We start from the raw sequence: 461,373 nt of genomic DNA, 5'->3' as shown, positions 1-461,373 counted from the left end.
GCCTTGATCAGCTCGATCACCTCGTCGATGTTGGAGATGGCGACCGCCAGCCCCTCGAGGATATGACCGCGCTCGCGCGCCTTCTTGAGCTCGAACAGGGTGCGCCGAGTGACCACCTCGCGGCGGTGGCGAATGAACGCCTCCAGCAGCTCCTTCAAGTTGAGCGTCTTGGGCTGGCCGTCATGGAGGGCGACGATATTGATCCCGAACACGGTCTCGAGCTGGGTGTGGGCGAACAGGTTGTTGACCACCACGTCGCCGGACTCGCCGCGCTTGATCTCGATCACCACGCGCAGACCATCCTTGTCGGACTCGTCGCGCAGCTCGGCGATCCCCTCGACCCGCTTCTCCTTGACCAGCTCGGCGATCTTCTCGATCAGCCGCGCCTTGTTGACCTGGTAAGGCAGCTCGGTGATGACGATCTGGTCGCGTCCGCTCTTCTTGTCGAACTCGACCGTATGGCGGGCACGCACATAGATGCGCCCGCGCCCGGTGCGATACGCCTCGAGAATGCCGGCGCGTCCGTTGATGATACCGGCGGTGGGGAAATCGGGGCCGGGGATGTACTCCATCAGGTCGTCGACCGTCAGGGTGTAGTCCTGGATCAGCGCCAGACAGCCGCTGATCACCTCGACCATGTTGTGCGGGGGAATATTGGTCGCCATCCCCACCGCGATGCCCGAGGCGCCGTTGATCAGCAGGTTGGGCACCTTGGTCGGCAGCACCTCGGGAATCCGCTCGGTGCCGTCGTAGTTGTCGACCCAGTCGACGGTGTCCTTCTCGAGATCCGCCAGCAGCTCGTGGGAGAGGCGTGCCATGCGCACCTCGGTGTAACGCATGGCGGCTGCGTTGTCGCCATCGATGGAACCGAAGTTGCCCTGACCATCGATCAGCACGTGGCGCATGGAGAAGTGCTGCGCCATGCGCACGATGGTGTCATAGACCGCACTGTCGCCGTGGGGGTGATATTTACCGATCACATCGCCGACCACGCGCGCCGATTTCTTGTACGGCTTGTTCCAGTCGTTGCCGAGCTCGTGCATGGCGTAGAGCACGCGCCGGTGCACCGGCTTCAAGCCATCGCGGACGTCGGGCAGAGCGCGCCCGATGATGACGCTCATCGCGTAGTCCAGGTAGGACTGCTTGAGTTCATCCTCGATGTTGACTGGCAGAATTTCTCTGGCGATATCACCCATGGGTCGTCAAATCCTTTGCGCCGCTGCCACGGCCGAAGACGACCGTGGCAGCGTTAATGAAGCCCCGACAAGGCGACCGAGACCCTCGGCCGCACAATCTGCCGATCATACCATTTCAGGGCTTCCAAAGGCAGGCATTGACGTCTTTTCCGCGAGTGGTGTAGCCGGCTCAGCGCGCTTGTGCCTCGGCGACCAGCAGCGGTTCGAGGCGCTCGCGCCACACCCCTTCGAGCGGCACCACCTCACCGCTGCGCTGGTCGAGCAGCACGAAGGTCAGCAGCGCGCTCACCACCAGCTCGCCGCTGTCACGATGCACGATACGGTGGGCTACCCGGGCGCTGCGCCCGCCGATATGCGACAGACAGGTCTCGATGTCGAGGTCGTCATTGATCACCGCGGCGCGGCGGTAATCGATATTGAGGTTGACCGCGACCAGGGCCACGCCCTCGGCCATGCCCGCGGCGAACGCGGGGTGCTCATCGGCGAAGGCCCAGCGGCCCTCCTCCAGGAATTCGAGATAGCGGGCGTGATTGACGTGGCCATAGCCATCCAGATGGAAGCCGCGGACGCGAACCTGGGTACGAGTGATGCGTGAATCCATGCGAATCTCCGGGTCATTGGCGACGCCGATCGCGCGCCGCTCCTGACCTCGAAACATACGCTCGTTTGAAACACGGCTGCAAATGCCAATGGTCTACCTCGGTGGCAACACCTGGGTCCTTTCGACATAATGTGCCTCCTTTCAAACGGAAACACGGGCGTATGTGGTTCAAGCACTGTCATCTTTACCGCTGCCATGACGTCGAGATTCTCGCCCTGGAGGATCTGGAGAGCGCCTTGGCAGAATTTGCGTTTCGCCCCGTCTCGCCGCGCGAGGCACGCCGGGTCGGTTGGAGCGCGCCGGCCGGCCGCGGCAGCGAGCAGCGCGTGCACGAGATCCAGGGCCACCGGCTGCTGTCGATGCTGCGCCAGGAGCGCCTGCTGCCCGCGTCGGTGGTCAATGAAGAGGTCGCCGAGCGCGCCGAGGCGCGCGAACAGGCGGAAGGCCAGCCGCTGCCGCGGCGCGAGCGCCAGCTGCTCAAGGAGCAGGTGATGGAGGAGCTGCTGCCGCAGGCCTTCACCCGCACCCAGCGCGTCGAGCTGTGGTGGGACACCCGCCGCCGGCTGATCGGCATCAACTCCTCCAGCCGCAAGCGCGCGGAAGAGGTGCTGGATCTGCTGCGCCAGACCCTGGGCTCGCTCAAGGTCACCCCGCTGGCGACGCGCACGCCGCCGTCGCGCGGCATGACCCAGTGGCTGAGCGACGCCGGCAGCCGGCCAGCCAGCCTGCTGCTGGGCGATCAGGTCGAGCTGCGCGCCGCCGAGGACGACGGCGTGCTGCGCGCGCGTCAGGTCGATCTCGACAGCGAGGAGATCCAGTCGCTGCTCGAGGGCGGCCGCCAGGCCTGCAAGCTGAGCATCGGCAGCGAAGGCCAGCTGCGCACCCTGCTGCACGACGACCTGGCACTGAAGTCGCTGCAGTTCGACGACGCCCTGCTCGACGAAGCCAGCCAGACCGAGGATGGCGACGATCCCGCGGTGGCGCTGGAGACCGACTTCGCGCTGATGTCCCAGGCACTCGCCACCTTCATCGAACAACTGATCGACTGGCTCGGCGGTGAAGCCGAGACGTCGGCCCCGACGCCATGACGCACAGCGCCACCACGCCGCCCAACAGCGCCGAGGCGGCGATCGATCTCGATCGCTTCGCCGATATTCGCCCCTATCACGACGACGAAGTCGCCGGCGTGCTGGCACGCCTGGCCCAGGACAGCGAGCTGCTCGACGCCATCACCCGCTACCGCCTGCCGCGGCTGGCACGTATCGCACCGCCGCTGGCTCGCGCCCTCGCCAGTTTTCGCCTGCGCCGCGAGGTGCGCGGGGTCGCCACCATCCGCGACTTCCAGCTGCGTATCGCCGACTACATGGCGCACATGATCGCGCGCACCACGCGGGGCTTCAGCGTCGAAGGGCTCGACCGGCTGTCGCCGGATCAGGCGTATCTGTTCATCGGCAACCACCGCGACATCGCCCTCGACCCTGCCTTCGTCAACTATGCGCTCTATGTCGGTGGCCATGACACCGTGCGCATCGCGATCGGTGACAACCTGCTGCAGAAGCCTTTCGTCACCGACCTGATGCGGCTCAACAAGAGCTTCATCGTGCCGCGCTCGGTCAAGGGCAAGCGCGCCATGCTGGCGGCCTATCAGTCACTCTCGGGCTATATCCGCCACTCGATCAGCGACGACAACCACTCGGTGTGGCTGGCCCAGCGCGAGGGCCGCGCCAAGGATGGGATCGACCGCACCGACAGCGCCATCGTCAAGATGCTGTGCATGGCCAGGCGCCAGGAAGAGGACGATGCCGACGTCGGCCGCGCGGTAGGCGAACTGCGGATCGTGCCGGTATCGATCAGCTACGAGTACGACCCCTGCGATCTGCTCAAGGCGCGCGAGCTGCACGCCAAGGAGACCGCAGGCCGCTACCAGAAAGTCGAGTTCGAGGATATCCGCTCGATCGTCTCCGGCATCATCGGCGACAAGGGCCGGGTCAAGCTGGCCTTCGGCACGCCGCTGTCGGCGGATTTCGACTCCCCCGATGCGGTGGCTGCCGAGATCGACCGCCAGGTACTCTCGAACTATCCGCTGTTCCCCAGCCATCAGCTGGCCCTGGCCGAGACCGGGCTCGCCCCCGACCTGGTCGACCTCTCCGCGGTCACTGCGGAAGACCGCGAACGCTTCCAGACGCGTCTGGCAGAGGTACCGGCCGAGCTGCGCCCGTGGTGGCTGAAGCAGTACGCTAACCCGATCCTCAATCGCGCCGGGCGCCTGGACAGCGACGCGTCCTGAGCGCGTCCCGCCAGACGGTTTCGCCAACGAACGACCTCAAAGTCGGCGAGCGCTAAATCGTCGAACGCCAAGCCGGCGACGAACGCAAAAAAGCAGATCGCCTAGCACGGCCACGCCTCATTCGGCGTGGCCGTGTCTGTTTTCGCGCCCCGGCGCCACCCCACCGCGCGACTTGCACCGGCCAAGCAGCATCACTTGCGCCAGAAAAACGGCATCAGCAGCACCAGCACGGTGAGAATCTCCAGGCGCCCCATCAGCATGCCGATACAGAGAATCCACTTGGCCGCATCCGGCAGGCTGGCGAAGTTGCCCGCCGGGCCGATGATCGGCCCCAGGCCGGGGCCGACGTTGGCCAGCGCGGTGGCCGCGCCGGTGGTCGCGGTGACCATATCCAGCCCGAGAGCCGCCAGCGCCAGCGAGAGCACCGCGAAGATCAGAAAGAAGAAGAACGAGAAGGCGATGACCGCCCGCACTACTTCATCGTTGAGCGGGCGACCATTGTAGCGCTGGGCGAATACCCCGCTGGGATGGACCAGATAGCGCAGCTGGTTGAGCAGCATCAGCCCACCGATCTGGAAGCGGAATATCTTCATCCCCCCGCTGGTCGAGCCGCTGCAGCCGCCGACGAAGGTGATGAAGAAGAAGGTGGTCACCGCCAGCGGCCCCCACAGACTGTAGTCCTGGCTGGCATAGCCAGTGGTGGTCACCACCGAGATCACGTTGAAGGCGACCTCGGTCAGCGCGCTGAACGGCGCATCGTGGAAGGCCAGTACCCGATAGAGGGTCAGGGTGCCGATCACCACCACCAGCAGCGTGAGCAGACCGCGCACCTGCTGGTCCTGCCACAGCGCGCCGCGCGAGTCGCGGATCAGGCGAATGTAGAGTACGAACGGCAATGCCCCGGCGAGCATGAAGGCGCAGCCCAGCCACAGGATCAGCGGGCGGCTCTCGTAGATGCCGAAGGAGGCATCGTAGTTGGCGAAACCGCCGGTGGAGACCGAACTCATGGCGTGCACGATCGCATCCAGGGTCTGCATACCGGCCAGTCTGTAGCTGAGTATCGCCACCAGCGTCAGCCCCAGGTAGATCACCGCCGAGGCCTTGGCGATCCCGCCGGCACGCGGCAGCACCTTGTCCGACCAGTCGGAGGACTCGGTCTGGAACAGCCGCATACCGCCGACCTTGAGAAACGGCAGGATCGCGATCGCCATGACGATGATCCCGATCCCCCCCAGCCACTGCATCAGACCGCGCCACAGCTTGAGACCATCGGAGAGATGCTCGATACCCGAGAGCACGGTCGACCCGGTGGTGGTGATCGCCGAGATCGACTCGAACACCGCATCGGTGAACGACAACTGCGGTGCACCCAGCACCAGCGGCAGACTGGCGAAGGCGCTGATCACCACCCAGCTCGAGGTCGTTAGGATGAACATGTGCTGGGTCTTGAGCTCGACCGGCGTGTGCCAGGTCCACGCCAATAAGCCCGCCGAGGTGGCCGCGACTAGCGCCATCGACTTCAGAAAGGCCCACAGATCGGGATCGCCCTCCAGCTTCAGAAGCACGATCGGCGGGAGCATGAACACGGCCAGCACGATCAACAACAGCGCCAGAACTTTGAGAATCGGCTTGGCGTCTTGCAACGTCTCTCTCCCCTTCGATGCGCACTTCACTTCGCCGCCGCGCCCCATGAGCGGCTGCCGACGCGCCAGACGACTGGCGATGATAGGCCAATCGGCCACGCCGCGACACCGCCACCTGCCCTAGCGTGCACACCGAGCGCCGCGGGAGGGCCAGACAGGCAGCCACGACACCCGGCGCAGACGAGTACGGCGGCGCCGGCGGCTGTGCTATCGTGGCGCCATCTTCCCGACTCGAGCAAGGAGAGTGCCATGAGTTCCGCTTCGGAAATGCAGAAGGTTCGCGTCATTCACGAGCTGCGCGCCTTCATCAAGAAACTGCTGCAGGAGCCGGGCATCCTGGAAAATTCGCTGGCGATCGCCAAGCGCCACTCGGACGGCAGCAACGATCCGCAGGCGTGGGCGCGTATCGCCAACGAGATCTCCGATACCACCAGCGTGCATATCCCGGAAGACCCCAAGGAACACTCCGATGCCGATCGGCTGTTCCTGGAAGTGCTGCGTGAGGTCGTGGGCGAGGAGAAGGCGCTCTACTGAGCCGCGGGCGTGTGTGGTGAGCTGGACAAGAGAAAGGCCGGCGATTTGCCGGCCTAATTTTAATCTTTGGCCTATGACTTCGTTTCAGTCGTTGTACCTGGGCAAGCGGCCGTGGCGTACTCGTTGCTCCCTGAAAAAGCACAACTCCAATGACCATCGCTTGAGCTATGACGAGTGAGCGTGATGGTCTTACCGTTTATGACACCAGATACATCTCCATTGAGCGTGGCGGTAATGGTGCCATCGCTCGCGGAGGCCGGAATATTCACCTTCGGATTATCGACATCTCCACCTTTGTCGTCTGTCACTTTGCCCAGCAAGTTAGACTGTGTCCAACCGAGATCACTGGCTTTTGTCGTCGGCTCGCCGCGGGCATAGCGCTCTTCTGCGGCAGTTTTCAACGCAGATATCTCTGAGACCACTCGGCTGACCTGAGTCCGCGCCACATAATTCTGATACTGCGGAATGGCGATGGCGGCGAGAATACCGATAATCGCGACCACGATCATCAGCTCGATCAGGGTGAAACCACCCTGGTGGTGTGGCGCTCGACGCTTGTATTGCCCTTGCATGGGAACCCCCTCGTTTGTCGATGATGTGCCGGTCGGCGTCACCGCCGTACCGTGCGGACCGAGTCACGCCGCATCTTTCCATACGCCGCGGCATAACGATACGCAAAGTTACATTTTGTGACACGCACATCGCTTATCGGCAACGTCTCAGAATTCTTAAAGAAAAAGTTGGCGGTGCCGATAGCGCGGATATGACCTCCGCCAGCGCGGCGGCCACATCCTTCGCGAAAGGTGCCTCGACGTGCCGACCACCACCTCCCCTGCCATCCGTAGCGGTATCGCCCGCCGCCTTATCGATCGCGGCCTGATCGAGGCTGGCGCGTGCGAGCGTGCGCAGCAGGCGGCGAGAGACGCCGAGCAGACGCTGCTCGAGTTCCTGGTACGCGAGGGCCGGGTCGACCCGCGTCAGGCCGGCGAGGCGGCGGCGCGCGAGTACGGGCTGCCGTTTCTCGACCTGCAGCACGTGGTGTGGGAACGCCTGCCGATCATCGAACCGATTGCGGAAAAACTGATCAGCCGCTTCCAGGTACTGCCGCTGGCGCGTGACGACCGCCGGCTGACGGTGGCGATCGCTTTTCCCGCCACCCTGGCCAAGCTCGATGAACTTCAGTTCACCACCGGCCTGGCGATCGACGGCGTGCTGGTGCCGTTCGACCAGCTCGAGCGCGCCCTGGCCCGCCGCCTGCAGCACCAGGACACCTCGGGCATGCTCGAAGCGCTGGATGAAGCCAGCGATGCGGTGACGCTGGATACCAGCGAGATCGACCTGGAAGAGGAAGCCGCGGCCCTGGATGCCGGTGGCGACAACGACGCGCCGATCGTGCGCTTCGTCAACCGCGTGCTGCGCGATGCGATCCAGCGCGGGGCCTCGGACGTGCACTTCGAACCCTACGAGTCGAGCTTTCGGGTGCGCTTTCGGATCGACGGCATGCTGCTGGAGGTGACCCGCCCGCCGCTCAACCTGCGCACCCGCATCGCCGCCCGCCTCAAGGTCATGGCACGCCTGGACATCTCCGAGCGCCGCCTGCCCCAGGACGGCGCGATGAAACTGCGTCTGGAGGATCAGCGCGCCATCGACTTTCGCGTCAACAGCCTGCCCACGGTATTCGGCGAGAAGATCGTGCTACGCCTGCTCGATGCCCGCGCCACTGGATGGGGCATCGATGCGCTCGGTTTTTCACCGCCCCAGCGCGAGCTGTTCGAAAGCGCCCTGGCGCGACCCCAGGGGATGATTCTGGTGACCGGCCCCACCGGCAGCGGCAAGACGGTGACCCTCTACACCGGGCTCAATCGGCTCAATACCGAGGAGCGCAACATCTCCACCGCCGAGGACCCGGTGGAACTCAAGATACCGGGCATCAACCAGGTCAACGTGCAGTCACGTATCGGACTCGATTTCGCCAGCGCCCTGCGCGCCTTTCTGCGCCAGGACCCGGACGTGGTGATGGTCGGTGAGATTCGCGATCTGGAAACCGCAGAGATCGCGGTCAAGGCGGCCCAGACCGGTCACCTGGTGCTCTCCACCCTGCACACCAACTCTGCCGCCGAGACGCTGACGCGACTGCGCAACATGGGGCTGGCAAGCTTCAATATCGCCAGTTCGGTGTCTCTGATCATCGCGCAGCGCCTGGCCCGCAGGCTCTGCCCCCACTGCCGGGTGCCGTCTCAAGTGCCCGACGAGGTGCTGCTCGGCGAGGGCGTATCACGCGAGCGCCTGGCCAACGCCACGCTCTATCGCCCGGGCGGCTGCGACCGCTGCACGCTGGGCTACAAGGGTCGCCAGGGGATCTATGAAGTGGTGCCTATCGATGACGCCATGAGCCAATTGATCATGCGTGACGGCCACGCCCTGGAACTGGCGCAGCTGGCGCGTGAGCGCGGCTATCCCGGCCTGCGCCAGAGCGCCATCGAGCTGGCGCTCAGCGGCGTGACCAGCCTGGAGGAAGTCAATCGGGTGACCCTCGACTGAGCCACGCCCCATAGCGCCCCAAGAGCTGACGCCGCATAAGAACCGATACCGCATAAGAACCGATACCGCATAAGAACCGACACCGCATACGAAGCGACACGCTCTCGGCCCAACGCTTTCAGGAGTCCTGACATGGCAACAACGGCGAAGCCTCCCAAGCGCCTGGTGATGCACCGTTGGCACTGGCGCGGCAAGAATCTGCGCGGTGAGACGGTGAGCGGAGAACTGATCGCCAGCGAGATCAGCGAGGTCCGCCAGGAGTTGGCGCGTCAGAAGATCATCGTCAAGCGCATCACGCGCAAGACCAGCCCATTCGGCATCGGCCGTGTGCGCCAGCGCGACATCACCCTGTTCGCTCGCCAGCTGGCGACCATGCTCCGCGCTGGCGTGCCGCTGCTGCAGGCGTGCAAGGTGGTCGCCGAGACGCTACGCAATCCGGCGATGCGCAACCTGGTAGAGACCCTGGGCAACGACATCAGCGCCGGAGCCAGCTTCTCGCAGGCGCTATCGCGTCATCCGCAGCGCTTCGACCGCATGTTCGTCAACATGGTCGCCGCCGGCGAGCAGTCGGGGGCGCTGGATCGTATGCTCGAGCGCCTGGCCAGCTATCGCGAAAAGATCGACACCCTGAAGGGGCGTATCAAGAAGGCGCTCTACTACCCCATCGCGGTAGTCGCGGTGGGGGTCGGCGTCACCGCCCTGCTGCTGATCAAGGTGGTGCCGCAGTTCGAGAGCCTGTTCGCCGGCTTCGGCGCCGAGCTACCGGCCTTCACCCGCTTCACCATCGAGCTCTCCGAGCTGGCCCAGGCGCACTGGTGGCAGGCACTACTGGCGCTGGTGCTCGCGGTTTTCGCGCTGCGCCGGGCGGTCAAGCGCTCGCCGCGTTTCGCCTATCGGGTCGACCAGCTTCTGCTGCGCCTGCCGGTGCTCGGCAGCATTCTCGACAAGGGCTCGATCGCGCGCTTCTCGCGCACCCTGGCGACGACCTTCAATGCCGGCGTTCCGCTGGTGGAGGCGCTCGAGACCGCCGCGGGTGCGACCGGCAACCGCGTGCACCAGCGGGCGATCATCGGCCTGCGCGACGATGTCGGCGACGGCCAGCAGCTCGCCTTCGCCATGCGCCGGGCCGGCATCTTCCCGATAATGGCGGTGCAGATGGTGAGCATCGGTGAGGAAGCGGGCGACCTCGACACCATGCTCGACAAGGTCGCCGACTTCTATGAAGAGGAGGTCGACAACCAGGTCGATGCGCTCACCTCGCTGCTCGAGCCGCTGATTATCGTGGTGCTGGGGGTACTGGTGGGCGGTCTGGTGGCGTCGATGTATCTGCCGATCTTTCAGATGGGCTCGGCCATTTGAGTGATCGGCCATTTGAGTGAAAGGTCGCGCCGGGGCGGCCCCGAAGGCGGCGATACGTTACCCTGTGCCACCTTGTCGACTGGATCAAGCGGGAGTTTGCGTTGTCACAACTTTCCCCCTGGCTGCTGTGGCCCCTGGCGTTCGTGCTCGGCGCCTGCCTGGGCAGCTTCATCAACGTGGTGATCGTGCGCCTGCCGGTGATGTTGATGCGCCGCTGGCGCGCCGAGGCGCGCGCCGCGCTCGAGCTGGAAGCCGAGCCCATGCCACGCTACGACCTGCTGCTGCCACGCTCGCACTGCCCCGCCTGCGGCCAGTTCATCGCCTGGCACGACAACCTGCCGCTGATCGGCTGGCTCAAGCGCCGCGGCCGCTGTGCCGCCTGTAGCGCAACGATCAGCCCGCAGTACCCGCTAGTCGAGCTGCTCGCCGGCGGTATGACCCTGGCCGCGCTGGCGATTCACGGGCCCAGCGTCGAGACGCTGTGGCTGGTCGGCGCCTGCCTGGTACTACTGGCGCTGGCGGTGATCGACTGGCGCACCCAGCTGCTGCCGGATGCGCTCACCCTGCCACTGCTATGGGCCGGCCTGCTCTACCAGTGGGCCTACCACCCGCTGTGGCTCGGCAGCGCCGTGCTTGGCGCGGCCGCCGGCTATCTGGTGCTGTGGGCGGTGTACTGGCTGTTCAAGCTGACCACCGGCAAGGAGGGGATGGGCCATGGCGACTTCAAGCTGATGGCGGCGCTGGGCGCCTGGCTGGGCTGGCAGAATCTGCCACTGCTGCTGCTGCTCTCCGCCGGCGCCGGCACGCTGATCGGTATCGCGCTGATCGTCGGCCGCCGCCATGAGCGCGGCCAGCCGCTACCGTTCGGCCCGTTCATCGCCCTCGCCGGCTGGGTTGCACTGCTGGTGGGCGCGCCGCTGCAGGCCAGCTACCAGGCGCTGCTGCTAGGAGGTGCAGGATGAGCGATACACTCCAGCGAACGCCCACTCACCAGTTGCCGCCGGTGATCGGTGTCACCGGAGGGATCGGCTCGGGCAAGAGCGCGGTCGCCGAGGCCTTTGCTGCCCGGGGTATCCCGGGCATCGATGCCGATGCCGTAGCCCGCGAGGTGGTGATGCCGGGCGAGCCGGCGCTGGCCGCAATCGTCGAGCATTTTGGAGCGGGGGTGCTCGATGCAGACGGCAGCCTCGACCGCCGCGCCCTGCGTGCGCGGGTCTTTGCCGACCCTGCCGAGCGGCAGTGGCTCGAGCACCAGACCCACCCGCGCATTCGCCAACGCCTGCAGGCCCATCTGAGCCGCCTGCGCGGCGGTGATGCCCCCTACTGCCTGCTGATCTCGCCGCTGCTGATCGAGAGCGGCCAGCGCGAGATGGTCTCGCGGGTACTGGTGATCGATGTTCCCAAGTCGCTGCAGATCGATCGCACCCTGGCCCGCGATGGCGTGCCCCGGAAGCAGGTGGAGGCGATTCTCGCCGCACAGAGCTCGCGTCAGGCGCGCCTTGCAGCCGCCGATGACGTCATCGACAATAGCGGTGACAAAGAGATGCTTCTCGATCAGGTCGCCCGCCTGGATGAACGCTATCGCCAGTGGGCGGCATCACCGCAACGACATGGCCACTCATGACCTCCGGTAACGACTCCCGCCACGCCGATGATGGCGCCACCGGCGGCGCACTCAAGGTGCGCTGCCCGCAGTGCCAGACGCCGATCGCCTGGACCACAGACAACCCCTATCGCCCCTTCTGCTCCCAGCGCTGCAAGCTGCTCGACCTGGGCGCCTGGGCCGACGGCAGCCACCGTATTCCAGGTGAGCCGCACATGGACGAGACGCAGCTCGACGAGCTGATCGATCGCCTGGAGCGCGGCGAGTAGCCGAAATCCAGCGCCTGCCAGGCGGCGAGGCGCTCATCCCTCGACGCTGAAGTACAGATCGAACACGGCTGCAGCGCCTCGAACACCCCAAGCCGTCACCAACGCAAACGCCGCTCCCTGAGGAGCGGCGTTTGCGTTGGCAGCCAGGCTCGCGCGGCCCGAGAGGTCAGCGGTCGTGACGCCAGAAATCCCGGATCGAGGCGATACCCTGAGCGCCGACACCACGCGCCTGGTTGGCGTGGTGCCGGGTCATCCCGCCGAGGGCGAAGACCGGCATCGCCGCCGTCTCGACCATCTGCTGGAAATCGTGCCAACCGATGGTGATCGCATCGGGATGCGAGGGCGTCGGCGCCAGCGGCGATAGCGTGACGAAGTCACAGTCGATCTGGCCAGCCTGGGTCAGTTGTTCGTCGCCGTGGGTTGAGGCGCCCAGCCACTTGTTGGCGGGGATCGGGCGCTGCTTGAGCGTCATCAGACGCGCGCTGGTCAGATGGATACCATCGGCATCCACCCGCTCCAGCCAGACCGGGTCGGCGTTGAGCAACAGTTTGGCGCCGTAGCGCCGGCACAGCGCCAGAGTGCTCTCGGCCCGCGCCTGATAGGCGGCGTCGTCGAGGGTCTTGGCCCGCAGTTGGACCAGACGAATGTTGTCTTCGCGCAGCGCCCGCTCCAGACGCTCCTGGAACACCGCCTCGTCGGGCTCTTCAGCGGTGATCAGGTACTCCTGGGGCAACGCCACCGCGCGCAGGATCGGCAGATTGGCCGCGGGGAACGGATAGTTGGGCAGGTCGTCGACCCCCACCCAGCGCACCGGCTGCCCCTCGCGGCCGTAGGGCTCGCCGTCGTAATCGCGGACCTGCCACACGTCGAGCAGGATGTGCTTGTCGGGATACTCGTGATGCACCCGAATCAGCGGCTGAGCGCGCCGGATCTGGATACCCAGCTCTTCGCTCAGCTCGCGCTTGAGCGCCTCGAAGCCGGTTTCGTAGGGCGCCAACTTGCCGCCGGGAAACTCCCACAGGCCGCCCTGGTCCGCGGTCGCTGGGCGCCGCGCGATCAGCACGCGCCCGTCGTCGCGGATGACGGCTGCCGCCGCTACGTGAACCCGTCTCTTCATCATCTTGCTAAATCTCTCGCACCTTGAGGTGTTGCTTCGCTGAGTGTCACGCCTCGTGTTAGCAGGCCGCACCGCGGCCTGCTCTCAACTGCGGTAGTCCGCGTTGATCGAGACGTAGTCGTGGGACAGATCCGAGGTCCAGACGGTGGCCCGGGCCTCGCCCCGGCCGAGCCGGATCCGAATGGTGATCTCCGCTTGTGCCATCACCCGGCTACCCGCCGCTTCGGTATAGCTCTCGGCGCGCCCGCCGTGCTCGACCAGACGCACGTCGCCCAGATCGATGACGATACGCTCGACATCGAGAGCCTCCACCGGGGCGCGCCCGACCGCCGCCAGGATACGCCCCCAGTTGGCGTCGGATGCGTAGAGCGCGGTCTTGACCAGCGGCGAGTGGGCCACGGTGAAGGCGACTTCACGCGCCTCCTCGACGCTGGCGGCCTCCTCGACCTCCAGAGTCACGAACTTGGTCGCGCCCTCGGCATCGCGGATGATCGCCTGGGCCAGCTCGGTGAGCACCTGGGTCAGCGCCGCGCGGAAGCGACGCTCGTCCTCCGCCGATACCACCTGCGGCCCGCGTCCGGTGGCGATCAGGGTGCAGGCATCGTTGGTGGAGGTATCGGAGTCGACGGTGATCGCGTTGAACGACACGGCGACCGCCTCGCGCAGCCACTGGTTCAGGGTGGCCGCGGGGATCTCGGCATCGCAGGCGACGAAGCCCAGCATGGTAGCCATGTTGGGCTTGATCATGCCCGAGCCCTTGCTGATACCGTTGAGCGTCACCGTGCCGCCGCTCAGCTCGACCTGCGCCGTGGCACCCTTGACCCGGGTATCCGTGGTCAGGATGCCTTCGGCGGCTTCGGCCCACTGCCCGACGTCGAGCCCTGCCAGCGCCTGCGGCAGACCGGCAGCGATCTTCTCCACCGGCAGCGGCTCGCCGATGACGCCGGTGGAGAACGGCAGCACCTGCTGCGCGTCGACCCCGGCGAGCTCGGCCAGGGCGCTGCAGCAGCGCTCGGCATCGGCGATCCCGCGGCTGCCGGTACCGGCGTTGGCATTGCCGGTATTGATCAGCAGATAGCGCGGCGACGTCTGCGCCAGATGCGCCTTGGCGACATGCACCGGCGCGGCGCAGAACGCGTTGCGGGTGAAGGTGGCCGCGACGCTGGCCCCTTCGGGAATCTCGATCACCACCAGATCGCGGCGGTTGGGCTTCTTGATTCCGGCCATTGCGGCACTCAGCCGAACGCCATCGATCGCCGGCATGTGCGGAAAGCTCGCCTCGCCTACTGCCATCTCGTCTCTCCTCGTGGGCACCGCGCAGCGCGGCGCCGAGTCATGCTCAGTTCAGTTTGCCGTGCTCAGTTCAGTTTGCCGTGGCACTGCTTGAACTTCTTGCCCGAGCCGCACGGGCAGGGGTCGTTGCGCCCTACCTTGGGCCCTTCGCGGCGTACAGGCGCGTTGTCGTCGCCAGTCTGGGCGGCGGGCTCCTCGGCCCCTTCCGCGGTCTCGCGCGCGGCGGCAACCGCCTCCTCGTGGAGCGACTGGCTGCCGGCCTGTTCGCGCTCCAGCGCTTCACGGCGTTGGCGCTCGAGGTCCTCGACCTCTTCCTGACGGCGTACCTGAACGTGGCTCAGGATGCGCGTCACGTCGTGCTTGATGTTGTAGAGCAGCGACTGGAACAGCTCGAAGGCTTCACGCTTGTACTCCTGCTTGGGGTTCTTCTGCGCGTAGCCGCGCAGATGGATACCCCGACGCAGGTGGTCCATCGACTGCAGATGCTCCTTCCAGCGGGTATCCAGTACCTGCAGCATCACCTGCTTCTCGAAGCGCTGCATCATCTCGCGCCCGATCGCCTCGACCTTGGCGGTGTACTGGCCGCGGTGCTGATCCAGCAACCGCTGGCGCAGCATCTCTTCGTTGAAGTGCTGATCCTGCTCGGCCCACTCGACGATCGGCAGGTCGAGATTGAACTCCTGCTTGAGCTGGTCCTGCAGATTGGCCAGCTCCCACTGTTCCGGCAGGCTCTGCGGCGGCACATAGGTGGAAATGGTCTGATCGAGCACCTCATCGCGAATGCTGGCGATGTTATCGGAGATCTCGTCGGCGGCCAGGATCTCGTCACGCTGATCGTAGATCACCCGGCGCTGATCGTTGGAGACGTCGTCGTACTCGAGCAGCTGCTTGCGGATATCGAAGTTGCGCCCTTCGACCTTCTTCTGCGCGCGCTCGACCGCGTTCGAGACCATCTTGTGCTCGATCGCTTCACCACGCTCCAGCCCCAGGGCGCCCATCAGACGCTGAACCCGCTCGGAGCCGAACAGGCGCATCAGGTTGTCCTCCAGCGAGAGGAAGAAGCGGGTCGAGCCCGGGTCACCCTGGCGCCCGGCACGTCCGCGCAGCTGGTTGTCGATACGCCGCGACTCGTGGCGCTCCGAGCCGATCACATGCAGGCCCCCGGCGGCGAGCACGGCGTCGTGACGCTGCTGCCACTCGGCCTTGATCGCTTCGATCTGGGCCTCGCTGGGCGACTCCAGCTTGGCCACGTCGGCCTCCCAGCTGCCGCCGAGCATGATGTCGGTACCGCGGCCAGCCATGTTGGTGGCGATGGTCACCGCCCCGGGGCGGCCGGCCTGAGCGATGATCTCGGCTTCGCTGTCGTGCTGCTTGGCGTTGAGCACGTTGTGCGGAATCTTCTGCGCCTGCATCAGCCGCGACAGATACTCCGAGGTCTCGATCGATGCGGTACCCACCAGCACCGGACGCTCGGCCTCACGCTGGGCCTTGACGTCCTCGATGATCGCCTCGAACTTCTCCTCGGCGCTCATGAATACCAGGTCGTTGAGATCCTTGCGTGCCAGCGGACGGTTGGTGGGGATCACCAGCACGTCGAGGCCATAGATATGATTGAACTCGAACGCCTCGGTGTCGGCGGTACCGGTCATGCCGGCCAGCTTGTCGTAGAGGCGGAAGTAGTTCTGGAAGGTGGTCGAGGCGAGCGTCTGGCTCTCGCGCTGGATGGGCACGCCCTCCTTGGCCTCAACCGCCTGGTGCAGGCCTTCCGACCAGCGCCGGCCAGGCATGGTACGCCCGGTGTGCTCGTCGACGATGACGATCTGGTTGTCGGCGATGATGTAGTCGACGTCGCGATGATAAAGGCAGCGCGCGCGCAGCGCCGAGTGGATATGCTGGAGAAGCCCCAGGTTCTGGACAGCGTAGAGCGAGTCCTCCTCCTTGAGCAGACCCGCCTCGCGCATCAGCCCCTCGACCTTCTGGTGGCCCTCTTCGGTCAGCTCCACCTGCTTCTGCTTTTCGTCGATCAGGAAGTCGCCGCTGCTCGGGTCCTCCTCGTCTCTGCACTGCTCGAGCCGCTGCGATAGCGTGCCGATGGTGCGGTAGAGTTCGACATCCTCTTCCACCGGGCCGGAGATGATCAGCGGGGTACGCGCCTCGTCGATCAGGATCGAGTCGACCTCGTCGATGATGGCGTAGTTGAGCGGGCGCTGGACCTTGTCCTCGAGCGAGAAGGCCATGTTGTCGCGCAGATAGTCGAAGCCGTACTCGTTGTTGGTACCGTAGGTGATGTCGCAGGCGTAGGCCTTGCGCTTCTCCTCGTTGGGCTGCCCGGAGGCGATCACGCCGACGCTGAGGCCGAGGAATTCATACAGCGGGCGCATCCAGTTGGCGTCGCGGCTGGCCAGGTAGTCGTTGACCGTGACCACATGCACGCCCTTACCCGGCAGCGCGTTGAAGTATACCGCCAGGGTGCCCACCAGGGTCTTGCCCTCACCGGTCTTCATCTCGGCGATACGGCCGTCGTGCAGCGCCATGCCGCCGACCATCTGGACGTCGAAGTGGCGCATGCCGAGCACCCGCTTGCTCGCCTCGCGCACCACGGCGAAGGCTTCGGGCAGCAGGGCGTCGTGCTTTTCACCCGCCTCCAGGCGGCTGCGGAATTCGGCGGTCTTGGCGGCGAGCGCAGCATCGTCGAGCGCGGCGATGCTCTCTTCCAGCGCATTGATCGCCGTGACCTGCTTGCGCATCCGCTTGACGTCGCGCTCGTTCTTCGAGCCGACCAGTTTCTTGACCAATACGTTCAACATGATGGAGTTCCTGCGTCATTCATGGGCGCCTCCGCGGCCTTCGGACCGGCGGTTGCGGCGCTACGGCAAACGGTGAAATCAGACAGGAAGCGGCGGGCCGCGGCGGGAAAAGGCGTCGTGCGCCAGGCGCCGCACCGCGACCAGGGCCGGCAGCACGCCGACCAGGGCCGGCAGTGCCAGCCGCGGCGGCTGCGGGTGCGTGGTCGGCGCACGGGCGACACGGCGGGACTCGGCGCGGATCTCCTCCGGCGCCATCAAATAGACCTGGGCCAGTCGCTCGGCCAAGCGCAGCGCCTCGGCCTGCACCAGTCCGGCTGGCAGCAGGCAACCCACCAGCACGCTGGCCAGCCACCAATGCGCCCGCTGGCGCGGTCGCCAGCGGGCGCCCGTGTGGCCGGTATGCGAATGGGCCGATGTCATGCTGTCGACGAACTCCGCGTCGTGATAGGTTTGGGGGACTTTCCCCACTGCGTGCAAGCCGATGAGTATAAAGGCTAAGCGTTTTCGAGCCCAGTCCGTTTCCCATCTGCTCGGCCAGCCCAGCGGCCTCGGCGACGTGGTGCGCATGGCCAAGCTGATCGACCGCGCCCAGCGCCACCTGCGCCGCCAGCTGCCGCCGGACGTGGCCGAGCACGTGTTCGTCGGCGGCTACCGCGACGGCGTGCTGACCCTGATCACCGATCGCGCCGCCTGGCTCACCTGGCTGCGCTACGAGCAGCCGCGCCTGCTCAAGCTGCTGCATCAGCTACCGGGCTTCGAGGCGGTGATGAAGCTGTCGCTCAAGGTGCGCCCGGTGCGTCCGGTCAAGGTCGCCCCGCGCCAGGTCCGCCATCTGACCCCAGCCGGCGCCAGCGCGCTGACCCAGTGCGCGGCGGGCATGGAGGAGTCGCCACTGCGACGCGCGCTCACCCGCCTCGCCTCCCATGCCGAGCCCGCGGAGTCCGAAGGCGGCAACGACAGCTCGCACTAGGCCAGCAGAGACCGCCCTCTCGAACAGCACGTACTCTCGACTACCCGGCAGCATCCCCGAAAACGAAGACGCCGACCCATTGGGGTCGGCGTCGTCATGGATCGTGGCCGCATATTCGTCTGCGGCGACGATCGAAACACGTCTGTCGTCAGGCCATCGCCGGTGCGGCGTAGGAGATCGGTGCCGGCTCGGCAGCTGCCTCGAAGGTCACGATCTCGAAAGCTTCCGGATGGGCCAGCAGCTCGCGGCACAGCTGATTGTTGAGACCGTGGCCGGACTTGTAGCCACGGAACTCGCCGATCAGGCTATAGCCAAGCTGATAGAGGTCGCCGATGGCGTCGAGCATCTTGTGCTTGACGAACTCGTCCTCGTAGCGCAGGCCATCCTGGTTCACGATGCGATAGTCGTCGACCACGATAGCGTTGTCGAGACTGCCACCAAGGGCCAGGTTCTGCGAGCGCAGAAACTCAAGATCACGCATGAAGCCAAAGGTACGCGCCCGCGACACTTCCTTGACGAAGGAGGTCGTGGAGAAATCGACGCTGGCGGTCTGCTTCTGCTGGTCGAACACCGGGTGATCGAAGTCGATCGCAAAGCTCACCTTGAAGCCGTTGTGCGGCAGGAAGGTAGCCTGCTTGCCGTCGTCGCTGACCGTCACCTCACGCTTGATACGGATGAACTTCTTGGGCGCGGCCTGCTCGGCGATACCGGCGGACTGGATCAGGAATACGAACGGACCGGCGCTGCCATCCATGATCGGCACTTCGGCGGCACTCAGTTCGACATAGGCGTTGTCGATACCGAGACCGGCGAAAGCCGACATCAGATGCTCGACCGTGGCCACCTTGACCCCATCCCGTGACAGCGCGGTGCACAGTTTGGTGTCGGTGACGCTCTGGGCGTCAGCGGGAATCTGCACGACAGGGTCGAGATCGGTACGCACGAACACGATGCCGGTGTTAGGCGCCGCGGGACGCAGCGTCAGATACACTTTTTCCCCGGAATGGAGGCCCACGCCAGTGGCGCGGATCGTGTTCTGCAACGTTCGTTGTTTGATCATCGGCATCGACCTGACAGTCAAATAGTTTGAAAACGGTGTTCACTATAACACCGAACGACCGTTTCACCAAACATATCGACGTGACAGAATGATGAGCGTCGTGTGACGCTCCGTGTTCAGTCCGCCTGGCGGCGCAGGAAGGCCGGAATGTCGAGATAATCATCCATCTCGGCAGACTTGCGCTTCTCCTGGCTCTGCTGCTTTTTGGCTGCGGCTGCTTCCTGCTCGGCGCGGGCTGCCTGCTGGCGCATCACGGCGGGCTGCTGCAGCTTGCGGTAATCGGTCGGTTCGGGACGCGAAGCCACACTTTCGCGCGGCAGCGCTTTTTCTTTCTGCGCATCCAGGCCAGCCGCCACCACGGTCACGCGCAGCTCGTCGGACATCTCCATGTCGATCGAGGTACCCACGACGATGGTGGCGTCCTGGGAGGCGAACTCCTGCACCGTCGCACCGACGTCGTTGAACTCGCCGATGGAGAGGTCCGGCCCGGCGGTGATGTTGACCAGAATGCCGCGTGCACCGTGCAGATCGATGTCTTCGAGCAGCGGACTGCGGATCGCCTTCTCGGCGGCCTCACGCGCACGGTTCTCACCGGTCGCGGCACCGGTGCCCATCATCGCCATGCCCATCTCGGACATCACGGTGCGCACGTCGGCGAAGTCGACGTTGATGATACCCGGGCTGGTGATCAGCTCGGCAATACCCTGCACTGCACCCAGCAGCACGTCATTGGCTGCACTGAACGCAGTCAGCAGGCTGGCGTTCTTGCCCAGCACCGAGAGCAGCTTCTCGTTGGGGATGGTGATCAGCGAGTCGACGTACTCGGAGAGCGCCTTCATGCCCTCTTCCGCCGCACGCATGCGCTTGGGCCCTTCGAATGGGAACGGACGCGTGACCACCGCCACGGTCAGGATGCCCAGCTCCTTGGCCACCTGGGCAACGACCGGGGCGCCGCCGGTACCCGTGCCACCGCCCATGCCGGCGGTGATGAAGACCATGTCGGCACCCTGCAGCATCTCGGCGATGCGCTCGCGATCTTCCATCGCCGCCTGACGCCCGACTTCAGGATTGGCGCCGGCACCCAGTCCCTTGGTGATCTCGCCACCCAGCTGGAGTACGGTCTTGGCCGCCACGCGCTTGAGCGCCTGGGCATCGGTGTTGGCGCAGATGAACTCGACGCCCTCGATGTTGCTCTCGACCATGTGGTTGACGGCATTGCCGCCACCGCCGCCGACACCGATGACTTTGATGACTGCACTACTTGAAGGTGCGTTATCTACTAGTTCGAACATTGCCCCGTCTCCAAGACCGCGTCGCGGCCTGTCAGAAATTTCCTTTAAACCAGCCTTTGAGTCGCGCCAACGCCGAAACCTCGTCCCTGGTTCCGCGTCGGGGAAGAAGCTCTTCCCGTTGAGGCTGGGCTGATACTGCGCGAGCGTGCTTGGCGTCTTGCATGCCGTAGAGTAGCAAACCTACCCCGGTCGAATAAATCGGGTTGCGCACCACGTCGGCCAGACCGCGCACATTGTGCGGGGAAGCGATACGCACCGGCATGTGGAAGATCTCCTCGGCCAGCTCGACCACCCCCTCCATGCGCGAAGTGCCGCCGGTCAAGACCACGCCGGCGGCGACCAGGTCCTCGTAGCCGCTGCGCCTGAGCTCCTCGCGCACCAGTGTGAAGAGCTCCTCGTAGCGCGGCTCGACCACCTCGGCCAGGGCCTGGCGCGATAGATCGCGCGAAGGGCGGTCGCCGACGCTCGGCACCTTGATCATCTCGTCGCTGCTGGCCAGCTGGGTCAGCGCGCAGGCGTACTTGACCTTGATGTCTTCGGCGTACTGGGTCGGCGTGCGCAGGGCCATGGCGATGTCGTTGGTGACCTGATCGCCGGCGATCGGAATCACCGCCGTATGGCGGATCGCCCCTTCGGTGAATACCGCGATATCGGTGGTGCCGCCACCGATGTCGACCATGCACACGCCCAGCTCGCGCTCGTCTTCGGTGAGTACGGCATGACTGGAAGCGATCTGTTCGAGAATGATGTCATCGACTTCGAGACCACAGCGGCGCACGCACTTCTCGATGTTCTGGACTGCGTTGAGCGCGGCTGTCACCAGATGCACGCGCGCCTCCAGACGCACGCCGGACATCCCCAGCGGCTCGCGGATTCCTTCCTGGGTATCGATCGCGAACTCCTGCGGGATGACGTGCAGCACGCGCTGCCCCTCGGAGATGGCGCGGGCACGGGCGGAGTCGATCACCCGCTCGATGTCACTCGGGCCGACTTCACGCTCCTTGATGGCGACCACGCCATCGGAGTTCATCGAGCTGATGTGACTGCCGGCGATGCCGACATAGACGGAATGGATGTCGCAGCCGGCCATCAGCTCGGCTTCCTCGACGGCACGCTGAATCGACTGCACGGTCGACTCGATGTTGATCACCACACCCTTCTTCATGCCCCGCGAAGGATGCGAACCAATCCCGGCGATTTCCAGACCGCCATCGTCCGTGGGTTGCCCCACGATGGCGACCACCTTGGATGTTCCGATATCCAGCCCGACCACCATATTGGAAGCGTTGGATTGTCCTGCCATAGGTCGGGATCGCTCCTCAAACACCGATAAAACCCGTCAAAAATGGGCCAATAAAGATCCTGGCTTATTATAGAAACAAGCGAGCCTTTTTCACCAGCCCATCGCTGAAACAAAAGCCACAGTAAGCCCTTTTTCTACAAAAGGGAAATGGTCGCACCAAGGGCCGCTTTTTTTGTCGCGAGTGTAGCGAGATGGCAACGCCGGTGGACGCCTGCACCCCCGTCATGACGCCGGATGCAGTGGCCAGCGCGGCGCCCGGACCCGATGCGCAAAAGGCGCGTTCGCTGTCAGCACGCCACGTTAGTTGGCTGCGCTGCCGGTGTCGGTCTCTCCGTGCCAGGCCACCGCGACACCGTTGGGATAACGCAGATCGATGTAGCGAATCTGCGACGCCTGAGCCCCCAACTGGCGCTGCCAGGCTGCAATGAAGCGCGCCAGCCGGGCATCCAGATCACTGCGCCCGAGAATCACCCAGACATTGTCGTTGACCTGGAAACGCCAGGCCCCACGCGCTTCGAGCCGCAGCTGGGTGACCTCGAGTCCGAGATCGGAGAGTGTGCGCCGCAGCGAGTCATAGTAAGCCAGCACCTCGCGCCCACTCCCCTCGGGGCCGCCGAGATCGGGCAGGCGCCGACCGAAATCGTCGATCGGCCCGGGCAGGAACGGCTGGCCACGGCTGTTGAGCAGCGCATCATCGTTCCAGCGCGCCACCGGGTCCTGCTCGTAGAGCTCGAAACGCAGCGCATTGGGCCACTCACGGGTGACCTTCACCTCGCGCAGCCACTGGATCTTGCGCGCCTGATCCCGCAGCTCCGGCAGATCGATGGAGAGCCAGGTGTGGCCGCGGATCAGCGGTGCAAGCTGCTGCTGCAGGTAACTGGCGCTGACGTACTCCAGATCGCCGCTGATCGAGACCCGGGCGATCGGCTTGTCCAGCCACAGCCACAGCGCACGCCCACCGGCACCCAGCAGGACGAAGATCATCAGCACGCCGATCAGCGCACCGCGCGCATTGGCGTTCATCGCTGACGCCTCCGCACCAGGCTCGTCAGGTGGGTCGAGCTGTGGCTCAAAGCGTCACCTCGTCGAGATCGAGACCGCTACCGGCCAGCTTGAGCGCGATGCCACCGACGTCGCCTGCGCCCTGGGTGATCAGGATGTCGTCGGGACGCAACACATGGGAGAGCATATCGGGCAGCGCGGCCTTGTCCTCGACGAACATCGGGTCGACCAGACCGCGCTGGCGGATCGAACCGGCCAGCATCTTGCCTTCGGCACCGGGGATGGGCGCTTCGCCGGCGCTGTAGACATCCAGCAGCAGCAGCGTGTCGACTCCCGAGAGCACGCGCACGAAGTCTTCGTAGAGATCGCGGGTACGGCTATAGCGGTGCGGCTGGTAGACCATCACCAGACGGCGCTCCGGCCAGCCGGCGCGCACCGCGCGGATCACCATCTCGACTTCGCGCGGATGGTGGCCGTAGTCATCCACCAGCATCACCTCGCCACCCTGCTTGAGCGGATAGTGACCGTGCACTTGGAAGCGCCGGCCGACGCCGCCGAATGAGGCCATGCCGGCGACGATATCGGCGTCGGCGACGCCGGCATCGGTGGCCACGGCGATTGCCGCCAGCGCGTTGAGCGCGTTGTGCGCCCCCGGCATCGCCAGCCGGATGCGCAGATCGGCATGCCCCTCGGGGCGCACCGCGACGAAGCCGATCTCCCCTGCCTCCTGCCAGAACTCGCTGACGCGAAAGTCGGCGTCCTCGCTGAAGCCATAGGTGACGAAGTGGCGCTGCACCCGCGGCAGCAGCTCACGCACGTTATCGTCATCGATGCACAGCACCGCGCGACCGTAGAACGGCAGGTTGTGCAGAAACTCGATGAAGGTGTTCTTCAAGCGCGAGAAGTCACCATCGTAGGTCGCCATGTGGTCGGCATCGATATTGGTGACGATGGCGGTCATCGGCTGCAGGTGCAGGAAGGACGCATCCGACTCGTCGGCTTCGGCGACCAGGAACTCGCCGGCCCCGAGGCGCGCATTGGTGCCGGCGCTGGTCAGCTTGCCACCGATGACGAAGGTCGGGTCGAGCCCCGCCTCACCCAGCAGCGTCGACAGCAGACTGGTGGTGGTGGTCTTGCCATGGGTGCCGGCGACCGCGATGCCGTGGCGAAAGCGCATCAGTTCGGCCAGCATCTCGGCGCGCCGCACTACCGGCACGCGATGCTCCCGGGCCCAGGCGATCTCCGGGTTGCTGGCGTCCACCGCGGTGGAGACCACCACCACGTCGGCGCCCTCGGCGTTGACCTCGGCATGCCCGATCGCCACGCGAATGCCGCACTCACGCAGATGCTGGGTCACCGTCGACTCGCGCAGATCGCTGCCGCTGACGGTGTAGCCCTCGTTGGCCAGCACCTCGGCGATGCCACACATGCCGGCACCGCCGATGCCGACGAAATGGATCCCACGAATTCGCCGCATCCCCAGATGCGAACGAACCGGACGGCTCTCGATGCTATCGCTCACTTGCTACCTCCATGCAGCCCTCGAGCATGCGCTCGACGGCATCCAGATGAGCTACCCGACGCGCCTGGATCGCCATCTGGGCGAGCACCTCGGGGCGCAGCAGCGCGTCGAGCGCCTGCGTCAGCCGCTGCGGCGTCAACTCGCTCTGCTGTATCAATTCGGCGCCACCGGCCGCGACCAGATGGCGCGCATTGTGGGTCTGATGATCGTCCACCGCGTGGGGGAACGGCACCAGCAGCGACGGCTTGGCCGCCGCGCTCAGTTCGGCGATCGTCAGCGCGCCGGCACGACAGACGATCAGATCGGCCCAGTCATAGGCCTCGGCCATGTCATCGATGAAGTCACTCACCTCGGCGGCCACCCCGGCCTCGCGGTAACCCACCTGGGTCGCGGACTCCTTGTCGCGGCCGGCCTGATGGCGCACCGCTGGGCGGCTCTCGGCGGGTAGCGCTGCCAGCGCCTCGGGCAGACGCTCGTTGAGCGCCTGCGCCCCCAGCGAGCCGCCCAGCACCAGCAGCTGCAGCGGCCGCCCGGTCATTGCCGCGGCATCCCGCGGCGACTCGCCCAGATGCGCGATCTCCTCACGCACCGGATTGCCCACCACCTCGGCACGCGATCCCGGAAAGGCACCGGGGAAGGCGGCGTAGGTGCGCGTCGCCAGGCGTGCCAGGGCGCGATTGGTCAGTCCGGCGATGGCATTCTGCTCATGCACCAGCAGCGGCTTACCGCAGAGCCGTGCGGCGAGCCCGCCGGGGCCGCTGGCGAATCCGCCCAGCCCGATCACCAGCTGCGGGTCGAAGCGCTGGATCACGCGGCGCGCCTGCGCCACGGCGCGGCTCAACCGCCACGGGATCGCCAGCCAGCCGGCCAGACCGTTACCGCGCAGGCCAGCCACGTCGATCTGGTGCAACACCAGCCCGGCCGCCGGCACCAGCCGATTCTCTATCCCCCGTGGGCTGCCCAGCCACTCCACCGTGACGCCGCGCTGGACCAGCGCCCGCGCCAGCGACAGCGCCGGCACCACGTGGCCGCCGGTCCCCCCGGCCATGATCAGGACGCGCTCGAGTTGGCTCATGTCTCGCTCCCCTGCGACTGCCGCGCCGCGGATTCCGACGATGCCTCCTGCGCCGCCGCAGCAGCACGCCGCTGGCCGCGGCGGACCTCGGCGTCGACCCGGAACAGCATCGCCACCATGATGCCGCTGACGATCAGGCTCGAGCCGCCGTAGCTCAACAGCGGCAGCGTCAGCCCCTTGGTCGGCAGCATGCCCGAACTCACCGAGATGTTGATGAAGGCCTGGGCACCGATCACCAGCGCAATGCCGTAGCACAGGTAAGCGGCGAACGGCATCCGCGCCAGCTCCGCCTTGCGGCCGATGCGAAAGGCGCGGAACACCAGCAGGGCGAACAGCAGGATCACCCCCACCGCCCCGAACAGCCCCAGCTCCTCGGCCAGCACCGCGAATACGAAGTCGGTGTGCGCCTCGGGCAGATAGAAGAGCTTCTGCACGCTATTGCCCAGCCCCAGACCCAACCAGTGCCCGCGGCCGAAGGCGATCAGCGCCTGGGTCAGCTGATAGCCGGTGTTGTACTGATCCGCCCAGGGGTTGGCGAAGCTGGTGATACGCTGCAGGCGATAGGGCTCGGCCACCGCCAGCATCACCGCGCCCGAGCCGACCACGATCAGGATCAGCAGAAAGCGCCACAGCGGCGCCCCCGAGAGCAGCAGCATGCCCATCACGCAGCCGGTCATTACCACCACGGCGCCGTAGTCCGGCTCCAGAATCAGCAGAAAGCCGATCAAAGCCATCACTGCCAGCGGCCGCATGAAGGCGCCCCAGGTGCGGCGCACCTCGGGCAAAAAGCGCTCTAGGTAGCCGGCGACGTAGACGATCATGAACAGCTTGGCGACCTCGGAGGCCTGGACGTTGACGATGCCCAGCGGAATCCAGCGCCGGCTGCCGTTGATCTCGCGCCCCACCAGCAGCACCAGCACCAGCAGCGCCAGCCCCAGGATCAGCAGCATCGGCCCCTTCTCACGCCACCACCACAGTGGCAGACGCACCGCCAGCAGGCCGACACCGATCGCCGCGAGCACGAAGATGCCGTGGCGAATGCTGAAGTAGTAAGGGTTGCCGGTGAGACTGGCGGCGATCTCGGTGGAGGCCGAAGTGACCATGACCCAACCGATCAGCATCAGCGCCAATGCCGACAGCAGCAACCAGCCATCGAAGGATTGATGGCGGGTGGTGAAGCGTTGTTCCAACCCTTTCAGCATGTGGCTTCCTGCCCTTGCGCCAGAATCTCGCGGAACGCCGCGCCGCGCGCCAGATAGTTGGGGAACTGATCGAGACTGGCGCAGGCCGGCGACAGCAGCACGCAATCGCCGGGCTCGGCGATGGCCGCGGCCCGACGCATCGCCTCGGCCAGGGTCTCGACCCGGGTCACCGGCAGGTGCCCCGCCAGCGCCGCGGCCAGGCGCTCGGCATCCTGGCCAAAGACCACCGCCTCGCGGGCGTGGCGCGCCAGCGGCGGTGCCAGCGGGGTGAAATCGGCGCCCTTGCCGACACCCCCGCCGAGCCACACCAGACGCCCGGCGAGCCCTTCGCCGACGCCGGCGATGGCGGCCAGGGTCGCGCCCACGTTGGTACCCTTGGAGTCGTTGATCCAGCGCACACCGTGGCGCTCGACCACCACCTCGCCGCGATGAGGCAGCCCGGCGAAACGCGTCAGTACCCGACGCATCGCCGCCCACGGCAGGCCCATCGCCTCACCGATGGCCGCCGCCGCCAGGGCGTTGGCCTGGTTGTGGCGCCCCGCCATGGCCAGCTCGGAGACCGGCATCAGCCCCTCGGTGCCGCGACACAGCCAGGGCGTGTCGGCACCGGCAGGCACCGCCACTCCCCACTCGTCGGCGCCGCCGGGCGCGGCCTGGGTGAAGCGCACGCAGGGCAGCCGGGGGTCGTCGGGCCAGGTGGCACGGTCTTCGGCATTGACCACCGCGCGCTCGGCGCCGCGGAAGATACGCGCCTTGGCGGCACGGTAGCCGGCCATGTCGCCATGACGGTCGAGGTGATCCTCGGAGAGATTGAGGAAAGCCGCACAGGCCGCATCCAGCGTCTCCAGGCTTTCAAGCTGAAAACTCGACAGCTCGAGCACGAACCAGGCCGCCTCGGGCCGGTCGAGCAGCAGATCCAGCGCCGCCTCGCCGAGGTTGCCGCCCACGGCGACGTCGAGCCCCGCCTCCTGCGCCATCTCGCCCACCAGCGTGGTCACCGTGGACTTGGCGTTGGAGCCAGTGATCGCCACCAGCGGTGCCTGACAGTAGCGCCGGAACAGCCCGATCTCACCCACCAGCTTGTGCCGATAGGGCGCAAGACCGGCGCCAACGGTATCCACCCCCGGGCTCACTGCGATCTCGCTGAAGGCGTCCAGATCCAGCGTCTCGAGAGCGCCCAGGTGCAGCGACACCTCGGGGAAGTCGGCGCGGAAGGCTTCCAGGCCCGGCGGCGCGCTGCGCGTATCCGCCATGACGAAGGCTTCGCCCCGCGCGCGCAGAAAGCGCGCGATGGCGCGCCCGGAGATACCCAGGCCCACCACCAGACGCGGGCCGGCCGGCAGGTCGTTGGCACGCTGCGATATCGAGCTCATGGGATCAGCGCAGCTTGAGTGTCGCCAGCCCCAGCAGGACCAGCATCACGGTGACGATCCAGAAACGCACGATGACGCGCGGTTCGGGCCACCCCTTGAGTTCGAAATGGTGATGCAGCGGCGCCATGCGGAAAATGCGCCGCCCGGTCAGCTTGTAGGAGCCCACCTGCAGGATCACCGAGACTGTTTCCATCACGAATACCCCGCCCATGATGAACAGCACGATCTCCTGGCGCACGATCACCGCGACCACGCCCAGCGCGGCACCCAGTGCCAGGGCGCCCACATCCCCCATGAACACCTGGGCCGGATAGGTGTTGAACCACAGAAAGCCGAGACCGGCCCCGGCGATGGTGCCGCAGAAGACCGCCAGCTCGCCGGCCCCGGGCACTTCGGGAATGTGCAGATAGTTGGCGAATACCGCATTGCCGCTGGCGTAGGCGAACACCGCCAGCCCCATCGATACCAGCACGGTGGGCATGATCGCCAGCCCGTCGAGCCCGTCGGTCAGGTTGACCGCATTGGAACTGCCGACGATGACCAGATAGCTGAGCACCACGAAGAAGCCGCCGAGGGGAATCACCACATCCTTGAACAGCGGCACGATCAGGCTGATCTCGACCGGGCTGGCGGCGGTGAAGTAGAGCACCAGCGCCGCGCCGAGGCCGATCACCGACTGCCAGAAGTACTTCCAGCGTGCCGGCAGGCCGCGCGGATTCTTCTCCACCACCTTGCGGAAGTCATCGACCCAGCCGATCGCGCCGAAGCCCAGCGTGACCGCCAGTACCAGCCACACGTAATGGTTGGTCAGATCGCCCCACAGCAGCGTGCTCACGGCGATCGAGATCAGGATCAGCGCACCACCCATGGTCGGGGTGCCGGCCTTGGAAAGATGCGACTGGGGGCCGTCGTCGCGTACCGCCTGACCGATCTGGCGCTCGACCAGGCGCTTGATCATCTGCGGCCCCATCCACAGGCTCAGAAAGAGCGCCGTCAGCGTCCCCAGGATGATGCGCAGGGTGAGATATCCGAAGACGTTGAAGGCACTTTGAAAATGCGTCAGCAGTTCAGCCAGAAAAAGCAGCATGAGTCCGATTCACCTTGAGGCGTCGTCACGCAGCGCGGTCACGAGTCGTTCCATGCCGGCACTGCGCGATCCCTTGACCAGTACGCTGGCGTGGGAAGGCAACTGATCACGGGCGAAGCGCTCGAGCGCCGCCCAGTCGTCGAAATGGTGGCCTTCGTCACCGAAGGCCTCGGCTGCGGCACGTGCGGGTTCGCCGAACGTGCCCAGACAATCGATACCGAGATCGCGCGCGGTGCGCCCCACCTCGGCGTGCAGCGCGGCCGACTCAGCGCCCATCTCCCCCATCGCGCCGAGGAAGCACCAGCGCGGTGCCGGCAGGGTCACCAGGGTCTCCAGCGCGGCGCGCATGGCGCCGGGGTTGGCATTGTAGCTGTCGTCGATCAGGCGGCTGCCGCGCACGCCCGCCACCACCTGCATGCGCCCGCTCAGCGCGGTGGTGGCGACGAGCCCGGCGACGATCTCGTCCGGCGTGAAACCCAGGGCATGGGCCGCCGCCGCCGCCACCAGCGCATTGCGCACGTTGTGGCGTCCGATCAGCGCCAGCTTCACCGTCAGCCCCGGGGCGTCCGGCAGCGAGAGCGTGAAAGCATACCGCCCGGCGTCATCACAGACCAGATCGTGGGCGGTGACCGCGGCCGCGGCGTCGATGGCGATATCGAGCACGCGAGCGCTGCCCGCCAGCGCCCGCCATACCGGAAAATAGTGTTGCTGGCGGTCGAGCACGGCGACACCTTCGCTGCCCAGGCCAGCGAGGATCTCGCCCTTGGCCTGGGCGATCTGCCCCATGCCGCCGAACTCGCCCACATGCGCGCCGGTGACGTTGGTGATGATCGCCACCTGCGGCCGGGCCAGCGCCGTGGTCCAGGCGATCTCACCGAGATGATTGGCACCCAGTTCCACCGCGGCGTAGCGATGATTCGCGCGCAGCCCCAGCAGGGTCAGCGGCGCGCCGATGTCATTGTTGAGATTGCCTCGGGTGGCCAGGGTCGGGGCGCGTCGGGAGAGAATCGCCGCGAGCAGCTCCTTGACCGTGGTCTTGCCGCTGTTGCCGGTGACCGCCACCAGCTCGCCCGCCCAGGACAGACGGTGAGCGCGCGCCAGCAACCCCAGCGCCAGGCGAGTATCCGGCACCACGATCTGCGCCAGTGGGTCGGCCACCGGGTGGGCGACCACCGCCCCCACCGCACCACGCTCGCGCGCCGTGGCGAGGAAGTCGTGCGCATCGAAGCGCTCGCCCTTGAGCGCCACCAGCAGGTCCCCCGGAGCCAGCTCGCGGGTGTCGGTGACTATCCGTTCGACCGCGCGATCGGCGGCGCCATCCGGAGCAACCCCGGGCGCCCCCAGGGCCGCGGCAATGGCGTTCAGACTCAGGTTCACGCCCGGGCCTCCCGTAGCGCGCACGCCGCCCGCGCCTGCTCAAGATCGTCGAACGGATGGCGCACCCCGGCGATCTCCTGATAATCCTCGTGCCCCTTGCCGGCGATCAGCACGATGTCGTGGGGCCCGGCCTCGGCGATCACCCGCCGGATCGCCTCGCCACGACCATCGATCGCCCAGACCTCGGCTGCCGCCGTGGGCGATAGGCCGGCGACGATCTCGGCGCGGATGGTCGCCGGATTCTCGCTGCGCGGGTTGTCGTCGGTCACCACCAGGCGGTCGGCATGGCGCTCGGCGACCGCCGCCATCAGCGGGCGCTTGCCGCTGTCACGGTCGCCGCCGCAGCCGAATATGCACCACAGCCGGCTGTCCGCCTGGGCCGGCAGGTGATCACGCAGCGCGGTCAGGGCATTGTCCAGCGCATCCGGCGTATGCGCGTAGTCGATCACCACGCTGGGCAGCTCGCTATCCGGCTCGCGTGGCAACCGCTGCATGCGCCCGGGGACCGGCGACAGCGACTGTGCCGCCGGCCACAGCGTCGCCAGCGGCACGCCCAGGCCATAGAGCGTGGCCATCGCCAGTAGCGCATTGTCGAGATTGAAGCGCCCCATCAGCGGCAGCTCGAGCAGGTGCTCGTCTTCCGGCGAGGCGACCACCGCGTGGAGCCCCTGCGGCAGCGTCTCGCAGCCGGCCACGCGCAGCGTGGTCGCCTCGGCCGTGCCGGTCGCCAGCACGCGCACGCCGGGGGCCAGCCCCGCCAGCATCAGCCGCGTCAGCGGATCGTCGGCGTTGACCACCGCCAGCCGCAGCCCCTCGCGGCGGAACAGCTTGGCCTTGGCCGCGGCGTAGGCGGCCATGCTGCCGTGATAGTCGAGATGGTCACGACTCAGATTGGTGAAGACCGCGACCGCAATCGGGGTATCGCCGAGACGCTCCTGGGCCAGGGCGTGGGAGGAGACCTCCATGGCCACACTCTCGACCCCCTCGCTGGCGAGCTCGCCCAGCATCTGCTGCAGTTCGAGCGGCCCCGGCGTGGTCTGACGCGCCGCCTTGAGCCGCTGCGGGCGGCCATAGCCGAGCGTGCCGATCACCGCTGCCGGGCGCCCCACGGCCTCCAGCAGGGTGGCAATATAGTGGGTGACCGAACTCTTGCCGTTGGTGCCGGTGACGCCGATCAGCGTCAGGCTATCGGGCACCGCGAACAGCCGGCGGCCGAATTCGGACTGTCGCTCGGTGAGCCCCGGCAGCGCCAGCACGCGGGCGTCGTCATGCCACGCAGTATCCAGCCCGTCGGCCTCGGCCAGCACCAGCGCCGCGCCCTGCTCGAGCGCCGCGGCAATGAACTCGCGCCCGTCGCGCGCCACCCCGGGCAGCGCGACGAACAGCTCGCCGTCGCTCACCCCGCGGCTGTCGAGCGCCAGCGCCACGCTGTCGGCCCCGGCCAGACGTCGGCGCAGCGGCGCCAGGTCGGCTTCCGGCCACAGCGACGCGAGCGCCTGGATCAGACGCGAGACATCGGCTTGGAGTGTCATGGGGCCGTCTCCTCCTCGGGCTGGTCCGGCGGTACGTCGAGCAGGCGCAGGGCGCTGCCGACCACGCGGCTGAATACCGGCGCGGCAACCAGCCCGCCGTAGTAGTCGCCCTTCTTGGGATTGTCGATCATCACCACGGTGACGATGCGCGGGTTGGTGGCCGGAGCGATACCGGCGAACAGCCCACGGTAGGCGGTCTTCTGATAGCCGGTACTAGTGACCTTGCGCACCGTACCGGTCTTGCCCGCGATCTGATAGCCGGGAACCATTGCCAGATGGCCGCCGGCATTGGGCTTGACGATCTGCTCCATCATCTCGAGCAGCTCATGCGCCACCTTGGGGGTCATCACCTGGTCGCTCTCCGGCTCGCCGCTGAGCTTGAGCAGCGAGGGATGCAGACGCTTGCCGTCATTGGCGATCGCGGTGTAGGCGCTGGCCAGCTGCAGCGGCGTGACCGCGATCCCGTAGCCGTAGGCCATCGCCGCCTGGGCGCTGCGCGGCAGATTGGTCAGCGACGGTAGACTACCGCTGTTCTCGCCCGGGAAGCCGGTACCCGGCGACTGCCCCAGACCGAGCTGGCGATAGCGATTCCAGATGGTGTCCTTGGGCAGCGACAGCGCAATGTGCGCCATGCCGATGTTGGAGGAGTGCAGCAGAATGCCCGCCGGCGTGAGCTTGCCGTAATTGCGGAAGTCGCGAATGGTATAGCCGTCCACCACCATCCAGCCGGGCGAGGTATCGATGACACTCTGCGGGGTGTACTCGCCGGAGGCCAGCGCCGCCGACATCGCCAGCGGCTTCATCACCGAGCCCGGCTCGATGGCATCGGTGATCGCCTGGTTGCGCAGTCCGCGCACGTCGACGTCGGAGCGGTTGTTGGGGTTGTAGGAAGGCAGGTTGGCCATCGCAAGCACCTCGCCGGTGTGGGCATCGAGCATCACCAGCGAGCCGCCGTCGGCATCGTTCTCGCGCACCCCGGCCGCCAGCTCGCGGTAGGCCATGTACTGCAGGCGCAGGTCGATCGACAGTTTGAGGTCACCGCCGGGCCGGGCATCCTTGATCAGGTGCAGATCGCGAACCAGCCGTCCCTTGCGGTCCTGCAGCACTCGCCGCTTGCCTGGCTCGCCGGTCAGATAGCGGTTGTAGGCGAGTTCGAGCCCCTCCTGGCCGCGGTCGTCGACATTGGTGACCCCGACCAGTTGCGCCGCCACCTCACCCGCCGGGTAGTAGCGCTTGTATTCGTCGCGCGCGTAGACCCCGGGCATCTGCAGGTCGATCGCCGGCTGCGCCTGCGCCGGGGTGAGCTGACGCCGCAGATACATGAACTCCTTCTGGGCGTAGCGGCCGACGCGGTCGCGCAGCTCCTGCGGATCGACCTTGAGCGCCTGAGCCAGCAGGGTGAGCTGGATCGGATCCGTGGGCAGCTCCTGCGGGTTGGCCCACAGCGTGACCACCGGGGTCGAGATCGCCAGCGGATCGCCGTTGCGATCGCTGATCATGCCGCGGTGGGCACCGATCGACTCTACCCGCAGGGTGCGTGCATCACCCTGATTCTGCAGGAAGCTGCGGTCGATCACCTGCAGATAGACCACCCGCCCCACCAGCGCGGCGAGCGCAACCAGAATGACGCCCAGCATGAACCAGTAGCGCCCGCCCCCCAGCGGCGCGCCGGGGGCACGCGACTTGGGTGTGGCGGTGCGTCGGCGCGTGGCGCTCATGGGGTAATGACCTTGACGTCACCCACGCTCGGCACGCGCATGTCCAGGCGCTTGCTGGCGAGCGCCTCGATACGCGCCGGCGACGACCAGGTGCTCTCCTCCAGCAGCAGGCGCCCCCACTCGGTCTGCAGCGCATCGCGCTGGTTCTCGAGCTTCTGCAGCCGGGCGTACTGCAACCGGGTGAGGTGGGACGTGCTGATGATCGCCAGCGCGCTGGCGAGGAGAGCGACGATGAGCAGGATCAGGATGATCGAACGGGTACCCGTACGGCGGGCGAATGGCCAGTCCCCAAAGAGAGGGGGCCTGCGTCTTCCTTGAACGGCCATGGAACTCCTTTACGCCAACTTCTCGGCGATGCGCATCACCGCGCTGCGCGCACGGGGGTTGCCATCGACTTCGCGCTCGCCGGGGCGCATTGCCTTGCCCACCGGCTTGAGCCGCTTGTTGAGCTGATCCTCGCGTATCGGCATGCCGCGGGGCAAGTGGGTGTCGCCGCGGGCCTGATCGCGAATGAAGCGCTTGACCAGCCGATCCTCGAGCGAATGAAAACTGATCACCACCAGGCGCCCGCCCGGGGCCAGGGTCTCCAGCGCCGCGCTCAGCGCGCGCTCGAGCTGGCCCAGCTCATCGTTGAGATGAATGCGGATCGCCTGGAATACCCGGGTCGCCGGATGCTTGCCCTTCTCCCAGGCAGGGTGCGCGGCCTTGACGATCTCGGCCAGCTGCTGGGTGCGCGCGATCGGCGCCTCACGCCGCGCCGTGGCGATGGCCCGCGCGATGCGCTTGGCGAAGCGCTCCTCGCCGTAGGTCTTGAACACCCGCGCCATCTCCTGCTCGTCGCTGTGCGCGATCCAGGCGGCAGCACCGACCCCGGAGTCGGGGTCCATGCGCATGTCCAGGGGGCCATCACGCAGGAAGCTGAAGCCACGCTCGGGGTCGTCGAGCTGCGGCGAGGAGACACCGACGTCGAGCAGCACGCCATCGAGCCGGCCGGCCAGCCCTGCGGCTGCGGCATGCCGATCCAGCTCGGCGAAGACCCCGGGGCAGATCTCGAAGCGCGGGTCGGTGATCGCCGCGGCCGCGGCCAGCGCGGCGGGGTCACGGTCGATCGCCAGCAGCCGCCCTTCTGGGGCCAGGCGCTCGAGAATCGCGCGTGAGTGGCCGCCGCGCCCGAAGGTACCATCCAGGTAGCAACCGTGCGGCGAGCGCACCAGCGCATCGACGGCGCCATCGAGCAGCACACTGGTGTGGCGGTAGTCCGGCGAGCCGGCCGCGCCATCGTCGGGTGCCTGTGGAGCCTTGTCGCGGTGCAGCATGCGGATCTCGGTATTCGAACGGCGGAGAAAAGAGGTGGGAGTCGGCCGATAAGCCGGGTTCTGTCGAGGACAGTCATTCATCTAGGAGGCACGTCGCCATGCCTCTCGAGCAACCTACCCGGATCCAGCGCGGGCCGCGCCGAAGGATCCCTATTTGGTCTTGCTCCAGGTGGGGTTTACCGTGCCACGCACTGTTACCAGGCGCGCGGTGCGCTCTTACCGCACCCTTTCACCCTTACCGGCCGCCGAAGCGGCTTAGGCGGTCTACTCTCTGCTGCACTGGCCGTCGGCTTGCGCCGCCCAGGCGTTACCTGGCACCTCGCCCTATGGAGCCCGGACTTTCCTCCCCCGGATCAACCGGCGGCGACTGTCTGGCCAACTCCCAAGCGCGCAAGAATAGCAGCACCCCCTGCCCCTCTCAACAGTGGGCTTGAACCATCGATCCGCAGCGCAAAACCTGTCGCCGAACGACGACGCACCAAGCGCCTCTCAATCTGCATCGGACTGCTGCGCCAGGGCCAGCTGATACCACTGCTTGCGCCGCCCACCGAGCACCTTGGTCGCCACCGCCGCCGCACTCTTGACGCCGACGCCTTCGGCCAGCATCGCGGCGATCAGCGCCTCGCCCTCAGCGGTGTCCGTAGCGCGCCCGGCGGGCTCGGCCCCGGCCACCATGACCACGAATTCGCCGCGGGTCTGGTCCGGGTCCGCCGCCATGCGCGCCAGCAGCTCCTCGGGCGTACCCTCGAGCAGCGTCTCGAAGGTCTTGGTCAGCTCCCGCGCCAGCACCACCCGACGCGCGCCCAGTGTCGCTTCCAGGTCGGCGAGCAGATCGCGAATCCGGTGCGGAGACTCATAGAAGACGCGCGTCTCGGTGCGCTCGGCATCCGCTTCCAGCTGGCGCCGGCGCGCTGCTGACTTGGCCGGCAAAAAACCCTCGAACAGGAAGCGGTCGGTGGGCAACCCGGCCACGCTGAGCGCGGCCACCAGCGCGCAGGCGCCGGGCACCGGCACCACCCGGAAACCGCTGCGCCGCAGCTCGCGCACCAGCACGAATCCGGGATCGGAGATCAGCGGCGTGCCGGCATCGCTGACCAGCGCCAGCCGCTCGCCCGCCGCCAGCCGCTCGCGCAGCCACTCGGCGCGAGCGGCCTCGTTGTGCTCGTGCAGCGAGACCAGCGGGCGCTCGATCCCCAGGTGGCGCAGCAGGCGCTGGGTATGCCGAGTATCCTCCGCGGCGATCCGATCGACCTCGCCCAGCACCCGCGCGGCGCGGGCGCTCAGGTCCTCGAGATTCCCAATCGGCGTGGCGACCACGTACAATACGCCTTCATTTGTCTCGCTCATTCGGTAACATCCGGGTTGCGGTGCATGGGAAAATCCGACGCCGCGAGCGCCCCGCCTTCATCGCGAGGGCTCGGCAGCGAGAGTTCAGGGAGTCGTTCCGACGGCCGCCGCCGCTGGCCGGCAGTCACCAGCGGGACGAGGGAACCGAGACCGGCCGCCGTCACCGCCAATGGGGCGCGACAGCGCACGGCCTCTCAAATACGGAAAAGGGACAGACACTATGCGTTACGCCCTGCGGCGACTTCTCCTGCCGGCGATGGCAGCCTTGATCCTGGCCGGCTGCGCCGGACCCGGCATGATGCCGGGCAGCAGCGGCCCCGACGCGCAGACGCTGCTCGACCAGGCCCGCAGCCAGAGCGGCCAGCAGGCCGCGGCCTCGCGCCTGCAGGCGGCGGAGATTCTAGCACGCCAGGGGGACACCCGGCAGGCACTCGAGATCGTGAGCCAGGTCGACGGCAGCCAACTCGACCCCGCCCTGCGCGTGCGCTGGGCGCTGGTGATGTCGGACGCCGGCCTTGCCGAGAAGGATGGCTGGAGCGTGGTCCGCGCCACCGACATCCTCGACAGCGGCATCGCCATCCCCAGCGCCGACGCCCAGACGCTGCGCTATCGCCGCGGCATCGCGCTCGACATGATCGGCGAGCCGGAGGCCGCAGCCGACCTGCTCATCGGCCTGCAGCGCGACAACGCGCCGTATGAGCTCAACGACGAGATCTGGAAACCGCTGTCACGCCTGAGCCCCGCCGGTCTCGACAAACTCGCCGCCAGCAGCAACGACACGCTCACCCAGGGCTGGGTGGCCCTGGCACGCCTCTACCGCAGCGCCAGCGGCGATGTCGCGGGCCTGTTCGACCGTCTCGACCAGTGGCGCAGCCGCTATCCCGACCACCCGGCCAATCGCCGCCTGCCGCAGGAGCTCAGCGCCCTGCATCAGGTCGAGGGTCGCGAGATCGACCGCGTCGCCGTGCTGCTGCCCGAGAGCGGCCCCCTGGCCAATGTCGCCAAGGCGATCCGCCAGGGCATGCAGGCGCGCCTCGACGACGCCCGCGCCCAGGGCGAGAAGGTACCCGCGCTCACTTTCATCGACTCGAGCCAGCAGGATATCGATGCGCTCTACGCCCAGGCCACCCTCGGTGGCGCCCAGGCGGTGATCGGGCCACTGAGCAAGGACAAGGTCAATCAGCTGGAGACACGCGCCAGCGTGCCGCTGCCGACCCTGGCCCTGAACTACGGCGAGCACGCGCGCAATCAGGCCTCGGGACTGTTCCAGTACGGCCTCTCCGCCGAGGACGAAGCACGCCAGGTGGCCCAGCGCGCCTACCTCGACGGCCGCCGCCGCGCCGGCATCCTGGTCCCCGACAACGAGTGGGGCTCAAGGGTACTGGCGGCGTTCCGCGACCGCTGGCAGCGCGACGGCGGCGAGATTGCCTCGGTGGTCAGCTACGACCCCTCGGGCTCGGTCACCCAGGCCGTCAGCCAGATGCTCAAGAACGGCCCGTCGAAGCCGGATATGCTGTTCCTGCTCGCGCTGCCCAGCTACGCTCGCCAGGTGCCACCGACGCTCGACTTCTACTACGCCAGCAAACTGCCGGTATACGCCACCTCGCAAATCTACGAAGGCACGCCGCAGCCGCGCGCCGACCATGACCTCAACGATGTCCAGTTCGTCGATCTGCCGTGGATGATCCCCGACGCAGCCGCCGGCGGGGTCGACGCCCTGCCCTACGCCACCACCTATCGTCAACTGGCGACCCAGGACGACCCCGGCCTGCTCAAGCTCAACGCCATGGGCGTGGACGCGCTGGAGCTGGCGCGCCGCCTGCCGCTGCTGCAGGCCCTGCCCAGCACTCAGGTATACGGCGCCACCGGCAACCTGCAGGCGCGTGACGATGGGCGCATCCAACGCACCCTGCCCTGGGCGGTGTTCCAGGCCGGCGTACCCCAGCCGCTGCTCGCCTCCCCCGGTGCAACACTGGGCGCCAGCGAAAGCCAGCCTACGCCTAGCGGCGACAGCGGTAGCACCTCGAGCGCCGCCACCCCGAATGGCACCACCGCCGGCAGTGATGTACCCGGTGACCCGCTCGGCCCGGCCGCGGACAACGCACGCGATGCCGCGACAGACTGACGCGCGCGCCCGCGGGCAGGCGGTGGAGCAAGCCGCCGCCCGCTGGCTGGCCGCCCGCGGCTTGACGCTGGTGGCCAGCAACCAGCACGCCAAGGGCGGCGAGATCGACCTGGTGATGCGCGACGGCGACACCCTGGTGTTCGTCGAAGTGCGCCACCGCCAGCGGACCGACCACGGCCACCCGCTGGAGACGATCACCGCCACCAAGCAGCGCCGCCTCGTCCGCGCGGCGCGTTTTTATCTCCAGGCACAGCGGCTATCATGTCCGTGCCGCTTCGACGTCGTCGGCGTCACCGGCAGCCAGCCCGATCTCGAATTCGACTGGATTCGTGCCGCATTCGACGCATATTAACCGTCCAATAGGCGATCCATGGACTTTCAAGCACGCATACTCGATCACTTCAACGCCAGCATCGACACCAAGACCTACGCCAGCGAAGTGCTTCCGCCCTTCATCGAGGTCGCCAGCCAGATGATGGTCCAGTGCCTGGTCAGCGAAGGCAAGATTCTGGCCTGCGGCAACGGCGGCAGCGCCGGCGACAGCCAGCACTTCTCCTCTGAGCTGCTCAATCGCTTCGAGCGCGAGCGCCCCAGCCTGCCGGCCCTGGCGCTGACCACGGACACCTCGACGCTGACCTCGATCGCCAACGACTACAGCTACAACGACGTCTTCTCCAAGCAGATCCGCGCCCTGGGTCAGCCGGGCGATATCCTGCTCGCCATCTCCACCAGCGGCAATTCGGCCAACGTGGTGCAGGCGATCCAGGCCGCCCACGATCGCGAGATGAGCGTGGTTGCCCTGACCGGCCGCGACGGTGGCGACATGGCCTCACTGCTGGGCCAGGAGGATTGCGAGATCCGCGTGCCGGCGACTTCCACCGCGCGCATTCAGGAAGTCCATCTACTGGTCATCCACTGTCTGTGCGACCTGATCGATCAACAACTTTTCGGCAGCAACGAGTGAAACCCATGAAGAAGACACTGATTCTCTCCGCATGCGTGATCGCCCTGCTCACCCTGGGCGGCTGTGCCAGCCAGAATACCCAGGAGAACTACGCCGAGCGCACGCCGGGGGCGAAGGTCGAGGACAGCACCATCCAGAGCAAGATCTTCAGTGACCTGCAGGCGGCGGACGCGCGCTTCGGCGACGCCCACGTCAACGTCGACAGCTACAACAGCAACGTGCTGTTGACCGGCCAGGTGCCCAGCCAGGAGCTCAAGCAGAAGGCCGGCGAGGTCGCCCAGCAGGTGCGCAGCGTGCGCCAGGTCCACAATGAGCTGATGGTCTCGGCCAACACCCCGGTCAGCCAGCGCATGACCGACACCTGGATCACCGGACGCATCAAGGCCAACCTGGTCGCCAACGAAGATATCGATGCCAACCTGATCCGCGTGATCACCGAGAACGGCACGGTCTATCTGATGGGTCTGGTGACCCAGAAGCAGGCCGGTGAAGTGGTCAACGCCGCCTCGGGCGTCGGCGGCGTGCAGCGCATCGTCAAGGTCTTCGAATACCTCAACTGAAGCCGCTAGCGTCGATTCAGACCAGCGCGAAGCTGACTGCGCCCACGCAAGTATGAAAAAACCGCCGCCGAGTCGAACTCGGCGGCGGTTTTTTATGGCCACCATGGAAGGCGGCTATCTTTCAGGCCGTCGTCGGAGCCGACACCGGCCGACTACTTGACGATACGCAGCGACGGCTTGCCCTTCTCGGGGCGAGGACCATCGTCGGCATCGGACGCCTCGGCACCGGCCGAGGCGTCGTCGACGCTCTCGAGCACCGGGCGGCCGTCGTCTTCCGGCTCCGCCTCTTCGTCGGCGGAGAACTCGGGCATCACCGGCTCCTGGCCGAACACCATGCCGACACCGTTCTCACGCGCATAGATGGCGATCAGGGCGTCGGTCGGCACCACCACCTGCATCGGCTGACCGCTGAAGCGGGCACCGAAGGTCAGTGCGGCATTATCGATCTGCAGATCGCGCACCGCAGCCGGGGCGATATTGAGCACGATCTGGCCGTTCTGCACGAACTGCTGCGGCACGCGTACACCCGGCTTGCCGGCATCGACCACGATGTAGGGCGTCTGATCGTTGTCGAGCAGCCATTCGTACAGGGCTCGCGCCAGATAGGGACGACTGGTCAGCATGTCACCTCCTTCTCGAGCGGCTTGACCGGCAGGCGGTCTCAGCTGCGCATCTCACGTTCGGACTCGGACAGCGACGCCTTGAAGGCATCGCGCGCGAACACGCGCTCCATGTAGCTCATCAGCGGCTTGACCTGCTTCTCCGGCAGCTCCACACCCAGCGCCGGCAGACGCCACAGGATCGGTGCGATGCAGCAGTCGACCAGGGTGAACTCTTCGCTCATGAAGTAGGGCATGTCCTCGAAGATCGGCGAGATGCCCGCCAGGCTCTCACGCAACTCCTTGCGCGCTTTCTCGGCGTCCTTCTTCGACCCCTGTTGGATCTGTTCGACCAGCGGGCACCACTCGCGTTCGATGCGGTGCATCCACAGGCGGCTCTGCGCACGCGCCACCGGGTAGACCGGCAGCAGCGGCGGATGCGGGAAACGCTCGTCGAGATACTCCATCATCACCTTGGACTCGTAGAGCACCAGGTCACGATCGAGCAGCGTGGGCACGCTGTTGTAGGGGTTGAGATCGGCGAGCTCGGCATTGTGCTCGTCGGCCGAGACATCCAGGATATCGACGGCAACCCCCTTTTCGGCCAGCACGATTCTCACGCGATGACTGAAGTGATCATCGCTGCCGGAGTAGAAAGTCATCGACGATCGCTTGGCCACTACACCCATGAAACATTCCTCGCATTGATTCAGCTGTCAATGATAACACGGCGGGCAACCCGCCTGGGGCGCGCTGACCGCACAGCCAACGCACCGGCATCGCCAGCGAAGGTACCAACAGCAAAACGCCCGACCATGGTGAGTCGGGCGTCGAGCGCGCGTGGGATCCGGAACGGATCAGCGCTTGGAGAACTGCGGACGACGACGGGCTTTACGCAGACCGACTTTCTTACGCTCGACTTCACGCGCGTCGCGGGTCACGTAGCCGGCAGCACGCAGCGGCTTGCGCAGCTCTTCGTTGTAGTCCATCAGCGCACGGGTGATGCCGTGGCGAATGGCGCCGGCCTGAGCCGAACCGCCGCCACCCTGGACGGTGATGTAGACGTCGAACTGGCCGGTGGTCTCGGTCAGCTCGAGCGGCTGACGCACGACCATCTGCGCGGTGACGCGGCCGAAGTATTCGCCCAGCTCACGGCTGTTGACGGTGATCTTGCCGGTGCCCGGCTTGAGGAACACGCGAGCGGTGGAGGTCTTGCGACGCCCGGTGCCGTAGTACTGTTGTGCCATTGCGGTCTACCCTCAGATGTTCAGTTCTTGCGGCTGCTGCGCGGCGTGCGGATGTTCGGTACCAGCGTACACCTTAAGCTTGGCGTACATGGCACGACCCAGCGGGCCCTTGGGCAGCATGCCCTTGACGGCGCTTTCGATCACACGCTCGGGAGCGTGGTCGATCAGCTTCTCGAACGACATGGAGCGCAGGCCGCCCGGGTAACCGGTATGACGGTAGTAATTCTTGGCTTGCGCCTTGTTGCCGGTGACGTGCACCTTCTCGGCGTTGACCACGACGATATAATCGCCGGTGTCGACGTGCGGGGTGTATTCCGGCTTGTGTTTGCCACGCAGGCGGCGGGCGATCTCCGTCGCCAGACGACCGAGCGTCTTGCCCGATGCATCGACGACATACCAGTCGCGCTGCACGGTTTGCGGCTTGGCACTGAACGTCTTCATGAGTGTTTCACCAAATAAGCGTATTTGGGTCTCGAAGCCAGGCTTCTCGACCATCCCTATTTTTCTTGGGTTGCCGCTTCCGGGGAAGCGGCAACGGATCGAAGAGCGCGCATTGTACACGAGCCCTCCGGGCGGCGAAAGAGGTAGGCGAGCTGTCTCGCGACACCCCGTCATGCCCTGCTCGCCAGAGGGTGTTTACAAACTCGACGAGCGAAGACGAGACAAGGCGAAATCGGTCGAAAAAGGGACCGGGCGGGCGCTCCAGTTTACAAGGGCTAAATGAGTATTTTGACCGGGCTCGCGTACGAGACCAATTTCAACGCCGTATCGTGGAGCGCAGGCATGTTGTAAACATCCCTCTCAGGGCTTGTGCGCCAGCGCCAGATACTCCCGCGACTGCATCTCCTGCAGCCGCGACAGCGTGCGCTCGAACTCGAAGCTGAGATTGCCGCCGGTATAGAGCGATTCGACCTCGGTCTCGGCCGAGAGCAGCAGCTTCACCGCGCGATCGTAGAACTCGTCGACCATGCTGATGAAGCGCCGCGCCTGATCGTCGCTGCCCGCACCCATGCGCGGCACGTTGGAGACCAGCACCGTGTGATACTCCCGCGACAGCTCGATGTAGTCGTTCTGGCTGCGCGGCCCGTCGCAGATCATCTTGAAGTCGAACCACACCACCCCTTCGCACAGCCGGCGCGCGTTCAGCTCACGATGGTTGACGGTGAGCGTGGCATTCTCGCGCCCTTCGCTGCCGGCGACCGAGCGAAAGCTCCTGGCCAGCGAGCGCTCGGCCTCGGCGTCCAGCGGCGAGTGGAAGATCTCCACCTGCTCCAGCGCGCGCAGGCGGTAGTCGACCCCGGAGTCGACGTTGACCACCTCGCAATTGCGCTTGAGCAGATCGATCGCCGGCAGGAACCGCGAACGCTGCAGGCCGTCCTTGTAGAGGTCGTCGGGCACGATGTTGGAGGTGGCCACCAGCACCACGCCCTGGGCGAACAGCGCCTCCATCAGGTTGCCCAGAATCATGGCGTCGGTGATGTCCTTGACGTAGAACTCGTCGAAGCAGATCACCCGCGCCTCGCGCGCGAACTGCGCGGCGATCTGGGTCAGCGGGTTCTTCTCCCCCTTGTGCGCATCCAGCTCGCGGTGGACACGCTGCATGAAGCGGTTGAAATGGGTGCGCATCTTGCGTTCGAACGGCAGCGCCTCGAAGAACACATCGACCAGATAGGTCTTGCCGCGCCCCACGCCGCCCCAGAAGTAGAGCCCCATGACCGCCGGCTTGGCCGGCGCCTCGGGGGCGGCCGCCTTGCGCTTGCCGAACAGTCCCGCGACCTTGGACAGCGCCGAATCGCCACCACCGGTGACGGACGGCTTGGGCGCCGGCGCCCGCAGCAGATCGTCGTACAGGCGCTGCAGGTGCTTGACGGCATTCTCCTGCGCCGCGTCATAGCTGAAGTCGTCGCGCTCGAGATCAGCGCGGTAACGCGCGATCGGCGTCTGGGCATTGGCAGCGGACGTCGCGGAGCGGGGTGCAGTCATGGCGGATCGGTGGCCTCATGCAGGAACGGGTGGGCGGGGATTATAGCGCTCGACGAAAGTCTTGACAGCGTCATCCCGGCACGCGAGGTTTGACCCCATCACCGAACCGGTCGATATAATGGACCCGCAACGATCTCAAGCATGGTCGTGCCGGTCATGCCGAGACCGGGCACGACGCCAAAGGAGCGCATAGTGAACGAAAGCAATATCGATTGGATCCTGGCCATCGCCTGCTTCCTCGCGGGCATCGGTATCGGCGCCCTTTGCTACCATCTGCTCAACGCCAACGTGGCGCGCAATCAGAAGGTGCGCCAACGTCTGGCCGAAACCGAGCTCGAGCTCAATCAGGTGCGCGACTCTCTCAACGACCATTTCGCCAAGGTCGCCGATCTCGCCTCGAGCATTCAGCGCCAGAGCCAGGAGCTCGAAAGCTACTTGGTACACGGCGCCGATCGCCTGGTGGACGACCTGCAGCTCAAGCGCCGGTTGCATGGCCAGAACGAGGAAGAGGACGCCAATATCGACGTGCCTCAGGTCCCACGGGACTACGCCGACGGCAACCGCGGCACCCTCTCCGAGGATTACGGCGTGCGCAAGAAGCGTGACGAAGAGGAAGAGAAAGTCAGCCAGCCGCCGCGCTACTGAGAGCGTGTTTACAAAATGTCTGCGCTCGCCGAATTTGTAAACACCCTCTAAATTCGCAGCCGCGTCTACCGCCGGTGCCTCGCCCGGCGGTCTTCCGCCTCAAACGCATCTCCGCCACTACCCCTGCCCACTCTGTCAGACATCGCGACGGTCGCCCTCAGGCGGGATTGTCGATGTCCACGAAACGGTGCTCGATATCGAACCGCGCCGCCAGCCACTCGCCCAGCGCCTCGATGCCTTCGCGCTCGGTGGCGTGATGCCCTGCCGCCAGGTAGGTGACCCCCAGCTCCCGCGCCAGATGGGTGGTGCGCTCGGAAATCTCCCCGGAGATGAACGCCTGCGCCCCGGCCTCGGCGGCCAGCGGCAACATGTCCTGAGCGCCACCGGTGCACCAGGCGATGCGCTCGAGCGGCCCCGAGTGCCCCTCGATCAGCAGTGGTCGTCGCCCCAGCGCCGCCTCGATCCGCTTGGCGAGGGCGCGACTGTCCAGCTCGGTACCGTTCAGCCCATTACCGTTCAGAACGGCACCGCCAAATTCAGGATCGGGCGCGCCGAACCACAGTAGCCCCTGCCCCATGTCACCATCCAGGCAGCGCTCGGCCACCAGGCCCAGCCGCCGGCCGAGACAGGCGTTGTTGCCGAGTTCAGGGTGGGCATCCAGCGGCAGATGGTAGGCCAGCAGATTGATGTCGTGGCCCAGCAGGGTAGCGAAGCGGCGGCGCTTCATGCCGGTCACCGCCACCGGCTCGTTCTTCCAGAAATAGCCGTGGTGCACGAGTACCGCATCGGCCTCCCAGGCCACCGCCGCGTCGAGCAGCGCCTGGCACGCCGTCACCCCGGTCATCACCCGAGTGATACCCTCGCGCCCCTCGACCTGCAGGCCGTTGACGGTGTAGTCCTTGAACGCGTCAGGACGCAGCTCGGCGTCGATCGCTGCCTGAAGGGCTGTTCGTGAAATCATGCTCTCTCCCGCGCAAAGTCATCGATGAATGTTACACTCGCACCCGAGGGCGATGCCATCGACCCCAGTGCGTGCCCGCGGCATCCCAGGGCCAGCACAAGAGCCAGCAGAGCATCCGGCACCAGGCCACAGCTCGCGACTGGCTACGTCCCGGACAGACACCCCGAACAGACACCCCGGCAGTGGCTTCCCATGGCCGCTGTCAGCCCAAGGACCCCGCGCATGCGCCGTCACTTTGCCGCGCTATTCTGGCCCACCGTCTGCGGCATTCTGCTCGCCATCGTACTGCTCTACGCCTTTCCATCGCTGCTCGGCGATGGCGCTGATCGCACCACCTCCGATCCAGCTTCCAAAGCGACCCACACGACTACCGCCCACCTCCCCGCCGGCAGTGGACGCGCGGCGCCCAGCGTCGAGGAGGCACCGCCGCTGGTGCGCGAGAGAGGCACGGTGAGCTACGCCGAGGCGGTCAACCAGGCGGCCCCGGCCGTGGTCAACGTCTACTCCTCGAAGATCATCGACACCAGCCAGCACCCGCTGATGTCCGACCCCTTCTTCCGCCAGTTCTACGGCAAGAACCTGCCGCAGCGCCAGCGCATGCTGTCGAGCCTCGGCTCCGGCGTCATCGTCAGCAAGGATGGCTATATCCTCACCAACAATCACGTGATCAACGACGCCGACGAGATCCAGGTCGCACTGCGTGACGGACGCGAAGCGATCGCCAAGGTGATCGGCACCGACCCGGAAAGCGATCTCGCGGTGCTCAGGATCGATCTCAAAGACCTGCCGGTGATCAAGCTCAGCAACTCCGAGAACGTCGCCATCGGCGACGTGGCACTGGCGATCGGCAACCCTTTCGGGGTCGGCCAGACGGTGACCATGGGGATCATCAGCGCCACCGGGCGCGACCATATCGGGCTCAACGCCTACGAGGACTTCATCCAGACCGACGCCGCGATCAACCCCGGTAACTCCGGCGGCGCCCTGGTCGATGCCAACGGCTCGCTGGTCGGCATCAATACCGCCATCTTCTCGCGCTCCGGCGGCTCGCAGGGCATCGGTTTCGCCATCCCCACCAACCTGGCCCGCAGTATCCTCGACGACATCGTCACCCAGGGCCGGGTGATCCGCGGCTGGCTCGGCATCGACGCCCAGCAGATGACCCCCGACCTGGCCGCCTCCTTCGGACTCAAGACCCTGAGCGGGGTGATCATCGCCAACGTGGTGGCCGGCGGCCCGGGGGCCAAGGCCGGGCTCGAACCCGGCGATATCCTGCTGGCGATTCGCGGCAAGCCAATTCTCGATCCGCGCGAGACCATGGTCGATATCGCCGAGATCTCTCCCGGCACCCAACTGCCGATCACCATCCTGCGCAACGGCGAGAAGCGCGAAGTGACGCTCACCGTAGGCGAGCGCCCTGAACCCAGCGCCGAAGACACCAAGCGCGATACCGACGGCGCAGCTACCCCGGACAGTGGCGCGCAAGGCTCTCCGTCGAAGCGTTCAGACGACCCCAAGGACAGCACCTCGCCCCCCAAGGCCGGCTGATACCGTCCTCCTATACTGACACCCTACCCCCACAAACCAGATCGCCGCCCTGAGGGCGGCGATCATTGGCCTTGACGCAAGCCTACAGCGCAATAAAACGGTTCAGCGCTGCCAGCGGCTCTCCGCCGAGCGCGCGTGGGCGGTGAGCGACTCGCCCCGAGCCAGCACCGAAGCGGTACGCCCGAGGCGGTCGGCACCCGCAGCCGAGCACTCGATCAGCGATGAGCGTTTCTGGAAATCGTACACGCCCAGCGGCGAGGAGAAACGCGCCGTGCCCGAGGTCGGCAGCACGTGGTTGGGGCCGGCGCAGTAGTCACCTAGCGCCTCGGCGGTGTAGCGGCCCATGAAGATGGCACCGGCGTGGCGCACCTGCTCGGCCATCTGACGCGGCGCGGCCACCGACAGCTCCAGGTGCTCGGGAGCGATGCGGTCGACCAGGGCCACCGCCTGCTCGGGCCCGTCGCACAGCACCAGGGCGCCGCGCCGCGACAGCGACTGGCGAATGATCTCGGCACGTTCCAGGGTCGGCAGCAGCCGTTCGATGGCGGCGTGTACCGCTTCCAGATGATCGGCGTCCCATGTCACCAGAATGGCCTGGGCATCTTCGTCGTGCTCGGCCTGGGAGAATAGATCCAGCGCCAGCCACTCGGGATCGGTACCACCGTCGGAGACGATCAGAATCTCCGACGGCCCAGCGATCATGTCGATCCCCACCTGACCGAACACCGCGCGCTTGGCCGTGGCCACATAGATGTTGCCGGGGCCGACGATCTTGTCCACCCGCGGCACGCTCTCGGTGCCATAGGCGAGCGCCGCGACCGCCTGGGCGCCACCGACACAGAAGACCCGGTGCACGCCGGCCAAGTGCGCCGCCGCCAGCACCAGCTCGTTGACCACGCCATCGGGTGTCGGCACCACCATGACGATCTCAGCCACCCCGGCGACCTGGGCCGGAATCGCGTTCATCAGCACCGAGGAGGGATAGGCCGCCTTGCCCCCGGGCACATAGATCCCCACCCGGTCGAGCGGCGTGACCTTCTGCCCCAGCAGCGTGCCGTCGGCCTCCTCGTATTGCCAGGAGCCGGGCTTCTGCTGCTCGTGGTAGCTGCGGATACGCTCGGCGGCGTGGCTGAGCGCGTCGCGCTGCTCGGCCGGCAGCCCGGCGTAAGCCGCGGCCAGGCGCTCGCCAGCGATTTCGAGATCGGCAACACTGGCGAGGGTCAGCCGGTCGAAGCGCTGGGTGTATTCGATCAGCGCCGCGTCGCCCTGCTGACGCACCGCCTTGAGGATCTCGTCGACCCGTGCCGCCACCGCCTGATCGGACACACCCTCCCAGGCCAGCAGCGCGTCGAGGCGCGCATCGAAATCGGCATCCCGCGTGTTCAGGCGGGCGATGGTCGGAGTTTGGCTCATCGATTCACTCTCTCGGTCATTGCCGGCGTCCGGCACGGGCGCACGGCACATCACTCAGGATCAGGTGCTCTCGCGGCGGGCGCTCACGGCACCACGCAAGCGTTCGATCAGCGGCTTAAGGCGCGCGTGCTTCATGGTCATCGAGGCCTTGTTGACCACCAGCCGGGTGCTGATCTCCTCGATCAGCTCGCGCGGCTCCATGCCGTTGGCCCGCAGGGTGTTGCCGGTATCGACGATATCCACGATCTCGTCGGCCAGATTCATCAGCGGGGCCAGCTCCATCGCGCCATAGAGCTTGATCACCTCGGCCTGGATGCCCTGCTCGGCGTAGTAGCGCCGCGCCACCTCGACGAACTTCGTCGCCACCCGGCGTCGTGCGCGCGCCGGCTCGGCCCCGACGATCCCGGCGGTCATCAGCCGGCAGCGCGAGATCTCTAGGTCGAGCGGTTCGTAGAGCCCCTCGGCGCCATGCTCGAGCAGCACGTCCTTGCCCGCCACGCCGAGGTCGGCCGCGCCCAGCTGCACATAGGTGGGCACGTCCACCGCGCGGATCACCACCAGCTTGACGTCGGGCAGATTGGTGTCGAACAGCAGCTTGCGGCTCTTGCCGAAATCATCCGCCGGCACCACCCCGGCATCCGCCAGCAGCGGCAGCGTCTCTTCGAGAATACGCCCCTTGGAGAGCGCGAGAATCAGTTGATCGCTCATGGTATCTCTCCACCCGGCTAGCCTGGCACGCGGCGAATCCGCGCACCCAGCAGCTGCAGTTTTTCCTCGATGCACTCATAGCCGCGATCGATATGGTAGATCCGATCGACCAGGGTCTCGCCCTGGGCCACCATCGCCGCCACCACCAGGCTTGCCGACGCGCGCAGATCGGTCGCCATCACCGGTGCCCCGGAGAGGCGTTCGACCCCGGTGACCACGGCGGTATTGCCCTCCAGGGCAATGTGCGCGCCCATGCGGTTGAGCTCCTGCACGTGCATGAAGCGGTTTTCGAAGATCGTCTCGACCACGGTGCCGGTGCCCTCGGCGACCGCATTGAGCGCCACGAACTGCGCCTGCATGTCGGTCGGGAACGCCGGATAGGGCGCGGTACGGATGTTCACCGCCCGCGGCCGCCGCCCCTGCATGTCGAGCTCGATCCAGCCCTCGCCGGACGTGACCTTGCCGCCCGCCTCTTCGAGCTTGCTGAGCACGGCCTCCATGATATCGGCGCGGGTATTGCGCACGCGCACGCGCCCGCCGGTGGCCGCTGCCGCCACCAGGAAGGTACCCGTCTCGATGCGGTCGGGCATGACATCGTAGTGGCAGCCGTGCAGGCGCTCGACGCCCTCAATCACGATGGTGTCACTGCCGTGACCGCGAATCTTGGCGCCCATCGCGATCAGACACTCCGCCAGGTCGACCACTTCCGGTTCCCGCGCGGCGTTCTCCAGCGTGGTGATGCCGTCGGCCAGCGTCGCTGCCATCAGCAGGTTCTCGGTCCCGGTCACGGTCACCGTATCGAAGAAGATGGTGGCACCCTTGAGTCGGCCATCGACGCGGGCGCGGATGTAGCCGCCCTCGACGCGAATGTCGGCACCCATCGCCTCGAGCCCGCGAATGTGCAGATCGACCGGACGCGAGCCGATCGCGCAGCCACCCGGCAGCGACACGTCGGCGGTACCGAAGTGCGCCAGCAGCGGGCCCAGCACCAGGATCGAGGCGCGCATCTTCTTGACCAGCTCGTAGGGTGCGTGGCTGTCGCGCACCTGGGAGCCATCGATCTGGATGCTCATCTTCTCGCCCATCACCGGCTCGATGCCCATGCGGCCGAGCAGTTCGAGGGTGGTGGTGATGTCCTGCAGGTGCGGCAGATTGCCGATGGTGACGGGCTCGTCGGCGAGCAGCGTCGCCGCCAGGATCGGCAGCGCCGAATTCTTGGCCCCGCTGGCCCAGACCTCGCCGTCGAGCGGGCCGTTACCGGTAATGATCAGCTTGTCCATGGAGGTTCGCTATAGATCGAAAAGAAGTGGCCAGGTGACCGACCGTGACGAAACCGCGTCCGCCGCCGTGGCGGCGGAGGCGATCAGAACCCCGCGTTTTCCGGCGCCTCGGCCCACTGCGCCGGGGTGAAGGTCTTGATGGTGATGGCGTGCAGCGCGCCCGAGGCGATCTCGTCGGAGAGGGCGGCGTAGATCAGCTGCTGGCTCTTGACCTTGTTGAGATCGGCAAAGACTTCTCCCACGGCGACGACCTGGAAGTTGCAGCCCTCGCCCTGGATATGGAATTCACAGCCGTCGATTCGATCTTCGAGCAGACGTTTGACGTCGCTGGGTTGCATAGACTCGGCTCCCGTATGACTGCTGCGCCGGATGCGCAGGGAAAGCGGCATATGGTAGCGGAAAACGCCCTGCCCTGGCGACGTCCCAGGCAGGCAAAAACGATGCAAGCCAGATCAGTCACCAAAGCGGGGCTATCGACAGGAGTAGATAGATATAAATAGAGACGCGGGCGCCGAGGCGCCCGCGTCTCTGTCTATCACTCGAGGGTCTATCACTCGAGGCATCGCCTGAGGCTTGCTCAGGACGCGGCGGGCGCCTCGTCTTCGCGGCAGGTGGTTTCGCGGGCTGGCAGCAGCGGCCCCAGCTCGGTGATATCCATCAGCCGGCGCAGCGGGCGCGAGAGCGCCACCCGCTCCAGGTGCAGCGAGTGCTTCTGCACGCTGCGCACCCACACCAGCAGCACGCTGAGCACGGCGCTGCTGGCGACCTCCACCGCGGTCAGATCGAAAGAGACCTGCGTCTCGGCCGGCTGGTCTGCCAGCCAGTGCCGGCCCGCCTGGGCCAGCGGGCCGGCACTGTCGAAGTCCGCCTCGCCGCGGATGGTCAGCACGTTACCTTCGACCACCTCCAGCGTGGCGTCCTCACGCTCGAGCAGCAGACTCACGAATCGCCACCCTTCTCGAGCTGATCGGTGTCGACCTTCGGCGCCCAGTTGTCGATCACCTTGTCGAAGTCGCGATCATTGTCACGCATCGACTGATCGAACTGGTTGCGGAAGGTCAGCCCCAGGTTGATGCCGTTGACGATCACATTGATCACCTTCCACTGGCCGTCGCTCTGACGCAGGGTGAAGCTGACCGGATAGGTCTTGCCGCTGGTCGACACCACCTCGACCGGCACCGAGGCCTGGTCCTCGTAGCGACCGGCGTCCTCGGCGTCCTTCACACGCAGGGTCTTGTAGTCGAAGGTGACCAGGCCCTTGGCGTAGGTATCGATCAGCGTCTTGCGGAACACCTTGACGAAGCGCGAACGCTGCTCCGGTGTCGCCGCCCGGAAGTAGCGCCCCATCACGCTGGCACCGATATAACGGAAGTCAGCGACATCCGCCATGTTGCTATCGACCAGCTTAGCCAGCTCGTCCTCGTGCTGAGCGTAGTAATCCTTCTTGCCCTCGAGCTCCGACATCAGCGAATCGACGCTCTGACGGATCACCTCGGTGGGCGTCTGAGTCTGCGCCTGCGCGGTCGGGATCACGGCGCACAGCGCCAGCATCAGAGCGGTCACGACGCCGGCGTAGCGGCGGTAAAAGCGAATTGCGTTCATCATCGACTCCTTGTCTGCGATCACTTGGCCATGTTCGACACGAACTGCTGGATCAACTGCTCCAGCACCAGCGCCTGCTGGGTGTCGTGAATGACGTCTCCATCGTGCAACATCTTGGGCGACCCACCTACGGTCAGGCCGACGTACTGCTCACCGAGCAGCCCGGCGGTGAGGATCGCCGCCGTGGTGTCGTCGGAGAGCTTGCCGTCGAACTGCGAATCGATCTGCATGGTGACCTTGGCATCGAACCACTTGGGATCGAGCTCGATATCGGTCACCTTGCCGATACGCACGCCCGACATGGTCACTTTCGCTTGCGGGCGCAGCCCGCCGATGTTGGCGAAGTTGGCCGTCAGCGTGAAGGTATTCTGGGGTACGCCGACGCCCAGGCCACTCACCCGCAGCCCGAGGAACACCAGCCCCAGGATGCCGGCCAGCATGAACAGACCGACACCCAGTTCGAGGACGCTATTGCGCTTCATCCGAAATCTCCAAACATCAACGCGGTGAGCACGAAGTCGAGGCCCAGTACCGCGAGCGAAGCGTAGACCACCGTACGGGTGGTCGCGCGGGAAATGCCTTCCGAGGTGGGCACCAGGTCGTAACCCTGGAACACCGCGATCCAGGTCACCACCAGGCCGAATACCAGACTCTTGACCATGCCGTTGAGCACATCGCCGACGAAGTCGACGCTGTCCTGCATGTTACTCCAGTAGGAACCGTCATAGACGCCGAGCCAGTCGACCCCGACCAGATGACCGCCCCAGATACCGACCACCGCGAAGATCACGGTGAGAATCGGCAGCGACACGAAGCCGGCCCACAGCCGCGGCGCGACGATCCGGCGCAGCGGATCGACACCGATCATCTCCATGCTGGTGAGCTGCTCGGTGGCCTTCATCAGGCCGATCTCGGCGGTCAGCGCCGAGCCGGCGCGACCGGCGAACAGCAGCGCCGCGACCACCGGTGCCAGCTCACGCACCAGTGACAGCGCCACCATCTGACCCAGCGCCTCGTCGGCACCGAACCCGACCAGGATGGTGTAACCCTGCAGCGCCAGCACCATGCCGATGAACAGACCCGAGACCAGCACGATGGCCACCGACATGACACCTACGAAGTGCATCTGGCGCACCCACAGGTAGAACCCCTCGCGCGAAGGCAGGCAGAACACGGACTGCACCAGAAAGAGCCCGGCGCGCCCGATCGCCATGAGCACGTCGAGCGTGCCCCGGCCCAGTGCGGCGATACGATCGATCATGAAAACTGCCCCGCGGGCGCCAGGATATCGTCATAGAAATCCGGCGCCGGATAGTGAAACGGCACCGGCCCGTCGGGCTCGCCGTGGACGAACTGGCGCGTGTGGGCGTCCTCGTCGACGTCCAGCGTCCGCGGCGTACCGTGGGACATCACCTTGCCGTCGGCGATGATATAGACATAGTCGGCGATGGAGAGTGTCTCCTTGATATCGTGGGAGACCACGATGGCAGTCAGCCCCAGCGCCTGATTGACCTTCTTGATCAGCTGCACCAGCACCCCCATCGAGATCGGGTCCTGGCCCACGAAGGGCTCGTCGTAGAGCACCAGCTCCGGATCCAGCGCCACCGCCCGCGCCAGCGCCACCCGTCGCGCCATGCCACCGGAAAGCTCCGACGGCATCAGGTGGCGCGCGCCCCGCAGCCCCACCGCCTGCAGCTTCATCAGCACGATGTCACGGATCATGGCGTTGGGCAGCTCGGTATGCACGCGCAGCGGAAAGGCCACGTTCTCGAACACATCCAGATCGGAGAAAAGCGCGCCACTCTGGAACAGCATGCCCATGCGTCGACGCAGCTTGAACAGCGCACGCCGCGGCAACTTATGAACATCCTGACCACCGATCAGCACCTGGCCGCGATCCGGCGTCAACTGCCCGCCGATCAGCTTGAGCAAGGTCGTCTTGCCGGTGCCGCTCGGCCCCATGATGGCGGTTATCTTGCCGAGCGGAATCTGCAGATCGACACCGCGAAACACCTCGGTGCTGCCGCGGGCGAAATGCAGATCCTTGACCTCGACCATCATCGGGTCATTCATGCACCCTCCACCACTCAGGTTCGATAGATTATCGAACATTGTATCCTAACCTGGCGGAAAGCGGCCAGCCATGCACATCGTCGGGCACGATCCTGACTCGCCGCCAGCGAGGCCTATCCGCCCTGCGCGATAACAAGAGCGCACGATCGACGTTATACTGCTCCAACCCTAGCGTGTCCGCACCCGAGCGCCACCCGATAAGCGAGTGCCACCCGATAAGGGGCAAGACAGTCCAAAGGGACAAGACAGCCGATAGGGGTACACCAGCCGACGCCTCACCGGTTACGGCTCTTTACCGATGACACCCCCTCATCGGCTACGGCCACGCAGCGTGACATCGCAGAACGATAAAGCAGGACGACACAAAGCAGGACGACAGATCAGGACCATGACCCCAGACGCCACCTTCGATTTTCGCGCCAGCGCCCGGCGCACGCTCACCCTCGAGCAGCAGGCCTTGAACGAGCTGATCGACAAGCTCGATGCAAGCTTCGATCACGCCTGCCGCACGCTGCTCGAGTGCAGCGGCCGGATCATCGTCACCGGTATGGGCAAGTCCGGACACATCGCACGCAAGATGGCGGCCACCTTCGCCAGCACCGGCTCGCCGGCCTTCTATCTGCACCCCGGCGAAGCCAGCCACGGCGACCTGGGCATGGTCACCGAAGGTGACGTGGTGATCGCCCTCTCCAACTCCGGCGAGACCCAGGAGATCACCGGCTTGATCGCCCTGTTCAAGCGTCTGGGCGCCCCGCTGATCAGTCTCACCGGCCGCTCCCACTCGACCCTGGCCCGCTACAGCGACGTGCACATCGATGTCGGCGTCTCGCGCGAGGCGTGCCCGCACGACCTCGCGCCCACCTCATCGACCACCGCCGCCCTGGCGATGGGCGACGCCCTGGCCCTGGCGCTGCTCGAGGCGCGCGGCTTCAGCCCCGAGGACTTCGCGCTATCACACCCCGGCGGCACCCTGGGCAAGCGGTTGCTGCTGCGCGTCAGCGATCTGATGCACGGTGGCGAGCGGCTGCCCTGCGTGCCCGCCGGCAGCCCCCTGCGTGTGGCGCTGCTGGAGATGACCCGCAAGGGCATGGGCTTCACCTGTGTGGTGGATGAACATCAGCGCCTGGTCGGTGTCTACACCGACGGCGACCTGCGCCGTACGCTGGACCAGCGCGGCGATTTCGACCTGCTCAAGGTCGATGACGTGATGACCCGCGGCGGCAAGACGACGACGCCGGACATGCTCGCCGCCGAAGCGGTGCGCATCATGGAAGACAACATGATCACCGCCCTAGCGGTGGTGGAGGCGGGCCGCCCGATCGGCGCCCTGCACATGCACGACCTGCTGCGCAGCGGCGTGATCTGAAATAGCCGCTGCTCGCGCCCATGCCGATGCCGGGTCGAACCCGATGCCAGTGTCGAACTCGATGACGACAAAGGAGATCGCGTGACAGCCACGCCACGAACTCGCTCCCCCTGGTGGCGCCGCCTCGGCCTGCTGGCCCTGCTGCTGGCCCTCGGCGGCGGGCTCGCCTATCTCGACCAGCGCAACGAGCGCGCCCCGGCACCGGCGCCCAGCGACCCCGCCGGTGAACCCGACTACTTCCTGGAAGACGCGCAGATGACGCGCTTCGACGAGCAGGGCCGCGCCTATCAGCGGCTCGACACACCGCGCATGGTGCACACCCCGGCCGACGACGTAATCCGGGCCGAAAAGCCACACGGTTACCTGATCGACGATGATCAGCGCGAGTGGCAGATCACCGGCGACCGCGGCCAGCTGGCCGAGAACGGCAACCTGCTCACCCTCGAAGGCAACGCACGCTTGGTGCAACCGGCCAACGCCTGGAGCCTGGAGACCCAGACGCTTCACTACGACAACCGTAGCGCGCACGCCTGGAGTGACACCTCCTCCGTCTTGCGTCAGCATAACCAGACCATGCGCGGCGATCGTTTCGACGCCTGGATCAATGAAAATCGCATGCGTCTGACCGACAACGTGCAGGGCCGCCTGCCACAGCAACCTAAGGATCAAGGATCATGAGGCGAGAACTCGGCCAACTGCTGGTCTTGACCGCACTGGGACTCTCCAGCCTGCCCACCCTGGCGCTGGAGAGCGATGCCGCGGCGCCGATCGAGATCGCCGCCGACCAGCTCGAACTCGACGATCGCCAAGGCACCGCGGTCTACACCGGCAAGGTCGACATGCAGCAGGGCAGCATGCAGCTCAAGGCCGCTCGGGTCGAGATCAAGCGCGGCAAGAATGGCGAAGTGAGCCTGGTGACCGCCACCGGCGGCGGTGGCGAGCGCGCCTATCTGGAGCAGAAGCCTGCACCCGATGAAGCCTTGGTCAAGGGCTGGGGCGACAAGATCGTCTATCACGCCGCCGAGCGCCGGGTGGAGCTGATCGGCAACGCCGAGCTGCATCAGGCACGCGATACCTTCGACGGCGCCTACGTCGAATACTATCTCAACTCGCGCCGGGTCAACGCGCGCTCCAGCACCAGTGGCGACGGCAGCGGTGACGGCCGCGTGCGCATGACGCTCACGCCACGTCAGCAGACCCAGTGACGCGCCCTTTCGCGAGGCAAGGAAGAAAGCGATGAAAACGCTAACGGCCGCCAACTTGGCCAAGAGCTACAAGGGGCGTCGAGTCGTCCATGACTTCAGCCTGACCCTGCGCCAGGGCAGCATCGTCGGCCTGCTCGGCCCCAACGGTGCCGGCAAGACCACCTCCTTCTACATGATCGTGGGGCTGGTCAAATCCGACGCCGGCAGCGTGCATATCGACGATCGCGACCTGAGCCGCGCGCCGATGCACGAGCGCGCCCGTGCCGGCATCGGCTATCTGCCGCAGGAGGCCTCGATCTTCCGCAAGCTCAGTGTCGCCGACAACATCATGGCCATCCTGGAGACGCGCAAGGATCTCGACCGCGCCGGGCGCCGCGAGCGCCTGGAGCAGCTGCTGGGCGATTTCCACGTCGACCATATCCGCGACAACCTGGGCATGTCGCTCTCCGGTGGCGAGCGGCGCCGGGTGGAGATTGCCCGGGCACTGGCCACCGAGCCCGCCTTCGTGCTGCTCGACGAACCTTTCGCCGGGGTCGACCCGATCTCGGTGGGCGATATCAAGAACATCATCCGCCAGCTGCGCGATCGCGAGATCGGCGTGCTGATCACCGATCACAACGTGCGCGAAACGCTGGATATCTGCGACAACGCCTACATCGTCGGCGATGGTCAGATCATCGCCGAGGGGCGCCCGGAAGCGATTCTCGACAACCAGCGGGTGCGGGATGTCTATCTGGGGCACGAGTTCCGCCTCTAAGGTCGCGCCGCCCCCTTCCCAGCCCGCTGCGTCACCGCAGCGGGCTGCTCCCTCTCGAAGCCACCAACGCCCCATCCGAACGCACCGTGGCATAATTCTTGCATAAAGTTAGCGCTCAAAGCGTTGCATCCCCCGCAGGCAGTCAGTAACGTAAGGGCATCCTATCGACCGGCGGCCACCGCCGCCCCCTTGCGTGTCCATGCCATGTCCATGAAACCTTCACTGCAACTGCGCGTCGGCGCCCAACTGACGATGACGCCACAGCTGCAGCAGGCGATTCAGCTGCTGCAGCTGTCGACGCTCGATCTGCGCCAGGAGATCCAGCAGGCGCTCGAGACCAACCCCATGCTCGAGCTGGACGAAGAGTACGCCGAGCAGGCAGTCAGCGAGACGCCCGAGGCGGAGTGGGCCAGCGACATCCCCGAGGAGCTCGCCCTCGACAGCGAGTGGAGCGATACCTACCAGGACATCGCCCCCAGCGCCGCCCCGGCCAGCGCCGACGAATGGCCGGACCTGGAGCGCAACGCAGCCGACACCACGCTCCACGACCATCTCAACTGGCAGCTCGCCATGGGCGAATTCGACGCCCAGGAGCGCCTCATCGGCGAGTGCCTGATCGATGCCATCAATGCCGACGGCTACCTCGACGGCACGCTCGACGAGCTCACCGCGGGCCTGCGCGAGCAGTACCCGGGGGCGGTCACCAGCGCCGATGTCGAACGCATGCTGCTGCGGCTGCAGCAGTTCGACCCCACCGGCGTGGGCGCCCGCGACCTGCGCGAATGCCTGCTACTGCAGCTCGGCGCCCTGCCCGCTGACACCCCGCTGCTGCCCCAGGCCAAGCGGCTGGTGCGCCAGTTCCTGGAGGCGCTGGCCGGCGACGACCGACGCCAGCTCAAGCGCCGCCTGCGCCTCGACGACGCCGAACTCGAGCGCGTCGTCGCCACCATTCGCACCCTCGACCCGCGCCCCGGCCAGGCCTTCGACCACGGCCAGCAGGACTATGTGATTCCCGACCTGGTGGCCCGCCTGACTCAGGACGGCTGGCGCATCGAACTCAATGCCGAGGCACTGCCGCGGCTGCGCATCCAGCCCGACTACGCCGCGCTGATCCGGCGCGCCGACAAGAGCGACGACAACACCTTCCTGCGCCAGCACCTGCAGGAGGCACGCTGGCTGATGAAGAGCCTCTCCAGCCGCAACGACACCCTGCTGCGAGTGGGTCGCGAGATCATGGCGCGCCAGGTCGACTTCCTCGAGCGCGGCGAAGAGGCGATGAAACCGCTGATCCTGGCCGACATCGCTACCAGCGTCGACATGCACGAATCCACCATTTCGCGGGTGACCACGCAAAAGTTCATCCACACCCCGCGCGGGGTGTTCGAGCTCAAGTACTTCTTCTCCAGCCAGGTGGGCCAGCGCGGTGAGAGCGACAGCGTCTCCAGCACCGCGATTCGGGCACGCCTCAAAAAGCTGATCGGCGAGGAGTCGCCGCGCAAGCCGCTCTCCGACAGCAAGCTGGTGGAGCTATTGGCGCAGGCCGACATCAGTGTCGCCCGGCGCACCGTGGCCAAGTATCGCGAGGCCATGGGCATCCCCGCCTCCAGCGAACGCAAGCGACTGTCTTGAATGGACTTTTAGAATTCACGCCAGCCCGCGGCGATCAATCGCCCGCGATCCCTTTGCAGCGCGGAGAAAAGGGTTACAATCAGAGGTGCCACATAAGCCGCAACAGGAGCGCGCCATGCAAGTGAACGTCACCGGCCATCACGTCGAACTGACCGACGCCCTGCGGGACTACGTCGACGAGAAACTCGCACGTCTGGAGCGCCACTACGACAACATCACCAACGTTCAGGTGACGTTGAGCATCGAGAAAGAGCGTCAGCAAGCGGCTTGCACGCTACACGCAGCGGGCGGCGACATACATGCCGAAGCCAGCGACATCGACATGTATGCCGCGATCGACGCCCTGACCGACAAGCTGGATCGCCAGCTGGTCAAACACAAAGAGAAGGCACAGGCCCGCGCGCAAGGCGCAGGCGCCCGTTAATTCCCCGATGATCACTCTGGAAACCATTCTGCCCCCCGAACGCACCCTCTACGGTGTGACGGGGGGCAGCAAAAAGCGTCTGCTGGAATTCTTCAGCACCTTCATCGCCCAGAATACGCCCAGCCTGGACAGTCAGGAGGTGTTCAGCCGCCTGATCGGGCGCGAGCGCCTGGGCAGTACCGGCATCGGCAACGGGGTCGCCATTCCGCACGCGCGCAGCCCGCACTGCAAGACGCCGTTGGCCGGCTTCATGCGCCTCGAGGATGCCATCGACTTCGATGCCATCGACGGCGAGCCGGTGGATCTGGTGTTCGTGCTGCTGGTCCCGGAGGAGGCAGACGATGCCCATCTTTCGCTGCTGGCCGAGGTCGCCGGCATCATGAATCAAGGCAGCGTGCGCCAGAAGCTGCGTCAGGCCGGCTCGCAGCGCGCGCTCCACGACACGCTGGTCGACGCCATCCGCCATCACCAGGACAGCGAAGACGGATAGGGACTGCATGCGACTCGTCATCATCAGCGGCCGCTCGGGGTCGGGGAAATCCATTGCGCTGCAGGCGCTCGAGGATCTCGGTTACTACGCCATCGACAACCTGCCGGCCAACCTGCTGGCGCCGCTGATCGACGAGCTCAGGTCCGCGCCGCCCTCGCGGCCCAACGTGGCGGTGAGTATCGATGCGCGCAATCTGCCGGAGGCGCTGGAGCGCTTTCCGGTGCTGCTCGAAGGTGTGCGCGAGCGTGGCATCGATACCCAGGTGGTCTATCTCACCGCCGATGCCAAGGTGCTGCTCGAGCGCTACTCGGCCACCCGCCGCCGCCACCCGCTGACCCGCGGCAATGACATGACGCTGGCCGAGGCGATCGACAACGAGCAGGTCTATCTGGCGCCGATCCGGCGGGTCGCCGATCTGGTGATCGATACCCGCGGCCTGTCGGTCCACGATCTGCGCGCGCGCATCAGCGAACAGGTGGCGCGCCACAGCGGCGGGCGCCTCACGCTGACCTTCGAGTCGTTCGGCTTCAAGCGCGGCGTGCCGCTGGATGCCGACATGGTGTTCGACGTGCGCTGCCTGCCCAACCCCTTCTGGGACCCGAACCTGCGCGCGTTCGACGGTCGCGACGACGAGATCGTCAGCTTTCTCGAGCAGTACCCCGACGTCCACGCCATGGCCGGCGATATCCATGCCTGGCTGATCCGCTGGCTGCCGGCCTATCTGGCCAGCCACCGCAGCTATCTCACAGTCGCGGTGGGCTGCACCGGGGGCCATCACCGCTCGGTCTATCTGATCGAGCGTCTGGCGCACCACTTCCGTCACGACGACGTCGACATCCGCCTGCGCCATCGCGAGCTCGGGGTGCATACCGCCCTATCCGACGACGTCCCGGCCGAGCGGGGTGGTGATGCCCAAGCGTGAACGTGAACTGCGGCTGACCAACCGCCGCGGCCTGCATGCCCGCGCCGCGACCAAACTGGTGCAGTGCTGTCAGCCGTTCACCGCCCGGGTCGCGGTGCACCACGGCGACCGTATCGCCGATGCCGCCAATATCATGTCGCTGCTGATGCTGGCCGCGCCCTGCGGCACCCCGCTGGTGATCGTCACCGAGGGTGACGACGCGGAACCGGCGATGGAAGCGATCACCGCGCTGTTCGACGCCCGCTTCCACGAGGACGAATAGCCACAAGGACGAATAGCCACGAGGACGAATAGCCCCGCGCTCAATATCTCCGTGCTCAACAGGCCCGCGCTCACGGGCCTACTCCCCTTTGGCTACCCCGCTCTTATTGGCCGGCGAGCGTCATCCCATCCACCAGCCAGCTGCCGGTATGCACGCTGCCGCGGCGATCGATGTCGTCACCCACGCCCTGCAAGGCGGCGAACATCTCGCGCAGGTTACCGGCGACCGTGAACTCCTCCACCGGATGCGAAATATCGCCGTTTTCCACCCAGAACCCGGCCGCCCCGCGCGAATAGTCGCCGGTGACCGGGTTGAGCCCCTGGCCCATCATCTCGGTGACCATCACCCCGGTGCCCATCTGACGCATCAGCGCTGCAAGCTCATTGGTCGGCGCCTGGATGCGCACGTTGCGCGCGCCGCCGGCGTTGCCGGTGGTGTGCAGGCCGAGGCGGCGAGCGCTGTAGGCCGACAGCATATAACTGGCCAGACGACCCTGATCGATGAAGACATTGTCGCGGGTGGCCACGCCGTCGCCATCGAAGGCGGCACTCGCCAGGCCGCCACGCTCGCGCGGATGCTCGCCGAGGGAGAACCACTCGGGGAACAGCGTCGCGCCGAGCTGATCGCAGAGGAACGAGGACTCACGATAGAGCGCCCCACCGGCGATGCTGTTGAGCAGGTTACCCACCAGCCCGCGCGCCATCTCCGGCGCGAACAGCACCGGGAAGCGGCCGGTGCGCGGGCGCCGGGCATCGAGCCGGCGCAGGGTACGCTCGGCGGCGCTGATCCCGACCTGCTCGGGGCTGGCCAGATCGCTCGCCCGGCGCGCCGTGGTGAAGTCGTGGTCACGCTGCATGCGCTCGCCGCTGCCGGCGATCAGCAGGCACGACAGCGAGTGACGCGTACCGCGGCGGCTGCCCAGAAAACCGTGGCTGTTGGCGTAGACCGTCACCGCCTCGGTCGATGACAGGCTGGCACCCTCCGAATTGGTGATACCCGCACGCTCGCGGCCGGCCTGCTCGCAGCGCAGCGCCAGCTCGATAGCCGCATCGGTATCCAGTGCCCAGGGGTGATGCAGATCGAGATCGGGCAGCTCGGTGGCCATCAGCGCGGCATCGGCGAGCCCCGCGGCGGGGTCCTCGCCGGTATGACGGGCAATGGCGATCGCCTTTTCGACCACCGCCCGCAGCGAGGCATCGCTGGCATCCGAGGACGACGCGTTACCCTTGCGCTGGCCGACATAGACGGTGACCGCGATGCCCTGATCGCGCGAGAGCTCGACGCTCTCGGTCTCGCCCAGACGCACCCCCACGCCGATCCCCTGATCGACACTGGCCCCTACCTCGCAAGCGTCGGCGCCCAGCTCGGCGGCGAGCGCCAGCGCCCGGGACGCCCGCTCCTCGAGACGTGACTGCTGTTCGGCGGCATCGAAGGCCTGACTCATGGCAAACTCCTGATCGATGGTGCCCTGACCGCATCAACGGGCCTGGGCGAGCGGGCGGCGGCTGGTATACTGCGCCACCGACCCGCTGCAAATGGTAATGACATGACTTTCGAGGACGCTGCGCCCCCGAGCAAGACACAGCTCAAGAAAGAGATGCAGGAACTGCAGGCGCTGGGCGAACGCATCATCGCCCTCGACCCCGCAGTGCGCGCGCGGCTGCCGCTCTCCGACGAGATGATTGCCGCGGTGGAAGAGACCGGGCGCATCCGCTCCCACGAAGGGCGCCGGCGCCACATGCAGTACGTCGGCAAGGTGATGCGCAAGGAAAATCGCGAGGCGATCCGCGCCGCCTTCGAGGCGATCGACCAGGAGCAGGTCCAGCGCAATGCCGCCTTCCACCGCCTGGAGCAGTGGCGTGACCGCCTGATCGATGACGACAGCGCGCTGGAGCCGTTCATCGAAGCGCATCCCAACGTCGACCGCCAGACCCTGCGCCAGCTGATCCGCAACGCCCGCACCGAGCGCCAGCGCGGCAAGCCGCCGGCCAGCGCGCGCAAGCTGTTCCAGCTGATCCGCGACACCGTCGGGCTGTGAGCCGCCCGCCGCGGCCGCCCGGCGACCGCGGCGCGTGACTCACGACGCCGTGCCACCGACGGTCAGCTCGTCGAGTTTCAGCGTCGGCTGGCCTACCCCCACGGGTACGCCCTGCCCCTCCTTGCCGCACACCCCGATCCCCGTATCCAGGGCCATGTCGTTGCCGATCATGGAGACCCGCGACATCGCCTCGGGGCCATTGCCGATCAGGGTCGCGCCCTTGACCGGCGCGGTGATACGGCCATCCTCGATCAGATAGGCCTCGGACGCCGAGAACACGAAGCGGCCCGAGGTGATATCGACCTGGCCGCCGCCGAAGCTGACCGCATAGAGCCCGCGCTTGACGCTCTTGACGATCTCCTCGGGGTCGTCGTTGCCCGCCAGCATGCAGGTGTTGGTCATCCGCGGCATGGTCACGTGGGCGTAGGATTCGCGCCGCGCGTTGCCGGTCGGCTGCATGCCCATCAGCCGCGCGTTGAGCTTGTCCTGCATGTAGCCGGTCAGGATGCCATCCTCGATCAGCGGGGTGTACTGACCCGGCGTACCCTCGTCGTCGATCGTCAGCGAGCCGCGACAGTCGGCCAGGGTCGCATCGTCGACCACGGTGACACCGCGCGACGCGACCTGCTCGCCCAGGCGGCCGGCGAAGGCCGAACTACCCTTGCGATTGAAGTCGCCCTCGAGACCGTGGCCCACCGCCTCGTGCAGCAGAATGCCGGGCCAGCCGCTGCCCAGCACCACCGGCATCTGGCCCGCCGGCGCCGCCACCGCATCGAGATTCACCAGCGCCTGGCGTACCGCCTCGCGGGCGTAGCTGGTGGCGACACCGGCGTCGCGCAGCCGGCTCATCGCATAGCGCCCGCCGCCGCCGGCACTGCCCCGCTCGCGGCGCCCATCGCGGGCCACGATCACATTGACGTTGAGACGTACCAGCGGGCGAATGTCCGCCGCCAGGGTGCCGTCGCTGGCGCACACCAGGACCACTTCATGCACCCCGGTCAGCGAGGCGCTGACCTGGGAGACCGCAGGGTCGGCGGCGCGTGCCACGCGGTCCGCTTGTTTGAGCATGGCGATCTTGTCTTCGGCGGAGAGCCCGCTGAGCGGGTCGATTCCGGCGTAGCGCGCGCTGGCGGCCACCGCCTGCACCGCCTGCGGCGACTGACGGCTGCCGCTGCGCGCGATACCCGAGGCGGTGCGGCCGGTCTCGGCGAGCGCATCGGCGCTGATCTGGCTCGAGTAGGCAAACCCGGTCTTCTCGCCGGAGAGCGCGCGCACGCCGACCCCGCCGTCGATGCTGTAGCTGGCGTCCTTGACCTCGCCATCCTCGAGCACCCACATCTCGTGCCAGGTGCGCTGGAAGAAGAGGTCCGCGTAGTCGATACCGGCCCCCATGGCGTGCCCCAGCCCAGCGTCCAGCGACGTCTGGTCGAGGCCACCCGGGGCCAGCAGCAGGCTCGAAGCCTGCTTCAAGGCGCTTTCGCTCATGTCTGTCATTGGGCGTTTTCCCGATTGTGGCAGCCGCGCCGCGCGCCGAGCACGCGCCGGCTGCCGGATTATTGGGCGCTTTCCACGCTGATCTCCGGCGCGGACCAGGGCCCCTGAATGCGATAGTGGACCTGGGTCACGTTGTCGATCCACTGGCCGAACAACTGATGGAACACGAACAGCCCCAGGCCCACCTGCGGCGCCCCGGCCATGATCGCGACCAGCGGCAGGTTCTGGCTCACCGGCACCGTAATGCCCAGGCGCTGATCCAGCGTCTGGCGGTTGAGATCGACGCTACCCGATAGCGTGAAGCGCGTCGAGGTGCCGTCGACCACCAGCGGCCCGTCGCTCTGGATCACGCCGTTGTAAAGCGTGGCGCTACCCTTGAGCGTGTTGAAGGCGGTGCCACTGCTGGTGACATCGGAGAAGTCGAGCTTGAGCCGGCGCAGGATATTGTCGAGATTGAAAAGCCCCACCAGCTTGGCCGAGGAGGAGTGGACCTGGCGCAGACGGCCATTGCCCAGATCCAGCGCCAGCCGGCCACTCGTCAGCGGCAGCGCGAACTGCCACGGGGCCCCGGGCCAGGCCAGCTGCAGCCGCCCCTGGGCGCGCTCGCTGGTGATCGGCACCTGCTGGTCCAGCGCGGCGAAGGCGCTACCCAGATTTTTGCCTTCGGCCTGCAGGCTGGCGCGGGTGAGGCTGGCGCTCCCCGCGGCTTCCCAGCGCAGGTTGCCGGAGATGCCCATATCCCCCAGTGTCAGCTTCAGCGGGTCCAGCGTCAGGCCGCGCTCATCGGCACGCCAGCGCGTCTCCAGCGGCCCGAACTGCTGGCCCTGACGCTCGAAACGCGCGATCTTCACCTGCCCTGCCGGCACCCGGGCCAGCCCGTCCGGCAGGGCGATCGGCCGCGGCGCGGTCTCGATCTGGTTCAGTAGCGTCTGCCCCATCCCGGCGTCTTTACCACCCTCAGCCGGCTTGGGCGTCAATGCATCGAGGTTGAGACGTGCCAGCGACACGTCGATGGGCACCTCGGCGCGCGGCTGCCAGCGCGCGCGGCCCGCGGCGATTTCGCCATCCAGCGATAGCTGCCAGCCGCCGCCGGAAAGAGGCGAGGCATCGGCCTGCATACCACCGAGGCAGCGCCCCTCGACCAGGATGCACGGCGTCGCCAGCGCCACCCGCTTCAAACCGCCGCCATCGTTGACCGGCACCGCCGCGGGCTTGTCCAGGTCGTCGGTGATCGCGGTGGGCACCTCGCGCTTCTGCGCGGCATCTTCAGGCGCCGCCTGCAGTGACGTCAGCGCGCTGGCCCAGCGCCGGGTATCGAGCCGGTTGGGCCGCCACAGCACGTACCAGCCGGGCTCGCTGGGCCACGCCGCCTCGGACCCGGGCCAACCCTCGAGCCACACCTGCCCCTGCACCTGCTCGCCCAGCGTCCGCCAGCGCGCACGCCCCCAGTCGGCCAGGGTGACCGTACCCGAGCCGGCGGCGATATCGGCATCGATGGCCAGCGGCTCGCGGTGCCCGGCCGCCTTGCCGAACGGTGCGGGCAGCTGAATGGCAAGCCCTTCGAGATCGCTGCGCACGGCGAGGCTGGCATTGTTCTGGGCATCGAAGGAGACCTCTGCCCGATACGGAAAGAAGCCGCTGGCCAGCCCGCCGACCCGCGCAAGCCCCGCCCAGCCGAGCAGCCCGCGTGCCAGCGCGCGGCCCTCGAAGGTGATACCCGAGCCCTTGGCGCCGCCGATATCGAAGGTCGCCAGCAAAGGGCCATCGAAGGCGCGAGCGCCAAGCTCTCCCTGGAGATAATCCTCGCCCTGCTGATGCCGGTAGTGCAGCGGGCCGTTGATGCCGCCGAGGGTCAACTGCAGCTCCGGGAAGGTCAGCGACTCGATGTCGGCGTGACCCTGGACATCGACACTCAGATCTTTCTCGGCATCGCTGTCCGGCGTCATCGGTAGCGCGATGCTAAGCGCCGCGTCGACCTTGCCCTGGCTGCGCCACAGGCCGAAGGTGCGGCTGAGGTCGTCGAGCGGTGCCTGGGAGAGGAAGTCGAGCAGGCCCGCGCTGCTGCCACTGACGTCACCGTTGATCGCCAGCTGCCGGTCGGCCAGCGTGACCTCGGCATCACGGGTGGTCAGGCCGTGGCTGGTGGCATGGTCGATCTGTGCCTGCAGGTTCATGTTGTGCATCTGCAGATGGCCATAGACCTGCTCCAGCGCCGGCCAGTCGGGGGCGTACTGCAGCCGCCCATCGGCGATATCCAGCGCCAGCGTGAAGCGATCGTCGGGGTTGGAGAACATCTGCCCCTCGGGCGCCTCCTTGTTGCTCAGGGTGAGCGAAAGCCCCAAGCGGCCCTGGGTGACCACGCCGCCGAGGTCGCCCCCCAGCCACTGCATCAGCTCGGGGTCGTCGAGGGCGCGTGTCGGCAGCCACGGCAACAGCCGCGTGCGCCGCGCATCGGCATCGGCGAAGCTGAGATCGAGCATGAAGGCGCCGGGCTTGTGCTCGGCATGGTAGAGAGTCAGCCCGAAGCGCCCACGGGCACTGGCCCCACGCCACCCGGCACGCAGATGCTCGCCGCTGAGCACGACGCCATCATGGGTCAGGTGCCAGTCGATCACCCCGCTGGCGGCGGAAAGGTCGAGCGGTTCGGCATACACCGAGGGGATCACGAAGCGAGTATCCGCACCGCCTGAGAACGTCACCCGGCCACCGCGCCCACGGAAGGTCGCCCAGGCGTCGAAGGGCCCACCGCCCGGGGCGTCGTCCCAGGCCGAGACCGCGACCCGGGTGAGTGCCGCTTGGGCATACCACTCGCCGGCATCACGCCCCACTTCCAGACCGTCCACCCGACCCTGCGGCTCGAGCTTGCGCAGCGCCTTGAGTAGCGCTTCGGGCAGTGGCAACTGGCGCAGCGACGCCGCCATGCCGCCGAGGGCGAAGGGCGTGGTGCGCAACCACCAGCCCTGGGGCGTCGAGCGCGCCTGCAGACGCTGGGGCCAGCTCGGCAGCGGCGTGGTATCCGTGGCAAGGTCCGCGCCGTTTGCGTTGCCGCCAGTGCTCGCCGCCGCCTGCGCGCCCTCTGCCTGGGCCAGACGCAGGTCGTCGGCCCAGGCCTGCCACTGGCCGTCGGCATCCCGGGTCAGCCCGCCCTTGATGCCGATATCGTGCAAGCCATGGGTCTTGCCATCGCTGCTGTCGACGACCTGTAGCGAGGGCACGTCGAGAGCCAGGCGTGCCTGGCGCAGCCCACCGTCGCGCCACTCGCCGCCGGCCGAAAGCTCGCCGTCGAGCGTCGTCAGCGTGCGCGGATAGGACTGCGTCAGCAGGTTCAGCAGCGGCGTCAGCGCCCCCAGATCGAGCCGGCTCTCGAAGCGCGCCACGGGCCCCCGGCTCCCACCACTGGCGCCCGCCCCAGCGGACTCGATAGAGAGATGCAGCCGCCCCGCGTCCGGAGCGTCCGCTGGCGTCGCCTCGTCCGACTTCGCTGCCGAACCCTCGCCCCGCTGATCTCCCTCCGCCCCGGCCAGGCGAGCGACCAAAGATGCCTCGCCGTCGCGGCTGCTCAGATCGAGCTGCGACAGCGTCAGCGCGCGGGTCTCGCCCTCGGCGTGCAGTACCAGGGTCAGGTCGTCGAGCGTCGCCTGCTGCTGGGCCAGCCAGGTGAGCCAGCGGTCGAGATCGGGTGCCGTCGCCCCAGCATTTTCGCCGCCGCCGAACCAGCGGCTGCCGGCGCCGTCGGGCCATCCCCAGCCCCCCTCGGCACTGCGATAGAGATGCAGCGTGAGGCCCTCGAGCGTCGCCGGCGCCAAGACCGGCGCGCGCTGATGCCAGCTGGCAACGCTGTCGAGCCGCGCCTGGGCATGCGCCACCTGCAGCAGCGGCTGGCCGCCCTGGCTCTCGAGCTCGAGGTCGTCGATACCCAGAGTCGGGTCGAGGCGCGCCAGCGAGAGCGAAAGCCCCCCGAGGCTGCCCTGGGTCTCCAGGCGCGAATCGAGCCAATCCATCAGCGGCGGCGCCAGACGCTCGCTCTGCCAGGCCAGCAGGCGCACCCCGCTGACCACCAGCGCCAGCATCAGAGCGAGCACGGCGACCAGCGTGAGCAGCCAGCGAAGAGTGACGCGCAGCGGGCTCATCGGGTTACATCAACACGATGTCGTACTGTTCCTGGGAGTAGTGCGCCTCGACCTGGAACCGGATCGTCTTGCCGATGAAGGATTCGAGATCCGCCACCGCCGCCGACTCCTCGTCGAGCAGGCGGTCGACCACGGACTGCGAGGCCAGCACCATGTAGGTCTCGGGCGAGTAGGCCCGCTCCTCGCGCAGGATCTCGCGAAAGATTTCGTAGCATATGGTTTCCGGTGTCTTCAGCGTGCCGCGCCCATGGCAGGTAGGACAGGGTTCGCACAGCGTCTGTTCCAGACTTTCGCGGGTGCGTTTGCGGGTCAGCTGCACCAGACCGAGCTCGGTGACACCGGTCAGCTTGTTCTTGGCGTGGTCACGCTCGAGCGCCTTCTCCAACACGCGCAGTACCTGGCGCTGATGCTCGAGCTCTTCCATGTCGATGAAGTCGATGATGATGATGCCGCCGAGATTGCGCAGCCGCAGCTGTCGGGCGATCGCCGTGGCGGCCTCGAGGTTGGTCTTGAAGATCGTCTCTTCGAGATTGCGATGGCCGACATAGCCACCGGTATTGACGTCGATGGTGGTCATCGCCTCGGTCTGGTCGATCACCAGATAGCCGCCGGACTTGAGCTGCACCTTGCGCCCCAGCGCCTTCTGGATTTCGTCCTCGACGCTGTAGAGGTCGAAGATCGGACGCTCGCCGGGATAGTACTCGATGCACGACTCCACCGTGGGCATGAACTCGCGGGCGAACTCCTTGAGCTTGAAGTAGTTCTCGCGCGAGTCGATACGGATCTTCTCGATCTGGTCGCGCATCACATCGCGCAGCGTGCGCACGAACAGCGGCAGGTCGTCGTAGATCGGGCTCGGCGTGGGCGCGCTGATCCGCCGTTCGGCGACCTTCAGCCACAGCCGCTGCAGGAACACCATATCGGCGAGCAGCTCATCGCGGCCCACCCCCTCTGCCGCGGTGCGGATGATGAAGCCGCCGTGCTGCGCATCTTCCAGCTCGGACTGACCGCCCGCGACCAGCGCCTTGAGGCGCTCGCGCTCGGCGTCGTCCTCGATGCGCTGGGAGACGCCGATGTGCGGCGAGTCCGGCATGTAGACCAGATAGCGCGACGGAATCGAGAGATGGGTGGTCAGGCGGGCGCCCTTGGAGCCGATCGGGTCCTTGGTGACCTGCACCACCAGCGACTGCCCGGCATGCAGCAGATGGCTGATCGAGGCGGGCTCGGCCTGCGGCGAATCGGGCGCCACCACCTCGTTGACATGGATAAAAGCGGCGCGCTCCAGGCCGATGTCGACGAACGCCGCCTGCATCCCCGGCAGCACCCGCACCACCTTGCCCTTGTAGATATTGCCGACGATACCCCGGCGCCGACTGCGCTCGATGAAGGCTTCCTGCAGCACGCCGTTCTCGACCACCGCCACGCGGGTCTCCATCGGCGTCAGATTGATCAAAACCTCACCGCTCATGCGGGCATCCTTGTCACGGGTTGTCGGGCGCGGGTGGAATCCCTCGTCAGTTGCCGGTCCTGCTGCTGGCGATGTCTGTCTCGCTGCCAGGATTATGACACAGGCCCGGCACCCTCCCACAAGACACGGCCACTCGGGTGCCCGACACGATCAGCGGCGCACGCTGGCAAGCGGCGCTACAGCACCCGAATGCCCTGCGCCTCCAGCAGCTCCGCGGTCTCGTGGAGCGGTAGCCCGACCACCGCGGAGTAACTGCCCTCGAGACGCTCGACGAAAATCGCTGCCCGCCCCTGCACCGCGTAGCCGCCGGCCTTGTCCGCCGGCTCACCGGTGGCCCAGTAAGCGGCCATCTCCGCCTCGCTGAGCGTGCGCAGCCACACCCGAGTCACCACCCGGCACTCGAGCAGCCCGCGGGGGCCCATCAGCGCCACCGCCGAGAGCACCCGGTGCTCGCGCCCGGAGAGCGCACGCCACATCGTGCGGGCGTGCGCCAGATCGCGCGGCTTGCCGAACACCTCGTCATCACACACCACCACGGTATCCGCGCCCAGGGTCGGCAGCGCACTGCCGGCGTGACCCGCCAGTGCCTTTTCCCGCGCCAGCCGGCTGACGAAGGTCTCCGGGGTCTCGTCGCTACCGCGCGACTCGTCGATATCCGCCGGCGCGACCTCGACCGCGATGCCGATGCTGGCGAGGAGCTCGCGCCGGCGCGGCGAGGCCGATGCCAGCCGCAGTACCGGCGTGATGGCTTGGGAGGAAGAGTGGGACGACATTGACATGGACTCCTGACCGCGCCGGCTCAGCCGATACCCAGGCGCCGCCTCACGGCCTGCATCATGGTGAACAGCCACGGCCACAGCAGCGCGCCGATCAGCGCCGGAATCAGAAACTCCAGACTCACCGAGATCGGGCCGAAGATGGTGCGCAGCCACTGCTCTACCAGCTGCCCGATGCCCAGCAGCACGAACACCAGTACCGCCTGCTGCCAGATCGAATAGACCCGGAAGCGCTGATAGAGCAGCAGGAAGAGGTAGGCCAGCAGCGACAGCGTCAGCGCGTTCTGCCCCAGCGGCGCGCCCTCGATCAGATCCAGCAGCAGGCCGAGCACGAAGCCGTGCAGCACCCCCACGCGCTGGGGCGTGGCCACGCACCAGTAGGCCAGCAGCACGCCGAGCCAGTCCGGGCGCCATACCAGCCAGGCATCGGGCAGCGGCATCACCTGTAGGCACAGCGCCAGCAGCAGGGTGAACCAGACGAACAGATAACCGAAGAGCCCCATACTCACGGCGCCCCCTCCGCTTGCAGACGCAGCGCCGCTTTCAGCGCCTCTTCACTGATCCGATGCGCGTCCGGATGCGCCGGATCCCCCGGCCACATGATCTGACGCGCCATGCTCTCGGGGTCGCCCAGCCCGCTGGCATCCGGCGGCGCAGGCGGGAACAGCAGCAGGAAGTAGCGCGAACGCTCCGGCTGCGCGATCGGCTCGGCGGTCACTTCCATGAACGCCTGGCTCGACTCACGCTTGACCTGGGTGACCCGCGCCACCGGATAGCCCTGCGGAAAGCGCCCGCCCAGCCCGGAGGTGACCAGCAGGTCGCCCTCGCGGATGTCGGCGGTGGCCGGCACGCTGGGGATATTCAGCGTGTCCAGCTGGCCGGTACCCTGGGCGATGAAGCGCAGACCGTTGCGGTTGATCTCCACCGGCACCGCGTGGTTGGCGTCGGCTACCATCAGCACGCGGCTGGTGTAGGCGGAAACCGAGACCACCTGACCGATCAGCCCCGAGGCGTCCATCACCGGCTGGCCGATATAGACACCATCACGCCGCCCGCGGTTGATCACCATCTGCTGGGTGAACGGATCGGAATCCAGCGACAGTAGCTCCGCGGTGATGTAGGGCACGTCATCGGGGTTGGGCGCGTTGAGGAGTTCGCGCAGGTGCACGTTCTCGGCGGTCAGGCTGGCCATGCGCTGGACCCGGTTGGAGAGCGTCAGCAGCTGCTCGCGCAGGCGGCCGTTCTCGTCGATCAGGCTCTGCTTGTCGGAGAACGCCATGGCGCCCCAGCGCACGCCCTCACTGGGCAGGCTCACCAGCCACTGAATGGGCGCGACGATGGAGGTCATATGGGAACGGGCCGACTCCACCGCGCTGAAGCGGTGTTCGGCAAACATCAGCCCGAATGCGAGCACCGCACACAGCAGCATGCGGTACGTCGGCACCGGGCCGTAGGAGAACAGCGGTTTGATAGGCCTCACCCCCGCCTACCGGTGACCGGGCCGCAGGCGCGGCGCCGGTCGCGGATGGCCTCAATCGCTGGAGAGCAGTTCGAAGGTGTGCTGGTCGATCATCTCCAGCGCCTTGCCGCCGCCACGCGCCACGCAGGTGAGCGGATCTTCGGCGATGATCACCGGCAGGCCGGTCTCCTCGGCGATCAGCTTGTCGATGTCGCGCAGCAGCGCCCCACCGCCGGTGAGCACCAGGCCGCGCTCGGCGATATCCGAGGCCAGCTCCGGCGGCGACTGCTCCAGCGCGCTCTTGACCGCAGCGACGATCGCCGCCAGCGGCTCCTGCAGCGCGTCCAGAATCTCGTGGGAGTTGAGCGTGAAGCTGCGCGGAATGCCTTCGGCCAGGTTGCGCCCGCGCACGTCGATCTCGCGCAGCTCGCCGCCGGGGTAGGCACAGCCCACCTCTTCCTTGATCCGCTCGGCGGTGGCTTCACCGATCAGGCTGCCGTAGTGGCGCCGCACGTAGGAGGTGATCGCCTCGTCGAAGCGGTCGCCGCCGATACGCACGGACTCGGAGTAGACCACGCCGTTGAGCGAGATGATCGCGATCTCGGTGGTACCGCCACCGATATCCACGACCATCGAGCCCTGCGCCTCCTCGACCGGCAGGCCGGCGCCGATGGCCGCGGCCATCGGCTCTTCGATCAGATAGACATCGCGGGCGCCGGCGCCTTCGGCCGACTCCTTGATCGCACGGCGCTCGACCTGCGTCGACATGCAGGGAACGCACACCAGCACGCGCGGGCTGGGCGTGAGAAAGGTGCTCTGATGCACTTTGCGAATGAAGTGCTGCAGCATCTGCTCGGTAACGGTGAAATCGGCGATGACACCATCCTTCATGGGACGGATGGCAGTGATGTTACCGGGCGTGCGCCCCAGCATCCGCTTGGCGTCGAGACCGACGGCGGCGACGCTACGCATGTTACCGGATTGGCGAATCGCCACGACGGAGGGTTCGTCCAGGACGATACCGCGACCGCGGACATAAATCAGCGTGTTGGCAGTTCCCAGGTCGATCGACAGATCGCTCGAGAACAGCCCCCGTAAACGTTTAAACATGGAAACTTTTACCTAGTCCAGACCGGAACCCTGTGCGGACGCAAACGGTATCATCGTGGGGGGGAAGCAGCAAGCGCGCGCCTGCCAGTTCGGGGCCGAATATGCTAAGGTTCGCCCCATTTCTCGGCCTATCTCAACGGCACGTTTTTTGGGCCCCGTTTTCCACTCCTTTTCGAGACGAGGAACGACACTCATGGCAATCGAACATGCGGACGTATTGAGAGCCGCGCACCTGGCACGTCTGGGCATCAACAGCGATGCCGAGGCGGCCGGCTACGTCGACGATCTGTCGCGCATCCTGGAGATGGTCGACCGCCTCCAGGCCGTCGATACCCAGGGCATCGAACCGCTGTCGCACCCGCTCGACACCACCCAGCGCCTGCGCGCCGACGAGGTGACCGAGGAGAATCAGCGCGAGCGCTTCCAGGCCTGCGCGCCGGCCACCGCCGAGGGCCTCTATCTGGTCCCCCGAGTGGTCGAGTAAAACGCCCGCGCAGCACACTTCTTCCAGGCCGGCGCCGCGCGCCGCCCACGGTTTTATAGCCAGACCCGTATCTAGACAGGGACTCTCTCCATGCACGAGATGACGCTCACGGAACTCGCCAAGGGCCTCAAGGCCGGCGATTTTTCCAGCCGCGAGCTCACGACCAGCCTGCTCGACCGCATCGAGCGCCTGGATGGCGAACTCAACACCTTCATCACCGTGACCCGCGATCAGGCACTGGCCGCGGCCGATGCCGCCGACCAGGCCCGGGCGCGCGGTGACGAGCGCCCGCTGGCCGGGCTACCGCTGGCCCTCAAGGACATCTTCTGTACCCGCGGCGTGCGCACCAGCTGCGGCTCGAAGATGCTCGACAACTTCGTCTCGCCCTACGACGCCACGGTGGTCGAAAAACTCGAGGCGGCCGGTATGGTCAGCCTGGGCAAGACCAACATGGACGAGTTCGCGATGGGCTCCTCCAACGAAAATAGTTTCTATGGGGCGGTCAAGAACCCGTGGGACAAGAGCGCCGTGCCCGGTGGCTCCTCCGGTGGCAGCGCCGCCGCGGTCGCCGCCGGCTTCACCCCGGCGGCGCTGGGCACCGATACCGGCGGTTCGATCCGTCAGCCCGCCGCCTTCTGCGGCGTGACCGGGCTCAAGCCGACCTACGGCCGCGTTTCGCGCTACGGCATGATCGCCTACGCCTCGAGTCTCGATCAGGGCGGGCCGATGGCGCGCAGCGCGGAAGACTGCGCGCATCTGCTCGGCGCCATTGCCGGTCATGACCTGCGCGACTCCACCAGCGTGGCCCGGGTGGTGCCCGACTACCTGGCCGAGCTCGACACACCCCTCTCCGGGCTCAAGATCGGCCTGCCCAAGGAGTATTTTGGCGACGGCCTCGACCCGGAAGTGGAGCGCGCGGTGCGCGAAGCGATCGGCGTCTACGAGTCGCTCGGCGCCAAGGTCTGCGAGGTGAGCCTGCCGCACACCCACCTGGCGATCCCGGCCTATTACGTCATCGCCCCGGCGGAAGCCTCCTCGAACCTCTCGCGCTACGACGGCGTGCGCTTCGGCCACCGCTGCAACGCCCCGGCGGATCTCGAGGATCTCTACAAGCGCTCCCGCGCCGAAGGCTTCGGTGACGAGGTCAAGCGGCGCATCCTGATCGGCACCCACACCCTCTCCGAGGGCTTCTTCGACGCCTATTACCGCAAGGCCCAGCAGGTCCGCCGGCTGATCCGCCAGGACTTCCTCGACGCCTTCGACGAGGTCGACGTGCTGATGGGCCCGGCCGCACCGACCCCGGCGTTCGATCTCGGCGCCAAGAAAGACCCGGTCTCGATGTATCTGCAGGACATCTACACCATCGCCATCAACCTGGCCGGCATCCCGGGCATCAGCGTACCCGCCGGTTTCTCCGCCCAAGGCCAACGGCCGATCGGCCTGCAGATTCTGGGCCAGCACTTCGCCGAAGCGCAGCTGCTCAACGTGGCGCATCAATTCCAGCAGGCGACCGATTGGCATCGCCGCCACCCGAGCCTCGACCAGGAGACGATCTAATGCAGTGGGAAACCGTCATCGGGTTGGAAGTGCACGTGCAGCTGGCGACCCAATCCAAGATCTTTTCCGGCGCCTCCACCGCCTTCGGTGCCGAGCCCAACACCCAGGCCTGCGCCATCGACCTGGGGCTGCCCGGGGTGCTGCCGGTGCTCAACGAAGGCGCGGTGGCGATGGCGGTCCAGTTCGGGCTCGCCATCGACGCGCACATTCCCGACACCTCGCTGTTCGAGCGCAAGAACTACTTCTACCCCGACCTGCCCAAGGGCTATCAGACCAGCCAGATGGCCCAGCCCATCGTCGGCAAGGGTGAAGTCGAGATCGTGCTGGATGACGAGGTGCGCAAGCGGATCCGCATCCACCACGCCCACCTGGAAGAGGACGCCGGCAAGTCGCTGCACGAAGACTTCCACGGCATGAGCGGCATCGATCTCAACCGGGCCGGCACGCCGCTGTTGGAGATCGTCTCCGAACCCGACATGCGCTCGGCCAAGGAAGCGGTCGCCTATCTGCGCGCGATCCACGCCATCGTCACCTATCTGGGCATCTCCGACGGCAACATGGCCGAGGGCTCGATGCGCTGCGACGTCAACGTCTCGGTACGCCCCAAGGGCCAGGAAGCCTTCGGCACCCGCGCCGAGATCAAGAACGTCAACTCCTTCCGCTTCGTCGAGCGCGCGATCGAGTTCGAGGTCGAACGCCAGATCGAGCTGATCGAGGATGGCGGCAAGGTCGTGCAGGAGACCCGGCTCTACGATCCGGACCAGGACGAGACCCGCAGCATGCGTACCAAGGAGGAAGCCAACGACTACCGTTACTTCCCCTGCCCCGACCTGCTGCCGGTGATGCTCGACAGCGCCTATATCGAGCACCAGCGCGCCACCCTGCCGGAACTGCCCACCGAAAAGCGCCACCGTTTCGAGAACAGCCTGGGGCTCTCGGCCTACGACGCTGGCGTGCTCTCCGCCACACGCCCCACCGCCGAATACTTCGAAGCGGTGCTCGCGGTGTGCGGCGACGCCAAGCAGGCGGCCAACTGGGTGCAGGGCGAGCTCTCCGGCCATCTCAACCGTGAGAACATCGACATCAGCAACAGCCCGGTCACCCCGGAGCAGCTCGGCGGCCTGGTCAGCCGCGTGCTCGACGACACCATCAACGGCAAGGCGGCCAAGCAGGTGTTCGCGGCACTCTGGAACAACGAAGGCCAGAGCGCCGACGAGATCATCGAGGCACGCGGGCTCAAGCAGGTCACCGACACCGGCGCCATCGAAGCGATGATCGACCAGGTCATCGCGGACAGCCCGGTACAGGTCGCCCAGTACCGCGACGCCGATCCGGAGAAGCGCGGCAAGATGATCGGCTACTTCGTCGGCCAGGTGATGAAAGCCTCCCGCGGCACCGCCAACCCGCAGCAGGTCAACGGTCTACTCAAGCAGAAGCTGGACGAGGCCTGAGTCGGCACTACCTGACAAACCAGCCTTGCCCCAATGCAAACGCCCATGGCCAAGGCCATGGGCGTTTGTGTGTTGGTGATGCAATCGGCCTAGGCTGCCTCGGTGTGCACCCGCTGCCGCAAGGCCAACGTGCACCGCTCGCGATCCTCTTTGGCCAGACTCTTGAGCGGGATCTTGAGCTTGCCTTCGCCGGAACCGTCTTTGCGGTAGTAAAGCACACACTCGCGCGAGGTCGCTTCAAAGATGCCGAGCATTTCACTGATCAGAAAAGACTCATTTTTCTCAGGCTTCTCCACAAGCTTTGCGAATATCTTCTGGCCATTTGACTCGCTTACTGGTCAGCATTGAAACAAAATGCCCCAGTGAGAAAAGTGTCAACAAAGGTGACATCAACACCATCAAGACTCTACTTTTCCTAACACTCAGTCCACGCGCCTTATCTCTTTTCATTTCTCGCAAAGGAAACCAACGCAAGAAAGACTCCTTGAGAGACAACCGGTCAGATAGGTACCAATCAGGCTCTGGAACACTATCCGGACCTTCTTCCATAAAGCGACGAACGTATTCCCACCATGCCAAGCAGTCTTCATATTTGATAATTTCGCTGCCGGGTTCAAGAATGTCGTAATATTTCTTATGCGAAGGATCACAGGCATAAAGCTTCAAGGTGTAGTGAACAGGATTGCCATGCCCCCCCTTACCATGAAAAGCATCAATATAAGCCACTACATCATCCCAATCGTAAGTTCTCGGACCGCCGAGCTTTGGTGAAAAAAACGCATGAACTTTACGCTCCTTAAAATTAAACCGAATAGCACCATGGCGATAATGAAACCAATCATGACTCAACCCAAAAACAAAATGAGCAATATAGACAAGGCCAGCAGCCAAAGCCAAAGTAAAGGGGGTCGAAAAAAACCAAACATAACCAAACCCCTTTTGATACATCAAAAAAACACCCGAGATTGAAATATAAACACTAAAAATCATCACTGCAATGCATGGAAACCCCATGCCTGCTGTAAACTGGCCTCTCCAGCCATACTCTTTGGCATTGGTAGTTTCTAGATAGATATCTGTTTTCGCATAAACAGCCTCTGCAAATCCAGGCAATTCAGCAGAGCACTCATTTTTATCTAACGATTCTTGCCTGCTGCGTTCAAAGTCGCCACCTCTGTCATCAAAGTCAAGATTCTTCAACAAGCACTCTGTGATAACATTGTATTCATGTATCATAAAAAGCCCACTAACGAATAATTGAAATCACCTTCCATCACAAGCATCGCGAACGTTTTCAGGCCACTTCACTTTCTTGCTTGTAAGAATGGAAAAAAAATGACCTAATGAAAAGAAAACCAGAAGAGGAGACATCAAAACCATTCTTGTTTGAGCACTCTTAACATCTAGGCCACGCGCCCTATCACGTCTCATCTCACGCAATGGAAACCATCGCAAGAAAGACTCCTTGAGAGACAGGCGATCAGAAAGATACCACTCAGGCTCTGGAACGCTATCCGGACCTTCTTCCATATAACGCCGCAAGTATTCCCACCAAGCCACGCAATCCTCATACCTGGAAAAAGAGCTTCCGATTTTAAAACTGCCATAATAGCTTTTACGCTCACTATCGCAAGCATAAAATTTCAAAACATAAAATCCTGAAACAGAAGAGCCATCTTGAACACCGGACCTATCAATGTATGCCAACATATCTTTCCACTGATAAGTTCTAACCCCACCTAAACTTGGCGAGTAAAACACGTAGACCTGCTGAGCTTTACAATTAAAACGAACAGCACCATGGCGATAAGAAAACCAATCATTACCAAGCAAAAGATAATTTGAAATCCACACCGACCCAACGACAACAATAAGCGAAAAAACAATCATTAGCAGATCGTAAAAATTAAAACCCGAAGAACCAATATCAAGCACAGACAAAAGAGCCATGTAAACAAAAAAACCACACATAACAACCAACGGAAATCCCATCATGGCTGTATATTCACCACGAGCTGCATATTCTTCCACGTGGGTAGTCTCTAGAAAAAAACGAGTTTTATGATAAACAGCTTCAGCCATGCCCGGGTCATCTGCTGCTTTTTTCTCATGAGAAAAAGCTTTTCCCTCTTCACGATCAAACACATGTGGGCGAGAAAAAAAATCAGTCCCACGCTTCACACAGTCAGCAGCAACATTATATTCGTGGATCATCGTGTAACCAACTTAACCAAAACCGGTAAGATACCGTTTTTACACTCGGAATTTTCTATCACAGGCTTCCAGAAACCACCAAACCCTGAGGATAAAGCTATTCAAGCTCAATATACGACGCATCATTATGCAAATGCAAGAGATCTAAGATTGAAAGGGTATTAAAAAAGCTGAAATTCCACGCCTATAAGATATTACGTTGGCGCGACTGCTTTGTTGCCCAGGGGCTCAAAGAAACCTTTAATACAAAGACCTCACATCTCTCTACATGTAATAACTGAAAGTTATAGCACCAGGGAGCGCTATACTAAACTCTTCAAGAAGTTTCAGGGGCTAGGGCTGGGCGGAAGTCGAATCCGCCTCGGCCCATAATGGGACGAGGCGAATCACCACCAACTGCCGGGGGATAATGCTCCCCAGCGATCAATTCATCTGGAAAAAGCCTCCCCCGATACGCACGTTGTGCTCCTTCTGCCATTCCAGCGACTGTCGGCGGGCTTCTTCTATCTGATCCTCGGTCATCTGCTTAGAAAGGCGCTGTTTGCCTTCCGCGCCGGCAGACCCTTGAAGGTCGTAATATTTATAAGCCTGTACCAGATCGACATCGGTACCGATGCCTTCTTCGTAGAATTTTGCCAATGACACAAAGCTTGCAGTGGGACTTCCATATTCCAACTTACTAGAGCGCAACAGCCACTTAAAGGCCTTCCTATCATTCTTCTCAACACCTTTGCCCAAATAATAAATCTCTGCAATCGCCAACGCAGACACTTTATCACCCTGATCAGCAGCACACTTATACCAATGAAGTGCTTTTTCATAATCAGTCTTCGCCATTTCGCTATATTTATGCCCATAATAAACATGCCCCAAACTTCTCTGAGAGAGGGAGTAGCCCATCTCTGCAGATTTAGTCAGGTACTCCCGAGCAGTCTCGTAATTTTTCTCAACACCCAACCCATAATAATATATGGTAAATAAAGCATACCCCGCATCTGCTATGCCATGATCCCAAGCAGACTTGAGCATCAAGAGTGCTTCATGCCTATCCATGGAGACTTCATGCCTTTTACTTCCATTCAGATAGGTCATCCCCAGCAAATATTCCTCCTCGGGGCTTTTTTGACTTTTTGCCTCTATTTCTGAAAAAGGAATATTCCGAAGCTCTTCTCTAAGCTCTTCGCTGGTTGGATCATTGTATAACGTGGTCGCCAAAGCGCTCACTGACCAAAAAAGAATAACAAGAGCAGCTAGCGTTCTCATCAAGAAACCTCCATGTTAAACACATCTCTGTACGTCAATGTGCGAGCCCGCCTATCTAAAAATTCAACCTCAAATCTCACACTATTAAGCGAACTACTGTTTGGCAAATCCACAGACCTCTCTACCGTATAACTTCCATCCCCCTGGGAAACCGTATACTCAGAAGACTCGGAAATACGTATACCACCCTGACCTGCACTTTCTATTTCAAAAACGCCATCTTCTTTAACAAAAGCATCGTTAAATATTTCTTCTGAAAGAATTCCAGAAGTCGTTTGCAACATCAAGCTTAATTCCATCTTCGACAAATTGGGGATCCTCGCCTTGATTTTGACCCGCTTGCGATTCACGCGTTCGCCCAGGGGTCCCGTATCCCCCCTCACGTAAGTCCCCGAGTCATCTTCCCAGGACAGTTCGATGGCCACGCCCTGCGACAGCAGATCCAGCGAGGACTGTTCCTGCTCGATGCTGGCGAAAGGCGTCAACTGGGTGTCGTATTGGCGCCCTATATAGCAGCGATTGAGCCAGATCATCGTGGCGGTGGAGACCAGCTTCGTCGCCGCGAAACCCAGTGCGATGCCGATGGCACCGATGATCAAACCAATGGCGACCAGCGCCAAGCCTATCGGCGACGTCGCGCCGGCGATACCGGCCGCAGAGAGCGAGAGCCCAAGCAGCCCGATCGAGGCACCGGTGATGATCGTGCCCCCCAGCGCATACTGCAGTCTCACGCTGCGGGTCGAGCGGCCGAGGTTTTGATCGTGCATGGCACCGGTTTGCCGTCGAAAAGCTCGAGCCAATAATGGTATTCCGCGAGTGTGAGCGTCACGGTCTTGAAAAGTGGCAAGGGTGCATCGGCGAACTGAATGTCAGAGCTGCCCATGCGCGAGAGCTGGGTGAAACGCAGATGGGCCTGGGTGCCCTCACGGGACCCAGGCCCATCACTACCAACCACTCGGGAGCATATTCCGGCCAGCGGTCAATTCATCTGGAAAAAACCACCCCCGATGCGCACGTTGTGCTCCTTCTGCCATTCCAGCGACTGTCGGCGGGCTTCTTCTATCTGCTCCTTGGTCATCTGCTTGGAAAGGCGCTGTTTGCCTTCCGCGCCAGCGGATCCACGCAGATCATAATACTTATAGGCCTGAACTAGATCAACATCGGTACCAATGCCTTCTTCGTAAAATCTGGCCAGAGACCGGAAACACATGGTCTCATCACCATACTTAAGCTGACTACATCGCAGAAGCCAGTCAAAAGTCTTTTCGTAATTTTTCTGCACACCTTTTCCATAATAATACAGAGCAGCCATTTCCATAGCAGACTTTTTGTCGCCTTGATCAGCGGCCTTCTCGTACCAATACATTGCTTTTTCTTGATTCTTTTTGACCAACCCTTCGTAATCTTTGCCTTGATATGCCTCGGCCAAAGTGCGCTGAGCTAATGCGTAACCTTTTTCCGCAGCTTCTTTCAAGTAACTCAAAGCGACTCCACGATCCTTATCAACACCAAATCCCTTGTAGTACATTGAGAACAAGGAATATCCTGCATCGACCACCCCTTGATCCCATAGCGACTTCAATATAACAAATGCCTTTTTTCCATCTTCTTTTACATTGTGCAGATTGCTTCCATTAAGGTAGGTAATACCTAGGATGTACTTCCCCTTAAGATCCCCTTGCTCGCTCATTTTTTTTATTTTTTCAAACGACCAATCCCAAGTTTCATCTCGCATTTCCTGTTCAGAAGGGTCATTGTAAATAATTGTCGAAAATGCAGTCGACGACCAAAAAACAAGGCCAACAAGCAATATTAGAAACAGGTTTTTCATTACTTTCATTGGGTAAGCTCCAGCTTAAATACATCTAAATATCGTAAGGGGCGAGCCCGCTCGTCTTGAAAAACGACCTGAAGTTCGGCACGGATCGCGGCGTCATCATCAATTAAATAGAGTTCTCGCCCTATAGTATAAATATCGTCGCCGCCGGATATATCATATACTGCCCCTACAGACTCATCACCCCTTGAAACACCTTGGTTACTGACTTCTAAGGACTTGCCATCTTTTTCAAAAACATCTTCAAAAATAATAGTTTCTGTAAGCTCAGAGACACTTTTGAAGCTTAACCCAAACCGCATCTTCGACAAATTGGGGATCCTCGCCTTGATTTTGACCCGCTTGCGATTCACGCGTTCGCCCAGGGGTCCCGTATCCCCCCTCACGTAAGTCCCCGAGTCATCTTCCCAGGTCAGTTCGATGGCCACGCCCTGCGACAGCAGATCCAGCGAGGACTGTTCCTGCTCGATGCTGGCGAAAGGCGTCAACTGGGTGTCGTATTGGCGCCCTATATAGCAGCGATTGAGCCAGACCATCGTAGCGGTGGAGACCAGCTTCGTCGCCGCGAAACCCAGTGCGATGCCGATGGCACCGATGATCAAACCAATGGCGACCAGCGCCAAACCTATCGGCGACGTCGCGCCGGCGATACCGGCCGCAGAGAGCGAGAGGCCAAGCAGCCCGATCGAGGCACCGGTGATGATCGTGCCACCCAGCGCATACTGCAGTCTCACGCTGCGGGTCGAGCGGCCGAGATTTTGATCGTGCATGGCGTCGGAGAGTTTCATCAAGCCATCGTAGAAGGAGAGCACGTCTCCCACGACGCTGATCGTCCCCGAGACCAGCTTCCAGGCCTGCCGGGTCGCCTGGTTGACGAGCCCGGCCATGGCGGCGTGGTATTGCAGGAAAGCGCTCTTGCCGGCTAGCTCCATGGCCAGCCCCGAGATGCCAGCGGCAGCCCCCATAACCTTGGTCAGGGCGACATCGTCGCCCTTATCGTCGCTGAAGTATTGCCGAATGATGTCGACGCTACTCCAGGCGCTGTAGCCCTTCATGCAGGGCACCATGGCGGGATGCTGACTGACGATCTTGCTGGCGATGCCCAAGGCGCTCTCCGTCAGGTCCGTGTATCGGGCATCCAGCGCGTCGGTATTGAACACATCGTCGGGAAGGGCCATGCGCGAGAGCTGGGTGAAACGCAGATGGGCCTGGGTGCCCTCAACGGGACCCAGGCCCATCACTACCAACTACTCGGGAGCATATTCCGGCCAGCGGTCAATTCATCTGGAAAAAGCCTCCCCCGATGCGCACGTTGTGCTCCTTCTGCCATTCCAGCGACTGTCGGCGGGCTTCTTCTATCTGCTCCTTGGTCATCTGCTTGGAAAGGCGCTGTTTACCTTCCGCGCCGGCAGACCCTTGAAGGTCATAATACTTATAGGCCTGAACCAGATCGACATCGGTACCGATGCCTTCTTCGTAGAATTTTGCTAACGTGCTAAAGCCTGCGGTAATAGTCCCATATTTAAGCTGTGTACAACGTAGCGCCCATTCAAATGTCTTATTATTGTTTTTCTCCACCCCTTCGCCATGGTAATACATGCTTGCCAATGCAATAGCTGATCTTTTGTCACCATTGTCGACGGCTTTTTCGTACCAGTACATCGCTTTATCGTAGTCCTTGTCCACCAAACCTTCGTAATCTTTGCCACGATATGCCTCGGCGAGAGTGCGCTGGGATAACGCATACCCTTTCTCGGCAGACTCTTTTAAATAATCTAATGCAGCCTTACGGTTGTCGCCCGTACCAAAGCCATTGTAATAAATGGAAAATAGGGAATAGCCAGCGTCCGCAACCCCTCTACCCCACAAATCTTTCAACATCGCAACAGCTTTTTCTTTGTCTTTTTTTATGCCGCGCCGATTACTTCCATTCATATAATTTATAGCTAATATATACTCTCCTTTCAAATCCCCACCCTTACTTTTCTCCTCCATCTCCTTAAAAGACCAATGTATCGTTTCGTCTAACATCTCTTGCCCAGACGGGTCATTGTAGAGCGTTATCGAGAAAGCACTCGGCGACCAAAGCAACAATCCCACCAAGATTACAACAAAAAGGCCTTTAAAAAATCTCATCGCTCAAACTCCAGTTTAAATAAATCTGAGTACTGTAAGGGACGAGCACGCGCATCTTGAAAAGTGACATTAAGCTTGACACCAGCCATTGAATCGCCATCATCCAAGTAAAGTGCACGTTCTATAGTATACGCATCCTCTCCTGAGGATATATCGTATGCCAAATTATCAGAAACTTGATCTTGAGTAGACTGCTCGGCAATTTCTAATGAGCCGCCATCTTTGACAAAAGTGTCATCAAAAAACCTTTCTTCTCCCAGCTCCGATGAGTTCTCAAGCTGCAATCTAAACCGCATCTTCGACAAGTTAGGAATCCGCGCCTTGATTTTGACCCGCTTGCGATTCACGCGTTCGCCCAGGGGCCCTGTGTCACCCCTCACGTAGGTCGCCGTGTGCTCTTCCCAGGACAGTTCGATGGCCACGCCCTGCGACAGCAGATCCAGCGAGGACTGTTCTTGCTCGATGCTGGCGAAAGGCGTCAACTGGGTGTCGTATTGGCGCCCTATATAGCAGCGATTGAGCCAGACCATCGTAGCGGTGGAGACCAGCTTCGTCGCCGCGAAACCCAGTGCGATGCCGATGGCACCGATGATCAAACCAATGGCGACCAGCGCCAAGCCTATCGGCGACGTCGCGCCGGCGATACCGGCCGCAGAGAGCGAGAGGCCAAGCAGCCCGATCGAGGCACCGGTGATGATCGTGCCACCCAGCGCATACTGCAGTCTCACGCTGCGGGTCGAGCGGCCGAGATTTTGATCGTGCATGGCGTCGGAGAGTTTCATCAAGCCATCGTAGAAGGAGAGCACGTCTCCCACGACGCTGATCGTCCCCGAGACCAGCTTCCAGGCCTGCCGGGTCGCCTGGTTGACGAGCCCGGCCATGGCGGCGTGGTATTGCAGGAAAGCGCTCTTGCCGGCTAGCTCCATAGCCAGCCCCGAGATGCCAGCGGCAGCCCCCATAACCTTGGTCAGGGCGACATCGTCGCCCTTATCGTCGCTGAAGTATTGCCGAATGATGTCGACGCTGCTCCAGGCGCTGTAGCCCTTCATATAGGGCACCATGGCGGGATGCTGACTGACGATCTTGCTGGCGATGCCCAGGGCGCTTTCCGTCAGGTCCGTGTATCGGGCATCCAGCGCGTCGGTATTGAATACGTTGTCGGGAAGGCCCTGAATCAGATGCGTCAAGCGGTCCGAGGCGTCCAGGGGCATGGCGACTTCAACGGTGGTGTCGTCCGTGACGTAGGGTATGGCGAAGTTCCCCTCACTCTCCTCTCGGTTCTTGGTCGCGTCGCCGGAGGCATCATCCAGACTGCTCTCGATCCGTTTGCCGCCATAACGCAGCACCAGATCAAGCCAGTAATGATATTCCGTCAGTGTGAGCGTCACTGTTTTGAACAGTGGCAAGGGCGCATCGGCAAACTGGATGTCAGAGCTACCCATGCGCGAGAGCTGGGTAAAGCGCAGATAGGCCTGGGCCCTGTCACCGGCTCCACTGGCCGCCTTGTGCCCGGCAGCGTCCTGAACCGCCAACGCGAAGAAGGCGTTGCCGATCAGCGCGACGAGCTTACCGTTCACGACATCGTAATGCGTGGCCAGGGTCTGGGGCGTGTCGCCAATGCCGCCCTCGCTCAAGCGGTTGGCGTACTGCGCGTCGTACAGGTCACGATATTTCGTCTTCCACTGCGTCAAGGCGCTCTCATCGAACCACGCCCCCTCGGCGAGCCCGGCATAGCTGGCCAGCGCGTCTTCCTGCAGCGTGGCCGAGTTGGCGAACAACAGGCGAAGAATTGGAGAGTCCGCATCGTCGATGTGCCGGGCGAAGTCCAGCCAGACAGCGCTGCTCGCTTCCCCCATGGCACCACCATGCAGCGCGCCTTCGACGGCAATGCATAGACCGATGCCACACCAGAGATTGTCGCGATCGTAGCGTTCGATGGCGTCCATGAGATGCGCAGAAACCCAGGCGGCATAATCGGCATCGTAAGGTGCGAGCGCGCTATCGACGCGTTCTTTTTGCGGCTTTAATTCGTCGTTGACAAAATCTTCGTAGGCATTGATGTCATAATATTGCCGCAGCTCTTCCAAGTAATCCTGGTACTCATCCTCGATATTGCCAAGCGCATGCGTTTTTTCCCGCTCGATACGGGCGAGCTGGGCCTGGTGGCCCCTACGGGCCTCGGGATAGGGGCTACGTTCGAAGTGACCATTTCTCTCCAAGTAGTCGATCAGTCTTTGTAGCTGTTCTACCTTGTCTGTGTCGTTGGCTTGCCTGGCCTCGGCGAGCTGTCCCTCAAGGGACTCCCGTAACCCGGCGCCAGAGGCTGACGAATAGCGTTCGTTCAACGCTTTGGCTTTGCCGGCCGCCTCGTCGGTAATCTGTTTTTCCCGGGCCGCCTTGAACCCCTTGTCCATGGCGTCGATGACATCGCAGCAGAGCGCGAGACGCTTGTTGTCTCCCGTTTCGAAGAAATCTTCCATTTCTCCGGCGACCTGGTGGCGATAGGCGTTGAGCTCGGTAATGACGCCTATCTCATCCTTGACGCCCAGAATCAGGCCGCGCCAGCGGCTATCCGCATGATCCAGGTGGGATTGCATGGCCGCTTGCATGTCATCGGTGGTAAACAGCTTGCGCTCTGCCCCCTTGCCCCAGAAATGGCCTTCCACGGCAGATGCGCCGGGACTATATTCCGCGACCCAGTGCAGCTGTTCGGCGTCGAAGGCATGCTCGATGCCGTTTTGATCGTTGATCCAGTCCTGGATATTGTCGATCTTCTGCATCATCTTCTGACGCAACGTCTCGCCCGCCGCCGAGTCTTCGCCGAGCCGCCGGATCAGACTCTCCGGCCAAGGGTACTCGGTATATGCCCAATAAATGGCGGCCGAAGTGTCCACTGTGGGCAAGGTAATGAGTGAGGCATGCAGCATCTTGTTCTGGTTGTTGGCGCAATGGTTGTCCTTCTCGATGTATTTTTCGGGATTCAGGACATTGAACTGCTCGAACAGCCCATCTTGGGTAACGCGATAGGCGTACCAGCGCAGGCTGTTCTCGGGGTCGAACAAGTAGAAGTAGCCAGGGCGAAGCTGGCGCAAGATGTACTTCGATTCATTGAGCGCAACATCGGTAAAGGCGCCGGTACGCGCCTCGGGAAGCGCATCGATGGCCTCGTTATCCTGGGAATTTTCGCAGACGGCATAGCGAACCGGCAGAATGGGCAACCCTTTACGTTCGCAATAGGGGCAGTTTTTTTTCGGCTCGTGACACTCGACACCCGCTGCCTGTGCCGCGGCATTGATCGCTGCATTGGTGTTAGGTGACATGCCGGCGCTCCTTGAGTTCTCTGTCGATCCGTGCCCAGTCATCGTCTTCCATGTCATTGGTCAGTTCTTCGTAGCTAAGATTGGGCCGAATGCGTGCGAGCCTCTGTCTTATTTCCGGATGCTGGTAAAAATCCACAGTAAACAGCAGCCCATGAAGGACGAATATCAGGATGTCTTTTTCTCGTTCGATACCCAGCTCTTGGGCGGCCGAGATGAGCCTATCCACATCGAGCAGCGAAGGCGGCGCCCGGTCGTCCCCCACCATATGATGCCAGGCCCTCAGGTAGGTGTTGATCGAGGGCATGCGCCTGAGTAAACGCCATTGCTCTTGCGTTAGCTGAACTCGGCCAATATGCCGAGTCTCTGTATGTGGCGACAATTGTCTGAGCCGATGCCGGCTATCGAAATAGAACCAATGATCGATAGGCCCCAAGAGCCGCGACAGCTGTCGGGAATCGAGGAGTTCGACCAGACGTTCCAGTACTCGAGGGGCGAAGAACCGCAGCAGGCTGCGTTTTCCTTCCGGCGTGACCTGCACCAATTGCCGCTCGAGATGTCGGGCGAGGGTGCTAATAGGATGGTTCGAGACGACCCAGCCACAATGCGCGATCGGCCCATCGGACTGCCGGGGGAGCTGAGCACGCTCTTCCTGGACTCGGTGGCGCAGCGCCTGCTCGGTCATATCCAACGGCTGTAGATAGAGCTTCTCGCGCCAGGTCTGGGCTAAGAAAGGGTTGCGAATCAGCCCACTTGTCTCCCGTTGCTCAGGAGACAAGCGACGCTCCGGTACGTACTGAGGATCCACCAGTCGATAGACTCGCCCGGTATCTCCTGGCGAGGTCGCCAGAGCGATCAACTGATCGAGTGCGTTGTCGGGAGTCATCGTCAGGACTCCACCACGGGTCCACCGGTCTTGTCCGCCTGGCCATTCTTTTGCGGGCAGAGCACGTCTTCCCCCTCAGGCAGCTCGGGCGGGGTGGCGTTCAGGCTCGCCGGCCCGCCGAAGTTCTTCGTCGCGCCCTTGACGGTGACCTTGCCGGGGGCGTGCAGCTCGATATCGCCGCCCTTGATGCGCACGTAGGCACCGCCGCTGACCAGCAGAATCTCCTTGGCGGCAGCGAAGTCGATCTTGTCTTCCGTGGAGGTCACACCGAGATCCCGCCGCGCGGTGGCTTCCAGGTTGTCCGACTGCGCCTGGATATCCACCTTGCCCCGCGCCGCGAACAGTTTGATGCCGGCTTTCTGCACGAACAGCGAGAGCTTCTCGGAGATCGAGGCGACCAGACTCTTTCCGGTGGCGACGTTGACGTCCTCGCCGCTGGAGACACTCAGCGAGCGGCCCTGGGCCAGGTGGGTCGATTCCGGGGTACTCAGCGTGATGCCGGCAGGTGAGGCCATATGCAGCCACGGCGCTTTCATGCGTGCCGCTTCGCCGCGGCCGCCGCTGTCGGTGGCGCCACGGGCGTTGTCTTGCTTGGTCTGTCCTGATGAACCGGCAAGCTGTTCGCTGTTGCCGTAGGTGTCGTCGGCGTCCTCACCTGCCTGCTTGAGGTGGGTACGACTGTCGAGTGCTTCGGCGTTGTGGTCCGCCGCACTCTGGCTGAGGCTGTCGCTGAGCTGGTAGGCGCTGTCGAGCTGCTGCCGTGCCGGGGTGAGGTCGAGCTGGTCGCCGCTGGCGCCGAGCTGGCCCCAACTGGTGAGGTAGAGCCCCTGATTGGCGCGGATGGCGCCATAGGCATCGGTGCGCAGCTCGAACCCGGTGCCGCGGAAAGCGCCACGGGTATTGCCGGTCTGGTGGATCAGGTAGCCGAGGTTGAGCTGGCTCTTCTCGGCTTCGGAGTTGAGGCGGACGCGCTCCTGGTCGGTGGCGTCGTCGAACACCAGCTCGTTGTATTTGCTGCCGCGGTAGGTCTTGCTCTTGAAGCCCGAGAGCAGGCCGTGGCTGTGCCAGTCCGGCGTCTGCTCGCCGTTGTAGACCCGCCCGGTGATCAGCGGGCGGTCGGCGTCGCCTTCGAGGAAGTCGACCAGCACTTCCTGGCCGATGCGCGGCACGAACACCCCGCCCCAGCCGGCACCGGCGTTGGGCTGGGAGACCCGCAGCCAGACGCTGCTGTTTTCATCGTTCTGCCCCTGGCGGTCCCAGTGGAACTGCACGCGTACCCGGTTGAGGGAGTCGGTGTGGATCTCTTCATTGGCCGGGCCGACCACGGTGGCGGTCTGCGGCCCGCCGATCACCGGGCGGCGGTGGGTCAGCGGGTGGCGGTAGGGCTGGCTGAGGCGCTGTGCCTCGAGATCGACCAGAAAGTGGCCAGTGCCGCCACTCATGTAGTCGGAGAGACGGTGGCTATCGCCTTCGTCTTCCAGCCCGTGCGCCTGCTTGGCGGCGTCGAGCTGGGGCTGCAAGCTGCCCGGCAGCGCCTGGAGCTGAGCTGAGACCGGCAGGGCGTTCTCGGCGTGGACGGTCACCCCCAGCAGCAGGAACTGGCGCTCGGGCTCGCCGCCGCTGTCGTGCAGCGGGTGCTGGGTGAGTTCGAACCAGCGTCCGGCCTGAAGCTGGCGCGCGCCGCCGCTGCCGCGGAAGCGCTTGGCGCGGGACTCATGGGCTTCCAGACGGTTCTCGGTCAGCCGCTCGCCGCGCTCATAGCCGTGGTAGTAGTACTCGCCGGCGTAGTCGTAGAGTTCGGTCTTAGGTAGGTTGCCCTGGTCGCTGAGGGTGTCGAGCCCGGTGCGTTTGGTGAGCGAGGGCTGCTTGTAGTCGAAGGTACCCACGCTGACCCGGGTGGGCTGCTGGGTGCGTACGCCGCCCCACTGGGTCAGGGCGTCCTCGCGCTCGGTGGCCGCCTGGCGGTGGAAGCGGATCGCCTGGGGGCTGACCGGTTGGGTGGTGTCGACATCGTCGGTGAAGACGATACGGTGGCCCGCATAGTCATCGTCTTCGCCAGCGAATTCGGCATACCACCAGATACCCTCTTCCTGTGCTAGCCGGCTGATGAAGTTCAGATCGCTCTCGCGGTACTGCACGCAGTAGCTGCGCGCCGGGTAGTCGCGGCGCAGGTCGAAGCGGTAGCGCCCCTGGGCCAGCTCATGCCCGTCGAAAACCTGGGTCAGCACGTCGACCACCGAGCGATCCTGGAAGATACGGCTATCGCGGCCCAGGCCGAGCATTTGAATCCACGGCACCAGGGTGAGCTGGTAGTAGGTGACGCCGCCATCTTCGCCCAGCAGCGCGGCCTCGGAGACCAGCCCGTGCAGCGGGCGATAGCTGCCGTCTGCCTGCAGGATCGAGAGCCGCGCCGGCTGCGCCATCAGCGTCTTGAGTTCGATATCGCCCTGCTGGGAGATGCAGTCCAAGGTGTAGATGAAAGGCGCGCTGATGCGTTCTTCGCCCACCAGCCGATGGGGCACGAGGGCGACGCCGGCAACGTCGAGGGTCAGCAGCCGCTGCGACTGCGACAGGTCGATATCGAACGTCTCGCGCAGCGCGTCGAGGGTGATGTCTGCCATGTTACCTCCGCAGCCTCTCGCCGGCGGGTGCTTGTTCCCGCGTCGGGTCGATGGCTAAATTAACGCTCGCCGGCTCGCCGAAACGAGCCCGCTCCTTTTCACCCTTGCCAGGAAGCCCTGACCGATGAAAGGCATCGTTGTACTCGGTGACGCCACGAGCCATGGCGGCAAAGTCATTACCGCACAGAGCAGCTACCTGATCGATGGCAAGCCGGTGGCCTGCGTCGGCGACAAGGTCACCTGCCCCAAGGATGGCCATGGCAGCACCACGGTGATCGTCGAAGGTCATCCGACCATGAAGGTCAACGGCAAGCCGGTGGCGCTGCACGGACACAAGACCGCCTGCGGGGCGACCCTGATCTCTTCGCACAACGGCGACAGCGGTCACGACTGAGCCTCCACCGGCTGCGCGGCCGAGGCTACGGCCACCGCCGCGCAGCTCTCGAGCGCCCAGGCCTGGGTGCTCTGCTCTGCGTGCAGCGTGAGTACCAGCGCATGCTGCTCGGGGGTGCAAGCCGCCACCGCCAGCACGAACGGCAACACCCGGGTAGCTTCACCGCTCCAGCCGCACAGCGCATCGACACCCAGTCCATCCTCGACCGTATCCAGGTCGGGCCAGCGCTCGACCACCGCGCCGCCCAGCTCCACTGCCCGCCCGGGCAGGCCCAGCGTATCGACCACCAGGCGCGAGGGCGCCGCTGATGCTGTCTCTTCGCCACCCGCCTGCTCATCTGCTCCGGACGACGGCCACAGCTCGTCGAGCAGCGTGATCAGCGCCTGGCGCTTGTCATGGTCGCGCCGCGTCGCCCGCGGCGCATGCTCCCGCCGAATGCCTGCCTCTAGATACCAGCCGCTGTCGAACGCCGCATCCTCCGCCGTCAACCGCTGCAGCAGCAGCGCCGCCACCGCCTCGCCGGGATAGAGCCCACCGCCGCGCGACGTTGGCGTCAGCAGATCGCGATAGCGCAGCGAGCCCACGTCACTGTCGTTGAGCAGCGAATCCGCGCCGACCCATAGCACATAGGGCATACCGCCCTGCTCGCCGACCGCGAGCGTGGCGTGCGGGTCGCCCCCTTCCGGGGCCAGCCGCACCTCGCCCAGGCAAGCGCCGTACTGGGTTTCGGCGATGGCGTCACGCAGGCGTGACTGCACGATGTCGGCGGCTTCCCGCGAGCGAAACGGCGCGCTGAGCAGCACATCGAAGTGGCTCTCTTCGGGCAGCACTTCGAGCATCATCAGCGCTTCGATCACCACTGTCTGGATCAACTGATGCAGCCGCAGCGCCTTGGCGTCGAGCCGTCCCAGGCGCGGCTCGTTCACGCTCATGGCATCGCCCACCCGGTGCACCAGCAGGCGGTAGCCGTCGGCGCCGTAGAGCGTCGACGACAGCTCCGGCGTGGCCGGTTCGGGGATTTCGCCGCTGCGGATGAACCCGGCGGCCGTCAGCGCCAGGCCATCGATGATCCGCAGCCGGTCGGGAAGATAGTCGCTGCGAATCGCGACCGGTTCTTCGACCGGCTCACTGACGACCTGGCGCTGATGCAGGAGATCGAATATCGAGGCGCGGGACATGGTCAGTAGTCATCATCCTTCGGCTGCGTGCCCAGGGTGTCGCGGATGTTGTCGATCACGCCGTGATCCTTGATCACATCCTTGAGCCACTCTTCCAGCGGCATACGGCCCCACTTCACCGCCCGCTCGATCAGATAGGGCACCGGGCTGTGGGGCTCGCGCTCCTTGAAGTAGCGCGCCACACCGTTGAGCATCTCGAACGCTTCGTCGCGGCTCTGGGGCTTGGTGCGCAGCGCACCCGCCGGCTCGGCCACCGCGGGGGCCGACAGGCTCGGCTCGACGCGGGTCGCGGCGGGCTCTTCCGCCTTCACCTCGGCGGCAGCCTCGGCATCGGCGCTGGCAGAGACGTCGGCCCCGCGCTCGCGCAGCAGTTTTTCGGTCAGGTCGCGGCACTGCACCAGCACTTTCTGCAACCCGGCGAAGCTCGGCGCGTCACGGCCGAAGCGCTGATCGCCGATATCGTCCAACTGCTCCAGCGCCACCAGCGCGGCGGCAATCACGGCGTGGCGCTGCTGCAGGAAGTCGGTACTGGTGAGCACCACCGAGCGCTGAAATATCTCGTCGTTGATCTTGCCGTCGCTGAGGGCACGATCCATGGCATCGGGGTCGTTGCGCGCCTGGTTCTCGACCTGGCGCGACTCGTCGTAGTCGGCCAGTCCGTAGCCGTCACCGTCGAGCAGCGGCAGCGTGCGCACCACGCCGATCAGCGTGTCGCCCAGCCAACTCAGCCGTGCCGAGCGCTCTTCGAGGTCATCTTCGTCGAGTTCGGGATAGAGGGTCTCCCAGTACTCGTCGAGCAGCCGGGCTTCGAGGGTCAGGCCGAAGGCGATACCGTCGAAGCCCTCGCGATGCGCCAGCCCCTCGCACAGCCAGCCGGCGAGCTGGAGATCCTTGCTCTGCGCGATCAGCGCCTCGCTGGTGAGGTTGATCACCTGGCCCCAGTCGGACTGCTTGAGTTCGGTCTGCCACTCACCCTGGGGCAGGTAGGTGGGGTCGGCGCGGCGCGCCTCCTTGATCTGGTCGAACAGCAGCGAGAAGGTCAGATCCTCGCCGCCGGCATGGCTGGCGCCCTCGATGGGGGCGAGCAGCGCCTCGATGGAAAGTTCGCCGAGTTGATCCATGTCGTCCCTCGTCAACGGCTCGGGCCGCGGCGGCTATCGGCGCAACGCTCGCCCCGGCAATAAAAATGGCGGTACTCGTCATGACGGTATTGGCAGTACCTGAACCGCGATGACTGACCGGGAGCGGCGCGGGAGCCCTGCCCCACCGCTCCCGGTCAGTCGACGCGTCACCCGTTGCGCTGGGTCACCGGCCGTGAAGGCCAGCAACGCAAACGCCCGCGCGGCTCCCACAGGAGAGCCGCCGGGCGTCGGCGCCACACGCCCACCCGCCGCCACGGGTGAGCGCTGTGCCGCTCGGCCGCTCGCATAGAGCGGCCGTCGCAACTCGGGCGCGAGCCCGATATCAGGCGTAGACCTTGTTGCGGGTGCGGTCCCAGCCGCCGGCGACGTTGCCGCCACCCTGGCCGTCGGAACGCTTCTGCTGGGTGTAGGTGATCTTGATCCGCGCGTAGTTGAACTTGACGGTTTCGTACGGCAGGTCGTGACGATCTTCGCTCTCGTTCTGCTCGAAGCCGGTCGACACGGAGGTGCCTTCCATCTCGGTCGAGGAGACGATCACCTCTTCCAGCTTGACCTCCATGTAACGCACCTTGTCACCACCGGCGCGGTTCACGTGCAGCACGACTTCCTTGATGTGCTGACCTTTGCAGCAGGACTCGAACAGCTTGGCGGACGCCTTGTCGACGAATTTCTGAATGCGGAATTCGCTCAGGTTGACGCGCTCGGCCGAAGCACCGCCGGCAGAACTGGCGGTGGCCGAAGTGGCCTGGCTGGCGCCGAAGTCGAAGCTCTTCAGTTCGATCCAGTCGACGTGTTTGTCGTCCAGGCTTTCACCGGGGATGCCGTCGATCTTGAGATACGCATCGAATGCCATGTGCTCTGTTCTCCTATTTACTCACTCGCGAATAGCCGCTCCTGATGCGCGATGGCAATCGACCTCACGCATGCCGGGCGACCCCTGGCCCACTTGACGGCCTTCGAAGGACTCGACGACCGAAAAGCATACAAACCTCAACCACTTGTTCTTGCGGGGAAAAACAGCAAGACCCGCAAATAACGAAGTTTAATTAGGTGATATCAGAACCAATGCATACGCTTTTTTGTAAGAGATCGCCTACAAAGGCATGGTCAATCTCTTACATGATTGCAGCCGGTTTCAAAATGCCTCCGGCACGCTGCAAAACCTCACACGATTCTGATGAACCTCAATTATATCCACCCATCTTAAACTTTAAAGACAATTTCTACATTTAAACACACTTTACATATTTCGTTACATTCTAGGAAAACAGCAGTGCACGTCATCACTGCTGCTTCTTGACTTCGATTTCTACCCGGCGGTTCGGCGCCAGGCACTCGATCAGCTGCGCCCGCGGCTGATTGGGGTCACAGGTCACCAGCGGACGCTCGCTGCCCGCCCCCTTGGCCTCGATCAAGCCCGCCGGCACGCCCTTGCCCACCAGGTACTGGCGCACGGTCATCGCCCGCTGCAGCGAGAGCTGTTGGTTCACCGTCTCGTTGCCGATCGGGTCGGCGTGGCCGGTGATCAGGATCTGCCCCAGGTCCTGGGTGTTGAGCAGGCGCTGGGCCAGCTCGTCCAGCTCCTTCTGCCCCGCCTGCTGCAGCCCGGCGTAGTCGCCACGGCCAAAGGCGAACAGGGTGTCGGACTCGAGCACGATGGTCTCGGTACTGGTCAGGGTCTGCTCCAGCAGGCTGTCGATGTAGTTGCGGCTGCTCGACACCAAGAAAGCATTGGAGGTGATCCGCGGCACGTCCGGCTCATGGATCTGCTGGCTGTAGAAGTCGATCTGGCGCCCGGCGTAGCGGTAATCTGAGCGATCCTCGTCGATCTTCGCCCCGGTACGCTGCTGGATCGCCGGATACCAGAACGCTGGCATGCGGTTGCGCAGGGCCTCACTGTCGATGTCGGAACGGTCCATGTCCGACAGCATCAGGTAGGTGTCCAGGGTATTGCGCCCGAACTTGGCCAGCGACTCCGCGGTGTTGTCCCGCGGGCGGGCATAGGGCGCCACGGTGTCGGGCCCATCCACCGCGTGCAGCTCGTCGGTGGTGCGCTTGTAGACACCAATGGTGGTGAGCGAGAACAGCGAGCGGGTCAGGTTCTGCTCCACCGGCTCCAGCATCACCGTGCGCAGGCGATCGAAGTAGCGCTCGCGGATCGCCGGTTCGATCGCATCGCCCTGATAAAGCCCCCAGCCCATCGACCAGGGCACGCCGTCGCCGTGCTCGCGCTGGTAGTAGTGGCTGCCCCAGTCGCGCAGCGCATCGATGCTGTGCCAGCGGGCGTACTGGGTCGGCTGTTGGTCATCCGCGGTCGCGGCCTCGGCGAAGGTGTGCGACATCGCCTCGATCTCGCCGTGGTTGCGCACCGCCGAGGTGATCCACAGGGTACAGGCGACGATCCCCAGCGCGGCGGCGGCCAGCCCCCAGCGCAGCTTGCGCCGCTTGCCGCGCACGTCCGTCGAGTAGAGCCCGGCCAGATGGCGGTCGGCGATGATCACCTGACGGAACAGATTGCCGATGAAGAAGGCGTGATTGACCCGCTCTTCCGAGAGCTGCCCGGGCTTGGCCAGGGCGAAGTGGCGGCCCACGCGGCTGGCGTGCTCGCCTTCGATGGCATCGCCCTCCTGCAGGGCGCTGACGAAGTAGAAGCCGCGCAGCAGCGGTGCGCTCTGATAGGGATTGGCGTTGGTCAGCGCATCGACGAAGCGGGTCAGCGAGTCGCGCAGCGCCGCCAGCTCCAGCGGGAAGCGGAAGGCCGCCACGTCGCGGCGGGTGTCGACCACGTCACGCTGGACGATTTCGTCGTCGCCCACCTGCAGCCAGTGATGGCACAGCGCCTGCAGCGCGCTGTCGAACTGCTGCCCCCAGTTGACATCGCTGGGCTGCTGATGCGGGAAGGTATGCCCGAGCACGTCGCTGCGGTGCTGCGGATCGAGGCGCTCGAAGAAGGTGGTGAAGCCTTCGATCAGGTCGCACTTGGTGAACACCAGATAGATCGGCAGCCGCGCCTCCAGCTGCTCACGCGCCTCCTGAATGCGCTCGCGCAGACGCCGCGCCAGGTTGTTGCGCTGGGTATCACTGGCCTGCACCACGTCGCTGATATTGACCGCGACGATCAGGCCGTTGAGCGGGCAGTGGCGACGATGCGACTTGAGCAGGGCGAGAAAGCCTTTCCACTTGCCGACCTCCTCTTCGCTGTTCATGTAGCGCCCGGCGGTATCCAGCAGGATGGCGTCGGAGCTGAAGAACCAGTCGCAGTGGCGGGTACCGCCCATGCCGGCGACCCGAGCGTTCTCACGCTCGGCGAACGGGAAATTGAGCCCGGACTCGTAGACCATGGTGCTTTTGCCGGCAGCCGGCTGCCCCACGATCATGTACCAGGGCAGCGCATAGAGCGCATCGTTGCCGCGCTGACCCTTGCGCTTGCCACTCTGCTTGAGGCGTTCGATGGTCTTGAGCAGGCGCTCGCGCAGCAGGCTGATCTCTTCGCGGTCCTGGGGGCTCGCCTCGAGCACAGCGGCGTCGGCGTCCTCCATCAGCAGATGCTCGAGATTGCGCTTCTGCCCCACCCCGCGGTAGAGCAGCAGCACGTAGAGCGCCGACGCCAGCAGGAACAGCACGATCCCGCTGAGCAGGCTGGCCAGCGACGAAAAGCCCAGTGCGACGCCCAGCCGCCAGACCAGAAAGATGGCGGCGAAGAACAAGAGCCCCAGGATGTAGGGCTGATACTTGAAGAAGGCGTACTTCAGATAAGCGATTTTGAAACGTTTCATCGATGCGATCTGCTCATGCTCGGGTGTCTACCGTGCGTCGCACGGAAATTGCGCCATGAAGTCGGCCAGACTCAACCGGGTATCCGGGAGCGGCAAGGTACCGGGATGCGGCTCGTCGTCCGCGAAGGGCGACAGCACGTCGATGCACAGACGCCTGTCGTCCGGGTTCGAGAGCACCTCGAAGAACTGTTCCGCGCTCTGCCAGACCGGCATCAGCAGCAGCCGCGGGCGCATGAAGTCGTCGACCAGCATACTCATCACCGGCGTGCCACCGGGGCAGGCGGCGCCCAGCCACTGCTGCCAGAGATCGGCGACCGGGCGCTTGAGCCCGCGCTCTGCGGGTAGCGGCAGCATCACCGCCTGGGTACTGCCGGCACGCCAGCGCATCAGCGCATAGTGCAGGCGATGCAGGCAGCCGCCGCTGATGAACTCCGGCCAGCCCCACTCCAGCGCCTTGGCCACGTCGGCAAAGCTGTAGTCGAGCAAAAAGCGCTGATGGATGCGCTGATACAGCGCGATGTCCTGGTCGTTGAGCTGGCGCAGCTCGCCGATCGCCACCACCGGGTCGATCGGCGACGCGCCATGCACGGAGTCGGTGAGGATCGTGCGCGCCTGGGCGGCGAAGATCTCGCCCAGGGTGTTGATGCAGGGCAGCAACACGGGGCGCCCTTCCGCCTTCAGCGTCTGGAAGACGAAGAACGGATAGCGCCGCCCGGAGGCATCCGCCGAGCTGATCATGGCCCCGGTCACATGGCTGCCGTTGCGTGCGTAATAGTTGAAGAAGCACACCGGCAGCGCATCGAAGCGATGCTGCCAGTCGTCGTGGTCGAGAAACTGCAAAAGCGCACTCTGTAACCACTGGTCGAGCTCCTGGATCACTGCCCCGGTGGCATTCACGCCTACGAAGTCGGCCTGCGTGGGAATCTTGCCAAAGCAGCCGATCATGCCGACACCCTCTTCATTACCCGCTCATACCCTGTTCCATGTCTCGCCCGGCCGCCGCCGAGCCGCACCGCCCCGTACCGCCGAGCCCTGGCCTGCCAGCCTCGGCGGCCGCGGGCTCACTGTCCGGACCCGCTCATCTGCGGAATGCGCAGTGACTTGATCCGTTCGAGATCCGAGATCTTCACCCCACCGAAGTTGCGCACATCGAAGCTGACCGTGCCCATGTAGGTGTTCCAGCTGAAGCGCTGGCGCGCCTTGTCGATCGGGGTGATCCGCGCGCTCTCGATCATGCGCAGGAAGCCCCAGCGGTTGGGATAGTCGAACACCGTATGGCGCTGGCCGTTGCGATTGACGATATCCAGACGCGCACCAAAGGTTTCGCCGTTGCCCGGCCAGGTCAGCCGCTCCCACGACTGGGTGTTGTTGCGGTAGTGCAGCCGCTGGCCGTCGATGGTCAGGATGATGTCGGTCAGCCCCGCGGTGGGGTTGATCTGCAGCTCGAAGCCGTTCTGCAGGTCCGACAGGCTGTCGATGACCCGGCCGAGGGCGGTGGCGTCGTCGATGCTCGAGAGCATGCGCGGGTCGACCATCGTCGAGCGCTGGCCGCTGCCGGAACCCGCCAGATCGCCGATCTCCTCCTTGCGGAACTGCGACATCACCCCCTTGTCGGGATCGATGAAGTACTCCATGTCGCGCACCGAGGCTTCGTTGACCGAGTCGCTGACCGGATAGCGCCCGGCGATCATCTGGTCCCACGGCGTGACGATCTTGTCGTCCCAGGCGGCGTTGAGCTGCTGGCGCGCCGGGGCGTTGAGCGCCTTCCAGGTGTCCTCGACCGGCTCGCGGAACAGCGGTTCGAGCGCCCGGATCAGCGGCGTGCGCGAGGTATCCACGCGCGAAGCGACGAAGTTGCGCAGGGTGTTGATCTCGGTCGGCTGGCCGGAGAGCGTCGCCATGATCAGCGACTTGCTGCTGCGGCCCACGTCCTGGGCGCTGCGCACGTTGTCCACGCGCACCTTGAGCTGGCGCAGGTCGAGCAGGTACTGATTGAGCACCGAGTTGTCGCTGCCGGTGGCATCGTCCGCCGCCAGCAGTCGCGTCACCGGGCGGAAGTGCCGGGTCAGCAGGCCGTCGTTGAGTCGCGGCAGCGTATTGATATCCACCGCCGCGGTGCCCCCCGCGCCGTTGAACACGCTCATCACCCGGCCCCAGAAGCTCTGGTCCTTGGCCTTGCCGCTGGCATCGTCCTCGGTCTGCGCCTTGGGGTCGTCCCAGGTGGTGTTGGCCTTGACCGCTTCCAGCACCTGGCGCAGCGGCGAGCCCTGCAGGTCGCTGAGCTGGGACAGGCGCACGCTGGCCTGGTCCAGGGTCTCGAAGTCGGCGACGTGGGTGTTGTCGAGAAAACGCTCCCAGGCGATGGCGTAGTCACGCTTGTAGCGCGCCATCAGCTGACTGACGAAGCGCGCCTTCGACTGCACCGCATCGTCGACGTTCTCGTCGTCGAGCACCCAGTCCGATTCCCGCTGGAGATCGCCGGAGACGGTCTCGATGATCGCCGGACGCAGGTACTGGTTCCACACCTCGCGGGTATAGAAAGCCGGTACCGCACGGCTGGAGTAGAACAGCCGGCCTTCCATGTCGGGGGCCATGCGCGACAGCGTCAGCGGTTCGAAGCGCTGCTCCACCTCCAGCTGGTAGCGCAGGTATTCGCGGTCGACCAGGCTCGAATCGATCAGGAAGGCGTTGAGCCGGTCGCGGCTGTCGGCGACCAGCTTGTCGTCGCGCTCAAGCGCCGGCGCCTTGCCCTCCTGCAGGTAGTGCACGTAGAGCGCGGCGTTGTCCATGATGCTGTCGCGGGACGTCTCCAGCCCGCGGCGCGCCACGTAGTCGGCCCACAGTCGCGGCAGCGCGGAGGCGACGAAGTCGCCCTGATCCGCATGGGCGTCAGGGTCGGTCAGAATCAGATAGAGCTTGAGCGAGGAGTAGCTCTCGATCAGCTGCTCGACGTCCGCCTGCGAGAGCTTGGTCAGCATCTCCTCGGAGAGCGAGGGGCCCTGCTCACCGGACAGCGTGAGCGTGGACTCGTCGCCATCGGCATTGCCCACGGCGCTGCCCAGTTGGCTGGTACGATCGCGCAGCCCCTCTTCCAGCGAGGTTTCGGCGCTGCTGCGCGCCGAGTACCAGGCATCACGGGCGCTGTCGGTGGTGCGTGAACGCAGCTCACTGCGCGCACGGCTGCCGATCTCGGAGGCGCTGGTGGGTACGCTGCCCAGGGTCGGCCGCGAGGTCGAGCGCTCGCGCATGCGCGCCATGGCGTCTTCGCCGATCTGGCGGCCCTGGTCCCGCGCCGCGCCGGCGGCATCCGCATGCGTACCTGTCTGCGCCGCCGCGCCAGCGGCCGTTCCGCCTTCGCCGTTACCGGTATCGATACCGTCGGCCGGGTCACCGAAGGCGGCCAGCGAGCGCAGCTGCCGCGCCAGACGCCAGGAGAGCGGCGTCAGCACGTCACGCGTGAACAGCGTGGCCCAGGCTTCCTTCAGCGGGGCGCGCAGCGCATCGCCCTGATACAGCCCCAGATCGAGACGCAGCGGCACGCCGGTCTCGCGGTGACGCTCGATCGCCGTCAGTTGCTGCTCCAAGTCGTCGCGCAGCGCCCGGCGCTGCGCCGGCTGGAGGCTGGCATCCGTGCCGAGAGGCGCGATGCGCTCGCGGATATGTTCGAGCCACTGCTTGTTGTTGTAGGCCGACCAGCCCTGGGCGGCGATCGCCGCGACCCCGAGCGCACCGACCGCGCCGATCATGAACGGCGGCAGCGAGCGGCGGTCACCGCGCTGGGAGTAGTAGAGGCTCAGATTGCGGTCGGGGAAGACCACCCGACGGAAGGTATCGGTGATGAAGTAGCTACGCTCACCGTTGCGCGGCGCCGCTGCGGTCGCCGACGTCGGCGCCAGGGCGAAGGCGTCGCGGGTCTGCTCGTCGATCAGCGCCGGCAGCGCCGGGCCGCTCTGCAGCGCGCTGGTGAAGTAGAGCCCGCGCAGGATCGGTGCGCGCTCGGCGTTCTGCTGGGTATCGAACTGTTCGAGGAAGTCGCTGAGCACACCGTAGAGTTCGGCGAAGTAGTCGGGGAAGCGTAAAAGCTCGCTGTCGGCATCGCTGCCCTCTTCCACCACGCGGGCGTCGACCCGTGCGCGCAGCGTGGCCACCAGCCCCGGGAAGCGCTGCTGGAAGGCCCGGGTCACGCCCTGGCGACGCAGCTCGTCGAGCGAGAAGGTCAGGCCCCAGGGTTGCTGGCGCTCCGTGGCGTCGAGCGCTTCGAAGGTACGGGTGAAGCCGGGCAGCAGGTCCGCCTTGCTGAAGAACAGATAGACCGGCGGATTGATCCCCAGGCAGGCGCGATACTCGCTCACCCGGCTGACCAGCTGCTCGGCCAGCGCGTGGGCGTCCTGACGCGACTGCTCGAGCAGCTCCGGCAGGCTGACCACCAGCACCAGACCGTTGATCGCCGGCTTGCGCCGCTGCTTGCGCAGGGTCTTGAGGAAGTCGGCGAACTCGCTCGCCGGCCGATCCTCGACCAGGTAGCGGCCGGCGGTATCGATCATCACCGCCTCGCGGCTGAAGTACCAGTCGCAGTGCTGGGTGCCGCTCACCGCCGAGAGGTTGCTGCCCCCGGCCATGGTCGCCGAGAGCGAAGAACGGGTCAGCAGCGAGGTCTTGCCCGAGGCCGCCATGCCCACCACCAGATACCACGGCAGCTCGTAGAGCGAGGCCTTGCCGCCATCCACCGAGCGCGCCGCCCGCTGCATCGCCATGGCGTGCTTGAGCCGCTCGCTCAGCACCTGATAGTCGCCGGGCTCGCTCTCGGCGGCCTCGCGGTGCACCTCGAGCTCGACCAGATTCTCGATGTTGCGCTCGGCGCGGATGCGGTGGTACTGGCGCATCACCACCACCAACAGCCACAGCGCGGTGACCAGCGCCATGGCGATGAAGATGAGCTCGCGCTCCTGGGTCACCAGCGGCAGCAGCAGCACGCAAAGCGCCAGCCCCAGCAGCCAGAGTACGATCGAGAGCGGCCAGAAGCCTTTGAGCGAGCGCAGGAATCGCAGAAAACGCATGGTCACCTCGCCCCTCAACCCTGGCTATCGAACAGCTGACGGATCTGCTCGATCAGCGCATCGGTCTCACTGCCCAGCCACCAGCGCAGGCCGCCATAGACCAGCAGGCAGACCACCACGATGATCAGCAGGTAGACCCACAGCGGGATCTCGTAACGCAGCAGCTGGCCGACCTGGTCCGGCAGCTTCCAGCTCTCACGACCGTCGATCTCACGCTTGCGGTAGCGCGCGATGTCCTGACCCAGGGTATTGGCGATATAGCGCAGCTGATCGCGGTTCTCGAGGCTGTACTTGCCCTCGAACCCCAGCGCCAGACAGAGGTGATAGACCTCGAGCACGTCCAAGTTGCCGCGCACATCGCTGCGCAGGCTGTCGAGCCGGTCGTAGAACCCCTCCCCCGCCAGATGCACCCCGAAATAGCGGTACTGGAACGGATGCAGCTCGACGTGCTCGCGGATATTGCCCACGCCCCCCTTGAGCACGCTCTCGTCGAGGAACGCACACAGCGCATACTGGGCGTCCTTGACCGCTTCGGCGCTGTAGTTCTCGGCCCGCGCCTTCTCCTCGAACTCGCGCAGCCACTGATCCACCCGTTCGAGGAAGCGCTCGACGCTCTCGGCCTGCTGGCCACGACGCACCATCAGCACCATGGAGATGAAATCGCGCGACAGCGTCTTGAGCGTGCGCGGCTCTGCGATATCGGAAGGGTGAGCAAGGGCTTCGGTCATTTCATCACCGCCATCAATTCGATACTGAGGTTCTTGAATCCGCTGGGTACGTAGAAGGCGATCGCCTGGGCTTCCATCATTCGCTCATACACCGCGCCATGCGGTTCGAGGGCGAAGTAGTGGTTGTCCAGGCGCACCGGAATGGCGCTGGGCAGGCGCGCGGCATGAGTCAGGGTGCCGCCGGGCATGGCGGTGTTGACCACCACCTCGATGTCCTCCGGCGAGCCCACCTTGAACGCACGCGGTACCAGTTCGAGGATCTGGGAGCCGGGCATGTCGGCGTGCACGCAGATATAGAAGTCCGCTTCCTTGAGGCGTGCATCGTTGAGCCGCCCGACATAGTAGGAGGGGCGCGTCTGTTCGAGCGGAATCGGGATGTACTGGTTGGGCACCACGATCTCGAGCAGCTCGCGCACCACCTTTTCCAGACCCAGCAACGCCGGCGCCGGGTCACGGTGGTCGTACTCGGGGATGTCGGCCAGGCGGTGCGACATCGAGAAGGTCATCAGGCCGGCCGCCAGCTCGGCGAGGAAGCGGTAGAGCGTCTCCGGGTGCAGGCGCGGATGGCTCAACATGTGGGCCAGCTGCGGATAGGCGCGATTGATGGTGTAGAGCAGCCAGAACAGAGTGACGTCACTGGAGCCGAACTCGGCGACCTGATCCGCGCGCTCGCGCCGGCGTCCGGAGAGCGCCTCGCTGCGCGCCTGCAGCATGCCGATCAAGCGGTTGGCGATTTCCAACGGCAGCGACACCGCATCGAGATGCAGTGCCGGCGGCATGAACTGCTCGCTGTCGAGGCTGAAGCCGCCGGCGGCATTGCGCTTGAGCAGCGCGATCGGGCAGTGGGTGAAGCCATCCAGGCTGTCACCCTCCATCAGCAGGGTGGCATTGAGTTCGAGTGTCCCCAACTCGTTCTCCAGCGACCCTTCGTTGAGATCGGGCAGGGTCTCGAAGCGCTGCACGAAACGGCGCCCGCCGTGGCGCGCCGCATCCTGATCGAGATAGCTCGGCGACCACGGTTCCAGCGTGCGCAGGGCGGCGTAGATCTTCACCTCACCGTTACGCGCGAGGTCGTCGAGGCTGCGCCCCGGCGGCAGCGGATCGTGCTGCGGCGCGTCAAACAGGGTGCCGTCCGGGAACACCAGCTTGAGCCGGGTCAGGCGCAGCATGCCCTGATCGAGCGCGCCACTGTCGACCTCCAGCGCCTGCACGCCCCACTGGAAGGGGTGCTGGCTGTGGCGTGACTCGGCCAGCTGGCGCTGATGGAACTCATCCTGATACTGAAAATGCTGGGGCAGGAGGAACATGCCCTCCGACCACATGATGCGATTGTGTTTACTCACGTCCCTGTCCCGAACCCTGGTTGCTGTCGTCTTCACCGCGCTGGGGCTTGGCGCCGGCGCCGCTCGCCTCAGTCGCCAAGCAGATCGTGACCGCGCTCGACCTCGATGCGGTCGTCGACCAGATGCAGCTTGACCCCCTCGGAGGCGCTCAAGAGGCCATCGTTGCGCAGCTCGTTGGCGTCGAAGATCACGTGCCAGTCGTCATTGACGGTGTTACGGAAGAATGCCGCCACGCCGACGAACTGCGCGCTGGGGTCCAGCGCGGCGGTGTCGATTTTCTGTGTCCCGGGAAGCAGCGTCAGCTCACGCTGCGACACCAGGCTATTGCCCAGCACGCCCTGGGGATTGGCCCACAGCTGACGCGGCGAAGCGGTGGCGAAGGGCGCGCGCTCGGTCAGTTGATAGATCCGCACGACCACGGAGAGCGGCTCGCCGTCGACGTCTGGGTTGAGCGCGCTGCCGCTGTCGAGGGTGACGCGCACGCGCTCGCTGTTGCCGAACAGATCGCCGGCCCAAGTGTCGTCGAAGCGCTTGCCGACCCGATCGGCCACACCGCACCCCGCCAGCAGCACCACTAGCCATCCCACCAGGAGAAACGCGCTCACGTGGCGCAGCGTTACCCTCATCGACTTCTCGCTCCCCTTTCTTCTTTTCAGGTAATCCCGGTCGCATTCGATGACGCCGGGGCCGGATTCAAAGCTGCACCAGACCTGCACCCAACCTGCAAAACGGGCACTCGCCAACGGCCAGCGAGAACAAGCTAAACGTTGACCAGCGACGCCCGTAAAGATGCTGCGCCGATTGTCGGCGCAGAACTAAGGAAACTTAGACTTCTTTCAGACAGTGACCACCTTAACAGATTTAGTCGCTATAATAGGGCACAAGTTTAACAAACGCTTACCCATTAACATTAATTTACACAAAGGCCGATCAAGACACATGCGAACATCGAAGCTGAAACGTCTCTCGGTTGTCGGATGTCTGGCGCTGAGTGCCTGCGCCAGCGGTCCGCAGACACCGGTCGATTATGTCAAAGTGACCGAGCGCTTCACCGGCACCCTGCCCTGCCAGGACTGTCGCGGCGTCGACACCGACCTGATCCTCAAGCGCGACCCGATCACCGGCGCCCCGGCCGGCTTCTATCTGCACGAGATCCGGATCGACGCCCCAGGCGGCGAACGAGTCAACACCGCCTGGGGAAAATGGGCGCTACATCGCGATGTTAACGACTTTCAGCGCCAGCTCTACGCACTCCAGCCGGAGGTCGGCCAGACGCGAATCTTCCAGCCGGTGGACGGCACGGCGCTCGAGCCGCTGGACGCACAGGGCGACCCGCTGCGTGACAGCGAAGGCGAGCCAGCACGGCTGGAGCGCGTCACGCCGGACCTGACATTGGCCAATAGCACCGCTGACGATTAGGTCTCAGAACGTGCTACAGTGCAACGATAAGTTTGATTACATCACGTTGTAAGAGATCTCTTACAAGATGAATGGCGGATCGCTGTAATAGTCTGTCAGTACATTCTGATACACGCATATAGCGTTTTCTGGCATCCTCACGAGTCGACGCATGCCGGACGCCGAGTGCAATAACGAATGTACCTAATCGACGTGACAATCCGACGTGACAATGGATGACGCCGGGGTACTCCCGAGCAACGCTCGAGCCGATCCAGGAATCGATCATGACGCAGTCTTTCGATGTCGATAGTTTCATCCGCTCGCGCAAGCAGACGCGGGCGGTTTCCGACTTGCTCAAGGCGCAGGCATCGGACTATCTGGCCACGCTCTCCCCGCTGGTTCGCCCGCAGCCGCTGTTCGGCGAGTACCTGCAGGGCGCGCCGCGCGGCAGCGGTCGCGAGACCCAGCACCACTTCAAGGAGTTCCGCACGCTGTTCGACAAGCACGCCGGCGCGCGGCCCTTCAATCTGATGAACGAGCTCGAAGTGCCGCTCAACATCATCAACTCGACCCCGGAGCTCTATCCGCTCGAGTACGACCACACCCTGGACAACGGCACGCGCGTGCGCGTCACCAGCCCGACCCGCTGGGTGGTGGGCTACAGCTCGTTCGAGCTCAGCCGCTTTCGCCAGGTGGTCGGTGACCCCAACCGCAGCGGCTCCGAGCTGCACCGCTTCGTGGTGCACTACCTGATGCTGTTCCACTGCTTCAGCCGCGCCGGCGGTCTAGGGCGGCTATTCAAGGGGCTGCGCTTCCCGGTGGGGTTCCAATGCCTGGACGACTTCGGTGACCTGCCCTTCTGCGTCATCAGCTCGCCGGTGTCATCGACGCTGCCGAGCGACCCGGTGATTCGTCATAGCACCGAGATCTCGGGCAGTCGCAGCTTCGAGGAGCTGATCTCCGACGCCGAGATCGAGGCGATGCGCGACGGCCTGCGCGAGCAGCTCACCGAGGCGCTGGCGGCCGCCAGCGCAGAGTGATCGACGCCGTCGTCGATCTCGCCGAGACGGCACTGCCAAAACACGACATCGCTTGAACGACATCGCTTGAACGACATCGCTTGAACGACATCGCTTGAACGACATCGCTTGAAAGACATTGCCCAAACGACATCGTCACCACGGCATTCGTCACCCGGACACTCGACATCTCAACAAGAGGACGACCTTATGGCCAAGAACGAAAGTACCCAGCACAAGCTCTCGCGTGTCAGAGCGCCCCGCGTACACCTCACCTACGACGTCGAGATCGGCGACAGCATCGAGAAGAAGGAGCTGCCGTTCGTGGTCGGGGTGATGGGCGACTACTCCGGCAACCCGCTCGAGCCGCTGCCGCGGCTGAAGGATCGCAAGTTCGTCAACATCGACCGCGACAACTTCGACAGCGTGATGAAAGGGGTCAAGCCGCGCCTGAGCTACCGCGTCGACAACACCCTGGCCAACGACGGCTCGCAGCTGCCGGTCGAGCTCAACTTCAAGCGCATGGAAGATTTCGAGCCCCAGGAAGTGGTGCGTCAGGTGGAGCCGCTGCGCAAGCTGCTCGACGTGCGCAACAAGCTCGCCGATCTGCGCAACAAGATGGGCGGCAACGACAAGCTCGAAGAGCTGTTGATGGATGTGCTGCAGAACACCGAGAAGCTCAAGGCGCTGGGCGAAGAGCTCGGCCGCGAAGCCGCTGCCAAACCGCAGGACGAGAAGGAATAACAGGAGTCACTCATGGCCGAGAATCAGACCGACAACCAGCCCCAGAGCGAAACCCAGGAGGTCTTCGCGCCGGAGACTTCGCTGCTCGACAGCATCATCTCCGAGAGCCGCGTGGCACGTTCGGAGACCGAGCGCACCCGCACCCGTGACCTGATCGACGAGCTGGTGCATCAGGTGCTCGAGGGCGAGGTGACCCCGAGCAAGGATCTGATCGCGGTGCTGGATTCGCGCATCGCCGAGATCGACTCGCTGCTTTCCGACCAGCTCAACGAGATCATGCACGCCAGCGAGTTCCAGCAGCTGGAAGCCTCCTGGCGCGGGCTTAAGTACCTGACCGACCAGTCCGAGACCAGCACCAACATGAAGATCCACATGTTGAATGCCTCGAAGAAGGATCTGGTCAAGGATCTCAAGTCGGCGTCCGAGTTCGACCAGAGCGCGCTGTTCAAGAAGATCTACGAGGAGGAGTACGGCACCTTCGGTGGCGCCCCCTACGGCATGCTGATCGGTGACTACGAGTTCGGCCGCCACCCGCAGGACATGTACCTGCTGGAGCAGGTCTCGCACGTCGCCGCCGCGGCCCACGCCCCGTTCATCTCCTCGGCCTCGCCGGAGCTGTTCGGCTGGGACTCGTTCACCGACATGACCGGCCCGCGCGACCTGTCGAAGATCTTCGACACCGTCGAGTACGCCAAGTGGAAGTCGTTCCGCAATTCGGAAGACGCCCGCTACGTCGGTCTCACCCTGCCCCACGTGCTGGGTCGCCTGCCCTACGGGGAAGAGACCACCCCGGTGGAGGAGTTCAACTTCACCGAGAACGTCGACGGCCGCGACCACAACAAGTACCTGTGGATGAATGCAGCCTACACCATGGGCGCGCGCGTCACCGACGCCTTCTCCCAGTACGGCTGGTGCGTGGCGATCCGCGGGGTCGAAGGTGGCGGCTTGGTCGAGGACCTGCCGACCCACACCTTCCAGACCGACGACGGCGAGGTGGCGCTGAAGTGCCCCACCGAGATCTCGATCACCGACCGCCGCGAGAAGGAGCTTTCCGACCTCGGCTTCATTCCGCTGGTGCACTGCAAGGGCACCGACTACGCCGCCTTCTTCGGCACCCAGTCGGCCCAGCTGCCCAAGCAGTACAACACCGACGTCGCCAACGCCAACGCGCGGCTGTCGTCGCAGCTGCAGTACATCTTCGCCACCTCGCGTATCGCCCACTTCATGAAGGCGATCATGCGCGACAAGGTGGGCAGCTTCGCCTCGCGCCAGAACGTCGAGGACTACCTCAACGAGTGGCTGTCGCAGTACGTGCTGCTGGACGACAACGCCGGCCAGGAAGCCAAGGCCAAGTACCCGCTGCGTGAAGCGCGGGTCGAGGTCGCCGAGGTGCCGGGCAAGCCGGGCGCCTACAAGGCGGTCACCTTCCTGCGTCCGCACTACCAGCTCGACGAGCTGACCGCGTCGCTGCGCCTGGTCTCCGAACTGCCGCAGTCGACCCGCGGCTCCTGAGTCCGAGGGGGGCTGCGCGCCGCCCCCACGTGCAGGCCAGTCGCGTCGCCGCTCCGGCGGCGGCGCGATCGGCGTTATCCAGCCGCCAAGATCATTCACCACCGCGAGGGAGCGTTACGGCATGAGCGACACGATGCAGATGGTCCCGACGCTGCTCGACCGTCTACTCGACGACGAGCCGCAGCACACCACCGAAGCGCAGCCCGGACACCGCTGCTCGGTGAGCGCCTACAAGGCCTCGGTGGTACGCGATCTGGAGCTGCTGGTGAATACCCGACGCGAGCTGATCGCCGGCGAGCTGGATGCCTGGCCGGGGCTGCAGGGCACCCTGCTCGACTACGGCCTGCCCGACTTCATCAGCCGCGGCGTGCGCAGCACCGAGGACCGACGCCTGATCCAGCGCCAGCTCGAACGCACCATCGAGCACGGCGACAAGCGTTTCAGCAGCGTCCGCGTGGAGCTGCTCAACCAGGACACCCACGACCGCATCCTGCAGTTCCGCATCGAAGCGGTGCTGTCGCTGAGCGAAGCCAGCCAGCGCGTCGCCTTCGATGCCGTATTGCAAGTCAATACCCGCCAATACAAGGTGCAGAACCTGATCTAATGCTCGACGACCTGCTGCCCTACTACGAGAAGGAACTCTCGCACCTGCGCTTTCTGGGGCAAGAGTTCGCCACGCGCTATCCCAAGATCGCCTCGCGCCTGCTGCTGGAGGGGGATTACTGCGAAGACCCCCACGCCGAGCGCATGATCGAGTCGTTCGCGTTTCTGAGCGCGCGCGTGCACAAGAAGCTCGACGACGACTTCCCCGAGATCGTCGAGGCGTTTCTCGACGTGCTCTATCCGCACTATCTGCGGCCGACGCCGTCGCTGTCGATCGTCGAGTTCGACCCCGGCCCCCAGACCTCGCTCACCGGACGCTACCACTTGCCGCGGCATACCGCGCTGCACTCGCGCCCGGTGGAGGACGCCGTGTGCCGCTTCCGCACCTGTTACCCGGTCGATGTCTGGCCGGTGGCACTGAGTGGCGCCGAGCTGACCCGGCTGGAGCGCTCCTCGTTCAACGCCCACGGCAACGACCACGTGGCCAAGCTGAGCCTGAGCCTGGAGACCCTGGGCAACACCGATTTCGGCAAGCTCGGCCTCGACCGCCTGCGGCTGTTCCTGGATGGCGAAGGCAGCCTGATGCATCCGCTCTACGAGATGCTGTTCAACAATGTCGCGCGGGTCTCGGTGAGCTTCGTCGAGGGCGGCCACACCCGCGAGATCGGACTGCCCCCGGACGCCATCACCCCGGTCGGCTTCGGCCCGGACGAAGGGCTGATCGACTACTCCGAGCGCTCCTTCATCGGCTACCGCCTGCTGCACGAATACTTCACCTTCCCCGAGAAATTCCTGTTCTTCGATCTCTCGGGGCTGGCGCGGCCGCTGGCCGACAAGCCGGTGACCCGGGTCCAGATTCATTTCCTGTTCCGCGACTACGACCAGCACGAGCGCCTGGCGCGTCTGGCCCAGACCCTGGGCCGGCACAACTTCCGCCTCGGCTGCACGCCGGTGGTCAACCTGTTCGCGCAGCAGGCCGAGCCGATCAAGCTGACTCACACCCGCCACGAGTATCCGGTGGTGCCGGACGTGCGCCACTCGCGCTCCACCGAGATCGTCTCGATCGACGAGGTGACCCGGGTGATCCGTACCGCGACCCGCGATGAAGTCGCCCCCTGCCTGCCCTTCTTCGAACCTCGTGACAGCGAGAAGCAGGCGCGTCAGAGCTACTGGATCGCGCGCCGGGTCGGGGCGGAGAACGCCCGCGACCCGGGCACCGAGATGCGCCTGCGGGTGGTCGACCGCGAGCTGGAACTGCTCGACGGCAGCAGCGACACCCTGAGCCTCAGGCTCACCTGCAGCAACCGCGACCTGCCCCAGTTGATGACCTTCGGCCATCCGCAGGGCGACTTCACCCTGGAGCGCGAGCAGGTGGTGCAGCAGATCCGCTGTCTGCGCAAGCCGACCTCGCCGGTACGCCCGCCCATGGGCAAAGGGGTGATCTGGCGGCTGGTCTCGCACCTCTCGCTCAATCATCTGTCGCTGGTCAGCGATGGCCGCGAGGCGCTGATGGAGCTGCTGTCGCTCTACAACTACCGCCAGGCCTCGGCGATCCGCAAGCAGATCAACGGCATCACCGCGATCGCGAGCGAACCGGTGATGACACGTATCGGTCACCCGCGCCCGGCGTTCGTGCGCGGCACCGGCATCACCCTGGAGCTGGACGAGAGCCAGTTCACCGGTAGCGGTATCTATCTGTTCGGCAAGGTGCTGGATCACTTCTTCGGTCAGTACTGCAGCCTCAACAGCTTCACCCAACTCACGCTGCGCTCACGCCAGCGCGAACAGCGAGTCGTCCAATGGCCGCCGAGAACCGGTACTCAGCCCCTGGTCTGATCGACCAGGCGCGCGCAGAGCCCTGGCGTTTCGGGTTCTTCCAGCTCGTGCGTCTGCTGCGCCTGCACTACAGCCGCACCGGACGCATCGACCCCGAGAACCGGCCGCATCAGGACCCGCTGCGCTTTCGCTCGCTGCTCTCGCTCAATTTCCCCCCCAGCGAGATCAGCGATCTGTCGTTCGAGAACGCCAAGCTGCGCTCGGCCAGCGGCGAGCCGCTGAGTGAGATCCAGATCACCTTCATGGGGCTGGTCGGCCCCTCCGGCGTGCTGCCAAGGCCGTACACCGAGCTGCTGATCAATCGCCACATGGAGAAGCGCGACGACGCCGCCCACGCCTTCATGGACTTCTTCTCCCACCGCATGACGGCGCTGTTCTACGAGGCGTGGCAGAAGTACCGCTTCCATATCGAGTACGAGCGCAAGGGCAGCGCCGATTTCGAGAACTGGCTTTTGCATCTGGTCGGCTTCACCCCGACCACCCAGACGCAGGTGCTCGACCGCCCGGAGCAGCCGGGCACCCTGCGCCGCGAGCTGTTCAGCTGGTTCTCGGGCCTGTGGAGCCAGCGCCCGCGCAACGTCGGCAACCTGCAGTCGATCCTGACCTACACCTTCGGCCAGCCGTGCCAGGTGGTGCCCTTCAGCGGGCGCTGGATTCGTCTCGCCCCCGATCAGTACACCCGTCTGGGCCAGGCCAACGCGCGCCTCGGCCAGAGTGCCGTGGCAGGCACCCGGGTGCGCGACTATCAGTCCACGTTTCGCGTGCGCTTCGGCCCCCTCGACCTGGACGCCTACCGTGAGCTGCTGCCGGGCACCGAGCGTCACCGCCAGCTGGTCAAGCTGCTGCGCTTCTATGCCGGCATCGAACTCGACTTCGAGATCGAGCTGATCCTCGACAAGCACCAGATACCATCGCCCCAGATAGGCCAGGGCAGCGCCCTGGCGCTGGGTCGGCTGGGCTGGCTCAAGCCGCCGGAGCGGCCAGCCAGCGCCAATGGACATGCACTCTTCGCAATCACCTACGATGGAGCCACGGCGTGAGTCTCAAATCCCTCTTCGACAAGCTCAACGATCCCTGCCGCGAGGCCACCGAGGGCGCCGCGGCGCTGTGCCTGGCCGAGCGCCAGTACGACGTGGACATCGAACACCTGCTGCTCAAGCTGCTCGACAGTGACGACAACGACGTGCTGCGTATCGCACGCCACTACGATGTCGCCCTCGACCGCCTGGCGAGCCAGCTCGAAGAGACGGTCGCCACCTTCAAGACCGGCAACACGCGTACGCCGGCGCTGTCGCCGCGGATCACCCGCCTGATCGAGCGCGCCTGGGTGATCGCCTCGATCGACCACGGCGAGGCCCAGATCCGCAGCGGCCACCTGCTGCTGGCGCTGCTCAAGGATGACGAGCTGCGGCGGGTGATCGTCGACGGCGCCCGCGAGCTCGAGCGCATCCAGGTCGATGACCTGCAGGCGCACCTGAGCGACCTGATCGGCGGCAGCAGCGAAGACCAGCACGTGCGCGAACTCGGCGAGCCGAGCACCGCCACCGGCCCTGCGGCCAATGCCGCCGGCGGCGAAGGTGACAAGCGCGGCAAGTCCAAGACCCCGGCCCTCGACCAGTACACCATCGACCTGACCGGCAACGCCCGCGCCGGGCGTATCGACCCGGTACTGGGGCGCGAGGAGGAGGTTCGCCAGATGGTCGACATCCTCACCCGGCGGCGCCAGAACAACCCGATCCTCACCGGCGAGGCCGGGGTGGGCAAGACCGCCGTGGTCGAAGGACTGGCCCTGCGCATCGTCAACGGCGACGTGCCGCCGCCGCTCAAGCAGGTCGAGCTACGGACCCTCGACCTGGGCCTCCTGCAGGCCGGCGCCGGGGTCAAGGGAGAGTTCGAGAACCGGCTCAAGAACGTGATCGAGGAGACCAAGCGCAGTCTGCACCCGATCATCCTGTTCATCGACGAGGCCCACACCCTGATCGGCAGCGGTGGCCAGGCCGGCCAGGGCGATGCCGCCAACCTGCTCAAGCCGGCCCTGGCCCGCGGTGAGCTGCGTACCATCGCCGCCACCACCTGGGCCGAGTACAAGAAGTACTTCGAAAAGGATGCCGCTCTGGCGCGGCGCTTCCAGGTGGTCAAGATCGAGGAGCCCGCCGAGCCGGTGGCGATTGCCATGCTGCGCGGCCTCAATCAGCGCATGCAGGACCACCACAAGGTCAGCATCCTCGATGACGCCATCGTCCAGGCGGTGCGCCTCTCCCACCGCTACATCACCGGGCGCCAGCTGCCGGACAAGGCGGTCAGCGTGCTCGACACCGCCTGCGCCCGGGTCGCGCTGGCCCAATCCTCGCAGCCGGCGGCGCTGGAGGACGCCCACCGCCGGGTCGACAACCTGGAGAGCGAGATCGCGATCCTCGAGCGCGAGCAGCGTGAAGGCAGCGACCATGCCGAGACGCTCGCCGCCCTGGGCGAGCGTCTGGACGCCACCCGCGCCGAGATCGCCGATCTCGACGCGCGCTGGTCGCGGGAGCAGGAGATCGTGACCCGGCTCAAGGCGCTGGAAGCCGAGCGCAGCGCGGTCGAGGCGGGTGAACAGGCCGGCGACGCCGATGCCCTGAGCCGCCAGGTCGGCGACACCCGCCGCGAGTTGGCCGAGGTCCAGGGCGAGCACGCGCTGGTGCACGGCCATGTCGACGGCAACGTGATCGGCGAAGTGATCTCCAACTGGACCGGCATTCCGCTGGGCAAGATGCTGCGCGACGAGATCACCACCGTACGCGAGCTGCCCCAGCTGCTCGGCGAGCGCGTGCTGGGTCAGGATCACGCCCTGGCCGAGATCGGCAAGCGCATCGCCATCTCGCGGGCGCGGATGGAGGACCCCAACAAGCCGATCGGGGTCTTCCTGCTGCTCGGCCCCAGCGGCGTGGGCAAGACCGAGACCGCGCTGTCGCTGGCCGACGTGCTCTACGGCGGCGAGCGCAACGTCATCACCATCAACATGTCGGAGTACCAGGAGGCGCACACCGTCTCCAGCCTCAAGGGTTCGCCGCCGGGCTATGTCGGCTATGGCGAGGGCGGCGTGCTGACCGAGGCGGTGCGGCGCAAGCCCTATAGCGTGGTCCTGCTGGACGAAGTGGAGAAGGCCCACCCGGACGTGCTGGAGCTGTTCTTCCAGGTGTTCGACAAGGGCGTGCTCGACGACGGCGAAGGCCGCGAGATCAACTTCCGCAACACCGTCATCCTGCTCACCTCCAACGTCGGCACCGACGACATCATGCGCCAGTGCCTCGGCGCGGACGAGCTGCCGGCGCCGGAGGCGATCGTCGAGAGCCTGCGCGATCAGCTCAACGCGGTGTTCAAGCCGGCCTTCCTCGGGCGTCTCAACATCATCCCCTACTACCCGGTGCAGAAAGAGATCCTCAACAACATCGTGCGGCTCAAGCTCGAGCGCATCAAACAGCGCTTCGAGTACAACCACCGGGCCCGCTTCGACTACGACCCGGCGATCGTCGACGCCGTCGCCGCCCGCTGCACCGACAGCGACAGCGGCGCGCGCAACATCGACAACATCCTCTCCGGCAGCCTGATGCCGACCATCGCCGCCCAGGTGCTCGACCGCATGGCCGCGGGCGAGCCGATCGAGCGGCTGGCGGTCAGCCTCGACGACCAGGGCGAGTTCGCCTACGCCCTGAGCTGACTCGCCACCGCCGCCCGGAAGCCCATAGATTTTCGGGCGGCGGCTCTCATCGCTGTCGCCTCCTCACCCAGCATGGCAAGCGCAGCCGATGAATCATCCCGCCTGTAAGGGTTTGCTGGCGCCGCGTCAGGCGCTAGGCTGCAGTCGCCACCGAGTGTCTCGCCCGAGCGCATGCCGGGCTCCCCAAGGAGAACGCGATGTCCGACGATGTCGGCCCCCGACTGCGCAGCCTGCGCAACCTGCGCGGTATTTCCCAACGCGAGCTGGCCAAGCGCTGCGGCGTCACCCACTCCAGCCTGTCGCTGATCGAGCAGGGCAAGGTCAGCCCCTCGGTGAGTTCGTTGAAGAAGATTCTCGACGCCATCCCGATCAGCGTCGGCGACTTCTTCACCTTCGAGCTGGAGAGTCGCGATCAGGTCTTCTACAGCGTCGACGAGCTGCCCAACGTCGCCACCAACGCGGTGATCTACCGCCTGGTCGGCGCCAATCGCGAGCATCGCGCTCTCTCCTTCATGATCGAGACTTATCCTCCCGGCGCCGATACCGGACGCGAGATGATCGCCCACCGCGGCGAAGAGGCCGGCGTGGTGCTGGAGGGGCGGATCGAGATCACCATCGGCGCCCAGGTGCGCGAGCTCTGCCCCGGTGACGCCTACTACTTCGACACCCACGTGCCCCATCGCTTTCGCAACGCCAGCGACGAGCCGTGCAGGCTGGTGAGTTGCTGTACACCTGCGAGCCAGTTCTAGGGAAGCACTGCATAAATGCCTGCGCGAGTGAATCGCTGCGTTGCGCGGTGCTCGAAGACTCGCCTAACCCCATGTTATGTCTCGCGTGACGCGTTGCCTTCGGCAACTTGCCCTGACGGGCCGCCCTACGGGCGTTCTCTACGCGTTGCTTCGAGTCTGTGCTCCGTGCGCCTTGCGCTTCATCCCGCTCGCCGATTTATTCAGCGCTTCTCGAGTCACGAGCCAGACCAAAGTCGTATTCGGCAAAACCGAACGCCCCCGTTTGCAATGCCAGATTCTCGTCGCCGGCGGGAGGCGACATGCTGAGCCAACTCACTCCTCTGGTGCGTGGACCCTCTCATGTCGACAGACCCGCTGGCCCCCTGGCTCGAGCGCCGCGAACAGTGCCGGGATCGCCTCGATAGCGCCCTGGTCGCGCGCCTCGCGGCCACCCTAGGCGCTCCCTGCCCCGCCGATCAAGCTCCGCTGCCGCCGCTGTGGCACTGGGCCTTCTTTCAACTGCCGACACCGCCGGAGGGCATCGGCGCAGACGGCCACCCGACCCGCGGCGGCTTCCTGCCGCCGGCCGAGGGCCGCCAGCGCATGTGGGCCGGCGGCGAGCTCGAGTTTCTCAGCCCCCTGCGGGTGGCCTGTGATGCCGAGCGCCGCTCACGCGTGGCATCGATCGAAGAGAAGTCCGGGCGTAGCGGCTCGCTGCTGTTCGTCGCGGTCGAGCACGAATACCACCAGGCGGGCAGCGTGGCGATCCGCGAGACCCAGCGGATCGTCTATCGCCAGCCCAGCACCCCCAAGCTGGCGCTGGACGAGCCAATGCCGCCAGCGGACTGGTCACGGACCATTCAGCCCGATCCGGTACTACTGTTCCGCTACTCCGCGGCCACCTTCAACGGCCACCGCATCCACTACGACTGGCCCTACGCCACCGCCACCGAGGGCTATCCCGGTCTGGTGGTGCACGGCCCGCTGATCGCCACCCTGCTGCTGCACGCCTTCAGCCAGGCCCACCCCGAGGCGACACCGCGCCGCCTGCGCTATCGCGGTCTGCGCCCGCTGTTCGCCGACCGCCCCTTCGAGGTCGGCGGCCGGCTCGTCGGCGCCGGCCAGGCCGAGCTGACCGCCGGCAATGCCGACGGCCCGGCCCAGCGCGCCACGCTCGAATTCGACACTCCCGCCGACCCGGAGGCCGCACGCCCATGATGTCACCCATCGACCACGACGCCCTGGAAGCCATTCGCGACGGCGTGCGCAGCCTGTGCAAGCCCTATGGCGGCGACTACTGGCGCGCCATCGATGCCAGCCAGGGCTTCCCCGAGCAGTTCGTCGACGACCTGACCCGCGCCGGCTGGCTCGCCGCCATGATCCCCGAAGCCTACGGCGGCTCCGGCCTGGGCCTGGCGGAAGCCAGCGTGATTCTGGAAGAGGTCAATCGCTGCGGCGGCAATGCCGGCTTCGTGCACGGCCAGATGTACAACATGGCGACCCTGCTCAAGCACGGCAGCGAGGCGCAGAAGGCGGCGATTCTGCCGCGCCTGGCCAGCGGCGAGCTGCGCCTGCAGTCGATGGGCGTCACCGAACCGAGCACCGGCACCGACACCACCAAGATCAAGACCACTGCGGTCAAACGCGGCGACCGCTACGTGGTCAACGGCCAGAAGGTGTGGATCTCACGCGTCCAGCACTCCGACCTGATGATTCTGCTGGCGCGTACCACGCCACTCGCCGAGGTCCAACGCAAGGCCGACGGCATGTCGATCTTCCTGGTCGACCTGCACCAGGCGATCGGTCAGGGCATGCGCGTGCAGCCGATCGACAACATGGTGGGCCACGAGACCAACGAGCTGTTCTTCGACGATCTCGAACTGCCCGTCGACACCCTGATCGGTGAAGAGGGCAAGGGCTTTCGCTATATCCTCGACGGGCTCAATGCCGAACGCACCCTGATCGCCGCGGAGTGCATCGGCGATGGCCGCTGGTTCATCGACAAGGCCAGCCGCTACGCCGGTGAGCGGGTCGTGTTCGACCGCCCCATCGGCCAGAACCAGGGAGTGCAATTCCCCATCGCCGAGGCCCACATCGAGGTCGAGGCCGCCGATCTGATGCGCTGGCAGGCGTGCCAGGCGTTCGATGCCGGCCAGCCCGCCGGCGCCAGCGCCAACATGGCCAAGTACCTGGCGGCCAAGGCGTCGTGGGAAGCGGCCAACGTCTGCCTGCAAACCCACGGTGGTTTCGGCTTCGCCACCGAGTACGACATCGAGCGCAAGTTCCGCGAGACCCGGCTCTATCAGGTCGCGCCGATCTCCACCAACCTGATTCTCTCCTACGTCGCCGAACATCTGCTGGGGCTGCCGCGCTCGTTCTGATGCCGCGCATCGCTTCCTCCCGCTATCCCGCATCCGCCATCGGAGACCGCCATGACCCAAGCCCCGCGCCCGCTCGACGGCATCACCGTGCTGAGCCTGGAACACGCCATCGCCGCGCCCTTCTGCACCCGCCAGCTCGCCGACCAGGGCGCCCGGGTGATCAAGATCGAGCGCCCCGCCGTGGGTGACTTCGCCCGCGGATACGACACCCGTGTCGCCGGGCTCTCGTCGCACTTCGTGTGGACCAACCGCGGCAAGGAGAGCCTGGCGCTCGACCTCAAGCAAGCCGCGGCGCAGCCGATTCTCGATGCCCTGCTGGCCGAGGCCGACGTGCTGGTGCAGAACCTGGCGCCGGGGGCAGCGGCGCGCATGGGGCTCGACTTCGACACCCTGCATACGCGCTTTCCGCGGCTGATCGTGTGCGATATCTCCGGCTACGGCGAAGGCGGCCCTTACGCCAGCAAGAAGGCCTACGACCTGCTGATCCAGAGCGAGGCGGGGTTTCTCTCGGTGACCGGGGGGCCGGCGCCGGACGCGCTGGCCAAGGCGGGCTGCTCGGTGGCAGACATCGCCGCCGGCATGTACGCCTACACCAGCATTCTCAACGCCCTGCTGCTGCGCGGGCGCAGCGGCGAGGGCTCGCGGATCGAGGTCTCGATGCTCGAGAGCCTGGTCGAGTGGATGGGCTATCCGCTCTATTACGCCTACGACGGCGCCCCGCCGCCGCCCCGGGCCGGCGCTTCCCATTCGACCATCTACCCCTACGGCCCCTTCCCCGCCGGCGACGGCGGCACGGTAATGCTGGGGCTGCAGAACGAGCGCGAGTGGCAACTGTTCTGCGACCAGGTACTGTGCCGCCCCGAACTGGTCACGGATGCGCGCTTCGACGCCAACGCCAAGCGCTCGCAGCACCGCGAGGCGCTGCGCGCGATCATCGAGGCGGTGTTCGCCGAGCTGAGCGCGGCGGAGGTGATCGCACGTCTGGATGCGGCGCAGATCGCCAACGCCCACGTCAACGACATGGCCGGCGTGTGGCAGCACCCTCAGCTCGCCGCCCGCGACGCCTGGCGCGAGGTGCCGAGCCCCAGCGGCCCGCTGCCGGCGCTGCTGCCACCGGGGCGAAACAGCGCCTACACTCCACGCATGGCGGCAGTTCCGGCGCTGGGCGAGCACACCGACGCCATCCTCGCCGGGCTCGGCTACGATGCCGAGACGCTGGCGATGCTGCGCGAACGCGGTACGATCTGAGTTCACGCCATGCCCCGAGGGTGTTTACAAATTCGACGAGCGAAGGCGAGACAAGGCGAAATCGGCCGAAAAGACGGAGTTTGCGTGGTGTAAATGAGTACTTTGAGGTCGATTTCAACGCCGTATCGTCGAGCGCAGGCATTTTGTAGACACCCTCTGTGGTCTTGGTTCATTACCCTTGCCGGAGATACCGATGTCCTCTCGCCCTGATGCCGACCCACGCCCCCGACCCGGGCTGCGCTCGGCGCTGTTCGTGCCCGCCAATCGCCCGGAGCGCATTCCCAAGGCGCTGGCGAGCGGCGCCGACGCTGTGATCGTCGATCTCGAGGATGCCGTCGCCGGTGCCGCCAAGGCGGAGGCTCGCCGCGCTCTGCGCGAGGCGCTGGCGGCGCTGCCCGAGGCCCGCGTGTGGGTGCGCGTCAACGCCCCCGAGAGCGCCGAGTTCGCCGCCGACCTGGCGCTGTGTCGCGACCACCCGGGCATCGTCGGACTGGTGATCCCCAAGGCCGAGCACCCCGACTCGCTGATCCAGGCGGCCAGCCTCGGGCGGCCTTTGATCCCGCTGATCGAGAGCGCGGCGGGTCTGGCGGCACTCGCCGCGCTGAGCCGGGTGGCAGGTGTCGAGCGGCTCAGCTTCGGCGCCCTGGATCTGAGCGTCGACCTGGGCAGCGAACCGGACACCGAAGGCGGCGAGATGCTGCTCGATCAGACCCGCTACCAGTTGGTGCTCCACTCGCGTCTGGCCGGGCTGGCGCCACCGCTGGAGACGGTACTGCCGGCGTTCGGCGACCCGGCACGCGTCGAACGGGTCGCCAGGCGCGCAGCGGGCATGGGCTTCGGCGGCATGCTGTGCATTCATCCGGCGCAGATCGCTCCGGTCCATCGCGGTCTGGCGCCGTCGCCGGATACCCTCGACTGGGCGCGGCGGGTGATGGCGGCGGCGGCCGAGGGCGACGACGCCGCCCAGGTCGACGGCGCCATGATCGACGCCCCGGTGGTGGAGCGCGCCCGGCGGCTGCTGGCGCGCGCCGCCGAGCACGGCTGACAAGAACGACTGACGAGAACGGCTGACGAGCAGCGCTTCTGAATAGAGAGAGGGCGATGGCCGAGCGCCTTGGCATCGCCCTCTGGTTGCCGGTGACAGCGCGTTAACTTGTGTCAAGGGGCCCAAATCGCCGCCTGTGACTTGCTGCCTCCACACCAGGCACCTTTTCTGGCGACGGCGACCTTTTTCACTCAGTGAATGAGCGCCTTGCCCATCGATCTGCGCGCCCATCATCCGCTCAAAGCATTGTATAGACTGAACATTATCTAGATCGGGCGAAAAATGAGCACAGAGCCACCTCTATCATTCGCCACTTTTTAAACTTATTAAACCAAAAATAAACTTTCTAAATCGCCCGCTTATTTACGTTCTTTTCCACCAAAGATTGATATACGCAGATACAAATCACTGCGCATAATTCACCGGCATCGCCGTCGAGATGCCGGCCCGGCTTCGGCGCAGCGCGACACACAACAATCCAGGAGTGACAAGTACCATGTCTCTGATCAATCGAAAAACACTCGCAGGCGCCATCGGTTTCGCGATTCTGCTGGGCGGTGTCACCGGCGCCCAGGCCCAGGATCCCATCGTGATCAAGTTCTCTCACGTGGTCGCCAACGACACGCCCAAGGGTGAAGGCGCCCAGCTGCTGCAGAAGCTGGTCCAGGAGCGCCTGGGCGACAAGGTCAAGATCGAGGTCTACCCCAACTCTTCGCTCTACGATGACACCAAGGGCCTCAACGCGCTGCTCACCGGCGACGTCCAGCTGCTCGCCCCCTCCATGGCCAAGCTCGGCGAATACAGCCCCAGCGTCCAGCTGATGGACCTGCCGTTTCTGTTCGACGACATGAATGCGGTCACCCGTTTCGAACAGGGTCCGGGCGGCAAGCAGATTCTCGAATCGATGCAGGACCACGACATCCTGGGTCTGGCCTACTGGCACAACGGCATGCGCCAGCTGACCGCCGACAAGCCGCTGATCGAACCGCGTGATGCCCGCGGCCTGAAGCTGCGCGTCGAACCCTCCGACGTGCTCGCCGCACAGATCAAGGAGCTCCACGCGATTCCGCGCAAGATGGCCTTCGGTGAGGTCTACCAGGGCATGCAGACCGGCGTCATCGACGGTCAGGGCGGCAACACCTGGTCCAACATCTACACCCAGAAGTGGAACGAAGTGCAGAGCGACATGACCGAGTCCAACAACGGCGTGCTCGACTACATGCTGATCACCAACGCCAAGTTCTGGAACGGCCTGCCCGACGACGTGCGCACCACGCTGAACGAGATCATCGCCGAAGTGACCACCTCGGTGAACGAGAAGGCCGACCAGCTCAACGAAGAGGCCAAGCAGAGCATCGCCAAGAGCGGCACCACCAAGATCCACGAGCTCAGCCCGGAGCAGGTCAAGGCTTGGCGCGACGCCATGGCACCGGTGATCGACGAGTTCCGCGACGAGATCGGCAGCGACCTGATCGACGCGGCGCAGCAGTCCAACAACGCCAACTGAGCGCCGATTCCCCATGCTCCTACGCATCTGGAATTCACTCGAGGAGGGCCTGGTGGCCCTCCTGCTGGCGGTGATGACCCTGCTGACCTTCTTCTACGTGGTCGTCACCAACCTCTACAACGTCTTCTACGACCTCGGCGACGCCTACCCGGCGCTGGAGACGCCAGCCTTCGCCGTGGGTGACTGGCTGCTGGGCATCGGTCAGGAGATGACCTGGAGCCTGGCGATGACCACCACCATCTTCGCCTGGCTGATCTTCCTGGGCATCGCCTATGGCGTACGCGTCGGCGCGCACATCGGTGTCGATCTGCTGGTGCGCCTGCTGCCCAGGCCCTGGCAGCGCGTCTGCGGTGTGCTCAGCTGTCTGATCTTCATGGCCTACGCCGGCCTGCTGATGGTGTCGAGCGCGCAGTGGGTCGACTCGCTGCAGATCACCGGCATCGGCGCCGAGGATCTCGGCATGTTCGGGCTCAAGGAGTGGCACGTGGCGCTGATCGAGCCGCTCGGTTTCGGTCTGATCATCGCGCGGCTGATCGAAGTACTGGTGCGCATCCTGCGCGGCCAGCAGCTGGGGCTCGAGCAGAGCAGCGAAGTCAGCGACGCGCTGGCGCTGGCTCAGGAATCCGACGCGGACAGCGACACCCGGAGAACCACGCCGTGACTATCGCCTTTCTGTTCATCTCCCTGTTCGTCTTCATGTTCATCGGCGTGCCGATCGCGGTCTCCCTGGGGCTGTCGAGCGCGCTGACGATCCTGCTGTTCAGCCAGGACTCGCTGCAGTCCCTGGCGATCAAGCTATTCGCCACCGCGGATCACTACACCCTGCTGGCGATCCCGTTCTTCCTGCTCTCCGGGGCCTTCATGACCAGTGGCGGCGTGGCACGGCGGCTGATCGACTTCGCCAATGCCAGCGTCGGCCATCTGCGCGGCGGCCTGCCGATCGCCTCGGTGCTGGCGTGCGTACTGTTCGCCGCCCTCTCCGGCTCCTCCCCCGCCACCGTGGCGGCGGTGGGCTCGATCGTGATCGCGGGCATGGTGCGCTCCGGCTACACCCGCAGCTTCGCCACCGGCATCGTCTGCAACGCCGGCACCCTGGGCATCCTGATCCCACCGTCGATCGTCATGGTGGTCTACGCCGCCGCGACCTCGACCTCGGTGGGCAAGCTGTTCATGGCCGGCGTGGTGCCCGGGCTGCTGCTGGGCTTTCTGCTGATGCTGGCGATCTATGTCATCGCGCGGATCAAGAAGATGCCGGCCCAGCCCCGGGTCAGCGTGCGCGAATGGCTGCGTGCCGCGCGCAAGTCGCTGTGGGGCCTTTTGCTGATCGTGGTGATCCTGGGCGGGATCTACTCGGGCATCTTCACCCCGACCGAGGCTGCCGCGGTGGCCGCCGTCTATGCCGCCTTCGTCTCGCTGGTGATCTATCGCGACATCGGCATCCGCGAGTGCCCGCGGGTGATTCTCGACGCCGCGCGCCTGAGCATCGTGTTGATGTTCATCATCGCCAACGCGATGCTGTTCGCCCACGTGCTGACCACCGAGCAGATCCCCCAGACCATCACCCAGTGGGTGGTCGAACAGGGCTTCTCGCCGATCACCTTCCTGCTGGTGCTCAACGTGGTGCTGCTGATCGCCGGCAGCTTCATGGAACCCTCGGCGATCATCCTGATCCTGGCGCCGATCCTGTTCCCGATCGCCATGCAGCTGGGGATAGACCCGATCCACCTGGGCGTGATCATGGTGGTCAACATGGAGATCGGCATGCTGACGCCGCCCACCGGGCTCAACCTGTTCGTCGCCTCGGCGGTGACAGGACAGCCGCTGACCACGGTGATTCGCGCCTCGGCGCCATGGCTGATCCTGCTGGTGTCGTTCCTGTTGCTGATCACCTACGTGCCGTTCATCTCCCTGGGCCTGCCCAACCTGCTGGGCATGCCGGGCTGACAAGGCAACGACCGACCTAAGCCGGGGATCATATCGCCGGCTGTCACACCCGAGGGCCCCGGCGCATGGCGCGCCGGGGCCCTCTGTCGTCGGGGCCTGTCGTCATCGAGGCATCGTCTCAGCCCTCGCTTCACCGACCGCTGCTTAGAGCCCGCCCAATGACGATGGGCGCCGGAGGCAGGGCTCAGCGAGGGTCCTTTGCCAGGGATGGCAAAGGTAGCGCCCAGGGAGGGGTTCACAGCGCCCTCGCGACGCCCTGTCACCGGAGCGTCCAGCGGTTGTGAAAAGCATTTTCAGTCGCTACGTAGACCGCCTTTCAGCCGCTATTTCAACCACCAGGAAAGGATCAGCAGCAGCAGCAGCACCGTGGCGATCGCCTGCCAGACGTTGGCTGGCTCGCGCCACGGCGGGCGCCGGTCGTCGGTCTGGGCGCGCGGTTTGGGCCGCAGACGATAGGCGAACTCGGAAATACGTCGGAAGCGCAGGGCGCGCAGCGGATCGAGCGAGCGCCGTAGGGCATCGTCGAGATCCTCGCTGATGGCGGGGTTGCTCAAGCGCGCGCGACGGTAGGTCATCTGCTCCAGATCGGTGTGGCTGCGCAGATGATTGGGTAGCTGGGTGTAAGGCAGGTGTCCTGTGAGCATCCAGTAGATGGTGGAGGCCAGCGAGTACTGGTCGCTGCGCCGCCCCACCTCGGTGTCGAGGGCATACTCGGGCGCGCTGTGCTCGGTCAGCCCCACCTGGCGCGCCAGCTCCCGCGCCACGCCCTGGCTATCACTGTCGCGCCGATGGCAGGCACCGAAGTCGGTCAGCACCAGGTTGCCGTGGCGATCGATCAGGATATTGTCGGGGTGCAGATGCTGATGCAGCACCTCATGACGATGCAGCGCCTGCACCGCCTTGACCAGTTGGCGCGCGATCTCCAGGCGCTGAGCCAGGCTGGTCTGCGGATGCCGTCGCAGCCACTCGCTGAGCGAGAGCCCCTCGACGTAGGCCATCAGATAGTAGAGATAGCGCCGCGGCCGCTCGGCCTCGACCACCTTGACCACGAACGGCGAGTTGATGCGCTCCACCACCCGCTGCTGCAGCCCGAAGTGCTCGAGATAGACGTTGCGCGGCGACAGCTCCGGGCTCGGCGCCTTCATCACCATCTCGCGCCCGCTGCGCGCGTCGCGCACGTGATAGACCCGGGCGCGTGGGGTGCGCGAGAGCACCGCGACGATCTCCAGGCCGTCTAGGCGGTCCCCCGGGCTCACCTCCGGCGGTACCGGCAAGTGGTGGAACAGCCGCGGCGACTCATCCGTCCCGGCTTCCGGCAGGCGATCGACCCGTACCAGCTGGAAACAGAACTGGTTGGCATTGTAGCCGCGCTCGTTGGCACGCTGGTTGGCCGCCGCGGTCAGGCGTTCGCAGGCCGCATCGAGATCGCTGACGTCGGCGCGGATCAGCTGCACGTACTCGGAGGGCACCAGGGTGCCGCGCACCGCCTGGGTCATGAACAGGAACAGATCGCCCTGCTTGAGGGTAAAGGTCGAGTAGTCGATATCGACATGGCCATCCATGCCCAGCGCCCGCGAGGGGTAGCGATAGCCGCCGAGATCGGTGACATGGTCGCGGGTCAACTGCTCGAACTCGGCGCCACGGATTCGGTACACCAGGGTATCGCCCATGTGGAACAGGTGCGCCTGGCGCTGATGGAAGATCATCGCCGACAGCGAGCAGATATAGCTGCCACCCTCGATATAGCCGCTCTGGCTGTAGCACCAGCTGTTGAGCGCCCGCAGTACCCGGGTCGCCGATGTCTTGACGTCCCAGTGCTCGGGGGTGGAGTAGTAGTCGGCGAGAAAGCCGCGCACGCTGAGATCGCCGGCCTGCTTGGCGATCGAGTTGCGCCAGGTGGAGTCGCTGATCAGCGCGCATCCGCCCTTGGCCTGCAGCGCTTCGCCCTGAGGGATCTGCACCGACATCGAGCTGCGGTGGCGGTGCAGATCCGGCGCCACGAAGGCCTGACCGTAGGTCAGCGACAGCGAGCTATTCGACAACGATCTTCTCCCCACGGATGGTCCGTCACGGCGGCCGCCGCTTCCCGACACGCGAGCGCCGGGGACGGATTGGTAATCGGCCTAGCCTATTCGTATAATCCGTGGGATTTTCGCCCGCTGGTGTTCAACCTGCAAACCGCAAGGACTCGATGATGAGTTTCGACAAGATTCCCGCCGGAAAGGATCTCCCCAACGACGTGTACGTGGCGATCGAGATTCCCGCCAACCACGCGCCGATCAAGTACGAAATCGACAAGGACATGGATGCCCTGGTGGTGGATCGCTTCATGGCCACGCCGATGTTCTATCCGGCCAACTACGGCTTCATTCCCCACACCCTGGCCGACGACGGCGACCCGCTCGACGCCCTGGTGGTCACGCCCTACCCGGTACAGCCCGGCAGCGTGATTCGCGCGCGCCCGGTGGGCGTGCTCAACATGTCGGATGAAGCCGGTGAAGATGCCAAGCTGGTCTGCGTACCGCACCAGAAACTCACCGCGCTCTACGACGACGTCCACGAAGTGACCGACCTGCCCGAGCTGCTGCGCCAGCAGATCGCCCACTTCTTCGAGAACTACAAGGATCTCGAGAAGGGCAAATGGGTCAAGATCGACTCCTGGGACGGCGCCGATGCCGCGCGCAAGGCGATCGAGAAGGCTGTCGCCGCCTACGCCAGCGAGTAAGTCGCGCCATCCCCGGGCGCCGCGATCGCGGCCTGCCCAATCAAAAGCGCCGCCCCCAGGGGCGGCGCTTGTGTTTTCAGCACGCGGCGCTCGTGATTTCAGAAATGGTATCCGTCAGCGCTTGTGCTGCACGGCAGCGTTTTACAGGGCGCTGCGAATCTGCCCGATCAACTGCGTCGCCCGCACGGTGTAGTTGGCCATCATCAGCGAGTGGTTGGCGAAGAAGCCGAAACCCGAGCCGTTGAGGATCACCGGGCTCCACACCCGCGCCTGGGACGCCTTGAGTTCGGCGATCAGCTGATCGAAGGCCTCACCCTGCCCGGCCTGCTCGATCGCCTCGGCGTAGTCGATGCGCGCCGCCTGCACCAGTTGCAGCAGCGCCCAGGTGGTGCCACGGGTCTTGAAGAAGACGTTGTCGATACGGAACCACGGGGTGCTCTCGACCGCCTGGCCGCCGCCCGGCGAGCGCCCGACGCTGGCCGCCAGCGCCTGCGTCTGGGTCTCGAGCTGGCTCTGCACCTGGGCCAGCCAGGCCTTCAGGGTGTCGGCGTCGAGCGCGCTGGGGGCCTGAGCCGGGGTCGAGGCTGCCGCGTCCTGGGTCGGCGTACCGGCACCGCTGTTGTCGAGCGCCGAAAAGGCTTCACCGAGATTGTTGCGCGCCGCACGCAGCAGCGTCTCGGACTCGGGCCAGCGCCAGCTGTCGAGATCGCCGGCGAGCGCCTCGTCGGCCGCCTTGAGCGGCGCCTGGCCAACCTCCAGTGCGCTGCCGAGCGAGGCGACCGAGTCCTGCACCTGCTGGGTCACCCCGGCCTCCCAGTTGGGCATGTTATCGAGCCACAGGCCCGGCGGCATGACGTCGTTGCGCAGATAGCCGCCAGGCTTGTCGAGCAGGGCGTCGAGCAGTTCGATATTGGTCGCCAGCAACGCCTCGCCGGGCTTGATCGCCGCTTGTTGATTGTCACCAGCACTCTCCGGTACGCCACGCTGCAGCGCCACCGCCTGGCGCGGGTCGACCGGTGACGGCGTCCAGCTCCACCAGATGCCCAGCACGATGCAGATCAGCAGATAGATCGCCACCAGCGCCACCAGCGGTTTCCAGATCCAGCCGTACTGCGGGGTTTCGAGGACCTCGGTGCGCGACAGCGGCGCCTTCTTGCGAAACAGAGCCATGGACGATCCTTGTCTTGACGGGGTTGAGGGCGTCGAGAGACGTTCATTGGGAGACGTGCGTCACTTATCCTATCATGCTCCCGGGGGCGCGCAGCCCGCCTTTCGCTGCATACCGAGACGATCCAGCGAGCCACTGCCGAGGCTTCTATCATGGCACTTTTGCCGCCCTGTGCGCTCCAACGGCTGCGACCTGCATGCTGGCCTGTAACCCCACGGCGGCGCTGCGCTCCATCAAATCGATCAGGATTCCGTGTCACGCATGTCGTTCTCTTCGCGCTGCTTGCTCATTATCACTCTGTGCCTGCTGACATCGCTGGCGCAGGCCCAGAGCCCGTTCTCCTCACCCCGCGATACCTCGCCCTTCGCCAGCGCCGAAACGGCCGAGTTCCTGCCGGTGACCGAGGCATTCCACGCCTACGCCTGGCACGACGCCGAGCGCGTCTACGTCGGCCTGCGCGCCCGCCCCGGCCACTATCTCTATCGTCAGCGCTTCGCTCTGGCGGACGCCAACGGTGAGGCGCTGACACCGCTGACGATACCGCCGGGAACCTTCAAGCAGGACCCCTATCTGGGACCGGTGCACATCTTTCGCGACACCGTGGTGCTGAGCGCGCCCCTGCCCAGGAGTGCCGATCGGGCAAGCGATACGCCGCTGGCACTGACGCTGAGTTTCCAGGGCTGTGCCGATGCCGGCCTCTGCTATCCGCCGGAGCACTGGCGCCTCACGGCCCGCGCCGGCGGGGCCCCGGCGGCGTTCACCGATGCCAGCGACGACGCCCAGGCCTCACCGCTGGCCGCCAACGGCGATCGCGATGCCGATCCGCGCGCGCTATTCGCTGCGCCGTCTCGGGCCGATTCGTCACCGCTATCAGATTCTCTACCTCAGGCCGATCCGCTACCTCAGGCCAATGCACGCCCCCAGGCCGATCCGTTTTCCGATCAGACACCCGGCAGCGATATCGCGCCGTCCGGCCAGCCGACCAATCACACCGCCTCTAACCAGCCCGCCGCCGAGCCGGGCGGCTCCGCCAAAGACATCGGCGACGGCGCGCTGCCACTCAGCGCCGACGCCCGTTTCCAGACGCTGCTCGGTCAGGGGTTGGGGCTGGGCACCCTGGCGCTGTTCTTTCTCGCCGGGGTGGGCCTGACCTTCACCCCCTGTGTGCTGCCGATGCTGCCCATCCTCACCGCCATCATCGTCGGTCAGAACGCCTCGCGACGGCGCGCCCTGGGGCTCTCGCTCAGCTATGTCGCGGGCATGGCCGCCACCTTCACCCTGCTCGGCACCCTGATGGGGCTGTTCGGCGCCTCGCTCAACCTGCAGGCGCGGCTGCAGTCGGCCTGGGTGCTTGTGCCGCTGGCGCTGCTCTTCGCGGCCTTTGCCGCTGCGCTGTTCGGCGCCTTCGAGCTGCGTCTGCCGAGCCGCCTGCGTCAAGGTGCGGATGCCTGGCAGCAGCGCCTGCAGCGCAGCGGCCCGCTGGGCCTGGCCGCCGCCGGTGCGCTGTCGGTGCTGGTGGTCTCGCCCTGCGTTTCGGCGCCCCTGGCCGGCGCCCTGGTCTTCATCTCCACTACCGGCGACGTCCTTGGCGGCGCCCTCGCCCTGCTCGCCCTGGGGCTGGGCATGGGCCTGCCGCTGGTCGTGGCGGGTACCTTCGGCGCCCGGCTGCTGCCGCGGGCCGGTGCCTGGATGAATGGGGTCAAGGCGCTGTTCGGCGTACTGCTGCTGAGCCTGGCCATCTGGCTGCTGGCGCGGCTACTACCCGGGCCGGTGACGCTGCTGCTGTGGGCACTGCTGGCGCTCGCCTGCGCGCTGGCCCTGGGCGCGCTCGATCTGCGCACGCCGCCCGGCTGGCCGCGGCTGCGTCAGGCGGCGGGCTGGCTGCTGCTGGTGTGGGGCGTGGCGTTGGCGTGGGGGGCGGCCCAGGGCGGCGGCGATCCGCTGCGCCCGCTCGCGTCCGGCGCCGGGAGCCCCACCCCGGGCAGCTCTGCGGCGGCGCAGTTCACTACTGTCACCAATAACGCCCAGCTGCAGGCGGCACTGGACGCGGCGCAGCGCGACGGCCGCCCAGTGATGCTCGATGTCAGCGCCGACTGGTGTATCGCCTGTCAGGTGATGGAGCACCAGGTATTCCCCGCCCCCGCGGTGGCCGAGCGCCTGGCCGGGTTTACGCTGATCCGCGCCGATGTCAGTGCCGATAGCGCGGCGAGCCGAGCGCTGCTGTCGCACTACGGGCTCTTCGGCCCGCCGGCGCTGCTGTTTTTCGATGGCGGTGGCGAAAGACGCGCTGCGCGTATCCAGGGCGAGATCGACGCCGTCGCGCTGGCGGCCCACCTCGACGCGCTCTTGTCATCCCGCGCGCAAGGGTGACCCGACCGACAGGATCGAGTGGCGATCACAGCGGTCAGCTGAGCGCCCATGCCCGATCGCGCCCCGGCGGGCGGTTAGCGAACGTCGTTCGCGTCCCAGGCTAGACACTCTGGGCTTTTTTCGGCAAACTCCTGCAGCAGCGCAAATGAGTCGCTCATGCTGCCATCTTGCATGAAAGTGACGTCATCTCAGCGAAGTACGACAGGGTTAACAGCGCAAGGACAGGCATGGCTAGACTACTGGTTCTCAACGGCCCCAATCTCAACCTGCTGGGTACCCGCGAGCCCGAGGTCTACGGGACCACGACCCTCGACGATATCCGCGTGACGCTGACCCAGCGCGCGCTGTCCGCCGGACACCAGCTCGAGTGGCTGCAATCCAACGCCGAGCATGAGCTGGTCGAGCGTGTTCATCGTGCCCGCGAGGAGCGGATCGATTTCATCCTGCTCAATCCGGCCGCCTTCACGCATACCAGCGTGGCGCTGCGCGATGCCCTCACCGGTGTCGCCATTCCGTTCATCGAGCTGCACCTGTCGAACGTGCACGCGCGCGAGCCGTTCCGCGCTCACTCCTACTTCACCGACGTCGCGCGCGGCGTCATCGCCGGGTTCGGTGCCGACAGCTACAGTCTGGCGCTGGACGCGGCCCTGGCCCAGCTGGCGCGCGACTGAACACCCCGTCGGCGCGGAAACAGCCTTTTCACGGTGGCCTCGTACTGGCCACCACAGACATTCATCAAGACTTCTTCCACCCTCACGGAGCCGAGACATCACCATGGATATCCGCAAAGTCAAGAAACTCATCGAACTGCTCGAAGAGTCCAACATCAGCGAAATCGAGATCCAGGAAGGCGAAGAGTCGGTGCGCATCAGCCGTCATCCCCACGGTTTCGGTGCTGCCCAGCAGCCGATGATGATGCCCCAGTCGATGCACTACGCACCGCAGCACACCGCCGAGCCGAGCGCACCCGCCGCTGATCCGGCCGAGCCGGCGCCGGTCCAGCCGCTGGGCCACGCGGTCACCTCGCCGATGGTCGGCACCTTCTACCGCTCGCCGGCTCCGGGTGCCAAGGCGTTCGTCGAAGTCGGTCAGAGCATCAAGAAAGGCGATACCGTGTGCATCGTCGAAGCGATGAAAATGATGAACCAGATCGAAGCCGACAAAGACGGCGTGGTCGAGGCAATCCTGGTCGAGGATGGCGAGCCGGTCGAGTTCGACCAGCCGATGATCATCATCAACTAAGGCGACACGGGCGAAACCATCATGTTGGACAAGGTACTCATCGCCAACCGAGGCGAGATTGCACTGCGCGTCCTGCGCGCCTGCAAGGAGCTGGGGATCAAGACCGTGGCGGTCCACTCCAAGGCCGACCGCGACCTGATGCACGTGCGACTGGCGGACGAAGCGGTCTGTATCGGCCCGGCGTCATCCGCGCAGTCCTATCTCAATATCCCGGCACTGATCAGCGCCGCCGAAGTCACCGACTCGACCGCGATCCACCCCGGCTACGGCTTTCTCTCGGAAAACGCCAATTTTGCCGAACAGGTCGAGCGCTCGGGCTTCGTGTTCGTCGGCCCGCGCGCCGAGACCATCCGCCTGATGGGCGACAAGGTCAGCGCGATCAACGCCATGAAGGAGGCCGGCGTTCCCACGGTGCCGGGCTCCGATGGCCCGCTGCCGGAAGATGGCGAAGAGATTCGCCGGATCGCCGCGCGTATCGGCTATCCGGTGATCATCAAGGCCGCGGCCGGCGGCGGTGGCCGCGGCATGCGCGTGGTACGCAACGACGATGAAGTGGCCAAGGCGGTCAGCGTGACCCGTGCCGAGGCGGCGGCCGCGTTCGGCGACGGCACCGTCTACATGGAGAAGTTCCTGGAGAACCCACGCCACGTGGAAGTCCAGGTGATCGCCGACGGTCAGGGCAACGCCATCCACCTCTATGACCGCGACTGCTCGCTGCAGCGGCGCCATCAGAAGGTGCTGGAGGAGGCCCCCGCGCCGCACCTCGACCCCGAGGCACGTGCTCAGGTACTCAAGGCGTGTACCGACGCCTGCATCGAGATCAACTACCGCGGCGCCGGCACCTTCGAGTTCCTCTACGAGAACGGCCAGTTCTTCTTCATCGAGATGAATACGCGCGTCCAGGTCGAGCATCCGGTCACCGAGATGGTCACCGGGGTGGATATCGTCAAGGAGCAGCTGCGCATCGCCAGCGGTCTGCCGCTGTCGATCCGCCAGGAGGAGGTCCAGCTCAACGGCCACGCCTTCGAGTGCCGCATCAACGCCGAGGACTCGCGCACCTTCATGCCCTCGCCCGGCAAGATCGACCTCTACCACCCTCCGGGTGGCCTGGGCGTACGCATGGACTCGCACATCTATACCGGCTACACCGTGCCGCCCCACTACGACTCGCTGATCGGCAAGCTGATCACCTGGGGCGCGGATCGCGAGATCGCCCTGGTGCGCATGCGCAATGCGCTCGACGAGCTGCTGGTGGAAGGGATCAAGACCAATACCGACCTGCAGAAGGATCTGGTGCGTGACAGCGCCTTCCAGAAAGGTGGGGTCAACATCCACTACCTGGAGAAGAAGCTCGGCCTGAGCTGATTCGCGGCGCGTCACGACGGGGCGGTCATGCTCTGGGGATCTGTCTCAAGCCCCTCGGGATGACCGCCCCGTCTGCGTTCGCCCCCACCGACGAGATCAAGGAGCGCCGCCATGGCGTGGCTACAACTCAAGGCGCATATCGCCCCCGAACAGGCCGAGTGGCTCGAGGAGCTGCTGCTGGCCGAGGGTGCCAGCGCGATCACCCTGCAGGATGCCCACGACGACCCGGTCTTCGAGCCCGACCGCGGCACCACGCCGCTATGGCAGGAGACGGTCCTGACCGGTCTCTACGACGATCTCGAGGGGGTCGAGGCGATGATCGAGCGGGTCCAGCGCGCCTGGGCCGAACAGGCGCCGGAAGAACCCGCGCCGCAGATCGAGTACGAACTGCTCGCCGACCGAGACTGGGAGCGCGAGTGGATGGACGGCTTCGAGCCGCTGCGCATGGGCGAGCGGCTGTGGATCGTGCCCAGCTGGCACGCCGCCCCCGACCCGCAGGCGGTCAATCTGCTGCTCGATCCGGGCCTTGCCTTCGGCACCGGCACCCACCCCACCACCGCGCTGTGTCTCGGCTGGCTCGACGCCCAGCCGCTAGACGCCGTGCAGGTACTCGACTACGGCTGCGGCTCGGGCATTCTCGCCATCGCTGCTCTCAAGCTGGGGGCGGATACCGCGGTCGGCGTGGATATCGACCCCCAGGCACTGCAGGCCAGCCGCGACAACGCCGAGCGTAACCAGCTCGACGACAGCCGGCTGCTGCTGGAGTACCCCGAGCGCCTCGGTCAGGGCCGCTTCGAGGTGGTCGTGGCCAATATTCTCGCCGGCCCGCTGATCGAGCTCGCCGCCGAGATCGCCGGCCGCGTCGCGCCCGGTGGGCGCCTGGCGCTCTCCGGCATCCTCGCCGCCCAGGCCGAGAGCGTGCTCGACGCCTATCGCGACCAGGGCCTGCGCATGGCTCCGCCACAGGAGAAAGAGGGCTGGGTGCTGCTGAGCGGCGAGCGTCCCGCCGCCTGAGCCCCACCGTCTGAGCCACGGCGGCGGTGCCCCGGCTCCGCCGCCGACGCTTTTCCGCCGCGTTCGTGCGACCAAACAGCGCTTCAACAAAGCCGGAGCGCCCGGTATCATAGCTTCCCGTTTTCCCCGAGCCTCTGTAACCATGCGTGAAGCCGTGTCCGCGCAGCCCGAGCGTGCGTTGCCCCGCATCGGCCGCCACACACTGCCCAACCGGGTCATTCTGGCGCCCATGGCCGGCGTGACCGATCGCCCCTTCCGCCAGCTCTGTCGCGAGCTCGGTGCAGGTCTGGTGGTGTCGGAAATGGTGACCTCGGACAGCCGGCTCTGGCACACCCGCAAGTCGCGTCAACGCCTGATTCACCGTGGCGAGCCCGGCCCGCGTTCGGTCCAGATCGCCGGCGGCGACCCGCAGATGCTGGCCGAGGCCGCGCGCATGAACGCCGAGGCCGGCGCCGAGATCATCGATATCAACATGGGCTGCCCGGCAAAGAAGGTGTGCAACAAGGCGGCCGGCTCGGCCCTGCTGCGCGACGAGCGCCTGGTCGGCGAGATTCTCGCCGCGGTGGTCGCCGCGGTCGAGATTCCGGTGACGCTCAAGATCCGCACCGGCTGGTGCGAGCAGAGCCGCAATGCGCTGCATGTCGCGCGCCTGGCCGAGAACGCCGGCATCGCCGCCCTGGCAGTCCACGGGCGGACCCGCGAGCAGCGCTACAGCGGCAGTGCCGAGTACGACACCATCGCCGCGATCAAGCAGCAGGTATCGATCCCGGTATTCGCCAACGGCGATATCACCACGCCGCAGCGCGCCGCCGAGGTGCTCGCCTATACCGGCGCCGACGCGGTGATGATCGGCCGCGGCGCCCAGGGCAACCCGTGGCTGTTTCGCGAGATCGAGCACTACCTGCGAACAGGTCGCGAGCATGCGCCACCTAGCCTGGCGGAAGTCGAGGGCACCATGCGCCGGCATCTGGCCGCGCTGCACGCCCACTACGGTGATTACCTCGGGGTGCGCGTAGCGCGCAAGCATATCGGCTGGTACCTCGCCGCCCGCGACCCGCGGCGCGAGCATCGCGCGCGATTCAACCGGCTCGAGCAGAGCGCGGAGCAGTTCGCTTTTCTTCATGAACTCTTTCGTGGCGACACCGCGATCGACAACGGAATTCACGCAGCATGAACAGTCGGCAGCCTCTGGACCTCGACGGCAATGCGCCGCTGGAGGTCGAATCCCTTCATATGGCCGAGCAGAGCTCCCAAGTCACGCTGCGCGAGTGCGTCGAGCAGGTGATGGAGCGCTACTTCACCCACCTTGAGGGTGAATCGGTATCGCATCTCTACACCATGGTACTGGCCGAGGTAGAGGCGCCGCTGCTCGACGTCGTGATGCGTCATGTCGAAGGTAACCAGACCCGCGCCGCCGAGCTGCTGGGCCTCAATCGAGGCACCCTGCGCAAGAAGCTCAAGCAGTACGACCTGATCTGATTCTCCCCCTCGCCTCGCCCATGCGGGGCACCACCGAACGCCCGCCGCTCGGACTCTCAAGCCCTCCAGCGCGCGTTCGACCGACCGACAAGAGTGGATTGGCATGTCTCAAAACTCCGCATCCTCCTCCCGCCCCGTCAGCCGCGCCCTGCTCAGCGTGTCCGACAAGACCGGTATCGTCGACTTCGCCCGCGAGCTCGTCGGCCGCGGCGTCGAGCTGCTCTCCACCGGCGGCACCTACCGGCTGCTGCAGGAGAACGCCATCGCGGTGACCGAAGTCTCCGCGCATACCGGTTTCCCCGAGATCATGGATGGCCGCGTCAAGACGCTGCATCCCAAGATCCACGGCGGCATCCTCGGCCGTCGCGGCGAGGACGATGCGGTGATGGCCGAGCACGACATCGCGCCGATCGACCTGGTGGTGGTCAATCTCTACCCCTTCGAGCGCACCGTCGCCAACCCCGACTGCAGCCTCGCCGACGCGGTCGAGAACATCGACATCGGTGGGCCGACCATGGTCCGCGCCTGCGCCAAGAACCATGCCCATACCACCATCGTGGTGGATGCCGACGACTACGCCCGCGTGCTCAAGGACATGGCCAGCCATGACGGCGCCGTGAGTCAGGCGACCCGCTTCGACCTGGCGATCAAGGCGTTCGAGCATACCGCCGCCTACGACGCTGCGATCGCCAACTACTTCGGCCAGCGGGTGGGCAGCGGCGAACCCGACTTCCCGCGCACGCTTTCGCTGCAGTTCACCAAGAAGCAGGGCATGCGCTACGGCGAGAACCCGCACCAGAAAGCGGCCTTCTATGTCGAGCGGAGCCAGGTCGAGCCGGAGGCCAGCATCGCCACCGCCAACCAGCTCCAGGGCAAGGCGCTGTCGTTCAACAACGTCGCCGACACCGACGCCGCGCTGGAGTGCGTCAAGTCGTTCACCAAGCCCGCCTGCGTGATCGTCAAGCACGCCAATCCGTGCGGCGTGGCGGTGGTGCCAGAGGATGAGGGCGGCATCCGCAAGGCCTACGAACTGGCCTTCGCCACCGACAGCGAATCGGCCTTCGGCGGCATCATCGCCTTCAACCGCGAGCTGGATGGCGAGACCGCTGCGGCGATCGTCGCACGCCAGTTCGTCGAGGTGATCATCGCCCCGGCGATCTCCGCCGCGGCGCGTGACGCAGTCGCCAGCAAGGCCAACGTGCGCCTGCTCGAGTGCGGCGAGCTGCCGGCACGCAGCGGCGAGGGCTGGGACTACAAGCGCGTCAACGGCGGCCTGCTGGTGCAGAGCCGGGATACCGGCATGATCAGCGCCGACGAGCTCAAGGTGGTGACCCGCCGCGCCCCCAGCGAACGCGAGCTGCATGACCTGGTGTTCGCCTGGAAGGTGGCCAAGTTCGTCAAGTCCAACGCCATCGTCTATGCCCGCGACCGCCAGACCGTGGGCGTCGGCGCCGGCCAGATGAGCCGCGTCAACTCCGCGCGCATCGCCGGCATCAAGGCCGAGCACGCCGGTCTCCAGGTGGCCGGCTCGGTGATGGCCTCCGACGCCTTCTTCCCCTTCCGTGACGGCCTCGACAACGCCGCCGCCGCTGGTATCACCGCGGTCATCCAGCCCGGCGGCTCGATGCGTGACGACGAAGTGATCGCCGCCGCCAACGAAGCCGACATCGCCATGGTGTTCACCGGGATGCGTCACTTCCGCCACTGAATACGGCTTCCCCGGTCACGCAAAAAAAGCCCACGACAGCATCTGTCGTGGGCTTTTTCGATGCCGTGCAGCAGACCTAAGCCGGGCAGCAGACCTAAGCCGGGCGGCAGACCTCAGCCGCCCGGGTGAATCATGCCTGCGCCTGACCCAGGTCGATGCACAGATACTTGACCTCGAGATACTCGTCGAGACCGTACTTGGAGCCTTCACGCCCCAGCCCGGACGCCTTGACGCCGCCGAAAGGCGCGCTGGCGTTGGAGATCAGCCCGGTGTTGATGCCGACCATGCCGTACTCGAGCGCTTCCGCCACCCGCCAGACACGCCCCAGATCCCGCGAATAGAAGTACGAGGCCAGCCCGAACTGGGTGTCATTGGCCAGGCGCACCGCTTCCTCTTCGGTCTCGAACGGGAACACCGCTGCCAGCGGACCGAAGGTCTCCTCGCTCGCCACCTTCATCTCCGGCGTCGCATGGCTGATCAGCGTCGGCGAAAAGAAGCGCCCGCCGAGGGAGTGCTCGTGACCGCCGAGCAGCAGCTGGGCGCCCTTGTCGGTGGCGTCCTTGACGTGCTCGCTCACCTTGGCCACCGCATCCTCATCGATCAGCGGCCCGATATTGACGCCGTCCTGGAAGCCATCGCCGACCTTCAGTTCGCTGTTCATCGCCGCGGCGAGCTTCTCGCTGAAGGCGTTGATCACGCTCGACTGGACCAGGAAGCGGTTGGTGCAGACGCAGGTCTGGCCGGCATTGCGGAACTTGGAGGCGATAGCCCCCTCGACCGCGGCATCCAGATCGGCGTCCTCGAACACCAGGAAGGGCGCGTTGCCGCCGAGCTCCAGCGAAATCTTCTGGATGTGCTGGGCGGCGCCGGCCATCAGCGAACTGCCGACCTCGGTGGAGCCGGTGAAGGTGACCTTGCGCACCACCGGGGACTCGGTCATCGCCTTGGCGATCTCGCTGGCCTTGCCCGGCACCACGTTGAACACGCCCCGCGGCACCCCCGCCTGCTCGGCCAGCGCCGCCAGCGCGGTGGCCGAGAACGGCGTCTGGCTGGCCGGCTTGATCACGATGGTGCAGCCCGCGGCGAGCGCCGCCGCGGCCTTGCGCGTGATCATCGAAGAGGGGAAGTTCCACGGCGTGATCGCCCCGACCACACCCACCGGCTGCTTGGTCACCACGATACGCTGCTGGCTGCTGGCGGCCGGGATGGTATCGCCGTAGATACGCCGCGCTTCCTCGGCGAACCAGCGCATGAAGCTCGCGGCGTAGACGATCTCCCCCGCCGCCTCCTTGACCGGCTTGCCCTGCTCGGCGGTCATGATCGCGGCCAGCTCATCCTTGTGCTCGAGCATCAGCTCGTACCACTTCATCAGGATGTCGGCACGCTCCAGCGCGGTATGGTTGCGCCAGCCCGGCAGGGCCGCCTCGGCGGCCTCGATCGCGCGCTCGGTCTCGGCCCGGCCGAGGCGCGGCATGCGCCCCAGGATCTCGCCGCTGGCGGGGTTGTCGACGTCGATCTGTTCGCCGCTGTCGGCGGCCACCCAGTTACCATCGATATAGGCGTAGGGCCTGAACAGCGCGCTCTCTTTGACGGATTGCATGAGTCACTCCTTCCTTGATGTGCCTGCCGTCGACCGCGCCGAAACCGCACGGCCGGCGGTGATTGCCGGCGCGCCGCCAGGACTCGGGCGACGCGTCTGAAACGGGCAAGGTGTCGGGGGAAAGGATGGCGCTTTCGCTGCGTTGGCGCCAGTGACAATCGGTATGACAGCAGCCGAGGCGCCAAACCGTCGCAGCCGGTTACACCACGCCCTGGGACCAGAGCGTCACGCCGACCGCGATCACCAGGGCCAGCGCCGCCACCGCCTGGCCGTTGAAGCGCTGCGGCGCACGATGCACGTGGCGCAGGCCGAGCCAGGCGAGCACCAGCGCGACCACCTCGACCACCGGCGCATAGCGCCCGGCGCCGACACCGGCGCAGGCCACCACGAAAGCCGCCAGCGCCCAGTGCGAGAGCTGCTTGCGCTGTACCTTGCCGCTGGCATCACGGGTGCTGCGCGCGGGCTTTTGCGCCTCGGGCCGATTGAACACCCGCACCGCACGCCCCTCGGCCACGTCGAAGCGCACCGCCTGGCCCGCCGCCGGCAGACCGCGCCCGCGCCACTGGCCGAATTCGAAGGCGTAGCGCTGGCCATCCTGTCCCACGATCTCGCCGCGCTGGGTGTCGTCATCGAAGGTGTCGAGTCGGCCATCCATGTATCGCGCTCCTGCCCCAGAGTGTGTTTACAAAATGCCTGTGCTCGGCAATACGGCGTTAAAATCGGCCTCAAAGTGCTCATTTACCCCATGTAAACTCCGCTTTTTCGACCGATTTTGCCTTGTCTTGCCTTCGCTCGCCGAATTTGTAAACACTCTCTCAGCGGCCGTTGACCAGCATCAGGAACTCCTGCCGCGTGGTCTGGTTCTTGCGGAAGCTGCCGAGCATCACCGAGGTCTTCATGCAAGAGTTCTGCTTCTCGACCCCGCGCATCATCATGCACATGTGCTGGGCCTCGACCACCACACCCACGCCGCGGGCGCCGGTCACCTGCATCACCGCTTCGGCGATCTCGCGGGTGAGATTCTCCTGAATCTGCAACCGCCGGGCGTACATGTCGACGATGCGCGCGAACTTGGACAGCCCCAGCACCCGGCCCTGGGGCAGGTAGGCGATATGGCACTTGCCGATGAACGGCAGCACATGGTGCTCGCACATCGAGTACATCTCGATGTCCTTGACCAACACCATTTCGTCGGTGTCGGAAGCGAACACGGCGCCGTTGACCAGTTCTTCCAGAGACTGATGGTAACCCTGGGTCAGAAACTGCATCGCTTTGGCGGCCCGCTGCGGCGTGTTGCGCAGCCCCTCGCGCTGGGGGTCCTCCCCCAGGTGTTCGAGAATGCCGCGAAAATGGCCTGCCAATTGCTCTGTCATGATGCTGCCTTGATCCTGTCGCTTGCGGGCGCTGACGCCGACTATCGGGCACCAGCACCGCGCTGATGGGAAGAGGAAGACGCAGGCCACGAAAGCCGACGCATGATGAAAAGGGATTCTAGCGAAACTCGCCCCCGCGCTCTATCGCCGGCGCGCGCCGGGCGTGTCCTCACCCGCCGCCCTCAGGCCAGCCAGCGCGGCGAGTCCAGCGCCACCCGCTGCTGCTCCAGAGTGCGGATGTGTTGATCCCAGTAACCGCTGTCAGCCACGTAGGGGAAAGCGCGTGGGAACGCCGGGTCCTGCCAGCGGTTGGCCAGCCAGGCGCTATGGCGCACCAGACGCAGCGTGCGCAGCGCCTCGATCCACTCGAGCTGGCGCCGGTCGAACTCGAGCGACTCCTCGTAACCTTCGATCACCTCGGAGAGCTGCATCTGCCACTCCTCAGGCGACTGCGCGGTGAGCAGCATCCATAGATCCTGCACCGCCGGTGCCATGGCACAGTCGTCGAAGTCGACCAGGGCAAAGTGCTCATCGCGGCCGAGCATGTTGCCCAGATGGCAGTCGCCGTGAACGCGCTGCAAAGCCTGGTGCGGCCAGGCGTGCTCGGCGAGCAGCCCCAGCAGCGCGTCGGTCACGCGGGTATAGGCGCTCTGCTGCCGCGCGCTCATCCAGGGCGCGGCGAGCACGCGCTCGCGGCTCTCTTCGACCAGCCGCAGCGGCTCGAACACCGGCCTATGCTGGAACGCATGCCGCCGGCCGACGGCATGCACCTGCCCGATCAATTGGCCCAGGGCGAAGAGATGCGCAGGATTGTCGAGCTCCGGCGCCTGCCCCGGCACATGGGCGAATAGCGCAAAGCGGAAGCCCTCCGCCTCGAACAGCGTCTCACCCTGGGCGTTCTGCCACGGCGCGCCGACCGCGACCTCGGCGGCAGCGAGTTCACCCAGAAAGGCGTGTTCCTCGAGAATCTGCGCCGTGCTCAAGCGCTCAGGGCGGTAGAACTTGGCGACCCAGCGCTGGCGCTCGTCGTCGCTCAAGGCATAGACCCGATTCTCGTAGCTGTTGAGGGCGAACGGTTCGCCCGGCAGCCAGAAGCCCTGGGATTCGACCGCCTCGACCACGCGCTGGGGCGTCAGGGTCTCGAACGGATGCGGCGATGCGGCACTCATGGCGTACCTCGGCAGACGAAGGCTATGGCGGCGCATGCTATCAGATTCGGCCCGGCGGCGTACGCGCCAGCGCCACCACGCCGATACGCCGAGCACCCGCACAGCGGCAGGCCAGGGCCAGCGCCTCCAGGGTGGCCCCGGTGGTCATGACGTCATCCAGCAGCAGCACCGACTCAGGCAGAGGCCCCTCGATCACGAAGGCATCCTTGACGTTGCGCCGGCGCGCGACGCGATCGAGCCCACGCTGGCTCGACGAGTCGCGCCGGCGTTGCGCCGCCCGCCGCGGTAGCTGCCAGCGCGCGGCGAGCGAGCCGCCCAGCCAGGCGACCGGGTCGAAACCCCGCTCGCGGGTGCGTGCCCATGACCCGGGGACGCCGATCAGCAACTCGCCGCACGGCGCGGTGGTGCCCATAGCATGGATCAACAGCTCCACCAATAGCAGCCCAGCACGTGGGTCAGCGGAGAACTTGAAGCGCTGCACCAGCCGTATCAGTTCCCCTTCGTAACGCAGCGGTACCCAGGCCGCGTCGAATGCCGGTGGTCGCTTCAGGCAGCGCCCGCAGACATCTCCACCACTCCGCGTCGCCATGGGCTCGGCGCAGTAGCGGCAAGCCATGGCATTCCATGGCAGTTCGGCGTCGCAGTCAGAACACCAAGGGAGATCGCCGCTTAGGCGGGCATAGCAGAAAGCACAGTAGCCGGGCAACGCCCGGCGCAACCAGCGCTCGAGCTGCCAGCGTAAACCACCGGCAGCGAGCATTCGGCCCAGGGTGTGACGTCTGATCATGCGCCTCTCCCCTCCTCTCTTGGCGCCCGCTCACCCTCTCTTGGCGCCCGTTCACCCTCTACTGATGGCGCTTTGCCCTCGGTACCCCGGCACGCAGGCACTCCCTCTCCAGAGAGATCGGCAACCGAAGCGGCGGCTTGAAGGCCGTCACGCCGCGCCCGCCAACCTTGGCTACACTGAGGTCGATCCGCCGATACCCTGGCGCGGGAAACCATTCGCAGTCATGGCCCCTCGCCGGCCCGGCCCTGCACCGGATTCGAGGAGTTTCGCGATGTCACTGGGCAGACAGGAAGCTTTACAGCTGCTGGAATCAGGATTGAAACCGTATCGCGTGCGCGCCTCTTTCAAGGAAGAGTCATCCCGCTTCAGTATCAGAGTGAGCCATGATCGCGGCGCCTTCGTGCGCACTATCCCCATCGGTATCTGCAGCAATCGTCGCGCGCTGATTCGCCGCATCGACCTGCTGCGCTCCGAAGCAGAGAATCGCTTCGGTGTTCCCTGTGAGAGATGGCCTCTCGGTGATGAAATCAAGGCAGAAAAGCGCATCCAATTATCACGGTGACTTCCCCAATCGCGGTGACTTCCCCAATCGCGATGACCTCCTCTGCAACCAGGAGTGCTCGAGCGGTCTCGCTTTCCTGCGGGACCAAGCACTCGTGTGCAAAGCCTTCAATGATGGGCCCCGGGGGCAGGGCAAAGCGAGGGGCCTTTGCCAGGAACGGTAAAGGTAGTCTCCAGAAAGAGGGTCAAAGCGCCCCCGAAACGCTCTGCCACGGATAAGCCCACGTCCTCCAGCGGTTGTGAAAGGTGTGCTAGCTCCGGGTAAAGGCAGCCTCCCCTCATCCGCCCGTATCGGCTTTTTCTGCCCACTTTTCCCTCACACGCCCTTGCTCTATCCCACTGCCCATCTTGATTGATATCTGTCCGATATCAGGACCTCATCGAGATCGGAACTGTCCCAGGCTCCTTGAAGCACTCTCTACCCCGACTGGATGAGTAAAACTTACGTTTTCGCAAACGATATTATCGCCATGACACATAGCAAAAATGACAACAAACAAGACAAATCTAATACAAAAATAAAAAACCCTCCTTCTTTACATTCATGACACACTCACTCTCATGAAAACACTCAGCCAGACAAGAATAAAACCCTAAACCCTTTTCGACAAAGGATTTTTTGATAGACACACCACTAGAACCCTGATCACAAAAAGCGCAACTTCAGATATGAACACCAGCACACTTAGCGGAATAAAGCCTTAAACATTAGATTTATCTTATTAAGATATCATCTTTGATAAGCAAAGAAAAATTCATCGATAATCATCACACCGCAAAGGAAGGTCTCGCCGATTGCATGCCCATCAGAGAGCGACAACGGCGGGATCGCTGCGGCTCATCGATGCCATATCACCGTCCATCATTCCTGGGGGCTATACGAACAACATGTCACTCTACGAGCGTTTTCAGAGCCGGATGTCGGCCGTCGACAAGCTTGTGAACATGTACAGAGAGCTGTGCAGCGCGCGCGGTATTCTGCCTCGCGGACGGCTGGACGAGGCGCACAGCGACTTGCTCTGGCTGCCGCGCTCGGCGGTTGCCTTCTCGCTGGCAGCCATGGACGCCTACGTCGACGAAGTCGTTACTGACAAGCTGGGAGATTACCGCGCCTACGTGTCGCTCTACGTGCCGATGAAGAACGTGCTCGAGCAGTCGGACGGAACGCCATGTCCGAGCCTGTGCATGCACCGCCGCCCAACCAGCAAAGAGCGTCATGGCGCGCGAATCTGGGTCGACCCCTCCCAGCCCAGCGGCCGTACGTCGCTATCGTTCAAGTCGCCGGAAGAGCTGATTGCCGCCTATCGCCTGCTGGGGCATGCCGATATCATCGAGTCGATCGCCGCCATCTGGCCAGGTCCCGCCTGCACCCCCATCGATATCAAGCAGAAGCTGAACGTATTGATCCAGAGACGTAACCAGATCACCTACGAAGGCGACCGCGACCCTGAAGGGCATATACGCCAGATCCATCCGCACTACGCGACCCGCTGCAAGTCGTTCATCGAGAACGTGGTGATACGCCTGCATCGCGTCGCCTACGAGCCTTAGCTGAAAGCGCCGAGGAGGAGGTTCGGACACGCACTGGCCTCTTCCTGGCCACGGCCATGAGGGAGGGCGCAAGGTCCGCGAAACGTTCAACCGACTCGATGCGGTCAAACGAACGGTCAGTGCGTCACACTCGAGTCACACGGGCAATCGAGCGGCGCTACTAGAGGGAGTCATTGAAACTAAAGGGGGCCATCGAGACTGGAGAAAATCATCGAAGCCCGAAAAGCCTCGTGAATCAAACTGGTGCGGATGGGGAGACTCGAACTCCCACGCCTTGCGGCACTAGAACCTAAATCTAGCGTGTCTACCAATTCCACCACATCCGCTGGATGAAGAGCGCGCTCATTTTACGGACGAGCGCTCCAAAGTCAATTCGCTGTACGGCCCCTGCCCGCTCGCATCGAGACCCAGTCGGCGACGCCGCTCGGGCGGACACAAAAATAGAGGGTCCGCGTACGAACCCCCTAATCGTGACGGCTTCCTGCCGTTTGCCATGGCGTCCTGCCAAACTTCCCTGTGTCGGTCGCGTCCTGCGACCTCGCTTCCTGACGTCTCCCTGACGACACGCACACTGTGGACCCCTGGGAGATCAGATAATTTGATACAGGTGAAGAAGTGGAAAGGTAATTGTATCTTTATGTATCTATCGACTGACGAGGAGGCAGCGTCACGCCACAAAAAAGCGCCCCGCGGGGCGCTTTTCGAGAGAGGTCGTTCGCCTATCACTGGGACTTTTGAGCCGCGGCGGCGGCGTCGCTCTGACCCTGGGCGTTGATCGAGTCGAGATCCTCGGCATCCTTGATATCGGTCTTGCCGTCGGTCTCTTCCTGCATGGCGTCGATGGCATCATCGGTCGCCGCACTGTGGCCGCTTTCATCCATGCCTTGATGCTCGCTCTCGCCACTCATCATGTCCTGCTGCGACTCGGTCACGCCGTCACCCTTCTTGAGCGGCTCCTGATTGGCCTGCTCGGCGTCCTTCAGCGCAGCACTGTCGGCATAGACCATGCCCGCGCCGCCGAGCAGCATCAGGGCGGTAGCGGTGACGACTGCAATACCTTTTTTCATGGCAAGTCCCTTGTCTCTAGAGTTGACAGACACGCCGCGCCTTGGGCGGATGGCGTTTTATCAGCATAGCGCAAATGGTGATTTTTGCTCGCCTCCGGGTCCACGATGTCGACCCTTCGACACCCATGGCCGGTATCATCACCGACACGCCAGCGCATCGTCAGACCCAGGCAGCGACGAGGAGATGCCACAAACACGAAAGGCGAGCCCGAGGGCCCGCCTTTCTAAGATCCGCGTGCGCCGAGAACATCCTGTTCTCTTGCCGGGCCATCCTGGCCCCTGCCGGCGTGCGGTGCTGTGCAATCAAGCCACAAGGTCACTTTCCCGGTGCCATGCAGCCATACGATCTTCCATGATCGCAGCCAAGATTCACCTGTTGTCCCTGGACTCCATCCTTGAAGCCGGTGAATCGACCAACGAGTGCAAAGTTATACAAAACCTTTCTTTAGGTCAAGCACCTGCCGAGCACATCCGATGCTCGATGCCGCAGACAGGCCGCGACAAGTGCGCAATAAACAGAAAGGGAGACGATGGAAGGACATCGACCCCCCGAAAGCAGGATGCGCTCCAGCCCGTCTGCCGGGGCTGCGAGAGCAACGCCGATAGCGCCCAGAACGCGACTCGCTCTCGACTCTCCACGGTACCTGAGCCTATCGGCCCGTTCCCTGGCCATGCCGCTAACCAGCGCAGCGCGCAACTCCCTTGGTCACGTCCCTGCGGCAGCCTTCACGAAGAGAATCGAGCCGATGTTAGATCAATACATTACAAACGACAAAGGCTCGTACAAAATATTCCCCCCGTCAGCCAGGTCTCGACGAGCTGGCCGCCGGCGACGACGCCATAGCCCCAAACAAAATGGCATATAAAATTTTTCTCTTATTCCGACAAAAAAATTTGCGCTATGCTACATCCACTCACGACCGCGCGGTCCGTCCCCCCGCGCTGCCCCTACCGACGAGGAGATCACCCGCATGGCTCGATACGCATATTCTCTGGCTGGCCGCGTGCTGCGCGGCGGCGCTCTGGCCCTAGGTCTGGGCTTGGCTTCGATGAGTAGCATGGCGCACGCCGATACGCTGCGCGTCGGCATGTCCGGCGGCTACTACCCCTTCACCTTCGTCGACCATGACGTGCTCAAGGGCTTCGAGGTCGACCTGATGAACGCCATCGGCGAAGAGACCGGCGATGACATCGATTTCGTGACTGCCAGCTTCTCCGGGCTCGCCGGGATGCTCGACTCCGGACGCATCGACACCATTGCCAACCAGATCACCATCACCCCCGAGCGTGAGAAGAAGTACCTGTTCAGCACGCCCTACGTCTATGACGGTGCCCAGGTCGTGGTGCGCAAGGGTAATGACGCCATTCACGGCGTCGAAGATCTGAAGGGCAAGACCGTCGCGGTCAACCTCGGCTCCAATTACGAAGCGCTGCTCGAAGAGCTGCCCTACGCCGATCAGATCAATATCAAGACCTACGACTCCAATATCGAGCAGGATGTGGCCCTCGGCCGCGCCGACGCCTTCGTCATGGACCGCGTCAGCGCGACCCAGGTGATCAAGGACAAGCCGCTGCCGCTCGAGCTTGCCGGCCAGCCCTTCTCGCAGATCCAGAACGCCTACCCCTTCCGTGACGACGAAGCCGGTGCTGCCCTGCGTGACCGCGTCAACGCCGCACTGGCCAAGCTGCGTGACAGCGGCAAGCTGAAGGCGATCTCCGAGAAGTGGTTCGGTACCGATATCACCCAACCCTGATACTCTGATCCCACGCCGCCCTCGAGTCGTGCCCTGCGTCCTGCACGTAGGACTACGCCGGGGCGACACGGCCCATGACGCTTGCCGGCTTCATGGGCCTTTCTGTTATCCACGGCCGCGCTGCGCGGCGTAGTGATCTCTATGCACGCACTCAATGTCGACTACATGCTGGGCCTGGTGCCCATCCTTCTGAGCTATCTACCGTTGACCCTGGGCATGGCCGCCGCGGGCATGCTGTGCGCCCTGGTCCTGGCTTCGCTGCTGGCGGTGATCCGAGTGACCGAGCTGCCCGGGCTCAACGCCTTTGCCAAGCTGTTCATCTCGTTCTTCCGCGGCACGCCGCTGCTGGTACAGCTGTTCCTGTTCTATTACGGGCTGCCGCAGGTACTCACTTTTCTGGTCTCGATCAACGGTATCACCGCCACCATTCTCGGCCTGACCCTACACTTCTCGGCCTACATGGCGGAGTCGATCCGCGCCGCCATCGTCGGGATCGATCGCAGCCAGACCGAGGCCGCGCTCTCGGTGGGCATGACCCAGGGCCAGTTGATGCGGCGCATCGTGCTGCCGCAGGCGACCCGCGTCGCCACGCCGACGCTGATGAATTACTTCATCGACATGATCAAGTCGACCTCGCTCGCCTTCACCTTGGGTGTCACCGAGCTGATGGGGGCGACTCAGAAGGAAGCCGCCAGCAGCTTTCTCTACTTCGAAGCCTTTCTGGTCGTCGCCGTGATCTACTGGGTCGTGGTGGAAGCCCTGTCATGGGTGCAGAAATGGCTGGAGCAACGACTCAACCGGGCCTATCAGCGATGATCGAACTCAAGGGTATCCGCAAGCAGTTCGGCGACCAGGTGGTCTTCGACGCCATCGACTTGAAACTCGAACGCGGCGAGATCATCGTCGTGGTCGGCCCCTCGGGAACCGGCAAGTCGACCCTGCTGCGCTGCATCAACTTCCTCGAGCGTCCGGATGCCGGCCAGCTCACGGTGGGCGATCTGCAGGTCGATGCCACCCGCGCCACTCAGGCGCAGATTCTCGCCCTGCGCCGGCGCACCGCCTTCGTGTTCCAGAACTACGCCCTGTTCGCCAACAAGACCGCGCTTCAGAACATCGCCGAGGGCATGATCGTGGTCGACGGCCTCTCCAAGCGCGAAGCCCACGCCCGAGCGCGCAAGATCCTCGAGCGCATCGGCCTGGCCGACAAGGCCGATGCCTATCCGGCCTCGCTCTCCGGAGGCCAGCAGCAGCGCGTCGGCATCGGCCGGGCGATGGCGGCCAACGCCGAGGTGATTCTGTTCGACGAGCCGACCTCGGCCCTCGACCCGCAGTGGGTCGAGGAGGTCCTGGGGCTGATGAAACAGCTCGCGGCGGAGCACCAGACCATGATCGTGGTGACCCACGAGATGCAGTTCGCCCGCGAGGTCGCCGACCGCGTGGTGTTCATGGACGAGGGCCGAATCATCGAACAGGCGCCGCCGGCGACGCTGTTCAGCCAGCCCCGCGATGAACGCACCCAGCGCTTCCTGAAGAAGATTCTCGCCGCCAACCCGGCCTGACCCCACCCGCGCCAGTCAGGCGCGGGAGCGACCCGGGGCGCTGATGGCGAAGAAGCGCTCGACCACGTCGTCGCGCACCGGCCGCGTCAGCAGCGACACGCCCACGAACAGTGGCAGGTTGACCAGCAGCCCCCAGAAGCCGGCATGCACGCCGAGCGGATTGCGCCAGATCAGGGTGAAGGCGAGGGTCACGCAGAAGCCGGCGACGATGCCGGCGATCACCCCGGGGGTGGAGGCGCGGGTCCACACGAACATGCCGATGAAGGCCGGCAGCACCTGGGTGGCGAAGCCGAGCCCCACCAGCAGGATCATCACCAGGTTGCTGGGTTCGCTGATCGCCACCGGGGCCACGATCAGCGCCATGATCGGAATCAGCAACCGCCGCGCCAGGCGTGCCGTGGCGCTGTCACTGAGCCGCCACAGCGGCTGGGCGATATCCCGCGCATAGGCCATCGCCACCGAATGCAGAAACGGCTCGCACGAGGACATCGCCGCGGCCAGGGTGCCCGCCCCCAGCAGCCCCACCAGCCACACCGGCAGATGGCCAAGGGCATAGCTCAGGGCCACGGTATCGGCGCGCTCGAGCTGCGGCAGCGCGAGAATACCGATAAAGCCCACCACCACCATCGGCAGCACCACGATGTAGTAGGTCGGCAGCCAGGTCGCGCTGCGCCGGATGGTGTCGGCGGAGCGCGCGCTCATCCACTGGCTCCACACCGGCGGCATGAACGAGAGCATCGAGACGATGATCGAGGTGGTCCAGAAGGCGAAGCTCATGTCGCCGCCCGCCCCTGGCAGAGTCAGGAAGTCGGGGCGCTCCGCCTGCAGGCGCGCGAAGATGGCGCCGAATCCCAGTTCGCCGCTGGCGGTGTGGGCCGACCACAGCCCCACACTCCACGCTACCACCAGCATGAGCACACCCTGGAAAGCGTTGGTCAGGCCGATGGCGTGCTGCCCGCTGACGTAGAGATAGAGCGCCATCGCCGCCAGGATCAGAATCACACCCGCCCAGACCGGGATACGCCCGCCGCTCATCACCGCCAGAATGTAGGCCGACCCCATGGTCTGCAGCACCGCATAGGCCAGCGAGCCGATCGACATCACCAGCGCCGCCAGACCACCCAATAGCGGACTCTGATAACGGTCGGCGATGGCCGCGCCCTGGGTGACGTGGCCGAAGCGCCGGCCGAACTCCCACACCCGCGGACCGCAGTACCACGCCACCAGCGCCAGATAGGAGAGATAGATCACCACGTAGAAGACCGCGACGCCCTTGCTGTAGGCCCAGCCGGGCGCGCCCATGAAGGTGTAGGCGCTGATGCTGCCAGCGGCGATCAGCAGATAAAGGGTCACCCCGCCCATACTGCGCCCGGCCACGCCCCACTCCTCCAGGCTGTCCATGACGCGCCCACGGCGCGCGCGCAGGCCGATCACCAGCGCCACCGCGACATAGCCCAGGGTGATCCACAGCGGGGCCAGGCTGCTCGTCGACAGGCTAGTCATCCCTGTGCGCCCTCCGCGCCAGCCAGCGGTTGCCCAGCAGCATGGCGAGCCAGCAGCCGGCCACGATGGCATAGGCCCACAGCGCCAGCCACGGCAGCCCGAACGCCAGCCGCGCCCGATTGAAGCCGGCCACCACTGGCCACAGCCCCATCATGATCAGGCCCAGGAACAGCAGCAACAGCCCCCAGCCCGCCGCCGAGCGCGGGCGTACCACGAAATGCTTCATCGATGTTCCCACAGTGTGTCACGCGTGTTTCATGAGTTTTCACCGCCCCACCTGACGGCCGGCGACAGGATAGCCTATCGCATCGGGCATCGGCGCCGAACCCGGCGAGCTGCTAGGCTGCAGGGATCATTCGCGTTCAGGAATCTCCATGCCGCAACGACGCTCTCGACTCCGTGACGGGCTACGCTTCAGCGCGTCCGCCGGCTATACCGCCAAAGGCTTGATCTATGTCGCGGTGGGCTGGCTCGCCCTGCTCACCACCATCGGCCTGGGCGGCAGCGAGAGCGGCACCAGCGAGGTGATCCACAAGATCGCGCTGTGGCCCTTCGGCAGCGTGCTGCTGGTACTGCTCGGCCTGGGTCTGGTCGCCTACGTGGCCTGGCGTCTGGGCCAGGCGATCTGGGACACCGAGCACAAGGGTAACGACTGGAAGGGTTGGCTGCAGCGGCTGGGATTCGCCCTCAGCGCCGGGCTCTACGCCACCCTGGCATGGCAGTGCGCGGCCTTGCTGCTGCACAGCGTGGCGAGTTCATCCCAGGAAGACAACCGCCGCCGCACCGAGTGGCTGCTGGGCATTCCCGGCGGGCGCTGGCTGCTGCTGGCGGTGGGCTTGGGCTTCGTCGCCGTCGGCGTGCATCAGCTGGTGCGCGCCTGGCGGCGTGCCTACCGCAAGAACTGGCATCTGGAACAGCGCCCCAATCCGCCGCTGCCGCTGCTCGAGGGCATCGCCAGAGTCGGGCTGGCCGCCCGCGGCGTGACCTTCATCCTGATCGGCGGCCTGCTCGGCCTGGCCGCCTGGCAGCTCTCGCCCAGCCAGACCCAGGGCCTGGGTGGCGCCCTCGATCTGCTCGCCCACCAGCCCTACGGCGACTTCCTGCTGGGCGGGGTCGCCTGCGGCCTGATCGCCTACGGCGGTTACTGCTTCATCAATGCGGGCTATCGCCGCGTGCGTCATCCCCGCTGACCGGCACACGCGGGCATGAAAAAGGCCGCGTGAGCGGCCTGGAAGGATCGGAACAGCGCGCCGGCGCCGCGACCGCAGTCACGGCACCGACCTACCTGCCGAGCCATGCAGCGCCGCCAGGTAACCGAGGTACGCAGCCGATACCGAGCCGGATGCGCAAGAGAGCTGAGGCAGCGGAGCACTCAGCCCAGCATCAGCGCCCCGCCGGCTGCGGCGATGGCGGCGCCGATGCCGCGCAGCCAGCGGCTGTCACGCTGGGCCAGCCAGGCACCGGCCTGACGTCCGACCAGGGTGATCGCCACGCTGGTGATCACGAAGCCCAGCGCGTAGAGCAGCGCCGAGGCGCCCGGCGCCAGTTCGCTACCGTGAGCATGGCCGTGCAGCAGAATGAAGGCAAACACCAGCGTGCCACCCACCGCGCTGGGCAGCTTGACCAGCGTCGCCAGCAGTACACCCGCCAGCAGCACGCTGGAGGCGATGCCGAACTCCACCCCCAGCAGCGGCACCCCGGCCCAGGCCAGACCGGCACCACACACCATGCCCAGCGCGATCAGCACAGGCATCGCCCGGCGCAGCGCGGGCGCCTGGCGGCAGCTCCACAACCCGATCGCCAGCATCGCCAGCAGATGGTCGAGACCGGTCAGCGGGTGCATCAGGCCGGCCAGGAAACTGCCGCCATGGGTATGCGGCAGCTGCCCCGGGTGGGCGTAGGCCGCCGAGGCCAGCAGCAGCGCCAGCGGCGCCCCGAGCCAGGCCAGACGGCGCGCGGTGCTGCGAGAGGGTCGAGCTTGCATGGTGAACTCCTTGGGAGGTGGATGATGGGTAGTGGCTTGGATGTGAAAGCGTCGATGTCAGGCTGAACAGGACCGATTCACTCGGCAGACAGCAGCGCCTGATCGACCCGCGCTCGCTGCGCCTCACCGCGGCGCTCCGGCAGCATCCCGCGGTCGAGAATGAAGCGCACGATGGTCTCGACGCCGACCCCGTCATAGAGGTTGGCGAAGACGAAGGGGCGCGGGCCGCGCATCATCTTGGCGTCACGCTCCATGACCTCGAGCGAGGCGTGGACGCGCTCGGCGATATCGATCTTGTTGATGATCAGCAGGTCCGACTTGGTGATCCCCGGCCCGCCCTTGCGCGGAATCTTGTCCCCGGCGGAGACATCGATGACGTAGAGGGTCAGATCGGAGAGTTCGGGGCTGAAGGTGGCGGCGAGGTTGTCGCCCCCCGACTCCACCAGCACCAGCTCCAGCGTCGGATGCCGCGCATGGAGATCGTCGATCGCCGCCAGATTCATCGAGGCGTCTTCGCGGATCGCGGTATGCGGGCAGCCGCCGGTCTCGACGCCGATGATGCGGTCGGCATCCAGCGCGTCGTGGCGCAGCAGGAAGTCCGCGTCCTCGCGGGTATAGATGTCGTTGGTGACCACCGCGATATCGTAATGCTCGCGCAGCGCCAAGCAGAGCTGCTTGAGCAGAGCGGTCTTGCCGGACCCGACCGGGCCGCCGACGCCCACTCGCAGACAGTGTTGCATATCCCTCTCTCCTTTGGTCTTCGCGCCGCCCCATCCCGCCACGGCGCGGCGTATCTATTCCAGGTAAAACCGCACATCCCGGATGAAACCTCGGTATGACAGCGGGTAAGCCCCGGAAGGCTTATCCCGGCGGCGACATCAGCTGCGAAACAGTCGCGAGTACTGCGTCTCGTGCAGCGCGCTGGCCAGAGCCAGCCCCGGCAGCGCCGGGCCCAGGTCCTCGTCGCCGAGCGCGGCGGCACGCGTCACCGCGGCCGCCAGCGCCGGACGCAGCCGCTCCACCAGCCGCTGGGCCGCGGTCTGCCCCAGCGGTAGCGCCTTGCACGCCGCCGCCAGCTGGTTCTCGAGCCAGGCCCAGGCGAATCCCAACTGGGCATCCGCCAGCGCAATGCCGCGCCGCTGCGCCGCCCAGGCGAACAGCGTGACGTAGGTGGGCGTCGGCGGCAGCCAGCCATCTTCCGGCAGCAGCCCCAGGTCGCCGAGCAGGCGCGCCAGCGACTGCCCCAGGCGCAGATCCTCTTCGGCCAGCTCGTGGGTCTCGCGATTGGCCAGCAGCCAGTCGTTCCAGGCCGCCAGTGCCTCGCGATCTCCGCTCTCCCAGGCTTGCCACAGGCGTTCGAGCAGCGGCAGTTCGCAGCGGGTCAGGCCATCCTCGAGCACCCCGTCGAACCAGGCACCGAGCGTCGCTTCGTCCTTCACCCAGCCGAGTTCGAAGGCGCTTTCCAACCCCTGCGACCAGGCGAAGGCGCCGATCGGCAGTGCCGGACTCACCAGCTGCATCAGACCCAGCAGCGCCAAGGGTGAGCGTGTCGATGCCGGCGCCACGCTCAGTGCTCGTGGCCGCGACCGCGCGGCACGAAGTCATAGACCAGGGCCCCCCCGGCAGCGCCACGCCCAGACTCGTGCTCGTGCGTGTGACCGTGATCATGTCCATGCCCGTGACTGTGAGCGTGACCGTGGCCATGCGCGTGGCCTTCGGCATAGGCCCCGGACTCGGGGTCGAAGGGCGCGCGGTGGCGCTCCAGGGTCGCCCCCAGGCGGGTCGCCAGCGCCTCCAGCACATGGTCGGGAGGAAAGCGCACCCAGCCGCACTCCTCCTCGGCACCCAGCGCCAGCTGCACATGGCGGTTGCCCAGGTGGTAGCAGAGCCGAGCCAGCGCCAGCGTGCCCTCGACCCGGGCGGTGACCACCGGCTCGTCGGCGGCGCGCACTGCGATCACCTCACCGCTCTCGGCGCGCAGCAGCGCACCGTGGCGCAGCACCGGGCCGCGGTCGAGAAATAGCCCCAGCTCGCGTCCGCCATCGCTGGTGGCCTTGAGGCGCCCGCGGCAGCGCAGCTCGAAGGGGAGCGTGACGCTGTCGTCGGCGACGATGTCGCAGGCCGCGTCCAGGCGCTCGATCAACTTCAGCATCGTGTCGTCCTTTTCATTCTCATCAGAGCAGATTCCCCAGCAGAACAGACTGGCTGTCAGAACAGACTGCCTGTCAGAACAGGTGGTAGCGCTGGGCCAGCGGCAGCGTGACCGCGGGCTCGCAGGTGAGCAGTTCGCCATCGGCGCGCACCTCGTAGGTCTGCGGGTCGACCTCGAGCTGCGGGCAGGCGTCGTTGAGTTTCATGTCACGCTTGCGCACACCGCGCACGTCCTGAACCGCGACCAGCCGGCTGGCCAGACCCAAGCGCTCGCCCACCCCCGCCGCCAGCGCCGCCTGGCTGACGAAACTGACTCGGGTGGCGCTGGCCGCACGCCCGAAGGCGCCGAACATCGGCCGGTAGTGCACCGGCTGCGGGGTCGGGATCGAAGCGTTGGGGTCGCCCATCGGCGCCGCCGCGATCATCCCGCCCTTGAGTATCAGTGCCGGCTTGACGCCGAAGAAGGCCGGATCCCACAGCACAAGGTCGGCCAGCTTGCCGACCTCCACCGATCCCACTTCATGGCCCAGGCCGTGGGTCAGCGCCGGGTTGATGGTGTACTTGGCGATATAGCGCCGGGCACGGAAGTTGTCGCAGCCGCGCTCGGCATCCTCCGCCAGTAGCCCGCGCTGCACCTTCATCTTGTGCGCAGTCTGCCAGGTGCGGCAGACCACCTCGCCGACCCGACCCATGGCCTGGGAGTCGGAGGCGATCATCGAGATCACGCCGAGATCGTGGAGGATATCCTCGGCGGCGATGGTTTCGCGGCGGATGCGTGAATCGGCGAAGGCCACGTCCTCGGGGATATTGGGGTCGAGATGGTGGCACACCATCAGCATGTCGAGATGCTCGTCGACGGTGTTCACGGTGTAGGGCCGCGTCGGGTTGGTCGACGACGGCAGCACGTAATCCTTGGAACAGGCGGTGATGATGTCCGGCGCATGGCCGCCCCCGGCACCCTCGGTGTGATAGGTGTGGATACCGCGCTCCTTGAACGCGGCCAGGGTGTCCTCGACGAAGCCGGACTCGTTGAGGGTATCGGTATGGATCGCCACCTGGACGTCGTAGCGCTCGGCCACGCTCAGGCAGGTATCGATGGAAGCCGGCGTGGTGCCCCAGTCCTCGTGCAGCTTGAGCCCGATCGCCCCGGCCACGATCTGCGCCTCGAGCGCCTCGGGCTGGCTGGCGTTGCCCTTGCCAAGCAGGCCGATGTTCATCGGCAGGGTGTCGATCGCCTGGAGCATCTTGCCCAGGTGCCACTCCCCCGGAGTACAGGTGGTGGCGTTGGAGCCGGTGGCCGGCCCGGTGCCCCCTCCGAGCATGGTGGTGACCCCGCTCATCAGCGCCTCCTCCACCTGCTGCGGGCAGATGAAGTGGATATGCGCGTCGATCGCGCCGGCGGTGAGGATCTTGCCCTCACCGGCGATCACCTCGGTGCCCGGGCCGATCACGATGGTCACCGCCGGCTGCACGTCGGGGTTGCCGGCCTTGCCGATGGCGGCGATGCGCCCTGCCTTGAGGCCGACATCGGCCTTGACGATCCCCCACCAGTCGAGGATCAGCGCATTGGTGATCACGGTGTCCATCACCGCCTCGTCGCAGCGCTGGCTCTGGCCCATGCCATCACGGATCACCTTGCCGCCGCCGAACTTCACCTCGTCGCCGTAGTGGGTATGATCCTGCTCCACCTCGATCCACAGCTCGGTATCGGCGAGCCGCACCCGATCGCCCACGGTGGGGCCATACATGTCGGCATAGGCCTGACGTGAAATTTTCATGCTTCATCCTCCACGGCATCGTCCAGCCCACCCATGACCTCGCCGCGGAAGCCGTAGACATGCCGCCGGCCGGCGAACGGCACCAGCGTCACCGCCCGGCGCTGACCCGGTTCGAAACGGATCGCCGAGCCCGCCGGCACGTCGAGCCGATAACCCCGCGCGGCGCCACGATCGAACTCGAGCGCCGGATTGGTCTCGGCGAAGTGGTAGTGCGAGCCGACCTGGATCGGGCGGTCGCCGCGGTTGCCCACCGTCAGGGTGATCGTGTCGCCCCCTGCGTTGAGCTCGATGTCGCCGTCCTGCAACTGGTATTCACCGGGAATCATGGCCGCCCCTCATACGATGGGTGAATGCACGGTCACCAGCTTGGTGCCGTCGGGAAAGGTCGCCTCCACCTGCACCTCGGGGATCATCTCGGCGACCCCCTCCATCACGTCGTCGCGGGTCAGGATCTCGCGGCCGTAACCCATCAGCTCGGCCACGCTGCGCCCGTCGCGGGCGCCTTCGAGAATCTCGAAGCTGATCAGCGCCACCGCTTCCGGGTAGTTGAGCTTGAGCCCGCGCGCGCGGCGGCGCTCGGCCAACTGGGCGGCGGAGAACAGCAGCAGCTTGTCTTTGTCTCGGGGTGTCAGTTCCATCGCCTCGTCTCCTGGGCTTGCGGGCGCCGGGCGCCCTTGGTCGTTGTCTCAGGTGCGCCAGATGCGCGGCTCGCACGCCTCGCGCTCGGCCAGCAGCGGGCGCAGCGTATGCCAGGCGGCCTGGCAGTAGTCCCAGGCCTGATTGCGCGAATCGCCCAGATAGCGCAGCAGCAATACGCCGAGACGCTGGGTGACGGCCCACTGCGGGGCCGCCGGCAGCGCCTCGCGCAGCGCCGCTACCGCCACCTCGGGGGCCGCCAGTCCGGCCGCCCACAGGGTTGCCTGGACGCTCGCCCCGCCCTGTCCCCAGCGTCCCTGGAAGCGCGCGTGGTGTGGGTCGAGCGGCTGGCGCTCGAGCCACAGCGGGCGGCCGTCGCGGGTCAGCCGAAAGCGCTGCTCGATAGCACCGCTGACGAACGGCAGCGCGCCCACCGGGCGCCCCAGCGCCATCACCTCCCAGCCCAGACAGCGGGCATCGCCAGTGAGCTCGACCGTGGTGCTCTGCACCCCGCACGAGCCGTCGAAGGCGATGGTCTCCTGGGGCAGCCACTCGAGCAGCCCGCCGGCGGCGACCTGCAGGTGATTGCGCTGCTGCCAGGTCACGCCCTGGCTGTCGGCGCGGTAGAGCTTGGTCGCCGCCGGCGTGGTCAACAGCGCGTGGGCGTCGGCCTCCACCGCGATCTCCACCGCCAGGGCGTCACCGCTGACCAGCCCGCCCGGCGGGTGCAGCAGATAGACGTGGCAGGGCTCGACCAGCGCCGGCCGCAGCGGCTCGGGGTAGAACGGCCGCTGCACCCGCAGCGGCCCGCTGTGGTGCGCCCGGGTCAAACGGGTACGTCCGGCGTGGGCGGTCTCGCGGCGGTCGAAGGCGAGCGTCAACCGCGCCTCCCAGCGGCGCCCGGCGTCGAAACGGTGGCCGGAGTCCGCGGGTGGCGGTGGGCTTGGCGGTGCGGGGTCTGCGCTCATACCGTGAGATGTCGCCGAATCAGGTCGTCGTCGAGATCGGAGATGTCACCACTGGCCACGGCCTGGCCTCGATCCATGATCATGAAGCCGTCGGCGTAGCGGCGCGCAAACGGCAGTTTCTGCTCGACCAGCAGCACGGTCAGCCCGGCCTCGCGGTTGAGCCGCCGGATCACCTCGCCGATCTGGGCCACGATATTGGGCTGGATGCCCTCCCCCGGCTCGTCGAGGATCAGCAGCCGCGGGTCGAGCACCAGTGCGCGCCCGATCGCCAGCTGCTGCTGCTGGCCGCCGGAGAGGTCGCCTCCGCGACGATAGCGCATCTCGCGCAGCACCGGGAACAGTTCATAGATACGCTCGGGAATGCGCCGCTGGCGATCGCGCCGCGCCGGCAAGCCGATACGCAGGTTCTCCTCCACCGTCAGCGTGGCGAAGATCTGCCGACCCTGGGGCACATAGCCGATCCCCAGACCGGCACGCGCCTCGGCGCGCCGCGGCAGCAGCGGTTCACCGTCGAAGTGGATGGTGCCGGCGCGGGCGCTCACCTCCCCCATGATGGTCTTCAACAGCGTGGTTTTGCCGACCCCGTTGCGCCCCATCACGCAGGTGCAGCGCCCGGCCGGCACCGTCAGCGACAGGCCGCGCAGGATATGGCTCTCGCCGTAGTACTGATCGAGGTTGTCCACGCTCAGCATGCGTTCGTCTCCTCGTCGCCGCCCAGATAGACCTCCACCACCCGCGGGTCACTGGACACCTGGTCCAGACTGCCCTCGGCCAGCACGCTGCCCTGGTGCAGCACCGTGACCTTGCGCGCGATCTCGCGCACGAAGCCCATATCGTGCTCGACCACCACCACCGACTGCTGCCCCGCCAGCCGCGTCAACAGCTCGGCGGTACGCTGCATCTCCGGCTCGGTCATCCCGGCCACCGGCTCGTCCACCAGCAGCAGACGCGGGCGCTGCATCAGCAGCATGCCGATCTCCAGCCACTGCTTCTGGCCGTGAGAGAGCACGCCGGCGAGCCGGTGCCGCTCGCCGCTCAGCCCGATGGTCTCCAGCACCTCGTCGATGCGCGCCTGGCCGGCACCGTCGAGACGCGACAGCAGAGTCTTCCACACGCGGCGGTCACCGGCCATCGCCAGCTCCAGGTTCTCGCTCACGTCGAGCGCCTCGAACACCGTCGGCTTCTGGAACTTGCGTCCGATGCCGAGATTGGCGATCCGCGGCTCGTCCAGGGTCAACAGGTTGTGCCGGCTGCCGAACCACACCTGGCCGCTGTCCGGGCGCGTCTTGCCGGTGATGATATCCATCATGGTGGTCTTGCCGGCACCGTTGGGGCCGATGATGCAGCGCAGCTCGCCATCGTCGATCGTGAGGTTGAGCCGATCGATGGCGCGGAAGCCGTCGAAGCTGACGCTGACATCCTCCATGTAAAGAATCGGCCCGTGGCGGACGTCCACCGGCGACTGCGCCGGCAGCATGAAGTCGAACACCCGATCGGGGCGCGACAGCTCGCGCAGCTGCTGCACCCGGGTGCGTACGCTCTGGCTCATGTCGCACCCTCCTGCCGATGCCGCCATGCCAGCACGCCGGCGATTCCCCGCGGCAGCGCCATGGTCACCACCACGAACAGTCCGCCGAGCAGGAACAGCCAGGCATCCGGCATCGCGCCGGTGAGCACGGTCTTGAGATAGTTGACCACCAGCGCCCCGAGCAGCGCACCGAACAGCGTCGCGCGCCCGCCCAGCGCCACCCACACCACCACTTCGATCGAGAACAGCGGGGCGAAGGTGCTGGGGTTGATGATCCCCACCTGCGGCACGTAGAGCGCCCCGGCGATCCCGGCGAGCATCGCCGAGACCACGAACAGCGACAGCTTGACGTGCTCGACCCGATAGCCGAGAAAGCGCACCCGCGCCTCGGCGTCACGGGTCGCCACGGCGACCCGCCCCAGCTGCGAAACGACGATCGCCCGACACAGCCAGAACGCCAGCAGTACGGCGATGCCGGAAGCCAGGAACAGCGCCACAGTCATGCCGTCACTGGCCAGCCGAAAACCGAGCAGCTCGCTGAAGCGCGTCAGCCCGGTGCTGCCGCCCATTCCCATCTCGTTGCGGTTGAACGCCAGCATCAGGGCAAAGGTCAGCGCCTGGGTGATGATCGAGAAGTAGACCCCGGTCACCCGCGAGCGGAAAGCGAGCCAGCCGAACGCCAGTGCCAGAATACCCGGCGCCAGCACCACCGCCAGCGCCGCCAGCGGGAAGCTCGCCAGCAGCCCCTGCCAGCCGGGCAGTACCGTCCCCTGGGCATTGAGATAGAGCCCCATGGCGTAGCCGCCGAGGGCGAAGAAGGCGCCGTGGCCAAGGCTCAAGATGCCCAGGTAGCCCCAGATCAGATCCACCGCCAGCGCCAGCAGCATGTAGGTGAAGTACTTGCCCAGCAGTGCCACCGTGGCGCTGCTCACATGCAGCGGATGAGTCGCAGGCAGCGCATGCAGGACCAGCACCAGCGCCATGCCGACGACCAGCAGCGCCGAGGTGATCAGCGTGGCACGGGAAAGAAACGCCTGGCGCGAGCGGTCCCGCCCCGGCTCGAGGGTTGCGTGGCTCATGACACCCTCCCCTTGGGCGCGAAGATCCCCTGCGGGCGCTTCTGGATGAACAGGATCACCCCGACCAGCACGATGATCTTGGCCAGTACCGCCCCGACCCAAGGCTGTAGCACCTGATTGATCACCCCCAGCGACATGCCGGCGACCAGGGTGCCCCACAGATTGCCGACGCCGCCGAACACCACCACCAGGAAGGAGTCGACGATATAGCCCTGACCCAGGTTCGGCCCCACGTTGGTGAGCTGTGACAGCGCCACCCCGGCAAGCCCCGCGACCCCGGCGCCGAGACCGAAGGTGAGCATGTCGACCCGCGCCGCGCGCACGCCCATCGCCCGCGCCATGGCGCGGTTCTGGGTCACTGCGCGCACCTCCAGGCCGAGCCGGGTATAGCGCATCAGTGCCCACAGCGCGGCGAACACCAGCAGGCAGAAACCGAGCACACCGAGACGATTCAGGGTCAGCGACAGCGCATCGTTGATCTGCCAGGCGCCCTGCAGCCACTCCGGCGACGCCACCCGCCGGTTGAGCGGGGAGAACAGCGTGCGCACCAGCTGCTGCAGGATCAGGCTCAGGCCGAAGGTCGCCAGCAGCGTTTCCAGTGGTCGGCCCTTGAGAAAGCGAATCACCGTCCGCTCGATCAGCACGCCGAACGCGCCGGCGACCAGAAAGCCGCCGGGGATCGCCAGCAGCAGCGCCAGCCCCGGCTGGCCCGGCAGCGCCTGCTGGATAAGCCAGGTGGTATAGGCACCGAGCATGATCAGCTCGCCATGGGCCATGTTGATCACTCCCATGACGCCGAAGGTGATCGCCAGACCGATCGCCGCCAGCACCAGGATCGAGCCCGCGCTCAAGCCGAAGAACAGCGTCTGCGCGCGGTCGTACCAGGCACGCTTGCTTTCGATGCCGTCGAGCACCTGCTGCGCCTGACTGGCGAGTTCACCGTCACCCGCGGCGACCGTGGTCAGCGTATTGCGCACGCGCGTGTCGAGATTGCCCTTCAGGGTCTTGAGCGCGGTAGCGTCACCCTGCTGCACGCGGTAGAGCGCCAGCGCGATATCGAGCCGGTCGCGAACCGTCGCACTCTCTTCCCGCTCGCGGCTCGCGCGCACGCTTGCGACATTGTCGGCGTTCACATCACCAATCAGCCGATCCGCCGCCGCCAGGCGAGACCTCTCGTCACCCTCGGCGAGAGAGAGCGAGGCGATCATGCCCTGGAGCTGGGTGCGCAGATCGTTGTTGATCTTGAAGATATCCACCGTGCGCCGTGAGCCGCTGCCGGCCTCGGCAAAGGTGATCGCATCGATCAGCGGCCACTCACGGCCGCTGTCGTCGGTGACGATATAGAACTGCTCGCCGCGGCGCTCCTTGCCCAGACGGCCATCGAGCAGCGCCTGCAGCCAGCGCGTCTTCTGACTCGCCTGGCTGTCGGCGATCGCCTGGGCGGCCTCGCCCTTGGCCTCGAAACTGCGCGTATCGAGCGCTTGCAACAGCGCTCTGGCCTGGGGCTCGCCGACCGCCGCCGATGCCGTGGTAGCCAATGCCGCGCACAGCAGCAGGCCGAGCAGCAGCGAGTGGCAGATCCGGCGAGCGCACTGGCGGCCTCCGGCGTGGAAATTCATCATCATGATGGAACGCTCATGCTGCGTTACCGTTGGCCCCGCGCCATCCGGTGGACGGCGCGGGCACGTGCTCGGGCGGTGAGCGCCGCGGCATGGCCGCGGCCCGGCACCGCCTCCGATCAGTTGGCCCCTGCACCGTCCTCGCAGACCATGCGCTCGACATCGAGCTTTCCGCAGCGCAGCGGCGCGCGCCAGTCGCTGATCAGGTTCTTCGACGCCGGCAGGTAGTCGGACCAGGCATCACCGGCCACCGTGGTCGGGGTCTGCCACACCACGCTGAACTGACCATCGTCCTGGATCTCGCCGATCATCACCGGCTTGGTGATGTGGTGATTGGGCATCATCGTCGCCGCACCGCCGGAGAGGTTGGGCACGGTCACGCCGATGATCGCGTCCTTGACCGCGTCGACATCGGTGGTACCGGCCGACTCGACCGCCTTGAGCCACATGTTGAAGCCGATGTAATGAGCTTCCATGGGGTCGTTGACCACCGCGTCCTTGTTGCCGGTATAGGCGACCCAGGCGTCGATGAAGTCGTAGTTGGCGTCGCTGTCGACGCTCATGAAGTAGTTCCAGGCGGCCAGATGGCCAACCAGCGGCGCGGTGTCGATGCCGGTCAGCTCCTGCTCGCCGACCGAGAACGCCACGACCGGGATGTCCGAAGCCTTGATCCCCTGATTGGCGAGTTCGTTGTAGAACGGCACGTTGGCATCGCCATTGATGGTCGAGACCACCGCGGTCTTCTTGCCCTGACTGCCGAAATCCTTGACCCGGGAGACGATCGACTGCCAGTCGCTGAAGCCAAACGGGGTGTAGTTGACCATGATGTCGTCGTCTGCGACGCCATGGTCCTTGAGGTAGGCCTCGAGGATCTCGTTGGTGGTGCGCGGATAGACGTAGTCGGTACCCAGCAGCGCCCAGCGCTCGACGCCCTGCCCCATCAGATAGTCGACCGCGGGGATCGCCTGCTGGTTGGGCGCGGCGCCGGTATAGAAGATGTTCTCGGAAGACTCCTGGCCCTCGTACTGCACCGGGTAGAACAGCAGCCCGTCGAGCTCCTCGACCACCGGCAGCACCGCCTTGCGCGAGGCCGAGGTCCAGTTGCCGAAGATGACATCGACGCGCTTGTCACCGGTGAGCATGCTGCGCGCCTGCTCGGCGTAGCGCGACCAGTCGGAGGCCGGGTCCATCACCACCGGCTCCAGCTGGCGCCCGAGCAGCCCGCCGGCCTTGTTCTGCTGATCGATCAGCATCAGCATCTCGTCTTTCAGCGTCGATTCGCTGATCGCCATGGTGCCGGAAAGGGAGTGGAGGATACCGACACGGATCGGGCCATCGTCGGCCGCCAGCAGCGGCGCCGAGAACCCTGCCAGCGTGGTGGTGAACACGGATGTCGCGATCAGTTTGCGTAGGGCTGTTGTTGTCATGAGACGCTCCTGAAGGATCCCTGGTTCGGTGACCGGCGCCGCCGGCGCACCCTGCCCCTACCCTCATGCATTTTCCGTGCCCTTTTTCCTCTCTGTAGATCTTTCGTATACAAAAATAGCCCCGGAACGCACCTTCAACGCGCGCCCGGGCCGGCCGCCAAGCCCCTCTGGGCGCTCGACCTCCCCCGCAGGTAAAACGAATTCCTGAAGCAAGACAGTGTGTTGGCTTCACCTCAAGACGAGCCGCCAGATGCACCATATTGGAGACAAAAAAAGACGCTCGTATCACGAGCGCCCCAAAAGCGTGCAAACCACCGATCGAAATGCGCTGGCGCCTTCGCGCCAGTTAATCAGAAACGCAGCTCATCCATGGCCATCAACCCCGCCGCCGCCGCTTCGAGCTGGCGCGCGTGGGTGTCGCTGCGCGGCAGCAGACGCTCGAGGAAGTGCTGCCCCACGATCAGCTTGTCGCGGTAGTCGGCCTCACCCAGCGCACCGCCCTGGTCGAGCCCACGCACCGCCGCGCGAGCCGCCTTCCACCACATCCAGGCGTAGACGCTGAGACCGGTGAGCTGCAGATAGTCGTGGGCCGCCGCCCCGGCCTCGGCCGGATCCTGCGCCGCGCGTTCGAGCAGTTGACGGGTCGCCTGTTCCAGCCGCGTTGCGGCAGCCTCGGCAGCGGCATGGAAGGGCCGCAGGCGCGTGTCATCGGCGGCGCCGTCCTCCAGGTCCGCGCGCAGGCGCGCCAGCAGACGCTCGACATAGGCGCCACCGTTACGCACCAGCTTGCGCCCGACCAGATCCATCGCCTGGATGCCGTTGGTGCCTTCATAGATCATGGCGATGCGCGCATCGCGCACGAACTGCTCGGCGCCCCACTCGACGCAATAGCCGCTGCCGCCATAGAGCTGCTGGGCCTCTACCGTGGCCTCGAAACCACGATCGGTCAGAAATGCCTTGGCTACCGGGGTCAGCAGCGCGACCATCTCCTCGGCACCAGCGCGGGTCTCGGCCTGCGGATGGTAGCGGGCGCGGTCCAGCTCGCGGGCGACGAAGGCCGCGAACAGCCGCCCGCCCTCGTTCCAGGCACGCACGTCCAGCGCCATGCGGCGCACGTCCGGATGCACCAGAATCGGGTCGGCGGGCTTGTCCGGCGCCGCCGCGCCGCCGGGGGCACGGCTCTGCAGGCGCTCGCGGGCGAAGTCGATCGCACTCTGATAGGCGATCTCGCCCAGGCCCAGACCCTGCATACCGATCGACAACCGCTCGTAGTTCATCATCGTGAACATCGCCGCCAGGCCCTGGTGCGGCTCACCGATCAGCTCCCCCCGCGCCGCCTCGAAGTGCATCACGCAGGTGGCGCTGGCCTTGATCCCCATCTTGTGTTCGAGACCGCCGCACACCACGCCGTTGGCCTCGCCGGCCTGCCCCGCGTCATCGACCACGCGCTTGGGCACCAGAAACAGCGAGATGCCCTTGGCGCCCGGCGGTGCGTCGGGCAGCTTGGCCAGCACCAGGTGAACGATGTTGTCGGTGAGATCGTGCTCGCCGCCGGTGATCCAGATCTTGCTGCCGGTGATTGCGTAGCTGCCGTCATCGTTGGGCGTCGCGCGGGTCTTGATCAGACCCAGATCGGTACCGCAGTGGGGCTCGGTCAAGCACATCGTGCCCAACCATTCGCCAGCGTAGAGCCGCGGCAGATAGCGCGCCCGGGTCTCCGCGTCGGCGTACTGATCGAGCAGCAGCGCGGCGCCGTTGTTGAGCGCCAGATAGAGCGCGAAGCTCGAGTTGCTGGCATAGAGCATCTCGTCGAAGGCCAGCGTGAGCAGCTTGGGCAGGCCCTGACCGCCCAGCGCCGGGTCACCGGCGAGCCCGCACCAGCCGCCCTCGGCGAACTCGGCGAAAGCCTCGCGGAAGCCCGCCGGCGTGGTCACCCGTGCGCCGTCGAACTGGCACCCCTCGGCATCGCCGCTGGCATTGAGCGGCAACAGCTCGGCGCTGACCAGCCTCCCGGCTTCTTCCATCACCGCATCGGCGAGTTCGGCGTTGAGCTCGGCTGTCGCCGGCATCGCCGCCCATTCACGCTCGGCGGCGAAGACCTCTTCGCGCACGAAACGCAGATCGTTCAGCGGGGCTCGATAGTGTGCCATGACCTCTCCTGCGGCGAATGTCGAATGCAGCCAGTTTCAAACGTTCGTTTCAATATACGTCGAATGCCACCCGACGTGCACTCTGACCTTGGTCTAGCAGGCTGCGCGAGCGCCGCTATCCAGGCAATCGCGGTCTCGTTCCACACGCCCTGCGACCTTGGTATAGACGCTGTGCGGCCCGGCGTCGCGGGCAGATACGTGGCGCGCGCGCCGGGGACGGTTGGAAGCACCGACTTGATTCAGGATAATTACAAAACTTGCACGTTCGTGACGATCCGCCAGACTAGAGGCGCAATGGCGCATCGCCGCGACCGCCAGCGAGTCAATAACGGGACGCGATCTCGCCACGCCCTGAAGGCGTGGCCCGATCCGTCATGTGGTAATCATTAGGGAGACGGCTAGTGGCTCAAGAAGATCCTAACAAGCAGCCGGCCGCGCCGCAGGAAGGCGTACCGGCCCCCGAGGGACCCTCCAATCTGATCGATACCGATTACGTGATCGGTCAGGACAACATCAGGACCAACAAATTCGGCTTCGACGTCGACCTGCACGGCAAGGTCTTCTCGATCTCGTCGCTGCTGATCCTGTTCTTCGTCATCATCACCCTGGCGCTGCCAGAGCAGATGGGGCCGATCTTCAACGGGGCAAGGAGCTTTCTCACCGACAACCTGAGCTGGCTGTTCCTGTTCGCCGCCAACGTCTTCGTGCTGGTCTCGGTGGGGCTGATCTTCACCCCGCTGGGCAAGGTGCGCATCGGCGGCATGCACGCCAAGCCCGACTTCAGCTATGCCGGCTGGTTCGCGATGCTGTTCGCCGCGGGCATGGGCATCGGCCTGATGTTCTACGGCGTCTCCGAGCCGATCACCCACTTCGGCACCTCGCTGGCCGGCGACTCCTGGGCACCGCTGGGCGGCGCCGCGGGTAACGACGCCGCCTCCCAGTCGCTGGCCATGGCCGCGACGATCTTCCACTGGGGCCTGCACCCCTGGGGCATCTACGCGGTGGTCGCGCTGTCGCTGGCGCTGTTCTCCTTCAACAAGGGGCTGCCGCTGACCATGCGCTCGATCTTCTACCCGATCCTGGGTGAGCGCATCTGGGGCTGGCCGGGCCACATCATCGACATCCTGGCGGTCTTCGCCACGCTGTTCGGTCTGGCCACCTCACTGGGTCTGGGCGCCTCCCAGGCGGCCGCCGGTCTGCACTATCTGTTCGACGTGCCCAACACCAACGTGACCATGGTCCTGCTGATCATCGGCATCACCCTGGTGGCACTGGGTTCGGTCATGCTGGGCGTGGACAAGGGCGTACAGCGGCTGTCGCAGATCAACATGGCGCTGGCCTTCATCCTTCTGGTGTTCGTGATCTTCGTCGGCCCGACCCTGCTGCTCGCCACCGGCTTCGTCGAGAACATCATCTCCTACCTGAAGTATCTGCCGGCACTGTCCAATCCGTTCGGCCGCGAAGACACCAACTTCGTCCACGGCTGGACCGCCTTCTACTGGGCCTGGTGGATCTCCTGGTCGCCGTTCGTCGGCATGTTCATCGCCCGCGTCAGCCGTGGCCGCACCGTGCGCGAGTTCCTGATCGCGGTACTGCTGGTGCCCACGCTGGTCTCGGTGATCTGGATGACCGCCTTCGGCGACACCGCTATCCACCAACTGGTCGGCGATGGTTTCCAGGGGGTCAAGGATGCGGCGCTGGAGCTGCAGCTCTTCACCATGCTGGGTCAGCTGCCGCTGACCGCGATCACCTCGTTCCTGGGTATCGTGCTGGTGATGGTGTTCTTCATCACCTCCTCCGACTCCGGGTCGCTGGTGATCGACTCGATCACCGCCGGCGGCAAGGTCGACGCACCCAAGCCGCAGCGCGTGTTCTGGGCGCTGATCGAAGGCGCCATCGCCATCGCCCTGCTGCTGGGCGGCGGTCTGACCGCACTGCAGGCGGCGGTGATCACTACCGGCCTGCCCTTCACCATCGTCTTGCTGGCGGCGTGCTACGCCATCATTCAGGGTCTGCGCTCCGAACCGCGTACCTGAAGCCAGTGCTGTAAACGCAACGAGCGGCCCACGGGCCGCTCGTTGTCGTTCTGATGTCTATCGTTCTGACGTTTATCGTTCTAGCACTCGCCGTTCTGGTACCGATTGCCGTGCCAGAGCCGCGAAAGAACCCACCGCCTCAGCGCACCTGGCGCGCTCTCCCCACTGTCAGCACATCGCTTCATCTCCCCGCTGTCAGCACACCACACGTCAGCGCCAGAGCGCGCCGACCGGGGTTTCCCAGCTGTAGTGATAGAGAATCTGCGCCTGCAGCAGCTCCGCCGTGGCCAGCGAATCGATCAGCGCATGGTGCCCGGTATACGCCGGCAGGTTGTAGCGCTGACGGCTCTCGTGCAGGCGGATCGAGGCCACCGGTCGTCCCGCCCAGCGGCGCAGACGCGCCCACCACGACTGGCGGTGGATGCGCGCCTCCAGCGACATGGTGTCGAGCATCGGAAACAGCAGCCCCTCGCCGAGGCGTTCCCGGATCGCGGCATCGAGGAAGGTGCGCTCGAGCTGACGGTAATGAACCACCACCAGCCGCCCGTGCAGCATCTCCAGCAGCTCGTCGATGATGGCGGAGAAGTCGGGCGCGTTCTCCACTTCGGCGTGGGTGATATGGTGGAAGGTCACCGACTCGTCGCTCAGCCGCCGCCGTGGCGACAGCACCCAGTAGCGCCCTTCGGCGGGCCGGATGCGCGCCAGGGTGAACGGCACCACGCCGACACTGACGATATCGTGACGCCCGGCGTCGAGCCCGGTGGTCTCGAAGTCCATGGCCACCAGCGGCGCCTCGCCGATCGGCATCTCGGGGTCGAGTCCACCGCCGGCAAAAAAGCCTGCCAGGCGCGCATCCCTGGCCTCGGTGGCGCGCGCGGCAAGATAGCGTGGCCAGGCTTCCAACTGGCGCCGGCGCACCTTCGGCACCCGCCTCACGATGCTGTCTCGCCGCGCTCGGCACCCTGGCTCCGCGATGATCCCTTGCCGGGCAGGGTATAGCGGAAGGAGAGAAACTTCTGGGCGTGGCTGATCGCTTCGAAGGCGTCCTTGAGGTGGTGGCGCTCGCGACTGCCCACGTGCTCGGGGTCGACGCTGTTGTCCGGCTCCTGCCCGTGCTCGATCGCTTCGGCCTGATGTCGGATCCGCACCATCGACAGGAACTCGAAGGCGTAGCGCAGCCGTTCGGCGACCCCCTGCCCCACCAGCTTGGTGGCGGCGATATCGTCGAGACGGGCGAAGGTGTTCTGGGACTTGGAGCCGCAGGCCAGCGCATGTACGCGCACCAGATCGGTCAGCGGCGCGGTGCCGCGACGCTTCAAGTTGATCGACTTGCGGTGCTCGCCGTCCTGCTCCATCACGAACTGGCGGAAGAAGCCCAGTGGCGGCGTGCGGTTCTTGGCGTTGCGCGCCAGCGCGGCGAGGAACAGCTCGCTGCGCGGCGCCTGCTCGGCGATCAGGTCCTGCAGCGCCTCGACCATCGGTGCTTCGCCGTGGACCGGCGCCAGGTCGAAGAAGATCGAACTGTGCAGCAGACGCTCCGGGTTGGGCTCGCGCATCCACTTCTCGAAATAGCGCTTCCACACCGCCAGCGGCTGGCGCCAGCGCGGATTGGTGGCCATGACGTCGCCCTTGCAGTAGGCGTAGCCGCAGCCGGCGAGACCGTCACAGACGAACTTGGCCAGCGCTTCGAAATAGTCACCGTGCTGCTCGGGGTCGTAGGCGTCGTCGAGCACCAGGGCGTTGTCCTGGTCAGCGTTGATGGTCGGCTCTTCCCGCGCCATCGACCCCAGGACCATGAAGCAGTATGGCACCGGCGGCGGCCCCAGCTCGGCCTCGGCGAGCTCCAGCAGGCGCTGGGTGAAACCGCGCCCGATGGTCGCCAGGGCGCGGCTGATCATCTCCGAGTTGGCGCCGTCGGCGACCATGCGCACGAAGCCGTTGCGCACCTCGGTGGAGAGCCGGGAGAGCTGGGTCGGGGTGTTCTGGACGAAGATATTGTTGACCAGGAACAGGCTGCTGTGGGTCTCATGGCGGACGATGTCCGAGAGGTGCAGGATGCCCATGGGCTGGCGGCGGTGCAGCACCGGCAGGTGGTGCACCTGATTACGCAGCATGCACAGCATCGCCTCGTAGACCGACTCGTCGGACTGGATCACGATCGGCCGCGACGACATCACCTCGCCCACCGGAGTCTGCGGCGACTTGCCCTCGGCCAGCACGCGGGTGCAGAAATCGCGATCGGTGAGAATGCCATTGAGCTTCCAGTGGCGACCGTCGCGGCCAACGAAGGTATAGGGGGATTGCGACTCGGTGAGGTCCACCACCAGCACGCAGGTGGTGTTCTCGTCACGCATGCGCTGAGCCGCTGCCTGCAGCGTGGTGTCGGCCTCCACCATCTGCGGCTGGCGTGTGATCAGCTTGCGCACGCGGGTGGTCATGAGACCGCTGTCGTCGCGCTGCTGTTGCACCGTGACCTTGAGCCGCCCGCCGGTGTCGACGAACTCGGAGAAGTCGTCGTCCGCCTCGCAGATCTCGTCGAAGATATCCGCCGGTACGAAGTAGATCAGGGTGTCCTCGATCGCCCGTACCGGATAACGCACCCGGCGCTGATGCAGCAGATCCGAGTAGCCGAAGATATCGCCCTCGCCCAGCCGGTTGAACAGCCGCCCGCTACGCTGGTACATCTCCACCGCGCCGCTGCGGATATACCACAGCGAATCGATCGGCTGATCCTTGGAGAGCAGCTCGCTACCGGCCTGGAAGTAGCGAATCTCGATCGACCCGGCGATACGGTCGAGCAGATCGTCCGAGAGATGGTCGAAGGGCGCGAACTGTGCCAGATGGCCGCGGATGTCCAACTGCTCGATATTCATGGCGGCCTCCCGGCCCAACAGCGTCGTCTGCCTGCATTCTCGAAGCGCCGGGCGGTGGCGTCAACGCACAGTGGCCGATGTCCCGTGCCAATCGCCCGGTGGCTCAGAGGGTGTTTACAAATTCGTCGAGCGAAGGCAAGACCGGGGCGCGTAGCTAAGGCAAAATCGGTCGAAAAAGCGGAGTTTACATAGAGTAAATGAGTATTTTGACCGGGCTCGCGTACGAGGCCGATTTTAACGCCGTATTGCCGAGCGCAGGCATTTTGTAAACCCCCTCTCAGGCGCTGTCCGCGCGGGAGAGCGGTGTCTGATGCTTGCCCTCGACCCAGCCCAGGGCACCGCTGGCGGTGGGCTGGAACCAGGCGAGACGCGACGCCAGCGTGACCACGCTGCCGATCACGATCAGTGTCGGCGGGCGCGGCGGGTCGTCGGCAAGACTCGCCGGCAGAGTGTCGAGGGTGCCCAGATGCACGCGCTGGCTGGCGGTGGTGCCCTGCTCGACCAGCGCCAGCGGGGTCTGGGCGTCGAGACCGTGGGCAATGAGCTGATGGCGGATCAGATCGAGGGCGCCCAGGCCCATGTAGAACACCAGCGTCTGGTCACCGCGGGCCAGCGCCGGCCAGTCGAGATCGCAGCTGCCGTTCTTAAGGTGGCCGGTGACGAAGCGCACCGACTGGGCGTGGTCGCGGTGGGTCAACGGGATGCCGGCGTAGGCGGCGCAGCCCGAGGCCGCGGTGATGCCGGGCACCACCTCGAAGTCGATCCCGGCCTCGGCCAGCGTCTCCAGCTCCTCCCCACCGCGGCCGAAGATGAACGGGTCGCCGCCCTTGAGACGCACCACCTCGTGCCCTGCCCGCGCCCACTCGACCAGCGCCTGATTGATCCCCTCCTGGGGTACGCTGTGCCGCGAACGCGCCTTGCCCACATAGAAGCGTCGCGCCTCGGGGTTGGCCAGCGCCAGGATTTCCTGGCTGACCAGACGATCGTGGACGATCACGCTGGCGTGCTGCAGCCGCTTGAGCGCGCGCAGGGTCAGAAGCTCCGGGTCACCCGGCCCCGCCCCCACCAGAGCCACCCGACCACGGCGCCAGGGCGAGTCCGCCTCGCGCTCGGCGACCGCGTCGACATCGATGCGTGGCGGCAGCCTGGCACTGGAGAGCGCCGGCCAGCCACGCACGTGGACCAGCGCACCGGCCGCCCGTGCGGCCTCTGCTAGTTGGCGGTCCTGCTCGTGCTCCCCCGAGGCGATCAGCCACAGCTCTCCCGCCGCTGGTGCCGGCACTGCCGCCGCGTGAGACCATCCCTGCTGCGCGCACAGCGCGGCCAACGCCGGCATCGGCGCGGCGGAGTGCAGCGTCAGGCCCACGCCGCTGCCCGCCACCTGGCGGGCGAGCGCGAGCGCCTCGCTGCCGCCACCGATCAGGCGCAGCGTCAACTGGGAAGGATCTAACTGGAGCGTCAGAGAGGGCGTCACGAATCACCGTCGGGTCGAATGGAGCCGGGCCAGGATGGCCGGGGTCGGCGCGACTCCGTGTCAGCCGGCGCCGCAGCGCCTTAGAACCGGATACACCATTTGACCCCAATGCTTATAGCCAAATTCTAGGGGTGCCTTGAAGGATCCCGAAGGAACGCTTTCTTGTAGCGTTATAACCAACTTGCCATATCATCGCCGACGATCCAGGTGGCAAGCGGCGGCCGGTCACCGACCGCCGGCGCCGCCCTATCGAACCCACAGATCCATGGATCTGAAAGCCGCCCCGGACCTGCCGGGGCGAGCGATCACCGACGTTACAGCGCCTTAATCAGCGTTGATTTGTGCGATGCCGCCAAGGTACGGGCGCAGCACCTCGGGCACATCGATGCTGCCGTCGGCGTTCTGGTAGTTCTCCATTACCGCCAGCAGGCAGCGCCCCACCGCCAGCCCCGAGCCGTTGAGGGTGTGCACCAGCTGCGGTTTCTTCTGCTGCGGGTGACGGAAGCGCGCCTGCATGCGCCGGGCCTGGAAATCCTCGCAGTTGGAGACCGAGGAGATCTCGCGGTAGGTCTCCTGGCTCGGCAGCCACACCTCGAGGTCGTAGGTCTTGGTCGCCCCAAAGCCCATGTCACCGGCACACAGGGTGACCACCCGGTAGGGCAGCGCCAGCGCCTGCAGGATCGCTTCGGCGTGGCCGCGCATGGTCTCCAGCGCGTCGTAGCTGGTCTCCGGGTCGACCACCTGGACCATCTCGACCTTGTCGAACTGGTGCTGGCGAATCATGCCGCGGGTATCCCGACCATAGGCGCCGGCCTCGCTGCGGAAACAGGGGGTGTGTGCGGTGAGCTTGAGCGGCAGCTGGGCGTGATCGAGAATCTCGTCACGCACGAAGTTGGTCAGCGGCACCTCGGCGGTCGGGATCAGGTGGTAGCCGCTCTCCTCGAGGCGAAACAGATCCTCGCCGAACTTGGGCAGCTGGCCGGTGCCCATCAGCGAGTCGGCGTTGACCATGTAGGGCACATAGCACTCTTCGTAGCCGTGCTCGAGGGTCTGCTTGTCGAGCATGAACTGCGCAAGCGCCCGGTGCAGACGCGCGATCGGCCCGCGCATCACGGCAAAACGCGAGCCCGTGAGCTTGGTCGCCAGCTCGAAGTCGAGATAGCCGAAACGTGCGCCCAGGTCGACGTGATCGCGCACCTCGAAATCGAAGGCCCGCGGCGTGCCCCAGCGGTGCAGTTCGACGTTGTCGTCTTCGTCGGCGCCTTCGGGTACGCTAGCGTGCGGCAGGTTGGGTAGCCCCGCGATCAGCGCATCCCACTCGCTCTGCACCTCGGCCAGCTGGGTCTTGGCGCGGTCCAGCTCGTCGCCGAGCTGGCCGACCTCGTCGAGCAGCGGCTGGATGTCCTCGCCCGCCGCCTTGGCCTTGCCGATCGCCTTGGAGCGCACGTTACGCTCGTTCTGCAGCTGCTCGGTTGCGGTCTGCAGTTCGCGGCGCTGGGACTCGAGCGACTCGAGCGACGCGGTATCGAGCGTGAAGCCGCGCAGGGCCAGACGTTGAGCGACGAACTGCGGATCACTCCGCAACAGCTTGGGATCGAGCATGGTGGCGTTCCGTTGATTGACGTCTTCGAGGGTCAGCGCGACACGTGTGGCCCCCATGGGCACCCGCCTCGCCTGAGCGATCGTTTATTGTAAGGAAAAGCCCCGACCGGCACCATGACCCCTCGCCGCCGCGAGGCCGTGGCGCCCGGGCCATGATGCGACTCGCGCCCGCCAAGGCGCGAATCCCCGAATAGATAGCGTGTGCCGCCCGCCGGCCGCCGTGACAGCTTGATGACCATGATGATCGAACGCCTTGACCCGGCCGGCGACGCCTCGGCCCTGAACGCGCACTACCGCCGTTTCCTCGACGACCTCGAGCACGCGGGCTTCAGCGGCGAGATCGCACCGGAGCTGGCCGACCGCAGCGTGCTGGCCACCGACAACTCGATCTACCAGCGCCTGCCGCAGGCGGTGCTCTACCCCCGCGACGCCGAAGACCTCGAGCGCATCGCGCGGCTGATCGCCCGTGACGAGTACCGCAGCATCGTGCTCGCCCCCCGCGGCGGCGGCACCGGTACCAACGGCCAGTCGCTGACCGACGGCCTGGTGGTGGATCTCTCCCGCCACATGAACCGGATTCTGGAGATCGACGTCGAGCGCCGCCGCGTGCGCGTCCAGGCCGGGGTGGTCAAGGATCAGCTCAATGCCGCGCTCAAGCCTCACGGGCTGTTCTTCGCCCCGGAGCTCTCGACCTCCAACCGCGCCACCATCGGCGGCATGATCTCCACCGATGCCAGCGGTCAGGGCAGCTGCGAGTACGGCAAGACCCGCGATCACGTACTCGAGCTCGACGTCGTCCTGCATGGCGGCACCCGCCTGCACAGCCAGCCGCTGGCGGAAGAGGCACTCGCCACCGCCTGTGCCCGCGACGACGCGATCGGCCGCGTCCACCGCGAAGCCCGGGCGGTGGCCACCGAGCAGGCCGAGCTGATCGCGGCCAAGTTTCCGCCGCTGAACCGCTGCCTCACCGGCTACGACCTCGCCCATCTGATCGATGCCGAGGGGCGCTGCGACCTCAACAGCCTGCTGTGCGGCGCCGAGGGTACGCTCGCCCTGCTCAACGAGGCGACCCTCAACGTGCTGCCTTTGCCTGCACATTCGACCCTGGTCAACGTGCGCTACGCCGGCTTCATGGACGCCCTGCGCGACGCCAAGGCGCTGATGAACGTGGCGTTGCCCGATCAGCCGCAGCCGCTGCGGCCGACCTCGATCGAGACGGTCGACGACAAGGTGCTGATGCTGGCGATGGACGACTTCGTCTGGGACAGCGTGGACGAGTTCTTCCCCGGTGATACCCAGGGCACACCGATCCGCGGCATCAATCTGGTCGAGTTCAACGACGACGATCCCGACCGTCTGGCCGAGCGCGTACAGGCGTTCGTCGACCATCTCGGCGCGGACACCAGCGTCGAGCGTCTCGGCTATACCCTGGCCGAGGGCCGTGCCCGGATCGCGAGGGTCTATGCCATGCGCAAGCGCGCGGTGGGCCTGCTCGGCAACGCCAAGGGCGAGCGCCGCCCGATCCCCTTCGTCGAGGACACCGCAGTGCCGCCGGAACGACTCGCCGACTATATCGCCGAGTTCCGCGCCCTGCTCGACGCCCACGGCCTTGACTACGGCATGTTCGGTCACGTCGACGCCGGCGTGCTCCACGTGCGCCCGGCGATCGACATGAAGGACCCGGCCCAGGCGCACCTGATCCGTGAGCTTTCCGACGCCGTGGCCGAACTGACCCAGCGCTACGGCGGCCTGCTGTGGGGCGAGCACGGCAAGGGCGTGCGTTCGGAGTATTCGCCGCGCTTCTTCGGTGAGCTCTATCCGGCGCTGCAGCGAATCAAGGCCGCCTTCGATCCGTACAACCAGTTCAACCCGGGCAAGATCGCGACGCCGCTGTCTATCCGGCCCGAAGACGCCGGAAACGCAACCCCGTCTGCCAGCCGGCCCCAAGACACCAGCAACGCAACCCCGTCTGCCACCCGGCCCGAAGACGCCGGCAACGCGATTCCGATCCGCGCCGAGGCGGAAGACGCCAGCACACGCGGCCAAACCGGCGAGCGGGCGGCAATCGAGGTCGACCCCGGCCTGCTGACGGTGGATGGCGTACCCACCCGCGGCGAGCTGGACCGCCAGATCGACGAGCGCGTGTGGCAGGAGAATGCCAGCGCGGTCTACTGCAACGGTAACGGCGCCTGCTACAACTACGACCCCGCGGACGCCATGTGCCCGTCGTGGAAGGCGACCCGCGACCGCGTGCACTCGCCCAAGGGGCGCGCCAGCCTGATGCGCGAGTGGCTCAGGCGCCAGGGCAACGCTGGGGTCGACGTGGTCGAGCTCTCCCGGCGCACCCGCCAGGAAGGCACCCTGGCGTGGCTGCGCGACCAGCCCGGCAAGTTGGGGCGGGCGCTGGCCCGCCGCCGCGGCGAGGCGGACTTCTCGCATCAGGTGTATGACGCCATGGCCGGCTGCCTGGCGTGTAAATCGTGCGCCGGCCAGTGTCCGATCAAGGTCGACGTGCCCGATTTCCGCTCGCGCTTTCTGGAGAGCTACCACAGCCGCTATGCGCGGCCGCTGCGCGACTACGTGATCGGCGGTCTCGAGTTCGTGGTGCCACATTTGCCGCGGGTGGCGCCGCTCTACAATGCGCTGCTCGACAACCGCCTGATCGACCGCCTGCTGACCCGCACCCTGGGCATGGTCGACAGCCCGCGTCTCTCGCGCACCCATCTCAAGAAGGTGCTACGTGCCTGGGGCGTGGTCGAGGCCACGCCCAACAGCCTGGCCCAGTTGATGCCCGAGGAGCGTGCCCGCAGCGTGGTGCTGGTGCAGGACGCCTTCACCAGTCACTTCGAGTCGCAGCTGGTGCTCGACATTATCGAGCTGCTCACTCGGCTGGGGCTGCGTGTCTTCGTCGCCCCCTTCCAGCCCAACGGCAAGCCGCTGCACGTGCAGGGCTTCATCGGCCGCTTCCAGCGCGTGGCGGCCCGGCAGGCCGCGCGGCTCAAGACCCTGGCCGAGTTCGGTGTGCCGCTGGTGGGTATCGACCCGGCGATGACCCTGACCTATCGCCAGGAGTACGTGAAGCTGCTGGGGCCGACGGCGGTGCCCGAGGTACTGCTGCTGCAGGAGTGGCTGCTCGCCCGCGGCCCGGCGCTGCTGCCGGCGCGCTGGCAGGACCGGCAGGCCGATGACGCCGACCCTGGCTATCGACTGCTGTCGCACTGTACCGAGAAGACCAACGCCCCGGGCAGCCCCAAGGCGTGGCAGCAGCTCTTCGCCCACTTCGGGCTCGCCCTGGAAAACGTGGCCAGCGGCTGCTGCGGCATGTCCGGCACCTACGGTCACGAAGCGCGCAATCGCGCCACCTCGGAGGCGATCTATGACCTCTCCTGGCGCGAACCGGTAGAAGACACCACCGCCAGCCCGCTGCTGGCGACCGGCTACTCCTGCCGCAGCCAGGCCAGGCGTCTGTCGCAGCGCCAGCTGCTGCATCCGCTCCAGGCTCTGCTACAGGTCGCCCGCCGCCGCGACCAGACGAGCTGAGAAGCGCCACCGCGCAAGATGGCGCCACATGACCTATGCTCTGCGACCCGCAAAAGGCGTTGTCGCAGGCATTGCATCGGCGCCTCGGCGCGGCTAGTCTGCGCGCCTTTTGATCCGCCACTGGAATCGCCTCGGAGAGCCTGGCCATGGAAAACGCTGCCCTTGCCCTGACCGGCATCGGTCTGCTGGCGCTGATCTGTCAGTGGCTGGCTTGGCAGTTGCGCCTGCCCGCCATCCTGCCGCTGCTGCTCGGCGGCGTGCTCGTCGGCCCCATCACCGGTTGGCTGCAGCCGGACGCCGTGTTGGGCGATCTACTGTTCCCGCTGGTCTCGCTGGCGGTGGCGGTGATCCTGTTCGAGGGCAGCCTGACGCTCGACTTCCGCGAGCTGCGCGGCCACGGACGCACGGTCAGCCGCCTGGTCACCTGGGGCGCACTGATCACCGCGCTGATCGGGATCGCTGCGGCACACTTGGTGCTGGGGCTGTCGTGGGAGATGTCCAGCGTGCTCGGCGCGCTGCTGGTGGTCACCGGGCCCACCGTGGTACTGCCGCTGCTGCAGACCCTGCGCGCGCGCGAGCACGTCAGCCAGATCCTGCGCTGGGAGGGGATCCTGATCGACCCGATCGGCGCCATCGGCGCGGTCCTGGTCTATGAGTTCGTGGCGCTGGGCGCCTCCAACGGCGCCGCCACCCACACCTTGATCAGCTTTGCCCAGACCGCGGTGATCGGCTTCGGTCTGGGTATCGCCGGAGGCTATCTCTGGGGCAGCGTGCTGCGCCACCACTGGCTGCCGCAGCGGCTGCACAGCTTCGGCACGCTGATGGTCATGCTCACCCTGTTCACGCTATCCAACCTGCTGTTCCATGAGTCGGGGCTGCTCACGGTGACGGTGATGGGCGTATGGATGGCCAACATGCGCGGGGTACCGACCCAGCCGATTCTGGAATTCAAGGAGACGCTGTCGATCCTCTTGATCTCGGGCCTGTTCATCCTGCTCGCGGCACGCCTGAGTCTGGAACAGCTGGGCCTGCTGTCGTGGGAGGCGTGGGCCTTCCTCGCCATTCTGGTGTGGGTCGCGCGGCCGCTGACGGTGTGGCTGTGCACCCTGGGTAGCTCGCTCAACTGGCGCGAGAAGGCGCTGCTGGCCTGGCTCTCGCCGCGCGGCATCGTCGCCGCGGCGGTGGCCTCGCTGTTCGCCATCCGCCTGGAGTCACTGGAAGTGCCGGGAGCCGAACTGCTGGTGCCGGTGACCTTCCTGGTGATCATCAGCACCGTGGTGGTGCAGAGCCTCTTCTCACGCCCGCTGGCGCGTCTGCTGCGGGTCAGCGAACCGACACCGTCGGGCTTTCTGATCATCGGCGCCAATCCGGTCGCCCGCGCCTTCGGCCAGGTGCTGCAGGAGGCCGGCTTCGTGGTCCGCCTGTGCGATCACAACTGGGATGCAGTGCAGGAAGCGCGCATGGCCAACCTACCCACCTACTACGGCAATCCACTGTCGGAGCACGCCGCGCAGCATCTGGAGCTCACCGGGATCGGCCATCTGCTGCCGCTGTCGCCCTACCGCGAGCTGAACAATCTCGCCGCGCTGCACTTCGAGCACATTCTCGGGCATGGCAAGGTGTTCCGCCTGGCAGTGGAGTCCAGCCGCAGCGCCAAGCGCCATCACCAGCAGGCCCTCGCTCATCTGCCGCTGCTGTTCGACGGCAACACCAGCTTCACCCGGCTATCGAGCCTGATCGGCCAGGGTGCGGTGTTGCGCCAGGCCAAGATCAGCGAGAACTTCGACATCGAGGACTATCGGCGCATCCACCAGGATCGCCTGTTGACCCTGTTCACCCTCTCAGCCAACGGGCGTATCCGCACCGCGACCGCGGAGAAGCCGCTGATGCCCAAGGCGGGAGACACCCTGATCAGCCTGATCTTTCCGGATTCGCCAGAGTTCTAAACCAGAGTTCTGACCAGAGCACTGAGCAGCGTTCCGAGACGTCGCGAACACCGACCCTGAACGACGAACATCACCTCAAAACGACGAACACCGCCTCGAGGGCGGTGTTCGTCGTTCAGGGCAAGCGTTACCTGCCAGGAGGGTGCTCGCGCGGCGGGCTCAGAAGAACAGACGGCGCAGCGCGCTGCCCGGTTCGGCTTCACGCATGAACGCCTCGCCGACCAGGAAGGCGTTGACATCGTGCTCGCGCATGCGTTCGACGTCGTCGCGGGTATGAATCCCCGACTCGGTGACCACGGTCACACCCGACGGTATGCGTTTGAGCAGGTCGAAGGTGGTATCCAGCGAGGTGGCGAAGGTGTGCAGGTCGCGGTTGTTGATCCCCACCAGCGGCAGATCGAGCGTCAGCGCCCGCTCCAGCTCGAACACATCGTGGACCTCGACCAGCACGTCCATCCCCAGCTCCCGCGCCTGGCGATAGAGATCCTTGAGCTGGACGTCATCCAGCGCCGCCACGATCAGCAGGATGCAGTCGGCACCGATGCCACGCGCTTCGGCAATCTGGTAGCCATCGATGATGAAGTCCTTGCGGATCACCGGCAGCGCGCAGGCTTCGCGCGCGGCGATCAGGTGGGACTCATCGCCCTGGAAGTAGTCGGCATCGGTCAGCACCGACAGGCAGCTGGCACCGGCGGCGGCGTAGTCAGCGGCGATTTCGGCGGGGCGGAAATCCTCGCGGATCACGCCCTTGGAGGGCGATGCCTTCTTGATCTCGGCGATCACCGCCGGGTCTCCCCCCTCGATGCAGCGCCTGAGCGCGGCGACGAAGCCCCGCGGCGCACTCTGCGCCTGGGCGCGCTGCAGCCACGCCTGCTCGCTGGTACGCGGGCGGCGCTCGCTGATCTCCTCGCGCTTGCGCGCCAGAATCTTGGCCAGAATGGTCGGCAACGCCTTGTCCTGTGATTCACTCATGCGCGGAGCTCTCGGTGTCGGGGTGAAAGGATATCGAGGTAAATGGATGTCGAGGTAAATGGATGTCGGGGTAGAACGTGCCGTCCAGCCAGAATCAGTCAGCGAAGACCCGGGTAAAGTCGGCCAGCTCCTTGAGCTTCTCCAGCGGCAGCTTGGAGGCCTGGGCATCCTGCGCCATCAGCACCCCCTCCTGCAGCGAATCCGAGACGCCCGAGGCGTAAAGCGCGGCGCCGGCATTCAACGCCACGATATCACCGGCCGCGCCCTTGCCGACCAGCGCCTCCTTGACCAGCTTGAGGCTATCCTCGGCGGTCACCACCTTCAATGGCGCCAGCGCCTGGCGTTCGATACCCAGCGACTCGGGGGTCAGCGTGTACTCGCGAATCTCGCCGTCACGCAGCTCCGCTACCCGGGTCGGTGCCGCCAGCGAGATCTCGTCGAGACCATCTTCGGCGTGCACCACCAGCACATGGCGGCTGCCGAGCTTGCGCAGCGACTCCGCCACCAACGGCACCAGATGCGGCGCATAGACGCCGAGCAGTTGGTTGGGCGCGCCGGCGGGGTTGGTCAGCGGCCCCAGGATATTGAACACCGTGCGCACGCCCATCTCGCGGCGCGGGCCGATGGCATGGCGCATCGCCTGGTGGTGGCGCGGCGCGAACATGAAGCCGACCCCGACCTGTTCGATACAGCGCGCGATCGTGGCGGCATCCAGATCGAGGTAGATGCCGGCAACGTCGAACAGGTCGGCGCTGCCAGCCGACGACGAGACACCGCGATTACCATGCTTGGCCACGTGCCCGCCAGCGGCAGCGACGACGAAGCTCGATGCCGTGGAGACATTGAACAGGTTGGCGCCATCGCCCCCGGTACCGACGATATCGACCACGTTGTCACACTCGAGCGCCACCGGCTGCATCAGCTCACGCATGACCTGCGCCGCCGCGGTGATCTCCTCGGCGGTCTCGCCCTTCATCGCCAGGGCGATCAGGAACCCCGCGATCTGGGCATCGGTGGCCTCGCCGGTCATGATCGTCTGCATGATCGCGTGGGTGTCGTCGTAGCTCAGATTCTCGTGGCGCAGCAGCGCACCGATCGCCTCACGCATTTGCATGTGTCTCTCCCAGCGGTTGCGACGCGGTTTGGCGCTTGAGGAAATTGTCCAGCAGCTCATGGCCCTGGCGCGAGAGGATCGACTCGGGGTGGAACTGCACGCCCTCGATATCCAGGGTACGGTGTCGAAGCCCCATGATCAGCCCCGGCGTGACGTCGCTCTCGTCGGTGTAAGCAGTTACTTCCAGGCACTCGGGCAGGGTCGCCGCGTCCACCACCAGAGAGTGGTAGCGCGTCACTTCCAGCGGGTCCTCGAGGCCGGCGAACACGCCCTGGCCGGCGTGGCGAATACGTGACGTCTTGCCATGCATCACCTGTGGCGCACGAATCACCTGACCGCCATAGACCTGACCGATCGCCTGATGGCCCAGGCAGACGCCGAGAATCGGGATACGCCCGGCGAAGTGACGAATGGCAGCCATCGAGATCCCCGCCTCGTTGGGCGTGCAAGGGCCGGGCGAAACCACCAGATGCGAGGGCGCATGCCGCTCCAGCCCCGCGAGATCGATCTCGTCGTTGCGCAAGGTGACGACATCGGCGCCCAACTCGCCAAGATACTGGACGATATTGAAAGTGAAGCTGTCGTAGTTGTCGATCATGAGGACTGGCACGGCGGTAAGCTCCTGATATTCATACGTGATCGCGTCATGGCTGTGGTTTTTCGTCCTACCGGAGCCGGGTTTGGCCCGGTTCTCTGCCAGCCTCACGGAGCCATCTCTCAGACGAAAAAATGCCGCCCCGTGGGGCGGCATCTTTTACAGACGTCAGCGGGCCGCCCTCGAATTAAAGGCGCCACCACCACTGGATCGGTCTGTAGCTCGGTATCGTCATCATGGCGCCAGTCTGCGTTTGACGGCGAGAGCTGTCAAGCGGGCTGCGCTCAAACATCGAGCAGGGACTCGTCGACATCCCCGACCTCGGCATCGAATAGCGTCTCGATATCGGGAAAGATCACCTCGACAGCGCTCTGCTCCGCCCTTAGCGGTCCCATATGCACACGCAGAAATTGCCACAGCACCAGCCCATACTCCTGCAGATAAACGCCGGCGCGGGGCTGTTCCGGAATCGCCAGCCCCTGCTGCAGGCGCGCGGCCAGGTGCGGCACGATCGCATCGGCGAGCCGGGCGGCAGCGTCGAGGTCGCTCTCACCCAGCGCGCTCAGCCCCGGTAGCGCCGGCGTGAAGGCTTCCCACAGCGCATCACCGGCCCGAGGGCGAATCGCGACATCGAAGATACGCTCGTTCATCGGCATCTGTTTTCTCGTCTAGCACTCGCCATCGTTGGCCCTATCCGCTTCTCTCGGTGTCGCTCGTTTCGCCTCGTAGAGAATGCCCCGTACCTTTCTATGGCAGGAGCATTGTGACTACGGGCCAAGCCACCAAAGGATCGAATAGTCCGACCTGCCAGGGCCATTTATAGTCATGAGCGTATAGCCATGAACACCTCGCCAAGAGGGCGACAGGCTCATCAAACTTAGTGTAGGGTCGGCGGATTCATGGAAGATACCTCGGCATCGCAAGTCATATGTTGGTCACGAACGATCGCGTGGACAGTGCCAACGATCGTGGAGAACTAAATGAAACTGACCGACCGGGGAAAGCAAACACCCCTGATGAAAAGACGCGAGCAGCGGGTGCTGCGCGCCGATAGCCTGAACGCCCTGTCGCGCCAGTCGGGTATTCCCGTGAGCACTCTCAAGACGCGCATCAGAACATTGATGGCGCGGGGCATTACCCGCGAGCGGGCGATAGAGATCGCGCTTAGCCGCCCTCTCGGGCCCCAGGGAAGACCCCGCGCCAATGGCCGCTGAGGTGCGGCCGCACTTACTACGAGCCGGATTCACTGCTCGGGCTTGCCTTGATCGTCGTGGCGACGAGAGAGCTCGCGCTCTATCGTCTCGTCGATGGCGTGGCTGACATAAGCCTCTTCACGCTCCAGTAGCTCCTGCGCGGTAGGCGAGTGCACGTCACGCTTGGCGTCGCATTCCGGGCACCGCTCGACGCCCTCGGTATCTGCCGGCGCCTCGGTTTGATCGTGTCCACAGCGCGGGCACTGGGTAGTCTCTGCACACATGATCCACTCCTTCTTCTCGGTGACATCGTGTCAAGTTTAGCGGCTGCGTGTCACAACTGCGTAACCCTCGCCGACTACCGATGGTCGGGGTATCTCAATGCCCAGGTTATCGACTAGGCTCTACTGAGGCGGCACCAACGACTAGGTCAGGAGCCCCGCCGAACTGCACGGAGTAGCGCGCGATGACACGTTTTGTGGCTAGACCCCTTACCCCCTCCAACGACGGCGACGCTGCGGAGTGGATCGTGGTAGACACGGCGCCCACTCAGAAAGGCGATGGCGCCCCAGGCATCATCAGTCACCACGCAGGGCAGGAAGCGGCACGCAAGCTGGCGGAAAAGCTCAACCAGCGCCAGCACTGACACCCCACTCGGGCCCGCGTCAGTTCGCATCCAGGCGCGTCTTGTGTGACGTCGCGTAGACCTGCGAGCCGACGATCGTACTCCCAGGCGGCTGCGTCACCAGAAAGAGTGGCACCTCGACGCCGCCTAGCCGCGGCAAGTACTGCCGCGCATGTCCTAGCGAACTCAGCCGCACCGGTTGCCCATCTTCCCCTTCGAGCACCTCGGCACGCTCCCCCATGACTACCCGGTACGAAAACGTCTGCGGCTCGAGCGACTCCACCTGCAGCTCGGTTACATGACCTTCGCCAAGAAGTTGTACAAATTCCGCGTATCGCATGCCGCCTCCCTGGCAAGATGCTCGCTAGACCGCCGAAAAAACCTGCATAAAAGCTATACATGGATTTAATATTTGTACAACCAAGTCACCATTGCCATGCGACCTTGGTCGCTGACCAAGCGCATCCTCGATCGCTGGCCGAACTCATCGTCAGGGCGGACCGCAAACCACCCCAGCAAAGGCGCTAACGCGATCAAGATCATCGTACCGGCACGCGAACTGCTCTCACTCCGACATTCGCAGGCAGAAAAGCTCTCGGACATGAAAAAAGCCGCCGACGCAAAGTGCGCCAGGCGGCTTTTTCAAAATAAAGATTGGTGGAGCCTAGCGGGATCGAACCGCTGACCTCAACACTGCCAGTGTTGCGCTCTCCCAGCTGAGCTAAGGCCCCGTACCGTGTTCGCCAAGGAACGCGGCGTAATTTACGGATAACTGCCAAGGCTGTCAACGACTTTTGTCGATTCCGTAAAAAGCCATCTACCTTGCCTGGTCTCCACCTCTCCAAGGCGGAACGAGGAGCCAAGGCGGAACGAGGAGCAGACCACGACTCTACTTTCTTCCTATTCTTCTGTTTCTTTCATCCGCCGACAGTTGTCAGTGGCCTGCTGGCTCTGTGCGGCTTGCAGCGGAGAGACTCCGCCTTCATCTCCGTGCCAGCGCCCACCGGCATGCCCCATGCGGGTTTGCCGGCAGCAATATTCTTGTCAACTCCGCGAATCGTCTCTGTTAACATGCCGGCGCAATAGGCGTGTGGCGTGATCGACCGGAGTTCGTCGACGCTCCCGCCATGCGTATATACCGGCAGCACCCAGGCGGTCGCTGAGCCGGCCGATAGATGAGGGCAAAGGGCAGGAGTCGTCTTGATCAAGGTATTACTAGCCGATGATCACCATCTGGTTCGCACTAGTATCGCTCGCGTACTGGACGAGGAGCCCGACATCGAGATCATTGCCGAGGTCGATAGCGGCGAAGCGGCGCTGAGCGCCTGCCGCAACCAGCGCCCCGACCTGGCACTGATGGACATTCGCATGCCCGGTATGGGTGGGCTCGAAGCGATTCTCAAACTCCTGCGCGAACAGCCCCAGATAAGCATCGTGGTGCTGACCGGTCAGGTCGAGGAGACCACGGCACAACGACTGATCGATGCCGGCGTGGCCGGTTTCATCAGCAAGGGCACGCCGCTCGACCAGATGATCGAAGCCGTCAAGCTAGTCGCCGCGGGCGAGCGTTTCATCAGCCCCGATATCGCTCAGCGGGTGGTGCTGGCCCGCCGCGAGGGCGAAGGCAACCCGTTCGACCAGCTCTCTGACCGTGAACTGCAGATCGCACTGATGATCATCAACTGCCGGCGCGTCAGCCTGATCTCGCAGCAGCTCGGGCTCAGCTCCAAGACGGTCAACACCTACCGCTACCGCATCTTCGACAAGCTCAAGGTTCAGTCCGATGTCGAACTCACCCACCTGGGCCTCAAGCACGGCCTGGTCGACGGCTTCGACACGCATTGATGCGCTGCAACCCTGGTCTCAGCGCGCCGGCGGGTTTTTGATATACTCATCGCATGAGCGATAGCCCTAGCGATTCCCCGGCATCCTTCGATGCCAAGCACTTTCTCAAATCCGTCTCCGAGTCGCCCGGCGTGTACCGCATGCTCGATGCCCAGGCCAATGTGCTCTACGTCGGCAAGGCGAAGCGTCTCAAGGCGCGTCTGGCCAGCTACTTCCGCGGTGCGCTGAACACCAAGACCCAGGCGCTGGTGGCACGCATCCAGGACGTTCAGGTGACCATCACCCGCAGCGAGACGGAAGCGCTGCTGCTCGAGCAGACGCTGATCAAGGAGCTGCGTCCGCCCTACAACATTCTGCTGCGCGACGACAAATCCTACCCCTACGTCTTCGTTACCGACCGCCACCCGTACCCGGCGCTGGAGTTCAAGCGCGCGCGCCAGAAGCGTGCCGACGGGCGCTATCTGGGCCCCTACCCCAGCGCCACCGCGGTGCGCGAAAGCCTGTCGCTGATGCAAAAGATCTTCCGCATCCGCAACTGCGAGGACAGTGTCTTTGCCCATCGCCAGCGCCCCTGCCTGCAGTATCAGATCAAGCGCTGCAGCGCGCCCTGCGTCGACTTCATCGGCCAGGCGGATTATCAGCGTGACATCGAACACGCCGTGATGTGTCTCGAAGGTCGCAGCGAACAGGTCACCGGGCAGTTGACCGAGGCCATGGAACAGGCAAGCCGAGCACTGGACTTCGAGGAGGCCGCGCGCCTGCGCGATCAGATCCAGCAGTTGCGACGGCTGCAGGAGAAACAGTTCGTCGACAATGCCGAGGGCGATGCCGATGTCTTCGCTCTCGCCCAGCAACCCGGCGGGCTCTGCATCAGCGTGCTGGCGATCCGTCAGGGCCGCATGCTCGGCGCGCGTCACCACCAGCCCCAGAACGGTCTCGACCTGGGCACCGAAGAGCTCATCAGCGAGTTCGTCAGCCAGTTCTACCTGGGGCAGTCGAAAGAGATTCCGCAGGAGGTCATCACCTCCCATCCGCTGGCCGACAGTGAGCTGGTGCAGAGCGCGCTGAGCGAGCGCGCCGGACGCCGCGTGCGCGTTACCGCCCAGGTCCGCGGCCATCGCGCCCAGTGGCAGCGCCTGGCACTGACCAACGCCGAGCAGCACCTGGCGACACAGCTGGCCAACCGCAGCCAGCTCAGCCGACGCTTCGAATCCCTGCGCGAGGCGCTCTCGCTGGAGAGTCCGCCGGCCCGGCTGGAGTGCTTCGACATCAGTCACAGCCATGGCGAAGCGACGGTCGCCTCCTGCGTGGTGTTCGACGGCGATGGCCCGGTCAAGTCGGACTATCGCCGCTTCAATATCGAGGGGGTGGCCGCGGGCGACGACTACGCCGCCATGCGCCAGGCGCTCACCCGACGTTTCAAGCGGCTGCAGAAAGGCGAAGGCAAGCTGCCGGACATCCTGATCGTCGACGGCGGCAAGGGGCAGCTCAACATGGCGCGGGAAGTGATCGCCGAGCTCGACGTCATCGGCGTGACCCTGATCGGGGTGGCCAAAGGCACCACTCGCAAGGCCGGGCTGGAGACGCTGTTCATCGAGACCGTCGACCGCACCCTCGATCTCGACACCAGCTCGCCGGCGCTGCACCTGATCCAGCATATTCGGGACGAAGCCCACCGTTTCGCCATCACCGGGCACCGCCAACGCCGAGACAAGCAGCGCCGCACTTCGTCGCTGCAGGACATCCCTGGTGTCGGCCCCAAACGCCGCCGCGAGCTGCTACGCTTCTTCGGCGGTCTGCAGGGGGTGCGCAAGGCCACCCGCGACGACCTGGCCCGCGTGCCGGGAATCAATGAACAGATGGCGACGACCATTCACCAGGCGCTACATGGATGAGCGTTGCCGAGCGGCGTAAAATGCCCCCACCTTCACCTCAAGCAAGGATGCTAGCGGCTCGATGAACATCCCCAACATGCTCACTCTGGCAAGAATCGTGTTCATACCGCTGCTGGTGGTGCTGTTCTACCTGCCCTATAGCTGGAGCTTGCCGGTGACCGCCGGCCTGTTCGGGCTGGCGGCGATCACCGATTGGCTGGATGGCTACCTGGCCCGGCGCTGGGACCAGAGCACACCCTTCGGCGCCTTCCTCGATCCGGTCGCCGACAAGGTGATGGTCGGGGTCGCCCTGGCCCTGTTGATCGAGCGCTACGAAGTGTTCTGGCTGACGCTGCCGGCACTGGTCATCATCGGTCGCGAGATCGTCATCTCGGCGCTGCGCGAATGGATGGCCGAGATCGGCCAGCGCAAGCGCGTGGCGGTCTCATGGATCGGCAAGTCCAAGACCACGCTACAGATGATCGCGCTGGTACTGCTGCTCGGCTTCCCACCCGGAACCCAGATCGCCGCCCTCGGCGTAGTGCTGCTCTACGCCGCCGCCGTGCTCACGCTGTGGTCGATGATGCAGTATCTGCGTGCGGCCTGGCCCGAGCTGACACGCTCGATGTGAACAAAAAATGCCATAAGCGTTTGACAGTTACGGACTTATCCTTATAATACGTCGGCGAGTTGAGCGGGAATAGCTCAGTGGTAGAGCATCGCCTTGCCAAGGCGAGGGTCGGGAGTTCGAATCTCCTTTCCCGCTCCATAACTCGCAGAGTTGTCAGCAGGATCGAGGGTCGTGAGCCGGAACGCCGGTCCGATCGATCTCCTTTCCCGCTGCATGACTCGATCTTTCGGAACATTCACATCGCTTCCGAATCTGTAAGGCTGGATGGCAGAGTGGTTATGCAGCGGACTGCAACTCCGTGTACGCCGGTTCGATTCCGACTCCAGCCTCCACTTCCCGAGCTTCAGACCCCATCGGTTTGTTGACCTGCTGGTTCTCCCTACGTCGTCGGCCCGGATGGCGAAATTGGTAGACGCAAGGGACTTAAAATCCCTCGGTGGCAACACCGTGCCGGTTCGAGCCCGGCTCCGGGCACCATCTCCCAGCCTGCCTCTCATCCCGAAGTCACGATACGTTGCCCTGCCCAGTCCCGCCATGGTTGCAGGACGCACGCTCTACCCCCCTTGTGAATGACCTCGCCCTAGGCGCTCTCACCCAAGCCTCTCTCACCCAGGCGCTGGCACCGCGAACGTGAACCTTTGTGAACTTAGGTCACAAAGGGCAATACTCGCGATATAATCCGAGGTATACTTAGCGGACCACCCAAGGACGCGGGGGAGTACCACATGAACAAAGAACACTACCTGACCGAACTCGAGGCGCTCCAGGCCATGATCGCCGAAGAGCGTCTGGCGCATCAGCGCACCAAGCGGGTACTGGAGACACGCCTGTCCGCCTCCAACGCCCTGCTCGGTGAAGCGCTCGATAGACAAGACACTGCCGAAGCCCGCCTGTCGGCGCTGGCAGCAGAAAACCGTATGCTCAAGCGTCGGCTCGAACTCGAGCATACGCTGGAGGCGATCATGCCCTGGGCGACCCAGCGCCAGCAAGCAAGCAGCAGCTCGATGCCGCTCTTCTTCTGCTGAAGACCTGTCGCCACACCAGCGCACCAGATGGACCGTCAGCCGGCCCGCCATAGGGCCAGTTCGAGCTGATTCCCCGGCGATCGGCATTGACGGACCATCGCAGGCAGGCGCTCATAAGGTCACGAGCTGGGAACCCCACCTGTTCTTCCGTACAATGCGCGCCACTCCCATCGGGCGGGGCCGAGGTGCCCAGCCGAAATCGGGCCCACCAGCCCAACCACTCTGATTCACCCAGCCGATATGCCGACTCAAAGCCCAGCAGACCAAGCTCGCCGTTTTTCCGTGGCGCCCATGATGGATTGGACCACGCGCGACTACCGCGCTTTCGCGCGCTGCCTGACCCGGCGCACGCTGCTCTATACCGAGATGGTCACCACCGGAGCGCTGCTCCACGGCTCGCCGCGCGAGCGCTTCCTGGGCTACAGCGAGTGCGAGCACCCGCTGGCGCTACAGCTCGGCGGCAGCGATCCGGGCGAGCTGGCGGCATGCGCCGAGATCGCCCAGGACTGGGGCTATGACGAGGTCAATCTGAATGTCGGCTGCCCCAGTGACCGGGTGCAGAACAATCTGATCGGCGCCTGCCTGATGGGTCATCCCGAGAAGGTGGCGCGCGCCGTTGCCGCCATGCGCGCGGCGGTCTCGATTCCGGTGACGGTGAAGTGCCGTATCGGTATCGACGATCAGGACGAGGACGCCGATCTCGAGCGCTTCGTCGAGCAGATCGCGGCGGCGGGCTGCGAGACCTTCGTGATCCACGCCCGCAAGGCCTGGCTGCAGGGTCTCTCACCCAAGGAGAACCGCGATGTGCCGCCGCTCAACTACTCCCGGGTCTATCGTCTCAAGGCGCAGCATCCCGAGCTGCATATCGGCATCAATGGCGGTATCAAGAGCCTGGAGAGCTGCCAGGCCCACCTCGACGCGGGGGCCGACAGCGTGATGATCGGCCGCGAGGCGTACCAGAATCCGTGGCTGCTGGCGGCGGTCGATCAGGCGCTCTATCAGCGTCCTGGGCCGGCTCCCAGCCGCCATGCGGCAGCGCGCGCCTTCCGCCCTTATATCGTCGAACGCCTGGCCGAGGGGGCGCGGCTCAATCATGTCACGCGTCATCTGCTGGGGCTGTTCCAGGGCTGCCCCGGCGGGCGGCGCTTCCGCCGTCATCTCTCCGAGCACGCCCATCGCGACGGCGCCGGCATTGCGGTCTACGACGACGCCCTGGGCCTGGTCGACGAACAGCGCCTGGCCGCGAGCGCCTGAGTCGCGCTCAGGCGCCGGGGGTGTCGAAGCGTGACTGGAAGCTCTCCACCGCGCTCTCGACTTCGTCGATCTCCTCATAGCGCGCCACGTGGAAGAGCGCCTCGCCCTCGTTGGCCAGCGGCAGATTGCTCATCCCGATGACGATACCGTCGGCGCTCGCCACCACCTGCGCTTCGTCGTTGCCGAAAGGATCGGCGACCACCCCGAGCACTTCCCCCTTGGCGACCCGCGCGCCCAGCCGTGCCCGCGGGCGCAGAATGCCGTCGATCGGCGCGCGCGCCCAGCTCGAACCGTTGGCGACCTCGGCCGCCGGCGGCGTGCGCCGCCGCCCCTCGGCCGGCAGCATGCCGATCAGCCGCATCACCCGCCGGATGCCGCGCACCCCGGGAGCGATCGCCCACTCCTCAAAGCGCAGCGCCTCCCCCGCTTCGTAGGTCAGCACCGGCACGCCGCGGTTCTGGGCATACTCACGCAGGCTACCCTCGCGCAGCTCGGCATTGAGAATCACCGGCACACCGAAGGCCTCGGCCATGGCCTGGGTCTCGGCATTGCGACGTAGCTGCGAGCGGATCTGCGGCAGATTGGTGCGGTGGATCGCCCCGGTGTGCAGATCGATGATATGCGTGGCGCGATCGACCACCTCCTCACGCAGCAGCGCAGCGATCCGCGAGCCCAGGGAGCCGCTCTCACTGCCCGGAAAGCAGCGGTTGAGGTCGCGGCGGTCGGGCAGATAGCGCGACTGCTGCACGAAGCCGAAGACATTGACCACGGGGACCGCGATCAGCGTACCGCGCAGACGCGACAGCGCCGGTAGCTTGAGCAGCCGGCGCACGATCTCGACGCCGTTGAGTTCATCGCCGTGGATCGCCCCACACACCAGCAGGGTCGGCCCGGGCTGGCGGCCGTGGACGATCTCCACCGGAATGTGCAGCGGCGCGTGGGTGTAGAGTTTGGCCACCGGCAGATCCACCTGTCGCCGGGTGCCGGGTTCGATGCGCTCGCCACCGAGCGAGAAAGCTTCCTGCACCATGTGAAACCTTAGCTAGTTGAGCCTTGCGGGGCCGGTATCGGTTGCAGGGCCGATCCTATAGCGAGTCGCGGGCCAAGGCGAGCCCGATGCCGGCGGAGATGGGGGCTGGATGGGCCGGGAGTCAGAAGACGCTGTCGCTCAATGGTGCTCTCCGCCGCCGCCACAGCCACACCAGATCACGCCCGAAGGAGAGCGCCAGCAGCGCCGCCGCCAGTGCGGTCAACGCCACTGCCCAGGCGGGTGTCACCAGCGGCAGCAGACACACCAGCAGCGTTGCCACCTGCCACACGCAGACCGTCTTGCGCAGATAGCTGACCGGCAGTTCGCGGTGCAGCCAGGGCCAGTAGAGCCCGGCACCGACGAAGGCATAACGCGCCAGACCGATCACCAGCACCCAGCTTCCGACCTTGTCCAGCGCCACCAGCGCCGCACACAGCACGACAATGAAAAAGGCGTCGAGCTCCATGTCGAAGCGCGCGCCGAAGCGGGTCGCCGAGTGCGTATGACGCGCCACCCAGCCGTCGATACCGTCGAGCAGTAACGCCAGAAGCGCCAGTGCGGCGATACCCTCGGCGTGGCGCTGAATGAAGGCGGGATAGGCGATCAGCCCGGCGACCAGCGCGATGAAGACCGCGCGCAGCAGCGTGATGCGATTGGCCCAGCCGATACCCTGGCGCGCCGCCGGCCAGGCCCACAGTACCGCCGTGGCAATGGCGACATAGACCCCGCCGGCGGTGAGGCGCAACCCGCCCGGCGCGGAAAAGGCCCAGTGCACCCACTCCACCAGCAGCGCCACCAGCGCCAATCCGGCGCCCAAATCCACCCACCCCCACCAGCCCTGTCGTCTTTTGGGCGGCAGCGCGCTCATCCGTACCGGTCCATCCGCCATGGTGATTCTCCTTCTTCTTTCCCAGCTTCCCTGTCACTGTCTATCCATACGTCGGCCGTACAAGTCTGGATGCATGCATGCCAACCCGCCACCAATCTGTACAAACAGGCACCGAGTCTCGCTACGGTGCGGATGAGAAGCGTCTGAACCAGTGGCGTCGCGCCGCACAAGTCGATGCAAAAACAATTTCGTGTATAGCTATTGTATAAATGACAAACCGCCACGCTCTGCCATACTCAGCTCATCGGCCCGGCCCACGCAGGCGAGCCTCGGCCTCTGGCCAGCATTAGAAATTATTGAACAGAAAGTTGGCCCAGGCGAGTAGCGTGCCCTCAGCCGCAGCGACAGCCGCTACCGATAGGCTCGAGGCCAGCTCAAGAGAGACGTTTATGACAATCCCCTACGCACACGCCTTCTGGTCGCTCGGCGACGGCAGCGGCGAGATCAGCCAGGCCGAGCTCAGCGACGCTGGCGAATTGATGGTGCGCACCTGCTACAGCGCGATCAGCCGCGGTAGCGAAACCCTCGTTTTCAACGGTCAGGTGCCGCCCAGCGAGTACGCGCGCATGCGTGCGCCTTTCCAGAGCGGCGACTTTCCCGGCCCGGTGAAGTACGGCTACTCCAATGTCGGTGTGGTCGAACAGGGCGCCCACGACTGGCATGGGCGTCACGTCTACTGCCTCTATCCGCATCAGACCCACTATCGGATCGCCGCCAGCGACGTGGTGCGCCTGCCCGAAGACGTGCCGCCGCAGCGCGCCGTGCTCGGCGCCAACATGGAGACCGCGCTCAACGCCATGTGGGATGCAGCGCCCGCCGCCGGCGACCGTATCAGCGTGGTCGGCGCCGGCGTGGTCGGCGCCTTGGTCGCCTGGCTCTGCGCCAAGCTTCCCGGCGCCCAGGTCCAACTCATCGACATCGACGAGCGCAAACGCTTTTTGGGTAGCGCGCTGGGGGTCGAGTTCGTCACCCCGGCAGACGCCGCCGACGAGCGCGATCTGGTGATTCACGCCAGCGCCTCGGACGCCGGCCTGCAAACCGCACTGGCGATCGCCGGCTTCGAGGCGAGCGTAGTCGAACTCAGCTGGTACGGCAGCCGCGAGGTCAATCTCCCGCTGGGCGAAGCCTTCCATGCGCGGCGTCTGACCCTGCGCTCGAGCCAGGTCGGCAGCGTCTCGCCCAGCCACCGCGCGCGCTGGAATCACAAGCGGCGGCTGTCGCTGGCGCTGTCGCTGCTCAACGATGAGTGTCTGGACGTGCTGATCAGCGGCGAGAGCCACTTCCGCGATCTGCCGCAGACCCTGGCTAGGCTCAGCCGCAGCGACGACGATACCCTGTGCGAGCGCATCCGCTACGACTGAACCCGGCGCGACGCTTGCCACACCGCTACCACGCCGCCGAGCCGGCACGAGGAGACAAGGAATGTTCAGCCTGACCGTCCGCGATCACATGATGATCGCCCACAGCTTCAACAGCGAGACCTTCGGCCCGGCGCAGAAGCTGCACGGCGCCACCTACGTGGTCGACGTCACCTTCAAGCGCCCGGAGCTGGATCACGACGATCTGGTGGTCGACATCGGGCTCGCCAGTGACACCTTGAAGCGGATTCTGGCCGAGTTCACCCTCACCAATCTCGACGACGTCGACGAGTTCAAGGGCCGCAACACCACCACCGAATTCATGGCCAAGGTGGTCTTCGACCGCCTGGCCCACGCCATCCGCGAAGGCGAGCTGGGTGAAGGTGGCCGGCATCTCACTGCACTCGCGGTCACCCTGCACGAGTCGCACATCGCCTGGGCCAGCTACGAAGGCGGACTATGAGCGATCTCACGCTGATCGTCGCCGGTGACCCGCAGCAGCTCACCGGCGGCTACCTGTATGACGCGCGTATCGTCGAGGCGCTGCGCCGCCAGGGCTGGGCGGTCAGCATGGTCGGCCTGGAAGGGCGCTTCCCGGAGCCCGATGCGGTCGCCTCGCATGCCCTGGACAGCGCCCTGACCGGGCTGGCCGACGGCGAACGGGTAGTGATCGACGGTCTCGCCATGGGCGGACTGCCGGCCATCGTCGAGCGCCACGCCGCGCGCCTGTCGATCACCGCCCTGCTCCATCATCCGCTGTGTGACGAGACCGGCCTCGGCGAACCCGAGCGCGCGCGCTTTCGTATCAGCGAGACCCGCGGTCTGGCCGCGGTGGAGCGGGTGATCGTGACCAGCGTCTACACCGCGCGGCGGCTGGCCGATTTCGATGTTCCCGCCAGCAAGATCGCCGTGATCGAGCCCGGGGTGATCCGCGGCGAGCTGGCCCACGGCGATCTCGACCCGCCGCGGCTGCTGTGCGTCGCCACGCTGACCCCCCGCAAGGGCCAGGACGTGCTGGTCGAGGCCCTCGCCGAGCTGACTCACCTGCCCTGGCAGTGCGACCTGATCGGCGATCTCGACCGCGCCCCGGATTACGCCGCCCAGGTCCAGGCGGCGATCGCCCGCCACGGCCTGGAGGCACGTATTCGCCTGCTCGGCGCCCAGCCCAGTGCGGCGCTGAGCGAGCACTACCGCAACGCCACGCTGTTCGTGCTGCCCTCGCACTACGAAGGCTACGGCATGGTCATCACCGAGGCGCTGGCCCACGGCCTGCCGGTGGTCACCACCACCGGCGGGGCGCTGGCCCACACCCTGCCCGAGCAAGCCGGCATCAAGGTAGCGCCGGGAGATAGCGCCGCACTGGGGGAAGCCCTGGCCACGCTGCTGGGCGAGCCCGAGCACTATCGGCGCTGCCGCGACGGGGCGCGGGCGCTGCGTGACACCCTGGGCGACTGGGACAATGCCGCACGGGCCTTCGCCGCGGCACTGACAAGGGAGACCGCATGAACACATCATCGCCACTCGCCGCCGATGCCCACTTCAGCGATACCTGGCTGACGCTGCGCGAACCGGTCGACCACCGCGCCCGTGACGCCCAGTTGACCCACGCCGCCGACTACTGGCTGATGCAGCGTGCCAGCGCCTCCACCTCGGCGACACTGGTCGATCTCGGCTGCGGCAGTGGCTCCAATCTGCGCTATCTGGCGCCGCGCCTGCATACATCCCAGCGCTGGCGACTGGTCGATCATGACCCCAGTCTGCTGGAGCACGCGCGCAGCCGCTGCGACACGCTCGCCAGCGCCGCGGGTGAGCCAATTCGACTAACAGTGCACGAGGCCACGCTGGCACAGGCGCTGGATGAAGCACTGACAGGCGCCGACCTGATCACGGCCTCGGCGCTGTTCGATCTGGTCTCGGCCGAGTGGATCGACGCCCTCGCCGCGCGCTGCCGCGAGCTGGGCTGCGCCGTGCTGTTCACGCTCAGCGTAGATGGCGAGATCCACTTCCAGGACAGCGCCGGCAAGACCCTGGAAGATGGCGACGACCGCTTCGTGTTCGACACCCTCGCCGCCCATCAGCAGCGCGACAAGGGCGCCGGTGAAGCGCTCGGCACCCTCGCCCCCACCTATCTCAAGCAGGCGTTCCTGCGCCACGGCTACCATCTGCGCGAAGCGCCCTCACCCTGGCGCCTGGGCCGCGAGACCTGGCCGCTGGTCGACGCGCTGATCGCGGGTTGGCGCACGGCCCTGCTGGAACAGGCACCGGCACAGGCGACACGCATCGAAAACTGGTACCGGGCGCGTCTTTCAGCGCTCGACGCCGGCCGCCTGATGCTGACCCTGGGTCATCGCGATCTGCTCGCCCTGCCGCCGGAATCTCCCCCGGGGATGTCGTTCGACACTTCCTTCGAAACGTCTCAGGATCGGCCAGCGTGAAATCGCGGCATGCCGCGCTACTGCGCCTGGGGGTCACCCTGGCGCTGCTGGCCACGCTCGCCTGGCAGTTGAACACCGGCGAGATCGTGGCACGGCTCGGCGCGCTGTCGCCCCTGTGGGTCGTCGCAGGCATTGCGCTGAGCCTGCCCCAGGTCATGATCTCTGCCTGGCGCTGGCGTCTCACCGCTCACCACGTGGGTGTCGCCCTGCCCTGGCCCTGCGCCCTGCGCGAGTACTACCTGGCGACCTTTCTCAATCAGATCCTGCCTGGTGGCGTGATGGGTGATGCCACCCGCGCCTGGCGCCACGGCAGCCACACCGATGCCGGCCAGCGCGGCGCGGCGATCCGCGCAGTGGTGATCGAACGCGCCTCGGGGCAGATCGCGCTGGTGCTGGTCGCTCTGGTCACCCTGGCGGCGGCAGCGCCGCTGCGCGAGGCCATCGTCGCCGGCCTGGGTAGCGCACATCTGAGCTGGGCGTGGGCCATCGCCGCCGCGGCGCTATTGGTACTGATCGCGGTGGCCAGCCTCTGGCGTCGGCGCCTGGGCAAGGCGCTGGCGCGGCTGGGGCAGGATCTGCGTCAGGCGCTGCTGGGCTCCCATGTCTGGCCGCGCCAGTTGCTCAGTTCCCTGCTGGTGGTCGCCACCTACGTGGCCGTGTTCGTGTGCGCCGCCCGGGCGCTGGAGCTGCCGCGCTCGCTGGACGTGCTGCTGCCGCTGATTCCGCCGCTGCTGCTGGCGATGGCAATTCCGCTGAGCGTGGCCGGCTGGGGACTGCGTGAAGGCGCCGCGGCGCTGATCTGGCCGCTGGCCGGGCTGCCGGCCCAGGAGGGGGTGACTCTGTCGATCACCTACGGTCTGCTGATCCTGCTCGGCAGTCTGCCCGGCGCCCTGGTGCTGGCCCGCGACCACTGGACCGAGCGTCGCCGCGCCGATGCCACACCGCGGGCCGCCGTGGCCAGCGACCGGGAGATCGGCTGATGGACGTAGCACATCGTCTGCCGGCGTTCGAAACTCCCGGCTCAGCTTGCCGCACCACGGCGCAGGTCGAAGTCGAACAGCATGTCCTCGCCCAGGCTGAAGTGGCGGCAGGCAGGACGCAGCGCCCGATCCAGCGTCTCGATCTCGGGCAGCGTCAGCGCCGGGCGGCCGGAGCCGATGATCATCGGCGCCACCACGCTGTGCAGACGATCGAGCCGACCCGCCTCGAGGAAGCGCGAGATGGTCACACCGCCGCCCTCGACCAGAATGCGCTGGCAGCCGCCCTCGGCCAGCAGCGCCACCACCTCGGCCGGATCGGCCCCGCCGGCATCGACACGCAGCGGCTTGACCGTGACGTGACCGGCGCCCTGAGCGGCCATCTCGGCGGTGGCCTGCGCGGCGCGCGCCGCGGCCACCAGATGCCAGGTCGGGGCCGGGTCGCGGGTGAATACTCCCCGCGTGGCGCAGACCCGGGCGCGCGGATCGAGCACGACCCGCAGCGGGTTGTCACCCTCCACGTGGCGCACCGTCAGTTGGGGGTCATCGGCGTCCACCGTGCCGGCACCGACCACCACCGCATCCACCAGCGCGCGCGTGCGGTGAAGATGGACCAGACTGAGGGGGCCGGTGACGTAGTGGGAGGCGCCGCTGACCGTGGCGATGCGCCCATCCAGACTCTGGCCGAGCTGGGCAATGAGCCGCGGGCCCCGGCTGAGATCGGCAACGCACCAGGGCAGCCAGATCGACAGCAGCTGCGCCGCGTCGCTGCTCACCTCGGCTTCGCTGTGCCAGCTACCCTCGGCATCGACCTCGAGGCGCAGACCGTCTCGCTCGACCCTGCCGTTGAAACGCTGGCATCGCGTCGCCGCGGCGATATCACGAATCCAACGCCAGGCGAGCGGCGTATCGATCCTCGTAGCGCTCTCGAAACTGGTGGACATGGGCACTCCTCGGCCAGACTGGGGGGAAGGACGCAGCGAGCGTCATTGCGCTACACGGAGATCACGCGTGCAAGGTTAGCAAACCCTACCGCTGGCGGAAGCGCGCGAGTCGACGCCCGGCGGTGAAGCAGCAAAGGAAGCGCTGAATAAATTGTCGAACGAGATGAACGGCAAGGCGCACGGAACGCCGCCATTCGCTCGTGCAGGCATGTAGACAGCGGTTCCCCAACACCGGCTTGAATCATGGAAGATGCGTAAGGAGATATGAGATGCGACAGGTAGAACGAGCGATTTTCGACCTGAGACGCGGCCTGCCGGTACTGGTCAGGGCCGAAGGTAGCGATGTCATGGTCCATCCGCTGGAAGGCTGCGACGACGAGGCACTGGCGGCCCTGCAGGCGCTGAGCGGCAGCCAGCCGACCCTGGCCCTGACCCGCCACCGCCTGGCGCGGCTGGGTGTCGAGACCGAGCACGCCGCCGCGCTGCTGCCGATCGACGCCGCCGATACCGCCGAGGAGGTGATCGCCTGGGCCAGCGCCGAGGACAAGCGCCTGCCCGCCGACAGCCGCCCGAGAGCGGCTTCATCCGGCGCTCAGGCAGCGCTGGAGATGATGCGCATCGGCCTGCTGATCCCGGCGGCGGTGGTGGCCGACGTTGCCGCCGAGCGCCGCGCCCAGGTCGAGGCACTGGTCGCCGAAGGCTCGGTGCTGGCGCTGCCCGCCGAACAGATCGCGGCCTACGCCGAGCACCGTTCGCACTTTCTCAAGCGCACCAGCGAAGCGCAGATCCCGCTCTCCCACGCCGAGGAGAGCCGTTTCGTGATGTTCCGCGAGGCCGACGGCATGCGCGAGCACATCGCCATCCTGATCGGTGACCCGCAGGCCTGGAACGATGCCGTGCCGGTGCGTCTGCACTCGGCCTGTCTCACCGGCGATCTGTTCGGCAGCCTGCGCTGCGACTGCGGCGAGCAGCTGCGCGAGAGCGTGCGCGCGATCGACGAGCGCGGCGGCGGCGTGCTGCTCTATCTGGCCCAGGAGGGGCGCGGTATCGGCCTGGCCAACAAGCTGCGCGCCTACACCCTGCAGGATGGCGGGCTCGACACCGTGGATGCCGATCAGGTACTCGGCTTCGGTGAGGACGAGCGCACCTATGGTGTCGCCCTGGAGATGCTCGAACAGCTCCAGATCCAGCGCATCGAGCTGCTCACCAACAACCCGGAGAAGCTCAACGCCATGGCCCAGGGCGGCATTGAAGTGGTCAATCGGCGCGGCGTCTACGGCAAACTGACGCGCCAGAATCAGCGCTATCTGGATGCCAAGGCCAAGCGTGCCGGCCACTGGCTGGAAGAGGTGCTGGGCCAGGAGAGCGATAGCCGAGTGGCCCCGTTCAAGCGCCCGGTGACCAAGTAACCCCCGCTTCTCACGCTCCCCTCACGCAGCGAGCGGCGCCGGCCACCGGCGCCGCTCGCTCGCTCGCTCGCCGTTATCATGCGCGTAGCTCGAGCGCCCGCCAGCCTAACGCAACGTCGAGAGATCGAACTCTGCAGCCGCCTCGATCACCTCTGCCAGCCGCGCCGCGAAGTGCGCCACCAGTCGACGCCCGGTGGCGGCATCGGCCAGCGTGGCATCCCCGGTAACCCCGCTCGGGTGCAGATCCTGAGCCATCCAGGCGTAGCCGGCGTCGCCCTCGGGGCCCAGCCGGGCGCCAGCATCGGCCTGTCGCTGGGCCTCGGAAATCGCGTTTGTCAGCGCCTCGCGGCGCACCTTCTCGGGCGCGAGATGCAGCATCATCGCGGTTTCCAGCGCGCCACCGTGAAGGCCGTGGCGCAGCTCGGCGGCGGGGAGCGCCTCGGGCGGCGGGGCGAAGCGGAAGTAGTTGGCCTTGACCACCAGCATGGCGTGGGCCGCGCGCAGCTTGAGCGCGGCCAGATCGATCACCGCCTTGTTGCCACCATGGCTGTTGAACAGCACCAGACGGCGGATACCGGCCCGGCTCACCGCCTCCCCCAGCGCCTCGATCACGCCGATCGCCGCCTCCGGCATCAGGCTAAGGGTGCCGCAGAAGGCGGTGTGTTCGAGACTCGCCCCCAGCGCCAGCGGCGGTAGCACCACCACCGTGCCCGAGTTACGCAGCTCTTGGTTGTCCAGCTCGGACGTGGCGGCGGCCACCAGGCCCAGGCCGATATCCAGATCGGTGGAGAGCGGCAGATGCGCGCCATGCTGCTCGATCGCCGCCAGCGGCAGTACCGCCACCGTGCGTGCGTCGACCCGCTCGGCCAGCTCCGGGCCGGTCAGATCCTGCCAGTGGAGAACGCGTTGCACGTCGGTCATACCCGGTTCCTTGTGGGGTGATTGGGAGTCTCTATTTCAGGGCCAGTGTTTCAGAGCCGCGGCGCTTCGGGCGCGCGCTCGTCTCTCTCGTGTGCCGGCGCATCGCACAGCAGACGATCGGCAATCGCGCTCTCGCGCACCACGCGTCGGGCGATCGCCTCGCGCAGCGTGCGGCTCTGCCCGGCCCCCACCGCCAGCGCCAGGCTCAGGCGTGAACGTGCCCGGGTGACGCCAGTGTAGATCAGCTCACGGGTGACGATCGGGTTGGCCCGCGCCGGCAGCACGAACAGCACATGCTCGAACTCCGAGCCCTGGGACTTGTGCACGGTCATGGCGAAGGCGGTGGCGGCGGCATCCAGGCGCGAAGGCAGCACCTGGCGCACGCCATCCCCCTGCACGAAGCAGACCCGCAGGCGCCCCTCGGCGTCGGCCAGGGTCAGCCCCAGGTCGCCGTTGTAGAGCCCCAGTTGCGGGTCGTTGTGGGTCACCATCACCGGGCGCCCGGCATACCAGCCGTCGGTGCGCGCGATGAACCCCTGGCGCAGCAGAATCTGGGCAATACGCGCGTTGAGCCCCTCGACGCCCCACTCCCCCCGGCGCAGGGCGCACAGCACCTGGAAACGGCCCTGCAGCGCCAGCAGCTCGGCGGCGGGCGCACCGCGGGCGAGGGCCGTGAACAGCGCCCGGTAGCCGTCCACCACGCGGCGCTCGAAGGCCGCACCCTCGCTGGCGATACGTTCGATATCGGTATAGCCCGCCCCCAGGCAGTCGAGAAAGGCATCGCCATCGCCGGCCTTGGCAGCACGCGCCAGCGCACCGATACCGCTGTCGGCGTGGAAGCGAAAGCTGCGGCGCAGCATTGCCACATGATCGGCCAGCGGGTTGGCGCTCGCCGCCGGCGGCAGCGACTCGCCACCGACCCGTGCCAGATAGGCGCGGGTCGCCTCGGTGTAGCCGACCTCACGCTCCACCCCGGCACCCACGCAGAGATCGCCGAGCACCGAACCCGCCTCCACCGAGGCGAGCTGATCCTTGTCGCCGAGCAGGATCAGCCGCGCCTGGGGCGGCAGCGCCGCCAGCAGCGCGGCCATCATCTCCAGATCGACCATCGAGGCCTCATCGACCACCAGCAGGTCGAGACTCAGCGGCGTCTCGGCGTCGTGGCGGAAATGGCGCGTGTCCGGCCGCGCCCCGAGCAGCCGGTGCAGGGTCTGCGCCTCCTGCGGAATCGCCGCGCGCACGTGTTCCGCCACCGGTAGCTTGGCCACCGCGCCGGCGATCGACTCCGACAGCCGCGCGGCGGCCTTGCCCGTGGGTGCAGCCAGGCGGATTCGCAGCGCCGCCCCGGCGTCCAGCGCCTGCTGCTGCAACAGCGCCAGCAGCCGCGTCACCGTGGTGGTCTTGCCGGTGCCCGGGCCGCCGGAGATGATCGTCAGCCGCTGGCGCAGCGCCAGCGCGCAGGCGACCCGCTGCCAGTCGGGGGCGTGCGTCGCTGGGTCAGCGGCCGAACGCGCGTTGCCGGCGAAGAGCTCTGCCAGCGGCGCGGCCATGGCGTCGCTCACCGGGAGCGTACCGCCCAACCGCTGGCGCAGCCGTGCCGCGACCCCGCGCTCCGCCTGCCAGTAGCGGCGCAGATAGAGCCGCTCCCCCTCCAGCACCAGCGGCGTGGCGCTGGTGGCAGCAGTCTCGGCGCTGGCCACCAACGGCGAGGCTGCCAGCCGCGCACACCAGTCGGCGAGATCGAGCCCGGCCAGTAGCTGCTCCGGCAGCGTCACCGGCGTGGCCGGTGGCTCGCCGCCATCCAGCGGCGGCAGCGACAGCGCCGAGTGCGGCGCCGCCAGTGTGCGTGGCAGTGACAGGCAGACATGGCCGCGCCCCGCCTGATGGCTCACCAGCGCCCCCGCCAGCCATACCAGCGGGTCGCCGCCGGTGGTGTGATCGACACCGGCATCGGCACCGGAATCGCCATCGTGGGCGGCGAAAAAGCGCGCGAAGTGGCGGTCGAGCTGACGCAGCCAGCCCAGCTCGACCCACAGCGCCAGGGCCGCGAACAGCCCCTCGCGCTGCAGCACCATCGGCGCCGGCGCCGCCAGATCGAGCGCGAACTGGCCACTCTCGCGCGGCTGCGATGTCGCGCCGTGATTCTTGGTCATATCTCGATCTCCTCGGCCATCGCCAGCAGCGCATTGGCCGGGCCCTCGTCGCCATCGAGCCAGGCATCCAGCGCCTCTATCAGTGCCTGTGACGGGCGCCGGAAAAAGACGCCGGGCGCAGGGTCGGGCGGCGTATCGGCAGGCACCTCATGGACAGCCCCCGGCGCGGCGTCGGGCGCCATATTGAAAGGCCCCGGCGCGGCGTCGGGCGCCGTATCGAAAGGCCCCGTCGCGGCGTCGGGCGCCGTATCGAAAGCCCCCGGCGCGGCGTCGGGCGCCGTATCGACAGCCGCCGGCGCCAGCCCGCGCAGGAACACATAGCAGGCCCCGCCCATGTGGCGGGCGTAGTCATAATCCTCCAGGCGCGCCGCGAGCAGCCGATGCAGCGCCAGCACATAGAGCACGTACTGCAGGTCGTAACGGTGGGCGACCATCGCCACCGCCAGCCGCTCGCCCACATAGTCGGCGGGGTCATCGCCGAGATGGTTGGATTTCCAGTCGAGCACGTACCAGCGCCCGTGGGCTTCGAACACCAGATCGATATAGCCCTTGAGCATACCGTTGAGCTTGCGCGGCGCCAGCCGCGGGCGCTGCCCGGGCAGCGGCTCCAGCCGGCTCACCAGGCGATCGAGGGGTGCGCTCCAGGCCGCCGTCGCCGGCAGCCAGAACTCGAGCTCGGTACGCCATGCCGAGAGCGCGGTCAGCCGCACCTCGCCGGCGGCACCGCGCAGCAGCGGCTGGCACAGGCGCTGGGTGAACCAGTCGCCGAGCAGCTCGGCCCAGTCCGCCTCGTAGCCGCCCAGGGCCAGGCTCCGCGCTACCTCGCGGCGCACCTCCTGGGCGTAGCCCGGCATCGCCAGGCGGTCGAAGTCGAGGCGTTCGAGCAGGCCGTGCAGAAAGGTGCCCGGCCGCGGCCCACGCGGAAAGTCGATCAACGAGCGAATCCGCGGCCGCGGTACCGGGTCACGCTCCTGGCTCACCTCGACATCCAGCGTCGCCGGCAGATCCTCGCCGACGCCCAGCCGAGCATCGGCGATCAGCGCTGTATAGGAGGCGATCCACCAGTCGTCGTCGATCGTCCCCCGGAAGCGCCGCGCCGGCTTGGTCGCACCCGCCGTCTGGGCCTGGCGCAGGCGCCAGGCCGGCGGTTCGGGAGGCGCCGAAAGCGCGAGCCAGCCGGCACGCTGGGCGGCCTGCAGGCGTGCCAGCAGCCCCTCTCCGTCATCTTCGGCCTGGCTGCCGAGCAGCCGCCCCAGTGCGGTCTCGTGGAGACAGCCGCCGCGGCTGCGCCCGCGCCCCACGTGGGCAACACCCAGGCGGCAGGCGTAGATCGCCCGGGTCAGCGCCACGTAGAGCAGGCGTACGTCCTCGTCGAGCCGCGCCAGATCGGCGTCGCGCCGCTGCGTGTCGTCGGCCCCGGCGACCATCACGCTGCCCTCGCCCTCGGGCGGGCGCAGCGCCAGCAGCTGGGTCTGGCGGTCGGGCTCCGCCGGGCGGTGGGAGCAGACGAACGGCAGCAGCACGATGGGGTACTCCAACCCCTTGGACTTGTGCACGGTAATCACCTGCACCAGCTCCTCGTCGCTCTCCAGGCGCTGGCTCAGGGCCTGGCTGTCGAGACTCGTCTCGCCCGCCTGCAGCGCCCGGTGCCACCAGCGCAGCAGCGCCTGCTCGCCATCGAGTCTCTGCTGTGCGGCCTGGGCCAGCTCGCCCAGATGCAGCAGGTCGGTCAGCGCGCGCTCGCCGTCGGCGCGGGCGGCCAGCCGCTCGGCGATGCGAAAATCGCGCATCACCGCGCGCAGCATCGGCAGCACCCCGCGCCGCTGCCACAGCCGGTGATAGTCACCGAAGCGCTCGACCTCGCGCTCCCAGGCCAGCTCGTCGGCGAGCAGCGCCTCCAGCACCGTGGGGCTGTCGTTGAGCAGCCGCGAGGCGAGCGCCGCCTTGAGCCGGGTGTCCTGGCGCGGCTGCGCCACCGCTTCGAACAGCTGCAACAGCTCGAACGCCTGCGGGGTATCGAACACGCTGGAGCGCTCGCTGAGATAGACGCTGCGAATGCCGCCCTCGGCCAGCGCCCGGCGCACCTTGAGCGCTTCGGGGCCATTGCGCACCAGAATCGCGATATCGGCGGGCTGGAGCCTGCGCTCGCCGTGCTCGCCGCTAAAACGCCAGGCCCCCTCCAGCAGCCGCTGCACCTCGGCCCGTGTCGCCGTCGCCATACACGCCTGATAGTCACCCTGGGCGTAGCGCTCGCTATCCGGCCACCAGGCGCCAAGTGCCGCCACCGGTGCGCCGTCGCGGGTCACCAGATGCGTCGACTTGGCGCTGGCATCCACCGCGACGAAGGGGATCTCGGCACTGCCGAAGGGTTCCGGATGGCCGGCGAAGAGCGCATTGGTCGCCGCCACCATGGCCTCGGTGGAGCGGAAATTGCGCAGCAGGGTGAAGCGGCTCGGGGTGGCCCGCCGGGCGCGCAGGTAGGTATGGATATCGGCGCCACGGAAGGCGTAGATCGCCTGCTTGGGATCACCGATCATCAGCAGCGCCGTGGTCGCCGGGTCGCACTGCGGCGCGCGGTAGAGCCGCGAGAAGATGCGATACTGTACCGGATCGGTGTCCTGGAACTCATCGATCAGCGCCACCGGCAGCTCGTGCCGGATGCGCGCCGCCAGGCGCCAGGCGGCGGCCTCGTCACCGGCTCCCGCCGCCGGGGTCAGTGCCGCATCCAGATCGTTGAGCAGATCGGCGAACTCCCACACGCCCTGGCGGCGCTTCTCTTGGGCAAAGGCCTGGGCCACGCGGTCGCGGGCGTGCACCAGTACCCGAGCGGCGATGGCATCGAATGGGCGCCCCTGCTCGGCCAGGCGGTCGAGCGCGGCGAAGAAGGGGTGCGCCGGCGGCGTGGCGCCCTTGCGGGTAGCGCCGTCGAGCTTGGCCTGGCCCAGCCAGAAGCGCCCGCTGCTGTCGCTGATCTCCTCCGCCGCCTCGAACTCGCCGCGGGCGAGCCAGGCGGCGTAGGCCGCCAGACGTGTCTCAAGCTCCTCGGCCTTGTAGCTGCGCTTGTTGAGCGCCCCGGCCTCGAACGCCTGCGCGAGCGTCTCGCGGATTGTCGCTTCGTCCCAACTGGCGGCCACCTCCGCTTCGATCGACTCGCGCGCGCCGAGCGTGCGTTCGGCGCCAGCGAACAGGGTCTCGAGCGAGGGCGGCGCGGTGACCGCCTCGCCGCCGACCCACAGCGGCTGCGGCTGGCCATCCTTGAGCAGCGGCGCCAGCGCCCCGGCCAATGCCTCCGGCCCGCTCCAGTGGGCGCGGATCTGACGCTGCCAACGCGCGTCGAGCGGGTAGAATTCGCGCCGCCAGTAGTCCTCCACCACCTGCGTCAGCAGCGTGCGCCCCTCCTGCAACAGCTCAGCGGAGAAGCGCGCGCCGGCATCGAAGGCGTGGCGGGTGAGCATGCGCTGGCAGAAGCCGTGGATGGTGAAGATCGCCGCCTCGTCCATCAGCCGCGCGGCCTGATCGAGGCGCCGCGCGCCGCTGCGACAGGCCGCCTCACCCGCCGCCACCAGCGGTGCCAGCAGGGTCTCCAACACCCGGTCACGGCGCGCATCCGGGCTCGCCAGCAGCCACTCGCGGGCCTGCTTGAGCCGCGCCCGGATCCGCTCGCGCAGCTCCGCCGTGGCCGCTTCGGTGAAGGTCACCACCAAAATCTCCGGCGGGGTCAGCGGTCGCGGAAAGTCCAGCGTCTCACGCCCGGGCAGCGGCCCGAGCACCAGGCGTACATAGAGCGCGGCCAGGGTGAAGGTCTTGCCGGTGCCGGCGCTGGCCTCGATCAGATGGCGCCCGGTCAGCGGCAGGGTGTCGAGTTCGAGGGCGACGACGCGCTCGCTCATGAACGCTCTCCGGTGACGTGAATGCGCTGCGTCGCGCGCCGCATGGCGTCGAGCAGCGGCTGATAGTGGCGTACGCTCTCGCCCACCCCGCCGGCGGCGGCAAAGCTGTCGAAGTCGGGCCACAGCTGCCCCAGCGCTTCTTCGCGCCGGATCAGCGCCTCGACCTGGAAGTTGCCTGACTCGAACTCGCCCGCCAGGGTGTCGTGCAGCGCCGGTGCCAACGGCTCGCCGGCGGCCAGCGCCGCCAGGGTGTCGCTACCGCACTGGCCCCATAGGGTCCTGGCCAGTTCGCCGGAGGCCGGTAGCGGCGCGCACCAGGCGCGCCACCAGCATGCCAGCCAGGCGGCCAGCGTCTCGCGCGCCAGCGCCCGCTCCAGCGGCGGAAAGCGCAGCACCCGGTCCTCGAACAGCGCGCTCCAGGCGGTGGCGTGCTCGCCCGCGGCGTTGGCCAGCAGCCAGCGCAGATAGCCGGCGTGGAGCCGATGCGGCTTGCCCAGTTTCTTCCACGGACCGTCGCCCTCGGGGCGGAAGTGGCCGAAGTGGCTGGTCTCCAGGGTGATCAGCTCGGCCCCCTCGTCGCCCAGGTAGAGCTCATCCAGGCGCGCCTCCAGCGCCAGGGCCGGGGCCGTGCCCGCCGCCGGCGCGGCGAAGTGCACAAGCGTCGGCTCAGCGGCGGTGAGAGTCGCGGTCAGCCCGCGCCAGCTCGCCAGCTGCGCGCTCAGGCGCTTGAGCGGCGGTTCGATCAGCGCCTGGCCGAACCCCGCCGCCGGCAGCCGCCCGGCGAGACGCAAGCGCTCGGCCACCTGCACCAGGGGTTCGCCGCGGCGGCCGGCATCGAGCAGCTCGCGCTTCAGGGTGTGGTCCTCGAGCGCATCCAGGGTGAACGGCTCGCTATCCTCGTCGGGCACCTCGGCACGCTGGAAGCGCACGCCGAGCCGGCCGAGATAGACACTCCACGGGCGTCGCAGCAGGCGCTGCAGATCGTTCAGCCCGAGCGCCTCTGCCGGCAGCTGGGGCATCTCCGGCGCCGGCGCGGTGGCGTCGTCGGCGGTGCGCGGGTGTGCCCCGGCCTCGGCTGCCCCTGCCCCTGCCGCTGGCTCGCCGGCCCCGTGCAGCGGCGCCCAGCTGGCGTCATAGGTGAAGCGCGGGTCGTCGGCCAGGAAGTAGCGGCGTGAGAACGGCTGCAGCGGATGGGTCTCGATCAGGCGCTCGGCCAGGCGCCGCTCGGGGTCGTCGCCCTCGGCTGCGTCAGTGGTCCCCGCAGCGGCCGGCTGCCAGCCCTGTTCGAGCATGTCGAGCAGTTCGCCGATCAGCACCGAGGGCGGTCGCGGGGTGTTGTCGCGCTGGTCGAAGCCTACCCAGGAGAGGGTCAGCCGGTCGCGGGCGGAGAGCAGCGCCTCGAGCAGCAGATAGCGGTCGTCGTCGCGCCGCGAGCGGTCGCCGGGGCGCGCCCTCCCCGCCATCAGGTCGAAATCCTGCGGCTGGCGGGTGCGCGGATAGGCGCCGTCGCTCATCCCCAGCAGGTAGATATGCCGGAACGGGATGGCGCGCATCGGCATCAGGGTGGCGAAGTTGACCTTGCCGGCGAGGAAGCGCTGGGCCAGGCCGCCCTCGTCGAGCTCCGCCTTGAGCGCGTCGCGCACCACGCCGAGCCCGATCGGCTGGGTGAAGGCTGCCAGCTCGCAGCTCGCCTGCCAGCGCCCCAGGGCCTGATCGACCCGCGCCAGCACGTCGTGCTCGTCGAGCCCGGCGGGCTGGAACATCCGCGCCAGCAGCGCCCCCAGGCGCACCCGCCATTCGGCCGGCGTGCCCGGCGAGCAGAGTGCGGCGCGCTGCTCCTCGAGCGCCGCCACCAGCTCCGCCAGGCGCCCGGCGAGATCCGCCTCCAGCCCGCCGACCTCATCGAAGGGCACGATGGCATCGAACTGCCACGCTGCGGACTCCCCCACGCTCGTTCCGCTGGCTCGCGGCGGCAGCGGGCCGCTTGAACGCGGCGGCAGCGGGCCGGTCGACTCCGGCGGCAGCGGGCCGGTTGAATACCCCAGCAGCATGCGCTCGAGGCCGAACGCCCAGCTGTTCTCGTGCAGCGCCGGAAAGCCCAGCGCACGGCGATGGCTGGCGGAAAGCCCCCAGCGCACGCCGCTCTCCGCCAGCCACTGGCGCAGCCGCGGCAGCTCGCCCTCATCGATGCCGAAGCGCGCCCGCAGCGCCGGCACGTCAAGGGCGTCGAGCAGCTCGCTCACCCCGAGCCGCCGCTCCGGCAGCTCCAGCAGCGCCAGCACCAGCACCATCAGCGGATGGGTCTCACTGGCCACCTGGTCGGCGATGGTGAACGGCACATGGCGCGGATCGTCCGCCGCGTACTGGCCGAACACCGCCTCGATGTAGGGCGCGTAGCTGTCGATCTCCGGCACCATCACCAGGATGTCACGCGGGCGCAGCGGCGCGCCCGCCGCACTCGCCTCGTCGAACGCGGCGAGCAGACGGTCGTGGAGTACCTCGACCTCGCGCAGCGGCGAGTGCACGCGGTAGAGCGACAGCGAGGCGTCGGCGGCGGCGATCGTGCGCTTGTGGCCCCGCTCCCGCGCCAGCTCTCCGGGGTGGCGCAGATCGAGCACGTCCTGCTGGATCTGCGCGAGCAGCGAGGGAGCGTCATCCGTGGCCGGGTCCTGGAACAGATCGGTCTCGACGTCGAAGCCGCCATCCTGGCTCTCGAATTCGTAGAGCCCGACGATGAAGTCCCGCCCCTGGGCGCCCCAGGCCGCGAGCAGCGGGTTGGCCTGCAGATGCAGCGCCTCCTCGCCGAGCTCGGCGAGCCACGGCGCCTCCGGATGTCGCCCCTGCTGGCGCGCCTGGGCGTCAGCGGAGAGGCGCCCGGCGCGTTTGATCGCCTCGCGGTCGGAGACGATATCGCCCCAGTAGTGGCGGCACGGGTTGGTGATCATCAGAAAGACATCGATCACCCCGGAGAGCGCGTGCAGCGCCTCCAGAAGCTGCGCCGGCAGCGCCGAGATGCCGAACACGAACAGCCTGGGCGGCAGCCCCGGCGGACAGGTGTCGAGGGCCCGCGCGGCGCGCACGAAACGCCCGTGCAGCCGTGCCCGGTGGAACTCGCGCTCGGCCGGGTCGGCATCCTCAAGCAGCGCCCGCCACAGCGCCGGCTGCCAGCGCTGGTCGGCGGGCAGATCCATTGGTGCCGTCTCGTCCCGCTCCCACGCCGCCAGCCAGTCGGGTCGATAGTTGAGATACTGATCGAACAGATCGGCCAGGCGCACCGCGAGCTGCCAGCGCTTGCGCTCGGCCTGCTCGGCGGCGGAACCCGGCGCGTCGGCCGCGTCCGATACCGCCTGCTCACCGGTGTCTATCGACCCCGCGCCATCGTCCCCCTCTGCCCCGGAAGAGAAAGCGCCTGCGGCGGACCTCGCGTCAGCGGATAAAGCGCCTGCGGCGGACCCCGCGTCAGCGGATAAAGCGCCTGCGGCGGACCCCGCGTCAGCGGATAGAGCGCCTGCGGCGGACCCCGCGTCAGCGGACAAATAGTGCGCCAGCGGCGCGAATACCTCCGGCTCCGCCTCGATCCGGGATTCCAGCAGACGCAGAATGCGCCACGCCAGCGGCCGCTTGTCGAACGGCGAGTGTTGCGGAATCGGCGCGCCTTCACGCTCCAGCACCGCGCGGTAGGCGCGCCAGACGAAGCTCGACGGCAGCGGGAAGTCCACCGAGGCGGCGACACCATCGGCCTCCGCCAGCGACAACCGCAGCCACTGCGCCATGCCGTTGGACTGCACCAGGAAGGTCTCGGGGGTGAGGGGTGGCAGCCGCTGACGCTGCATCAGCGCCAGCGACAGGTCGCGCAGATCCTCGAGGTGGTTGGCGTGCAGAACACTGAACATTCACGCTCCAAAGAACAGAGATTCGGCCGGGCCGATAAGACGCCTATCCTACCCCGGCACGGCGCGCCCAGCACACGGGATCGACGCCGCCACCGGGCTGGGGCAGACTATGACAACCCTATGACAGCGCCGGCACCCGCATGCGTTAGCCGGGCAGCCGACACCAGGACACGTCGTGACCACACCCATTCTCCTCGCCGTGCTCGCCGGCGCCCTGATGCACGCCAGCTGGAACGCCCTGGTCAAGGTGGGTCTCGACCGCCTGCTCAGCCTGTCACTGATCCAGGTCGCCTGCGCGCTGATCTCGCTGGCCTGTGTCGCCTTCGTGCCATTGCCCAGCGCCGCCGCCTGGCCGTGGCTGATCGCCTCGACCTTCCTGCACATCGGCTACAACGTGTTCCTCGCCCGCGCCTATCGCAGCGGCGACCTGGGTCAGGTCTACCCGATCGCCCGAGGCTGCGCGCCGCTGCTGGTCACCGTGGTGGGGGTCTTCGCCCTCAGCGACTCGCCCACCGCCTTCGGCTACGCCGGCATCGCCCTGCTGGTCCTGGGCATCTTCAGCATGGCGCTGCGTGGCGGCGCCCAGCACCGCCTGTCGCACACCGCCCTGGCCAATGCCCTGATCACCTCAGTGTTCATCGCCGGCTACACGCTCACCGATGGCAGTGGCGCACGGGTCAACGGCAGCGCCGCCAGCTACGTGGTGTGGCTGTTCCTGCTAGACGGCCTGGGCATGCTGCTGACGCTGGTGCTGATGCGCGGGCCTGGCGTGCTGCCGACTCTGATCGGCCACTGGCGGGTCGGGCTGATCGGCGGCGCGCTCTCATTGAGCGCCTACGGCATCACCATCTGGGCCATGACCCAGGCGCCCATCGCGCTGGTCGCGGCGCTGCGCGAGACCAGCGTGCTGTTTGCCATCGCCATTGGCGTAGTCTGGCTCAAGGAGCCACTGCGGCGCGAACGGCTGGTGGCCGGCGGGCTGATCCTGGGCGGCGTGGTGCTCAGCCACTGGGGCTGAAGACGCGATGCGCCCACATGCCTGTCAGCGGATCGCACGCGGGTACCTGTCATCCCGCCGCAGGCCTGCTAGGCTCTGGGTGAACGAGCTGCTCTGATGCCGTCGAATCATCGCCACGACGACCCACCCGTGGCCGCGCCACCGCGTACCGGCAAGGAGTCCGATGTGTCCCTGACAACGCCCCCGCAACCCGACAACCGCGATGGCGCTCTCCGCCGTGTCGGGGTGGAGATCGAGTTCGCCGGCATCGCCCCGCTGGCCGCCGCGCGCCTGGTCGAGGCCACCTTCGGCGGTACGCTCAAGCATGACAGCGCCCATCGCCTGCGGGTCGCCGACACGCCCTGGGGCACGTTCAATATCGAGCTAGACAGCCAGTACGTGCACCCGGATGCCACCCTGCTGGCACGCGCCCGCTCGCACAACGGCCAGCCGCCGGGGATCGGCGAGCACCTGCGTGCCAGCCTGCACTCGCGCACCCGCGAGTGGCTGGGCGACATGGTCGCCGGGCTGGTGCCCACCGAGATCGTCTGCCCACCACTGCCGTGGCACGCCCTGGCCGAACTCGATGCGCTGTTCGACGCCCTGCGCAGCCACGGCGCCGAGGGCACCGATGCCAGTCTGATCTACGCCTTCGGCCTGCATCTCAATCCGGAGATTCCGGCGCCCGAGGTAGAGAGCGTGCTCGCCCATCTGCGCGCCTATCTGATCCTGGCCGAGTGGCTGCGCGATCAGATCGAGGTCGACCTCACCCGGGACATGCTGCCGCACACCCGGCCCTTCTCCGAGACCTACGCAAGTCAGGTACTCGACCCCGACTACCAGCCGACGCTGGCGCAGCTGATCGACGACTACCTGGAAGCCAACCCCACCCGCAACCGTGAGCTCGACCTGCTGCCGCTGTTCGCCTGGCTGGCGCCGGACCACCCCAGCCCGCTGCTGCAGGAGGGTCTGGTCAAGCCCCGCCCGACCTACCACTACCGGCTGCCCAACGCCTCGCTCTCCGACCCCGACTGGGGCGCCAGCCTGGAGTGGAACCGCTGGGTCGAGGTCGAGCGCCTGGCCGCCGACCCGGCGCGCCTGGCGGAGCGCTGCATGGCCTACCGCGAGCATCTGGCGCAGCCCACCCTGAGCCGCTGGCTCGATTCGCTGCAGCGCTGGATGCGCTCCTGATGGCGGGCGAGAAACCCACCCGGCGGCCATTGATCGGCATCACCACCTCGGACCACAAGAGCCGCATGGCGTGGTGGTGCGACTGGATTTCGGTATGGCGCGCCGGCGGGCTGCCGCTGCGGGTGTCACCGGCGCGCCCGCTGCGGCGCGAGCTGGATGGCCTGATCATCGGCGGCGGCGACGATATCGGCGCCCACCGCTACGGCGGCGAGATGCAGCTCGACGTGCGCATCGACCCCGCCCGCGACGAGCTGGAACTCGATCTGCTCGCCAGCTGCCTGCCACGCGGGCTGCCGATCCTGGGCATCTGCCGCGGCGCGCAGATGATCAACATTCATCTCGGCGGCAGCCTGATCGGCGATATCCAGTCCACCTACCGGCATATCCGCAACCGGCGCACGGTGCTGCCGCGCAAGCGCGTGGAGATCGATCCCTATAGCCGTCTGGCCGAGATTCTCAACCGCCGCTACTGCCAGGTGAACAGCCTCCACCACCAGGCAGTGGACCGCCCCGGCGAGGGCCTCAAGGTGGTGGCGCGGGATCGCAACGAACTGGTCCAGGCGATCGAGAGCGAGCATCACGCGTTTCTGATCGGGGTTCAGTGGCACCCGGAGATGATGCTCTTCAGCCGCTCTCAGCAGCGCCTGATTCGCGCCCTGGTGCAGGCGGCGGAGAGCACGCGGGAAAACGCTACAGCCAGCGCTGCTCGGCGGTGAAAGCGACGGTGAACCAGCGCTGCTCGGCGGGCACGCTGAGCCCGGCGGCGATCTCCGCGCGAATCTCGTCGCACACGGCGATGCCGCCCTCGCGGGCGAACTCGGGGGTGGTCAGGATATGCACCTCGATGGTGTGCACGCGCCCGCTCTTGGCCACGTAGCTGTCGAACGCCAGCAGCCCCTCGCGACGCATCACCGGCGCCATCGCCGCGCGCACCTCGCTGTCGAGCTGCGACGGCGCCACCATCAGCACCTCGCGCATGGCGCGATAGACGATCCGCAGCGGGATCGGCACGAACACCAGGGTCAACAGCATCACCAGGGTGGCGTCGACGTAGGGGATCCAGCCGGCATAGCGCGTGCCCTCCATCGCCCAGGCGAGCAGAAAGGCGAGCAGCAGCGCACTGGTGATGAGACCCGCCATCAGCCAGTTCTGCAGATCGATCCGCACGAACTCCGAGCGCGCGCGGCGGTTGAGCCGGCGCTCATAGAAGAACAGCGTGAAGCAGATCAGGCTCACCGCCACGGCGTAGCCCAGCGCCAGCCCCAGCTGCGGCTCGCTGCCGCCCTGGAGCCAGGTGCCGAGAGCGTTGAGAAAGGCGTAGAAGCACAGCAGCACCAGCACCGCGCCGTTGAACGCCGCGGCCATTGGCTCCAGATGCCAGTAGCCGAGCTGGAAGCGCTGGGTCGACTCGCGCATCACCAGCCGCGTCACCGTCAGCGCCAGCATCGACATCGCCGCATCGATCGACGAGAAGACGCCGTCGAACAGGATCGCCTCCGATCCCGAGATCAATCCCAGCGCCACGCCCAGGGCCGAGACCACCAGGGTGGCGGCGATGGAGAGGGTCAGAATGCGCTGTTCCAGGGTCGCGGGCATTGCCCTGCTCCGGCTGACGCGCCCCGTGTGGCGGGGCGCGAAGATCTCAGGACGGCATCACCGACAGCCGACGCCCGCCCGGCGCCCACAGCAGGAACAGCCCGATCAGCACGCCGAGCAGCGCCAGCGCGGCGATATAGTAGGCCGGCGCCGCCGGGTGCGAGATCATCAGGGTCGAGACCACCACCGGGGTGAAGCCGCCGAAGATGGCGTAGGCGACGTTGTAGGAGAACGACAGCCCCGAGAAGCGCACCGCCGCCGGGAACGACTTCACCGCGATGGTCGGGACCACACCGACGATCCCCACGCCGAAGCCGGCCAGGCAGTAGCTCCACAGCAGCTGGCTCGGGTCCTGCGGCACGCTGTGCATCATCACCCAGTAGGCGACGCCCAGCAGCAGGCTCCACAGGATCAGAGTCACCCCGCTGCCCAGACGGTCGGCGCACCAGCCGGCGGCGATGCTGCCGAACACGGTGCAGACGATGGCCCAGACGTTGGCATAGGAAGCATCGATGGCGTAGAGGCTCTTGAGCATGCTCGGGGTAAGCAGCAGGACCACCACCACGGCACCGGTGAGGATCCAGGTCACGCCCATCGACAGCGCCACGCTGTCGAGGTGGCTGGCGAGCACGCGCTTCACCGGCAGCCCGTCGGAGAGCGCTTTCTTGGCGCGCATCTCAGCGAACACCGGGGTCTCTTCCAGATAGCGGCGCAGATAGACCGCGAGGAAGCCGAATACCCCACCGATCAGAAACGGCACCCGCCAGCCGTAGGCGCTCATCTCCTCGGCGCTGTAGTAGGACTTGAAGAAGGCCGAGATGATCGAGCCGATCAGGATTCCGGCGACCAGCCCCGAGGCCAGGGTGCCGCAGGCCAGACCGACGTCCTTGCGCGAGACGTGCTCGGTGACGAAGACCCACGCCCCCGGCACCTCGCCGCCCACCGCCGCGCCCTGTAGGATGCGCATCAATACCAGCAGCAGCGGCGCGGCGTAGCCGATCGTCGCATAGGTGGGCAGGCAGCCGATCAGCAGCGTCGGCACCGACATCAGAAAGATCGACAGCGTGAACATCCGCTTGCGCCCCAGCAAATCGCCGAAGTGCGCCATGATGATGCCGCCCAGCGGCCGCGCCAGATAGCCGGCGGCGAAGATGCCGTAGGTCTGCACCATGCGCAGCCACTCCGGCATCTCCGGCGGGAAAAACAGCGCCCCGATGACCGTGGCGAAGTAGACGAAGATGATGAAATCGTAGAACTCCAGCGCGCCGCCGAGGGCGGACAGCGACAGGACCTTGATGTCTCCGCGAGACAGGGGGCGCGACGGCGCCGCGTCATACTGAGGAAGAGTGGCCATGGCTATTGTCTTGTGTCGTGGGGCATCTGAATCACGTGTGTCCTGTTCCCTTCCGCGCCCCGGAGGCCGGCCTAGCGTGCCGGGCGGCAGGCGCGGAGGTAAGCACGTTAACAGAGTCCACACACGCCGTCATGGCCCAGCGCACGGCACCTGACCGGGTGCGAAAAGCAGCGAGCCGGCCCTGGGGCCGGCTCGCTGTGCTCAGCGTGAGGCGCTTCAGCTCTCGAGCTTGGCGTCCAGCGAGATCTTGGCATTGAGCAGCTTGGAGATCGGGCAGCCCTCCTTGGCCTTCTGCGCAGCGCTGTCGAAGGTCGCCTGATCGGCACCGGGGATCTTGGCCACGGTCTTCAACTCGACCGCGGTGATGGTGAAGCCGCTGTCGTCCTGCTCCATGATCACGGTGGCTTCGGTCTTGATGCTTTCGGGCTCGATGCCCTCTTCGCCCAGCATCATCGACAGCGCCATCGAGAAGCAGCTGGCGTGGGCGGAAGCGATCAGCTCTTCCGGGTTGGTACCGGGCTGACCCTCGAAGCGAGTGTTGAAACCGTAAGGGTTCTCCTTGAGCGCACCGCTCTGGGTGGATACCACACCCTTGCCTTTCTTGAGGCTGCCCTTCCACTCGGCGGAACCGGATTTCTTGATCGTCATCATCGTCTCCATAGGTCGTGTGAAGCGTACAGCGGTCGCCCGCATCCATCCGTGGGGATGGCTCGCCAGTCAGTGTAGACCATCGGCCCGAAGGCTAATCAAACTTAGGGGCTTTTTGATCCTCAACTCTCGAGCGCAGCGATCGCCGCGTCGTAGTCCGGCTCGTGCTTGATCTCGCCGACCAGCTCAGCGTGGATCACCCGATCCTCTTCGTCGAGTACCACCACCGCCCGCGCGCACAGCCCGGCCATGGGGCCGCTGTCCAGCGACACGCCGTAGAGCTGGCGGAATTCGGGATGGCGGAAGCAGGAGAGCGTGCTGACATCGTCGAGCCCTTCCGCCCCGCAGAAGCGCACCTGGGCAAAGGGCAAATCCGCCGACACCACCAGTACCACGGTATTGTCGAGCTGGCTGGCGCGCTCGTTGAACTTGCGCGCCGACATCGCACAGGTCTTGGTGTCGATGCTGGGGATGATGTTGAGCACCTTGCGCTTGCCGGCGTAGTCGTCGAGCTGGACGTCCTTGAGCTCGGCATCGGTCAGCGTGAACGGCGGTGCCTTGTCGCCCTTCTCGAGAAAACGGCCACTCACCTCGACGGGTTCACCGCCACGGGTAACGGTCTGCATGGTATCGCTCCTTGGAGAGCCCCGAAGGGGCCCAGTGACAACATCTGACGGCGGAAGGCCAGGCTGCTCGGCATCTCCGCTCGGATCAGCCCCAGAATAGCCCCGACACGGCCTGGCAGCCATCGGCACAGGTCACTGCACAGGCGTTGGCCCGCGTCACTCGACGCCGCGCGCGGCCAATCCGGCCGCCAGCGCCGCCGAGCCGGGCTCGCGCAGCCGCGCCATATTGCGCTCGGGGATGCCCTCGGGGTCGGCGTGGTTGGCGATCGCTCGTTCGAGCTCGGCTTCGCGCAGGATATGCAGCATCGGCCAGGGAGAGCGATTGGTCGCATTGGCGGGGTCGTCCGCCGCCACGCCATCGAACACATAGTCCGGGTGGAAGCTGGCCAACTGATAGATGCCGACATAGCCCAGCTCCTCCATCAACCGCTCGGCCAGTTCGAGCCAGTCCAGATAGGCGTCGAAATCGTCCATGCCCGCCGTCGCGATCAAGAGCGTGGTGGCAATATCGGCGTGGGCATCGAGATGCCGGCACTCGGCCACCAGCTCGTGGAGCAGCCCTTCCAGGTCGCTGGCCTCGGCGAGGACGTAGCGAATGCTGTCCCGGCGCATCTCGCGCCCGGCAAAGGGGCAGATATCGTGGGCCACGACGAAGGATTCGACCCAGGCCCGGGTCTGGCGGAGCGAAGAGGGTTCGATGGAAGTTCTCCTGAAAGCAGTAGACGATGGCCGATGCCGGGTTTGCGAAACCCGCGAGTGGCGACCAGCATAACAGCAACGCCTAAACCAAAAGGGAGTCTTGCATGCCTCGGCAGAGACCACGGATCGAATTTCCCGCCAGCGGCGACGCCCCGGCGCTGGCCTTGCCGGCCATCGGCCAGGGAACCTGGTACATGGGCGAGAATCGGGTACCGCGCCGACAGGAGGTGGCGGCGTTGCAGCACGGCCTGGACCTGGGGCTCGAGCTGATCGACACCGCCGAGATGTATGCTGACGGCGGCGCCGAAGAGGTCGTCGGCGAAGCGCTGCGCGGTCGCCGCGACGACGCCTTCGTGGTCTCCAAGGTCTACCCCTGGAACGCCGGCCGCGACAGCGCCATCGCCGCCTGCGAAGGCAGCCTTGCGCGGCTGGGGATCGAGACGCTCGATCTCTATCTGCTGCACTGGCCCGGCGGCATCCCGCTGGACGAGACCTTCGAGGCGTTCGAGCGACTGCGCGATCAGGGCAAGATCCGCCGCTTCGGCGTCTCCAACTTCGATGCGGGTAACCTCAGAGCCATGGAAGCGCTGCCGGCCGCCGCCGATTGCGCCACCGACCAGGTGCTCTATCACCTCGGCTCCCGCGGCATCGAGGTCGATGTCCTGCCGTGGATGCAGGACCACCATCTGCCGGTGATGGCCTACTGCCCGCTGGCCCAGGGCGGCCGGCTGCGGGCCAAGCTGCTCTCCTCCACGGTGGTCAACGAGATCGCCGACAAGCATGGCGCCAGCGCCGCCCAGATTCTGCTGGCGTGGGCCATCCGCCCTGCCTGCCCCCAGCACGAGCGGCCGAGACCGGTGATCGCCATTCCCAAGGCGTCGACCCTGGCGCATGTCGACGCCAACGCCGCCGCCCTGGACATCGACCTCGACGCCGACGACCTCACCCGGCTCGACAACGCCTTTCCGGCGCCACGGGAGCCGGTATCGTTGGATATCGTCTAAGCAGCCAGGCAATGCCCAGCGCACAGGCAATACGCCACAGCGCGGCTACAGCGACAGCTGCCCGCTGACCGCCACTTCGCCCTTTCTCGATGCCAGCCGATCCGCCAGCCGGGTCGGCTCCGGCAACTTGGTGCGACCCAGGCAGCGCACCACCCAGTCGACCGCGGTGGGCAGACAGAGCCGGTGCCCGGGTGAGACGAACAGCGGCTTCACCCCCTCCCGCGAGCGCAGCACCGCACCGATGGTGACCCGGCCGCGCGCATCCACGGCGACGTCGTCGGGGTCCTCGTCACGCCGCCGGTCGGTCAGCGGCGTCCACTCGCCCTTGGCCGACGGCACCTCGCCGAACTGGCCGCACAGCCGGCTCTTGCCCACGCCGATGGTCGGCAGATCGAGCCACAGCCCCAGGTGCGAGGCGATGCCCAGACGCCGCGGATGGGCGATGCCCTGGCCGTCGACCATGATCAGATCCGGGCGCTGGGACAGCCGCTCGAAGGCCCCCAGCGCCGCGGGTATCTCGCGAAACGACAGCAGCCCCGGCACGTAGGGCATGCGCGTCGGCTCGCGGTGCACCACCTGCTCCACCAGCGTGAGCGAGGGCCACTCGAGCAGCACCAGCGCCGCGCGGGTGGTCTCCCCGCCATCTTCGAAGCCGATATCCATGCCGGCGATCAGACCCACCTCGCCCAGCGCATCCTCGCGCCTGACGCCGGGTGCCAGCCGCTTCTGCAGGGCGACCGCCGCCTCCGGCGTAAGATTCCAGTCATGTAGTGCCATCGCCGTCTTGCCCTCCCGTGCTGTCGACGTCCAGAAGCCTAGTCACGGCGTCCACGTCTCTCCAATGCAGTGCACCTTCGATCTTTCCCATGGCCGCTCTTTTCCTCCGCCGATCTTCTCCGAGGCGGTCGTCGCGTTACACTTGGCGTCGTTTTTTCCGCTTGACCTCACAAGGCGCCACATCGTGAAATTTTTCCACACCGCCGACTGGCACCTGGGCCAGTCCTTCCATGGTCAGGAGCGCCATGTCGAACAGCGCGCCTTTCTCGACTGGCTGCTGGCGACACTCAGCGAGCGCCAGCCCGATGCGCTGCTGATCGCCGGTGACATCTTCGATGTGGTCAATCCCTCGCTGCGGGCCCAGGAACTACTCTACGACTTCATCGTTGCCGCCCACGCCGCCCTGCCCGCGCTGACCGTGGTGATGATCGCCGGCAATCACGACAGCGGTTCGCGCATCGAACTGCCGGCGCCGCTGATGAAGCGGCTCAAGACCCATGCCCTGGGGCGAGTGCACTGGCTCGAGGATGGCAGGCTCGACAGCGATCACCTACTGGTGCCGCTGCCCGACGCCACCGGGGAGATTCGCGCCTGGTGCCTGGCGCTGCCCTTCCTGCGTCCGGCCGAGGTCACCGGCGGCGACGTCGACGACTACCGCGAGGGCATCGCCCGCGTCCACCGCGAGCTGGTAGAAGCCGCTGAAGCCCGCCGCGAACCGGGCCAGGCGCTGGTGGCGATGAGTCACGCCCACCTGCAGGGCGCCGCCGTCTCCGAAGCCAGCGAGCGGCCGATCGTGATCGGCGGCGAGGAAGCGATCTCCGCTGCGCTCTTTCCGCCCTCGATCGCCTATGTGGCACTGGGTCACCTGCACCGCCCGCAGCAGGTGGGCGAGCCGCGCATCCGCTACAGCGGTTCGCCGCTGCCGCTCGACTTCAGCGAGAGCCACTACCCCCACCAGGTACTCGAAGTGACGTTGAACGGGGCCGAACTCGACGCCGTCGAGAGCCTGCCAATACCGCGCCACGTGGCCCTCGAGAGGGTCGGCCCAGGTAGTGTGGAAGCGGTCGAGGCCGCGCTTTTGGCATGGCAGCCCGAGCCCGGCGCGCAAGACACGCTGGCGCGCGAGCGCTGGCCATGGCTGGAGGTACGCGTGGCGCTCGACACGCCGCAACCCGATCTGCGCGCCCGGATCGAAGCGGCGATCGCCGACAAGCCGCTGCGGCTCTTGCGCATTCACAGCCACTACCCCAACGCCGGGAAAAACCCCGCAGAGCACGTCGCAGTCGATCTCGACAGCCTCACCCCGCAGGAGATCTTCGCCCGTCGCTGGCAGGCCGAGTATGGCGAGACGCCGCCGGAAGCGGTGGCAAAGGATTTCGCCACCCTGGTGCAGGAAGTCCAGGACGCGGAGGGTGAGGCATGAAGATACTCGCTATCCGCCTTGAGAACCTGGCCTCGCTGGCCGGTCGCCACGCGCTCGATTTCACCGCGTCCCCCCTCGCTGATCAGGGGCTCTACGCCATCACTGGCCCCACCGGCGCCGGCAAGAGCACTCTACTCGATGCACTCTGCCTGGCGCTCTACGGCAGCACGCCGCGCCTGCGCCGAGCGCCGGGTCAGGGCTCTGAAATAGAAGATATCGATGGCAGAAAATTGGGCACATCCAACCCGAGCACTCTGCTTCGTAGAGGCTGCGCTAGCGGGTTTGCCGAGGTCGACTTTCTAGGCCGCGACGGCAGAAAATATCGAGCCAATTGGTCAGTTCGCCGAGCAAGAGACAAGATCGATGGCAGTCTGCAAAAATCAGGGCAATCTTTAATTGACCTAGATAACAATCAGCTACTCACAGCGCAAAAGCGTGAATTCAAAGAGCTGGTAGAAGAGAAGGTCGGTTTAGATTTTGATCAGTTCACCAGAGCAGTGATTCTCGCGCAAAACGAATTCACTGCATTTCTTAAGGCAGAAGATAATGATCGTGGGGCTCTACTAGAGCAGCTAACAAATACCCAGCACTACTCCGCCATCTCGCGCGCCGCCTTCCAGCGCGCACGCACGACCCGAGGCGCGCTGGAGGCGATCGAAGCTAGGCTCGCCGACGCCCTGCCGGTGGCCGCCGAGGCCCGCGCCGAGCTGGAGCAGGAGGCCACGGCGCAGCAGCAGGCCTTGGACGCCCTGCAGACCCGGCGCGAGCGGCTGCAGGCCGAGGGCACCGAACTCGAGCGCCAGGCCCGGCTGAGCGCCGGCTGGCAGCAGGCCGAGACGACGCTGCAGGCCGCCGAGGCGGCGATCGCCGCCGCCCAGACCGAGCGCGAGACCCTCGCCCAGCTCGACGCCCTCGCCCCCTGGCGCGAACCGGTCCGCCAGCGCCGCAGCCTGGCCGAGACCTTGGCCCGGCGCGAACAGCAACTGGCCGACGCGCGCGCCGCGCTCGAGCGCTGCGACGGCGAACGCCGAACCCTCGCCCCCGAGCTGGAGGCGGCCAGCGCCGCCCGCGAGCGCACCGCCGCCGCGCTGCGCGACGCCCAACCCGAGCTGGCCCAGGCGCGCGAGCTGGAGAGCGAGCGCGCAAGGCGCCAGCAGCAGCGCGACCAGCAGCGCGCGGAGCAGACGCAGCTCACTGCCACCGCCGCCGAGGAAGCCCAGCACCAGGCGCAGCTGCAGCAGCAGATGGCAGAGCAGGCACAGCAGATCGAAGCCCAGCGCCAGCATCTGGCCACGCTGCTGGAGACCGCCACCGCACAGACCACCGCCGCCGATATGCGCGCCGCCCTCAACCAGACGCGGGACAAGGCCCAGGCGCGCCTCGATGCCCTGGACGGCCTGACCCAGGCGTGGCGCGAACGCCAACGCCTGGATCATGAGCAGGCGACGCTGCAGCAGCAACTCACGCAGAGCCGCGAGCGGCTGACCCAGCTCGAACAGGCGGGCCAGCAGGCCAAGCGCGATCTCACCGCCGCCGAGCAGCGCCAGACCCAGATCGGCGAACAGATCGAGAACGCCCGCGCCGCGCGCAGCGACGCGGTCGCGCGGCTGCGCCAGCAGCTACGTGAAGAGACGCCGTGCCCGGTATGTGGCGCCACCGACCACCCCTACCGCGAAACCCCACCGGCACATCCGGGAGAGGCACTGGTCGCCAGCATCGAGGCCCAGGAGCGCCAGCAGCTCGATCAGGAGACCCAGCGCGTGGCGGACGCCCGCGAGCAGCATCAGGAGCTGAGCGTCGAGTGGCGCAGCTGCCGCCAAACGCTGCTGGCTGCCGAGCAGCGTCAGCAAGCGTTGGCGCCGGCCCGCGAGGCCGCGGCCAGTACCCTGGACGAGCACCCGCTGAGCGCCGAGTTGAGCGCCGCCGAGCGGCCTGGCGAGTGGCTCGAGAACCAGCGCGAGCAGGCGCTGAGTGAGCGCCAGCAGGCCAGTGAGCGGCTGCAGCGGCTCGACACCATCGAGCGCACCCTCGACCCGCTCGAACGCCAGCGCCAGAGCCTGGCCCTGGAGCTGGGCAAGCGCGAGACACGCCAGGCCCTCGACCGGGCGCGTCTGGAGAGCCTCGCCGCCTCGCTGCCGGAGCTTGAGCAGGCGCTGACGCGTACGCATCAGGCGCTCGCCGCGGTGCTGGGCGAGCACGCCTCGGCCCAGGCCTGGCAGACCGCGCTGGAGCAGCAGCGCCAGCAGGCGCAGCAGCAGTGGGAGGCGCGACAGACGCAGTGGCAGACCCTGGAGAACACCCATACACGGCTGACCCAGCAGATCGCCGATCTGGCCCAGCGCCAGCAGGAGGAGCAGACGACCCACGCCGAGCTCGACCACGCCTGGCAGACGTGGCGACGCACCCAGCCCGAGCTCGACGAGGCGCGGCTGGAGACCCTGCTGGGCTACACCGAAGCCGCGCATCGCCAGTTGCGTGAGGCCTGTGAACGGCGTGAACGCGAGCGCGACGCGGCCCGGGTCGCGCTCGAAGAGCGCCGCCGCGCCCTGATCGAGCAGCGTCGCCTGCTGCTGCCCGATACCCCCGAGGCGCAGTTGCTCGACGCCGAACACGCGCAAACGTTGAGCACGCGCCTGGCTGCCCAGCGCGAGCGCCTGCAGACGCTGGAGCACGAGTGGCAGGCCCAGCAGCAGCGCCGCGACGACGCCCAGCAGCAGCTCGCCGAAGATGATCGCCGCCGCCGGGTACAGCAGGAGGGGGCGCACCAGCGCAAGGCGGCAGCGCAGGAGGTGCAGCGCTGGGAACGGATCAACGGCCTGATCGGCAGTGCCGATGGCAAGCGCTTCCGGCGTATCGCCCAGGCCTATAATCTCGACCACCTGCTGACCCACGCCAACCAGCATCTGCGCGCGCTGACGCCGCGCTACCGTGTGGCGCGCGGCGGCAGCGAACTGGGCATTCTGGTGATCGACGGCGACATGGCCGACGAGCGGCGCTCGGTGCACTCGCTCTCCGGCGGCGAGACCTTCCTGGTCTCGCTGGCGCTGGCACTGGGGCTGGCCTCGATGGCCTCGCACCAGCTGGCGATCGAGTCGCTGTTCATCGACGAGGGCTTCGGCAGCCTCGACCCGGCGTCACTGGCGCTGGCGATGGATGCCCTCGACGGCCTGCAGGCCCAGGGCCGCCGGGTCGGCGTGATCTCCCACGTGCAGGAGATGCACGAGCGCATACCGCTGCAGATCCGGGTCGAACCCAAGGGCAACGGGGCCAGCGAGGTGCGCGTGCAGCGCAACTGAGCGCGATGCTGACCGCGTTCGGCGCCTACGGTGGTCGGCCCCGGCTCACACCGCGATCGCAGCTCAAATCTCGATCGCGGCGCGTGCCATGACCTGGGCGGCGGCACCGCGGGCGGCGGTGAAGGTGCTGTCCTCGACCACCTTCACCGGTACCCGCTGCGACTGGCGCAGCAGATCGTTCTGGTGGGCATCGAAGTAGGCCAGCGCCGGTGCCACCAGCGGCGCGCCGAGGCGTATCAGCGAGCCGCCGAGAATCAGCATCGAAGGGTTGAGGGTGTGATGCAGATTGAGCATCAAAAGCCCCAGCGCGCGCCCGGCCCGCGCCAGCGCCGCGCTGACCTCGGGCTCGTCGAGACGCGCCAGCAGCGACGCGCTCAGGCTGGCATCGGCCGCCACGCCAAGGGATTCGCGTAGCATCCAGCCGCTGACCAGGGTTTCGGCACAGCCGTGATTGCCACAGTGGCAGGGCGCCCCGTCCGCCACCAGCACGGTGTGGCCGATCTCCCCCACCAGCCCCTGGTGACCCCGCGGAATCACCGGAAAGTGCTCGCCGCTGACCACCCCGCAGCCGATACCGCTACCCGCGCTGAGATAGGCGATCGACTCCGGCGGCGTGCCTTCGATGAAGTAGAACTCGCCGAAGGCGGCGGCGTTGGCTTCGTTGTCGAGTAGCCACACCCCCGCCGGCGAATCGAGCTCGGCGCGTAGCAGCGCCAGGAAGTCGACATCGACCCAGCCCAGGTTGGGTGCCAGACGCAGGATCGGCGCCTGCGGCGCCACCGGCCCCGGCAGCGCCACCCCGAGCCCCAGACAGGGCCGCGCCGCAATCGCCGTATCGCCGAGCAGCGCCTCGATCAGCCGCGCCAGCACCGCCGCGGTCTCTTCCGGCGTGGTGGGCGAGACGTCCAGGCGCTGACTGGCGAGGCGTTCGCCGAGGAGATTACAGGCCACCACGCGTAGCCCCTTCACCCCCACCTCGGCGCCGAGCATCACGTGCTGCTCACCGTCCAGGTAGAGCGAGCGCCCCGGGCGCCCACCGCCGCGCGCATGCAGCTCGCCCTCGCGCAGCCAGCCGCGCTCGCCGAGCACGTTGACCACGCTACCCACGGTGGCCTTGGTCAGCCCGGTACGCAGGGCGATATCGGCCCGCGACAGCCCCGGATAGCGACGTACCGTGCTCAGGATCGTGCTGCGATTGAGGCTCTTCAGGTAGTTGAGGTCGCCGGCGGCATGGGGGGTGAAATGATTGGGTGTGAAATGATTGGGCGTGAAGTGACTGGGCATGGACGGCTCGGCACAGAAGGCGATGCAGGGACTATATCAGAGCCATCGAAAGCAGCATCAGCCCCACGGGCAGCGCTCAGCACCTCCCTCGGCCGCGCCCACCGCCACGCCTACGGCCTGCCACCCTCGCCCCCCCCTTACCACCAATGGCCAATGGCCAGCCTTCGGCCCCCGGCGCATGCTGAAACCAGCGTTAGTTAAGACTGTTTACTAACCCTTCTCGAACTCAATCCTTTTTGAACAGCGAGCGTGCGATGTCCACAGCGATCTATCCCAGTCTCCAGGGCAAGCGTGTCGTCATCACCGGCGGCGGGTCCGGCATCGGCGAAGGGCTGGTGCGCGCCTTCGCCGCCCAGCGCGCCGAGGTGCACTTCATCGATATCCTGGACGACGCCGAGGCGCTGGCCGCCGAGCTGGGCGATACGGTGCACTATCACCGCTGCGACCTCACCGACCCGGCGGCGCTGGCCACCACCCTGGAGGCGATCGGCACGGTGGACGTGCTGGTCAACAACGCCGCCAACGACGACCGCCACCGGCTGGAGGACGTCACTCCCGAGTACTGGGACGAGCGCATGAACGTCAATCTGCGCCATCTGGTGCTGGCGGCGCGCGCGGTGGCGCCCGCCATGCGCCGCCAGGGCCGGGGGGCGATCGTCAATCTCGGCTCGATCAGCTGGCACCTGGGCCAGCCGGGCATGCTGCTCTACGAGACCGCCAAGGCCGGCATCGAAGGGCTGACCCGAGCGCTGGCGAGCGATCTGGGCGGCGACGGTATCCGCGTCAACTGCGTCATCCCCGGCAACGTCAAGACCCCGCGCCAGTCGCGCTGGTACACCCCCGAGGATGAAGCGCAGATCGTCGCCGAGCAGAAGCTCAAACTGCGCATCCATCCCGAGCACATCGCAGCGATGGTGCTGTTCCTGGCCTCCGACGATGCCGCCGCCTGCACCGCCCACAACTACTGGGTCGATGCCGGCTGGCTGTGAGCGGCCCGGGCTCGCCCCATGACTCACGCCCGTATCCCCTCTTCGAGATGCGCCTGAACACACGTCAACGGAGCTAGACAATGCCAACATCCAGCGCTTCGCAACATCCTTTCGTGGTCATGCTGATCTGCTGCGTCGCCGCCATCGGCGGCTTTTTGTTCGGGTTCGACAGCGGGGTCATCAACGGCACCGTCGACGGCCTGCAGCAGGCGTTCCACTCCGAGAGCGTGGGGACCGGCTTCAACGTCGCCTCGATGCTGCTCGGCTGCGCCGTGGGTGCGTTCTTCGCCGGGCGCCTGGCCGACCGTTTCGGCCGGCGCACGCTGCTGATCGTCGCCGCGGTGCTGTTCCTGATCAGCGCCTGGGGCTCGGGTATCGCCGGGGGCTCGCTCGAGTTCGTCATCTACCGCGTGCTGGGCGGCCTGGCGGTGGGCGCCGCCAGCGTGATGTCGCCGGCCTATATCAGCGAGATCGCACCCTCGCATCTGCGCGGCCGGCTGGCGACCATTCAGCAGGTGGCGATCATCGGCGGGCTGTTCTTCTCGTTTCTCAACAACTACGTCCTGGCCAATATCGCCGGCGGCTCCACCGCCCCGCTGTGGTTCGGCTTCGAGGCGTGGCGCTGCATGTTCTGGATGGAGCTGGTACCCGCCGGCATCTTCTTCGTGGCCCTGCTGTTCATCCCCGAGAGCCCGCGCTTTCTGGTCAGCGCCGGGCGTGAAGCCAAGGCCGAGCGGGTGCTGCGGCTGGTCTACGATGCCGCCACCACCGAGCGCCGTCTGGGCGAGATTCGCCAGTCGCTCTCCACCCGCCACCAGCCGCGCCTGTCCGACCTGATCAACCCCGCCACCGGCAAGCTGCTCAAGCTGGTGTGGGTGGGCATCGGGCTGGCGGTATTCCAGCAACTGGTGGGGATCAACGTGGTGTTCTACTACGGCGCCGTGCTGTGGCAGGCGGTGGGGTTCTCCGAGAACGACGCCCTGATGATCAACGTGATCAGCGGCGCGGTGAGTATCGCCGCCTGTCTGGTCACCATCGGCCTGATCGACCGCATCGGACGCAAGCCGCTGCTGTGGGCCGGCTCGCTGGGGATGACGCTGACCCTGGCGCTGCTGGTCTACGCCTTCTCCACCGCCGACATGGTCAACGGCAGCCTGGCGCTCTCCAGCGGCAACGGAGTGCTCGCGCTGATCGCCGCCAACATCTACGTGTTCTGTTTCAACGTCTCCTGGGGCCCGGTGATGTGGGTCATGCTGGGTGAGATGTTCCCCAACCAGGTGCGCGGTTCGGGGCTGGCGATCGCCGGGCTGTTCCAGTGGATGGCCAACTTCGCCATCACCATGACCTTCCCGATCATGCTCGCCTCGATCGGGCTGACCGGCGCCTATGGCTTCTACGCCCTGTGCGCGCTGATCTCGATCTTCTTCGTGGCGCGCTTCGTGCGCGAGACCAAGGGCCTGGAGCTCGAAGAGATGGTCTACGAGTGACCCTAGACAAGCCCGCGCCGTCGCTCACGACGGCGCGGGCTTGCGCGTTACGCAGAGTGTGAGTGGGTGTCAGCCGCCCAGCTTGGCCGCCAGCTCGGCGACATGCTTGCCCTGGAAGCGGGCGATCGCCAGTTCGTTCTCGCTCGGGGTACGGCTGCCGTCGGCCCCCGCCAGGGTCGAAGCGCCATAGGGCGTGCCGCCGGTGATCTCGCTCATGTTGGTGAGCTCCTGGCAGGCGTAAGGCACGCCGACCACCACCATGCCGTGGTGCAGCAGCGTGGTGTGGATCGAGGTCAGCGTGGTCTCCTGACCGCCGTGCTGGGTCGCGGTGGAGACGAAGGCGCTGCCGATCTTGCCCACCAGCTTGCCCTGGGCCCATAGGCCGCCGGTCATGTCCCAGAAGTTGCGCATCTGCGAGGCCATGTTGCCGAATCGGGTCGGCGTGCCGACGATGATCGCATCGTAGTCGGCCAGGGCGTCGGGGCTTTCGATCAGCGGCGCATCCTGATCGGTCTTGTAGCCCGACTGTTCGGCCACCTTTTCGGGAACCAGCTCGGACACCCGGCGCACGTCCACCTGGGTGCCGCCGACACCGCCGGCACCTTCGGCGATCGCCTTGGCCAGCGTCTCGACATGGCCATAGCTCGAGTAATAAAGCACCAGTACCTTGCTCATTGCACGCTCCTTGCAGCAGGGGTAACGCCGGCCGCGGCCGGCAAGTCGGGACCAATCCCGGTGAACACTGATGCAAGGCTAGTCCGCCTGCGGCGGCGGCGACACTGGCTTTTTTCGTGCCCGCGCGTCGATGCGGTCGAATCGTCGGCGGTAACGGCACCGGGCTCAGCTATCGAAGAATACCCCGAGCACGTGGTCGAGGTGCGCCGCCATCGCCGCGCGTGCGGCCTCGGCGTCGCGCGCCTCGATCGCAGCGAGGATACGGCTGTGATCCTGCTGCGAGCGGCGCGGCATGTCGGTGGACATGAACAGCGCCTGCAGCCGCCGGAACATCACCCCGTACTGATGCCCGAGCAGGTGCTTGAGCAGCATGGCGTAGGCGGCGTTGCCCGAAGCCTCGGCGATGCGGATATGCATCAACCGATCGCCGACCATGTTGTTACCACCGTGGCGGTTGTCTTCGACGTTGCGCCGATAGGCCGCGCGGATCGCCTCGAGATCGGCGTCGCTGGCGTTGAGCGCCGCCAGCGCCGCGGTCTCCGGCTCGATGAAGCGGCGCGCCTCGAGCAGGGCGAAAGGCGGAATCTCCTGATCCAGGTCGAGCTCGATCTCGCTTTCGAATTCGGGGTCGATCGCCCACGGCTCCTGGCGGCTGGCGACGTGCATTACCGGCGCTTCGACCGGCGCCGCGCGCTCCAGCACCAGCACGCCGTGGCCGACCCGTACCTCCACCTGCCCCACCACTTCCAGTGCGATCAGCGCCTCACGCACCGAGGCGCGGCTGACCCCGAGCTGCTGCGCCAGATCGCGCTCCGGCGGCAGCAGCGAGCCCGGCGGGAACTCGCCCTGGCGGATCAGCGCCAGCAGCTGATCGGCAATCTGGCGATAGAGCCGCTGGGCGCGAATGGTCTGAATCGGCATCGCGGGATCTCCTGTGGCAGGCCGCCGCCCGGGAACGGCGTCCTTGTTAGACATTGGTCGAAAACTGGCACGCAATCCCGGGCGCTGGCGCTGCCTATTAGACGTTTGGCGGTTTGCGGTGCCGCCACGCATAGGATAATACTCGGCCCAATGGTCAGGCCTTTAGACATTAGAAGCGAAAGGCCACCGTGCGACAACAGTCAGCCAACTTCGACAACGCTCAGGAGCCACGCCATGCGCCTTGCCCACAAGACCGCTCTGATCACTGCTGCCGGCCAGGGCATCGGCCGCGCCACCGTCGAGCGCTTTCTGGCCGAGGGCGCGCGGGTGATCGCCACCGATATCGATGCGGCCAAGCTCGACGGGCTGGAGGCCGCCGAGTGCCACGCGCTGGACGTCACCGACGCCGCCGCGGTGGACCGCCTGATCGGCTCGCTGGGCGCGCTGGACATCGTCTTCAACTGCGCCGGGACGGTGCCCGCCGGTTCGATCCTCGAGTGCGATGACGCCCAGTGGGCACAGGCCCAGCGCCTCAACGTCGACTCGATGTTCTATACCCTGCGCGCCGCCCTGCCAGCGATGCTGGAGAACGGCGGCGGCAGCATCATCAACATGGCCTCGCTCGCCTCCAGCACCAAGGGCGTGGTCAACCGCTTCGCCTACGGCACCACCAAGGCCGCGGTGATCGGGCTGACCAAGTCGATCGCCGCCGACTTCATGACCCGCGGCATCCGCTGCAACGCCATCTGCCCGGGCACCGTGGACTCCCCCTCACTGCGCGAACGGGTCGCCGAGCAGGCGCGCCAGCAGGGGCGCAGCGCCGACGAGGTGTTCGCCGAGTTCGTCGCGCGCCAGCCCATGGGCCGGCTGGGCAAGGTGGAGGAGATCGCCGCGCTGGCGACCTGGCTGGCCAGTGACGAGGCCGGTTTCATTACCGGGACGGTGCAGATGATCGATGGCGGCTGGTCCAACTAGGGAGACACAGGATAAATGGCTGCGCAGGTGAATCGCGGCGTTACGCGGTGCGCGGAATCCTCACCTATACCCCATAGGCTACGGTTCCTGTGCTCCGGGCACCTTGCGCTTCACTCTGCTCGCCTGTTTATCCAGCGCCTCCCGGGGCCTGAAAAAGCTTCCGTCTCAACATCACTCGGTCACTTCGTACCCGAATTCAACCAACGCTTTCCTCAAAGGAGTCTTCATGAAACTGCTACGCCACGGCCCCAAGGGTCAGGAAAAACCGGGCATCGTCGACGCCGACGGTCGCGTGCGCGATCTCTCCGGCGAGATCGATGACATCGCCGGCGAGGTGCTCAGCGCCGCCGGCCTGACCAAGCTCGCGGCGCTCGACCTGAGCCGCCTGCCCGAGGTCGCCGCCGACACCCGCCTGGGCCCCTGCGTCGGCCGCGTGGGCAAGTTCATCTGCATCGGCCTCAACTACTCCGACCACGCCGCCGAGACCGGTGCCGAGGTGCCCGCCGAGCCGGTGGTGTTCAACAAGTGGACCAGCGCCATCTGCGGCCCCAACGACGACGTCGAGATCCCCCGCGATTCGACCAAGACCGACTGGGAGGTCGAGCTCGGCGTGGTGATCGGCACCGGCGGGCGCTACATCGACGAAGCCGACGCCATGGACCACGTCGCCGGCTTCTGCGTGATCAACGACGTCTCCGAGCGCGAGTTCCAGCTCGAGCGCAGCGGGACCTGGGACAAGGGCAAGGGCTGCGACACCTTCGGCCCGCTCGGCCCCTGGCTGGTGACCCGCGACGAGATCGCCGACCCCCACGATCTGAATCTGTGGCTGGAAGTCGACGGCCAGCGCTACCAGGACGGCTCGACCCGCACCATGGTGTTCCAGATCCCGCATCTGGTCTCTTACCTGAGCCGCTTCATGAGCCTGCAACCGGGCGACGTGATCTCCACCGGCACGCCACCGGGCGTGGGCATGGGTCAGAACCCGAAGGTATTCCTCAAGCCGGGCCAGACCATGCGTCTGGGCATCGAGGGGCTGGGCGAACAGCGCCAGCGCTGTATCGAGAGCTGAGCGCCCAGCGACGCCGCGCCGCCTTCCCTGAGTCTGGAAGGTGGCCTGCGCGTCAATTGGCCTGACCTTTAGGCCGAAAACCCTCATTCGCCAGGAGAATCTACATGCAAGTCGTGGTCTGTTCGCGCCCCGGCGAGATGGCGCTGGTCGAGCGCCCGACGCCTCCGCTGGCGCCAGGCGAAGCGCGGGTCGCCATTCGCCGTATCGGTATCTGCGGCACCGATATCCATGCCTTCGGCGGCAATCAGCCCTACTTCGAGTATCCCCGCGTACTCGGCCACGAGCTGGCCGGCGAGGTGGTCGCGGTGGCCGAAGACGTCGACCCGGCGCTGGTCGGCCAGGCGGTCTACGTCATTCCCTATCTGCACTGCGGCGAGTGCCGCGCCTGCCGCCAGGGCCGCACCAACTGCTGCCAGGCGCTTCAGGTGATCGGCGTGCACCGCGACGGCGGCATGGCGCAGACGCTCAACGTGCCCGCCAGCCACCTGGTGGCGGTGCCCACGCTTTCGGCCGAGGCGCTGGCGCTGGTCGAGTGCCAGGCCATCGGCGCCCACGCAGTGCGCCGCGCCCAGGTCGCCGCCGATGAGCTGGTGGTGGTGGTCGGCGCCGGGCCGATCGGTATCGGCGTGCTGCAGGTGGCCAAGAGCTGCGGCGCGCGGGTGGCGATGGTCGACACCAACCGCGACCGCCTGGCGCTGTGCCGCGAGGCGCTGGGCGCCGATGCGACCTGGCATGCCGACGATGACGTGGTGGCCAGGATCGAGGCGCTCAACGATGGCGCCCTGGCCGATGTGGTGTTCGATGCCACCGGCAACCCGGCGGCAATGAATCGCGGCTTCGACTTCGCCGGCCACGGCGGACGCTATGTGCTGGTCAGCGTGGTCAAGGCCGAGATCAGCTTCAGCGACCCCGACTTCCACAAAAAGGAGCTGACCCTGCTCGGCAGCCGCAACGCCACGCGGGAGGATTTCGAGCACGTGACCCAGCTGATGGCCGAAGGCCGGCTGCAGACCGCCCCGCTGATCACCCACCGTGCGACGCTGACCGCGCTGCCCGAGCGGATGCCGGCCTGGTGCGCCCCCGGCAGCGGGGTGATCAAGGCGATGGTGACGCTGGACGACACGGAGGCCGAAGCATGAGCAAGACGACCATCGCCAGCGACGCCCCGGCGCGTCAGAGCCTGCGTATCCACCCCGGCGACAACGTCGCGGTGGCGCTGACCGACCTGCCCGCCGGGCGCGAGGTGATGGTGGCAGAGACGCGCCTCGCCCTGGCCGATACCGTGCGCGCCAAGCACAAGTTCGCGCTCACCGATCTCGCCTCTGGTGATCTCGTCACCATGTACGGCGTCACCGTGGGGCGCGCCACCCGGCCGATCCCCCGCGGCGGCGCGATCACCACCGATAACCTGGCCCACGCCACTGCCGGCGGCGACGCCCGCCCCGGCTCGCGGGACTGGACACCGCCGGATGTCTCGCGCTTCGCCCAGGCCACCTTCGACGGCTTCCACCGCGCCGACGGCAGCGTGGGTACCGCCAACGTCTGGCTGGTGATCCCGCTGGTGTTCTGCGAGAACCGCAACGTCGAGGTGCTGCGTCAGTGTGTCGCCGAGGCCCTGGGCGACGACCCCTACCGTGACTACAAGCGCCTGGCCCGGAGCCTGCTCGAGGGCACCGAGATACCGCCGGTGGGCAGCGAACAGAGCGCCACACCGCGGCGTTTCCCCAATGTCGACGGCGTGCGTTTTCTCACCCATAGCCTGGGTTGCGGCGGCACCGACGACGACGCCGAAGCGCTGTGCCAGCTGCTCGCCGGCTACGTCTGCCACCCCAACGTGGCCGGAGCGACGGTGCTCAGCCTGGGCTGCCAGAAGGCGCAGATCCGCATGCTCAAGGCGGCGGTCGCCGCGCGCGACCCGCAGGGAACGAAGCGCGTCGACTACTTCGACCAGCAGTCCTCGCCCAGCGAGGAGCGTCTGATCCGCGACGCCCTGACCTCGATCTTCGACGGCCTCGCCAGCGCCGACCGCGTCACGCGCCAGCCCGCCTCTCTCGACAAGCTGGTGCTGGGGCTGGAGTGCGGCGGCTCGGATGGTTTCTCCGGGCTCTCCGCCAACCCGCTGGTGGGCGCGGTGGTCGACCGCCTGGTGGCACTGGGCGGCAGCGGCATGCTCAGCGAGTTCCCCGAACTGTGCGGGGTCGAGCACGAGCTCACCGCGCGCTGCACGAGCGAAGCCGTGGCGTCACGCTTCGCCGAGCTGATGAGCGCCTACCAGCGTCACGCCGCGGCGGTGGGCGCCGACTTCTCGATGAACCCCTCGCCGGGCAATATCCGCGACGGCCTGATCACCGATGCGATGAAGTCCGCCGGCGCGGCCAAGAAAGGCGGCGACGCCCCGGTGGTCGATGTGCTCGACTACACCGAGCCCCATCGCCGCCCGGGTCTGAGCCTGCTGTGCACGCCGGGCAACGACGTCGAGTCGACCACCGCCCTGGCCGCCTCCGGGGCCAATCTGATCCTCTTCACCACCGGCCTCGGCACGCCCACCGGCAACCCGGTCGCCCCGGTGCTCAAGATCGCCAGCAACAGCGCGCTGGCGCAGCGCATGCAGGACATCATCGATTTCGACGCCGGCCCCATCGTCAGCGGCGAGCGCACCATCGACGAACTCGCCGAGGCGCTGTTGACGCTGTGTCTGGAGGTCGCCTCCGGGCGCCATGTCACCCGGGCCCAGCGCCTCTCCCAGCACGACTTCATTCCCTGGAAGCGCGGGGTGTCACTATGAGTCGCAGCGTCATGAGTTCCCCCACGGAGGCTCTCGACAGCGATGCCAGCATCGTCCAGTTCGGCACCGGGCGCTTTCTGCTCGCCCACGTCGACGCCCTGGTCTCGGAGTCGCTGGCCAGCGGAGCCAGCTCGCGCCGCCTGCTGGTGGTGCAGTCCTCGCCGCGCGAAGAAGGCAAGCGCAAGGCGCGCCTGCTCGCCGCCCAGCAGCGCTATCCGTTGCGCATCCGCGGCCGCCGCGACGGCGTGGAGATCGACCGCGAGCAGACCGTCGACAGCATCGACGCCTGCGTCATCGCCGCCGAGCGGTGGCAGGCACTGACCCGGCATGTCGTCGAGCACGCCGAGATCATCGTCTCCAACACCGCCGACGACGGTTTCGAGGTCGGCGCCGATTCGAGCCTGAACCCGCTGCCGACGAGCTATCCCGGCAAGCTGACCCAACTGCTGCGGGCCCGCTTCGATGCCGGCCGCGACGGGCTGACGCTCTTGCCCTGCGAGCTGATCGAGCACAACGCCCAGGAGCTGCTGGCGCGGGTGATCCGGCTGGCGCGACACGACGGTCACCCCGAGGCCTTCATCGACTGGCTCCAGACCCGCTGCGTATGGGCCGACACCCTGGTCGACCGCATTGTCTCGGCGCCACTGGAGCCGCTGGGGGCGATCGCCGAACCCTATGCGCTGTGGGCCATCGCCCGCCGCCCGGGGCTGACGCTGCCCTGCGTGCATGCCGACGTCGAGGTCGTCGACGACCTGCGCCCGGCGATGCTGCGCAAGCTGCACATTCTCAACCTCGCCCACAGCGTGCTGGTCCACCACTGGCAGCGGCTGGGTCAGCCGGTGGCGACGGTGCGCGAGGCGATGCAGCGCGACGAACTGAGCGAGCCGCTGCGCGCCCTGCTCGACGACGAGGTACTGCCGACGCTGGCCGCCGAGCTGCCGCTCGACGACCTCGAACGCTACCGCGACGTCACCCTGGAGCGCTTCGCCAACCCCTTCCTCGACCACCGCCTGGCGGACATCGCCCAGCACCATGCGACCAAGCTGGAGCGCCGCGTGCGTCCGGTGGTGGAACGCGCCGCGCGCCAAGGGCGTCAGGTGCCGGGGCTCATCGACGCACTCGGCGGGGCGAGCTAGCGCCTATCACCTAGTACCTATCACCTAGTACCTGGCGCCTGGCGGCGGTCCTGACGCCGTCCGTGAATGGAAGAGCACGCCCGAACGGACACTCATAAACGACCACGCACGAACGATCACGACAAGATCCACAACGAACAGCTCAACGACAAAAGGAAACACCCATGACAATGCAGCGCTGGCTCCGTTTCACCGCCTCCCTCTCCCTCGCCGGTCTGAGCGCCCTGGCGCTCACCGGGCCGGCCCAGGCCGCCACCGAGATCCGTGTCGCCTACGGCAACCAGCCGGGCGAGCCGGTCGACGTGGCGGTCAAGGCCTGGGCCAAGGAGGTCGCGAAGGCAAGCCATGGCGAGTTGACGCTGAAGGCGTTCCCCGCCAGCCAGCTCGGCGGCGAGACCGAAGTGATGGAGCAGGCGCGCTTCGGCTCGCCGCTGATCACCATCACCGCCTACTCCAACTTCATGAGCTCGGTGCCCGATCTCTCGGTGCTCGACGCGCCCTATCTGGCCAAGGACTTCGACAGCAAGCTCAAGGTGTTCGACTCCGCGTGGTTCGCCGAGCAGGAGAAGAAGGTCGAGGCAGCCGGCTATCACATCGTGATCCCCAACACGGTCTACGGCGTGCGCCAGCTGCTCTCCCGCGACCCGGTGGCGACCCCGGCGGATCTCTCGGGGGTCAAGATCCGAGTCCAGAACTCGCCGATGTACGTCGCCGCGATCAAGGCGATGGGCGCGGTGCCCACACCGATGTCGCTGGGCGATGTCTATCCGGCGCTGGCCCAGGGCCTGGTGGATGGCGTCGAGAACCCGCTGCCGGTGCTCTATGGCGGCAAGTTCTATGAAGTGGTCAAGAACCTCAACCTCACCTCGCACATGCACACCGTCGCTCCCTTCGTCACCGGCGAGGCGTTCTGGCAGCAGCTGAGCCCGGAGGACCAGAAGATCCTCACCGAGACCGGTCAGGCGATGGCCGCCAACCTGCGCACCCTGGTCGAGAAAGAGACCGACAAGTCGCTTCAGCAGCTCGAGGATGCCGGCGTCCAGGTCAACGAAGTGGATATCGCACCCTTCCGCGAGCGCGCCCAGGAGGAGATTCCCAAGGCGTTCCCGCAGTGGAGTGAGGGGCTTTATCAAAAGGTCAGCAACATCATCAACGACTAGCATCGATGCCTGCGCGAGCGAATCGCGGCGTTGCGCGGGGCTCGAAGCCCTCGCCTAACACCCCGATCGCGTCGGCACCCTGGCATGACAGCGCTCCCGCTCGACATCGCGCGGGAGCGCCATGGAGTTGAACATGCAAACGCTTTTCAAGGCGCTCGACCGCCTGATGCGGCTCGATGAGGTCATCGCCAGCCTGGCGCTGTTCGGGCTGTTCGTGGTCGCCATCGCCAACGTCTTCATGCGCTATCTGTTTTCGTCTCCGCTGGCGTGGAGCGAGGAGATCCTGCAGCTCTTGATGGTGTGGGCGACCTTTCTCGGCGCCAGCGCCCTGGTGAGACGCAACGAGCACGTGCTGATCGGCCTGCTGGGTGACAAGCTGCCGCCCCGCCTGCGCCGCTGGAATACCCGACTCTTCAATGTCGGCATCGTCATGCTGTGTGCCCTGGCGATGCTCTACTGGGGGCTGGAACTGCTGCCCTTCTCGCGTTTCCGCAGCACGCCGATGCTGCAGATCCCCTACACCTGGATCCATGTCGCCATCCCCATCAGCGCCGCCATGATGCTCTACCACGGGCTGGTGCGGCTGATCACCGATGACCGTGGCGTGGCGTCAGCGGATGCCAGCGCCGACGTCTCGAACACCGACGTCTTGCACGTCAAGGAGTGATATCGATGGCCGTTGGCATCGCGCTCGTCGCGCTCTTCATCCTGTTCTGCCTGGGCACGCCGGTGGCCTTCGCGCTGTTCGCGTCGAGCCTGACCTACTTCCTGATCGGTGCCGACCAGCCAATGGTGACGCTGATCCAGCGCCTGGCCGGCGGGCTGGAGTCGATCTCGCTGCTGGCGATTCCGTTCTTCATCATGGCCGGGGTGTTCATGAACCACTCGGGCATCACCGAGCGGCTGCTCAAGCTGGCCGAGCTGATGACCCGCCGCCTGCACGGCGGGCTGGCCCAGGCCAACGTGCTGCTGAGCACCTTCATGGGCGGGCTCTCCGGTTCCAACATCGCCGATGCGGCGATGAACGCCAAGCTGCTGGTGCCGAGCATGACCCAGGCCGGCTACCCCAAGGCGTTCTCGAGCGCGGTCACCGCGTCATCGTCGCTGATCACCTCGACCATTCCGCCGGGTATCGCGCTGATCGTCTACGGCTACGTCAACAACGTCTCGATCGGGCGGCTGTTCCTCGCCGGCGTCGTCCCCGGGGTGCTGATGGCGGTCGCCATGATGGTGCTGGTCTCGATCCAGTGCCGGCGTCTCGGCTACCAGAAGCCGCGCCGCGAGCGCGTATCGCGTCACGAGTGGATCAGCGTGACCCGCGCCGGGATCATCGCCCTGCTGCTGCCGGTGGTGGTGATCGGCGGTATCCGAATCGGTGTGTTCACGCCCACCGAGGCGGGCGCCATGGCGGTGCTCTACGCGCTGATCGTGGGGCTGTTCGTCTATCGTCAGATGGGCCTGGGTAGCGTCGCCGTGGCCACCCGCGAGTCGCTGATGGCCTCGGTCAACGTGCTCTTCATCATCGCCGTGGCGTCGGGCTTCGCCCGCGTGCTCACCTGGGAGCAGATTCCGCAGCAGATCGCGCTGATGCTCTCTTCGGGGGTCGGCAGCGCGGTCGCCTTCCTGCTGATCGCCAACCTGCTGCTGCTGATCCTGGGCATGTTTCTCGAGGGCAACGCCATCCTGATCGTGCTGTCGCCGCTGCTGGCGCCGGTCGCCGCCCAGTTCGGCATCGACCCGGTGCACTTCGGCATCGTCTTCATCCTCAACGCCTCGATCGGCACGATCACGCCACCGCTGGGGACGGTGATGTTCACCACCTGCTCGATCACCGGCGTCTCGATCGGCGCCTTCATCCGCGCGATCCTGCCCTACTGGCTGCTGCTGGTGGCGCTACTGCTGGTGGTCACCTTCGTCCCCGCCATCTCGCTGACGCTGCCCAACTGGGTGTTCTAGCTAGATTTGTGCCCGGCGGGCCCGGGCCAATGCTTCGATATCCTCCGGCCCGGTACGGCAGCAGCCGCCGATGGCGCTGGCGCCGGCGGCCAGCCAGCGCGGCAGGCCCTCGGCGAGATCCCGCGGCGCCGGCGCGTGGGCGCAGCCGGCGTGCCAGGTCTTGGTCACCGGGTCATAGTGCTCGCCGGAGTTGGGGTAGACGATGATCGGCAGCCGGGTAACGCCGCGCAGGCGCGTGACCAGGCTCTCGATATGGGCCAGCGCCGTGCAGTTGATGCCGATGGCGGCCACGCCGGGTAACGCCTCCAGGGCCTCGCCGCAGCGCTCGATCGGCGTGCCGTCGCTGATATGCCCCTCATCGCGGGCGGAGAAGGTGAACCAGGCCGGCACCGCGGAAAGGTCGGGCAGCAGCCCGGCCACCGCCAGGGCCTCTTCCAGCGAGGGCAGGGTTTCCACCGCCAGCAGATCGGGGCCGGCCTCAAGCAGCGTGCGCAGCCGCGGACGATGGAATTCGGCCAGCGCAGCACGCCCGATGGCATAGTCGCCGCGATACTCACTGCCATCGGCGAGAAAGGCGCCGTAGGGCCCCACCGAAGCCGCCACCAGCGGGTAGGGGCGCGAGGCCTCGGCATGCGCCGCCCAGCAGGCGTCGCGCGCCTCCTTCGCCAGCGTCACCGCGCGCTGGATCAGGGCGTCAGCCTCGGTGGCCTCGAGCCCGGCGCGCATGAACCCCTCGCGGGTGGCCTGGTAGCTCGCGGTGATGGCGACATCGGCCCCCGCCTCGAAGTAGGTCCGGTGCACGTCACGGATACGTTCGGGCGCCTCGCGCAGCACCCGGGCCGACCACAGCGCATCGTTGAGATCGCAGCCCAGCCGCTCGAGCTCGGTGGCCAGCGCGCCGTCGACGATCATGAAACCGGCCTGGGCGGCGATCGCCGCGATCGGATTGGCGTCGGTCTGGGTAGCGCTCGGATTGGCAGCACTCATGAGGTGGACTCCTCGGTGACATCAGCGTAGCGGCGGTGCGAATCGTCCGCCGTATCGGGCTGGCGCGGGCGGGTCAGGTAGTAGCAGGCGTAGCAGAGCGCCACGAACGGCACCCCGAAGTAGAGCGCGATACGCTGCTGGGGGTCGAAGGCGATGCCCACGCAGGCGAACAGGCAGAAACCGAAGGCGGCCAGCGGCACCCACGGATAGCCCGGCGTGCGGTAGACCAGATCGCGCGGGTCATTGCCGGCGCGCACGTAGACCCGGCGGAAGCGCCACTGGCTGGCAGCGATCGCCATCCACACCAGCACCACCGCCAGCCCCGAGATCGAGACCAGCGCCAGGTAGACCAGATCCGGCGCATAGACGCTGGAGAAGAGCGCGCCGAAGCCGCCGAGCATGCTCAAAATCACCGCGTTGAGCGGAATGCCCCGGCGGTTGAGCCGGCCCAGCGCGCGCGGCAGCGTGCCCTGGCGTGACAGCGTCCAGAGCATGCGCGACGACGCGTAGAGCCCCGAGTTGGCCGCCGAGATCAGCGCGGTGATGATCACCAGATTGATCACGTCCGCCGCCCCGGGCACCCCGATACGGTCGAATACCGCCACGAACGGACTCTCCACCAGCCCGGCCTGCTCCCGCGGCAGCAGCGCCGCGATCACCACGATGGTGCCGACGAAGAACAGGATCAGCCGCCACAGGGTGGCACGGATGGCGCGCGGCACGTTGGTCGCCGGATCGACGGTCTCGCCAGCGGCGATACCGATCAACTCGGTGCCGGAGAAGGCGAACATCACCGCCAGCAGCGTGGTCCCGATGGCCAGGTAGCCGGTGGGGAAAGCGCCCTCGGCCCACAAGTTGGAGAGCCCCGGCGCCGGGGCCCCCGCCGGCGCGTCGGCCAGCGGCACGAAGCCGAGCACCGCCGCGGCGCCCAGCACCACGAAGATCACCACAGTGGCGACCTTGATCAGCGACAGCCAGAACTCGGTCTCGGCGAACAGCCGCGTGGTGAAGGCGTTGGTGGCGAAGACGATGGCGGCGAAGATCGCGCTCCAGTACCAGCCCGGCACCTCGGGGAACCAGCGCCCCATGAATACCGCCGCCGCGGTGAACTCGGAACCCAGCGCCACGGTCCAGGTGAGCCAGTAGAGCCAGGCCACGGTGTAGCCCGTGCCGGGGCCGATATAGCGCGTGGCGTGGGCGCTGAAGGCCCCCGCCTCGGGCATGTGCACGGCGAGTTCGCCGAGACACATCATCACCAGCCAGGCGACCAGTCCGCCGATGAGATAGGCCACAATGGCGCCCAGCGGGCCGGCCTGATTGACGGTGTAGCCCGAACTCAGAAAGAGTCCGGTGCCGATGACCCCGCCCAGCGACAGCATCACCAGGTGACGGCTCTGCATGCTGCGCTTGAACGGGGTCTCTTGGCTCTCTTGCATAGCGAATGTCCGGTTGAAAATCGGGGTGAAGACGACAGGCGCGCCATGTTACCCAATCCATCCCGCTTGCGGGTAACCGTGATCCGGGGCCGAAAGATCGATTTGGAACAAGCTGATAGCGGCCGGCCCGGCACACCGGGCATCGCCACCCGCGGCCCGCGGCGGTTAAGATGAGCGCTATCGGTCCTCGCCGCGCGAGCCCCCCAACCCTGGATGCCGAACCATGCCCGAGGTGAAAGCCGCCCGCCGCTCCCCGCCCGCACCGCGCCCCAGCGTCGCCGAAGCGCTGGCCGAGGAGATATTCACCGGCCGCTATCAGCCCGGCGAGTTCGTGCCCAAGGAGATCGATCTCTGCGAGCGCTTCGCGCTCAACCGCTCGGCGGTGCGCAGCGATCTGCGCCAGCTGGTGGATGCCGGCATCATCGAGCGCATCTCCGGCTACGGCTCCCGCGTTCGCGCCTACTCCGAATGGAATATTCTCGACCCTCAGGTCACCGCCTGGATGACCCGCTTCGCCACCCCCAACCCCGGCATCCAGCGCGAGATCCTCGCCTTCCGCTTCGACGTCGAGCCCTACGTGGCAATGACCGCGGCCAAGCGTGCCACCGCCCGCGACCTGGTGGCGATCGAGGAGGCCTTCGACGGCATGGGCCAGCATCTGCGCCAGCCCGGCGATGAGGGCCAGCGCGCGCGGCTGCACAGCGACTGCGACGTGGCCTTCCACGTCGCCATCTTCAAGGCTACCCACAACATCGTCTGGACCCAGCTCTCGCATATCCTGCGCCCGTCGATCCATCTGCTGGTGGAGACCTCCAACGTCAGCGCCAGCGACCCCGAGGAGAGCCTGGAGCGCCACCGGGTGCTGATGGAGAGCATCCGTACCCGGCGCCCTGCCGAGGCTTTCCACGCCTCGCTGGCGGTGCTCCAGGGTACCGCCAGCGCCTTGGGGCTGGCGCTGCCGGAGACGCTGTTGGGGGAGAGGCCGCCGCCCGGCGACTGAGAGAGTATCGGCAAAAAAAGCGCCCGAGCGGTGAGCTCGGGCGCAGTCGACAGGCGAGACGAGGCCTGTAGAGAAGTCGCTCTGGAGAGGCGCGGCGCCGAAAGAGACAAGCGTCCGGCGTCGCGCTCAGAGGGTGGTTAACAATTCGACGAGCGCGGGCATTGTGTAAACACCCGCTCAGTCCCCTTTTTCAGTGGTTGTCGCGCGGCAGATCCCAGGCAATGGCGCGGTACTTGGTGGCCGGTGCCAGCGTCATGCCGCGGTCCAGCGGCTCGACCATGCCGCGCTGGATCTCCTGCCACGGCGTCTGGTGATCGCGGTAGGGGTAGCCGCCGCGCGCCTCCAGGCTTGCTCGCCGCCGCGCCAGCTCGGCGTCGTCGACCAGCAGATTGGCCTCGCCGCGACGCAGATCGATACGCACCCGGTCGCCGCTCTCGAGCAGCGCCAGCCCGCCGCCCACCGCCGCTTCCGGCGAGGCGTTGAGAATCGAGGGCGAGCCCGAGGTGCCCGACTGGCGCCCGTCGCCCAGGCATGGCAGCGACTCGATACCCCGCGCCAGCAGCGCTTGTGGCGGCTGCATGTTGACCACCTCGGCACCCCCGGGATGCCCCACCGGGCCGGCACCGCGCATCACCAGGATCGTCTTCTCGTCGATCCCCAGCGTCGGGTCGTCGATCCGCGCGTGGTAATCCTCGGAACCATCGAATACCGCTACCCGCCCCTCGAAGGCATCGGGGTCGTCGGGATCGGAGAGGAAGCGCCGCCGGAAGTCGTCGGAGATCACGCTGGTCTTCATCAGCGCCGAGTCGAACAGATTGCCCTTGAGGTTGATGAAACCGGCCGCCGCCACCAGCGGGTCGGCGTAGCGGCGGATCACGTCGCTATCCTGGGTCTCGCGCCCCTGGCAGTTGTCGGCGAGGGTGTGGCCATTCACCGTCAGCACCTCGCCGTGAACGCGCCCCGCCCCCAGCAGCTCGTGGATCACCGCCGGCACGCCGCCGGCGCGGAAGAACTCCTCGCCCAGATAGGCACCCGCCGGCATCACGTTGGCCAGCAGCGGCACGTCATAGCCGAGCCGCTGCCAGTCGTCGTTGGTCAGCTCGATACCGGCGTGGCGAGCGATGGCGTTGATATGGATCGGTGCGTTGCTCGACCCGCCCAGCGCCGAGCACACCACGATGGCGTTCTCGAACGCCTCGCGCGTGAGGATACGGCTGGGGCGCAGGTCCTCCCACACCATCTCGACGATGCGCGCACCGGTGGCGTAGGCCACCATGGGGCGCTCCTTGTAGGGCGCCGGGATCATCGCCGAGCCGGGCAGGCTCATGCCCAGCGCCTCGGCCATGGAGTTCATGGTCGAGGCGGTACCCATGGTGTTGCAGTGCCCCACCGAGGGCGCCGAGTCGGCGATCCGGGCGAGGAAGGTGGGATAGTCGATCTCGCCGGTGGTGAGACGCTTGCGCAGCTCCCACACGATGGTGCCGGAGCCGACCCGCTCGGCACCGCGCCAGCCGTTGAGCATCGGCCCGCCGGAGAGCACGATCGCCGGCAGATCGGCGGTGGCCGCGGCCATCAGGCAGGCCGGCGTGGTCTTGTCGCAGCCGGTGGTGAGTACCACCCCATCCAGCGGATAGCCGTGCAGCACCTCGACCAGACCGAGATAGGCAAGATTGCGATCCAGTGCCGCGGTGGGCCGGCGCACGTTCTCGTGGATCGGGTGCAGCGGGAACTCGAACGGCACCCCGCCGGCGGCGCGGATCCCCGCCTTGGTGCGCTCGACCAGATCGAGATGATGACGGTTGCACGGCGTCAGGTCGGAGCCGGACTGGGCGATACCGATGATCGGCTTGCCCGCGGCCAGCTCCTCCAGGGTGATGCCGTAGTTCATGTAGCGCTCGAGACACAGCGCCGTGGTGCCGGCGTGGTCAGGGTTATCGAACCACCAGCGCGAGCGCAGTGACTCGCGGCGGCGCGCGGGGGAATCAGACATCGAAAGGCTCCAGAGAGGCGCCACGCGCCGCGCGGCACCGACGTGCCAGGGACCCCGGACGGCGCCGGGAGAGACGACGTGACATCAGGCGGTTCATAGCGGCTTGGCCGCCGCATAGCCCAGGTCCGTATCGGACTCCAGGGTGTTGCGTAGCGGGCGGCCCAGGGCCGGCAGCTCGATCTCGTAGCGGTCGCCCGGTTCGACCGTCACCTGGTCGGCGAAGCTCAGCGTCGCGGTGCCGAAGAAGTGCACGTGGACATCGCCCGGGCGGCGGAAGTTACGGTACTTGAAATGGTGGTGCTCCAGATTGGCCAGGCTATGCGCCATGTTGGCCTCGCCGGTCAAAAACGGCTTTTCCCACAGGGTCTTGCCATCGCGCACGATGCGGCTGGTGCCCTCGAGGTGCGCGGGCAGCTCGCCCACCAGCAGCTCCGGGCCGTAGCTGCAGGCGCGCAGCTTGGAGTGGGCCAGCCACAGGTAGTTGAAGCGCTCGGTGACATGATCGGAGAACTCGTTGCCGACGGCGTAGCCGACCCGCCACGGCGTGCCGTCGTCGCCGATCACGTAGAGCCCGGCCAGCTCCGGCTCCTCGCCGGCATCCTGGGCGAAGCTCGGCGAGCGCAGTGCCGCCTCGGGCGCCACCACGCAGTCGCCGTCGCCCTTGTAGAACCACTCCGGCTGCGGCCCTACCTCGCCAGCGCCCGGCTTGCCCGCCTCCACGCCCATGCGGAACATGCGCATGGAGTCGGTCAAGGTGCTCTCATCGACCAGGGTCGCGGCGTGCATCGCCGAACGGGTGTCGGCACTGCCGAGGTGGGTCAGCCCGGTGCCGGTGACCAGCCAGTGGGCCGGGTCCGGGTGGGTCAGCGGCGGCAGCAGCTGGCCATTGTCGACCAGCGCGGCGTAGTCGAGCCGGGTATCGGTCAGCGCCGCCTCGACCACCTCGCTCAGCGAGCGCCCCGCGGCGATCGCCTGCCGCGCCAGACCGTAGACACCCTCCTCCGCGGCCACCACCTGCACGCTCTCGGCGTCGACCACCAGGCCCACCGTCAATCGCCCCTCGTGGCGACATTGAATCAGGCGCATCGTGTTTGCTCTCCTCGGTATTGGTTGGGTTCGGGCGCGGCAATAGGCACCAATTCGACTATGTTGAACATACTAGCAATAAGTACAACATAGACTTTCGCCGCAAATACCCCACCCGCGAATCACGCTAGGCTGGGCTGCCGACCCGGCAGATGTTTTTACGCACTCACTGGCGGACAGGGTGACAGCTTCTGGCCCCAGCGGCAGGTGCACTCGACCAATGTCTAGCCAACACGAATATTGCACTCAATGTTCATTCGTCATAGCTTCGAGAACGAATAGCTTCGAAGACGAATAGCTTCGAGGACGAAAAGCACGACACTTGACGAGCCCAGCCAGAACGTCAGTCGCCCGATATCAGCGCCAGTTCCGACGCGTTTGGCACGATAGGCAAGGCATGTCAGGCGCCGTGTGCTTCACCCGCTAAAGGCCCGTTGCGTGTCAAGCGGCCAAGCCCACAACCACTCCCTGAGCAAGACGGCGATCACTACAACGACGCCCCACACAACGATAAACAAAACGATACGTCACTCCGGAGACACCGCCATGATCTCGACGACCGCGAAACACTTCTGCCTCGGCCTGCTCGGTGCGGCCCTGGTTATGCCACTGCCGGCGCTGGCCGACTATCCCGAAAAGCCGATCACCCTGATCGTGCCCTGGGCGGCGGGAGGCGGCACCGATGCCACCGCGCGCACCATCGCCACGGCGCTGGAAAAAGAGCTCGGCCAGACCGTCAACGTGGTCAACCGCACCGGCGGTAGCGGCGTGGTCGGACACACCGCCATCGCCATGGCCAAGCCCGACGGCTATACCCTCGGCCTGGTCACCGGCGAGATCAACATGATGCACTGGCAGGGCCTGACCCAGCTCACCTACGCCGACTACACCCCAATCGCCCAGATCAACTACGACTACGCCGGGATCCAGGTCGCCGCCGACGGCCCCTTCGATTCGGTCAAGACCCTGCTCGACAAGGTCAAGGACGAGCCCAAGGGCACCTACAACGCCTCCGGCACCGGCCAGGGTGGCGTATGGCATCTGGCCTTCGCCGGGCTGCTGCTCGATCAGGGCATGGAGGCCGACCGTGTGACCTGGATCCCCAGCCAGGGCGCGGCGCCGGCGATGACCGAGATGGCAGCGGGCAGCATCGATATCGTGCCCAGCTCGGTGCCCGAAGGACGCGCGATGATCGAGGCGGGCAAGGTCAAGAGCCTGGCGATCATGGCGCCGGAGCGGCTCGCCAGCTTCCCCGACGTACCCACGCTGAAAGAGGCGATCGGCAGCGACTACACCATCGGTGAGTGGCGCGGTATCGCCGGTCCCAAGGGCATGGACCCGGCCGTGGTCGAGACACTGGAGAAAGCGGTCGAGGCGGCCTATCAGAGCGACACCTACCAGAACTTCATGGCCAAGCAGGGCTTCGGCACCGAGTGGCGCGGCGCCGATGACTTCGGCAAGTTCATGGCCGAGCAGGATCAGCGCTTCGGCGAGATCGTCAAACAGGTCGGCCTGGCCAAGTGAGGGCGCAGCCCGCGGGAGTCGCACGATGAGAGACTTTCTCCTGGGTCTGGTCTTTGCCATCGGCGGCGGCGTGGTGATCGCCGTGGCCCAGACCTACCCCACCATGCCCTCGCTGCAGTACGGGCCATCGCTGTTCCCCTCGCTGATCGGCGCGGGGATGCTGATCGGCGGCGCGCTGCTGGCACTGAGCCAGGTCCGCGTGCTCGCCGCCCGGCGGCACGCGCCCGAGGACCCGGGGCTCTCGCGCTACGACTACCGCGGGCTGGCGCTGTCCCTGGTGCCCTGCGCCCTGATCGTGTTCTACATCCTGGCCGCCGAGACCCTCGGCGCCGGGCTGTGCATGCTGCTCTCGATGTGGCTGCTGATGCTGATGCGTGGCGCGAAATGGTGGCTGGCGCTGGGCGTCGCCCTGGTGGTGTCACTCATCGTCACCCTGCTGTTCTCGCGCTATCTGCTGATTCCGCTGCCGGAGGGCACACTGCTCCCGCAAAGTCTGGCCTGGATCGGGTAATCGCTCATGGAAACCTTCGTGCAAGGCCTGGCCATGGTGTTCAACGCCCAGACGCTGCTGGTGATCGTCGCGGCGGCCGTGTTCGGGCTCTTCGTCGGCGCCATCCCCGGCCTCACCGCCACCATGGCGGTGGCCCTGCTGGTGCCGATCACCTTCTACATGGACGCCACGCCGGCGATCGCGGCGATCGTCGCGACCTCGGCCATGGCGATCTTCGCCGGTGACATTCCCGGCACCTATCTCAATATCCCCGGCACCCCCGCCTCCGCCGCCTATGTCGGCGAGTCGTATCGGCTGGCGCGCCAGGGGCGGGCGCGGGAGACCCTGGGCACCAACCTGCTGTGCTCGGTGTTCGGCGGTCTGTTCGGCACTCTGGTGCTGGTGTTCGTCTCCCCCTCGCTGGCCGAGGTGGCGCTCAACTTCAGCTCCTTCGAGTACTTCTGGCTGGCGCTGCTGGGCCTGAGCTGCTCGATCTTCATCGCCATCGGCTCGCGGCTGAAGGCGTTTCTGTCGCTCACCGTGGGCCTGCTGCTCTCCACCGTGGGGCTCGACATGATGAGCGGCGCGCCGCGCTTCACCTTCGGCGTGCCCGATCTGATGGCCGGGGTCAACTTCATTCCGGTGATGATCGGCATGTTCGCGCTCAACGAGATCATGCTGTTCTACGGCTCGCGCAACGAGGCCCGCAGCGTGCCGGCAATGGCCAAGGACAGCGTGTTCCGTCAGGCCCCCGCCACCCTGCGCCGCTACTGGCGCAACATGCTGCGCGGCAGCGCCCTGGGTACGCTGATCGGCGCGCTGCCGGGCGCGGGGGCGGATATCGCCGCCTGGATCGCCTATGCGCTGGGCAAGAGCCGCTCGAAGGAGAAGGAGAAGTACGGCAGCGGCCATATCGAAGGGATCGTCGATGCCAGCTCGGCCAACAACTCCGGCATCAGCGGGGCCTGGGTACCGGCGCTGGTGTTCGGCATCCCCGGCGACACCATCACCGCCATCGTCATCGGTGTGCTCTACATGAAGGGCATGAACCCGGGGCCGACCATCTTCATGAACGGCGGCAGCCAGGTCTACGCCCTGTTCACGGTGTTCTTCGTCGCCAACCTGATGATGCTGCCGCTGGGCTATCTGGCGATCCGCGCCTCCAAGGTCTTCATCCTGACCCCGCGCAAGATGCTGATGCCGGTGATCTTCACCTTCTGCATCGTCGGCGCCTTCGCCATCAACAACTCGGTCACCGATATCTGGATCATGCTGATCATCGGCCTGGTCGCCTTCGTGCTGGCGCGCAACGACTTCCCCATGGCGCCGGCGATCCTGGGGCTGGTGCTCGGCGGCACGCTGGAGAACAGCTTCATGAGCTCGATGCTCAAGTCCGGCGGCGATCTGCTCGCCTTCTTCGAGCGCCCCATCAGCGCCGCCCTCGGCGCGCTGGTGATCCTGATCTGGCTGCTGCCGACGCTGATCAAGCACATCCGCCGGCTGCGCCGCCCCGCAGCCGCCACCGCCGGAGACGAGAGATGACCCGCTATGACGCCGCCACCCTGCGCACCACTCTGAGCGCCCTGTTCCGCGAGGCGGGGGCGCAGGAGGAGGTCGCCGAGACCACCGCCAGGATTCTGGTCGAGGGCGATCTGCTCGGCCACCACACCCACGGCGTGAAGCTGGCCGACGGCTATCTCAAGGATCTCGCCGCCGGCAACGCCAGCGGCGACCCCGGGGTGCTCGAGATTCAGGAAAACACCCCGGTGGCGGCGCTGTTCGACGGCCACTACCTGCTCGGGCCCTATCTGGTCCAGCGCGCCCTCGACCACTGCCGCGCGGCCGCGGCCACCTTCGGCTTGGGCATGGTCAGCCTCAAGCGCTCGCACCATATCGCCTGCCTGGCGGCCTATCTGCAGCCGCTGGTGGAGGCCAATCTGGTGCCGCTGATCCTGAGTTCGGACCCCGCGGTGGCCTCGGTGGCACCGTTCGGCGGCCTCGATCGGGTCTACACCCCCAACCCGCTGGCAGCGGGCATCCCCGGCCGCGAGCAGCCGCTGCTGATCGATGTCAGCATGTCGACCATCACCAACGGCACCGTGGGCAAGACCCACGCCGCCGGCGAGCGTCTGGCGCATCCGGCGATCCTTTCCGGGCACGGTGCGGTGAGCGACGACCCCGCCGACTACTTCGCCGAGCCGGGCGGCAGCATCCTGCCGCTGGGCGAACTCGCCTTCGGCCACAAGGGCTTCGCCCTGGGGCTGATGGTGGAAGCGCTGACCTCGGCCCTGGCCGGGTTCGGGCGCAAGGATGGCCCCACCACCTGGGGCGCCTCGGTGATGGTGATGGTGATCGACCCGGCGCGCTTCGGCGGTACGCAGGCGTTCCTCGACGAGACCGACCATCTAGCCCGGCGCTGCTTCGAGGCGCGCCCGCGCGACGCCGAGCGCCCGGTGCGCCTGCCCGGCCAGTCCGGTCTGGCGCGGCGGCGCGACTATCTCGCCGACGGCATCCCGCTACCCGAAGACGTGGTGGCGGCGATGCGCCAGGCAGTGGCACGCTCATCGCTGGCCGGCACGACGCCCTTCGGCTGAACGCCGGGCACCCCTTTATCCGCGCCGCACTAACGCAGCGGCGCCCAGTCACCCCTGATCATCGAGAGCTGGTTTTCCCATGACGCAAGCCCAAGCACCCGACCGCCTGCCCGAGTCACTCGACTGTCTGCCCGAGGACGCCGATCGCGCCCTGCTGGTGGGCCGCGCCTGGCTGGGCGACGATCCGCAGCGCGGCGGCCCGGCCATCGTCGCCGTGCGCGGCGATGCCCTGGTCGATCTCTCCGCGCATGTCGCCACCATGGCCGACCTGCTCGAGCACCCCGACGCCGCGGGCCTGGTGCGCGACGCCGAGGCACCGCTGATCGCCCCGCTGGCGACGGTGCTGGCCAACAGCGCCGCGGCCGAACCGCTGGCGCCCTATCTGCTCGCGCCCTGCGACGTGCAGGCGATCAAGGCCTGCGGCGTGACCTTCGCGGTCAGCCTGCTGGAGCGGGTGATCGAGGAGCAGGCCGGCGGCGATCTCAACCGCGCCGCCGAGCTGCGCCGCGAGATCCAGACGCTGATCGGCAGCGACCTGTCGCGCATTCAGCCCGGCTCGGAAGAGGCGATGACGCTCAAGCGCGAGCTGCAGGCGCGCGGCGCCTGGTCGCAGTACATGGAAGTGGGGATCGGACCGGATGCCGAGGTTTTCTCCAAGGCGCAGCCGCTCTCCGCGGTGGGCCACGGCGCCCGGGTCGGCCTGCATCCGGCCTCGCAATGGAACAATCCGGAGCCGGAGATCGTGCTCGCGGTGGACGCCCAGGGGCAGGTGCGTGGCGCCAGCCTGGGTAACGACGTCAACCTGCGCGACGTCGAGGGGCGCAGCGCACTGCTGCTGGGCAAGGCCAAGGACAACAACGCCTCCTGCGCCATCGGCCCGTTCATCCGCCTGTTCGACGCCCACTTCGGCATCGACGACGTGCGCCAGGCGCGGGTCTCCCTGCGTATCGAGGGCAGCGACGACGGTTTCGTGCTCGAGGGCGACAGCGACATGCGCGAGATCAGCCGCGACCCGCTCGACCTGGTGAGCCAGACCCAGGGGGCGCACCATCAGTACCCGGATGGCTTCATGCTCTTCCTCGGCACCATGTTCTCGCCGATCCAGGATCGTGACGGCGAAGGCCAGGGTTTTACCCATCACCTGGGCGACCGGGTCGATATCAGCACGCCCAAGCTGGGGCGGCTGAGCAACGTGGTCGCGCGCAGCGACCAGCTGCCGCCATGGACCTTCGGTATTCGCCGCCTGATCGCTCACCTCGCACGTCGTCAAGGCGCGTGAGGTATCACCCCGTGGCGGCCGGCTCAGCCGCCACGGGGTGAGCCAAGCCGCTGTGCGATCAGTGACCTGAGTCTCTACACGACGAGGAACACGCCATGAAAATCACCCGCGTCCGCGCCCGGGTCTTCGAATGGAAAGGCCACACCGTCCCCCCGACGCCGCATTTCTGTGCCAACGCCATGGACGAGCTGTGGGACAAGAGCGACTCCATGGGCAGCTTTCGCTTCCACGGCTGGACCGTGGTCGAGGTCGAGACCGACACCGGGCTGGTGGGGCTGGGCAACGTGGCGCTCGCGCCGCGTGTCGCCAAGACCATCATCGACCAGTACCTGGCGCCACTGGTCATCGGCCAGGACCCGTTCGATTACGAATATCTGTGGCAGCGCATGTATCGCGCCACCCTGGCCTGGGGCCGCAAGGGGATCGGCATGGCGGCGATCTCGGGCGTCGACATCGCGATCTGGGATCTGATGGGCAAGGCGGCCGGTCAGCCGGTGTTCAAGCTGCTCGGCGGGCGCACCAAGGAAAAGATTCCCTGTTACGCCTCCAAGCTCTACTGCATGGACCTGCCGGCGATGCAGGAAGAGGCGCAGTCGTATCTCGACCAGGGCTTCAAGGCGATGAAGATGCGTGTCGGCTATGGCCCCAAGGATGGATCGGCGGGCATGCGCGCCAACCTCGACCGTGTCGCCGCGGTGCGCGAGGTGATCGGCGATGACATCGACCTGATGATCGACTGCTACATGGGCTGGAATCTGGATTACGCCAAGCGCATGCTGCCCAGGCTGGAGCCTTTCCAGCCGCGCTGGGTGGAAGAGCCGGTGATCGCCGATGACATCGATGGCTATGCCGAACTCAATCGGCTGACCAGCATTCCGATATCCGGTGGTGAACATGAGTTCACCCATTACGGCTTCCGCCAGCTGCTCGAGAAACGCGCGGTCTCCGTCATCCAGTACGATACCAACCGGGTCGGCGGCATCACTGCAGCGCGCAAGATCAATGCCATGGCGGAAGCCTTCTGCGTGCCGGTGGTCCCCCACGCCGGTCAGATGCACAACTACCATCTGACCATGGCCTCCCTCGCCTCGCCCATGTCAGAATTCTTCCCAGTCCACGATGTCGAGATCGGCAACGAACTCTTCTACTACCTGTTCGAAGGCGACCCCGAGCCGGTCGATGGCTGCCTCGACCTCGACGATGGCACCCCGGGGCTGGGGCTGTCGCTCAACGAGCGCTACTTCGATCAGTTCCACATCATCGAATGACACCGCCCTGTCGCCGCGTGACACCGTCAACGTGAAGGCGCGAGCCGCTGTCCCGAGCTGAGAGGATAGCGGCCGCGCCGGTCTCGCGATGCGACGCTCAGCCTTCGGAGCGCGTCATCAGCAGTGAGATGAAGGCGTCCACCACCTCGGCGCGCTCCTCGCCCTTGCGCGTCATCACCCCGTAGTAGCCCAGCGGCTCGCCGATGGTCAGCGGCAGCGCGGCGAAGCGCCCGGACGAGATCGCCGTGCGCAGTATCGAGGTGGGCAGCAGCGCGATGGCGTCAGAGGCGCTGACCAGTTGCAGCGTGGTCTGGGTCGAGGTGGTCTCGATCACATTGCGCGGCGAGCGCACCTGGGCCTCGGCCAGGGCCACCTCGAACAGGCCGCGCATGGGGCTGGAGGTGGGGTGCATCACCCACGGCCAGCGCACTACCTCGGCCAGGGTCGGGGTGTGCTGGCACAGCGGGTGGCCGGCGCGTACCACGATCGAGACCGGCTCGGCCTGCAGCGGCAGGAAATCGAACAGGTGGTGCTGGGCCGGTTCGGTATAACGCCCAAGCACCACGTCGAGACGCTTGTACTCGAGATCGGCCAGCAGACGATCGCTGGAGTTTTCCTGCACGTTCACCGCCAACTGCGGGCGCTCATGCTTGAGCTGGATGATCGCCTGCGGCAGCAGTACCGGTGCCGCACCGGGGACGCTGCCGATCACCAGCTTGCCGTGGCCACCTTCGCGCAGCGAGATCAGATCGTCGATCAGGCGGTCGGTGTCGTTGAGAATACTGCGCGCATAGCGCACCAGCATGCGACCACCGCTGGTCAATGTCATCTGCCGTGGCTGGCGCAGAAAAAGCGCCATGCCAAAGAAGTTCTCGATGTCCTTGAGCATCTTGCTGGCCGCAGGTTGGCTCATGTTCATGTGCCGCGCAGTGGCGTGAAGACTACGACTTTCGTCGAGGGTCACCAGCAGCACGAGGTGCTTGATACGCAACCAGCTCTTGATGTGAATTCGACTATCGTGGGACATGTGCATCCCTGCCTTTATTCTTTGGTCAAAGACAATAACCCCGGGTTATTCCAGTTGCAAAAAAAACGATTATTCGGGGCTCTATCGCTCCTTTAGGCTGTCCTACAGGCACTATCTGAAAAGTACTGCGCTCGCCCACGCGGCGTTAAAAATCGGCTCAAGATGCTCATTTACACGGCGTAAACTGGAGCGCCAGCCCGGTCCGTCTTCGCCGATTTTTGCCTTGCCTGGCCTTCGCTCGTCGACTTTTCAGACAGCACCTGATCGCCGCCGAGGCCATCGATTGAGGTCTCGAGAATTGGCGTATTCCCCGACAATAGCGCGACCTATTTCGTGCCGTAAGCCATAAGGAAAACCGCGCCCCATGACGACCATTCAGCGCGTCGAAGCCCAGGACATTCGCTTCCCCACCTCGCGTGAGCTCGACGGCTCGGACGCGATGAACGCGGCGCCGGACTATTCGGCCACCTACGTCATCCTGCACACCGATGCGGACGATGGTATCAGCGGTCACGGACTCACCTTCACCATCGGCCGCGGCAACGAGATCTGCGTCGCCGCGGTCAACTCCCTGGCCTCGCGCCTGGAGGGCCGGACGCTCGAGGAGATCACCGCCGACATGGGCGCCTTCTGGCGCGACCTGACCAGCGGCGACAGCCAGCTGCGCTGGCTCGGCCCGGAGAAGGGCGTCATCCATCTGGCCTGCGCGGCGATGGTCAACGCGGTGTGGGACCTGTGGGCCAAGCGCGAGGGCAAGCCGGTGTGGCAGCTGCTCGCGGACATGACCCCGGAGGCACTGGTCAAGTGCCTCGACTTTCGCTTCATCAGCGACGCCCTGACCCCGGAAGAGGCGATCGCGCTGCTGCGCCGCCAGGCGCCGACCAAGGCCGAGCGTGTGGCGCAGCTGCGCGAGCACGGCTACCCCGGCTACACCACCTCGGCGGGCTGGCTGGGCTACTCGGAAGAGAAGATGCGCAAGCTCTGCCGCGAGGCGCTGGACGAGGGTTGGCGCCACTTCAAGCAGAAGGTGGGCGGCGACATCGAGGAGGACCGCGCCCGTGCCCGCATTCTGCGCGAGGAGATCGGCCCCGATTGCACCCTGATGATGGACGCCAACCAGATGTGGGATGTCGACGAGGCGGTCGCCAACATGCGCCGGCTGGCCGAGTTCGATCCGCACTGGATCGAGGAGCCGACCAGCCCCGACGACATTCTCGGCCACGCCGAGATCCGCCACCGTCTGGCGCCGATCGGCGTCGCCACCGGTGAGCACTGCCACAACCGCGTCATGTTCAAGCAGCTGTTCCAGGCCGAGGCGCTCGACTTCTGCCAGCTCGATGCCGCCCGCCTGGGCGGGCTCAACGAGGTGCTGGTGGTGGTGCTGCTGGCGGCCAAGTACGGCATCCCGGTGTGCCCCCACGGCGGTGGCGTGGGCCTGTGCGAGTACACCCAGCACATCTCGATGTTCGACTACATCGCGGTCTCCGGTTCGCTGGAGGGGCGCCTGCTCGAGTACGTCGACCATCTGCATGAACACTTCGAGGCGCCGGTGCAGATCCACCGCGGCCGCTACCAGCTACCGGATGCCCCGGGTTACGGGGTGACCATGAAGGCGGCGTCGCTCGCGGCCCACCGCTACCCCGACGGCAGCGCCTGGCACTCCGCCTAGCGCCGTCCCCCCGGCAGGCGCGGTCGCCCGCGACAAGCCACAACAAGGTGGCACCGCCCTGCCCCTGACCACCAGCCCACATGCTCTGGAGTCGAAGATGAAAACAACCACACGTACCCCACGTACCCTGCCGCTGCGCCGCTCGCTGATGTCGCTGCTGACCGCCGGCGTGCTCGGCCTGGGCAGCCTGTCGGCAGTGGCCGCCACCGAGATGCCGCCGCTGCCCGAGGTCAAGGGCGATGTCGTCCAGGGCGACGGCAAGGACTACAGCCTCAAGTTCAACATCGGTCTGACCCAATCCAGCGCCCAATATCGCGGCCTGGAGTACTTCAAGAAGATCGTCGAGCAGCGCAGCGACGGCCATATCCAGGTGCAGATGTTCCACAGCGCCCAGTTGGGTGACGATCTGCAGTCGGTGAGCGCACTACAGGCCGGCACCCTGGAGATGACCTCGCCCTCGACCTCGCCGATGGTCAACATGTTCCCGCAGTTCGCGGTGTTCGATCTGCCGTTTTTGTTTCCCAAGCCGGAAGTCGCCGACAAGGTACTCGATGGCGAGATCGGCCAGCGCATGCTGAAGGAAGCCTCGACCAAGGGGCTGGTGGCGATCGGCTGGTCGGAGAACGGCTACCGTCAGCTGACCAACAGCAAGCGCCCGGTCTCCAAGCCGTCGGATCTCGACGGTCTCAAGATCCGCACCATGCAGAACCCGATCCACCTGGATATCTGGCGCACCCTGGGGGCCAACCCGACACCGATGTCGTTCGCCGAGCTGTTCACCGCTCTTGAGCAGCACGTGGTCGACGGCCAGGAGAACCCCTGGATCACCATCAAGTCCTCCAAGTTCAACGAGGTGCAGCAGTACGCCACCGAGACCAACCACGTCTACACGCCCTTCATCACGCTGGTCTCCGAGCGCTTCTGGAACCGCCTGCCGGCCGACTACCAGCAGCTGCTGCGTGACGCTGCCAAGCAGATGGGCGACTACGAGCGCCACGTCAGCCGCAGCATGAACGACCAGATCAAGCAGGAGCTGAAAGACGAAGGCATGCAGATCACCGAGCTGACGCCGGCCCAGGTCAAGGTGTTCCAGGACAAGCTGGAGCCGGTCTACGCCAACTGGCGCGACAAGATCGGCGGTGACCTGATCGACAGCATCCGCCAGGCCGCCGCCTCGGCCCAGTAATCCCGCCCCCGCGGCCGGTCGAGAGACTGGCCGCGTCTCATTGTCGGGGGCGTGCCGGCCTGGCCGTCACGCCCCGCTTGCTCGGAGAGCGCGATGACCGCTTCCTCGTCCACTGCACGCGGCGTGCTGGGGTGGCTCAAGCTGACCCTGGAGATCGCCGTCGGCCTGCTCGTGCTGGGTGTCGTCTTCTGCGTCACCGCCAACGTCTTCGGCCGCTATGTGCTCAACTACTCCTACACCTGGGCCGAGGAGATGTCCCGGGTGCTGTTCATCTGGCTGGTGCTGCTGGGCGCCGGTGTAGGCAGTCTCGGCAACGAGCACGTCGCGGTGACCTTCTTCCGCGACAAGGCACCGAGCGCGCTCAAGCGCGCCGCCTCGCTGCTCGCCATCGCGGTGATCTATATCGTCTGCATCTGCATCCTGTTCGGCTTCCGCGATCTGATCTCGGGCTACACCAGCGCCACGCCGATGCTGGGCATTCCGCAGACCTTCCTCTACAGCGCCATGCCGGTGATGGCGATCCTCACGCTGATCGCCAACAGCGTCGCGCTCGTCGCCCTGCTGCGAGGAAAAACAGCATGATTCTCTGGAGCATTCTCGTCGGTCTGGCGATCTGTATCGTCATCGGCATGCCGATCTCGTTCGGCCTTGCCGCCATTACCCTGTTCATCTTCTTCGAGTCGGACTATGCGCTGTCGCCGATCGTGGCGCAGGCGGTCAACGGACTCGACTCCTTCCCGCTGCTGGCGATCCCGCTGTTCATACTGGTCGGCGAGGTGATGAGCGAGGGCGGCATCGCCACACGCCTGGTCCGCCTGGCCAGCGCCCTGGTCGGCTTCGTCGCCGGCGGCCTGGGCCAGGTCGCGGTGCTGACCTCGATGTTCTTCGGCGGTATCAGCGGCTCGGCGGTGGCCGACGCCTCCGCCGTCGGCAGCATGATGATCGAGCCGATGAAGCGTCACCGCTACAGCGGGCCGCTGGCCACGGCGATCGTCGTCGCGGCCTCGGTGGTGGGGATCATCATCCCGCCGTCGATCCCGATGATCCTGTTCGGCGTGGTCACCAACACCTCGATCTCGGCGCTGTTCATGGCGGGTATCGTGCCCGGCATTCTGATCACCCTGGGGCTGGCGGTGACCACCTATGTGCAGTCGCGCAAGAACGGCCGCGGCCAGCCCTTCTCGCTGCCGGAGCTAGGCAGCGCGCTGAAGGACGCCGCCCTTGCCCTGCTGCTGCCGGTGATCATCGTCGGCGGTATCCTTTCGGGGGTCTTCACCCCTACCGAGAGCGCGGCGATCGCGCTGGTCTACGCCTTCGTGGTGTCGTTCGTGATCTATCGCAGCCTCAGCCTCAAGCGCTTCTTCCAGCTCTGCATCAACACCGGCAAGCTGACCGGCGTGGTGATGCTGCTGCTCGCCTTCGCCAGCGTGCTGGCGTGGCTGCTGACCGCCAACATGATCCCGCAACAGCTGGTGGTGACCCTCTCGGCGCTGACCGACAACCGCTTCCTGCTGCTGCTGATCCTCGCCGCCTTCCTGCTGGTGGTGGGCTTCTTCATGGACCTGACCCCGGCCATGGTGATCCTGGCGCCGCTGATGACCCCGGTCGTGGTCAAGCTGGGCATCGATCCGGTCTACTTCGGCGTGCTGATGTCCTTCATCCTCGGCATCGGGCTGATCACGCCGCCGGTGGGCACGGTGCTCTACGTCGGCTGCGGCGTGGGCAAGGTGGGCATGGAGAGTCTGGTCAAGAGCCTGCTGCCGTTCTATTTCACCCTGCTGGGCCTGCTGGTGTTGTTCCTGGTCTTCCCCGGCATCGTGCTGTGGTATCGCTGAGCATAGGGAGACGACGATGACCCGCGACAACGCCCTGATCGGCGAACTCGAAAAATTGCTGGGCGCGCGCGGCGTGCTCACCCAGGCGGATGACCTGGCGCGCTACCGCACCGACTGGACCGGGCGCCGCGGCGGCATGCCGCTGGCCGTGGTGCGCCCGGAGAACACCGCCCAGGTGGCGGATATCGTCGCCTACTGCCATCGCCACGACGTACCGCTGGTGCCCCAGGGCGGACACAGCGGGCTGGTGTGCGGGGCAATGCCGGACGAGGAGTGCGCCGAGCTGGTGCTCAGCCTGGAGCGCATGAACCAGGTACGCGAACTCGACCCGCTCAACTTCAGTCTGAGCGTGGATGCCGGCTGCGTGCTGCAGACCATCAAGGAGGTGGCCGAGGAGGCGGACTGCTACTTCCCGCTGGCCCTGGGTGCCCAGGGCAGCTGTCAGATCGGCGGCAATATCTCCACCAACGCCGGCGGGCTCAACGTGCTGCGCTACGGCATGACCCGCCAGCTAGTGCTGGGCCTGGAAGTGGTACTGCCCGACGGGCGCATCCTCAGCCACATGCGTGCGCTGCACAAGAACAACACCGGCTACGACCTGAAGCAGCTGTTCATCGGTGCCGAGGGCACGCTGGGGATCGTCACCGGTGCGGTGCTCAAGCTCTTCCCCAAGCCCCGGGTCACCCGTACCGCCCTGCTCGCCTGCGCCGACATCGAAGCGGTGCTGGCGCTCTATGCCCTGGCCCGGCGCTGCTGCTGCGATCTGCTCACCGCCTTCGAGCTGATCCCGCGGCACTGCCTGGAGCTGGCCATGCAGGCGGCACCGGACCTGCGCGACCCGCTCGACGCGCCCCACCCCACTTACGTGCTGATGGAGGTGGCGGCGAGCGGCCCCGCCGATCTGGATGCGATGATCGAGGCGCTGTTCGAACAGGGGGCCGAGGCGGAGCTGCTGGTCGACGGCGTGCTCGCCGCCAGCGAGGCCCAGGCCCAGCAGCTATGGCTGATCCGCGAGGCGATGCTGGAGGGCCAGCGGCAGACCGGCGAGCATCTGCGCACCGATATCTCACTGCCGATCTCGTCGCTGCCGCTGTTCCACGCCCAGGCCAGCCACGCCATCGCGGAGGCCTGCCCGGAGGCGACGGTGATCGCCTACGGCCACATCGGCGACGGCAACCTGCACTTCAACATCCTCCCGCCGGCGGCGCTGACGGAGGCCGAGCGCCTGCCGCTGCTCCACGATCTGGAGCTGCGCCTGTTCGAGATCGTCGAAGCGTTCGACGGCAGCATCAGCGCCGAGCACGGTATCGGACGGCTCAAGCAGGCCGCCTTCCTCGATACCCTGCCGGGGCCGGAGTACGACCTGATGCGCGGTATCAAGCATCTGCTCGACCCGCGCGAGCTGCTCTCGCCGGGGCGTATCCTGCCGCGCAGCGGCGACTGAAGCCGGCGCCGGCGATAAGCCCCGCCCCACGCCGGGCCGCGCGCGGCGCCCTCGGCAAGACGAAGTCAGGTAAGGACAAGGCGAGATGACCACACAAAGACGCGTCGGTGTTCTGGGCACCGGCATCATGGGCGCCCCTATCGCCCGCCGCCTGGCCGCTGCCGGCTATGCCGTCAGCGCCTGGAACCGCAGCCGCGACAAGCTGGCACCGCTGGCCGATCACGCCATCCATCTCGCCGCCACCCCGGCGGAGGCGGCTGATGTCGACACCCTGATCGTGATGCTCAGCTCCGGGCCGATATGCGACGAAGTGCTGCTGGGCGACGACGGCGCGATCGCCGCGATGCCCGCCGGTAGCCGGCTGATCGTGATGAGTTCGATCCCGGTGGCCACGGCCCGCGCCCAGGCCGAAGCCGCCGCCGCGCGGGGTATCGACTATCTCGACGCGCCAGTCTCCGGCGGCGAGCGCGGCGCCATCGACGGCACCCTGGCGATCATGGTCGGTGGCGAGGCCAGCGCTTTCGAGGCCAGCCGCGAGCTGCTGAGCCACCTGGGCCGCCCCACCCATGTCGGGCCCGCCGGCTGTGGTGAACTGGCCAAGCTGGCCAATCAGATGATCGTCGCCAACACCCTGGCCACGGTGGCCGAGGCGCTGCTGCTGGTCGAACGTGGTGGGGCCGACCCGGCCCGGGTGCGCGAGGCGCTGCTCGGCGGCTTCGCCGACTCGACCATCCTCACCCAACACGGCGAGCGTATGCTGGCTGGAAACTTCACCCCCGGGGGCCCGGCCAAGTGGCAGCACAAGGACACCCAGACCGCTCTGGCCGAAGCCGCCAGCCTGGGCCTGGACCTGCCGCTGAGCCAGCGCGCCGATGCCCTGTTCGGCGCCATGCTCGACCATGGCGACGGCGATCTCGACCACAGCGGCATCATTCGTGAGCTGCGCCGCCACAATGGTCTACCGGTCGATGGCTGATGGTTCGATGGCTGACTGGGCGATGGCTGACTGGGCGATGGCCTGAGCGCGCAGCCACCGGATAACGTGATGGCCGCGGCTCAGCAGCGGCTGAGCCAGCGCAGATAGGCGGGAATGCGGATATCGCCATCGCGCTGGAAGTTGACCAGCCGCGCCTGCACCAGTGACTCGGAGCAGGCCAGATGATCGCTCAACGCCTGACTGGCACGTGTCGCCTGCCCCGCCGCCAGCGCTTCGAACACCTGGCGGTGGGCGGCGAAGAAGGGGTCCTCCGGCGGCAGCGCGATCTCGCCCCCCAGCAGGTGCTTGCTGATCAGCAGGATCGGCCGCGTGCGCTGCAGCATCGACAGCAGCTCGTCGTTGGCACCGTGGATCAGGGCGTCATGGTGCAGATCCTGCTCCAACGCATCCAGCCGCCCCGGGTCGATATGCGGATAGCGCCGCTCGGCCTGGGCCAGCCGCTGCAGATAGCGCGCCACGTCCTGAGCCCCGATACGCGTGCACGCCTTGCCGATCATGAACGGCTCGAGCAGGCGGCGCGCCTCGTAGAGCTGGTGCAGCCGGTCACTGTCCAGCGGCACCACGTTCCAGCTCGAATACTTGACCTTGGCCACCACGCCGAGGGACTGCAACTGCAGCAGAATGCGGTGGGTCACGCTGCGACTGACGTCGAGCGTACGCGAGAGCTCCAGCTCGTTGAGCTCCAGGCGCCCCTTCATCGACCCGAGCACCACGTCGTGCTCGACCCGTTCGGCCAGTGCGCGCCACGACTCGGTGCGCTTGACCGAGGCGCGCCCGCCGGCGGCACGGAAGTCGGCCGCGGTGAGCGAACGCCGCACCACCTCGCTCGGCTCGCCGCCGACCACGTAGCCACGCCCTTCGAAGCGGCTGATCGCCCCTTCGTCGTACAGCCGCGCCAGGGTCTGGCGCACCGGCGAACGGCTCATGCCGAAGATCTCGGCGATATTGCTCTCCAGCAGCACCAGACCGGGCTCGAGATGGCCGCTGGCCATGCTGCGCAGCAGCGCCTGGTAGAGCTGGTCCTTGAGCGTCTTGACCATATCGTTAACCTTAGCCATCGGGGCACACCGCGTCGGCGCGACACCTGTCTCGATTCAGCGAACAAAAACGATTATTGCACACCATGATCATTGGTCGCTGTCCGACCATGGCCCAAGCCGGTGGCGGCGGGCGCGCGGCTCCTACCCCGCCAGTAGCAGAGGGTGTTGACAAATTCGGCGAGCGAAGACGAGACAAGGCGAAATTGGCCGAAAAGACGGAGTTTACGGGGTGTAAATGAGTACTTTGAGGTCGATTTCAACGCCGTATCGTCGAGCGCAGGCATTTTGTAAACACCCTCTCAGAGGCACACACAAAAACGCCGCCCCTGAAGATCAGGGGCGGCGTGGGACCAGCAGTGCCTGGGATCAGGCGCGCGAGCGGCGCATCGGCGCATCGCCGTCGTTACGGCGGCGCGGTGCACGCTCCGGCGCGCCCTGATCTTCGGCGATCTCCAGCGAGCGACCGGCGACCCGAGCACGTGCCATCTTGGCCAGGATGGTGCTGGGCAGGCCGCTGGGCAGCTCGACCACCGAGAAGGCGTTGCGGATGTCGATACGACCGATACGGGCGCCTTCGATACCGCCTTCGTTGGCCAGCGCACCGACCAGCTGGCCGGGCTTGACGCCATCCTTGTGGCCGACCGAGACACGATAGCGGGTCATGCCTTCACGCGGGGCACTGTCGCGGCGACGCGGGCCACGCTCGCGGCCGGCATCGCGGCCACCGTCACGCGGGTTGTCGCGGCGCGCAGGGCCGGCGGTGATACGCCCGATCGGGGCTTCACCGGCGCGTGCCAGGGTCGCCATGGCGGCGGCCAGATCGATGGGGTCGTGACCCTCTGCGACCAGCTTCTCGATCAGCTCACGCTGCTGGCCGGCACCGGCTTCGAGCATCTCGAGCAGACGCGCACTGAAGCGGTCGTCGCGATGGGCGCGGATGGCGCTCTCGTCGGGCAGCGGCATCTCGGTCATCGGCTGGCCGGTGGCCTGCTCGACCCAGCGCACCTTGCGCGTCTCGCGGCCGCCGGCGAAGGTGATCGCCACGCCGTCACGGCCGGCACGGCCGGTACGCCCGATACGGTGGATGTAGGCTTCCGAATCCTGCGGCAGATCGTAGTTGATCACGTGGGTGATACGCGGCACATCGAGGCCACGCGCCGCCACATCGGTGGCCACCAGCACGTCGACCTTGGCGCGCTTGAGCCGAGTGATGGTGCGCTCACGCAGGCTCTGGTCGAGGTCGCCCGAGAGGCCGGCGGCGTTGACGCCACGTGCGGTGAGCTGCTCGACCAGCGTGGTGCAGGCGGCACGGGTGCGCACGAAGACGATCGCGGCATCGACAGGCTCGACTTCGAGGATACGCGCCAGCGCTTCGAGCTTGCTCGGGCCTTCGACCCGAACCACACGCTGCTCGATGTTCTCGCCGGTGCTGACCTTGGATTCGATCGCCACCTTGACCGGATCGACCAGATAGCGGTTGACGATACGCTCGATCTCGCTCGGCAGGGTGGCCGAGAAGAACACCCGCTGGGAGTCGCTGGGCGCATCGGCGACCACGCGCTTGACGTCGTCGATGAAGCCCATGCGCAGCATTTCGTCGGCCTCGTCGAGCACCAGGGCGGAGAGCCCTTCCAGCTTGAGGCTGCCACGATCCAGGTGATCGATGATCCGGCCCGGGGTGCCGACCACCACCTGAGCGCCGCGCTTGAGCGCGCTCAGCTGCTCACGGTACTCCTGACCGCCGCACAGGGTGGCGATCTCGAGACCTTTCAGATTCTGACCGTACTTGGAGAACGAGACGGCCACCTGCTGAGCCAGCTCGCGGGTAGGTGCCAGTACCAGCACCTGAGGTTCACGCCGCTCGAGCTCGATACGGCTCAAGAGCGGCAGTGCGAAAGCAGCGGTCTTGCCGGTGCCGGTCTGGGCCTGGCCCAGCACGTCGCGGCCGTCCAGCAGCGCAGGGATGGTCTGCGACTGGATCGGGGATGGTGTTTCGTAGCCCAGGGTATCGAGGGCAGAGAGTACTTCCGGCAATAGCGCCAGATCGCCAAAGCTTGGCGTCGCAACTACAGTCGAGGTCATTTCACACCTTGGAGTGGCCGGTGGAGGTACCGGCGAAAATGTCATGGTGCCGCGGGCTTGTGGCCCGACCGACACCGGTCGCACCTGGCATTGTCACCGAGTCGGCGCGAGTGCCGGAGTCGGAGACGTCTGTGGCGACCTTGCTGCGCCCGATCGTGAGAGTCATCGATCGATAAAAGCGCGCCATCGTTGCATCCGGACGCAGAAGTCGGCTTGCGCCGTGCGTCGTACACGAGATACGTCCGGTAGTGGCATCGACTCACGGGTCGATGGCGTGGATTGCAGACATATCGGCAGGATGGTGGGGTCAACACATGCGAGGAAGCGCAACTATACCATGGGTGAAGCGCCACCTCCACCACGATCGTAAATTTCCTACATCTCCTCTCTCCTCCTCTTCCGCACACACCACTCCAGCCCTCTTGCGCCCCGACGGGAGGTGAGTGCGCGGCCTATCACCGCTAGAATCGCCGCTGCCAGCCACCCGATTCCAGGAGAAGCGCCGATGACCCAAGAGATACCCGAAGCGCGCGCGGACGCGACATCCGCCGTGACCCTGTGGGTCGATGCCGACGCCTGCCCGCGGCCAGCCCGTGAGATCATCCTGCGCGCCGCCGAGCGCACCCGCACCCCAACCTGGATGGTCGCCAATCACACCCTGCCGCTGCCGCCCTCGGCCTGGGTCAAGGCGCGTAGCGTGGCCCACGGCTTCGATGCCGCCGACGACCTGATCGCGGCCTCGGTGCGCCCCGGCGATCTGGTGATCACCAGCGACCTGCCGCTGGCCCAGGAGGTGATCGAGCGCGGCGCCGACGTCATGACCACCCGTGGAGAGCCACTGAGCGCCGACAACGTGCGCGCCAAGGTCCAGATGCGCGACTTCCTGGAGACGCTGCGCGCCAGCGGCGAGCAGACCCGCGGGCCCGACGCCTACGGCGACACCGAGCGGCGCGAGTTCGCCAATGCGCTGGACCGCTGGCTGCGGCGCCATACCTGAGGCGCCACCGGTGAAGCGTCAAATCTGACTCGATATCGCGGTATCAGGCGCGCTCGCGGATACCGTGCCCCTCCAGCCGCTCGCGGTCGTGGGGGCGCTCGAGATCCAGCTGCGGCCCCCGCGGCACGATGCGGGTCGGGTTGATGGTGTCGTGGCTGTAATAGTAGTGGCGCTTGATATGGTCGAAGTCGACCGTCTCGGCGATGCCCGGCCACTGGTAGATTTCGCGCAGATAGTTGGCGAGCTGCGGGTAGTCCTCGATCCGCCGGCGGTTGCACTTGAAGTGGCCGAAGTAGACCGCGTCGAAGCGGATCAGCGTGGTGAACAGGCGAATGTCCGCCTCGGTCAGCCAGGCACCGGCCAGATAGCGCTGCTCGGCGAGACGCGCCTCGAGCCGGTCGAGGCAGGCGAACAGCGCCTCGTAGTGTTTCTCGTAGACCGCCTGTTCGGTGGCGAAGCCGGTCTTGTAGACGCCGTTGTTGACGTTGTCGTAGACATCGGCGTTGACCGCGTCGATCACCTCGCGCAGATCCTCGGGATAGAACTCGAGCCGGTTGCCGGTGAGCCCGTCGAAGGCCGAGTCGAACATGCGCACCAGTTCCGCCGACTCGTTGTTGAGAATCCGGCCCTGCTGCTTGTCCCATAGCGCCGGCACGGTGACCCGCCCGGTATAGCGCGGATCGGTCAGGGTATAGAGCTGATGGTGGTACTCGACCCCATTGACGGCATCGCCGCTGGACCCTTCGTCGCGGTGATAAGACCAACCCTGGTCGAGCATCAGCGGGCTGGTGTGGGACACCCCGATCAGGCCATCGAGCCCCTTGAGTTTGCGCATGATCAGCGCCCGATGGGCCCAGGGGCAGGCCAGCGAGACATAGAGATGGAAACGCCCGGCCTCGGCGCGCACCCCCGGTTGCCCGTCCGGCCCCGCCTCTCCCTCGGCCGTGACCCAGTCGCGCAGCTTGGCGGATTCGCGCACGAACTCCCCGCCGTGGCTCTGGGTGTCGTACCACTTGTCCTGCCATTCACCGTTGACCAACAGGCCCATGCGTCTCTCCCTGTTCCGATATTCCTGGCGCACCGCGCCCGTCCGATATTCCCGGCGCGCCGCGCCCGCGATTCGCGTTAAGCATCATTCACTTTCAGCATAGAGCGCCGGAATCGAATATCGAGCGGATAAATTCGCTGCCACCGTTCGGCGCAGACGAACCTTAAGACTGTGGCGCGTCAGCCAGTGGGATCTGATGCGCCTGCGCCCCCTCTGGCAACAGCAAAGGCTCGGCATCACGGCAGCTGGTAACGGTCGCCTCGATCAGCGCCTGCGCCAAGGCCTGAGTCGCCGGGCCGGCGCCATCGATATCGCGATGGACGATCTGCAGCGAAGCGTAACGGATACCGCCGACCCGCAGCGGCAGCGCCTTCAGCCGGCCACCGTCGAGCGCCGCCTGGATACGCGTCTGCGGCACCCAGGCAAAGCCCAGCCCGCGCTCGAGCATGTCGATGGAGGTAGAGAGATGCGAGAGTGTCCAGCGCTGCTCGGCCTTCAGCCAGCCAGCGTCCAGCCGGTGGCGTACGGCGGAGTCACGCACTACCAGCTGGCGATGGCCTTCCAGGTCACGCAGATCGAGCGCCCGGCCCAGGCCGTGCAACGGATGCTCGGGGTGAGCCACGGCGATGAACGGAATGTCCACCAGCGGCTGCCCCAGAAAGCCCTGCGGGCTGAAGCCCGAGATGATCAGGTCGGCGCGCGACTCGTACAGCATTTCGACAGCGCCGTTGAGTACAGTCTCATGCAGCTGCACGCGCACGTGGGGGTAGGCTGCCGAGAAGCGAGTCAGCGCCTCGGCCAGCGCGCAGCCGGGGAAGATCTGATCCACCGCCAGCGTGATCTCCGCCTCGAGGCCGCCGGCAAGGCGTTCGGCGACATCCTCGAGCAGCGCTGCGTTCTCGATGAGTTGGCGTGCCCGGCGCAGCAGCATCTCCCCGGCTTCGGTCAGCACCACCTGGCGCCCCTTGGGCTCGAACAGCCGTACACCCAGCTGCTCCTCGATCTTGTGAATCGCATGGTTGAGCGTCGAAGGGCTCTTGTGGATCGCCTCTGCCGCCTTGGCGAACCCACCATGGTCGGCCACTGCCGCCAGCATCTGCCACTGCAGCAAGGTCACTCTCGGCATGCGCTCACCTCCGGCTGAAAACGCTCATGGGCCCGGAAAGAAGGGCCGCGCCCTTTTCAGTTTACCGCGTCGCGGGCATCGAGAAACCCGTTGCACGCAGCCATTCGGCCCGTACACTCTGGACGCGGGCACAGGCTTCGGGGGCACCCTTGCAGCGCCTATCGGGCAGCTTTTCTCGGCGTCATCGAAAACTCATACAAGGGTTTTACGCGGCACCATTGGCGCAAAATAGCGACGTTTTTATTGCACCATATTAGTGCGAAGCGCGGCGCGAACCGGGCGCTACCGGGCATGAAAAGTTAGGCTGCAAAACATCTGCTTGACACCGGGGCACTCTTCTCCGCACCCCATGGCCTCTGGGATTCGATGCTGTACATTAATACAGACTAGGCAATTAATACTGCCATGGGGTATGGTTCCCGAGCCTTTATATTAGTTTGTCACCTTTTTTACTCGGGCCTTCACCTTCATGCTGCGAATTTTCCATTCGCTACCCCGCACTCATAAAGTGCTGCTGCTTCCGGTCGCCACCATGGTCACCGTGCTGGGTACGCAAAAGATCATCGGCGTCTTCGACCACGCCGACACCGCGCAGACACCGATTTCCGTCGCTTCGACCGCCACACTCTCCCAGTCGATCATCGCCTCGGCTGGCGATCATGCCCTGACCGATGGTCATGACAAGGCGAGTGAGCCTTCGACACTCCAGCGTCTTTCCGACGATATACCGCTGGCGCAGTTGAAACCGCTGGAAGTCATGGATGTCGATCTGATTCCCCAGGCGCAGGCCAGCGAGGACATTCCCGCGGCCAGCACTACGACCGCCACCGGCTCGGCCACCGCTCCCGCTGCCCCGCTGCTCGCCGCCACGGCACTCAAGTCGGCCCTGGCGCTGGGCGCCAGCGGCCATGACTTCGCCGCCAACAGCGACAGCGACGACGATATCGGCGGTACCTCCTACGAGGACTGGACGTCCGACGGGATGCTCGACCCCAACGGCGATCCCGAGCTCGGCAGCGAAATCGCTTCGCATGAGCAGTACGTACCGGAGTGGCAGAGCTACACCATCCAGCCGGGCGACTCCTTCGCCTTGACCGCCGAGCGCACGCTGGGGCTGGAGTACAGCGATGTGACCCAGATCCTCGGCGCGGTGCCGGACAAGAAGGTACTGACCCGCTGGCGCGTCGGGCGGACCTTCGATTACAAGCTCGACGAGAATGGCCAGCTGCTGGCCCTGCGGGTGATGAAGAATCCCCGCGACGGCTATCTGATCGAGCGTGACAGCGAGACCGCCGAGTTCGCCTACTCGCCGATCGAGAAGGCCGGCGAGGCTACCCAGCGCATGTTCAGCGGCACCGTCAGCGGCTCCTTCGCGCTCTCGGCGCAGTCCACCGGGCTTTCTAGTGCCGAGGTCTCCGAACTGACCCACGTGCTCTCCAAGAAGCTCGATTTCCGCCGCGACGCCCGCGCCGGCGATCACTTCCAGGTGCTGGTCGAATCCGACATGATCGACGGCCAGTCGCTGGACTCCAAGATTCTCGCCGCCAAGTACGAAGGCCAGCGCATGGATCTGACCGTGGTACGCAACAGTGCCGACGACCACTTTTATACCCCGGACGGCAACGGTCTCGATCCCGCTTTCGACCGCTACCCCTTCCAGGGGCACTACCGCATCAGCTCGCCGTTCAACCTGCGCCGGCACCATCCGGTCACCGGTCGCATCAGCCCGCACAAGGGCACCGACTTCGCCATGCGTAGCGGCACCCCGATCGATGCCCCCGCCGACGGCCGGGTCGAGAAGGTAGTCAACCACCCGCTCGCCGGCAAGTACATCGTGATCCGTCACGACAACGGCTACGTCACCCGCTACCTGCACCTGAGCAAGGCGCTGGTGAAGCCCGGCGAGCGGGTCAAGATGGGCCAGGAGATCGCGCTCTCCGGCAATACCGGACGCACCACCGGGCCACACCTGCACTACGAGATCCTGGTCAACAACCGTCAGGTCGACGCCATGCGCGTGAAGCTGCCGGATTCGCAGAAGCTGACCGGCAAGGCGCTGGCCGCCTTCAAGCGTCAGTCGGAAAACCTGCTGGCCAAGCTCGATCAGGACAGCGGCGACGAACCGGCCATCGCCCAGGTCGATCTGCAGAAGACTCAGCGTGGCGACGACAGTATCTGATCGGTCTCATCTGATCGGTCTCATCTGATCGGTCTCATCTGATCGGTCTCATCTGATCGGTCTCATCTGATCGGTCCCTGGCCATTACAAGATCGATGGCCAGTACAAGACGAGCCCTGCCTTGCAAAAGCCCCGCCCAGTGCGGGGCTTTTTGCTGTCTGCTAGGGGTGAAAATCCATCGGCCAGCTGGCCTACCCCAGGGGCACCGATAATTTCCGTTTGCGGGGGTAGAAGTTTGCGCCACTTAGGCCCATTCTGAGACTGACTCCGTTACGTCAGGGAGGTAACGCCGACACCGTTCTTGCGTCCGACACGACAGTGGCACTGACGGAGTCTCCTGCCCGACATCGACTTGTCACGGCACTCTGTCAGGGTCGAGAAGCCTTGAACTCACAGGAGTGCTTTTGCCGATGGTGCGTATCGACAAGAAAGCGAACAGGCTCTACGTACTGGACACCAATGTCCTGATCCACGACCCCGCAGCCCTCTATCATTTCGAAGAGCATGATGTGGTCATCCCCATGACCGTGCTCGAGGAGCTCGACAAGCACAAGAACGGCATGCGCGAGATCGCTCGCACCGCCCGTCAGATCAGCCGCACCCTTTCCGATCTCACCGCCCACGTCACCCCCGAGGAGATTCAGCAAGGCATTCCCATCCCGCGCGCCAGCGGCGAACCCGCCGGCCGCCTGCGCTTCCTCTGCTATCAGGATCTGGAACCGCTGGAGACCCTGGAGAACTCTCCGGACAATCGCATTCTCGCCGAGACCTGCCGCCTGCGCCGCGACCGCCCGGATGCCTCGGTCATCCTGGTGACCAAGGACATCAATCTGCGAGTCAAGGCCGCCGCGCTCAAGGTGCCGGTGGAGGACTACCTCAGCGACAAGGCCTTCGACGATCTCGACGCCATGATCGAGGGCGCCAAGGTCTACGCCGACGCCGGTCGTGACGGCCACGGCCTGTGGGAGTCGCTGGATGTCGAGGTGATGGTCGAGCGTGCCGAGGGGCACACCCTCTACCATCTGGAAGGGACCATCCCCGAGGATTGGCATGTCGGCATGCTGGTCTCCGACAGCGACAACGGCGCCGACTTCGAGGCGATCGTGCGTAGCCACTCGCCCCGCCGCGCCACCCTGCAACTGCTCACCAACTACCGCCATCACGACGGCGTCTGGGGCGTCCACGCCCACGACAGCCGCCAGAACTTCGCCCTCAACCTGCTGATGGACCCGGAGATCGACTTCATCACCCTCGCCGGCAGCGCAGGTACCGGCAAGACCTTCATGACCCTGGCCGCGGCTTTCCAGCAGACGCTGGACGCCAAGCAGTTCGAACGCATCGTGTTCACCCGCGCCCCCATCCCCATGGGTGAGGACATCGGTTTTCTGCCCGGCACCGAGGAGGAGAAGATGTCACCGTGGATGGGTGCCTTCCACGACAACATGGACAACCTGCTGCGCGACGAGCGTGAGGGCTCGACCAGCTGGAGCGATGGCGCCACGCGCCAGCTGATCGGCTCGCGGGTGCAGATCCGCTCGCCCACCTTCATGCGCGGGCGCACGCTCAACGATACCTTCCTGATCATCGACGAGGCCCAGAACTTCACCCCCAAGCAGCTCAAGTCCCTGGTCACCCGGGCCGGGCGCAACACCAAGATCGTCTGCCTAGGCAACGTCGGCCAGATCGACACGCCCTACCTCACCGCCAACACCTGCGGCATGGCCGCGGTGGTCGAGCGCTTCCGCAACTGGCCCCATGCCGGACACATCACGCTCAAGAGCGTGGAGCGTTCGCGCCTGGCGCTGGCGGCCGAAGAGCTGCTGTAACCCTGATGTGACCAGACGGCGGGGGTTCGCCCCCGCCGCTCCCGCCAAAGACGAATCCCGATAAACGAAGAACCCCGGCGCCAAGGCCGGGGCTCGGGGGGTTGCGTGACGCACCGCCCACTTATTCGTCGTCGGTATCGGGCTTCTTGTTGTTGATCACATCCTCGATCAACTGCTCGGACTCGCTTCGCGGGGTCTCTTCGAGGATTCGTTCGGCCTTGTCCCAGGCGCATACGTCGGTGTTGCACGACGTGCAGAAGACGCGGTCGTCGGGCTGCTTGGCCTGGGAGACCTTCATCATGTGGCTGCCGCAGTTGGGGCAACCCTTGGGCATCCGGAACTCCACGGAAAAGTCTGACACGGCGTTACTCCTTGTCGGCCGTCGGGAATGACCTTCAGTGTAGTCGAGTCGTGGCGCTCAGGCCCGTGCGGCGCGGCGCCATACCAGACAGAGGTTGTTGGCGGGCATCTCGTGCACCTGCAGCGCCTCCAGTCCGGCCGCGGCGGCCAGCGCTTCCAGCGCCGTCAGATCGCGAATCCCCCAGCGCGGGTCACGCGCGCGCAGCGCCTCGTCGAAGCGGGCGTTGCTCGCGGCCAAGGGCGTCTCGGCGCGCTTGAACGGCCCGTAGAGCACCAGAAGCCCGCCCGGCGGCAGCTGGCGGCCGGCGCCGGCGAACAGCGCTTCGGCCACCGCCCAGGGCGCGATATGCACCAGATTGAAGGCGCACACCGCAGCCAGCTCCGCGACCTCGGGCCACTCGGCGGTGACATCGAGCGCCAGCGGCGCCAGCAGGTTGGGCGGCGCGGCGGCCTCGCGCCAGGCGGCAATCGAGCGCAGCGCCTCGGGGCTGGTGTCCGAGGGCTGCCAGCGCAGGCCGGGCAGCGCCTCGGCCAGGTAGACGGCATGCTCGCCGCTGCCGCTGGCGATCTCCAGCACACTGCCGCGGGCCGGCATCACCTGACGCAGGATCTCGCCGATGGGCCCGCGATTGCGCTGCGCCGCCGGACTCGATAGCCGCGGGTCGTCGGCTGCGCCGCCGATATCGTCCATGCTGTGCATCGCGATACTCGCTCAGCCCAGCCGCGCCTGGAGCCAGGCCGCGATATCGCTGGCCTGCTCGGGGCACAGGCTATGGCCCATGTCGTAGGTGCGATAGTTCACCGGGTAGCCCAGCGCCTCGACCCGCTCGGCACCCTCGCGGCCCAGCGCCTCGGGCACCACCGGGTCGGCGCTGCCGTGATGTACCTCGATCGGCAGCTGGCGATTTTCCTCAGCCAGGGCGATGCTGTCGGCGGTGGCGAAGTAGGTCGAGAGCGCGAGCAGCCCGCCCAGCGGCTGCGAGCACGACAGCGCCGCCTCGTAGGCCACCGCACCGCCCTGGGAGAAACCGGCGACGATGATGCGCCGGCTGTCGATGCCGGCAGCGATCTGCGCCTCGATCAGGCCGTGCACCCGCTCGGCAGAGGCGCGCAGCTGAGCGACATCGACCCGCCGCCCCAGATTCATCTCGAGAATGTCGTACCAGGCCGGCATGCTCATGCCGCCGTTGACGGTGACCGGCAACTGCGGCGCATGCGGCAGCACGAAGCGCACCGAAAGCGTCGCGTCCAGACCCAGCGCCGGCACCAGCGGCTCGAAGTCGTGACCGTCGGCACCGAGGCCGTGGAGCAGAATGACGCAGGCGTCGGCGGCGCGGCCGTGACTCGGCTCGACGATGAGTTCCTGGGCGGATGGCATGGCGGCTCTCCTGTCGCGTGAATTCGATGGGCGCTAGTCTAACTTGGCTGCCACCACCCTGCCCACGACGATTGCCTGAGCGGCGCGCGCAGCGCCCGAACAATACGCAGTGCTATGCTCGGGCCAAGACTTCCCGCTTACTGGATTCAGGACGAATCATGACGCTTTCCCCCAAGCCGGCCGGCGCCCGGGCCGGCTGGCGCCTGCTGCTGGCGTGGCTGCTGCTCAACGCCCTGCTGCTCACGCCCGAACTCCCCTGGGCGGGCTTCCCGCCGCGCCACTGGCTGGCGCTGGAGGCGCCGCTGCTGCTCGGCCTGCTGCTGCTGATGCCGGCGTCACGCCTGCGCCAATGGGCCTGTGCCGGGGTTGCCCTGATCGGGGTGAGCATTGCCCTGGGCGCGCTCGGCGACGGCCTGATGCAGGCCATGCAGGGGCGCTCGATCAATCTCTATACCGATCTGTCGCTGCTGCCGATCCTGATCGAGCTGCTGGTCGCCAATCTGGGCCTGGCACTCACACTGGCAGTGACCTGCGGTCTGGGGCTGGCGCTGTTCGCGGTGGGCTGGGCGCTGAGCGCACTGCTGGCGGCCAGCCATCGCCCCCGACTCCCGCGCGGGCTGGGGGTAGCGCTGCTGGCCTTCGGTGCCGGCGGCCTGGCGCTGCAGCACGCCGGGCGCCTCGAGGCCACGCGTATCGGCAGCCCGGCGCTGGGCTTCGTGACCTTCGAGTGGCAGCGCGCCATGGAGACGCGCCACGCCCTGGCGGCGTTCGGCGGCCAGCTCGAAAACGATCCTGGCGCGCGAGCGCTGCCGGGGCTGGCGGGGGTCGACGTGGTGCTGGGTTTCATCGAGTCCTACGGGGTCGCCGCGATCGAGCGCGAACCGTTCGCCGACGAGATCCGCCCGCGCCTGGCGCGGATGGAGTCCGAGCTGGCCGCGTCGGGGCTCTCGATGGTCACCGGCCGGGTCACCGCCTCGACCCTGGGCGGCCAGTCCTGGCTCAACCACGCCACCCTGCTCAGCGGGCTGCCGATCACCTCGCAGCTACGCTTCGAGCTGATGCTCAACCGCCACCGCTCGACTCTGGTCGACGACTTCAGCGCCAGCGCCCACCGCACCCTGGCGGTAATGCCGGGGATCATCCGCGACTGGCCCGAAGGCCGCCAGCTCGGCTACGACGAGATCCACACCGCCGACAGCCTCGGCTACCGCGGGCCGCCGATGGGCTGGGCCAGCATGCCCGATCAGTTCACCTGGAAACGTGTCGGCGACTATCTGGATGCGGCCTCGGCAAGCGCCACCGGGGCGTCGTCGCATGCCACCTTCGTCGAGCTGGCCACCCTCTCCAGCCACGCCCCCTGGTCACCGGTGATCACGCTGGTCGACTGGGACAGCGTCGGCGATGGCCAGGTGTTCTCGCGCTGGGCCGGCGCCGGCGACGACTACGCCTCGCTGTGGCAGAACACCGAGGCGATGCGCGCCCACTATGCGCCAGCCATCGACTACGCCCTGCAGGCGGCGGCGGGCTTTGCCGAGCGCCAGGTCGGCGAGCATACGCTGATGCTGATCCTCGGCGACCATCAGGCCGCGCCGAGCATCATCGGCCCGCACCCGGGTCGGGACGTGCCGCTGCACGTGATCAGCGGCGACCCGGCGCTGCTCGCGGGCTTTCTCCATAACGGCTTCCGGCCCGGTGCGTTGCCGCCCGGGCCGGAAGAGGCCATTCCCATGTCACAGATCCGCGCGCTGCTGCACCGGATCTATGCTGCACCGCCGGCGCTCAGCCGGCCTGACGCTGCCCGCGGCTCTTGATCAGGCTAGCCACGGTGGTGACCACCAGGGTGCCGACGATGATCGTCATCGACAGCCAGATCGGGATCTCCGGCACCAGGTGCAGCGGCTGGCCGTCGTTGATGAACGCCAGATTGTTGGTGTGCATCGCCTCGATGATCAGCTTGACGCCGATGAACGCCAGGATCAGCGACAGCCCGATGCCCAGATAGACCAGCCGCGACAGCAGCCCGCCAATCAGGAAGTAGAGCTGGAGCAGCCCGAGCAGTGCGAAGGCGTTGGTGGTGAAGACGATATAGGGCTCCTTGGTCAGCCCATAGATCGCCGGGATCGAATCCAGCGCGAACAGCACGTCGGTCATGCCCAGGGCCACCACTACCATGAACAGCGGCGTCACCAGACGCTTGCCGTTCTGCACCGTGATCAGGCGGTCGCGATCATAGGTGTCGGTGGCGGGCAGCCGCTTCTGCACGAAGCGCACGATGGCGTTGGGCTCGTACTCCTCGTTGGCGTCGTGGCCGCCGACCCCCTCGCGCATCAGCTGAAACGCGGTGTACAGCAGGAACAGCCCGAACAGATAGAACATCCAGCTGAACTGGGCGATCGCCGCCGCCCCCACCGCAATGAAGGCGCCACGCATGAGCAGCGCGATCACGATGCCGATCAGCAGCGCCTTCTGCTGGTAGGCCGGTGGCACCGCGAACTTGGACATGATGATCAGGAAGACGAACAGGTTATCGACCGAGAGGCTCTTCTCGGTGATGAAGCCGGCGAAGTACTCGGCGCCGTGCTGCGGCCCCCAGACCCACCATAGCCCGCCGCCGAAGAGAACGGCGAGGGCGACGAAGAACACCGACCACCAAGCCGCTTCGCGGAAGGTGGGTTCGTGCGGCTTGCGCACGTGGGCGTAGAAATCGAAGACGAACAGTGCAGCGATGCCGGCAATCGTAGCCAGCCAGACCCACAGGGGGACATGCATGAGGAAACCTCCGGTTGACGGTGAACGTCACCGAAAGTCTCTCCCGCTGGCCGCGGCACCCGCTGGGTGCCCGAACAACCGATGATACCGGGGCAATGTGGCCCGTGCTGACGACATCATCGAACCGGCGGCGCAGGCGGCGCCGGCGGTGGGATACTCCCCTTCCGTGCCCGCGCATTGTGGCCCGCCGTCAACGGCGGAGCAAGAAAAAAAGCCCGTGGAAACACGGGCTTTTTCAGCTTTTCGACAGGGGCCGGCAGGGTACGCCGAGCCGCGCTCAGCCGGAGAGCACCACCGTGCGCCCGGCGTGCAGGAAGACGCGCTTCTGCAGGTGATAGCGCACTGCCCGCGCCAGGGTCAAACACTCGATGTCGCGTCCGCGCGCCACCAGATCTTCCGGGTAGTGGGCGTGGTCGACCGCCTCGACGCCCTGGGCGATGATCGGGCCCTCGTCGAGATCGTCGTTGATGTAGTGGGCGGTGGCACCGACCAGCTTCACGCCCTTCTCGTAGGCCTGGTGGTAGGGTTTGGCCCCCTTGAAACCGGGCAACAGCGAGTGGTGGATGTTGATCGCGCGGCCGGCGAAGTGGTGGCACAGCTCGGGCGACAGCACCTGCATGTAGCGCGCCAGGATCACCAGCTCCGCCCCGCTCTCCTCGACCACCCGACGCACCTCGGCCTCCTGCTCCGCCTTGGTCTCCGGGGTGATCGGCAGATGGTGATAGGGCAGCCCGTGCCACGCGGCCAGCGGCTCCAGATCCGGATGGTTGGAGACGATGGCACGCACATCGATCGCCAGCTGCCCGGTCCGATAGCGATAGAGCAGATCGTTGAGGCAGTGGTCGGTCTTGGAGACCATGATCACCACCGGCAGGCGATAGTCCGGCGGGGTCAGCTCGAAGTGCATGTCGAACGCCGACGCCCGCGCCGTGAACAGCTCGCGGAAGTCGTCGCCATTGAAGTCGGTCTGCTCCGGCAGAAAAGCCGCGCGGATGAAGAACTGCCCGCCGCGGTAGTCGTCGAAGGAGTGAAGCTCGGTGATATAGCAGCCCTGCTCCTTGAGGAAGCGGGTCACCACGTCCACCGTGCCAAGCCGACTGGGGCACTGGGCGGACAGAATCCAGCTGTTGTTTTCAGAGTGCATGTTGGCTCCCGCTGCGCGCTGTCGAGAAGCCGGACGCTGCTCGACCGGGGCGTCTCGACAGGGCCAGACCCCCGCCACGACGGGGGCGCTCGATGGTCAGGGCGACGCGGATTCCACGCGCAGCCCGTACTCGCGTCCGGCATCCCGCAGCCAGCGCACACAGTAGTCGGCGAAGCTGCGCCGCACCACCAGCTCGAAGCGCTCTTCGCTGGGACGCCGCAGCACCACGCTGGTCTTGGCGAAGACGGTGCCTACCGCCTTGCCCACCGGCAGCCCATGCTCGTGGACATCGTAGGTGACCGACTTCATCAGCAGCTCGCGCGCCTTCTCGCCGGAGAGCTCGAGCAGGGTCTGGCCGCCGCCGACGTTGACGATGGCGAAGTGGGCATCCCCCAGCCGCGCCCGCAGCCGGTTCTCCAGCTCGAACTCTTCGCCAGCGGGCACGATCACCAGCCACTCGTCCGGCGAGACCCACTGCACCGAACGACTGCCCTCGGCGTCGAGCACCAGCCCCAGCGGCTTGCCCGGCAGGCTCACGCCGAGTTCGGCGCGCACCGCCTCGTCGAGGGTGATGGCGCCGCCGCGCAGCACCAGATGGCCGAGGAACGGCCGTTCGATCACTCGGATCTGCTCGGCGACGCCACCTTCCTCGGTGACGCGCCCCTGTACCCGGCTCCACTGCAGCGGCGACTCGGGGGTGACGCCGGCGTCGGCGCCCGGATGCGTATCGAAAGTGGCGGCGTTGCCGACACTCGCTTCGGAACGGGCTTCAGACATTCTGGCGCTCTCCCTTGGGATCGATGAAGACGGTACTCACGACTTCGGCCTGGTGGACACTGCCGTCGGACATCGGCAGATAGACGGTCTCGCCCATCCGGTTGCGTCCGCCCTTGAGCACCGCCAGCGCGAAGCCGCTCTCCAGTACCGGGCTGTAATAGCTCGAGGTGACGTGACCCATCATGGTCATGGGGATCTTCTGCTCGGGGTCGAGCACGATCTGCGCCCCCTCCTCGAGGACCACCTTGGGGTCCTTGGGCTTGAGCCCCACCAACTGCTTGCGATCCTCGCGGGCAGTGTCCGGACGCGTCAGCGCGCGCTGGCCGATCCACGAGAACGGTTTGTCGTAACCCACCGCCCAGTGCATGCCCAGATCCTCCGGGGTCACCGAGCCGTCGGTATCCTGACCGGCGATGATCAGCCCCTTCTCGGCACGCAGCACGTGCATGGTCTCGGTGCCGTAGGGCGTGAGGTCGTACTTCTCGCCGTGGGCGAACAGCGCCTTCCACACATGCATGGCGTAGTTGGCCTGGACGTTGATCTCGAACGCCAGCTCGCCGGTGAAGGAGATACGGAACACCCGCGCGGGGACACCGGCGACCTTGCCCTCCTTCCAGTCCATGAACTTGAACTGCTCACGGTCGAGGTCGATATCGGTCACTTCCGACATCAGCTTGCGCGCGTCAGGACCGGTCACGGTCATGGTCGCCCAGTGGTCGGTGACCGAGTTGAAGTAGACCTGCAGCTCCGGCCACTCGGTCTGGTGCCACAGCTCCAGCCACTCCAGCACGCCGGCGGCGCCGCCGGTGGTGGTGGTCATCAGGAAGTGGTTTTCGGCCAGGCAGCTGGTGGTACCGTCGTCCATCAGCATGCCGTCGTCTTTGCACATCAGGCCGTAGCGCACACGCCCCGGTGCCAGCTTGGCCCACTTGTTGGTGTAGACCCGGCCTAGGAACTCGCGCGCATCCGGCCCCTGGATGTCGATCTTGCCCAGGGTCGAGGCGTCGAGGATACCCACACCGCGGCGCACCGCGAGGCACTCGCGCGCCACCGCCTCGTGCATCGTCTCACGCTTGCCGTTGACCCGGCGCGGGAAGTACCAGGGGCGCTTCCACTGGCCGACATCCTCGAACTCGGCGCCGTTCTCCACGTGCCACTGGTGCAGCGCGGTATAGCGCTCGGGATCGAACAGATCGCGGCAGTGGCGGCCGACGATGGCGCCGAAGCTGACCGGGGTGTAATTGGGACGGAAGACCGTGGTCCCCACCTCGGGAATCGAGCGATTGAGGCAGCGCGCGGCGATCGCCATGCCGTTGATGTTACCCAGCTTGCCCTGGTCGGTGCCGAAGCCCAGCGCGGTGTAGCGCTTGACGTGCTCGATCGACTCGAAGCCCTCGCGGGTCGCCAGCTCCACGGCGGCCGCGGTGACATCGTTCTGCAGATCGACGAACTGCTTGGGCGCGCGCAGCGGCGGCTTTTCATGGGGAATCTGGTAGAGCGCGCTGGTCGGCGACTCCTGGCGCACCGCGACCTCGGGCACGGCGATCGCCGCGGCCTCCTCGAAGCCCGCCGCACGCGCCGCCTCGGCTCCCACGTCGGCGCCGTCGGTGAGCGTCTCGCCGAGGGCGTAGACCCCATGGGCGCCGCCGGCGACATGCATGCCCTTGACCTCGCCGGGCACGAAGCCGAGCAGGTCATCGCGCCACTGCGGGCGCTTGCCGGTGTGCGAGGCCAGGTGGACCACCGGGCTGTAGCCGCCGGAACTGGCGATGGTATCGCACTGGAGCGTCTCGACCTTGCCGGTCACCACGAAGCGTTCGGTGTCGATCGCCACCACCTTGGCACCGCTGACACGCTGGCTGCCGGTGGCCTCCATCACGGCGCTGCCGGTGATGACGCGGATGCCGGCGTCGCGGGCCTGCTTGACCAGATCGCCGTCCGGCTTGGCGCGCGAGTCGACCACTGCGACCACCTCGCGGCCGGCCTCCTGCCAGTCCAGCGCCGCGCGGTAGGCATGATCGTTGTTGGTGGAGAGCACCAGACGCTGCCCCGGCACCACGCCATAGCGGCGGATGTAGACGGAGACCGCCCCTGCCACCAGGTTGCCGGGCACGTCGTTGTTGGCGTAGACCAGCGGGCGCTCGTGGCTGCCGCTGGCCAGTACCACGCGGCCGGCACGCACCCGGTGCAGCCGTGCACGCACTTCGCCCTCGCGACCGGCGCCCGCGGCGGTATCGGCGAGGTGCTCGGTGCGCCGCTCGTGCAGGGTGACGAAGTTGTGGTCGTGATAGCCGTTGGCGGTGGTACGCGGCAGCAGCGTGACGTTGGCCAGGCCACCGAGTTCGGCGACCACCTGCTCGGCCCAGGCGCTGGCCGGCGCGCCGTCGATCGATTCACGGCTGTCGAGCAGCGATCCACCCATCTCTTCCTGCTCGTCGCACAGGATCACCCGCGCGCCGGCACGGGCGGCGGAAAGCGCGGCGGCGAGCCCGGCGGGGCCGGCACCGATCACCAGCACGTCGCAGTGCTGATTGAAGTGGTCGTAGATATCCGGGTCGGCTTCGGTGGGCGCGCGACCGAGGCCGGCCCCCTTGCGGATGAACTTCTCGTAGGTCATCCACATCGAGGCCGGAGCCATGAACGTCTTGTAGTAGAAGCCCGGGGGCATGAAGCTGCCACCCAGCTTGCCGACCCAGCTCATGACATCGCGCTGCACGTTCGGCCAGCCGTTGGTACCGCGTGCCACCAGACCGTCGTACAGCGCCTGCTGAGTGGCGCGCACGTTGGGGACCTGGGCGGCTTCGCTGGCGCCGAGCTGGACGATGGCGTTGGGCTCTTCGGGCCCGGCGGCGGTGATCCCGCGCGGACGCGAATACTTGAAGCTGCGGTTGACGATATCCACGCCGTTGGCCAGCAGCGCGGAGGCCAGGGTGTCCCCGGCGAAGCCGGTGTATTGCTGGCCATTGAAGGTGAACGACAGCCGCCGCGAGCGATCGATACGCCCGCCCTGATTGAGACGGTTGGACTGGGTCATGACGGCGTCTCCTCGTTGAGCCGGCTGTTCTCGGGCTGTGCGCCCACGGTCTGCCAGCCGCCGTCGGCGGTCTGCACGCCCTGCTCGCGGCGCACCTCGGCGTTGGCGGCGGTGATGCTCGGCTGCTCGCCCATGCGATAGGTCTCGAGAATCTCGTAGGTCGCGGTGTCGCGGGTGATATTGAAGAACTTGCGACAGCCCAGGCGGTGCACCCACATCTCGTGGTGGATACCGCGCGGGTTGTCACGGAAGAACAGGTAGTCGCCCCACTCCTCGTCGCTCACGCTGGCGGGATCGGCCGGCCGGACAAGGTGTGCCTGACCGCTGGGATGAAACTCCTCTTCCTCGCGGTACTCCTGGCAATAGGGACAGAAGATATGAAACATGGTGTGCTCTCCTCAGTGCGCCACGCCGGCGGCGCCGTGTTCATCGATCAAGGCGCCGGTATTGAACCGATCGATGGAGAACGGCGCCGCGATGGGGTGCATTTCCCCTTTAGCCAGACTGGCTGCAAAAACGTGTCCGGAGCCGGGGGTGGCCTTGAAGCCACCGGTGCCCCAGCCGCAGTTGAAATAGAGTCCCTTGACCTTGGTCTTGGACAGGATCGGGCAGGCGTCGGGGCAGGTATCGACGATGCCGCCCCACTGCCGGTTCATGCGCACCCGCGAGAACATCGGGAACATCTCGACGATCGCCTGCAGGGTGTGCTCGATGGTGGGGAAGCTGCCGCGCTGCCCGTAACCCAGGTAGCCGTCGATCCCCGCGCCGATCACCAGATCGCCCTTGTCGGACTGGCTGACGTAGCCGTGCACGTGGTTGGACATGGTGACGGTATTGAGAATCGGCTTGAGCGGTTCGGAGACCAGCGCCTGCAGCGGGTGCGACTCCAGCGGCAGCTTGAGCCCGGCCATCTTGGCCAGCACGCCGGAGTTGCCCGCGGCCACGCAGCCCACCGTATGCGCTTCGATGTCGCCGCGGTTGGTGTGCACGCCGTAGACCTGACCATCACGGATCTTGAAGCCGGTCACCTCGGTGTTCTGCAACAGATCGACGCCCAGCGCGTCGGCGCCACGGGCGAAGCCCCAGGCCACCGCGTCGTGACGCGCGACCCCGGCGCTCTTCTGCCACGAGGCGCCCATGATCGGGTAACGCGCGCTCTTGGAGATATCCAGCGCCGGTTCGATCTCCTTGATCTGCTCGGGGGTCACCACCTCGCTGTCGATGCCGTTGAGACGGTTGGCATTGACCCGGCGCTGCACGTCACGCATGTCCTGCAGGGTGTGCGCCAGGTTGAGCACGCCGCGCTGCGAGAACATCACGTTGTAGTTGAGATCCTGGGACAGCCCCTTCCACAGATCGAGGGAGTGGTTGTAGAGCCGTGCCGCCTCGTCCCACAGATAGTTGGAGCGCACGATGGTGGTGTTGCGCGCGGTATTGCCGCCGCCCAGCCAGCCCTTCTCGATCACCGCCACATTGGTGACGCCGAACTCCTTGGCGAGGTAGTAGGCCGTCGCCAGACCGTGGCCGCCACCGCCGACGATGATCACGTCGTAGCGCTTCTTGGGCGTGGGGTTGCGCCAATGGCGCTGCCAGTTCTCGTGGTGGCTGAGCGCGTGTTTGACCAGGCTGAAACCGGAATAACGTTGCATGGGGACCCTCTCTACGTCGCTCGTCGCCGTGGCGACACGCGGTCGGCGTGCGGTGATTTTCCGCGATGGTATCGCCCGCCCGGGGGAGCATGATGCTCTGCCACGTCACGCTAGAGTGCGTTTGCGACATGGCCTGACGATTTGCGACAGCGAGGGGCATGGCGGCCTTCCGCGGCGCGGCCCGAAAGGCGGCGTGGCGGCGGCACGGAAGGCGCTGAGAGCCGAGGCCATGGCCTCAGAAGGGTGGCGCGGGCGTGCCGACGATCTCCGGCATGACCTCCAGACACTGCGTCGGGTCCGCCGGCGGCGTGTCGATCCAGTCGAATAGGCGCGCGATCATCGTGGTCACGTCCTGGCGCATCATGATCAGGCGCGGATGGAAGGCCGCCGCCAGCGGGTCCCAGTCGAAACAGCCCATGATGATGTCGTTCATGTCGTGCCCGCCCAGACGCAGCCAGCGAACGATACCCTCCAGCGAAATCGTGGAGTTGACGAACATCGCCGCGGGCAGGCGGCCCTCACGCTCGACGTAGGCCTCGAGCGCTGCCTGGGCCTTCTCGGCGGCGTAGTCGCAGGGCACGACATCCGTGGGCGCCGTGGCCAGTCCGCGGCTTTCACGGGCCTGGCGGAAGCCTTCGATACGCTCCCGAGTATTGTGATCCTCGACGCGCCCGCCGATGAACAGCACGCGCGTGGCATCGATCTGCTGCGCCTCCAGGCGATCGAGCAGCGCATCGGTCAAGCGGCGCGCCCCCTCGCGATTGGCGGATATCACCGACGGTGCGGCCGTGCCGGGCAGATCGAGATTGAGGCTGGCGACCCCCGCGGCTCGGCACAGGTCGGCGATGGCATCGGGATTCGTCGCTCCGGTGCAGATCAGATGCTCGACGCGATAGGCCAGCATCATCCTGGCCGCCTCGCGTTCCTGGTCCGGATCGCGGTTGGTGCAGGCCACGATGGTGAAGATACCTCGTCGACGCGCCTCGGCTTCGAATATCTGGGCGATCGAGCTGAAATAGCGGTTGTCGTACAGCGGCAGGATCATGCCGAGGATGCCGGAGCGGTCGCGCCGCAAGGCGCGCGCCTGCATGTTGGTGGAATAGCCCTCACGCTCGGCCAGATCGAGGATGTGCTGCGCCAGCTTGCGACTGATCCGGCGACGCTGCCAGGTGCCGTTGAGCACGGCACTGACGGTACTCGGCGACGTGTTCGCCAGCTTGGCGAGATCGTAGATCGTCAGCTTTCTGGATGGTTCGCTCGACACTTGGGCACTCCCTTTCGGTAGATCAAAAGTAGCATTGACCTTAGCGCGACAGAAACCAATAGTTGCACAACCGATTGCGCACCCATCCCTGGCTGCGGCCAGAAGTGCTGAAAAGGGTGATTACGAATTCGACCAGCGCGGTCAAGGCGGCATCGTTCGCAAAAGGACCTGGCTCGCGTACGAGGTCGATCCCAACGCTGTCTCACCGAGCGCAGGCGCTGTGTAAACACCCGCTGAGCCGGCTGCGCTGTCGGACCATCAACGACGGGGAACCGATCATGAAACGCAACTTGTATCTCGCCGCGAGCCTCATCGCGGGCGTCATCGGCAGTGCCGGCATGGCGCAGGCTCAGGACAAACCCACCATCGCGGTCGTGGCCAAGGTCGGCGGGATTCCCTGGTTCAACGCCATGGAGCAAGGCATCGAGGAGATGGGCGACGAGCTCGGCGTCGATGCCTACATGATCGGCCCGACCAGCGCCGATCCCGCGCTGCAGGTGCGTGCCGTGGAAGATCTCATCGCCCGCGGCGTGGATGTCATCGGCGTGGTGCCCAATGATCGCGAAGTGCTGGAGCCAGTCCTCAAGAAAGCCCGCGATCAGGGCATCATCGTCATCACCCATGAAAGCCCAGACTCTCAGAACATCGACTACGACTTCGAGATGATCTCCGCCCAGCAGCTGGGAGAAGAGCATGCCAAGCTGCTCGCCGACACCACCGGCTGCCACGGCTCCTATGCCGTCTATGTCGGTGGACTCAACGTGCCGGCCCACAACGCCTGGGCCGATGCCGCCGTGCATTGGCTCGACCAGCACTGCCCGGACATGAAGCAGGCCGCCGATCGTTTCGGTGTCGCCGAAAGCGTCGACGACAGCCGCAACACCACTCTGGACCTGATCCGCGCCCATCCGGATCTGGCCGGCATCATGTCGTTCGGTAGCCAGGGCACCATCGGCGCCGCCCGAGCAGTCAAGGAGCGCGGCCTGGCCGGAGAGATCAAGGTCATGGGCCTGTTCTCCCCCGGTCAGGGTCGCCGTCTGGTGCATGAAGGGGTCATCACTGGGGGCTTCCAGTGGAGCCCGCTGGAGGCCGGCAAGGCCTTCGTCGCGCTCGGGGACAGGCTCTACGAAGGTGGCGAGATCGCCGATGGCGACGACCTGCCGGTACTCGGCAAAGTCCGTCTCGACGGCCATACCCTGTTCGCCTCCAAGCCGCTGGAACTGAACGAGCAGACGGTCGACGAGCTGGCCGCTCTCGGCCTCTGAACCGCGGCGACCGTCACGGCTGCGCGACGTTCGCGCGGCCTGTCTTCATCTTGCCTTCAGGGAGAGAGCGATGGATGACATCGCACTGCGGGCCGAGGGTGTCAGCAAGGTATTCGGCCAGAGCCGGGTGCTCGATGACGTCTCCTTCGAGCTGCGCCGCGGCGAGGTGCTCTGCCTCGCCGGCGAGAACGGCTGCGGCAAGAGCACGCTGATCAAGATACTCAACGGGGTCTATACGCCGGAAGCGGGCGCGACCTTCTCGTTCGGCAACGCCGACAGCGTGAGCCGCATCACCCCCCACGACGCCCGTGCGCTCGGGATCCATGTCATCTGGCAGGACCTGGCCCTGTTCCCGCACCTGAGCGTTGCCGAGAACATCGTCTTCGACGACTACGTGGCCAGCCCCTGGCGCCCGCTCTCCCGGCGTGCCGCCCGCCGCGAGGCGCGTGAGGTGATCGAACGCCTCGGGGTGCCCCTCGACCCCGACACTCGGGTCGAGGATCTCTCCATCGCAAGGCGCCAACTGGTGGCGATCTGCCGGGTGCTGCGCGCCGGCGCACGCATCGTGTTCATGGACGAGCCCACGGCCTCGCTCACGCGCAACGAAGTGCAGACCCTGCTGGAGATCACCCGCTCGCTCTCGGCGCAGGGCATCTCCATCGTCTTCGTCAGCCATCGGCTATCGGAGGTGCTGGCGGTCTGCCAGCGGGTGACCGTGCTGCGCAACGGCGCCCTGGTCGGTACCTACTCCACCGAGGGCATGACCCAGACTCGGCTGTCGCAGTTGATGACAGGCCACGAGCTGGCACTCACGCCGCGTGAGCCCGACGGTGCCGGTGAGCCGGTGCTCGAGCTGCGTAATCTGAGCCGTGCGGGGGAGTTCGAGGACGTCTCGCTGACGCTGCACCGCGGCGAGATACTGGGGCTCACCGGACTGCTGGGCGCGGGACGCACCGAGCTCGCCCATGTGCTGTTCGGCATGACGCGCCCCACCGGCGGACAGCTGCTCAAGAACGGCAAGCCGCTGACACTGCGCTCCAACCGGGACGCGATCCGCCACGGCATCGCCTACGTCTCCGAGGACCGCCTGAACCTGGGGCTGGTCCAGAATCAGTCGATCATCATGAACACCGCCGTGACGGTCCTGAACGAACTGGAGAAACCGCGAGGCTTCCTCTCACCCCGACGCCTTCGCGCGCTGACCACCGAGTGGATCCAGCGTCTCGGCACCAAGGTCAACGACGCCGAACTCGCGGTCTCCTCTCTCTCCGGTGGCAATCAGCAGCGGATCGTGCTGGCCAAGTGGCTGGCGACCAAGCCCGACGTACTGATTCTCGACTGCCCCACGGTGGGCGTCGACGTCGGCGCCAAGGCCGGCATCTTCGACATCATTCGAACCCTCGCCGACCAGGGCATGTCGATCATTCTCATCTCGGACGAAGCCAGCGAAATCTGGATGAATTCAGACCGCGTCGTGGTCCTCAAGGCGGGCCGGATCAGCCTTGAGCTCATGCCGACCACTACTACCGAGGCATCGCTCGAGGAGATCATCAATGCCTAGACTGCACCTCGGCACCGAGGGTGTGCTGGCCGCGATCATCGTCGTGCTGTGCATCGTTCTCGGGCTGACCACGGATACCTTTCTGACCACGCAGAATCTGTTCGACCTGCTCAACAACCAATCCGTGAACATGATCTTCGCCGTGGGGCTGGTGGTGGTGCTGATCGCCGGCGGCATCGATATCTCGTTCGCGGTGGCGGCGTCAGTGGTGCAGTACGTGGTCATGACCCTGCTGATCGATCACCTGGGCGGCGGCAACTGGTTGCTCGGCATCCTCCTGTCGATGGCCGTGGGGAGCCTGCTCGGGCTGGTGAATGCCTTTCTGATCCACCGTTTCCGCATCGTCTCGATCATCGTCACCATCGGCACCTTCAACCTCTATTTCGGGCTGCTGATGGTCTTCACCGGGGGCGTCTCGATCTACGACATCCCTGACTGGCTCTACTACTCGATTCCGCTGATCGATCTGCCCGCCGCACGCGGCAGCGCGACACTCTATCTCCCCGTCGCGGTGATGGCCGTGATGAGTCTGGCCACCGGGTTCATTCTTACCCGGACCGGTTTCGGACGTACCCTCTACGGCTTCGGCTCGAGCCCGGAAGCGGCCCGACGCTCGGGCGTGCGAGTCGGCGTGATCCACGCCTTCGCCTACGGCTGGCTGGGTCTGTGCGCCGGTGTCGCCGGCCTGATGCAGGCCCACATCGTGCAGGAGGTGGTTCCCAACGCGCTGATCGGCCAGGAGCTACCGATTCTCGCAGCCGTCGTCCTCGGTGGCGCGACGCTCGGCGGCGGCCGCGGCTCGGTGACCGGGGCGCTGCTCGGCGTGCTGCTGCTGGCCGTGGTGCAGAACGGGCTCAACCTGCTCGGCGTGACTCCCTACGCCTTCCGCATGATCGTCGGTTTCATCATTCTCGTCGCGATCACCTGCAGCAATCTCGACAAACTGCTGCCGCGTCGCGCGATTCCCAAGGAGGCACGCCAATGAGCGCCGTATCCGCCCTCCGCCGTACCTTTCGCCCCGGCGCCGAGTCGCTCGAAATCGGCATCATGGCGCTGCTACTGGTCGTCAGCTTCGCGTTCTTCGCCTTGATGGCTCCCGGGTTCTTGAGCGCGGTCAATGTGCGTTCGATGGCCGTGCAGCTCCCGGAACTCGGCCTGCTCTCGCTGGCCATGCTGGTGCCGATCATCTCCGGCGGTCTCAATCTGGCGGTGACCTTCACCGCCAACATCGCAGGGCTGACCACCGCCTGGCTAGTGCAGAACGCGCTCGGCGATGCTGGCGTGATCGGCATCATCGCAGGTATCGGCGCCGGGCTCGCCGTCGGCAGTGCAGCCGGCTTGCTGATCGGCGTCATCGTGGCAAGGGTCGGCGCTCACCCGATTCTGGTCTCGCTGGGGGCGATGATCTTCCTCCAGGGGCTGGGCGAATTCCTGACTCGCGGCGGCGGCATCTCCGGCATGCCGGCAGGCTTTCAGTGGCTCGGCAGCGGCAGTTTGATCGGCATCCCCGTCCCGATGCTGATCTTTTTGCTCTCCGCCGGCGGGCTCGCCTACTTCATGCAGTTCACCCGTACCGGATTCTCGATCCACATGATCGGCTCCAACCTGCGAGCCACCGAATACTCGGGAATCGACGTGCGCCGCGTGCTGATCGTGCTCTACACCCTCTCCGGGCTGCTGGCCGCGATCGCTGGGATGGTGATGCTGGCACGCTTCAACTCGGTACGTGTGGGCCATGGCGAAAGCTATCTGTTGATCACGGTTCTGGCCTGCTTCCTCGCCGGCGCCAATCCATTCGGCGGTTTCGGGCGTGTGCTGCCACTGGTGCTCGGGTTGATGAGCCTTCAGGTGATCGCCTCGGGCATGAACCTGATGGGCGCCAGCCAGCACCTCGCCACCGCCGTGTGGGGCGCATTCCTGATCGTCGTCATGACACTGCGCATGCCCTTTCTCAAACGCTCTTGAACAGGCCAACCATGACCGAGACACACTATTCACTGGGCGTCGACATCGGCACCGGAAGCGCCCGCGCCGGGGTCTTCGATGATCGCGGCGAGCTGCTGGGCGAGGCGAAGGCGCCAATCGCCATGCATCGCCCGCAAGAGCATCACGTCGAGCAGAGCACCCGCGATATCTGGCGAGCCATCTGCGACGCCACCCGCCGCGCAGTCGACGCGGCGGGTATCGAGCCGGCCCGGGTCAAGAGCCTATCCGTGAGCGCGACCTGCTCGCTGGTGCTGCTCGATCGCCAGCATCGGCCGCTGGCGCTTTCGACCGGCGACGAGGGCTGGAACATCATCGTCTGGATGGATCACCGGGCCACGGCGGAAGCCGAACTCTGCACCGCGACCGGTGCCGCCCCGCTGGCCAATCTCGGCGGCGTGATGTCGCCGGAGATGCAGATCCCCAAGCTGATGTGGCTCAAGCGCAATCGACCAGCGTTGTACGACAGCATCGGCTACGCCGGTGACCTCGGCGACTGGCTGGGCTACCACTGCACCGGCATCGATCGCCGCTCGGTCTGCACCCTGGCCTGCAAGTGGACCTTCGACCCACGGCCGAACCGCGGCTGGGACCGCGACTTCCTCGCCCAGGTCGACATGACGGACGTGCTCGAGCGCGCCGCACTACCCGCCAGCGCCGCCGCCGTGGGCGAACCGTTGGGGCCGCTGAGCGAGACCGCCGCGGCGGAGCTCGGGCTCACCACCGACTGTCTGTTTGCCGTGGGCATGATCGACGCCTACGCCGGCGCCATGGGCACGCTGGGGCGCAGCCTCGACGCGCATTCGGCACATCGGTTGGCTGTCATCGCTGGCACCTCGACCTGTCATATCGGTGCCCAGCCGGAACGTCGCGAAGTCCCCGGCGTATGGGGTCCCTATCCGGGAGCACTGTGCGACGGATTCGTCGCCAACGAAGGTGGCCAGAGCCTGACCGGCGCCCTGCTGGACCATATCGTCGCCCTGTTCAGCGCGGGTAGCGACTTCGGCGACGATCCCCACGGCGCCCTCTCGGCACTGCTACTGGAGCGCCTGGCAGAGGGCGATCCGGCACCGGAGCTGCATGTTCGCCCGGACTTCATCGGCAATCGTTCGCCGCTGGCCGACCCCGAGCTTCGTGGCGCCATCGACGGTCTTACGCTGGAATCGCCGCGAGAAACCTTCATCAAGGTCTACTGGGCCGCGGCGACAGCGCTGGTCTACGGTACACGCGCCATCATCGAGCGCATGAATGCCAACGGCTACGCCATCGACACGCTCCACCTCAGCGGCGGCCACAACCGCTCCCCGCTGCTGCGCAAGCTCTACGCCGATGGCACGGGCTGTCGGGTGGTACTGTCGGAAGCACCAGAACCCGTGCTGCTGGGGGCCGCAATCATCGCCATGGCCGCCCGACGACACGAGAACCCGCTTGCCGTGGCCCGTTCACTCGCACCCGGCGAGGACCTGCTCGAACCCGACGCGGCGGCACGCGACCTGCACGACAAACGCTATGCCGCGTTCCGCCAGCTGTTCGATGGGCGCCTGGACTGAGCGCGACGCGCGCAGCCCACGCCAGGCATCCGACGTTCAGCCCATGGCCGCCACGGGCTTGCGGCGATGGCAAGCCTCGGCGTGGTCGTTGACCATGCCGACGGCCTGCATCCAGGCATAGACGATCACCGGCCCGACGAACTTGAAGCCGCGCTTCTTGAGCGCCTTGGAGATATCGACAGAGAGCGGCGTCTGGGTCGGCACCGAACCGTCGCTGCCGATAGAGTCCTGGATCGGACGGCCGCCGACCATACCCCACAGGAAGTCGGCGAAATCCTCGCCGCTGTCACGCATGGCGAGATAGGCGCGGGCGTTGCCGATGGTCGCCTCGATCTTGGATCGCGAGCGCACGATGCCAGCGTTACCGAGCAGGCGCTCGACGTCGGTTTCGTCGTAGCCGGCGATACGCTCGGGGTCGAAGCCCTCGAACGCCTCGCGGAAGGCGTCGCGCTTCTTGAGGATGGTGAGCCAGGAGAGCCCGGCCTGGAAGCCGTCGAGAATCAGCTTCTCCCACAGCGCCCGGCTGTCGTACTCGGGGACGCCCCACTCGGCATCGTGGTAGGCGGCATTCAGCGGGTGTGTCTGCGCCCAGGCGCAGCGCGGAAGATCGGGGTCGGGTACGGTCATGCTCGGCTCTCTGCGACGGATGGCGGTCGCTCTCGATTCTGCCGCCCGAAGCGGCCAAAACCAAATGCAGAACGCAAAACGGCCGGAAGCGCCCGCAGGCGCTTCCGGCACGTCACACTCGCCCTGGTATCGGGCGGGGTCGGTCAGGCCTCGGGATCAGCCGAGGGTCCCGTGGGGGTCGATCACGAACTTCTTGGCCGCCCCGCCATCGAAGGCGGCGTAGCCCTTGGGCGCGTCGTCGAGCGAGATGGTCTGGACGTTGACCGCCTTGCCGATATGCACGCGCTCGTGAAGGATCGCCTGCATCAGCTGACGCTGATATCGCATTGCCGGGGTCTGGCCGGTGTGGAACGACATCGCCTTGGCCCAGCCCAGCCCGAACTTCATCGAGATGTTGCCGTGCTTGGCGTCTTCGCTCTCAGCACCCGGGTCTTCGGTCACGTAGAGCCCCGGAATACCCACGGCACCGCCGGCCTGGGTGATCTCCATGGTCGCGTTGAGCACCGTCGCCGGCTGCTCGTGGGCGTGGTTGTGGCCGTGGCAGTTGGCTTCGAAGCCCACCGCATCGACCGCGCAATCCACCTCCGGCACGCCTAGCACCGACTCGATCAGGTCGGACATGCTGGCGTCCTGCTTGAGGTCGAGCCCTTCACAGCCGAAGCTGCGCGCCTGCTCGAGGCGCTGATCGTTCATGTCGCCGACGATCACGCAGGCCGCGCCCAGCAGCTGCGCCGAGACCGCCGCCGCCAGGCCCACCGGGCCCGCGCCGGCGATATAGACGGTCGAGCCGGGCTTGACGCCAGCGGTGACACAGCCGTGGAAGCCGGTGGGGAAGATGTCGGAGAGCATGGTCAGATCGAGGATCTTCTCCAGCGCCTGCTCCTTGTCCGGGAACACCAGCAGCTGGAAGTCGGCGTAGGGCACCATCACGTACTCGGCCTGCCCGCCGACCCAGCCGCCCATGTCGACATAGCCGTAGGCGCCGCCGGCGCGGTCGCCGTTGACGTTGAGACAGATATGGGTGTCGCCGCGTTTGCAGTTGCGGCAGCGGCCGCAGGCGACGTTGAAGGGCACCGAAACGACATCGCCGACCTTGATGAACTCGACGTCACGTCCGCACTCGATCACCTCGCCGGTGATCTCGTGACCCAGTACCAGGCCTTCCGGCGCGGTTGTACGGCCGCGGACCATGTGCTGGTCGCTGCCGCAGATATTGGTGGTCAGAACCTTGAGGATGACACCGTGCTGGCACTGACGGCTGCCCAGTGCGAGTTCCGGGAACGCGATGTTCTCGACGGCGACTTTACCGGGGCCGCGATAGACGACGCCGCGATTGGCGGGTGAAGACATGACGTGAACTCCTGTGGCTGGTCTCTGGCTGCCGTCGCGTCCGACCGTCTGGCGGGGCGGATCCGGAACAACAGGCCGCAGTCAGCGTAAGAGTCCCCGCCCCGGGGGAGATGTCTCGTTGCGCCACCGGGTGACGCAACGACGACAGTGGTGATGTCTAAAGGTCTTAGGCTTTGCCTGACGGCTAACCGTCAGGACCTGGCACCAGGGCATGGAGAGACCGGAGGTGGGTGCTGCGCGAGCAGCGATCACCTGGCAGCGATCACCTGGCAAGAAGCGATCCGCCCCGACCTGCAGGCCGGGGCGGGAGCGGCGCTCAGTAGTCGATGACCACCTTGCCCTTGGGCTTGGAGCAGCAGGAGAGGATGTAACCCTCGGCTTCGTCCTCCTCGGTAATCCCGCCGTTGTGCTCCATTTCCACCTCCCCTTCGAGTTTCATCACCCGGCAGGTGCCGCAGATCCCCATACCGCAAGCCTTGGGAATGTGCAGCCCCAGCTTGGCGGCGGCGGCGTGGATGGTTTCGCTCTCGCCGATACGGATGCTCTTGCCGCTGCTGGCGAACTCCACCGGCGTCAGATCGGCGACATCGACCTCTTCGGCCTCTGCCTCGGCCTGCTCGGCCAGCTCGATGACATCTTCCTGGACACCCAGCGGCGTGGCCCCGAACGACTCCTGGTGGTAGTGGGACATGTCGAAGCCGTCTTCCAGCAGCACCTGACGCACCGCCTGCATGAACGGCGCCGGGCCGCAGCAGAAGATTTCGCGCTCGAGATAGTCCGGCGCCATCAGGCTCAGCATCTGCCGCGACAGATAGCCACGGAAACCGGCCCAGGCCTGGCTCAGCTCGTCGCTGCGCTCGCACACGATATGCAGGCGGAACTCCGGCAGCCGCGAGAACATGTGCACCAGCTCGCGGTGATAGATGATGTCGTTGGGCGCCTGCGAGCAGTGCACGAACTCCAGATCCACCGCGGCATTGGTATCGAAGAACCAGCGCGTCATCGACATCAGCGGGGTGATGCCGACCCCACCGGAGAGCATCAGCACCTTGTCCGCCGGGTGGTCGATGACGTTGAAGTCGCCCACCGGGCCGTGCACGACCATTTCGTCACCGGCGCCGAGGTTGTCATGCAGCCAGTTGGAGACCTGCCCGCCCGGTAAGCGCTTGACCGTGATCGAGAAGCTGTAGGGGATCGAGGGCGAGCTCGAAATGGTGTAGGAACGCATGACCTGCTTGCCCGCGATTTCAAGCTCCAGGGTGACGAACTGCCCCGGCTTGAAGAAGAACATTACCGGCTGATCGGCCATGAAGCAGAAAGTCTTGACGTTCCACGTTTCCTGGATGACTTTGACGCAGCGAACCTGGTGGCGGCCGTTGGTCCAAGTCTGAGTTGTGACCGGATTGAAAAATTGCATCGTCATGGCACTCGATCAGGGGAAGCGGCCACAGCGCCCACTTCCGGTGGGTTACCTCATGGCGGGATTCTGGGCACGCCGGCCGGGTACGACTTTCCCGTCAACGACACGGGCATGCCAGCCACCCCCAACCCGGTCACTCTTTCGTCGATTTGGCCGCTGTATCGCGCCCCGGGGAAAACACCACCGGTCGTCCTGGTATCGACGAATGTCGCGGCTGGACAACTTCCAAGCTATCGCCTGAGCGACACTCCGCCGAACGGATCGAATCGCTACAGACTAGCCACGCGCCGCCACACCCAGGTCGATCCCGCCGATGGGCTCGGGAAAGACCCACAATATATCGTTTGATGAGGATGCGACCATGTCACCACTTCCACGCGACAGCCTGGATGACGCTCTCAGTGCGACCCGCAAGGCCGTGGCGGATATGCTGGAACAGCGTAACCCGACCTATTCGTTGCCCCAACCCTTCTACAACGACCCGCGCCTGTTCCAGGTCGATATGGAAGAGATCTTCGAGAAGCAGTGGCTGTTCGCCGGCATGAGCTGCGAGATTCCCGCCAAGGGCAACTACTTCAAGCTCGAAGTGGGCAGCAACTCGATCATCATTCTGCGCGGCGCCGAGAACAAGATTCACGCCTTCCACAACGTCTGCCGTCACCGCGGCTCGCGCCTGTGTCTCAAGGACAAGGGCAAGGTGGCCAAGCTGGTCTGCCCCTACCACCAGTGGACCTACGAACTCGACGGCCGCCTGCTGTTCGCCGGCAGCGATATGGGCGACGACTTCGACATGAGCGCCTTCGGCCTCAAGCCGGTGGCAGTGAAGAGCGCCGGCGGTTTCGTGTTCATCAACCTGAGCGAGAACCCCGAGCCGATCGACGACTTCCTGGTCTCGCTCGAGCACTACCTCTCGCCCTATGACATGGACAACGTCAAGGTCGCGGTGGAGTCCAACATCGTCGAGCGCTGCAACTGGAAACTGGTGATCGAGAACAATCGCGAGTGCTACCACTGCAGCGGTTCTCACCCGGAGCTGCTCAACTCGCTGATCGAGTTCGACGACACCGACGACCCGCGCTCCACCGGCGAGTACCGCGATCTGGTCGCGCGCAAGCAGGCCGACTGGACCGCCTGCGAGGTGCCCTGGCAACTGGCGCGCTTCGGCAAGCGCAACCGCCTGACGCGCACGCCGCTGCTCGACGGCATCGTCTCGATGACCCTGGATGGCAAGCCCGGCTGCAACAAGCTGATGGGCAACATCCCCAATGCCGACATGGGCTCGCTGCGCATCCTGCATCTGCCCAATTCGTGGAACCACTTCATGGGTGACCACGCGGTGGTCTTCCGTGTCCTGCCGCTGGGCCCTCAGGAGACCCTGGTCACCACCAAGTGGCTGGTGCACAAGGATGCCGTGGAAGGTGTCGACTACGACCCGGCGCGCCTGCGCCAGGTGTGGGATGCCACCAACGAGCAGGATCGCCGTCTGGCGGAAGAGAACCAGCTCGGTATCAACTCGCTGGCCTATCAGCCCGGCCCCTACTCGCAGACCTATGAGTTCGGCGTCATCGACTTCGTCAACTGGTACAGCGAAACCATGCGCGAGAATCTCGGCGTACAAGCCTCGACCCCGCTGCAGGTGGCTTCACAGTAGCGCCATGGCGCTCAGCGCGACTCGCTGACGACATATCCATGGCGCCAGACCCATGACGCCAGCTCCATGAAAAAGGCGCCTCCCGAGGGAGGCGCCTTTTCATTGATGGTAACGCTATCCGCTGGCTAGAACTCCACCGTCGCCGAGAGCTTGAAAGTACGTGGTTCGCCTTGAATCAGATAGCCGGCGAATGCCGTGGATGCACCCGCCCAGTAGTCCTCGTCGGTGACGTTGTCGATGCCGGCACGCCATACCCAGTCGGCACCACCGATTGGCGTGGTGTAGCGCACGCCCAGGTCCAGTCGCGTCCACGGGTCCAGTTCGAGATCGTTGCTGGCATCGGCGTACTGCGTCCCGGTATGAATGACACGACCGGTCGCGGTAAGGCGGTCGACATGCGGGATATCCCACTCGCTGCCCAGCACGACGCGGTACTCGGGCACGCCGGTCGCATGATTGCCTTCGGTGCCATCCTGGGTCTTGGTCAGCTCGGCATCGATCCAGGTCGCGCTGCTGAACAGACGCAGACCTTCGAGGGGTTCGCCGTAAAGGCTGAGCTCAAGGCCACGATTGCGCTGCTCGTTATCCAGACTGCCGACACCATCGACCACCGCGGCCGTCGGTAGCTCGATCTGAAACAGGCTGATACCGCCGCCGATGTTGCCATAATCGAACTTGCTGCCCACTTCATACTGCTTGGCGTGGGCGATGCCCAGGTACTCGCCATAGTTCGAGGCGCTGGTATCGCTGACGGTGCCACCATCCTGTAGCGCCTCGACATAGTTGGCATAGAGCGACACGTTGGAAGTCGCCTTGAACACGACACCCACTGCAGGCGTGACTCGGCGGTCGGCATAACGGTTGTTACCACCGGCGTTGGGACGCTCGTCGACTTCCAGCTCCTGATAACGCGCCCCCAGGGTCAGCAAGACGCGATCATTCAGGAAACCCAGCGTATCGCTCAGGGTGACACCTTGAGAGCGGGTACGTGTCACACTGCCACCCACAAAAGGATCTCCCTGCGGCCGCGACAGATCCTGCGGGTCGTAGATATTGGTCGTACCCGCCGCCAGGAAGCTCCAGTCGGAATCGAACTTGCGGTAGGCACTGGAGTAGCCAAGAGTCACATCGTGGCTCACCGGGCCGGTGAGGACATAACCGCGGACACCCGCCTGACTGGCGAAGTTATCGATGTGGTTGCCGGTCTCGAAATCGTTGACGCTGGCGTTGCCGTTGTCATCGGTCAATCTCGGGTTCGCCGAGACGATATTCTCGATGGTGCGGTTCCCGCCGACCGCGGCAAAGGCGGTCCAGTCGTCGTTCAGGTCGTACTCCCCGCGCACCATGCCGAAATTGGTTTCGAGCGCGGAGCCACCGAAGGCGGGCGTGTAGTTCGAGGAGGCATCCGGCACCGCAGGCACTTCCGTCGCCGCCCCGGTATAGATGCTGGAGCGCGCGCCCTCCAGCGTCGACTTCTGGTGGCCGACATCGAACAGCACGCGTCCCCGCTCACCGCGATAGTCGAGGCCGACGACGACCGAGGTATCGCGCTGGCTCTCGTCATCGATGGCGGTATCGCCGCGGCCACGCGTGGCACTGACCCGCGCGCCCCACTGCTTCTGGTCACCGAAGCGCCGGCTCGCATCGACCCCCACCTCACCGTAGCTGTCTGAACGATAGCCGCTGGAAAGCTTGAGCATCGGTTCGTCACCGGCGTGCTTGGGTTCGATATTGACGGTACCGCCGATACCACCGTTGCCCCCGATGGGAATACCCGAGGTGAAGGCGCTGGCGCCCTTGAAGACTTCGATACGCTCGGCGATATCGGTGTTGATGAGCTGACGCGGGAGCACGCCGTAGAGCCCGCCGTAGGCCACGTCGTCGCCGGTCAGATTGAAGCCGCGGATCTTGAAGGCTTCGCCGTAGATGCCGTACCCCTGACCCACGCTCACGGAGGCGTCGTTCTGCAGCGTATCGCCCAGAGTTTGCGACTGCTGATTCTCGATCAGCTCGCTGGTATAGCTGGTGACGCTGAAAGGAATGTCCATCGCATCCTTTTCACCCAGCAGGCCGACACGCCCTCCCGCGGCGATCTGGCCGCCGGCAAAAGCCGGCGGCGGCGTATCGCCATAGGTCGGCACCGTGCCAGTGACGGTCACGGTATCCAGCGACGATGCATCCGCCGCGCTCTGCGCCCAGGCCGGTGTCACCAGGGGCGCACTCCCCATGGCAACGATCGTCAGCACATGACGAGCCTGAAGCCGGCTCGTCGAAGAAGAGTTCCCTGATGACATGGTCTAGTCCCCTAGTCCCGCTGTTTTGATGAATCGTTCTGATGAATAGCTCTTATGAATCGTGCTGGTGAATCGTTTTGAGGAGCCGCTTTGACGAATCGTCTTGGTGATTCGGCGCGAGGCACGGCCGCTCGTCGAGCGCCGGAATCGAACGTATGCGCCACGTCCGGCCATTCTAGACCGCTTTACGATGGATGAAAATGCGAATGCTTCTTAGAAGTACTCATGACAATCTCCTGTGTAACGATTGATAACGATTGTCATTCGATCTACCATCACTCGCGGTCGCCGGCCCCGGCAGACGGCCCCCAAGACGCCCATGCCGCTACGCGAGGCCGGGCATCCCGCGCTCGAATCCCGCTGTCAGGAATCATCACGTTGCCGCGAGTTCGCCCTTCACGCCCAGCCGTCGTCACCCGAATCGCGCTGCTGGTGGGCGTGTGGCTGCTGCTGACGGCCGCCGCCCAGGCCGCCGCCACGCCGCGCATCGCCGCCGCCAACTGGTCCTCCGCCGAAACGCTGATCGCGCTCGGCGTCACCCCCTACGCGGTGGCTGACATCGCCAACTATCGCAAGTGGGTCAGCGCCCCGGCGATACCGGCAGAGACGATCGACATGGGCCTGCGCAACCAGCCCAATCTCGAACTGCTGGCCCAGCGCCCGCCGGATCTGCTGCTGACCAGTGCCCTGTTCGTACGCGACGGCCAGCGCCTCGCACGGCTGATGCCGGTGGAGATCGTGGACAATTTCTATACCGGCAAGGACTACTTCGCCGGCACCTGCGCCATGACCCGTCGTATCGGCGAACTGGTGGGGCGAGAGACGGCGGCCGAGGCGTTGATCGCACGCACCGAGCTCGAGCTCGCGTCGGCCGCCAAGGCGCTCGCCGATAGCACCCGGCCGGTCTACGTGGTGCAGTTCGCCGATGCCCAGCACGTGCGCGTCTTCGGCGCCGGCAACATGGTCGGCACGCTGTTCGAGCGCACCCCGCTCACCAACGCCTGGCAGGGGCCGACCAACGGCTGGGGCTTCGCCAGCGTGCCGATCACCCGTCTGGCCGAGCACCCCGAGGCGCGCATCGTGGTGATCAAACCCTATCCGCGCAACGTCGCCGCTGAACTCGCCGATAACCGTGTGTGGCAGCTGTTGCCCGCGGTGCGTGCCGGCCGCGTCAGCGAGATCGAGCCGGTATGGACATTCGGCGGCCTACCCTCGCTGTCGCGCCTGGCGAGTGAGCTGGTGGCGGCGCTGCAGCCCGCGGCGGCGAAGCAGCCATGAACACACATCACCTGCCAGGCTCGGCCCTGCGCCGCTCGCTGCTGCGCCAATCCCCGCTGGGGCTGGTGGCAGCCATGGGCGTGCTCGCCGCCGTGCTCGGCTATCTCACCCTGGCGTCACAGTTCGGCGATCTCGCCGGTCACTGGTGGCAGGCAGCGATCTCTCCCGACGACGGGAATATCCGCCAGGTAGTGCTCCACTACACCTTTCTGCCGCGCCTGTGCGTGGCGCTCCTGGGCGGCGCCGGGCTGGCGCTGGCGGGCTGTCTGATGCAGCAGGTGCTGCGCAATCCGCTCGCCTCGCCGGCCACCCTGGGGGTGACCAGCGGGGCCCAACTGGCGCTGGTGATCGCCACCCTGTGGGGGCCGAGCTGGCTGCTGGCGGGGCGTGAGTGGATCGCGCTGGGCGGCGGGGTGCTGGCCACCCTGGTAGTGCTGGCGCTCTCCTGGCGCCGGCGGCTGGCGCCGATGGTGGTGGTGCTCTCCGGCATGGTGGTGAGTCTCTACATCAGCGCTCTCAACAGCGCACTGCTGCTGTTCCATCAGGAGAGTCTGGCCGGGCTGTTCATCTGGGGCTCGGGATCGCTGTCCCAGAACAACTGGGAGGACACCCGCTTCCTGCTCGCGCGCCTGATCGTCGCACTGGGGCTGGCGTGTGTTCTTCTGCGCCCGCTGGCGCTGCTCGATCTCGAAGAAGAAGGCGCCAAGAGCCTGGGGATCTCGCTGCGCAACCTGCGTATCGCCGGGCTCGGGCTGGGTATCTTCATCACCGCCTGCGTGGTCAGTGCGGTCGGCTTGATCGGCTTCGTCGGGCTCGCCGCGCCGGCCATCGCGCGCCTGGCAGGCGCGCGGACCCTGGGCCAGCGGCTGGGCTGGTCGATGGCGATCGGCGCCCTGCTGCTGCTGCTGACCGACCTGGTGGTGCAGCAGCTCTCGCCGTTGACCGCCTCGATGCTGCCCACGGGCGCGATGACCGCGGCCCTCGGCGCGCCGCTGCTGCTGTGGCTGCTGCCCCGCCTCAAGCTCGCCGGCACGCGTCCCCTGCCGAGCGCCGGGCTGGTCCTGCCGCGACGCACCGACCCGCACCGCCGGCTGTGGCTGCTGGGGGCGTTGGCGCTCCTCGCCGTGGTGGTGGCACTGGGCTTCGGCTTCCGCCTCGATGCCCACGGCGCCCATCCGGCCTGGGCCGGCTGGGGCCAGCTCGACCTGGTGATCGACTGGCGCCTGCCGCGGGTCGTCACCGCCGCCGCCGCTGGGCTGCTGCTGGCCGCCGCCGGCACCCTGCTGCAGCGCATGACCGGCAACCCCATGGCAAGCCCGGAGGTGTTGGGGATAAGCGCCGGGGTGGCCATCGGGGTCATCGCACTGATGCTGCTGCCGCTGGGGATCGCGCCGCTGAGCGGCGGGGTCACCGGCTTCGCCGGCGCGGTGGCCGCGCTGCTGGTGCTGGTGGCGTGCAACCGCCGCAGCGGCTTCGTGCCGGAGCGACTGCTGCTGACCGGGATCGCGATCACCGCCCTGCTGGATGCCCTGCGCGCCATCGTACTGTCGAGCAATGACCCGCGGGCCCAGCAGCTGCTGGCGTGGCTGGGTGGTTCGACCTACTACGCCAGCCTCACCTCGGCGGGGGTGATCGCCGTCGTGGCACTGGTGCTGTTCGCACTCACCCTGCCGCTGGGGCGCTGGCTGACGCTACTTCCGCTAGGCGCCCCCACCGCCAGGGCGCTGGGCGTGGATGTCGATCGCAGCCGGCTGGTACTGCTGGCGCTGGTGGCGCTGCTCACCGTCGCCGCCACCCTGGTGGTGGGGCCGCTCTCGTTCATCGGCCTGCTGGCACCGCACATGGCGCGGCTGATGGGCCTGCATCGGGCCCGCCATCAGCTGCTCGGGGCGGGACTACTGGGCATCGTGGTGATGGTGCTGGCGGACTGGCTGGGGCGCAATCTGTTCTTCCCCTACCAGCTACCGGCGGGGTTGATCGCGGCGCTGATCGGGGGGATGTATTTTATGTGGGGCTTGCGCAAGATTTGAGCGGCCGCGGTGCCCGGCACGGGTACCTTGGGGCAGGAGCACCGCGGAGAAGGAGGCGGGCTTCTCTTCAGTGTCCGTCGAAGGCGGGCAGCAGGTGCTGATCGATGGCGGTCTTCACCGATGGCAGGAGCATATCGCTCTGCTCGGTCAGCTCGCGGATCGCCGCCGGTAGTTCGGGTACGCGTCCGGCGCGGTAGCAGCCCGCGGCCAGCCGGGCGCAGGTGTCCGGACAAGCGGCTTCGGGCACATGGATGCCCAGTGCGACCAGCCGCTGGCGGAAATCCTCGCCGTCGACGAGATTGACGATCATCATGCAACACCTCCTCGGATCTGATCGGACTCATGCCCTGCCGATCTTGGCCCGGGCTCGGCCAGTGTTCGGCATAGCGTTCGCGGCGCGCCAACGCCGCATGAATCGCGGTTTACGGCACTGATCTCTATTTACTGCACTCGACCGCGACGGGTCGATACGCGTATCGTCTGACTGTCGCTCCCGGGACAGTCGACGTCCGCCACGGAAACCTCTGCATGCCCTCTCGCGCTGCCAAGCCCAATCCCTGTCGGCGAGCGATCGCCCTCTCCCTGCTGCTGGGCGCCGCCATCGCCCCGGCGGCCAGGGCCGGCAGCTTCACCTACTGGGACGACCCCAGCGCTTCGGCGGTGACCCTCACGCGCGCCGCGTTCGTGGCCAAGGCCCGGCAGTTGCACGGTGAAAAACGGCTGATCTACGTCAACCGCGTGGTCAACAACGCCGCCCGGCAGCAGTTCGAGAAAGTGGATACCTGGAAGGGCTTCGACCGTCTGGTGAGCGACGGCTACGGCGACTGCGAGGACTTCGCCATCGCCAAGTATCAGATCCTGATCCAGGCGGGGACACCGCCCGCGCGGCTGGACTTCCTCGCCGCCGACGACACCCTCACCCCGACCTATCATGCGGTACTGCGCTACCGCCAGGACGACGGCAGCCATCTGATCCTCGACAACCTGACGCTGATGATGCTGCCCGAGTCGAAGCGTACCGACCTGAAGCCGCTGGTGACCTTCGACCGCACCCACGCCGCCTACTTCCACGACGGTGCCTTCCAGCCGGTGGCGCCGAGCCGTATCGTGCTCGGCGGCCAGCCGCTCTCGGAAAGAATGCCGAAGCTGCTCGACTACTGAGGCAAACGCCGCTGGCGAGGCAGGCGCCGCTGGCGAGGCCAGCGGCTGGCCGCACTCAGGCGGAAGACTGCCCCTCGTCCCCCGGCTGTGCCGCCGGCAGCACCTTCTCGGCGCGCAGATAGTCGATCAGCTTCTGTGCGGCCTCGTCCGGCGTGAGATCGGTGAGCACCTGCCCTCCGGAAGCGGCCGACTTGGCCGCCGCCGCCTTGAAGCGGTCGCGGGCATTGGTCGACTTGACCACCTTGAGGCGCTTGGGGCGTGCCCGCGCCGGCTGCCACTGCCACGCCGCCTGCAGCGTATCGGGCTCGGCCGTGATATTCGCCACCGCCTCCACCCGCCCGCGTCGGGAGGGGCCGAAGGCGCTCTGGCGCGGCATCGGTGCCACGCCGTCGACGCACAGCAGGCACGGCAGGCGCACCTCGAGACGCCGCCGCTGCCCTTGGGGCAGCGCCTGCAGCACGGTGACCCGGTCGCCCGCGTAGTGCTCGATCGCGGCGACGCCGGTGGCCACCGCCCAGCCCAGCCGTTCGGCCAATAGATAGGGCAGCAGGCCAGAGCCCTCGCCGCACTCGGCGCGCTGCCCGGTCAGCACCAGGTTGGCGCCATAGGCCTCGAGCCAGCTCGCCAGCAGCGGCACGGCGTCGTCGCCGGCGGCCATTGGCAGCAGCGAGAGCTCGCCGGGCCCGCCGGCCCCCTCGAGACCGTGGAACATGCCCAGGTACTCCGGCAGTGCCGCATCCTCGGCATCGCCGGCGTGGGCCAGATGCAGGGATGCCCCCGCCAGTGCCAGCCCCATCTCCACCGCGCGGGCATCCTCTCGCGCGCGTCCGGCGCGCCCGGAGACCGGATGCCGGCCGCTGGAGACCAGGGCGACGACCCTGGCCTCACCAGCCACGCTGGCGCTGCGCTCAGGCTGCGTCATGGCGCACCTCCTCGTGCCGGCTGTCGCCGCGCTCGGGTTGGGGTTGGCCCAGCTGGGCGCAGACCGCCGCCAGCACCGCGTCGCCATCGCCGATGATGGCGAAGTCGGCACGCTTGACCATGTCGCAGCTCGGGTCGCTGTTGATCGCGACCACCCGCTGACACTTGGTGATGCCCTGCAGGTGCTGCACCGCACCGGAGATCCCCACCGCGACATAGCAGCTGGCGCTGACGAAGGTGCCGGTGGCGCCGACCTGGCGCGCACGCGGCATGTAGCCGTCATCGACGGCCACCCGCGAGGCACCCTCGCTGGCACCCAGCACCTTGGCGGCGTGATGGTAGCCGTCCCAGTCGCTGACACCACGGCCGGCAGAGAGAATGAAGGGCGCCTGGGCCAGCGGAATCTGCTGCGGGTCCACCGCGACCCGGCCGCGGTCGATGACACCCGGCGCCGCTGACGCATCACCCACCGAGGCGTCGAGATCCAGCAGCGTCGCCGCATGGCGGGTGTCGCTGACCGGCTCGGCGCACTCCGGCAGTGCCAGCAGCACCCGCGCCACGTCGCGCTGAATGTCCTGGCGATCACCGGCGCGGGAGAGCGTCTGGCCATCAGCGAACTGCCATACCCGGGTCGCTGCGCGAGCCGAGGCGTCGCCACTCGCGGTCGAGGCGAGCGCCAGTCGAGCGGCCAGGCGCCGGCCGAGATCGCCGCCACCGGGGAAGTCGTCGGCAAAGATCCAGTGCGCCGGGGCGAGTGCGGTTTCCACCGCCGCGAGCGCCGCCAGACGCGCTTCAGGCGCATAGCTGTCGGCGTCGACCCGGGACGACAGATCGACCCGGCGGTCGGCGCCGGCTTCCTCGAGCCCGGCGACCTCGGCCTGGAAGGCGACCGCAACCACGGCCACCCCCGCCTCGGCACCGCCGCGGGCCTCGGCCAGCTGGCGCGCCAATCCGAGCAGGTCGCGGTCGTGATCGCTCAGGCGCCCTTCCGGCAACTCCGGCACCACCGCGACATACGCCGTGGGCGTGTCGATAGTGATCTGGCGCCGGCTCGGCTCGGCGCTGGCCTGGGGGCCCCCAGCCGCAGCCGCCTCGACGCTGGCGCCGCTGCGGTCGATGCGCTTGATGCCGTTGGGGCCGATCGCGCCCAGGGCGTGAGGATTGATCCGGGTCACGCCGTCGGCACTGGTCCAGCGCCACGCTGGCCGTGCGAATTCGAGATGTCGCGGGTGCAGCCGATTGCGCCGGGCGCGTTCGGCGTGTGGGTCGAGTCGTCTGACACTCATGCCGGAACCTCCTCAGGGGCTTCGCTGCTGTTACGCGCGGTGGGTGCCGCCGCCGGCTCCACCAGCGCGGCGGCGACCAGCTCGGCGAGATCCTTGACCTGGGGCCGCGGCTCGACCACGCCCTCGAGCATCGCCGTGCACTGGGGGCAGGCCACGGCCACGGTGGTCGCCCCGGTCTCGCGCACGTCCTCCATGCGCATGTCGGGGATACGCGCCTTGCCCGGCACGTCGGAGAGCGCGGCACCGCCGCCGCCGCCACAGCAGCGCGAGCGGTAGCCGGAACGCTCCATCTCGGCGACTTCGACGCCGAGTGCGGCGAGCACCTGGCGCGGCGCGGCGAACTCACCGTTGTAGCGGCCCAGATAGCAGGGGTCGTGATAGGTCACCGTCTCGCCCGGCTCGGCAGCCTTGACGCTGAGCCGGCCGGCGTCGAACAGCTCGGCGATGAAGGTCGAGTGGTGCTTGACCACGTAGTCGCCGCCAAAGGCGCCATACTCGCGGCCCAGCACGTGGAAGCTGTGTGGGTCGGCGGTGACGATGCGCTGGAAGCGGTAGCGCGACAGCGTGGCGATATTGCGCTCGGCGAGGCGCTGGAAGGTGGCCTCGTCGCCCAGGCGGCGGGCGACATCGCCACTGTCACGCTCTTCGTCACCCAGCACGGCGAAGTCGACCTCGGCGGCGCGCAGGATCTTGACCAGCGAGCGCAGGGTGCGCTGGTTGCGCATGTCGAAGGCGCCGTCGCCTAGCCACAGCAGCACTTCGACTCCTTCCGGGCGCTGCTGGATCCGCGGGATATCGAGGTCCGCCGCCCAGTCCAGGCGCGAAGCGTTGTCGAGCCCGCCGGGGTTGTCGGTGGCGATCAGGTTGTCGATCGCCGCGGCGCCCTTCTCCGGGGTCTCGCCCCGCTCCAGGGTGATGAAGCGGCGCATGTCGACGATGGCATCGACGTGCTCGATCATCATCGGACACTCCTCGACGCAGGCGCGGCAGGTGGTACACGCCCACAGCGTCTGCGCTTCGACCAGCTGCGGCACGATCGCATCCGAGGGCCCACCATGGTGCTTGCCGACCTCGATGCCGGGATAACCGGAGCCGGCATAGCGGGCATCGCTGCCGCCGGCCATACCCACGACCATGTCCTGGATCAGCTTCTTGGGGTTGAGCGGCTGGCCGGCGGCATAGGCCGGGCAGACGTTCTGGCAGCGGCCGCACTGGACGCAGGCGTCGAACCCGAGCAGCTGCTCCCACTGGAAATCGGCGGGCTTCTCCACGCCCAGCGTCTTCGCCGTGAGATCGAGCGGGAAGAGCGCGGTGGAGCGGCTGCCACGATGCACATCGTGCGCCACGTCACGGTGCTGATCGTCGAACCGCTCGGGGCGGCGATGGAAGGCTAGATGGAAGGTACCGGCGAAGGCGTGCTTCATCGGCCCGCCCCAGCCCATGCCGATCAGCATCTCGGCCAGGCCCCAGGCGACCAGTGCCAGCAGGATCAGCGCCAGCACGCCGCCACCCAGCAGGGTCGGCGCCACGCCCACCAGCGGCAGGCTGACCAGGAACATGCCCACCGAGTAGGCCAGCAGGCTCTTCGACAGCCGCTGCCACGGCCCCTTGGAGAGCTTGGCCGGCGGATCGATACGCCGGCGGTTGACCGCCAGCGCGCCGATGAACATGCACAGGCTCGCCGCCAGCAGCAACCCACCCAGAATTGGGTTGCGCCAGCCGAAGCCGTGGACCACCAGCGCCAGCGCCATGGCGGCGACGAAGCCGCCGGCGGTGGCCACGTGGGTGTGCGCGATCGCCTTGTCGCGGGCGACCACATGGTGCAGATCGTTGAGATAGCGCTTGGGCATCAGCACGAGCCGATGCCAACGCATCGGCGTGCGCCGCCCCTGGCGCCACAGCCGGATGCGGCGCACCGCGCCCGCCGCACCCACCGCCAGCGCGGCAAAGATCAGAATGGGGAGTAGCGTCTGCAGCATCGGACTTCTCCGAAAAAGTCACTGACGTCAGCCATATCGACACGCTCTGTCATGAGAGCCCTGGCTCTCGCCGTCGGCTCGCACAACGATGACGAGCGACGACGAGACCAGGCGAATGCCGAGGAGCCAGCGGAGTGGACGTGTTTGTCCATGAGCATGGCGACGAGGGATTCAACGCCGTCTCGTCGAGCGCAGTCCGTTCCTGCCTCAGAAGTGCATGCACAGCCGCAAGGCATCGTAGATCGCCGCATGCGTATTGCGCTGCGCCACGCAGTCACCGATCCGGAACAGCGCGAACTCGCCGCTCTCGGCCAGGGTCGGCTGGGGGGCGATCGCATACAGCGCCTCGACATCGGTCTGGCCGTGGTTGCGCGAACGCGACTTGAGCGCGTAGTAGAGCGACTCGTCCGGACGCACGCCGTTCTCGATCACCACCTGATCGACCACCCGCTCCTCGTGCTCGCCGGTGTACTCGTTCTCGAACAGCGCCACCAGCTTGTCACCTTCGCGGTAGACCTTGTGCAGCCCCAGGTCACCGGTCATCACCACCGACTGCTGATAGAGGCTGCGGTAGTAGGTCGGGAAGGTGGTGCCACCGATCGCCACACCGGGCTTGGTGTCGTCGGTGACGATCTCCACCGTAGCGCCCTTGCTGGCGAGGTAGTCGGCGGTGGACATGCCGCTGAACTCGCACATGGTGTCGTAGACCAGCACGTTCTTGCCCGGCTCGACCTTGCCGCTGAGGATGTCCCAGCTGCTGACCGCCAGGCTCTCCTCGGGGTTGTCCGAGTAGCCCCACTCGGGCACCTGCTCGAGGAACGGATGACCGCCGTTGGCCAGCACCACCAGATCGGGCTGCAGGTCGCGCACCATCGAATCGTCGGCGCGGGTGTCGAGCTGGATATCGACGCCGAGGCGCGCAAGCTCCATCTCGTACCAGCGGGTGATACCGGCGATCTGATCGCGCTGCGGTGCCCGCGCAGCCAGGGTGATCTGGCCGCCGAGCTGGGACTGGGCTTCGATCAGGGTCACGTCGTGGCCGCGCTCGGCGCTGACGCGGGCCGCCTCCATGCCGCCGGGGCCACCGCCGACCACCACTACCTTGCGTTTGGGTCCGCTGGTTTTCTCGATGATGTGCGGCAGGCCCATGTACTCGCGCGAGGTCGCTGCGTTCTGGATACACAGCACGTCGAGGCCCTGGTACTGGCGGTCGATGCAGTAGTTGGCGCCCACACACTGACGGATCTGGTCGGTCTGGCCGTTCTTGATCTTGGCGATGATGTGCGGGTCGGCGATGTGCGCCCGGGTCATCCCCACCAGGTCGACGTAGCCGCCCTCTAGGATACGCTCGGCCTGGGTCGGATCCTTGATGTTCTGGGCGTGGATGACCGGGACCGAGACCACTTCCTTGATGCCCGCCGCCAGGTGCAGAAACGGCTCCGGCGGATAGGACATGTTGGGAATGACGTTGGCCAGGGTGTCGTGGGTATCGCAGCCGGAGCCGATCACGCCGAAGAAGTCGACCATGCCGGTGGCATCGTAGTAGGCGGCGATCTGCTTCATGTCGTCGTGGGAGAGACCATCGGGATGGAACTCGTCGCCGCAGATGCGCATGCCGACACAGAAATCGTCACCGACTTCGGCACGCACCGCCTTGAGCACTTCCATGCCGAAGCGCATGCGATTCTCGAAGCTGCCGCCCCACTGGTCGGTACGCTTGTTGACGCGCGGACTCCAGAACTGGTCGATCAGGTGCTGGTGGACCGCGGAGAGCTCGCAGCCGTCGAGTCCGCCCTCCTTGACCCGGCGTGCGCCCTGGGCGAAATCACCGATGATGCGCCAGATCTCTTCCTCTTCGATGGTCTTGCAGGTGGCGCGGTGAACCGGCTCACGCAGACCCGACGGGGAGACCAGGGTCGACCAGTTGTGCCCGTCCCAGCGCGAACGCCGACCCATGTGGGTGATCTGGATCATGATCTTGCCGCCATGCTTGTGCACCGCATCGGCAAGATTCTGGAAGTGCGGAATGATCCGATCGGTGGAGACGTTGACCGAGCTCCACCACTGCTGCGGGCTGTCGATGGAGACCGGCGAGGAGCCCCCGCAGATACAGAGCCCACAGCCGCCTTTCGACTTCTCTTCGTAGTACTTGACGTAGCGATCGGTGGTCATGCCGCCGTCGGTGGCATAGACCTCGGCGTGGGCGGTACTGACCACACGGTTGCGGATCGTCAGCTTGCCGATTTGAATCGGCTTGAATAGCGCTTCATGGGCCATGGCCGGTCATCTCCTCGAACTCGCACTGCCCCTGGGTCAGGTGCGGCAGCCACGAGTTCTTCAGTACACGGAATTGCTTGAATTATGGGTCGCTGTCGCGGGGCGTGTCGGCGCCGCCGTCAGCGCGGCGCCACTTCGAAGTAGCCAACTTCGCAGCCCGCCTCGGCCCCGCTCTGGGTCTGCTCGGCACGAGTGCGCAGGCTGCTGCCGCGGGCCTCGAGGATCTGGTCCATGGCGCCGGCGAACCAGCCGGTGAACATGTACTCTTCCTTCTTGCCGGTCTTGCCCAGTTGATAGACGAAGCAGGAGTGCTCCAGGCGCACCTTGGCGGTGCCGGCGTCGAGGTCGATCGCCTCGGTGATGAACAGCCCCCAGCCGCGCTGCGACAAGCGCTTCATGTAGTGTTCGAAGACCGCCACACCCTCGAGTCCGTGCAGCTCGGCTTCCTTCTCGCACCAGTGCCAGGCGGACTTGTAGCCGGCGTCGTAGAGAATCTTGGCGTAGGCCTCGGACCCCAGCGCCTCTTCGATGGCGACGTGGTTGTTGATGAAGAAATGGCGCGGCACGTAGAGCATCGGCAGCGCATCGGTGGTCCAGACACCGGTGTCGCTATCGACGTTGATCGGCAGTTCGGGAGCCATCTGGGTCATGTCGGTTACCTCTGAAGTTGTTCTTGGGCGGCGCTTCCAGCCGGGTCTTTGGCGGCTATTCCAGCCGACGCCTCTATCGCGTTCCAGGAGCCGTCATGAGCGAAGCGGGCGCTAGGCGCGGATTGGGGAGCCAGCGGAGTGAACGTGTTTGTTCATGAGCATGGCGACCCGATGCGCAACAACGCGCCCGCGAGCGCAATAGGCTCGGTGGTTTACTCGCCCCAGACGTCTTTCAACGTCCGCACCCAGTTCTCCCCCATGATCTTGCGCACCACCGGCTCGGACAGGCCGTGGTCGAGCAGCGCCTGGGTCAGGTTGGGGAACTCGCCGATGGTGCGGATGCCCTTGGGATTGATGATCTCGCCGAAGCGGGTCAGGCGGCGGGCGTAGCCCTTGTCGTGGGTCAGCCACTCGAAAAAGGCTTCGTCCTGGCCCTGGGTGAAGTCGGTACCGATACCGATGGCATCCTCGCCGACGATGTTCATGATGTAGACGATCGCCTCGACGTAATCCTCGACGGTGGCGTTGACGCCCGCCTTGAGGAAGGGCGTGAACATGGTCACGCCGACGAAGCCGCCGTGGTCGGCGATGAACTTGAGCTCCGCGTCGGACTTGTTGCGCGGGTGCTCCTTGAGCCCGCTGGGCAGGCAGTGGGAGTAGCAGACCGGCTTGCTCGATTCGAGGATGATCTCCTCGGAGGTCTTCGAGCCGACGTGGGAGAGATCGCACATCATGCCGACCCGGTTCATCTCGGCGATCACTTCTCGGCCGTAGCCGGAGAGCCCGCCGTCGCGCTCGTAGCAGCCGGTACCGACCAGGTTCTGGGTGTTGTAGCAGAGCTGGGTGATGCCCACGCCGAGCTTCTTGAAGATCTCGATGTAGCCCAGCTTGTCCTCGAAGGCGTAGGCGTTCTGGAACCCGAGGATGATACCGGTCTTGCCCTCTTCCTTGGCCCGGGTGATGTCGCGGGTGGTATGCACCGGGCGCACCAGCTCGGCGTTGTCGCGCATCAGCTGGTTGACGGCCACGATGTTGTCGACGGTGGCTTCGAAATCCTCCCACACCGACACCGTGCAGTTGGCCGCGGTCAGGCCGCCCTTGCGCATGTCCTCGAACAGGGCGCGGTCCCATTTGGCAATGATCAGGCCGTCGATGATGATGGCATCGTCGTGCACGGATGACGTCGACATGCGGAAATCCTCCTCGGTTGCGCGCTCCCGGTTTGGCATCACGATGATGAAGCGGCGAGAGCGACTGTTCCGCGCAGCATATCCCTGCGCCCTGCCCGCTCGCCGACCGAAAGCGAATCCGAGTGTTCCGATTGCGTCACGCCCAGCGTTCTCTCCACGACGCCCCGCCGCAGGGTTCCCGAGGCCGCTCACGCCCCGATTTCGCGACTCGCTGTCGCGTTTTCCAGCTTCCATGTCTGACAGCTGCGGTCGCAGCGCGCTTGACGCGTCCCTGTTCCTTTTGTAGAACGTTCTTTTAATAGAACAGTGGCCCGCAACGCGATTCCAATCGCGACATACCGCGACTGTTCTCAGCACCACGGCGTCAGGTCATCACGGCACCGAAACCTCGTAACCTCATAATGCCTCTCAGGAGCCCGCCGCCATGGATTCCGCCTCACGCCACACCCTCGGCCAGCATCTGCAGACACTGCGCCAGGCGCGCGGGCTGTCGCTGTCGCAGCTGGCCGCCGAGGCCAAGGTCGCCAAGTCGAACCTGTCGCGGCTGGAACAGGGCGACGGCAATCCCACCCTCGATACCCTGTGGCGGCTGGCACGCCAGCTCGGCGTGCCCTTCGGCACCCTGGTCGCCCCGCTCGCCGCCGCGGTCGATGACGCCGGGGCCAGCGTGCAGTTGATCATGCAGAGCCGCAGCGACGTCCCGGTGGACGCCTATCTGATGCGCCTGGCCCCGCATCATCGGCGCGAGGCCGAGGCGCACACCACCGGCACCCGTGAGACGGTGCAGTTGATCGAGGGCAGCCTGACGGTGGGGCCGCCGGCGGATAGCCGCCAACTCGATGTCGGCGAGTGCTACACCTTCGCAAGCGACGTGCCCCACGCTTATCTCAGCGGCGACAGCGGTGCCGCGCTGCTGGTCACCATCGTCTATCTGCCGGAGCCCACCGCCCATGTCTGATCACGACAGCGCCCCCGCCGTCCCGGCCTGGCTGGGGGGCGTGCGCGACTCGCTGCCGCTGCTGAGTGGCTATATCCCGGTCGCCGTCTCGTTCGGGCTGGTCGCCACCCAGGCCGGCTTCAGCAGCCTGGAGACGCTGGCGATCTCGGGGCTGATCTACGCCGGTGCCTCGCAGTTCGTGTTCGTGGGCATGGTCGCCGGCGGTGCACCGCTGTGGCTGGCGGTCGCCATGACCCTGCTGATCAACCTGCGCCACGTCGTCTATGCACCCAACCTCGCCCCCTGGCTACCGCCGAGCCGGTGGTGGCCGTGGCTGATGCATGGCTTGACCGACCAGGTCTTCGCCCTGGCTCTCGCCCGCCTGCCCCAGCTCGCCGAACGCCAGCGGGTCGGCTGGTTCTGCGGCGCGGCGCTGCTCGCCTGGCTGAGCTGGATCGCCGGCTCGCTGCTCGGCGCCCTTGCCGGGGAGTGGCTGATGACACAGTGGCCGCTGCTCGGCGAGGTGATGCCCTTCGCCCTGCCGGCGCTATTCCTGGTGCTGGTGGCACCGCGTTTCACTTCGCCGCGCTGGGCGCTGGCGCTGTGCGTGTGCATCATCGCGGCGCTGGCGTTCACTCTGGGCGGCCTGGCCAACGTCGGCATCCCCCTGGCGGCGGCGCTCGGTGGCCTCTGCTTCTTCACGCTGCGGGCGCCGCGCCTGCCGGGAGGTCAGCGATGAGTATCGAACTCTGGATCTCTCTGCTCGCCGGCGCCCTCGGCACCTACCTCATTCGGCTGCTGCCGCTACTCTGGATGCAGCGCCGCCTGCGCCACTCCCGCGAGCGCGCGGGGACGGAATCAATGCCGGCGTGGCTGGGCGTGCTCGGGCCGATGATGATCGCCGCGGTGCTCGGGGTGTCGCTGGTGCCCAGGACCCTGGACAGCAGCGGCTGGTACGCCACCGGGTTAGGCCTGCTGGCGACCCTGCTGGTATGGCGGCGTACCCGTTCGTTGGGGCTGCCGGTGGTGGCCGGGGTAGCGAGCTTTGCCGCAGTGATCCTGCTGCTGCGTTGATCCTGCTGCTGCGTTGGGCAGCACGCACAGGCGCTAGGGCAGGCAATTGATGGGAGTCAAAAACAACGCGGCGGCAGTGAGAACACTGCCGCCGCGATCTTTACCCCATGCCGAGAGCCTCGGCGCTAGTTCAGCGTGACGCTGGCGTAGGTAGGCTCACCGCGCGCGTGATTGAGCGCGACGCTGGCGCTGCTGAACTGCATCAGCGCATCCTCTTCCGGTGTGGGCTGGCGCAGGATCGGCTCCAGACGCCGGATCTTCACCGACTCGCCGCGATCCTCCCGCGGCGGCGTACCGAAGTACTCGCGGTAGCACTTGGAGAAGTGCGGCGTGGAGACGAAGCCACAGGCGGAGGCGATCTCGATGATCGGCAGCGGGGTCTGCTTGAGCAACTGGCGTGCCCGCGTCAGGCGCAGCTTGAGATAGTAGCGTGACGGCGAACAGTGCAGATGGCGCTGGAACAGGCGCTCGAGCTGGCGACGCGAGACATCGACATAGCTTGCCAGCTCATCGAGCTCGATCGGCTCCTCGATGTTGGCTTCCATCAGCGCCACGATCTCCAGCAGCTTGGGCTGGGTGGTGCCGAGGACATGCTTGAGCGGTACTCGCTGCTGATCCTCTTCGCCGCGCACGCGCTCGCAGATGAACATCTCCGAGATCGCCGCCGACAGCTCGCGGCCATGATCACGCCCGATCAGGTTGAGCATCATGTCCAGCGGCGCGGTGCCACCGGAAGCAGTGAAGCGGTCGCGATCGATCGAGAACAGGCGCGTGCTCCAGGCGGTGCGCGGGTACGCCTCCTGCATTGCAGCCAGACACTCCCAGTGGATGCTCGCTTCGTAGCCATCCAGCAGGCCGGCCTGGGCCAGCGCCCAGCTACCGGTACATACCGAGCCGACGCGCCGCAGCGAGCGCCCGCGACTCTGCAGCCAGTTCAGCAGCGCCGGCGATACCGCGCGCTGCGGCGCCACGCCGCCGCACACCACCAGCCAGTCGAGATTCAGGGGGGCCTGGGTGCTGGCATCGGGGGTCACCTGCATGCCGTCGCTGGCACGCACGGGGGCGCCGTCCAGGGTAATGATGTACCAGCGGTAGAGCTCGCGGCCGGCCAGCTGATTGGCCATGCGCAGGGGTTCGATCGCCGACGCCAGGGAGATCAGGGTGAAGTTGTCCAGCAACAGGAAGCCGAGGGTCTGGGGTTCGGATACGCCCAGATCCCGCTCGCGGGAAACGGGAGAGGAAATCGCCATGTCAGGTCACTCCATCACAGTGTCAGGTGGTTATTCTTATCGCGCGTCCCTGGCGTCGGTCGCTCCTGCAGGCGCATCGCGCCGTCTGCCTGGCTCGGCGGTAGCCCTGAGGAGATGCTGCAGCTGGCCGTATCTTTGCACTTCCTGGATCGTTTTTCGGCCTTGAATCGACTCTAAATCGTGTGACAACGCGACGCATGCTTTTTTACCTGCCTGCGACAGCATAACCGTCAATGAGACGAAAAGTGTCGCTTCTGGAACATTTTCTGCGCCATGAGCGATGCCGAGGTCGCTCTCGGGCTCCCGATCACGCCATTCGCTTCTCTCTCACGGGCTCTCTCACGGGCTCTCTCACGGGCGCTATCAAGGCCCTGTCGAAGGCTCCCCGGAGTCCGACATCCACTACCTCTACCCCAACCACACTTGCGAAACCGGAAACAAATTGTTACCTAGTAGATTTGAAAACAAGTATCATTCGCGCAACGAAGTGTTTCTCTCTTATCATTCATCCTCTTCACCCGCGTCAGGTTCGACTCATGCTCATCCCTTTTCTCATCATGCTGCGTGAAGGCCTCGAAGCCGCACTGGTCGTCGGTATCATTGCCACCTATTTACATCAGACCCGGCGCCAGGCCTGGATGCCCGCCGTCTGGATCGGCATTTTCCTCGCCGTAGCGCTGGCCCTGCTGGTGGGCGCAGGTCTGCAGTTCGCCAGTGCCGAATTCCCCCAGCGTCAGCAAGAGTTTTTCGAGGCCGTGGTCGGACTGCTCGCGGTGGGCATGCTGACCTGGATGGTACTGTGGATGCGCCGAGCCGCCGCGGGCATGAAGCGCGAGCTGACGTCGGCGCTCGATCAGGCCTTCCGCGGCGGCAGCCACACCTGGGCACTGATCGGCATGGTCTTCCTGGCGGTGGCGCGTGAAGGGCTGGAGTCGATCTTCTTCCTGCTGGCGGTGTTCCAGCAGAGCACCAGCAGCGCCGCCCCATTGGGCGCGCTGCTGGGCATCGCCGTGGCGGTGATCGCCGGCCTGGCGATCTACCGCGGCAGCCTGCGTCTGCCGCTGGGCCACTTCTTCCGTGTCACCGGCGTATTCATTCTGCTGGTCGCCGCCGGGCTGCTTGCCGGCTCGGTGCGCGCACTGCACGAAGCGGGGCTGTGGAACCACGCCCAGCAGGTGGTGTTCGACCTCAGCAACGTATTGCCGCTGGATACCCCGCTGGGGTCGCTGTTCGCCGGAATCTTCGGCTATCAGCCTGCGCCAACCCTGAGTGAAGTCGTCGTCTACCTGGGCTATCTGCTGATCGCTCTGTGGCTGCTGCGCCCGCGGCGCCAGACGCACAGCGTGGCCACCGCGGGGAGCCAAGGATGAACGCACCCCACGCCACGCCGAGCCCCGCCCCCCACGCCCCCTCGCCGCGCCTGCTGCGCCTGGGCCTGGTGGCCTCCTTTGTGCTCATGCTGATCGCCCTTGGGGTGTTCGCGCTGTCGCTGCGCGCCGTCGAGAGCGGCAGCGACGACGGCACGCTGATCACGATCAGCGCCAAGGGCTGCCAGCCGGCTCGGGTCGAGGTGCCGGCGGGCGAGCGCACCTTCACCATCGTCAACCACTCGGATCGCGCCATCGAGTGGGAAGTGATCGATGGCGTCATGGTGCTGGCCGAGCGCGAGAACATCGCCCCCGGGCTGCGCCAGCCGCTGCGCGTCGACCTGGCACCCGGCGACTACGCCATGACCTGCGGACTGCTGAGCAACCCCCACGGCGAGCTGCGGGTGACAGCGAGCGGCGATGCCGAGCCGGCCCGGGCGCTGGCAGCGCACGACTTCGTCGGCGCGCTGGCCGAGCTGCGCGTCTACACCACACTGCAGATGCGCAAGCTCGAGCGCACCAGCAAGGCTCTCGAACAGGCGATCGAGAACGGCGATCTGTCGGCAGCACGCGCGGCCTATCTCCAGGCCCGCCGTGTCGACCAGCGTCTGGCGATGCCGATCGGCCTGTTCGGCGATCTCGACCAGCGCCTCAACGCTCCCGCCGACTACTACGCCGGGCGCGAGAAGGATCCGGATTTCGGCGGCTTTCCGCGGCTGGCCCTGGGACTGTTCGGCGCCGATACCACAACTGTGGATACCACCGCCGAGCTAGCGCCGGTGGCCAAACGGCTGGTGGCGGATCTAGACACCCTCTCCCAGCGCCTCGCCCAGGCGTCGATACCAGCGGCACAGCTGGCCAACGGCAGCGCCCGCGCGCTGCAGAACTGGCACGACCGCGCAGTCGACGGCGAGCTGACACCGCTGGCACTCAATGACCTGATCGGCCTCAGCGAAGGCAGCGCCAAGATCGTGTCGCTGATCGATCCGCTGCTAGCCAGTCAGGCACCGTCGAGCCAAAACCAGCTCGACCAGGCCCTGGCCGCGCTGCAGCAAGCGCTGGCCGAGGCCACGCCGCCAGGCGCCGATGGCAGCCAGTCCACGGCAGAGTCAGCGGCCTCCGATGCGCCCCAGGCGCTGCTCGCCGCCGGTGCGCTGCCAGAGGCCACCGCGCAGCGTCTGCTCGCAGACAGCGAGGCGCTGGCCAAGGCGCTGGCAGCGGTCAATCACGCGCTCGCCCTGAGCGGATGAGTTCATCATCAATCGTTACCGTATAGGGTCAAACAGCCATGAGTGACACCTCTTCTTCCCGCTGCCCTTTTGGATTCTCTACCGATAGTGACACCCGCCTGGACCGCCGCGGCTTTCTGCGCGGCGCCGGCGCCACCGGGCTCGGCCTGGGGCTAGCCGGACTCTGCCCCGGCCAGGCGCTGGCCACTCCCGCCAGCACAGACACCGCCGGCCACACCGCGCGCAGTGCCGAAGTCACCAGCGCCCCGCTGACCCAGGACGCCGAACTTGCCTACCCCTTCCATGGCGCGCATCAGCAGGGCGTGACCACGCCACGCCAGGCCAGCGGCATGCTGGTCGCCTTCGACGTGCTGGCGCGCGACCGCGAAGGGCTGGATGCACTGCTGCGCACGCTGACCACGCGTATCGCCTTTCTGACCCGGGGCGGCGCCTATCCCCAGCGCGATCCGCGCTTCCCGCCGCCGGACTCCGGCATCCTCGGGCCGCGCATTCCCCCGGACGGCCTGAGCGTGACGGTAGCACTGGGCGCCTCGCTGTTCGACGAGCGCTTCGGCCTCTCCGCCGCACGTCCGCGGCATCTCGAGCGCATGCAGGAATTCCCCAATGACGCCCTCGACGCCGCGCGCTGCCACGGCGACCTGGCACTGCAGATCTGCGCCAACACTCTGGATACCGCCTATCACGCGCTGCGCGACATCATCAAGAACACCCCGGGTAGCCTGCTGGTGCGCTGGAAGCAGGAGGGCAGCGTGCCGCTGCTGCCGCCCTCGCCGGGGGACATCGACGGCAGCGCGCGTAACTTTCTCGGCTTCCGCGACGGGACCGCCAACCCCAGCGCCCAGGATCAGGCGCTGATGGACGAACTGATCTGGGTCGACGCACAGCGTGACGAGCCCGACTGGGCGGTGGGCGGCAGCTACATGGCGGCGCGCATCATCCGTAACTACGTGGAGCGCTGGGACCGCACCCCGCTGGGCGAGCAGGAGGCGATCTTCGGCCGCGAGAAGATGAGCGGTGCACCGCTCTCCGGTGGGGTCGAGCAGGACGTGCCGGACTACGCCAGCGACCCCGAAGGCAAGATCACCCCGCTCGATTCGCATATCCGCCTGGCCAACCCGCGTACCCCGGCCACCGAGAAGAACCGCATCCTGCGCCGCCCGTTCAACTACTCCAACGGCGTCGAGCCCAACGGCCAGCTCGACATGGGCCTGCTGTTCATCTGCTTCCAGGCGGATCTGAAAGCGGGCTTCATCACGGTGCAGAAGCGCCTGGATGGCGAACCGCTGGAGGAGTACATCAAGCCGGTCGGCGGTGGCTACTTCTTCGTGCTACCCGGCGCGCGGGATGAAAAGGACTACCTGGGGCGCGGGCTGATGGCAGCCACCGCCTGACGTGGCTCGCGCGCTCACAGACCAAGCCCGTAAAGACAAGGCCCGCAAAGACGGGCCCAGACCAGGACCAGAAGACTAGCGACATGGCATCGACCCGACGCTGCCCCAGGTAGTTTGCAACACCAGGCAGTGTCCAATACCAGGCAGTGTTCGACATATCGTCACCACGGATCATCGAAAGGAGCCTCACCATGCAACCATTCTCCCGCTGGATCAGCGTCAGCGCCCTGGCGCTGATGGCGCTCAACGCCCCCGCTCAGGCCGCCGTCCCTGCCGATGCGCTGGTCGGCCCGATCGCCGAGTACAAGCTCTATGTGCTCGACAATCTGGAACAACTGGTCGACCACACCCGCGAGTTCACCCAAGCGATCGAGCAGGGCGACCTGGACAAGGCCAAGGCGTTGTACGCCCCCACCCGCGTCTACTACGAGCGTATCGAGCCGATCGCCGAGCTGTTCGCCGATCTGGATGCCAGCATCGACGCGCGTGAAGATGACTACGAGCACGGCGTCAAGGATCCCGACTTCACCGGTTTCCACCGTCTCGAATACGGCCTCTTCCAGAGCGATAGCACGCAGGGGCTCGCCCCCTTCGCCAAGAAGTTGATGCACGATGTCGACGATCTCGACCAGCGTGTGCAAGGACTCACCTTCCCGCCCTCGACCGTGGTGGGTGGCGCCGCCGCGCTGATGGAAGAGGTCGCGGCGACCAAGGTCTCCGGCGAGGAGGATCGCTACAGCCGCACCGACCTGTGGGACTTCCAGGCCAACGTGAACGGCGCCCAGGAGATCTTCGAGCTGTTCAAGCCGCTGGCCGCCAAGGAGGATGCCGGCTTCGTCAAGCGCGTACAGGGCAACTTCGATGACGTCGAGGCAATCCTGGCCAACTACCGCGTCGATCCGCAGGATCCCAAGAAGGGCTTCGTCTCCTACGACAAGGTCAGCGACGCCGACCGCCGCGCGCTGACTGGCCCGGTCAATGTGCTGGCGGAGGATCTGTCGACCATGCGGGGGCTGCTCGGTCTCAACTAGCCCCTACCTGAGCCAGGAAATGCCTGAGTCAGAACCTATCTGAGCCAGGACATACCTGAGCCAGGACATACCTGAACTGCCACGGCCGCGGCGGGCACCCTCCACCCACCGCGGCCAATACCGCCTGAGCGCGCCCAGCCGCGGGTCAGCCATCAGGGAAGAGCACCCGGCTACAGCAGTGCGCGCACCCGCGCGCGATCCGCATCCAGCGGCATGGCCTGCTCGCAGCGCGCCACCAGCCGCTGCCTATGCTCACGCGCCAGTCCCTCTATGCGGGCATCCCCCGCCGCGGCCAACGCGCGCAATGCCTTCTGCAGGCGAATGCCGACCTCCACGCTGCCGGCACCATCCCGCCCCACCGGGGTGAAGAAGTCATCGAATAGATCCTGACTCGACAGCGCCTCGACATAGACATGGCGAATCGGCGGCGCGGGTTCGTCGACCCCGCCCTTGGCATGCTCGACCCAGGGCGTCAGCACGCGCACCGTGCAGCCGATCGCGTCGATCGCCGTGCCGGAGTCGTTGATGCCTGGTGAGAGCGCTCGCGAGGCGACCTCGGCCATCACGATCAGGCCAAAGCGCGGGTCCTGGTCGAAATGCCGCGACGGCCCGATGGTGAAGGCCGCCCGGATCGCGTCCGCGCGCGTCTCGTCGAGGTCGGGGCTGGCGGCCAGCACGCGTTCGCGGTCGACGAAGCTGCCCGGCAGCACCTGCACGTAAATCGCCGCGTCCGCGTCCTCGGCCAGCGTGCCGAGACGCGCGGTGTCGATATGCTGCACGTAGCCCACCTGCTGCGCGCGTACCTCGCAAAGCCCAGAGGGCAGGCTGGCGGGCATCGCCTCGCCGCCCAGATAGGGGTTGTCGATCCGCGCCTGAAGGGCGGCGCTGGCGGCACGCTCGACCTTGCCGATGGTGTCGCGCACGCGGCCCAGCCGGGTGAGATAGCCGGCCCACTTGATCAGCTGATAGACCACCAGCACGATCACCACCAGGGTGGCGGCGAACAGCAGCGTGCGCCCATCGGCGTCGTAGACGCCCGCCGCCAGTGCGACGATCCCCACCAGGCTGAACAGGAAGGCGCCGATGAAGGTGGCCAGGGTGTTCTGGGTAATCCGATCCTCGATCAGCAGCAGGGTCGCCCGCGGGCTGACGTTACTGGTCGCCGAGCCGTAGGCGGTGACCATGGCGCTGAGCGAGAAAGTGGTTACCGCAAGCATGCTCGAGGCGATGATGTCGAGAATGCTGTCTACCGCCTTGGCACCGATGGTGAAGACCTCGGGCAGCGTCAGCCACGGCGTCAGCAACCAGGCGACCAGGGCGGTCACCACCCCCGCCAGCGAGTAGAGCGAGGCGCGATACCACAGCGAGCGCTGGAGCCGTCGCCAGATCCATTGAAAACGTCCCATCATGCGCGGCTACTCCTCGCTATCGCCATTCCCAGGGGTCGGGCTGCCAGCCGGTCTGCGGCCAGCCGCGCCATGGACGACCGTTGGCTCTTAGGGTAGCCGAGACATCCAGACGAAGCGCGTTAGACGTAGCGTGCCGGACTGAAGGCACCGCGCAGGGGAGCCTCACGGCCGCGCCGACGCCGACTATCCTGAAAGCAGTGCGGCGGAGTCATCGACAGGAAGTCGGCGCTAGCCGCCCTGCCCTGCGCTCTCTTCATCGGCAAAAGGAGCTTGCCATGCCCTCTTCGACCCCGCGGCGCGTCACACGCCATCGCTGCGGCAAAGGCTTCACCTATCGCACCCCCGACGGCACCACCCTCAAGGACGAGCGCTGGCGCGAGTGGATCGCCGGGCTCGCCATCCCGCCAGCCTGGCGCGAGGTGGAGGTATTCCTCGACAAGCGCCATCGCATCCACGCCACCGGCCGCGACAGTGCCGGTCGCAAACAGTACGTCTACAACGACGCCTGGCGCGAGCAGCGCGAACTCGAGAAGTTCGACCGCATGGTCGAGTTCGCCGGCCGCCTGACCCGCATGCGCAGGGTCACCGGGCAACATCTGACCCTCGACGGCATGCCCCGGGAGAAGGTGCTGGCGTGCATGGTACGCCTGATCGACAGCGCTTATTTTCGCCCCGGCAGCGAGCGCTACCGCCAAGAGAACGACTCCTACGGGCTCACCACCATGCGCTCGAAACACCTCACCATCGACGGGGATGAACTCATCTTCGACTACCAGGGCAAGAGCGGTCAGCAGCAGCACCGGGTGGTCGAAGACGCGCGCCTGGCGGCGATCGTCGCCGAGCTCGATGACATCCCCGGCTACGAGATCTTCAAGTACTTCGACGATGCCGGTAACAAGACCCGCGTCGACAGCCACGACCTCAACGACTATATCCACGAGGTGATGGGCGAGCGCTTCAGCGCCAAGGATTTTCGCACCTGGGCAGGCACCTCGATCGCCGCGCTGGCGCTCGACGAGCTGGGCCTGGGCGAGGATGACCAGAGCAGCGAGAAGAACGTGCGCGAGGCGGTGACGCGGGTGGCCGAGCGCCTCGGCAACACCCCCAGCATCGCCAAGGCGAGCTATATCGACCCGCGGGTGGTGGAAAGCTATCTCGACGGGCGCACGCTGTCGCACTTCCGCCAGCTGGTGGAGACCGAGATAGAACAGGAGGAGACGCTGACCAGCCCCGACGAGCGTGCCATCCTCGAGCTGCTGCGCAGCCGCCTGAAGCAGGAAGGGGCGTGAACGCCTCGCCCCCGCCGAGTCGCCAATCGACGTCGGGCATACGCGATGCTAAAACAAGAACCCTTTTGCTTTCCCTTTCACCCATCCGAGGAGCGCGCATGTCGTCACCCGATTTCGACACCGTCGTCTACGTAGCCAACGCCGGCGACGGCACCATCGGCAGCTATCGCCTGCACCGCGAACACGGCCGGCTCGAACCGCTCGCCACCACGCCGGCTGCGGAAAACGTGATGCCACTGGCGCTCAGCCCGAACCGCCGCTTCCTGTATGCCGCCATCCGTAGCCAGCCGCTGCGCGTGCTGAGCTACCGCATCGAGGATGACGGTGCGCTCACGCCGCTGGGCAGCGGTCGCCTCGACGGCAGCATGGCGTATATCGCCACTGACCGCAGCGGGCGCCATCTGCTCGCCGCCTCCTACGGCGACAGCGTGGTCAGCGTCAGCCCGATAGGCGCCGACGGCGTGGCCGGCGACGCCAGCCAGACCTGTCCCACCGGCAGCCGAGCTCACGCCATTCTCGCCACCCCGGACGATCGCCATGTGCTCGCCACCAATCTCGGCGACGACCGCCTGGCGCAGTTCCGCTTCGATGGCCAGCTGACCCCGAACACGCCGGAAGCCGCTGCCACCGACGCCAACGTCGGCCCGCGCCACTTCGTGTTCTCACCCTGTGGTCGCTTCGTCTACGTGCTCGGTGAGTTCGATGCCAGCGTCACCACCTTCGCCCTGGATGCCGACAGCGGCACCCTGAGCCGGCTCGACGTGTGCACCGGCCTGCCGCCGGAGAGCGAGTTGGCCCGCGGCATGCCGCGTGAAGAGATCCCGGAGGGCGACGATACGCCGCGCATCTGGGCCGCGGATCTGCATATCAGCCCGGATGGCCGCCACCTCTATCTCTCCGAGCGCACCACCAGCACCCTGAGCACGCTGCGCGCCGATCCCGAGAGCGGCAGTTTGACCTTCGTCACCAACCAGCCCACGGTGGCTCAGCCGCGCGGCTTCGAGATCGATCCCCAGGGCGAGTTCCTGGTGGTGGCCGGCGAGCGCAGCGACCATCTCGCGCTCTATCGAGTGGATGCCGCCAGCGGTGAATTGACCCATGCCAGCGACGCGCCGGCCGGCAACAAGGCCAACTGGATCGAAATCGTCACCCTGCCGCACTGAGGCAGCTCGGGCTGGCCTGGCTGCCACCAGCCGCAGGCCCCGCCCGTGTGAATGCGTCCGTCACCGGGCGCTGTTATACTCTGCCCCGATCCGCCAGGTTGTCGACAACTCCTGCGCGCGCCCTACTCGTCATCCAGGGGCGCCCATCGACAGCCAGGGCCGCCGATTTTGCGCGCGTGGCATCGTCCGTATCGCGATGCCGGGTGCCTCGACGGGCTTTGGATCGCAGCGTAGCCGGCGCCTTTGCCCGCGCTCGACACCCCGTGCCATCGCCAACGTGCATCGCCCACGTGCCATCGCCAAGAAGAGAGGTTAACGAACAGACATGTCCAATACGCCGAAGATCATCTATACCCTGACCGACGAAGCGCCGGCACTGGCCACCTACTCTCTGCTGCCGATCATCGAGGCCTTCACCGGCACCGCCGGCATCACCGTCGAGACCCGCGACATCTCGCTTGCCGGCCGCGTGCTGGCGCAGTTCCCTGACCTGCTCGACGACAGCCAGCGCGTCAGCGACGACCTGGCCGAGCTGGGTCAGCTGGCCAAGACGCCGGAAGCCAACATCATCAAGCTGCCCAACATCAGCGCCTCCGGCCCGCAGCTCAAGGCCACCATCAAGGAGCTGAAGAGCCAGGGCTACCCGCTGCCGGACTACCCGGAAGAGCCCAAGAACGACGAAGAGAAAGCGATCAAGGCAGCCTACGACAAGGCCAAGGGCAGCGCGGTCAACCCGGTGCTGCGCGAAGGCAACTCGGACCGTCGCGCACCCAAGTCGGTCAAGAACTACGCCCGCAAGTACCCGCACCGCATGGGCGAGTGGAGCAGTGACTCGCAGTCCCACGTCGCCCACATGAGCGACGGTGACTTCTACGGCAGCGAGCAGTCGGCGATCATCGAGACGGCCGGCAAGCTCAAGATCGAGCTCAAGCAGAAGGATGGCAGCAGCCAGGTGCTCAAGGAGGGCCTCGCGGTCCAGGCCGGCGAAGTGGTCGACGCCGCGGTCATGAGCAGCCGCCAGCTGCGCAACTTCATCGACAGCGAGATCAAGGACGCCAAGAAACGCGGCGTGCTCTTCTCGCTGCACCTCAAGGCGACCATGATGAAGGTCTCCGACCCGATCATGTTCGGCATCGTGGTCGAGGAGTTCTACAAGGAAGCACTGGAGAAGCACGCCGAGGCGCTCAAACTGGCCGGCTTCAACCCCAACAGCGGCATCGGCGACCTCTACAGCGCGATCGAGAAGCTGCCGAGCGAGCAGCAGGACGCGATCAAGGCCGACATCGACGCGCTCTACCAGGAACGCCCGTCGCTGGCGATGGTCAACTCGCACAAGGGCATCACCAACCTGCACGTACCCTCCGATGTGATCATCGACGCCTCGATGCCGGCGATGATCCGCGACTCGGGCAAGATGTGGGGCACCGATGACGCCCTGCACGACGCCAAGGCGGTGATCCCGGACCGCTGCTACGCCACCATCTACCAGACCGTGATCGAGGACTGCAAGCAGCACGGCGCCTTCGATCCGACCACCATGGGCAGCGTGCCCAACGTGGGCCTGATGGCGCAGAAGGCCGAGGAGTACGGCTCCCACGACAAGACCTTCCAAATCCCCGCCGACGGCACCGTGGTGGTCACCGACGAGCACGGCCATACCCTGTTCAGCCACGACGTCGAAACCGGCGACATCTGGCGCATGTGCCAGGCCAAGGACGCGCCGATCAAGGACTGGGTCAAGCTCGCGGTCACCCGCGCGCGGGCCAGCGACACCCCGGCGATCTTCTGGCTCGACGCCAACCGCGCCCATGACGCACGCCTGATCGAGAAGGTCGAGACCTACCTCGGCGAGCACGACACCAGCGGTCTGGATATCCGTATCCTCAGCCCGGTCGAGGCGATGAAAGTCTCGCTGGAACGCATCCGCAAGGGCGAAGACACCATCTCCGTCACCGGTAACGTGCTGCGCGACTACCTCACCGACCTGTTCCCGATCATGGAGCTGGGCACCAGCGCCAAGATGCTCTCGGTGGTCCCGCTGATGAACGGCGGCGGCCTGTTCGAGACCGGCGCCGGCGGTTCCGCGCCCAAGCACGTGCAGCAGTTCCTCGAAGAGAACCACCTGCGCTGGGATTCGCTGGGCGAGTTCCTGGCTCTGGCGGCGTCGCTCGAGCATCTCGGCAACACCTTCGACAACGCCCGCGCCAAGGTGCTCTCCGCGACCCTGGACAAGGCCAACGGTGAGTTCCTCGACGCCGACAAGTCGCCCAAGCGCAAGGTCGGCGAACTCGACAACCGTGGCAGCCACTTCTACCTGGCGCTCTACTGGGCCAAGCAGCTCGCCGCCCAGAGCGAAGACGCCGAGCTGCAGTCGCTGTTCGCCGAGATCGCCAGGACCCTGGAAGAGAGCGAGAAGACCATCGTCGACGAGCTCAATGCGGTCCAGGGGCGTCCGGTCGACATCAAGGGCTACTACAACCCCAGCCGCGAACTGGCGAGCCAGGCCATGCGCCCGAGCCAGACTCTCAACGCTGCGCTGGACAAGCTCTACAAGGCCTCCTGAGGCGCGCGCCGGCAGCCCTGCTGCCGGCCGTGCTCTCACCTCTGGATTCAGCCTTGCCCATAGAAACGGGCCCATGCCAATGGCACGGGCCCGTTTTTCTGTGTCGCTCGCCTGAGAGTCCTGCGCCCGAATCTCTATCGAGCCCCTCGAACGCAGGCAGCAGGCGCGGCCCGGCAGGGCCGCGCCTCGGCTCAGTCGGTCGCCAGCTCGCCGAGCTGACCGTTGGCCTGGCGACGCGGCGTCTCCGGCTCGTCGACGGCGAAGATGCCGCCGCTCAGCCGGCGCACGCGCTTCATGAACAGCGCCACGCAGATCAGCGTACCGATCGCCGCGACCACGTAGCTCACCTGCAGCGTCAGGCCGAAACCGATCGGCGCGTAGGCCAGATAGGTGAAGGTGGCCATGGTCATGAACAGCGCCGGGATCAGCGTGATCAGATACGGCTTGCGCGACAGCACCAGATACATGGTGGCGACCCACAGCGCGATCACCGCGGTGGTCTGGTTGGCCCAGGAGAAGTAGCGCCACAGCAGGGTGAAGTCGATGTGCGTCAGCGCGTAGGAAAGCACGAACAGCGGCGCGGCGATCAGCAGGCGGCGCACCAGCGGACGCTGGTCGACCTTGAGGTAGTCGGCGATGATCATGCGCGCGCTGCGGAAGGCAGTGTCACCGGAGGTGATCGGCAGCACGATGACCCCGAGCACCGCCAGGGTGCCACCGACAGCGCCGAGCATGGTGGTGGAGACCTGGCTGACCACGGCCGCAGGGCCGCCGGCGGCGAGCACGTCGGAGAGCGTCTGGTCACCGTGGAACAGGCTCATGGCGGCGGCGGCCCAGATCATGGCGATGACCCCTTCGGTGATCATCATGCCGTAGAAGATCTTGCGCCCGCTGCCCTCATTCTCTGTGGTACGCGAGATGATCGGGGTCTGGGTGGCGTGGAAGCCGGAAAGCGCACCGCAGGAGATGGTCAGGAACAGCAGCGGGAAGATCGGGGCATGCTGCGGATGCATGTTCTCGAACGATAGCTCCGGAATCGGCGCGCCGGTGAAGATCATGCCCAGGCCGATACCCAGGGCGCTGAACAGCAACAGCGCGCCGAAATAGGGGTAGATGCGGCCGATGACCTTGTCGATCGGCAGCAGCGTCGCCAGCAGATAGTAGGCGAAGATCACCATGGTGATCAGGGTTATCGACAGCGGCGTCATGTTGGCCAGCAGCGCCGCCGGCGAGGTGACGAAGACCGTGCCCACCAGCAGCAGCAGCAGGATGGCGAAGCCGTTGACCACGTGCTTCATCGCCTTGCCCAGGAACTTGCCCGCCAGCTGCGGCAGGTGCGCGCCGTGGTTGCGGATCGAGATCATCCCGGTGAGATAGTCGTGGACGGCACCGGCGAAGATGCAGCCGATGACGATCCAGACGAAGGCGACCGGCCCATAGAGCGCGCCCAGGATGGGCCCGAAGATTGGCCCCACCCCGGCAATGTTGAGGAGCTGGATCAGCGAGTTGCGCGTGGTGTTCATCGGCACGTAGTCGATGTTGTCACGCATGGTGAAGGCCGGCGTGCGCCGCTTGCGGTCAGCGACGAAGACGCGCTCCACGAATTTCCCATAGGTGAAGTAGCCCGCTATCAATAGCAGGATCGATGCGATGAATGTGATCATGTATGGCCCCTGGTACGGAAAGAACGCCTTGTGGGCGTCAGGCGGGAGACATGCGCAGCCCAATGCAGGCCACAGCCCGGTCGGGGCTCAATGTACTTAGGTAACTAAATGAAAACAGCTAGACTTTAGTGGCAGCCACCCACGCCGAGGGCGCCGCTGCCGGCTTGTCTCCCCGACGCTTCTCGCGCATGCTGGCGCTTTCCGCGACCGCCCACGCTCCCCGCCGATGAAAATCTCGCTGACCGCCCTGCTGCTGGCGCTGCTGCCCTGTGCTCCCATTGCCCTCGCGGCGCCGGCGCCCGACCTGCTGGCCCGCACCGCCACCGTGCCTAAGCTCTCTGCCGAGACGCTCGCACGCCTGGCCCCGGATGCCGACCCCGGGGTGTTGGCGCTGGGGCTCGCCACCATGCAGTGCGCCCAGCACCATGGGGTCGCCGAGGACGCCGCGCGGCTGGCGGTGATCGACTACAGCCGCTCGTCTCTCGAGCCACGGCTATGGGTGTTCGATCTGGCCCAGCGGCGCCTGCTCTATCGCGAGGTGGTAGCGCACGGCCAGGGTTCCGGCGGCGATATCCCCGCGCACTTTTCCAACCGCGATGGCTCCCACGCCTCCAGTCTCGGGCTTTTCGTCACCCGCCACACCTATCAGGGCAAGAACGGCTACTCGCTGCGCCTGGACGGGCTCGAACCCGGCTTCAACGACGCCGCCATGAGCCGCGCGATCGTGATGCATGGCGCCAGCTATGTGGACCCGGCACGCGACGCCGCCCAGGGCCGCCTCGGCCGCAGCTGGGGTTGCCCGGCGCTGCGCCCGGCGGTCGCCGGCGGGGTGATCGACGTGCTCAAGGAGGGCCAGTTCGTGTTCGCCTACTATCCCCAGCGCGACTGGCTGCTGCATGCCGCCCTGACCCGCTGCGGCCAGGCCCGTGTGGCCCGCACCGACAGCCGCGAGCGTTTGATCGGTTCACGCTGAGCGGGCACCGCCCCGCCCGGGTTGCCAGGCGCGCGCTGACGTACCAGAGTGAAGAACGAAGCCTGAGTCACCCGTCATTGGTGTGGGAGTCACGACATGCAGACGTACCGGAGCGCGGCTGCGCGACCGCGCAGGATCACCGCCGGGCTGCTGGTCGCCCTGCTCGCGCTGCCCCTGCCGAGCCTGGCAGCACCCTTCTGGGGCGAGCGCCAGTCGAGCCCGGTGGATACCCCGCTGGACGACCTGGCCCCGGGCGCCTGGATCTGGGGTGGCGACGACGAGCGTGGCGGGCCCATGGCGGTGGTGGTGAGCCTCACCGAGCAGCGCGCTTACGTCTATCGTAACGGCGTACTGATCGGCGTGAGCACGATCAGCAGCGGCCGCCCCGGCTACGAGACGCCCACCGGCGTGTTCACGGTGCTGCAGAAGGACCGCGACCACCGCTCCAACCTCTACAACGATGCGCCGATGCCCTTCCAGCAGCGGCTGACCTGGGACGGCATCGCATTGCACGCCGGCGGTCTGCCGGGTTACCCGGAGTCCCATGGCTGCGTGCACCTGCCGAGCGCCTTCGCCCGCCACCTTTTCGACGCCTCCAACCTGGGCATGACGGTGGTAGTGGCCAAGGCCGGAGAAGCGCCGGTAGCGCTGGTCCACCCCGGCCCCGCCAGCCCGATCGATCCGCATACCGGCGCCGATATCGACAGCCCGCCGCTGGCCAACGGCCAGCCCTGGGCCTGGGCACTCTCGCCCCCCAGCGAGGGGCCGATCTCGATGATCCTGAGCCGCAGCGACCGGCTGCTGGTGGTCTACCGCAACGGCATCGAGATCGGGCGCTCACGGGTCGAGCTGGCACGCCCCGGCGAACACGGCGGCACCCGCGCCTATATCGTCGAAGGCGCCACGACCGCCGTGTCGAACATTACCGCACCCTCGACTGCGACCGCCGCGGACACGATGCCCGCGATGCCGAGCTGGATCGCGATAGGCGTACCCGGCGCCGAGCAGCACGCCGGCCAGCGCGTCCCCGCCAGCGTGGTCAATCAGGTCAGCCTGCCGGACGCCTTCAAGGCGCGCCTGCTGCCACTGCTGGTGCCCGGCAGCGTGCTGGTGGCCACCGATGCGCCGCTCAGTGCGCAAGGCAGCGGCGAGCATCTGCGGGTGATCGACAGCGTCGGCCCCCGGAGCTGGCTCGATGAGGTCGACGCAGCCCGTCATCAGGGCGGCGCCTGATCTCCGATCCTGCGATTGACACGGCCTCTTATTGAACTGAGCGCTGGCTGACGTGCCCCGTGGCGCTAAGCGACATCGAGTCGCCGGTCTGCACTCACGGGTGCGACAATCGCACACTGGGCGGGTGCGCCCACCTGGCCTATCGTGGCTTTAGCGGATGCGGTCGCGGCAGCCGATCCACGGCGCCGGACTAGCCCCCGCCCGAACCGATCGGACCTGCCAGGAGGTCGTCATGTTCAAGTCACTGCTGATTCCCATCGATGGATCGCCGGATTCCCATATCGCGCTGAACGTCGCCTGCCAGCTGGCCGCGCCGGTCCAGGGCAAGCTGCATCTGCTCAACGTGCGCGAGCCTTTCCCACCTCTGCACCACGGAGAACTGATCAGCGTCGAGGCAGCGCTCAAGGCCGCCTCGGTGGAGACCGCGCAGCGCGAGGGGCGCGCGATACTCGACGCCGCTCTCGATACCCTGCCCTCCTTCCCCGGTTATAACGGCGAGTTCGATCTGCTGATCGAACAGGGCTACCCGAGCCGGGTGATCGTCGCCGTGGCCGAGCGCCTGGGCGTCGACGCCATCGTCATGGGCAGCCGCGGCCTCGGCCAGCTACAGGGGCTGATGATGGGCAGCGTCTCGCACAAGGTGACTCACCTCGCCCCCTGCCGCGTGCTCTGTGTGCACGAGCCGCCGCGGGAGCACGCCCGGCCGGGCGGCACCCAGTCGGTCTAGATCTCGCCACCATGGCGCGCCCCGGGCTTGTCGCCGGGGCCATTCGCCGCCATCTTTATGATGAGACGGATCAGCAACGGGCCGGCAAGAGAGCAGCGGGTCTCGAGAGAGGAGCAACACCATGGCCGGAGGCTGGGCACACGACGGCGCGGTACAGGATCAGATCGATAGTACCGTGAACGACGGCATCGACGAGGTACGCAGGCGGCTCGAGCGGCACGGCCCGAGTCTGACTCACTGCGAGGAGTGCGAAGAACCGATCCCCCAGGCGCGACGCGAAGCCGTGCCCGGCGTCAGGCTCTGCGTGGCGTGCCAGGCCGAAGCCGACAAGCGCCACACCCATCAGTCCGGGTACAACCGCCGCGGCAGCAAGGATAGCCAGCTGCGCTGACACCTACCCGCCCGAAATGTCGATACGGCCGCCCCCAAGAGGCGGCCGTGAGTTTTTTGTGTGCCCGACTAAACAAGCATCGATATTCTTTTTTTCTTTCCGTGAAAACACTGTTAGCCTTGCGTCAATAAACGGGGATTTGTGTGTGTTTTTCTCCAATTCACTCTTTTCATTATTGAGTAAATTGCGATACAAGCGGCACGGCATTCACGGCTTAAACTTTTGTCGTATTTCGACACGCTCGTGACCGTTGCCCCACCAGGTTCATGGTCGCGATCTCGCGATCTTTCTGCCCGGCTGCAGGCACCTCCTGCTACCGGGCGTTTTTTTATGCTCGCCATCCCTGGCGAGCACCCTACGGGCCGTCGCTACGCGACGTTCAAAATCGCTCCCGGCCATTTTGTATCCGCGTCAGCCGCTCTCCCTGACGGTGCAGCAAGCAAAAAAAGTTACCCACGCCTCAATTACCGGCGGTCATGGCCGATAAGCTCAGGAAGCCGCAGAGACACACGGCGACCTCGAGGCGCCTCCCCCCGTGGAGCACCCATCAGAGGCCGCCACTCGGGGCCGAGAGAGAACTTCGGTCCCACACTTTGGGTTGCTCCCTGCGACCGCCTCGACCCGACTGGTCGCACGGGCAACCCCGTCGCCCTTATCGGGTCTTTTTTGTAGCCGATTCCATCCGATACGTAGCACTTACAAAACTCTTCAATTTAGCCCTTACTAATACTCAAGGTTTGCGCCATCCTGAGGCTGTGACTTGGCCAAGAAGTCACGTGTCTCCTATTTCCCCTCATTCGTGATGGGTAGCAATAGGCCCCTCTTTTACCCGGCTTGGATGCTCATCTTCGGGTCTGCGTCAGCCGGGACTTTTTGTTTCTTGCAAGTTTCCTCACCCTGCATGCTGCGGGCTATGCGGCTACCAACCGCGTAAAAAAGCCGCGTTTCTGCTCCCCTGCCTTGAGAGAAGAGGCAAAAGAACATGCCCCGATAGCGTCGCGTTCGGCTTACGCTATGGCATGAATGCTCTTGGCACGACAGGAGATGCCGATGCGCCCAACGCTCACCGATGCCAGCGATCTGGACAGCCAGGACCCGCTCGCCGACTTCAAGGCTCACTTCGCCCTGCCCGAGGGTGTGCTCTATCTGGACGGCAACTCGCTGGGGGCACAGCCGCGGGCGGCCCGCGACGCGCTGGATACGACACGGGATCAGTGGCGCGATGCGCTGGTCGGCGGCTGGAACCAGGGCTGGTTCGATGCCCCAGAGCGCCTCGGCGACCTGCTGGCACCGCTGATCGGCGCCCACGCGGGAGAGGTGCTGGTCAGCGATAGCATCACCCTCAATCTTTACAAGTTGCTCGGCCATATCACCGAACAACAAGGAGGGGTCCGGCCTGTCATTCTCAGCGAAGGCGGCAACTTCCCCGCCGACGGCTATATCGCCGAGGGCTTCTGCCATAGCGCCGGTTTCACTCATCGCTTCCTACCCGAGGGCGCGCCGCTGGAGCCGCATCTGGATGATCAGGTGGCAGTCGTGGTACTGAGCCAGGTCAACTATCGCACCGGCCAACTGCGTGACATGGCCGAGACCACTCACCGTGTTCATGCCAGCGGCGCCGAGGTGATCTGGGACTTGGCCCACTCGGCGGGCGCGTTGGCGGTCGATCTCGCCGGCAGCGACGTGCGCTATGCGGTCGGCTGCACCTACAAGTATCTCAACGGCGGCCCGGGGGCACCCGGCTTCCTCTATGTCCGCGGCGATTGCCAGCGGGCGGCATGGCAGCCGCTCTCGGGCTGGCATGGTCATGCCCAACCCTTCGCCTTCGAGACAGACTATGCTCCCGCCGCGGGGATGACGCGTTTTCGCACCGGCACCCATTCGGCGCTGGCCTACGCCCCGCTCGAAGCCTCGCTGAGACTATGGCAGCGGGTGGACATGAGCGCGCTGCGCGCCAAGAGCCTGGCGCTGGGCGACCTCTTCCGCGCCTGCCTCGAAGATCTGTTCGCACCCCATGGCATCGAGGACATCACCCCACCGCCGGGACAGCGCGGCAGCCAGGTCGGTCTGGTACAGCGCAAGCACGGCTACGCCATCGTCCAGGCTCTGATCGCGCGCGGCGTGATCGGCGACTACCGCGAACCGGGGCTGATGCGCTTCGGCTTTACCCCGCTCTATCTCAGCCATGTCGATGTCTGGCACGCTGCTGAGCAGCTCCGCGAAGTGTTGGAAAGCGCCGAGTACCGCAACCCACGCTTTCAGACCCGTACGGAGGTGACCTGATGCCCGACACACAGAGTCTCGAAGACCGCGAATACGCCCACTCGCCGCGACGCTGGGCGCGGGATGCCGAAGGTACCCTGGCCCATCAGGCCGAGCTGGGCCGCGCGCTGCGTGAAACGCACCCACCGCAAAGACTCGCCTATGGCGACGCCGACCACGCCTGGCTGCATCTGCACCGACCAGAAGGCGATGGCCCCTGGCCGCTGATGATCTTTCTCCATGGCGGCTACTGGAAGGCGCTGGACGCCACCGCTACCGACTTCATGGCAAAGAGCTGGCTGGCGCGCGGCTGGGCCTTCGCTTCGCTGAACTACCCGCTGGCCCCCGCGGCCACGCTGGAGATCCTGATCGCCGAGAGCACCCAGGGCGTGCGCTACCTGCTCGACCATTGCGAAGCGCTCGGCCTGAGCGGCCGCGTTCGCCTCGGTGGCCACAGCGCCGGCGCCCATCTGGCACTGATGAGCTGCCTCGCCCCCGAGTGCGCGGAAGCGATCGAAGCGCTGTGGCTGATCAGCGGCGTCTATGATCTGCGCCCGCTGCTCGGTACTTCCATTGCCCAGCCACTCGACCTGGACGAGCCCCGCGCCCACCGCCTGAGCCCACTGTGCCAGTCACTGACCGGCCTGCCTCACCTGGATCTGGTCCACGGTGAGCAGGACCCGCCGGTATTTCAGCGCCAGGGCGAGGCGCTCGCGGCCCAGGCCGAACGCGACGGTGTCACGGCGACGGTCACCCTGATGCCGGGACGCGATCATTTCGACATCCTCGAATACGCCGGTGAGGCGCTGGACCTGCGCCAGACAGAGACAAGGGGGTAAACCCTGTGCACGACGAGACTCCGCACCCACGCGATCCCGGCGCCGTCGACCTGGCCGACGAGCCGCAGGTGCACTGGGACCAGCACATGAGCTACGGCGAGTATCTGGACCTAGCGCCGCTGCTCGCCTGCCAGAACCCGATCAGCGATCAGCACGACGAGATGCTGTTCGTGATCATCCATCAGGTCTCGGAGCTGTGGCTGAAGCAGTGCCTGCACGAGGCGCACGCGGCGGCGCGGGCGATCAGTACCGATGCGCTGCGCCCAGCGTTCAAGATGCTCACCCGGGTGGCACGCATCCAGGCGCAGATGATCAATGCCTGGGAAGTGCTCGCCACCATGACGCCTTCCGACTATCTCGCCTTCCGCGACAGTCTCGGCCAGAGCTCGGGCTTTCAGTCGTATCAGTACCGCGAGCTGGAGTTTCTGCTCGGCAACAAGCACCCGCGCCTGGCCGAAGCCCACCGCCGCCATACCGCGCACTACCAGCGGCTGCATGAGGTGCTCGCCAGCCCCAGCCTCTACGATGTCTGCCTGCAACTGCTGGCACGGCGCGGCTTCGACCTACCCGAGGCGACCCTGCAGCGCGACTGGTCTGCCCCCTATGTCGCCTCTCCCGAGGTCGAAACCGCCTGGTCGAGCATCTATCGTCACCCCGACCGCTACTGGGATCTCTACGAACTCGCCGAGAAGCTGATCGATACCGAATACAACTTCCACAAGTGGCGTTTCAGCCACATGAAGACGGTCGAGCGTATCATCGGCCAACGCAGCGGCACCGGCGGCACATCGGGGGTGGCCTATCTCGAGAAGGCGCTGGCGCTCAAGTTCTTCCCGGAACTATGGGCAGTGAGAGGCGAGCTCTAAGCACACCCTCGAAACCGAGTGAAGCCCACCACCGGAATCGACGCTATAGAACTCGACGCCCATGGACCGCACCTCTGCCGACTCAAGCGCCTTTTTGCTCGGCCATCACGCCGACCCTAGCAGAGGCAGACCGCCTGCCCGGACCAGACGCGCCGGTCTCCTGTGCGCTAGCCGCGATGAATTCCGGGTAGGCGAGCATCCCGCACTCATGCAGGTCCATGCCTTCCAGCTCTTCCTGCTCGCTGACACGTAGCCCCATCACCGCCCGGATGAGCCACAGCACGGCGAAGCTGGTAGCGAACATCCAGGCGAAGACCACCACGGTGCCGATCAATTGCACGGAGAGTGTCGCCTCGGGGTTGGAGAACAGCACGGCCAGAATGCCCCAAATGCCCGCCGTGCCGTGCACGGAGATGGCGCCCACCGGATCATCGAGCTTCAATCGATCCAGGGTGACCACCGATAGCACCACCAAGGCGCCGCCCACAGCGCCGATCAGCACCGCCAGGCCTGCCGACGGCAGCAGCGGCTCGGCGGTGATGGCGACCAGTCCGGCGAGGGCACCATTGATGATCATGGTCATGTCGGTCTTGCCGAACATCGCCCGCGAGACCAGGGCCGCGACGACCATGCCGGCGGCGGCGGCCGTATTGGTATTGACGAAGATGCGAGCGACGCCGTTGGCCGCATCGAGGCTGGCGACCTTCAACATGGAGCCACCATTGAAGCCGAACCAGCCCATCCACAGGATGAACATGCCCAGCATGGCGATCGGCAGGTTGGCACCGGGAATGGCGCGCACCTCGCCCTTCGCCCCGTAGCGTCCCTTGCGCGGCCCGACGAGGATCACCGCCGCCAACGCCGCCGCCGCGCCGGCCATGTGCACCACCACCGAACCGGCGAAGTCCTGAAAGCCCATGGCATCGAGGAAGCCGCCGCCCCACTTCCAGTAGCCTTCCACCGGGTAGATCACCGCCACCATGACCACGGCGAAGATCAGGAAGGGCCACAGCTTCATGCGCTCAGCGATCGCGCCGGAGACGATCGACATGGTCGCGGCCGCGAACACCGCCTGAAAGATGAAGTCGGCCATGCCGGAATAGTAGGGGGCGCCCTCGCCGGTCGCGATGTCCGCCAGGGTATGGTCGCTGCCGAGCATGAACTGCAGCCCCGGGATGACACTGCTGACCGCCTCGGACGGATACATCACGTTGTAGCCGACCACCAGATACACCAGACAGGCAATGGCATACAGCAGGGCATTCTTGGTCAGTATCTCGACCGTATTGCGGGCTCTCACCAGGCCCGACTCGAGCATGGCGAAGCCACAGCCCATGAACATGACCAGGGCCGCACACATCAGGAAGTAGAAGGTATCCAGGGCATAGCTCAGTTCCAGGGTCGCATTTGTCATTGTGGTTGCCTCGTCGTTGTCGTTGTTCGTATCAAGAGTCGACGACCGGCTCGCGGTGGTAACGGGCGAGCCTGTCGCCGACGGTCTTGCGGGCGCCATCACGCGCTATTTTCTAGCGATGGTGTTTCCACTGAAGAGACATCATGTGTTTGCCGACTCTCGATCCCCCCAAGGAAAGAAGATCGCTACGCCTGAGCACCAAAGGCACCTCGGCCCCCGGTGCTTGGCGGTGGTCGTGCGGGGCTATCGGAATCGCCTAGAAACGCTGCCCCGGAATCCAGTCGGTACCGGCCAGCGGCACCCGCGCCATGGCCGCCGCCTCGACGTTCAGCGCTACCAGGTCTTCGGGCTCCAGGTGGTGAAGATGGGATTTGCCGCAGGCCCGAGCCAGAGTCTGAGCTTCCAGGGTCAGCACACGCAGATAGTTGGCCAGGCGCTTGCCGGCGGCCACCGGGTCTAGGCGCTTGCTCAGTTCCGGGTCCTGGGTGGAAATCCCCGCCGGGCACTTGCCCTCCTGGAAGTCATCGTAGAAGCCGGCAGCGGAGCCCATCTCTCGATACTCCGCGTCATAGCGGGGATGGTTGTCGCCCAGCGCGATCAGGGCCGCCGTGCCGATGGCGACCGCATCGGCTCCCAGGGCGATGGCCTTGGCCACATCGGCGCCATTGCGGATGCCGCCGGAGACGATCAACTGCACCTCGCGGTGCACGCCCATCTCCTGCAGCGCCTGGGCCGCCTGGGGAATGGCAGCCATGGTCGGGATGCCGACGTGCTCGATGAACACCTCCTGGGTCGCCGCGGTACCGCCCTGCATGCCATCGAGCACCACCACATCGGCCCCGGCCTTCACCGCCAGCTTGACGTCATAGTAGGTACGGGTGGCCCCGACCTTGATGTAGATCGGCACCTGCCAGTCGGTGATCTCGCGCAGCTCGGCGATCTTGATCGCCAGGTCGTCCGGGCCGGTCCAGTCCGGGTGCCGACAGGCGCTGCGCTGGTCGATGCCCTTGGGCAGGGTGCGCATCTGCGCCACGCGATCGGAGATTTTCTGGCCCAGCAGCATGCCGCCGCCGCCGGGCTTGGCGCCCTGGCCCAGCACTACCTCGATGGCATCCGCCTTGCGCAGGTCGTCCGGGTTCATCCCATAGCGCGACGGCAGGTACTGATACACCAGCTTGGTCGACTCGCCGCGCTCCTCGGCGGTCATGCCGCCGTCGCCGGTGGTGGTCGAGGTGCCGACTTCCGAGGCACCGCGGCCCAGCGCTTCCTTGGCCTGGGCGGATAGCGCCCCGAAACTCATGCCGGCGATCGTCACCGGGGTCTCGATGACCAATGGCTTTTTGGCGTAGCGGGTGCCGAGCGTGACCCGGGTGTCGCACTTCTCGCGATAGCCCTCGAGGGGGTAGCGCGACATGCTGGCGCCGAGGAACAGCAGATCGTCGAAATGCGGCACCTTGCGCTTGGCACCCCAGCCGCGAATGTCGTAGATCCCGGTCTCGGCGGCGCGCTGGATCTCGTGAATGACGTCTCGACCGTAGGTGGCCGATTCCCGCAGTACGGGGTTGGAGGTGTAATCGGTCATGGCAGGCTCCTGATCAGTAGGCCGAGGCGTTGTCGACTTTGAAGTGGTAGAGTTCGCGGGCCGATCCGTAGCGCCGAAACTCCGCGGGGTCCGCGTCGATACCGGCCCGTTCGAGCAGCGCGGCCAGTTCCTCGCGATGCTCGGCGCGCATTTCCTTCTCGACGCAGTCGGCGCCGAGCGTACCGACCCGGCCCTTGACGTAGAGACGCGCCTCGTAGAGCGAGTCACCCAGCGCGTCGCCGGCGTCGCCGCATACCACCAGGCGCCCGGCCTGCCCCATGAACGCGCTCATCGGGCCGATGTTGCCCTTGACCACGATGTCCACGCCCTTCATGGAGATACCGCAGCGCGCCGCAGCATTGCCCTCGATGACCAGCAGGCCACCGTGCGCCGTGGCCCCGGCCGACTGGGAAGCATCGCCAGTGACGCGCACCGTGCCGGACATCATGTTCTCCGCCACGCCGACCCCCACGTTGCCGTGCACCGTGACGCTGGCACGCTGGTTCATGCCGGCGCAGTAGTAGCCGGCATGGCCATCGATATCGACACTGATGTCGTCGTTCAGACCGCAGGCGATGTTGTGCGCACCGTCGGTATTGATGACCCGCCATTCGCGGATCTCGCGGAGCATCTCACCATCGTGCAGCGACTGGTTGAGTTCTCGCAGGCTCTGTTCGGCTAGATCAACGGTCTTCATCATCATGCGGCCTCCACCTTGGCGCCATCGTGTTCCCAGACATAGATCGTGGCCGGCTCGGGCTCCCAGACCCGCGCCTGCTGAATGCCCGGCAGTCGTGCCAGGGCGCGGTACTCCGACGCCATCGCCACGTAGTCGTCGGTCTCGGCGATCACCGCCGGCTTGCAGGAGATCGGATCGCGAACCACGGCGAAGCCGTCGCGGGTGCCGATGGCGAAGGTGAAAAAGCCATCCAGGTCCGCCAGGGCCCCCTTGAGCGCTTGAGTCAGCGAGTCGCCCTTGGCCAGGCGCCAGGTCAGGTACCCCGCCGCCACCTCGGAATCGTTGTCAGTCTCGAAGGCGATACCCTCACGCCGGAGCTTGTCGCGCAGCCGGTTGTGGTTGGAGAGCGAGCCGTTGTGCACCAGGCACAGGTCGAGCCCCGTCGAGAAGGGGTGGCTGCCCTGCAGCGTCACCGCGCTCTCGGTGGCCATGCGGGTATGGCCGATGGCGTGGCTGCCCTGCATGCCCTTGAGGTTGAAGCGCTCGGCGATGCTCGCGGGCAGCCCCACGCCCTTGAGGATCTCGATGCTCTGCCCCGCGCTCAGCACACGGATCTCGGGTGCCTGCTCGGCGAGCCAGGCGCGCAGCTCGGCCTCCGGGGCAGCCAGCTTGAAGACCGCCACGCTGGCGTTGCGGTACCAGTCGTCGACGCCGCCGAAAGCCGTACCCAGCCGCTCGGCCAGCCTGGACCAGTCGTAGTCGACGGCATCGCTCTGCAGCGTCAGCTTGATGCCGGCGTCGTATTCGTCGCCGTAGATCGAGAAGCCGGCGCTGTCCGGCCCGCGGTCGGTCATCGCGACCAGCATCGGTTCGAACAGCTCGCCCAGACGGCTTGCCCAGGATGGGTTCTTGAGATAGAGCCCCACGATTCCACACATAGCGTTGTCCTCTCTATCGATCGCCGTTCGCGGCGAGTTCGGGTCAATCGTTGATCAGAAGAATTCGGCGTAGCGCTGGAGCTCCCAGGTCGATACCTGGCGGCTGTAGTCGGCCCACTCATCGCGCTTGACGGCGATGAATTCATCGACGATGCCGGGCCCCATCACCTCGCGCAGGATGGTGTCCTTGGCCAGGGCGTCGATGGCCTCCTTGAGCGACTGGGGCAGGACGCCGATTCCCTGCTCCTGGCACTGCTCGGCACTCAGCGAATACAGGTTGATGTTGTGCGCCTTGCCGGGATCGAGTTGGCGGTCGATACCGTCCAGGCCGGCGGCGATCAGCGCGGCATGCACCAGATAGGGATTGCAGCCGGCATCGGGCAGGCGGAACTCCAGGCGGCCGTAGGGCACGCGGACCATCGCCGAGCGATTGTTGTCGCCATAGGCGATGAACACCGGTGCCCAGGTCGCACCGCTATTGGAGCCGCCGTTCACCAGCCGCTTGTAAGAGTTGACGGTCGGCGCGGCGAAGGCACACAGCGCTGGCGCGTGGTGCAGCAGGCCGGCCAGGAAGTGGTAAGCGGTACGCGACAGCCCCAGCCCTTGCGGGTCGCTGTCGTCGCCGAAGACGTTGTTGCCGTCGCCATCGCTGACCGAGAGATGGAAGTGCATGCCGTTACCGGGCCGATCCGCGTGCGGCTTGGGCATGAAGGAGCAGACCATGCCGAGATCGTTGGCGATCTCGCCGGCCGCCATGCGCACGAAGGTGAAACGGTCCGCCGAGGTCAGCGCATCGCTGTAGGTGTAGTTGATCTCGAACTGGCCATTGGCGTCCTCGTGATCGATCTGGTAGACGTCGAAATCGACCGCCTGGAGCGCCTCCACCAGGCGTTCCAGGAACACGCGGGAACGCGACAGCCCCTTGTAGTCGTAGCAGGGCTTGGCCAGCGTATCGCTCTCGTCGACGGCCAGCAGCTCGCCCGCCGGCCCGCGCTTGAACAGCGAGAACTCCGGCTCCAGCCCGGTATTCAGCGTCCAGCCCTTTTCTGACAGTCGTTCGAGCTGCTTGAGCAACACCACGCGGCTATCGAATTCATAGGGCTGATCGTTGACATGACCATTGCAGACCAGTCGCGCGTAACCCGGCTGCCAGGGCACCAGCGATAACGTCGCCAGATCGCCCCGGGCCATGAAATCGGGCCCGTGAGGCTCCATGCCCAGGCCGCTGACCGCGAATCCGGCGAAGCCGGCGCCCTTCTCGACCACGTCCATCAGACAACTGGCCGGCACCGACTTGGTCTTGGCGGCACCGTGAATGTCCACGAACTGCGCGAGCAGGTAGCGGACATCGTGCTCCTCGAGTAGCTGCTTGGCGGCTTCTGGCGTCATGTCAGGTCTCCTTCATGCGGGGCGAGTACCGGGAACGACATGGCGCGCTCTCCTGTGCCACCGGACCTTGCCGATGCGATGCAGGCTACGCCACACATTCAATTCCCATCAAGAAAATTTGTTTCTCTTTAAGAAAGCACCTTGCATGCCAGAAACGCCACGATGCGCGAGAAAATTCCCGGACTGGTCGCTAATGAACTGATTTACAGGCGATAAAAAGTTTTGGCCGTGTAATCTGGCCGCCGCCGCCCACCTCGCCAGTCTGTCCTACCCGCCGCCATCGCCCCCCGACGGTGCAAGTAGCGCCTCCGACGCACCGTTTTCGAACAAGACGCGACGCCTTGGATCGTTCCCCGGGCTCGTCCCCTGCCGCCACGCTCGTCGCAGCAAAACTTCAAGCCCTTGTTAAAAAAGGAATAAAACGCTGTATCAGGGCACGGGAAACGAGGTGTCACGGGAAACTGGCAAGCTTGTTGCTTGACTAAAAGGAATGTTTTTTTCTTTTCAGGAAAACATGCTTGACGCATCATCTGCCCCGGTGAGCCTCTCGATACTCACGCGACACGCGAGCGCATCGCCAAGGGCCGAACCCGATATCCACTGCCTGGGCGTCGATACCGACACCCAGGCCACGCCCCGCCTACGCCAAGAGGAACGCACCGCATGGCTTCGACAGACGACAGCTACATCATCAAGATCTCTTGCCCCGCCACCTCCGGCATCGTCGCCGCCGTGACCTGTTTTCTGACCGAGGGCCAGTGCTATATCAGCGAACTCGCCCAATACGATGACGAACAGATCGGCCGCTTCTTCCTGCGCGCCAAGTTCCGCTTCAACGCGGGCGTGAAAGGCGATATCGATACCCTCAAGCGCGACTTCGCAGGCGTCGCCAAGGACTTCGACATGGAGTGGGATTTCCGCCACGACGCCCAGCCCATGCGCGTGCTGCTGATGGTCAGCAAGTACGACCACTGCCTCGGCGACCTGATGTATCGCCGGCGCAAGGGCGAGCTGGACATGGAGATCACCGCCATCGTCTCCAATCATCTCGATCTGCGCCCGATGGCCGAGCGCGAAGGGATCCGCTTCGTCTATCTGCCGGTCACGCCGGAGACCAAGGCGCGCCAGGAAGACGCGCTGATGGAGATCGTCGAGGAGACGGGTACCGAGCTGGTGGTGCTGGCGCGCTACATGCAGATTCTCTCCGACGATCTATGCCAGAAACTCTCCGGCCGCGCGATCAACATCCACCACTCCTTTCTGCCCGGCTTCAAGGGCGCCAAACCTTATCACCAGGCCCATGAACGCGGGGTCAAGCTGATCGGCGCCACCGCCCACTACGTGACCTCGGACCTCGACGAGGGGCCGATCATCGAGCAGGAGGTCCAGCGCGTCGATCACACCTACCGTCCCGAGGACCTGGTCGCGGTCGGCCGCAATACCGAGACCGTCGCGCTGTCCCAGGCGGTCAAGTACCACCTTGAGCATCGTGTCTTCCTCGATCAAAACAAGACGGTGATCTTCCGATGAGCACAGAGACTACCCACACGCTCCCGGCGATGCGTATCGACGGCAAGGCCTGCGCCGAACGGGTGCTCACCGAGGTCGCCGCCGACGTCGCGCGACTCGCCGAGGCCGACATCGTGCCAGCCCTGGCGGTGGTGCTGGTGGGCGAGGATGCCGCCAGCCAGGTGTATGTCCGCAACAAGATCCGCAAGGCGGAAGCGGTCGGCATTCGCTCGCTGGAATACCGCTTCGACGCCACCCTGCCCCAGGCGGAGCTGCTCGCGCTGATCGCCCGGCTCAACGACGACCCCGAGGTCAACGGCATCCTGGTGCAGTTGCCGCTGCCGGCGCATATCGACGAGGCATCGGTGATCCAGGCCATTCTGCCGGCCAAGGACGTCGACGGCTTCCACCGCCAGAACGCCGGCGGGCTCTGGCAAGGGCTGCCCTCCCTGGCCCCCTGCACGCCCACCGGCTGCCTGCGCCTGCTGAAGGACACCTGCGGCGAGCTGGCCGGCAAGCACGCCGTGGTGATCGGCCGCTCCAACATCGTCGGCAAGCCCATGGCGGCACTGTTGCTCGACGCCGACTGCACGGTGTCGCTGCTGCATTCGAAGAGCCGCGACGCCGCCACGCTATGCCGTCAGGCCGATATCGTGATCGCCGCCGTGGGTCGCCCCGAGATGGTCGATGCCCACTGGCTCAAGCCCGGCGCCGTGGTCATCGACGTGGGCATCAACCGCATCGAATGCGAGATCGACGGCGAACGCCGCACGCGCCTGGTCGGTGACGTCGACTTCGCCGCCGCGAGCCAGGTGGCCGCCGCCGTCACCCCGGTGCCCGGCGGTGTCGGACCGATGACCATCGCCTACCTGATGCAGAACACCGTCACCGCCACCCGCCAACAGTGCCAGGCAGCCGCTAGCGCGCTGCCAGCCTGAACGACTCTCAGGGGGTCCCATGCCTTTCGCCCTACTCAAGTACGGCCTGTCGTCCGACTATCCCGCCGAACAGGACCTGCCACCGCCCAAGGAACTCGCCGCCAGCTACGACGTGGTGATCATCGGCGGCGGCGGGCACGGCCTCGCCATCGCCTACTATCTGGCCAAGTACCACGGCATCACCAAGGTCGCGGTGCTGGAGAAGGCCTATCTCGGCGGCGGCAACACCGCGCGCAACACCGCGGTGATCCGCTCCAACTATCTGACGTCTGAAGGGGTCCGCTTCTATGCCGAGTCGGTGAAGTTGTTTCAGAACCTCTCCAACGAGTTCGACTTCAACATCATGTATTCCGAGCGCGGCCAGCTCACCCTGGCCCACACCGATGCCACGGTGCGCGCCTTCCGCCAGCGCGCCGAGGTCAACAAGCACTTCGGTGGGCGCACGGAGATGATCGACCGCCAGCAGATCGCCGAGCTGGTGCCGACGCTCAACCTCGACCCGGGGCATCTGCCGGTGCTCGAAGGTCTCTGGCATCGGGACGGCGCCACCGCGCGTCACGACGCCGTGGCCTGGGGCTACGCCAAGGAAGCGGCCAAACGCGGCGTGGAGATCCACCAGTTGACCGAGGTCGAAGACCTGATCATCGAGGGCGGGCGCCTCACCGGGGTCAAGACCAACCGCGGCACGGTGCGCTGCGGGTGCGCGGTGCAGGCCGTGGCCGGCCATAGTTCGGTGCTGGCCGCCAAGGCCGGCTTTCGCCTGCCGATCGTCTCCTACCCGCTGCAGGCCATGGTCACTCAGCCGGTCAAGCCGTTCCTCGACCCGCTGGTCAGCTCCTCGGCGCTGCACTGCTATGTGCAGCAGACCAGCCGCGGCGAGATGGTCTTCGGCGGCGGCTCTGACCCCTATCCGCTCTACGCCACCCGCTCGACGCTGGAGATGAAAGAGAGCCTGATCGCCAGCGCCGTCGAGATGTTCCCCTTCCTCGCCAAGGCCAAGCTGATGCGCCAGTGGGGCGGGGTCACCGACATGACCCCGGACTACAGCCCGATCATGGGCGAGAGCCCCGTCGAGAACTATTACCTCGACGCCGGCTGGGGTACCTGGGGCTTCAAGGCCACGCCGATCTGCGGCCAGACCATGGCGGAACTGATCGCCACGGGCGGCAAGGTGCCCGAGCTGATTCGCCCATTCCATCTGGCGCGCTTCGCCAACTTCCAGCAGGTCAACGAGATGGGCGCCACGGCGGCCAGTCACTGACTCTTCAACGCAGACCGAACGGGGGCAGCACACCATGAAGATCCTCCATTGCCCGCTCAACGGGCCACGCAACATCAGTGAATTCAGCTATGGCGGGGAGTTGAAGACGATGCCCGATCCGGCGACCTGCAGCGATCGCGAGTGGGCCGACTACGTCTTCTATCACGACAACCTGCCCGAGGTGGTCACCGAGTGGTGGTTCCACGGCGCCAGCGGCTACTGGTTCCTGGCCGAGCGCAACCGGCTCACCGACACGGTGCTGAGAACCTTCGATCCCGGCGAGCGGTTTCACCAGCGCGTCGAATTTGCCCACCAGGAGAGCGCCTCATGAGCCGTTACGAACCCCTGGCTGACGCCGCCGAGGCTACCGCGTCACGTCTCCCCGCCCCGCTGGGCAGCCTGATCGACCGCGAACGCTCGGTCCGCTTCACCTTCGAGGGCGAGACCTATCGCGGCTTCGCCGGCGACTCCATCGCCAGCGCGCTGGCCGCTCACGGCCGCCTGGTGCTATCGCGCTCGTTCAAGTATCACCGGCCGCGCGGCGCGCTGACCATGGCCGGCCAGGATGCCAACACTCTCGTGCAACTGCCCGACGAGCCCAACGTGCTGGCCGACGAACGCCGCCTCGAGGATGGCCTAACGATCGAGGGGCAGAACTACAACGGCAGCCTCGATCACGACCGCGACATGAAGCTCGGCAAGTTCTCCCGCTTCATGCCGGTGGGCTTCTATTACCGCGCCTTCTACAAGCCCAAGGGCGCCTGGAAGCGCTGGGAGCCGTTGATCCGCCGCAAGGCGGGCCTGGGACGTTTCGATCTCGACGCCCGCGGCGGTTATCACGACAAGGCCTATCTGTTCACCGAGGTGATGGTGGTGGGCGGTGGCCCGGCCGGCCTGCGCGCCGCGCTCACCGCGGCCCTTGGCGGAGCCCGGGTGCTGCTGGTCGAACAGCAGCCGCAGCTCGGCGGCTCACTGACCTATGCGCGCTTCGATATCGACGGCAGTCGCGGCGAACGCCTGCGCGACGAGCTGGTCACCGCGGTAACGGATCATCCCAACATCCAGGTCATGTGCGACGCCACTTGCAACGGCTGGTTCACCGATAACTATCTACCGGTGATCCAGGGCCGCCGGATGTTCAAGGTGCGAGCGAAAGAGTGCATCATCGCCTCGGGCAGCTTCGATCAGCCCGCGATCTTCCGTAACAACGACCTACCGGGTGTCATGCTGGCCAGCGCCGCCCAGCGCCTCATGCGCCACTATGCGGTCAAGCCAGGCCAGCGCGCGGTGGTGCTGACCGGCAACGACGATGGCTACCTGGCAGCGTTGGACCTTCAGGAGCAGGGGGTCGAGGTGGCCGCCCTGGCCGACATGCGCCCCTCATCCGAGGACCCGGCACTCACTCAGGCCGTCGCGGCGGCGGGCATTCCCCTGCATGCCGGGCATACGGTCTTTGAGGCCCTGCACGACAAGTCACTGCATCGGGTGACCGGCGTCGAACTGCGACGCATCGTCGGCACCGGCGAAGTGGCCGACCAGGGTCAGCGACTCGACTGCGATCTGGTGTGCATGACCGCCGGCTACATGCCGGTCTACCAACTGCTGTGTCAGGCCGGTGGCCAGCTGCGCTACGACGACGAGGTCGCCGAATTCTCGATCAGCAACCTGCCCGCCCACCTGCACATCGCCGGCTCGGTCAACGGGCGGCACGACCTCGACGGCGTCGGCGAGGATGGCGTACGCGCCGCCAGCGAGGCGCTGCGCGCGCTGGGCCATGATGCGCCGATGCCGGAGAGCGCTGCGCGTGCCCCGCGGCGGGTCAATCATCCCTGGCCGATCTTCCCGCACCCCAAGGGCAAGGCCTTCGTCGACTTCGACGAGGACCTGCAGGTCGAGGACATCCTCAACGCCACCCGCCACGGCTACCGCGACGTGCAGCTGGTCAAGCGCTTCTCGACGGTGGGCATGGGGCCCTCCCAGGGACGCCACTCGGCACTGCCCACCGCCAGACTGGTCGCCCAGGCCACCGAGCGCAGCGTCAGCGAGACCGGGGTGACCACCGCCCGGCCGCCGTTCACCGCCGAGACACTCGGCCATCTCGCCGGGCGCGGCTTCGACCCCTTCCGCCTGACGCCGATACACCGTCGCCATGAGGCACTGGGTGCGCGCATGATGCCGGCCGGCCACTGGCGTCGTCCCGCTTACTATCCCGCCGCCGACGGCAGCCTGGAGCGGGATCGCTGCATGCAGGAGGAAGCGCGCCACGTGCGCGAGAAGGTCGGCATGATCGACGTCTCGACGCTCGGCGGGCTCGAGATCCGCGGCCCGGATGCCGCCGAGTTCATCAACCGGCTCTACACCTTCGGCTTCCTCAAGCAGCCGGTGGGACGTACTCGCTACGCGGCGATGACCAGCGAACAGGGCGTGGTCATCGACGACGGTGTGTCATGCCGCCTGGCCGAGGATCACTTTTACGTCACCGCCACCACCAGCGGCGTGGCCAACGTCCATCGCAGCATGCTGCAATGGAACGCCCAGTGGCGCCTGGAGGTGGATATCGCCAACGTCACCTCGGCGTTCGCCGCCGTCAACGTCGCCGGGCCGCTGTCGCGCCGGGTGCTCGAAAAACTGTGTGATGATGTCGACCTCACCGCCGCGGCCTTCCCCTATTTGGAGCTGCGCACCGGCCATGTCGCCGGTATCCCGGCACGCCTGCTGCGGGTCGGCTTCGTCGGCGAACTGGGCTACGAGATCCATGTGCCCGCGCGCTACGGCGAGGCCCTCTGGGACCGGCTGATGGAAGCCGGCGCCGCGGACGGCCTGCGGCCGTTCGGCGTCGAGGCCCAGCGCCTGCTGCGCCTGGAGAAGGGCCACGTGATCATCGGTCAGGACACCGACGGCATGAGCCATCCGGAAGAGATCGGCCTGGGCTGGGCGGTCAATCGCAAGAAGCCGTTCTTCGTCGGCCGCCGCGCCGTGGACATCCTCGCCGCTCAACCGCCGAAACGCCGGCTGGTCGGCTTCCGGCTACCGACGTCCAGCGCCAAGCCAAGAGAGGGGCAACTGGTGCTGGAGGGCGAGACCATTACCGGCAATATCACCTCCTGCGAATATTCGCCCACCCTCGAGGCGATCATCGGCCTGGCCTACGCCGCGCCGGAGAAAGCCGCGCCCGGCAACCAGATCACGCTGCGCGTCGACGGCGGTCAGGAGATCGCCGCCGAGGTGGTCGCCCTGCCCTTCTTCGACCCCGACAATACTCGCCAGGAGCTCTGAGATGACCACACAAAACGCGACCGCGAGCCTTTCTCGCCCTCCGCTCAACGCTCTCCACGCCGAGCGGCCCGGAGTCGAGTGGATGCCGCTGGGCGACGCCAGGACGCCGGCGCGCTTCGCCGACACCAGCGACGAAGCGCACCATCTGGCCCACTGCGGGCTGATCGACCTCTCGGCGCTGCCGCGCTTCGGTCTGCGCGGCCCCCAGGCCGCCGCCACACTGACCGAACACGGCTATCGCCTGCCCGAGGCGCCCAATCGCTGTCTGATTCAGGATGACGCTACCCGCTTGGCGCGGCTGTCTGCCACCGAGTATCTGCTGCTGGGCAGCTTCGCAGACACCGACCGGCACGTGTCCGAGACAGCGCCCGCGTGGACGACACCGGCGCCCGGCTGTTATCCGTTACCCCGCCAGGACAGCCATGCCTGGCTGGCCCTTACCGGCGCGGATGGCGCCGCAGTGATGGCCAAGCTGTGCGGCGTCGATCTCGACGCCGAGGTCTTTCGCCAAGGGCATATCGCCCAGACCTCGGTGGCCCGCACCGATGCCATCGTCATCCGTGACGCGCTGGGCGACACGCCCTGTCTGCACCTGCTGGCGGACAGCGCATCGGCTGCCTATCTATGGCCGGCACTCCTCGATGCCATGCAGGAGTTCGACGGCGGCCCCTTGGGCCTCGATGCGCTGCTCGCCCCGGCCGCTGCCTGAGCGAGGCTCGCTCCGGGTTCATGGCGCCGTATTCATGGCCCCGGGCTCATGGCCCAAGGTTCACGGCCAAGGGGCGGTGAGCCGGATGGCGACCGACGCCGACGGCTGGGGTGGCACGTGCCACTGCCAGCCGGACTCTGGCACAATTGGCAGCTCTCACGCCGTCGACAAGGCCAGCATCGCCATGAGTGACTCCGTCACCACCGACAAGAACGAAACGCGCCTGCGTCTGGAACAGCACATCGCCCGGGCCTTGAAGCAGAGACGCCTCTCCCAGGGGTACAAGATTTCCGACGTGGCCCGTATCGCCGGGCTCAGTCAGGGCATGATCAGCAAGGTCGAGAACGCCCAGGTCTCGACCAGCCTCGACACTCTCAGTCGACTCTGCAACGCCATCGACCTGCCGATTTCCAAGCTGTTCAGCGACTACGACCAGGTCGGACGTGGCGCCCAGCTGGTCAAGGCCGGCGAAGGCATGGAGGTGGTACGTACCGGCACCGAGGTCGGCCATACCTACCAGCTGCTGAGCTATCGCCAGGGCCCCAAGAAACGCTATGAGCCCTTCCTCATTACCATGGACGACGCCAGTGAAGTCTTCCCCAATTTCAGCCACGCAGGCCATGAGTTCATCTACATGTTGAAAGGTCGCCTGACCTATCGCCACGGCGAGCAGTTCTACGACATGGGCCCCGGCGACAGTTTGGCTTTCGATGCTGCAGTCCCTCATGGGCCGGAAAAACTACACGAAGTGCCACTGCAGCTGCTCTCCATCATCCATTACGACGATGACGAACAAGACTGATCTCCCCGCGAAATCGGCAAGCTTCAGGTGCCACGATATGGGAAGGCACCTGGCCACGTAACCGATGTCTGCCACCTTCGGCATCCACTTCCAGAGACCTGAGCCACACCTCCCGCCTCTGATGACGCCGTAACCGGGGCGCTCTTCCAAGCAGTTCAGATAAACCGCTCGTGCACTGAGCATCACCCGCGCCAAGCGCACCTACCGGCCGTAGAGCGGACGTTGTATCTCGACACCGCATTCCGCCCCATCCGCACAGGCAATGACCGCCTACCACTAGCAGCGTCACTACGACGACACCTCCACTGCTACCGAGCGCGCCCGCCAGAAATCCGGCCAGAAGACCCATCAGGGGACACGCCACCATGGCGTGCACCTTCCGCATGTATTTCAAAAATTATCTTTTGACATGTCAAAACAACGCGTTCAACCTTCCATAAATCAGATGTCACAACAACAAGGAGTCCCGAGGTGTCGCATATCACCCCGTTTCATCCCGAATCCTGGCAAGAGAGCCGCCATCCCGCATTCAGCGGCGAGCGACTCGTTTCCCACTATCTGACCATGCGCGACGGGGTCCGCCTCGCCATCGACATCCACCTGCCAGGCACCGAAGCCACCACCAGTGAGCGCTTTCCGGTGATCGCCTTCTTCACCCCCTACTACCGGCGCATGAAACTCAAGCCCGGGGCTCCCACCGACACCGAGGATTGCCCCAATATCGCCGTGTTCCGCTCGCTATTACTGCCGCGTGGCTATGCACTCGTCGCTGTGGATGTCCGCGGCAGCGGTGCCTCTTTCGGCGCTCGCACCGGGCTACGCTCGCCTAACGAACGCGAAGACTACCTGGAGATCATCGAGTGGATCAGCCGCCAGGCGTGGTGCAGCGGCGCCATCGGCGTCACCGGTATCTCCTATCTCGGTGCCGCGGCCGACTTCACCGCGTCCTGGGCACACCCCGCCGTCAAGGCAATCGTGCCCCACTCGGCGGTCTGGGACACCTGGTCCAACCAGCTCTATCCCGGCGGCGTGATGTGCCGGCGGCTGGTCAAGGAGTACGGCCGGCTGATGGAGGCACTGGACGACGACGAGGCCGAGAATCGCGCTCGTTTTCCCTACTTCCGCGGCGAACATTTCGAGGGCCCGGCCCCGGTGGACGAAGACACCGACGGCACACTGCTGGCCGCGGCGCTGGAGGACCACGTCGCTAATTTCGATATGGCAGATTTCGTCCATCAACTGCCCTATCGCGATAGCGCCCTGAGCAGCGTGCCGGACTTCACCTCAGCGATCATCAGCCCCTATCACTACGCCAATCGCGACGCCGACGCCCAGACGGCCGTCTACACCATCTCGGGCTGGATGGACGGCCATTACTCGCGTGGCGCGGCATTGCGCTTCAACTGGCAACGCAATCCTGCCAAGCGACTGATGCTGGGGGCCTGGGACCACGGCGCACGGACCGGCTCGAGCCCCTTTCGGGAGGAGCCAGCCCCGCAGGCCAAGGCGCTGGCAGAGACCCTGCGCTTCTTCGACCAGCATCTGATGGGTCTGGAGACGGGGCTCGACGATGAGCCTCCGGTGCACTACTACACGGTAGGCGAAGAGCGCTGGAAGTCCGCCCACGAATGGCCACCGGCCGAGATGGTCACACACCGGTTCCATTTTCATGCCGACCACCGCCTGGCTCCCGAGGCGCCGCCTAACGACGACGCCACTGACCGCTACGTCGGCGACTACCGCTGCGGTAGTGGCAATCGCTCGCGCTACAACCGGCTGTACGCCCAGAATGTCGAACGCTACTACGCCGACTGGGACGGTCGCGACGCACGCATGCTCTGCTACACCACCGAGCCGTTCGCCGTGCCCATGGAGCTCACCGGCCATCCGCTGATCAAGCTGTTTCTCAAGAGCGACTGCGAGGATTGCGCGCTGTTCGTCTATCTCGAGGACATCGATGAGCAAGGCCGTGCGACCTACGTCACCGAGGGCATCTTCCGGGCGCTACACCGGCGCCTCTCACCAGGACCCGAGAACATTCCTGCCATCGGCCCGAGCCATAGTTTCAACGAGCGCGATGCGCGCTATCTGACACCCGGCGAATACAGCGAGATCACCTTCGACCTGCTGCCCACCTCGTGGCTGTTCCAGGCCGGCCACAGCCTGCGGGTGGCGATCGCCCTGGCGGATAGCGACCACTTCTCACGCATTCCGGATGGCATCGTTCCCACCATCGAGGTCAGCCGGCACGCCGAACGCGCCTCACACCTCGAACTCCCCATGCTCGCACACACCTGAACCAGCGACGCCCTCATCCGCCACGACGAGCGGCGAGAGCGTTGCCACCAAGGTCCAGACCCTGTTCCGACCGACAAGACACCGTGCAACACGCAGACCCACAACAACCAAAAGGGGATTGTCATGCAGTTTCTCACTCGCCTCTGTCTGAGGTTCGTCCAGACCTGCCTGCCCAATGCCATGCTGCTGGCCATAGCCCTCAGCGCGGTAGTCTTCGTGCTGGGCATGACCGTCGAAGGTCAGAGCGCCTACACCATGTTCGAGGCTTGGGGAGAGGGCTTCTCCAACTTGTATAAATTCGCCATGCAGATGTGTCTGATTCTGCTCACCGGCTTCGTCATCGCCAAGACACCCTCAGTGGCACGCATGATCGATCGCCTGGCCGCCTTTCCCAAGAGTCCGGCACAAGCGGTGGGCATCATTGCGGTGGTGTCGATGGTCACCTTCTACATCAACTGGGGCTTCGGCATGATCGTCGGCGCCTTCCTGGCACGCGAGATGGGGCGGCGGGTAGCGGGACTGCACTTCCCACTGGCGGTGGCCGCGGCCTACTCGGGCGAGATCATTCGCGGCACTACCGCCTCGATACCGCTACTGATGGCGTCGGAAGGTAACTTCATGCAGGACGTGGTGGGGGTGGTGCCGATCACCGAGACGCTCTACTCATGGTGGAACATCGTCCTGAGCCTGGTGCTACTGGGATTGCTCTACATCGTCTTCACCCGGGTCAAGCCGCACGGCGAGATCAAGCCATTCAAGGGTGAAGCACTCGATGACGATAACGCGCCAGTGGACACTCGCGGCATGCCCTGGGCCGAGAAGCTGGAGCATTACCGACTGCCCAACCTCCTGCTGGCGCTGTTGCCTCTGGGCTATCTGGCGATCAACTTCCATCAGCTCGGCTTCACCCTGAGCCTCAACCTAGTCATCCTGATCTTCCTGGCCATCGGTCTGCTGCTGCAACCCAGCCCAGCGAGCTTCGGCAAGGCGGTCAAGGAAGGCGTACTCTCGTGTCGCGGCATCATCATGCAGTTTCCGCTTTACGCGGGGATCGCCGGCATGGTCAAGGTCTCGGGGCTGGCCGACAGCATGGCAGGCTGGTTCGTCGAGATCGCCAATGTCCACACCTTCCCGATCCTGACGTTCATTTCCGCCGGCCTCATCAACATTTTCATCCCCTCCGGCGGCGGGCAATGGGCGATCCAGGGTCCGATCATGCTGAATGCCGCCCAGACGCTCGGTGCTGACATTCCGCAGACCATCATGGCCTTCACCTGGGGCGATGCCTGGACCAACCAGATGCAGCCGTTCTGGGCGCTGCCGCTGCTCGGCGTGGCCGGCCTCTCAGCGCGCGATATCATGGGCTACTGCGTCATGTGGACACTGATCTGCGGTGCCACCATCATGGGGCTCTTCGTCTTGCTCTCCCTGATGTGACCGGAGACATATCATGCAGCGAAGCCGGGCACACCGACGCCGGGCTTCGCAGCGCTTCATTACCGAACCTTCCAATGGCAATGACCAAGAAACCCAGCCTGAACGCACAAGCCTTCGACACGCTGCGCCGCGACATCATCTCCTGCACGCTGAAACCCGGCGCCACCATCACCGAAGCGTGGATAAGCGCACACTACGCAATGGGCAAGGCCGCGATTCGCCACGCCCTGGCGCGTCTCACCCAACAGGGGCTGACGGTCAACCAGGGTCGGCTGGGCTACACCGTGGCACCGATCACCATCCGCAGCATTCGAGACAGCTATCAGATTCGCAAGCTGGTCGAACCGGAGTTATGCCTGATCGCCGCCGGCAAGCTCGAGGCCGAGGACCTGCGGACACTGCACCGCTGCAGCCAGGCCAGCTATGACCGCCGCAATACCACCGAGATGGTAGCCTTCTCCCAGGCCAATCATGAATTCCACTGCACCATCGCACGCGCCGCAGGCAACGCCAGACTCGCCCGCTTGATCGAGGAACTCTCCGACGATCACATGCGCATTGCCTACGTCAGCATGGTCTACGGCCAACCCGGCAGGCACTGGAGCCAGGATCACACCGACATCACCGCAGCACTGGAAGCCAACCAGGCCACGACCGCGGCCGAGCTGATGAAAGCCCACCTCGTCTCGGGTGAAGAAGCCATCATGCAAGCCGTTCTCGACCGACCGGAAATCGTCGAAGCCCAGTTGAACTCGGGCTGATCCTCGACCGGCAATGACTCGACGACAGCATGGGCTTACGCGGGCACCTGCCAATGAAACATCCCCGCCTTTTTCCGCAGGATGGTGGCGACGATGGGCGGCTCGCTGGGCCGGCCCGCCAGGCCGTAGCATACCTGCAGCGGCAATAAATGCTCCTCGCGGGGATGGCAGAAGCGGGCGTAAGGGGCGCGATCCCAGTGGATCAAGCGCTCGGCGCGCTCGGATTCCGCGAGACGCGTGTCGGTACAGGTCGCCGCCAGCCAATCCTCGAAAGCCTGATTGCGCGCCTCGGTCTCCGGTGTGATGGGCGCGAAGAACGCCTCCATGTTGTGGAAGGAGAAACCGGAGCCGATCACCAGCAAGTCGTCGACGTCCAGCGCCCGCAGCGCCTTGCCGATAGCCAGGTGCATCTCGGCATCCAGGCTGTCGACCAGCGACAGCTGCACGCAGGGGATATCCGCCGCCGGGTACATCAGCTTGAGGGGCACGAACACCCCATGGTCGAAGCCCCGATGGTCGTCGAGCCGCGCCGCGATCCCGGCCCGCTCCAGCGCCTGGTGAACCTGCCGCGCCAGCGCCGGTTCGCCAGGGCAGGGATACTCGATCTGGTAGGACTCGGGCGGGAACCCGTAGTAGTCGTAGATCAAGCCCGGCCGTTCCCCCGAGGTGATGGTCGGCAGCGATGCCTCCCAGTGGGCGCTGATCACCAGGATGGCCGCGGGCTTGCGCAGTTGGCCCGCGATCTCGGTGAGCCGCGCCACCATTTCGCGGTGATCCGGGTCACCCAGCAACGGCAGCGGCCCGCCGCCGTGGGAAATGAAAAGCACATCGGTATTGTTGCTCATGACTACGCGTCCTCCCGTCACGACCCGGCGTCGTGACATCATCGATTGACCTCAGATCACGCCGGGCCCGGCCGGCACGATCCCGTTGGGGTTGAGTGCCTTGATGGAATAGTACCCCGCCTTGATATGGTCGATGCGCACCGTGTCGGCGATACCGTCGATGGCCAGAATCCGCGTCATGTATGCGTGCAGATTCGGCATGGCGAGCAGCGTGTTGCGGTTGCACTTGAACAGTCCGTGATAGGCGGCGTCGAAGCGTACCAGGGTCACGAACAGGCGCAGATCGGTTTCCGTCAGACGCTCGCCGAACAGATAGGCTCGTCCATCGGCCAGCCGCGCTTCCATTGCATCCAGCGCGGCGAACACTTTCTCGTAGGCTTCCTCGTAGGCCCGCTGAGTGGTAGCGAAGCCGGCCTGATAGACGCCGTTGTTCAGATCCTTATAGAGGTAGGCGTTCAGGGCCTCGATCTCGACGGCCAGCTCGGCCGGGTAGAGATCCGGCCCCCGGTCGACGATGCCGGTGAAGGCGCTGTTCAGCATCCGCACGATATCCGCGGACTCATTGCTGACGATCGTCCCAGTCAGCGTGTCCCAGAGCACCGGCACCGTGGCGCGACCGGAGATTGTCGAATCGGCACGGGTATAAAGCTCGTGCAGGTAGCGCGCGCCGTTGAGAGTGTCCTCGTCGGCGCCCGGGTAACCGCCAAACCGCCAGCCCTGATCGGTCAGGCACGGATTGACGACCGTGACGCCGATCACCTCCTCGAGCCCTTTCAGCGCGCGAACCATCAGCGTGCGCGAGGCCCAGGGGCAGATGTAGGCGACATACAGATGATAACGCCCCTTTTCGGCCCTGAAGCCTCCCTGACCGGTGGGACCCGGTGCCCCGTCCGGCGTGATCCAGTGGCGAAACGGCGAGGTCTGACGGATGAAACGCCCCTGCTCGTCCTGCGCCTGAACCGGCTGCCAATTCTCCTTCCAGACTCCCTCGACCAACATGATCCCGTACTCCCGTGGTATTCCGTGGCGAGGGCCCTCCCGCTCGACGCGGAGGGCCACTCAAGCTGACGATTAGCCAGATACCGGCCTCAGCGACCTCTGTTAGCGCGCTGTCCGTTTCCGGCATTCACGAAGCGCGCCTCCAGCACGCGATCCAGGGAGAACCGGCCCGCGCCCTGAATCGCCAGTGCCAGCATGACCACGAACAGGCTCAGGGCATACTCGAAGCCGTTGTTGGCGATGAACAGGCCATTGCCGATATGCACGGAGACAATGGCCACCAGCATCGCAAAGGCCACCACCAGGGCCGCCGGACGCGTCAACAGACCCAATACCAGCGCCAGCCCGCCGAAGAACTCGGCACTCCCGGCCATCAACGCCATCAGTTGGCCCGGCTCCAGCCCAATGCTCGCCATCCACTGCCCGGTGCCTTCCAGCCCATAGCCACCGAACCAGCCAAACAGCTTCTGCGATCCGTGGGCGGCCAGGATCAACCCCACCGGGACCCGCAGGACCAGGGCAGCGATACCGGCCTGGGAGTGAAGCAGGGTCCGTACGAATTGCTTGCTCATGAGCATCACCTCGATTCTTGGTCTGTTGTCGTGTTCCAGGGGCCCTGCCCCTGAGTGATGACGCCACTCTACTATCACCGGAAAACGAAAATAAGATGACGATCATTGGCTCTTTAACAACATCATGTTGATAATATGGCTCTCCCTGCCCCTTGGAGTGAGCGATGGACCGTATCGATACCATGCGCGCCTTCGTCACCGTGGTCGCCGAAGGCAGCTTTACCCAAGCCGCAGAGCGCTTGGCGATGTCCCCCCAGCTCGTCAGCAAGTACGTTTCCCGGCTCGAGCAGCACCTCGGGGTACGCCTGCTCAACCGCACCACGCGCAAGATCCACCTGACCGAAGCGGGCAGGCACTATCATCAGCGTGTTCAGCAGGTTCTCAACGACATCGACGACATGGAGCATCAGCTCGGCGACCTGCATACTCAGGCCCGGGGCCTGCTGCGGATCAGCGCCCCGGTGTCTTTCGCCAGCCGCCATCTGGCAGCGCTGCTGAGCGACTTCCAACGCGCACACCCTGGCGTCGGCATCGACCTGCAATTGAACGACCGCAAGGTCGACATCGTCGAAGAGGGCTTCGATATCGCTCTGCGGATCGGCCACCTGAAGAGTTCATCGCTGATCGCCAAGCGAATCGCCCCGGTACGCGTGGTGTTCTGCGCCTCGCCCGAGTATCTGCAACGGCACGGCGTGCCCCGCCATCCGGACGACCTCAAGGCACATCGCTATCTTCACTACAGCTACATGGAACCGGATGCCGGAGAGTCGGCCTTCCGCGGGCTGCCGGGGCGGAGTCAGCACGCTGACGGCGGCCTGATCAGCAACAACGGCGATGTACTGGTCGAAGCGGCCATCGCTGGTGCCGGCATCGTCCTGCAGCCCACCTTCATTTCGGGTGCCGCGATCGGGTCAGGAAGACTGCGGATCGTGCTGCCACGGCATGAGCCCGAGCCGCTGTCCCTCTATGCGGTCTATGCCCATCGCCAGTTGCTGGCGAGCAAGGTGCGCTGCTTCGTCGACTTTCTGGCAGGTTATTTCGGCGATCCACCGTACTGGGATCAATTTGATCAGGAGAGTGATCTCGAACAGACGTGACTCGGAACGTCATAAAGCATTCGGGTTCGTCTCGATACCCGGCAAGTCGACTGCGAGTGCTGCATCGCACAACCCTCGGGTTTGTGAGTTCGAAGCACATCAGTTGGCGACGCTAGTGCTTGGGCACAGGCAGCTCAAATCAGGCTCTCCAGCCCTGAAATGGTACGGGGTAGACCTGAGAGACGGGAAGCTGTGGTGGGCCCAGTAGGACTTGAACCTACGACCAAGGGATTATGAGTTCGCTTTTAAAATAATAAGTTACTGACACACAAGGAAAAGCAACTGTAATCTAGCGAAATGTACAGTTCTTTGCAATCAGTAGCTTAGCGAAAGTTGAGGATAGCACACGAAGCTGGTGTGTGTACCTTCACTGTACCAGTGGGGAGGTTAGATTTTTCTCTTCACCTCTAACTTTTCGGCCCATTACCACAGAGGCTTACTTAATAAATATTATCTAAAAAGCACCCAAAAAAGAAATTGGATGCTCACATAAAGGCAATGCGATAAAAACCTAACAAACCACTTCATAATCCTCAAACCAACCTTTTGAAACAACCTTCTCTTTCAGCAATGTGGGCTGTTGCGAATAGGCAACTAAAGCCAAACTTTTTTCAGCCCTTGTGCATGTAACATAAAACAAACGCCTCGTCCTATCAATCCCAGTCTCCTCACCTTTTAACTGCTTTTCAACATCACCTTTCGTTGGTGACTTAACCTCAAAAAGTTTTTCATAAGAAAATAGAAATCCCCCAGCTTCTTCATCGTCCATAACTACCAAAACTCGATCAAACTCACGTCCCTTTACCCCTTGATGAGTGTCAAATGCTCCCTCGCTTCGAACATATTTTTTATAAGGAACTATCTGCCTAAAAGGTGTGTGAAGAAAATTTTGGATAGCATCTAGGCTTGATACCTTCTCGCCCTCGTCCTCCTCAGGTGCTAAATCTTCATCATCAACCTTCATCTGCTCCGAAAAAGGAGATAGACTTTGCGGAACATCAAACAAGTTATATTTTGCCACGCACTGCAAAACTTCATAAAAACTTGCCTCTGGATTTTTATCAATTAGTTCAACGACTTCTTTTATTGCCGACTTCAGAAACAAAAGAGGGTTACCGTTCTCTGAAAGATCCTTTAAGTTTGCATTATAAAGCAATGGCGACTTCGAGCGGCGAAGATGAGTCATAACAGCATGCGTCGCCCCACTTATTTCATGCTCGTAAAGAGGAAGAACACTCTCTGAAAAAAATTTCACAGCAGGAAGATCTCCAGAATTAAGAGCTGTACTAAAACGGTTATGTGCTCTTAACGCACTATACATTTCAGAGAACCCCATTCTAACTGCAGCCATCATATGTTCAAGCACCAGGTGCTTTACTTCTTCATAGTCATTCCAAACATCATCACCAGAAACATTAGCCATCTGCTCTCTTACGTATTTTTCAAAACCCGGCTTGTCAGGGTTGTTAGAAGAGGTTATAAAAAGGCGAACATGTCCTCCGTCTTTTCCTTCAAGCGCCTTTTGTCTATGCTCATCATTTTGAGAGCGTATATCATTAGCCAATGCCACAATACGGCTTAAGCTTCTGCGATTCATTTCCTTTACGGGCCTCACCCAGCGAGGAGGAAGCTGAACGCCAAGGTCATGTTTTCCATCTCCATAAATTCGCTGCATCATGTCGCCGATAAGACCTAGGCCAAAGCGTTCCTTCTGCTGTTCCTCTACAAAGAACAACGCTTCAATCAAGCGTTTATTCGTGTCCTGGCTCTCATCAATCAGCAAAAAAGGGTAACGATTAACAACCAGCTGCTGAAAAGATGGTTTTGACCTCAAGAAATCGGCACAAATTTTCAGCACGTCCGAATGTGAAAGTGAGGCTTTGCCAAAATTGTCTCCATTTGGATTGTATGTAAACTCCCGCCGTTTTGACAGCCACTCTAGCCGTTCTTTATTGCTAATAATGCTCCGTTGCCGTGCAATTGAAGCTTGAGTACCAACCCGACCCTTAGCCTCTCGCTGCTCAAGCTCCTCGATCTCAATAGGGATTTCTGCACACAGCCAACGCCGAATATCATCATGAAAATGCTTTATCTGAAGCCAACAAAAACTATGGATCGTACTAATATGGAATAGAGGATCACCTTTCACACGCTCAACTATCTCGTCACATGCAGCATTCGTAAAAGTTATCACTCCTACTTTCTTTCCAGCTCTTCGAAACCTTTCCCCATGTAGTTCTTCAAATTTCTCAAGAGCTCTCACTAGTGAGTAAGTTTTTCCGGATCCCGCGCCAGCGTACAAGAAAAAAGAATTTGGGCTCTCTGGATTGAGACACTCGTTGATAGCGAGGTCTGCTTGATGATCATTTTCAGGTGACCCCATGTCAACCAAGCTAACCATTTTCTATCTCCTCAGCTTCTTCCTTTACCAAAGAAGGATCAGTCAGCTTTTCTTGAAGCCACTCTAAGCCTGCAGCAATATAAAATGGTGGAACCAATTCTGCACCATCCTCCATAGCCGCCAAGCAGTCAATAGCGAAAGCTGCCTTCTCAGCACTATCAACAATTTCAAATAACTCTGCCTCTAGCTCTGCACCAGAAAGCTCGCTTTTAACTAGTGCAGAAACCTTATTTGTTGTAGACGACCCAGAAACACCTTCTAGCACAGAGAAATTTGCGTAAACCAAGGCATCTTCGAAAGTTCTAGGTATCAGCTCTTCATCGTCATCTATAGGATTTTTGACTTTCTTCTGATAAGAAACATATAGCTCATATTCATCATCCACACAAACAGCATGATCACTATCTTCCAGTGCAATCAACTCATCTATTTTAGCGATTTTGGGATGCCATTCTTTAAGTGTCGGATTTGTCGTCACCTGATCAGCGCCAATTGCAGGTTTAGCCTTCTTTGTGCGGGTTGTCGTACCACCTCCCTTCTTTGGAACTGTGGTTGGTACACCCGCATCCAAATCAGTAATAACAAGTGATGTTAGCCCCAGCGCTTTAACTAATGGCTTAAACCTAGGAGCATTGGAACCTCCCAGATCAATCATACTTATATATCTCCGCCAAAGATCACCAAAGTGATGGCGAATAAAATGCGGCACAAGTATCCGTTCTGCTTGTCCTTCTACAAATATTGCACCATCAGCAAAAAACAAGTCACAATCCGTAGCTTTAATATATCTTTTAACAAACCTTAAGGTTTTATCATCTTCACCAAAAACATTGGACAAATTAACTATAGTTGATATAGGAGGCTGCCCCTTCGCCTCTGCCGGAAGACGCCGAAAGTATCGTAAGTTAGAAAAATTCACTTCATGAGCGACGTGACTTGAGTGCGTACTCACTAGCAATTGAGTCATATTTTCAGATGAGTCGCCTAGGTCTGAATGATTACGAAGGACACTATAAGATTTTTTTATAAAAACCTGCTGTACTTGTGCATGCAGATGAGCTTCTGGCTCCTCAATCATAACAAGCTGAAGTGGCGCAATAGATCCTTCTTCAGCATTGCCGACTTTTGGATCAATCCAGTCCTGTCTAAATCGCATTAGAAGAAATACCATTGCGATAAGATTCTGGTAACCAAGGCCAGCATAGGACTCCGGAAGATACCGTACTTCTTGCCCATCCTCTGGTTCAGAAACTCTATACTGGACTGCAGACCCGTGACTAAGCCCGTCTAAAGACTTAAACTTGGTGTTGATTTCAATACTTGGGTTATTTACTCCAGGTATCCCAAGCTCAGCAAGCTCTTCAAAAACACTAGCAAAACCTGATTTCATTCGCTTATCAAATGCCCTTTCAGCACGCTGCAACGAGCTAAAAGCACTTATATCATCAGCACTCACTTCCTCTTTCTTATCTACATGCGCGTCATAATAGCTGCGAACATGTTCTGAGAGAGTTCTAATTAAACGCTCGGCTTTGACATCTTCGCCACCAAGTGATGACGTGCCACCAGTTGAAAATTCACGATCAGCAGGAATCTCACGAATGTTTATCAAATTTTTTAATGGAGTTCCGCCTATCTCTAATGCGTCATCAGGTAAGTCCTGCACATGGGCTCTACCTTTACTATCGGGCGGTGTAAGTAGCTCGGGATCTAGTGAGTATGCCTTTAATACCAAATATTTTGAAATTACCGGCTCTATAAACTCTATCAAATTTCTTGGTGGAACTGATGGACTGTGCCCCTCGGGAGCTCCTTGCTCAATTCGCCTTGCGGCAGTCCTAGCCTCTAAATATGCAGCTTTAAGCTCATCGAGATTTTTCACCTCGAAACTCAGGCGAACCCCAATAGCACCACCCACCCAATCGGCACTAGGTATAAGATCAACAACATGATGGATTTGTGAAAGAGGTGCATCGAGCCACACATCTAATAACGGAAAAAAGTTATTTATGCTGTACTCAGACTCAACGCCGGACTCCCAATCAATCCCTATTTTATCAATCTCTGCCCAATTTCCAATTGATATGTCACGGACTTCAAGGCTCTTTGGTGATAGCAAAAACTTCCTCATAGCAACCATGGCTGAAGTTTTACCACTATTATTCGCCCCAACAAGCAAGGTCACACTGTCATCAAACTCAATACGACAGCTCTGTAACTTTCGGAAATTTTTAATCTCCACAAAATCAATTTTCATATCCCTCTCCACCTCCCCCTATCTTACTGCGACTCCCCTGCACACAATCCCAGATGGTTAACCAACATATAGGTTGAAATGTTTATATATACATTCTGAAATATAGTATTACCAACTGATTAATCGATACGTTGTTTTTCTATATATTCATTGCGACCGCCCCTCCCCGCCGACAGCTTCAGAATCAAGAGCGTAAACTGCTCTCCCTTTTCATCCTCCAGCGGCGGCATGCAGAGCTTCTCGTGATCGCTGAGGGCATCAAGCACGGCGTCAGTGACCTTATTCGGGAGGAGACCGCGCATCACCTGATCTTCGCTGTGGCTGCGCACCTGGGCCATTACCGCTTCGTTGCATTCGATACGGTCGATGATCTCGGCCAAGCGCTGCTTCACGGGGTCGTGGGGCTTGCCTGAGCGGCCATCGCTGACCGAGGTCAGGCCGAGGGCGGACATGGCCTTGGTGATGTCCCACTGAAACTGAGCTTCCCTGCTGTTCGCCATGTTATACCCTGCGCCTAGCGTAATTATGCGTAACAGCCTAGCGCTTCAGGGATAAGAGGAGAAGTCTACTTACGCCGCTGAACCATCAGGGCTCCAGCCGTTATTCGCGAAGCCTGCCCAAGGCTTGCTCCAACAGCTCCAGTGATTGACGATGCTTGTCTGGGTGCATCTTATGAATGTTGGCGAGCTTCCAGCGCACGGCAGGCAGCCGTTCGACGCCCTGCAGCGGAAGCAGCGCCCAGTCAGGCGCCCCCTGCTTGAAGGACATCAGGAAGCGAACGTCCTCATCGGTCATTAGCTGCCCCAGCCGCGACAGCAGCTCATCGCGGACGCTCTCCAGCTCCTGCAAAGGAAGGTCAACCCTGGCCATCCCGACAAACTCCTGTCGGTAGACGTCGTCCAACGGTTTCAGCCGTGGGTTGATCACTTCGTTCAAGGGCCTGGGATGCCCCAGCAGATAGACCAGGAAGCCTACGAATACGCTTCGATCCAGACCGCCCTGGTTCAGCAACAGCTTCACATCGAAAAGGTCCCGGGGATGCTGGCGATCCAGCGCGGCGCAGATCTTGCCGCCATACAGGTCCGGTAGTGACACCACCTGCACCGCAGCAAAGTCGTAATCGTCTTCCACGGCATCGCGCTCCTGGGGCGGGTGCAGGGTGCCACGCAGTACCGGCGAGACCTCCACCTTCATCTGGCTACGCCCCCAGCGCACCAGGATCCTCAGCTCATCTCGGCGATTATCCTGGAGCTCGGCGCGCACGCCTGGCAGTCGGGTGCTGAAGGTCTCTGCCAGCCGCTGCAGCGCCTCGCGACAGCGTCGCAGCGCCTCGTCTCGTCTCGGGGCTCCAGCGGCAGGTAGGCCAGGTCGATGTCGACCTATAGACGGGATAATGGCTGCACGAAGAGGTTGATGGCCGTACCGCCCTTCAGGGCGAAGCACGGCTCGTCATTGAGGAAAGGCAGCAGCGAGACCAACAGCCTGACCTGTTCATGGTAGCGAGCTTCAATCGGCATGCAGAAACGCCTCCGGCACCGTGACGTGATACTCCCTGTCCAGCTTGCCGCCCTGGCAGAGCTGTCGCTTGCCTTTGCCGAGGTCCAGTCGACGTGGTTCCAGGCGACCGTACCAGGCATGCCCAGCGTGGCGAGCCAGCACCAGGAAGGCCCGCTTGGTTCTCACCGAGCGGCACCCCTCCAGCAATGCCTGCAGCCGGCGCGGACGCAGCGTGTTAAGCCCGCCGAAGGTGTCCACCAGCTCACTGCTGAACAGCAACTCATTCGACGTAACGGCGATCCACTCCAGGACGGCTCGCTCGGGGGTCGATACCTGCAAGCTGAAAGCCCTGCCATCCGGCGCGTAGTCCGTGAAGCTGCCGGGAAGCTGCGCTGGCAGGCCCTTTTCAGAGTGGAGCACCATCCGCCCTGCCCACTCGGCATCATTCAACCACCGGGGCAGCCGAGCGGCCTCCTTGCCATACAGGTGCGTTGTGCGCTCCCCCATGGGCAGATAGTGGGCAAAGCCATGCAGTGCCAGGGCCGTCTGGCCACCCGGCCAAAATGGTGGCATCCCCGAGCCGTCGCTCGCCTGCAGAGCGAAAACAGCGCTCTCCCAGGTAAGAGGCTCCCCCGCTTGGCAGTAGGCGCCGTGACCCACGCGTTGCAGCCAGCCACTGCCGGCCAGCTTACGCGCCTGATCAAATGTGACGCCGTGTGACGCCAGCCAGGCGGTCGTCACGACGGCGCCATACGGGATGTTGTGCAGCAGTTGGTTTATTTTCACGTGAAAAAGCGGCCTTAAATTCCGTCTTCAGAATGAAGAATAAACCACACTGGTTTACCTTCAAGCCCAAAACCGCCATTCAAAGCCGCTTTTAGAAAAAATTTTAAACTGACAGCCAATCTTTGCCCCTGCTCGAGCCAGGAGATAGCCCCGCCGCAACGGTGGCAGGCAGCTAGGATGAAAGGTATTGGCGAATTTTTTTCAGAATTGTCACTTGCTCACTTGGCAAGTGTCAGTAACAGCAATCTCCTCTAAAAACTAATGCAGGCTTCTAATGTAGAAGCCTGCTCTATCAGATTTTTTACCTGACAAGGTCCATCAGCTTGCCATAGGAATCCACGACATCATACTTCACCTTCGCCGTAGCGATGGTGTCGAAGAATTCCGTGGCGCACTTGATCTTAGCCTGCTCGATTTCGCGTAGCTCCAGCGATGACATGCTGCCCTTAGTCTCGGCCACGAAGTAGACATGCTTGACGTCATTCTCGTTGAAGGCGATAGCCCAGTCGGGATTGTAGTTGCCCACCGGCGTCGGGATGAAGAAGCTTTTCGGCAGCTTAGCGTAGACCACCACCTCCTTGCCGGTGTCGAGCTCTTCGACAAAGTCCCGCTCGATCTTGGAGTCGGTTACCACGTAGTCATATACGTGGCGGTTGGCCTTGTAGGCTCGATCCAAGTGATTCTCCGATTTTGGAATGGTGAAGACTTCCTGGCTGTGCTGCTCGTTGATGGGGTCGTAGCTGATGTGCTCGACCACCATGCTAGCCTTCTGCTCGTTGATCAGCCTGGCAGCCTGGGCCATGAAGTCCTCGGGGTTCATCTGGTATTGCTTGAAGGTCTTTGGCTGGATCTTGGAGAGAATCGCCGCGACGGTGCGCCGTGTCAGCTGCGTGCCCTCGGCCAGGCGGCCGATCAGGTCGTACTGGACCACCGAATGCAGCGTACCGTCATACTTGACCCGCTCACTCTCGTTGACGGTGAAGGCCTGCCCCCTGGACAGGTCCTGATAGCTGGCTTCAGCCTTCTGGGTGCCGCGCTCCACCTGGTACTCCAGGCGCTTCACGTTGAGTTTCAGGTCCAGATAGCCCACGCATTTCTCAATCAGCTCGTTGGAGTCGAAGCTGACCGAGTAGGCTGCCTTGCGATTGATACGCTCCCAGAGCTCCTGAAATTCTTTCTTGTGGAAGTTGTCGTTGAGCGGGTTCAGCTTGGCCTTTCGACCGTCATCGATGTGCGGTAGCTGGGCGTTACTGAAGACGCTGTCGATCAGTTGGAAGACCTGCTGTGCGTGGGGCTGCAGCGCCTCCGGCAGCACAGCGAGGGTGCCGTCCTCCTTGGCCTGGTGGTAAGCCTCGGTGATGTGGTCGGCGTTATCCGTGTAGTCGTTCTTGAGCAGGTAGCGGTAGATCTCCTTGGCCATGGCGGGCGTTACCTCTACTTCCCCCTCATCCGACACGAGCAGCTTGCCGGTGAAGTAGGCCTCGTCGGCTACCCGCGGGCGCTCGGAGAGCTCTTTGCTGATGTCACGCTGCAAGGCGGTGACGAAGTCCTTGTAGCTCTCGCTGGCAACCACCGTCAGCTCGTTGATGTCGTGCACCGTCAGCGGGTCGTCCATGCGGTCTCCCAGCTGATTGACCGCCAGGCGCAGGCCGCGCCCCACCTCCTGGCGACGGGAGATGGTGTTGTCGCTGTGTTTCAGCGTGCAGATGACAAACACGTTGGGGTTGTCCCAGCCTTCACGCAGTGCGGAGTGGGAGAAGATGAAGCGCGTGGGCTCTTCGAAGGAGAGCAGGCGTTCCTTGTCCTTCAGGATCAGGTCGTAGGCATCGACATCGTCCGTCTCGGTAGAGCGCGCCTTGGTCTTGGGGTCGACCAGGCGCTTGGACTTCTTGTCGATGGAGAAGTAGCCGTTGTGGGTGTCCGAGACGCTGATGCCCTTCAGGTAGCGGTTGTACGCGCTATCCTCTAGGGTCAGCACCTGGTTGAGATGGAGGTTGTACTCTTCCTCGAAGATCCGGGCGTACTCGCCCAGCACCTCACCGCTCTCATCGTACTGGCGGTACTTGGCCACCTCGTCGATGAAGAACAGGGTGAGCACCTTTACCCCTTGGGAGAAAAGCAGCTGCTCCTTCTTGAAATGCGCCTTGACCGCCTCGCGGATCTGGATCTGGCGCAGCGCCTTCTCGGTGACATCGACGGTGACCTCTCCAGCGGTGAGCTCGACGCCGTTGGTGAAGCTGAGCTGATCGATCCTGGCATCAATATCCGAGACGACGAATCCCTTGTACTGGTCCAGCCCATCCGACAGCTCATGCAGGTTGTCGCCCTTGCCCAGCTTGCGGCGCTTACGCTTCACGCCGCTGGCCGACTTCTCCTCGTACTCGACCCAGGCCACCGGAGGCTTGTTCTTGGCCGTCTCGATATTTTCCAGGTAGAGATAGGCATCGGTGCCGGTTAGACCCTTGGTAGTGACACCATGCACCGAGATCTTCTTCACCAGCTTCTGGTTGTAGGCGTCCAGGGCGTCCAGGCGGTGAATCTTGTTGTAGGTCGTCTTGTGGGTCGCCGAGTAGCGCACAATGAACAGCGGGTTGAACTCGCTCAGTGAGCTGAGTGTCTTGCCCCCTTCCATCTTCTGCGGCTCGTCGAGGAACAGGATCGGCCGGTTGGCCTTGATCACGTCGATGGGGCGGCGCGACTGGAAGTCGTCCAACTCATCGTAGATACGACGGTTATCGGCGCCACGGGAGTTGAAGGCCTGCACGTTGATCACCATCACGCTGATGCCGGCATCCGAGGAGAAGCTCTCTAGGTTGTGCAACTGCTTCGAGTTGTAGATGAAGAAGCGCGCCTTTTCCCCGTAGCTCTCCAGGAAGTGATCGGCGGTGATCTGCAGCGATTTGTACACACCCTCGCGGATGGCGATGCTGGGTACCACCACGATGAACTTGCTCCAGCCGTAGCGCTGCTTCAGCTCGAACATGCTCTTCAGGTAGACGTAGGTCTTACCGGTGCCGGTCTCCATCTCCACGTCCAGGTTGTAAGGGCAGCCGGTCTTGTCATCCTTTTTCAAGCCGTCGGAGAGCGGCATGTTCTGGCGGCGCTGCACGGTCCGGATGTTGTTCAGCAGCTCAAGCTCCGTCAGCTCCAGCGCGGCGTTCTTGAAACCGGCGTCGTCTGGGTCAGGTGAGGCGTACATATCCCGCTGCAACGGCTGCGCCAGGGGCACGGCCTCGCCCGGATCGATACGGTAGCGGATACCGCTACTGAAGGGCTGGCCAGCAAAGCAGTCCGCCAGCGCCTCAACTGCCCGTGTCTGATATTCCTGCGTCTTGAACTGGAGCTTCATCAGATCACCTTGACGTCGGTATTGGGCGACTTCTGGGCGAAGATCTGCTCGACGTTGATCTTGACGCTGTCGCTGGCGAAGCCGGCATCGCGGAAAACCATGCGCAGCGGCTCGTACTCGGCCAGCTGCTTGACAAAGGCCTCGTCGATATCCAAGTCGAAGCAGGCGGCCAGGGCCATATGCTTCTCGGCTCCGTCGACGAAGAAGACGGTTTTTCTATCAATTTCTTTGCGAGAGATGGGGAGCGACAGATCTACGCCCCAGTCGAGAAGGACCTGGAAGAGCAGATCTTCAGAACTCCGGCCCTCGCGGATATTTTCGATATCCTCAGAAAGCAGGTCTTGGCTAAGCGCGCCCGGAGAATAGTGAGTATCGCGCATATTTGACGAGTCAATTTTCATAACTCTGAAACCCACATCCAGCCTTTGACTCGCACCATTATTGTCAAGGAACTTTTTACCCGCTCGCCTAACTCTATCCTTGGCAATCTCCGCTATATTTTTATATCCAGCCTTGTATGCAGTTGTGCCTTCTTCACAAGTCTCTGGTATTTGAACCAGAACCCAATTAACATTAGACCCAAGTCGGCCATGCAAATCAAAACATGCTTCAGCAGTTGTTGCACTGCCAGCAAAAAAATCCAGAACCACCTCGTCTTCACTTCCCGATAGAACGGAAAGCAAAAGCTTGCCAATCAACTCAACTGGCTTAGGAAACTGGAGAACAACCTTGCCATTAAAGGCTTCTCCAAGATCTTTCGTTCCATGCTGCGTATATATTCCATCTATTACGCTAAATGGTTTTTCCCCACGCTCAACTCCACTTTCGTCTTTTAAGTATTGCTTATAATTTAGAGCAACCTCACCATCCCGCTCAATTATTGCCACCTCATCCTTTGCCAAAGCTTGCATAACGCGCTCTTTTGACCAGAGCCACTGCCGCCGAGGGTTAACAACCCTTCCATCCTCTAGCTCAACTGAGTAAACAAGGTTAGGACGAGGATCCATACTCTTAGTTGCCTCTAACGGCTTGAGCCTATATGGCCCTCGAACCTCAAAATTCCTATCTTTACCCTTGTAATAACGTTCAACTTTGGCCTTGTCATAAGGCAAAGAAAGAGGAGGCAACGACGCCAAATCACGAGCATACATAAGAATATACTCATGCTGAGTTACCGCATACTTTTCTTTTGGCCCTCCTCCGTAGCTTTTTTTCCAAATAAAACATTCGACAAAATTATCCTCACCGAAAACCTCGTCGCACAGCTTCCTGAGAGAAGCTTGTTCGCCATCATCAATACTTATAAATATAACGCCATCACTTCGCAAAAGGTTTCTTGCTAGCCGCAACCTCGGATAGACCATAGACAGCCAATCGGAGTGAAACCTACCATTATAAGATGGATTAGCTACCAGTCTATTCCCGTAATCATCAACATATCCCGCCCCTTCATCATAGTCACCCTTGCTCAAAGAAAAACGATCATTATAAACAAAATCGCTACCAGTATTATAAGGAGGATCGATATATATAGCCTTAACCTTCCCCAAATAAGTTTCTTGGAGAAGTTTCAGAGCCTCAAGGTTATCTCCTTCAATGAAAAGGTTCTTCGTGGTATCGAAGTCCACACTCTCTTCCCGACAGGGGCGCAGTGTCTTGGCAATCGGCGCGTTGGCCGCTAGCAGGGCTTCGCGCTTGCCGGGCCAGTTGAGGTGATAGCGCTCCTGAGGGCCCTCGACGATATGGTCGGAGAGCTCCTGACGCAGATGGTCGAAGTCAATGGCTTGCTTCACCCTCCCCTGCTCATCCCGCGCTTCGGTGACGCAGCTGGGGAACAGCTCGGCCAGCTTGGCGATACTGTCCTCGGTCAGGTTAGGCGAATGCATCTTCAGCTTGTCCATGGTGTTGCGTATCTCCGGACCTCTGCGGTCGTAATCAGGTGTCATAGTCGGCCATTTTCTCGCGAATCGAGCGCAGCTCGGCGTTGATCTCGACCTTGCGGTTGAACTGTTTCTCGTTGCGCAGGCGCTTTTCGAGCTTGTCGGCATCCTTCTTAAGGGATTCCACAGCCTTGAAGCGCTCCAGTTGATCAGGCAGGGCTTCGCCCTGACGAGCCGGGGCTGGAAGTAGGCTGCGCAGCAGCTGCTGGTAGAGCTGCTTCAGGTCGATGGCCGTGGGCAGCTGCTGCCGGGGCGTCTCGGCTGGCAACCAGTCACTGCTGGCGTAGTGGTCATCCAGCACCCATTTGCTGGGGTCGGCCTGGCTGGGCCGCTTGTAGGCGGCGGTGACACGGATGCCGCGGGTGCCGTGTAGCTCGAAAAGAATCGGAAAAGGAATGGCACGGTCGATGGCCCGCAGCACGTCTCGGTGCAAGTCCTCGCCTTTGAGCGTGATCACGAAGACCTGCAGTTCCGGCACCTCCAAGGAGCCAGGCAGGTTGATCGTGTTATAAGCGAGCTTGGCATGCCAAGTGATCTGGGCGACCTCATCCCGCAGGCGTTCCCTGAGCTTGGCGGTGGCCCGCACATGCGCCAGGATGCGCTGCTTGGCGACCACGCGGTCGAGCACAGTCTTGGCGGGGTACTGATAAAGCGTTGCGGTCATAATTCTTTCTTGCTTTCCCTACTGGCCGCCTGGCACTCCGCACCTACTGCGAGCCCGCCTCACGAATGATGATGAAGGTGATCAGCTCGAAGTCGTCGAGCTCTGCAATGGTATCGACCAGCGCCGTGGTCTCGCCACCGCTGAACAGGCTGTCGATGTCCTTATCCTCCTTCACCTCGATCATCGAGCGGATGGCCTGATCCAGCAGAGCCGAGTAGGCATGCATCTCCCGGCCATCGTGGGTTTCCTCGTTGAAGAGGCGATAGACAGCCTCGACGGGGTCGCTCAGCCCCTTGCAGGCAGTCCGTGCCAGGTCGAGCAGGCGCTTGACCTCGGTGTAGTCGCTGATCACCTCGCCGGTGTGGCTGATGTAGACCAGGTAGAATGGGTGCAGGCGGTTCTGCTGCTGCAGGCCACTGCCTTGGTGACCTACCCGCTGATTGAGATTGCGCAAGGTGAAGATGACCCCGGGCTGCAAGCCCTTCTCCGGGCGGGCCGGCACGACGGTATGCAGCCCGTTGGGAATACGACTCAGGTCACCGTTTTCCTTCATGTATCCCAGCAGGTCCATGCGGAACTCGTTCAGGCCGAGATCGGTGATCGACACGCCGGACTTGAGGTCTTCCATTTCCACCACTTCATCCTGCAGCCGACGCAGCTGCTCACGACGGTAGGCGACATCGTTGGACTGGGCGTTGAGCACGTTATCGTCACCGGTGGCGGTGACATCGGCAATCACCATGCGGTTCTCGACGCGCTCCTTGAGATTGATGTACTCGTCCAGGCTGATGTCTGGCCAGTAGTTGACCAGCTGGATGCTGGCGTTGGGCGAGCCGATGCGGTCGATGCGCCCGAAGCGCTGGATTATACGCACCGGGTTCCAGTGGATGTCGTAGTTGATCAGGTAGTCGCAGTCCTGCAGGTTCTGCCCTTCCGAGATGCAATCCGTCCCGATCAGGATGTCCAGCTCGCGGGGCTCACCAGGGTACACTACGTTCTTGCTCTTGGCCTGTGGGGCGAACAGGGTCAGCAGGCCCTGGAAGTCGTAGTGCTGGCGACTGTTGGGCATGGCCCCAATGGTCGATTTCGGCGCGTCGCTGCCGGTCACCAGGCCAGTGTGCACACCCTGGATCTCCAGCAGCCCCGCAGCCAGGTTGTCATAGAGGTACTTGGCGGTGTCAGCAAAGGCGGTGAAGATCAAAACCTTGCGGTTGCCAGGGTTGATCGGCGAGGCCAGCTTGCTGGCAATCTGGGTCTTGAGATGCTGCAGCTTGGCATCGTCGGCTGGTGTGACCTTGGCCATTTCCTCCAGCAGCAGCTCGATCCACACCAGGTCATTGCCCAGGTCATGCTCCCAGGACGGCAGGTCCATGTCCTCCAGGCTGATCTGGACCTTCTTGCCCACCGTAGTATCGCCCGGCATGGAGATGCTGTCGTCATCGGGGTCGGCGTCTTCGAAGGACGCGGTGATATCCGCGAAGCTCTCCGAACGGCCAGTCCGCTTGAAGACCTCGATCTTATCCAGGATGGTCTGGTAGCTATCCTGCAGCCCCTCCAGGGTCAGGCGAAACGCTTCCACCGAGCTCTCTAGACGCTTGAGCAGGTTCGTCGTCATCAAGGCCTGCAGGCTCTTCTCCCGGTCCACCTGCTTGAAGCTACCGCCTCCACTGGACACTTCGGTGTCGTACATCTCCTCGTACTTCTTGAGGCGGCTGGGCAGTATGTAGCTGATCGGCGCGTAGACAGAGAGCTTGAGCTGGGAGAGCTGCTGGAAGATCTCGTTGAAGCCGATCACATCGGTTCGGTGAGTGAGCGGGCAGTGAAACGAGAGCGGCTTGCGGCGCTCCGGGAAGCTGCCGATATCGCTGGTGTCGTAGAAGGTTTCGATATGCCGACGTGAGCGGGCGATGGTGACGCTGTCCAACAGCTCGAAGAAGTCGAAGTCCAGTGCCTGCAGGATGGCGCCCGTGGTGCGCTTCTCCGGCGGGAGGGCCGACCACTCATTGAAGGTGGCCTGGGCGCGACGGAAAATGCCCTCGATGTCCTTGGCGCCGCTGAGATGGCGAGTCAGGTTCTCGGCTTCGCCTTCGTAGGCCAGGGTCAGCTGGTTCTTCAGGTCGGTGAAGCGGTTGTTGACCGGCGTTGCCGAGAGCATCAGCACCTTAGTCTTCACCCCAGCACGGATCAACTGGTTCATCAGCTTCTGGTAGCGGGTCTCGCGATCCTTGTAGACGTCGTTGTTGCGGAAGTTGTGCGACTCGTCGATCACCACCAGGTCGTAGTTGCCCCAGTTGACGCGATCCAGCGGCATGCCGAAGGATTCGCCGCGGGTGCGCTGCAGATCGGTATGACAGAGCACGTCATAGTTCAGGCGGTCCTGGGCCAGCACATTGGTGGTCAGGTTGCGGTTGTAGGTCAGCCAGTTGTCGGCGAGCTTCTTGGGGCACAGTACCAGTACGGAGCGGTTGCGCAGCTCGTAGTACTTGATGACCGCCAAAGCGGTGAAGGTCTTCCCGAGCCCTACGCTGTCGGCCAGGATGCAGCCATTGTAGGTCTCCAGCTTGTTGATGACCCCGGTGGCCGCGTCGCGCTGGAAGTTGAAGAGCTTCTGCCAGATGACGCTGTCCTGGTAGCCGGTGCGGTCGTTGGGCAGCACGTCCTCGCTGATGTCTTCCAGGAACTCGTGGAAGATGTGGTAGAGCATCAGGAAGTAGATCCGCTCCGGCGGGTTCTCCCGGTAGACCGAGGCGATGTGCTCGCGCAGCCGTTCGGTGACGTCCTCCAGCTTCTCCTCGTCCTGCCACAGCTGGTCGAAGAGGGCCATGAACTGGGAGGTGTGGGCAGGCTCGTTGAAGCGGGTGACGAAATTGGAAACCGCGTTGCCCTGCTGATAGCCCAGATCCACCGCCGTGAAGCCCTGTAGGGGCATGTAGACGGTGTCGCCGCCTGAAGCTGCAACGCCGGCAAAGGGCTGCATGGCGGCCTGGCCACGGTTGGAGCGGAAGCTGGCCTTGCGGCGCATCCAGTCAGCGCATTCGCGGGCGATGGCCCGCTGGGTCAGCTTGTTCTTGAGCTGGATTTCGAACTCGCAACCGTGGACGCTTCGCTCGCGCTCCGCCTGTGGGATGTGGAACTCACGGTGCTCTTTGCGGAACTTATCGCTCGCCTGGTCAGGGACAAAGGTGGGCGAGGTGAAGATGAACTCGACCGAGTCCAGCGCCTCCAGCTCATTCTTGAGCGCCTCGTAGGCGTAGATCGAGAAGCAGGAGGCCGCAATCTTGAGCCGGGCACCAGGCCGCAGGGTATCCTTCAGGTCATCGCCGAGCAGACGACTGACGTTGTCGATGATTTCCAAGTCTCACCCCCGCGTTGACCGTCCAATCAGTGATTTTGGCGCAGTTATAATAAGTTATCGTAGGTTACGGTATCTGTTGAGGAGACGGCAATCTAAGCCAATGCGATCTTAACGGCCTTTGCAGCCAGCGGTATCTACAAGAACACCTAATTGCTTTCCCGTCACAACATGCCAGGCGAAAGCTGCCGCTGGAGGATATGAGCGCCCATAAAACTGGGAACGCTGATGGGCCGAGGAACTGGCGGAAACACAAATAAGAACCTCCGCGTAAGCTCGTGAGAACCAAGAGGCGGAGGCCGTGTTAAAGCTATGATATGGCACAGCCTAGACGCAGGCCAACGCTATTCTACATCGCATAACAAAGGAGGCGCCTGAATGGCGATCGAGCAAGGAATCTGGAAGCTAGCAGGCAATACAGGTGAGCAGCCGCAGAAGCTGCGGCCCATGGGGCTAGCCGACGAGGGGCTGCTGGAAGAGCAGATCATGCAGGATGTCTCGATCCTCAACCGGGACTGGCTGCTGATCGGTCGGCAGGTGCGCACCGGCTTCGACAAGCTGATCGACCTGCTGGCCATCGACGCCAATGGCACGGTCATCGTCATCGAGCTCAAGCGCGACAAGACGCCCCGCGACGTGGTGGCTCAGGCCATCGACTATGCCTCCTGGGTGGTCACCCTGGCCGACTACCAGCTGATCGAGATCTACCAAGCCTTCGCCAAACGCTATCAGCGCCCGCATACATCTCTCGAGGAGGCCTTCGAGGCCAAGTTCGGCATCCCGCTGGATAGCGTCACCCTTAACGAGAACCACCAACTGGTCGTCGTCGCCACCCAGCTCGACGCCAGTAGCGAACGGATCATCAACTACCTCAACGCGCATGCCCAACTCTCGATCAACGCCATGTTCTTCTCAGCCTTCGAGGATCAGGGTAACCATTACCTGAGCCGCGCCTGGATGATCGACCCGGACGAACCCACTCAACCAGCCGTGCGCAAGATACGTAAAGCGCCCTGGAACGGCGAGTTCTACGCCTCATTCGGTGACGACCGGCCTTGGGAGCTGGCACGCCGCTATGGCTTCATCGCGGGCGGCGGTGCGGCCTGGTACTCGAAAACGTTGGCGATGCTCTCGGAGGGAGACCGTGTCTGGGTCAATATCCCCAAAACCGGCTATGTCGGGGTCGCCGAGGTGATGGGAGAGCGCTGCCGCGCCGATCAATTCATGGTCGAGACGGAACAGGGGCCCTCTCGGCTACGAGAGATCGTCACCCTAAACGAATATCCTCACATACACCGGCCGTTGGCAGAGGAAGATGAGGAGACGGCGGAGTACCTCGTGCCTGTTCGCTGGGTGGCCTCATTCCCTACATCGCAGGCATTCAGCGAGGTTGGTTTATTCGGCAACCAGAACACTGTTTGCAAGCCGACAACCCCGAAGTGGGAACACACCGTTACCCGTTTGAAGCAGGCCTGGGGCATCAGCTGATAGCCGGCGCGCTATTTGTCCCTAACTAACGATGTCAGCGCTGCCGCGCATAGCCTTACCCAGCAGGCGAAGTCGCGTCATCCAATACAACCTGACGAGGGACTTAAAATCCCTTGGTCGTGATGCCTTCCCCATCGCTCAGGTCAGCGTCGGCTTTCGCGCAGCACCACTGAACCGAACCGCCCGGGCGTTGCCCAAGAGATCGGCCCGGCACGCCGTTCATCTGCGCGGGCAGCGCGGCATAGCGCCGAGATCGGGGTCGAGCGCGCAAAGCGCATCAGTTGGAGAAGCTGGTGCTTGGATATAGGCAGTTCGAGGGCAGGCACTCGAGCCCTGAAATGGTCCGGGGTAGACCTGAAAGACGGGAAACTGTGGTGGGCCCAGTAGGACTTGAACCTACGACCAAGGGATTATGAGTCCCCTGCTCTAACCAACTGAGCTATAGGCCCTGAAACGCGGGAGCCGTATGATACCCAAAGCCGGGGGCGCAGACCAGACGTTGCCCCGCTCGTCTCTGTCCAGGGAGGACACCATGTCATCGAATACGCTTTTACGCCGCGTCGCCGGCGTCGTCCTGCTGAGCGCCGCCTCGGCCTTCGCCGGTGTGGCGCAGGCGGCGTGGCAGATGGACCCGAACCACTCGAAGGTCACCGCAGAGGTGACCGAGATCACCAGCAGCGGCCAGCGGATCCCCCATCAGCACGCGCTTCAGCGCATGGAAGGCGAGATCAGCGCGGATGGCACGCTGCGCCTGCCGGTGCGGCTCAACCAGACCGATCTGCTGGATCGGCTGGGCCAGCTGCCGCCGTGGATGTCTTCGCTGACCAACTCCACGCTGGTCACGGTGGTGACCCAGCTGCCGCCGGAGCGCATCAACTCGCTGCGCGTGGGGCAGTCCACCGTCGAGGTGCTGAAGCTGCGCACCGATGCCAACGGCGAGCAGCGCCAGGAGCGCCTGCCGGTGCGCTTCACCCGCGAGGCCGAGGATCGGGTCCGGGTGCGCAACGCCGAACCGGTGTCGCTGGATGGCAAGCAGCTGATGAAGAACGGCACCGTGCGCACGATCCTCTCGCTGCTGGGTTATCAGCAAATCGGCGACGAGGTGCCGGTCACGCTCGATGCCCTGCTGGTCGACCGCTGATTCATGAGTGGGCCTGCCGGTATGAGCCCGGGGATGGGCGCCGATGCGCCCGTGAGCAAGAGCGCCTCTCCCGAGACGCTGCCGCCGGGTTGCCAGGGTGAAAGCACCATATGGCCCTGGCCGCAGCCGCTCGCGGGGGTGCAGTGTGCCCGGCTCCACTTCGCTGTCGATGCGCTGAGCGTGGCAGATCTCTCTGCGTGGCAGGTCGCCCTGCCGGAGCGTCTGGCCAGCGCGGCGGCCAAGCGCCGCGCCGAGTATCTGGCTGGGCGTTTGTGCGCGCGGCAGGCGCTGGGCGCGCTAACCGGCACGCCCACCACGCCGGAGACGGATAGCGAACGCCTGCCGCTGTGGCCCGCGGGCTGCGTGGGTTCGATCACCCATAGCCAGGGGTTGGCAGCGAGCGTGGTGGCGAAACGCTCGTGCCTTGCCGGTATCGGCCTGGATGCCGAGGGCGAACTCGACCCGGCCCGGGCGCTGCGCCTGGCGCCGCAGATTCTGGTGGAGAGCGAGCGCGAGTGGCTAACAAGCCTGCCGCCGGCGCAGCAGGCGGCCTTCGTGACCCAGGTGTTCTCGCTCAAGGAGAGCCTGTTCAAGGCGCTCTATCCGCTGGTGCGCCAGCGCTTCTACTTTCCCCACGCTCGGCTGGTGGCGTGGCAGCCCGCCGCCGGTGCGGTCACGCTGGAGCTGGGCAAGACGCTATCGCCGCATTGGCCGGCGGGGCGTAGACTCAGCGGCCAGGTGGCACGGGTAGATGGCTATCACTTGACCCTGGTCACGATTCCGCGACAATCGTGAGCAGACAAACGGTTTTCTCCTGACACGGTCCACTGCGATTCTTCCGACACTCGCACCCGGCACCGATCCCTCACACTCTCCCTATGGAAACGGACTCTCCATGATCAAGTGGATACTCATCCTGCTGTTCATCGCCAGCGTGCTCTATACCCACTACCGGGGTCGAGTGCGCCATCGGCCGCTGCGTCAGATTTCCGATCACTCGACCTTCATGGCGCCGATCAATGCGCTGATGACCCTCTTCGGCCGCGACAAGGACCAGCCCTATCACGATCTCGGCAACTACCCGGAGCTGGAGCGTTTGACCGGCAACTGGCAGGAGATTCGCGACGAGGCGATGGCCCTGCAGGACCATATCAAGGCCTCCTCGCGCTACGACGATGCCGGCTTCAACTCCTTCTTCCGCCGCGGCTGGAAGCGCTTCTATCTCAAGTGGTACGGCGAGAGCCACCCCTCCGCGCGCCAGCTCTGCCCGCGTACCACCGAGCTGCTCGCCGGCATTCCCAACGTCAAGGCGGCGATGTTCGCCGAGCTGCCCGCCGGCAGCCATCTGACCCTGCACCGCGACCCTTACGCCGGCTCGCTGCGCTACCACCTGGGGCTGGTGACGCCCAACGACGACCGCTGCTATATCGATGTCGACGGCGAGAAGTACAGCTGGCGCGACGGTGAAGCGGTGATGTTCGACGAGACCTACCTGCACCGCGCGGAGAACGGCTCGGATCAGGACCGCCTGATTCTGTTCTGCGATATCGAGCGGCCGATGAAGTACGGCTGGGCGCGGCGTCTCAACCGCTTCGTCGGACGTACGCTAATGGCCGCCGCCAGCTCGCCCAACGATGACAACGACCGCACCGGCGGCCTCAACCGCGCCTTCAAGTATCTCTACGCGGTGCGCCGCCAGGGCAAGGCGCTGAAGAAGCGCAACAAGACCCTCTACTACGCCATCAAGTGGGCACTGTTCGCGCTGGTGGTGATCGCGATCATCGCTTGGTGAGGAAGAAGAGACTGGCAGCAAGTAGCGAATGAAACGTATTATCGTTTAATTGTCATGGCGTTGACGGCACCGCTGTGACGCCACTTTCGCCACTGCATCGCTGCTCGCTGCCAGGTCTCTTCGATGTCCGCTTCCGCTACCCCGGATACCCCGCCCGCCGCTGGCGTGGCGCCCTACCGCGCTCTGAGCGTCGACGATTTCGCCCACTTCGAGCGGCGCTACCATCTGGCCCACCATTTCCCCGACTTCGAGGCCGGCCGCCCCGGCGGCTCGCGCTGCGTGGTCGAGGGGCGGATCGCCGAGTGTCAGCCCTGGCCCGGCTGCCAGTGGGTCAGCTCGGATATCGGCATCGCCCAGACCTACGAAAGCCACGCGCTGCCCGGCGCGCCGGCGCATCTGTCGATCATCGTGGTGCTCGAAGGCGAGGCCGAGCTGGCACTGGGTGGCGAGCGCTGCCGGCTGCTCGCCGGTCAGAGCGCCCTGCTCGACTACGACGTGTCTGACGACACCATGCCCGACGCCTACCTGCCGCAGCCGCTGAGTGCCCGTCATGTGGCCCAGCCGCGGGTGCGCGCGATCAACCTCACCCTGCTGAAAACGCCGCAGGCACAGGTATCTCATCTCTCGTCTCATTCGTCTCCCCCTCATTCCCCCTGGCTCGAGCGCCTGGCGCTGGGTAACGGTTGTCGCAGGCTTTCCCTCTCCGATGCGCTGCTGCGCAGCCTCGAAGAGTCGCTGCAGTGGCCGACGGGCGCCCCCGGCACCGAGCTGATGACCGAGGGGCTGGCACTACAGATGCTGGGGCAGGCGCTACAGCAAGGCGGGGGTGCAGACAGCGGCGAGCACCGCATAGCGGAGACCGCCGGCGCGCTGAGCCCGCGGGACCGCGCGCTGCTGGCCCGGGTGCATGCGGAGCTCGAACGTTATCCGGGCCGGGCGCACTCCCTCGACGCCCTTGCCCGGCTCGCCTGCATGAGCCCCAGCGCCCTACGTCGCAAGTACCGCTGCCACTATGGCCGCTCGCTGTTCGATCAGCTGCGCGAGTTCCGCCTGCGTCTGGCCCATCGCCTGCTGCGCGAGGGCCTGCCGGTGCAGGAGGCGGCGCGCTGCGCCGGCTATCGCCATGCGACCAACTTCGCCACCGCCTTCCGCCAGTTCCACGGCGTGGCACCTCGGGAGGTGAGAAGCGAACGCTGAGGGTCGAGTGGTGATGGGCGAGTGGCGAGGGTCGAACAGTCAGAGGGGCAAAACGCGAGCGTCGATACGGGCGTCCTGGCAGCAGGCATAGCTTTCGTGGCATTTGGCATAGGCAGTGGCCCGGCCTAATCGTGAATAATTCTCGATTACATCCACGCACATTCGATAACAGGGAACACCATGCCGGCCATGCGCTACCGCTCTCCGTTCACCCTCTGCCTGCTGGGCGCCTCGCTGCTACCACTGAGTACTGCCGCTCAGAGCGCGCCTGACCCAGCGGGCGCCGATCTCGATACCGTCACCGTCACCGCCACGTCGGCGGCGACCAAGACACAGACACCCTTCATCGAGACCCCGCAGAGCGTCTCCAGCGTCGACCGCGAGCAGATGGATATCCGCCATGTGCGCAGCGTGCGCGAAGCGGCCGAGTACACCCCGGGCGTCTATACCAATCAGGTGGGGGCCTCCAACCGCTATGACTATCTGGTGATGCGCGGCTTCTCGGATGGCAGCCTGAGCAACGTCTATCTGGATGGGCTCAAGCTGATGGGCGACACCAACGGCTACAGCTCGATGGTGATCGACCCCTGGTTCCTGGAGAACATGGAGATCGTCAAGGGGCCGGCCTCGGTGCTCTACGGGCGCTCTTCCCCCGGTGGTCTGGTCGCCCTGACCAGCAAGCAGCCGCTGTTCAGCCCGCGTCACGAACTCCAGTTCAGCAGCGGCGATCATGACCGGCGCAGTGCCGCCTTCGATCTCTCCGGCCCGCTGGGCGAGAGCCGGCGGGTCGCCTACCGCCTGGTCGGCCTCGGCAGCAAGGCCGACACTCAGTTCGGCCCGGTGGAGGACGAACGCTACGCCATCATGCCCTCGCTCACCTGGGATGCCACCGACGACACCACGCTCACCGTAATGGCCTATCTGCAGAAGGACCCGGAGGGCGGCTACCACTCGGGAGTGCCCTATGAGGGGGCGGTCAGCCGGCGCAATGGCCGGCATATCGACAACGATTTCTTCGACGGGCAGGACGACTTCGACAAGTTCGAGCGCTACCAGCGCCTGTTCGGCTATCGCCTGGAGCACCGCTTCAGTGATGCCGTGGTCGCGCGGCAGAAGCTCAGCTATCTCAATGCCGACGTGCGCATGGACCAGGTGGCCCAGCTCGGCTGGATCGATGACACCAACCAGCTACGTCGCGGCTACTACGGCGCGCGCGAATCGCTGCAGGCGTGGACGCTGGACAACCAGGTCGAGGCCAAGCTGAACGACGGCTTCATCGATCACACCGTGCTGGTGGGGATCGACTACCAGAAGCGCAAGAACGACGTCACCTATTCGAGCGCCGGCTTTACGCCCATCGACCCGTTCGCCCCGCGCCGCGACGGCGGCTTGACCAGCGCGCGCAGCGTCTACGCCGACGAGACCCACCACCTCGACCAGACCGGCATCTATCTGCAGGACCAGATGGCGCTCGGGGGCTGGCGCCTCACCCTCGGCGGGCGCTACGACTGGGTCGATATCGAGAACGACAACCACCTGGCCGGCGGCAGCGACAGCAGCCTGGACGCCACCCAGTTCAGCGGGCGCGCCGGGCTGCTCTACCGGTTCGACAACGGCCTCGCCCCCTACCTGAGCTACAACACCGCCTTTACGCCCACCAGCTTCACCGGTTCCGACGGCGACCTGCTCGAACCGATGGAGGGCCGCCAGTGGGAGACCGGGCTCAAGTATCAGCCGCCCGGCAGCCGCAACCAGTACAGCGTGGCGCTATTCCGCATCAACCAGGAGAACGTCGCCACCAAGGAGCAGCCCGACGATGACTACCGCTCGGTGGGCGAGATCCAGTCCCAGGGGGTCGAGCTCGAAGCGCGTACCTGGCTCTCGGAGGCCTTCTACCTCCAGGCCGGCTACGCCTACACCGATATCACCTACAAGGAGAGCGACGTCCCTGGCGAGAGCGGCAACTACGCGATCTACGCGCCTCGCCACCAGGCCAGCCTGTGGGCCCATTACGATGTCGCGCACGGCGCCCTGGCGGGGCTGGATGCCGGCGTCGGCGCGCGCTACTACGGCGGGATCTATGCCGACCGCCAGAACAGCGAAACCCTGCCCGACTACACCCTGGTCGACGCCACCCTGGGCTATGACCTGAGCGAGATCGGCCTCAGCGGCGTGGACGCCCGGCTCAACGTCGGCAACCTGCTCGACAAGTCCTACGTCGCCTCGTGCAACTCGCTCACCTACTGCTACTTCGGCGCCGAGCGCAATGTGACCGCCACGCTCTCTTACCAGTTCTAGGGACTGTCCCTTACCGGTTCTAGGCGCTGCCTAACGTCGTCATCGCCCCGGCTGCACTCAGGCCGGGGCAGGCTTGGGATACCACGCCATGCCGATGGCATGCGGCGCGGTGGGCTCGAAGTCGAACTGGGCATAGAGCCGATGGGCCTCGCCGTCCGCCAGCAGACTGACGAAGGCATTCTCCGGCGCCTCGCGCAGGATAAAGGCGCGAATCTCGCCCATGATGCGCTTGCCCAGCCCCCGCCCCTGATGACTAGGGTGCACGGCGATATCCACTACCTGATAGAAACACCCGCCGTCACCCACCACCCGCCCCATGGCGATGGTCTCTCCCGCCCGCTGGATCTGTACCGCGAACAGGCTGTTGGGTAGACCTCGGGCGGCGCCAGCGGCGCTGCGACTGTGCATGCCTGCGGCGGCGCGCAGCGCCATGTAGGTCTCGACACTGGGCGGGGCGTAGACCAGTGTCTCCTGCGACTCGTGTATCTCCTCGTGCATGGTAATGCTCTCCTTGTCAGCGGGCAGTGGTATCAGAGACAGTGGTATCAGAGGCCGTGATATCAGGCGACGTGTCGTTCTCGGCGTGGCTAACCGAGGTCTTGCGCACCAGCCAGCGCGGGGTGCGCGAGGTCATCTTCAATAGCGGCACCAGCAGCCACAGCAGCGGCGCCAGCACCCAGCGGTAGACGAAGCGCGTCACGATCAGCAGCGGCCACAGCACCGCTAGCCAGACCCCGAACTGACCCAGCCACACCGGCCAGCCCAGCCAGCGGGCGGCACTGGCGCCGGCCGCACTGATCAGGCTCGGGTGGCGCACCACCAGATAGGCGCTACCCGCCACCGCGGCGACCTTGGCCCCGCGGGAGAGCGTGGCGAAGCGCCCACCGACCAGCGCGCCGCGGGAGGCGGCGCGCGCGCCCTGCCCCTCCACCGCCGCGCCGGCGCGCAGTGCGCGCCCCGCCCGCAGTACCTTGACCGCACTGGCCATTACCAGCAGATCGACCCCGGCCCAGCCGACGTCGACGGCATCGATCGACTCGCCGCGCCGCCACTGGCGTTCGAGATCGCGCACGCCGCTGGTGAAGAGATCGCCGATATCGCTGACCAGGCGCTCGCTCTGCACCCGCGTCACCTCGCCGTCCGGCCCGATCACGAACTCGCGCAGCAGATCGTGCCCCTGCGCCGCCAGGGCCGCGATGGCCAGGCGGCCGCGCATCAGCGGCGTGAGTTCGGCGGGGTCGTCAGCCTGGGCGCCGTCCGAAAGATCGCGCCGAGTCTCGTCCTGAGTGTCATTTCCAGCGCCGGCCTGGCGCTCGGTAGCCATCGGCGTCTCGGCCCCAGCGTCCTGTTCATCCCACCACTGGTCGAAACGGCTGCTGACCTGGCGGTAGCGCTCGCCCAGCCAGTGTTGCAGACGCAGCGTGGCGATATCGTGCTCGCGGTAGTAGATCACCGGCAGCACGCTGTCGGCGCCATAGCGGGCGAGCACCTGCTGGAACGCCGGTTCGAGGCCGTAGTCGACCAGGACATCCCGCGCCGCGTCGCCGTAGTGGCGGATCGCCAGCCGCGCGCTCATCCACAGCGAGGGGTCGTCGGCCATGGCCAGGAACACCGCGTTGAGCGCCGGCGACTCCCGCGCCAGCATCTCCGCCTGGTCGGGCAGCGCCCGCTGCGCTTCCAGCGATACCAGGCGCTGGTCGAACGCCTGGGGCGAGGCCACCAGCACGATCCCCGCGGCGAACAGCAGCGCGATCAGCGCGCTCTTGAGTATCCAGCGCATCGTTCTTCTCTCTCCTGGCTGCCGGTCGGGCTTGTGATGGCGAACTGACGGCGTCGTGATCTTTTTGATAAGCGTTCGTATTTGAATTAGGATTGCATCTTGTCACGCCCATCCCCTGCGTTGCGAGGTCGTTCCGGCATGTTCGAACTCCAGGCTGCGAGCTTCGAAATCGCGGGCCGCGAGCTGCTCTCACCGATCGATTTTACCTTCGGCGAAGGGCGCATCTACGGTCTGATCGGCCACAACGGCTCCGGCAAGTCGACCCTGCTCAAGCTGCTCGCTCAGCAGCAGCCGGTGAGCCGCGGCACCATCAGCCTCGACGGCCGCCCGCTGGCCAACTGGAAACCGCGCGAGTTCGCTCGCCATGTCGCCTATCTGCCCCAGCATCTGCCCAGCGCGGAGAATCTCACCTGCCGCGAGCTGATCGGCTTCGGGCGCTATCCGTGGCACGGCCTGCTGGGCCGGCTCAACGCCCACGACCAGCAGCAGATCGAGCGCGCCATCGCGTTGACCCATACCGAGGCCTTCGCCGACCGCCTGGTCGACACCCTCTCCGGCGGCGAGCGCCAGCGCGTGTGGCTGGCCATGCTACTGGCCCAGGGCAGCCGCTACCTGCTGCTCGACGAACCGCTGGCGGCGCTGGATATCGCCCACCAGGTCGAGGTGCTGGCGCTGGTGCGCAAGCTCTGTCGCGAGCTGGGCCTGGGCGTGGTGATCGTACTGCATGACGTCAACATGGCGGCGCGCTACTGCGACCATCTGGTCGCCCTGCACAGCGGCCGCCTGCTCGCCGAGGGCGAACCGGGCACGCTGATGTGCGATGCTACCTTAGAAGCGATCTACGGTATCCCGATGCGGGTCATGCCGCATCCCGGGGATGAGTGCCCCATCGCGGTGCTGCCCTAGGCACAGTCTGCCCACTCTCTAGGCACAGTCTGTCCCTCTCTGAATGCTGTCCGGGCACTGCGCTCGGCGGCCTCCGCCTGGGCGGCAATCGATGACGCAACGATAGCGAGACAACGCCTGCCAGCGGCAGCGTTCGCTGTTACAAACCGCGTCTTTCCCACTCGCCTATCCTGACACAGCGCGCCGACAGCGCCGCACCCCGGCGGCGTTCATCGCCATGCGCGGTCCCTTGCGTCACACGATCTCACCCTCCCGTCGTACGGCGGTTTCAGTGGATGCGTCATGTCACCATTCTTCAAATACGAATCACTATCATTTTGCTTTTGATTAGTGCTAGCATCCGGGACTCGATTCGACACAAGCGATAACGTTTCGTTACCGGCAAGGGAACATCCATGAAGAAGACAATGACGCTTGGCCTCGCGGTCGTCGTCGGCGCGTCCGCACTGCCGCTGCAGGCCAAGGAGTCCAACGACACCGTGGTGGTGGTTGGCTCGCGCACGCCGACCCAGATCAGCCAGATCCCCGGAACGGTCTGGGTGATCGAGCACGAAGAGCTGCAGCAGCAGCTGGACACCGGCGCCGACCTCAAGAGCGCCCTGGGCAAGCTGGTGCCGGGGCTCGACCTGGCGCCGCAGGGGCGTACCAACTACGGCCAGAACATGCGCGGGCGCAACGTGCAGGTGCTGATCGACGGCGTCTCGATGAACAGCTCGCGCGGGCTGTCGCGCCAGTTCGATTCCATCGATCCGTTCAACATCGACCACGTCGAGGTGATCTCCGGGGCCAACAGCCTCTACGGCGGCAGCGCCACCGGCGGCATCATCAATATCATCACCCGCAAGGGCAAGGCAGGCGCTCCCACCCTGCGTACCCAGGCGGGCGTGACCAGCGGGCTCAACGACGGCGACGACCTCGACTACCATCTCGATCAGTCGGTCAGCGGCGGTAACGAGCACGTCCAGGGCTATCTGGGGGTCGCCTATCGCGACAACGGCCGCCAGTTCGACGGCAGCGGCAACGAGATCTTCCCCGACATCACCCAGACCGACCTGCAGGACAACCGCAGCATCGACCTGATGGGCAATCTCAATATCGTGCTCACCCAAGAGCAGTCATTGAGCATCGGCGCCCAGCTCTACCGCTCCGGCTATGAAGGGCACCGCGGGGTCTACTTCCCCCATCTCGGCGACGCCTCGCCCAACCTCGACGACGCCGAGATCCGCGACGGCTACAGCTCGGACCGCGATCCGGCCACCGATCGCAAGATGATCAACGTGCAGTACCACCACAGCGATCTGCTGGGTCAGGACTTCTATCTGCAAGCGTTCCACCGCGAGGAGGAGGCCAAGTTCAACGCCTTTCCCTATCCCTCGCCGAGTTGGCGCAACCCGGACTACTACGAGTTCCGCGCCTCGCAGCAGAACACCAAGCTGAGCGGCATCAAGGGGCTGTTCGACGCCCAGCTGAGCGACAGTGTCGGCCTCACCTACGGGGTCGATCTGAGCCGCGAGAAGTTCGATGCCGACCAGATCTTCTTCGATCGTGACGTCACCGACGCCAGCGGTGCGCTGACCCAGCGCGAGGCGCGCATTGATGATCGCTACCCCGGCTACCGGGTCGATACCGTCGCCGCCTTCGCCCAGGCCGACTGGCAGGTGACCCGCGGGCTCAAGCTCTCGGCGGGCGCGCGCCAGCAGCGCATGAACGTCGACGTCGACGACTTCAAGAACGTTCCCGGCGGCAGCAACCACTACGATGCCACCCTGGTCAACGCCAGCGCGCTCTACGACTACGGTAACGGCCACCAAAACTGGCTGCGCTACAGCCAGGGCTTCGAGCTGCCCGACCCGGCCAAGTACTACGGCAAGAGCCCCGACGTCAGCGTCTCGGCCAACCCGCTGAGCGCGATCAAGACCGATCAGGTCGAACTCGGCTGGCGCTATCAGGGCGGTGGCTGGAGCACCCAGGCGGCGGTCTACTACGCCTGGTCCGACAAGGCGGTGGAGAACGCCGAGGATCTGAGCGTCGAAGTGGTCGACGAGAAGAAGCGCGACTACGGCCTGGAAGGTGCCGTGACCCGCTATTTCGACAACGGCTTCGAGGCCGGCAGCACGCTGAATCTGGTGCGCTCCGAGCAGAAAGACGCCGACGGCGACTGGAACAAGCGCGACGCCCGCTACGCCTCGCTCTCCTCGGCGACCGCTTTCGTCGGCTGGTCCGACTTCGAGCGCTCGGTGCGCCTGCAGGCCAACCACGCCTTCGACCTCGAGGACGACAACGACCGCGAGATCGACGGCTACACTACCCTCGATCTGCTGCTGAGCCAGCAGACCGGCTTCGGCAAGCTCAGCCTGGGGGTGGAGAACCTCACCGACAAGCAGTACTCCACCGTATGGGGCCAGCGCGCGACCATGTTCTACTCGCCCTACTACGGCCCCGAGTATCTCTACGACTACCAGGGCCGCGGCCGCACCTACAGCCTGACCTGGTCCCACCAGTACTGACAACGCGGGGATCGCCTCCCGCCGAGCCGACGCCCACCCGAGTGGTGGGCGTCGGCCCATCATCCTTGCGTCCACCGTCATGCTTTCCACGTGCGTCGCCCAGACGCCCTGCGCCCTTCTCTCTCTGCAGTCGCCCCCCTCCACGCGCGACGAGACCCATCGCGACGATGCCTTGCGCAGAAACCCTCGATACAAGTCCTCACGCAACGCTGCGTATCGCGCGTTGACACCCATTCTCATTATGATAATAATTCTTATTCTCATACTTTTGGCGAATGCTGAATGTCTTTACCTCCCCTATGGCGCCTCGGCGCCTGCGCCGCCCTGCTGGGCCTGGGTCAGAACGGCCTGCTGGTGATGCTGCCAGTGCTGGTGGCACGCTTCGGACTGCCGCTGTCGCAGTGGGCGGGGCTGATTCTGCTCGGATCGATGCTGTTTCTCGTCGGCAGCCCCTTCTGGGGCGGGGTCGCCGACCGGCGCGGCGCGCGGCCGGTGGTAGTACAGGCGCTGCTGGGCTATCTGCTCAGCTTTGCGCTGATCGCGGCCGCGCTGTGGGCCTCGGTGGCGGGGCTACTGGCGCCAATGGCGATGCTGGTGGTGCTGGCCGTGGCCCGGGTGCTCTACGGCCTGACGGTGTCGGGCATGGTGCCGGCCTGCCAGCAGTGGGCGCTGGCGTTGCACCCCGGTGGCGAGCGTCTGCCAGCACTGGCCGCGGTCAGCGCCGGCCTCAGCAGCGGCCGCCTGCTCGGCCCGCTGCTTGCCGCCGCCAGCCTGAGCCTGTCGGTGTATGCGCCGTTCGCGCTGATGCTGGTAGCTGGGCTGCTGGCACTGTTGCTGCTGCCCGGCGTCCCGCTGCCGGCCCGCGACACGGATACTATCGATACCGCGCATTCCGCCGCACACGACAGCGCCGCGCAGTCACTGCAGGGCATCGCCCACCGCCTGCCTCCGCGCAGCAACCTGGCCTATCTGGCCATGGCGCTGCTGCTGGCGATGTCGGTCTCGCTGATGCAGTTGGGTCTGCCGGCCTCGCTGCAGCAGGCGCTGGAGATCGATGCCACGCGTGCCGGCCACTGGATGGGCGTGCTGCTCTCGCTGGGGGCGGTGGGGGCACTCGCCACCCAGATCGGGGTGGTCCGCGCCCGCCGCCTGGAGAGCCGCGCGCTGCTGGCACTGGGTGCCGCGGGGCTGGCGCTGGGCTATGCCCTGCTCGCCGCCACGGCCACGTTCCCATTCACGCCGGGGCTCTATATCGGCCTCGGCCTGCTGTTCGCGCTCGGCGTGGTGCTGGCGAGCACCGGGGCTGCCCTTGCCGTCCCCGGCTATACCGAGGCGGCTACCCGCCACCAGGCCCAGGGCACCAGCGCCGGCCTGCTGAGCATGGCGCATACCCTGGGCTACGGCCTGGCGGCACTCTGCGTCAGTCTGATCGACCCTGGCCGCCTGCTGCCCCTGGCACTGATGGCCGCCGTGGCGCTGCTGCTGCTGATCCCGCTGTCACGCCGCGGGCGAAGCGGCGAACGCACCGCCATGGCCCGGCACGGCGGCCACCCCTGAAGTCGGACGTCGCCAGCTAGAAACGCCACGAGCTAGAAACGCAACGACCCAGAAACGCAACGACCCAGAAACGCAACGACCCAGAAACACCAAGACCCGAAAACACCGCACGCCGGAAACCCCACGCGATGACCCTGAATCAACACACTCCATTAACATGAATGATTTTTATTTGCCTTAGCATTCTCAAAAAGATTCTCGGAAAAGGAGTCGTCCCATGCCGAATACCACGCCCTCTGCGGCCCCCTCGCGCGTCGATCTCGCCGCGAGCTGTTTCTTCAATGCGCTACTGCGCGAGTGCTCACACTGGCAGCTGGTCAGCGACGCGAGCGGTGAGCGTGCGGTGCTGCCGCTGAGCGACGGCGAGCTGCATCTACGCCTGCACCACCGCAGCGCCAGCGGCGAGTGCCGCTTCGTATGGCCGCCACACCAGGTGCGTCAAGGCACATCGCAGCCACTCGACTTCGCCACGGCGCTGGATCGGGTGCTGGCGACGCCGGCGCTGGTCGGCGAACTCGACGCCGAGTCCCGCGCCCGCTTCCGCGAGCGGGTGCTGGAGAGCCGCGCCAACACCCAGGAGAGCCTAGAGGCGCGGGACGATCTGACCCGGCTGCAGCAGGGGCCGCTCGATTTCGTCGCCGCCGAGCAGGGCCTGCTCGCTGGCCACGCCTTCCACCCCGCGCCCAAGTCGCGGGCCCCCTTCACCGCGCAGGAGGCGCAGCGCTACTGCCCCGAGCACCGCGCCCGGGTCGGCCTGGCCTGGTGGGGCGTCGCCCCCGAGCGCGTAGTCGAGGCTTCCAGCCGCGACCGGAGCGCCGCCGAGCTGGCTGCCGACCTGCTGCCCGCCGAGCTGGCCGCGCGGCTGCCGGTGAGCGCGACCGGGCAGGCGTTCGTCGCCCTGCCCATGCACCCATGGCAGGCCCGGCACCTGCGCGCGCAGCCCGGCGTCCAGGTGCTCGAGGCGGCGGGTGAGCTGGTGTGGCTGGGCGAGAGTCAGGCCGAGTGGTACCCCACTTCATCGCATCGTTCGCTCTATGCCAGCGGCGTGCCGTGGATGGTCAAGGGCTCGCTCTCCGCTCGCCTGACCAATTCACTGCGTCTGCTCAGCGTCAAGGAGGTCACCCGCGGGCTGCGTCTGGATGAATGGATGCGCGATCTCGATATCGCCCGGCGCTTCCCCGGCTTCAACGTGATGCAGGAGCCGGCCTGGCTCGGCTGGCGCGATGCCAAGGGCGAGGTGGATGCCGCCAGCCTGGTGCTGCTGCGCGAGAACCCGCTGCAGCACGCGCCCAACGCCGAGGCGGTGGTGCTCGCCACCCTGACCCAGCAGCCGTTGGCGGCGGAGGGCGAATCGCTGCTCGCCGCCCGGGTCCGCGCCGCTGCCGCCCAGCGCGGCGAGCCGCTGGCCGAAGCCACCCGCGGCTGGTTCGCCGCCTACTGCGAGCGCGTGCTCACCCCGCTGTTCGGGCTGGCGGTGGAAGAAGGCATCGTGCTGCTGGCGCATCAGCAGAACATCGTGCTGCGCCTCGACCAGGGCTGGCCGGTGGGCATGGACTACCGCGACTGCCAGGGCAGCGGTGTGAGCGACCACTTCCTCGCGCGCCATCCGCAGCTGGCCGAGGCGCCGGAAAACCACTGGCCCCGCGATACCCTGCGCCGCTACTTCCTCTACTACCTGCTGATCAACTCCACCTTCGCCGTCACCAGCGCCCTGGCCGCCGACGGCCTGGCCGAGGAAGCACTGCTGCTGGCCGATCTGCGCGCCCATCTCGAGGGCCTGCGCGAACGGCTCGACGGCGATCTCGACTGCCTGGATCACGCCCTGAACGCCGCCGAACTGGAGGTGAAGGGCAACTTCTTCTGCTACCTGAGCGGCGTCAACGAGGCGACCCTGGGCAACCCCGCCCGCCTCTATCTGCCGCTACGCAACCCGTTGACGCAACCTCTGACCCGATCCCTCGACGGCTCGCAGGCAGCGCCGACCGCGACGCCGAACGCCAACCGCCCCACCGGAGCCATCGCATGACTGCTACGTCGCCAGACACGCTGCAAGACACGCCGACAGACGCACTGACGGCCACGCGCGATCACTCGCTCGGCGAGACTCACGTTTCCAGGGCCGACGCAGCCAAGACACGCAGTGCCGAGGACTCGCTTGCCTTCCTCGCCGACCGCGCCGCGCGCCTGAACGCCACCGGCGAGCACGCTCCGCACTCGCTGATCGCCGCCCTCGATGCCGCCTTCGCCCGCCACCCGACGCTGGAGCTGCTGGTGCTCGAAGACGCGGAGTGGCAGGCCCATCCGGACTGGCCGACGCTCATCGCCACCCTGGGCGGCCCGCGGGTGCTGCGCTCGGTCTTCTATCAGCAGCAGTGGCACTGGCTGGGCCACGCCCCGACCACCCCGGCGCAGACGCCCTTCGCCCCCGAGTTGGGCCACCCCCAACGCCCAGCCAAGCCGAGCGGCGAGGTCTACCGGCGGCTGATGCCCAAGCTAGGCCAGACCTTCAGCCTGCGCGTGATCGAGCGCGAGCGCGACCTCGAACGCTTCGTGCGCTGGATGCATCTGCCGCGGGTGGCCGAGTTCTGGGAGCAGGCGTGGCCCGAGGCGGAGCTGGCCGAGTTCATCGACCAGCGCCTGGCCGACCCGCACACCCTGCCGCTGATCGGGGAGTTCGACGGCCGCGCGTTCGGCTACTTCGAGCTCTACTGGGCCGCTGAGGATCGTCTCGCCCCCTACTACCCCTGGGCACCCTTCGACCGCGGCATTCATCTGCTGGTGGGCGAGGAGGACGTGCGCGGGCCGCAGTTCGTCGATGCCTGGCTGGGCGGGCTCAGCCACTACGCCTATCTCTGCGAGCCGCGCACCACCCGCCTGGTGCTGGAGCCGCGCCACGACAACCAGCGGCTGTTCCGCCATCTGGGGCGCCTCGGGCTGGAGCGTCTGCGCGACTTCGACTTCCCGCACAAGCGTTCGAGCCTGGTGATGGGCCAGCGCGATCACTTCTTCAGCGAGATTCTGTGATGCCCCGACCTTCGATGATGCACGCAGCCCCGGAGATGGCCACGCTGGACGCCTGCCTGGCGCCGCACTGGGGCGCGGCCAACCGCGCGCTGATCGCCAAGATGATCGGCGAACTGAGCTACGAGCGGATTCTCGCGCCGCTGGGCGACGATGACAGCGGCTATCGTCTCGACCTGGACGAGCACGGCAGTTGGCACTTCAACGCCCGCACCAATCTCTGGGGCCAGCCGCAGGTCGACCCCGAGAGCCTGAGCCCGCCCCCCGGGGCGAGCCTGGAGGCGGCCGATTTCCTGCTCGCGCTGGCCGCGCCGCTGGGCATGCAGGATGGCCAGGTCGCCGAGCATCTGGAGGATCTGTTCGCCACCCTGCGGGCCGACTGCCAGCTGCGCCAGGCGCGCCGCGGGCTCAGCGCCGATGCCGCCATCCGCCTGCCCGAGCCGCAGCGTCAGCGGCTGCTAGACGGCCACCCCAAGTTCCTGTTCAACAAGGGGCGCCGCGGCTGGGGGCTGGAGGCGTTGGCGCGCTACGCCCCGGAGCATGGCCATAGCTTCCAGCTGGGCTGGGTGGCGGTGGCCGCGTCGGCGCTCGAGAGCGGCGGCACGGCCATCGACACCCCGGAACTCCTGCGCTCGGCGCTCTGCGAAATCGAGCTGGGGCGGCTGCACCAGGCGCTGGCCGAGCGCGTCGACAACCCCGCCGACTACCGCCTGATGCCGGTGCACCCGTGGCAGTGGCAGCGCTGGCTGGCGCCGCTGCACGCCGGCGATATCGCCCACGGCCGGCTGCACTATCTGGGCGAGTTCGGCGACCGCTACGCGCCGCAGCAGTCGCTGCGCACCCTGACCAACGTCAGCCGGCGCGCCAGCCACGATATCAAGCTGCCGCTGACGATCATGAACACCTCCTGCTATCGCGGCATCCCCGGGCGCTATCTGCTCGCCGGCCCGGCGGCCTCGGCGTGGCTCAAACGCCGCGCCCAGGAGGACGCGGAGTTTGCCCGCGCGGGGCTGGAGATCCTCGCCGAGCCCGCCGGTGCGGTGCTGCCCCACGCCCAGTACACGCGTCTGGACCAGGCGCCCTACCGCTATGCCGAGCTGTTCGGGGTGATCTGGCGCGAAGCGCTGGCGCCGCGTCTGGCAGCCACCGAGCAGGCGCTGCTGATGGCCGAGCTGATGCAGCGCGACGAGCACGGCCGGCCCTGGCTCGCCGCCTATCTGCGCGCGGCCGGGGCGGAGTCCCCGGCCGCCGCGGAGCGCTGGCTCACACGGCTGTTCGAGGTCACCGTGGTGCCGATGTGGCACCTGATGTGCCGCTACGGCGTCTCACTGATCGCCCACGGCCAGAATCTCACCCTGATCCTGCGCGACGGCTGGCCCGCGCGCCTGGCGCTCAAGGATTTCCAGGGCGATCTGCGCCTGGTCGACGAGGACTTCCCCGAGGCCAGCGACCTGCCGGAGAACCTGACCGCGGTCACCGTGCGCCTGCCGCCGGAGAAGCTGATCCACGATCTGCAGACCGGCCATTTCGTCACCACGCTGCGCTTCATCGCGCCGCTGGCTGCCGCCTGCGGGGTCAGCGAGACACGCTTCTACCAGCTCTGCGGCGACGTGCTCACCGCCTACCGTGAGCGCCACCCGACGCTGGCCGAGCGCTTTTCCCGTTTCGATCTGTTCGCGCCGCGCATCCTGCGCCTGACGCTCAACCGCGCCAAATTCCTGCACGCCACCGACAACGCCCGCGAACGCATGCTGGCGGAGATGGATCTGCACGTGGCCAACCCCCTGCACGGCGTGCGCCAAGCCGCGCCACGCGCCGACGTCATCACAACCCCGGAGGTGTCCGATGTCTGAACGCTCTACTCTCGATCTGGCCGGCGTGGGCGCTGGCCCCTTCAATCTGAGCATCGCCGCGCTGGCGGACTCGCGCCTGCCGCAACTCGCCACGCGCTTCTTCGAACGGCGCCAGGCGCTCTCCTGGCACCCCGGTCTGATGCTGCCCGACACTCACCTGCAGACCGGCTTCCTCAAAGATCTGGTCACCGCGGTGGCACCGGACAGCCGCCACTCCTTCCTCAACTATCTGGTCAGCCACCGGCGCTTCTACCGTTTTCTCAACGCCGAGCTGGGCAGCGTCAGCCGCGCCGAGTTCTCCGACTACCTGCGCTGGGTCGGCGAGCGCCTGGAGAGCGTGACGCTGGGCCAGGGCGTGCGCGAGATCGATCTCGACGCCCACGGTTTCCGCCTGCGCACCGACAGCGGCGACTACCGCGCCCGGCATCTCTGCCTGGGCACCGGCAAGGCGCCGTGGATGCCCGAGTTCGCCACCGCGCTGCGCGGCCCGCACTGCCTGCATGCGTCCGAGATCGCCCACACCCGGCGCGACTTCTCCGGCCTGCGCGTGGTGGTGGTGGGCGGCGGCCAGAGCGGTGCCGATGTGTTCCTCAACGCCCTCCGCGGCCACTGGGGTCAGCCGCGCTCGCTGGACTGGATCTCGCGGCGGCGCAACTTCGAGCCGCTCGACGAGACCGCGTTCACCAACGAGTACTTCACCCCCGGCTACACCGGCGCCTTCCACGGTCTGCCGCGGGCGGTGCGCGAGCGCGAGGTGGCGGCGCAGAAGCTGGCCAGCGACGGCATCACCCCGGCCGCCCTGCAGACCCTCTACCGCGAGCTCTACCACCGTTTCGACGTGCTCGGCGAGCCGCGCTGGGCGCGCCTGCTGCCGCATCGCAGTGCGGTGGCGCTGCAGCGCCAGGGCGCGGGGATGCGCCTGACCACCGAGCACGGCCTGGGCGGCGAGCGCGAGCGCTTCGACGCCGACGTGGTGATCTTCGCCACCGGCTTCTGCTCGCAGCTGCCGGCGTGCCTGGCGCCGCTGGCCGAGCGTCTGGCGCGCGACGCCCAGGGCGAGCTGGTGCTCGGCCCGCACTTCGAGGTGGCCTGGGACGGCCCCGCTGCCCACCGGCTCTATGCGGTCAACGCCGGGCGCCACAGCCACGGCATCGCCGAGCCGCAGCTATCGCTGATGGCGTGGCGCTCGGCGACCATTCTCAACCACGTCGCCGGGCGCGAGGTGTTCGATCTCGCCGACAGCGACGGCCCCGTGGCCTGGCATCCGCTGGCAGCCCATAGCGAAATGGTGGAGCAGCGCTGGGCCCAGGCAATCTAAGCAAGGCAAGACCAGGCAAGACCCGAAAGCGTCGAAAGTCGGGCTGGACGGCGGCAGTAATCGACAGGATGCTAATATTTAGTCATCTGGGGCTCGCGGTGTGACACCGCGGGCCCGCCTGCGCTTTCCGATTCGCCCGCCGACAGCGAGCCCGCCATGCTGCAACCCGTTTCCCGCCAGAGCGATTTGACCCTCGAGCCCGACCAGACCCCGCCGCGCCCGGCGGATGTGAGCACCTTCGCGCCGCTCGGCGTGCCCGCCTTCCGCATGATCTGGATCGCCAACCTGTTCGCCAACCTGGGCGTGTGGGCGCAGTCGGTGGCGGCGGCCTGGGTGGTCACTTCCAGCGCCGGCGGCGCGCTGCTGGTGGCGCTGATCCAGGTGGCGGCGGCGCTGCCGCTGGTGCTGATGTCGATCGTCACCGGGGTCATCGCGGACAACTACGACCGCCGCAAGGTGATGCTGTTCGGGTTGACCATCGAGCTGCTGGGCGGCGCCTTCATCACCCTGATTGCCTTTCTCGGTCTGCTCTCGCCGCCCCTGCTGCTCACCTCGATCCTGTGCGTCTCGATCGGTGCGGCGATCACCACCCCGGCCTGGCAGGCGGCGGTCAACGAGCAGGTGCCGCGCAATCTGGTCTCCAGCGCCGTGCTGCTCAACAGCGTCAACTACAACGCCGCGCGTGCCATCGGCCCGGCCATCGGCGGGCTGCTGCTGGCGGCGGTGGGGCCGGCGTGGATCTTCCTGCTCAACGTGCTCTGCTTCTGCGGCCTGCTCGCCGCGCTGTGGCGCTGGAAGCGCGCGGTGCTACCCAAATCGCTGCCGCCGGAGCGGCTATGGGAGGGGGTCAAGGCGGCGCTGCACTTCGTGCAGTACTCCAGCGTCACCCGCCTGGTGATGCTGCGCGCCTTCATCTTCGGCATCTCGGCCAGCGCGATCTGGGCGCTGCTGCCGCTGCTGGCGCATCAGCATCCCAGCGGCAGCGCCTCGCTCTACGGCTATATGCTGGGCGGGCTGGGGATCGGCGCGATCGCCGGCAGCACCCTGGTCAACCGAGCGCGCCAGCGCCTTGGCAGCAGCCGCCTGATCAGCGTCGCCGCCATGCTGCTGGGCGGGGTGATGCTGATCCTCGGCGGGGTCGACCAACTGTGGCTGCTGTTCCCGGCGCTGGTGATCGGCGGGGGCTGCTGGATCGCCGCGGTCGCCTCCTACAACTCGGCGGTGCAGGTGCTGGTGCCGGACTGGGTCAAGGCCCGCGCGCTGGCACTCTACCAGACCGCGCTCTACGCCGGGCTGACCCTGGGCTCGCTGCTGTGGGGCCAGCTCACCGAGGGCCTGGGGGTGCACCTGGCGCTGCTGCTGGCCGGCGCGCTGCTGCTGATCTCGGCGCTACTGCTGTTGCCCTCGCGGCTGCCCGATCTCGATGCCAGCGGCCTGATCGAAGCGCCGGAAGCGCACACCGAGCGCCCGGACTTCGAGTTCGACCCGGCCCGCGGTTCGGTCATGGTGACCATCGAGTACCGCATCGATGCCGAGCATCTACGCGACTTCGCCCGCGCGGTGCGCCCGCTGCGCAAGCTGCGCCTGCGCAACGGCGCCAAGCGCTGGTCGCTCTATCGCGATATCGTCGACCGCGACCTGTGGCAGGAAGTCTTCCTGGTACCCAACTGGCTGCAGCATCTGCGCATGCTCGACCGCATGACCCTGGGCGACCGCGCGATCATCGAACGCGTCACCGCCCTGCATACCGGCAACGAGCCGCCGCGGGCGCGCCACGGGGTCAGCTACCGCTCCTCGCGCCACGCCCAGGCGACGCTGACACCGACCCAGACCCAGCCGCCCGATGAGAAGGCCATGGCCGCCAATCCCAGCGCGGCCCCCTGGCCGCAGCGCGACGTCACCACTCGATAGCCGAGCGGGCACGCCGGCACTTGCCAGCGCGCCTGCCGTGCGCGCCGCTGACACGGCAGCGACCTGCAAGCGTCACCCGGGCGTGCGATACTGCGCCCCCGCAGCGCCGGGCCGGCCGCGCTGCATCGGCCAACCCAGGGAGCCCGACATGACCCCAGAGACCGCTCGCCAGACCCTCAAGCGCGTCTTCGGCTTCGACGATTTCCGCGGTGGCCAGGGCGCGGTGATCGAACGCGTCATCGGCGGCCGTTCGACCGCGGCGATCTTCGCCACCGGCGCCGGCAAGTCGCTGTGCTATCAGCTCCCCGCGCTGCACCTGCCCCACCTCACCCTGGTGGTCTCGCCGCTGCTGGCGCTGATGCAGGACCAGCTCGGCTTTCTTCAGCGCCACGGCGTGGCCGCCGCCAGCATCGACTCCACCCAGGACCGCGACACCGTGCGCGAGATCATGGAGCGGGCGCGGCGCAACGAGCTCAAGATCCTGATGGTCTCGGTGGAGCGGCTCAAGAACGAGCGCTTCCGCCACTTCCTGCGCCAGATCGCGATCTCGCTGCTGGTGGTCGACGAGGCCCACTGTATCTCCGAGTGGGGCCACAACTTCCGCCCGGACTACCTCAAGCTGCCCGACTACCAGCGCGAGTTCGATATCCCTCAGGCGCTGCTGCTCACCGCCACCGCGACCCCGGCGGTGATCGCCGACATGCGCGACAAGTTCGCCATTGCCGCCGAGGACGTGATCACCACCGGCTTCCACCGCCCCAACCTCGAACTGCTGGTCGAGCCGGTGCCGGCCGACGAGCGTCTCGAGGCCCTGGCGGCGTGGCTGGCGCCGCAGCAGCAGTCGGGTGCGGCCGCGCCCACCATCGTCTACGTCACCCTGCAGCACAGCGCCGAACAGGTCGCCCGCGATCTCAGCGCCCGCGGCATCGCCGCGCGGGCCTACCACGCCGGGCTCGACAGCGAGACGCGCGACGCCATTCAGCAGGGCTTCATGCACGGCGAGCTCGCCTGCATCGTCGCCACCATCGCCTTCGGCATGGGCATCGACAAGGGCGATATTCGCAACGTGGTCCACTACGACCTGCCCAAGTCGATCGAGAACTATAGCCAGGAGATCGGCCGCGCCGGTCGCGATGGCCAGCCTTCGCGCTGTCTCACCCTGGCCGGCCGCGACGGCCTGCGGGTGCTGGAGAACTTCGTCTACGGCGATACCCCGGAGCGCGCCGGCATTCGCCACGTGCTCGGCGAGATCGCCGCCGCCGGCGCCGGGCCGGAGCGCCAGTGGCCGGTGCTGCTCAACACCCTCTCGCGCGATAGCAACGTGCGCCTGCTGCCGTTGAAGACGCTGCTGGTGCGCCTGGAGATGCACGGCGTCATCGCCCCGCGCTACGCCTACCTGGCCGAGTACCGACTGCGCTACGTCGAGCCGGCAGAGGCGCTGGTGGCGCGCTTCGAGGGCGAGCGCGCTGACTTCGTGCGGCTGATCGTCGACAACGTGCCGATGGCGCGCACCTGGGGCACGGTGGATTTCGAGCGCCTCTATCAGGCGGGGGCGGCGGCCGGCATCGACGCCTCGCGAGGGCGAGTGATCACGGCGCTGGAGTACTTCCAGGAGAAGGGCTGGGTGGTGCTGGAAGCCAAGCGCATGACCGATGTCTACGAGGTGCTGACGCCCGCGTTCGACATCGACGGCCTGAGCGAGACGCTGCTGGCCGAGTACCAGGCGCGGGAGGCGAGCGAGATCGCCCGGCTGCACGCCATGCTCGATCTGTTCGAATCCACCACCTGCCTGACCTGGCGCCTGGCGGCCTATTTCGGCGAGGCGCCGCCGGCGGGTACTACTGGCTGCGGCCACTCGGTCCAGGCCGCCCGGGGCTGCGGCCATTGTTCGGTATGCCACGGTCATATCGCCCGCCTGCCGCCGGCACCGCCGCTGCCCGAGCCCGATGCGCAGACGCTGCAGCAGGCGCTGGCGCCGTTCATCACCCACCACCGCGACACCCTGGGCGAGGCCCCCGGCCCCCAGCGCATGGCGCACTTTTTGTGCGGGCTGGCGATGCCGCTGTTCACCCCGCTCAAGGCGCGCAAGCTGCCGGGGTACGCGCGCTTCGAGGCCTATCCCTACGCCGAGATCCGCACGCGCTGCGAGGCGCTGGCGGCGGCAGGCGAGACATCGGCCTGATACGCACCGGGCCTATCCGGAGACGCAAATACTGTATGCAAAACCACTGTTTTTGAGTACAGTATTTCGAACTAAGCTCCCCGATCGCGGCAGCCACCCTGACAGGGTCGGCCCGCCACCGGGGCTGCCGTCTCCCCTGCTCGAGGTGCGCCATGGAGCTGATCGACAAACTCTCCATCCTGGCCGATGCCGCCAAGTACGACGCCTCCTGCGCCAGCAGCGGCGCGCCCAACCGCAGCTCCCGCGGCAAGGCCGGGCTGGGCGCCTCCAGCGGCATGGGCATCTGTCATAGCTTCACCCCTGACGGCCGCTGCGTCTCGCTGCTCAAGGTGCTGCTGACCAACTTCTGCCTCTACGACTGCCAGTACTGCATCAACCGCCGCTCGAGCAATATTCCGCGCGCCCGCTTCACCCCGGAAGAGGTGGTGCGGCTCACGCTCTCCTTCTATCGCCGCAACACCATCAGCGGGCTGTTCCTGAGTTCGGGCATCATCCGCTCTAGCGACTACACCATGGAGCAGTTGATCCAGGTGGCCAGGCTGCTGCGTGAGACGCATCAGTTCCGTGGCTATATCCACCTCAAGGCGATCCCCGAGGCCGACCCCAAACTGCTGGAAGAGGCCGGGCGCTATGCCGACCGCTTGAGCGCCAATATCGAGCTGCCGACGCTCACGAGTCTCAAGACCCTGGCCCCGGAAAAGGAGCTGGGTACCATCCACTCGGCGATGGGGCAGATCCGCCAGGGCATTGACGCCGCCAACGACGCGGCCACCCAGGACGCCAGACAGCCACCGCGCAGCGCCAACCCCAAGCGCCTGGCGCCGCGCTACGCCCCGGGCGGTCAGAGCACGCAGATGATCGTCGGCGCCGATGCCACCGACGACCGCACCATCCTGCAGTCCGCCGAGCAGCTCTACCGCGACTTCCGCCTCAAGCGCGTCTACTACTCGGCCTTCAGTCCGATCCCCGAACGCCCCGCTGGTCTGCCCCAGGCGGCGCCACCGCTGCTGCGCGAGCATCGGCTCTACCAGGCCGACTTCCTGATCCGCGGTTACGGCTTCGCCGCCGCGGAGCTGCTCGGCAAGCCGGGCAATCTGGAGCTGGAGATCGACCCCAAGCTGGCCTGGGCGCTGACCCATCGCGATACCTTCCCGGTCGATCTCAACCGCGCCGAGCCGGCGCTGATCGCCCGCGTGCCGGGGATCGGCCTGAGGAGCGTACAGCGGCTGGTCGAGCTGCGCCGCCAGCGCAAGATCCGCTTTCAGGATCTGATCGCGCTGCGCTGCCGGGTGGAGACCCTGCGCCCCTTCGTGGTGACTCAGGACTATCGCCCCGCCGATGGCCAGCGCGACAGCGCCCGCCTGCGCCAGCAGCTGACCGCGCCGCAGCCGGCGCAGATGGCACTGTGGTGAGCCCGCGATGACGCCTGCCCCGTCAGCCGGTGCCATGCCCTGGGTGGTGCCCGCCGCGGACTTCGGCCAGTGGCGCGACGCTGCCCGGCGCCTGCTGCAGGCCGGTGTGCCGCCGGCGGCAGTGGTGTGGGAGGATGCGCACGAACGCCAGGAGGATCTCTTCGCCGACACCACCGCCGGCGCCGTCAGGCTGCCCGAGCCGAGCGTGGCGCCAGCGCCGGTAAGCATCGGCCGCGAGGACCTGGCCCTGCTCGAACGCGCCTCACGCTACCGTAGCGGCGGCGGCGAACAGAACCGCTGGGCCCTGCTCTACCGGGTGATGTGGCGCCTGCACCACGGCGAGCGCGACGCCACCCACGCCGCCGACAGCGATGGCCGCGTGCTGCATCAGCGCCGCCATGCGGTCAAGCGCGAGGCACACCATATGCACGCCTTTCTGCGCTTTTATCGCGACGCCACGGACGCCGACACGGCGGATATCCGGGGTACCCAGGACGCCCCTGGCGGAGAGAGTTTGCATGGCAGAGAGGATGACAACTCAGAGGAAGAGTCCCAGGCCAGCTTTATCGCCTGGTTCGAGCCGGCCCACGACGTGCTCGACCTGGGCGCCGAACACTTCGCCGACCGCCTGGGCGGCAACGCCTTCCTGATCGCCACCCCACGCGGCGGCGTGGCCTGGGACGGCCAGCGGCTGGATTATCGCACGCCCTGCCCCGCGGCCTGGGCCACCCGCGCCCGGGCTGCCCAGGCCGCCGGCGCGGATGATCAGCACGCGCTCTGGCGCACCTACTTCGTCAGCACCTTCAATCCGGCGCGGCTCAATCATCGGGTCATGACCCAGCACATGCCGCAGCGCTTCTGGCGTCATCTCAGCGAAGGTGACCTGATCCCCGCGCTCGAAGCCCGCGCCCGCCACGGTGGCCGCCGCCTGGCACAGGAGGCGAGTGTCGGCGAGCGTAAGGGCAAGACGCTACCGCCGGCACGCCGCTAGGCGCTCAAGGAGAGGCGGTATCGATCCGCGCCACCGCATCTCGACTGGCGAGGTCGCGCGCTTCGCCGGTGAGCTCGAACAGCCGGCCGTCGCGCATCTCAAGTAGGCGATCGGCTTCGGCAAAGTAGTGGTCGTCATGGCTGATGGCGAACACGGTGATGCCGAGTTCGCGGAAGCGCGGCATCAGTTCGCGGTAGAAGACCCGACGGAACTGCGGGTCCTGATCCGCCGCCCACTCGTCGAGCAGCAGGATCTGGCGCTGCTCGACCAGCGCCATCAGCAGTGCCAGGCGCTTGCGCTGCCCCTGGGAGAGTTCGGTATCCAGCACCTGGCCATTCTCGAGCTCGAGCTTGCGCGCCAGCTGCAGCGTCTCCAGCCAGTTGTCGAGCAGCGCCGGATCGGCAGCACCGCCGCGCGGCCCCATCAGCCGGTCGAACTGATGGAAGTCGGTATAGACCGCGGCGAAGCGTTGACGATAGCGCGGCCACTCGGCCTCGGTGACCGTCACACCGTCGACCTGGATCTCCCCCGCATGCGGCCGGTAGAGCCCGGTCAGCAGCTTGGCCAGGGTCGACTTGCCGCTGCCGTTGCCGCCGATCAGATAGACCTGCTCGCCGCGGGCGAGTTCGAGGTCGAGCGGCCCCACCGCGAAGCCCTCGCGCCCGCCACGCTCGGGGTAGCGATAGGTGACCCCGCGCAGCGCCAGCGTCTGCCACTCGCCGTGCTCTTCGACCAGGTCGAAGGAGGGCCGGTAGGGCGCCAGTTCCAGCTCGCGCAGCTTGTCGAACGAGACCTGGGCGGTGATCAGGGTCGGCGTCGCGCCCACCGCCTGGATCAGCGGCGAACGCAGGAACAACAGCGTCAGCGAGAAGGTGGCGGCGACCGCGGTATTGGACCAGCCCAGACCGTTGGCGAGGAAGAACACCACGCCGATGGCACCGAGCATCATGATGTTGGTCCAGTTGCCGGCACTCAGATGGCAGGTATCGGCGCGGATGATGTGGTCGCGGTAGGTGCGGGCGTGGGCGTCATACACCTCTTCTAGTAGATGTCGCGCGCGGTCGCGGTTGAGCGACAGCTCCTTGCGGCCGTGGATCACCGTCTCGTAGTCGCGATAGAGGCGGTCGTCGGTGGTGCGGGTGATATGGATATGATGATAGACCTGAGATACCAGCCACCACCCCACCAGCATGGTGATGGCGATCCACACCGCGGTGACCATCAGCAGCGGCGGCGATAGCCAAAACAGATAGGCCACCGAGGCCAGGGTGATGATCACCCCCTGGACCAGCTCCGGTAGCCGCACGAAGGCGATGGTGATATTGCGGATATCGCTGGACAGGCTGGCCAGCAGATGCGCGCTGCCGAGCTGCTCGAGGCGTTCGATGTCGGTGTCGAGAATGCGCTTGATCAGGCGCCCGCGCAGGCGATAGACGAAGTGATGACCCAGCGTGGTGAGCGCCAGCTGCGAGCCCAGGGTCACCGCCAGCAGCAGCGCCACCAGGCCGATGAACGGTACCAGGGTGGTCAGCACGCGGCTGTCGCCGGCGCCGGCCTCGGTGGCGATCAGCGCATGGTTGATGAAGGCGATCACGCCGATTCCCAGCGCCGCGCTGAGCAGGCTGAGGAGCATGACGCCGACGAACGGCCAGCGGTAGTGACGGAAGACGACGCGCAGTAGTTCCATGCCGATCCTGTGGGTGGCGAAAATGGCTCCGCCCGTGGGACGGCCGGCAAGCGCGAATGATTCTGATCTTCACTCGCAAAGTCAAGCCGCGTCCCGCGTCGCCTCTGGAACGCTTTTCACCCCCGCCCTTGGAATGCCACAACCGATAGACGACGTGGGCCCATTCGCCTGCCCCCGACGCCCATCGTCGGATGGGGGTGGACATGCACGCTCAATCGTCGGCGAACATCATCTGAATCCGCGAGCGCAGCCAGCGCTCGGCGGGGTCGTTGTCGTAGACGCTCTGCCACACCATGCTCAGCGGCGAAGGGTCACGCGCCAGCGGCAGCTCGTCGACGCGCAGCCCGCCCTGGGCGGCGAGCACGTCGGCGGCGTAGTCCGGTACCGTGGCGAGCATGTCGGTCTCCTGCAGCAGCGAGGCGAGGCTGTTGAACTGCGGCACGGCGAGCACGATCCGGCGCTGGCGCCCGTGGGCGGCCAGGAGATCGTCGACATAGCCGTGCAGATCGCCATCGAAGGAGACCAACACGTGGGGTCGCTCGCAGTAGTCGTCCAGGGTCAGCGCACCGGGGCGGCCATCGGCGCGCAGCACCTTGGCCCGGGAGCGGCGCAGGATCTTCTGCTTGGCGTTGGCCGGCAGATCGCGAGCGTAGCCGGCGGCGACGGTGATCTCGCCGGTATTGAGCAGTTGCGGCATGAGGTGGAAGTCGGCCCGGCGCACCACCAGCACGATACCCGGCGCTTCGGTACGCAGGCGCTTGAGCAGCGCCGGCAGTAGCGCGAACTCGATATCGTCGCTGAAGCCGACGCGAAACACCGCTTCGCTGCTGGCGGGGTCGAAGCTGCTGGTGCGGCTGAGCACGCTGGAGATCGCATCCAGCGCCGGCTGCAGCTGATCATAGATCTCCAGCGCCCGCGCCGTAGGCACCATCTGGCGCCCGGTGCGCACCAGCAGCGGGTCGCCGAACACGTCGCGCAACCGCCCCAGCGCGGCGCTGGTCGCCGGCTGGCCCAGGAACAGCCGCTCCGCCGCCCGGGAGACGCTGCGCTCCTGCATCAGGGTTTCGAAGACCACCAGCAGTTTGAAGTCGACACCACGCAGGTCGCTTCGATTCATCACCCACTCCCTTGCCTAGCCCTTCGCATCTCCCAACACACGGCAGCGGATCGCTCGCGCATGGCGCAACCCCCGGCACCTGGGTCCGAGGGTAGTGGCGGCGAACGCCGGCGTCTCATCGCGGTTATCGATACGCTTTATAGCCAGTATCGATGATCGAGCATAGTGTGTCGCGGTCATCATCGATAGAGTCGGACAACAGATTCGGAACGTCCGAGGTGTGCCATGTCACGCACGATACAATTTCAACGATTCGGCGGTGCCGAGGTCCTCGAAATCATCGATTCCCCTGAGCGGGAACCCGCTGCCGGGGAAGTCGCGATCGCCACCGAGGCGATCGGGGTCAACTGGCACGATGTGCTCTGGCGGCGCAATATGGGGCCGACCCGCGCCACCCTGCCCGCGGGTCTGGGTACCGAGATGGCCGGGCGCGTGGTCGCCGTCGGGCCCGACGTCGAGGCCTTCCGCCCCGGCGACCGGGTCGCGTCGATCCCCGCCTTCGACCCCAACCGCTACTCAACCTACGCCGAACACACCCTGCTCCCGGTGGAGGCGCTGATCGCCTACCCGAGCCAGCTCTCGGCGCTCGAGGCGAGCGTGCACTATCTGCCCTCTCTGGTCAGTTGGCTCGGCTTCCGCGAGGTCGCCGCGTTGGAACCCGGCGAGACCGTGCTGATCACCGGCGCCTGCCATATCGGTGGCCCCTACGCGGTACAGGTGGCCCACGCCCTGGGCGCCCGGGTGATCGCGGCGACGCCCCACGAAGGCGCCATCGACTATCTGAAGTCGCTGGGCGCCGACGCGGTGGTGCATACCGAGACCCAGGACCTGGTAAAGAAGGTGACCAAGCTCACCGACGGCAAGGGCGTCGACGTCGCCCTGGATGCCCTCGGTGGCCCCCAGTTCAACCTGCTGGGCGAGGTGATGGCGCCGCGCGGACGGCTGATCCTGTATGGTCTGCTCGGCGGCAACGAGACCTCGTTCCCGGCGCAGGCGGCGTTCCGCAAGAACATCCAGTTCCACGTCCACAGCCTTTCCAACTTCAGCGGCAAGCCGGAGCTGGGCATTCCCCAGAACCGCCCGGCGCTGGCGCGGGCGATCGCCGACGTCGAGCGCATGACCCTGGCCGGCGAGCTGCGCCCGCAGATCGACCACTGCTTCGATTTCGGCGAGGTGATCGAAGCGCATCGCTATCTGGAAACCTGCGCCAATCACCATGGGCGCATCGTGCTCGAGGTGACGCGGAGCTGACCGCCATCGCGGTGGCGGCGGCCGGGGGCTGCGAATTGACGCCGCCGCGGGATTGACGACAATGGCGCGCCTGGACCCTGCCGGCCTTGTGCCCGGGTCGTATCGTCACCGCTGATGGGGAAACGCCCGCATGCTCGCTCAACTCTTCGCCGTGATGGCGCCGGTGCTGGCCGGCGCGAGCATCGGCTTCGGCTGGATTCGACTCGGCTACAGCTACCCCACCGAGTTCGTGACCAAGCTGGTGTTCAACGTCGGCACCCCGGCGCTGGTGCTCGCCTCGCTGGCCAATGCCGATGTCGACCCGGGCGACTTCGGCATGACCCTGCTGGCGACCCTGCTGGTGCTCGCCGGGCTGGCGCTGGCGAGCCTGGGCGTGGCGCGGCTGCTGAACAAGTCGTGGCGGGTGATTCTCTCGCCCATGATGTACCCCAACACCGGCAACATGGGGCTGCCGGTATCGCTCTACGCTTTCGGCCATGCCGGCTTCACCTACGCCATGACCGCCTGGGTCGCCAATGCGCTGATCCAGTTCACCGTCGGCATGATGATGGCGTCACGGGGCAACCCGTGGAAGGCGCTGCTGAAAAATCCCACGCTCTACAGCATCGCCCTCTCCCTGCTGTTTCTGCTCAGCGGCACTCCGCTGCCGGCCTGGCTCGGCAACACCGTGCATCTGCTCTCCGGGCTGACAATTCCGCTGATGCTGATCACCCTGGGGGTTTCGCTGGCCAGCATCCAGGCGCGCAACCTCTCCTCCGGGTTGATCTTCACCCTGTGCCGGGTGCCCATCGCTCTGGGGCTCTCCTTCGGCATTGCCGCCCTGCTCGGCCTGCCGCCGCTCGCCGCCAGCGCCCTGGCGCTGCAGATGAGCATGCCGGTGGCGGTCTACAACTATCTGTTCGCCCAGCGCGCCCGGCGCGAGCCGGAGTATGTCGCCAGCCTGGTGTTCTGCTCGACGCTGCTGGCGTTCGTTTATTTGCCGCTGGAGCTGGCGTTCCTATTGCCGAGCTAAGGAATCACTGCATAAATGCCTGCACGGACTCGGCGTCCCCAGCGCATGGCTGCGTTACGCGGTACTGGAACGCCAGCCCGGTCGAAAGCTCGCCTAACCCCATGTTATGTCTCGCTCTCTACGTTCCGGGCGCCTTGCCCTTCATCTCGTTCGGCGATTTATTCAGCGTTTCCCTAAGCTCGCAGGCACCTTGCAAAGGCCCACTCAACGACTATATTACAGTACGTAATCTGGCGGTTTTTCAAAGCATTACCGCAGGTTGCCAAGGATATTGGTTCGTCAATGGAGCCTTCAGGCAAGGAGACGAAGATGCAAAAACTGTCATGGAAGCAGACTCTGGGTGCCGCCGCGCTGGTCGCCGGCTCCGCCGCCATGTCCCAGGCCGCCCTGGCCCAGGACACCGCCAAGCATGACCTGCAGGGCCTCTACTCCGCCGGGGAGCTGATGGACGCCGACGTCTATCTGAAGAGTGCACCCAAGGACGACATCGGCGATGTCGAAGACATCCTGCTGGGCGAAGACATGAGCGTGCAGGCGCTGGTGATCGAAGCCGGTGGCGTGCTCGACATGGGCGATCGGGAATTTGTGGTCCAGAAGGGTGACTTCACCGTCGAAACGGTTCACGCCGACAATCTCGACGACATCGAGTACCGCGTGGTGCTGGATCTCGACCAGGGTGCCCTGAAGCAGCAGCCCGAGTACACCAACGACTGGTGGCAGCAGGCCAAGACCAATGCCGCGCAGGCTTGGGAGCAGACCAAGCAGGGCGCCTCCAGCGCCTGGCAGAGCACCAAGGAGGCCACCTCCAACCTGCTGCGTGATGCCAGCAACGCCATCGACGGCAACAACTGAGCCGTCGTCGCAGCCCATGAGGTGCGATGACATGAGATGACCTCATGGGTTGCCGAAACCAGACCGCCGATTCTGTGATCGGCGGTTTTTTTATGTCCTTCACGGAAGTCCCGGTACGCCGCTGAACCCCAGCCTGCCGGAATCCCACAACGCCAAGCCCCAAAACAGAGCGCCCCGCCCCGGGGAATCCGAGGCGGGGCGCTTCAGGCGCTGGTGAGCGTCGCTTACTGCTTCTTCTGCACCATGCCCTGCACCCGCTGCATCAGCTGCGGGTCCTGCTGGATGGCTTGCCCGATGGCGTTGAACTGCTCGACGCTCATCTCGTTGTCCTTCACGGCCTCGACCATCTCGTCGTTGGCCTGCTGGCGAATTTTCTGCTGCTGGCCTTCGTCGGAGGCATTTTGCAGCTGCTCGGTGTAGTCCTGCGAGATCGAGGCGATCTGCTGCGAGGCATCAGCGAAGTGCTGCAGCTGCTCGTCGGAGAAGTTTTTCGCCGGCGCCTGGGTCTTGGCGGCGCTGTCGGCGGTGTCCTGGGCCATGACCGGGGCGCTGGCCAGACCGGTGGTCATCATGGCTGCCGCGAGAAACGCAGTGATCCGTTGCATTCAATCCTCCAGAAGTCGATTTGCTGCATGTGCCTAATTGGGATGTCACACATGGCCGAGAGTTCCCGTAAGAAGTGTTTCTCTCGGCAATGAAATGTGTCCTGCGCCTCCGATAGGCCGAGAAAACGCTGCGGCCATCGGCCAGCAGCCTCGCTCATGCCGGCGGCGGCAGACACCCTTCTCAGGATAGCCACTCGACGAGGGCGTGGATACCGTCGCGGACCCGGGCCAGCGCCGCCACCTGCAGCGGCGCTTCGAGCCGCGCCGGGTCCTGACCCAGGAGCTGCTCGCCGTCGAAGTCGACATAGGCCAGCCTGGCAGTCAGCTGCGTGGGCGCACAGCCGAAGGCCGACCCGGGCAGCAGCGCCACGCCGGTCTCCTCGAGCAGGCGGGCGGTGAGCTCGGCGCTGGTATGGATGCCACGTGCCGCAAGCCGTTCACGCTGCGCCTCGAAATCGGGGAACAGATAGAAGCCGCCGTCCGGAGCGTGGACGCGAATGCCCGCGGCATTGAGTTCGCCACTGCACCACTGGCCGATCAGCGAAAGCCAGGCGCGCTGGCGCTGAAGATAGGCGTCCAGCTGCGGCGTGTGACGATAGGCGACGCAGGCCGCTTCCTGCACCGGGCTGGCCACGCTCGACCAGGTCTCGGAGGCGATGCCCAGCAGTCGCGCCATCAGCTCCTCGCCCAGCGCCGGCGGCACCTGCATCACGCCGAGGCGCCAGCCACCGGCGCCACACCACTTGGAGAGACCGCTGGTGGTCACCGTGGCCTCGGGGTAGTCGCGCGCGAACGCCCGATGGGCGCCCTGGTGGTGCAGCGGGGCATAGATCTCGTCGGCCAGCACGATGATGCCGTGGCGTCGCGCCACCTCAGCCAGCGCAGCCTGATGCTCGGCATCCGGCGACAGCCCGGTGGGGTTGCCCGGGGCGTTGAGGATCAGCAGGCGGGTACGCGGGCCGCCGGCGCGGCAGTGAGCGTCGAGCTGCTGCGGCGAGATCTGCCAGCGCGAGGCGAAGCTCGCCTCCAGCTTGACCGCGGGCTGCCCCGCCAGGCGCGCCTGTGGCGCATAGGAGACCCAGGCCGGCGCCGGAATCAGGATCTCGGCCGCTGGCAGCGCCTTGATCAGGGCGAACAGCAGTAGCTTGCTGCCGGGGCCGATCAGCACCCGCTCCGCCAGCCACTCGGTGGCGTCGAGCTCGCGATGGAACGCCGCCACCTGCTCACGCAGCGCCGCCAGCCCCTGTACCGGCAGATAGGCCTTGCTGGCGGCATGAGTGGAGAGCGCCTCCACCGCCGCCCCAAAGACCGGGAACGGTGACTGACCGAAACCGAACTTGACGATCCGCTGCCCCTGCGACTCGCGCAGGCGTGACTGTTCGTTGATCAGTAGCGTGTCCGATGCCGGCGTGGCGTTGGCGTCTTGCCGGTAGGCGGCGGCCAGATGCTCGGCGGCGAGCCCGGGAGAAGCGGTCATGCGCGGGTTGCTCCTAGATAGGTGGGTGTAACGGGGTCGGGGGCAACGGGGGCGAATGCAGCCCCAGGGATGCCAGGTAAGGGATGCCAGGTAGCTGCTGCGTGCGACGGTGCGTGGTGGTGGCCGAAAGCCCGACGGCGGCCCCGGCTCACTCCACCTGCCAGCGCGCGATCATGGCCTCGCGACGTCGGATCGAGGCCACCGCATCAGCGCCCATGTCATGCGCCATGCGCGCCAGCAGCGTTTCGATGATGACGAACAGACTGCCCATGGGGTTGAAGAAGAACGGCCCCTGGGACTGGGCTACCAGGGTCAGCCAGGCCATCTCGGCCACGCGTGATGCCGGATGGTTGGTCAACGCCAGCAGCCGCGCCCCCTGCTCCTGCGCCTGCTGGCAGTAATCCACGCTGACCCGGGTCTCGGGGCGGTAGGCGATGCCGACCACCAGATCGCCCTCGCCGAGCTCCCGCGAAAGCTCCAGATTGGTGCCGCCGAGGGAGTCGATCAGGCGCACGTCGCCGCGCAGATAGCCGAGGTAGTAGGCGAGATAGTGGGCCCCGGCGAAGCAGGCACGCTGCCCGACCACATGGATACGCCGCGCCTCGATCAGTGCCTGTACGGCTCGCGCCAGCTGCTTCTCGTTCAGGTGCTCCTGAGTCCGCGCCAGATTGCTCGACTCCTCGTCCCACAGTTGCTGCTGCTGCGGACCACGAGCCTCGCTCGCGGCGCTGTGGCTGAGATCGAGCAGGCGCTCGGCACGGGTGGAGTAAAAGGCACCGCTGGCGGCATCGGCGCGAAACAGCGCCTGCAGCGCCTTGAAGCCACCGAGCGCCAGGGCGTGGGCCAGACGGGTCAGGCTGGAGGCGTTGACCCCGTTGCGCTCGGCCAGCGCCGAGATACTCAAGCTGGCGGCCGACTCGGGGTCGCCCAGCAGTTGCTCCAGCAGCTTGAGCGCGCCGGGCGTGAGCTTGGGGGCCTGAGCCTCGCCGCGGCGTGCGGCGATCGCCAGCGCCTGGAGCGCGGCTATGGAGCTGGGGGGCATCTCGAAAGCGGTGGTGGCGGTCATGACCGTCCTCCCTGTGATGAAGTGACGCTAACTCCTGATTTCCATTTTTGCAAATTTATTTGCACATCTTCCCCGGCGCTGGGCGCTCCCCGCCGTGACGGAGACACGTTAGGCTGTATCACAGCACACCATCGTCGGACCGCGAATGCACGCCCGGGCTCTACACACATGGTCCAGGTCGGTGATTCGCGCCACCCGAACTTGATCGAGTCTCGAGCCCGCGGGTGAACGCGACGGCTCACCCAGGAGAGATATCGCCATGAAAGTCTGGAAGATCGCTACCCTCGCGCTGGCCGCGGCCACGCTCATCGGCAACGCCCAGGCGCAGAGCGCGCAAGGTGCCGACCCGGCCAACCCACTGATCACAGACCGCTGGCAGTTTCGGCCGCTGATCGTGGTCACCCCCGATGCCCAGGCGCCCGCCTACCGTGACCTGCGCCGCCAGCTGGCGGCGAGTCAGGCGCAGTTCGACGAACGCGAGATGCTGCTCTACACGGTGGAGGGCGACCAGGGGACACGCCACGGCGTGGCGATGACGCCTTATGAGACCCGGGCGCTGATCGAGGCGCTCGGGGTCGACCCGAGCCGCGGCGTGACCACCATCCTGGTGGGCAAGGATGGCGGCAAGAAAGTGGAGCTGCGGGGCGAGGTCGATCTCCAGCAGATCTACGACACCATCGATCGCATGCCGATGCGCCGCGCAAAGGGCTGAGGCGTGAAAGCGGCGCGCCGGCCATGGCCGGCGCACTGTCGCTTGCTGGGAATCACTGCTCGCGACAAATCACTGCCCGCGAAGGATCACTGCCAGCGGGCGAGCTGGGCCAGATAGTCGCGTCGCGCCCGCTGCGGCGTGACCGCCGCGAAGCGTATGCCCTCCCCCGGCTGGCACTGGGCCAGCCGCGCGCAGGCGAGTGGCGACAACGCGCCCAGCCGGGGGTAGCCGCCCACCGTCTGACGGTCGTTGAGCAGCACGATCGGCTGCCCGTCGGGCGGTACCTGGACCGCCCCCAGAGGGATGCCCTCCGAGATCATCCCCCCCAGCCGGCAGCGCAGCACCGGCCCGGTGAGTCTCACCCCCATGCGATCGGCGCGACTGTCGATCTGCCATGTCCGATTGAAGGCCTCGAACAGGCTGGCGCCGTCGAAATGCGCGATCTGGGCGCCGGTGACCAGCGCCAGCGGCACGTCGGAGGCGGCCGGGTCCGGCGGCGTGTCGAGCCGGCGCGGCTGGCACTCGGCTTGGCGGGCGACGACTCGGTCGCCCTTGGCCAGCGCCCGGCCCTGGCCGTCGAGACCGCCCAACTGTTCGCGCATCACGCTGGCGAGGCTGCCCATCACCGGCGCGGCGGCGATGCCGCCGGGCAGTGCCAGATATGCCCGCAGGCCGTGGACGGGCCGTTCGAACACCAGCCGCTGGCCGGGCTCGATGACGAAAACGGTGTAGGGCGCGATCGGGGTATCGTCGAGCCGCGCGCCCAGGTCCGCCCCCGCCAGGGCCAGCGTCAGCCGCGACTGGGCTTCCAGCGTCAGCCCGCCGACGGCGATCTCCAGACCCGCGGCGGCGGGTACATTGCCGAGCAGCCAGTTGGCCCAGCCCAACGATACCCAGTCGAGCGCGCCGCCCTGGGTCACGCCCAGATGGCGCACGCCGAAACGCCCGTGGTCCTGCACCAGCGCCTGGGGGCCGGCTTCGGCCACTACCAGCGCACCGCCCTTCGCTTCCCGCGCCATGTGCGCTCCTGTCTGCTGCCCGGCGGTCGGCTGTGCACTCGTCTGCCGACCGGCGGTGTTGTGCGACCCGGCCATCAGCGCTCCTCCATCGGCGTGACGTCGCCGCCCTGATCGATGAAGGTGGCGCGATCGATCGCTTCGAAACGCACCCGGTCGCCGGGTTGGAACAGGCTGATTTCCTCGCGCTCACGGTCGAACAGCTTGACCGCGGTACGCCCCAGGATGTTCCAGCCCCCCGGCGAGCGCATCGGGTAGATCGCGGTCTGGCGCTCGGCGATACCGACGCTGCCCGCCGGCACGCGCTGGCGCGGCGTCTCGAGCCGCGGCGTGGCCAGCGACTCCTCGACCAGCCCCATGAAGGCGTAGCCCGGCGCGAAGCCCAGAGCGAAGGCGCAGTAGTCCCGCGCACAGTGGCGACGCACCACCTCCTGCGGGGAGATGTCGAGCCGCGCGGCGATGGTCTCGAGTTCCGGGCCGACGCTGGGGTCGTACCACACCGGAATCACGTGCTCGCGTGCTGTGCTCGCCGCCGCCGGGGCGAGACCGTCGAGGGCCGAAAGCGCCAGCTCACGCGCCTCGGCGTGGGTGAGCCGAGCGACGTCGTAGTGGATCAGCAGCGTGGTATAGGAGGGCACCAGATCGATCAGCGCGGCCCCGAAACGCTCGCGCAGGGCGCTGTCGGCGGCCAGGGTCCAGGGCATGTTGGCTTCGTCGATGCGCGAGAACAGACGCACCATCAGCGCGTCCATGGCGACGGTCTCGAGGCGCGGCGTGGGTGCCTGGCTCATGCGTCCTCCAGCGCCTGGAACGCCTCGCGGATCGCCTTGACCGCGGCCACCGACTCGGCGTTGTCGCCATGCACGCAGAGGGTATCCGCGGCCAGGGTCAGGGCGCTGCCATCGCTGGCGGTGAGCGCCTCGCCCCGGGCCAGAGTCACCGCCTGGGCGACGATGGTCTCACGCGCATGGTGGACCGCCCCGGGCTGGCGCCGCGAGACCAGATGGCCATCGGCGTCGTAGGCACGGTCGGCGAAGGTCTCGAACCACAGCGTCACGCCCATCTCTGCCGCCAGCGCCCGCGCTGGAGCGGGGTCGGCGGTGGACATCACCAGCAGCGGCAGCTCGCAGTCGTAGCGCACGATGGCACGCATCGCCGCGCGCAGCAGCTCGGGGTCGCGGGCCATGTCGTTGTAGAGCGCACCGTGCGGCTTGACGTAGCTGACCCGCCCGCCCTCGGCCCGGCACAGCCCTTCCAGGGCGCCGATCTGATAGAGCATCAGGTTCTCCACCTCCGCCGCCGAGCAGGCCAGCGAGCGGCGGCCGAAGCCGACCAGATCGGGATAGCCGGGATGCGCGCCGATACGCACGTCATGGGCGATCGCCAGCGCCACCGTGCGGCGCATGACGTCGGGGTCGGAGGCGTGGAAGCCGCAGGCGATATTGGCACAGTCGACGTAGGGCATCGCCTGTTCGTCGAGCCCCAGGGACCAGTTGCCGAAGCTCTCGCCCATGTCGCAATTGAGCAGGGGGACGCGCATCGAATCACCTCTTGGCTGTCGTCATGACTCGCTGTCGTGACTTGTTGTTATGGATTGTCGTTATGGCTTGTCGTTATGGCTTGTCGTTGAGGCTAGCGGTGATGACTTTGCGTTATCACGCTGGGTGGTGCTGCCTGATGGCACTGTAAGAAAGCGCTGACGTCAGGGTCCAATCGTTTTTCGCGATGCGCAGTATCGGCGCAACCTTTCATGCCCGGGCCTATCGGGTGGTTGACGCGCCGATACCTCTCTCGGTTGACGCCTGCGCCCCGCCGCCCAAGAATCGATCACCTTTTGTGTCTGTTCGAGGGCCCTGCATGTTCGATTTCAAGGAGCTGGAAGCCTTCGTCTGGGTGGTCAGACTGGGCTCCTTTCGCAAGGTCGCCACGCGCCTGCATCTGACCCAACCTTCCATCTCCGACCGCATCACGCGGCTGGAAGCCTCGGTGGGCGAGTCGCTCCTCGACCGTTCGGCGCGGCCGGTGCAGCCGACCCTGCGCGGGCGCGAGTTCTACGCCCATGCCGAGCGCCTGCTGGAGAGCCGCGAGGAGGCGCTGCGCCTGTTCCAGAACCAGGAAGACTTCTCCGGTACGCTGCGCCTGGGAGTGATCGAGACCATCGCTCACAGCTGGTTCAACGCCTTCCTCAATCGTCTGGCCGAGCGCCACCCGCAGTTGACCATCGAGCTGACCGTGGACATCTCGCCGTACCTGCAGCAGCGCCTGGCCGACAACGATCTCGACATGATCTTCGCCATGGATGGGGTGGCCCCCAACCTGGCGGTGGAGCAGCTGCCGCTGGCGACCTACGAGATGGGCCTGTTCGTGGCGCCGCAGCACCGCGCCGCACTGGAGGGCGGTGGCAACGCGGCGCTGTCGCGCTTTCCTTTCGTGTCGTTCAGCAAGCTCGCCCGCCCCTACGGCGAGCTGGTGACCTATCTCGCCGAACAGGGCATCGAGGACCCCAAGATCCACTGCTCGACCACGCTGATGACCATCGTGCGCATGAGCGTCGACGGTGTCGGCATCGGCTCGCTACCGGTCACCACCGTGGCCGACGCCTGCGCGCGTGGCGAACTGCTGCGGCTGGACCTGCCGAGCCCGCTGCCGGCGATGGTCTACGACGCCATCTGGCGCACCAGCAACTACCCCAGCTTCTGCCGTCGGGTATCGCAGCTGGCCCAGGCCTGCGCCGCCGACTACTTCCGGGCGGATGCCGAGCAGCCCCAGACGCCGCTGCCGAGGGTGAAAGTCTGGACCGATACTGCGGATAAGAATTAACGATTTGACGCCATCGGCGGCCTGCTTGAAGAATGATTCGGATGTCGTTCATTCAATAATAATCAGGACTGCACCATGCCCAATCGCGTCTTTTCCCTCTGCATGCTGGCCACCGCCGGCGCCCTGAGCCTGTCGACGCCGGCCTTCGCCGAGCAGTGGAACCTCGCCACGCCGTACGGCGATGCCAGCTTCCATACCCAGAACACCAAGGCGTTCGCCGAGGATGTCGCCGCCGCCACCGACGGCAAACTGACCATCAATGTCCACAGTGGCGGCTCGCTGATCAGCCATGCCGAGATCAAGCCGTCGGTGCGCCGCGGCACGGTACAGGCAGGTGAGGTGTTCCTCTCCATTCTCTCCAACGAGTCGCCGATCTACGAGGTCGATACCCTGCCCGGCCTCGCCACCAGCTATCAGGACGCCTTCGACCTGTGGCAGGCGTCCAAGCCGATCATCACCGAGCTGTTCGCCAAGGAGGGGCTGATGCCGCTCTACGCGGTGCCGTGGCCGGCCCAGGGGATCTATACCGACTTCACCCTGACCGACGCCTCGCAGTTCCAGGGCCTGCGCGTGCGCGCGCCCAACATCAACACCCAGCGCTTCGTCGAGAACCTGGGCGGCATCCCCACCCAGACCGAGGAGGCGGACATCCCCACCGCCTTCAGCACCGGCCGCGTCGACGCCATGATCACCTCGGTCTCCACCGGCAACTCGATGTCGGCGTGGGACTACGTCTCGAACTACAACGACGCCAAGCTGTGGCTGCCCAAGAACATCGTGTTCGTCAACAAGCGCGCCTTCGACCGCCTCGACGCGGATACCCGCCAGGCCGTGCTCGACGCCGCCGCCAAGGCCGAGCAGCGCGGCTGGATGATGAGCAAGGCGGATGCCGCCAAGAGCGCCAAGGCGCTGGAGGCCCACGGCATCACCATCAGCCAGCCCAGTGACAAGCTCCAGCAGGAGCTCAAGGCCGCCGGTCAGCAGCTGTTCGAGGATTGGCAGGCCCGCGCCGGCGATCAGGCCAAGGAGCTGGTGACACGCTACCGCGAGCGCCAGGCCCAGCAGTCCCAGTAAGCCCCCTCAGGACCCATCTCCCGATGGGTCCTTGTTATCACCCCACTGCTTGAGCTAGCGCGATGACGTTCCGACTCGACCCGCTCTACCGCCTCGGCGCCTGGGGCGCCGCCGCCTGCATGATCTCGATCTGTGCTCTGGTGACCCTGCAGGTGCTGCTGCGCTGCCTGGATGCCCTGCTCAACGCCGTGGGCGCCAGCCGCCTGGGCCTGGAGATCAGCGGCGTCTCCGAGATCGCCGCCTATCTGCTGGTCGGCGCGACCTTCCTGAGCCTGGCCTACACCTTCACTCATCACGCGCACATTCGCGTCACCCTGCTGATCGGGCGCCTGCCGCCGGCGCTGCGGGTGTGGTTCGAGGCGGCCTGCCTGGCCATCTCGCTGGCGCTGAGCGGCCTGCTGGTATGGCAACTGATCGGCCTGGTCCGGGAGAGCCTCGACTACGGCGATGTCTCCTCGGGGCTGATGGCGATCCCGCTATGGATTCCGCAGAGCGTGCTGGTGAGCGGCATCGTGCTGCTGTGCCTGGCGCTGGCCGAAGCGCTGCTGGCGACCCTGCGTCAGGCCGTCACCGCCCCGGCGGCCTATGTGGCACCGGGCGACGACGCCCACGGCGGAGAGTGACACGCGATGCCATTGCTGACTCCCGCCACCGCTTCGTTCGCTGACTTCGAGGGCCTCGCATGCTGACGCTCAGCCTCGCCACACTGTTCACCCTGGCCCTGCTGCTCGGCGGCGGCGTCTGGATCGCCTTTGCCCTGCTCGGTACCGGCTGGCTGGCACTGACCGGCTTCTCCAGCTTCGAGGTCGGGCCGATTCTCGCTTCGGATTTCTGGGGCGCCAGCTACGGCTGGGATCTGACCGCGCTGCCGATGTTCGTATGGATGGGCGAGATCCTGTTCCGCTCGGGACTCGCCGACAACATGTTCCGCGCGCTGTCGCCCTGGCTCAACCGGCTGCCGGGCCGGCTCTTGCACGCCAATATCATCGGCAGCGGCCTGTTCGCCGCGGTATGCGGCTCCTCCGCCGCGACCTGCGCCACGGTCGGCAAGATGACCCTGCCGGAGCTCGAGCGCCGCGGCTACAGCGACACCCTGGCAGTGGGCACGCTCGCCAGCGCCTCGACGCTGGGCCTGCTGATCCCACCCTCGATCATGATGATCGTCTACGGCGTGGTCACCGAGCAGTCGATCTCGCGGCTGTTCATGGCCGGTATCGGCCCGGGGCTACTGCTGCTGGCGCTGTTCATGCTCTATCTGGTGGTGTGGTCGCTCAGCGCCGGTCGCCGCGGCGGTGCCGGCCACGCCGAGCCATCGATGCCGCTGGGCGAGAAGCTGCGCAACAGCTGGCGCCTGCTGCCGCTGCTGGCGCTGATCGGCGGTATTCTCGGCAGCATCTACGGCGGCGTCGCCTCGCCCACCGAGGCCGCGGCGGTGGGCGTGGTGCTGTCGATGCTGATCGCGCGGCTCAACGGCCACTTCGACCGGCGGATCTTCCTCGACTCGATGTTCGCCGGGCTGCGCACCTCGTGCATGATCGCCTTCATCATCGCCGGCGCCTCGTTCCTCTCCTCGGCGATGAGCTTCACCCAGCTGCCTACCCAGCTGGCCACCGCCATCGCCGACATGGGGCTCTCGCCCAACCTGCTGCTGGTGGTGCTGACGCTGTTCCTGCTGGTGCTGGGCTGCTTTCTCGACGGTATCTCGCTGATCCTGCTGGTGACCGCGATCATCATGCCGCTGATCAATGCCGCCGGCATCGACCCGATCTGGTTCGGCATCTATCTGGTGATCGTGGTGGAGATCTCGCAGATCACGCCGCCGGTGGGCTTCAATCTATTCGTGATCCAGGGGTTGACCGGCAAGAACATTTTCACCATCGCCAAGGCGACGCTGCCGTTCTTCCTGCTGATGCTGCTGGCGATTCTGCTGCTGCGGCTGTTCCCGGAGATCGTGCTCTACCTGCCCCAGGCGATGAATCGTTGACCCCCTCGGCACGGTAGCCATCGAGCAGCCGTGACGCAAAACGCCCCCTGCGGCCTAGCCGCAGGGGGCGTCTTTATCTTGCGTCCGGCGACAGCCTGTCGCCGCCCCGCCGGGCGAGCTACTCGATGAAATCCTCGATCGAATGGCGATACCCCAGCATCAGGGCATCGGCGACATGGCGGAAGGGGCTGACATCGACATCCGACTGGCCGCGGCCGATCAGTCCGGCGAAGCGCTCGTAGAGCCCGGCGTATTCGGCATCCGGACCCTCTTCGAGTAGCTCACCGTCGACTCGCATGCGACTGCCGCCGGCCTCGAGGGTGAGGCGGCCGTCATCGGTCTCAACGTGGATCTCCCAGATCGGCGGCGTGCCGACCTGGCGGAAATCGAACTCGGCGTGAATCGGCACCTTGAGCCCGTCGACGAAATCGAGCGAGGCGGCGATGGGGGTCTGGCAGTTGCCCGGCACCTGCAGCTGGGCATCGATCAGATGGAACGGCCGCGGCAGAATGGCGGTGGCGATCGACAGCGCATTGATGCCGGGGTCGAACACGCCCATGCCGCCCGGCTGCCAGATCCACGCCTGCCCGGGATGCCACTCGCGCACGTCCTCCTTCCACTCGATATCGACCCGCTGGATCTTGCGCGTCGACAGCCAGCGCCGCGCCGGCGCCACGCAGTGAGCGTGGCGCGAGTGCCAGCTGGCGAACAGGGTGACGCCGCTGCGTGCAGCGTCTTCGCGCAGCGTCTCGATCTCGGCCAGGGTCGCCCCCGGCGGCTTCTCGAGCATCACATGCTTGCCGTGGGACATCGCCAGCCGCGCCTGGGCGGTGCGCACGCCGGCCGGGGTACAGAGAGCGACGGCGTCGACCGTCGGCCCCTCCTTGAGCAGCGCCTCCAGCGTCTCGAAATGCGCGACCCCGGGCACGGCGGCGTTGCGGCTGGCGACCGCACTCAGCCGATAGGCGGAGTTGGCGTCGATGGCGGGGTGATGCTGATCGCGGGCGATCTTGCCGTACCCGACGATGGCGAGACGAATGGTATCCATGGGGTGAAACTCTCCCGCTGACGTGATGCGTGGACGATACCCAGCGCGCGCCCGACGCCGGCGCGCGACTCTTCCGGACCCGAGCTGGCCCGGACGCTATCTGACATGCCAGTGGCCACGCGTCACCTTCGCAACGGCCCGGCGCTGCCGATCATGACATCCTCGGCCACCCGCTCCAATCACCTCTTGGTTGAGAGCTTTCGGCCGGGAGCTTTTGATCGAGAGCTTTCGCTTGCGGCCCTGGCAGCAGCAAAGCCAAACGATCGTCGCGCTGCCGGTGGCTCACTCGATTCGCTGCAGAAAGGCAGTGCCGCCGAGATTGCGCATCTGGCGCTGAATCCAGGCCGCGCGCTGGAGCACATAGGGCGAGGGCCGTGAGGCACTCCAGCCGCGCGGGTTGGGCAGAATCGCCGCCAGCCGGCTGGCCTGGGTGACACTCAGATTGGCCGCGGAGGTGCCGAAATAGTGCTCGGCGGCGGCTTGCAGGCCGAACACCCCGGTGTCCCATTCGGCGATATTGAGATAGACCTCGAGAATGCGCTGCTTGGGCCACAGCGCCTCGAGCAGCAGCGTGAACCACGCTTCCAGCCCCTTGCGCACCCAACTACGCCCGGTCCACAGGAACAGGTTGCGTGCGGTCTGCTGGCTGATGGTGCTGGCACCGCGCAGATCGCCACCATCCGACCACGAGGTGAGCGCGCGGCGTATCTGGTCGGTATCGAAGCCCCAGTGATCGGGAAAGCGCTGATCCTCCCCTGCCATCACCGCCAGTTTGGCGTTGTCGGAGAGCCGCGCCCAGGGTGTCCACTGCTGCTGGATCTCGAGATTGTCGCCGTGCAGCCAGGACCCTACCTTGCGCTCGACCATCACCATCGAGCCGAATACCGGCACGAAGCGGAACACCAGGACGAAGAACACCGACAGGCCGACGAAAGCGGCAATGGCGATCAAGAAGTAGCGCAACAGCTTGCGGGGCCAGCCTGTCTGCATGCGTGTGGCTCACGTCGGTCAAAGGCGCACAGTATAGCAACGTGTGGCTAGCGCAGGGGATGGCGGCGCCTTATCGTGGGATCGGCCCCCGCCAAGAGGAGTAGCCGCATGTCGATCGACGCCTTCATCCGTCGCCTCGAGCGCCTGGACGCCGAGCCCGACGCTCCGCTCGCCGAGCGCCGCGCGGCCTACGAGCGTCTGCACCGCGAACGGCGGCCGCCCGACCCGGCGGGCCTGCGGGTCGAGGATACGCGAATTGTGGGGGTGGACGTGCGCCGCTTCACGCCCCGCGGCGCGCAGAGCGGCTGTGTCGTTTATCTGCATGGCGGCGGCTGGAACCTGGGGTCGGCGGCGAGCCACCACGGCATCACCGCCGATCTGGCCGCGCGTCTCGGCCGCGAGGTGGTGAGCGTGGATTATCGCCGCGTGCCCGAGGTGAGTTATGCCGAGGCACTGGGCGACTGCGTGGCAGTGACCGATACCTGTACGCCGCTGGCAGTGGTCGGCGACAGCGCCGGCGGGCGCCTGGCGATCGATGTTGCCCACCGCGGCTGGCAGGGGGTACTGGGGCTGATCTATCCGGTGGTGGGTGCGCCCACCGCAGAGACGCTGGGCGACGACGCCCCGCTGCTGTCGCGCGCGGATATCCTGGCGCTATGGCAGAGCGTGGCCGCCGCGGTGCCGGCGATCCCCGCCGAATGCGCGCCGACGCCCGTCATCGAGGTGCTGGCGGTGGCACGCGACCCGCTCACCCGCCCGCTGGAAGCGGCGGTCGCGGCGTGGCGCCAGGCCGGCGCCGAGGTGGGCTATCGCTGCGCACCCGGCATGGTCCACTCGGCGCTGCACGGTCACGCCGAGCTGCCGGCGATGCGCGCGGCCTGGCAGGCGTTCTGCCAGGCGCTGGCCGCACGCCTCAGCTGAACGCGCATGCCGATCCGTGGAAGAACGCCACTCAGTTCGCGAACTCAGCCCTGACCGCGTTGATCGCCGGCTTGCCGTTCTTGGCTGTGACGCCCTCGAGCCATTTGGCCACGGTCGCCTCATGGCTCTGGATCCATTCGCTGGCCACCTCGTCCGCGGGGCGCTCTTCGTGGCTGTACTGGTAGACCCAGTCGTTCTGGTCGGCGATGTCGACCCGGTACTGGGAGAAGAAGCGATAGAGATTGGCATCCTGCTGCTCGAGACCGCCCGGGACCAGGGTCCACACCGTGCTGACGATATCGGCGACACCGCTGTCGTCGGCATCCTTCAGGTAGTAGAGGTCGTAGTTGACGTTCATCCAGTGCGGCTCCCAGCCGACGAACGTCACCCACTCGTGGTCGGCGATCTTCTGCCCGGCATAGGCCAGCATCGCCGCGGTGGAACTCTCCTGCAGCTGCCAGTCGCCGAGCCCGGCCTTGTCCTCGGCGATCGCCTTCAAGATGGCGTCGTTGATGCCGGTCCCCGCTTCGATGCCCTGGATCTTGCCACCGAAGCGCTCGCGGTAGCGGTCGAGATCGGCCACGCTGTCGACCCCTGCCTCGTGCACGTAGGCAGGCACCACCAGCCCCGAGTTGGCATTGCTGATATTGGCCGCGGCGTGGGCCAGACGCCCCGACTCGAGCAGCGGCTCGGTCATCTCCTGCTGCACCGGATACCAGTTGCCCAGGTAGGCGTCCAGCTGACCGTTGGCCAATCCGTTGAGGATCACTCCCACCGCCAGCTCCTTCTGCTCGGTGCGGTAGCCCATGGCGTCGAGCAGCTGAGCGGCGATCTCGGTCTTGACCGTGACCCCGGGCCAGGGCGAGACACCGAAACGCACCTGATCGAGATCGGCATGTGCCGGGCCGGCGGCGAGCAGGCCGAGCGTGGTGAGCGTCAGGCAGTAGTGCGGCAGCGTGAGTCTTCGCATGCGGGCGTTCCTCGGTGTTGTTGTCGGATACCCGCCTACTGTGACGCAATCGAGCGTTACGACTTGACGCCAAGCGACACGGGGTAAGCGCTAACGGACACAGGACGCGCGGTCGAGCGCCTCGACGACGATGGCCAGCCAAGGTCTCTCTCATCACGCTTGATCGCTTCTCATATGCTCCAGCCGAATAAAACACGAAACCGAAAGCCGATATGGTTATGAAGATAATCTATTTATGCGCCTGAAAGACTCGCTCTATCCTCGCGGACATAGACCGCCATCGAGCCCGCCATGAACTTCCAGCAGCTACGCATCGTGCGCGAGACCGTGCGCCAGCGCTTCAACCTGACCGACGCCTCTAACGCCCTCTTCACTTCGCAGTCCGGGGCGAGCAAGCATATTCGCGATCTCGAGGAGGAGCTCGGGATCGAACTGTTCGAGCGGCGTGGCAAGCGCATTCTCGGCCTGACCACCGCCGGAGGCACTCTGCTGGAGACGATCGAGCGCATCCTGCTCGACGCCGAGAACCTGAAACGCTCGGCGCAGCAGCTGGCCAACCAGGATCAGGGCCGGCTCGCCATCGCCACCACCCACACCCAGGCGCGCTACTCGCTGCCGCCGATCGTGGCCCAGTTCAAGGAGCGCTTTCCCAAGGTGAACCTGGAACTCCACCAGTGCAGCCCGTCGGAGATCGTCTCGCTGCTCAAGAGCGGGCGCGTGGATATCGGCATCGCCACCGAGGGCGTCAACGAGGAGGGTTCGTCGTTCGTGCGTTTTCCCTTCCACCACTGGCATCACGGCATCGTCGTTCCCACCGGCCACCCGCTGGCACAGAAGCAGGACCTGCGACTCGAGGATATCGCCGACTATCCCATCGTCACCTATCACGAGGGTTTCACCGGGCGCACGCGTATCGATCAGGCGTTCCAGGCCGCGGGGCTGGTGCCCAACGTGGTGCTCACGGCACTGGATGCGGATGTGATCAAGACCTACGTCGAGCTCGGCCTGGGCATCGGCGTGATCGCCTCGCTGGCCTACAGCGACGAGCGCGATCGCGGCCTGACCCTGCTCTCGGGGCGGACGCTGTTTCCCCGCAACACCACTTACCTCGCGCTGCGCCGTGGCCATTTCCTGCACGCCTTCGCCTACGCATTTCTACAACTGTGCAGCGATGATCTCGACGAGGATACGGTACAGCGTGCGCTCGGTGGCCGCCGCGACTAGGCAAAAAAAGCGGCCCTCTGGAGGGCCGCTATCGCGCGATACCGCGAGTCGATGCCAGCGCGCTGGCCGATACGCTCAGCGCTTGGCGTGGAGCCGCTCGGCGTGGTAGCGCAGGTGGTCATCGATGAAGCTGGCGATGAAGAAGTAGCTATGATCGTATCCCGGATGACGACGCAGCGTCAGCGGGTGATCGTGCTCTTCACACACGGCTTCCAGGCGCTCCGGCTTGAGCTGCTCGTCGAGGAAGTTGTCGGCTTCACCCTGATCGATGAACAGCGGCTGGCGCGACGACCCCTTGGCCACAAGTTCGCAGGCATCGTACTGGGTGCGCAGGCCGACATCCTCGCCGAGATAGTGCTCGAACGCCTTCTGGCCCCAGGGCACCTGCGTCGGGTTGACGATCGGCGCGAACGCCGACACCGCGGCGTAGCGCCCCGGCTGGCGCAGCGCCAGGACCAGCGCACCGTGACCGCCCATGGAGTGGCCGCTGATCGACTCGCGGCCATTGACCGGGAAGTGCAGCCGCACTACCGAGGGCAGCTCCTCGGTGACGTAGTCGTACATGCGGTAGTGGCGCGACCACGGCTCGCGCTTGGCGTTGAGATAGAACCCGGCGCCGGAGCCGAAGTCGTAGCTGTCGTGCTCGCCGGGCAGGTCGAGCCCACGCGGGCTGGTGTCCGGGCAGACGATGGCGATACCCAGCTCGGCGGCGGTCTTCTGTGCCCCCGCCTTCTGCATGAAGTTCTCATCGGTGCAGGTGAGCCCGGAGAGCCACCACATCAGCGGCACCCGGCCCTCCTCGGCCTGCGGCGGGAGATAGATCGCGAAGATCATGTCGCAATCCAGCGCCCGCGAGTAGTGCTTATAGCGCTTGACCCAGCCACCGAAGCTCTTGGTGGCGGAGACCAGCTCCAACTGCTCGCTCATCGACATGGTTTTCTCCTGGCAGCACCGGCGGTTTCACCGCCGGTGGGTTGGGCACGTCTCAAATGTGCTTCACGCGAGTTCGGGCGCGTATCACTCGGGCAGTTCCGGGCCCGTGTCGAACGCCTTGCGCGCGGCTTCGGGCGCGTATCACTCGGGCAGTTTCGGGCCCGTATCACTCGGGCAGTTTCGGCCCGTGTCGAACGCCTTGCGCGCGGCTTCGGGCGCGTGTCGAACGCCTTTCGCGCAGCTTCGGGCGCGTATCACTCGGGCAGTTTCGGGCCCGTATTAAAAGTGCAGCACGGTGCGGATGCTCTTGCCCGCATGCAGCAGCTCGAACGCCTCGTTGATCTGGTCGAAGGCCATGTCATGGGTGACGAACTCGTCGATCTTGATCTCGCCATCCATATAGCGCTGGACATAGCCCGGCAGCTCGCTGCGGCCCTTGACGCCACCGAAGGCGGAGCCCTTCCAGACCCGGCCGGTCACCAGCTGGAACGGCCGCGTCGAGATCTCCTCGCCGGCCCCGGCGACGCCGATGATGATCGATTCGCCCCAGCCCTTGTGGCAGCACTCCAGCGCCGAGCGCATCACGTTGACGTTGCCGATGCACTCGAAGGAGTAGTCGACGCCGCCATCGGTCAGGTCGACGATCACCTGCTGAATCGGGTCGCTGTAATCCTTCGGGTTGACGAACTCGGTGGCACCGAACTGGCGCGCCAGCTCGAACTTGTCCGGGTTGACGTCGATGGCGATGATGCGCGACGCCTTGGCCATCTGCGCGCCCTGGATCACCGCCAGGCCGATCGCACCCAGACCGAACACCGCGACCGTGGCGCCCGGCTCGACCTTGGCGGTATTGAGCACCGCACCGATGCCGGTGGTGACGCCGCAGCCGAGCAGGCAGATCTTGTCCAGCGGCGCTTCCTTGGAGACCTTGGCCAGCGATACCTCGGGCAGCACGGTGTACTCGGAGAAGGTCGAGCAGCCCATGTAGTGATGGATCGGCTTGCCGTCGAGGGAGAAGCGCGAGGTGCCGTCGGGCATCAGGCCCTTGCCCTGGGTGGCGCGTACCGAGCTGCACAGATTGGTCTTGCCCGAGAGGCAAAACTTGCACTTACCGCACTCGGCGGTATAGAGCGGGATGACGTGGTCGCCGGGCACCAGGCCGGTCACGCCTTCGCCCACCGCTTCGACGATACCCGCACCCTCGTGACCCAGCACCGAGGGGAACAGCCCTTCCGGATCCTTGCCCGAGAGCGTGTAGGCGTCGGTATGGCAAACGCTGGTGGCGACCATGCGTACCAGCACTTCACCCGCCTTGGGGTCCTGGACGTCGATCTCTTCGAGGGAGAGGGGTTTGCCCGCTTCCCAGGCTACGGCAGCACGCGATTTCATCTTCTGGTCTCCTTTGAGGGGGGCGAGTCGCTCACCTCGCCAAGGCGAGGTCTGGCGATCATCTTTGATTAGGCTTGCACGCAGTCTAGACGCTCGCCGGCTGGCAATAAATCTGAAGAAATGCACATAATCATTGCTGCACAGCAATAATCGAGGAGTCGTCATGTCGCGCTGGGAGGGGATCGAGGCGTTCGTCGCCGTGGTCAGGCTGGGCACCTTCACCCGTGCCGCGGAGTCGTTGAAGGTCTCCAGCTCGCACGTCAGCCGTCTGGTCAGCCAGCTGGAGCAGAGCCTCGGCGCACCGCTGCTCTACCGCACCACGCGCCAGATCCGTCTGACCGACGGCGGCGCGGTCTACTACGAGCACTGCCGTTCGCTGCTCGACGGCTTCCGTGAAGCCGAGGATGCGCTCAATGCGCTGCAGCCGCTGCCCCAGGGGCGTCTGGCGATCAGCTGCGCCACCACCTTCGGCGAGCGCTACATCGCGCCACTGGTCAACGAGTTCCACTGCCGCCATCCCCAGCTCGATGTCCAGCTCCACTTCACCAATCGCGCCGTGGCGCTGATCGACGAGGGCTTCGATATCGCCATTCGCATGGGGGTGCTCAAGGACTCCAGCCTGCTGGCACGGCGCCTGTGCGAGCGGCGCGAATACGTGGTCGGCTCCCCGGCCTACTTCCAGCGCGTCTCGACCCCGCACAGCCTGTCGGAGCTTTCCCACCACAACTGCCTGAGCGGCTCGCGCGACAGCTGGCTGTTCCAGGTCGACGGTATGCAGCGCGAGATTCGCGTTTCCGGCAACTGGCGCGGCAACTCGGGGCCGGCGCTGCTGGACGCGGCGCGCCGCGGTATCGGCCTGGCCCAGCTGCCGGACTATTACGTCGAGCCGGCGCTGGGGCGCGGCGAGCTGATCTCGGTGCTGGACCGCTACCAGTTCACCGACACCGCCGTGTGGGCGGTCTATCCGCGCCATCGCCAACTGTCATCGAAGATCCGACTGCTGGTCGACTTCCTGGTCGCGCGACTACCGGCGACCATCGCCGGCTGGGCCAGCGGTGATGGAGGAGGTGGTGTTGGAGATGGTGGAGATGGTGGAGATGGTGGTGTAGATCGTGACTCGGCCAGGATGGCAGCGCCGTGATGGCCGGTGCCGACCGCCTGTAGGGCAGGCACCGGCTCGCGGTCGAGATCAGTGGTTGAAGAAGTGATCGATGCCGTCGTTGAGATAGGCGTCGCCGAACTCCGCCTCGCGTGCCAGCGCGGCCGGGTCGGGCAGCTCGATGCGCTGGCGCGAGCGCAGTATCAGCCCCTCCTCGCGGAAGGTGGTCAGAGTCCGGCTGACATGCACCGACGAAAGCCCCAGCGCGTCGCCGAGATGCTGCTGCGACAGCGGTAGACGAATACTGTTGCCATCGCGCGCGTTGGTGCGCTCCAGGCGCACGTACATTTCGTAGATCAGATGGGCCAGACGCTGGCGCGCGCTGCGCCGGGCCAGGTTGACCAGCCGCTCGGTGAGCAGCGCCTGCTGGTGCGACGAGATGGCGAAGAAGATCGCCGACAGGGTCAGCGATTCGCGAAAGACATTGATCAAGCGGCGGTGCGGAAAGTGGCAGATGACGCCATCTTCGAGCATGGCGACGCCGGTCAAACGATCCTTGAAGGCAAACTCGCGCAGGCCGATGATGTCGCCGGGCAGATAGATCTCGAGGATCTGACGCGAGCCATCCTCCATATGCCGGAAGGAGTAGGCCCAGCCGCGGCTTAAGGTGCAGAACTCACGTGCGCTGTCGCCCTCCTGCCACAGGATCTGATCGGCCTTGACCTCGCTCGGGCTCTTCTCCAGATCCGCCAGCAGCGCCTCGTCGTTCTCGGAAATTTCACCGTAGTGCTTGAAGTGACGAATGATGCAGCTGTCTTTGCTCATTTCCCTTGGCCTTGTGGTCTAACCCGCAACAGGGTGCGCGCGCTATCCAGCGTGACGACAGCGAGTCATCATCACCGATCGCGCGACGCACACCAGACTGCCCCGAGAAGCCCCAGGCACGGTGTGTGGCCGCGCCGACGCTCTCGCTGCAGGGACTCCTGGATTCAGGGATTTGATAGTGGCACAGCTCTAGCTCAATTTCCTTATCACCGTTGATATCGCCTTCACCGGCATCGCTGTCAGCGTGGCCAAGGGCAGTGTCCGGGCGCTCAGCACTCGATGGTGTTGACCGCCAGGCCGCCGCGCGAGGTCTCCTTGTACTTGTCCTGCATGTCGCGACCGGTGTCGCGCATGGTACGGATCACCTTGTCCAGCGAGACGAAGTGCTCGCCGTCACCGCGCAGCGCCATCTGGGCGGCGTTGATCGCCTTGACCGAGGCGATCGCATTGCGCTCGATGCAGGGTACCTGAACCAGCCCGGCGATCGGGTCGCAGGTCAGCCCGAGATTGTGCTCGAGGCCGATCTCGGCGGCGTTCTCGACCTGCGCCGGCGTCCCGCCGAGCAGCTCGGCCAGCCCTGCCGCGGCCATCGCGCAGGCCGACCCCACCTCGCCCTGACAGCCGACCTCGGCGCCGGAGATCGAAGCATTGGTCTTGCACAGGATGCCGATCGCCGCGGCCGCCAGCAGAAAGCGCACCACATCCTTCTCGCACGCCCCGGGCTGGAACTTCATGTAGTAGTGCAGCACCGCCGGGACGATGCCCGCCGCGCCATTGGTGGGCGCGGTGACCATGCGCCGCCCGGCAGCGTTCTCCTCGTTGACCGCCAGGGCGAAGAGGTTGACCCAGTCCATCGCCGAGAAGGTGCTGGCGATCAGCCCCTTGTCGTCGTCCAGGGCCATCAGGCGTCGGTGCAGATTGGGCGCGCGCCGACGCACGTTGAGACCACCCGGCAGCACGCCCTGCTGATCCAGGCCGCTGTCGACGCAGGCCTTCATCGCTTCCCAGATGCGCCACAGCCCGGCGCGGGTCTCGGCCTCGCTGCGCCAGGCGCTCTCGTTGGCGAGCATCACGTCGCTGATCGAGAGTTCTTCGCGGCGACAGATCTCGAGCAGCTCCACGGCATTGCGAAACGGGAACGGCAGGCGCACGCCGCGGGTGGCACTCTCGCCGTGTTCGGCCTGCTCCTCGTCGACCACGAAGCCACCGCCGACCGAGTAGTAGGTGTTGGCGTAGATCGTCGCGCCGCGACGATCGCTGGCCACCAGGCGCAGCGCGTTGGTGTGGTAGTCGAGGATCTCGTCGCACCACTCGACGTCGCGGGCGGGATCGAAGTCGATGGCATGCACGCCGGCCAGCGACAGGCGATGATCGCGCTCGACGGCAGCGAGCTTGAGCGCCAGTTCGTCGGGATCGACGCTCACCGGCTGCTCGCCCATCAGCCCGCCGAGCACCGCGCTGTCGGTGTTGTGGCCCTTGCCGGTGGCGCTGAGCGAGCCATAGAGTGTGACCTGCACACGTTTGACCGGCTGCAGCAGCGCATGCTCGCGCAGCGTGGTGACGAAGGTGTGTGCTGCCTGCATCGGGCCCACGGTGTGTGAGCTGGAGGGCCCGATGCCGATCTTGAACAGGTCAAACACGCTGAAGGTCATGGTCGTCTCCCCTGGGAGCGTCGCACTGGAATCAGAAAGCGTCGTTGCGAGAACCGATGCTTGATGTAGTTTGACTTCAGTGTGCTCGCCGGTTACACCGGTCTCAATCGAATATATCTGCCCAGGGTTTTAGTCAGGCTAAATCATGGCCCAGTCACTCAATGCTCAGACCCACGCCTGGCTGAAGGTCTTCGCCGTCAGCGCCAGGCACCTCTCCTTCACCCGTGCGGCGGAGGAGCTGCACGTGACCACCGGAGCGGTCAGTCAGCAGATCAAGCAGTTGGAAGAGCGCCTGGGATTCCGGCTGTTTCGACGCCTGCCGCGACAGCTGGCGCTCACCGAGGAGGGCGAGCGCCTGGCCGGGGTGGTGTCCCAGGCCTACGATGCGGTGGGGCTGGAGATCGACCGCCTGCGCGGCGGGGTGATGAGCGGCGTGCTGCGTCTGCGCTGCCTGCCCTCGTTCCTGGCCAAGTGGCTGATGCCGCGGCTGCCGCGACTGCAGGCGCGCTTTCCCGATATCGAGCTGCACCTGAGCGCCGAGGACAGCAACCTGTCGCTGCTCGACGGCGGGTTCGATCTGGCGATCGATCTCAACGATGGCCACTACCCCGGGCTGCAGACCTCGGCGCTGATCGACGAGCGCATCTTCGCGGTCTGCTCGCCGCAGCTGCTGCGCCGGCGCCCACCGCTGACCCACCCCGATGCATTGGGCTACTACCCGCTGCTGCACGATGTCACCGCCTGGCGCGGCAGCCACGACTACGCCGAGTGGGAGCACTACCTGGCGGCGATCGGCGGCGAACACGTCAATGTCCGCCGCGGCTATACCTTCAACCGCAACCAGCTCACGGTGGAGGCGGCGATCTCCGGCATGGGCGTGGCGATCGCCCGGCGTACGCTGATCGGCGACGAGCTGGAGAGCGGACGCCTGATCGCGCCCTTTGCCGGCTCGGTCGCCACCGGCAAGCGCTACGGACTGGTCTATCAGCAGGGCGCCCTCGATGACCGCCGCGTCCGGGCGATCCACGACTGGCTGGTTGAGGAGGCCGAGCGCGGCCGGCTGACGGAGCAGCCGCTCGGCGATGCGGCTGAGGGGCAGTAGACGAGGGAGAGTATTAGACACGCAGGACGCCCGCACGGCACGCCCACTCTGTATACACAGTGTGGGTGGGACGTACGGGCGTCGCAGGTATTCGGCAGAGACGTGGCAAGCAGCGTGAGCTGGTTTTTCCTTGACCTATATTTTCCCTGACTCAGTTGTCGGCCACCTTGGGCGGGTCGATCTCGAGCTTCTGCGCGGCGATCACGGCCTGGGTGCGGGAGTGCACGCCGAGCTTGCGCAGAATGGCGGTGACGTGGGCCTTAATGGTGGCTTCGGAGACGTTCAGCTCGTAGGCGATCTGCTTGTTGAGCAGCCCCTCGGTGAGCATGTTGAGCACGCGGAACTGCTGCGGGGTGAGCGAGGCGATCGCTTCGGCGAAGCGGGCGTCTTCCTCGTTGCCCTCGCCCATCGCATCGGCCATCTCGGCGGGCAGCCACACTTCCCCCTTGAGCACTTCACCGATCGCCTCGGCGATGGCGTCGAGCGAGGCCGACTTGGGAATGAAGCCGGAAGCGCCGTAGTCGATGGCGCGACGCACCACGTCGAGCTCTTCGCTGCCCGAGACCACGGTGACCGGGATATCCGGCATCTGACCGCGCAGTTGAATGAGCCCGGAAAAACCGTGCGCCCCCGGCATGTGCAGATCGAGCAGGATGAGATCGGCATCCGGGTGACGCGTCACCACCTCGGTGGTCGCTTCCATGGTATCCGCTTCGACGATTTCCGCCTGGGGCGATACCTGGCGCAGCGCCTGATTGAGCGCCGCCCGGAAGAGTGGGTGGTCATCGGCAACGATGAATTTCTGGGCAAAAGCCATTGAATCTCCTCCGGGACTGTCGAAACGTCGAGCGAGTTCGGGGCATGTGGCTCGTCAACGGACAAAGTGGTTCAACTTTGGATTAATGGCATGTTACCCCATGCAATCGTCGATTCCCAAGCCTCAAATCGAGGCGTGAAAAAACTGCCGTCCGACGCCGCTGCAGGGCACGCCAGGAGACTGGAAGCGCGCTCTGAAAAGCCGCTATCCCAGCCACAAAGAGGGGGGATGACTCGCACTAACGGCTTAACCCAGGATAACGCCGATACCCCATGTTTATCCGCAACACGCGGATTAAAAGCGCAGATATCGGCATCACCCTGAATCACTCATTTAATCATACAGATGAAAACCGGGCTTATCGAGTAAGCCCGGTGTCTACACCTTTTCACGACTTGATATGGCGGTTCTCGATCAGATCCTCGACCACGCTGGGATCGGCCAGCGTCGAGGTATCGCCGAGACCGTCGCACTCGTTGGCCGCGATCTTGCGCAGGATACGCCGCATGATCTTGCCCGAACGCGTCTTGGGCAGACCCGGCGCCCATTGGATCACATCCGGCGTGGCGATCGGCCCGATGTCCTTGCGTACCCACTGCTTGAGGGTCTGCTTGAGTTCGTCGCTGGGTTCGACATCGTCGTTGAGCGTCACGTAGACGTAGATGCCCTGCCCCTTGATATCGTGGGGGTAGCCCACCACCGCGGCCTCGGCCACGTCAGGATGGGCGACCAGCGAGGATTCGATCTCGGCCGTGCCCATGCGGTGGCCGGAGACGTTGAGCACATCGTCGATCCGCCCGGTAATCCAGTAGTCGCCGTCGGCATCGCGACGGCAGCCGTCGCCGGTGAAGTAGACGCCCTCGTAGGTCGAGAAGTAGGTCTGCACGAAGCGTTCGTGATTGTTCCAGATCGAGCGCGCCTGACCCGGCCAGGAGTCCAGAATCACCAGATTGCCGTCGGTCGCCCCCTCGAGGCGGTTGCCGTCGTTGTCGAGCAGTGCCGGCTGCACGCCGAAGAACGGCTTGGTCGCGCAGCCCGGCTTGAGATCGGTGGCGCCCGGCAGCGGCGTGATCATGTGGCCGCCGGTCTCGGTCTGCCACCAGGTATCGACGATCGGGCAGCGCGAGTTGCCCACCACGCGATAGAACCAGTCCCACGCTTCGGGATTGATCGGTTCGCCGACGGTACCCAGCACGCGCAGGGTCTCGCGCCGGCTGTCGTCCATGATGCGCTCGCCGTGAGCCATCAGCGAGCGGATCGCGGTGGGCGAGGTATAGAGGATCGAGACCTCGTGCTTGTCGACGATCTGACCGATCCGCCCGTGACTCGGGTAGGTCGGCACGCCCTCGAACATCAGCGTGGTGGCGCCGTTGGCCAATGGCCCGTAGACGATATAGCTGTGGCCGGTGATCCAGCCCACGTCCGCGGCGCACCAGTAGACCTCGCCATCGTGGTAGTCGAAGACGGCACGGTGGGTCAGCGCAGCGTAGAGCAGATAGCCACCGGAGGTGTGCTTGAGCCCTTTCGGCGTGCCGGTGGAACCGGAGGTGTAGAGGATGAACAGCGGGTCCTCGGCGTTCATGGTCTCCGCCGGGCACTCCTCGGACTGCGCGTCGACCTGCTCGTGGAACCACTGGTCGCGACCTTCATGCCAGGCGATCTCGCCACCGGTGCGCTTGACCACCAGCACATGCTCGACCACATCGGTGCCGTCGCGGGTCAGTGCCGCGTCGACGTTGTCCTTCAGCGGTACCTGCTTGCCACCGCGCACCGACTCGTCGGCGGTGATCACGATGCGTGACTGGGAGTCGACGATACGTCCGGCCAAGGCATCCGGCGAGAAGCCGCCGAACACCACCGAGTGCACCGCACCAATGCGCGCGCAGGCGAGCATCGCCATCGCAGCCTCCGGCACCATCGGCATATAGAGCGTGACGGTATCGCCCTTGCCAACGCCCATGGCCTTCAGCGCGTTGGCCAGCTGCGAGACCCGGGCATGCAGCTGGCGATAGGTGATCACCTTGTGCTCGTTGGGATCGTCGCCTTCCCAGATGATCGCGGCCTGATCACCACGCGTCTCCAGGTGGCGGTCGAGACAGTTGTAGGCGACGTTGAGTTCGCCATCCTCGAACCAGCGAATATCGACGTTGTCCGAGGCGAAGGAGGTATTCTTGATGCGTGTCGGCGGGCGGCTCCACTCGAGCGCCTGGGCCTGCTCACGCCAGAACCCCTCGGGGTCTTCGACCGACTGCCGATAGAGTGCCTCGTAGCGCTCGCGATCGAACCAGGCCTTGTCTGCCAGCGCTTGGTCGACAGGATAGACCCGCTGCTGCTCGCTCATGGCGATCTCCCCTTTTATTCGGATTCGAGACTTTTACTCGGATTCGAGAGCCGGCGCGCCGACTTCCGGCGACCCACACGACCCCCGCTGTCATGGTGAAAGCTCAATCAGCTCAATGCGATAGCGGATCGGCTACGAAGACCGCCAGCATATAACGCTGGCGACGGTCACCCCCTATTAGACCTTCGTCTGGTCTCAACCTAGATCACTGGGCCAGCCGCGGCCAGCGGCGGTCGCCCCGCCCCTTGCGCCATGGCTAGTCGGCTGGGTGGTCGGTATCGTACCCGAGATAGTCCAGCTCTCCGCGGCAGCGGCGGCAGCGGTAGCGGGTGCCGCGCTGGGCGCCAGCGTGGCGCCGCGCACTGAAACGGTGGGGCTGTGTACAGCGGCAGCGATAGAGATAGGGCATGGGGCTGGCCCGGGCCACGTCGAAACGGTGGGTGACGCTCGGCGCCAACCCGTAGAGACCACGCATCACGCGCTGCCACTCACGCCCATGGGGCCGAGCGCGAAGCCCCTCGTCGAGATGGAACACCAGCCAGTGGGCCATCTCGTGGGGCACGATCTCATCCATGAAGGCGGCCCGATTCTCGTCGAGCAGGGTGGCGTTGAAGCGCAGCCCGCCGCGCTGATAGTGCGCCTGCCCGGCGCTGCGGCCACGCAGGTCGAACCAGATGCGCGGGCGCGGCAACCCGGGGTGGACCTCCCGAGCCAGCTGCCAGGCGCGCTCGGCGCGCGCGACCAGAGCCTGCTGCAGGGCAGCACGATCCAGCCGCGCCAGGGCGTGCGGATCGGCAGGGGCGAGTGCGGGCGTGCGCGGTGACGTTGAGAGCGAAGTCATGGGGCGGTCGCGTGGCATGGCTGAGTATCGATGACGGCGGTCGCTAGGGTCGATCGCTGCGGGCAGGCGATGAGCGGGAAGCCGGTGGTAGAATGCCGCCATCGGCGGGAGGCGTCCAGCGCCCCCGCACCGTGATTCTTTATCCCAGTCCAGGAGCCCTCATGTCCGACGACCACGACGACGCCATCGCCAGCCATCCACCGCTGGACGATAACGGCCTGGCGAGGCTCGACGAGTTTCTCGCCCCCGAGCAGTTGGGCGAGGAAGCCCCCGACGTGGTCAGCGCCCACGGCTTTCTGGTCGCCCTGGCCGTGGCACCCCAGTCGCCGCCCCAGGCGCAGTGGCTGGCGGAGCTATTCGAGACGGCCCCCGCGTTCACCGAACTAGCGGCGCGCGATGAAGTCATCGCGTTGATGGAAACCCTGACACGCCAGGCCGGCGATATTCTCGAGCGCGGCGAGTGGCTGGAGCTGCCATTCGACAGCGAGCTCGACGACGACGGCGAGATGGCCGCCGCCATCGAGGATTGGTGCGCGGGCTTCATGCAGGCCGTATTTCTCGATGAAGCGACCTGGTTCGCCCAGGACGAATCCCACGTCGCCGCCCTGCTGCTGCCCTTCATGGCGCTCTCGGGGCTGTTCGAGGAGGAGCCGGAAATGGCCGAGATGGTCGCCGACGAGGCGCAGTTCAGCGCCCTGGCTGCCCAGTTGCCAGAGCTGACCCTCGATCTCTACCTGCATTTTCGCGTACCGCCGGAGCCACCCAAGCGCGGCCCGGGCAAGTCGGGTGGGAAACAGACAGGCAAGTCCCGCGGCGGTGCGCGCCAGGGCGGCGCTAGGCAGCGCGGCGGCAAGCGCTGAGGCGCCGCTACTTGAGCCGCGTCATCCAGGCATTGAGAGTGCCGAACGCCCATTCACGCACCCGCTGCCACCAGGGTCGGCGCCGCCAGGAGGAGGCGTCGATCCGCTGACTGGCAGCGAAGTTGCGCTGGAACAGCTGGGCGACCTCGGCGGCAAAGGCGCTATCCTCGATCTCCTGATTGGCCTCGAGATTCCACTGCAGGCTCCAGTGGTCGAAGTTGCACGAGCCCAGCGAGACCCAGTCGTCGACGACACAGAACTTGGCGTGGATGAAGTTGGGCTGGAACTCGTAGATCTGCACGCCGGCCTTGAGCAGGCGCCCATAGAAGCGCTGCCCGGCGTAGCGGATACCCGGATGGTCGTGATGCCCACCGGCGAGCAGCAGGCGCACGTCGATGCCGCGCCGCGCGGCCTGGGCCAGTTGGCGGCGCAGGCTCAGGGTGGGCACGAAATAAGGCGTGCACAGCCACAGCCGTTGGCGCGCGGTGGAGATGCGCCCATGCAGCGACAGCCGGATCGCCTGGTAGCGGTGGCCGCGCCCGGAGATCACCCGCCCGCGGGCGCCCTCCCCGATACCGACCACCTCCTCCGGCGCCGGCGGCAGGCGCGGCGAGAGCCTTGCCCGCGAACGCCCGCCGCGGGTCAGCGGCGAATCCCACACCTGCGCGAACAGACGCATCCAGTCGTGGACCACTGGCCCCTCGACGCGCACCGCCACCTCGTACCAGGCATCCACGAACTCGTCGACGATGCCGAAACCGCCGGTGAACGCCACCTCGCCGTCGACCACCACCAGCTTGCGGTGGTCGCGCATCAGGTTGCCGCCCAGTCGAGTCACCGAGAGCGGGTTGAAGAAACGCAGTTCGACCCCGGCGGCGCGCAGGCGCTGGCGGTCGCGCCGCGCCAGCCCCATGCTACCGACGCCGTCGAGCATCATCCGCACCGCCACGCCGCGAGCTACCGCGGCCTCCAGCGTCTGCAGGAAACGTTCGGCCAGGGCACCCGACTCCATCAGATAAAGCTCGATCCACAGCTGTTCGCGCGCGCCCTCGATCGCCGCTCGCATGGCCGGCCAAAAGCGTTTGCCTTCCGGGAGTAGCTCGAAGCGATTGCCGCCCTTCCATGTTGCGCGCATGCCATTTTCCGCCGATCGTATCGGCCCCGATTGACGCACGTTTCGCCGCGCCAGAAAAGAGCCAGCCCCGCCGCTGTCGATGGCAGGCTTCCGCGATACCGTGCGCGCCATCGTCGGCGCCGGCGGATATCGCTATACTCATGAATTTGCGAGGGCTTCAAGCATGCGGTCATTCAGCGGCACGGGGCGACTGTGGCATCGCTTGATGGGCGCCAGCGTGCGCCGCTGGCTCGGCTTCCGCCTGATCGAACCCGACCCGATAGCCCTCGACCCCGAACCGGTCACGCTCTACGTCATTCCGCACCCGGCGCTGAGCGACGAGCTCGCAGTGGCTCAACTGACCCGCAAGCTGGGGCTACCCAACGCCGGCCGTCGGGTCGAGTTGAATGGGCTCACGCTGCCGGCCTGCCTGCCGCTGCCGCGCCTGCGCCGCACTTGGCGCGGCGTCAAGACCCAAGGTACAGAGTCGCTGGGCCCGCTGCTCGCCGCACTCGAACAGAACCCCACGCTGGACGTGCAGCTGGTGCCGGTGAGCGTGTTCTGGAGCCGCGCCCCGGGCAAGGACTTCGGCTTCTGGAAGATGCTCGCCGCCGATGACTGGGCCTGGAGCGGGCGCCTGCGCCGCCTGCTGTCGCTACTCGTCAACGGCCGCCACCTGGAAGCCCACCTGGGCGAACCGATCCGCCTGCGAGCGCTGCTAGACGATCCGCAGACCCGGCTGACCCAGCGCACCCTGGCGCGTGTGCTGCGAGTCCACTTTCGCCGCGTGCGCGCCCGGGTGCTGGGCCCCGACATCTCCCACCGCCGCACCCTGGTCCGCGGCGTGGTGGGCAGCCCGGCGGTACGGCAGGCGATCGACGAAGCCGCTTCCGCCAATCGCAGCAACACGCTCAAGGAGCGCAAGCGTGCCGAGCGCTATGCGCGCGAGATCGCTTCCAACATGTCCTACCCGGTGCTGCGCTTTCTGTATGAGCTGCTCAAGCGGCTGTGGAACCGGCTCTATGATGGCGTCGACGTTCATGGCCTCGACGCGGTCAAGGCGATCGCCGGCGAGCGCACTCTGGTTTATGTGCCCTGCCATCGTAGCCACGTCGATTACCTGCTGCTCTCCTACGTGCTCTATCGCGAAGGCTTGATGCCCCCGCACATCGCCGCCGGACGCAACCTCGACATGCCGCTGATTGGTCCGCTGCTGCGCCGCGGCGGCGCCTTCTTCATGCGCCGCAGCTTCAAGGACAACCGGCTCTATGCCGCGGTATTCAACGAGTATCTGCACCGTCTGATCGCCCGCGGCCAGCCGATCGAGTACTTCATCGAGGGCGGGCGCTCGCGCACCGGTCGCATGCTCGACCCGCGCCCTGGCATGCTGGCGATGACGCTGCGCTCGTTCCTGCGCGACGCCACCCGTGACGTCGCCTTCGTACCGGTCTACATCGGCTACGAGAAGGTGCTCGAGAGCAACGCCTATCTGCGCGAGCTGCGCGGCGGCAGCAAGAAGAAGGAGTCGCCGCTGGATCTGGTGCACGTATTGCGCCATCTGCGCCAGCCCCACGGCCGGGTCGCGGTCAACGTCGGCGAACCGCTGTCGCTGACCGACTTCCTGGATAGCCTCGCCCCCGCCTGGCGGGAGGAGCGCAGCCAGCCTCGCCCCGAGTGGCTCAAGCAAGCGGTGCCGCAGCTGGGTCACGCACTTTCCGAGCGCATCAACGATGGCGCCACGATCAATGCCGTCTCGCTGGTGGCGATGGCGCTGCTGGCGACGCCGCACCACACCATCGAATCCGACCTGCTGGCGCATCAGATAGCGCTGCTGGTGCGGCTGCAGCAGCGTGTGCCGGGCAGCCCGAACTGCCGCCTGCCGGCGGGCGACGCCGCCGCCTGGATAGAGCAGGTGGAATCACTCGGCTTCATCCAGCGCCGCCCCCAGGCGCTGGGCGAGCTGATCAGTGCCACGCCGGAACAGGCCACGCTGCTCACCTGGTATCGCAACAACGTGCTGCACCTGTTCACGCATGTCGGGCTGGTGGCCTTCGCTTTCCGCAACAACGTGGCATTCTGCCTCGATGAACTCGACACCCTACTGGCACCGGCATGGCCGCTGATCGCCCGCGAGCTCAACGCCCGCGAAGTGGCGGACCATCGCCAGCATCTTGCCCACACCCTCGAGGCCCTGAGCGCCGAAGGGCTGCTCAAGCAGAGTGGTAGCGAGTGGCGCCGCCAGCCCGGTCATCTGGAAGCCAGCGAGCAATTGCGCCTGCTCGGCCAGCCGATACAGCCGACGCTCGAACGCACCTACCTGCTGCTGGCCTCGCTGCTGCGCTACCCGAGTGGCGAACTGACCCGCGAAACGCTGGAGGAGCACAGCCGCCAGCTGGCCGAACGGCTGACGCTATTGGCCGGGCTCAACGCACCGGAATTCTTCGACAAGCGGCTCTTCTCAGCGCTGCTGGAAACCCTCGAGGCGCAGGGGTGGCTGCACGTGGAAGCGGATCGGCTGCACTACGACGAGGCGCTGATGCGCGCGCAGAAGCGCAGCCGCACCCTGTTCGATCCGGAACTGCGCCATCGGCTGGTGCGGCTCACCCGGCAGTGAGCCGGGCCGGCACGCTTGCGGCTCATACGTCCGTTCGTGTAGATATTGAACACTTACTCACCAGCTCCTGGCCCCATTCATGCCTGTAGCGCGGGCCGCTCAGAAGTAGCGTGCATCGGCCGCGAAGGCAGCTTTCCTCTCCAGGTATCAGGGCGGTTTCAGGGACAGTAAGCGCTATTCACAATGATGGCATGGGCTTCGATGATCTCTGCCACGCGTCCATCAGCCTGGCGCTGACACTCATCCTGCAGTGGAAAAAGCCGCGAGAAGATGGCAAGAAAAGCGGTCATACAAGACGTGTTAAAAGTCGTCTTATCTGATGCGCGGCAATGCAGGAGAAAGGCCGCAACAGTACAGGAAAAGCCTCAAATGGCTATCAGGTAGCGCCGGTTAAACGGACGACGACAACGGTGGCATCAGGCAAGCAGCGGCATCGAGATCGATGGCACCGGCTACGCAGGCCGGCGAGGGAGAATAGTCGAGTTCGCCGACAGACAGATACGAAAAAGCCGGCCCAAGGGCCGGCTTCGTTCGAACGAGCGGCCGGAGCCGCTCGTGTCGGGTATCGCTTAGAAGCTGTAGACAGCACCCACAGCGACGCCGTTGCCCACGTCGTGGGTACGGTCGTACATGGCGCCTTCAACGAAGGTGTACATCGCCGGCGAGATGTTGTAGGTCGCGCCGAGGATGAATTCGTTGAAGTTGTCGTCGCCAGCGTAGTTACCAGCGCTGTTGATAGCGCCGCGGTTGGTAGCCAGAGCCACTTCCTTGTCGGCGTCGACGTACTGGTAGGCACCGTAGAGGTCACCAGCGAAGTTGTCGGACAGGGCGTAGCCGTAGCGTGCACCGACGGCGTAGCGCATGATGTCGCCGCTTTCACCGTTGATCTTGAGGTCGCTGTCTTCGACCTTGGCCGACAGACGCAGGGTGTCGATGGTGTACTGAGCGGTCACGCCGTAGGCCTTGGCCTTGACCTTGTCGCCAGTCACGTTGTTCTGCAGCTCGTAGTTGTCCAGGTCGTCGTAGACAGCAGCGATGGAGAACGCGCCCACAGCGTACTTCAGGCCGCCGAAGAACGAAGCGTTGGAACCCTGGTTGCTGTAACCAGTTGCCTGGAACTCGTCTTCCGCGTCGCCCTTGTATTGGGTACCGACGGCGAACTGCAGGCCGGCCCAGACCGGAGACATGTACTGGAACTTGTCGCCTTCGCGGTCAGCGTTGGCGTTGCCGATGATGCCGTTGCTGCCGTAGATGCCGGCCAGGTCACGAGTCGAGTCGGAGACGTCGAAGTACTCGTTGTTGGAGATCGGATCCTGGACCCAGTCGTCGATCAGCGGATCCCAGGAACCCAGACGGGCGTCACCGAAGTTGCCCTTCAGACCCAGGTAAGCCTGGTCGCCGCTTTTCAGGCCGCCGTTGATTTTCTCTTCGTCGGCGTCGTGCTCGAACTCGGCCTTGAAGTAGCCGGTCAGGCCCGGGTTGATGACGTGCTGGCCGGAGAAGCCGACGGTGGAGCCGTTGTCGAACAGCTCGTCTTCGGAGTCGGAGCCAGTGATACGACCAGTGGTGCCGTCGTAGCTACCAGTCTCGATGGACTTGTAGGCGATCTGGATGTTGCCGTAGATGTCGAGCTGCGTGCCGTCCTGGTTGTAGACAGTCGCCGCCTGAGCCGCAGCGGAGGCGCCCAGGGCACCAGCAATAGCAGTCGCTAAGAGCGTCTTTTTCATCGCGATAGGTTCCTTAACTAGCTTACTGTTCGATCGTGTCTGCAGATGCAGTCGGCTTCGGTGCCTTCAACCAGCTTCGTCACGCGAACGAATGACGGCTGCGGAACTCTGAAGCCTTGTTATTGTCCAATGCTCGCCGAGAAACCATATACTGGACGTGTGGCGAACGCAACAAGAAAAAAACACTGTTTTCGTTGCTCGCCGCCCTGCCCGTGAAGGCCCTGGCGCTCATACCTTGCGTCATCATCGGCGGCTGAGAGACGTCATCACGCTAGCGCCAAGCGATGTCATTTCAATGACATGGGCGCGACATCCAGCGGCTGACGCCTCACGCCGGGCGCACCATAGCGCCCGGATCGGCCTGGCAAAATACGACGAAAGTGTTATCTCGTTCGGCGTGACGCGGCCGACACCTGTTGCGCCCTCATCACAGCGCTTTCAGCGGATCACTACCCGGCTTCAGCTATCGTGACGCCCATGCTTGGCCAGCAACTCACCGATCTTGCGGTCGAGCTTGTCGGCGCGCTGGCGGGTCTCCTTCACCTGCTGCTTCTTCTGCAACGCCTCCAGCTGGCGCTTGGCGTGCTTGGCCTCTTCGGCACTGACTACGTCGCTGTCCGCGCCCTGCAGATCGACCCGGCGCGCGCCCTCGCGCACCGATTTCAGATAGCGCGGCAGGTGGACATAGCAGGCCAGCGCCCGCCGCACCAGCTTCTCGGGCCAGGGCTCGCAGGCGCAGAGATCGAGATGGATACCGGTCTTGAGCGGGCGGGTATGTCCCTTGAAGAACGCCTTGGGATAGCGCTTGTACCATTGGGCCAGCAGCGCATGCGGCGAAGGCGCCTCGTGCTCGGCGCCGAATGCCAGTGTGCTCTGGGCAGAGCCCGTATCAGTATGCTCGGCGCCACCGGCGCCATTCGCGTCCTCGGCTGGATCGGTACTTGCCCGCGGTAGCGAATACGCCGATGCCGCGCTCGCCGGGGCGGATTCCGGGGCATCAATGGCGCCGGAATCCGGCGTTGCCCGCGCCACGGAGGCGGCCGGCGCGGCCGGGGCCTCGGGATCAGTGGAAACCTCGGCTGACGCGGGCGGCGTCGAGGTGAGACGCTGCAGCGGCGAAGGCCCCCGCCGCGAGGCTTCGTCGGCGCCCTCCTCCCGCGGCCGCGAGCGGCGGAAAGCCAGACTGCCCAGGCCGCGCACCCGGGTGCCGCCGTCGGGATCTTCAGGGTGGGCATGGCCGCCGGCGATCAGGGGATCGAGCTCGGCCAGCGCCAGCAGGCGCTCCTTGAGCGCGCGGTTTTCCGATGCGAGCGTCCTGCTGCGTTCCCGCTCGGCCTCCAGCGCTGCCTGGCTGGCGTCGATCTTGCGCTCGATCTCCGCCAGCAGCGCCTGTGTTCGTTCCGTCAACACGGCCTCACTCCTCCCTCGCTTGTGCGGCGACCCGCGCGTCGGACGCGCGGGCCGTTCAAACTCAGCCAGCGCTTCCCGCCCGGCGGTAGTGGACAAAAGCATAATCCGGTTGGCCCGGCTTGGCAGCCCCGGGCTCGCGCCCGATCTCCTGCCACTCGGCGGCGTCGAACGCGGGAAAGTGCGCATCGCCGTCGAGCGTCACCGCGACCTCGGTGAGATAGAGACGCGATGCCACCGGCAGCGCTTGGGCGTAGATCTCGCCCCCGCCCATCACCATGATCTCGTCGGCACCGTCGATCAACGCCTGCTGATCGGCGAGCGCTAGCGCCGCGGCCAGATCGTGGCACACCCGGACACCCGCGTGGCGATAGCTCGACGAGCGCGTGATCACGATATTCAGCCGCCCGGGCAACGCCCGCCCGATCGACTCGAAGGTCTTGCGCCCCATGACCAGCGGCTTGCCCAGAGTCAGCGCCTTGAAGTGCTGGAGATCCTCGGGCAGATACCAGGGCAACTGATTGTCCACGCCGATGACCCGATTCTGCGATAGTGCGGCGATCATCGCCACCGGGGTGTCAAGTTCGGCGCGCAGGGCGCTGTGGGAAGTCGAATCACTCATACAGCGATAGGCGCCTTGATCGCCGGGTGGGAGCGATAGTCTTCGATCGCAATGTCGTCGAAACCAAACGCGAACAGGTCCGTGATCTCGGGGTTGAGCCGCAGCCTCGGCAGCGCCAGCGGCTCGCGGCTCAACTGTAGCCGGGCCTGATCGAGATGATTGAGATAGAGGTGCGCGTCACCCAGGGTGTGCACGAACTCCCCCGGTTCGAGACCGCAGACCTGCGCCACCATGTGAGTCAGCAGCGCATAGCTGGCGATATTGAACGGTACTCCGAGAAAGATATCGGCGCTGCGCTGATAGAGCTGGCACGACAGCCGCCCCTCGGCGACGTAGAACTGGAACAGCGCATGACACGGCGGCAGCGCCATCTCGTCGACCAGCGCCGGATTCCAGGCCGAGACGATATGCCGGCGGGAGTCCGGGTGACGGCGAATCTGCTCGACCACCTTGGCGATCTGGTCGATCGACTCGTCGTCCGGCGCCGGCCAGCTGCGCCACTGATAGCCGTAGACCGGCCCCAGGTCGCCATTGGCATCCGCCCACTCGTCCCAGATGGTGACATTGTGCTCATGCAGATAGGCGATGTTGGTGTCGCCACGCAGAAACCACAGAAGCTCATGGATGATCGAGCGCAGATGCAGCTTCTTGGTCGTCACCAGCGGAAAACCCTGGCTCAGATCGAAGCGCATCTGATGGCCAAAGACGCTCAGCGTGCCGACACCGGTGCGGTCGGCTTTCTCGATGCCGCTATCCAGCACCCGTTGCATCAGATCGAGATAAGGCCGCATGGGGCTTGCACTCCTTGACTAGCGGCGCCGCGGGCCGATGACGACAGCCGCGCGGCGCTTGAAATCGAATGTCTCGCGCGCCTGGCAACCCGCGCGCTCAGGCATCGCTGCCCGCGCGGGCGACGCCGGACGCGTTCAGTCGGCGGCGCGCTCGGCGCGGGCGTCGTCGACCGCGTTGCGGCGCGACCATACCACCAGTGCCGCACCGGCCAGGATCATCGGTAGCGACAACAGCTGTCCCATGGTCAACCAGCCGAAGGCGATGAAACCGAGCTGCGGATCCGGCTGACGGAAGAACTCCGACAAAAAGCGGAAGCAGCCGTAACAGATCAGGAAAAGCCCGGAGACGAAACCGCGCCTGCGTGGGGTCAGCGAGACCAGCCAGAGAATGGTGAACAGTACCACACCCTCAAGAAAGAACTGATATAGCGACGACGGATGCCGCCCCTGCCCGCCCATGCCGGGGAACACCAGGGCCCAGGGCACGTCGGTGACGCGCCCGGGCAGCTCGTGATTGATGAAGTTGCCGATACGCCCGGCGCCCAGCCCGATCGGCACCAGCGGTGCGACGAAGTCGGTGAGCTGGAAGAACGCCAAGCCATGCTTGCGGGCGAACAGCAGCGAGGCGATCAGCACCCCGATCAGGCCGCCATGGAAGCTCATGCCGCCATCCCAGACCTGGAACACCCACAGCGGGTTTTCGATCAGGCGATCGAAGCCGTAGAACAGCGCATAGCCCAGGCGGCCGCCCAGCACCACGCCCAGCGCGCCGTAGAACAGCATGTCGCCGATATCATCGGGCTTGAGTCCTAATCGCGCTGCACGCAGACGCCCCAGCCACCAGGCACCGACAAAGCCGACGACATACATCAGCCCGTACCAGTGCACCTTGAGAGGCCCCAACGAGACGGCGATGGGATCGATATCGGGGTAGGCCAGCATGCGCGCTCCTTCGGCAGCAGGGGTCGAGATCGTCGGTCAGCCCAGCATCAGCTTGAACCCGACCACGATCAACAGGAGGGCAAAGATACGTCGCAGCACCTTGGCAGGCAATGCGTGGGCGACTTTCACCCCCACTCGGGCCATCGGCACGCTGGTCACCATCAGGCCGAGAAACGCCGGCCACATCACGAAACCGGTCGCCCCGCTCGGCAGCCCGGCCTCGCCCCAGCCCACCACGACATTGGTCACGGTACCGATCAGCGCGATCGGCAGGCCGATGGCAGCGGAGGTACCCACCGCCTCGGTCATGCGCTGGGTGAAGCGCGACAGCCACGGCACCGACATCACCCCGCCGCCGACCCCGAACAGCGTCGAGACGCCGCCAATCACCGCCCCCGCCGCGGCCATCGGCCAGCGCTGCGGAGTGCGCCCCTGGGTAGCCGGCGGGCGCGACAGCAGCATCTTCAGTGCCATCACCAGAGCAAACGCACCGAACAGCCGCGTCAGCGCCGCCCCCGGCAGCGCGGAGGCCAGCAATACGCCGAGGATACCGCCGACCAGCAGCCCCGGAATCATCATCCGCAGCCAGTCGCGGCGCACGCTGCCCCGGCGCCAGTGCCCCCAGGCAGAAGAGGCGCCGGTAACGACGATGGTCGCCAGCGACGTCCCCACCGCCAGATGCGCAGTCACCGCCGGGTCGACCTGCTGGGCGAGAAAGGCGAAGACCAGCGCTGGCACCATCACGATGCCGCCACCAATACCGAAGACACCCGCCAGCAGCCCGGCGATGGCACCCACCAGCAGGTAGATGAGGACAGCCGTCAGCATCTTTCTACCCCACAGTCAGACATTGAATGAGTTATCTCGCCGGGAAGCGCTGCCAGCGCGGGGTCTGGAGACATGCGGGTGATCCTTGGGTGTGACATCCGGGGGCGGGAAGTAAATAGCCTGCTCATGTTACGCTGCCAGCCTGCTGCTGTCATGGCTGCCGCGGTCAGGGCAGCCCCTGGCACCTTCCACGCTGCTGGAGCCTCACCATGTGTCTGATCGTCTTCGACTGGCAGCCAGATAGCGATCGGCCGCTGCGTCTTGCCGCCAACCGCGACGAGTTCCACGCCCGCCCCAGCGCCGCCCTGCACCGCTGGCAGGATGCCCCGCTGCTCGGCGGCCGCGATCTCGAGGGCGGCGGCACCTGGCTGGCCGCCACCCGCGGCGGGCGCTTCGCCGCCCTGACCAACGTCCGCGATGCTCATATGGCGACGCCCGCTGATGCACCCAGCCGCGGCGAGCTGGTGACCGACGCCCTGCAGGCGGCCGAGCCGCAGCGCTGGCTTCAGGACCTGGCGAGCGCTGGCGCGCAGCGCTATGCCGGTTTCAACCTGCTGCTGCGCGAGGGTGATCGGCTCTGGGTGCTCCACCACGGCCGCGACGCAACCACCCTCGACGAAGTCGCACCCGGCCTGCACGGGCTCTCCAACGCCGCACTGAATACTCCCTGGCCCAAGCTGGTGCGCGCGCGGGAAGCGCTGCGACAGGCCCTCGACGGCGACGACTGGCAAGCCTCGATATGGCAGGCCATGCATGATACCCGCCCCGTTGCCGACGCCGAGCTGCCCGATACCGGCGTTGGCCTGGCGACCGAGCGCCGACTGTCAGCGATCTTCATCGTCGGGGAGACCTACGGCACCCGCGCCACCACGCTGGTGAGCGCGGCGGCGAACGGTGTCATCGAGATCACGGAACGCCGCTACGCTGGCATGGGCGTGCCGGAGGGAAAGTGCGTGAGCGAATCGGTGTCAGCCTAGCCGCAGACTCTGGCGCGAAGACTCGTCAATCCTGGGGCGGCAGCAGATGCGCGATCTGCCAGTCGGAGAGCCGCTGGCGCAGGTGGGCGCGCACCGCCGCGGTGGTCGGCAGGCCCAGCGTCTCCTGCACCAGCGCCTTGGCGTCATCGAGTCCGACCCGGCGGATGGCGGCGCGCACCCGCGGCAGGCTCGGCGCGTTCATCGACAGCGCGTCGAAGCCCATGCCCATCAGCAGCAGCGCCCCGGAGGGGTCTCCCGCCAGCTCGCCGCACACCGAAGCCGGCACGCCCAAGGTCTGGCTCTCGGCAGCGAGCCGCGACAGCGCGTTGAGCACCGCCGGGTGGCAGGCATCGTAGAGACTGGCGACGCGCGCATTGTTGCGATCCACCGCCAGCAGGTACTGGGTCAGGTCATTGCTGCCGATGGAGAAGAAATCGACCCGCTCGGCCAGCGCCGCGAGCTGATAGAGCGTCGCCGGCACTTCGATCATCACCCCGACCTTGGGCGAGGCCACCTCGATGCCATCCTCGGCCAGCTCCTGACGCGCCCGCGACAGCAGTCGCAGCGCCGTATCGACCTCGTCGACACTGGTGATCATCGGCAGCAGAATGCGCAGATTGTCGAGCCCGCGCGACGCCATGAGCATGGCGCGCAGCTGCACCATCAGCACCTCCGGGTGGTCCAGCGTCACCCGGATGCCGCGCCAGCCGAGAAAGGGGTTGGCCTCGTTGATCGGGAAGTAGGGAAGATCCTTGTCGCCGCCGATATCGAGGGTGCGCATCACCACCGGTAGTGGCGCGAAGCTCGACAGCTGCTCATGGTAGAGACGCGTCTGCTCCTGCTCGCTGGGAAAGCGCTCGTTCATCATGAACGGCACTTCGGTGCGGTAGAGCCCCACGCCGCTGACCCGCGACTTGAGCTGTGCCACCGCATCCACCGCGAGCCCGGTATTGACCAGCAGCGGCATGGCGTGGCCGTCCGGGGTCTGGCTGGGCAGGTGCTGCTCGTGCTCGAGCACTTCGGCCAGCGCCCGCTCCTCCTTGATCAGCCGCGCGTAGCGCTGCGCCAGCTGAGGATCGGGCCGCACGAAGAGACGCCCGCGGTGGCCGTCGAGAATCGCCTTGGCCCCGTTGATCCGTGGCAGCGGCAGATCGACCATCCCCAGCACCGTGGGAATGCCCATGGCCCGCGCCAGAATCGCCACGTGGGAATTGCTCGACCCGCGCACCGAAACCAGCGCCGCCAGGCGATCCTTGGGCACCTCGCCCAGGGTCGCGGCGCTGATCTCGTCGCCGACCAGAATGGTGTTCTCGGGATAGGTGGAGGCGGTGCGCTCGCTACCCTCCTGCAGATGCGCGAGCACCCGCCGGCCCAGATCGCGGATATCGGCGGCACGCTCGCGCAGATAGCCATCGTCGACCCGTTCGAGATACTGGGTATGGCGTCGGACCACGTCGGCCAGCGCGCCCGGGGCCCACTGCCCCTCACGGATGCGCTTCTCGACCTCGTTGCCCAGCGCGGCGTCGCCCAGCATCTGCTGATAGACATCGAACAGCGCCAGCTCCTGAGCCGAGATGCGGCTGGCCAGACGCGCCCCGGCTTCGCGAATCTCCTCGCGCACATGGGCGATCGCCGCCTGCAGATGGGCGACTTCGGCCTCCGGGTCGGTGGGAATCAGATCGGGCACGCTGTCGAGATCGGCCGGCGGCGCGATCACCACGATCTCGCCGATCGCCATGCCCGGTGAGCCCGGCGCCCCGGAAAACATGGCCTGCCCATCGGGCTCGGCGCGGCGATTGAGCGCGCCGGAGACCAGCGCATGCGCCAGCACCCCGGCGAGCTGGGCCGCCATGGTCACCAGGAAGGCCTCGTCGCCCTCGTCGAAGCGGCGCTTCTCCTGCTGCTGCACCACCAGCACGCCGAGCATGCGGCGCTGGTGGATGATCGGCACTCCGAGAAAACTGGAGAAGCGCTCCTCGCCGGTCTCGGCGAAGTAGCGAAAGTGCGGGTGCGCCGGGGCGTCCTCGAGGTTGAGCGGCTCCTCGCGCTGACCCACCAACCCCACCAGCCCCTCGCCCAGGCCCAGCGCCACCACGCCCACCGCCTGGGTGCGCAGACCGATGGTATCCATCAGCACCAGCCGCTCGCGCTCGCGATCGAACAGGTAAACCGAGCAGACGTCGGTACGCATGGCCTTGCGGATACGCCGCACCATGGTGGCGAGCGCGGCATCCAGGCTGCGGGCGCCGTTGACTTCCTGAACGATGCGGCGAAGGGTATCGAGCATGGGCCTTTTTCTTGTCTGCGAGGCGATCCTCGTGGTGGCATCGAGACGGCCCGCTGCTGCCGGGCCGCCATGGTGTTCGCGCGGGTGGGGCTCTATACGAAAGCGACCTGCGCTCGGGTCCGCTCGCTATCAGGTCACCTCCTCCAGCGCCAGACGGTGAAAGTCCGGTGCCAGTTCGCGCAGGGCGCGGCGGTAGACCTCGCGCTTGAACGAGACCACCTGCCCCAGAGGATACCAGTAACTGACCCAGCGCCAGCCGTCGAATTCCGGTTTGGGCGTGCTGTCGACGCAGACTCGGCTGTCATGGCAGCGGATCTTCAGCAGAAACCACTTCTGCTTCTGGCCGATGCACAGCGGTTTCGAGTGCGTTCTCACCATGCGCCGTGGGAGTCGGTAACGTAGCCATCCTCGCGTACAGGCCACCACATCGACATCATGGGACTTCAACCCAATCTCCTCCTCCAGCTCGCGGAAGAGTGCCTGTTGCGGTGACTCATGGGCCTTGATACCGCCTTGCGGAAATTGCCATGCTTCCTGACCCGCCCGACGCGCCCAGAGCAGTTGGCCGTCACAGTTGGCGATGATGATGCCAACGTTCGGCCGAAAGCCATCGGCGTCTATCACGGAGTTCACCTTAACTCAATTGTCGTTGAAACCATTCTTCCACAAAGCGAGAAAGCGCATCAATAAGAGGGTGTTTACAAATTCGACGAGCGAAGGCAGGACAAGGCGAAATCGGCCGAAGAAGCGGAGTTTACAAGGGTAAATGAGTATTCTGAGGTCGATTTCAACGCCGTATTGTCGAGCGCAGGCATTTTGTAGACACCCTCTAAGCGTACCGGGCAAAAGCCCTTGCCAGCGTCCTCACGCCGACCGCCAGAGATGCGCACGCGCCCGGCCCCGGCATGGGCAAGCGCCGGGGAGTTTGCGATACTGCCCGGCGTCGCCAGCGCGACCCGACCGCCATGTCACCCTCACATCATCGCCACTTACCGGGAGCCAACCTTGAGTCTGGCCATTTTCGATCTCGACAACACCTTGATCAGCTGCGACAGCGACCACGCCTGGGGCGAGTTTCTCATCGAGCAGGGCGCGGTCGACGCTGACGCCTACCGCCAGGCCAACGATAAGTACCTGCGGGACTACCAGGCGGGTCAGCTCGATATCCTGGCCTACCTGGCAATGGCGCTCGAACCGCTGACCCGGCACAGCGAGGAGCAGCTCAACGCCTGGCACCAGCAGTTCATGGCGTGCAAGATCGAGCCCCACGTGCTGCCCCAGGCCGAGGAGCTGCTCGCCTGGCACCGCCAGCGCGGCGACCATCTGCTGATCATCACCGCCACCAACCGCTTCATCACCGGGCCCATCGCGCGACGTCTGGGCGTCGACGATCTGATCGCGATCGAACCCGAACGCGACGGCAAGCGCTACACCGGGCGCGTGGCCGGCATCCCCAGCTATCGCGAGGGCAAGGTGACCCGGCTCGAGCAGTGGCTCGAGGAACAGCCGGCGCTGACTCTGGATGACGCCTGGTTCTACAGCGACTCGATCAACGATCGCTTTCTGCTGGAAAAAGTCCCCAACCCGGTGGCGGTCGACCCCGATGACGCGCTGCGCGATCTGGCCGAGGAGCAAGGCTGGCGCGTGATCACGCTGCGCGACTAAAGGGCGAAAGCCGAGGGCTAAGAACCAAGGGCTGAGAATCGAAGACTGAGAACCGAGGGGCAAAGCCGAAACAGGGTGGGGGGCAAGAACCAGCGAGGGGAAACAATCGAGAATCGCCGCGACTCGGCGGCCGAACCGCGGCGAGCGCCACGCCCGGCCTGTGGCCGATGGCGGGCGCGACAGCAAGACTCAGGAAGAGACGGGATTGGCTTGGCGCTGGCCCGTAGATTCGCCATCCGGTGCGTGCACCGCATGAACCCGGCCGATCAATTGATCTTCGAGGCCGAAACGTTCCACCAGCCCCGCACCCAGGCGTGCCAGCCACTCAGGCAGGCGCGCGGTGTGGTGCTCGCAACGCGTCGGGGTGGCGTAGTCGTTGTCGAAGTCCAGCACCAGTTGGGTCGAGCCCTCGACCCGCGCCAGCAGCTCGTCGGCCAGCGCCAGCGCCTCGCGGTCATCGAAGGCCTTCGCTTCCTCGCGCAGCTGCGGGTAGATCTCGAAATGGCCGGCGCTGATGTAGTCCATCAGCGCTTCGCTGAAGGCATCGATACGCGCTTTGGTGACCGCACTGAGATCGCTTTCGCACACCTCACGCAGGTCGACCAGGGTCACCAGCATGTCGTAGCGCTGCTCGAGCCAGCGATCGATCAGCGAATGGACCCCGCCCCAGCGCTCCTGCGCCGTCTTGCAGTGCTCCAGCATGTGTCACCTCATTTCTTGGCAGGCCAGCGCTCAGGCCGCGGTCGCCGGTTGCGTCGCCGCCTTGCCCCGCAGTCGGGTGAGAATCATCGCCAGCGGTATCAGCGCCATGATCGCGAAGCCCAGCAGTGTCCACTGCGGCAGCGTCACGCCCCACAGCGCGCCTTCCACCGCAGCGCACTCGCCCGACCCGGAGAGCACGCGGGACATCACGTCCCACAGCGGCAGCGCGCCGAGCATGTAGTCTAAGCCAGGTCCACAGCTTGGCACACTATCCGGAGGTAGCGTCTGCAGCCAGACGTGGCGCCCGGCGACGATGATGCCGCCGGCCACCGCCAGCAGTGCCAGCACGCCGTAGACGATGGCACCGCGACGGCGCGGATTGTGCAAAAGGCCAATCAGGAAGACACAGCCGGCAGCGATCACCGCCACGCGCTGGAAGATGCACAGCGGGCAAGGCTCCAGGCCTACGCCATACTGCAGATAGAGCGCGACTGCCATCATCAGGCAGCACATCGCCAGCCCCAGCCCACACCACTGGCGCGCGCTCGCCTGCGCCGCCCACCGCTTGATCTGCATAGTCTCGATGTCCTTAGTATTGATCCTGCTCGCACTCACCGCTGCCCGACGGACGCGCCAGGCCTTATGGACTCACGCCGCCGGGCGCGGTTCCCGTGCGCGGGCAAAATAGTCGGCGATGAACTGGGCGAACGAGACCTGATCCTCCGCCTCGATATCGTGCTGCTGCTGATGCGAGGTCGCCACCAGCTCGTCGAACAGCGACGCCCTGGCTGCGTCCATCGGCGTGTTACGCCACGCCTCGGCCTGACGCCGGGCCAGATCGGTGATGAAATCGGCCCACTCGCCGCCATGTGCCTCGAGCTCGCGCAGCATGCGCGCCGACGGGGTCTTCTCGGGATCGTCGAGCCGGGTCGCCAGCGACTCCACCGCGGCCAGGTGCAGATCCGAGCCCTCGATGGCATCGAGCAGCGAGGCGACCTGGCGCATCCCGGCGATGATCTCGTGACCCCGCTCGGCCAGCGGTACCTGGCGCTCGCCCACCTGCAGGCGCAGCGCCGGGTCGCGGCCGCGTTCGACCACCAGGCGCCGATTGTCGTCGAGCCGGTCGCACTCCTCGTCGGGGATCCACGGGCTCTCGGAGAGCAGACACCAGAGCAGGAAAGTATCGATGAAGCGCATCTGCGGCTCGTCGATGCCCAGCGGCAGGAAGGGGTTGAGATCGAGACAGCGCACCTCGATGTACTCCACCCCACGCGCTTCCAGCGCCTGGGTCGGCGTTTCGTCGTGGCGCGCCACCCGCTTGGGCCGGATATCGCTGTAGTACTCGTTCTCGATCTGCAGGATGCTGGCGCTCAACTGGTGCCACTCGCCGCCCTCCTCGACGCCCATCCGCTGGTAGTCCGGCCACTCGGTGGAGATCGCGTGGCGCAGCGTGCCGACATAGTTGGAGAGCGAGTTGAAGCAGATCTTGAGCTGCGACTGCACCTTGTTCTGGTAGCCCAGATCGGACATGCGTAGGCTGGTGGCATAAGGCGCGTAGAGCGTCTCGCCGTCTCCCTGCCACGGCTTCAGCTTGTCGCAGCGCCCGTCCAGGCCGGCGGCGCCGAGGAAGCTGCGATCCAGCGCCGGCGAGGCGCCGAACAGATAGAGCAGCAGCCAGCTGTTGCGGCGGAAGTTGCGGATCAGATCGAAGTAGCGCGCCGAGCGGTAACCCTTGGGCGACTCAGCCTCGCGCCCCTCCAGCGATTGCAGCAGCGGCCAGATGTCTTCCGGCAGCGAGACGTTGTAATGAATCCCGGCGATCGACTGCATGATGCGGCCGTAGCGCAGATCCAGCCCCTTGCGATAGACGTGCTTCATGGTGCCGACGTTGGAGGTGCCGTAGTCGGCGATCGGCACGCTCTCGTTGCCCGAAAGCCTCGACGGCATGCTCGCCGGCCAGATCCACTCTTCCCCCAGGTGGCGATAGCTGAAGCGCAGCAGATCGCCGAGGAACGCCAGCGCATCCGCCGGCCGGCAGTAGACCGGGGTGATGTACTCGAGCAGCGCTTCCGAATAGTCGGTGGTGATATGCGGATGGGTCAGTTTGGAGCCCAACGCGTAGGGGTGCGGAGTGGGCACGATGCGGCCCTCGCCATCGACCCGCAGCCCCTCTTTCTCGATGCCTCGCCGCAGACGACCAAGCAATCCTTTGCGTGCCGGCGTCATCAGCCGGTCGACGTTCGTGGCGAGTTGATCAGACACGCGCAACACCTTCATCCGATGGGGAGAGACGCCTCTCCCGTTGTCCGTGCACCGCTGCCGGCGGCCATTGATAGCCGCCGGCAGCGATACGTCGCGAGCAAAACCCCATTATGGAGTCGGCGATAGCGCTTTCAAGGCTAACGACTTCGTCAGCGACGCTTCTGCGCTTTCAGCAGCGCCTCGCCCAGCGCGCCCATGTTCGAGTTCTGCCCCTGCCCCTGACCGCCGCCGCGGCCGCTGCGCTGTGGCTTGCCACGCTGACGCTGCTCGCCGCGCCCGCCGCTGGGCTGGCGCTCGCGCTGGGCACCGGGCTCGTCGCCGAGACGCATCGATAGCCCGATCCGCTGACGCGGCAGGTCCACTTCCATCACTTTGACCTTGACGATATCGCCGGCCTTGACCACCTGGCGCGGGTCCTCGACGAACTTCTCGGCCAACGCCGAGATATGTACCAGACCATCCTGGTGCACGCCGACATCGACGAAGGCGCCGAAGTGGGTGACGTTGGTGACCACGCCCTCGAGCAGCATGCCCGGCTCGAGGTCGGAAAGCTTCTCCACCCCCTCACGGAAGCTCGCCGCCTTGAACTCGGGCCGCGGGTCGCGCCCCGGTTTGTCGAGCTCCTTGAGGATGTCGATGACGGTCGGCACGCCGAAGTGGTCGTCGACGTAGTCGGCGGGCTTGAGCGACTTGAGATACTGACTGTCGCCGACCAGCCCAGCGAGCTGGCGCCCGTTGCGTTCGGCAATGCGCGCCACCAGCGGGTATGCCTCCGGGTGCACGGCACTGGCATCCAGCGGGTTGTCGCCGCCCATGATGCGCAGGAAACCGGCGCACTGCTCGAAGGTCTTGGGCCCCAGGCGCTCGACCTCGAGCAGCTCGCGCCGACTGCGGAACGCGCCCTCGCGGTCGCGCCGCGCGACGATGTTCTCGGCGAGCATCGGGCTCAACCCCGAGACCCGCGACAGCAGCGCGCTGGAAGCCATGTTGAGATCCACGCCCACGGCGTTGACGCAATCCTCGACCACCGCCTCCAGGCTGCGCGACAGACGCAGCTGAGAGACATCGTGCTGGTACTGGCCGACCCCGATCGACTTGGGATCGATCTTGACCAGTTCCGCCAGCGGGTCCTGCAGCCGGCGTGCGATCGATACCGCACCGCGGATCGAGACATCCAGCGCCGGGAACTCCTTGGCCGCCAGCTCCGAAGCGGAATAGACCGAAGCCCCCGCTTCGCTGACCATCACCTTGGCCAGCGGCCGCGGCGCCACGCGCTTGACCAGCTCGGCGGCCAGCTTGTCGGTCTCGCGGCTGGCGGTGCCGTTACCGATCGCCACCAGCGCCACGTCGTGGCGCTCGACCAGCTGGGCGAGGGTCGCCAGCGCCGCATCCCACTGCTTCTGCGGCGCGTGTGGATAGACCACCGCATGTTCGAGGAACCGTCCGGTGGCATCCACCACCGCCACCTTGCAGCCGGTGCGCAGACCGGGGTCGAGGGCCAGCGTCGCCTTGGGTCCCGCCGGCGAGGCCAGCAGCAGATCCTTGAGGTTGGCGGCGAACACCTCGATCGCTTCCTGCTCGGCGCCCTCACGCAGACGTCCCATCAGTTCGGTCTCGAGGTGGGTGTAGAGCTTGACCCGCCAGGTCCAGCGCACCACTTCGCGCAGCCAGCGCGAGGCCGGCAGCTCGGCCCCCAGATCGATACCGACATGGCGAGCGATCGCCACCTCCGCCGGATGGATCGGCGCCTCGTCTTCCCCCGGCATCACCAGGGTCAGCGCCAGCACGCCCTCGTTGCGCCCGCGAAACATGGCCAGCGCCCGGTGCGATGGCGTCTTGGCCAGCCCCTCGTCGTGCTCGAAGTAGTCGGAGAACTTGGCCCCCTCCTGCTCCTTGCCCTTGACCACCCGCGCGCGCAGCTGCCCCTCCTCCCACAGCCGCTCGCGCAGGCGGCCGACCAGCTCGGCCTCCTCGCTGAAGCGCTCCATCAGAATCTGCTTGGCACCGTCGAGTGCCGCCTTGGCATCCTCGACACCGCGCGACTCACCGGTGGCGCTATCGAGATAGGCCGCCGCCTCGGTTTCCGGGGTCAGGCCGGGTCCGGTCAGCAGGCGCTCTGCCAGCGGCTCGAGACCCGCTTCGCGGGCGATCTGCGCCTTGGTACGGCGCTTCTTGCGATAGGGGAGGTAGAGGTCTTCCAGACGCTGCTTGGTGGTCGCCGCCATCAGCTCGCCGTGCAGCTCGGGGCTCATCTGGCCCTGCTCCTCGACCGCCTGAACGATGGCGCTGCGGCGCTCCTCCATCTCGCGCAGATAGCGCAGCCGCTCCTCCAGGGTGCGCAGCTGGCCATCGTCGAGGCCGCCGGTGGCCTCCTTGCGATAGCGCGCCACGAACGGCACCGTGGCGCCGCCATCGAGCAGTTCGACGGCCGCGGCGACCTGCTGCGGGCGGACACCGAGTTCTTCGGCGATGACGGAGACGATTGCAGTTTGCATCTTGGACATGAATCACATCACGGCTGAAAAGATCGCGCCAAGGTAGCACACCGCCGCCAGCGGCTCCTACTGCGCACCGCTGGGCGGATGCCCTGGCACACGAACCTGACACACGAAAGGGATGGCCGCAGCCATCCCTTTACGAGCGTTCACTACCGAGCGCCGCCGGTGTGAGTTCAGATAGCGCGCGGGCCGGCGGCGACGATCGCCGGATCGACACCGTCGAACTTGGCGAAGTTGTGGGTGAACTTGTCGATCAGCGCATTCATCTGGGCCTCGTAGGCGGCCGCATCGGACCACGCCTCGCGGGGGTCGAGCAGTTTGGCGTCGACGCCTTCCACCGCTACCGGCACCTCGAGGTTGAGCCCTTCGATGTGACGCGTGTCGACGTCGCGCAGCGCACCGCTCTGGATCGCGCCGATCACCGCCCGAGTGGTGGGAATGCTGAAGCGGCTGCCGCCCTGACCATAGGCACCACCGCTCCAGCCGGTGTTGACCAGATAGACACGCGAGCCGAAGGCCTCGATACGCTTGATCAACAGCTCAGCGTACTCATGCGCCGGGCGCGGGAAGAATGGCGCGCCGAAGCAGGTCGAGAAAGTCGCCTCGAGCTGGCTGGTAGAGCCCATCTCGGTGGAACCGACCTTGGCCGTATAGCCGGAGAGGAAATGGTAGGCCGCGGCTTCCTTGGAGAGCAGCGACACCGGCGGCAGCACGCCGCTCATGTCACAGGTCAGGAAGACGATGGCGCTGGGCTCACCGGCACGATTGGCCAGCACCCGCTTGTCGACGAATTCCAGCGGATAGGCGGCGCGCCCGTTCTGGGTCAGGCTGACATCGGCGTAATCGGGGACCCGCGCCGCATCCAGCTTGACGTTCTCAAGCACGCTGCCGAAGCGGATCGCATCCCAGATGATCGGCTCGTTCTGACGCGACAGATCGATGGTCTTGGCGTAGCAGCCGCCTTCGAAGTTGAACACGGTGCCCTCGCCCCAGCCGTGCTCGTCGTCACCGATCAGGTAGCGCTCGGGGTCGGCGGAAAGGGTCGTCTTGCCGGTGCCGGAGAGCCCGAAGAACAGCGTGGTCTCGCCATCTTCACCGACGTTGGCGCTGCAGTGCATCGGCAGCACGTCCTTGGCCGGCAGCAGGAAGTTCTGCACCGAGAACATCGCCTTCTTCATTTCGCCGGCGTAGCGCATGCCCGCCACCAGCACCTTGCGCTGGGCGAAGTCGATCATCACCGTGGACTCAGAGCGGGTGCCGTCGCGATCCGGCTCGCAGACGAAACCGGGCGCACTCATCAGCGTCCACTCGGGCTTGTCCGCCGCGTGGGTCTCGGCCACGTCGGCTGCGGGGCGCACGAACAGGTTACGGCAGTAGAGCGCCTGCCAGGCCAGCTCGGTCACCACGCGCACCGGCAGGTAGTGCTGCGGGTCGGCACCCACATGCAGCGACGAGACGAAGCGCTCGCGGGCGCCCAGGTACGCCTCGACGCGCGCCCACAGGGCCTCGAATACCTCTGCGCCGATCGGGCGGTTGACCGCTCCCCACTCGATCATCGCCGAGGTCGAGGGCTCGTCGACGATAAAGCGGTCGAGGGTCGAGCGCCCCGTACGCGCACCGGTCTCCACGACCAGCGCGCCGTTGTCCGCCAGCACACCCTCACCGCGGGCCAGGGCAAACTCGACCAGCTCGGCTGCACAGAGATCGCTGTATACCTGGGGGGAGGTGGTGTCCTGGGCTGCCTGGCGGGGGGCTTGAGAGGTGATCATCATCCAGTCCTGGGCTCTGAGGCCTTCGTCGTCACGTTTCACGGCAAGAAGCCCGCGATCGCGGTGGACCGTGACGCCGCTCCGGCCTGCCGGATATGGCATCACGTTTCACCACGCTACGTTAACGACGCTGGTCACGGAGATCGGCGACTTCAACGCTCGGCGGGCGCAAAAAAGGTGCGCCATTATGGCAAAAAGCGCCCGGGGCGCAAATCGCCCCGGGCGCTGGTCAATTGGTCTTTGATCGTAGGGTTTAAGTGACGGTTCAGTGCACGGTGGGCGGTGGCGCCTGGGGCGACTCGATGATCGCCTCGACGTCGGCGGCGCTGAAGTGGTAGCGGGTATGACAAAAATGGCACTGGGTTTCCACCGCGCGCTCCTGCTCGAGGATCTCGCGCAGCTCATCGGCGCCCAAGGTGTGCAGGGCGTTGGCCACACGCTCGCGCGAGCAGGTGCAGCCGAACGCCAGCGCCTTGGGCGTGAAGACCCGGGTGGTCTCCTCGTGGAACAGGCGGTAGAGCACTTCCTGGCGCCCGAGGCCCAGCAGCTCGTCGGCGGTGATGGTCGAGGCCAGATGCACCACGCGATCCCAGGCGTCTGGATCCTTGTTCGAGTGATCATCGGGCAGCTGCTGCAGCAGCAGCCCCGCACTGCGCTCCCCGTCGGCGCTCAACCACAGCCGCGTGGCGAGCTGCTCGGACTGACTGAAATAGGCCTCGAGACAGCCCGCCAGATCGGCGTGCTCGAGCGCCACGATCCCCTGATAGCGCTGGCCCTCCTTGGGATCGAGGGTGATCACGATCTGGCCCTCGCCGACCAGCTCGCGCAGGCTGGCGTCAGTGTCGAACTCGCGTGTTTCATCGAAACGCGCGATGCCGCGCAGCTCGCCACCTGGGTTGGACTCCACCATCAGCACCTCGACGCCCTGACGCCCGCGCACCTCGAGACTCACGGTGCCATCGAGCTTGACCGTCTCGGTCAGCAGCGCCACCGCGCTGAGCAGCTCACCCAGCTGGCGTGAAATCGCCGCCGGGTAGTCGTGACGGGACAACACCTCGGCGTAGGCCGCCTGCAGCTGGACGATCTCGCCACGCACATTGGTGTCGTCGAATAAAAAACGCTGAATCTGATCACTCATCGCTGAAATCTCTTGCCGGGGACCGCGACGGGTCCCGCCAGAACGGAAATCGGAACAGGACCGCCGACACAGCGCGGCGCCCTTCACAAGCACACCCACGCAGGTCGACGTCCGGCAACGCAGAAGCGGGGGCACAGGGAGGCGACGGCCATCGAAAAGGCGGTCGCCGCCCGCCTCACTCCTCGGTGCGCTGGCGCTGAAAGCGCTGAATATTGCGCCGCTCGCGCTTGTCGGGGCGCTTGATGGGGGGCTGCATGGCCTGATTGGCCAGCTTGCGCTGCTGGGCCTCGCGCTCGCGACGCGCCACGCTGGCCTCGGTCTCGCGGTAGAGCTTTTGCGCTTCGGGGGCACCGCGGCGTTGATCCGACAGCGCCTCCACCGTCACCTCGAGGGTATCCCAGCCCTGCGGCACCTCGAGCCGAGCGCCGAGCTCCACCTGCTTGCTGGTCTTGACCCGCTGGCCATCGTAGCGAATCTTGCCGCCTTCGATCGCCTTCTTCGCCAGCTGGCGCGTCTTGAAGAAGCGCGCCGCCCACAGCCACTTGTCGATTCGAACCGTTGACGTCATTGCTCTCTCACCTCGGCTGCTTTAGGTGGGGGCTGGCTGGCACCGCTTCAACCCTCGACCCAGCCGCCGGCGCCGCGGCCGGTAACGGCTTTTCAAGGCATACCGCGCTGATTATTGTACGCTGAGTCACTGCCCTTTGATCTGGAGGCCGCATGGCGCCCACCGACTTTTCGCCGACACCCCCTGCCAAGCCCAGCGTGCTGGCGCGCCGGGAGGTGGCCAGCAGCCAGCTGTTCGCCATCGAGTCGCTCGACCTGCGCTTTTCCAACGGCGCCGAGCGCACCTTCGAACGGCTCAAGGGCAAGGGGCGAGGCGCAGTGATGATCATCGCCATGCCGGACCCGGATCACGTCCTGCTGATTCACGAGTATGCCGCTGGTTTCGACGACTACGCCCTCACCCTGCCCAAGGGGTTGGTCGACCCCGGCGAGGACATCGTGACCGCCGCCAACCGCGAGCTGATGGAGGAGTGCGGCATGGGCGCCAGGCGCATCGAGCCATTGATCGAGCTGTCGCTGGCACCCAACTACATGGATCACCGTATGCAGGTGATGCTGGCCAGCGATCTTTACCCCAAGCGCTTGGCCGGCGACGAGCCGGAGCCGCTAACGGTGGAGGCGTTTCCCATCGAGGATATCGCGAGCCTGCTGGCGCGCGAGGACTTTCACGAGGCCCGCGCCATAGCCGCGCTGTTCATCGCCCGCGACAAGCTGCGCAACGAACGCGATGGCGAAAGCTGGTGGTGAAAGCTGGTGGTGAAACACCAGCGTCAGCCCTGGGGGGCGCCACTCCCTGCCCGCTCAATCTCCTTCGCTGTTCTGCGCACAGGCTCGGTAGCAGTCGATAAAGCGGCTGGCAGCCGGCGACAGCGCACGGTCGCGTCGCCACAGCAGCTCGAACGGCGGGTTCTGGGTCAGCACGCGATAATCGATACGTGCGATCTCTCCCCGCGCCACCGGCTCGCGGGCGATCCCCTCCGGCAGCAGCGCCAGCACGCCGTCATCGCGCCCCAGCATCGCCAGGATGGCATAGGTCGATGAGATCTCGAGCGACTTGACCGGCTGCGCCAGCCCCGCCGCCACGAACTCCTGCTCGAGCAGGCGCGGCATGCTCACCGGATAGACGATCCAGGGCTGCTCAGCCAGCCGGGTGAACTCGGGCTGCACCGCACCGGCCAGCGCATGGCGCGGGCTGGCCACTACCCACAGCGGCTCGGGAAAACTGCCCTGGCGATGGTAGTCCGTCGGCTGGCGACCGAAGTGTGCGCGACACAGCGCCACGTCCAGGCGCCCTTGATCGAGCAGGCGCAACAGCCCCTCACTGGTGTCCTCGACGATCTCCAGTGACAGAGAGGGCTGCTCGGCACGCACCCGGGCGATGGCATCGACCAGGGTAGCGATCGCGCCCATGGTCCCGCCCACTGCCAGGTGCCCGCCGTAGCCCTGCTGAATGCCGATCATCTCCTCGCGCAGATGTGCCACGTCGGTTTGGATCAGCCGTGCGTAACGCACCAGGCAGCGCCCCATGTCGGTCGCCTCCAACCCGCGCGCACTGCGTACGAAGAGTGTGGTGCCAAGGGTCGCCTCGATCTCGCTGAGTGCGCGGGTGGCGCCCGGCTGGGAGATCGCCACCCGCTCCGCCGCCTTGTGTATCGAACCGCACTCGTCCAGCGCCATCAGCAGCCTGAGTTGGCGCAGCCGCAGGCGCGACATCAGTTCGTCCAGGGTTGGGGTCACGGGTCGACCTCGAAGGGTGGATGGATTCGTGCGGAGTGCTCCATAAGACGTTGGTCCAATGCGGCCAGATTATCCCACGATCAGCAACTCTCAGTAGCGCTCGATGCCGCTCGGAGATAGGGTTCGTCCCAGACCGAGACATTCCAAGCAACTGATCATAAAAGCCTTTTAGCCATGAGTCGCATAGACGAAAGTGGCACGATAACGAGGAGAAGACCATGGCTCTGATCGCGCAAGCCAGCGACGCGCCAGCGTCGGTCATCCGCCTGCACGAGCGTGACGACGTCGTCATCGCCCGCCAGCCGCTACCGGCCGGCACCGAGGTGAGCCCGGGCGTGGTGCTGAGCACGGCCGTGCCCGCCGCGCACAAGATCGCCCTGCGTCCTATCGGCGTCGGCGAGACGATCCGCCGCTACGGCCAGATCATCGGCGTCGCCACTGCCGATATCGCCGCTGGCGACCACGTTCATGTGCACAATCTGAGCATCGGCCAACTCGAGGACGGGGGCGAAGGCGCAGCCAAGGACTACGCCATCGGCAGCGAAGTGGTGCCGGTGACACCGGTCGCCGAACCGGCGACCTTCATGGGCATTCCGCGCCCTGACGGGCGGGTGGCGACGCGCAATTACATCGGTATTCTGACCTCGGTCAACTGCTCGGCCACCGTCGCCCACGCGATCGCCGACCACTTCCGCCGTGACGTGCACCCGCAGGCGATGGCGCCCTACCCCAACGTAGACGGCGTGGTCGCGCTGACCCACGGGGTCGGCTGCGCGGTGGCCGCCGACGGCGAAGCGCTGGCCATGCTACAGCGCACCCTCGCCGGCTACGCTCGCCACGTCAATTTCGCCGCCGTGCTGGTGATCGGGCTCGGCTGCGAGACCAATCAGATCGAGGCGCTGATCGAATCCCAGGGGCTACAGCCGGGCCCACGCCTCTACCCCTACACCATCCAGCAGATCGGCGGCACCACACGCGCCATTGCCGAGGGCATCCGCCATATCGAGGGGCTGCTCGCCGAGGCCAACCGGGTCGAGCGCGTGCCCTGCAGCGCCGAGCATCTGCGGGTGGCACTGCAGTGCGGCGGCTCCGACGGCTACTCCGGCATCACCGCCAACCCGGCCCTGGGCGCGGCGGTGGATCGTCTGGTCGCCCACGGCGGCAGCGCGGTGCTCGCGGAGACCCCCGAGATCTACGGCGCCGAGCACCTGCTCACGCGGCGCGCGGTCAGCCCGGCGGTGGCCGACAAGCTGATCGCGCGGATTCACTGGTGGGAAGCCTACTGCCGCGTGCGCGGCGCTTCGCTGGACAACAACCCCTCCGCCGGCAACAAGGCGGGCGGGCTGACCACGATTCTCGAGAAGTCGCTGGGGGCGGTGGCCAAGGCCGGCACGGTACCGCTGGTCGAGGTGCTGGAGTACGCCGAGCCGATGCGCGAGCGCGGGCTGGCGTTCATGGACTCCCCCGGCTTCGATCCAGTCTCGGTGACCGGCCAGGTCGCCTCCGGCTGCAACCTGATCGCCTTCACCACGGGCCGCGGCAGCGCCTTCGGCTGCGCCCCGGTGCCGTCGTTGAAGCTGGCCACCAACAGCACCCTGTGGCAGCGCCAGCGTGACGACATGGACATCAACTGCGGCACCCTGGTGGATGGCGAGACGGATCTCGACACCCTCGGCGAAGAGATCTTCCGGCGGCTGCTCACCCTCGCCTCCGGCGAGCCCAGCCAGAGCGAGCACCACGGCTACGGGCAGCAGGAGTTCGTGCCGTGGCAGATCGGCGTCATTACCTAAGAGCCCATTTCCAAACCCTCTGACGATGGGCGCCGGAGGCAGGGCCAAGCGAGGGTCCTTTGCCAGGGATGGCAAAGGTAGCGCCCAGGGAAGGGTTCACAGCGCCCTCGCGACGCCCTGCCGCCGGATGAGCCCATGTCGTCTGGCGGTTGTGAAAGGCGCTCTAAGAGCGTGCTTACAAAACGCCTGCGCTCGACGAATTTGTAAACACCCTCTCAGCTTCGATCACTGCCTACGCGTGACTCAGGCGCCGCCGATGGCGACCGCCTGACCGCTGCGAGCGCTCTCTACCCCGGCCTCGAGCAGGCGCATCACCTCGAGCGCCGCTTCCGCCGTCACCGGCAGCGGCGCGCGGCCGAGAATGGCGTCACGCACGCCGGTGTAGTAGGCGAGATAGTCCCCCGGCAGCGTCGGCACTTCGTGCAGCTCCGGCTGCCCGCCCTCGCGCACCTGGCCGATGGTGAGCATGCCGTGGCGCCAATCCTCGCCCCAGTGGGGCGTGGGCAGACGGTCGCCGCGCTTGAGCATATCCTCCTGCGGATCGAGACCATGCTTGATATAGCTGGCACGGCTGCCGTGCACGGTGAAACGTGCCCCGGCAGCGGCCACCAGTGCCCCGGCATGCAGCACCACGCGGCGCTGGTCGTAGCGCAGCACGGCGTGAAAGTAATCGTCGACCTGAGCGCCATCACGCTGCTCGGCGAGATCCAGCCAGATCGACTGCGGCCGGCCGAACAGCACCAGCGCCTGATCCAGCAGGTGCGAACCGAGATCGAACCACAACCCGGTTCCGGGCCCCGGCGCCTCGCGCCAGCGCGTGGGAATCTCCGGACGGTAGCGGTCGAAGTGCGACTCGAAGTGCACCACCCGACCCAGCGCCTGGCTGTCGATCAGGTTGCGCACAGTAAGAAAGTCGCCATCCCAGCGGCGGTTG

385 protein-coding genes, 6 tRNA genes, 1 other RNA gene and 2 pseudogenes (2 of these 394 running past the window's edge) are annotated in these 461,373 nt (G+C 65.8%); 186 read left to right on the top strand and 208 right to left on the bottom strand.

Annotation, left to right across the window (positions count from 1 at the left end; translation table 11 throughout):
- Together gyrA and J0A90_RS11275 are read right to left on the bottom strand one after the other, a co-directional pair.
- Nucleotides 1–1,196, bottom strand: the 5' portion of a protein-coding gene (gene gyrA / locus J0A90_RS11280; protein ID WP_207037369.1) for a DNA gyrase subunit A. Its footprint begins 1,516 nt before the window's first position; only the first 1,196 of its 2,712 coding nucleotides appear in the window; its start codon is at nt 1,194–1,196; the stop codon falls past the left edge of the window.
- A gap of 169 nt (nt 1,197–1,365) precedes the next feature.
- A complete protein-coding gene (locus tag J0A90_RS11275; RefSeq protein WP_207037368.1) occupies nt 1,366–1,797 on the bottom strand; it encodes a thioesterase family protein in 432 nt (143 codons plus the stop codon).
- Between the two features lie 161 nt (nt 1,798–1,958).
- Between J0A90_RS11275 and J0A90_RS11270 the strand changes: the two genes are divergently transcribed.
- Nucleotides 1,959–2,885, top strand: a complete 927-nt coding sequence (locus J0A90_RS11270) for a recombination-associated protein RdgC (RefSeq protein WP_233076714.1) — start codon at nt 1,959–1,961, stop codon at nt 2,883–2,885.
- Nucleotides 2,882–4,084: a 1-acyl-sn-glycerol-3-phosphate acyltransferase gene (locus J0A90_RS11265; protein WP_207037367.1), complete on the top strand. Its 1,203-nt coding sequence runs from the start codon at nt 2,882–2,884 to the stop codon at nt 4,082–4,084. The genes J0A90_RS11270 and J0A90_RS11265 overlap by 4 nt, the downstream gene beginning before the upstream one ends.
- Nucleotides 4,085–4,275: 191 nt before the next feature.
- On the opposite strand, the gene J0A90_RS11260 is transcribed toward J0A90_RS11265, so the two are convergent.
- Entirely contained in the window at nt 4,276–5,775 is a 1,500-nt protein-coding gene (locus tag J0A90_RS11260; RefSeq protein ID WP_207037415.1) for a TrkH family potassium uptake protein, read from the bottom strand.
- 201 nt (nt 5,776–5,976) lie between these two features.
- Here J0A90_RS11260 and J0A90_RS11255 point away from each other — a divergent pair, with 201 nt between their 5' ends.
- Nucleotides 5,977–6,261 (top strand): hypothetical protein, encoded by a 285-nt coding sequence (locus tag J0A90_RS11255; RefSeq protein WP_035473735.1) that lies wholly within the window; start codon nt 5,977–5,979, stop codon nt 6,259–6,261.
- A gap of 71 nt (nt 6,262–6,332) precedes the next feature.
- On the opposite strand, the gene J0A90_RS11250 is transcribed toward J0A90_RS11255, so the two are convergent.
- Nucleotides 6,333–6,833: a pilin gene (locus J0A90_RS11250; protein ID WP_207037366.1), complete on the bottom strand. Its 501-nt coding sequence runs from the start codon at nt 6,831–6,833 to the stop codon at nt 6,333–6,335.
- Nucleotides 6,834–7,074: 241 nt separating this feature from the next.
- On the opposite strand from J0A90_RS11250, the gene pilB reads away from it, so the two are divergent.
- The 6 genes and pseudogenes from pilB to yacG all read left to right on the top strand — a co-directional run bounded on the left by pilB (nt 7,075) and on the right by yacG (nt 12,033).
- Nucleotides 7,075–8,802 (top strand): type IV-A pilus assembly ATPase PilB, encoded by a 1,728-nt coding sequence (pilB, locus tag J0A90_RS11245; protein WP_233076713.1) that lies wholly within the window; start codon nt 7,075–7,077, stop codon nt 8,800–8,802.
- 132 nt (nt 8,803–8,934) lie between these two features.
- The gene (locus J0A90_RS11240; RefSeq protein WP_207037365.1) at nt 8,935–10,161 is read left to right on the top strand and encodes a type II secretion system F family protein; all 1,227 of its coding nucleotides are present in this window, start codon (nt 8,935–8,937) and stop codon (nt 10,159–10,161) included.
- Between the two features lie 143 nt (nt 10,162–10,304).
- Nucleotides 10,305–10,967, top strand: a pseudogene (locus J0A90_RS11235) (A24 family peptidase); the annotation flags it as partial.
- 34 nt (nt 10,968–11,001) lie between these two features.
- Entirely contained in the window at nt 11,002–11,109 is a 108-nt protein-coding gene (locus tag J0A90_RS18750) for a DUF1156 domain-containing protein (RefSeq protein ID WP_370635778.1), read from the top strand.
- A gap of 10 nt (nt 11,110–11,119) precedes the next feature.
- Nucleotides 11,120–11,785, top strand: a complete 666-nt coding sequence (gene coaE / locus J0A90_RS11230; RefSeq protein WP_207037364.1) for a dephospho-CoA kinase — start codon at nt 11,120–11,122, stop codon at nt 11,783–11,785.
- Nucleotides 11,782–12,033 carry a DNA gyrase inhibitor YacG gene (gene yacG / locus J0A90_RS11225; RefSeq protein WP_051895981.1) on the top strand — a complete coding sequence of 84 codons (252 nt, stop codon included), beginning with the start codon at nt 11,782–11,784 and terminating at the stop codon, nt 12,031–12,033. Before coaE ends, yacG begins: the two co-directional genes overlap by 4 nt.
- Before the next feature lie 166 nt (nt 12,034–12,199).
- Here yacG and J0A90_RS11220 read toward each other — a convergent pair whose 3' ends face one another.
- The 4 genes from J0A90_RS11220 to J0A90_RS11205 all read right to left on the bottom strand — a co-directional run bounded on the left by J0A90_RS11220 (nt 12,200) and on the right by J0A90_RS11205 (nt 17,670).
- Nucleotides 12,200–13,153, bottom strand: a complete 954-nt coding sequence (locus J0A90_RS11220; protein WP_207037363.1) for a Nudix family hydrolase — start codon at nt 13,151–13,153, stop codon at nt 12,200–12,202.
- Between the two features lie 81 nt (nt 13,154–13,234).
- Nucleotides 13,235–14,443 carry a bifunctional glutamate N-acetyltransferase/amino-acid acetyltransferase ArgJ gene (gene argJ, locus J0A90_RS11215; protein ID WP_207037362.1) on the bottom strand — a complete coding sequence of 403 codons (1,209 nt, stop codon included), beginning with the start codon at nt 14,441–14,443 and terminating at the stop codon, nt 13,235–13,237.
- 65 nt (nt 14,444–14,508) lie between these two features.
- Complete coding sequence (secA, locus tag J0A90_RS11210) at nt 14,509–17,250, bottom strand: preprotein translocase subunit SecA (RefSeq protein WP_207037361.1); 2,742 nt, start codon at nt 17,248–17,250, stop codon at nt 14,509–14,511.
- A gap of 78 nt (nt 17,251–17,328) precedes the next feature.
- On the bottom strand, nt 17,329–17,670 hold the full coding sequence (locus tag J0A90_RS11205; RefSeq protein WP_207037360.1) for a hypothetical protein: 342 nt from the start codon (nt 17,668–17,670) through the stop codon (nt 17,329–17,331).
- Nucleotides 17,671–17,731: 61 nt separating this feature from the next.
- Between J0A90_RS11205 and J0A90_RS11200 the strand changes: the two genes are divergently transcribed.
- On the top strand, nt 17,732–18,220 hold the full coding sequence (locus tag J0A90_RS11200) for a DUF721 domain-containing protein (protein WP_207037359.1): 489 nt from the start codon (nt 17,732–17,734) through the stop codon (nt 18,218–18,220).
- A gap of 148 nt (nt 18,221–18,368) precedes the next feature.
- Here J0A90_RS11200 and lpxC read toward each other — a convergent pair whose 3' ends face one another.
- The 16 genes from lpxC to rsmI all read right to left on the bottom strand — a co-directional run bounded on the left by lpxC (nt 18,369) and on the right by rsmI (nt 36,426).
- Nucleotides 18,369–19,280, bottom strand: coding sequence for a UDP-3-O-acyl-N-acetylglucosamine deacetylase (gene lpxC / locus J0A90_RS11195; RefSeq protein WP_207037358.1), 912 nt, complete (start codon nt 19,278–19,280; stop codon nt 18,369–18,371).
- A 116-nt stretch (nt 19,281–19,396) separates the two neighbouring features.
- On the bottom strand, nt 19,397–20,572 hold the full coding sequence (gene ftsZ, locus J0A90_RS11190) for a cell division protein FtsZ (protein ID WP_035473756.1): 1,176 nt from the start codon (nt 20,570–20,572) through the stop codon (nt 19,397–19,399).
- Nucleotides 20,573–20,603: 31 nt separating this feature from the next.
- Complete coding sequence (gene ftsA / locus J0A90_RS11185) at nt 20,604–21,875, bottom strand: cell division protein FtsA (RefSeq protein ID WP_207037357.1); 1,272 nt, start codon at nt 21,873–21,875, stop codon at nt 20,604–20,606.
- A 300-nt stretch (nt 21,876–22,175) separates the two neighbouring features.
- On the bottom strand, nt 22,176–22,898 hold the full coding sequence (locus J0A90_RS11180; RefSeq protein ID WP_207037356.1) for a cell division protein FtsQ/DivIB: 723 nt from the start codon (nt 22,896–22,898) through the stop codon (nt 22,176–22,178).
- A 46-nt stretch (nt 22,899–22,944) separates the two neighbouring features.
- On the bottom strand, nt 22,945–24,354 hold the full coding sequence (gene murC / locus J0A90_RS11175) for a UDP-N-acetylmuramate--L-alanine ligase (protein WP_207037412.1): 1,410 nt from the start codon (nt 24,352–24,354) through the stop codon (nt 22,945–22,947).
- 34 nt (nt 24,355–24,388) lie between these two features.
- Complete coding sequence (murG, locus tag J0A90_RS11170) at nt 24,389–25,474, bottom strand: undecaprenyldiphospho-muramoylpentapeptide beta-N-acetylglucosaminyltransferase (RefSeq protein ID WP_207037355.1); 1,086 nt, start codon at nt 25,472–25,474, stop codon at nt 24,389–24,391.
- Nucleotides 25,471–26,676 carry a putative lipid II flippase FtsW gene (gene ftsW / locus J0A90_RS11165; protein ID WP_207037354.1) on the bottom strand — a complete coding sequence of 402 codons (1,206 nt, stop codon included), beginning with the start codon at nt 26,674–26,676 and terminating at the stop codon, nt 25,471–25,473. The genes murG and ftsW overlap by 4 nt, the downstream gene beginning before the upstream one ends.
- Complete coding sequence (murD, locus tag J0A90_RS11160) at nt 26,670–28,049, bottom strand: UDP-N-acetylmuramoyl-L-alanine--D-glutamate ligase (protein ID WP_207037353.1); 1,380 nt, start codon at nt 28,047–28,049, stop codon at nt 26,670–26,672. The genes ftsW and murD overlap by 7 nt, the downstream gene beginning before the upstream one ends.
- Before the next feature lie 4 nt (nt 28,050–28,053).
- The gene (mraY, locus tag J0A90_RS11155; RefSeq protein WP_035473771.1) at nt 28,054–29,136 is read right to left on the bottom strand and encodes a phospho-N-acetylmuramoyl-pentapeptide-transferase; all 1,083 of its coding nucleotides are present in this window, start codon (nt 29,134–29,136) and stop codon (nt 28,054–28,056) included.
- A gap of 9 nt (nt 29,137–29,145) precedes the next feature.
- Nucleotides 29,146–30,513 (bottom strand): UDP-N-acetylmuramoyl-tripeptide--D-alanyl-D-alanine ligase, encoded by a 1,368-nt coding sequence (gene murF, locus J0A90_RS11150; RefSeq protein ID WP_207037352.1) that lies wholly within the window; start codon nt 30,511–30,513, stop codon nt 29,146–29,148.
- The gene (locus tag J0A90_RS11145; RefSeq protein ID WP_207037351.1) at nt 30,510–32,045 is read right to left on the bottom strand and encodes a UDP-N-acetylmuramoyl-L-alanyl-D-glutamate--2,6-diaminopimelate ligase; all 1,536 of its coding nucleotides are present in this window, start codon (nt 32,043–32,045) and stop codon (nt 30,510–30,512) included. The genes murF and J0A90_RS11145 overlap by 4 nt, the downstream gene beginning before the upstream one ends.
- A complete protein-coding gene (locus J0A90_RS11140; RefSeq protein WP_207037350.1) occupies nt 32,042–33,763 on the bottom strand; it encodes a penicillin-binding protein 2 in 1,722 nt (573 codons plus the stop codon). Before J0A90_RS11140 ends, J0A90_RS11145 begins: the two co-directional genes overlap by 4 nt.
- Nucleotides 33,760–34,089, bottom strand: a complete 330-nt coding sequence (gene ftsL / locus J0A90_RS11135) for a cell division protein FtsL (RefSeq protein ID WP_207037349.1) — start codon at nt 34,087–34,089, stop codon at nt 33,760–33,762. The genes J0A90_RS11140 and ftsL overlap by 4 nt, the downstream gene beginning before the upstream one ends.
- 9 nt (nt 34,090–34,098) lie before the next feature.
- Nucleotides 34,099–35,079 carry a 16S rRNA (cytosine(1402)-N(4))-methyltransferase RsmH gene (gene rsmH, locus J0A90_RS11130; RefSeq protein WP_207037348.1) on the bottom strand — a complete coding sequence of 327 codons (981 nt, stop codon included), beginning with the start codon at nt 35,077–35,079 and terminating at the stop codon, nt 34,099–34,101.
- Between the two features lie 33 nt (nt 35,080–35,112).
- Nucleotides 35,113–35,462, bottom strand: an RNA gene (gene rnpB, locus J0A90_RS11125) — RNase P RNA component class A.
- 106 nt (nt 35,463–35,568) lie between these two features.
- Nucleotides 35,569–36,426 carry a 16S rRNA (cytidine(1402)-2'-O)-methyltransferase gene (gene rsmI, locus J0A90_RS11120; protein WP_207037347.1) on the bottom strand — a complete coding sequence of 286 codons (858 nt, stop codon included), beginning with the start codon at nt 36,424–36,426 and terminating at the stop codon, nt 35,569–35,571.
- Between the two features lie 220 nt (nt 36,427–36,646).
- Between rsmI and J0A90_RS11115 the strand changes: the two genes are divergently transcribed.
- Genes J0A90_RS11115 through J0A90_RS11100 form a run of 4 tightly spaced genes read left to right on the top strand, consistent with a single transcriptional unit; the run spans nt 36,647 to nt 40,075 of the window.
- Nucleotides 36,647–38,551 carry a penicillin-binding protein activator gene (locus tag J0A90_RS11115; protein ID WP_207037346.1) on the top strand — a complete coding sequence of 635 codons (1,905 nt, stop codon included), beginning with the start codon at nt 36,647–36,649 and terminating at the stop codon, nt 38,549–38,551.
- The gene (locus J0A90_RS11110; RefSeq protein ID WP_207037345.1) at nt 38,535–38,903 is read left to right on the top strand and encodes a YraN family protein; all 369 of its coding nucleotides are present in this window, start codon (nt 38,535–38,537) and stop codon (nt 38,901–38,903) included. Before J0A90_RS11115 ends, J0A90_RS11110 begins: the two co-directional genes overlap by 17 nt.
- 18 nt (nt 38,904–38,921) lie before the next feature.
- Nucleotides 38,922–39,515, top strand: a complete 594-nt coding sequence (locus J0A90_RS11105) for a phosphoheptose isomerase (protein WP_035473784.1) — start codon at nt 38,922–38,924, stop codon at nt 39,513–39,515.
- Between the two features lie 5 nt (nt 39,516–39,520).
- Nucleotides 39,521–40,075 (top strand): BON domain-containing protein, encoded by a 555-nt coding sequence (locus tag J0A90_RS11100; RefSeq protein WP_207037344.1) that lies wholly within the window; start codon nt 39,521–39,523, stop codon nt 40,073–40,075.
- A gap of 152 nt (nt 40,076–40,227) precedes the next feature.
- Here the strand turns inward: J0A90_RS11100 and J0A90_RS11095 are convergent, their stop codons facing one another.
- The 5 genes from J0A90_RS11095 to zapE form a co-directional block, all read right to left on the bottom strand.
- Nucleotides 40,228–40,698, bottom strand: a complete 471-nt coding sequence (locus J0A90_RS11095) for a ClpXP protease specificity-enhancing factor (protein WP_207037343.1) — start codon at nt 40,696–40,698, stop codon at nt 40,228–40,230.
- A gap of 38 nt (nt 40,699–40,736) precedes the next feature.
- On the bottom strand, nt 40,737–41,363 hold the full coding sequence (sspA, locus tag J0A90_RS11090; protein WP_035473791.1) for a stringent starvation protein SspA: 627 nt from the start codon (nt 41,361–41,363) through the stop codon (nt 40,737–40,739).
- Nucleotides 41,364–41,531: 168 nt separating this feature from the next.
- Nucleotides 41,532–41,921 carry a 30S ribosomal protein S9 gene (gene rpsI / locus J0A90_RS11085; RefSeq protein ID WP_035473793.1) on the bottom strand — a complete coding sequence of 130 codons (390 nt, stop codon included), beginning with the start codon at nt 41,919–41,921 and terminating at the stop codon, nt 41,532–41,534.
- Between the two features lie 12 nt (nt 41,922–41,933).
- Complete coding sequence (gene rplM, locus J0A90_RS11080) at nt 41,934–42,362, bottom strand: 50S ribosomal protein L13 (RefSeq protein ID WP_035473795.1); 429 nt, start codon at nt 42,360–42,362, stop codon at nt 41,934–41,936.
- Nucleotides 42,363–42,722: 360 nt separating this feature from the next.
- Complete coding sequence (zapE, locus tag J0A90_RS11075; protein ID WP_207037342.1) at nt 42,723–43,904, bottom strand: cell division protein ZapE; 1,182 nt, start codon at nt 43,902–43,904, stop codon at nt 42,723–42,725.
- A 192-nt stretch (nt 43,905–44,096) separates the two neighbouring features.
- Between zapE and J0A90_RS11070 the strand changes: the two genes are divergently transcribed.
- Nucleotides 44,097–44,549, top strand: coding sequence for a YhcB family protein (locus J0A90_RS11070; RefSeq protein WP_035473799.1), 453 nt, complete (start codon nt 44,097–44,099; stop codon nt 44,547–44,549).
- Between the two features lie 157 nt (nt 44,550–44,706).
- Here J0A90_RS11070 and J0A90_RS11065 read toward each other — a convergent pair whose 3' ends face one another.
- Nucleotides 44,707–45,510: a Nif3-like dinuclear metal center hexameric protein gene (locus J0A90_RS11065; protein ID WP_207037341.1), complete on the bottom strand. Its 804-nt coding sequence runs from the start codon at nt 45,508–45,510 to the stop codon at nt 44,707–44,709.
- 222 nt (nt 45,511–45,732) lie between these two features.
- On the opposite strand from J0A90_RS11065, the gene J0A90_RS11060 reads away from it, so the two are divergent.
- On the top strand, nt 45,733–47,058 hold the full coding sequence (locus J0A90_RS11060) for a Do family serine endopeptidase (protein ID WP_207037340.1): 1,326 nt from the start codon (nt 45,733–45,735) through the stop codon (nt 47,056–47,058).
- Nucleotides 47,059–47,160: 102 nt separating this feature from the next.
- Here the strand turns inward: J0A90_RS11060 and hisD are convergent, their stop codons facing one another.
- The 9 genes from hisD to J0A90_RS11015 all read right to left on the bottom strand — a co-directional run bounded on the left by hisD (nt 47,161) and on the right by J0A90_RS11015 (nt 54,134).
- On the bottom strand, nt 47,161–48,471 hold the full coding sequence (gene hisD, locus J0A90_RS11055; protein WP_207037339.1) for a histidinol dehydrogenase: 1,311 nt from the start codon (nt 48,469–48,471) through the stop codon (nt 47,161–47,163).
- A 60-nt stretch (nt 48,472–48,531) separates the two neighbouring features.
- Nucleotides 48,532–49,179 carry an ATP phosphoribosyltransferase gene (gene hisG, locus J0A90_RS11050; RefSeq protein ID WP_207037338.1) on the bottom strand — a complete coding sequence of 216 codons (648 nt, stop codon included), beginning with the start codon at nt 49,177–49,179 and terminating at the stop codon, nt 48,532–48,534.
- A 17-nt stretch (nt 49,180–49,196) separates the two neighbouring features.
- Nucleotides 49,197–50,459 (bottom strand): UDP-N-acetylglucosamine 1-carboxyvinyltransferase, encoded by a 1,263-nt coding sequence (gene murA / locus J0A90_RS11045; RefSeq protein WP_035473808.1) that lies wholly within the window; start codon nt 50,457–50,459, stop codon nt 49,197–49,199.
- Between the two features lie 83 nt (nt 50,460–50,542).
- The gene (locus tag J0A90_RS11040; protein WP_106420490.1) at nt 50,543–50,797 is read right to left on the bottom strand and encodes a BolA family protein; all 255 of its coding nucleotides are present in this window, start codon (nt 50,795–50,797) and stop codon (nt 50,543–50,545) included.
- 239 nt (nt 50,798–51,036) lie between these two features.
- Complete coding sequence (locus J0A90_RS11035; RefSeq protein WP_207037336.1) at nt 51,037–51,402, bottom strand: STAS domain-containing protein; 366 nt, start codon at nt 51,400–51,402, stop codon at nt 51,037–51,039.
- A complete protein-coding gene (locus J0A90_RS11030; RefSeq protein WP_207037335.1) occupies nt 51,399–52,061 on the bottom strand; it encodes a phospholipid-binding protein MlaC in 663 nt (220 codons plus the stop codon). Before J0A90_RS11030 ends, J0A90_RS11035 begins: the two co-directional genes overlap by 4 nt.
- Before the next feature lie 20 nt (nt 52,062–52,081).
- Complete coding sequence (gene mlaD, locus J0A90_RS11025) at nt 52,082–52,543, bottom strand: outer membrane lipid asymmetry maintenance protein MlaD (RefSeq protein ID WP_035473816.1); 462 nt, start codon at nt 52,541–52,543, stop codon at nt 52,082–52,084.
- The gene (gene mlaE / locus J0A90_RS11020) at nt 52,540–53,322 is read right to left on the bottom strand and encodes a lipid asymmetry maintenance ABC transporter permease subunit MlaE (RefSeq protein WP_106420493.1); all 783 of its coding nucleotides are present in this window, start codon (nt 53,320–53,322) and stop codon (nt 52,540–52,542) included. Before mlaE ends, mlaD begins: the two co-directional genes overlap by 4 nt.
- On the bottom strand, nt 53,319–54,134 hold the full coding sequence (locus J0A90_RS11015) for an ABC transporter ATP-binding protein (protein WP_207037334.1): 816 nt from the start codon (nt 54,132–54,134) through the stop codon (nt 53,319–53,321). The genes mlaE and J0A90_RS11015 overlap by 4 nt, the downstream gene beginning before the upstream one ends.
- A 388-nt stretch (nt 54,135–54,522) precedes the next feature.
- Between J0A90_RS11015 and J0A90_RS11010 the strand changes: the two genes are divergently transcribed.
- The 9 genes from J0A90_RS11010 (at nt 54,523) to J0A90_RS10970 (ending at nt 61,189) form a co-directional block, all read left to right on the top strand.
- On the top strand, nt 54,523–55,500 hold the full coding sequence (locus tag J0A90_RS11010; RefSeq protein ID WP_207037333.1) for a KpsF/GutQ family sugar-phosphate isomerase: 978 nt from the start codon (nt 54,523–54,525) through the stop codon (nt 55,498–55,500).
- A gap of 81 nt (nt 55,501–55,581) precedes the next feature.
- The gene (gene lptC, locus J0A90_RS11005) at nt 55,582–56,178 is read left to right on the top strand and encodes an LPS export ABC transporter periplasmic protein LptC (RefSeq protein WP_207037332.1); all 597 of its coding nucleotides are present in this window, start codon (nt 55,582–55,584) and stop codon (nt 56,176–56,178) included.
- Nucleotides 56,175–56,705, top strand: coding sequence for a lipopolysaccharide transport periplasmic protein LptA (gene lptA, locus J0A90_RS11000; RefSeq protein WP_207037331.1), 531 nt, complete (start codon nt 56,175–56,177; stop codon nt 56,703–56,705). Before lptC ends, lptA begins: the two co-directional genes overlap by 4 nt.
- A 31-nt stretch (nt 56,706–56,736) precedes the next feature.
- A complete protein-coding gene (lptB, locus tag J0A90_RS10995; protein ID WP_035473826.1) occupies nt 56,737–57,462 on the top strand; it encodes an LPS export ABC transporter ATP-binding protein in 726 nt (241 codons plus the stop codon).
- A 204-nt stretch (nt 57,463–57,666) separates the two neighbouring features.
- Nucleotides 57,667–59,091 carry an RNA polymerase factor sigma-54 gene (locus J0A90_RS10990; RefSeq protein ID WP_233076709.1) on the top strand — a complete coding sequence of 475 codons (1,425 nt, stop codon included), beginning with the start codon at nt 57,667–57,669 and terminating at the stop codon, nt 59,089–59,091.
- 115 nt (nt 59,092–59,206) lie between these two features.
- Nucleotides 59,207–59,515 (top strand): ribosome hibernation-promoting factor, HPF/YfiA family, encoded by a 309-nt coding sequence (hpf, locus tag J0A90_RS10985; RefSeq protein ID WP_035473830.1) that lies wholly within the window; start codon nt 59,207–59,209, stop codon nt 59,513–59,515.
- A gap of 10 nt (nt 59,516–59,525) precedes the next feature.
- A complete protein-coding gene (locus J0A90_RS10980) occupies nt 59,526–60,005 on the top strand; it encodes a PTS sugar transporter subunit IIA (protein ID WP_035473898.1) in 480 nt (159 codons plus the stop codon).
- 7 nt (nt 60,006–60,012) lie between these two features.
- On the top strand, nt 60,013–60,927 hold the full coding sequence (gene rapZ / locus J0A90_RS10975) for an RNase adapter RapZ (RefSeq protein ID WP_207037329.1): 915 nt from the start codon (nt 60,013–60,015) through the stop codon (nt 60,925–60,927).
- A complete protein-coding gene (locus tag J0A90_RS10970) occupies nt 60,914–61,189 on the top strand; it encodes an HPr family phosphocarrier protein (RefSeq protein ID WP_207037328.1) in 276 nt (91 codons plus the stop codon). Before rapZ ends, J0A90_RS10970 begins: the two co-directional genes overlap by 14 nt.
- A gap of 103 nt (nt 61,190–61,292) precedes the next feature.
- On the opposite strand, the gene pmbA is transcribed toward J0A90_RS10970, so the two are convergent.
- A complete protein-coding gene (gene pmbA / locus J0A90_RS10965; protein WP_207037327.1) occupies nt 61,293–62,633 on the bottom strand; it encodes a metalloprotease PmbA in 1,341 nt (446 codons plus the stop codon).
- Nucleotides 62,634–62,735: 102 nt separating this feature from the next.
- Here pmbA and yjgA point away from each other — a divergent pair, with 102 nt between their 5' ends.
- Entirely contained in the window at nt 62,736–63,227 is a 492-nt protein-coding gene (gene yjgA, locus J0A90_RS10960) for a ribosome biogenesis factor YjgA (RefSeq protein ID WP_207037326.1), read from the top strand.
- Nucleotides 63,228–63,266: 39 nt separating this feature from the next.
- Here yjgA and tldD read toward each other — a convergent pair whose 3' ends face one another.
- From tldD to J0A90_RS10925, 7 genes are all read right to left on the bottom strand, one after another.
- Complete coding sequence (tldD, locus tag J0A90_RS10955) at nt 63,267–64,721, bottom strand: metalloprotease TldD (RefSeq protein WP_207037325.1); 1,455 nt, start codon at nt 64,719–64,721, stop codon at nt 63,267–63,269.
- A 59-nt stretch (nt 64,722–64,780) separates the two neighbouring features.
- A complete protein-coding gene (locus tag J0A90_RS10950) occupies nt 64,781–68,851 on the bottom strand; it encodes a YhdP family protein (RefSeq protein ID WP_207037324.1) in 4,071 nt (1,356 codons plus the stop codon).
- Nucleotides 68,852–68,855: 4 nt separating this feature from the next.
- Nucleotides 68,856–70,319 carry a ribonuclease G gene (rng, locus tag J0A90_RS10945; RefSeq protein ID WP_207037323.1) on the bottom strand — a complete coding sequence of 488 codons (1,464 nt, stop codon included), beginning with the start codon at nt 70,317–70,319 and terminating at the stop codon, nt 68,856–68,858.
- Nucleotides 70,320–70,495: 176 nt separating this feature from the next.
- Nucleotides 70,496–71,092, bottom strand: a complete 597-nt coding sequence (locus tag J0A90_RS10940; RefSeq protein WP_233076707.1) for a Maf family protein — start codon at nt 71,090–71,092, stop codon at nt 70,496–70,498.
- Between the two features lie 26 nt (nt 71,093–71,118).
- On the bottom strand, nt 71,119–71,598 hold the full coding sequence (gene mreD, locus J0A90_RS10935; RefSeq protein ID WP_207037411.1) for a rod shape-determining protein MreD: 480 nt from the start codon (nt 71,596–71,598) through the stop codon (nt 71,119–71,121).
- 2 nt (nt 71,599–71,600) lie between these two features.
- Nucleotides 71,601–72,575: a rod shape-determining protein MreC gene (gene mreC, locus J0A90_RS10930; protein ID WP_370635773.1), complete on the bottom strand. Its 975-nt coding sequence runs from the start codon at nt 72,573–72,575 to the stop codon at nt 71,601–71,603.
- A gap of 51 nt (nt 72,576–72,626) precedes the next feature.
- Nucleotides 72,627–73,664, bottom strand: a complete 1,038-nt coding sequence (locus tag J0A90_RS10925) for a rod shape-determining protein (RefSeq protein ID WP_035473851.1) — start codon at nt 73,662–73,664, stop codon at nt 72,627–72,629.
- A 193-nt stretch (nt 73,665–73,857) separates the two neighbouring features.
- Between J0A90_RS10925 and gatC the strand changes: the two genes are divergently transcribed.
- From gatC to gatB, 3 genes are all read left to right on the top strand, one after another.
- Nucleotides 73,858–74,148, top strand: a complete 291-nt coding sequence (gene gatC, locus J0A90_RS10920) for an Asp-tRNA(Asn)/Glu-tRNA(Gln) amidotransferase subunit GatC (protein ID WP_035473853.1) — start codon at nt 73,858–73,860, stop codon at nt 74,146–74,148.
- Between the two features lie 90 nt (nt 74,149–74,238).
- Nucleotides 74,239–75,705 carry an Asp-tRNA(Asn)/Glu-tRNA(Gln) amidotransferase subunit GatA gene (gene gatA / locus J0A90_RS10915; RefSeq protein WP_207037321.1) on the top strand — a complete coding sequence of 489 codons (1,467 nt, stop codon included), beginning with the start codon at nt 74,239–74,241 and terminating at the stop codon, nt 75,703–75,705.
- Nucleotides 75,705–77,156 (top strand): Asp-tRNA(Asn)/Glu-tRNA(Gln) amidotransferase subunit GatB, encoded by a 1,452-nt coding sequence (gene gatB / locus J0A90_RS10910; protein ID WP_207037320.1) that lies wholly within the window; start codon nt 75,705–75,707, stop codon nt 77,154–77,156. Before gatA ends, gatB begins: the two co-directional genes overlap by 1 nt.
- Before the next feature lie 89 nt (nt 77,157–77,245).
- Here gatB and J0A90_RS10905 read toward each other — a convergent pair whose 3' ends face one another.
- From J0A90_RS10905 to J0A90_RS10855, 11 genes are all read right to left on the bottom strand, one after another.
- On the bottom strand, nt 77,246–77,452 hold the full coding sequence (locus J0A90_RS10905; RefSeq protein WP_207037319.1) for a hypothetical protein: 207 nt from the start codon (nt 77,450–77,452) through the stop codon (nt 77,246–77,248).
- Nucleotides 77,439–78,356 (bottom strand): DUF6708 domain-containing protein, encoded by a 918-nt coding sequence (locus J0A90_RS10900; RefSeq protein WP_207037318.1) that lies wholly within the window; start codon nt 78,354–78,356, stop codon nt 77,439–77,441. The genes J0A90_RS10905 and J0A90_RS10900 overlap by 14 nt, the downstream gene beginning before the upstream one ends.
- Nucleotides 78,357–78,419: 63 nt before the next feature.
- Nucleotides 78,420–79,370 carry a DUF6708 domain-containing protein gene (locus J0A90_RS10895; protein ID WP_207037317.1) on the bottom strand — a complete coding sequence of 317 codons (951 nt, stop codon included), beginning with the start codon at nt 79,368–79,370 and terminating at the stop codon, nt 78,420–78,422.
- 423 nt (nt 79,371–79,793) lie between these two features.
- Nucleotides 79,794–80,633 carry a tetratricopeptide repeat protein gene (locus tag J0A90_RS10890; protein WP_207037316.1) on the bottom strand — a complete coding sequence of 280 codons (840 nt, stop codon included), beginning with the start codon at nt 80,631–80,633 and terminating at the stop codon, nt 79,794–79,796.
- Nucleotides 80,633–81,400 (bottom strand): hypothetical protein, encoded by a 768-nt coding sequence (locus tag J0A90_RS10885; protein ID WP_233076706.1) that lies wholly within the window; start codon nt 81,398–81,400, stop codon nt 80,633–80,635. The genes J0A90_RS10890 and J0A90_RS10885 overlap by 1 nt, the downstream gene beginning before the upstream one ends.
- 212 nt (nt 81,401–81,612) lie before the next feature.
- Entirely contained in the window at nt 81,613–82,473 is an 861-nt protein-coding gene (locus J0A90_RS10880) for a tetratricopeptide repeat protein (RefSeq protein ID WP_233076705.1), read from the bottom strand.
- On the bottom strand, nt 82,470–83,708 hold the full coding sequence (locus tag J0A90_RS10875) for a hypothetical protein (protein WP_233076704.1): 1,239 nt from the start codon (nt 83,706–83,708) through the stop codon (nt 82,470–82,472). The genes J0A90_RS10880 and J0A90_RS10875 overlap by 4 nt, the downstream gene beginning before the upstream one ends.
- Nucleotides 83,709–83,745: 37 nt before the next feature.
- Entirely contained in the window at nt 83,746–84,606 is an 861-nt protein-coding gene (locus J0A90_RS10870; protein WP_233076703.1) for a tetratricopeptide repeat protein, read from the bottom strand.
- A complete protein-coding gene (locus J0A90_RS10865; RefSeq protein WP_233076702.1) occupies nt 84,603–87,926 on the bottom strand; it encodes a T6SS effector BTH_I2691 family protein in 3,324 nt (1,107 codons plus the stop codon). The genes J0A90_RS10870 and J0A90_RS10865 overlap by 4 nt, the downstream gene beginning before the upstream one ends.
- Entirely contained in the window at nt 87,916–88,809 is an 894-nt protein-coding gene (locus J0A90_RS10860; protein WP_207034718.1) for a DUF4123 domain-containing protein, read from the bottom strand. Before J0A90_RS10860 ends, J0A90_RS10865 begins: the two co-directional genes overlap by 11 nt.
- A 2-nt stretch (nt 88,810–88,811) precedes the next feature.
- Nucleotides 88,812–91,430, bottom strand: coding sequence for a type VI secretion system Vgr family protein (locus J0A90_RS10855; protein ID WP_233076701.1), 2,619 nt, complete (start codon nt 91,428–91,430; stop codon nt 88,812–88,814).
- 124 nt (nt 91,431–91,554) lie between these two features.
- On the opposite strand from J0A90_RS10855, the gene J0A90_RS10850 reads away from it, so the two are divergent.
- Nucleotides 91,555–91,824: a PAAR domain-containing protein gene (locus J0A90_RS10850; protein WP_035469462.1), complete on the top strand. Its 270-nt coding sequence runs from the start codon at nt 91,555–91,557 to the stop codon at nt 91,822–91,824.
- Here J0A90_RS10850 and J0A90_RS10845 read toward each other — a convergent pair.
- From J0A90_RS10845 to tssJ, 9 genes are all read right to left on the bottom strand, one after another.
- Nucleotides 91,815–93,002 (bottom strand): hypothetical protein, encoded by a 1,188-nt coding sequence (locus J0A90_RS10845; RefSeq protein ID WP_207034720.1) that lies wholly within the window; start codon nt 93,000–93,002, stop codon nt 91,815–91,817. The two genes, J0A90_RS10850 and J0A90_RS10845, sit on opposite strands and share 10 nt — an antisense overlap.
- A 2-nt stretch (nt 93,003–93,004) precedes the next feature.
- Nucleotides 93,005–94,123: a type VI secretion system protein TssA gene (gene tssA / locus J0A90_RS10840; RefSeq protein ID WP_035469457.1), complete on the bottom strand. Its 1,119-nt coding sequence runs from the start codon at nt 94,121–94,123 to the stop codon at nt 93,005–93,007.
- Between the two features lie 343 nt (nt 94,124–94,466).
- Nucleotides 94,467–94,997, bottom strand: coding sequence for a type VI secretion system tube protein Hcp (locus tag J0A90_RS10835; RefSeq protein WP_035469455.1), 531 nt, complete (start codon nt 94,995–94,997; stop codon nt 94,467–94,469).
- A gap of 430 nt (nt 94,998–95,427) precedes the next feature.
- Complete coding sequence (tssM, locus tag J0A90_RS10830; RefSeq protein ID WP_207034722.1) at nt 95,428–97,920, bottom strand: type VI secretion system membrane subunit TssM; 2,493 nt, start codon at nt 97,918–97,920, stop codon at nt 95,428–95,430.
- 27 nt (nt 97,921–97,947) lie between these two features.
- Nucleotides 97,948–98,865, bottom strand: a complete 918-nt coding sequence (gene tagF / locus J0A90_RS10825; protein ID WP_207034724.1) for a type VI secretion system-associated protein TagF — start codon at nt 98,863–98,865, stop codon at nt 97,948–97,950.
- Between the two features lie 116 nt (nt 98,866–98,981).
- Entirely contained in the window at nt 98,982–102,977 is a 3,996-nt protein-coding gene (locus J0A90_RS10820) for a type VI secretion protein IcmF/TssM N-terminal domain-containing protein (RefSeq protein WP_233076700.1), read from the bottom strand.
- Between the two features lie 14 nt (nt 102,978–102,991).
- Nucleotides 102,992–103,705 carry a type IVB secretion system protein IcmH/DotU gene (gene icmH, locus J0A90_RS10815; protein ID WP_207034726.1) on the bottom strand — a complete coding sequence of 238 codons (714 nt, stop codon included), beginning with the start codon at nt 103,703–103,705 and terminating at the stop codon, nt 102,992–102,994.
- Nucleotides 103,702–105,048: a type VI secretion system baseplate subunit TssK gene (tssK, locus tag J0A90_RS10810; RefSeq protein ID WP_207034728.1), complete on the bottom strand. Its 1,347-nt coding sequence runs from the start codon at nt 105,046–105,048 to the stop codon at nt 103,702–103,704. Before tssK ends, icmH begins: the two co-directional genes overlap by 4 nt.
- Nucleotides 105,049–105,116: 68 nt before the next feature.
- Nucleotides 105,117–105,674: a type VI secretion system lipoprotein TssJ gene (gene tssJ, locus J0A90_RS10805; protein ID WP_207034730.1), complete on the bottom strand. Its 558-nt coding sequence runs from the start codon at nt 105,672–105,674 to the stop codon at nt 105,117–105,119.
- Between the two features lie 313 nt (nt 105,675–105,987).
- Between tssJ and J0A90_RS10800 the strand changes: the two genes are divergently transcribed.
- The 16 genes from J0A90_RS10800 to J0A90_RS10725 all read left to right on the top strand — a co-directional run bounded on the left by J0A90_RS10800 (nt 105,988) and on the right by J0A90_RS10725 (nt 124,713).
- Nucleotides 105,988–106,467: a copper resistance protein NlpE N-terminal domain-containing protein gene (locus J0A90_RS10800; protein ID WP_207034732.1), complete on the top strand. Its 480-nt coding sequence runs from the start codon at nt 105,988–105,990 to the stop codon at nt 106,465–106,467.
- 266 nt (nt 106,468–106,733) lie between these two features.
- On the top strand, nt 106,734–107,489 hold the full coding sequence (locus tag J0A90_RS10795; protein WP_035469442.1) for a hypothetical protein: 756 nt from the start codon (nt 106,734–106,736) through the stop codon (nt 107,487–107,489).
- Nucleotides 107,490–107,678: 189 nt separating this feature from the next.
- The gene (gene tssB / locus J0A90_RS10790) at nt 107,679–108,212 is read left to right on the top strand and encodes a type VI secretion system contractile sheath small subunit (protein WP_035469440.1); all 534 of its coding nucleotides are present in this window, start codon (nt 107,679–107,681) and stop codon (nt 108,210–108,212) included.
- Nucleotides 108,213–108,224: 12 nt separating this feature from the next.
- Nucleotides 108,225–109,724, top strand: a complete 1,500-nt coding sequence (tssC, locus tag J0A90_RS10785) for a type VI secretion system contractile sheath large subunit (protein ID WP_035469437.1) — start codon at nt 108,225–108,227, stop codon at nt 109,722–109,724.
- 121 nt (nt 109,725–109,845) lie between these two features.
- On the top strand, nt 109,846–110,328 hold the full coding sequence (gene tssE / locus J0A90_RS10780) for a type VI secretion system baseplate subunit TssE (protein ID WP_035469434.1): 483 nt from the start codon (nt 109,846–109,848) through the stop codon (nt 110,326–110,328).
- On the top strand, nt 110,328–112,163 hold the full coding sequence (gene tssF / locus J0A90_RS10775; protein ID WP_207034734.1) for a type VI secretion system baseplate subunit TssF: 1,836 nt from the start codon (nt 110,328–110,330) through the stop codon (nt 112,161–112,163). Before tssE ends, tssF begins: the two co-directional genes overlap by 1 nt.
- A complete protein-coding gene (gene tssG / locus J0A90_RS10770; protein ID WP_207034736.1) occupies nt 112,127–113,203 on the top strand; it encodes a type VI secretion system baseplate subunit TssG in 1,077 nt (358 codons plus the stop codon). The genes tssF and tssG overlap by 37 nt, the downstream gene beginning before the upstream one ends.
- Nucleotides 113,200–115,860, top strand: coding sequence for a type VI secretion system ATPase TssH (gene tssH / locus J0A90_RS10765; protein WP_207034739.1), 2,661 nt, complete (start codon nt 113,200–113,202; stop codon nt 115,858–115,860). The genes tssG and tssH overlap by 4 nt, the downstream gene beginning before the upstream one ends.
- Before the next feature lie 197 nt (nt 115,861–116,057).
- Nucleotides 116,058–116,609 (top strand): cupin domain-containing protein, encoded by a 552-nt coding sequence (locus J0A90_RS10760; RefSeq protein ID WP_035469427.1) that lies wholly within the window; start codon nt 116,058–116,060, stop codon nt 116,607–116,609.
- 339 nt (nt 116,610–116,948) lie between these two features.
- Nucleotides 116,949–117,806 (top strand): MaoC family dehydratase N-terminal domain-containing protein, encoded by an 858-nt coding sequence (locus J0A90_RS10755; protein ID WP_207034741.1) that lies wholly within the window; start codon nt 116,949–116,951, stop codon nt 117,804–117,806.
- Complete coding sequence (locus J0A90_RS10750) at nt 117,803–118,969, top strand: acyl-CoA dehydrogenase family protein (RefSeq protein WP_233076698.1); 1,167 nt, start codon at nt 117,803–117,805, stop codon at nt 118,967–118,969. Before J0A90_RS10755 ends, J0A90_RS10750 begins: the two co-directional genes overlap by 4 nt.
- Nucleotides 118,970–119,020: 51 nt before the next feature.
- A complete protein-coding gene (locus tag J0A90_RS10745; RefSeq protein WP_207034743.1) occupies nt 119,021–120,217 on the top strand; it encodes a CaiB/BaiF CoA-transferase family protein in 1,197 nt (398 codons plus the stop codon).
- 193 nt (nt 120,218–120,410) lie between these two features.
- On the top strand, nt 120,411–121,262 hold the full coding sequence (locus tag J0A90_RS10740; RefSeq protein WP_207034745.1) for a CoA ester lyase: 852 nt from the start codon (nt 120,411–120,413) through the stop codon (nt 121,260–121,262).
- 496 nt (nt 121,263–121,758) lie between these two features.
- Nucleotides 121,759–122,769 (top strand): TRAP transporter substrate-binding protein, encoded by a 1,011-nt coding sequence (locus J0A90_RS10735; RefSeq protein WP_207034747.1) that lies wholly within the window; start codon nt 121,759–121,761, stop codon nt 122,767–122,769.
- 13 nt (nt 122,770–122,782) lie between these two features.
- Nucleotides 122,783–123,430: a TRAP transporter small permease gene (locus tag J0A90_RS10730; RefSeq protein WP_207034749.1), complete on the top strand. Its 648-nt coding sequence runs from the start codon at nt 122,783–122,785 to the stop codon at nt 123,428–123,430.
- Nucleotides 123,427–124,713 (top strand): TRAP transporter large permease, encoded by a 1,287-nt coding sequence (locus J0A90_RS10725; protein ID WP_035469418.1) that lies wholly within the window; start codon nt 123,427–123,429, stop codon nt 124,711–124,713. Before J0A90_RS10730 ends, J0A90_RS10725 begins: the two co-directional genes overlap by 4 nt.
- A gap of 323 nt (nt 124,714–125,036) precedes the next feature.
- Here the strand turns inward: J0A90_RS10725 and J0A90_RS10720 are convergent, their stop codons facing one another.
- Nucleotides 125,037–126,755 carry a bifunctional protein-serine/threonine kinase/phosphatase gene (locus J0A90_RS10720; RefSeq protein WP_207034751.1) on the bottom strand — a complete coding sequence of 573 codons (1,719 nt, stop codon included), beginning with the start codon at nt 126,753–126,755 and terminating at the stop codon, nt 125,037–125,039.
- A gap of 152 nt (nt 126,756–126,907) precedes the next feature.
- On the opposite strand from J0A90_RS10720, the gene ppa reads away from it, so the two are divergent.
- A complete protein-coding gene (gene ppa, locus J0A90_RS10715; protein WP_035469412.1) occupies nt 126,908–127,438 on the top strand; it encodes an inorganic diphosphatase in 531 nt (176 codons plus the stop codon).
- 141 nt (nt 127,439–127,579) lie between these two features.
- On the opposite strand, the gene J0A90_RS10710 is transcribed toward ppa, so the two are convergent.
- The gene (locus J0A90_RS10710) at nt 127,580–128,608 is read right to left on the bottom strand and encodes a DUF2333 family protein (protein ID WP_207034753.1); all 1,029 of its coding nucleotides are present in this window, start codon (nt 128,606–128,608) and stop codon (nt 127,580–127,582) included.
- A gap of 259 nt (nt 128,609–128,867) precedes the next feature.
- Between J0A90_RS10710 and dsbD the strand changes: the two genes are divergently transcribed.
- The 8 genes from dsbD to purH all read left to right on the top strand — a co-directional run bounded on the left by dsbD (nt 128,868) and on the right by purH (nt 137,784).
- A complete protein-coding gene (gene dsbD / locus J0A90_RS10705) occupies nt 128,868–130,976 on the top strand; it encodes a protein-disulfide reductase DsbD (protein ID WP_207034756.1) in 2,109 nt (702 codons plus the stop codon).
- A gap of 227 nt (nt 130,977–131,203) precedes the next feature.
- On the top strand, nt 131,204–131,647 hold the full coding sequence (aroQ, locus tag J0A90_RS10700; RefSeq protein ID WP_207034758.1) for a type II 3-dehydroquinate dehydratase: 444 nt from the start codon (nt 131,204–131,206) through the stop codon (nt 131,645–131,647).
- Between the two features lie 103 nt (nt 131,648–131,750).
- The gene (gene accB / locus J0A90_RS10695) at nt 131,751–132,218 is read left to right on the top strand and encodes an acetyl-CoA carboxylase biotin carboxyl carrier protein (protein ID WP_035469406.1); all 468 of its coding nucleotides are present in this window, start codon (nt 131,751–131,753) and stop codon (nt 132,216–132,218) included.
- A gap of 21 nt (nt 132,219–132,239) precedes the next feature.
- Entirely contained in the window at nt 132,240–133,583 is a 1,344-nt protein-coding gene (gene accC / locus J0A90_RS10690) for an acetyl-CoA carboxylase biotin carboxylase subunit (RefSeq protein WP_207034760.1), read from the top strand.
- A 111-nt stretch (nt 133,584–133,694) separates the two neighbouring features.
- Nucleotides 133,695–134,597, top strand: a complete 903-nt coding sequence (gene prmA / locus J0A90_RS10685; RefSeq protein WP_207034762.1) for a 50S ribosomal protein L11 methyltransferase — start codon at nt 133,695–133,697, stop codon at nt 134,595–134,597.
- A 142-nt stretch (nt 134,598–134,739) separates the two neighbouring features.
- Nucleotides 134,740–135,771 (top strand): tRNA dihydrouridine synthase DusB, encoded by a 1,032-nt coding sequence (dusB, locus tag J0A90_RS10680; RefSeq protein ID WP_207034764.1) that lies wholly within the window; start codon nt 134,740–134,742, stop codon nt 135,769–135,771.
- Nucleotides 135,768–136,076 (top strand): DNA-binding transcriptional regulator Fis, encoded by a 309-nt coding sequence (fis, locus tag J0A90_RS10675; protein WP_035469402.1) that lies wholly within the window; start codon nt 135,768–135,770, stop codon nt 136,074–136,076. Before dusB ends, fis begins: the two co-directional genes overlap by 4 nt.
- A gap of 103 nt (nt 136,077–136,179) precedes the next feature.
- Nucleotides 136,180–137,784 (top strand): bifunctional phosphoribosylaminoimidazolecarboxamide formyltransferase/IMP cyclohydrolase, encoded by a 1,605-nt coding sequence (gene purH / locus J0A90_RS10670; RefSeq protein WP_207034766.1) that lies wholly within the window; start codon nt 136,180–136,182, stop codon nt 137,782–137,784.
- Nucleotides 137,785–137,914: 130 nt separating this feature from the next.
- On the opposite strand, the gene J0A90_RS10665 is transcribed toward purH, so the two are convergent.
- From J0A90_RS10665 to J0A90_RS10645, 5 genes are all read right to left on the bottom strand, one after another.
- The gene (locus tag J0A90_RS10665; protein WP_207034767.1) at nt 137,915–139,384 is read right to left on the bottom strand and encodes an NAD-dependent succinate-semialdehyde dehydrogenase; all 1,470 of its coding nucleotides are present in this window, start codon (nt 139,382–139,384) and stop codon (nt 137,915–137,917) included.
- 199 nt (nt 139,385–139,583) lie between these two features.
- Nucleotides 139,584–140,039, bottom strand: a complete 456-nt coding sequence (locus J0A90_RS10660; protein ID WP_207034769.1) for a hypothetical protein — start codon at nt 140,037–140,039, stop codon at nt 139,584–139,586.
- A 160-nt stretch (nt 140,040–140,199) separates the two neighbouring features.
- Nucleotides 140,200–140,757, bottom strand: coding sequence for a GTP cyclohydrolase I FolE (gene folE, locus J0A90_RS10655; RefSeq protein WP_106418160.1), 558 nt, complete (start codon nt 140,755–140,757; stop codon nt 140,200–140,202).
- Nucleotides 140,758–140,939: 182 nt separating this feature from the next.
- Nucleotides 140,940–141,926: a serine/threonine protein kinase gene (locus tag J0A90_RS10650; protein WP_207034772.1), complete on the bottom strand. Its 987-nt coding sequence runs from the start codon at nt 141,924–141,926 to the stop codon at nt 140,940–140,942.
- 40 nt (nt 141,927–141,966) lie between these two features.
- Nucleotides 141,967–142,713, bottom strand: coding sequence for a ComF family protein (locus J0A90_RS10645; RefSeq protein WP_233076696.1), 747 nt, complete (start codon nt 142,711–142,713; stop codon nt 141,967–141,969).
- A 271-nt stretch (nt 142,714–142,984) separates the two neighbouring features.
- Here J0A90_RS10645 and J0A90_RS10640 point away from each other — a divergent pair, with 271 nt between their 5' ends.
- Both J0A90_RS10640 and J0A90_RS10635 read left to right on the top strand, forming a co-directional pair.
- A complete protein-coding gene (locus tag J0A90_RS10640) occupies nt 142,985–143,275 on the top strand; it encodes a hypothetical protein (RefSeq protein WP_207034774.1) in 291 nt (96 codons plus the stop codon).
- Nucleotides 143,276–144,162: 887 nt separating this feature from the next.
- Nucleotides 144,163–144,825 carry a hypothetical protein gene (locus J0A90_RS10635; RefSeq protein WP_207034775.1) on the top strand — a complete coding sequence of 221 codons (663 nt, stop codon included), beginning with the start codon at nt 144,163–144,165 and terminating at the stop codon, nt 144,823–144,825.
- Between the two features lie 241 nt (nt 144,826–145,066).
- Here the strand turns inward: J0A90_RS10635 and J0A90_RS10630 are convergent.
- Together J0A90_RS10630 and J0A90_RS10625 are read right to left on the bottom strand one after the other, a co-directional pair.
- A tRNA-Leu gene (locus tag J0A90_RS10630) sits at nt 145,067–145,151 on the bottom strand.
- 396 nt (nt 145,152–145,547) lie between these two features.
- Nucleotides 145,548–145,892 carry a hypothetical protein gene (locus J0A90_RS10625; protein ID WP_207034777.1) on the bottom strand — a complete coding sequence of 115 codons (345 nt, stop codon included), beginning with the start codon at nt 145,890–145,892 and terminating at the stop codon, nt 145,548–145,550.
- 1,049 nt (nt 145,893–146,941) lie between these two features.
- Between J0A90_RS10625 and J0A90_RS10620 the strand changes: the two genes are divergently transcribed.
- From J0A90_RS10620 to J0A90_RS10610, 3 genes are all read left to right on the top strand, one after another.
- The gene (locus J0A90_RS10620) at nt 146,942–147,646 is read left to right on the top strand and encodes an amino acid ABC transporter substrate-binding protein (protein ID WP_233076722.1); all 705 of its coding nucleotides are present in this window, start codon (nt 146,942–146,944) and stop codon (nt 147,644–147,646) included.
- A gap of 141 nt (nt 147,647–147,787) precedes the next feature.
- Nucleotides 147,788–148,462, top strand: a complete 675-nt coding sequence (locus J0A90_RS10615) for an amino acid ABC transporter permease (protein WP_207034781.1) — start codon at nt 147,788–147,790, stop codon at nt 148,460–148,462.
- Complete coding sequence (locus J0A90_RS10610; RefSeq protein WP_035469385.1) at nt 148,459–149,205, top strand: amino acid ABC transporter ATP-binding protein; 747 nt, start codon at nt 148,459–148,461, stop codon at nt 149,203–149,205. Before J0A90_RS10615 ends, J0A90_RS10610 begins: the two co-directional genes overlap by 4 nt.
- Before the next feature lie 15 nt (nt 149,206–149,220).
- Here J0A90_RS10610 and J0A90_RS10605 read toward each other — a convergent pair whose 3' ends face one another.
- Both J0A90_RS10605 and J0A90_RS10600 read right to left on the bottom strand, forming a co-directional pair.
- Complete coding sequence (locus J0A90_RS10605) at nt 149,221–150,708, bottom strand: sodium:solute symporter (RefSeq protein ID WP_207034783.1); 1,488 nt, start codon at nt 150,706–150,708, stop codon at nt 149,221–149,223.
- Entirely contained in the window at nt 150,701–150,934 is a 234-nt protein-coding gene (locus J0A90_RS10600; protein ID WP_207034785.1) for a hypothetical protein, read from the bottom strand. Before J0A90_RS10600 ends, J0A90_RS10605 begins: the two co-directional genes overlap by 8 nt.
- A gap of 148 nt (nt 150,935–151,082) precedes the next feature.
- Here J0A90_RS10600 and J0A90_RS10595 point away from each other — a divergent pair, with 148 nt between their 5' ends.
- Nucleotides 151,083–151,898, top strand: coding sequence for a DUF1206 domain-containing protein (locus J0A90_RS10595; RefSeq protein ID WP_207034787.1), 816 nt, complete (start codon nt 151,083–151,085; stop codon nt 151,896–151,898).
- Between the two features lie 182 nt (nt 151,899–152,080).
- Here J0A90_RS10595 and J0A90_RS10590 read toward each other — a convergent pair whose 3' ends face one another.
- The 14 genes from J0A90_RS10590 to J0A90_RS10525 form a co-directional block, all read right to left on the bottom strand.
- Nucleotides 152,081–152,692, bottom strand: coding sequence for a HupE/UreJ family protein (locus J0A90_RS10590; protein WP_207034789.1), 612 nt, complete (start codon nt 152,690–152,692; stop codon nt 152,081–152,083).
- 77 nt (nt 152,693–152,769) lie between these two features.
- Nucleotides 152,770–153,432 carry an urease accessory protein UreG gene (gene ureG, locus J0A90_RS10585; RefSeq protein WP_207034791.1) on the bottom strand — a complete coding sequence of 221 codons (663 nt, stop codon included), beginning with the start codon at nt 153,430–153,432 and terminating at the stop codon, nt 152,770–152,772.
- A 138-nt stretch (nt 153,433–153,570) separates the two neighbouring features.
- Nucleotides 153,571–154,212, bottom strand: coding sequence for an urease accessory protein UreF (locus J0A90_RS10580; protein WP_207035343.1), 642 nt, complete (start codon nt 154,210–154,212; stop codon nt 153,571–153,573).
- Nucleotides 154,213–154,259: 47 nt separating this feature from the next.
- On the bottom strand, nt 154,260–154,844 hold the full coding sequence (gene ureE, locus J0A90_RS10575; protein WP_207034793.1) for an urease accessory protein UreE: 585 nt from the start codon (nt 154,842–154,844) through the stop codon (nt 154,260–154,262).
- 73 nt (nt 154,845–154,917) lie between these two features.
- Entirely contained in the window at nt 154,918–156,621 is a 1,704-nt protein-coding gene (gene ureC / locus J0A90_RS10570; RefSeq protein ID WP_035469468.1) for an urease subunit alpha, read from the bottom strand.
- Nucleotides 156,618–156,947 (bottom strand): urease subunit beta, encoded by a 330-nt coding sequence (locus J0A90_RS10565; RefSeq protein ID WP_207034796.1) that lies wholly within the window; start codon nt 156,945–156,947, stop codon nt 156,618–156,620. Before J0A90_RS10565 ends, ureC begins: the two co-directional genes overlap by 4 nt.
- Before the next feature lie 9 nt (nt 156,948–156,956).
- The gene (locus tag J0A90_RS10560) at nt 156,957–157,259 is read right to left on the bottom strand and encodes an urease subunit gamma (RefSeq protein ID WP_035469373.1); all 303 of its coding nucleotides are present in this window, start codon (nt 157,257–157,259) and stop codon (nt 156,957–156,959) included.
- Between the two features lie 48 nt (nt 157,260–157,307).
- Entirely contained in the window at nt 157,308–158,225 is a 918-nt protein-coding gene (locus J0A90_RS10555) for an urease accessory protein UreD (RefSeq protein ID WP_207034798.1), read from the bottom strand.
- Nucleotides 158,222–158,917 carry an urea ABC transporter ATP-binding subunit UrtE gene (gene urtE, locus J0A90_RS10550; protein WP_035476633.1) on the bottom strand — a complete coding sequence of 232 codons (696 nt, stop codon included), beginning with the start codon at nt 158,915–158,917 and terminating at the stop codon, nt 158,222–158,224. The genes J0A90_RS10555 and urtE overlap by 4 nt, the downstream gene beginning before the upstream one ends.
- Nucleotides 158,911–159,774, bottom strand: a complete 864-nt coding sequence (gene urtD, locus J0A90_RS10545) for an urea ABC transporter ATP-binding protein UrtD (RefSeq protein ID WP_255702125.1) — start codon at nt 159,772–159,774, stop codon at nt 158,911–158,913. Before urtD ends, urtE begins: the two co-directional genes overlap by 7 nt.
- Nucleotides 159,771–160,832 (bottom strand): urea ABC transporter permease subunit UrtC, encoded by a 1,062-nt coding sequence (gene urtC, locus J0A90_RS10540; protein ID WP_207034800.1) that lies wholly within the window; start codon nt 160,830–160,832, stop codon nt 159,771–159,773. Before urtC ends, urtD begins: the two co-directional genes overlap by 4 nt.
- Nucleotides 160,829–162,457: an urea ABC transporter permease subunit UrtB gene (gene urtB / locus J0A90_RS10535; RefSeq protein WP_233076694.1), complete on the bottom strand. Its 1,629-nt coding sequence runs from the start codon at nt 162,455–162,457 to the stop codon at nt 160,829–160,831. The genes urtC and urtB overlap by 4 nt, the downstream gene beginning before the upstream one ends.
- A gap of 113 nt (nt 162,458–162,570) precedes the next feature.
- On the bottom strand, nt 162,571–163,878 hold the full coding sequence (gene urtA, locus J0A90_RS10530; protein ID WP_233076692.1) for an urea ABC transporter substrate-binding protein: 1,308 nt from the start codon (nt 163,876–163,878) through the stop codon (nt 162,571–162,573).
- A gap of 350 nt (nt 163,879–164,228) precedes the next feature.
- The gene (locus tag J0A90_RS10525; protein ID WP_207034801.1) at nt 164,229–166,028 is read right to left on the bottom strand and encodes an acyl-CoA dehydrogenase C-terminal domain-containing protein; all 1,800 of its coding nucleotides are present in this window, start codon (nt 166,026–166,028) and stop codon (nt 164,229–164,231) included.
- 401 nt (nt 166,029–166,429) lie between these two features.
- On the opposite strand from J0A90_RS10525, the gene J0A90_RS10520 reads away from it, so the two are divergent.
- On the top strand, nt 166,430–168,064 hold the full coding sequence (locus J0A90_RS10520) for a BCCT family transporter (protein ID WP_207034803.1): 1,635 nt from the start codon (nt 166,430–166,432) through the stop codon (nt 168,062–168,064).
- Nucleotides 168,065–168,274: 210 nt separating this feature from the next.
- Here J0A90_RS10520 and J0A90_RS10515 read toward each other — a convergent pair whose 3' ends face one another.
- From J0A90_RS10515 to serS, 4 genes are all read right to left on the bottom strand, one after another.
- Nucleotides 168,275–169,000: a 3'-5' exonuclease gene (locus J0A90_RS10515; RefSeq protein WP_370635772.1), complete on the bottom strand. Its 726-nt coding sequence runs from the start codon at nt 168,998–169,000 to the stop codon at nt 168,275–168,277.
- The gene (locus J0A90_RS10510) at nt 168,997–170,937 is read right to left on the bottom strand and encodes a putative nucleotidyltransferase substrate binding domain-containing protein (protein WP_051896518.1); all 1,941 of its coding nucleotides are present in this window, start codon (nt 170,935–170,937) and stop codon (nt 168,997–168,999) included. The genes J0A90_RS10515 and J0A90_RS10510 overlap by 4 nt, the downstream gene beginning before the upstream one ends.
- A 277-nt stretch (nt 170,938–171,214) precedes the next feature.
- Nucleotides 171,215–172,411, bottom strand: coding sequence for a uroporphyrinogen-III C-methyltransferase (cobA, locus tag J0A90_RS10505; protein WP_370635771.1), 1,197 nt, complete (start codon nt 172,409–172,411; stop codon nt 171,215–171,217).
- A gap of 324 nt (nt 172,412–172,735) precedes the next feature.
- A complete protein-coding gene (gene serS / locus J0A90_RS10500) occupies nt 172,736–174,013 on the bottom strand; it encodes a serine--tRNA ligase (protein WP_207035353.1) in 1,278 nt (425 codons plus the stop codon).
- 240 nt (nt 174,014–174,253) lie between these two features.
- Here serS and J0A90_RS10495 point away from each other — a divergent pair, with 240 nt between their 5' ends.
- Nucleotides 174,254–177,553 carry an FAD-binding and (Fe-S)-binding domain-containing protein gene (locus tag J0A90_RS10495; protein WP_207035355.1) on the top strand — a complete coding sequence of 1,100 codons (3,300 nt, stop codon included), beginning with the start codon at nt 174,254–174,256 and terminating at the stop codon, nt 177,551–177,553.
- 146 nt (nt 177,554–177,699) lie between these two features.
- Nucleotides 177,700–179,499 (top strand): sodium:proton antiporter, encoded by a 1,800-nt coding sequence (locus tag J0A90_RS10490; protein ID WP_081919674.1) that lies wholly within the window; start codon nt 177,700–177,702, stop codon nt 179,497–179,499.
- 159 nt (nt 179,500–179,658) lie between these two features.
- Here the strand turns inward: J0A90_RS10490 and trpC are convergent, their stop codons facing one another.
- From trpC to J0A90_RS10470, 4 genes are all read right to left on the bottom strand, one after another.
- Nucleotides 179,659–180,471, bottom strand: coding sequence for an indole-3-glycerol phosphate synthase TrpC (gene trpC, locus J0A90_RS10485; protein WP_207034805.1), 813 nt, complete (start codon nt 180,469–180,471; stop codon nt 179,659–179,661).
- Between the two features lie 94 nt (nt 180,472–180,565).
- Nucleotides 180,566–181,585 (bottom strand): anthranilate phosphoribosyltransferase, encoded by a 1,020-nt coding sequence (gene trpD / locus J0A90_RS10480; RefSeq protein WP_207034807.1) that lies wholly within the window; start codon nt 181,583–181,585, stop codon nt 180,566–180,568.
- Entirely contained in the window at nt 181,572–182,183 is a 612-nt protein-coding gene (locus J0A90_RS10475) for an aminodeoxychorismate/anthranilate synthase component II (RefSeq protein WP_207035357.1), read from the bottom strand. The genes trpD and J0A90_RS10475 overlap by 14 nt, the downstream gene beginning before the upstream one ends.
- A 281-nt stretch (nt 182,184–182,464) precedes the next feature.
- Nucleotides 182,465–182,836, bottom strand: coding sequence for a hypothetical protein (locus J0A90_RS10470; RefSeq protein WP_207034809.1), 372 nt, complete (start codon nt 182,834–182,836; stop codon nt 182,465–182,467).
- Nucleotides 182,837–183,160: 324 nt separating this feature from the next.
- Here J0A90_RS10470 and J0A90_RS10465 point away from each other — a divergent pair, with 324 nt between their 5' ends.
- A complete protein-coding gene (locus tag J0A90_RS10465; protein WP_207034811.1) occupies nt 183,161–183,394 on the top strand; it encodes a hypothetical protein in 234 nt (77 codons plus the stop codon).
- Between the two features lie 29 nt (nt 183,395–183,423).
- Here J0A90_RS10465 and J0A90_RS10460 read toward each other — a convergent pair whose 3' ends face one another.
- Nucleotides 183,424–183,657 carry a hypothetical protein gene (locus J0A90_RS10460; RefSeq protein WP_207034812.1) on the bottom strand — a complete coding sequence of 78 codons (234 nt, stop codon included), beginning with the start codon at nt 183,655–183,657 and terminating at the stop codon, nt 183,424–183,426.
- A gap of 194 nt (nt 183,658–183,851) precedes the next feature.
- Between J0A90_RS10460 and J0A90_RS10455 the strand changes: the two genes are divergently transcribed.
- A complete protein-coding gene (locus J0A90_RS10455; RefSeq protein WP_233076690.1) occupies nt 183,852–184,019 on the top strand; it encodes a hypothetical protein in 168 nt (55 codons plus the stop codon).
- 19 nt (nt 184,020–184,038) lie between these two features.
- On the opposite strand, the gene J0A90_RS10450 is transcribed toward J0A90_RS10455, so the two are convergent.
- Nucleotides 184,039–184,338 (bottom strand): DUF6482 family protein, encoded by a 300-nt coding sequence (locus J0A90_RS10450; RefSeq protein WP_207034816.1) that lies wholly within the window; start codon nt 184,336–184,338, stop codon nt 184,039–184,041.
- Nucleotides 184,339–184,410: 72 nt separating this feature from the next.
- Between J0A90_RS10450 and J0A90_RS10445 the strand changes: the two genes are divergently transcribed.
- On the top strand, nt 184,411–184,683 hold the full coding sequence (locus J0A90_RS10445; protein WP_207034818.1) for a hypothetical protein: 273 nt from the start codon (nt 184,411–184,413) through the stop codon (nt 184,681–184,683).
- On the opposite strand, the gene J0A90_RS10440 is transcribed toward J0A90_RS10445, so the two are convergent.
- A tRNA-Ala gene (locus tag J0A90_RS10440) sits at nt 184,654–184,729 on the bottom strand. The genes J0A90_RS10445 and J0A90_RS10440 overlap by 30 nt on opposite strands.
- Nucleotides 184,730–185,198: 469 nt before the next feature.
- Here J0A90_RS10440 and J0A90_RS10435 point away from each other — a divergent pair.
- The 8 genes from J0A90_RS10435 (at nt 185,199) to dusA (ending at nt 190,627) form a co-directional block, all read left to right on the top strand.
- Entirely contained in the window at nt 185,199–185,843 is a 645-nt protein-coding gene (locus J0A90_RS10435; RefSeq protein WP_207034820.1) for a response regulator, read from the top strand.
- A 53-nt stretch (nt 185,844–185,896) separates the two neighbouring features.
- Nucleotides 185,897–187,738: an excinuclease ABC subunit UvrC gene (gene uvrC, locus J0A90_RS10430; protein WP_207034822.1), complete on the top strand. Its 1,842-nt coding sequence runs from the start codon at nt 185,897–185,899 to the stop codon at nt 187,736–187,738.
- Between the two features lie 61 nt (nt 187,739–187,799).
- Nucleotides 187,800–188,348 carry a CDP-diacylglycerol--glycerol-3-phosphate 3-phosphatidyltransferase gene (pgsA, locus tag J0A90_RS10425; protein WP_106418187.1) on the top strand — a complete coding sequence of 183 codons (549 nt, stop codon included), beginning with the start codon at nt 187,800–187,802 and terminating at the stop codon, nt 188,346–188,348.
- Between the two features lie 63 nt (nt 188,349–188,411).
- Nucleotides 188,412–188,486 (top strand) — tRNA-Gly (locus J0A90_RS10420).
- Nucleotides 188,487–188,606: 120 nt separating this feature from the next.
- Nucleotides 188,607–188,680 (top strand) — tRNA-Cys (locus J0A90_RS10415).
- A gap of 58 nt (nt 188,681–188,738) precedes the next feature.
- A tRNA-Leu gene (locus J0A90_RS10410) sits at nt 188,739–188,825 on the top strand.
- 248 nt (nt 188,826–189,073) lie between these two features.
- Nucleotides 189,074–189,373 (top strand): hypothetical protein, encoded by a 300-nt coding sequence (locus J0A90_RS10405; protein WP_207034824.1) that lies wholly within the window; start codon nt 189,074–189,076, stop codon nt 189,371–189,373.
- Nucleotides 189,374–189,613: 240 nt separating this feature from the next.
- Nucleotides 189,614–190,627, top strand: a complete 1,014-nt coding sequence (gene dusA, locus J0A90_RS10400) for a tRNA dihydrouridine(20/20a) synthase DusA (protein ID WP_207034826.1) — start codon at nt 189,614–189,616, stop codon at nt 190,625–190,627.
- A 7-nt stretch (nt 190,628–190,634) separates the two neighbouring features.
- On the opposite strand, the gene J0A90_RS10395 is transcribed toward dusA, so the two are convergent.
- Nucleotides 190,635–191,657: a succinylglutamate desuccinylase/aspartoacylase family protein gene (locus J0A90_RS10395; protein ID WP_207034828.1), complete on the bottom strand. Its 1,023-nt coding sequence runs from the start codon at nt 191,655–191,657 to the stop codon at nt 190,635–190,637.
- A gap of 121 nt (nt 191,658–191,778) precedes the next feature.
- A complete protein-coding gene (locus J0A90_RS10390; RefSeq protein WP_233076686.1) occupies nt 191,779–192,546 on the bottom strand; it encodes a CDP-alcohol phosphatidyltransferase family protein in 768 nt (255 codons plus the stop codon).
- Nucleotides 192,547–192,935: 389 nt separating this feature from the next.
- Between J0A90_RS10390 and J0A90_RS10385 the strand changes: the two genes are divergently transcribed.
- From J0A90_RS10385 to J0A90_RS10365, 5 genes are all read left to right on the top strand, one after another.
- Nucleotides 192,936–193,907 (top strand): zinc-binding alcohol dehydrogenase, encoded by a 972-nt coding sequence (locus tag J0A90_RS10385; RefSeq protein WP_207034832.1) that lies wholly within the window; start codon nt 192,936–192,938, stop codon nt 193,905–193,907.
- A gap of 61 nt (nt 193,908–193,968) precedes the next feature.
- Entirely contained in the window at nt 193,969–194,367 is a 399-nt protein-coding gene (locus J0A90_RS10380; protein WP_035476587.1) for a 6-carboxytetrahydropterin synthase, read from the top strand.
- A complete protein-coding gene (locus J0A90_RS10375) occupies nt 194,364–195,410 on the top strand; it encodes a glycosyltransferase family 4 protein (protein ID WP_207034834.1) in 1,047 nt (348 codons plus the stop codon). Before J0A90_RS10380 ends, J0A90_RS10375 begins: the two co-directional genes overlap by 4 nt.
- Nucleotides 195,407–196,339: a class I SAM-dependent methyltransferase gene (locus J0A90_RS10370; protein WP_207034836.1), complete on the top strand. Its 933-nt coding sequence runs from the start codon at nt 195,407–195,409 to the stop codon at nt 196,337–196,339. The genes J0A90_RS10375 and J0A90_RS10370 overlap by 4 nt, the downstream gene beginning before the upstream one ends.
- Nucleotides 196,336–197,319, top strand: a complete 984-nt coding sequence (locus tag J0A90_RS10365) for a lysylphosphatidylglycerol synthase transmembrane domain-containing protein (protein ID WP_207034838.1) — start codon at nt 196,336–196,338, stop codon at nt 197,317–197,319. The genes J0A90_RS10370 and J0A90_RS10365 overlap by 4 nt, the downstream gene beginning before the upstream one ends.
- Before the next feature lie 41 nt (nt 197,320–197,360).
- On the opposite strand, the gene J0A90_RS10360 is transcribed toward J0A90_RS10365, so the two are convergent.
- Nucleotides 197,361–198,260: a RibD family protein gene (locus J0A90_RS10360; RefSeq protein WP_207034840.1), complete on the bottom strand. Its 900-nt coding sequence runs from the start codon at nt 198,258–198,260 to the stop codon at nt 197,361–197,363.
- Between the two features lie 269 nt (nt 198,261–198,529).
- Here J0A90_RS10360 and ribA point away from each other — a divergent pair, with 269 nt between their 5' ends.
- A complete protein-coding gene (ribA, locus tag J0A90_RS10355; RefSeq protein ID WP_207034842.1) occupies nt 198,530–199,669 on the top strand; it encodes a GTP cyclohydrolase II RibA in 1,140 nt (379 codons plus the stop codon).
- Between the two features lie 105 nt (nt 199,670–199,774).
- Here ribA and J0A90_RS10350 read toward each other — a convergent pair whose 3' ends face one another.
- The 4 genes from J0A90_RS10350 to J0A90_RS10335 are packed head-to-tail and all read right to left on the bottom strand — an operon-like array spanning nt 199,775 to nt 210,526.
- Complete coding sequence (locus tag J0A90_RS10350; RefSeq protein WP_207034843.1) at nt 199,775–200,590, bottom strand: creatininase family protein; 816 nt, start codon at nt 200,588–200,590, stop codon at nt 199,775–199,777.
- Between the two features lie 50 nt (nt 200,591–200,640).
- Nucleotides 200,641–202,743 (bottom strand): exodeoxyribonuclease V subunit alpha, encoded by a 2,103-nt coding sequence (recD, locus tag J0A90_RS10345; RefSeq protein WP_233076684.1) that lies wholly within the window; start codon nt 202,741–202,743, stop codon nt 200,641–200,643.
- Entirely contained in the window at nt 202,740–206,633 is a 3,894-nt protein-coding gene (recB, locus tag J0A90_RS10340; protein WP_207034845.1) for an exodeoxyribonuclease V subunit beta, read from the bottom strand. The genes recD and recB overlap by 4 nt, the downstream gene beginning before the upstream one ends.
- Nucleotides 206,630–210,526 (bottom strand): exodeoxyribonuclease V subunit gamma, encoded by a 3,897-nt coding sequence (locus J0A90_RS10335; protein ID WP_207034848.1) that lies wholly within the window; start codon nt 210,524–210,526, stop codon nt 206,630–206,632. The genes recB and J0A90_RS10335 overlap by 4 nt, the downstream gene beginning before the upstream one ends.
- Before the next feature lie 175 nt (nt 210,527–210,701).
- Here J0A90_RS10335 and J0A90_RS10330 point away from each other — a divergent pair, with 175 nt between their 5' ends.
- The 3 genes from J0A90_RS10330 to J0A90_RS10320 all read left to right on the top strand — a co-directional run bounded on the left by J0A90_RS10330 (nt 210,702) and on the right by J0A90_RS10320 (nt 213,430).
- Nucleotides 210,702–211,544 carry an EamA family transporter gene (locus J0A90_RS10330; RefSeq protein WP_207034849.1) on the top strand — a complete coding sequence of 281 codons (843 nt, stop codon included), beginning with the start codon at nt 210,702–210,704 and terminating at the stop codon, nt 211,542–211,544.
- A 165-nt stretch (nt 211,545–211,709) separates the two neighbouring features.
- Nucleotides 211,710–212,714 (top strand): amidoligase family protein, encoded by a 1,005-nt coding sequence (locus J0A90_RS10325; RefSeq protein WP_233076682.1) that lies wholly within the window; start codon nt 211,710–211,712, stop codon nt 212,712–212,714.
- On the top strand, nt 212,714–213,430 hold the full coding sequence (locus J0A90_RS10320; RefSeq protein WP_207034853.1) for a gamma-glutamyl-gamma-aminobutyrate hydrolase family protein: 717 nt from the start codon (nt 212,714–212,716) through the stop codon (nt 213,428–213,430). Before J0A90_RS10325 ends, J0A90_RS10320 begins: the two co-directional genes overlap by 1 nt.
- Here J0A90_RS10320 and J0A90_RS10315 read toward each other — a convergent pair.
- The 5 genes from J0A90_RS10315 to J0A90_RS10295 form a co-directional block, all read right to left on the bottom strand.
- Nucleotides 213,405–214,310 (bottom strand): cation diffusion facilitator family transporter, encoded by a 906-nt coding sequence (locus J0A90_RS10315; protein WP_207034854.1) that lies wholly within the window; start codon nt 214,308–214,310, stop codon nt 213,405–213,407. The genes J0A90_RS10320 and J0A90_RS10315 overlap by 26 nt on opposite strands.
- A 46-nt stretch (nt 214,311–214,356) precedes the next feature.
- On the bottom strand, nt 214,357–215,664 hold the full coding sequence (locus J0A90_RS10310; RefSeq protein WP_207034856.1) for an MFS transporter: 1,308 nt from the start codon (nt 215,662–215,664) through the stop codon (nt 214,357–214,359).
- 216 nt (nt 215,665–215,880) lie between these two features.
- Nucleotides 215,881–216,312: an OsmC family protein gene (locus J0A90_RS10305; protein ID WP_035476558.1), complete on the bottom strand. Its 432-nt coding sequence runs from the start codon at nt 216,310–216,312 to the stop codon at nt 215,881–215,883.
- Between the two features lie 122 nt (nt 216,313–216,434).
- Nucleotides 216,435–216,938, bottom strand: a complete 504-nt coding sequence (tpx, locus tag J0A90_RS10300; protein WP_035476555.1) for a thiol peroxidase — start codon at nt 216,936–216,938, stop codon at nt 216,435–216,437.
- A 156-nt stretch (nt 216,939–217,094) separates the two neighbouring features.
- Nucleotides 217,095–217,637 carry a DUF1415 domain-containing protein gene (locus J0A90_RS10295; RefSeq protein WP_207035361.1) on the bottom strand — a complete coding sequence of 181 codons (543 nt, stop codon included), beginning with the start codon at nt 217,635–217,637 and terminating at the stop codon, nt 217,095–217,097.
- Between the two features lie 104 nt (nt 217,638–217,741).
- Between J0A90_RS10295 and J0A90_RS10290 the strand changes: the two genes are divergently transcribed.
- The gene (locus J0A90_RS10290) at nt 217,742–218,641 is read left to right on the top strand and encodes an aldo/keto reductase (protein WP_207034858.1); all 900 of its coding nucleotides are present in this window, start codon (nt 217,742–217,744) and stop codon (nt 218,639–218,641) included.
- 45 nt (nt 218,642–218,686) lie between these two features.
- Here the strand turns inward: J0A90_RS10290 and nfi are convergent, their stop codons facing one another.
- Nucleotides 218,687–219,418: a deoxyribonuclease V gene (gene nfi / locus J0A90_RS10285; RefSeq protein ID WP_207034859.1), complete on the bottom strand. Its 732-nt coding sequence runs from the start codon at nt 219,416–219,418 to the stop codon at nt 218,687–218,689.
- 184 nt (nt 219,419–219,602) lie between these two features.
- On the opposite strand from nfi, the gene J0A90_RS10280 reads away from it, so the two are divergent.
- Both J0A90_RS10280 and J0A90_RS10275 read left to right on the top strand, forming a co-directional pair.
- Complete coding sequence (locus J0A90_RS10280; protein WP_370635770.1) at nt 219,603–220,841, top strand: exonuclease SbcCD subunit D C-terminal domain-containing protein; 1,239 nt, start codon at nt 219,603–219,605, stop codon at nt 220,839–220,841.
- The gene (locus tag J0A90_RS10275) at nt 220,838–224,137 is read left to right on the top strand and encodes an AAA family ATPase (protein WP_207034861.1); all 3,300 of its coding nucleotides are present in this window, start codon (nt 220,838–220,840) and stop codon (nt 224,135–224,137) included. Before J0A90_RS10280 ends, J0A90_RS10275 begins: the two co-directional genes overlap by 4 nt.
- A 63-nt stretch (nt 224,138–224,200) precedes the next feature.
- Here J0A90_RS10275 and J0A90_RS10270 read toward each other — a convergent pair whose 3' ends face one another.
- The gene (locus J0A90_RS10270; protein WP_207034863.1) at nt 224,201–225,421 is read right to left on the bottom strand and encodes an ROK family transcriptional regulator; all 1,221 of its coding nucleotides are present in this window, start codon (nt 225,419–225,421) and stop codon (nt 224,201–224,203) included.
- 254 nt (nt 225,422–225,675) lie between these two features.
- Between J0A90_RS10270 and J0A90_RS10265 the strand changes: the two genes are divergently transcribed.
- Entirely contained in the window at nt 225,676–226,410 is a 735-nt protein-coding gene (locus J0A90_RS10265; protein WP_207034865.1) for an SDR family NAD(P)-dependent oxidoreductase, read from the top strand.
- A gap of 80 nt (nt 226,411–226,490) precedes the next feature.
- Nucleotides 226,491–227,897: a sugar porter family MFS transporter gene (locus tag J0A90_RS10260; protein ID WP_207034867.1), complete on the top strand. Its 1,407-nt coding sequence runs from the start codon at nt 226,491–226,493 to the stop codon at nt 227,895–227,897.
- Nucleotides 227,898–227,966: 69 nt separating this feature from the next.
- Here the strand turns inward: J0A90_RS10260 and wrbA are convergent, their stop codons facing one another.
- Both wrbA and J0A90_RS10250 read right to left on the bottom strand, forming a co-directional pair.
- The gene (wrbA, locus tag J0A90_RS10255) at nt 227,967–228,572 is read right to left on the bottom strand and encodes an NAD(P)H:quinone oxidoreductase (RefSeq protein ID WP_207034869.1); all 606 of its coding nucleotides are present in this window, start codon (nt 228,570–228,572) and stop codon (nt 227,967–227,969) included.
- 165 nt (nt 228,573–228,737) lie between these two features.
- Nucleotides 228,738–229,493 carry a FadR/GntR family transcriptional regulator gene (locus tag J0A90_RS10250; RefSeq protein ID WP_207034871.1) on the bottom strand — a complete coding sequence of 252 codons (756 nt, stop codon included), beginning with the start codon at nt 229,491–229,493 and terminating at the stop codon, nt 228,738–228,740.
- Between the two features lie 234 nt (nt 229,494–229,727).
- Between J0A90_RS10250 and J0A90_RS10245 the strand changes: the two genes are divergently transcribed.
- The 8 genes from J0A90_RS10245 (at nt 229,728) to J0A90_RS10210 (ending at nt 238,574) form a co-directional block, all read left to right on the top strand.
- Nucleotides 229,728–230,468: an SDR family oxidoreductase gene (locus tag J0A90_RS10245; protein ID WP_207034873.1), complete on the top strand. Its 741-nt coding sequence runs from the start codon at nt 229,728–229,730 to the stop codon at nt 230,466–230,468.
- Between the two features lie 226 nt (nt 230,469–230,694).
- Nucleotides 230,695–231,537 carry a fumarylacetoacetate hydrolase family protein gene (locus tag J0A90_RS10240; protein WP_035476528.1) on the top strand — a complete coding sequence of 281 codons (843 nt, stop codon included), beginning with the start codon at nt 230,695–230,697 and terminating at the stop codon, nt 231,535–231,537.
- Between the two features lie 104 nt (nt 231,538–231,641).
- The gene (locus J0A90_RS10235; RefSeq protein WP_207034874.1) at nt 231,642–232,676 is read left to right on the top strand and encodes a zinc-binding alcohol dehydrogenase family protein; all 1,035 of its coding nucleotides are present in this window, start codon (nt 231,642–231,644) and stop codon (nt 232,674–232,676) included.
- Entirely contained in the window at nt 232,673–234,322 is a 1,650-nt protein-coding gene (locus tag J0A90_RS10230; protein ID WP_207034876.1) for a UxaA family hydrolase, read from the top strand. Before J0A90_RS10235 ends, J0A90_RS10230 begins: the two co-directional genes overlap by 4 nt.
- 11 nt (nt 234,323–234,333) lie before the next feature.
- The gene (locus J0A90_RS10225; RefSeq protein WP_207034878.1) at nt 234,334–235,458 is read left to right on the top strand and encodes a mannitol dehydrogenase; all 1,125 of its coding nucleotides are present in this window, start codon (nt 234,334–234,336) and stop codon (nt 235,456–235,458) included.
- Nucleotides 235,459–235,628: 170 nt separating this feature from the next.
- Nucleotides 235,629–236,618, top strand: a complete 990-nt coding sequence (locus J0A90_RS10220; protein WP_233076679.1) for a C4-dicarboxylate TRAP transporter substrate-binding protein — start codon at nt 235,629–235,631, stop codon at nt 236,616–236,618.
- A gap of 133 nt (nt 236,619–236,751) precedes the next feature.
- Nucleotides 236,752–237,285, top strand: coding sequence for a TRAP transporter small permease (locus J0A90_RS10215; protein ID WP_207034882.1), 534 nt, complete (start codon nt 236,752–236,754; stop codon nt 237,283–237,285).
- A 5-nt stretch (nt 237,286–237,290) separates the two neighbouring features.
- Nucleotides 237,291–238,574, top strand: coding sequence for a TRAP transporter large permease (locus tag J0A90_RS10210; protein WP_207034883.1), 1,284 nt, complete (start codon nt 237,291–237,293; stop codon nt 238,572–238,574).
- Here the strand turns inward: J0A90_RS10210 and mmuM are convergent, their stop codons facing one another.
- Both mmuM and J0A90_RS10200 read right to left on the bottom strand, forming a co-directional pair.
- On the bottom strand, nt 238,575–239,561 hold the full coding sequence (gene mmuM, locus J0A90_RS10205; protein WP_207034886.1) for a homocysteine S-methyltransferase: 987 nt from the start codon (nt 239,559–239,561) through the stop codon (nt 238,575–238,577). It abuts the gene before it with no gap.
- Nucleotides 239,558–240,997 (bottom strand): amino acid permease, encoded by a 1,440-nt coding sequence (locus J0A90_RS10200; RefSeq protein WP_207034888.1) that lies wholly within the window; start codon nt 240,995–240,997, stop codon nt 239,558–239,560. Before J0A90_RS10200 ends, mmuM begins: the two co-directional genes overlap by 4 nt.
- Nucleotides 240,998–241,220: 223 nt before the next feature.
- Between J0A90_RS10200 and J0A90_RS10195 the strand changes: the two genes are divergently transcribed.
- Complete coding sequence (locus J0A90_RS10195; protein ID WP_207034890.1) at nt 241,221–241,997, top strand: FadR/GntR family transcriptional regulator; 777 nt, start codon at nt 241,221–241,223, stop codon at nt 241,995–241,997.
- Nucleotides 241,998–242,187: 190 nt separating this feature from the next.
- Here J0A90_RS10195 and J0A90_RS10190 read toward each other — a convergent pair whose 3' ends face one another.
- Complete coding sequence (locus J0A90_RS10190) at nt 242,188–243,987, bottom strand: IlvD/Edd family dehydratase (protein ID WP_207034891.1); 1,800 nt, start codon at nt 243,985–243,987, stop codon at nt 242,188–242,190.
- A 93-nt stretch (nt 243,988–244,080) separates the two neighbouring features.
- A complete protein-coding gene (gene araD1 / locus J0A90_RS10185; RefSeq protein WP_207034893.1) occupies nt 244,081–245,073 on the bottom strand; it encodes an AraD1 family protein in 993 nt (330 codons plus the stop codon).
- A 603-nt stretch (nt 245,074–245,676) separates the two neighbouring features.
- Between araD1 and J0A90_RS10180 the strand changes: the two genes are divergently transcribed.
- The 6 genes from J0A90_RS10180 to J0A90_RS10155 all read left to right on the top strand — a co-directional run bounded on the left by J0A90_RS10180 (nt 245,677) and on the right by J0A90_RS10155 (nt 252,228).
- The gene (locus tag J0A90_RS10180) at nt 245,677–246,597 is read left to right on the top strand and encodes a tripartite tricarboxylate transporter substrate binding protein (protein ID WP_370635777.1); all 921 of its coding nucleotides are present in this window, start codon (nt 245,677–245,679) and stop codon (nt 246,595–246,597) included.
- Nucleotides 246,598–246,622: 25 nt separating this feature from the next.
- The gene (locus tag J0A90_RS10175) at nt 246,623–247,108 is read left to right on the top strand and encodes a tripartite tricarboxylate transporter TctB family protein (protein ID WP_207034897.1); all 486 of its coding nucleotides are present in this window, start codon (nt 246,623–246,625) and stop codon (nt 247,106–247,108) included.
- 6 nt (nt 247,109–247,114) lie between these two features.
- Nucleotides 247,115–248,629, top strand: a complete 1,515-nt coding sequence (locus J0A90_RS10170; RefSeq protein ID WP_207034899.1) for a tripartite tricarboxylate transporter permease — start codon at nt 247,115–247,117, stop codon at nt 248,627–248,629.
- Nucleotides 248,626–249,681: an Ldh family oxidoreductase gene (locus J0A90_RS10165; protein WP_207034901.1), complete on the top strand. Its 1,056-nt coding sequence runs from the start codon at nt 248,626–248,628 to the stop codon at nt 249,679–249,681. The genes J0A90_RS10170 and J0A90_RS10165 overlap by 4 nt, the downstream gene beginning before the upstream one ends.
- Before the next feature lie 79 nt (nt 249,682–249,760).
- Nucleotides 249,761–250,960, top strand: a complete 1,200-nt coding sequence (locus J0A90_RS10160; protein ID WP_207034903.1) for a fumarylacetoacetate hydrolase family protein — start codon at nt 249,761–249,763, stop codon at nt 250,958–250,960.
- Nucleotides 250,961–251,055: 95 nt separating this feature from the next.
- On the top strand, nt 251,056–252,228 hold the full coding sequence (locus J0A90_RS10155) for an L-rhamnonate dehydratase (protein WP_207034905.1): 1,173 nt from the start codon (nt 251,056–251,058) through the stop codon (nt 252,226–252,228).
- Between the two features lie 97 nt (nt 252,229–252,325).
- Here J0A90_RS10155 and J0A90_RS10150 read toward each other — a convergent pair whose 3' ends face one another.
- Entirely contained in the window at nt 252,326–253,255 is a 930-nt protein-coding gene (locus J0A90_RS10150; protein WP_207034907.1) for a LysR substrate-binding domain-containing protein, read from the bottom strand.
- 364 nt (nt 253,256–253,619) lie between these two features.
- On the opposite strand from J0A90_RS10150, the gene J0A90_RS10145 reads away from it, so the two are divergent.
- The 6 genes from J0A90_RS10145 to J0A90_RS10120 all read left to right on the top strand — a co-directional run bounded on the left by J0A90_RS10145 (nt 253,620) and on the right by J0A90_RS10120 (nt 260,365).
- Nucleotides 253,620–254,924, top strand: a complete 1,305-nt coding sequence (locus tag J0A90_RS10145) for an L-fuconate dehydratase (RefSeq protein ID WP_207034909.1) — start codon at nt 253,620–253,622, stop codon at nt 254,922–254,924.
- Between the two features lie 97 nt (nt 254,925–255,021).
- On the top strand, nt 255,022–256,110 hold the full coding sequence (locus J0A90_RS10140) for a TRAP transporter substrate-binding protein (protein WP_207034910.1): 1,089 nt from the start codon (nt 255,022–255,024) through the stop codon (nt 256,108–256,110).
- A gap of 93 nt (nt 256,111–256,203) precedes the next feature.
- Nucleotides 256,204–256,692, top strand: coding sequence for a TRAP transporter small permease (locus tag J0A90_RS10135; protein ID WP_207034912.1), 489 nt, complete (start codon nt 256,204–256,206; stop codon nt 256,690–256,692).
- Nucleotides 256,689–257,945, top strand: coding sequence for a TRAP transporter large permease (locus tag J0A90_RS10130; RefSeq protein ID WP_106418247.1), 1,257 nt, complete (start codon nt 256,689–256,691; stop codon nt 257,943–257,945). The genes J0A90_RS10135 and J0A90_RS10130 overlap by 4 nt, the downstream gene beginning before the upstream one ends.
- A gap of 16 nt (nt 257,946–257,961) precedes the next feature.
- Nucleotides 257,962–259,389, top strand: a complete 1,428-nt coding sequence (locus J0A90_RS10125; RefSeq protein ID WP_207034914.1) for an FAD-binding oxidoreductase — start codon at nt 257,962–257,964, stop codon at nt 259,387–259,389.
- 85 nt (nt 259,390–259,474) lie between these two features.
- A complete protein-coding gene (locus J0A90_RS10120; protein ID WP_207034915.1) occupies nt 259,475–260,365 on the top strand; it encodes an NAD(P)-dependent oxidoreductase in 891 nt (296 codons plus the stop codon).
- 80 nt (nt 260,366–260,445) lie between these two features.
- Here J0A90_RS10120 and J0A90_RS10115 read toward each other — a convergent pair whose 3' ends face one another.
- Both J0A90_RS10115 and J0A90_RS10110 read right to left on the bottom strand, forming a co-directional pair.
- Nucleotides 260,446–261,444 carry a GntR family transcriptional regulator gene (locus tag J0A90_RS10115; RefSeq protein ID WP_233076678.1) on the bottom strand — a complete coding sequence of 333 codons (999 nt, stop codon included), beginning with the start codon at nt 261,442–261,444 and terminating at the stop codon, nt 260,446–260,448.
- A 348-nt stretch (nt 261,445–261,792) separates the two neighbouring features.
- Nucleotides 261,793–263,508 carry a DEAD/DEAH box helicase gene (locus tag J0A90_RS10110; RefSeq protein ID WP_233076677.1) on the bottom strand — a complete coding sequence of 572 codons (1,716 nt, stop codon included), beginning with the start codon at nt 263,506–263,508 and terminating at the stop codon, nt 261,793–261,795.
- Nucleotides 263,509–264,013: 505 nt separating this feature from the next.
- On the opposite strand from J0A90_RS10110, the gene J0A90_RS10105 reads away from it, so the two are divergent.
- Complete coding sequence (locus tag J0A90_RS10105; RefSeq protein ID WP_207034919.1) at nt 264,014–264,505, top strand: YaiI/YqxD family protein; 492 nt, start codon at nt 264,014–264,016, stop codon at nt 264,503–264,505.
- Nucleotides 264,506–264,548: 43 nt separating this feature from the next.
- Here the strand turns inward: J0A90_RS10105 and J0A90_RS10100 are convergent, their stop codons facing one another.
- Complete coding sequence (locus J0A90_RS10100) at nt 264,549–265,553, bottom strand: glutathione S-transferase family protein (protein WP_207034922.1); 1,005 nt, start codon at nt 265,551–265,553, stop codon at nt 264,549–264,551.
- A 163-nt stretch (nt 265,554–265,716) separates the two neighbouring features.
- Nucleotides 265,717–266,679, bottom strand: coding sequence for a LysR family transcriptional regulator (locus J0A90_RS10095; RefSeq protein WP_207034924.1), 963 nt, complete (start codon nt 266,677–266,679; stop codon nt 265,717–265,719).
- 469 nt (nt 266,680–267,148) lie between these two features.
- On the opposite strand from J0A90_RS10095, the gene J0A90_RS10090 reads away from it, so the two are divergent.
- Nucleotides 267,149–268,858, top strand: coding sequence for a peptidoglycan DD-metalloendopeptidase family protein (locus tag J0A90_RS10090; RefSeq protein ID WP_207034926.1), 1,710 nt, complete (start codon nt 267,149–267,151; stop codon nt 268,856–268,858).
- Nucleotides 268,859–269,268: 410 nt separating this feature from the next.
- Nucleotides 269,269–270,684, top strand: a complete 1,416-nt coding sequence (locus J0A90_RS10085; RefSeq protein ID WP_035476467.1) for a PhoH family protein — start codon at nt 269,269–269,271, stop codon at nt 270,682–270,684.
- 121 nt (nt 270,685–270,805) lie between these two features.
- Here J0A90_RS10085 and J0A90_RS10080 read toward each other — a convergent pair whose 3' ends face one another.
- The 3 genes from J0A90_RS10080 to J0A90_RS10070 are packed head-to-tail and all read right to left on the bottom strand — an operon-like array spanning nt 270,806 to nt 272,422.
- A complete protein-coding gene (locus J0A90_RS10080) occupies nt 270,806–271,045 on the bottom strand; it encodes a hypothetical protein (RefSeq protein WP_207034928.1) in 240 nt (79 codons plus the stop codon).
- Between the two features lie 57 nt (nt 271,046–271,102).
- A complete protein-coding gene (locus tag J0A90_RS10075) occupies nt 271,103–271,744 on the bottom strand; it encodes a DUF938 domain-containing protein (protein WP_233076676.1) in 642 nt (213 codons plus the stop codon).
- Between the two features lie 12 nt (nt 271,745–271,756).
- Nucleotides 271,757–272,422 carry an alpha/beta hydrolase gene (locus tag J0A90_RS10070; RefSeq protein ID WP_207034930.1) on the bottom strand — a complete coding sequence of 222 codons (666 nt, stop codon included), beginning with the start codon at nt 272,420–272,422 and terminating at the stop codon, nt 271,757–271,759.
- Between the two features lie 158 nt (nt 272,423–272,580).
- Here J0A90_RS10070 and J0A90_RS10065 point away from each other — a divergent pair, with 158 nt between their 5' ends.
- The gene (locus tag J0A90_RS10065; RefSeq protein ID WP_207034932.1) at nt 272,581–274,233 is read left to right on the top strand and encodes an alkaline phosphatase; all 1,653 of its coding nucleotides are present in this window, start codon (nt 272,581–272,583) and stop codon (nt 274,231–274,233) included.
- On the opposite strand, the gene J0A90_RS10060 is transcribed toward J0A90_RS10065, so the two are convergent.
- The 7 genes from J0A90_RS10060 to J0A90_RS10030 all read right to left on the bottom strand — a co-directional run bounded on the left by J0A90_RS10060 (nt 274,202) and on the right by J0A90_RS10030 (nt 283,059).
- Nucleotides 274,202–275,191, bottom strand: a complete 990-nt coding sequence (locus tag J0A90_RS10060) for a TerC family protein (RefSeq protein WP_207034934.1) — start codon at nt 275,189–275,191, stop codon at nt 274,202–274,204. The two genes, J0A90_RS10065 and J0A90_RS10060, sit on opposite strands and share 32 nt — an antisense overlap.
- A gap of 277 nt (nt 275,192–275,468) precedes the next feature.
- The gene (purU, locus tag J0A90_RS10055; RefSeq protein ID WP_207034936.1) at nt 275,469–276,335 is read right to left on the bottom strand and encodes a formyltetrahydrofolate deformylase; all 867 of its coding nucleotides are present in this window, start codon (nt 276,333–276,335) and stop codon (nt 275,469–275,471) included.
- A 96-nt stretch (nt 276,336–276,431) separates the two neighbouring features.
- Nucleotides 276,432–277,112, bottom strand: coding sequence for a sarcosine oxidase subunit gamma (locus J0A90_RS10050; RefSeq protein WP_207034938.1), 681 nt, complete (start codon nt 277,110–277,112; stop codon nt 276,432–276,434).
- Nucleotides 277,105–280,146, bottom strand: coding sequence for a sarcosine oxidase subunit alpha family protein (locus tag J0A90_RS10045; RefSeq protein ID WP_233076675.1), 3,042 nt, complete (start codon nt 280,144–280,146; stop codon nt 277,105–277,107). The genes J0A90_RS10050 and J0A90_RS10045 overlap by 8 nt, the downstream gene beginning before the upstream one ends.
- On the bottom strand, nt 280,143–280,532 hold the full coding sequence (locus J0A90_RS10040; RefSeq protein WP_106418260.1) for a sarcosine oxidase subunit delta: 390 nt from the start codon (nt 280,530–280,532) through the stop codon (nt 280,143–280,145). The genes J0A90_RS10045 and J0A90_RS10040 overlap by 4 nt, the downstream gene beginning before the upstream one ends.
- Before the next feature lie 12 nt (nt 280,533–280,544).
- Complete coding sequence (locus tag J0A90_RS10035; RefSeq protein WP_207034940.1) at nt 280,545–281,795, bottom strand: sarcosine oxidase subunit beta family protein; 1,251 nt, start codon at nt 281,793–281,795, stop codon at nt 280,545–280,547.
- A 235-nt stretch (nt 281,796–282,030) separates the two neighbouring features.
- Nucleotides 282,031–283,059 (bottom strand): substrate-binding domain-containing protein, encoded by a 1,029-nt coding sequence (locus tag J0A90_RS10030; RefSeq protein WP_207034942.1) that lies wholly within the window; start codon nt 283,057–283,059, stop codon nt 282,031–282,033.
- 278 nt (nt 283,060–283,337) lie between these two features.
- On the opposite strand from J0A90_RS10030, the gene J0A90_RS10025 reads away from it, so the two are divergent.
- The 5 genes from J0A90_RS10025 (at nt 283,338) to J0A90_RS10005 (ending at nt 289,418) form a co-directional block, all read left to right on the top strand.
- Complete coding sequence (locus tag J0A90_RS10025) at nt 283,338–284,324, top strand: substrate-binding domain-containing protein (RefSeq protein ID WP_051895787.1); 987 nt, start codon at nt 283,338–283,340, stop codon at nt 284,322–284,324.
- 70 nt (nt 284,325–284,394) lie between these two features.
- Nucleotides 284,395–285,885: a sugar ABC transporter ATP-binding protein gene (locus J0A90_RS10020; protein ID WP_207034944.1), complete on the top strand. Its 1,491-nt coding sequence runs from the start codon at nt 284,395–284,397 to the stop codon at nt 285,883–285,885.
- A complete protein-coding gene (locus tag J0A90_RS10015) occupies nt 285,878–286,870 on the top strand; it encodes an ABC transporter permease (protein WP_207034946.1) in 993 nt (330 codons plus the stop codon). Before J0A90_RS10020 ends, J0A90_RS10015 begins: the two co-directional genes overlap by 8 nt.
- Nucleotides 286,867–287,850, top strand: coding sequence for an ABC transporter permease (locus J0A90_RS10010; protein WP_035471896.1), 984 nt, complete (start codon nt 286,867–286,869; stop codon nt 287,848–287,850). The genes J0A90_RS10015 and J0A90_RS10010 overlap by 4 nt, the downstream gene beginning before the upstream one ends.
- An 11-nt stretch (nt 287,851–287,861) precedes the next feature.
- Nucleotides 287,862–289,418, top strand: a complete 1,557-nt coding sequence (locus J0A90_RS10005) for an FGGY-family carbohydrate kinase (RefSeq protein WP_207034948.1) — start codon at nt 287,862–287,864, stop codon at nt 289,416–289,418.
- 36 nt (nt 289,419–289,454) lie between these two features.
- Here the strand turns inward: J0A90_RS10005 and J0A90_RS10000 are convergent, their stop codons facing one another.
- The 3 genes from J0A90_RS10000 to J0A90_RS09990 all read right to left on the bottom strand — a co-directional run bounded on the left by J0A90_RS10000 (nt 289,455) and on the right by J0A90_RS09990 (nt 292,818).
- Nucleotides 289,455–290,045: a DNA-3-methyladenine glycosylase I gene (locus tag J0A90_RS10000; protein WP_207034950.1), complete on the bottom strand. Its 591-nt coding sequence runs from the start codon at nt 290,043–290,045 to the stop codon at nt 289,455–289,457.
- Nucleotides 290,046–290,201: 156 nt separating this feature from the next.
- Nucleotides 290,202–291,395, bottom strand: a complete 1,194-nt coding sequence (gene fdhA, locus J0A90_RS09995) for a formaldehyde dehydrogenase, glutathione-independent (RefSeq protein ID WP_207034952.1) — start codon at nt 291,393–291,395, stop codon at nt 290,202–290,204.
- 316 nt (nt 291,396–291,711) lie between these two features.
- Complete coding sequence (locus J0A90_RS09990; protein ID WP_207034954.1) at nt 291,712–292,818, bottom strand: hybrid-cluster NAD(P)-dependent oxidoreductase; 1,107 nt, start codon at nt 292,816–292,818, stop codon at nt 291,712–291,714.
- Between the two features lie 358 nt (nt 292,819–293,176).
- Here J0A90_RS09990 and J0A90_RS09985 point away from each other — a divergent pair, with 358 nt between their 5' ends.
- On the top strand, nt 293,177–294,466 hold the full coding sequence (locus tag J0A90_RS09985; protein ID WP_207034956.1) for an aromatic ring-hydroxylating dioxygenase subunit alpha: 1,290 nt from the start codon (nt 293,177–293,179) through the stop codon (nt 294,464–294,466).
- Between the two features lie 125 nt (nt 294,467–294,591).
- Here the strand turns inward: J0A90_RS09985 and J0A90_RS09980 are convergent, their stop codons facing one another.
- Nucleotides 294,592–296,694 (bottom strand): TonB-dependent siderophore receptor, encoded by a 2,103-nt coding sequence (locus J0A90_RS09980; protein ID WP_207034958.1) that lies wholly within the window; start codon nt 296,692–296,694, stop codon nt 294,592–294,594.
- 444 nt (nt 296,695–297,138) lie between these two features.
- On the opposite strand from J0A90_RS09980, the gene J0A90_RS09975 reads away from it, so the two are divergent.
- Both J0A90_RS09975 and fhuB read left to right on the top strand, forming a co-directional pair.
- Nucleotides 297,139–298,038, top strand: coding sequence for an ABC transporter substrate-binding protein (locus J0A90_RS09975; RefSeq protein WP_207034960.1), 900 nt, complete (start codon nt 297,139–297,141; stop codon nt 298,036–298,038).
- Nucleotides 298,035–300,068 carry a Fe(3+)-hydroxamate ABC transporter permease FhuB gene (fhuB, locus tag J0A90_RS09970; protein WP_233076674.1) on the top strand — a complete coding sequence of 678 codons (2,034 nt, stop codon included), beginning with the start codon at nt 298,035–298,037 and terminating at the stop codon, nt 300,066–300,068. The genes J0A90_RS09975 and fhuB overlap by 4 nt, the downstream gene beginning before the upstream one ends.
- Nucleotides 300,069–300,135: 67 nt before the next feature.
- On the opposite strand, the gene J0A90_RS09965 is transcribed toward fhuB, so the two are convergent.
- The gene (locus J0A90_RS09965) at nt 300,136–300,381 is read right to left on the bottom strand and encodes a hypothetical protein (RefSeq protein ID WP_207034962.1); all 246 of its coding nucleotides are present in this window, start codon (nt 300,379–300,381) and stop codon (nt 300,136–300,138) included.
- Nucleotides 300,382–300,596: 215 nt separating this feature from the next.
- Here J0A90_RS09965 and J0A90_RS09960 point away from each other — a divergent pair, with 215 nt between their 5' ends.
- Nucleotides 300,597–301,229 carry a transglutaminase-like cysteine peptidase gene (locus J0A90_RS09960; protein WP_207034964.1) on the top strand — a complete coding sequence of 211 codons (633 nt, stop codon included), beginning with the start codon at nt 300,597–300,599 and terminating at the stop codon, nt 301,227–301,229.
- 55 nt (nt 301,230–301,284) lie between these two features.
- Here the strand turns inward: J0A90_RS09960 and J0A90_RS09955 are convergent, their stop codons facing one another.
- The 6 genes from J0A90_RS09955 to J0A90_RS09930 all read right to left on the bottom strand — a co-directional run bounded on the left by J0A90_RS09955 (nt 301,285) and on the right by J0A90_RS09930 (nt 309,532).
- Entirely contained in the window at nt 301,285–302,151 is an 867-nt protein-coding gene (locus J0A90_RS09955) for an electron transfer flavoprotein subunit beta (protein ID WP_207034966.1), read from the bottom strand.
- The gene (locus tag J0A90_RS09950; protein ID WP_207034968.1) at nt 302,138–303,436 is read right to left on the bottom strand and encodes an electron transfer flavoprotein subunit alpha/FixB family protein; all 1,299 of its coding nucleotides are present in this window, start codon (nt 303,434–303,436) and stop codon (nt 302,138–302,140) included. Before J0A90_RS09950 ends, J0A90_RS09955 begins: the two co-directional genes overlap by 14 nt.
- Nucleotides 303,433–305,415 carry a (Fe-S)-binding protein gene (locus J0A90_RS09945; protein ID WP_207034970.1) on the bottom strand — a complete coding sequence of 661 codons (1,983 nt, stop codon included), beginning with the start codon at nt 305,413–305,415 and terminating at the stop codon, nt 303,433–303,435. The genes J0A90_RS09950 and J0A90_RS09945 overlap by 4 nt, the downstream gene beginning before the upstream one ends.
- A 207-nt stretch (nt 305,416–305,622) precedes the next feature.
- A complete protein-coding gene (gene dgcA, locus J0A90_RS09940) occupies nt 305,623–307,692 on the bottom strand; it encodes a dimethylglycine demethylation protein DgcA (RefSeq protein WP_207034972.1) in 2,070 nt (689 codons plus the stop codon).
- A gap of 119 nt (nt 307,693–307,811) precedes the next feature.
- Entirely contained in the window at nt 307,812–308,342 is a 531-nt protein-coding gene (locus J0A90_RS09935) for a DUF5943 domain-containing protein (RefSeq protein WP_207034974.1), read from the bottom strand.
- A gap of 212 nt (nt 308,343–308,554) precedes the next feature.
- Nucleotides 308,555–309,532, bottom strand: a complete 978-nt coding sequence (locus J0A90_RS09930) for a dipeptidase (RefSeq protein ID WP_207034977.1) — start codon at nt 309,530–309,532, stop codon at nt 308,555–308,557.
- Nucleotides 309,533–309,956: 424 nt separating this feature from the next.
- Between J0A90_RS09930 and J0A90_RS09925 the strand changes: the two genes are divergently transcribed.
- From J0A90_RS09925 to J0A90_RS09915, 3 genes are read left to right on the top strand one after another with little or no spacing between them, the layout of a single operon-like run.
- Nucleotides 309,957–310,490 carry a helix-turn-helix domain-containing protein gene (locus J0A90_RS09925; protein ID WP_207034979.1) on the top strand — a complete coding sequence of 178 codons (534 nt, stop codon included), beginning with the start codon at nt 309,957–309,959 and terminating at the stop codon, nt 310,488–310,490.
- Nucleotides 310,483–311,208, top strand: coding sequence for an AzlC family ABC transporter permease (locus J0A90_RS09920; protein ID WP_207034981.1), 726 nt, complete (start codon nt 310,483–310,485; stop codon nt 311,206–311,208). Before J0A90_RS09925 ends, J0A90_RS09920 begins: the two co-directional genes overlap by 8 nt.
- Nucleotides 311,205–311,543 (top strand): AzlD domain-containing protein, encoded by a 339-nt coding sequence (locus J0A90_RS09915; RefSeq protein WP_207034983.1) that lies wholly within the window; start codon nt 311,205–311,207, stop codon nt 311,541–311,543. Before J0A90_RS09920 ends, J0A90_RS09915 begins: the two co-directional genes overlap by 4 nt.
- A gap of 125 nt (nt 311,544–311,668) precedes the next feature.
- Here the strand turns inward: J0A90_RS09915 and J0A90_RS09910 are convergent, their stop codons facing one another.
- Nucleotides 311,669–312,793, bottom strand: coding sequence for a GlxA family transcriptional regulator (locus tag J0A90_RS09910; protein ID WP_051896112.1), 1,125 nt, complete (start codon nt 312,791–312,793; stop codon nt 311,669–311,671).
- 536 nt (nt 312,794–313,329) lie between these two features.
- Between J0A90_RS09910 and efeU the strand changes: the two genes are divergently transcribed.
- The 4 genes from efeU (at nt 313,330) to efeO (ending at nt 317,832) form a co-directional block, all read left to right on the top strand.
- Nucleotides 313,330–314,163, top strand: coding sequence for an iron uptake transporter permease EfeU (gene efeU, locus J0A90_RS09905; protein WP_207034985.1), 834 nt, complete (start codon nt 313,330–313,332; stop codon nt 314,161–314,163).
- The gene (locus tag J0A90_RS09900) at nt 314,160–315,410 is read left to right on the top strand and encodes a cupredoxin domain-containing protein (RefSeq protein WP_207034987.1); all 1,251 of its coding nucleotides are present in this window, start codon (nt 314,160–314,162) and stop codon (nt 315,408–315,410) included. The genes efeU and J0A90_RS09900 overlap by 4 nt, the downstream gene beginning before the upstream one ends.
- Nucleotides 315,411–315,448: 38 nt before the next feature.
- Nucleotides 315,449–316,801, top strand: a complete 1,353-nt coding sequence (gene efeB / locus J0A90_RS09895; protein ID WP_207034989.1) for an iron uptake transporter deferrochelatase/peroxidase subunit — start codon at nt 315,449–315,451, stop codon at nt 316,799–316,801.
- 191 nt (nt 316,802–316,992) lie between these two features.
- Nucleotides 316,993–317,832 carry an iron uptake system protein EfeO gene (efeO, locus tag J0A90_RS09890; protein WP_207034991.1) on the top strand — a complete coding sequence of 280 codons (840 nt, stop codon included), beginning with the start codon at nt 316,993–316,995 and terminating at the stop codon, nt 317,830–317,832.
- A 170-nt stretch (nt 317,833–318,002) separates the two neighbouring features.
- On the opposite strand, the gene J0A90_RS09885 is transcribed toward efeO, so the two are convergent.
- Nucleotides 318,003–319,241 carry a DUF2254 domain-containing protein gene (locus tag J0A90_RS09885; RefSeq protein ID WP_207034993.1) on the bottom strand — a complete coding sequence of 413 codons (1,239 nt, stop codon included), beginning with the start codon at nt 319,239–319,241 and terminating at the stop codon, nt 318,003–318,005.
- 275 nt (nt 319,242–319,516) lie between these two features.
- On the opposite strand from J0A90_RS09885, the gene J0A90_RS09880 reads away from it, so the two are divergent.
- The 3 genes from J0A90_RS09880 to J0A90_RS09870 all read left to right on the top strand — a co-directional run bounded on the left by J0A90_RS09880 (nt 319,517) and on the right by J0A90_RS09870 (nt 324,256).
- Nucleotides 319,517–320,530, top strand: coding sequence for a DNA topoisomerase IB (locus J0A90_RS09880; RefSeq protein WP_207034996.1), 1,014 nt, complete (start codon nt 319,517–319,519; stop codon nt 320,528–320,530).
- 98 nt (nt 320,531–320,628) lie between these two features.
- Nucleotides 320,629–321,693, top strand: coding sequence for a beta-propeller fold lactonase family protein (locus J0A90_RS09875; RefSeq protein ID WP_207034998.1), 1,065 nt, complete (start codon nt 320,629–320,631; stop codon nt 321,691–321,693).
- A gap of 325 nt (nt 321,694–322,018) precedes the next feature.
- Nucleotides 322,019–324,256, top strand: coding sequence for an NADP-dependent isocitrate dehydrogenase (locus tag J0A90_RS09870; RefSeq protein ID WP_207035000.1), 2,238 nt, complete (start codon nt 322,019–322,021; stop codon nt 324,254–324,256).
- A gap of 191 nt (nt 324,257–324,447) precedes the next feature.
- On the opposite strand, the gene J0A90_RS09865 is transcribed toward J0A90_RS09870, so the two are convergent.
- Nucleotides 324,448–325,920 carry a carbon starvation protein A gene (locus J0A90_RS09865; protein WP_207035002.1) on the bottom strand — a complete coding sequence of 491 codons (1,473 nt, stop codon included), beginning with the start codon at nt 325,918–325,920 and terminating at the stop codon, nt 324,448–324,450.
- A 226-nt stretch (nt 325,921–326,146) separates the two neighbouring features.
- On the opposite strand from J0A90_RS09865, the gene J0A90_RS09860 reads away from it, so the two are divergent.
- The 7 genes from J0A90_RS09860 (at nt 326,147) to J0A90_RS09830 (ending at nt 333,211) form a co-directional block, all read left to right on the top strand.
- Nucleotides 326,147–326,893 carry a murein L,D-transpeptidase catalytic domain family protein gene (locus tag J0A90_RS09860; RefSeq protein ID WP_207035004.1) on the top strand — a complete coding sequence of 249 codons (747 nt, stop codon included), beginning with the start codon at nt 326,147–326,149 and terminating at the stop codon, nt 326,891–326,893.
- Nucleotides 326,894–326,989: 96 nt separating this feature from the next.
- The gene (locus tag J0A90_RS09855) at nt 326,990–328,126 is read left to right on the top strand and encodes a L,D-transpeptidase (protein WP_207035006.1); all 1,137 of its coding nucleotides are present in this window, start codon (nt 326,990–326,992) and stop codon (nt 328,124–328,126) included.
- Between the two features lie 232 nt (nt 328,127–328,358).
- Nucleotides 328,359–328,853, top strand: a complete 495-nt coding sequence (locus J0A90_RS09850; RefSeq protein WP_207035008.1) for a universal stress protein — start codon at nt 328,359–328,361, stop codon at nt 328,851–328,853.
- Nucleotides 328,854–328,974: 121 nt separating this feature from the next.
- A complete protein-coding gene (locus J0A90_RS09845; RefSeq protein ID WP_207035010.1) occupies nt 328,975–329,244 on the top strand; it encodes a DksA/TraR family C4-type zinc finger protein in 270 nt (89 codons plus the stop codon).
- Nucleotides 329,245–330,294: 1,050 nt separating this feature from the next.
- A complete protein-coding gene (gene kynU, locus J0A90_RS09840) occupies nt 330,295–331,527 on the top strand; it encodes a kynureninase (RefSeq protein ID WP_207035012.1) in 1,233 nt (410 codons plus the stop codon).
- Entirely contained in the window at nt 331,527–332,345 is an 819-nt protein-coding gene (locus tag J0A90_RS09835; RefSeq protein WP_207035014.1) for an alpha/beta hydrolase, read from the top strand. The genes kynU and J0A90_RS09835 overlap by 1 nt, the downstream gene beginning before the upstream one ends.
- A 5-nt stretch (nt 332,346–332,350) precedes the next feature.
- Entirely contained in the window at nt 332,351–333,211 is an 861-nt protein-coding gene (locus J0A90_RS09830; protein ID WP_370635767.1) for a tryptophan 2,3-dioxygenase, read from the top strand.
- Nucleotides 333,212–333,293: 82 nt separating this feature from the next.
- On the opposite strand, the gene amt is transcribed toward J0A90_RS09830, so the two are convergent.
- The 5 genes from amt to glnT all read right to left on the bottom strand — a co-directional run bounded on the left by amt (nt 333,294) and on the right by glnT (nt 339,213).
- Nucleotides 333,294–334,625 (bottom strand): ammonium transporter, encoded by a 1,332-nt coding sequence (amt, locus tag J0A90_RS09825; protein WP_207035016.1) that lies wholly within the window; start codon nt 334,623–334,625, stop codon nt 333,294–333,296.
- Nucleotides 334,626–334,881: 256 nt separating this feature from the next.
- Nucleotides 334,882–336,207 carry an FMN-binding glutamate synthase family protein gene (locus J0A90_RS09820; RefSeq protein ID WP_207035018.1) on the bottom strand — a complete coding sequence of 442 codons (1,326 nt, stop codon included), beginning with the start codon at nt 336,205–336,207 and terminating at the stop codon, nt 334,882–334,884.
- A 13-nt stretch (nt 336,208–336,220) separates the two neighbouring features.
- Nucleotides 336,221–336,907: a protein glxC gene (locus tag J0A90_RS09815; RefSeq protein WP_233076673.1), complete on the bottom strand. Its 687-nt coding sequence runs from the start codon at nt 336,905–336,907 to the stop codon at nt 336,221–336,223.
- Entirely contained in the window at nt 336,907–337,824 is a 918-nt protein-coding gene (locus J0A90_RS09810) for a glutamine amidotransferase family protein (RefSeq protein ID WP_207035020.1), read from the bottom strand. The genes J0A90_RS09815 and J0A90_RS09810 overlap by 1 nt, the downstream gene beginning before the upstream one ends.
- A gap of 54 nt (nt 337,825–337,878) precedes the next feature.
- Entirely contained in the window at nt 337,879–339,213 is a 1,335-nt protein-coding gene (gene glnT, locus J0A90_RS09805) for a type III glutamate--ammonia ligase (protein ID WP_207035022.1), read from the bottom strand.
- Between the two features lie 663 nt (nt 339,214–339,876).
- Between glnT and purU (J0A90_RS09800) the strand changes: the two genes are divergently transcribed.
- From purU (J0A90_RS09800) to J0A90_RS09755, 10 genes are all read left to right on the top strand, one after another.
- Nucleotides 339,877–340,743, top strand: a complete 867-nt coding sequence (gene purU, locus J0A90_RS09800; RefSeq protein WP_207035024.1) for a formyltetrahydrofolate deformylase — start codon at nt 339,877–339,879, stop codon at nt 340,741–340,743.
- Nucleotides 340,740–341,660: a bifunctional methylenetetrahydrofolate dehydrogenase/methenyltetrahydrofolate cyclohydrolase FolD gene (gene folD / locus J0A90_RS09795; protein ID WP_233076672.1), complete on the top strand. Its 921-nt coding sequence runs from the start codon at nt 340,740–340,742 to the stop codon at nt 341,658–341,660. The genes purU (J0A90_RS09800) and folD overlap by 4 nt, the downstream gene beginning before the upstream one ends.
- Before the next feature lie 19 nt (nt 341,661–341,679).
- Complete coding sequence (locus J0A90_RS09790) at nt 341,680–342,921, top strand: FAD-dependent oxidoreductase (protein WP_207035026.1); 1,242 nt, start codon at nt 341,680–341,682, stop codon at nt 342,919–342,921.
- Nucleotides 342,922–342,955: 34 nt separating this feature from the next.
- Complete coding sequence (locus J0A90_RS09785; protein ID WP_207035028.1) at nt 342,956–343,252, top strand: sarcosine oxidase subunit delta; 297 nt, start codon at nt 342,956–342,958, stop codon at nt 343,250–343,252.
- Nucleotides 343,249–346,197, top strand: coding sequence for a 2Fe-2S iron-sulfur cluster-binding protein (locus J0A90_RS09780; protein ID WP_207035030.1), 2,949 nt, complete (start codon nt 343,249–343,251; stop codon nt 346,195–346,197). The genes J0A90_RS09785 and J0A90_RS09780 overlap by 4 nt, the downstream gene beginning before the upstream one ends.
- A gap of 1 nt (nt 346,198) precedes the next feature.
- Nucleotides 346,199–346,906: a sarcosine oxidase gene (locus J0A90_RS09775; protein WP_207035032.1), complete on the top strand. Its 708-nt coding sequence runs from the start codon at nt 346,199–346,201 to the stop codon at nt 346,904–346,906.
- 184 nt (nt 346,907–347,090) lie between these two features.
- The gene (locus tag J0A90_RS09770) at nt 347,091–347,708 is read left to right on the top strand and encodes a helix-turn-helix domain-containing protein (protein WP_207035034.1); all 618 of its coding nucleotides are present in this window, start codon (nt 347,091–347,093) and stop codon (nt 347,706–347,708) included.
- A gap of 471 nt (nt 347,709–348,179) precedes the next feature.
- Nucleotides 348,180–350,006: a CocE/NonD family hydrolase gene (locus J0A90_RS09765; protein ID WP_207035036.1), complete on the top strand. Its 1,827-nt coding sequence runs from the start codon at nt 348,180–348,182 to the stop codon at nt 350,004–350,006.
- A gap of 123 nt (nt 350,007–350,129) precedes the next feature.
- On the top strand, nt 350,130–351,443 hold the full coding sequence (locus J0A90_RS09760; protein ID WP_207035038.1) for a short-chain fatty acid transporter: 1,314 nt from the start codon (nt 350,130–350,132) through the stop codon (nt 351,441–351,443).
- Between the two features lie 74 nt (nt 351,444–351,517).
- Complete coding sequence (locus tag J0A90_RS09755; protein ID WP_207035040.1) at nt 351,518–352,204, top strand: GntR family transcriptional regulator; 687 nt, start codon at nt 351,518–351,520, stop codon at nt 352,202–352,204.
- A 35-nt stretch (nt 352,205–352,239) separates the two neighbouring features.
- Here J0A90_RS09755 and J0A90_RS09750 read toward each other — a convergent pair whose 3' ends face one another.
- From J0A90_RS09750 to J0A90_RS09740, 3 genes are all read right to left on the bottom strand, one after another.
- Nucleotides 352,240–353,049 carry a class III extradiol ring-cleavage dioxygenase gene (locus J0A90_RS09750; RefSeq protein WP_207035043.1) on the bottom strand — a complete coding sequence of 270 codons (810 nt, stop codon included), beginning with the start codon at nt 353,047–353,049 and terminating at the stop codon, nt 352,240–352,242.
- 51 nt (nt 353,050–353,100) lie between these two features.
- Complete coding sequence (locus tag J0A90_RS09745) at nt 353,101–354,048, bottom strand: glutathione S-transferase family protein (RefSeq protein WP_207035045.1); 948 nt, start codon at nt 354,046–354,048, stop codon at nt 353,101–353,103.
- Nucleotides 354,049–354,137: 89 nt separating this feature from the next.
- Nucleotides 354,138–354,620, bottom strand: coding sequence for a DoxX family protein (locus J0A90_RS09740; protein WP_207035047.1), 483 nt, complete (start codon nt 354,618–354,620; stop codon nt 354,138–354,140).
- Between the two features lie 164 nt (nt 354,621–354,784).
- Between J0A90_RS09740 and J0A90_RS09735 the strand changes: the two genes are divergently transcribed.
- Nucleotides 354,785–355,717 (top strand): LysR family transcriptional regulator, encoded by a 933-nt coding sequence (locus J0A90_RS09735; protein WP_207035049.1) that lies wholly within the window; start codon nt 354,785–354,787, stop codon nt 355,715–355,717.
- A 511-nt stretch (nt 355,718–356,228) separates the two neighbouring features.
- Here J0A90_RS09735 and J0A90_RS09730 read toward each other — a convergent pair.
- The 9 genes and pseudogenes from J0A90_RS09730 to J0A90_RS09690 form a co-directional block, all read right to left on the bottom strand.
- Entirely contained in the window at nt 356,229–358,118 is a 1,890-nt protein-coding gene (locus J0A90_RS09730; RefSeq protein WP_207035051.1) for an ATP-dependent helicase, read from the bottom strand.
- Nucleotides 358,111–360,375 (bottom strand): AAA family ATPase, encoded by a 2,265-nt coding sequence (locus tag J0A90_RS09725; RefSeq protein WP_207035053.1) that lies wholly within the window; start codon nt 360,373–360,375, stop codon nt 358,111–358,113. The genes J0A90_RS09730 and J0A90_RS09725 overlap by 8 nt, the downstream gene beginning before the upstream one ends.
- A 119-nt stretch (nt 360,376–360,494) precedes the next feature.
- The gene (locus J0A90_RS09720; RefSeq protein ID WP_207035055.1) at nt 360,495–360,875 is read right to left on the bottom strand and encodes a hypothetical protein; all 381 of its coding nucleotides are present in this window, start codon (nt 360,873–360,875) and stop codon (nt 360,495–360,497) included.
- 100 nt (nt 360,876–360,975) lie between these two features.
- Nucleotides 360,976–361,892 (bottom strand): annotated as a pseudogene (locus J0A90_RS09715) (nucleotidyl transferase AbiEii/AbiGii toxin family protein).
- Complete coding sequence (locus J0A90_RS09710; protein ID WP_207035057.1) at nt 361,882–362,658, bottom strand: type IV toxin-antitoxin system AbiEi family antitoxin domain-containing protein; 777 nt, start codon at nt 362,656–362,658, stop codon at nt 361,882–361,884. Before J0A90_RS09710 ends, J0A90_RS09715 begins: the two are co-directional and overlap by 11 nt.
- Before the next feature lie 301 nt (nt 362,659–362,959).
- On the bottom strand, nt 362,960–366,007 hold the full coding sequence (locus tag J0A90_RS09705; protein ID WP_207035059.1) for a type III restriction-modification system endonuclease: 3,048 nt from the start codon (nt 366,005–366,007) through the stop codon (nt 362,960–362,962).
- A complete protein-coding gene (locus J0A90_RS09700; protein WP_207035061.1) occupies nt 366,007–367,908 on the bottom strand; it encodes a site-specific DNA-methyltransferase in 1,902 nt (633 codons plus the stop codon). The genes J0A90_RS09705 and J0A90_RS09700 overlap by 1 nt, the downstream gene beginning before the upstream one ends.
- Before the next feature lie 34 nt (nt 367,909–367,942).
- A complete protein-coding gene (locus tag J0A90_RS09695) occupies nt 367,943–368,611 on the bottom strand; it encodes a DUF4391 domain-containing protein (RefSeq protein WP_207035062.1) in 669 nt (222 codons plus the stop codon).
- A 43-nt stretch (nt 368,612–368,654) separates the two neighbouring features.
- A complete protein-coding gene (locus tag J0A90_RS09690) occupies nt 368,655–371,966 on the bottom strand; it encodes a helicase-related protein (RefSeq protein WP_233076670.1) in 3,312 nt (1,103 codons plus the stop codon).
- 375 nt (nt 371,967–372,341) lie between these two features.
- On the opposite strand from J0A90_RS09690, the gene J0A90_RS09685 reads away from it, so the two are divergent.
- Nucleotides 372,342–373,451, top strand: a complete 1,110-nt coding sequence (locus tag J0A90_RS09685; protein ID WP_207035064.1) for a hypothetical protein — start codon at nt 372,342–372,344, stop codon at nt 373,449–373,451.
- A gap of 372 nt (nt 373,452–373,823) precedes the next feature.
- Here J0A90_RS09685 and J0A90_RS09680 read toward each other — a convergent pair.
- Nucleotides 373,824–373,900, bottom strand: a tRNA-Ile gene (locus J0A90_RS09680).
- 83 nt (nt 373,901–373,983) lie between these two features.
- Here J0A90_RS09680 and J0A90_RS09675 point away from each other — a divergent pair.
- The 5 genes from J0A90_RS09675 (at nt 373,984) to J0A90_RS09655 (ending at nt 379,879) form a co-directional block, all read left to right on the top strand.
- A complete protein-coding gene (locus J0A90_RS09675; RefSeq protein WP_233076669.1) occupies nt 373,984–374,592 on the top strand; it encodes a hypothetical protein in 609 nt (202 codons plus the stop codon).
- 51 nt (nt 374,593–374,643) lie between these two features.
- Nucleotides 374,644–375,387 (top strand): 4'-phosphopantetheinyl transferase superfamily protein, encoded by a 744-nt coding sequence (locus tag J0A90_RS09670; protein ID WP_207035066.1) that lies wholly within the window; start codon nt 374,644–374,646, stop codon nt 375,385–375,387.
- 100 nt (nt 375,388–375,487) lie between these two features.
- Nucleotides 375,488–376,384 carry a lipid A hydroxylase LpxO gene (lpxO, locus tag J0A90_RS09665; protein ID WP_035470987.1) on the top strand — a complete coding sequence of 299 codons (897 nt, stop codon included), beginning with the start codon at nt 375,488–375,490 and terminating at the stop codon, nt 376,382–376,384.
- Nucleotides 376,385–376,507: 123 nt separating this feature from the next.
- Complete coding sequence (locus tag J0A90_RS09660; RefSeq protein ID WP_207035068.1) at nt 376,508–377,581, top strand: AraC family transcriptional regulator; 1,074 nt, start codon at nt 376,508–376,510, stop codon at nt 377,579–377,581.
- Between the two features lie 180 nt (nt 377,582–377,761).
- A complete protein-coding gene (locus tag J0A90_RS09655; protein WP_370635766.1) occupies nt 377,762–379,879 on the top strand; it encodes a TonB-dependent siderophore receptor in 2,118 nt (705 codons plus the stop codon).
- 57 nt (nt 379,880–379,936) lie between these two features.
- On the opposite strand, the gene J0A90_RS09650 is transcribed toward J0A90_RS09655, so the two are convergent.
- Both J0A90_RS09650 and J0A90_RS09645 read right to left on the bottom strand, forming a co-directional pair.
- Nucleotides 379,937–380,377, bottom strand: coding sequence for a GNAT family N-acetyltransferase (locus tag J0A90_RS09650; protein ID WP_207035071.1), 441 nt, complete (start codon nt 380,375–380,377; stop codon nt 379,937–379,939).
- Nucleotides 380,378–380,393: 16 nt separating this feature from the next.
- Nucleotides 380,394–381,659, bottom strand: a complete 1,266-nt coding sequence (locus tag J0A90_RS09645; RefSeq protein ID WP_207035073.1) for a hypothetical protein — start codon at nt 381,657–381,659, stop codon at nt 380,394–380,396.
- A 138-nt stretch (nt 381,660–381,797) separates the two neighbouring features.
- Here J0A90_RS09645 and J0A90_RS09640 point away from each other — a divergent pair, with 138 nt between their 5' ends.
- The 11 genes from J0A90_RS09640 (at nt 381,798) to J0A90_RS09590 (ending at nt 399,317) form a co-directional block, all read left to right on the top strand.
- Nucleotides 381,798–382,565: an ATP-binding cassette domain-containing protein gene (locus tag J0A90_RS09640; RefSeq protein WP_207035075.1), complete on the top strand. Its 768-nt coding sequence runs from the start codon at nt 381,798–381,800 to the stop codon at nt 382,563–382,565.
- 395 nt (nt 382,566–382,960) lie between these two features.
- Nucleotides 382,961–385,072 carry a TonB-dependent receptor gene (locus J0A90_RS09635; RefSeq protein ID WP_207035078.1) on the top strand — a complete coding sequence of 704 codons (2,112 nt, stop codon included), beginning with the start codon at nt 382,961–382,963 and terminating at the stop codon, nt 385,070–385,072.
- A gap of 282 nt (nt 385,073–385,354) precedes the next feature.
- Nucleotides 385,355–386,629: an MFS transporter gene (locus tag J0A90_RS09630; RefSeq protein WP_207035080.1), complete on the top strand. Its 1,275-nt coding sequence runs from the start codon at nt 385,355–385,357 to the stop codon at nt 386,627–386,629.
- A 217-nt stretch (nt 386,630–386,846) separates the two neighbouring features.
- Nucleotides 386,847–388,655: an IucA/IucC family siderophore biosynthesis protein gene (locus J0A90_RS09625; protein ID WP_207035081.1), complete on the top strand. Its 1,809-nt coding sequence runs from the start codon at nt 386,847–386,849 to the stop codon at nt 388,653–388,655.
- Nucleotides 388,652–389,653: a GNAT family N-acetyltransferase gene (locus tag J0A90_RS09620; RefSeq protein WP_207035083.1), complete on the top strand. Its 1,002-nt coding sequence runs from the start codon at nt 388,652–388,654 to the stop codon at nt 389,651–389,653. Before J0A90_RS09625 ends, J0A90_RS09620 begins: the two co-directional genes overlap by 4 nt.
- Entirely contained in the window at nt 389,653–391,503 is a 1,851-nt protein-coding gene (locus J0A90_RS09615; RefSeq protein ID WP_207035085.1) for an IucA/IucC family siderophore biosynthesis protein, read from the top strand. Before J0A90_RS09620 ends, J0A90_RS09615 begins: the two co-directional genes overlap by 1 nt.
- Nucleotides 391,496–392,821 carry a lysine N(6)-hydroxylase/L-ornithine N(5)-oxygenase family protein gene (locus J0A90_RS09610; protein WP_207035087.1) on the top strand — a complete coding sequence of 442 codons (1,326 nt, stop codon included), beginning with the start codon at nt 391,496–391,498 and terminating at the stop codon, nt 392,819–392,821. The genes J0A90_RS09615 and J0A90_RS09610 overlap by 8 nt, the downstream gene beginning before the upstream one ends.
- A 156-nt stretch (nt 392,822–392,977) precedes the next feature.
- On the top strand, nt 392,978–394,732 hold the full coding sequence (locus J0A90_RS09605; RefSeq protein ID WP_207035088.1) for an MFS transporter: 1,755 nt from the start codon (nt 392,978–392,980) through the stop codon (nt 394,730–394,732).
- A 148-nt stretch (nt 394,733–394,880) separates the two neighbouring features.
- Nucleotides 394,881–396,914, top strand: a complete 2,034-nt coding sequence (locus J0A90_RS09600; RefSeq protein ID WP_207035091.1) for an ATP-dependent DNA helicase RecQ — start codon at nt 394,881–394,883, stop codon at nt 396,912–396,914.
- 152 nt (nt 396,915–397,066) lie between these two features.
- Nucleotides 397,067–398,326, top strand: a complete 1,260-nt coding sequence (locus J0A90_RS09595; protein ID WP_207035092.1) for a putative DNA modification/repair radical SAM protein — start codon at nt 397,067–397,069, stop codon at nt 398,324–398,326.
- 7 nt (nt 398,327–398,333) lie between these two features.
- Nucleotides 398,334–399,317 (top strand): TIGR03915 family putative DNA repair protein, encoded by a 984-nt coding sequence (locus J0A90_RS09590; RefSeq protein ID WP_207035094.1) that lies wholly within the window; start codon nt 398,334–398,336, stop codon nt 399,315–399,317.
- 4 nt (nt 399,318–399,321) lie between these two features.
- Here the strand turns inward: J0A90_RS09590 and J0A90_RS09585 are convergent, their stop codons facing one another.
- Nucleotides 399,322–401,004 (bottom strand): multidrug ABC transporter permease/ATP-binding protein, encoded by a 1,683-nt coding sequence (locus J0A90_RS09585; RefSeq protein WP_207035096.1) that lies wholly within the window; start codon nt 401,002–401,004, stop codon nt 399,322–399,324.
- Between the two features lie 211 nt (nt 401,005–401,215).
- Entirely contained in the window at nt 401,216–402,121 is a 906-nt protein-coding gene (locus J0A90_RS09580; RefSeq protein WP_207035098.1) for a LysR family transcriptional regulator, read from the bottom strand.
- Nucleotides 402,122–402,346: 225 nt separating this feature from the next.
- Between J0A90_RS09580 and J0A90_RS09575 the strand changes: the two genes are divergently transcribed.
- The 3 genes from J0A90_RS09575 to J0A90_RS09565 all read left to right on the top strand — a co-directional run bounded on the left by J0A90_RS09575 (nt 402,347) and on the right by J0A90_RS09565 (nt 405,236).
- Nucleotides 402,347–403,372 (top strand): zinc-dependent alcohol dehydrogenase family protein, encoded by a 1,026-nt coding sequence (locus tag J0A90_RS09575; protein ID WP_207035100.1) that lies wholly within the window; start codon nt 402,347–402,349, stop codon nt 403,370–403,372.
- Between the two features lie 130 nt (nt 403,373–403,502).
- Nucleotides 403,503–404,384, top strand: a complete 882-nt coding sequence (locus J0A90_RS09570; protein WP_207035102.1) for an AEC family transporter — start codon at nt 403,503–403,505, stop codon at nt 404,382–404,384.
- A gap of 309 nt (nt 404,385–404,693) precedes the next feature.
- Complete coding sequence (locus J0A90_RS09565; RefSeq protein WP_207035104.1) at nt 404,694–405,236, top strand: PRC-barrel domain containing protein; 543 nt, start codon at nt 404,694–404,696, stop codon at nt 405,234–405,236.
- A 224-nt stretch (nt 405,237–405,460) separates the two neighbouring features.
- On the opposite strand, the gene J0A90_RS09560 is transcribed toward J0A90_RS09565, so the two are convergent.
- The 3 genes from J0A90_RS09560 to J0A90_RS09550 all read right to left on the bottom strand — a co-directional run bounded on the left by J0A90_RS09560 (nt 405,461) and on the right by J0A90_RS09550 (nt 408,384).
- Nucleotides 405,461–405,841, bottom strand: coding sequence for a DUF4168 domain-containing protein (locus J0A90_RS09560; RefSeq protein ID WP_207035106.1), 381 nt, complete (start codon nt 405,839–405,841; stop codon nt 405,461–405,463).
- 181 nt (nt 405,842–406,022) lie between these two features.
- Nucleotides 406,023–407,318: a pyridoxal phosphate-dependent aminotransferase gene (locus J0A90_RS09555; RefSeq protein WP_207035108.1), complete on the bottom strand. Its 1,296-nt coding sequence runs from the start codon at nt 407,316–407,318 to the stop codon at nt 406,023–406,025.
- A 148-nt stretch (nt 407,319–407,466) separates the two neighbouring features.
- On the bottom strand, nt 407,467–408,384 hold the full coding sequence (locus tag J0A90_RS09550; protein ID WP_207035109.1) for a MurR/RpiR family transcriptional regulator: 918 nt from the start codon (nt 408,382–408,384) through the stop codon (nt 407,467–407,469).
- Between the two features lie 259 nt (nt 408,385–408,643).
- Between J0A90_RS09550 and J0A90_RS09545 the strand changes: the two genes are divergently transcribed.
- Nucleotides 408,644–409,096, top strand: coding sequence for a DUF4174 domain-containing protein (locus tag J0A90_RS09545; protein ID WP_207035111.1), 453 nt, complete (start codon nt 408,644–408,646; stop codon nt 409,094–409,096).
- 86 nt (nt 409,097–409,182) lie between these two features.
- Here the strand turns inward: J0A90_RS09545 and J0A90_RS09540 are convergent, their stop codons facing one another.
- The 3 genes from J0A90_RS09540 to J0A90_RS09530 form a co-directional block, all read right to left on the bottom strand.
- Entirely contained in the window at nt 409,183–410,115 is a 933-nt protein-coding gene (locus J0A90_RS09540; protein ID WP_207035113.1) for a biotin-dependent carboxyltransferase family protein, read from the bottom strand.
- Between the two features lie 74 nt (nt 410,116–410,189).
- Nucleotides 410,190–410,903: an allophanate hydrolase subunit 1 gene (locus tag J0A90_RS09535; protein WP_207035115.1), complete on the bottom strand. Its 714-nt coding sequence runs from the start codon at nt 410,901–410,903 to the stop codon at nt 410,190–410,192.
- Complete coding sequence (locus J0A90_RS09530) at nt 410,900–411,652, bottom strand: 5-oxoprolinase subunit PxpA (RefSeq protein ID WP_207035116.1); 753 nt, start codon at nt 411,650–411,652, stop codon at nt 410,900–410,902. The genes J0A90_RS09535 and J0A90_RS09530 overlap by 4 nt, the downstream gene beginning before the upstream one ends.
- Nucleotides 411,653–411,969: 317 nt before the next feature.
- Here J0A90_RS09530 and J0A90_RS09525 point away from each other — a divergent pair, with 317 nt between their 5' ends.
- The 4 genes from J0A90_RS09525 (at nt 411,970) to J0A90_RS09510 (ending at nt 415,990) form a co-directional block, all read left to right on the top strand.
- Complete coding sequence (locus J0A90_RS09525; RefSeq protein WP_207035118.1) at nt 411,970–412,932, top strand: LysR family transcriptional regulator; 963 nt, start codon at nt 411,970–411,972, stop codon at nt 412,930–412,932.
- 75 nt (nt 412,933–413,007) lie between these two features.
- A complete protein-coding gene (locus J0A90_RS09520) occupies nt 413,008–414,006 on the top strand; it encodes a TRAP transporter substrate-binding protein (protein ID WP_207035119.1) in 999 nt (332 codons plus the stop codon).
- Nucleotides 414,007–414,068: 62 nt separating this feature from the next.
- Complete coding sequence (locus J0A90_RS09515) at nt 414,069–414,629, top strand: TRAP transporter small permease (protein ID WP_207035121.1); 561 nt, start codon at nt 414,069–414,071, stop codon at nt 414,627–414,629.
- Between the two features lie 59 nt (nt 414,630–414,688).
- Nucleotides 414,689–415,990 carry a TRAP transporter large permease gene (locus J0A90_RS09510; protein ID WP_207035123.1) on the top strand — a complete coding sequence of 434 codons (1,302 nt, stop codon included), beginning with the start codon at nt 414,689–414,691 and terminating at the stop codon, nt 415,988–415,990.
- A 118-nt stretch (nt 415,991–416,108) separates the two neighbouring features.
- Here J0A90_RS09510 and J0A90_RS09505 read toward each other — a convergent pair whose 3' ends face one another.
- Nucleotides 416,109–417,038 carry a Gfo/Idh/MocA family protein gene (locus J0A90_RS09505; RefSeq protein WP_207035125.1) on the bottom strand — a complete coding sequence of 310 codons (930 nt, stop codon included), beginning with the start codon at nt 417,036–417,038 and terminating at the stop codon, nt 416,109–416,111.
- A gap of 282 nt (nt 417,039–417,320) precedes the next feature.
- Nucleotides 417,321–418,028, bottom strand: a complete 708-nt coding sequence (mtgA, locus tag J0A90_RS09500) for a monofunctional biosynthetic peptidoglycan transglycosylase (RefSeq protein WP_207035127.1) — start codon at nt 418,026–418,028, stop codon at nt 417,321–417,323.
- Nucleotides 418,029–418,136: 108 nt separating this feature from the next.
- Here mtgA and J0A90_RS09495 point away from each other — a divergent pair, with 108 nt between their 5' ends.
- Nucleotides 418,137–418,949 carry an alpha/beta hydrolase fold domain-containing protein gene (locus J0A90_RS09495; RefSeq protein WP_207035129.1) on the top strand — a complete coding sequence of 271 codons (813 nt, stop codon included), beginning with the start codon at nt 418,137–418,139 and terminating at the stop codon, nt 418,947–418,949.
- A 31-nt stretch (nt 418,950–418,980) separates the two neighbouring features.
- Here the strand turns inward: J0A90_RS09495 and J0A90_RS09490 are convergent, their stop codons facing one another.
- A complete protein-coding gene (locus J0A90_RS09490) occupies nt 418,981–419,919 on the bottom strand; it encodes an ABC transporter substrate-binding protein (protein WP_207035131.1) in 939 nt (312 codons plus the stop codon).
- A gap of 291 nt (nt 419,920–420,210) precedes the next feature.
- Between J0A90_RS09490 and J0A90_RS09485 the strand changes: the two genes are divergently transcribed.
- Nucleotides 420,211–421,143, top strand: coding sequence for a CysB family HTH-type transcriptional regulator (locus J0A90_RS09485; protein WP_207035133.1), 933 nt, complete (start codon nt 420,211–420,213; stop codon nt 421,141–421,143).
- A gap of 75 nt (nt 421,144–421,218) precedes the next feature.
- On the opposite strand, the gene fghA is transcribed toward J0A90_RS09485, so the two are convergent.
- Together fghA and J0A90_RS09475 are read right to left on the bottom strand one after the other, a co-directional pair.
- On the bottom strand, nt 421,219–422,076 hold the full coding sequence (fghA, locus tag J0A90_RS09480) for an S-formylglutathione hydrolase (RefSeq protein ID WP_106418334.1): 858 nt from the start codon (nt 422,074–422,076) through the stop codon (nt 421,219–421,221).
- Between the two features lie 279 nt (nt 422,077–422,355).
- The gene (locus tag J0A90_RS09475; protein ID WP_035474924.1) at nt 422,356–423,465 is read right to left on the bottom strand and encodes an S-(hydroxymethyl)glutathione dehydrogenase/class III alcohol dehydrogenase; all 1,110 of its coding nucleotides are present in this window, start codon (nt 423,463–423,465) and stop codon (nt 422,356–422,358) included.
- Between the two features lie 163 nt (nt 423,466–423,628).
- On the opposite strand from J0A90_RS09475, the gene J0A90_RS09470 reads away from it, so the two are divergent.
- A complete protein-coding gene (locus J0A90_RS09470) occupies nt 423,629–424,606 on the top strand; it encodes a LysR substrate-binding domain-containing protein (protein ID WP_233076668.1) in 978 nt (325 codons plus the stop codon).
- A gap of 48 nt (nt 424,607–424,654) precedes the next feature.
- On the opposite strand, the gene J0A90_RS09465 is transcribed toward J0A90_RS09470, so the two are convergent.
- Together J0A90_RS09465 and J0A90_RS09460 are read right to left on the bottom strand one after the other, a co-directional pair.
- Complete coding sequence (locus J0A90_RS09465; RefSeq protein WP_233076667.1) at nt 424,655–425,389, bottom strand: Crp/Fnr family transcriptional regulator; 735 nt, start codon at nt 425,387–425,389, stop codon at nt 424,655–424,657.
- A gap of 269 nt (nt 425,390–425,658) precedes the next feature.
- Nucleotides 425,659–427,041 (bottom strand): L-serine ammonia-lyase, encoded by a 1,383-nt coding sequence (locus J0A90_RS09460; RefSeq protein WP_035474926.1) that lies wholly within the window; start codon nt 427,039–427,041, stop codon nt 425,659–425,661.
- A 145-nt stretch (nt 427,042–427,186) separates the two neighbouring features.
- Here J0A90_RS09460 and J0A90_RS09455 point away from each other — a divergent pair, with 145 nt between their 5' ends.
- Nucleotides 427,187–428,143, top strand: coding sequence for a LysR substrate-binding domain-containing protein (locus tag J0A90_RS09455; RefSeq protein WP_207035141.1), 957 nt, complete (start codon nt 427,187–427,189; stop codon nt 428,141–428,143).
- A gap of 151 nt (nt 428,144–428,294) precedes the next feature.
- Here the strand turns inward: J0A90_RS09455 and J0A90_RS09450 are convergent, their stop codons facing one another.
- The 3 genes from J0A90_RS09450 to J0A90_RS09440 all read right to left on the bottom strand — a co-directional run bounded on the left by J0A90_RS09450 (nt 428,295) and on the right by J0A90_RS09440 (nt 432,142).
- On the bottom strand, nt 428,295–428,960 hold the full coding sequence (locus tag J0A90_RS09450; protein ID WP_035474928.1) for a response regulator transcription factor: 666 nt from the start codon (nt 428,958–428,960) through the stop codon (nt 428,295–428,297).
- Nucleotides 428,961–429,348: 388 nt separating this feature from the next.
- Complete coding sequence (acs, locus tag J0A90_RS09445; RefSeq protein ID WP_207035143.1) at nt 429,349–431,301, bottom strand: acetate--CoA ligase; 1,953 nt, start codon at nt 431,299–431,301, stop codon at nt 429,349–429,351.
- 256 nt (nt 431,302–431,557) lie between these two features.
- Nucleotides 431,558–432,142 carry a SprT-like domain-containing protein gene (locus tag J0A90_RS09440; RefSeq protein ID WP_207035145.1) on the bottom strand — a complete coding sequence of 195 codons (585 nt, stop codon included), beginning with the start codon at nt 432,140–432,142 and terminating at the stop codon, nt 431,558–431,560.
- Between the two features lie 161 nt (nt 432,143–432,303).
- Between J0A90_RS09440 and J0A90_RS09435 the strand changes: the two genes are divergently transcribed.
- The gene (locus tag J0A90_RS09435) at nt 432,304–433,002 is read left to right on the top strand and encodes a YecA family protein (RefSeq protein WP_207035147.1); all 699 of its coding nucleotides are present in this window, start codon (nt 432,304–432,306) and stop codon (nt 433,000–433,002) included.
- 7 nt (nt 433,003–433,009) lie between these two features.
- Here the strand turns inward: J0A90_RS09435 and J0A90_RS09430 are convergent, their stop codons facing one another.
- Nucleotides 433,010–434,137, bottom strand: coding sequence for a phosphatidylserine/phosphatidylglycerophosphate/cardiolipin synthase family protein (locus J0A90_RS09430; protein ID WP_207035149.1), 1,128 nt, complete (start codon nt 434,135–434,137; stop codon nt 433,010–433,012).
- Nucleotides 434,138–434,300: 163 nt separating this feature from the next.
- On the opposite strand from J0A90_RS09430, the gene plsB reads away from it, so the two are divergent.
- Nucleotides 434,301–436,730, top strand: a complete 2,430-nt coding sequence (gene plsB, locus J0A90_RS09425; RefSeq protein WP_207035150.1) for a glycerol-3-phosphate 1-O-acyltransferase PlsB — start codon at nt 434,301–434,303, stop codon at nt 436,728–436,730.
- A 569-nt stretch (nt 436,731–437,299) separates the two neighbouring features.
- Here plsB and J0A90_RS09420 read toward each other — a convergent pair.
- The 6 genes from J0A90_RS09420 to J0A90_RS09395 form a co-directional block, all read right to left on the bottom strand.
- Nucleotides 437,300–438,457 carry a porin gene (locus J0A90_RS09420; protein ID WP_207035152.1) on the bottom strand — a complete coding sequence of 386 codons (1,158 nt, stop codon included), beginning with the start codon at nt 438,455–438,457 and terminating at the stop codon, nt 437,300–437,302.
- Between the two features lie 459 nt (nt 438,458–438,916).
- A complete protein-coding gene (locus J0A90_RS09415) occupies nt 438,917–439,864 on the bottom strand; it encodes a ProQ/FINO family protein (RefSeq protein WP_233076666.1) in 948 nt (315 codons plus the stop codon).
- Nucleotides 439,865–439,928: 64 nt separating this feature from the next.
- Complete coding sequence (locus J0A90_RS09410; protein ID WP_207035157.1) at nt 439,929–440,486, bottom strand: dihydrofolate reductase; 558 nt, start codon at nt 440,484–440,486, stop codon at nt 439,929–439,931.
- Nucleotides 440,483–441,277 (bottom strand): thymidylate synthase, encoded by a 795-nt coding sequence (locus J0A90_RS09405; RefSeq protein ID WP_207035160.1) that lies wholly within the window; start codon nt 441,275–441,277, stop codon nt 440,483–440,485. Before J0A90_RS09405 ends, J0A90_RS09410 begins: the two co-directional genes overlap by 4 nt.
- A gap of 135 nt (nt 441,278–441,412) precedes the next feature.
- Entirely contained in the window at nt 441,413–442,219 is an 807-nt protein-coding gene (lgt, locus tag J0A90_RS09400; protein ID WP_207035162.1) for a prolipoprotein diacylglyceryl transferase, read from the bottom strand.
- A gap of 36 nt (nt 442,220–442,255) precedes the next feature.
- Entirely contained in the window at nt 442,256–443,047 is a 792-nt protein-coding gene (locus J0A90_RS09395) for a sulfite exporter TauE/SafE family protein (protein WP_207035164.1), read from the bottom strand.
- A 209-nt stretch (nt 443,048–443,256) separates the two neighbouring features.
- Between J0A90_RS09395 and J0A90_RS09390 the strand changes: the two genes are divergently transcribed.
- On the top strand, nt 443,257–444,024 hold the full coding sequence (locus J0A90_RS09390) for an NRDE family protein (protein ID WP_207035165.1): 768 nt from the start codon (nt 443,257–443,259) through the stop codon (nt 444,022–444,024).
- A 25-nt stretch (nt 444,025–444,049) separates the two neighbouring features.
- On the opposite strand, the gene ptsP is transcribed toward J0A90_RS09390, so the two are convergent.
- A complete protein-coding gene (gene ptsP, locus J0A90_RS09385; RefSeq protein WP_207035167.1) occupies nt 444,050–446,311 on the bottom strand; it encodes a phosphoenolpyruvate--protein phosphotransferase in 2,262 nt (753 codons plus the stop codon).
- A 129-nt stretch (nt 446,312–446,440) separates the two neighbouring features.
- Nucleotides 446,441–446,935, bottom strand: coding sequence for an RNA pyrophosphohydrolase (locus tag J0A90_RS09380; RefSeq protein ID WP_110678415.1), 495 nt, complete (start codon nt 446,933–446,935; stop codon nt 446,441–446,443).
- 381 nt (nt 446,936–447,316) lie between these two features.
- Between J0A90_RS09380 and J0A90_RS09375 the strand changes: the two genes are divergently transcribed.
- Nucleotides 447,317–447,976 (top strand): HAD family phosphatase, encoded by a 660-nt coding sequence (locus J0A90_RS09375; protein ID WP_207035169.1) that lies wholly within the window; start codon nt 447,317–447,319, stop codon nt 447,974–447,976.
- A gap of 189 nt (nt 447,977–448,165) precedes the next feature.
- Here the strand turns inward: J0A90_RS09375 and rsd are convergent, their stop codons facing one another.
- The 7 genes from rsd to J0A90_RS09340 form a co-directional block, all read right to left on the bottom strand.
- A complete protein-coding gene (rsd, locus tag J0A90_RS09370; protein WP_207035171.1) occupies nt 448,166–448,678 on the bottom strand; it encodes a sigma D regulator in 513 nt (170 codons plus the stop codon).
- A 30-nt stretch (nt 448,679–448,708) separates the two neighbouring features.
- Entirely contained in the window at nt 448,709–449,254 is a 546-nt protein-coding gene (locus tag J0A90_RS09365) for a disulfide bond formation protein B (protein WP_207035172.1), read from the bottom strand.
- A 72-nt stretch (nt 449,255–449,326) separates the two neighbouring features.
- Nucleotides 449,327–450,955, bottom strand: coding sequence for a glutamate--cysteine ligase (gene gshA, locus J0A90_RS09360; protein ID WP_051896165.1), 1,629 nt, complete (start codon nt 450,953–450,955; stop codon nt 449,327–449,329).
- Between the two features lie 134 nt (nt 450,956–451,089).
- Nucleotides 451,090–453,444: a Tex family protein gene (locus J0A90_RS09355; RefSeq protein WP_207035174.1), complete on the bottom strand. Its 2,355-nt coding sequence runs from the start codon at nt 453,442–453,444 to the stop codon at nt 451,090–451,092.
- 167 nt (nt 453,445–453,611) lie between these two features.
- Nucleotides 453,612–455,207 (bottom strand): phosphoenolpyruvate carboxykinase, encoded by a 1,596-nt coding sequence (locus J0A90_RS09350; protein ID WP_207035175.1) that lies wholly within the window; start codon nt 455,205–455,207, stop codon nt 453,612–453,614.
- 265 nt (nt 455,208–455,472) lie between these two features.
- Nucleotides 455,473–456,345 carry an Hsp33 family molecular chaperone HslO gene (hslO, locus tag J0A90_RS09345; protein WP_207035177.1) on the bottom strand — a complete coding sequence of 291 codons (873 nt, stop codon included), beginning with the start codon at nt 456,343–456,345 and terminating at the stop codon, nt 455,473–455,475.
- 175 nt (nt 456,346–456,520) lie between these two features.
- Complete coding sequence (locus J0A90_RS09340; RefSeq protein WP_035475178.1) at nt 456,521–456,913, bottom strand: RNA-binding S4 domain-containing protein; 393 nt, start codon at nt 456,911–456,913, stop codon at nt 456,521–456,523.
- A gap of 152 nt (nt 456,914–457,065) precedes the next feature.
- On the opposite strand from J0A90_RS09340, the gene nudE reads away from it, so the two are divergent.
- Nucleotides 457,066–457,659: an ADP compounds hydrolase NudE gene (gene nudE, locus J0A90_RS09335; protein ID WP_207035179.1), complete on the top strand. Its 594-nt coding sequence runs from the start codon at nt 457,066–457,068 to the stop codon at nt 457,657–457,659.
- 54 nt (nt 457,660–457,713) lie between these two features.
- Here the strand turns inward: nudE and J0A90_RS09330 are convergent, their stop codons facing one another.
- Nucleotides 457,714–458,649, bottom strand: coding sequence for a LysR family transcriptional regulator (locus J0A90_RS09330; RefSeq protein WP_207035181.1), 936 nt, complete (start codon nt 458,647–458,649; stop codon nt 457,714–457,716).
- Nucleotides 458,650–458,867: 218 nt separating this feature from the next.
- Here J0A90_RS09330 and J0A90_RS09325 point away from each other — a divergent pair, with 218 nt between their 5' ends.
- Nucleotides 458,868–460,439 carry a UxaA family hydrolase gene (locus J0A90_RS09325; RefSeq protein ID WP_207035183.1) on the top strand — a complete coding sequence of 524 codons (1,572 nt, stop codon included), beginning with the start codon at nt 458,868–458,870 and terminating at the stop codon, nt 460,437–460,439.
- A gap of 243 nt (nt 460,440–460,682) precedes the next feature.
- On the opposite strand, the gene J0A90_RS09320 is transcribed toward J0A90_RS09325, so the two are convergent.
- On the bottom strand, nt 460,683–461,373 hold the 3' portion of the coding sequence (locus tag J0A90_RS09320; protein ID WP_207035186.1) for an oxidoreductase. It continues 365 nt past the right edge of the window; the window shows 691 of its 1,056 coding nt (coding positions 366–1,056); its start codon lies off the right edge, out of view; the stop codon is at nt 460,683–460,685.

The sequence above is a fragment of the Salinicola sp. DM10 genome (assembly GCF_017306975.2).
Lineage (GTDB): Bacteria > Pseudomonadota > Gammaproteobacteria > Pseudomonadales > Halomonadaceae > Salinicola.
The sequence above is the reverse complement of the archived record's forward strand: the minus strand, read 5'-3'. Positions and strand labels throughout refer to the sequence as shown.

What these genes read in the sequence shown, in the direction of transcription:
- J0A90_RS11275 (WP_207037368.1), bottom strand. Translation starts at nt 1,797, where the DNA reads ATGGATTCACGCATCACTCGTACCCAGGTTCGCGTCCGCGGCTTCCAT.
- J0A90_RS11270 (WP_233076714.1), top strand. Translation starts at nt 1,959, where the DNA reads ATGTGGTTCAAGCACTGTCATCTTTACCGCTGCCATGACGTCGAGATT.
- J0A90_RS11265 (WP_207037367.1), top strand. Translation starts at nt 2,882, where the DNA reads ATGACGCACAGCGCCACCACGCCGCCCAACAGCGCCGAGGCGGCGATC.
- J0A90_RS11260 (WP_207037415.1), bottom strand. Translation starts at nt 5,775, where the DNA reads ATGGGGCGCGGCGGCGAAGTGAAGTGCGCATCGAAGGGGAGAGAGACG.
- J0A90_RS11255 (WP_035473735.1), top strand. Translation starts at nt 5,977, where the DNA reads ATGAGTTCCGCTTCGGAAATGCAGAAGGTTCGCGTCATTCACGAGCTG.
- J0A90_RS11250 (WP_207037366.1), bottom strand. Translation starts at nt 6,833, where the DNA reads ATGCAAGGGCAATACAAGCGTCGAGCGCCACACCACCAGGGTGGTTTC.
- J0A90_RS11240 (WP_207037365.1), top strand. Translation starts at nt 8,935, where the DNA reads ATGGCAACAACGGCGAAGCCTCCCAAGCGCCTGGTGATGCACCGTTGG.
- J0A90_RS18750 (WP_370635778.1), top strand. Translation starts at nt 11,002, where the DNA reads ATGAGCGCGGCCAGCCGCTACCGTTCGGCCCGTTCATCGCCCTCGCCG.
- coaE (WP_207037364.1), top strand. Translation starts at nt 11,120, where the DNA reads ATGAGCGATACACTCCAGCGAACGCCCACTCACCAGTTGCCGCCGGTG.
- yacG (WP_051895981.1), top strand. Translation starts at nt 11,782, where the DNA reads ATGACCTCCGGTAACGACTCCCGCCACGCCGATGATGGCGCCACCGGC.
- J0A90_RS11220 (WP_207037363.1), bottom strand. Translation starts at nt 13,153, where the DNA reads ATGATGAAGAGACGGGTTCACGTAGCGGCGGCAGCCGTCATCCGCGAC.
- argJ (WP_207037362.1), bottom strand. Translation starts at nt 14,443, where the DNA reads ATGGCAGTAGGCGAGGCGAGCTTTCCGCACATGCCGGCGATCGATGGC.
- secA (WP_207037361.1), bottom strand. Translation starts at nt 17,250, where the DNA reads ATGTTGAACGTATTGGTCAAGAAACTGGTCGGCTCGAAGAACGAGCGC.
- J0A90_RS11205 (WP_207037360.1), bottom strand. Translation starts at nt 17,670, where the DNA reads ATGACATCGGCCCATTCGCATACCGGCCACACGGGCGCCCGCTGGCGA.
- J0A90_RS11200 (WP_207037359.1), top strand. Translation starts at nt 17,732, where the DNA reads ATGAGTATAAAGGCTAAGCGTTTTCGAGCCCAGTCCGTTTCCCATCTG.
- lpxC (WP_207037358.1), bottom strand. Translation starts at nt 19,280, where the DNA reads ATGATCAAACAACGAACGTTGCAGAACACGATCCGCGCCACTGGCGTG.
- ftsZ (WP_035473756.1), bottom strand. Translation starts at nt 20,572, where the DNA reads ATGTTCGAACTAGTAGATAACGCACCTTCAAGTAGTGCAGTCATCAAA.
- ftsA (WP_207037357.1), bottom strand. Translation starts at nt 21,875, where the DNA reads ATGGCAGGACAATCCAACGCTTCCAATATGGTGGTCGGGCTGGATATC.
- J0A90_RS11180 (WP_207037356.1), bottom strand. Translation starts at nt 22,898, where the DNA reads ATGAACGCCAATGCGCGCGGTGCGCTGATCGGCGTGCTGATGATCTTC.
- murC (WP_207037412.1), bottom strand. Translation starts at nt 24,354, where the DNA reads ATGCGGCGAATTCGTGGGATCCATTTCGTCGGCATCGGCGGTGCCGGC.
- murG (WP_207037355.1), bottom strand. Translation starts at nt 25,474, where the DNA reads ATGAGCCAACTCGAGCGCGTCCTGATCATGGCCGGGGGGACCGGCGGC.
- ftsW (WP_207037354.1), bottom strand. Translation starts at nt 26,676, where the DNA reads ATGCTGAAAGGGTTGGAACAACGCTTCACCACCCGCCATCAATCCTTC.
- murD (WP_207037353.1), bottom strand. Translation starts at nt 28,049, where the DNA reads ATGAGCTCGATATCGCAGCGTGCCAACGACCTGCCGGCCGGCCCGCGT.
- mraY (WP_035473771.1), bottom strand. Translation starts at nt 29,136, where the DNA reads ATGCTGCTTTTTCTGGCTGAACTGCTGACGCATTTTCAAAGTGCCTTC.
- J0A90_RS11145 (WP_207037351.1), bottom strand. Translation starts at nt 32,045, where the DNA reads ATGACACTCCAAGCCGATGTCTCGCGTCTGATCCAGGCGCTCGCGTCG.
- J0A90_RS11140 (WP_207037350.1), bottom strand. Translation starts at nt 33,763, where the DNA reads ATGAGCGCCACGCGCCGACGCACCGCCACACCCAAGTCGCGTGCCCCC.
- ftsL (WP_207037349.1), bottom strand. Translation starts at nt 34,089, where the DNA reads ATGGCCGTTCAAGGAAGACGCAGGCCCCCTCTCTTTGGGGACTGGCCA.
- rsmH (WP_207037348.1), bottom strand. Translation starts at nt 35,079, where the DNA reads ATGCTGCACCGCGACAAGGCTCCACAGGCACCCGACGATGGCGCGGCC.
- rsmI (WP_207037347.1), bottom strand. Translation starts at nt 36,426, where the DNA reads ATGAGCGAGACAAATGAAGGCGTATTGTACGTGGTCGCCACGCCGATT.
- J0A90_RS11115 (WP_207037346.1), top strand. Translation starts at nt 36,647, where the DNA reads ATGCGTTACGCCCTGCGGCGACTTCTCCTGCCGGCGATGGCAGCCTTG.
- J0A90_RS11110 (WP_207037345.1), top strand. Translation starts at nt 38,535, where the DNA reads ATGCCGCGACAGACTGACGCGCGCGCCCGCGGGCAGGCGGTGGAGCAA.
- J0A90_RS11105 (WP_035473784.1), top strand. Translation starts at nt 38,922, where the DNA reads ATGGACTTTCAAGCACGCATACTCGATCACTTCAACGCCAGCATCGAC.
- J0A90_RS11100 (WP_207037344.1), top strand. Translation starts at nt 39,521, where the DNA reads ATGAAGAAGACACTGATTCTCTCCGCATGCGTGATCGCCCTGCTCACC.
- J0A90_RS11095 (WP_207037343.1), bottom strand. Translation starts at nt 40,698, where the DNA reads ATGCTGACCAGTCGTCCCTATCTGGCGCGAGCCCTGTACGAATGGCTG.
- sspA (WP_035473791.1), bottom strand. Translation starts at nt 41,363, where the DNA reads ATGGGTGTAGTGGCCAAGCGATCGTCGATGACTTTCTACTCCGGCAGC.
- rpsI (WP_035473793.1), bottom strand. Translation starts at nt 41,921, where the DNA reads ATGGCACAACAGTACTACGGCACCGGGCGTCGCAAGACCTCCACCGCT.
- rplM (WP_035473795.1), bottom strand. Translation starts at nt 42,362, where the DNA reads ATGAAGACGTTCAGTGCCAAGCCGCAAACCGTGCAGCGCGACTGGTAT.
- zapE (WP_207037342.1), bottom strand. Translation starts at nt 43,904, where the DNA reads ATGACTGCACCCCGCTCCGCGACGTCCGCTGCCAATGCCCAGACGCCG.
- J0A90_RS11065 (WP_207037341.1), bottom strand. Translation starts at nt 45,510, where the DNA reads ATGATTTCACGAACAGCCCTTCAGGCAGCGATCGACGCCGAGCTGCGT.
- J0A90_RS11060 (WP_207037340.1), top strand. Translation starts at nt 45,733, where the DNA reads ATGCGCCGTCACTTTGCCGCGCTATTCTGGCCCACCGTCTGCGGCATT.
- hisD (WP_207037339.1), bottom strand. Translation starts at nt 48,471, where the DNA reads ATGAGCCAAACTCCGACCATCGCCCGCCTGAACACGCGGGATGCCGAT.
- hisG (WP_207037338.1), bottom strand. Translation starts at nt 49,179, where the DNA reads ATGAGCGATCAACTGATTCTCGCGCTCTCCAAGGGGCGTATTCTCGAA.
- murA (WP_035473808.1), bottom strand. Translation starts at nt 50,459, where the DNA reads ATGGACAAGCTGATCATTACCGGTAACGGCCCGCTCGACGGCGAGGTC.
- J0A90_RS11040 (WP_106420490.1), bottom strand. Translation starts at nt 50,797, where the DNA reads ATGCAACCCAGCGACGTCAAACGTCTGCTCGAAGATCGAATCGACGGC.
- J0A90_RS11030 (WP_207037335.1), bottom strand. Translation starts at nt 52,061, where the DNA reads ATGAACGCAATTCGCTTTTACCGCCGCTACGCCGGCGTCGTGACCGCT.
- mlaD (WP_035473816.1), bottom strand. Translation starts at nt 52,543, where the DNA reads ATGAAGCGCAATAGCGTCCTCGAACTGGGTGTCGGTCTGTTCATGCTG.
- mlaE (WP_106420493.1), bottom strand. Translation starts at nt 53,322, where the DNA reads ATGATCGATCGTATCGCCGCACTGGGCCGGGGCACGCTCGACGTGCTC.
- J0A90_RS11015 (WP_207037334.1), bottom strand. Translation starts at nt 54,134, where the DNA reads ATGAATGACCCGATGATGGTCGAGGTCAAGGATCTGCATTTCGCCCGC.
- J0A90_RS11010 (WP_207037333.1), top strand. Translation starts at nt 54,523, where the DNA reads ATGACCCCAGACGCCACCTTCGATTTTCGCGCCAGCGCCCGGCGCACG.
- lptA (WP_207037331.1), top strand. Translation starts at nt 56,175, where the DNA reads ATGAGGCGAGAACTCGGCCAACTGCTGGTCTTGACCGCACTGGGACTC.
- lptB (WP_035473826.1), top strand. Translation starts at nt 56,737, where the DNA reads ATGAAAACGCTAACGGCCGCCAACTTGGCCAAGAGCTACAAGGGGCGT.
- J0A90_RS10990 (WP_233076709.1), top strand. Translation starts at nt 57,667, where the DNA reads ATGTCCATGAAACCTTCACTGCAACTGCGCGTCGGCGCCCAACTGACG.
- hpf (WP_035473830.1), top strand. Translation starts at nt 59,207, where the DNA reads ATGCAAGTGAACGTCACCGGCCATCACGTCGAACTGACCGACGCCCTG.
- rapZ (WP_207037329.1), top strand. Translation starts at nt 60,013, where the DNA reads ATGCGACTCGTCATCATCAGCGGCCGCTCGGGGTCGGGGAAATCCATT.
- J0A90_RS10970 (WP_207037328.1), top strand. Translation starts at nt 60,914, where the DNA reads ATGCCCAAGCGTGAACGTGAACTGCGGCTGACCAACCGCCGCGGCCTG.
- pmbA (WP_207037327.1), bottom strand. Translation starts at nt 62,633, where the DNA reads ATGAGTCAGGCCTTCGATGCCGCCGAACAGCAGTCACGTCTCGAGGAG.
- yjgA (WP_207037326.1), top strand. Translation starts at nt 62,736, where the DNA reads ATGACTTTCGAGGACGCTGCGCCCCCGAGCAAGACACAGCTCAAGAAA.
- tldD (WP_207037325.1), bottom strand. Translation starts at nt 64,721, where the DNA reads ATGACAGACATGAGCGAAAGCGCCTTGAAGCAGGCTTCGAGCCTGCTG.
- J0A90_RS10950 (WP_207037324.1), bottom strand. Translation starts at nt 68,851, where the DNA reads ATGAGCCCGCTGCGCGTCACTCTTCGCTGGCTGCTCACGCTGGTCGCC.
- rng (WP_207037323.1), bottom strand. Translation starts at nt 70,319, where the DNA reads ATGAGCGGTGAGGTTTTGATCAATCTGACGCCGATGGAGACCCGCGTG.
- J0A90_RS10940 (WP_233076707.1), bottom strand. Translation starts at nt 71,092, where the DNA reads ATGTCGTCCCACTCTTCCTCCCAAGCCATCACGCCGGTACTGCGGCTG.
- mreD (WP_207037411.1), bottom strand. Translation starts at nt 71,598, where the DNA reads ATGGGGCTCTTCGGTTATCTGTTCGTCTGGTTCACCCTGCTGCTGGCG.
- J0A90_RS10925 (WP_035473851.1), bottom strand. Translation starts at nt 73,664, where the DNA reads ATGTTTAAACGTTTACGGGGGCTGTTCTCGAGCGATCTGTCGATCGAC.
- gatC (WP_035473853.1), top strand. Translation starts at nt 73,858, where the DNA reads ATGGCAATCGAACATGCGGACGTATTGAGAGCCGCGCACCTGGCACGT.
- gatA (WP_207037321.1), top strand. Translation starts at nt 74,239, where the DNA reads ATGCACGAGATGACGCTCACGGAACTCGCCAAGGGCCTCAAGGCCGGC.
- gatB (WP_207037320.1), top strand. Translation starts at nt 75,705, where the DNA reads ATGCAGTGGGAAACCGTCATCGGGTTGGAAGTGCACGTGCAGCTGGCG.
- J0A90_RS10895 (WP_207037317.1), bottom strand. Translation starts at nt 79,370, where the DNA reads ATGATCCACGAATATAATGTTGCTGCTGACTGTGTGAAGCGTGGGACT.
- J0A90_RS10890 (WP_207037316.1), bottom strand. Translation starts at nt 80,633, where the DNA reads ATGAGAACGCTAGCTGCTCTTGTTATTCTTTTTTGGTCAGTGAGCGCT.
- J0A90_RS10885 (WP_233076706.1), bottom strand. Translation starts at nt 81,400, where the DNA reads ATGCACGATCAAAACCTCGGCCGCTCGACCCGCAGCGTGAGACTGCAG.
- J0A90_RS10880 (WP_233076705.1), bottom strand. Translation starts at nt 82,473, where the DNA reads ATGAAAGTAATGAAAAACCTGTTTCTAATATTGCTTGTTGGCCTTGTT.
- J0A90_RS10875 (WP_233076704.1), bottom strand. Translation starts at nt 83,708, where the DNA reads ATGGGCCTGGGTCCCGTTGAGGGCACCCAGGCCCATCTGCGTTTCACC.
- J0A90_RS10870 (WP_233076703.1), bottom strand. Translation starts at nt 84,606, where the DNA reads ATGAGATTTTTTAAAGGCCTTTTTGTTGTAATCTTGGTGGGATTGTTG.
- J0A90_RS10865 (WP_233076702.1), bottom strand. Translation starts at nt 87,926, where the DNA reads ATGTCACCTAACACCAATGCAGCGATCAATGCCGCGGCACAGGCAGCG.
- J0A90_RS10860 (WP_207034718.1), bottom strand. Translation starts at nt 88,809, where the DNA reads ATGACTCCCGACAACGCACTCGATCAGTTGATCGCTCTGGCGACCTCG.
- J0A90_RS10855 (WP_233076701.1), bottom strand. Translation starts at nt 91,430, where the DNA reads ATGGCAGACATCACCCTCGACGCGCTGCGCGAGACGTTCGATATCGAC.
- J0A90_RS10850 (WP_035469462.1), top strand. Translation starts at nt 91,555, where the DNA reads ATGAAAGGCATCGTTGTACTCGGTGACGCCACGAGCCATGGCGGCAAA.
- J0A90_RS10845 (WP_207034720.1), bottom strand. Translation starts at nt 93,002, where the DNA reads ATGTCCCGCGCCTCGATATTCGATCTCCTGCATCAGCGCCAGGTCGTC.
- tssA (WP_035469457.1), bottom strand. Translation starts at nt 94,123, where the DNA reads ATGGATCAACTCGGCGAACTTTCCATCGAGGCGCTGCTCGCCCCCATC.
- J0A90_RS10835 (WP_035469455.1), bottom strand. Translation starts at nt 94,997, where the DNA reads ATGGCATTCGATGCGTATCTCAAGATCGACGGCATCCCCGGTGAAAGC.
- tssM (WP_207034722.1), bottom strand. Translation starts at nt 97,920, where the DNA reads ATGAAACGTTTCAAAATCGCTTATCTGAAGTACGCCTTCTTCAAGTAT.
- tagF (WP_207034724.1), bottom strand. Translation starts at nt 98,865, where the DNA reads ATGATCGGCTGCTTTGGCAAGATTCCCACGCAGGCCGACTTCGTAGGC.
- J0A90_RS10820 (WP_233076700.1), bottom strand. Translation starts at nt 102,977, where the DNA reads ATGCGTTTTCTGCGATTCCTGCGCTCGCTCAAAGGCTTCTGGCCGCTC.
- icmH (WP_207034726.1), bottom strand. Translation starts at nt 103,705, where the DNA reads ATGACCGAAGCCCTTGCTCACCCTTCCGATATCGCAGAGCCGCGCACG.
- tssJ (WP_207034730.1), bottom strand. Translation starts at nt 105,674, where the DNA reads ATGAGGGTAACGCTGCGCCACGTGAGCGCGTTTCTCCTGGTGGGATGG.
- J0A90_RS10800 (WP_207034732.1), top strand. Translation starts at nt 105,988, where the DNA reads ATGCGAACATCGAAGCTGAAACGTCTCTCGGTTGTCGGATGTCTGGCG.
- J0A90_RS10795 (WP_035469442.1), top strand. Translation starts at nt 106,734, where the DNA reads ATGACGCAGTCTTTCGATGTCGATAGTTTCATCCGCTCGCGCAAGCAG.
- tssB (WP_035469440.1), top strand. Translation starts at nt 107,679, where the DNA reads ATGGCCAAGAACGAAAGTACCCAGCACAAGCTCTCGCGTGTCAGAGCG.
- tssC (WP_035469437.1), top strand. Translation starts at nt 108,225, where the DNA reads ATGGCCGAGAATCAGACCGACAACCAGCCCCAGAGCGAAACCCAGGAG.
- tssE (WP_035469434.1), top strand. Translation starts at nt 109,846, where the DNA reads ATGAGCGACACGATGCAGATGGTCCCGACGCTGCTCGACCGTCTACTC.
- tssF (WP_207034734.1), top strand. Translation starts at nt 110,328, where the DNA reads ATGCTCGACGACCTGCTGCCCTACTACGAGAAGGAACTCTCGCACCTG.
- tssG (WP_207034736.1), top strand. Translation starts at nt 112,127, where the DNA reads ATGGCCGCCGAGAACCGGTACTCAGCCCCTGGTCTGATCGACCAGGCG.
- J0A90_RS10760 (WP_035469427.1), top strand. Translation starts at nt 116,058, where the DNA reads ATGTCCGACGATGTCGGCCCCCGACTGCGCAGCCTGCGCAACCTGCGC.
- J0A90_RS10755 (WP_207034741.1), top strand. Translation starts at nt 116,949, where the DNA reads ATGTCGACAGACCCGCTGGCCCCCTGGCTCGAGCGCCGCGAACAGTGC.
- J0A90_RS10750 (WP_233076698.1), top strand. Translation starts at nt 117,803, where the DNA reads ATGATGTCACCCATCGACCACGACGCCCTGGAAGCCATTCGCGACGGC.
- J0A90_RS10745 (WP_207034743.1), top strand. Translation starts at nt 119,021, where the DNA reads ATGACCCAAGCCCCGCGCCCGCTCGACGGCATCACCGTGCTGAGCCTG.
- J0A90_RS10740 (WP_207034745.1), top strand. Translation starts at nt 120,411, where the DNA reads ATGTCCTCTCGCCCTGATGCCGACCCACGCCCCCGACCCGGGCTGCGC.
- J0A90_RS10735 (WP_207034747.1), top strand. Translation starts at nt 121,759, where the DNA reads ATGTCTCTGATCAATCGAAAAACACTCGCAGGCGCCATCGGTTTCGCG.
- J0A90_RS10730 (WP_207034749.1), top strand. Translation starts at nt 122,783, where the DNA reads ATGCTCCTACGCATCTGGAATTCACTCGAGGAGGGCCTGGTGGCCCTC.
- ppa (WP_035469412.1), top strand. Translation starts at nt 126,908, where the DNA reads ATGAGTTTCGACAAGATTCCCGCCGGAAAGGATCTCCCCAACGACGTG.
- J0A90_RS10710 (WP_207034753.1), bottom strand. Translation starts at nt 128,608, where the DNA reads ATGGCTCTGTTTCGCAAGAAGGCGCCGCTGTCGCGCACCGAGGTCCTC.
- dsbD (WP_207034756.1), top strand. Translation starts at nt 128,868, where the DNA reads ATGTCGTTCTCTTCGCGCTGCTTGCTCATTATCACTCTGTGCCTGCTG.
- aroQ (WP_207034758.1), top strand. Translation starts at nt 131,204, where the DNA reads ATGGCTAGACTACTGGTTCTCAACGGCCCCAATCTCAACCTGCTGGGT.
- accB (WP_035469406.1), top strand. Translation starts at nt 131,751, where the DNA reads ATGGATATCCGCAAAGTCAAGAAACTCATCGAACTGCTCGAAGAGTCC.
- accC (WP_207034760.1), top strand. Translation starts at nt 132,240, where the DNA reads ATGTTGGACAAGGTACTCATCGCCAACCGAGGCGAGATTGCACTGCGC.
- prmA (WP_207034762.1), top strand. Translation starts at nt 133,695, where the DNA reads ATGGCGTGGCTACAACTCAAGGCGCATATCGCCCCCGAACAGGCCGAG.
- dusB (WP_207034764.1), top strand. Translation starts at nt 134,740, where the DNA reads ATGCGTGAAGCCGTGTCCGCGCAGCCCGAGCGTGCGTTGCCCCGCATC.
- fis (WP_035469402.1), top strand. Translation starts at nt 135,768, where the DNA reads ATGAACAGTCGGCAGCCTCTGGACCTCGACGGCAATGCGCCGCTGGAG.
- purH (WP_207034766.1), top strand. Translation starts at nt 136,180, where the DNA reads ATGTCTCAAAACTCCGCATCCTCCTCCCGCCCCGTCAGCCGCGCCCTG.
- J0A90_RS10665 (WP_207034767.1), bottom strand. Translation starts at nt 139,384, where the DNA reads ATGCAATCCGTCAAAGAGAGCGCGCTGTTCAGGCCCTACGCCTATATC.
- J0A90_RS10660 (WP_207034769.1), bottom strand. Translation starts at nt 140,039, where the DNA reads ATGGATGGCCGACTCGACACCTTCGATGACGACACCCAGCGCGGCGAG.
- folE (WP_106418160.1), bottom strand. Translation starts at nt 140,757, where the DNA reads ATGACAGAGCAATTGGCAGGCCATTTTCGCGGCATTCTCGAACACCTG.
- J0A90_RS10650 (WP_207034772.1), bottom strand. Translation starts at nt 141,926, where the DNA reads ATGAGTGCCGCATCGCCGCATCCGTTCGAGACCCTGACGCCCCAGCGC.
- J0A90_RS10645 (WP_233076696.1), bottom strand. Translation starts at nt 142,713, where the DNA reads ATGATCAGACGTCACACCCTGGGCCGAATGCTCGCTGCCGGTGGTTTA.
- J0A90_RS10640 (WP_207034774.1), top strand. Translation starts at nt 142,985, where the DNA reads ATGTCACTGGGCAGACAGGAAGCTTTACAGCTGCTGGAATCAGGATTG.
- J0A90_RS10635 (WP_207034775.1), top strand. Translation starts at nt 144,163, where the DNA reads ATGTCACTCTACGAGCGTTTTCAGAGCCGGATGTCGGCCGTCGACAAG.
- J0A90_RS10625 (WP_207034777.1), bottom strand. Translation starts at nt 145,892, where the DNA reads ATGAAAAAAGGTATTGCAGTCGTCACCGCTACCGCCCTGATGCTGCTC.
- J0A90_RS10620 (WP_233076722.1), top strand. Translation starts at nt 146,942, where the DNA reads ATGAGTAGCATGGCGCACGCCGATACGCTGCGCGTCGGCATGTCCGGC.
- J0A90_RS10615 (WP_207034781.1), top strand. Translation starts at nt 147,788, where the DNA reads ATGCACGCACTCAATGTCGACTACATGCTGGGCCTGGTGCCCATCCTT.
- J0A90_RS10610 (WP_035469385.1), top strand. Translation starts at nt 148,459, where the DNA reads ATGATCGAACTCAAGGGTATCCGCAAGCAGTTCGGCGACCAGGTGGTC.
- J0A90_RS10605 (WP_207034783.1), bottom strand. Translation starts at nt 150,708, where the DNA reads ATGACTAGCCTGTCGACGAGCAGCCTGGCCCCGCTGTGGATCACCCTG.
- J0A90_RS10600 (WP_207034785.1), bottom strand. Translation starts at nt 150,934, where the DNA reads ATGAAGCATTTCGTGGTACGCCCGCGCTCGGCGGCGGGCTGGGGGCTG.
- J0A90_RS10595 (WP_207034787.1), top strand. Translation starts at nt 151,083, where the DNA reads ATGCCGCAACGACGCTCTCGACTCCGTGACGGGCTACGCTTCAGCGCG.
- J0A90_RS10590 (WP_207034789.1), bottom strand. Translation starts at nt 152,692, where the DNA reads ATGCAAGCTCGACCCTCTCGCAGCACCGCGCGCCGTCTGGCCTGGCTC.
- ureG (WP_207034791.1), bottom strand. Translation starts at nt 153,432, where the DNA reads ATGCAACACTGTCTGCGAGTGGGCGTCGGCGGCCCGGTCGGGTCCGGC.
- J0A90_RS10580 (WP_207035343.1), bottom strand. Translation starts at nt 154,212, where the DNA reads ATGCAGCTGGTGAGTCCGGCACTGCCGATCGGCGCCTTCGCCTGGTCG.
- ureE (WP_207034793.1), bottom strand. Translation starts at nt 154,844, where the DNA reads ATGCTGAAGTTGATCGAGCGCCTGGACGCGGCCTGCGACATCGTCGCC.
- ureC (WP_035469468.1), bottom strand. Translation starts at nt 156,621, where the DNA reads ATGAAAATTTCACGTCAGGCCTATGCCGACATGTATGGCCCCACCGTG.
- J0A90_RS10565 (WP_207034796.1), bottom strand. Translation starts at nt 156,947, where the DNA reads ATGATTCCCGGTGAATACCAGTTGCAGGACGGCGACATCGAGCTCAAC.
- J0A90_RS10560 (WP_035469373.1), bottom strand. Translation starts at nt 157,259, where the DNA reads ATGGAACTGACACCCCGAGACAAAGACAAGCTGCTGCTGTTCTCCGCC.
- J0A90_RS10555 (WP_207034798.1), bottom strand. Translation starts at nt 158,225, where the DNA reads ATGAGCGCAGACCCCGCACCGCCAAGCCCACCGCCACCCGCGGACTCC.
- urtE (WP_035476633.1), bottom strand. Translation starts at nt 158,917, where the DNA reads ATGCTGAGCGTGGACAACCTCGATCAGTACTACGGCGAGAGCCATATC.
- urtD (WP_255702125.1), bottom strand. Translation starts at nt 159,774, where the DNA reads ATGAGCCAGAGCGTACGCACCCGGGTGCAGCAGCTGCGCGAGCTGTCG.
- urtC (WP_207034800.1), bottom strand. Translation starts at nt 160,832, where the DNA reads ATGAGCCACGCAACCCTCGAGCCGGGGCGGGACCGCTCGCGCCAGGCG.
- urtB (WP_233076694.1), bottom strand. Translation starts at nt 162,457, where the DNA reads ATGATGATGAATTTCCACGCCGGAGGCCGCCAGTGCGCTCGCCGGATC.
- urtA (WP_233076692.1), bottom strand. Translation starts at nt 163,878, where the DNA reads ATGACAACAACAGCCCTACGCAAACTGATCGCGACATCCGTGTTCACC.
- J0A90_RS10525 (WP_207034801.1), bottom strand. Translation starts at nt 166,028, where the DNA reads ATGGCACACTATCGAGCCCCGCTGAACGATCTGCGTTTCGTGCGCGAA.
- J0A90_RS10510 (WP_051896518.1), bottom strand. Translation starts at nt 170,937, where the DNA reads ATGAATATCGAGCAGTTGGACATCCGCGGCCATCTGGCACAGTTCGCG.
- serS (WP_207035353.1), bottom strand. Translation starts at nt 174,013, where the DNA reads ATGCTCGATCCCAAGCTGTTGCGGAGTGATCCGCAGTTCGTCGCTCAA.
- J0A90_RS10495 (WP_207035355.1), top strand. Translation starts at nt 174,254, where the DNA reads ATGATCGAACGCCTTGACCCGGCCGGCGACGCCTCGGCCCTGAACGCG.
- J0A90_RS10490 (WP_081919674.1), top strand. Translation starts at nt 177,700, where the DNA reads ATGGAAAACGCTGCCCTTGCCCTGACCGGCATCGGTCTGCTGGCGCTG.
- trpC (WP_207034805.1), bottom strand. Translation starts at nt 180,471, where the DNA reads ATGAGTGAATCACAGGACAAGGCGTTGCCGACCATTCTGGCCAAGATT.
- trpD (WP_207034807.1), bottom strand. Translation starts at nt 181,585, where the DNA reads ATGCAAATGCGTGAGGCGATCGGTGCGCTGCTGCGCCACGAGAATCTG.
- J0A90_RS10475 (WP_207035357.1), bottom strand. Translation starts at nt 182,183, where the DNA reads ATGATCGACAACTACGACAGCTTCACTTTCAATATCGTCCAGTATCTT.
- J0A90_RS10470 (WP_207034809.1), bottom strand. Translation starts at nt 182,836, where the DNA reads ATGCCGATGAACGAGCGTATCTTCGATGTCGCGATTCGCCCTCGGGCC.
- J0A90_RS10465 (WP_207034811.1), top strand. Translation starts at nt 183,161, where the DNA reads ATGAAACTGACCGACCGGGGAAAGCAAACACCCCTGATGAAAAGACGC.
- J0A90_RS10460 (WP_207034812.1), bottom strand. Translation starts at nt 183,657, where the DNA reads ATGTGTGCAGAGACTACCCAGTGCCCGCGCTGTGGACACGATCAAACC.
- J0A90_RS10450 (WP_207034816.1), bottom strand. Translation starts at nt 184,338, where the DNA reads ATGCGATACGCGGAATTTGTACAACTTCTTGGCGAAGGTCATGTAACC.
- uvrC (WP_207034822.1), top strand. Translation starts at nt 185,897, where the DNA reads ATGAGCGATAGCCCTAGCGATTCCCCGGCATCCTTCGATGCCAAGCAC.
- pgsA (WP_106418187.1), top strand. Translation starts at nt 187,800, where the DNA reads ATGAACATCCCCAACATGCTCACTCTGGCAAGAATCGTGTTCATACCG.
- J0A90_RS10405 (WP_207034824.1), top strand. Translation starts at nt 189,074, where the DNA reads ATGAACAAAGAACACTACCTGACCGAACTCGAGGCGCTCCAGGCCATG.
- dusA (WP_207034826.1), top strand. Translation starts at nt 189,614, where the DNA reads ATGCCGACTCAAAGCCCAGCAGACCAAGCTCGCCGTTTTTCCGTGGCG.
- J0A90_RS10395 (WP_207034828.1), bottom strand. Translation starts at nt 191,657, where the DNA reads ATGGTGCAGGAAGCTTTCTCGCTCGGTGGCGAGCGCATCGAACCCGGC.
- J0A90_RS10390 (WP_233076686.1), bottom strand. Translation starts at nt 192,546, where the DNA reads ATGGCGGATGGACCGGTACGGATGAGCGCGCTGCCGCCCAAAAGACGA.
- J0A90_RS10385 (WP_207034832.1), top strand. Translation starts at nt 192,936, where the DNA reads ATGACAATCCCCTACGCACACGCCTTCTGGTCGCTCGGCGACGGCAGC.
- J0A90_RS10380 (WP_035476587.1), top strand. Translation starts at nt 193,969, where the DNA reads ATGTTCAGCCTGACCGTCCGCGATCACATGATGATCGCCCACAGCTTC.
- J0A90_RS10375 (WP_207034834.1), top strand. Translation starts at nt 194,364, where the DNA reads ATGAGCGATCTCACGCTGATCGTCGCCGGTGACCCGCAGCAGCTCACC.
- J0A90_RS10370 (WP_207034836.1), top strand. Translation starts at nt 195,407, where the DNA reads ATGAACACATCATCGCCACTCGCCGCCGATGCCCACTTCAGCGATACC.
- J0A90_RS10360 (WP_207034840.1), bottom strand. Translation starts at nt 198,260, where the DNA reads ATGTCCACCAGTTTCGAGAGCGCTACGAGGATCGATACGCCGCTCGCC.
- ribA (WP_207034842.1), top strand. Translation starts at nt 198,530, where the DNA reads ATGCGACAGGTAGAACGAGCGATTTTCGACCTGAGACGCGGCCTGCCG.
- J0A90_RS10350 (WP_207034843.1), bottom strand. Translation starts at nt 200,590, where the DNA reads ATGACCGACGTGCAACGCGTTCTCCACTGGCAGGATCTGACCGGCCCG.
- recD (WP_233076684.1), bottom strand. Translation starts at nt 202,743, where the DNA reads ATGACCAAGAATCACGGCGCGACATCGCAGCCGCGCGAGAGTGGCCAG.
- recB (WP_207034845.1), bottom strand. Translation starts at nt 206,633, where the DNA reads ATGAGCGAGCGCGTCGTCGCCCTCGAACTCGACACCCTGCCGCTGACC.
- J0A90_RS10335 (WP_207034848.1), bottom strand. Translation starts at nt 210,526, where the DNA reads ATGTTCAGTGTTCTGCACGCCAACCACCTCGAGGATCTGCGCGACCTG.
- J0A90_RS10320 (WP_207034853.1), top strand. Translation starts at nt 212,714, where the DNA reads ATGGCGGGCGAGAAACCCACCCGGCGGCCATTGATCGGCATCACCACC.
- J0A90_RS10315 (WP_207034854.1), bottom strand. Translation starts at nt 214,310, where the DNA reads ATGCCCGCGACCCTGGAACAGCGCATTCTGACCCTCTCCATCGCCGCC.
- J0A90_RS10310 (WP_207034856.1), bottom strand. Translation starts at nt 215,664, where the DNA reads ATGGCCACTCTTCCTCAGTATGACGCGGCGCCGTCGCGCCCCCTGTCT.
- J0A90_RS10305 (WP_035476558.1), bottom strand. Translation starts at nt 216,312, where the DNA reads ATGACGATCAAGAAATCCGGTTCCGCCGAGTGGAAGGGCAGCCTCAAG.
- tpx (WP_035476555.1), bottom strand. Translation starts at nt 216,938, where the DNA reads ATGCAGACCGTTACCCGTGGCGGTGAACCCGTCGAGGTGAGTGGCCGT.
- J0A90_RS10290 (WP_207034858.1), top strand. Translation starts at nt 217,742, where the DNA reads ATGCCTCGGCAGAGACCACGGATCGAATTTCCCGCCAGCGGCGACGCC.
- nfi (WP_207034859.1), bottom strand. Translation starts at nt 219,418, where the DNA reads ATGGCACTACATGACTGGAATCTTACGCCGGAGGCGGCGGTCGCCCTG.
- J0A90_RS10275 (WP_207034861.1), top strand. Translation starts at nt 220,838, where the DNA reads ATGAAGATACTCGCTATCCGCCTTGAGAACCTGGCCTCGCTGGCCGGT.
- J0A90_RS10270 (WP_207034863.1), bottom strand. Translation starts at nt 225,421, where the DNA reads ATGCCCAGTCACTTCACGCCCAATCATTTCACACCCAATCATTTCACC.
- J0A90_RS10265 (WP_207034865.1), top strand. Translation starts at nt 225,676, where the DNA reads ATGTCCACAGCGATCTATCCCAGTCTCCAGGGCAAGCGTGTCGTCATC.
- J0A90_RS10260 (WP_207034867.1), top strand. Translation starts at nt 226,491, where the DNA reads ATGCCAACATCCAGCGCTTCGCAACATCCTTTCGTGGTCATGCTGATC.
- wrbA (WP_207034869.1), bottom strand. Translation starts at nt 228,572, where the DNA reads ATGAGCAAGGTACTGGTGCTTTATTACTCGAGCTATGGCCATGTCGAG.
- J0A90_RS10250 (WP_207034871.1), bottom strand. Translation starts at nt 229,493, where the DNA reads ATGCCGATTCAGACCATTCGCGCCCAGCGGCTCTATCGCCAGATTGCC.
- J0A90_RS10245 (WP_207034873.1), top strand. Translation starts at nt 229,728, where the DNA reads ATGCGCCTTGCCCACAAGACCGCTCTGATCACTGCTGCCGGCCAGGGC.
- J0A90_RS10240 (WP_035476528.1), top strand. Translation starts at nt 230,695, where the DNA reads ATGAAACTGCTACGCCACGGCCCCAAGGGTCAGGAAAAACCGGGCATC.
- J0A90_RS10235 (WP_207034874.1), top strand. Translation starts at nt 231,642, where the DNA reads ATGCAAGTCGTGGTCTGTTCGCGCCCCGGCGAGATGGCGCTGGTCGAG.
- J0A90_RS10230 (WP_207034876.1), top strand. Translation starts at nt 232,673, where the DNA reads ATGAGCAAGACGACCATCGCCAGCGACGCCCCGGCGCGTCAGAGCCTG.
- J0A90_RS10225 (WP_207034878.1), top strand. Translation starts at nt 234,334, where the DNA reads ATGAGTTCCCCCACGGAGGCTCTCGACAGCGATGCCAGCATCGTCCAG.
- J0A90_RS10220 (WP_233076679.1), top strand. Translation starts at nt 235,629, where the DNA reads ATGCAGCGCTGGCTCCGTTTCACCGCCTCCCTCTCCCTCGCCGGTCTG.
- J0A90_RS10215 (WP_207034882.1), top strand. Translation starts at nt 236,752, where the DNA reads ATGCAAACGCTTTTCAAGGCGCTCGACCGCCTGATGCGGCTCGATGAG.
- J0A90_RS10210 (WP_207034883.1), top strand. Translation starts at nt 237,291, where the DNA reads ATGGCCGTTGGCATCGCGCTCGTCGCGCTCTTCATCCTGTTCTGCCTG.
- mmuM (WP_207034886.1), bottom strand. Translation starts at nt 239,561, where the DNA reads ATGAGTGCTGCCAATCCGAGCGCTACCCAGACCGACGCCAATCCGATC.
- J0A90_RS10200 (WP_207034888.1), bottom strand. Translation starts at nt 240,997, where the DNA reads ATGCAAGAGAGCCAAGAGACCCCGTTCAAGCGCAGCATGCAGAGCCGT.
- J0A90_RS10195 (WP_207034890.1), top strand. Translation starts at nt 241,221, where the DNA reads ATGCCCGAGGTGAAAGCCGCCCGCCGCTCCCCGCCCGCACCGCGCCCC.
- J0A90_RS10190 (WP_207034891.1), bottom strand. Translation starts at nt 243,987, where the DNA reads ATGTCTGATTCCCCCGCGCGCCGCCGCGAGTCACTGCGCTCGCGCTGG.
- araD1 (WP_207034893.1), bottom strand. Translation starts at nt 245,073, where the DNA reads ATGCGCCTGATTCAATGTCGCCACGAGGGGCGATTGACGGTGGGCCTG.
- J0A90_RS10180 (WP_370635777.1), top strand. Translation starts at nt 245,677, where the DNA reads ATGCCACTGCCGGCGCTGGCCGACTATCCCGAAAAGCCGATCACCCTG.
- J0A90_RS10175 (WP_207034897.1), top strand. Translation starts at nt 246,623, where the DNA reads ATGAGAGACTTTCTCCTGGGTCTGGTCTTTGCCATCGGCGGCGGCGTG.
- J0A90_RS10170 (WP_207034899.1), top strand. Translation starts at nt 247,115, where the DNA reads ATGGAAACCTTCGTGCAAGGCCTGGCCATGGTGTTCAACGCCCAGACG.
- J0A90_RS10165 (WP_207034901.1), top strand. Translation starts at nt 248,626, where the DNA reads ATGACCCGCTATGACGCCGCCACCCTGCGCACCACTCTGAGCGCCCTG.
- J0A90_RS10160 (WP_207034903.1), top strand. Translation starts at nt 249,761, where the DNA reads ATGACGCAAGCCCAAGCACCCGACCGCCTGCCCGAGTCACTCGACTGT.
- J0A90_RS10155 (WP_207034905.1), top strand. Translation starts at nt 251,056, where the DNA reads ATGAAAATCACCCGCGTCCGCGCCCGGGTCTTCGAATGGAAAGGCCAC.
- J0A90_RS10150 (WP_207034907.1), bottom strand. Translation starts at nt 253,255, where the DNA reads ATGTCCCACGATAGTCGAATTCACATCAAGAGCTGGTTGCGTATCAAG.
- J0A90_RS10145 (WP_207034909.1), top strand. Translation starts at nt 253,620, where the DNA reads ATGACGACCATTCAGCGCGTCGAAGCCCAGGACATTCGCTTCCCCACC.
- J0A90_RS10140 (WP_207034910.1), top strand. Translation starts at nt 255,022, where the DNA reads ATGAAAACAACCACACGTACCCCACGTACCCTGCCGCTGCGCCGCTCG.
- J0A90_RS10135 (WP_207034912.1), top strand. Translation starts at nt 256,204, where the DNA reads ATGACCGCTTCCTCGTCCACTGCACGCGGCGTGCTGGGGTGGCTCAAG.
- J0A90_RS10130 (WP_106418247.1), top strand. Translation starts at nt 256,689, where the DNA reads ATGATTCTCTGGAGCATTCTCGTCGGTCTGGCGATCTGTATCGTCATC.
- J0A90_RS10125 (WP_207034914.1), top strand. Translation starts at nt 257,962, where the DNA reads ATGACCCGCGACAACGCCCTGATCGGCGAACTCGAAAAATTGCTGGGC.
- J0A90_RS10120 (WP_207034915.1), top strand. Translation starts at nt 259,475, where the DNA reads ATGACCACACAAAGACGCGTCGGTGTTCTGGGCACCGGCATCATGGGC.
- J0A90_RS10115 (WP_233076678.1), bottom strand. Translation starts at nt 261,444, where the DNA reads ATGGCTAAGGTTAACGATATGGTCAAGACGCTCAAGGACCAGCTCTAC.
- J0A90_RS10110 (WP_233076677.1), bottom strand. Translation starts at nt 263,508, where the DNA reads ATGACCTCGACTGTAGTTGCGACGCCAAGCTTTGGCGATCTGGCGCTA.
- J0A90_RS10105 (WP_207034919.1), top strand. Translation starts at nt 264,014, where the DNA reads ATGACCCAAGAGATACCCGAAGCGCGCGCGGACGCGACATCCGCCGTG.
- J0A90_RS10100 (WP_207034922.1), bottom strand. Translation starts at nt 265,553, where the DNA reads ATGGGCCTGTTGGTCAACGGTGAATGGCAGGACAAGTGGTACGACACC.
- J0A90_RS10095 (WP_207034924.1), bottom strand. Translation starts at nt 266,679, where the DNA reads ATGCCGAGAGTGACCTTGCTGCAGTGGCAGATGCTGGCGGCAGTGGCC.
- J0A90_RS10090 (WP_207034926.1), top strand. Translation starts at nt 267,149, where the DNA reads ATGCTGCGAATTTTCCATTCGCTACCCCGCACTCATAAAGTGCTGCTG.
- J0A90_RS10085 (WP_035476467.1), top strand. Translation starts at nt 269,269, where the DNA reads ATGGTGCGTATCGACAAGAAAGCGAACAGGCTCTACGTACTGGACACC.
- J0A90_RS10075 (WP_233076676.1), bottom strand. Translation starts at nt 271,744, where the DNA reads ATGCACAGCATGGACGATATCGGCGGCGCAGCCGACGACCCGCGGCTA.
- J0A90_RS10070 (WP_207034930.1), bottom strand. Translation starts at nt 272,422, where the DNA reads ATGCCATCCGCCCAGGAACTCATCGTCGAGCCGAGTCACGGCCGCGCC.
- J0A90_RS10065 (WP_207034932.1), top strand. Translation starts at nt 272,581, where the DNA reads ATGACGCTTTCCCCCAAGCCGGCCGGCGCCCGGGCCGGCTGGCGCCTG.
- J0A90_RS10060 (WP_207034934.1), bottom strand. Translation starts at nt 275,191, where the DNA reads ATGCATGTCCCCCTGTGGGTCTGGCTGGCTACGATTGCCGGCATCGCT.
- purU (WP_207034936.1), bottom strand. Translation starts at nt 276,335, where the DNA reads ATGCACTCTGAAAACAACAGCTGGATTCTGTCCGCCCAGTGCCCCAGT.
- J0A90_RS10050 (WP_207034938.1), bottom strand. Translation starts at nt 277,112, where the DNA reads ATGTCTGAAGCCCGTTCCGAAGCGAGTGTCGGCAACGCCGCCACTTTC.
- J0A90_RS10045 (WP_233076675.1), bottom strand. Translation starts at nt 280,146, where the DNA reads ATGACCCAGTCCAACCGTCTCAATCAGGGCGGGCGTATCGATCGCTCG.
- J0A90_RS10040 (WP_106418260.1), bottom strand. Translation starts at nt 280,532, where the DNA reads ATGTTTCATATCTTCTGTCCCTATTGCCAGGAGTACCGCGAGGAAGAG.
- J0A90_RS10035 (WP_207034940.1), bottom strand. Translation starts at nt 281,795, where the DNA reads ATGCAACGTTATTCCGGTTTCAGCCTGGTCAAACACGCGCTCAGCCAC.
- J0A90_RS10025 (WP_051895787.1), top strand. Translation starts at nt 283,338, where the DNA reads ATGAAACGCAACTTGTATCTCGCCGCGAGCCTCATCGCGGGCGTCATC.
- J0A90_RS10020 (WP_207034944.1), top strand. Translation starts at nt 284,395, where the DNA reads ATGGATGACATCGCACTGCGGGCCGAGGGTGTCAGCAAGGTATTCGGC.
- J0A90_RS10015 (WP_207034946.1), top strand. Translation starts at nt 285,878, where the DNA reads ATGCCTAGACTGCACCTCGGCACCGAGGGTGTGCTGGCCGCGATCATC.
- J0A90_RS10010 (WP_035471896.1), top strand. Translation starts at nt 286,867, where the DNA reads ATGAGCGCCGTATCCGCCCTCCGCCGTACCTTTCGCCCCGGCGCCGAG.
- J0A90_RS10005 (WP_207034948.1), top strand. Translation starts at nt 287,862, where the DNA reads ATGACCGAGACACACTATTCACTGGGCGTCGACATCGGCACCGGAAGC.
- J0A90_RS10000 (WP_207034950.1), bottom strand. Translation starts at nt 290,045, where the DNA reads ATGACCGTACCCGACCCCGATCTTCCGCGCTGCGCCTGGGCGCAGACA.
- fdhA (WP_207034952.1), bottom strand. Translation starts at nt 291,395, where the DNA reads ATGTCTTCACCCGCCAATCGCGGCGTCGTCTATCGCGGCCCCGGTAAA.
- J0A90_RS09990 (WP_207034954.1), bottom strand. Translation starts at nt 292,818, where the DNA reads ATGACGATGCAATTTTTCAATCCGGTCACAACTCAGACTTGGACCAAC.
- J0A90_RS09985 (WP_207034956.1), top strand. Translation starts at nt 293,177, where the DNA reads ATGTCACCACTTCCACGCGACAGCCTGGATGACGCTCTCAGTGCGACC.
- J0A90_RS09980 (WP_207034958.1), bottom strand. Translation starts at nt 296,694, where the DNA reads ATGGGGAGTGCGCCCCTGGTGACACCGGCCTGGGCGCAGAGCGCGGCG.
- fhuB (WP_233076674.1), top strand. Translation starts at nt 298,035, where the DNA reads ATGAACACACATCACCTGCCAGGCTCGGCCCTGCGCCGCTCGCTGCTG.
- J0A90_RS09965 (WP_207034962.1), bottom strand. Translation starts at nt 300,381, where the DNA reads ATGATGATCGTCAATCTCGTCGACGGCGAGGATTTCCGCCAGCGGCTG.
- J0A90_RS09960 (WP_207034964.1), top strand. Translation starts at nt 300,597, where the DNA reads ATGCCCTCTCGCGCTGCCAAGCCCAATCCCTGTCGGCGAGCGATCGCC.
- J0A90_RS09955 (WP_207034966.1), bottom strand. Translation starts at nt 302,151, where the DNA reads ATGACGCAGCCTGAGCGCAGCGCCAGCGTGGCTGGTGAGGCCAGGGTC.
- J0A90_RS09950 (WP_207034968.1), bottom strand. Translation starts at nt 303,436, where the DNA reads ATGAGTGTCAGACGACTCGACCCACACGCCGAACGCGCCCGGCGCAAT.
- J0A90_RS09945 (WP_207034970.1), bottom strand. Translation starts at nt 305,415, where the DNA reads ATGCTGCAGACGCTACTCCCCATTCTGATCTTTGCCGCGCTGGCGGTG.
- dgcA (WP_207034972.1), bottom strand. Translation starts at nt 307,692, where the DNA reads ATGGCCCATGAAGCGCTATTCAAGCCGATTCAAATCGGCAAGCTGACG.
- J0A90_RS09935 (WP_207034974.1), bottom strand. Translation starts at nt 308,342, where the DNA reads ATGACCCAGATGGCTCCCGAACTGCCGATCAACGTCGATAGCGACACC.
- J0A90_RS09930 (WP_207034977.1), bottom strand. Translation starts at nt 309,532, where the DNA reads ATGTCGACGTCATCCGTGCACGACGATGCCATCATCATCGACGGCCTG.
- J0A90_RS09925 (WP_207034979.1), top strand. Translation starts at nt 309,957, where the DNA reads ATGGATTCCGCCTCACGCCACACCCTCGGCCAGCATCTGCAGACACTG.
- J0A90_RS09920 (WP_207034981.1), top strand. Translation starts at nt 310,483, where the DNA reads ATGTCTGATCACGACAGCGCCCCCGCCGTCCCGGCCTGGCTGGGGGGC.
- J0A90_RS09915 (WP_207034983.1), top strand. Translation starts at nt 311,205, where the DNA reads ATGAGTATCGAACTCTGGATCTCTCTGCTCGCCGGCGCCCTCGGCACC.
- J0A90_RS09910 (WP_051896112.1), bottom strand. Translation starts at nt 312,793, where the DNA reads ATGGCGATTTCCTCTCCCGTTTCCCGCGAGCGGGATCTGGGCGTATCC.
- efeU (WP_207034985.1), top strand. Translation starts at nt 313,330, where the DNA reads ATGCTCATCCCTTTTCTCATCATGCTGCGTGAAGGCCTCGAAGCCGCA.
- J0A90_RS09900 (WP_207034987.1), top strand. Translation starts at nt 314,160, where the DNA reads ATGAACGCACCCCACGCCACGCCGAGCCCCGCCCCCCACGCCCCCTCG.
- efeB (WP_207034989.1), top strand. Translation starts at nt 315,449, where the DNA reads ATGAGTGACACCTCTTCTTCCCGCTGCCCTTTTGGATTCTCTACCGAT.
- efeO (WP_207034991.1), top strand. Translation starts at nt 316,993, where the DNA reads ATGCAACCATTCTCCCGCTGGATCAGCGTCAGCGCCCTGGCGCTGATG.
- J0A90_RS09885 (WP_207034993.1), bottom strand. Translation starts at nt 319,241, where the DNA reads ATGATGGGACGTTTTCAATGGATCTGGCGACGGCTCCAGCGCTCGCTG.
- J0A90_RS09880 (WP_207034996.1), top strand. Translation starts at nt 319,517, where the DNA reads ATGCCCTCTTCGACCCCGCGGCGCGTCACACGCCATCGCTGCGGCAAA.
- J0A90_RS09875 (WP_207034998.1), top strand. Translation starts at nt 320,629, where the DNA reads ATGTCGTCACCCGATTTCGACACCGTCGTCTACGTAGCCAACGCCGGC.
- J0A90_RS09870 (WP_207035000.1), top strand. Translation starts at nt 322,019, where the DNA reads ATGTCCAATACGCCGAAGATCATCTATACCCTGACCGACGAAGCGCCG.
- J0A90_RS09865 (WP_207035002.1), bottom strand. Translation starts at nt 325,920, where the DNA reads ATGATCACATTCATCGCATCGATCCTGCTATTGATAGCGGGCTACTTC.
- J0A90_RS09860 (WP_207035004.1), top strand. Translation starts at nt 326,147, where the DNA reads ATGAAAATCTCGCTGACCGCCCTGCTGCTGGCGCTGCTGCCCTGTGCT.
- J0A90_RS09855 (WP_207035006.1), top strand. Translation starts at nt 326,990, where the DNA reads ATGCAGACGTACCGGAGCGCGGCTGCGCGACCGCGCAGGATCACCGCC.
- J0A90_RS09850 (WP_207035008.1), top strand. Translation starts at nt 328,359, where the DNA reads ATGTTCAAGTCACTGCTGATTCCCATCGATGGATCGCCGGATTCCCAT.
- J0A90_RS09845 (WP_207035010.1), top strand. Translation starts at nt 328,975, where the DNA reads ATGGCCGGAGGCTGGGCACACGACGGCGCGGTACAGGATCAGATCGAT.
- kynU (WP_207035012.1), top strand. Translation starts at nt 330,295, where the DNA reads ATGCGCCCAACGCTCACCGATGCCAGCGATCTGGACAGCCAGGACCCG.
- J0A90_RS09835 (WP_207035014.1), top strand. Translation starts at nt 331,527, where the DNA reads ATGCCCGACACACAGAGTCTCGAAGACCGCGAATACGCCCACTCGCCG.
- amt (WP_207035016.1), bottom strand. Translation starts at nt 334,625, where the DNA reads ATGACAAATGCGACCCTGGAACTGAGCTATGCCCTGGATACCTTCTAC.
- J0A90_RS09820 (WP_207035018.1), bottom strand. Translation starts at nt 336,207, where the DNA reads ATGACCGATTACACCTCCAACCCCGTACTGCGGGAATCGGCCACCTAC.
- J0A90_RS09815 (WP_233076673.1), bottom strand. Translation starts at nt 336,907, where the DNA reads ATGATGAAGACCGTTGATCTAGCCGAACAGAGCCTGCGAGAACTCAAC.
- J0A90_RS09810 (WP_207035020.1), bottom strand. Translation starts at nt 337,824, where the DNA reads ATGTGTGGAATCGTGGGGCTCTATCTCAAGAACCCATCCTGGGCAAGC.
- glnT (WP_207035022.1), bottom strand. Translation starts at nt 339,213, where the DNA reads ATGACGCCAGAAGCCGCCAAGCAGCTACTCGAGGAGCACGATGTCCGC.
- purU (WP_207035024.1), top strand. Translation starts at nt 339,877, where the DNA reads ATGGCTTCGACAGACGACAGCTACATCATCAAGATCTCTTGCCCCGCC.
- folD (WP_233076672.1), top strand. Translation starts at nt 340,740, where the DNA reads ATGAGCACAGAGACTACCCACACGCTCCCGGCGATGCGTATCGACGGC.
- J0A90_RS09790 (WP_207035026.1), top strand. Translation starts at nt 341,680, where the DNA reads ATGCCTTTCGCCCTACTCAAGTACGGCCTGTCGTCCGACTATCCCGCC.
- J0A90_RS09785 (WP_207035028.1), top strand. Translation starts at nt 342,956, where the DNA reads ATGAAGATCCTCCATTGCCCGCTCAACGGGCCACGCAACATCAGTGAA.
- J0A90_RS09780 (WP_207035030.1), top strand. Translation starts at nt 343,249, where the DNA reads ATGAGCCGTTACGAACCCCTGGCTGACGCCGCCGAGGCTACCGCGTCA.
- J0A90_RS09775 (WP_207035032.1), top strand. Translation starts at nt 346,199, where the DNA reads ATGACCACACAAAACGCGACCGCGAGCCTTTCTCGCCCTCCGCTCAAC.
- J0A90_RS09770 (WP_207035034.1), top strand. Translation starts at nt 347,091, where the DNA reads ATGAGTGACTCCGTCACCACCGACAAGAACGAAACGCGCCTGCGTCTG.
- J0A90_RS09760 (WP_207035038.1), top strand. Translation starts at nt 350,130, where the DNA reads ATGCAGTTTCTCACTCGCCTCTGTCTGAGGTTCGTCCAGACCTGCCTG.
- J0A90_RS09755 (WP_207035040.1), top strand. Translation starts at nt 351,518, where the DNA reads ATGGCAATGACCAAGAAACCCAGCCTGAACGCACAAGCCTTCGACACG.
- J0A90_RS09750 (WP_207035043.1), bottom strand. Translation starts at nt 353,049, where the DNA reads ATGAGCAACAATACCGATGTGCTTTTCATTTCCCACGGCGGCGGGCCG.
- J0A90_RS09745 (WP_207035045.1), bottom strand. Translation starts at nt 354,048, where the DNA reads ATGTTGGTCGAGGGAGTCTGGAAGGAGAATTGGCAGCCGGTTCAGGCG.
- J0A90_RS09740 (WP_207035047.1), bottom strand. Translation starts at nt 354,620, where the DNA reads ATGAGCAAGCAATTCGTACGGACCCTGCTTCACTCCCAGGCCGGTATC.
- J0A90_RS09735 (WP_207035049.1), top strand. Translation starts at nt 354,785, where the DNA reads ATGGACCGTATCGATACCATGCGCGCCTTCGTCACCGTGGTCGCCGAA.
- J0A90_RS09730 (WP_207035051.1), bottom strand. Translation starts at nt 358,118, where the DNA reads ATGGTTAGCTTGGTTGACATGGGGTCACCTGAAAATGATCATCAAGCA.
- J0A90_RS09725 (WP_207035053.1), bottom strand. Translation starts at nt 360,375, where the DNA reads ATGAAAATTGATTTTGTGGAGATTAAAAATTTCCGAAAGTTACAGAGC.
- J0A90_RS09720 (WP_207035055.1), bottom strand. Translation starts at nt 360,875, where the DNA reads ATGGCGAACAGCAGGGAAGCTCAGTTTCAGTGGGACATCACCAAGGCC.
- J0A90_RS09705 (WP_207035059.1), bottom strand. Translation starts at nt 366,007, where the DNA reads ATGAAGCTCCAGTTCAAGACGCAGGAATATCAGACACGGGCAGTTGAG.
- J0A90_RS09700 (WP_207035061.1), bottom strand. Translation starts at nt 367,908, where the DNA reads ATGGACAAGCTGAAGATGCATTCGCCTAACCTGACCGAGGACAGTATC.
- J0A90_RS09695 (WP_207035062.1), bottom strand. Translation starts at nt 368,611, where the DNA reads ATGACCGCAACGCTTTATCAGTACCCCGCCAAGACTGTGCTCGACCGC.
- J0A90_RS09685 (WP_207035064.1), top strand. Translation starts at nt 372,342, where the DNA reads ATGGCGATCGAGCAAGGAATCTGGAAGCTAGCAGGCAATACAGGTGAG.
- J0A90_RS09675 (WP_233076669.1), top strand. Translation starts at nt 373,984, where the DNA reads ATGTCATCGAATACGCTTTTACGCCGCGTCGCCGGCGTCGTCCTGCTG.
- lpxO (WP_035470987.1), top strand. Translation starts at nt 375,488, where the DNA reads ATGATCAAGTGGATACTCATCCTGCTGTTCATCGCCAGCGTGCTCTAT.
- J0A90_RS09660 (WP_207035068.1), top strand. Translation starts at nt 376,508, where the DNA reads ATGTCCGCTTCCGCTACCCCGGATACCCCGCCCGCCGCTGGCGTGGCG.
- J0A90_RS09655 (WP_370635766.1), top strand. Translation starts at nt 377,762, where the DNA reads ATGCCGGCCATGCGCTACCGCTCTCCGTTCACCCTCTGCCTGCTGGGC.
- J0A90_RS09650 (WP_207035071.1), bottom strand. Translation starts at nt 380,377, where the DNA reads ATGCACGAGGAGATACACGAGTCGCAGGAGACACTGGTCTACGCCCCG.
- J0A90_RS09645 (WP_207035073.1), bottom strand. Translation starts at nt 381,659, where the DNA reads ATGCGCTGGATACTCAAGAGCGCGCTGATCGCGCTGCTGTTCGCCGCG.
- J0A90_RS09640 (WP_207035075.1), top strand. Translation starts at nt 381,798, where the DNA reads ATGTTCGAACTCCAGGCTGCGAGCTTCGAAATCGCGGGCCGCGAGCTG.
- J0A90_RS09635 (WP_207035078.1), top strand. Translation starts at nt 382,961, where the DNA reads ATGAAGAAGACAATGACGCTTGGCCTCGCGGTCGTCGTCGGCGCGTCC.
- J0A90_RS09630 (WP_207035080.1), top strand. Translation starts at nt 385,355, where the DNA reads ATGTCTTTACCTCCCCTATGGCGCCTCGGCGCCTGCGCCGCCCTGCTG.
- J0A90_RS09625 (WP_207035081.1), top strand. Translation starts at nt 386,847, where the DNA reads ATGCCGAATACCACGCCCTCTGCGGCCCCCTCGCGCGTCGATCTCGCC.
- J0A90_RS09620 (WP_207035083.1), top strand. Translation starts at nt 388,652, where the DNA reads ATGACTGCTACGTCGCCAGACACGCTGCAAGACACGCCGACAGACGCA.
- J0A90_RS09615 (WP_207035085.1), top strand. Translation starts at nt 389,653, where the DNA reads ATGCCCCGACCTTCGATGATGCACGCAGCCCCGGAGATGGCCACGCTG.
- J0A90_RS09610 (WP_207035087.1), top strand. Translation starts at nt 391,496, where the DNA reads ATGTCTGAACGCTCTACTCTCGATCTGGCCGGCGTGGGCGCTGGCCCC.
- J0A90_RS09605 (WP_207035088.1), top strand. Translation starts at nt 392,978, where the DNA reads ATGCTGCAACCCGTTTCCCGCCAGAGCGATTTGACCCTCGAGCCCGAC.
- J0A90_RS09600 (WP_207035091.1), top strand. Translation starts at nt 394,881, where the DNA reads ATGACCCCAGAGACCGCTCGCCAGACCCTCAAGCGCGTCTTCGGCTTC.
- J0A90_RS09595 (WP_207035092.1), top strand. Translation starts at nt 397,067, where the DNA reads ATGGAGCTGATCGACAAACTCTCCATCCTGGCCGATGCCGCCAAGTAC.
- J0A90_RS09590 (WP_207035094.1), top strand. Translation starts at nt 398,334, where the DNA reads ATGACGCCTGCCCCGTCAGCCGGTGCCATGCCCTGGGTGGTGCCCGCC.
- J0A90_RS09585 (WP_207035096.1), bottom strand. Translation starts at nt 401,004, where the DNA reads ATGGAACTACTGCGCGTCGTCTTCCGTCACTACCGCTGGCCGTTCGTC.
- J0A90_RS09580 (WP_207035098.1), bottom strand. Translation starts at nt 402,121, where the DNA reads ATGAATCGAAGCGACCTGCGTGGTGTCGACTTCAAACTGCTGGTGGTC.
- J0A90_RS09575 (WP_207035100.1), top strand. Translation starts at nt 402,347, where the DNA reads ATGTCACGCACGATACAATTTCAACGATTCGGCGGTGCCGAGGTCCTC.
- J0A90_RS09570 (WP_207035102.1), top strand. Translation starts at nt 403,503, where the DNA reads ATGCTCGCTCAACTCTTCGCCGTGATGGCGCCGGTGCTGGCCGGCGCG.
- J0A90_RS09565 (WP_207035104.1), top strand. Translation starts at nt 404,694, where the DNA reads ATGCAAAAACTGTCATGGAAGCAGACTCTGGGTGCCGCCGCGCTGGTC.
- J0A90_RS09560 (WP_207035106.1), bottom strand. Translation starts at nt 405,841, where the DNA reads ATGCAACGGATCACTGCGTTTCTCGCGGCAGCCATGATGACCACCGGT.
- J0A90_RS09555 (WP_207035108.1), bottom strand. Translation starts at nt 407,318, where the DNA reads ATGACCGCTTCTCCCGGGCTCGCCGCCGAGCATCTGGCCGCCGCCTAC.
- J0A90_RS09550 (WP_207035109.1), bottom strand. Translation starts at nt 408,384, where the DNA reads ATGACCGCCACCACCGCTTTCGAGATGCCCCCCAGCTCCATAGCCGCG.
- J0A90_RS09545 (WP_207035111.1), top strand. Translation starts at nt 408,644, where the DNA reads ATGAAAGTCTGGAAGATCGCTACCCTCGCGCTGGCCGCGGCCACGCTC.
- J0A90_RS09540 (WP_207035113.1), bottom strand. Translation starts at nt 410,115, where the DNA reads ATGGCGCGGGAAGCGAAGGGCGGTGCGCTGGTAGTGGCCGAAGCCGGC.
- J0A90_RS09535 (WP_207035115.1), bottom strand. Translation starts at nt 410,903, where the DNA reads ATGAGCCAGGCACCCACGCCGCGCCTCGAGACCGTCGCCATGGACGCG.
- J0A90_RS09530 (WP_207035116.1), bottom strand. Translation starts at nt 411,652, where the DNA reads ATGCGCGTCCCCCTGCTCAATTGCGACATGGGCGAGAGCTTCGGCAAC.
- J0A90_RS09525 (WP_207035118.1), top strand. Translation starts at nt 411,970, where the DNA reads ATGTTCGATTTCAAGGAGCTGGAAGCCTTCGTCTGGGTGGTCAGACTG.
- J0A90_RS09520 (WP_207035119.1), top strand. Translation starts at nt 413,008, where the DNA reads ATGCCCAATCGCGTCTTTTCCCTCTGCATGCTGGCCACCGCCGGCGCC.
- J0A90_RS09515 (WP_207035121.1), top strand. Translation starts at nt 414,069, where the DNA reads ATGACGTTCCGACTCGACCCGCTCTACCGCCTCGGCGCCTGGGGCGCC.
- J0A90_RS09510 (WP_207035123.1), top strand. Translation starts at nt 414,689, where the DNA reads ATGCTGACGCTCAGCCTCGCCACACTGTTCACCCTGGCCCTGCTGCTC.
- J0A90_RS09505 (WP_207035125.1), bottom strand. Translation starts at nt 417,038, where the DNA reads ATGGATACCATTCGTCTCGCCATCGTCGGGTACGGCAAGATCGCCCGC.
- mtgA (WP_207035127.1), bottom strand. Translation starts at nt 418,028, where the DNA reads ATGCAGACAGGCTGGCCCCGCAAGCTGTTGCGCTACTTCTTGATCGCC.
- J0A90_RS09495 (WP_207035129.1), top strand. Translation starts at nt 418,137, where the DNA reads ATGTCGATCGACGCCTTCATCCGTCGCCTCGAGCGCCTGGACGCCGAG.
- J0A90_RS09490 (WP_207035131.1), bottom strand. Translation starts at nt 419,919, where the DNA reads ATGCGAAGACTCACGCTGCCGCACTACTGCCTGACGCTCACCACGCTC.
- J0A90_RS09485 (WP_207035133.1), top strand. Translation starts at nt 420,211, where the DNA reads ATGAACTTCCAGCAGCTACGCATCGTGCGCGAGACCGTGCGCCAGCGC.
- fghA (WP_106418334.1), bottom strand. Translation starts at nt 422,076, where the DNA reads ATGTCGATGAGCGAGCAGTTGGAGCTGGTCTCCGCCACCAAGAGCTTC.
- J0A90_RS09475 (WP_035474924.1), bottom strand. Translation starts at nt 423,465, where the DNA reads ATGAAATCGCGTGCTGCCGTAGCCTGGGAAGCGGGCAAACCCCTCTCC.
- J0A90_RS09470 (WP_233076668.1), top strand. Translation starts at nt 423,629, where the DNA reads ATGTCGCGCTGGGAGGGGATCGAGGCGTTCGTCGCCGTGGTCAGGCTG.
- J0A90_RS09465 (WP_233076667.1), bottom strand. Translation starts at nt 425,389, where the DNA reads ATGAGCAAAGACAGCTGCATCATTCGTCACTTCAAGCACTACGGTGAA.
- J0A90_RS09460 (WP_035474926.1), bottom strand. Translation starts at nt 427,041, where the DNA reads ATGACCTTCAGCGTGTTTGACCTGTTCAAGATCGGCATCGGGCCCTCC.
- J0A90_RS09455 (WP_207035141.1), top strand. Translation starts at nt 427,187, where the DNA reads ATGGCCCAGTCACTCAATGCTCAGACCCACGCCTGGCTGAAGGTCTTC.
- J0A90_RS09450 (WP_035474928.1), bottom strand. Translation starts at nt 428,960, where the DNA reads ATGGCTTTTGCCCAGAAATTCATCGTTGCCGATGACCACCCACTCTTC.
- acs (WP_207035143.1), bottom strand. Translation starts at nt 431,301, where the DNA reads ATGAGCGAGCAGCAGCGGGTCTATCCTGTCGACCAAGCGCTGGCAGAC.
- J0A90_RS09440 (WP_207035145.1), bottom strand. Translation starts at nt 432,142, where the DNA reads ATGACTTCGCTCTCAACGTCACCGCGCACGCCCGCACTCGCCCCTGCC.
- J0A90_RS09435 (WP_207035147.1), top strand. Translation starts at nt 432,304, where the DNA reads ATGTCCGACGACCACGACGACGCCATCGCCAGCCATCCACCGCTGGAC.
- J0A90_RS09430 (WP_207035149.1), bottom strand. Translation starts at nt 434,137, where the DNA reads ATGCGCGCAACATGGAAGGGCGGCAATCGCTTCGAGCTACTCCCGGAA.
- plsB (WP_207035150.1), top strand. Translation starts at nt 434,301, where the DNA reads ATGCGGTCATTCAGCGGCACGGGGCGACTGTGGCATCGCTTGATGGGC.
- J0A90_RS09420 (WP_207035152.1), bottom strand. Translation starts at nt 438,457, where the DNA reads ATGAAAAAGACGCTCTTAGCGACTGCTATTGCTGGTGCCCTGGGCGCC.
- J0A90_RS09410 (WP_207035157.1), bottom strand. Translation starts at nt 440,486, where the DNA reads ATGAGTGATTCGACTTCCCACAGCGCCCTGCGCGCCGAACTTGACACC.
- J0A90_RS09405 (WP_207035160.1), bottom strand. Translation starts at nt 441,277, where the DNA reads ATGCGGCCTTATCTCGATCTGATGCAACGGGTGCTGGATAGCGGCATC.
- lgt (WP_207035162.1), bottom strand. Translation starts at nt 442,219, where the DNA reads ATGCTGGCCTACCCCGATATCGATCCCATCGCCGTCTCGTTGGGGCCT.
- J0A90_RS09395 (WP_207035164.1), bottom strand. Translation starts at nt 443,047, where the DNA reads ATGCTGACGGCTGTCCTCATCTACCTGCTGGTGGGTGCCATCGCCGGG.
- J0A90_RS09390 (WP_207035165.1), top strand. Translation starts at nt 443,257, where the DNA reads ATGTGTCTGATCGTCTTCGACTGGCAGCCAGATAGCGATCGGCCGCTG.
- ptsP (WP_207035167.1), bottom strand. Translation starts at nt 446,311, where the DNA reads ATGCTCGATACCCTTCGCCGCATCGTTCAGGAAGTCAACGGCGCCCGC.
- rsd (WP_207035171.1), bottom strand. Translation starts at nt 448,678, where the DNA reads ATGCTGGAGCACTGCAAGACGGCGCAGGAGCGCTGGGGCGGGGTCCAT.
- J0A90_RS09365 (WP_207035172.1), bottom strand. Translation starts at nt 449,254, where the DNA reads ATGCAGATCAAGCGGTGGGCGGCGCAGGCGAGCGCGCGCCAGTGGTGT.
- gshA (WP_051896165.1), bottom strand. Translation starts at nt 450,955, where the DNA reads ATGAAGGTGTTGCGCGTGTCTGATCAACTCGCCACGAACGTCGACCGG.
- J0A90_RS09355 (WP_207035174.1), bottom strand. Translation starts at nt 453,444, where the DNA reads ATGTCCAAGATGCAAACTGCAATCGTCTCCGTCATCGCCGAAGAACTC.
- J0A90_RS09350 (WP_207035175.1), bottom strand. Translation starts at nt 455,207, where the DNA reads ATGATCACCTCTCAAGCCCCCCGCCAGGCAGCCCAGGACACCACCTCC.
- hslO (WP_207035177.1), bottom strand. Translation starts at nt 456,345, where the DNA reads ATGAGTGATCAGATTCAGCGTTTTTTATTCGACGACACCAATGTGCGT.
- J0A90_RS09340 (WP_035475178.1), bottom strand. Translation starts at nt 456,913, where the DNA reads ATGACGTCAACGGTTCGAATCGACAAGTGGCTGTGGGCGGCGCGCTTC.
- nudE (WP_207035179.1), top strand. Translation starts at nt 457,066, where the DNA reads ATGGCGCCCACCGACTTTTCGCCGACACCCCCTGCCAAGCCCAGCGTG.
- J0A90_RS09325 (WP_207035183.1), top strand. Translation starts at nt 458,868, where the DNA reads ATGGCTCTGATCGCGCAAGCCAGCGACGCGCCAGCGTCGGTCATCCGC.